This is a genomic window from Polaribacter haliotis, from assembly GCF_014784055.1.
GTDB classification, from domain to species: Bacteria; Bacteroidota; Bacteroidia; order Flavobacteriales; family Flavobacteriaceae; genus Polaribacter; species Polaribacter haliotis.
On the sequence record NZ_CP061813.1, the window covers coordinates 145,172 to 606,544 of the forward strand.

The 461,373-nt window shown below is 29.5% G+C and carries 385 protein-coding genes, 1 other RNA gene and 1 riboswitch (2 of these 387 only partly in view); of the genes, 161 read left to right on the forward strand and 225 right to left on the reverse strand.

What is annotated here, in order from left to right:
* From H9I45_RS00430 to H9I45_RS00440, 3 genes are all read right to left on the reverse strand, one after another.
* Positions 1 to 961, reverse strand: the 5' portion of a protein-coding gene (locus H9I45_RS00430) for an alginate lyase family protein (protein WP_088355263.1). The gene continues 197 nt to the left of window position 1, outside the view; only the first 961 of its 1,158 coding nucleotides appear in the window; its start codon is at positions 959 to 961; the stop codon falls past the left edge of the window.
* Between the two features lie 131 nt (positions 962 to 1,092).
* Entirely contained in the window at positions 1,093 to 3,528 is a 2,436-nt protein-coding gene (locus tag H9I45_RS00435; RefSeq protein WP_228454987.1) for a glycoside hydrolase family 2 protein, read from the reverse strand.
* 4 nt (positions 3,529 to 3,532) lie between these two features.
* Positions 3,533 to 4,702: a glycoside hydrolase family 88 protein gene (locus tag H9I45_RS00440; RefSeq protein WP_088355262.1), complete on the reverse strand. Its 1,170-nt coding sequence runs from the start codon at positions 4,700 to 4,702 to the stop codon at positions 3,533 to 3,535.
* A 212-nt stretch (positions 4,703 to 4,914) separates the two neighbouring features.
* Here H9I45_RS00440 and gnd point away from each other — a divergent pair, with 212 nt between their 5' ends.
* The 6 genes from gnd to H9I45_RS00470 are packed head-to-tail and all read left to right on the forward strand — an operon-like array spanning position 4,915 to position 11,215.
* The gene (gene gnd, locus H9I45_RS00445; RefSeq protein ID WP_228454989.1) at positions 4,915 to 6,816 is read left to right on the forward strand and encodes an NADP-dependent phosphogluconate dehydrogenase; all 1,902 of its coding nucleotides are present in this window, start codon (positions 4,915 to 4,917) and stop codon (positions 6,814 to 6,816) included.
* A gap of 20 nt (positions 6,817 to 6,836) precedes the next feature.
* Positions 6,837 to 8,111 carry an Nramp family divalent metal transporter gene (locus H9I45_RS00450; RefSeq protein WP_088355261.1) on the forward strand — a complete coding sequence of 425 codons (1,275 nt, stop codon included), beginning with the start codon at positions 6,837 to 6,839 and terminating at the stop codon, positions 8,109 to 8,111.
* Positions 8,112 to 8,135: 24 nt separating this feature from the next.
* A complete protein-coding gene (locus H9I45_RS00455; protein ID WP_088355260.1) occupies positions 8,136 to 8,846 on the forward strand; it encodes a FadR/GntR family transcriptional regulator in 711 nt (236 codons plus the stop codon).
* A gap of 7 nt (positions 8,847 to 8,853) precedes the next feature.
* Positions 8,854 to 9,951 (forward strand): polysaccharide lyase family 7 protein, encoded by a 1,098-nt coding sequence (locus tag H9I45_RS00460; RefSeq protein ID WP_088355259.1) that lies wholly within the window; start codon positions 8,854 to 8,856, stop codon positions 9,949 to 9,951.
* A gap of 12 nt (positions 9,952 to 9,963) precedes the next feature.
* Positions 9,964 to 10,731 (forward strand): SDR family NAD(P)-dependent oxidoreductase, encoded by a 768-nt coding sequence (locus H9I45_RS00465; protein WP_088355258.1) that lies wholly within the window; start codon positions 9,964 to 9,966, stop codon positions 10,729 to 10,731.
* Between the two features lie 49 nt (positions 10,732 to 10,780).
* On the forward strand, positions 10,781 to 11,215 hold the full coding sequence (locus H9I45_RS00470; RefSeq protein ID WP_088355257.1) for an RbsD/FucU domain-containing protein: 435 nt from the start codon (positions 10,781 to 10,783) through the stop codon (positions 11,213 to 11,215).
* A gap of 379 nt (positions 11,216 to 11,594) precedes the next feature.
* Here the strand turns inward: H9I45_RS00470 and H9I45_RS00475 are convergent, their stop codons facing one another.
* The 11 genes from H9I45_RS00475 to H9I45_RS00525 all read right to left on the reverse strand — a co-directional run bounded on the left by H9I45_RS00475 (position 11,595) and on the right by H9I45_RS00525 (position 30,980).
* Entirely contained in the window at positions 11,595 to 12,926 is a 1,332-nt protein-coding gene (locus tag H9I45_RS00475; protein ID WP_088355256.1) for a RagB/SusD family nutrient uptake outer membrane protein, read from the reverse strand.
* Between the two features lie 11 nt (positions 12,927 to 12,937).
* Positions 12,938 to 16,183, reverse strand: a complete 3,246-nt coding sequence (locus H9I45_RS00480; protein WP_088355255.1) for a SusC/RagA family TonB-linked outer membrane protein — start codon at positions 16,181 to 16,183, stop codon at positions 12,938 to 12,940.
* A gap of 357 nt (positions 16,184 to 16,540) precedes the next feature.
* Positions 16,541 to 17,758 (reverse strand): D-mannonate dehydratase ManD, encoded by a 1,218-nt coding sequence (gene manD, locus H9I45_RS00485; protein WP_088355254.1) that lies wholly within the window; start codon positions 17,756 to 17,758, stop codon positions 16,541 to 16,543.
* On the reverse strand, positions 17,759 to 19,522 hold the full coding sequence (locus tag H9I45_RS00490) for a sodium:solute symporter family transporter (protein WP_088355253.1): 1,764 nt from the start codon (positions 19,520 to 19,522) through the stop codon (positions 17,759 to 17,761).
* 125 nt (positions 19,523 to 19,647) lie between these two features.
* Complete coding sequence (locus tag H9I45_RS00495; RefSeq protein WP_088355252.1) at positions 19,648 to 20,478, reverse strand: hypothetical protein; 831 nt, start codon at positions 20,476 to 20,478, stop codon at positions 19,648 to 19,650.
* A 31-nt stretch (positions 20,479 to 20,509) separates the two neighbouring features.
* Positions 20,510 to 22,189, reverse strand: a complete 1,680-nt coding sequence (locus H9I45_RS00500) for a sodium:solute symporter family transporter (RefSeq protein ID WP_217896868.1) — start codon at positions 22,187 to 22,189, stop codon at positions 20,510 to 20,512.
* A gap of 72 nt (positions 22,190 to 22,261) precedes the next feature.
* Complete coding sequence (locus tag H9I45_RS00505) at positions 22,262 to 23,401, reverse strand: Gfo/Idh/MocA family protein (RefSeq protein ID WP_088355250.1); 1,140 nt, start codon at positions 23,399 to 23,401, stop codon at positions 22,262 to 22,264.
* Positions 23,402 to 23,565: 164 nt separating this feature from the next.
* Positions 23,566 to 24,258, reverse strand: coding sequence for a FadR/GntR family transcriptional regulator (locus H9I45_RS00510; RefSeq protein WP_088355249.1), 693 nt, complete (start codon positions 24,256 to 24,258; stop codon positions 23,566 to 23,568).
* A 174-nt stretch (positions 24,259 to 24,432) separates the two neighbouring features.
* Positions 24,433 to 25,134: a FadR/GntR family transcriptional regulator gene (locus tag H9I45_RS00515; protein WP_088355248.1), complete on the reverse strand. Its 702-nt coding sequence runs from the start codon at positions 25,132 to 25,134 to the stop codon at positions 24,433 to 24,435.
* A 96-nt stretch (positions 25,135 to 25,230) separates the two neighbouring features.
* Entirely contained in the window at positions 25,231 to 29,280 is a 4,050-nt protein-coding gene (locus tag H9I45_RS00520) for a hybrid sensor histidine kinase/response regulator transcription factor (protein ID WP_088355247.1), read from the reverse strand.
* Positions 29,281 to 29,321: 41 nt separating this feature from the next.
* Positions 29,322 to 30,980, reverse strand: a complete 1,659-nt coding sequence (locus H9I45_RS00525; protein WP_088355246.1) for a hypothetical protein — start codon at positions 30,978 to 30,980, stop codon at positions 29,322 to 29,324.
* A gap of 304 nt (positions 30,981 to 31,284) precedes the next feature.
* Here H9I45_RS00525 and H9I45_RS00530 point away from each other — a divergent pair, with 304 nt between their 5' ends.
* The 6 genes from H9I45_RS00530 (at position 31,285) to H9I45_RS00555 (ending at position 37,388) form a co-directional block, all read left to right on the forward strand.
* Positions 31,285 to 32,112, forward strand: coding sequence for an SDR family oxidoreductase (locus H9I45_RS00530; RefSeq protein WP_088355245.1), 828 nt, complete (start codon positions 31,285 to 31,287; stop codon positions 32,110 to 32,112).
* 133 nt (positions 32,113 to 32,245) lie between these two features.
* The gene (gene uxuA / locus H9I45_RS00535) at positions 32,246 to 33,427 is read left to right on the forward strand and encodes a mannonate dehydratase (protein WP_088355244.1); all 1,182 of its coding nucleotides are present in this window, start codon (positions 32,246 to 32,248) and stop codon (positions 33,425 to 33,427) included.
* A gap of 44 nt (positions 33,428 to 33,471) precedes the next feature.
* Positions 33,472 to 34,458: a TRAP transporter substrate-binding protein gene (locus H9I45_RS00540; protein WP_088355243.1), complete on the forward strand. Its 987-nt coding sequence runs from the start codon at positions 33,472 to 33,474 to the stop codon at positions 34,456 to 34,458.
* Positions 34,458 to 34,928, forward strand: coding sequence for a TRAP transporter small permease (locus tag H9I45_RS00545; RefSeq protein WP_228454993.1), 471 nt, complete (start codon positions 34,458 to 34,460; stop codon positions 34,926 to 34,928). Before H9I45_RS00540 ends, H9I45_RS00545 begins: the two co-directional genes overlap by 1 nt.
* 4 nt (positions 34,929 to 34,932) lie before the next feature.
* Complete coding sequence (locus H9I45_RS00550; RefSeq protein ID WP_088355242.1) at positions 34,933 to 36,231, forward strand: TRAP transporter large permease; 1,299 nt, start codon at positions 34,933 to 34,935, stop codon at positions 36,229 to 36,231.
* A 65-nt stretch (positions 36,232 to 36,296) separates the two neighbouring features.
* Positions 36,297 to 37,388 (forward strand): T9SS type A sorting domain-containing protein, encoded by a 1,092-nt coding sequence (locus tag H9I45_RS00555; RefSeq protein WP_088355241.1) that lies wholly within the window; start codon positions 36,297 to 36,299, stop codon positions 37,386 to 37,388.
* Between the two features lie 7 nt (positions 37,389 to 37,395).
* On the opposite strand, the gene H9I45_RS00560 is transcribed toward H9I45_RS00555, so the two are convergent.
* Genes H9I45_RS00560 through uxaC form a run of 3 tightly spaced genes read right to left on the reverse strand, consistent with a single transcriptional unit; the run spans position 37,396 to position 40,323 of the window.
* Positions 37,396 to 38,361, reverse strand: a complete 966-nt coding sequence (locus H9I45_RS00560; RefSeq protein WP_088355240.1) for a Gfo/Idh/MocA family protein — start codon at positions 38,359 to 38,361, stop codon at positions 37,396 to 37,398.
* 1 nt (position 38,362) lies between these two features.
* Positions 38,363 to 38,893: a toxin-antitoxin system YwqK family antitoxin gene (locus H9I45_RS00565; protein ID WP_088355239.1), complete on the reverse strand. Its 531-nt coding sequence runs from the start codon at positions 38,891 to 38,893 to the stop codon at positions 38,363 to 38,365.
* Positions 38,894 to 38,916: 23 nt separating this feature from the next.
* Complete coding sequence (gene uxaC, locus H9I45_RS00570; RefSeq protein ID WP_088355238.1) at positions 38,917 to 40,323, reverse strand: glucuronate isomerase; 1,407 nt, start codon at positions 40,321 to 40,323, stop codon at positions 38,917 to 38,919.
* Positions 40,324 to 40,596: 273 nt separating this feature from the next.
* Between uxaC and H9I45_RS00575 the strand changes: the two genes are divergently transcribed.
* The 12 genes from H9I45_RS00575 to H9I45_RS00630 all read left to right on the forward strand — a co-directional run bounded on the left by H9I45_RS00575 (position 40,597) and on the right by H9I45_RS00630 (position 59,615).
* Positions 40,597 to 42,903 (forward strand): chondroitinase-B domain-containing protein, encoded by a 2,307-nt coding sequence (locus tag H9I45_RS00575; RefSeq protein WP_088355237.1) that lies wholly within the window; start codon positions 40,597 to 40,599, stop codon positions 42,901 to 42,903.
* Between the two features lie 19 nt (positions 42,904 to 42,922).
* Complete coding sequence (locus H9I45_RS00580) at positions 42,923 to 43,948, forward strand: polysaccharide lyase family 7 protein (protein WP_088355236.1); 1,026 nt, start codon at positions 42,923 to 42,925, stop codon at positions 43,946 to 43,948.
* Between the two features lie 99 nt (positions 43,949 to 44,047).
* Positions 44,048 to 46,627, forward strand: coding sequence for a chondroitinase-B domain-containing protein (locus H9I45_RS00585; protein ID WP_088355235.1), 2,580 nt, complete (start codon positions 44,048 to 44,050; stop codon positions 46,625 to 46,627).
* Between the two features lie 196 nt (positions 46,628 to 46,823).
* The gene (locus H9I45_RS00590; protein WP_088355234.1) at positions 46,824 to 48,059 is read left to right on the forward strand and encodes a T9SS type A sorting domain-containing protein; all 1,236 of its coding nucleotides are present in this window, start codon (positions 46,824 to 46,826) and stop codon (positions 48,057 to 48,059) included.
* A 69-nt stretch (positions 48,060 to 48,128) separates the two neighbouring features.
* On the forward strand, positions 48,129 to 50,375 hold the full coding sequence (locus H9I45_RS00595; protein ID WP_088355233.1) for an alginate lyase family protein: 2,247 nt from the start codon (positions 48,129 to 48,131) through the stop codon (positions 50,373 to 50,375).
* Positions 50,376 to 50,393: 18 nt separating this feature from the next.
* Positions 50,394 to 50,768 carry a cupin domain-containing protein gene (locus H9I45_RS00600; protein WP_088355232.1) on the forward strand — a complete coding sequence of 125 codons (375 nt, stop codon included), beginning with the start codon at positions 50,394 to 50,396 and terminating at the stop codon, positions 50,766 to 50,768.
* Positions 50,769 to 51,019: 251 nt separating this feature from the next.
* Complete coding sequence (locus tag H9I45_RS00605) at positions 51,020 to 54,079, forward strand: SusC/RagA family TonB-linked outer membrane protein (RefSeq protein WP_088355231.1); 3,060 nt, start codon at positions 51,020 to 51,022, stop codon at positions 54,077 to 54,079.
* 15 nt (positions 54,080 to 54,094) lie between these two features.
* Positions 54,095 to 55,543 carry a RagB/SusD family nutrient uptake outer membrane protein gene (locus tag H9I45_RS00610; RefSeq protein ID WP_088355230.1) on the forward strand — a complete coding sequence of 483 codons (1,449 nt, stop codon included), beginning with the start codon at positions 54,095 to 54,097 and terminating at the stop codon, positions 55,541 to 55,543.
* A gap of 28 nt (positions 55,544 to 55,571) precedes the next feature.
* Positions 55,572 to 56,564, forward strand: a complete 993-nt coding sequence (locus H9I45_RS00615) for a PKD domain-containing protein (RefSeq protein WP_088355229.1) — start codon at positions 55,572 to 55,574, stop codon at positions 56,562 to 56,564.
* A 106-nt stretch (positions 56,565 to 56,670) separates the two neighbouring features.
* A complete protein-coding gene (locus tag H9I45_RS00620) occupies positions 56,671 to 57,375 on the forward strand; it encodes a FadR/GntR family transcriptional regulator (protein WP_088355228.1) in 705 nt (234 codons plus the stop codon).
* A 134-nt stretch (positions 57,376 to 57,509) separates the two neighbouring features.
* On the forward strand, positions 57,510 to 58,811 hold the full coding sequence (locus H9I45_RS00625; protein ID WP_088355227.1) for an MFS transporter: 1,302 nt from the start codon (positions 57,510 to 57,512) through the stop codon (positions 58,809 to 58,811).
* Positions 58,812 to 58,850: 39 nt separating this feature from the next.
* Positions 58,851 to 59,615, forward strand: coding sequence for an SDR family NAD(P)-dependent oxidoreductase (locus H9I45_RS00630; protein ID WP_088355226.1), 765 nt, complete (start codon positions 58,851 to 58,853; stop codon positions 59,613 to 59,615).
* Positions 59,616 to 59,667: 52 nt separating this feature from the next.
* Here H9I45_RS00630 and H9I45_RS00635 read toward each other — a convergent pair whose 3' ends face one another.
* Positions 59,668 to 60,693 (reverse strand): LacI family DNA-binding transcriptional regulator, encoded by a 1,026-nt coding sequence (locus H9I45_RS00635; RefSeq protein WP_088355225.1) that lies wholly within the window; start codon positions 60,691 to 60,693, stop codon positions 59,668 to 59,670.
* 152 nt (positions 60,694 to 60,845) lie between these two features.
* Here H9I45_RS00635 and H9I45_RS00640 point away from each other — a divergent pair, with 152 nt between their 5' ends.
* The 3 genes from H9I45_RS00640 to H9I45_RS00650 all read left to right on the forward strand — a co-directional run bounded on the left by H9I45_RS00640 (position 60,846) and on the right by H9I45_RS00650 (position 63,588).
* Entirely contained in the window at positions 60,846 to 61,892 is a 1,047-nt protein-coding gene (locus tag H9I45_RS00640; protein ID WP_088355224.1) for a sugar kinase, read from the forward strand.
* Positions 61,893 to 61,977: 85 nt separating this feature from the next.
* Entirely contained in the window at positions 61,978 to 62,643 is a 666-nt protein-coding gene (locus tag H9I45_RS00645; RefSeq protein ID WP_088355223.1) for a bifunctional 4-hydroxy-2-oxoglutarate aldolase/2-dehydro-3-deoxy-phosphogluconate aldolase, read from the forward strand.
* A gap of 99 nt (positions 62,644 to 62,742) precedes the next feature.
* On the forward strand, positions 62,743 to 63,588 hold the full coding sequence (locus H9I45_RS00650) for a DMT family transporter (protein ID WP_228454996.1): 846 nt from the start codon (positions 62,743 to 62,745) through the stop codon (positions 63,586 to 63,588).
* A 72-nt stretch (positions 63,589 to 63,660) separates the two neighbouring features.
* On the opposite strand, the gene H9I45_RS00655 is transcribed toward H9I45_RS00650, so the two are convergent.
* From H9I45_RS00655 to H9I45_RS00670, 4 genes are all read right to left on the reverse strand, one after another.
* On the reverse strand, positions 63,661 to 63,828 hold the full coding sequence (locus H9I45_RS00655) for a hypothetical protein (RefSeq protein ID WP_176397603.1): 168 nt from the start codon (positions 63,826 to 63,828) through the stop codon (positions 63,661 to 63,663).
* 28 nt (positions 63,829 to 63,856) lie between these two features.
* On the reverse strand, positions 63,857 to 66,367 hold the full coding sequence (locus H9I45_RS00660; RefSeq protein ID WP_140422781.1) for a DUF8693 domain-containing protein: 2,511 nt from the start codon (positions 66,365 to 66,367) through the stop codon (positions 63,857 to 63,859).
* 293 nt (positions 66,368 to 66,660) lie between these two features.
* Complete coding sequence (locus tag H9I45_RS00665; RefSeq protein ID WP_088355221.1) at positions 66,661 to 67,026, reverse strand: YchJ family protein; 366 nt, start codon at positions 67,024 to 67,026, stop codon at positions 66,661 to 66,663.
* 2 nt (positions 67,027 to 67,028) lie between these two features.
* Complete coding sequence (locus tag H9I45_RS00670) at positions 67,029 to 67,388, reverse strand: hypothetical protein (protein WP_088355220.1); 360 nt, start codon at positions 67,386 to 67,388, stop codon at positions 67,029 to 67,031.
* Between the two features lie 125 nt (positions 67,389 to 67,513).
* Here H9I45_RS00670 and H9I45_RS00675 point away from each other — a divergent pair, with 125 nt between their 5' ends.
* Genes H9I45_RS00675 through H9I45_RS00685 form a run of 3 tightly spaced genes read left to right on the forward strand, consistent with a single transcriptional unit; the run spans position 67,514 to position 71,673 of the window.
* Positions 67,514 to 67,993, forward strand: a complete 480-nt coding sequence (locus H9I45_RS00675) for a T9SS type A sorting domain-containing protein (RefSeq protein WP_088355219.1) — start codon at positions 67,514 to 67,516, stop codon at positions 67,991 to 67,993.
* A 4-nt stretch (positions 67,994 to 67,997) separates the two neighbouring features.
* Positions 67,998 to 69,995, forward strand: coding sequence for a tail fiber protein (locus H9I45_RS16460; RefSeq protein ID WP_191141237.1), 1,998 nt, complete (start codon positions 67,998 to 68,000; stop codon positions 69,993 to 69,995).
* Positions 69,988 to 71,673 (forward strand): S8 family serine peptidase, encoded by a 1,686-nt coding sequence (locus H9I45_RS00685; RefSeq protein ID WP_176397598.1) that lies wholly within the window; start codon positions 69,988 to 69,990, stop codon positions 71,671 to 71,673. Before H9I45_RS16460 ends, H9I45_RS00685 begins: the two co-directional genes overlap by 8 nt.
* A gap of 557 nt (positions 71,674 to 72,230) precedes the next feature.
* Here the strand turns inward: H9I45_RS00685 and H9I45_RS00690 are convergent.
* From H9I45_RS00690 to H9I45_RS00755, 14 genes are all read right to left on the reverse strand, one after another.
* Positions 72,231 to 73,814 carry a T9SS type A sorting domain-containing protein gene (locus tag H9I45_RS00690; protein WP_088355093.1) on the reverse strand — a complete coding sequence of 528 codons (1,584 nt, stop codon included), beginning with the start codon at positions 73,812 to 73,814 and terminating at the stop codon, positions 72,231 to 72,233.
* 78 nt (positions 73,815 to 73,892) lie between these two features.
* Complete coding sequence (locus tag H9I45_RS00695) at positions 73,893 to 76,949, reverse strand: discoidin domain-containing protein (protein WP_088355092.1); 3,057 nt, start codon at positions 76,947 to 76,949, stop codon at positions 73,893 to 73,895.
* Positions 76,950 to 76,958: 9 nt separating this feature from the next.
* Complete coding sequence (locus H9I45_RS00700; RefSeq protein ID WP_088355091.1) at positions 76,959 to 80,318, reverse strand: GH36-type glycosyl hydrolase domain-containing protein; 3,360 nt, start codon at positions 80,316 to 80,318, stop codon at positions 76,959 to 76,961.
* Positions 80,319 to 80,361: 43 nt separating this feature from the next.
* Positions 80,362 to 82,395, reverse strand: coding sequence for an MFS transporter (locus H9I45_RS00705; protein ID WP_176397597.1), 2,034 nt, complete (start codon positions 82,393 to 82,395; stop codon positions 80,362 to 80,364).
* 135 nt (positions 82,396 to 82,530) lie between these two features.
* Positions 82,531 to 84,501 carry a carbohydrate binding domain-containing protein gene (locus H9I45_RS00710; protein ID WP_140422775.1) on the reverse strand — a complete coding sequence of 657 codons (1,971 nt, stop codon included), beginning with the start codon at positions 84,499 to 84,501 and terminating at the stop codon, positions 82,531 to 82,533.
* Between the two features lie 6 nt (positions 84,502 to 84,507).
* Complete coding sequence (locus H9I45_RS00715; protein ID WP_140422774.1) at positions 84,508 to 85,305, reverse strand: T9SS type A sorting domain-containing protein; 798 nt, start codon at positions 85,303 to 85,305, stop codon at positions 84,508 to 84,510.
* Positions 85,306 to 85,491: 186 nt separating this feature from the next.
* Complete coding sequence (locus H9I45_RS00720; RefSeq protein ID WP_088355088.1) at positions 85,492 to 88,260, reverse strand: helix-turn-helix and ligand-binding sensor domain-containing protein; 2,769 nt, start codon at positions 88,258 to 88,260, stop codon at positions 85,492 to 85,494.
* Positions 88,261 to 88,365: 105 nt separating this feature from the next.
* Positions 88,366 to 88,545, reverse strand: coding sequence for a hypothetical protein (locus tag H9I45_RS00725; RefSeq protein WP_088355087.1), 180 nt, complete (start codon positions 88,543 to 88,545; stop codon positions 88,366 to 88,368).
* 27 nt (positions 88,546 to 88,572) lie between these two features.
* Positions 88,573 to 91,101, reverse strand: a complete 2,529-nt coding sequence (locus tag H9I45_RS00730) for a T9SS type A sorting domain-containing protein (RefSeq protein ID WP_088355086.1) — start codon at positions 91,099 to 91,101, stop codon at positions 88,573 to 88,575.
* A gap of 35 nt (positions 91,102 to 91,136) precedes the next feature.
* Positions 91,137 to 93,329 (reverse strand): glycoside hydrolase family 3 N-terminal domain-containing protein, encoded by a 2,193-nt coding sequence (locus H9I45_RS00735; protein WP_217896867.1) that lies wholly within the window; start codon positions 93,327 to 93,329, stop codon positions 91,137 to 91,139.
* A gap of 15 nt (positions 93,330 to 93,344) precedes the next feature.
* Entirely contained in the window at positions 93,345 to 94,700 is a 1,356-nt protein-coding gene (locus H9I45_RS00740) for a glucoamylase family protein (RefSeq protein WP_088355085.1), read from the reverse strand.
* Positions 94,701 to 94,734: 34 nt separating this feature from the next.
* Positions 94,735 to 96,099, reverse strand: a complete 1,365-nt coding sequence (locus H9I45_RS00745) for a glucoamylase family protein (RefSeq protein WP_088355084.1) — start codon at positions 96,097 to 96,099, stop codon at positions 94,735 to 94,737.
* 20 nt (positions 96,100 to 96,119) lie between these two features.
* Positions 96,120 to 97,550: a RagB/SusD family nutrient uptake outer membrane protein gene (locus H9I45_RS00750; RefSeq protein ID WP_088355083.1), complete on the reverse strand. Its 1,431-nt coding sequence runs from the start codon at positions 97,548 to 97,550 to the stop codon at positions 96,120 to 96,122.
* Between the two features lie 12 nt (positions 97,551 to 97,562).
* Complete coding sequence (locus tag H9I45_RS00755; RefSeq protein WP_088355082.1) at positions 97,563 to 100,556, reverse strand: SusC/RagA family TonB-linked outer membrane protein; 2,994 nt, start codon at positions 100,554 to 100,556, stop codon at positions 97,563 to 97,565.
* Positions 100,557 to 101,231: 675 nt separating this feature from the next.
* Between H9I45_RS00755 and H9I45_RS00760 the strand changes: the two genes are divergently transcribed.
* Both H9I45_RS00760 and H9I45_RS00765 read left to right on the forward strand, forming a co-directional pair.
* Entirely contained in the window at positions 101,232 to 101,804 is a 573-nt protein-coding gene (locus H9I45_RS00760) for a J domain-containing protein (RefSeq protein WP_088355081.1), read from the forward strand.
* 10 nt (positions 101,805 to 101,814) lie between these two features.
* Positions 101,815 to 102,165 carry a hypothetical protein gene (locus H9I45_RS00765; protein WP_140422773.1) on the forward strand — a complete coding sequence of 117 codons (351 nt, stop codon included), beginning with the start codon at positions 101,815 to 101,817 and terminating at the stop codon, positions 102,163 to 102,165.
* 238 nt (positions 102,166 to 102,403) lie between these two features.
* Here the strand turns inward: H9I45_RS00765 and H9I45_RS00770 are convergent, their stop codons facing one another.
* Positions 102,404 to 103,312 carry a helix-turn-helix transcriptional regulator gene (locus H9I45_RS00770; RefSeq protein WP_088355079.1) on the reverse strand — a complete coding sequence of 303 codons (909 nt, stop codon included), beginning with the start codon at positions 103,310 to 103,312 and terminating at the stop codon, positions 102,404 to 102,406.
* A 97-nt stretch (positions 103,313 to 103,409) separates the two neighbouring features.
* On the opposite strand from H9I45_RS00770, the gene H9I45_RS00775 reads away from it, so the two are divergent.
* From H9I45_RS00775 to H9I45_RS00800, 6 genes are all read left to right on the forward strand, one after another.
* Positions 103,410 to 103,736, forward strand: a complete 327-nt coding sequence (locus H9I45_RS00775; protein ID WP_088355078.1) for an HIRAN domain-containing protein — start codon at positions 103,410 to 103,412, stop codon at positions 103,734 to 103,736.
* A gap of 312 nt (positions 103,737 to 104,048) precedes the next feature.
* A complete protein-coding gene (locus H9I45_RS00780) occupies positions 104,049 to 106,079 on the forward strand; it encodes a ClpB D2-like domain containing protein (RefSeq protein WP_088355076.1) in 2,031 nt (676 codons plus the stop codon).
* Positions 106,080 to 106,104: 25 nt separating this feature from the next.
* Positions 106,105 to 107,490, forward strand: a complete 1,386-nt coding sequence (locus H9I45_RS00785; protein WP_088355075.1) for a PcfJ domain-containing protein — start codon at positions 106,105 to 106,107, stop codon at positions 107,488 to 107,490.
* Positions 107,491 to 107,640: 150 nt separating this feature from the next.
* A complete protein-coding gene (locus tag H9I45_RS00790; protein ID WP_088355074.1) occupies positions 107,641 to 107,826 on the forward strand; it encodes a hypothetical protein in 186 nt (61 codons plus the stop codon).
* 48 nt (positions 107,827 to 107,874) lie between these two features.
* Positions 107,875 to 109,215 carry a DUF2779 domain-containing protein gene (locus H9I45_RS00795; RefSeq protein WP_088355073.1) on the forward strand — a complete coding sequence of 447 codons (1,341 nt, stop codon included), beginning with the start codon at positions 107,875 to 107,877 and terminating at the stop codon, positions 109,213 to 109,215.
* A gap of 22 nt (positions 109,216 to 109,237) precedes the next feature.
* Entirely contained in the window at positions 109,238 to 109,795 is a 558-nt protein-coding gene (locus H9I45_RS00800; RefSeq protein ID WP_088355072.1) for a hypothetical protein, read from the forward strand.
* A 10-nt stretch (positions 109,796 to 109,805) separates the two neighbouring features.
* Here H9I45_RS00800 and H9I45_RS00805 read toward each other — a convergent pair whose 3' ends face one another.
* The 12 genes from H9I45_RS00805 to dinB form a co-directional block, all read right to left on the reverse strand.
* The gene (locus tag H9I45_RS00805; RefSeq protein ID WP_088355071.1) at positions 109,806 to 112,502 is read right to left on the reverse strand and encodes a phospholipase D-like domain-containing protein; all 2,697 of its coding nucleotides are present in this window, start codon (positions 112,500 to 112,502) and stop codon (positions 109,806 to 109,808) included.
* Positions 112,492 to 114,075 (reverse strand): hypothetical protein, encoded by a 1,584-nt coding sequence (locus tag H9I45_RS00810; RefSeq protein ID WP_088355070.1) that lies wholly within the window; start codon positions 114,073 to 114,075, stop codon positions 112,492 to 112,494. Before H9I45_RS00810 ends, H9I45_RS00805 begins: the two co-directional genes overlap by 11 nt.
* A gap of 31 nt (positions 114,076 to 114,106) precedes the next feature.
* Positions 114,107 to 117,160 carry a type I restriction endonuclease subunit R gene (locus tag H9I45_RS00815; RefSeq protein ID WP_088355069.1) on the reverse strand — a complete coding sequence of 1,018 codons (3,054 nt, stop codon included), beginning with the start codon at positions 117,158 to 117,160 and terminating at the stop codon, positions 114,107 to 114,109.
* Between the two features lie 3 nt (positions 117,161 to 117,163).
* The gene (locus H9I45_RS00820; RefSeq protein WP_088355068.1) at positions 117,164 to 121,708 is read right to left on the reverse strand and encodes a sacsin N-terminal ATP-binding-like domain-containing protein; all 4,545 of its coding nucleotides are present in this window, start codon (positions 121,706 to 121,708) and stop codon (positions 117,164 to 117,166) included.
* Positions 121,709 to 121,891: 183 nt separating this feature from the next.
* Complete coding sequence (locus tag H9I45_RS00825; RefSeq protein ID WP_088355067.1) at positions 121,892 to 122,770, reverse strand: DUF6615 family protein; 879 nt, start codon at positions 122,768 to 122,770, stop codon at positions 121,892 to 121,894.
* 1 nt (position 122,771) lies between these two features.
* On the reverse strand, positions 122,772 to 124,040 hold the full coding sequence (locus H9I45_RS00830; protein WP_088355066.1) for a restriction endonuclease subunit S: 1,269 nt from the start codon (positions 124,038 to 124,040) through the stop codon (positions 122,772 to 122,774).
* Positions 124,040 to 126,424, reverse strand: a complete 2,385-nt coding sequence (locus H9I45_RS00835; protein WP_088355065.1) for a type I restriction-modification system subunit M — start codon at positions 126,422 to 126,424, stop codon at positions 124,040 to 124,042. The genes H9I45_RS00830 and H9I45_RS00835 overlap by 1 nt, the downstream gene beginning before the upstream one ends.
* A gap of 58 nt (positions 126,425 to 126,482) precedes the next feature.
* The gene (locus H9I45_RS00840) at positions 126,483 to 126,845 is read right to left on the reverse strand and encodes a hypothetical protein (RefSeq protein ID WP_088355064.1); all 363 of its coding nucleotides are present in this window, start codon (positions 126,843 to 126,845) and stop codon (positions 126,483 to 126,485) included.
* A 201-nt stretch (positions 126,846 to 127,046) separates the two neighbouring features.
* Positions 127,047 to 127,244: a hypothetical protein gene (locus tag H9I45_RS00845; protein ID WP_176397596.1), complete on the reverse strand. Its 198-nt coding sequence runs from the start codon at positions 127,242 to 127,244 to the stop codon at positions 127,047 to 127,049.
* Positions 127,245 to 127,386: 142 nt separating this feature from the next.
* Entirely contained in the window at positions 127,387 to 131,112 is a 3,726-nt protein-coding gene (locus H9I45_RS00850; protein ID WP_088355062.1) for an nSTAND3 domain-containing NTPase, read from the reverse strand.
* Between the two features lie 90 nt (positions 131,113 to 131,202).
* The gene (locus H9I45_RS00855; RefSeq protein ID WP_088355061.1) at positions 131,203 to 134,154 is read right to left on the reverse strand and encodes a DNA polymerase III subunit alpha; all 2,952 of its coding nucleotides are present in this window, start codon (positions 134,152 to 134,154) and stop codon (positions 131,203 to 131,205) included.
* A 6-nt stretch (positions 134,155 to 134,160) separates the two neighbouring features.
* On the reverse strand, positions 134,161 to 135,375 hold the full coding sequence (gene dinB / locus H9I45_RS00860; protein ID WP_088355060.1) for a DNA polymerase IV: 1,215 nt from the start codon (positions 135,373 to 135,375) through the stop codon (positions 134,161 to 134,163).
* Positions 135,376 to 135,428: 53 nt separating this feature from the next.
* On the opposite strand from dinB, the gene H9I45_RS00865 reads away from it, so the two are divergent.
* The 3 genes from H9I45_RS00865 (at position 135,429) to H9I45_RS00875 (ending at position 138,284) form a co-directional block, all read left to right on the forward strand.
* The gene (locus H9I45_RS00865; RefSeq protein WP_088355059.1) at positions 135,429 to 136,202 is read left to right on the forward strand and encodes an XRE family transcriptional regulator; all 774 of its coding nucleotides are present in this window, start codon (positions 135,429 to 135,431) and stop codon (positions 136,200 to 136,202) included.
* Between the two features lie 603 nt (positions 136,203 to 136,805).
* Positions 136,806 to 138,011, forward strand: coding sequence for a WG repeat-containing protein (locus H9I45_RS00870; RefSeq protein ID WP_176397595.1), 1,206 nt, complete (start codon positions 136,806 to 136,808; stop codon positions 138,009 to 138,011).
* Between the two features lie 66 nt (positions 138,012 to 138,077).
* The gene (locus tag H9I45_RS00875; RefSeq protein WP_088355056.1) at positions 138,078 to 138,284 is read left to right on the forward strand and encodes a hypothetical protein; all 207 of its coding nucleotides are present in this window, start codon (positions 138,078 to 138,080) and stop codon (positions 138,282 to 138,284) included.
* 9 nt (positions 138,285 to 138,293) lie between these two features.
* On the opposite strand, the gene H9I45_RS00880 is transcribed toward H9I45_RS00875, so the two are convergent.
* The 14 genes from H9I45_RS00880 to H9I45_RS00945 all read right to left on the reverse strand — a co-directional run bounded on the left by H9I45_RS00880 (position 138,294) and on the right by H9I45_RS00945 (position 149,457).
* Positions 138,294 to 138,521 (reverse strand): hypothetical protein, encoded by a 228-nt coding sequence (locus H9I45_RS00880; protein WP_088355055.1) that lies wholly within the window; start codon positions 138,519 to 138,521, stop codon positions 138,294 to 138,296.
* Between the two features lie 42 nt (positions 138,522 to 138,563).
* On the reverse strand, positions 138,564 to 139,154 hold the full coding sequence (locus tag H9I45_RS00885; protein WP_088355054.1) for an AAA family ATPase: 591 nt from the start codon (positions 139,152 to 139,154) through the stop codon (positions 138,564 to 138,566).
* A gap of 43 nt (positions 139,155 to 139,197) precedes the next feature.
* Positions 139,198 to 140,073, reverse strand: a complete 876-nt coding sequence (locus H9I45_RS00890; RefSeq protein ID WP_088355053.1) for a relaxase/mobilization nuclease domain-containing protein — start codon at positions 140,071 to 140,073, stop codon at positions 139,198 to 139,200.
* 493 nt (positions 140,074 to 140,566) lie between these two features.
* Positions 140,567 to 140,761 carry a hypothetical protein gene (locus H9I45_RS00895; RefSeq protein WP_191141238.1) on the reverse strand — a complete coding sequence of 65 codons (195 nt, stop codon included), beginning with the start codon at positions 140,759 to 140,761 and terminating at the stop codon, positions 140,567 to 140,569.
* The gene (locus H9I45_RS00900) at positions 140,762 to 141,109 is read right to left on the reverse strand and encodes a plasmid mobilization protein (RefSeq protein ID WP_088355051.1); all 348 of its coding nucleotides are present in this window, start codon (positions 141,107 to 141,109) and stop codon (positions 140,762 to 140,764) included.
* A gap of 129 nt (positions 141,110 to 141,238) precedes the next feature.
* Complete coding sequence (locus H9I45_RS00905) at positions 141,239 to 142,096, reverse strand: DUF8464 domain-containing protein (RefSeq protein ID WP_088355050.1); 858 nt, start codon at positions 142,094 to 142,096, stop codon at positions 141,239 to 141,241.
* Positions 142,097 to 142,183: 87 nt separating this feature from the next.
* The gene (locus H9I45_RS00910) at positions 142,184 to 143,341 is read right to left on the reverse strand and encodes a VapE domain-containing protein (RefSeq protein WP_088355049.1); all 1,158 of its coding nucleotides are present in this window, start codon (positions 143,339 to 143,341) and stop codon (positions 142,184 to 142,186) included.
* Between the two features lie 96 nt (positions 143,342 to 143,437).
* Positions 143,438 to 143,728: a helix-turn-helix domain-containing protein gene (locus H9I45_RS00915; protein ID WP_088355048.1), complete on the reverse strand. Its 291-nt coding sequence runs from the start codon at positions 143,726 to 143,728 to the stop codon at positions 143,438 to 143,440.
* On the reverse strand, positions 143,725 to 144,081 hold the full coding sequence (locus tag H9I45_RS00920) for a hypothetical protein (protein ID WP_088355047.1): 357 nt from the start codon (positions 144,079 to 144,081) through the stop codon (positions 143,725 to 143,727). Before H9I45_RS00920 ends, H9I45_RS00915 begins: the two co-directional genes overlap by 4 nt.
* 109 nt (positions 144,082 to 144,190) lie before the next feature.
* Positions 144,191 to 145,168, reverse strand: a complete 978-nt coding sequence (locus H9I45_RS00925) for a hypothetical protein (RefSeq protein WP_088355046.1) — start codon at positions 145,166 to 145,168, stop codon at positions 144,191 to 144,193.
* A 3-nt stretch (positions 145,169 to 145,171) separates the two neighbouring features.
* Positions 145,172 to 146,320: a site-specific integrase gene (locus H9I45_RS00930; RefSeq protein WP_088355045.1), complete on the reverse strand. Its 1,149-nt coding sequence runs from the start codon at positions 146,318 to 146,320 to the stop codon at positions 145,172 to 145,174.
* 171 nt (positions 146,321 to 146,491) lie between these two features.
* Complete coding sequence (gene mnmE, locus H9I45_RS00935; protein ID WP_088355044.1) at positions 146,492 to 147,886, reverse strand: tRNA uridine-5-carboxymethylaminomethyl(34) synthesis GTPase MnmE; 1,395 nt, start codon at positions 147,884 to 147,886, stop codon at positions 146,492 to 146,494.
* A 141-nt stretch (positions 147,887 to 148,027) separates the two neighbouring features.
* On the reverse strand, positions 148,028 to 148,930 hold the full coding sequence (locus H9I45_RS00940; protein WP_088355043.1) for a mechanosensitive ion channel family protein: 903 nt from the start codon (positions 148,928 to 148,930) through the stop codon (positions 148,028 to 148,030).
* A 26-nt stretch (positions 148,931 to 148,956) separates the two neighbouring features.
* A complete protein-coding gene (locus H9I45_RS00945) occupies positions 148,957 to 149,457 on the reverse strand; it encodes a Dps family protein (protein WP_088355042.1) in 501 nt (166 codons plus the stop codon).
* Between the two features lie 191 nt (positions 149,458 to 149,648).
* Here H9I45_RS00945 and H9I45_RS00950 point away from each other — a divergent pair, with 191 nt between their 5' ends.
* A complete protein-coding gene (locus H9I45_RS00950; protein WP_088355041.1) occupies positions 149,649 to 149,987 on the forward strand; it encodes a DUF4870 domain-containing protein in 339 nt (112 codons plus the stop codon).
* A gap of 200 nt (positions 149,988 to 150,187) precedes the next feature.
* Here H9I45_RS00950 and H9I45_RS00955 read toward each other — a convergent pair whose 3' ends face one another.
* From H9I45_RS00955 to H9I45_RS00970, 4 genes are all read right to left on the reverse strand, one after another.
* Positions 150,188 to 150,619: a DUF4268 domain-containing protein gene (locus tag H9I45_RS00955; RefSeq protein WP_088355040.1), complete on the reverse strand. Its 432-nt coding sequence runs from the start codon at positions 150,617 to 150,619 to the stop codon at positions 150,188 to 150,190.
* A 109-nt stretch (positions 150,620 to 150,728) separates the two neighbouring features.
* Positions 150,729 to 151,310, reverse strand: a complete 582-nt coding sequence (locus H9I45_RS00960) for a MiaE family protein (protein WP_088355039.1) — start codon at positions 151,308 to 151,310, stop codon at positions 150,729 to 150,731.
* A 2-nt stretch (positions 151,311 to 151,312) separates the two neighbouring features.
* Complete coding sequence (locus H9I45_RS00965) at positions 151,313 to 153,502, reverse strand: SulP family inorganic anion transporter (protein WP_088355038.1); 2,190 nt, start codon at positions 153,500 to 153,502, stop codon at positions 151,313 to 151,315.
* Between the two features lies 1 nt (position 153,503).
* On the reverse strand, positions 153,504 to 154,337 hold the full coding sequence (locus tag H9I45_RS00970; RefSeq protein WP_228454999.1) for a universal stress protein: 834 nt from the start codon (positions 154,335 to 154,337) through the stop codon (positions 153,504 to 153,506).
* A gap of 123 nt (positions 154,338 to 154,460) precedes the next feature.
* Between H9I45_RS00970 and H9I45_RS00975 the strand changes: the two genes are divergently transcribed.
* Complete coding sequence (locus H9I45_RS00975) at positions 154,461 to 156,314, forward strand: cation:proton antiporter (protein ID WP_088355036.1); 1,854 nt, start codon at positions 154,461 to 154,463, stop codon at positions 156,312 to 156,314.
* A gap of 7 nt (positions 156,315 to 156,321) precedes the next feature.
* On the opposite strand, the gene dnaX is transcribed toward H9I45_RS00975, so the two are convergent.
* Positions 156,322 to 158,016, reverse strand: a complete 1,695-nt coding sequence (dnaX, locus tag H9I45_RS00980; protein WP_088355035.1) for a DNA polymerase III subunit gamma/tau — start codon at positions 158,014 to 158,016, stop codon at positions 156,322 to 156,324.
* 319 nt (positions 158,017 to 158,335) lie between these two features.
* On the opposite strand from dnaX, the gene msrA reads away from it, so the two are divergent.
* On the forward strand, positions 158,336 to 158,989 hold the full coding sequence (gene msrA / locus H9I45_RS00985) for a peptide-methionine (S)-S-oxide reductase MsrA (RefSeq protein WP_088355034.1): 654 nt from the start codon (positions 158,336 to 158,338) through the stop codon (positions 158,987 to 158,989).
* A 143-nt stretch (positions 158,990 to 159,132) separates the two neighbouring features.
* On the opposite strand, the gene H9I45_RS00990 is transcribed toward msrA, so the two are convergent.
* From H9I45_RS00990 to H9I45_RS01015, 6 genes are all read right to left on the reverse strand, one after another.
* The gene (locus tag H9I45_RS00990; protein ID WP_088355033.1) at positions 159,133 to 159,516 is read right to left on the reverse strand and encodes an RNA polymerase sigma factor; all 384 of its coding nucleotides are present in this window, start codon (positions 159,514 to 159,516) and stop codon (positions 159,133 to 159,135) included.
* A gap of 182 nt (positions 159,517 to 159,698) precedes the next feature.
* A complete protein-coding gene (locus H9I45_RS00995) occupies positions 159,699 to 161,474 on the reverse strand; it encodes an AMP-dependent synthetase/ligase (protein ID WP_088355032.1) in 1,776 nt (591 codons plus the stop codon).
* A gap of 73 nt (positions 161,475 to 161,547) precedes the next feature.
* Positions 161,548 to 163,311 (reverse strand): AMP-dependent synthetase/ligase, encoded by a 1,764-nt coding sequence (locus tag H9I45_RS01000; protein ID WP_088355031.1) that lies wholly within the window; start codon positions 163,309 to 163,311, stop codon positions 161,548 to 161,550.
* Positions 163,312 to 163,581: 270 nt separating this feature from the next.
* Positions 163,582 to 164,376 carry a pentapeptide repeat-containing protein gene (locus H9I45_RS01005; protein ID WP_088355030.1) on the reverse strand — a complete coding sequence of 265 codons (795 nt, stop codon included), beginning with the start codon at positions 164,374 to 164,376 and terminating at the stop codon, positions 163,582 to 163,584.
* Between the two features lie 61 nt (positions 164,377 to 164,437).
* Positions 164,438 to 165,760: a sensor histidine kinase gene (locus H9I45_RS01010; protein WP_088355029.1), complete on the reverse strand. Its 1,323-nt coding sequence runs from the start codon at positions 165,758 to 165,760 to the stop codon at positions 164,438 to 164,440.
* Positions 165,761 to 167,131 carry a sigma-54-dependent transcriptional regulator gene (locus tag H9I45_RS01015; protein ID WP_088355028.1) on the reverse strand — a complete coding sequence of 457 codons (1,371 nt, stop codon included), beginning with the start codon at positions 167,129 to 167,131 and terminating at the stop codon, positions 165,761 to 165,763. It lies immediately after the preceding gene.
* A 161-nt stretch (positions 167,132 to 167,292) separates the two neighbouring features.
* On the opposite strand from H9I45_RS01015, the gene H9I45_RS01020 reads away from it, so the two are divergent.
* The 5 genes from H9I45_RS01020 to H9I45_RS01040 all read left to right on the forward strand — a co-directional run bounded on the left by H9I45_RS01020 (position 167,293) and on the right by H9I45_RS01040 (position 175,078).
* Entirely contained in the window at positions 167,293 to 168,537 is a 1,245-nt protein-coding gene (locus H9I45_RS01020; protein WP_140422772.1) for an efflux RND transporter periplasmic adaptor subunit, read from the forward strand.
* Between the two features lie 64 nt (positions 168,538 to 168,601).
* Positions 168,602 to 169,303 carry an ABC transporter ATP-binding protein gene (locus tag H9I45_RS01025; RefSeq protein WP_088355026.1) on the forward strand — a complete coding sequence of 234 codons (702 nt, stop codon included), beginning with the start codon at positions 168,602 to 168,604 and terminating at the stop codon, positions 169,301 to 169,303.
* Between the two features lie 111 nt (positions 169,304 to 169,414).
* Positions 169,415 to 171,832, forward strand: a complete 2,418-nt coding sequence (locus tag H9I45_RS01030; protein WP_140422771.1) for an ABC transporter permease — start codon at positions 169,415 to 169,417, stop codon at positions 171,830 to 171,832.
* Positions 171,833 to 171,834: 2 nt separating this feature from the next.
* Positions 171,835 to 174,249: an ABC transporter permease gene (locus tag H9I45_RS01035; RefSeq protein ID WP_088355024.1), complete on the forward strand. Its 2,415-nt coding sequence runs from the start codon at positions 171,835 to 171,837 to the stop codon at positions 174,247 to 174,249.
* An 82-nt stretch (positions 174,250 to 174,331) separates the two neighbouring features.
* The gene (locus H9I45_RS01040; RefSeq protein WP_088355023.1) at positions 174,332 to 175,078 is read left to right on the forward strand and encodes a head GIN domain-containing protein; all 747 of its coding nucleotides are present in this window, start codon (positions 174,332 to 174,334) and stop codon (positions 175,076 to 175,078) included.
* A gap of 231 nt (positions 175,079 to 175,309) precedes the next feature.
* On the opposite strand, the gene H9I45_RS01045 is transcribed toward H9I45_RS01040, so the two are convergent.
* The 6 genes from H9I45_RS01045 to H9I45_RS01070 all read right to left on the reverse strand — a co-directional run bounded on the left by H9I45_RS01045 (position 175,310) and on the right by H9I45_RS01070 (position 185,904).
* Positions 175,310 to 176,119, reverse strand: coding sequence for a helix-turn-helix domain-containing protein (locus H9I45_RS01045; protein WP_088355022.1), 810 nt, complete (start codon positions 176,117 to 176,119; stop codon positions 175,310 to 175,312).
* Between the two features lie 148 nt (positions 176,120 to 176,267).
* Positions 176,268 to 177,500, reverse strand: coding sequence for a threonine/serine exporter family protein (locus tag H9I45_RS01050; protein ID WP_088355021.1), 1,233 nt, complete (start codon positions 177,498 to 177,500; stop codon positions 176,268 to 176,270).
* 93 nt (positions 177,501 to 177,593) lie between these two features.
* Positions 177,594 to 181,265 carry a phosphoribosylformylglycinamidine synthase gene (gene purL, locus H9I45_RS01055; RefSeq protein ID WP_088355020.1) on the reverse strand — a complete coding sequence of 1,224 codons (3,672 nt, stop codon included), beginning with the start codon at positions 181,263 to 181,265 and terminating at the stop codon, positions 177,594 to 177,596.
* Between the two features lie 113 nt (positions 181,266 to 181,378).
* On the reverse strand, positions 181,379 to 182,479 hold the full coding sequence (locus H9I45_RS01060) for an endonuclease (protein WP_088355019.1): 1,101 nt from the start codon (positions 182,477 to 182,479) through the stop codon (positions 181,379 to 181,381).
* Positions 182,479 to 184,611, reverse strand: coding sequence for an endonuclease (locus tag H9I45_RS01065; RefSeq protein WP_088355018.1), 2,133 nt, complete (start codon positions 184,609 to 184,611; stop codon positions 182,479 to 182,481). The genes H9I45_RS01060 and H9I45_RS01065 overlap by 1 nt, the downstream gene beginning before the upstream one ends.
* 78 nt (positions 184,612 to 184,689) lie before the next feature.
* Positions 184,690 to 185,904, reverse strand: coding sequence for an RsmB/NOP family class I SAM-dependent RNA methyltransferase (locus H9I45_RS01070; protein WP_088355017.1), 1,215 nt, complete (start codon positions 185,902 to 185,904; stop codon positions 184,690 to 184,692).
* Between the two features lie 78 nt (positions 185,905 to 185,982).
* Here H9I45_RS01070 and H9I45_RS01075 point away from each other — a divergent pair, with 78 nt between their 5' ends.
* Positions 185,983 to 188,553, forward strand: a complete 2,571-nt coding sequence (locus H9I45_RS01075) for a DUF559 domain-containing protein (protein ID WP_088355016.1) — start codon at positions 185,983 to 185,985, stop codon at positions 188,551 to 188,553.
* 12 nt (positions 188,554 to 188,565) lie between these two features.
* Here the strand turns inward: H9I45_RS01075 and H9I45_RS01080 are convergent, their stop codons facing one another.
* From H9I45_RS01080 to rlmH, 6 genes are all read right to left on the reverse strand, one after another.
* Positions 188,566 to 188,862: a hypothetical protein gene (locus H9I45_RS01080; protein WP_088355015.1), complete on the reverse strand. Its 297-nt coding sequence runs from the start codon at positions 188,860 to 188,862 to the stop codon at positions 188,566 to 188,568.
* A 202-nt stretch (positions 188,863 to 189,064) separates the two neighbouring features.
* Complete coding sequence (locus tag H9I45_RS01085; RefSeq protein WP_088355014.1) at positions 189,065 to 190,114, reverse strand: M28 family metallopeptidase; 1,050 nt, start codon at positions 190,112 to 190,114, stop codon at positions 189,065 to 189,067.
* A 70-nt stretch (positions 190,115 to 190,184) separates the two neighbouring features.
* Positions 190,185 to 190,982: an ABC transporter ATP-binding protein gene (locus H9I45_RS01090; protein ID WP_088355013.1), complete on the reverse strand. Its 798-nt coding sequence runs from the start codon at positions 190,980 to 190,982 to the stop codon at positions 190,185 to 190,187.
* A gap of 45 nt (positions 190,983 to 191,027) precedes the next feature.
* Complete coding sequence (locus tag H9I45_RS01095) at positions 191,028 to 192,056, reverse strand: FecCD family ABC transporter permease (protein ID WP_088355012.1); 1,029 nt, start codon at positions 192,054 to 192,056, stop codon at positions 191,028 to 191,030.
* 40 nt (positions 192,057 to 192,096) lie between these two features.
* Positions 192,097 to 192,678, reverse strand: a complete 582-nt coding sequence (locus tag H9I45_RS01100; protein ID WP_088355011.1) for a non-canonical purine NTP diphosphatase — start codon at positions 192,676 to 192,678, stop codon at positions 192,097 to 192,099.
* 143 nt (positions 192,679 to 192,821) lie between these two features.
* A complete protein-coding gene (gene rlmH / locus H9I45_RS01105) occupies positions 192,822 to 193,295 on the reverse strand; it encodes a 23S rRNA (pseudouridine(1915)-N(3))-methyltransferase RlmH (protein WP_088355010.1) in 474 nt (157 codons plus the stop codon).
* Positions 193,296 to 193,358: 63 nt separating this feature from the next.
* On the opposite strand from rlmH, the gene nadC reads away from it, so the two are divergent.
* The 6 genes from nadC (at position 193,359) to folE (ending at position 198,500) form a co-directional block, all read left to right on the forward strand.
* Positions 193,359 to 194,219 carry a carboxylating nicotinate-nucleotide diphosphorylase gene (gene nadC / locus H9I45_RS01110; RefSeq protein ID WP_088355009.1) on the forward strand — a complete coding sequence of 287 codons (861 nt, stop codon included), beginning with the start codon at positions 193,359 to 193,361 and terminating at the stop codon, positions 194,217 to 194,219.
* Positions 194,219 to 194,791, forward strand: a complete 573-nt coding sequence (locus H9I45_RS01115) for a pentapeptide repeat-containing protein (RefSeq protein ID WP_088355008.1) — start codon at positions 194,219 to 194,221, stop codon at positions 194,789 to 194,791. The genes nadC and H9I45_RS01115 overlap by 1 nt, the downstream gene beginning before the upstream one ends.
* Positions 194,788 to 195,267 (forward strand): hypothetical protein, encoded by a 480-nt coding sequence (locus H9I45_RS01120; protein ID WP_088355007.1) that lies wholly within the window; start codon positions 194,788 to 194,790, stop codon positions 195,265 to 195,267. The genes H9I45_RS01115 and H9I45_RS01120 overlap by 4 nt, the downstream gene beginning before the upstream one ends.
* A gap of 42 nt (positions 195,268 to 195,309) precedes the next feature.
* Complete coding sequence (locus tag H9I45_RS01125) at positions 195,310 to 196,254, forward strand: YihY/virulence factor BrkB family protein (RefSeq protein ID WP_088355006.1); 945 nt, start codon at positions 195,310 to 195,312, stop codon at positions 196,252 to 196,254.
* A gap of 103 nt (positions 196,255 to 196,357) precedes the next feature.
* The gene (gene hisS / locus H9I45_RS01130) at positions 196,358 to 197,725 is read left to right on the forward strand and encodes a histidine--tRNA ligase (RefSeq protein WP_088355005.1); all 1,368 of its coding nucleotides are present in this window, start codon (positions 196,358 to 196,360) and stop codon (positions 197,723 to 197,725) included.
* Between the two features lie 109 nt (positions 197,726 to 197,834).
* Positions 197,835 to 198,500 carry a GTP cyclohydrolase I FolE gene (folE, locus tag H9I45_RS01135; RefSeq protein WP_394364916.1) on the forward strand — a complete coding sequence of 222 codons (666 nt, stop codon included), beginning with the start codon at positions 197,835 to 197,837 and terminating at the stop codon, positions 198,498 to 198,500.
* Positions 198,501 to 198,849: 349 nt separating this feature from the next.
* Here folE and secA read toward each other — a convergent pair whose 3' ends face one another.
* The 4 genes from secA to H9I45_RS01155 form a co-directional block, all read right to left on the reverse strand.
* The gene (gene secA / locus H9I45_RS01140) at positions 198,850 to 202,191 is read right to left on the reverse strand and encodes a preprotein translocase subunit SecA (protein ID WP_088355003.1); all 3,342 of its coding nucleotides are present in this window, start codon (positions 202,189 to 202,191) and stop codon (positions 198,850 to 198,852) included.
* Between the two features lie 148 nt (positions 202,192 to 202,339).
* A complete protein-coding gene (locus H9I45_RS01145; protein ID WP_028889331.1) occupies positions 202,340 to 202,561 on the reverse strand; it encodes a DUF2795 domain-containing protein in 222 nt (73 codons plus the stop codon).
* A 171-nt stretch (positions 202,562 to 202,732) separates the two neighbouring features.
* On the reverse strand, positions 202,733 to 203,305 hold the full coding sequence (locus tag H9I45_RS01150; RefSeq protein ID WP_088355002.1) for a cob(I)yrinic acid a,c-diamide adenosyltransferase: 573 nt from the start codon (positions 203,303 to 203,305) through the stop codon (positions 202,733 to 202,735).
* A 95-nt stretch (positions 203,306 to 203,400) separates the two neighbouring features.
* Positions 203,401 to 204,174: an O-methyltransferase gene (locus H9I45_RS01155; RefSeq protein ID WP_088355001.1), complete on the reverse strand. Its 774-nt coding sequence runs from the start codon at positions 204,172 to 204,174 to the stop codon at positions 203,401 to 203,403.
* 90 nt (positions 204,175 to 204,264) lie between these two features.
* Here H9I45_RS01155 and H9I45_RS01160 point away from each other — a divergent pair, with 90 nt between their 5' ends.
* The 9 genes from H9I45_RS01160 (at position 204,265) to H9I45_RS01200 (ending at position 213,326) form a co-directional block, all read left to right on the forward strand.
* The gene (locus tag H9I45_RS01160) at positions 204,265 to 205,062 is read left to right on the forward strand and encodes a polysaccharide biosynthesis/export family protein (RefSeq protein WP_088355000.1); all 798 of its coding nucleotides are present in this window, start codon (positions 204,265 to 204,267) and stop codon (positions 205,060 to 205,062) included.
* Positions 205,063 to 205,068: 6 nt separating this feature from the next.
* On the forward strand, positions 205,069 to 206,106 hold the full coding sequence (locus H9I45_RS01165) for a hypothetical protein (protein WP_191141239.1): 1,038 nt from the start codon (positions 205,069 to 205,071) through the stop codon (positions 206,104 to 206,106).
* A gap of 137 nt (positions 206,107 to 206,243) precedes the next feature.
* Entirely contained in the window at positions 206,244 to 207,539 is a 1,296-nt protein-coding gene (locus H9I45_RS01170) for an exopolysaccharide transport family protein (protein ID WP_191141240.1), read from the forward strand.
* 83 nt (positions 207,540 to 207,622) lie between these two features.
* On the forward strand, positions 207,623 to 208,132 hold the full coding sequence (locus H9I45_RS01175) for a DinB family protein (RefSeq protein ID WP_088354998.1): 510 nt from the start codon (positions 207,623 to 207,625) through the stop codon (positions 208,130 to 208,132).
* Positions 208,133 to 208,251: 119 nt separating this feature from the next.
* Positions 208,252 to 208,956, forward strand: coding sequence for an esterase family protein (locus tag H9I45_RS01180; protein WP_088354997.1), 705 nt, complete (start codon positions 208,252 to 208,254; stop codon positions 208,954 to 208,956).
* A gap of 26 nt (positions 208,957 to 208,982) precedes the next feature.
* On the forward strand, positions 208,983 to 210,134 hold the full coding sequence (locus H9I45_RS01185) for an ATP-grasp domain-containing protein (RefSeq protein WP_176397594.1): 1,152 nt from the start codon (positions 208,983 to 208,985) through the stop codon (positions 210,132 to 210,134).
* Positions 210,135 to 210,192: 58 nt separating this feature from the next.
* Positions 210,193 to 211,287: a carboxylate-amine ligase gene (locus H9I45_RS01190; RefSeq protein ID WP_088354995.1), complete on the forward strand. Its 1,095-nt coding sequence runs from the start codon at positions 210,193 to 210,195 to the stop codon at positions 211,285 to 211,287.
* A gap of 14 nt (positions 211,288 to 211,301) precedes the next feature.
* Positions 211,302 to 212,117: a type 1 glutamine amidotransferase gene (locus tag H9I45_RS01195; RefSeq protein ID WP_088354994.1), complete on the forward strand. Its 816-nt coding sequence runs from the start codon at positions 211,302 to 211,304 to the stop codon at positions 212,115 to 212,117.
* A gap of 6 nt (positions 212,118 to 212,123) precedes the next feature.
* Positions 212,124 to 213,326 carry a hypothetical protein gene (locus H9I45_RS01200; RefSeq protein WP_088354993.1) on the forward strand — a complete coding sequence of 401 codons (1,203 nt, stop codon included), beginning with the start codon at positions 212,124 to 212,126 and terminating at the stop codon, positions 213,324 to 213,326.
* Positions 213,327 to 213,431: 105 nt separating this feature from the next.
* On the opposite strand, the gene H9I45_RS01205 is transcribed toward H9I45_RS01200, so the two are convergent.
* The 4 genes from H9I45_RS01205 to H9I45_RS01220 all read right to left on the reverse strand — a co-directional run bounded on the left by H9I45_RS01205 (position 213,432) and on the right by H9I45_RS01220 (position 217,492).
* Positions 213,432 to 214,631, reverse strand: coding sequence for an ATP-grasp domain-containing protein (locus H9I45_RS01205; RefSeq protein ID WP_088354992.1), 1,200 nt, complete (start codon positions 214,629 to 214,631; stop codon positions 213,432 to 213,434).
* A 41-nt stretch (positions 214,632 to 214,672) separates the two neighbouring features.
* On the reverse strand, positions 214,673 to 216,085 hold the full coding sequence (locus tag H9I45_RS01210) for a leucyl aminopeptidase family protein (protein ID WP_176397593.1): 1,413 nt from the start codon (positions 216,083 to 216,085) through the stop codon (positions 214,673 to 214,675).
* Between the two features lie 2 nt (positions 216,086 to 216,087).
* Positions 216,088 to 216,861 carry an alpha/beta hydrolase gene (locus H9I45_RS01215; protein WP_088354990.1) on the reverse strand — a complete coding sequence of 258 codons (774 nt, stop codon included), beginning with the start codon at positions 216,859 to 216,861 and terminating at the stop codon, positions 216,088 to 216,090.
* A 208-nt stretch (positions 216,862 to 217,069) separates the two neighbouring features.
* The gene (locus H9I45_RS01220; RefSeq protein WP_191141241.1) at positions 217,070 to 217,492 is read right to left on the reverse strand and encodes a winged helix-turn-helix transcriptional regulator; all 423 of its coding nucleotides are present in this window, start codon (positions 217,490 to 217,492) and stop codon (positions 217,070 to 217,072) included.
* 95 nt (positions 217,493 to 217,587) lie between these two features.
* Here H9I45_RS01220 and H9I45_RS01225 point away from each other — a divergent pair, with 95 nt between their 5' ends.
* The 12 genes from H9I45_RS01225 (at position 217,588) to H9I45_RS01280 (ending at position 233,308) form a co-directional block, all read left to right on the forward strand.
* Complete coding sequence (locus tag H9I45_RS01225) at positions 217,588 to 218,031, forward strand: SRPBCC family protein (RefSeq protein ID WP_088355503.1); 444 nt, start codon at positions 217,588 to 217,590, stop codon at positions 218,029 to 218,031.
* Positions 218,032 to 218,345: 314 nt separating this feature from the next.
* Positions 218,346 to 219,563, forward strand: coding sequence for a site-specific integrase (locus tag H9I45_RS01230; RefSeq protein ID WP_088355489.1), 1,218 nt, complete (start codon positions 218,346 to 218,348; stop codon positions 219,561 to 219,563).
* A 51-nt stretch (positions 219,564 to 219,614) separates the two neighbouring features.
* The gene (locus tag H9I45_RS01235; protein WP_228455002.1) at positions 219,615 to 221,615 is read left to right on the forward strand and encodes a hypothetical protein; all 2,001 of its coding nucleotides are present in this window, start codon (positions 219,615 to 219,617) and stop codon (positions 221,613 to 221,615) included.
* A 101-nt stretch (positions 221,616 to 221,716) separates the two neighbouring features.
* Positions 221,717 to 222,001 (forward strand): helix-turn-helix domain-containing protein, encoded by a 285-nt coding sequence (locus tag H9I45_RS01240; protein ID WP_088355487.1) that lies wholly within the window; start codon positions 221,717 to 221,719, stop codon positions 221,999 to 222,001.
* Between the two features lie 221 nt (positions 222,002 to 222,222).
* Positions 222,223 to 222,903: a hypothetical protein gene (locus tag H9I45_RS01245; protein ID WP_140422788.1), complete on the forward strand. Its 681-nt coding sequence runs from the start codon at positions 222,223 to 222,225 to the stop codon at positions 222,901 to 222,903.
* A gap of 123 nt (positions 222,904 to 223,026) precedes the next feature.
* Positions 223,027 to 225,729 carry a class I SAM-dependent DNA methyltransferase gene (locus H9I45_RS01250; RefSeq protein ID WP_088355485.1) on the forward strand — a complete coding sequence of 901 codons (2,703 nt, stop codon included), beginning with the start codon at positions 223,027 to 223,029 and terminating at the stop codon, positions 225,727 to 225,729.
* Positions 225,729 to 227,369 (forward strand): RNA/DNA-binding domain-containing protein, encoded by a 1,641-nt coding sequence (locus tag H9I45_RS01255; protein WP_088355484.1) that lies wholly within the window; start codon positions 225,729 to 225,731, stop codon positions 227,367 to 227,369. The genes H9I45_RS01250 and H9I45_RS01255 overlap by 1 nt, the downstream gene beginning before the upstream one ends.
* Positions 227,370 to 227,503: 134 nt before the next feature.
* Positions 227,504 to 229,441, forward strand: coding sequence for a DEAD/DEAH box helicase (locus H9I45_RS01260; protein WP_088355483.1), 1,938 nt, complete (start codon positions 227,504 to 227,506; stop codon positions 229,439 to 229,441).
* Positions 229,434 to 230,624, forward strand: coding sequence for a GIY-YIG nuclease family protein (locus tag H9I45_RS01265; RefSeq protein ID WP_088355482.1), 1,191 nt, complete (start codon positions 229,434 to 229,436; stop codon positions 230,622 to 230,624). Before H9I45_RS01260 ends, H9I45_RS01265 begins: the two co-directional genes overlap by 8 nt.
* A gap of 48 nt (positions 230,625 to 230,672) precedes the next feature.
* Complete coding sequence (locus tag H9I45_RS01270) at positions 230,673 to 231,080, forward strand: hypothetical protein (protein ID WP_140422787.1); 408 nt, start codon at positions 230,673 to 230,675, stop codon at positions 231,078 to 231,080.
* A gap of 1,008 nt (positions 231,081 to 232,088) precedes the next feature.
* Positions 232,089 to 232,529, forward strand: a complete 441-nt coding sequence (locus H9I45_RS01275; protein ID WP_088355490.1) for a DUF6943 family protein — start codon at positions 232,089 to 232,091, stop codon at positions 232,527 to 232,529.
* 137 nt (positions 232,530 to 232,666) lie between these two features.
* Positions 232,667 to 233,308, forward strand: a complete 642-nt coding sequence (locus H9I45_RS01280; RefSeq protein ID WP_088355480.1) for a DUF6266 family protein — start codon at positions 232,667 to 232,669, stop codon at positions 233,306 to 233,308.
* Between the two features lie 203 nt (positions 233,309 to 233,511).
* Here the strand turns inward: H9I45_RS01280 and H9I45_RS01285 are convergent, their stop codons facing one another.
* From H9I45_RS01285 to fumC, 15 genes are all read right to left on the reverse strand, one after another.
* Positions 233,512 to 233,925 carry a hypothetical protein gene (locus H9I45_RS01285; RefSeq protein WP_191141223.1) on the reverse strand — a complete coding sequence of 138 codons (414 nt, stop codon included), beginning with the start codon at positions 233,923 to 233,925 and terminating at the stop codon, positions 233,512 to 233,514.
* A gap of 56 nt (positions 233,926 to 233,981) precedes the next feature.
* On the reverse strand, positions 233,982 to 234,833 hold the full coding sequence (locus H9I45_RS01290; protein ID WP_191141253.1) for an IS3 family transposase: 852 nt from the start codon (positions 234,831 to 234,833) through the stop codon (positions 233,982 to 233,984).
* Positions 234,833 to 235,204: a transposase gene (locus tag H9I45_RS01295; RefSeq protein WP_088355218.1), complete on the reverse strand. Its 372-nt coding sequence runs from the start codon at positions 235,202 to 235,204 to the stop codon at positions 234,833 to 234,835. The genes H9I45_RS01290 and H9I45_RS01295 overlap by 1 nt, the downstream gene beginning before the upstream one ends.
* Positions 235,205 to 235,905: 701 nt before the next feature.
* Positions 235,906 to 236,307 carry a GNAT family N-acetyltransferase gene (locus tag H9I45_RS01300; protein ID WP_191141225.1) on the reverse strand — a complete coding sequence of 134 codons (402 nt, stop codon included), beginning with the start codon at positions 236,305 to 236,307 and terminating at the stop codon, positions 235,906 to 235,908.
* Between the two features lie 158 nt (positions 236,308 to 236,465).
* Positions 236,466 to 237,149: a hypothetical protein gene (locus tag H9I45_RS01305; protein ID WP_088353737.1), complete on the reverse strand. Its 684-nt coding sequence runs from the start codon at positions 237,147 to 237,149 to the stop codon at positions 236,466 to 236,468.
* 185 nt (positions 237,150 to 237,334) lie between these two features.
* Positions 237,335 to 237,928, reverse strand: a complete 594-nt coding sequence (locus H9I45_RS01310; protein WP_088353736.1) for a hypothetical protein — start codon at positions 237,926 to 237,928, stop codon at positions 237,335 to 237,337.
* 154 nt (positions 237,929 to 238,082) lie between these two features.
* On the reverse strand, positions 238,083 to 238,808 hold the full coding sequence (locus H9I45_RS01315; RefSeq protein ID WP_088353735.1) for a DUF6090 family protein: 726 nt from the start codon (positions 238,806 to 238,808) through the stop codon (positions 238,083 to 238,085).
* A 166-nt stretch (positions 238,809 to 238,974) separates the two neighbouring features.
* Positions 238,975 to 239,421 carry a hypothetical protein gene (locus H9I45_RS01320; RefSeq protein ID WP_088353734.1) on the reverse strand — a complete coding sequence of 149 codons (447 nt, stop codon included), beginning with the start codon at positions 239,419 to 239,421 and terminating at the stop codon, positions 238,975 to 238,977.
* A 160-nt stretch (positions 239,422 to 239,581) separates the two neighbouring features.
* Positions 239,582 to 240,076: a hypothetical protein gene (locus H9I45_RS01325; RefSeq protein WP_088353733.1), complete on the reverse strand. Its 495-nt coding sequence runs from the start codon at positions 240,074 to 240,076 to the stop codon at positions 239,582 to 239,584.
* A 197-nt stretch (positions 240,077 to 240,273) separates the two neighbouring features.
* Entirely contained in the window at positions 240,274 to 241,062 is a 789-nt protein-coding gene (locus H9I45_RS01330; RefSeq protein WP_088353732.1) for a hypothetical protein, read from the reverse strand.
* A gap of 160 nt (positions 241,063 to 241,222) precedes the next feature.
* A complete protein-coding gene (locus tag H9I45_RS01335; protein WP_088353731.1) occupies positions 241,223 to 241,936 on the reverse strand; it encodes a hypothetical protein in 714 nt (237 codons plus the stop codon).
* Positions 241,909 to 242,253 (reverse strand): PadR family transcriptional regulator, encoded by a 345-nt coding sequence (locus H9I45_RS01340; protein ID WP_088353730.1) that lies wholly within the window; start codon positions 242,251 to 242,253, stop codon positions 241,909 to 241,911. The genes H9I45_RS01335 and H9I45_RS01340 overlap by 28 nt, the downstream gene beginning before the upstream one ends.
* Positions 242,254 to 242,476: 223 nt before the next feature.
* Complete coding sequence (locus tag H9I45_RS01345) at positions 242,477 to 243,181, reverse strand: DMP19 family protein (protein ID WP_140422746.1); 705 nt, start codon at positions 243,179 to 243,181, stop codon at positions 242,477 to 242,479.
* A 170-nt stretch (positions 243,182 to 243,351) separates the two neighbouring features.
* Positions 243,352 to 243,825 carry a nucleoside deaminase gene (locus H9I45_RS01350; protein WP_088353728.1) on the reverse strand — a complete coding sequence of 158 codons (474 nt, stop codon included), beginning with the start codon at positions 243,823 to 243,825 and terminating at the stop codon, positions 243,352 to 243,354.
* A 249-nt stretch (positions 243,826 to 244,074) separates the two neighbouring features.
* A complete protein-coding gene (gene fumC, locus H9I45_RS01355; protein ID WP_088353727.1) occupies positions 244,075 to 245,475 on the reverse strand; it encodes a class II fumarate hydratase in 1,401 nt (466 codons plus the stop codon).
* A 152-nt stretch (positions 245,476 to 245,627) separates the two neighbouring features.
* Between fumC and H9I45_RS01360 the strand changes: the two genes are divergently transcribed.
* Positions 245,628 to 245,801: a hypothetical protein gene (locus H9I45_RS01360; RefSeq protein ID WP_176397543.1), complete on the forward strand. Its 174-nt coding sequence runs from the start codon at positions 245,628 to 245,630 to the stop codon at positions 245,799 to 245,801.
* A gap of 177 nt (positions 245,802 to 245,978) precedes the next feature.
* Here H9I45_RS01360 and H9I45_RS01365 read toward each other — a convergent pair whose 3' ends face one another.
* From H9I45_RS01365 to prfB, 4 genes are all read right to left on the reverse strand, one after another.
* Positions 245,979 to 248,438 (reverse strand): TonB-dependent receptor, encoded by a 2,460-nt coding sequence (locus H9I45_RS01365; RefSeq protein ID WP_088353726.1) that lies wholly within the window; start codon positions 248,436 to 248,438, stop codon positions 245,979 to 245,981.
* A gap of 144 nt (positions 248,439 to 248,582) precedes the next feature.
* On the reverse strand, positions 248,583 to 248,924 hold the full coding sequence (gene arsC / locus H9I45_RS01370) for an arsenate reductase (glutaredoxin) (protein WP_088353725.1): 342 nt from the start codon (positions 248,922 to 248,924) through the stop codon (positions 248,583 to 248,585).
* Between the two features lie 2 nt (positions 248,925 to 248,926).
* A complete protein-coding gene (locus tag H9I45_RS01375) occupies positions 248,927 to 250,615 on the reverse strand; it encodes a phosphoethanolamine transferase family protein (protein WP_088353724.1) in 1,689 nt (562 codons plus the stop codon).
* On the reverse strand, positions 250,596 to 251,690 hold the full coding sequence (gene prfB, locus H9I45_RS01380; protein ID WP_088353723.1) for a peptide chain release factor 2: 1,095 nt from the start codon (positions 251,688 to 251,690) through the stop codon (positions 250,596 to 250,598). The genes H9I45_RS01375 and prfB overlap by 20 nt, the downstream gene beginning before the upstream one ends.
* 206 nt (positions 251,691 to 251,896) lie before the next feature.
* On the opposite strand from prfB, the gene H9I45_RS01385 reads away from it, so the two are divergent.
* Both H9I45_RS01385 and H9I45_RS01390 read left to right on the forward strand, forming a co-directional pair.
* A complete protein-coding gene (locus tag H9I45_RS01385) occupies positions 251,897 to 254,323 on the forward strand; it encodes a zinc-dependent metalloprotease (protein WP_088353722.1) in 2,427 nt (808 codons plus the stop codon).
* Positions 254,323 to 254,847 carry an AAA family ATPase gene (locus H9I45_RS01390; RefSeq protein WP_088353721.1) on the forward strand — a complete coding sequence of 175 codons (525 nt, stop codon included), beginning with the start codon at positions 254,323 to 254,325 and terminating at the stop codon, positions 254,845 to 254,847. Before H9I45_RS01385 ends, H9I45_RS01390 begins: the two co-directional genes overlap by 1 nt.
* Before the next feature lie 4 nt (positions 254,848 to 254,851).
* On the opposite strand, the gene H9I45_RS01395 is transcribed toward H9I45_RS01390, so the two are convergent.
* Positions 254,852 to 256,363 (reverse strand): hypothetical protein, encoded by a 1,512-nt coding sequence (locus H9I45_RS01395; protein WP_191141242.1) that lies wholly within the window; start codon positions 256,361 to 256,363, stop codon positions 254,852 to 254,854.
* A 179-nt stretch (positions 256,364 to 256,542) separates the two neighbouring features.
* Complete coding sequence (locus tag H9I45_RS01400) at positions 256,543 to 257,313, reverse strand: hypothetical protein (RefSeq protein WP_191141243.1); 771 nt, start codon at positions 257,311 to 257,313, stop codon at positions 256,543 to 256,545.
* Between the two features lie 135 nt (positions 257,314 to 257,448).
* On the opposite strand from H9I45_RS01400, the gene H9I45_RS01405 reads away from it, so the two are divergent.
* Positions 257,449 to 258,474 carry a threonine aldolase family protein gene (locus H9I45_RS01405; protein WP_088353719.1) on the forward strand — a complete coding sequence of 342 codons (1,026 nt, stop codon included), beginning with the start codon at positions 257,449 to 257,451 and terminating at the stop codon, positions 258,472 to 258,474.
* Here the strand turns inward: H9I45_RS01405 and H9I45_RS01410 are convergent.
* The 3 genes from H9I45_RS01410 to H9I45_RS01420 are packed head-to-tail and all read right to left on the reverse strand — an operon-like array spanning position 258,465 to position 260,075.
* Positions 258,465 to 258,953 carry a hypothetical protein gene (locus tag H9I45_RS01410; protein ID WP_088353718.1) on the reverse strand — a complete coding sequence of 163 codons (489 nt, stop codon included), beginning with the start codon at positions 258,951 to 258,953 and terminating at the stop codon, positions 258,465 to 258,467. The genes H9I45_RS01405 and H9I45_RS01410 overlap by 10 nt on opposite strands.
* Before the next feature lie 10 nt (positions 258,954 to 258,963).
* Positions 258,964 to 259,578 (reverse strand): DUF8845 family protein, encoded by a 615-nt coding sequence (locus H9I45_RS01415; RefSeq protein WP_088353717.1) that lies wholly within the window; start codon positions 259,576 to 259,578, stop codon positions 258,964 to 258,966.
* A 2-nt stretch (positions 259,579 to 259,580) separates the two neighbouring features.
* Positions 259,581 to 260,075, reverse strand: coding sequence for an RNA polymerase sigma factor (locus tag H9I45_RS01420; RefSeq protein WP_088353716.1), 495 nt, complete (start codon positions 260,073 to 260,075; stop codon positions 259,581 to 259,583).
* A gap of 121 nt (positions 260,076 to 260,196) precedes the next feature.
* Here H9I45_RS01420 and H9I45_RS01425 point away from each other — a divergent pair, with 121 nt between their 5' ends.
* The 6 genes from H9I45_RS01425 to H9I45_RS01450 all read left to right on the forward strand — a co-directional run bounded on the left by H9I45_RS01425 (position 260,197) and on the right by H9I45_RS01450 (position 265,845).
* Positions 260,197 to 261,090 carry a MerR family transcriptional regulator gene (locus H9I45_RS01425; RefSeq protein WP_088353715.1) on the forward strand — a complete coding sequence of 298 codons (894 nt, stop codon included), beginning with the start codon at positions 260,197 to 260,199 and terminating at the stop codon, positions 261,088 to 261,090.
* Positions 261,091 to 261,152: 62 nt separating this feature from the next.
* Positions 261,153 to 262,619 (forward strand): bifunctional phytoene desaturase/3,4-desaturase, encoded by a 1,467-nt coding sequence (gene crtID / locus H9I45_RS01430; RefSeq protein WP_088353714.1) that lies wholly within the window; start codon positions 261,153 to 261,155, stop codon positions 262,617 to 262,619.
* Between the two features lie 2 nt (positions 262,620 to 262,621).
* Complete coding sequence (locus tag H9I45_RS01435) at positions 262,622 to 263,464, forward strand: phytoene/squalene synthase family protein (protein ID WP_088353713.1); 843 nt, start codon at positions 262,622 to 262,624, stop codon at positions 263,462 to 263,464.
* A gap of 1 nt (position 263,465) precedes the next feature.
* The gene (locus H9I45_RS01440; RefSeq protein ID WP_088353712.1) at positions 263,466 to 263,918 is read left to right on the forward strand and encodes a sterol desaturase family protein; all 453 of its coding nucleotides are present in this window, start codon (positions 263,466 to 263,468) and stop codon (positions 263,916 to 263,918) included.
* A gap of 536 nt (positions 263,919 to 264,454) precedes the next feature.
* Positions 264,455 to 265,243, forward strand: a complete 789-nt coding sequence (locus H9I45_RS01445; protein WP_088353711.1) for a metallophosphoesterase family protein — start codon at positions 264,455 to 264,457, stop codon at positions 265,241 to 265,243.
* A gap of 5 nt (positions 265,244 to 265,248) precedes the next feature.
* Positions 265,249 to 265,845 carry a hypothetical protein gene (locus H9I45_RS01450; RefSeq protein ID WP_088353710.1) on the forward strand — a complete coding sequence of 199 codons (597 nt, stop codon included), beginning with the start codon at positions 265,249 to 265,251 and terminating at the stop codon, positions 265,843 to 265,845.
* Between the two features lie 72 nt (positions 265,846 to 265,917).
* Here H9I45_RS01450 and argH read toward each other — a convergent pair whose 3' ends face one another.
* The 11 genes from argH to H9I45_RS01505 all read right to left on the reverse strand — a co-directional run bounded on the left by argH (position 265,918) and on the right by H9I45_RS01505 (position 277,146).
* Positions 265,918 to 267,192, reverse strand: a complete 1,275-nt coding sequence (gene argH, locus H9I45_RS01455) for an argininosuccinate lyase (protein ID WP_088353709.1) — start codon at positions 267,190 to 267,192, stop codon at positions 265,918 to 265,920.
* Between the two features lie 166 nt (positions 267,193 to 267,358).
* Entirely contained in the window at positions 267,359 to 268,426 is a 1,068-nt protein-coding gene (locus H9I45_RS01460) for a M20 family metallo-hydrolase (RefSeq protein WP_088353708.1), read from the reverse strand.
* A complete protein-coding gene (argB, locus tag H9I45_RS01465) occupies positions 268,427 to 269,209 on the reverse strand; it encodes an acetylglutamate kinase (protein WP_088353707.1) in 783 nt (260 codons plus the stop codon).
* Complete coding sequence (locus H9I45_RS01470; RefSeq protein WP_088353706.1) at positions 269,202 to 270,140, reverse strand: Rossmann-fold NAD(P)-binding domain-containing protein; 939 nt, start codon at positions 270,138 to 270,140, stop codon at positions 269,202 to 269,204. The genes argB and H9I45_RS01470 overlap by 8 nt, the downstream gene beginning before the upstream one ends.
* 45 nt (positions 270,141 to 270,185) lie before the next feature.
* On the reverse strand, positions 270,186 to 270,950 hold the full coding sequence (gene proB, locus H9I45_RS01475; RefSeq protein ID WP_088353705.1) for a glutamate 5-kinase: 765 nt from the start codon (positions 270,948 to 270,950) through the stop codon (positions 270,186 to 270,188).
* Between the two features lie 68 nt (positions 270,951 to 271,018).
* Entirely contained in the window at positions 271,019 to 272,215 is a 1,197-nt protein-coding gene (locus tag H9I45_RS01480) for a glutamate-5-semialdehyde dehydrogenase (RefSeq protein ID WP_088353704.1), read from the reverse strand.
* A gap of 90 nt (positions 272,216 to 272,305) precedes the next feature.
* Positions 272,306 to 273,436 (reverse strand): aspartate aminotransferase family protein, encoded by a 1,131-nt coding sequence (locus H9I45_RS01485; RefSeq protein ID WP_088353703.1) that lies wholly within the window; start codon positions 273,434 to 273,436, stop codon positions 272,306 to 272,308.
* Positions 273,436 to 274,236, reverse strand: a complete 801-nt coding sequence (gene proC / locus H9I45_RS01490; protein WP_088353702.1) for a pyrroline-5-carboxylate reductase — start codon at positions 274,234 to 274,236, stop codon at positions 273,436 to 273,438. Before proC ends, H9I45_RS01485 begins: the two co-directional genes overlap by 1 nt.
* A 131-nt stretch (positions 274,237 to 274,367) precedes the next feature.
* Positions 274,368 to 275,345, reverse strand: a complete 978-nt coding sequence (argC, locus tag H9I45_RS01495) for an N-acetyl-gamma-glutamyl-phosphate reductase (RefSeq protein WP_088353701.1) — start codon at positions 275,343 to 275,345, stop codon at positions 274,368 to 274,370.
* Positions 275,346 to 275,347: 2 nt separating this feature from the next.
* Positions 275,348 to 276,523: an argininosuccinate synthase gene (locus H9I45_RS01500; RefSeq protein WP_088353700.1), complete on the reverse strand. Its 1,176-nt coding sequence runs from the start codon at positions 276,521 to 276,523 to the stop codon at positions 275,348 to 275,350.
* 5 nt (positions 276,524 to 276,528) lie between these two features.
* Positions 276,529 to 277,146: a GNAT family N-acetyltransferase gene (locus H9I45_RS01505; protein WP_088353699.1), complete on the reverse strand. Its 618-nt coding sequence runs from the start codon at positions 277,144 to 277,146 to the stop codon at positions 276,529 to 276,531.
* A gap of 617 nt (positions 277,147 to 277,763) precedes the next feature.
* On the opposite strand from H9I45_RS01505, the gene H9I45_RS01510 reads away from it, so the two are divergent.
* From H9I45_RS01510 to H9I45_RS01570, 13 genes are all read left to right on the forward strand, one after another.
* Positions 277,764 to 278,180, forward strand: a complete 417-nt coding sequence (locus H9I45_RS01510; protein WP_088353698.1) for a DUF2141 domain-containing protein — start codon at positions 277,764 to 277,766, stop codon at positions 278,178 to 278,180.
* Positions 278,181 to 278,214: 34 nt separating this feature from the next.
* Positions 278,215 to 279,576 carry a 2TM domain-containing protein gene (locus tag H9I45_RS01515; protein ID WP_088353697.1) on the forward strand — a complete coding sequence of 454 codons (1,362 nt, stop codon included), beginning with the start codon at positions 278,215 to 278,217 and terminating at the stop codon, positions 279,574 to 279,576.
* Between the two features lies 1 nt (position 279,577).
* Positions 279,578 to 279,868: a 2TM domain-containing protein gene (locus tag H9I45_RS01520; RefSeq protein WP_088353696.1), complete on the forward strand. Its 291-nt coding sequence runs from the start codon at positions 279,578 to 279,580 to the stop codon at positions 279,866 to 279,868.
* A gap of 1 nt (position 279,869) precedes the next feature.
* Positions 279,870 to 280,166, forward strand: coding sequence for a 2TM domain-containing protein (locus H9I45_RS01525; RefSeq protein ID WP_088353695.1), 297 nt, complete (start codon positions 279,870 to 279,872; stop codon positions 280,164 to 280,166).
* Positions 280,150 to 280,494: a 2TM domain-containing protein gene (locus H9I45_RS01530; RefSeq protein ID WP_088353694.1), complete on the forward strand. Its 345-nt coding sequence runs from the start codon at positions 280,150 to 280,152 to the stop codon at positions 280,492 to 280,494. Before H9I45_RS01525 ends, H9I45_RS01530 begins: the two co-directional genes overlap by 17 nt.
* A 44-nt stretch (positions 280,495 to 280,538) precedes the next feature.
* Complete coding sequence (locus H9I45_RS01535) at positions 280,539 to 280,853, forward strand: 2TM domain-containing protein (RefSeq protein WP_088353693.1); 315 nt, start codon at positions 280,539 to 280,541, stop codon at positions 280,851 to 280,853.
* 1 nt (position 280,854) lies between these two features.
* Entirely contained in the window at positions 280,855 to 281,160 is a 306-nt protein-coding gene (locus H9I45_RS01540) for a 2TM domain-containing protein (protein WP_088353692.1), read from the forward strand.
* A 127-nt stretch (positions 281,161 to 281,287) separates the two neighbouring features.
* Complete coding sequence (locus H9I45_RS01545) at positions 281,288 to 282,043, forward strand: LytR/AlgR family response regulator transcription factor (RefSeq protein ID WP_088353691.1); 756 nt, start codon at positions 281,288 to 281,290, stop codon at positions 282,041 to 282,043.
* Between the two features lie 135 nt (positions 282,044 to 282,178).
* Positions 282,179 to 282,541, forward strand: a complete 363-nt coding sequence (locus H9I45_RS01550) for a TraR/DksA family transcriptional regulator (RefSeq protein ID WP_088353690.1) — start codon at positions 282,179 to 282,181, stop codon at positions 282,539 to 282,541.
* A 125-nt stretch (positions 282,542 to 282,666) separates the two neighbouring features.
* A complete protein-coding gene (locus tag H9I45_RS01555; protein WP_088353689.1) occupies positions 282,667 to 284,238 on the forward strand; it encodes a helicase HerA-like domain-containing protein in 1,572 nt (523 codons plus the stop codon).
* Positions 284,239 to 284,283: 45 nt separating this feature from the next.
* Positions 284,284 to 284,850 (forward strand): hypothetical protein, encoded by a 567-nt coding sequence (locus tag H9I45_RS01560; RefSeq protein WP_088353688.1) that lies wholly within the window; start codon positions 284,284 to 284,286, stop codon positions 284,848 to 284,850.
* Positions 284,851 to 284,958: 108 nt separating this feature from the next.
* The gene (locus H9I45_RS01565; RefSeq protein WP_088353687.1) at positions 284,959 to 285,327 is read left to right on the forward strand and encodes a cupin domain-containing protein; all 369 of its coding nucleotides are present in this window, start codon (positions 284,959 to 284,961) and stop codon (positions 285,325 to 285,327) included.
* Between the two features lie 78 nt (positions 285,328 to 285,405).
* Positions 285,406 to 286,437, forward strand: a complete 1,032-nt coding sequence (locus H9I45_RS01570; RefSeq protein ID WP_088353686.1) for an AI-2E family transporter — start codon at positions 285,406 to 285,408, stop codon at positions 286,435 to 286,437.
* Here H9I45_RS01570 and H9I45_RS01575 read toward each other — a convergent pair.
* The 5 genes from H9I45_RS01575 to H9I45_RS01595 all read right to left on the reverse strand — a co-directional run bounded on the left by H9I45_RS01575 (position 286,432) and on the right by H9I45_RS01595 (position 290,734).
* The gene (locus H9I45_RS01575; protein ID WP_088353685.1) at positions 286,432 to 287,364 is read right to left on the reverse strand and encodes a YitT family protein; all 933 of its coding nucleotides are present in this window, start codon (positions 287,362 to 287,364) and stop codon (positions 286,432 to 286,434) included. The two genes, H9I45_RS01570 and H9I45_RS01575, sit on opposite strands and share 6 nt — an antisense overlap.
* 10 nt (positions 287,365 to 287,374) lie before the next feature.
* Entirely contained in the window at positions 287,375 to 288,250 is an 876-nt protein-coding gene (folD, locus tag H9I45_RS01580) for a bifunctional methylenetetrahydrofolate dehydrogenase/methenyltetrahydrofolate cyclohydrolase FolD (protein WP_088353684.1), read from the reverse strand.
* A 97-nt stretch (positions 288,251 to 288,347) separates the two neighbouring features.
* Positions 288,348 to 289,676 (reverse strand): signal recognition particle protein, encoded by a 1,329-nt coding sequence (gene ffh, locus H9I45_RS01585; RefSeq protein WP_088353683.1) that lies wholly within the window; start codon positions 289,674 to 289,676, stop codon positions 288,348 to 288,350.
* A gap of 76 nt (positions 289,677 to 289,752) precedes the next feature.
* Complete coding sequence (locus tag H9I45_RS01590; RefSeq protein WP_088353682.1) at positions 289,753 to 290,193, reverse strand: hypothetical protein; 441 nt, start codon at positions 290,191 to 290,193, stop codon at positions 289,753 to 289,755.
* Between the two features lies 1 nt (position 290,194).
* Positions 290,195 to 290,734: a DinB family protein gene (locus H9I45_RS01595; protein WP_088353681.1), complete on the reverse strand. Its 540-nt coding sequence runs from the start codon at positions 290,732 to 290,734 to the stop codon at positions 290,195 to 290,197.
* A 59-nt stretch (positions 290,735 to 290,793) separates the two neighbouring features.
* On the opposite strand from H9I45_RS01595, the gene H9I45_RS01600 reads away from it, so the two are divergent.
* Positions 290,794 to 293,175, forward strand: coding sequence for an alpha-L-rhamnosidase-related protein (locus H9I45_RS01600; RefSeq protein WP_140422744.1), 2,382 nt, complete (start codon positions 290,794 to 290,796; stop codon positions 293,173 to 293,175).
* Between the two features lie 179 nt (positions 293,176 to 293,354).
* On the opposite strand, the gene msrB is transcribed toward H9I45_RS01600, so the two are convergent.
* Complete coding sequence (gene msrB, locus H9I45_RS01605) at positions 293,355 to 293,834, reverse strand: peptide-methionine (R)-S-oxide reductase MsrB (RefSeq protein WP_088353679.1); 480 nt, start codon at positions 293,832 to 293,834, stop codon at positions 293,355 to 293,357.
* A gap of 220 nt (positions 293,835 to 294,054) precedes the next feature.
* On the opposite strand from msrB, the gene H9I45_RS01610 reads away from it, so the two are divergent.
* Positions 294,055 to 294,876, forward strand: a complete 822-nt coding sequence (locus H9I45_RS01610; protein ID WP_088353678.1) for a M48 family metallopeptidase — start codon at positions 294,055 to 294,057, stop codon at positions 294,874 to 294,876.
* Positions 294,877 to 295,027: 151 nt separating this feature from the next.
* Complete coding sequence (locus tag H9I45_RS01615; RefSeq protein ID WP_088353677.1) at positions 295,028 to 296,320, forward strand: MFS transporter; 1,293 nt, start codon at positions 295,028 to 295,030, stop codon at positions 296,318 to 296,320.
* Here H9I45_RS01615 and H9I45_RS01620 read toward each other — a convergent pair.
* The 7 genes from H9I45_RS01620 to H9I45_RS01650 all read right to left on the reverse strand — a co-directional run bounded on the left by H9I45_RS01620 (position 296,317) and on the right by H9I45_RS01650 (position 303,266).
* The gene (locus tag H9I45_RS01620; protein WP_088353676.1) at positions 296,317 to 297,081 is read right to left on the reverse strand and encodes a CDP-alcohol phosphatidyltransferase family protein; all 765 of its coding nucleotides are present in this window, start codon (positions 297,079 to 297,081) and stop codon (positions 296,317 to 296,319) included. The two genes, H9I45_RS01615 and H9I45_RS01620, sit on opposite strands and share 4 nt — an antisense overlap.
* Before the next feature lie 126 nt (positions 297,082 to 297,207).
* Complete coding sequence (locus H9I45_RS01625; RefSeq protein WP_088353675.1) at positions 297,208 to 299,472, reverse strand: TonB-dependent receptor; 2,265 nt, start codon at positions 299,470 to 299,472, stop codon at positions 297,208 to 297,210.
* A gap of 158 nt (positions 299,473 to 299,630) precedes the next feature.
* Positions 299,631 to 299,903, reverse strand: a complete 273-nt coding sequence (locus H9I45_RS01630; RefSeq protein ID WP_088353674.1) for a hypothetical protein — start codon at positions 299,901 to 299,903, stop codon at positions 299,631 to 299,633.
* 43 nt (positions 299,904 to 299,946) lie between these two features.
* Entirely contained in the window at positions 299,947 to 300,714 is a 768-nt protein-coding gene (locus H9I45_RS01635; protein ID WP_088353673.1) for a TerC family protein, read from the reverse strand.
* Position 300,715: 1 nt separating this feature from the next.
* Positions 300,716 to 301,204 carry a hypothetical protein gene (locus H9I45_RS01640; RefSeq protein WP_228455005.1) on the reverse strand — a complete coding sequence of 163 codons (489 nt, stop codon included), beginning with the start codon at positions 301,202 to 301,204 and terminating at the stop codon, positions 300,716 to 300,718.
* Positions 301,205 to 301,281: 77 nt separating this feature from the next.
* Positions 301,282 to 302,625 carry an adenylosuccinate lyase gene (gene purB, locus H9I45_RS01645; protein WP_088353672.1) on the reverse strand — a complete coding sequence of 448 codons (1,344 nt, stop codon included), beginning with the start codon at positions 302,623 to 302,625 and terminating at the stop codon, positions 301,282 to 301,284.
* A 44-nt stretch (positions 302,626 to 302,669) separates the two neighbouring features.
* Complete coding sequence (locus H9I45_RS01650) at positions 302,670 to 303,266, reverse strand: HEAT-like fold family protein (RefSeq protein ID WP_088353671.1); 597 nt, start codon at positions 303,264 to 303,266, stop codon at positions 302,670 to 302,672.
* A gap of 34 nt (positions 303,267 to 303,300) precedes the next feature.
* Between H9I45_RS01650 and H9I45_RS01655 the strand changes: the two genes are divergently transcribed.
* From H9I45_RS01655 to H9I45_RS01685, 7 genes are all read left to right on the forward strand, one after another.
* On the forward strand, positions 303,301 to 304,017 hold the full coding sequence (locus tag H9I45_RS01655) for a toxin-antitoxin system YwqK family antitoxin (protein WP_088353670.1): 717 nt from the start codon (positions 303,301 to 303,303) through the stop codon (positions 304,015 to 304,017).
* Between the two features lie 116 nt (positions 304,018 to 304,133).
* On the forward strand, positions 304,134 to 305,321 hold the full coding sequence (gene mnmA / locus H9I45_RS01660; protein WP_088353669.1) for a tRNA 2-thiouridine(34) synthase MnmA: 1,188 nt from the start codon (positions 304,134 to 304,136) through the stop codon (positions 305,319 to 305,321).
* A gap of 53 nt (positions 305,322 to 305,374) precedes the next feature.
* Positions 305,375 to 307,021: a S8 family serine peptidase gene (locus H9I45_RS01665; RefSeq protein WP_088353668.1), complete on the forward strand. Its 1,647-nt coding sequence runs from the start codon at positions 305,375 to 305,377 to the stop codon at positions 307,019 to 307,021.
* Positions 307,021 to 307,962, forward strand: a complete 942-nt coding sequence (locus tag H9I45_RS01670) for an NAD(P)H-dependent flavin oxidoreductase (RefSeq protein ID WP_088353667.1) — start codon at positions 307,021 to 307,023, stop codon at positions 307,960 to 307,962. Before H9I45_RS01665 ends, H9I45_RS01670 begins: the two co-directional genes overlap by 1 nt.
* Positions 307,963 to 308,077: 115 nt before the next feature.
* Positions 308,078 to 308,269, forward strand: a complete 192-nt coding sequence (locus H9I45_RS01675) for a cold-shock protein (protein WP_072554651.1) — start codon at positions 308,078 to 308,080, stop codon at positions 308,267 to 308,269.
* 188 nt (positions 308,270 to 308,457) lie between these two features.
* Positions 308,458 to 308,649, forward strand: a complete 192-nt coding sequence (locus tag H9I45_RS01680) for a cold-shock protein (protein WP_046491490.1) — start codon at positions 308,458 to 308,460, stop codon at positions 308,647 to 308,649.
* A gap of 102 nt (positions 308,650 to 308,751) precedes the next feature.
* The gene (locus H9I45_RS01685) at positions 308,752 to 308,961 is read left to right on the forward strand and encodes a YwbE family protein (RefSeq protein WP_176397542.1); all 210 of its coding nucleotides are present in this window, start codon (positions 308,752 to 308,754) and stop codon (positions 308,959 to 308,961) included.
* On the opposite strand, the gene H9I45_RS01690 is transcribed toward H9I45_RS01685, so the two are convergent.
* From H9I45_RS01690 to mtaB, 4 genes are read right to left on the reverse strand one after another with little or no spacing between them, the layout of a single operon-like run.
* Positions 308,942 to 309,862, reverse strand: coding sequence for a lytic transglycosylase domain-containing protein (locus H9I45_RS01690; RefSeq protein WP_088353666.1), 921 nt, complete (start codon positions 309,860 to 309,862; stop codon positions 308,942 to 308,944). The genes H9I45_RS01685 and H9I45_RS01690 overlap by 20 nt on opposite strands.
* Before the next feature lie 45 nt (positions 309,863 to 309,907).
* On the reverse strand, positions 309,908 to 310,567 hold the full coding sequence (locus tag H9I45_RS01695) for an alpha/beta fold hydrolase (protein ID WP_088353665.1): 660 nt from the start codon (positions 310,565 to 310,567) through the stop codon (positions 309,908 to 309,910).
* 2 nt (positions 310,568 to 310,569) lie between these two features.
* Complete coding sequence (locus H9I45_RS01700) at positions 310,570 to 311,316, reverse strand: DUF6438 domain-containing protein (RefSeq protein WP_140422743.1); 747 nt, start codon at positions 311,314 to 311,316, stop codon at positions 310,570 to 310,572.
* An 11-nt stretch (positions 311,317 to 311,327) separates the two neighbouring features.
* Entirely contained in the window at positions 311,328 to 312,662 is a 1,335-nt protein-coding gene (mtaB, locus tag H9I45_RS01705; protein WP_088353663.1) for a tRNA (N(6)-L-threonylcarbamoyladenosine(37)-C(2))-methylthiotransferase MtaB, read from the reverse strand.
* A gap of 126 nt (positions 312,663 to 312,788) precedes the next feature.
* Here mtaB and H9I45_RS01710 point away from each other — a divergent pair, with 126 nt between their 5' ends.
* Positions 312,789 to 313,286 (forward strand): GNAT family N-acetyltransferase, encoded by a 498-nt coding sequence (locus H9I45_RS01710; RefSeq protein ID WP_088353662.1) that lies wholly within the window; start codon positions 312,789 to 312,791, stop codon positions 313,284 to 313,286.
* Complete coding sequence (locus tag H9I45_RS01715) at positions 313,283 to 313,600, forward strand: antibiotic biosynthesis monooxygenase family protein (protein WP_088353661.1); 318 nt, start codon at positions 313,283 to 313,285, stop codon at positions 313,598 to 313,600. The genes H9I45_RS01710 and H9I45_RS01715 overlap by 4 nt, the downstream gene beginning before the upstream one ends.
* Positions 313,601 to 313,774: 174 nt before the next feature.
* Here H9I45_RS01715 and H9I45_RS01720 read toward each other — a convergent pair whose 3' ends face one another.
* The 8 genes from H9I45_RS01720 to H9I45_RS01755 form a co-directional block, all read right to left on the reverse strand.
* On the reverse strand, positions 313,775 to 314,917 hold the full coding sequence (locus tag H9I45_RS01720; RefSeq protein WP_088353660.1) for a geranylgeranyl reductase family protein: 1,143 nt from the start codon (positions 314,915 to 314,917) through the stop codon (positions 313,775 to 313,777).
* Positions 314,918 to 314,952: 35 nt separating this feature from the next.
* Complete coding sequence (locus H9I45_RS01725) at positions 314,953 to 315,960, reverse strand: endonuclease/exonuclease/phosphatase family protein (RefSeq protein ID WP_088353659.1); 1,008 nt, start codon at positions 315,958 to 315,960, stop codon at positions 314,953 to 314,955.
* Between the two features lies 1 nt (position 315,961).
* On the reverse strand, positions 315,962 to 316,816 hold the full coding sequence (locus H9I45_RS01730; protein WP_088353658.1) for a rhomboid family protein: 855 nt from the start codon (positions 316,814 to 316,816) through the stop codon (positions 315,962 to 315,964).
* Positions 316,816 to 317,550, reverse strand: coding sequence for a rhomboid family intramembrane serine protease (locus tag H9I45_RS01735; RefSeq protein WP_088353657.1), 735 nt, complete (start codon positions 317,548 to 317,550; stop codon positions 316,816 to 316,818). Before H9I45_RS01735 ends, H9I45_RS01730 begins: the two co-directional genes overlap by 1 nt.
* Before the next feature lie 2 nt (positions 317,551 to 317,552).
* Complete coding sequence (gene mutL, locus H9I45_RS01740) at positions 317,553 to 319,367, reverse strand: DNA mismatch repair endonuclease MutL (protein ID WP_088353656.1); 1,815 nt, start codon at positions 319,365 to 319,367, stop codon at positions 317,553 to 317,555.
* Positions 319,367 to 319,642 carry a riboflavin synthase subunit beta gene (locus tag H9I45_RS01745; RefSeq protein WP_088353655.1) on the reverse strand — a complete coding sequence of 92 codons (276 nt, stop codon included), beginning with the start codon at positions 319,640 to 319,642 and terminating at the stop codon, positions 319,367 to 319,369. Before H9I45_RS01745 ends, mutL begins: the two co-directional genes overlap by 1 nt.
* 267 nt (positions 319,643 to 319,909) lie before the next feature.
* A complete protein-coding gene (gene ribH / locus H9I45_RS01750) occupies positions 319,910 to 320,416 on the reverse strand; it encodes a 6,7-dimethyl-8-ribityllumazine synthase (protein WP_088353654.1) in 507 nt (168 codons plus the stop codon).
* Between the two features lie 71 nt (positions 320,417 to 320,487).
* Positions 320,488 to 321,255 carry a tetratricopeptide repeat protein gene (locus H9I45_RS01755; protein ID WP_088353653.1) on the reverse strand — a complete coding sequence of 256 codons (768 nt, stop codon included), beginning with the start codon at positions 321,253 to 321,255 and terminating at the stop codon, positions 320,488 to 320,490.
* A gap of 116 nt (positions 321,256 to 321,371) precedes the next feature.
* On the opposite strand from H9I45_RS01755, the gene recF reads away from it, so the two are divergent.
* Both recF and H9I45_RS01765 read left to right on the forward strand, forming a co-directional pair.
* Positions 321,372 to 322,451, forward strand: a complete 1,080-nt coding sequence (gene recF / locus H9I45_RS01760; protein WP_088353652.1) for a DNA replication/repair protein RecF — start codon at positions 321,372 to 321,374, stop codon at positions 322,449 to 322,451.
* A gap of 109 nt (positions 322,452 to 322,560) precedes the next feature.
* Positions 322,561 to 322,857 carry a DciA family protein gene (locus H9I45_RS01765; protein ID WP_088353651.1) on the forward strand — a complete coding sequence of 99 codons (297 nt, stop codon included), beginning with the start codon at positions 322,561 to 322,563 and terminating at the stop codon, positions 322,855 to 322,857.
* 288 nt (positions 322,858 to 323,145) lie between these two features.
* On the opposite strand, the gene H9I45_RS01770 is transcribed toward H9I45_RS01765, so the two are convergent.
* Together H9I45_RS01770 and H9I45_RS01775 are read right to left on the reverse strand one after the other, a co-directional pair.
* Positions 323,146 to 326,340: a GH92 family glycosyl hydrolase gene (locus tag H9I45_RS01770; RefSeq protein WP_088353650.1), complete on the reverse strand. Its 3,195-nt coding sequence runs from the start codon at positions 326,338 to 326,340 to the stop codon at positions 323,146 to 323,148.
* Between the two features lie 291 nt (positions 326,341 to 326,631).
* The gene (locus H9I45_RS01775) at positions 326,632 to 327,051 is read right to left on the reverse strand and encodes a nucleoside-diphosphate kinase (protein WP_088353649.1); all 420 of its coding nucleotides are present in this window, start codon (positions 327,049 to 327,051) and stop codon (positions 326,632 to 326,634) included.
* 167 nt (positions 327,052 to 327,218) lie between these two features.
* On the opposite strand from H9I45_RS01775, the gene H9I45_RS01780 reads away from it, so the two are divergent.
* From H9I45_RS01780 to H9I45_RS01800, 5 genes are read left to right on the forward strand one after another with little or no spacing between them, the layout of a single operon-like run.
* Positions 327,219 to 328,247, forward strand: a complete 1,029-nt coding sequence (locus H9I45_RS01780; RefSeq protein WP_088353648.1) for a DHH family phosphoesterase — start codon at positions 327,219 to 327,221, stop codon at positions 328,245 to 328,247.
* On the forward strand, positions 328,237 to 328,767 hold the full coding sequence (gene gldI / locus H9I45_RS01785; protein WP_088353749.1) for a gliding motility-associated peptidyl-prolyl isomerase GldI: 531 nt from the start codon (positions 328,237 to 328,239) through the stop codon (positions 328,765 to 328,767). Before H9I45_RS01780 ends, gldI begins: the two co-directional genes overlap by 11 nt.
* A 19-nt stretch (positions 328,768 to 328,786) precedes the next feature.
* The gene (locus tag H9I45_RS01790) at positions 328,787 to 329,518 is read left to right on the forward strand and encodes an FKBP-type peptidyl-prolyl cis-trans isomerase (RefSeq protein WP_088353647.1); all 732 of its coding nucleotides are present in this window, start codon (positions 328,787 to 328,789) and stop codon (positions 329,516 to 329,518) included.
* Entirely contained in the window at positions 329,518 to 330,678 is a 1,161-nt protein-coding gene (locus tag H9I45_RS01795; protein ID WP_088353646.1) for a peptidylprolyl isomerase, read from the forward strand. Before H9I45_RS01790 ends, H9I45_RS01795 begins: the two co-directional genes overlap by 1 nt.
* A gap of 1 nt (position 330,679) precedes the next feature.
* Positions 330,680 to 331,243 carry a phosphatase PAP2 family protein gene (locus H9I45_RS01800; RefSeq protein ID WP_088353645.1) on the forward strand — a complete coding sequence of 188 codons (564 nt, stop codon included), beginning with the start codon at positions 330,680 to 330,682 and terminating at the stop codon, positions 331,241 to 331,243.
* A 122-nt stretch (positions 331,244 to 331,365) separates the two neighbouring features.
* On the opposite strand, the gene H9I45_RS01805 is transcribed toward H9I45_RS01800, so the two are convergent.
* Positions 331,366 to 333,360 carry an LTA synthase family protein gene (locus H9I45_RS01805; RefSeq protein ID WP_088353644.1) on the reverse strand — a complete coding sequence of 665 codons (1,995 nt, stop codon included), beginning with the start codon at positions 333,358 to 333,360 and terminating at the stop codon, positions 331,366 to 331,368.
* Between the two features lie 141 nt (positions 333,361 to 333,501).
* Between H9I45_RS01805 and pheT the strand changes: the two genes are divergently transcribed.
* From pheT to H9I45_RS01820, 3 genes are all read left to right on the forward strand, one after another.
* Positions 333,502 to 335,928, forward strand: a complete 2,427-nt coding sequence (gene pheT / locus H9I45_RS01810; protein ID WP_088353643.1) for a phenylalanine--tRNA ligase subunit beta — start codon at positions 333,502 to 333,504, stop codon at positions 335,926 to 335,928.
* Between the two features lie 65 nt (positions 335,929 to 335,993).
* Positions 335,994 to 337,028 carry a quinone-dependent dihydroorotate dehydrogenase gene (locus H9I45_RS01815; protein WP_088353642.1) on the forward strand — a complete coding sequence of 345 codons (1,035 nt, stop codon included), beginning with the start codon at positions 335,994 to 335,996 and terminating at the stop codon, positions 337,026 to 337,028.
* A 140-nt stretch (positions 337,029 to 337,168) separates the two neighbouring features.
* Positions 337,169 to 337,783 carry a LysE family translocator gene (locus tag H9I45_RS01820; protein ID WP_088353641.1) on the forward strand — a complete coding sequence of 205 codons (615 nt, stop codon included), beginning with the start codon at positions 337,169 to 337,171 and terminating at the stop codon, positions 337,781 to 337,783.
* Here the strand turns inward: H9I45_RS01820 and H9I45_RS01825 are convergent.
* Both H9I45_RS01825 and H9I45_RS01830 read right to left on the reverse strand, forming a co-directional pair.
* Positions 337,769 to 339,049, reverse strand: coding sequence for an APC family permease (locus H9I45_RS01825; RefSeq protein WP_088353640.1), 1,281 nt, complete (start codon positions 339,047 to 339,049; stop codon positions 337,769 to 337,771). The two genes, H9I45_RS01820 and H9I45_RS01825, sit on opposite strands and share 15 nt — an antisense overlap.
* The gene (locus tag H9I45_RS01830) at positions 339,042 to 340,211 is read right to left on the reverse strand and encodes an MFS transporter (protein WP_088353639.1); all 1,170 of its coding nucleotides are present in this window, start codon (positions 340,209 to 340,211) and stop codon (positions 339,042 to 339,044) included. Before H9I45_RS01830 ends, H9I45_RS01825 begins: the two co-directional genes overlap by 8 nt.
* 84 nt (positions 340,212 to 340,295) lie before the next feature.
* Here H9I45_RS01830 and H9I45_RS01835 point away from each other — a divergent pair, with 84 nt between their 5' ends.
* Complete coding sequence (locus H9I45_RS01835; protein ID WP_088353638.1) at positions 340,296 to 341,153, forward strand: hydroxymethylglutaryl-CoA lyase; 858 nt, start codon at positions 340,296 to 340,298, stop codon at positions 341,151 to 341,153.
* Between the two features lie 100 nt (positions 341,154 to 341,253).
* Here the strand turns inward: H9I45_RS01835 and H9I45_RS01840 are convergent, their stop codons facing one another.
* Genes H9I45_RS01840 through H9I45_RS01850 form a run of 3 tightly spaced genes read right to left on the reverse strand, consistent with a single transcriptional unit; the run spans position 341,254 to position 344,841 of the window.
* Positions 341,254 to 343,836, reverse strand: coding sequence for a carboxypeptidase-like regulatory domain-containing protein (locus H9I45_RS01840; protein WP_176397541.1), 2,583 nt, complete (start codon positions 343,834 to 343,836; stop codon positions 341,254 to 341,256).
* A 42-nt stretch (positions 343,837 to 343,878) separates the two neighbouring features.
* On the reverse strand, positions 343,879 to 344,574 hold the full coding sequence (locus tag H9I45_RS01845) for a GLPGLI family protein (protein WP_088353636.1): 696 nt from the start codon (positions 344,572 to 344,574) through the stop codon (positions 343,879 to 343,881).
* Between the two features lie 57 nt (positions 344,575 to 344,631).
* Positions 344,632 to 344,841, reverse strand: a complete 210-nt coding sequence (locus tag H9I45_RS01850; protein ID WP_088353635.1) for a hypothetical protein — start codon at positions 344,839 to 344,841, stop codon at positions 344,632 to 344,634.
* A 339-nt stretch (positions 344,842 to 345,180) separates the two neighbouring features.
* On the opposite strand from H9I45_RS01850, the gene H9I45_RS01855 reads away from it, so the two are divergent.
* From H9I45_RS01855 to guaB, 5 genes are all read left to right on the forward strand, one after another.
* Positions 345,181 to 346,728, forward strand: coding sequence for a bifunctional metallophosphatase/5'-nucleotidase (locus H9I45_RS01855; protein WP_088353634.1), 1,548 nt, complete (start codon positions 345,181 to 345,183; stop codon positions 346,726 to 346,728).
* Between the two features lie 140 nt (positions 346,729 to 346,868).
* On the forward strand, positions 346,869 to 348,056 hold the full coding sequence (locus H9I45_RS01860; protein WP_088353633.1) for a porin: 1,188 nt from the start codon (positions 346,869 to 346,871) through the stop codon (positions 348,054 to 348,056).
* 159 nt (positions 348,057 to 348,215) lie between these two features.
* Entirely contained in the window at positions 348,216 to 348,686 is a 471-nt protein-coding gene (locus tag H9I45_RS01865) for an FMN-binding protein (protein WP_228455008.1), read from the forward strand.
* The gene (locus H9I45_RS01870; RefSeq protein ID WP_088353631.1) at positions 348,686 to 349,174 is read left to right on the forward strand and encodes an Aq_1264-related membrane protein; all 489 of its coding nucleotides are present in this window, start codon (positions 348,686 to 348,688) and stop codon (positions 349,172 to 349,174) included. The genes H9I45_RS01865 and H9I45_RS01870 overlap by 1 nt, the downstream gene beginning before the upstream one ends.
* 73 nt (positions 349,175 to 349,247) lie before the next feature.
* Positions 349,248 to 350,723 carry an IMP dehydrogenase gene (gene guaB, locus H9I45_RS01875; protein WP_088353630.1) on the forward strand — a complete coding sequence of 492 codons (1,476 nt, stop codon included), beginning with the start codon at positions 349,248 to 349,250 and terminating at the stop codon, positions 350,721 to 350,723.
* A gap of 306 nt (positions 350,724 to 351,029) precedes the next feature.
* Here guaB and H9I45_RS01880 read toward each other — a convergent pair whose 3' ends face one another.
* Entirely contained in the window at positions 351,030 to 351,743 is a 714-nt protein-coding gene (locus H9I45_RS01880; protein WP_088353629.1) for a sialate O-acetylesterase, read from the reverse strand.
* A gap of 24 nt (positions 351,744 to 351,767) precedes the next feature.
* Entirely contained in the window at positions 351,768 to 353,972 is a 2,205-nt protein-coding gene (locus H9I45_RS01885; protein WP_088353628.1) for an endonuclease MutS2, read from the reverse strand.
* A gap of 91 nt (positions 353,973 to 354,063) precedes the next feature.
* On the opposite strand from H9I45_RS01885, the gene H9I45_RS01890 reads away from it, so the two are divergent.
* Positions 354,064 to 354,729, forward strand: a complete 666-nt coding sequence (locus tag H9I45_RS01890; protein WP_088353627.1) for a uracil-DNA glycosylase — start codon at positions 354,064 to 354,066, stop codon at positions 354,727 to 354,729.
* A 545-nt stretch (positions 354,730 to 355,274) separates the two neighbouring features.
* On the opposite strand, the gene H9I45_RS01895 is transcribed toward H9I45_RS01890, so the two are convergent.
* The 11 genes from H9I45_RS01895 to rlmD form a co-directional block, all read right to left on the reverse strand.
* Positions 355,275 to 355,415 carry a hypothetical protein gene (locus H9I45_RS01895; RefSeq protein WP_176397540.1) on the reverse strand — a complete coding sequence of 47 codons (141 nt, stop codon included), beginning with the start codon at positions 355,413 to 355,415 and terminating at the stop codon, positions 355,275 to 355,277.
* Between the two features lie 19 nt (positions 355,416 to 355,434).
* Positions 355,435 to 356,295, reverse strand: a complete 861-nt coding sequence (locus H9I45_RS01900) for a substrate-binding domain-containing protein (protein ID WP_088353626.1) — start codon at positions 356,293 to 356,295, stop codon at positions 355,435 to 355,437.
* A gap of 1 nt (position 356,296) precedes the next feature.
* The gene (locus tag H9I45_RS01905) at positions 356,297 to 357,166 is read right to left on the reverse strand and encodes a nucleoside phosphorylase (RefSeq protein ID WP_088353625.1); all 870 of its coding nucleotides are present in this window, start codon (positions 357,164 to 357,166) and stop codon (positions 356,297 to 356,299) included.
* A gap of 4 nt (positions 357,167 to 357,170) precedes the next feature.
* The gene (locus H9I45_RS01910; protein WP_088353624.1) at positions 357,171 to 358,115 is read right to left on the reverse strand and encodes a DUF1835 domain-containing protein; all 945 of its coding nucleotides are present in this window, start codon (positions 358,113 to 358,115) and stop codon (positions 357,171 to 357,173) included.
* A 52-nt stretch (positions 358,116 to 358,167) separates the two neighbouring features.
* The gene (locus H9I45_RS01915) at positions 358,168 to 358,491 is read right to left on the reverse strand and encodes a translation initiation factor (RefSeq protein WP_088353623.1); all 324 of its coding nucleotides are present in this window, start codon (positions 358,489 to 358,491) and stop codon (positions 358,168 to 358,170) included.
* 132 nt (positions 358,492 to 358,623) lie between these two features.
* The gene (locus H9I45_RS01920; protein WP_088353622.1) at positions 358,624 to 359,571 is read right to left on the reverse strand and encodes an isopenicillin N synthase family dioxygenase; all 948 of its coding nucleotides are present in this window, start codon (positions 359,569 to 359,571) and stop codon (positions 358,624 to 358,626) included.
* Between the two features lie 105 nt (positions 359,572 to 359,676).
* Positions 359,677 to 360,396, reverse strand: coding sequence for a DUF6048 family protein (locus H9I45_RS01925; RefSeq protein WP_088353621.1), 720 nt, complete (start codon positions 360,394 to 360,396; stop codon positions 359,677 to 359,679).
* Positions 360,377 to 360,865, reverse strand: coding sequence for a DUF6452 family protein (locus H9I45_RS01930; RefSeq protein ID WP_088353620.1), 489 nt, complete (start codon positions 360,863 to 360,865; stop codon positions 360,377 to 360,379). The genes H9I45_RS01925 and H9I45_RS01930 overlap by 20 nt, the downstream gene beginning before the upstream one ends.
* Before the next feature lie 4 nt (positions 360,866 to 360,869).
* Positions 360,870 to 361,166 (reverse strand): 4a-hydroxytetrahydrobiopterin dehydratase, encoded by a 297-nt coding sequence (locus tag H9I45_RS01935; protein WP_088353619.1) that lies wholly within the window; start codon positions 361,164 to 361,166, stop codon positions 360,870 to 360,872.
* Between the two features lie 5 nt (positions 361,167 to 361,171).
* On the reverse strand, positions 361,172 to 361,420 hold the full coding sequence (locus tag H9I45_RS01940) for a hypothetical protein (RefSeq protein ID WP_088353618.1): 249 nt from the start codon (positions 361,418 to 361,420) through the stop codon (positions 361,172 to 361,174).
* A gap of 65 nt (positions 361,421 to 361,485) precedes the next feature.
* Positions 361,486 to 362,940, reverse strand: coding sequence for a 23S rRNA (uracil(1939)-C(5))-methyltransferase RlmD (rlmD, locus tag H9I45_RS01945; RefSeq protein WP_088353617.1), 1,455 nt, complete (start codon positions 362,938 to 362,940; stop codon positions 361,486 to 361,488).
* A 329-nt stretch (positions 362,941 to 363,269) separates the two neighbouring features.
* Between rlmD and rocD the strand changes: the two genes are divergently transcribed.
* Positions 363,270 to 364,544, forward strand: a complete 1,275-nt coding sequence (gene rocD / locus H9I45_RS01950) for an ornithine--oxo-acid transaminase (RefSeq protein WP_088353616.1) — start codon at positions 363,270 to 363,272, stop codon at positions 364,542 to 364,544.
* A 100-nt stretch (positions 364,545 to 364,644) separates the two neighbouring features.
* Entirely contained in the window at positions 364,645 to 365,088 is a 444-nt protein-coding gene (locus tag H9I45_RS01955) for a DUF5362 family protein (RefSeq protein ID WP_088353615.1), read from the forward strand.
* Positions 365,089 to 365,169: 81 nt separating this feature from the next.
* Here the strand turns inward: H9I45_RS01955 and H9I45_RS01960 are convergent, their stop codons facing one another.
* Both H9I45_RS01960 and H9I45_RS01965 read right to left on the reverse strand, forming a co-directional pair.
* The gene (locus H9I45_RS01960; protein WP_088353614.1) at positions 365,170 to 367,806 is read right to left on the reverse strand and encodes an AsmA-like C-terminal region-containing protein; all 2,637 of its coding nucleotides are present in this window, start codon (positions 367,804 to 367,806) and stop codon (positions 365,170 to 365,172) included.
* 176 nt (positions 367,807 to 367,982) lie between these two features.
* Entirely contained in the window at positions 367,983 to 368,306 is a 324-nt protein-coding gene (locus H9I45_RS01965; RefSeq protein WP_088353613.1) for a YbaB/EbfC family nucleoid-associated protein, read from the reverse strand.
* Between the two features lie 145 nt (positions 368,307 to 368,451).
* On the opposite strand from H9I45_RS01965, the gene H9I45_RS01970 reads away from it, so the two are divergent.
* The 3 genes from H9I45_RS01970 (at position 368,452) to capB (ending at position 373,032) form a co-directional block, all read left to right on the forward strand.
* Complete coding sequence (locus H9I45_RS01970) at positions 368,452 to 370,566, forward strand: S9 family peptidase (RefSeq protein WP_088353612.1); 2,115 nt, start codon at positions 368,452 to 368,454, stop codon at positions 370,564 to 370,566.
* 147 nt (positions 370,567 to 370,713) lie between these two features.
* Positions 370,714 to 371,709, forward strand: a complete 996-nt coding sequence (capA, locus tag H9I45_RS01975; protein ID WP_088353748.1) for a cysteate synthase — start codon at positions 370,714 to 370,716, stop codon at positions 371,707 to 371,709.
* Positions 371,710 to 371,784: 75 nt separating this feature from the next.
* Complete coding sequence (gene capB / locus H9I45_RS01980) at positions 371,785 to 373,032, forward strand: cysteate-C-fatty acyltransferase (protein WP_088353611.1); 1,248 nt, start codon at positions 371,785 to 371,787, stop codon at positions 373,030 to 373,032.
* Positions 373,033 to 373,160: 128 nt separating this feature from the next.
* Here capB and H9I45_RS01985 read toward each other — a convergent pair whose 3' ends face one another.
* The 4 genes from H9I45_RS01985 to H9I45_RS02000 form a co-directional block, all read right to left on the reverse strand.
* Positions 373,161 to 373,682 carry an OmpH/Skp family outer membrane protein gene (locus H9I45_RS01985; protein WP_088353610.1) on the reverse strand — a complete coding sequence of 174 codons (522 nt, stop codon included), beginning with the start codon at positions 373,680 to 373,682 and terminating at the stop codon, positions 373,161 to 373,163.
* A gap of 92 nt (positions 373,683 to 373,774) precedes the next feature.
* Positions 373,775 to 375,046: a DUF2254 domain-containing protein gene (locus H9I45_RS01990; protein WP_088353609.1), complete on the reverse strand. Its 1,272-nt coding sequence runs from the start codon at positions 375,044 to 375,046 to the stop codon at positions 373,775 to 373,777.
* Positions 375,036 to 375,965, reverse strand: coding sequence for a tRNA (adenosine(37)-N6)-dimethylallyltransferase MiaA (gene miaA / locus H9I45_RS01995; protein ID WP_088353608.1), 930 nt, complete (start codon positions 375,963 to 375,965; stop codon positions 375,036 to 375,038). Before miaA ends, H9I45_RS01990 begins: the two co-directional genes overlap by 11 nt.
* Positions 375,962 to 376,789, reverse strand: a complete 828-nt coding sequence (locus H9I45_RS02000) for an ion transporter (RefSeq protein ID WP_088353607.1) — start codon at positions 376,787 to 376,789, stop codon at positions 375,962 to 375,964. The genes miaA and H9I45_RS02000 overlap by 4 nt, the downstream gene beginning before the upstream one ends.
* A 192-nt stretch (positions 376,790 to 376,981) precedes the next feature.
* Between H9I45_RS02000 and H9I45_RS16375 the strand changes: the two genes are divergently transcribed.
* The 4 genes from H9I45_RS16375 (at position 376,982) to H9I45_RS02020 (ending at position 381,867) form a co-directional block, all read left to right on the forward strand.
* Positions 376,982 to 377,635 (forward strand): DUF4331 family protein, encoded by a 654-nt coding sequence (locus H9I45_RS16375; protein WP_088353606.1) that lies wholly within the window; start codon positions 376,982 to 376,984, stop codon positions 377,633 to 377,635.
* Between the two features lie 26 nt (positions 377,636 to 377,661).
* Entirely contained in the window at positions 377,662 to 378,222 is a 561-nt protein-coding gene (locus H9I45_RS16380) for a DUF4331 family protein (RefSeq protein ID WP_088353605.1), read from the forward strand.
* Between the two features lie 103 nt (positions 378,223 to 378,325).
* Complete coding sequence (locus tag H9I45_RS02015; protein ID WP_088353604.1) at positions 378,326 to 379,621, forward strand: tetratricopeptide repeat protein; 1,296 nt, start codon at positions 378,326 to 378,328, stop codon at positions 379,619 to 379,621.
* A 20-nt stretch (positions 379,622 to 379,641) separates the two neighbouring features.
* Positions 379,642 to 381,867, forward strand: coding sequence for a TonB-dependent receptor (locus H9I45_RS02020; protein WP_088353603.1), 2,226 nt, complete (start codon positions 379,642 to 379,644; stop codon positions 381,865 to 381,867).
* Between the two features lie 169 nt (positions 381,868 to 382,036).
* On the opposite strand, the gene H9I45_RS02025 is transcribed toward H9I45_RS02020, so the two are convergent.
* The 9 genes from H9I45_RS02025 to H9I45_RS02065 form a co-directional block, all read right to left on the reverse strand.
* The gene (locus H9I45_RS02025; RefSeq protein WP_088353602.1) at positions 382,037 to 382,528 is read right to left on the reverse strand and encodes an SRPBCC family protein; all 492 of its coding nucleotides are present in this window, start codon (positions 382,526 to 382,528) and stop codon (positions 382,037 to 382,039) included.
* Positions 382,518 to 382,844, reverse strand: a complete 327-nt coding sequence (locus H9I45_RS02030) for an ArsR/SmtB family transcription factor (RefSeq protein ID WP_088353601.1) — start codon at positions 382,842 to 382,844, stop codon at positions 382,518 to 382,520. The genes H9I45_RS02025 and H9I45_RS02030 overlap by 11 nt, the downstream gene beginning before the upstream one ends.
* Positions 382,845 to 383,019: 175 nt before the next feature.
* Positions 383,020 to 383,811, reverse strand: coding sequence for an anti-sigma factor (locus H9I45_RS02035; protein ID WP_088353600.1), 792 nt, complete (start codon positions 383,809 to 383,811; stop codon positions 383,020 to 383,022).
* Between the two features lie 4 nt (positions 383,812 to 383,815).
* Positions 383,816 to 384,346, reverse strand: a complete 531-nt coding sequence (locus tag H9I45_RS02040; protein WP_088353599.1) for an RNA polymerase sigma factor — start codon at positions 384,344 to 384,346, stop codon at positions 383,816 to 383,818.
* 355 nt (positions 384,347 to 384,701) lie between these two features.
* On the reverse strand, positions 384,702 to 385,781 hold the full coding sequence (locus H9I45_RS02045; RefSeq protein ID WP_088353598.1) for an exonuclease domain-containing protein: 1,080 nt from the start codon (positions 385,779 to 385,781) through the stop codon (positions 384,702 to 384,704).
* 25 nt (positions 385,782 to 385,806) lie between these two features.
* On the reverse strand, positions 385,807 to 386,475 hold the full coding sequence (locus H9I45_RS02050; RefSeq protein ID WP_088353597.1) for a YggS family pyridoxal phosphate-dependent enzyme: 669 nt from the start codon (positions 386,473 to 386,475) through the stop codon (positions 385,807 to 385,809).
* An 18-nt stretch (positions 386,476 to 386,493) separates the two neighbouring features.
* The gene (locus H9I45_RS02055) at positions 386,494 to 387,447 is read right to left on the reverse strand and encodes a D-2-hydroxyacid dehydrogenase (RefSeq protein WP_088353596.1); all 954 of its coding nucleotides are present in this window, start codon (positions 387,445 to 387,447) and stop codon (positions 386,494 to 386,496) included.
* A gap of 70 nt (positions 387,448 to 387,517) precedes the next feature.
* Positions 387,518 to 388,582 (reverse strand): 3-phosphoserine/phosphohydroxythreonine transaminase, encoded by a 1,065-nt coding sequence (gene serC / locus H9I45_RS02060; protein ID WP_088353595.1) that lies wholly within the window; start codon positions 388,580 to 388,582, stop codon positions 387,518 to 387,520.
* Between the two features lie 5 nt (positions 388,583 to 388,587).
* A complete protein-coding gene (locus H9I45_RS02065; RefSeq protein ID WP_088353594.1) occupies positions 388,588 to 389,649 on the reverse strand; it encodes an acyl-CoA reductase in 1,062 nt (353 codons plus the stop codon).
* Between the two features lie 69 nt (positions 389,650 to 389,718).
* Here H9I45_RS02065 and H9I45_RS02070 point away from each other — a divergent pair, with 69 nt between their 5' ends.
* Positions 389,719 to 390,069, forward strand: coding sequence for a 4Fe-4S dicluster domain-containing protein (locus tag H9I45_RS02070; RefSeq protein ID WP_088353593.1), 351 nt, complete (start codon positions 389,719 to 389,721; stop codon positions 390,067 to 390,069).
* 174 nt (positions 390,070 to 390,243) lie between these two features.
* Here H9I45_RS02070 and H9I45_RS02075 read toward each other — a convergent pair whose 3' ends face one another.
* The 4 genes from H9I45_RS02075 to H9I45_RS02090 form a co-directional block, all read right to left on the reverse strand.
* Entirely contained in the window at positions 390,244 to 393,114 is a 2,871-nt protein-coding gene (locus H9I45_RS02075; RefSeq protein ID WP_088353592.1) for a TonB-dependent receptor, read from the reverse strand.
* 172 nt (positions 393,115 to 393,286) lie between these two features.
* On the reverse strand, positions 393,287 to 396,223 hold the full coding sequence (locus tag H9I45_RS02080; RefSeq protein WP_088353591.1) for a TonB-dependent receptor: 2,937 nt from the start codon (positions 396,221 to 396,223) through the stop codon (positions 393,287 to 393,289).
* A 22-nt stretch (positions 396,224 to 396,245) separates the two neighbouring features.
* Entirely contained in the window at positions 396,246 to 397,238 is a 993-nt protein-coding gene (locus tag H9I45_RS02085) for a FecR family protein (RefSeq protein ID WP_088353590.1), read from the reverse strand.
* A 66-nt stretch (positions 397,239 to 397,304) separates the two neighbouring features.
* On the reverse strand, positions 397,305 to 397,868 hold the full coding sequence (locus tag H9I45_RS02090; protein ID WP_088353589.1) for an RNA polymerase sigma factor: 564 nt from the start codon (positions 397,866 to 397,868) through the stop codon (positions 397,305 to 397,307).
* Between the two features lie 159 nt (positions 397,869 to 398,027).
* On the opposite strand from H9I45_RS02090, the gene ychF reads away from it, so the two are divergent.
* Entirely contained in the window at positions 398,028 to 399,119 is a 1,092-nt protein-coding gene (gene ychF / locus H9I45_RS02095; protein WP_088353588.1) for a redox-regulated ATPase YchF, read from the forward strand.
* 127 nt (positions 399,120 to 399,246) lie between these two features.
* On the opposite strand, the gene H9I45_RS02100 is transcribed toward ychF, so the two are convergent.
* From H9I45_RS02100 to gcvT, 7 genes are all read right to left on the reverse strand, one after another.
* A complete protein-coding gene (locus H9I45_RS02100; protein WP_088353587.1) occupies positions 399,247 to 399,828 on the reverse strand; it encodes an SCO family protein in 582 nt (193 codons plus the stop codon).
* Complete coding sequence (locus H9I45_RS02105; RefSeq protein ID WP_176397539.1) at positions 399,818 to 400,957, reverse strand: acyltransferase family protein; 1,140 nt, start codon at positions 400,955 to 400,957, stop codon at positions 399,818 to 399,820. Before H9I45_RS02105 ends, H9I45_RS02100 begins: the two co-directional genes overlap by 11 nt.
* 8 nt (positions 400,958 to 400,965) lie before the next feature.
* On the reverse strand, positions 400,966 to 402,132 hold the full coding sequence (locus H9I45_RS02110) for a hypothetical protein (RefSeq protein ID WP_191141244.1): 1,167 nt from the start codon (positions 402,130 to 402,132) through the stop codon (positions 400,966 to 400,968).
* A gap of 84 nt (positions 402,133 to 402,216) precedes the next feature.
* Positions 402,217 to 403,038: a phosphatase PAP2 family protein gene (locus H9I45_RS02115; protein WP_228455011.1), complete on the reverse strand. Its 822-nt coding sequence runs from the start codon at positions 403,036 to 403,038 to the stop codon at positions 402,217 to 402,219.
* A gap of 92 nt (positions 403,039 to 403,130) precedes the next feature.
* On the reverse strand, positions 403,131 to 404,129 hold the full coding sequence (locus H9I45_RS02120) for a metal-dependent hydrolase (RefSeq protein WP_088353585.1): 999 nt from the start codon (positions 404,127 to 404,129) through the stop codon (positions 403,131 to 403,133).
* Between the two features lie 29 nt (positions 404,130 to 404,158).
* Complete coding sequence (locus H9I45_RS02125) at positions 404,159 to 405,274, reverse strand: SDR family oxidoreductase (RefSeq protein ID WP_088353584.1); 1,116 nt, start codon at positions 405,272 to 405,274, stop codon at positions 404,159 to 404,161.
* A 54-nt stretch (positions 405,275 to 405,328) separates the two neighbouring features.
* Entirely contained in the window at positions 405,329 to 406,414 is a 1,086-nt protein-coding gene (gene gcvT / locus H9I45_RS02130; protein ID WP_088353583.1) for a glycine cleavage system aminomethyltransferase GcvT, read from the reverse strand.
* Between the two features lie 133 nt (positions 406,415 to 406,547).
* Here gcvT and H9I45_RS02135 point away from each other — a divergent pair, with 133 nt between their 5' ends.
* Complete coding sequence (locus tag H9I45_RS02135) at positions 406,548 to 406,769, forward strand: VF530 family protein (RefSeq protein WP_088353582.1); 222 nt, start codon at positions 406,548 to 406,550, stop codon at positions 406,767 to 406,769.
* 110 nt (positions 406,770 to 406,879) lie between these two features.
* On the opposite strand, the gene H9I45_RS02140 is transcribed toward H9I45_RS02135, so the two are convergent.
* From H9I45_RS02140 to lysA, 7 genes are all read right to left on the reverse strand, one after another.
* Positions 406,880 to 407,692: a hypothetical protein gene (locus H9I45_RS02140; RefSeq protein ID WP_088353581.1), complete on the reverse strand. Its 813-nt coding sequence runs from the start codon at positions 407,690 to 407,692 to the stop codon at positions 406,880 to 406,882.
* A gap of 4 nt (positions 407,693 to 407,696) precedes the next feature.
* Complete coding sequence (locus H9I45_RS02145; RefSeq protein ID WP_088353580.1) at positions 407,697 to 410,039, reverse strand: type IA DNA topoisomerase; 2,343 nt, start codon at positions 410,037 to 410,039, stop codon at positions 407,697 to 407,699.
* Positions 410,040 to 410,213: 174 nt separating this feature from the next.
* Positions 410,214 to 410,357 carry a hypothetical protein gene (locus H9I45_RS02150; RefSeq protein WP_176397537.1) on the reverse strand — a complete coding sequence of 48 codons (144 nt, stop codon included), beginning with the start codon at positions 410,355 to 410,357 and terminating at the stop codon, positions 410,214 to 410,216.
* 20 nt (positions 410,358 to 410,377) lie between these two features.
* A complete protein-coding gene (locus H9I45_RS02155) occupies positions 410,378 to 412,501 on the reverse strand; it encodes a Tex family protein (RefSeq protein WP_088353579.1) in 2,124 nt (707 codons plus the stop codon).
* An 80-nt stretch (positions 412,502 to 412,581) separates the two neighbouring features.
* A complete protein-coding gene (locus H9I45_RS02160) occupies positions 412,582 to 413,097 on the reverse strand; it encodes a GNAT family N-acetyltransferase (RefSeq protein ID WP_088353578.1) in 516 nt (171 codons plus the stop codon).
* A gap of 9 nt (positions 413,098 to 413,106) precedes the next feature.
* Complete coding sequence (locus H9I45_RS02165; protein ID WP_088353577.1) at positions 413,107 to 413,718, reverse strand: fumarylacetoacetate hydrolase family protein; 612 nt, start codon at positions 413,716 to 413,718, stop codon at positions 413,107 to 413,109.
* Positions 413,719 to 413,807: 89 nt separating this feature from the next.
* Positions 413,808 to 415,052, reverse strand: coding sequence for a diaminopimelate decarboxylase (gene lysA, locus H9I45_RS02170; RefSeq protein ID WP_088353576.1), 1,245 nt, complete (start codon positions 415,050 to 415,052; stop codon positions 413,808 to 413,810).
* 246 nt (positions 415,053 to 415,298) lie between these two features.
* On the opposite strand from lysA, the gene H9I45_RS02175 reads away from it, so the two are divergent.
* From H9I45_RS02175 to H9I45_RS02200, 6 genes are read left to right on the forward strand one after another with little or no spacing between them, the layout of a single operon-like run.
* On the forward strand, positions 415,299 to 417,158 hold the full coding sequence (locus H9I45_RS02175) for a DNA topoisomerase IV subunit B (RefSeq protein WP_088353575.1): 1,860 nt from the start codon (positions 415,299 to 415,301) through the stop codon (positions 417,156 to 417,158).
* A gap of 3 nt (positions 417,159 to 417,161) precedes the next feature.
* Positions 417,162 to 419,885 (forward strand): DNA gyrase/topoisomerase IV subunit A, encoded by a 2,724-nt coding sequence (locus H9I45_RS02180; protein WP_088353574.1) that lies wholly within the window; start codon positions 417,162 to 417,164, stop codon positions 419,883 to 419,885.
* Positions 419,886 to 419,904: 19 nt separating this feature from the next.
* A complete protein-coding gene (locus H9I45_RS02185) occupies positions 419,905 to 420,489 on the forward strand; it encodes a hypothetical protein (RefSeq protein WP_088353573.1) in 585 nt (194 codons plus the stop codon).
* Positions 420,490 to 420,504: 15 nt separating this feature from the next.
* Positions 420,505 to 420,837 carry a DUF2834 domain-containing protein gene (locus tag H9I45_RS02190; protein ID WP_088353572.1) on the forward strand — a complete coding sequence of 111 codons (333 nt, stop codon included), beginning with the start codon at positions 420,505 to 420,507 and terminating at the stop codon, positions 420,835 to 420,837.
* Positions 420,834 to 421,517, forward strand: coding sequence for an aspartate/glutamate racemase family protein (locus tag H9I45_RS02195; RefSeq protein ID WP_088353571.1), 684 nt, complete (start codon positions 420,834 to 420,836; stop codon positions 421,515 to 421,517). Before H9I45_RS02190 ends, H9I45_RS02195 begins: the two co-directional genes overlap by 4 nt.
* A gap of 56 nt (positions 421,518 to 421,573) precedes the next feature.
* The gene (locus H9I45_RS02200) at positions 421,574 to 422,908 is read left to right on the forward strand and encodes a 7TM diverse intracellular signaling domain-containing protein (RefSeq protein ID WP_088353570.1); all 1,335 of its coding nucleotides are present in this window, start codon (positions 421,574 to 421,576) and stop codon (positions 422,906 to 422,908) included.
* 151 nt (positions 422,909 to 423,059) lie between these two features.
* Here the strand turns inward: H9I45_RS02200 and H9I45_RS02205 are convergent, their stop codons facing one another.
* Positions 423,060 to 424,196 (reverse strand): ABC transporter substrate-binding protein, encoded by a 1,137-nt coding sequence (locus tag H9I45_RS02205; protein WP_088353569.1) that lies wholly within the window; start codon positions 424,194 to 424,196, stop codon positions 423,060 to 423,062.
* A gap of 56 nt (positions 424,197 to 424,252) precedes the next feature.
* A riboswitch (cobalamin riboswitch) is annotated at positions 424,253 to 424,518 on the forward strand.
* Positions 424,519 to 424,547: 29 nt separating this feature from the next.
* Between H9I45_RS02205 and H9I45_RS02210 the strand changes: the two genes are divergently transcribed.
* Positions 424,548 to 426,383 (forward strand): TonB-dependent receptor plug domain-containing protein, encoded by a 1,836-nt coding sequence (locus H9I45_RS02210; protein WP_088353568.1) that lies wholly within the window; start codon positions 424,548 to 424,550, stop codon positions 426,381 to 426,383.
* Between the two features lie 3 nt (positions 426,384 to 426,386).
* Positions 426,387 to 427,445, forward strand: a complete 1,059-nt coding sequence (locus H9I45_RS02215; protein WP_088353567.1) for a YncE family protein — start codon at positions 426,387 to 426,389, stop codon at positions 427,443 to 427,445.
* A 114-nt stretch (positions 427,446 to 427,559) separates the two neighbouring features.
* Here H9I45_RS02215 and H9I45_RS02220 read toward each other — a convergent pair whose 3' ends face one another.
* From H9I45_RS02220 to H9I45_RS02230, 3 genes are read right to left on the reverse strand one after another with little or no spacing between them, the layout of a single operon-like run.
* A complete protein-coding gene (locus H9I45_RS02220; protein ID WP_088353566.1) occupies positions 427,560 to 428,072 on the reverse strand; it encodes a DUF7935 family protein in 513 nt (170 codons plus the stop codon).
* 3 nt (positions 428,073 to 428,075) lie between these two features.
* Positions 428,076 to 428,795 (reverse strand): DUF3307 domain-containing protein, encoded by a 720-nt coding sequence (locus H9I45_RS02225; protein ID WP_088353565.1) that lies wholly within the window; start codon positions 428,793 to 428,795, stop codon positions 428,076 to 428,078.
* Positions 428,795 to 429,409 carry a SatD family protein gene (locus H9I45_RS02230; protein ID WP_088353564.1) on the reverse strand — a complete coding sequence of 205 codons (615 nt, stop codon included), beginning with the start codon at positions 429,407 to 429,409 and terminating at the stop codon, positions 428,795 to 428,797. Before H9I45_RS02230 ends, H9I45_RS02225 begins: the two co-directional genes overlap by 1 nt.
* A gap of 277 nt (positions 429,410 to 429,686) precedes the next feature.
* Here H9I45_RS02230 and H9I45_RS02235 point away from each other — a divergent pair, with 277 nt between their 5' ends.
* From H9I45_RS02235 to H9I45_RS02280, 10 genes are all read left to right on the forward strand, one after another.
* Positions 429,687 to 432,008, forward strand: a complete 2,322-nt coding sequence (locus H9I45_RS02235) for an ATP-dependent helicase (RefSeq protein ID WP_088353563.1) — start codon at positions 429,687 to 429,689, stop codon at positions 432,006 to 432,008.
* Positions 432,009 to 432,116: 108 nt separating this feature from the next.
* Positions 432,117 to 432,773, forward strand: a complete 657-nt coding sequence (locus H9I45_RS02240; RefSeq protein WP_088353562.1) for a DUF4290 domain-containing protein — start codon at positions 432,117 to 432,119, stop codon at positions 432,771 to 432,773.
* 3 nt (positions 432,774 to 432,776) lie between these two features.
* Positions 432,777 to 434,087, forward strand: a complete 1,311-nt coding sequence (gene murA, locus H9I45_RS02245; RefSeq protein ID WP_088353561.1) for a UDP-N-acetylglucosamine 1-carboxyvinyltransferase — start codon at positions 432,777 to 432,779, stop codon at positions 434,085 to 434,087.
* A gap of 13 nt (positions 434,088 to 434,100) precedes the next feature.
* Complete coding sequence (locus tag H9I45_RS02250; RefSeq protein WP_088353560.1) at positions 434,101 to 435,003, forward strand: alkaline phosphatase family protein; 903 nt, start codon at positions 434,101 to 434,103, stop codon at positions 435,001 to 435,003.
* Between the two features lie 112 nt (positions 435,004 to 435,115).
* Entirely contained in the window at positions 435,116 to 435,664 is a 549-nt protein-coding gene (locus tag H9I45_RS02255) for a nucleotide exchange factor GrpE (protein ID WP_088353746.1), read from the forward strand.
* A 172-nt stretch (positions 435,665 to 435,836) separates the two neighbouring features.
* On the forward strand, positions 435,837 to 436,961 hold the full coding sequence (gene dnaJ / locus H9I45_RS02260; protein WP_088353559.1) for a molecular chaperone DnaJ: 1,125 nt from the start codon (positions 435,837 to 435,839) through the stop codon (positions 436,959 to 436,961).
* 190 nt (positions 436,962 to 437,151) lie between these two features.
* Positions 437,152 to 437,454, forward strand: an RNA gene (gene rnpB, locus H9I45_RS02265) — RNase P RNA component class A.
* Between the two features lie 181 nt (positions 437,455 to 437,635).
* Complete coding sequence (locus H9I45_RS02270) at positions 437,636 to 439,906, forward strand: aconitate hydratase (protein ID WP_088353558.1); 2,271 nt, start codon at positions 437,636 to 437,638, stop codon at positions 439,904 to 439,906.
* 109 nt (positions 439,907 to 440,015) lie between these two features.
* Complete coding sequence (locus H9I45_RS02275) at positions 440,016 to 440,687, forward strand: Crp/Fnr family transcriptional regulator (RefSeq protein WP_088353557.1); 672 nt, start codon at positions 440,016 to 440,018, stop codon at positions 440,685 to 440,687.
* 77 nt (positions 440,688 to 440,764) lie between these two features.
* Complete coding sequence (locus H9I45_RS02280) at positions 440,765 to 441,640, forward strand: anti-sigma factor (protein ID WP_228455014.1); 876 nt, start codon at positions 440,765 to 440,767, stop codon at positions 441,638 to 441,640.
* A gap of 165 nt (positions 441,641 to 441,805) precedes the next feature.
* Here H9I45_RS02280 and H9I45_RS02285 read toward each other — a convergent pair whose 3' ends face one another.
* The 13 genes from H9I45_RS02285 to H9I45_RS02345 form a co-directional block, all read right to left on the reverse strand.
* On the reverse strand, positions 441,806 to 442,156 hold the full coding sequence (locus H9I45_RS02285; RefSeq protein ID WP_088353556.1) for a hypothetical protein: 351 nt from the start codon (positions 442,154 to 442,156) through the stop codon (positions 441,806 to 441,808).
* A gap of 197 nt (positions 442,157 to 442,353) precedes the next feature.
* On the reverse strand, positions 442,354 to 442,704 hold the full coding sequence (locus H9I45_RS02290; RefSeq protein WP_088353555.1) for a hypothetical protein: 351 nt from the start codon (positions 442,702 to 442,704) through the stop codon (positions 442,354 to 442,356).
* A gap of 193 nt (positions 442,705 to 442,897) precedes the next feature.
* A complete protein-coding gene (locus H9I45_RS02295; RefSeq protein WP_088353554.1) occupies positions 442,898 to 444,082 on the reverse strand; it encodes an aspartate aminotransferase family protein in 1,185 nt (394 codons plus the stop codon).
* A gap of 1 nt (position 444,083) precedes the next feature.
* Entirely contained in the window at positions 444,084 to 445,703 is a 1,620-nt protein-coding gene (locus tag H9I45_RS02300; protein WP_228455017.1) for an OstA-like protein, read from the reverse strand.
* 573 nt (positions 445,704 to 446,276) lie between these two features.
* Positions 446,277 to 447,548: an adenylosuccinate synthase gene (locus tag H9I45_RS02305; RefSeq protein WP_088353552.1), complete on the reverse strand. Its 1,272-nt coding sequence runs from the start codon at positions 447,546 to 447,548 to the stop codon at positions 446,277 to 446,279.
* 63 nt (positions 447,549 to 447,611) lie between these two features.
* On the reverse strand, positions 447,612 to 448,061 hold the full coding sequence (locus tag H9I45_RS02310; RefSeq protein WP_088353551.1) for a Fur family transcriptional regulator: 450 nt from the start codon (positions 448,059 to 448,061) through the stop codon (positions 447,612 to 447,614).
* 72 nt (positions 448,062 to 448,133) lie between these two features.
* On the reverse strand, positions 448,134 to 450,353 hold the full coding sequence (locus H9I45_RS02315) for a RelA/SpoT family protein (protein WP_088353550.1): 2,220 nt from the start codon (positions 450,351 to 450,353) through the stop codon (positions 448,134 to 448,136).
* Positions 450,354 to 450,421: 68 nt separating this feature from the next.
* Positions 450,422 to 451,654 carry a M48 family metallopeptidase gene (locus tag H9I45_RS02320; RefSeq protein WP_088353549.1) on the reverse strand — a complete coding sequence of 411 codons (1,233 nt, stop codon included), beginning with the start codon at positions 451,652 to 451,654 and terminating at the stop codon, positions 450,422 to 450,424.
* 83 nt (positions 451,655 to 451,737) lie between these two features.
* On the reverse strand, positions 451,738 to 452,481 hold the full coding sequence (gene ppgK / locus H9I45_RS02325) for a polyphosphate--glucose phosphotransferase (RefSeq protein WP_088353548.1): 744 nt from the start codon (positions 452,479 to 452,481) through the stop codon (positions 451,738 to 451,740).
* 115 nt (positions 452,482 to 452,596) lie between these two features.
* On the reverse strand, positions 452,597 to 453,388 hold the full coding sequence (locus tag H9I45_RS02330; RefSeq protein WP_088353547.1) for a TrmH family RNA methyltransferase: 792 nt from the start codon (positions 453,386 to 453,388) through the stop codon (positions 452,597 to 452,599).
* Between the two features lie 198 nt (positions 453,389 to 453,586).
* Complete coding sequence (locus tag H9I45_RS02335) at positions 453,587 to 454,882, reverse strand: amidohydrolase family protein (RefSeq protein ID WP_088353546.1); 1,296 nt, start codon at positions 454,880 to 454,882, stop codon at positions 453,587 to 453,589.
* Positions 454,883 to 454,890: 8 nt separating this feature from the next.
* The gene (locus H9I45_RS02340) at positions 454,891 to 457,857 is read right to left on the reverse strand and encodes an amidohydrolase family protein (protein WP_176397536.1); all 2,967 of its coding nucleotides are present in this window, start codon (positions 457,855 to 457,857) and stop codon (positions 454,891 to 454,893) included.
* 99 nt (positions 457,858 to 457,956) lie between these two features.
* Positions 457,957 to 459,033, reverse strand: coding sequence for a DUF3810 domain-containing protein (locus H9I45_RS02345; RefSeq protein ID WP_088353545.1), 1,077 nt, complete (start codon positions 459,031 to 459,033; stop codon positions 457,957 to 457,959).
* Between the two features lie 138 nt (positions 459,034 to 459,171).
* Here H9I45_RS02345 and dnaB point away from each other — a divergent pair, with 138 nt between their 5' ends.
* On the forward strand, positions 459,172 to 460,686 hold the full coding sequence (gene dnaB / locus H9I45_RS02350; protein ID WP_088353544.1) for a replicative DNA helicase: 1,515 nt from the start codon (positions 459,172 to 459,174) through the stop codon (positions 460,684 to 460,686).
* 72 nt (positions 460,687 to 460,758) lie between these two features.
* Positions 460,759 to 461,373, forward strand: the 5' portion of a protein-coding gene (locus tag H9I45_RS02355; protein WP_228455020.1) for an asparagine synthetase B. The gene runs 645 nt beyond the window's last position; only the first 615 of its 1,260 coding nucleotides appear in the window; its start codon is at positions 460,759 to 460,761; its stop codon lies off the right edge, out of view.

A 461,373-nucleotide genomic window follows, 5' to 3' on the forward strand; every position in this document is an offset into this window, starting at 1 on the left:
TATTTTTGATAAAAGGATATAAAAACTCCATTCCTAATTGTATGTTTTTTCCTTCTTTGGTTTTATAATTGAAAAGATTTTCATTTTCTGTAGATAAAACCTGACATAAACTAACCATTGCATCTAAATTGAACAAAGAATAACCATAAGGTTTTGTTCTTGCAGTTTCTTTTGGAAAACTACCATCTAAAGCCATTTGATTTGGTAACAATGTGTTTTCATAAAAATTTCTGCAGTTTTCTAATTCAGTTTTATCATTTACTAAATCTGCAAAAGTAGCGACTTGCAAAGCCCAACAAGTACTATGATTATTTCCATTATTTCTCTCTTTTTCTCCGAATTTGTGTGTTGTTAACCAACTTAAATAATCAGAAAACCATTTTTTAACCGCTTTTAAATCATTTGTATTTATGGTTGTTGAATTTTCAATTGCTTTAATTGCCAAAGCAACTTCAATTAAGTGAAGCGTATCAATAATTCCAATTCCACGTCCTGTAACTTTTCCTTTAATTGCTTGTGCAAATAACAAATTCGGATTCATTTTTGTTTCCTCATTTACATACCAAGCTTTTAAATGCGGCATTAAAGCTTCCACATATTTTTCATCTTTAGTGATAATGTATGCAGATCCTAAACTTCCAGCAATTTCACACAAACGAATCATAGCTTTTCTGTGTGCTGTAAAATTATCAGGATTTGTCAAACCATCTTTTCTGATGTAAGAACCCTCTAAATCATTAGGATTTGGCCACCAATAGTCGCCTTCAGAATAAAAATCGTGTTTGTTTCCTGAACTTCTTTCAGCAATATTTGCTGTAACTGTAATTGGTTTTGAAGTTAGATACTGTTCAGCATTTTTTAAAACACGTTCTTTTTCAACTTCAATTAAATTGAATTTATTTTCTTTTTTACAATTGAAGAGTATAGTAATGAAAACTGCAAAAAATAGTGTTTTTTTCATAATATTTTATATCGTGTTAAACCCAGAAAGGGTTTTGAACCCTTTCTGGGTTGATGAAATTATAGTAAATAAAAATCCCAAACTTATTTAAAAGAATGGGATTTCAACTTCTCAATAATCAATCAATCAAATTATTCAATAGTTAAATACGTTCCTTTAAAACTTTGGTTTAAAACCATCATTTTTAAAGGTCGGTCTTTTGAGTTTCTTTTTACTTCAATGGAAGCTTTACCATTTGCCATTTCTATAGATTCACTTCCTGTTGGTGTTCCTAAACTTTTCATCGTTTCTCCACCAGACATACATTGGAAATAGACTCTGTTTTCGTAATCTAAACAACGTAAACCTTTAGAATCGTGTGCAATTGCAGTTACTAAATAGTTTCCGTTTTCTAACTCTTTATAGGATAGTTTTAAACCTTTTGCTTTGTCGTTTTTAGTAAATCTGTAGTTTATTTTTAACTCATCTTTTACTGTTTTTCCATCCGAAGTTTTTCCTGTGGAAACCAATGTGTTTTCTCCTTCTTTAAATTGTAAAGTCCAATTTAAACCAGCAGCAGGAAAATCTTTGGTATTTCTTGTTTTAGTTCCTAAACTTTTTCCATTTAAAGAAAGTTCAACTTCAGGGCAATTACTATACACACTAATATCTCTTGCCAAACCTTTTGGACCTTGTCTCTCTGTCCAAGTATGAGATTCTATATACGTAAAAGGATCTTTGCTCCAATAACTTTTAAATACGTAAAATGCATCTTTCTTATTTCCAGCTCTGTCTACCAAACCTTTTTGATTCATATAAGGAATCGCATTTTCTGGTCTTAAAGGCGTTCCAAAATCTTTAAAAGCCCATTGAATATTTCCAACAAAAGTGTCATCATTTTCTGATATTCTTAAATGCCAATCAAATAAATCTACGATATAATTTTCACTCCAATCTCCAATTTGCGCAATGTTTGCAACGTCTGTTTGTACAATTGCTTCTTCCCAACCATCTGCCTGAATTTTTCCTTCGCCAGTAATTGGCGTTTCTGTATGACGACCTAAATGACTTGAACCACCATATTCTGCATGTAAGAAAGATTTGTATTCCTTTTTATATTGGTCAATGGCTTTTTGGTAACTTTTATAACTTCCAGAATACCAACCAGACCAAATTGATGGCGAAAACACATCTACAATATCTGCACCTTCATAATATTTTCTGATAGCCGTTTTTCTTGTTGGATCTAATTTGTGAGATAAATCATTTAATTCTGATAAAAAAGCACTCAACTTTGTCTTGTTTCCTCCATCTTCAAAATCAGGCAACCAATACATTTCGTTACCTAAAGACCAAATTACAATACTTGGTCTGTTGTAATTTTGGGCGATAATTTCCGTCAACATATTTTTTGTGTTTTCCTTCCAATTATCATTTCCAACACCACCTCTACACCAAGGCAATTCGTCCCAAACCAATAAACCCAACTCGTCACAAGCTTTGTAAATTTCTGGATCTTGTGGATAATGTGCCAAACGTACAAAGTTGGTTCCCATTTCTTTAATCAGTTCCATATCTGCTCTGTGTTGCTCATTTGTCATTGCAGCACCAACTCCAGCATGTTCTTCATGTCTGTGAGTTCCTCTTAACAACAAACGTTTTCCGTTTAAAAAGAAAGCTCCATATTCTTTAAATTCGAACCATCTAAAACCAACTTTATCAGAAATTTTATCAATTGTTTTTTCTTCGGATAACAGCGCAACTTCAATCGTATATAAATTAGGGTTTTCTGTATCCCATAATTTAGGATTCGAAATGTTATCAAAAGTAATTTTTGCTGAATTATTTGCAACCCAAAACTCTTTTTCTACAACCGTTTTTCCATCAGCATTTATTAAAGATGCTTTTACTTTTGTAGAATTATCGCCATTTACAACAGCAACTGTTCCTTCTAAAGTGGCATTTTCATTCGAAACTTTAGGTGTAGTATATTTTAAATTTGCTAAATGCGTTTTAGGTTTTGTTTGCAACCAAACATCTCTCGTAATTCCACCAAAAATGAAGAAATCACTTTTTTGTGAAGGGATAACTTCTGGATCGTAACTATTATCTGCTCGAACTACAATTTCGTTGGTTCCAGCTTTTACTTCATTGGAAATATCAATTGTAAAACCAATATAACCCCCAATATGACTTCCAACTTTGTTTCCATTTATAAATATTTCTGAAGTAATATTTACGCCTTCAAAATACAGTTCGTAAATTTCATTTGAGTTGACTTTAGTTATTTCTAAATCTTTTTTATACCAACTTCCACTTCTTCTGTAACCTGGTACTAAATCTGTAGCATCTAAACTATTCCAAGAATGAGGTAAGTTTATTTCTTGCCAATTTTCCATATTTAGCGCATCAGAAATTTGTTCTGTATCGTTTTCTAAATACAACCAATTATCATTGATGTTGGTTTTTGTTCTTTCTGAAGTTCCATCTACATCACTTTTTGAATCACAAGAAATGGTAAAAACCATCAAAAATAAAAAAAGAAAGATGTTCGATAATTTTGGTTGGGTTGAATAGTTAATTTTCATAGAATTATAATGATTTCATTCTTAACAATGTTTCTAAAAAATAATAATCTCCATAGACGATTGGTTCGTCCATTTCATCTTTTTTAGGCCAGTTTCCTGTGCTGTGTTTTAATATAAAAGGGGCTTTAATTGTAGGTTCTAAAATATATTCCTCACTCTTTAAAGAGTTGATTACTTTTTTACTGTAGTCTAAATATTTCTCATTTTTCGTATATTGATACAACTCAACCATTCCAGAAGAAATTACGGTTGCTGCAGAAACATCTCTTGGTGCATTTGGAATAGAAGGATCTTCAAAATCCCAATAAGGAATGCCGTCTTTTGGTAAATTTTTATGATTCAAATAGAAATTTGCAGTTGCTTCTGCTTGTGCCAAATATTTCTCGTCTTTTGTATATCTGTAAGCCATTGTGTAACCATAAATTGCCCAACCTTGCCCACGAGCCCAAACAGAAGCATCATTATAGCCTTGATGTGTTACTTTCATTCGAATGTCTCCATTTACAGGATTGTAATCCACCACATGAAAACAACTATTGTCTGCTCTAAAATGATTTTTTAAAGTGGTATTTGCATGTTTTACAGCAATTTCATGGAAAGTTGAATCTTTAGAAATTTTAGTTGCTTCAAAAAGCATTTCTAAATTCATCATATTATCTATAATTACAGGGAAATCCCAAGTTTTTTTATTGAAATCCCATGAGCGAATACTTCCAACAGTATCATTATATCTCGAAATTAAAGTTTCCGAACTTTTTACAATTACATCTTTATAATGCTGATTTTCTTCATGTTTTAAACCTTGTCCGAAACTGCAAAAAACTTTAAAACCCATATCATGAGTTTTATCATTATACTTTTCTTTCTCAATAAAAGCAGTCCATTTTTTTGCTAATTCTTTATATTGATTATTATCTGTTAATTCGTAAATCTGCCATAAATTTCCAGCGTAAAAACCACTTGTCCAATCTTTGGAAGGCACTTTTTTGATTTCATTTTTTACAACGGAATAACTTCTTGGAAACGCCAAAGAATCTGGAGCGTAGTTTAGCAGTTTTTCATATCGGTTTTCTAAACTAATTTTCGAATTATTTTGTTTTTTCTTTTCAGTACAAGAAAACAAAATACTAATAGACAAAACCATTATTAAATTGTTGATTTTTTTTTGCTTCATATTTTTTAAAATATCATTGGCATAAAAATACCTAAAAAGCAAGAAGTAGAAATCCTAAAGAAGTATAAAAACATCCAAATTGAAAAAGGTAATTACTTTAAATCGTTAGTATAACAAGTGTTTATTGTTATAAATAGACATTTTTAAACTTTTTAGAATAATTTAATTTAAAATTGTATATTTGGGCACCCAGTTTGGGTGCCCAAAAAATTATGACAAGAATAAAAGCAAATATTATCTTTATTATGGGAGTTTCTGGTGTTGGTAAAAGCACGATAGGAAACTTATTATCAGAAGAATTAAATCTTCCTTTTTTTGATGGAGATGATTTTCATCCAGAAGATAATATCTTAAAAATGTCTAAAGGCGAGGCTTTAAATGATAATGATAGATTGGGTTGGCTACAAACATTAAACAAATTAGCAATAAAACAATTAGCAAATAAAGGTTGCATTATTGTTTGTTCAGCCTTAAAAGAAAGCTATCGTACAATTTTAAGTCTAGATATTCAACAACACGTAAAATGGGTTTTTCTTCATGGTTCTTTTGAGCAAATTAAAGAAAGAATGAATAGTCGTAAAGATCATTTTATGAGTTCTAATTTATTAAAATCTCAATTTGATACGTTAGAAGAACCACAGAATGCCATACATATAGATATAAGTTTAACACCTAACAATATTATAAAAGTGATACATAAAGAGTTAGTAGAAAAGTCTGAATTCGGTTTATTCGGATTGGGAGTTATGGGAAAGAGTTTAAGTAGAAATTTAGCAAATAATGGATTTAAAATTTCTTTATTTAATAGACATGTAGATGGAGTAGAGGTAGATGTTGCAAAAAACTTCAAGAATGAATTTGAAGAATTATCAACAGCACTTCCATTTGATTCTATTAAATCTTTTGTAGGTTCTCTGCAAACGCCAAGAAAGATTATGTTAATGGTAAATGCAGGTAAAATTGTAGATTATGTTATTGAAGATCTTTTGCCATTTTTAGAAGCTGGAGATATTTTAATAGATGGTGGAAATTCCAACTATAATAAGACTAAAGAGAGATTTCATTATTTAAAATCGAAGAATATACATTTTGTTGGAACGGGTGTTTCTGGAGGAGAAGAAGGCGCTTTAAAAGGCCCATCAATTATGCCTGGTTGTGATAAAGATGTTTATAAAGATATCCAGCCTTTTTTAGAAGCAATCGCAGCAAAAGACGATAATAATTTACCTTGTTGTACGCATATTGGAACCGAAGGAAGTGGGCATTTTGTAAAAATGGTTCATAATGGAATTGAATATGTAGAAATGCAATTATTAGCAGAGGTGTTTGTAATGTTGAAAGCATTAGGAAATAATCCTGATGAAATCGCAGATATTTTAGAGTCTTGGAAAGAGACAACGAATAGTTATTTGTTAGAAATTACGATTGATATCTTAAGAAAAAAAGAAGGAAATGATTGGTTGGTAAACCAAATTATGGACAAAGCAGGTAATAAAGGAACAGGAAACTGGACCACGATTGCAACTGCAGAGTTAGGAATACCAAGCACAATGATTGCTACTGCATTATTTGCACGTTACACTTCATTTTATAAAGATGAGCGTGTTCTTGCAAGTCAAAACTTCGAAGAAAACACAAATCCGAATTTAAATATTACAAATGCTGATGTTTTAAAGGCATATCAATTTGCTAGAATTATAAATCATTATCAAGGTTTTAAGCTAATTAATGAGGCTTCTAAAAGTTATAATTGGGATTTGAATTTAAGTGAATTAGCTAGAATTTGGACGAATGGTTGTATTATCAAATCAGATTTAATGGTAGAATTGGTAACCGTTTTTAAAACGACGGATAATATGTTAACAGATAAAACAATTATTGAAAAACTAAAAACAGTAAAACCAAGCATTAAAAAAGTAGTTTCTGAAGGTGTTTTAAATGAATTGCCAATTTCTAATTTTAGTGAATCTATCAATTTTTTAAACAGTTTTTCAGTAGCAAATTCATCAGCAAATTTAATACAAGCACAACGTGATTATTTTGGTGCACACACCTATCAAAGAATAAATGATGCTTCAAATAAATTCTATCATACAGATTGGAAAAATAATTAATATAAATAATAAAAAAAAATATGGCAACAACAGAAAATAAAAAGTCACTACTAAAAAAACTAATAGCAATAGTTTTAGGCTTTGGGCCTGGAATTTTTGCCATTGGTTATACCATTGGTACTGGTAGTGTAACCTCTATGATTGTTGCAGGAAGTAAATTCAACATGCAATTATTGTGGGTGTTGTTATTAAGTTGTGTTTTCTCTGGAGTTTTAATGTTTGCCTATGGAAATTACGCTTTATTAACTGGCGAAACCGCACTTTATGGCTTCAAAAAGCATTTAAAATATGGTAAATTTTTAGCCATTTTAATTATTATTGGCGTCACTTTTGGGCAATGGAATTCACTGATGGGTATTTTAGGAATTTCATCAAATATTATTTTTGAAATATTAGCCGTTAATTTTGATGGATTAAGTTCTTACAAATACGAAACCGTTTTAATAACCGCAATTATAATTATTGTTACGTTTTACTTACTAATGTTAGTTGGTAAATATACTTTTTTCGAAAAAATATTGGTCATTTTTGTAACCTTAATGGGGTTTTCTTTTATAATGTCTCTATGTTTTGTGCAACCATTACCTTTAGATGTTGTTAAAGGATTAATACCAACAATCCCTGATATTCCTGGAGGTAAAATGTTAGTTGCCGCTTTTGTGGGTACAACTATGGCATCAGCTACATTTTTATCAAGACCATTATTTGTAAAAGGAAAAGGGTGGACAATCAAAAATTTAGACCAACAAAAGAAAGATTCAATTACTGCAGCTATTTTAATATTTATAATTAGTGGAGTTATCATGGCAGTTGCTGCTGGTGCTTTATTTTATGAAGGAAAAGAAGTAACACAAGTATTAGATATGGCAAATACTTTAGAGCCTGTTGCAGGTAAATGGGCAGTTTCTATTTTCTTTTTTGGCGCTTTAAGTGCGGGTTTATCATCAATTTTTCCATGTTTATTAATTGCGCCATTATTAATTGCAGATTACCAATCTGGGACTTTAGATACTAGCTCTCGTCAGTTTAGAATTATTACAGCTATTGCTTGTTTGGTTGCTTTAATTGGGCCAGCATTTGGAGCCAATCCTATTGAAATTCAAATTTTATCGCAAGTATTTAATGTCTTTGTCTTACCAATTGTAATCCTTGGAATTATATTAATGTTAAGCAGCAAAAAAGTGATGAAAGATTACAAAACAAGTTTAGCTGTTTATATTGGTTTGTTCGCTGCCTTGTTCTTTTCATTAGTAATTTCGTATAATGGTGTATTAGCACTTTTGGAATATTTTTAAATAAAACACATAATTTTCAAATACATGAAAATAAGTTTAATAGATAAAGACTCAAATAAAATAGTACAGAATGATGTAATCTGTAAGATTCGTGATTTAATAAACGCTAAAAATTTAGAGCGTGGAGATAAATTACCATCTGAAAGAATTATGTCAGAAAAATTTGATGTAAAAAGAAACCATATTAGAGAAGCCATCAGAAAGCTAGAATTTTATGGAGTCTTAAAATCAATGTCTCAAAGTGGCACTTTTTTAGCAATAGGTTTAACAGGTTTTAATGGTATTGTTGAAGAAATTGTTTCACTCGAGACACCTTCTTTTGATGAATTGGTAGAAACAAGAATATCATTAGAATTACAAACAGTTTGTCTTGCTGCTAAAAGAAGAACAGATGCAGATTTAATACGAATGAAAGAAGCTTTAGACGCATTTAAGGTTAAAATTATTAATGGTAAGGATTATTTAGAAGAAGATTTGTTATTTCATTTAGCGATTGCAAAGGCAAGTAAAAACACCACTTTAATAACATTAATGCTTTTAATTACACCACCAATTCTAGTAAATTATAAAAGAGATGAAGTTTGTGAAGGTGATGGTATCAGTTCTGAAATAAAAAAACACGAAGATATATATTTTGCAATAGCTTCTAAAGATCCAGAATTAGGCGTTAAAATGATGAACGATCACTTTTTTAAATTATCAAAACACATAGAAAATAGAAATAAAATTAATTAACAATAAAATGAATAGAAAAAATATAGTATCAGTATCAAAGCTTTTCATCTTCGGAATTTTAATAACACTAATAAGTTGTAAGAATTCTGATAAAAAAACAGATAAAAAAGAAGCTCCAAAAACGGTTTACGCAAGTAAGGTTATTCCATTTTTTGACCATTGGAAATTAATTTTAGGAAACGGAAAAAATGTTGGAATTGCCAATAATTTTGAGGATAAGGATTTCTTTTTCACAGAAAAGGATAAAGATGGTGAATGGGTAGTTTTTAAAGCACCAAATGCAGGAAACACGCATGGAACTTCAAATAATATAAGAACAGAATTAGCTCAAACAAAAAAATGGTATCCAAAAACTGCGAATGATAAATTAACTGCTACACTTAAAGTCATGAATGTTTCTTCTACAGGAGATGCTAGAGTAGCAGCTTCACATGCAGTAGTTATAGGCCAAATTCATAGTGCAGATAAGCATGAAAATGAACCACTTAAAATTTTTTATAAAAAATTTCCAGGTCATACAAAAGGTTCAGTTTTTTGGCATTATGAAATTAATACAGCAGGTGATGATAATTCAGGAAGATGGGATTATTCTTCAGCAGTTTGGGGAAATGACTTTTCTGTAGTTGGTGAAACTGCAAATACATATCCAGAAGAACCAAAAGATGGTATTGCATTAGGTGAAGAGTTTAGTTATGAAGTAGAAGTGAAATACGGTATTATGAACTTAAAATTTACAAGCAAAGGACATGAAACAAAAACGTTTACAAAAAACTTAATAGCATCAGAATACACAACAAAAGCAAATATTCCAGAACAGACGCAAAAATTATTTGTGCCAATGGGTCAAGATGGAGTAGAGCGTAAGGAGGCTTATACTGGTGAAGGCTGCTTTTTTAAATTAGGGGCATACAATCAAACAAATGGTAAATCTCCTGAAATCAATAAAAATTGGTGTTCTGGCGCTGAAACGCATGGTGGAGATTTAAAAAAACAGTATGCAGATGGAAATTATGCAGAAGTTTGGTTTAAAAATGGAAGTATTTCAATTAGTGATAATGCTGTTTCTAATGATGGTTATTTTAATAAAAACGACAAAGTAAAATAAAATTTAAGTACAATGATAAATAATAAATTAAAAGGGAAAAATATCCTTATAACAGCTGGTGCACAAGGAATTGGAGAATCAATAACGAAGCATTTTATTGATAGTGGGGCTAATGTAGCGATTCATTATTTTTCTAGTGCAGATACTGCAAATCAGTTAGTAGCATATGCACAAACTAAAGGCCAAAAAGCATTGGCTATAGCAGGCGATTTAACAAAAGAAGTACAGGCAAAATCTATGGTCGAAAAAACTGTAGCTTCATTTGGAGGTTTAGATATACTAATTAATAATGCAGGTTCATTGGTAGCTCGAAAAATGTTAAGTGAAATGGAATCTGATTTTTGGGATAAAGTAATGGACATAAACCTTACGTCTATGATGTTTGTAACAAAAGCAGCAGCGCCATATTTAGCGAAAAATGAGAATAGTAGTATTGTAAATTTGGCCTCACTTGCAGGACGTAAAGGTGGGCATCCAGGTTCTCTTGTTTATGCTACCAGTAAAGGAGCAATTTTAACGTTTACAAGAGCACTTTCTACAGAATTGGGTCCACAAGGAACAAAAGTGAATGCTGTTGCTCCAGGACTTATTCTGGGTACTTCATTTCATAATACACATACCACAAAAGAATCTGCAAATGAAACGATAGCTGGTATTCCAATTAAAAGAGCTGGTAATGCTGCAGATGTAGCAAGAGCAGTTCTATATTTAGCGTCTGAATATGATGGATTTATTACTGGTGCAACGCTTGATATTAATGGAGGAGTTTACAATATGTAGAATTCCTCATTATTTTTTTGATTAGATATTATTAATTTAAAAATAAAACATGTTAAAGACATCAGTAATACATCCAACGATAATGGAGGCACTTGCACGTTCAGGTCATTTTGCACAAGTTGTTATTGCAGATGGTAATCTTCCAGTTGGAGCGATGACAGGACCAAACTCTACTACTGTACATCTTAATTTTCGTCCAGGTCTTTTAGATGCGCTTACAGTACTAGAAGGTTTAATAGAAGTTTGCCCTTTTCAAGGAGCAATCGTTATGGAAAAACCTGCTGAAGCAAATGCAGAGATACATGATGCTTATAAAAATTTACTTGGAGATGTAACTTGGAATGAGATGGAGCGATGGGCTTTCTACGATAAAATTAGAGACCCTAATACAACTTTAATTATTCAAACTGGTGAACAAAGGCGATTTGCTAATTTGATTTTAACTGTTGGTGTTGTGAAAATGGCAGAAGAAAGTGGTTTTTAATAATTTGAATATAGCTTGCGATAATAAAGTTTTGAAAACTTAAAAATGTGACCTATTTAAATAGCGTTGCAGAAATAATCTAAAGGTAGTGATCTTATATCACTGCCTTTTTTTATGTGAAGTTTTTAGAAGTATGGCTTAAATTCTACTTTAGAATCTGATAAACTATCTGTTAAAGATTTATCTCTAATTCAAAAATGAATAAAGCAGTATAAAAGAGAAGTAGGTTCTATTAATATTTGGAACTTTTTATTATTAATTTCTTTAAAGTTTACATACTATTTATGTAATACATGTATTTTATTCATAAAAAAAGGGTTTACAACTTTTTAAAGTTGTAAACCCAATAAATAATTAACTCAATTCAAATTAATATTGTTTAATATCCTGCATTTTGAGATATTTCATCAAATGAAGTTACTTCTCCATTTGGTATAGGAAATATGTAATAATTAGGACTAATTGTTTCTCCCATTTCTGCATTCATTATACCTGCTTCAGCAGCTTCAGCTCTAACCAAATCAAACCATCTGTGACCTTCTAAAGCAAGCTCTAATCTTCTTTCGTCTAAAATAGCTTGTCTAACATCGTCTTTTGAAGTGGCAGTTGTACCTAATAAACCTGCTCTTGTTCTAATTCTATTCAATTCTGTAATTGCAAGTGCAGTTTTAGAGTTTTCATTTAAAGCCTCTGCATATAGTAAAACAACATCTGCTAATCTTAATTCTATCCAATCTTGTTCTGTTGAACCTAATGTAGAGTATTTTACAGAGATAGGATTCCCACCATTATTGTTAACTGTTAAAGCGCCTCTTACATCCATTGGATTCGCAGCAAAAGCATTAACCAAATCTGGAGATACTGGCCCTCCTTCATCTGCTTTAGTATTTTGCCCAGCATACCAGTTTGTAAAACTTTCTCCACTATAACCAACAGATCCAGACATTTGTGTTGCAAACAAAATAGCACTATTTAAATCACTATTAAAAACATCTGCAAATGACATAGAGCTGATAATGTTTGCGGCACCAGTTCCGTTAACAACTGCTGCTAGTTGTACTTCAGCAGCCGGATAATTACCCATTGTTGCCAAAACTTTACCAAGTAAACCTTGTGCTGCATATTTTGTAGCTCTACCACTCGCTGCTGCTGCTGTTGAAACGGCTAAGCCATCTCTTGCTGCTTCTAAATCTGGTATTATTACATTATTATAAACATCATTTTTAGGCTGTCTTGCAACATCTGCTGCTGCAATTTCTTCCACAGTAGGATTTATTAAATTAACAGAAACATCTCCAAATACCTGTACCAATTTAAAATAAGATAACCCTCTAATAAATCTAGCTTCAGCTACAAGGGTAGCATCTTTAGAATTTATTATAACATTATTAGCACTTAATATAGAGTTATACAAAGCCACATAAAATGGGCTGAAAAAAGTACTTGACGAAGTAGCCGCTAAAGGACTTGGTGCAGTAAATTTATCAAAATCTGTAAATTCTTCATCAAATAAGCCATTGTCAGCTCTAAAGTCTCCAAATATTGCCATTGGTGCAACAGCTTGGTTTTGATAGTTATATGCAGCAAATAATACTGGTGTATAATCTGATATTGCATTTGCATCGCCTAAATTAGGTGGTACCTGATCTAAATCTGTAGAACATGCAGTTATAAACAACATGATGGCCATTAATATAAATGTATTTTTCATTATTTTTTTATTTAAAAGTTAATATTTATACCAAATGTAAAAGTTCTTGCAACTGGAGTTTCACCAGATTGATGTCCGAATGTTATTGGTCCTGCATAATTACTAGAACTAGATGTATCTACACCTTCTGGATTATAAGAGGTATAATTATCTCCAAAAATGTATAATAAATTAGTAGCTGCAGTATATACTCTAACTGAGTTTAAACCAACTTTTTGCGCTATAGAATCATCAAGAGTATAGCCAAAAGTTAAGTTCCTTAAAGCTAAAAAACCAGCGTCTTGTATAACAGCATCTGTCTTGTCTCTAGCTCTTGTATAAAATAATCCAGTAGCATCTTCTTTACCATCGCTATTAGCATCAAAACTACTACGTAATCTTCCTCCCCAATTAGAACCGTTATATAATGGATCTACATTGTAAACGATTCCACCATGACTTCCTTGAAATTGTAAACTTAAATCAAAATTCTTGTAAGAAAAATTATGATTCATACCCCAGTAAAAATCAGGTGTGTTTGTTCCTTGTTTTACTAAATCTCCACCCTCAGCTACAGTTTTTGTAGCATCTATTTTACCATCACCATTTTGATCCACTACATAAACTTCTCCACTAGAATTACCAATTACATCTAATGGATTTATCATGTGTTTTTCTGCAACCCATCCAGTTGTTTCTAATGTCCATAACTCACCAATTTCTCCACCTACATAATTTCTATAAACTGCAGCTCTTCCAGAAGTACCATAATTTGTAACATCTGGTAATTGAGATAAACTACCTAAATCAGTAATTTTAGTATTTACTGTTGATAAATTTGCACCCATATTCCATGAGAAATTGTCGTTATTTATTAACCTTGCACCTAATTCAAATTCTAAACCAGAACTTTCAACATCTCCAGAATTTAGTCTTATTGAATTTCTTCCAAAAATATTAGAAACACTTTGATTGATTAAAATGTCTTCAATATCAGAAGTATAATAGTCTAATCCTAAAGTAAAGCGATTATCTATAAAACCGAAATCCACTCCAAAGTTTGTCTCAGTATTTGTTTGCCAAGTTAAATCTGGGTTTGCTAAATCATTTGGTATATTATATGCGTTACCTAAAACAGAAGTTCCTGCATTTATAAAGCTTAATGCATTGTGGAATCCTAAATCTGAAACCGTTCCTAATGACCCATAACTAATTCTTGGCTTTAGTTTACTTATAATTCCTTCTTGATTGAAAAAAGCTTCATTATGAACATTCCATCCTGCTGAAAAAGCTGGGAATATCTCATATTTATTATTAGCTCCAAAACGAGAATCACCATCTCTTCTTATGGAAGCTGATACTAAATAACGATCGTCATAAGCATAAGCAACTCTTCCAAAAACACTTTTTCTGTGATTAATTTCTTCTCTTTCTGTTACAACTGTATTTGCGTTTCCTAACAATGCATAATTTAAAGGTTCACCAAGAAGTTGGGTTACATTATTTCCTGCAATTGAAACTCCTGAAATATAATTTTTTTGAAATTCCATACCTATCAATGCAGATATATCATGTTTATCATTAATTACTTTTGTGTAGTTTAATGTAGTTTCACTTAATACAGAATATCTTTTTAACTCTTGTTGGTTCAAGTACGTATCTTCTAAATCTCCATTATTATCACCACCAACTAAATAATGCTGATTTGCTTGCGTGTCTCTGAAATCTCCACCTAAAACAGTTTTTATATTTAACCCGTCTAAAATATTATATTCCAAATAAGAACTAACATTCGCAAAATACTCTTTTTGTGTATTTGATTTGTTATCAATTAAAGATGCAGTACCTGGGTTACTAGAACCTCCAATACCATTACCAGCTCTTCCATAATGCCAATCCCAAGCAGGGTCACCAGCTTGTAAATCATAAATACTTCGTGCACCATGAGTACCTGGAATATCAAATCCTGGTCTTCCAGCATCGAATGCTGTAAAGCCATTCACACCACCTTGTCTACTAACTCTAAGTCCTAAGGCTTTATGTCTTGCTTCTAATTCTTTAACAAATGCAATAGATGCATCAGTATGATAAATAGGGTGGATGCTTGCTCCTCTTAATATATCTCTCAAATCATGTTCTAATGCAGAACTATTAGAAGTATATCCATTAAAACTTAACCCTGCCTTAAACTTATCGCCTAATTTAGTATCTGCGCTTAAACGTGCGTTAATTCTTTCGAAATCTTGTGTTACTGTAATGCCATCAACATTTTGATATCCTAAAGACGCAAAAAAGGTTGAAGTATCACTACCTCCACTAGCACTAAAGTTATGACTTTGAGTACTACCTCCATCAAAAACATAATCTTCAATAGCCACAACATCTGGAGCATTGTTATAACCCCATAATTTATAGTCTACATAACCTGGAGCCGAAGCTTCTAACTCAGAAACATCCCAATTACCATTAGCAATTTGTTCTTCAGCATGTTTACCCCATTGATTAGCGGTCATGTTTATATTATCTCTATATTTTTCTGAAAAACTAGTATATGCATCATAGCTAAACTTAACTTTACCTGATTTACCTTTTTTAGAAGTTATCAAAATAACACCATTTGCTCCTCTAGAACCATAAATAGCAGCAGAAGCCGCATCTTTTAAAACTTCTAAACTTTCAATATCATTAGGATTTACAGTAGCTAGAGTTCCAGAAATAGGATATCCATCTACAACAATTAGTGGATTTGAATTTCCAGTAATAGACGAAGCAGCTCTAATTGCAATTTTTGGATCTGCACCAGGGTTTCCACTTTGATTTTGAATAAAAACACCGGGTAATTTACCTGCTAAAGCTTCATCTACACGTGCAGTTTGTACAGCAGCAATATCTTTACCTGTTACCTTTGCTATAGCACCTGTAAGATGTGATTTTTTTCTTGTACCATAACCAACAACTACAATTTCATCTAATTCACTAGCATCTTGTACTAAAGAAACGTTAACTGTTTTTTGGTTTCCTATTGTAATTTTTTGTATAGTAAATCCAAGATAAGAAAATTGCAAAACATCTCCACTCTTAACTGTTAAGGAATAGTTTCCATCAAAATCTGTTTCTGTTCCTTTATTAGTTCCTTCTATAATTATAGAAACACCAGGAAGTAATTCGTTGTCTGCTTTGGAAGTTACAGTACCTTTTACGGTGTAACTACCTTGTGCAAAAAGACAAACGTTCATTAACAATGCTACTAACAATGTTATTCTAAGTTTTAATTTCATTTTTGATTGTTTTTATTTAATATTTGATAAATTATTATTTTCTCTTTTCAATTTTGATTTTTTTTAATTCGATTTAAAAAAATGGGGTGCTAATTTATATTCACACCTAGTATTAGAAGTAATTTTCATTTCATAAACTTATCGTTTTTGGTTATATTTTAATTGGTTAACTAGATTGGTAAACCAATCTGGCGCACCAAATATATGTTAAAAAAATGTTACTACAAAATAAAAAAGGTAAAATAGAATAGTATTAAGTTAATTAAACATAGAATACTTTAAATATTTGATATGAAATTATTTGAATTTTATAAAATTTTATCTAAGTCAACTTTAAATAATAATTTTTTGTAAAATTTACCAATTCCACAGAGTGCCATCTTCTAATCTATTAACGGGTAAATAAGATCTTTTATATGGATATTTTTTTGCAGCTTCTTCATCAAACTCTACACCCAAACCAGGTTTATCTTCCATATAAAGAAGCCCTTCTTTTATCTCAACATCATATTTAAAGACTTCATTTAATTTTTCAGTTCCAAATCCTATAAATTCTTGAATACCAAAATTTGGTACCCAAAGATTAAAGTTCATTTGAGCCATAAAACAAATAGGAGATTGGTCTGGAGCTCCATGAGGTGCCATACGAACATGATGCATGTCAGCAAAATCTGAAATCTTTCTTAACGGAGTAATACCACCTCCATGAGAAACTGCAGTACGTAGATAATCTATCCATTGATTTTCAATTAAAACTTTTGCATCCCAAACTGTGCTAAATATTTCTCCAACTGCCAATGGAACAACAGTATGTTCTCTAACAATTTTATATCCTTGTGGGTTTTCAGATGTTACAGTATCTTCCATAAAAAGAAGATTGTAAGGTTCTAAAAGCTTACCTAATCTAGATGCTTCAATTGGAGTTAATCTACTGTGAACATCATGACATAAACCAATCTCATATCCAAAACGTTCACGAGCTTGTTTAAATAGTTCAGGAATAAAATTCATGTACTTAGAAGTAGACCATTGTTGTTCTGGTGGTAAAGGTCTATCTCCTTGTAATTCGTAGTAATTTTTTTTACCTTCCAAAGTTCCATATGTACCTTTAAGGTTAGGAATAGAACATTGTAATCTAACAACTTTGTAACCTTGATTTATCATTGTTCCTAAATTGTTAAGAACCTCATCAATGGTTTCACCATTAGCATGACCATAAACAGTAACTCCTTTTCTACTTTTACCACCAAGTAATTGGTAAACTGGCATGTTGGCTTTTTTACCTTTTATATCCCAAAGTGCCATATCTATGGCTCCAATAGCGGTCATAGTTACTGGGCCTTTTCGCCAATAAGCTCCTTTGTATAAATATTGCCAAATATCTTCTATTTGACTTGCATCTTTACCTATTAAACATGGCGCAATATGTTCCTCTAGATAAGTTGCTACAGCCATTTCTCTACCATTTAGAGTTGCATCTCCTATTCCATAAATACCTTCTTCTGTAGTGATTTTTATAGTTACAAAATTACGTCCAGGAGAACAAACAAATACTTTTATATCTTTAATTTTCATTTAGATTTTGTCTTTTAATTTTTTATAATTCTTTTTAAATATAAAACCTACTATAAGCATTATTCCACCTATAAAAACAAAACAAAGTCTTCCAGTAAGATCATTAGGAATAAAAACGAGTAAAGAAAGAAATGTACCATAAACCAAACACATATTTCCTAAAATCATATACTGCTGAGCATCATTACCTTTATGTCCATTTTCTTTTTCATAATCAATAGGTGTGTTTATTTTTACAAAAAACTTTTCTACATCTTTATGATATTTTTCTGGTGAGGTGTTTCTAAACTTTCTTGCTCCTAAAAACCAAGCACTACAAAACACAATTACTGCAAATACATTTGAGAAGAACATTACATCAATCAATTCACGTTTAGACCAAGGTTTATCAACTCCGATAAATTCTAATAAAGCTTCTGGGCCAATATGTGTTTGTATGATATAGGAAATTAGCATTCCTAATAAAACTGTAGACCAACCTGCCCATCTTGGTGTATCTTGATAAATAATACCCCAAGTTAAAGGAATCATAAACGGAAGAGATATCATTGCTCCAAGTCGCATATTAATATCGAAAAGATTTATGCCTTCCAATTCACTAAAGAAAATAGCCGATAAAATAACCAATCCTCCCAGAACAACTGTAGTGATCATGGATACTCTAAATAGTTCTTTATCATTTGCTGATTTTCTAAGAATTGGTTTATAAAAATTTCTTACAAAAATACCAGCATTACGATTTAATGTACTGTCCATAGAAGACATGGTTGCTGCGAAAATTGCACATATCATTATTCCAATCATACCAACTGGAAGTAACTCAATTCCCATGGCTAAATAAACACCATCTACAGCTTTTTCTCCTAAAGGTTTTAAAGAATCTACAGCAGACAAATCTGGAAACAAAATAGATGCAGCCATTGGTGGAATAAACCAAACAAATGTAATTGTGAAAAATAATATGGATGCCATTAAAGAAGCTTTTTTTGCTTGATTAGAATCTTTAACTGCTAAAAAACGATACCCATCGTTTGTATTGTTTACAGAAAAAAACTGTTTAGAAAATGAGGCAATTACCCAAAGCCAAACAATCTTACTATCTGCTAATTCGGACCAATTATATTGAGAAGTTGGTAATTTATCTATAAAATCACCTACACCACCAACTTCACGTAAAGATAAAAATGCCATTACAAATGCTACAGGTACCATAATCATTAATTGCATAAAATCACTTGCAACAACAGCCCATGAACCACCTAATAAGGATATTATTAGTACGGTTATTCCAACTGAAATCACAGTCATTTCCATACTAACTCCAAATACTGTAGATATTATAATTCCTAAACTATATAGCCAAACACCTCCATGAATTACTCCAAAAGGTACAACCATCCATGTAAAAAATTGTTCATTTGCTTTTCCAAAACGTTCTCTTACCACTTCAATAGCTGTAACAGCTCTAGTTTGTCTAAATCGTTTGGAAAAATAGAGGTAACTAATAAAGAAACCAACCCCATTTGCCATATAAACTACAAAAACAAAAGTTCCAGTTTCATATGCTTTTCCTGCAGCACCTGTATATGTTACTGCGCTAATAAAAGACATAAAAGTTGTTGCGCCAACAAGCCACCAAAGCATACTACCCCCTCCTCTAAAATAGTCACTAGTGTTTTTATTCATCCTTTTAAAAACAACTCCAACAACTATCATAAGCAAAAAGTAAGCTGCGATAACCATATTATCATAAAATGTAATCATATTTTATTAATTTTAAATTTTAATACTTATGTAATTAATGCACTATTTTTCATCGGTTTAATACTGGTGCGCCAAACTGGTGCACCAAATATATAATTATTATTTTGCTTTCTTGTAATAAATATTTATTTCTTAATAAGATTTTTAATAACATTGTCGATTGTATAATATTTTTTAGATTCTACAAAACCTATAGAAAAAGTTTGAGCTGTAGTTAGGTGTTTGGATGTTTTTTTTCCATTTTGTCGACCAAAACCAAGTACTGTCATATCTGGTCGGCTTATATAGTTATCAGGAAAATTATCATTTTCATGATGTAAAACGTACAACATTCTCGATGAGTTTTTATCACCAAAAGCTATCCATTCTGGAGATGGTAAATCACCAAGAAAAGGTTCAGTAATTGGGTGTTGTTTATTGTCTAAAGATGAATACCAAAAATCTGTGTTATCCATTTTCCCACCTGGAACACCTTCGTATTGTACCCAATATTTATAACCTTTGCTTATTTTTATCATAGAAAAATCGCAACGATCTGGATAGAAATCCCATAGTCCTTCCCATTTTTTATTATCCGAAATAAATTTAATACGAATATGTTTTTCAGATTCTATCTCTACAATAGAATTCGATGGATCAGTTTTGGCATTCATAGCATGAAAATAACTGCCATCTTGCTTATGAATAGCATTTGGAAATCCTCGATATTCGCCTTTATGACCAGAACCTGCTTTATTATGAAATCCAATCCAATCCACATTATCTTTATCAAGCATACTCGATAAACCGCCTCCATTTTTTTCTAAATAATAGGTTGCTATGGGTGTTGATATAATATATGCAGGAACGTTACCAGCAGATTTATCTAAACCATTTGTAAGTTTTACTTTCTTATGATTACAAGAATTTAAGCCTAGTATAAGAAATATAAAAAGAGATAGTTTTTTTATATACATAATGCAATCTTGATTATTAACTTGAAAACATTTAATTTTTGGCGCTACGTTTTAATAAAAAACCAATACAGAAAATAATAATTGAACAAATTGCGAACATCATACGACCCCAAAAAGGATTTGGAATAAGAGCCATTAATAAAATTCCTGCACTCATAACGATTACCATGTTACCTAATTTACGTCGTTGCTGAACATCGAATTCATCTTGTTGATTATCTGCAATAAAAGGAGTCTCTAAATTTTTAAAAAAACGATCTGTGCCAAGTTTATTTTTATCTTTTGCTTCTTTGTAAAATAATGATGTTGCCCAGAAAAATCCAGAAGTAATAAATACATGGCCAGCAATAGTAAGAATAATGTTCATATCAATAATTTCTCTCTGGGTAAGATTTTCAATCCCAAACATTGAAGCGCAAACTTCTGCAGTAAATACATTCATAACAAACCAAGAAACAAAAAAACCTACCACTATTGTAGCCCAAGGTGCCCATTGTGGAGTTTTTTTCACAATAATCCCTACTACTAGCGGAACCATCATTGGCAACTGAACCATGGTAGAAACAGACATCATTAATTCAAACAAACTAAGTTCTTTTAGCGACGCGAAATAAAGGGCAGCTGTTATAACTCCAATTCCACTTATAAAACTTACCAGTTGGCTAATTCGTAACAATTTCTTATCGCTGGTCTCTTTATTCCTTTTAGCTAAAAAAGGTTGATAGATACTTCGAATAAAAATTCCAGCATTTTTATTAAGGGCGGAATCCATTGAAGACATGGAAGCAGCAAAAAGACCAGCCATTAATAATCCAACAGTTCCTATTGGCATTGCGTTACGAGCAAATACTAAATATACAGCATCTGCTGCTTTATTGCCTAATTGGGAATAATCCGCTGCTGCATTTGGGTACAGAGTAGCTGCTGCCCAAGGAGGAATAAACCAAATAATACTACCTACACCCATCAAAATCATAGCTAATAATGCAGCTTTACGAGCATTAATAGAGTCTTTTGCATTCAAAAATCTAAAAGAATCGTGAAGATTCATCATTGTAATAATTTGTTTGGGCAGAAAGAATATAAAAGTTCCTAATAAAATTAAAGGATAGTTCATATTAGGGCCAATGAGAAAACCTCCAGGAAAGTTTTCAACTAAATTTACTGGGCCACCAACTTTTACTAAAGCTACTACTGCACAAGCTATAGAAACAACTGCAACAACCAAAGTTTGAACAAAATCTGAAGCAACAACTCCCCAAGCACCAGAAAGTACTGATACGAAAAGTACAGTTAAACCAATACCTATAATAGTTATTGATATATCCGCATCAAAAACGGCGCTAGTAAAAACGCCTAATGCATTTAACCAAACACCTGCATTTAAAAATGAAAACATAATTAACGCCCATGAAAAGAACTGCTCATTTTGATCTCCAAATCTACCTTTTATGGCTTGTGTAGGAGTGTCTACTCTCATTTGTCTAAATCGATGTGCAAAGTATGCCCATCCACAGAAGAAGGCAAAAGTATTACCAATATATACTGCAACAATAGCAAAACCATCAGTAAAAGCTTTACCAGCTGCACCTGTAAACGTTACTGCTGAAAACTGTGCCATAAATGCAGTCGAGCCAACCATCCACCATAACATTCTTCCACCTCCACGAAAATAATCACTAGTAGATTTACTTGCCATTCGTGAAAACACAATACCAATGGCAAGAATCAATATAAAATATAAGCCTATTACTAAATAGTCATAAAACATAGTTTTTGTTTTTTATTGAAGGTGACGAACATCCGTCCAATTCTCATTCTTTCTGATTATATCTATGAGTTGCTGGTAAAGACTTCCTTCTTTAAAGGATTGATAAGGAGTAAAAGTTTCTCCTTTAATATCTCTTACGAATTCACGAGCTAGGTATTGCCAATTACGTTCAGTATCTCCCTCAATATTTGGTTGGTCTTCAACAATATCTTTAGGTAAAGACATCTCTTGCCATGTTTTATTTTCATTCCAGATATATAAAGGTCCCATTCCATAATGACCTTTAATATAAATGGCCCCTTTTGTGCCGTAAAAAACGATATGATCTTCATTAAATCTAGGATTTAAACCACCATGTTTGAATAATATGGAAACCGGCTTTGATGCTATTGGACTTTCTAACTTTGCCATTACAGTGTAAGTCCATTCAACATTACTTTTACCCCATTTAAGTGAGGGATTGTTAAGGTCTTTGGGGATATGATCTCTTCTGGTTTTAAAATTGTGAACACCTTCAACGATTGGTGCTTTCCCTAAATCGTCTCTTACTTCCCCAATTATTGAAAGTATTTTTTCTCCTATTACAGATGTTGCAATAGACATCATATGAGTAAAGTTATTATTTAAACGACCACCACCATCTTCTTTTCTATGTGACCATCCGAATGGAATATCTCGTTCTAAATTAAAGTGAGATATAAATTCAGCTTCAAGGGGTTCGCCAATCTTACCATTTGCAACAAGTCGTTTTGCATGAATAACACATGGCATGTAACGAAAACTAGAGGCAAAGGCTGTTTTTACTTTTTTCTGTTTTGCTAGTTCATATAATTCCAATGCTGAATCTCCATCGACAGTTAGTGGCTTATCGCTAAACACATGACATCCAAACTCGATTGCTTGTTTTATAGTATCATAATGCGCACCACCAGGTGTAGCTATCGAAACAATATCTGGCTGACAATCTTCTAAAGCTTGCTGCCAATTTGAACTAGAGTAGGGAATAGCCATTTTATTAGCGACCTCACTTATTACACTTGGTGTTCGACCAACAATACCTACTACTTCAGCTCCTACTGCTCGAAATGCAACTGTATGACCCTGTCCAGCAAATCCAGTTCCTGATATTAGTACTTTTAACTTTTTTTCCATTAGTGTATTTTTGGTTTTGTCCCTGATCTAACAAGCGTTTCTTTAATTAAAACAGCAGAGAACTTCTTTATATTATTGGATTGTTTTAAATCTGTTGGTAATAAATATCATTTCTAGTACTTTACATTGTACTTGTTTCGTATCTTATAATATAGATGTGTCAATTAACTATCATAATTGTACAAAACCTTAAAATGTTGTTTCATTAATCTACTTGCTTTTTCTACTTCTTGTTTTTTAATAGCTTCAAAAATATCTGAATGATCTTTAATTCCAGAAAAAGCTTGTTTATTACTACAAACAAGATGTTTTTCAAAGTTTGAAATGATATTTGGAACTATCATCAACATTGCTGTGTTTAAAGTGCCATTGCCACTTGCTTTTGCAATTGCTAAATGAAATAATAAATCTTCTTGAACTGCTTTTCCTTCGAGCATTACTTTATCTTTATATGCCTTTAAGGTTGTTGCTAAATGCTCTAAATCCTCTTCTGTTCTGTGCAGTGCAGCTAAAGTCACTGTTTTTAATTCCAAATGTATCCTTGTTTCAACTATAGATTTAAGATCTGACTTCTTTAAATTTAATATATTATCTATAATACCATTAATAGCTACAATACCTACGTTTACAAATGTGCCGCTTTTAGGAATAGATTTCAATAAGCCATAGAGTTCAAGTTTTTGTATAACTCCACGTATATCGTTTCTAGTAGTGCCAAATTTGTCAGACAAAATTCTTTCAGATGGTAATCTTTCTCCTGGTTCAATATTTTTGTTATTAATTAAATCTCTAATTTGAAAAATGATTTCATTTTCACTTTTAGTGTTGATTTCCGTTGCTGAAATGGCAATTTTCATGAATTTTTATTTTAATTTAAGCAAATTTTTTGGCGCACCAAACTGGTGCACCAAATTGGTGTACCAAATATACTTATATTATATTTAATATAAAAATTCGTTTTTATTGGAGGAAAAATGGATGATTAGGAGAGTTTAAGTAGACTGTTTCTTTATAAATATTTAATAAAAATATTAATAATCTTCACAAAATTTTATAAGAAATTCGAAATGAAACTCCATAGCTTTTGTTGCTTCTTTAGGATTTTTACTCTTAATTGCTTCTAGAATTGCTTCGTGTTTTTTTATTTCAAACAAATACCCTTTTTCATTAGAAACACGTGTTTTTTCAAAAGTTACAATAATATTTGGAACAATTTGAATCATTAAAGCGTTAATTGTTGCGTTTTTACTTGCTTTAGCAATTGCCAAATGAAATAACATATCTTCTTGAAGAGCATCTTCTCCACTTAAAATTTTTGTTTTGTAATTATTGAATGCTTTTTCTATATTCTTTATATCTTCATCAGTTCTTCTTGTAGCAGTTAGATAAACCGATTTAGTTTCTAACATAATTCTTGTTTCCACTAAGGAGAGAAAATCTTCTTTTTTTAAAGTTACAATATCTTCTATAATAGAGTTTAAAGCAATGTTGCCAATTTTTGCAACAAATGTACCAGACTGTGGAACCGATTTAACTAAAGAATAAAATTCAAGCTTTTCAATAGCTTCCCCAACAATTCTTCTACCTACATTAAACTGTTCAGATAAAACTCTTTCTGAAGGTAATTTATCTCCTGGGCCTAAATTTCTAGATTTAATATAATCTTTAATTTTTAAGATGATCATATTATGAACCTCTACATCATCTTTAATCCTTATTGTTTTTGAAGCCATATTAAGATTTAATAAAATTATTTTTGATTTGCAAAACTAATTAAAAAAATAATAAAGATTTCGATTAAAATTAAATTCAAGTTTAATAACTATTATTTAATACTCAAAAAATTTATTAGAATATTGTGTAGGTGTTTCGCCATATTTCTTCAAAAAGCACTTGCTAAAGTATTTCGGATTTTTAAAACCGACCTTATAACTGACTTCAGAAATGTTTATTTTTCCTTGTTCTAATAATTGCGCAGCACGTTTCATTCTAAAATGCTGAATAAAATCGTTTGGTGTAAAATTAGTCCACGCTTTAATTTTAATGAACAACATGGTTCTACTCACACCCAATTCTGAACAGAAAAAAGGAATATCAAAAGATTCATTAGAAATATTATTTTCTACAATTTCCAACGCTTTTTTGTAAAGCTTTTCATCTAATGAAGAAATAATTACTTCACTCGGATTCAAATCATTTTCGCCTGCATATTTTTCTTTTAACCTGTTAGAAGTTTGCAACAAATTTTTAATCCTTATTTGAAACTCATTTACATCAAAAGGTTTGCTTATATAATCGTCTGCGCCACTTTCCAAACCTTCTAATTTGTAAATTAACGAAGACCTGGACGTTAATAAAATTACTGGAATATGACTCGTTTTTATATTATTTTTAATTTCTGTACACAATTCTGTACCTACCATAACTGGCATAATTACATCACTAACAATTAAATTTGGTAAGTATTTTTGCGCCATTTTTAGAGCAATTTTTCCATTTTCTGCTTCTAAAATATTATATGTTTCTTTAAGAATACTCTTCATAAACTTACGCAAAGGTTTGCTGTCTTCCACTAATAAAATGGTTGGTTTGTCCTTATCATTTATAGCGTCAGTTAATTCATCTTCAAAAATAATGGGTTTGTTTGGCTCGATTACATATTGAGAAACATCGTCGCTAAATTTAAAGTCTTTAATAATTTCGTCATCAGAAAGATGAGCTCTTCCCAAAGCCAATGCTACTGAAAACACAGAACCTTTTTCATTTTTATTGCTTTCTACAGCAATTTCTCCTTTGTGAAGTTTTACAATGTTTTTGGCGATAGATAAACCTATTCCTGTTCCTTTATTGTAGTTTTTATGTTCTGCGGATTTATTTTTTATTTCGAAAAAACGCTCGAATATTTTAGATTGATTTTCTTTAGAAATTCCAATTCCATTGTCTTCTACAGAAATAATAACATCGTTTTCTTCTTTTTTTATTCTGATAGAAATCTTACCATTTTTTGGAGTATATCTAAATGCATTCGAAATTAAATTATAAAAAACACGCTCTAATTTATAACGATCGTAATAAACGAGAATCTCATCATCTGTTGTGTGAAAAGTATATTCATAATCGCCATCATTTGCATATTCAGTAAATGATAAAAAGATTTCTTGTAAAAATTTAACGATGTTTCCTTCAGCAGATTCTAATTGATATAGATTTTTTTCCAGTTTTCTAAAATCCATCAATCTGTTGATTAATTGGAGCAAATGTTTTCCGCTATTCTCTACAACCAACAGCTTTTTATACATTTTACTACTGCCTTTATAATCTTGTAAAATCTGATTTAAAGGCCCTAAAATTAGGGTTAAAGGTGTTCTAAATTCATGAGAAATATTGGTGAAAAATTCTAATTTTGCTTTATTTGCTTCTTCAATTTTTTCGTTTTCTAAAAGTTCTAAATCTAATTTATGTTTTAAACGTGTTTTAGATTGCTGGCCAGAAATTAGAAAGTATAAAGCAGTTGCAATAATAATTGCGTACAATAAAAATGCCCACCAACTTCTCCAAGGAGCAGGTTTTACTTTTATGCTGATCGTGGTTGGTTTCTCGTTCCAAATTCCATCATTATTTGCACCTTTTACCTCAAAGGTATAGTTTCCAGAATTCTGAATTGTATAAGAAGCAATGTTGTTAGAAGTGGTTGTCCATTCTTCTTCTAAACCTTTTAATCTGTATTTATAAGTATTATTATTTGAATTGATAAAATTCGGAATCGCAAACTGAATCGTAAAATTTCCTTGTGAATGAGACAACAAAATATCTTCAGTAAAAAGTGTTGTTTCTTCTAAAACAGTTTCCTTTTTATTGGTATTATTTTGTTTTATTTTAAAATCTGTAATTAGTACTTGTGGAGAATAATTATTCACCATAAAAGAATTGGTATTAAAGGAAGTAACACCATTTGGACCACCAAAATAAAATTGAGAAGCACCTATTTTTAAACTTGTGTTATCATTAAATTCATTGCTAATAACACCATCTTTTTGGTTGTAAACAACACTGGTTTGTGCATCGATATTGTATTTTAAAATTCCCTCATTAGAAGAAATCCAAAGATTTTTTTTATCATCTTGTAAAATACTATGTATGGTTGTAACAAAACCATTTTCTACCTTTAAAGGAACATTTACAAACGAATTATTAATGAGTTTAAAAAGTCCTTTGGATTTTGTGCCTACCCAAATTGTGTTCGAAATATCTTCAAAAATGGAAGTAATATCGTCTCCAGATTGTACTTCATTATTATAAAAATAACGTGTAATTTCTTGGGATTTATCAATTTTATTCAAACCTCTTTGTGTCCCAATCCAAGTATTATTTTCAGAATCTACAGTTATGGTTCTTACCAAATTGTTACTTAAAGAAGTATTGTTTTTTACATCATTTTTAAAAGATGCAAACTTTTTAGAATTTAAATTATAATTGAAAACACCTTCACCAAAAGTTCCAATCCAAATAGAATTATCAACACCTTTTTCAATGGCATAAACTCCTAAAGATTTTAATTTTCCTAAAATTCCTGTTGAAATATAATCGTTTTTAAAACGATTATTTTCAATATCATAAACTGCAATTCCGCTGTCTAAAGTCCCAATAAACAAATGTTTATCAACTACTAAAAGCGATTTTATATTGTTGTTAGATAAAGCAGTATATTCTTTTTGATTGATAAATTTAGTTGAATTGTCTTCTTTATTATAAATGGTAATTCCTCCACCTTCAGTTCCAAAAAACAGCAAATTTTTATAATGCTGAATAGAACTAATTACATTATAACTCAACTTTTCGTTTCTATTATTTTGCGAAAAATTTGTAAAATTCACATTAGAATCGTCCCAAAGATTAATGCCTCCATAATATGCTCCAATCCAAATTGATCCTTTTTTATCTTTAAAAATAGACTTTATCGTATTTTTACTTAAACTCTTGGAATCATATTCTTTATTTTTTAAAACTGATAATTTATTGTTTTTGTCTAAAACATTTAAGCCTTGGTAGGTTCCAATCCATAGTGCGCCTTTATTGTCGAAAACTAAATTTCTTACATCTTTAAAAACGAGTTTGCTGTTTTCCTCTGATAAATAATTTTCAATTTTATTTATGGTAGAATTTAAAAATAAAACCCCATTATTTTTAGAGGCGATTAGTATTTCTCCTTTTTCATTTTCAGCTAAATCTTGAATCTGATAATCGCCATAATTTTCAAAAATAAATTCTCCGTTTTTTGATGAAATTAATTTACTTAAACCAGATTTTGTGCCAATCCAAATAGTATTATTTTTAGCTTCAAGAATTGATAAAATATGATTTCCTGCTATGCTTTTTTCATCATTTAAAATAGGATACACATTCGTAAAAGAATCTTTAGCTTTATTGTAAATGGAAAGTCCGTTAGAAGTTCCAAACCAAATTTCTCCATTTTGCATTTCAGTAATTGTCCAAATGGTATTGTTACTTAAAGAATTACCATCATTATTGTGGAAATAACGTTTAAAGCTATCAGTTTTAGGATTGTATTTGTTCAATCCATTATACGTTCCAACCCAGATAAAACCGTCTGAATCTTCTAAAATAGATAAGATATCGTTGTTGCTTATGGAAGTAGCATCGCTTGTATTTCTATAAATTGTAAATGAATTTCCGTCGAATTTATTCAAACCATCTCTCGTTCCAAACCATATTTGTCCGAATGAATCTTGCTCGATTGCAATTACAGAACTTTGCGATAAACCTTCAAGTGTAGAAAGGTGTTTGAACTGATATTCATTCGATTGAGAAAATCCAAAAAAGGAATAAAAAAAGAATAAAAGAAATATGTTTTTAGTCATAAATAAGGAGCAAAACTTTTAAATTTATAAGTGAAAGATAACTATTTTTTTAATCTCTTCGAAATTTGATATTTATAAAGCGAAGGAATTTCTTCAAGAACGGTATTCGTCATTTCTAAATAAGCACTTGGTCCATAATTTATATTGAAATTATGATTTCCATGAACGCCAATTAATCTTGCGAAAGGACCATCTTTCATTCCGTTTAACAAAATAGGAGAGGAGTCGTTTAAAGTTCCCAAAACGTTCACGTTAATATTCCAAAAAGTACTAAAAGCACCATGAGAAGGTTTCCAATAACCAGCTCCACCACCAGCAAAAAGAGGATAACTTCTATCTTCTTTTGGTGTTAAATGGACAGTAATATTATCAAATAAATTTTGATGATTTGCGCCTGAATGTTGGTCTAAAATCGGATTTACAAAAACTTCACAATTCAAATACACATTTTTTGTAGAAAACGTATTAAAACTTAAAGGATGCACAGCATTGTTATACACTTTAATATTTTCCGCCAAAACATTATGTACTCCAGCCATTGCAACTGTATAATGTGCCATATTTGTTCCTTTTGTAATAATATTTTTAATAGTTGTATTTGCAATTTCTTCTGTTAAAATTCCACTATCTGCATTTTCAATCACTACATTTTTAACCCAGCTATTAAAAACACGAGTTAAATAAATTCCGTTAAAACCAGGTTCTACATGATGTGCAACTCTTGGTGCGTTTGGAAACGTTAATTTTATATGCTCAATACCAACTTCGTTTAAATGTTTCCATTCAGAAAGTTGTGCTTTATAATTTGGTTTGATGTCAATGGTTAAAGGCGTTTTTATCGTAACTTTATTTCCTTTAATGGATTCAATAATAACTTGTTGATTTACCAAAGGCAAATCTGGAAACATCCAATGATGAGAACCAATTTTTAATTTTTCATTTTGATATAAATCAGAAATAATATTCCCTTTTTCGCCATCTTTGTTAAATAATTGTAAAACAAATACGTCTCCTTTTTTTAGTTTTGAAGCATTTTCAACTGTAAAAACATGTTCGCCACGTTTTCCTTCTAAAACATTTGCAAAAACGTTGTAAGGTTGCTCATATTTTTGAAGATAAGATTTCACTCTTACTTTTGGAACACGTGTCCAAATAAAGCCACCAGTCCATGCATATTGAGAAAAAGGCAAGTCGATATTATTTTGTTTTTCACGTTGTCTTTTATCAAATTTTAATAAATATTCACGCAATTCTTGTAAATCTTCTGGGTCTTTCACATAAATTAAAGGTCTTGGAAAATAAATTTCTGTTCCCATTTCTCCAGTTCCTGCACCTCTTAAAACAAAATTGCTTCTTTCAAGATAAATTATTTCACTAATAATAATTCTACCAACAGGTAATTGTAAAGTAACTTTTCCTTCCACTTTATTGGCTTCATTTATAGCTTTTATCAGGTTTTTAGAATCGTCTAAACCATCATTTGCAATAACTCCGAAATCAGTTGCTAAAATTATTTTTCCTTTGGAAGTCGGAATTTCTTTTTCTCCATTATGATATCCTGCAAAACTAAAATCAGGTAAATAATTTTCTTTTTGGACTTTTTTATTGTTGATAATTTTAGGAATATTTTGCCCAAAAATTGAAGTTGAAAATCCAATAAGGAAAATTAAAAGAGAAAAAATGGTATATTTAGTTTTCATAAAATAATTGCGGTTTACTAAAGTAAAAATAGTGATTTTAGTATTTGGATAAGTTCACATTAGGTATATTATTGTGTTTTTTTATTATTTAAATTGATTAAAAAACAATTTCAAAAATCACAAAGATTGAATTTTATTATTTATTATAAGTGTCTGGTTTTTAGAATATTGAATTTTATTATTCCTTTTATGTATCATCACATAAATGAAAAGAAGTATCATTACAAGACAGTACAGGATATAAAATTTTCAATAAAAAGTAATTTTATAGATTGATAAAATATAAATAAAAAGAATTTTAAGAATGAGTAAAACAATTGTATTAACTGGTGCTGGAGGAGTTTTGTGTAGCACTTTAGCAAAAGCATTGGCAAGAGAAGGAAACAACATTGCTGTTTTAGATTTAAGAAAAGAAGCTGCAGATAAAGTTGCAGATGAAATAAATGCAAATGGCGGAAAAGCAATTGGAGTTGCAGCCAATGTTTTGGAAAAAGATTCTTTAGTAAATGCCAAAAAGGATGTAAATGATACTTTTGGAAAAGTGGATATTTTGGTTAATGGAGCTGGAGGAAATCATCCTTTAGGAACGACTTCTAATCCGTTTTTTGAAATGGAAGATTTGAATAATAAAACAGAAGGTTTTAAAACATTTTTCGATTTAGACCCAAAAGGAATAGAATTTACGTTCAACTTAAACTTTTTAGGAACGTTGATTCCTACACAAGTTTTTGCAGAAGATATGGTAGGCAGAGAAGGTTGTTCAGTTTTAAATATTTCTTCTATGAACGCATTTACACCTTTAACAAAAATACCAGCTTATAGTGGTGCAAAAGCAGCAGTTTCTAATTTTACACAATGGTTGGCTGTTCATTTTTCTAAAGTTGGAATTCGTGTAAATGCTTTAGCTCCTGGGTTTTTCTTAACCGATCAAAACAGAAGTTTATTAACAAAAGAAGATGGAAGTTTAACACAAAGAGGACAACAAATTATAGATCAAACACCAATGAATCGTTATGGAGAACCAGAAGATTTAGTAGGAACAACTTTATGGTTGTGTGGAGAAGGTTCTAAATTTGTAACAGGAGTTGTTGTGCCAATTGATGGTGGATTTGCAGCTTATAGTGGAGTTTAGAAGCCCATCTTAATCTTCCCAAAGGGAAGAAACACGGTTGTGGTTAAATTGCTTTAAAATTATAAAAAATTTGAATTTAGAACAAAATATGAATAAATTAACGAACAAACCCCTTCCCTTTGGGAAGGCTGGGATGGGTCTTGAACAAACTTGGAGATGGTATGGACCAAATGATCCAGTTTCTTTACAAGATATAAAACAATCTGGAGCAACAGGAATCGTTTCAGCTTTGCATCATATTAAAAACGGAGAAATTTGGACTGTTGAAGAAATCAACAAAAGAAAAGAGATTATAGAAAGTGTTGGATTGACTTGGTCTGTTGTAGAATCTGTTCCAATTCATGAAAATATTAAAACAAAATCTGGCGATTATAAAAAGTATTACGAAAATTATAAGCAGACATTAACCAATCTTGGCGAATGTGGAATTGACATCGTTTGTTATAATTTTATGCCTGTTTTAGATTGGACTCGTACGAATTTAGATTACGAAGTATCTGACCAATCTACAGCTTTACGTTTTGAAGCAGCAGCTTTTGCAGCTTTTGAATTGTATTTATTAAAAAGACCTGGAGCAGAAAATGAATATTCAGAAAGTCAAAAACAAAAAGCCTCTGAATTCTTGAAAAACGCATCTGCAGAAGATCAAAAAAGATTAATTAGAAATATTATTGCTGGTTTGCCAGGAGCAGAAGAGGGGTATTCTTTGGAAGAATTCAATACCATTTTAGCAACTTATAATAATGTTGGCTCAAAAGAATTGAAAGCAAATTTATTTTCATTTTTATCAGAAATTATTCCTGCAGCAGAAAAAGCAGGCGTTTTAATGTGCATTCATCCAGATGATCCACCTTTTCCTATTTTAGGTTTGCCAAGAGTGGTTTCTACAGAACAAGATATTGTAGATTTATATGAAGCTGTTCCTTCTAAAAATAATGGATTGACATTTTGTACAGGTTCTTTTGGAGTAAGAGCAGATAACGATTTAGCAGGAATGGTTGAACGTTTAGGAGATAGAATTCATTTTATACATTTACGCGCAACAAAAAGAGATGCTGAAGGTAATTTCCATGAAGCAGACCATTTAGAAGGCGATGTAGATATGTATGCTGTTATGAAAGCTTTGGTTTTAGAGCAACAAAAAAGAATTGCAGCAGGAAGACAAGATGTAAGAATGCCTTTTAGACCAGATCATGGTCATAAAATGTTAGACGATTTAAAGAAAAAAACGAATCCTGGTTATTCTGGAATAGGACGTTTAAGAGGTTTAGCAGAGTTAAGAGGTTTAGAAATGGGAATTAGACGTTCTCTATAAATTAAAGATATTTTTGTGCTAATTGTAATTAACAACATCAATAAATGAAAAAAAACACGCTTTTTTTATCACTTTTTTTATTCAGTTTTTCAATATTATTTATTGGATGCAAATCTAAAGATGATGTGAAAATTTTACGATTAGGACATAGTTTAGACACACAACATCCTGTTCACAAAGCCATGGTTATTTTAGGTGAAAAACTAAAAGAAAAGTCCAATGGAAAATTTATTGTAAATATTTATCCAAGTAGTCAATTAGGAGGGGAAAGAGAATGTTTAGAGTTGTTGCAAATTGGTAGTTTAGATATTACGAAGGTTTCAGCAGCAGTTTTAGAGAATTTTATTCCAGAATATAAGGTGTTTAGTGTGCCTTATATGTTTAGAGACAAAGCACATACTTTTAGTGTTTTTGATAGTGAAATTGGAGAGAGCTTATTGCTAAAAGGTGAAAAATTTAGATTACGTGGACTGACTTTTTATGATGCTGGAAGTAGAAGTTTTTACATGAAAGAAAATCCAATTAAATCGCCTTCAGATTTAAAAGGAAAAAAGATTAGAGTCCAAAAAAGTAACATGGCAGTTGCTATGGTAAATGATTTAGGAGGTTCTCCAACACCAATTTCTTGGGGAGAATTATACACAGCTTTGCAACAAGGAGTTGTTGATGGTGCAGAAAATAATCCACCAAGTTTTTTTACATCTAAACATTACGAAGTTTGTAAATTCTATTCTTTAGATGAACACACTTCAGTTCCTGATGTTTTATTGATTGGAACAGATACTTGGAGCAGATTAAATGACCAAGAGAAAAAATGGTTAGAAGAAGCTGTTGCAGAAAGTACAATTGCACAAAGAAGATTGTGGGCAGCTTCTGAAAAGGAATCTTTAGAAGCAGTTAAAAAAGCAGGTGTGACTGTAATTTATCCTGATAAAAAACCATTTGAAGCACAAACCAAAGGAATTTTAGAATTGTTTAAAGACGATGCAGAAATGAAAGCCTTAATTTCTTCAATTAAAAACGAACAATAATGAGAGCAAAAATTGATAGTATTTTAGAAAAATTAGTGCTTTTTATTTTAGCCTTAATGTTGTTTAGTGTGATTTGGCAAGTATTTTCAAGATTTATTTTGAAAAACCCAAGTACCATTACAGACGAAATTTCGAGTTTTTCTTTAATTTGGGTTGGTTTATTAGGAGCAGCGTATGCAACAGGAAAGCATTTGCATTTGGCAATTGATTTAATTCCAGAAAAAGTAGTTGCAAAAAAGCAAAATCTTTTTGATGGAATTGTCTATTTATCAACCTTTCTTTTTGCATTTACAGTAATGGTAATTGGTGGCATTCGTTTATGCCAGTTAAGTTTTCAATTCGGACAAACATCTGCAACTTTAGAAATTCCTTTAGGATTTATTTATATGGTGGTTCCTATTTCTGGAATTCTAATTTGCTACTATAGTTTGCACACTTTTATCAATAATAGAAAATTAAATAAAGCATAAAATTATGAATTTAGTTGAAGTCCTTATTTTAGTTTGCAGTTTTTTAGTTTTCTTATCTTTAAGAGTGCCAATTGCTTATGCCATTGGTTTAGCAGCATTATTTACCTTATTAAGTGCAATGCCTTTTTTGCCTTCAGTTACAACTTTGGCACAAAGAATGGCAACTTCGTTAGATAGTTTTACATTGTCTGCCATTCCATTTTTTATACTCGCAGGTCAAATTATGAATCGTGGAGGAATTGCAGTTCGACTCATAAATTTTGCAAAAGCAATTGTAGGTCCATTGCCTGGAGGTTTGGCATTTGTAAATATTATTTCTTGTATGTTATTTGGTGCCATTTCAGGCTCTGCAGTTGCAGCAGCTTCAGCAATTGGTGGTTTTATGAATCCAATGATGGAAAAAGATGGGTATGATAAATCTTTTAGTGCAGCAGTAAATATTACAAGTGCAACAACTGGTTTAATAATTCCACCAAGTAATGTATTAATTGTGTATTCTTTAGCAAGTGGAGGCGTTTCTATTGCAGCCTTATTTATTGCAGGTTACGTTCCAGGTTTGTTAATTGGTTTTGCATTGATGGTGGTTGCTTTAATTTATTCAATTATCAAAAAATATCCGACAGATAAAGTAGTTGGTTTTAAAGAATTTTTTAGAAGATTTATTGCGGCTTTTCCAAGTTTAATGTTGTTGGTTGTTGTAATTGGAGGAATTGTAGCAGGAATTTTTACAGCGACAGAAGCTTCTGCAATTGCAGTAATTTATACTTTGGTTTTAGGATTTGCATATAAAGAAATCTCGATGAAAGATATTTCTCCAATATTGTTAGAAACTGTAAAAACTTCAGCAATTGTTCTACTTTTAATTGCAACATCCATTGCAATGTCTTGGGTAATGAGTTATGAAAATATTCCGCAAGAAATTAGTAATACGTTACTTTCAATTAGTGATAATCCTATTGTAATCTTAATCATTATCAACTTAATACTATTATTTGTTGGTGTTTTTATGGACATGACTCCAGCAGTTTTAATTTTTACACCAATCTTTTTACCAATTGTAACAAGTTTAGGAATGGATCCAATTCATTTCGGAATTATTATGATTATGAACTTATGTATTGGATTGTGTACACCACCTGTTGGTTCTGTTCTCTTTGTTGGTTGTAGTGTGGCTGGTTTAAAAATTCAGCAAGTAGTCAAACCGCTTTTACCCTTGTTTTTAGTGATGATTTTAGTGTTATTAATAATTACGTATTTCCCAGAATTAACACTTTGGTTGCCAAGACAATTCGATTTGATATAATTAACATTTTGTTTTATTTATTTGATGTATATTTGGGAAACCAAATTGGTTAACCAATTTTAATTATGAAAAAAAAATTCTTTTTTACATCAATATGTATGTTACTTTTTCAAGTAATTTCAGCTCAAGTTATTTTGGAAGCAGATGGCACAACAGATACGTACGATTTAATTAATTCTGTTTTTGCCAATGCAAATAGAAATGTTGTGGAAGTGCCAGATTGTAACCATACTTCCTTTGGAAAACATATTACTCAAATTTTTGATACAGAATTAAATAAAAACGTGTTTCAATTCCACATACATGTTTCTCCAGATAACGATCGTTGTAAAGCAGGAGTTGATGACCGACAAAGAAATGAGATAAAAACGTATGGCGATTCTCCAGAAAATATAAAAGCAGATGAAGGTGAAACTGTTCAATACAAATGGAAATTTAAACTTTCTGATACTTTTAAGCCAACTTCGAGTTTTACACATATTCATCAAATAAAATCTGTTGATGGACCTTATGCTTCCATTCCAATGATTTCTTTTACGTTAAGAAAATCGAATCCAGATAGATTAGAATTAAGACACACTTCTACAACCAACCAAACCACTTTAAAATCGGCAAATTTAGATTTATTTAGAGGAAATTGGGTTTCAGTTTTAGAAACGATAAAGTATAGTAATTCAGGAAGTTATTCGCTAGAAATTAAAAATATTGCGACCAATCAAGTTATTTTAAGTTACACAAATAATTCGATTGATAACTGGCAAGATGGAGCATCATTCGCAAGACCAAAATGGGGTATTTATAGAAGTTTAAATAACAAACAAGATTTGCAGGATGAAATTGTAAAATTTGCAGATTTTAGTATTGAGGAAAATCCATCTACGCTTTCTGTTGATATAGATGTAAAAACATTAAAAGAGAAAGCAGAAAATATTTTATTATATCCAAATCCTTCATCTAAAGAAGTGGAGTTTAAAAATGCCAATTCAGACAATTACAATTCTATAGAAATGTATGATTTTTCTGGACGAAAAATCACCATTGAAAAAAGGCTAAATAATGAAAAGTTAGACGTTTCTAATCTTTCTAAAGGTTTGTATTTTATCGTTTTTAAGAAAGATACAATCACTGCTAAAGTATTAAAGTGTTACGTTAAATAAAATTTATTTATTTAGTAAAAGCATCAATTACCTTCATTACAGTAACACCGTTTTCTAAATCACAAGGATTTTTTCCTTTTCCTAAAAAGTAATTTACTGTAGCTACAATCATCGGTTTTTGAATGTTTACAGGATTTTCAAAATCGAAAATTTCTTCTTTTTCATTTGTTGATAAAACTACTTTTTCATCATAAAAAGAAAAGGTAATCGTTCCTTTTTCGCCATAAATTTTACACACGTCTTTTGTGTCTTTTTCTGAAGCGTTAAAATTCCAAATTCCTCTAAATTGAATTCCGTTTTTAAAGTCTATTATTCCATTAACCAATTCATGAACTCCATTATTTTGACTCGATTTAGCAAAACCTTTTGCAGTTTCTATTTCTCCAAAATAATATAATAGTAAATCTATTTGATGAGGAGCAATATCATTAAAATATCCACCACCAGAAATTTTAGGATTTAAACGCCAATTCGCTTCAGTTTTCGTGATTATTTTATTCTCTTTCGATTGTAAAATGGTAATATCAGCAAAAGAAATCTTTCCTATTGCATTACTATCAATTAACTCTTTTACTTTTAAAAAAGCAGGTAATTGTCTTCTATAATGTGCAACTACTACTGTATCATTTTTACTTACAAAAGCTTTTAATTCTTTTGCTTCAGTATAATTTAATGTGATGGGTTTTTCTAAATACACAAACTTTTTAGCTTGCAAACATTTTTTTGCAATTTCTAAATGTGTAGAAGGTGGAGTTGCAATATAAACAGCGTTAATTTCTGGGTTTTCTAATAAATCTTCAATAGAAGTGTACCAAAAAGGAACGTTATGTCTTTCTGCAAAGTCTTTAGCTTTCGTTGCATTTCTTCTCATCACTGCAACTAATTTAGAGTTTTCAACTTTGTTGAAAGCTGGGCCACTTTTTACTTCAGCAACATCTCCAGCACCAATAATTCCCCAATTAATTGTTTTCATTTTATTTTTTATCTTTTTTTTCAGTCGTAGAAATCATTTCCCCCAAATTATATAGTTCAGTTTTTAGAAGAATTCCTGTTTCTGAATAATAAGACCAAGTTCCGTGTTTTTTACCTTTTAAGAAAAAGAAGTCGTGTTGTAAAACATCATTATTATAATAAGCTCTTGAAATTCCATTTGGAATATCCATAATATAAGATTCTTCATACCTTAAATTCCCATTATCGTGAAAATATTTCCATAAACCTTGTGCTTTGCCATCTTTCCAATTTGCATCGTATCTTAAATTTCCATTTTCTAACCATTCTTGCCAAGAACCATTTGCAAGCCCGTTTTTAAAAGTAACCCAAGTTTTTGGTTTACCATTTTTATAGTTTTCAATTAAAAAGCCATTCAATGGTTTATTTTGAAAAGTTCTAATTTTAATTCCATTTTTTTCAATTAATACAGTTTTAGATTTTTCAACAATGGTTTGAGAAATAGAAATAAATGTCACTAAAAAAGTGAATGATAGGGTTGCAATTAATTTCATATTTATTTTAAGGTTTAATATAATTAATTTTTAAAATTGAAGTAATTTTTAGCATTGTTGTAACAAATGTCACTCACAATTTTACCTAAAAAAGCTTCATCATTTGGTAATTCTCTATTTTCAACATCTGTTCCAATAACATTGCATAAAATTCTTCTAAAATATTCGTGTCTTGTAAAAGATAAGAAACTTCTAGAATCTGTAAGCATTCCTACAAAATTACTTAACAAACCTTGGTTAGAAAGTGTGTCTATTTGTTTTTCCATTCCGTCTTTTTGGTCTAAAAACCACCAAGCAGCGCCAAACTGAATTTTCCCTTTAATAGTACCATCATTAAAGTTACCAACCATTGTTGCAAAAACATCATTGTCAGCAGGATTTAAGTTGTAAACAATTGTTTTTGTGAGCTGATTTGTGGCATCTAAAGCATTAAAAAAACCTCTCAAATGTTTAATTTGAGAAGCATCACTCATAGAATCAAAACCAGAATCAACTCCAATTTTATTTAACAAGCGATGATTATTATTACGAATTACACCCAAATGCAATTGTTGTGTCCATCCTTTTTTATGATACATTTTTCCTAAAGAAACGAGAGTTTTCGCTTTGAAGAATAATACCTCGTCTTCTGTTAAATTTGTGTTGGAAGTTACTTTATCAAAAAGTGAAGAAAGATTATATTTTTCCCCTTCGTAAAAAGGCATTTGCTCAAAACCATGATCAGACAATCTACAACCATTTTCATGAAAGAAATCGACTCTTTTCTGTAATGCATTTAGATAATCATCATAAGAGTTAATCGTTATTTTAGAAACGTTTTCTAATGCTGAAAGATAGTTTTTAAAGCTTTTTGAATCAGAAACATCAATTGATTTATCTGGTCTAAAAGTTGGAAATGCTTTCACTTTAGAAGCATCTTTTTGAATATCAATATGATGTTCTAAAGAATCAGTTGGATCATCAGTTGTGCATAAAGATTCTACATTCATCAATTTTAATAAACCATTTGCAGAATGTGTTTTTTGTTGCAAAATTTTATTGGTTTTCTCGTAAATTTCTTCAGCATTTTTGGGTGATAAAAGTGCTGAAATTCCAAAATAAGCTTTCAATTCTAAATGTGTCCAATGAAACAACGGATTTCGAATGGTAAAAGGAACCAATTCTGCCCATTTTAAGAATTTTTCTTTATCAGAAGCATCACCAGTAATGTATTTTTCATCAATACCAAAAGCACGCATTGCACGCCATTTATAGTGATCTCCTGCTAACCAAACTTGCGTAATATTTTCAAATTGAGTGTCTTCTGCAATTTGTTGTGGAGATAAATGATTATGATAATCTATAATTGGTAACTCTTTCGCAAAATCGTGATATAGTTTTTTTGCAAAATCGTTCTGTAGTAAAAAGTCTTCCGTAAGAAAAGTTGCCATAAGTTATAATTTCAATGTATTTTAAATAATCTCTATAGATTATATTGCAATTTTGTAAAGTTAAAAATATTGTGGTATTCTTCTGTCCTGTATTGGATTATTATCGTGTGTATTTCTAAAAATTTTGATAAAAATCCTTAATTTTAGTCAAATTTCAATGAAGCTTTCAATCAAAAATTTTAATAATTCAAATTTAGTACATATATTTGGTAAACCAAATTGGTTAACCAATTCAATTAATCAGTTGTTTTTCAATCAAATTTAAATCACTTTATGAAAAATTCATTTCTTATTATCAGCATCTTCTTATTACTAATTTCATGTAATGAAAAAACTACAAATGCTGTTTTTGTGGAAAATAAATCAGAATTAAAAGAAGCCATAAAAAATGCAAAACCTGGTGACGATATTGTTTTAAAAGATGGTATTTGGAAAGATGTAGAAATTAAGTTTGTTGGAAAAGGAACAAAAGAAAGTCCAATTATTTTAAGAGCAGAAACTGCTGGTAAGGTTTTTATAGAAGGCGTTTCTAACTTAAGCTTTGGTGGCGAATATTTAACTGTAAAAGACTTGCATTTTAGAAATGGGTATTCTCCAACAAAAGAAGTAATTGCTTTTAGAACAGATTCTAAAAACCTTGCCAGTAATTGTAGAGTTACCAATTGTGTAATTGTTGATTTTAATAAATTACAAAGAGATAATGACGATTTTTGGGTTCAGTTTTATGGAAGACACAACCAATTAGACCATTGTTATTTAGCTGGTAAAACAAATGGAGGACCAACAGTTAGAGTCGATTTAAAAGGAATACAGAGTATTAAAAACTATCATAAAATAGTAAATAATCATTTTGGGCCAAGACCAAGAAAAGGTGGAGCAAGAGGAGAAACGATTCAATTAGGAAGCAGTTTTACGTCTATGAGTCCAAGTAATACAACTATTGCAAATAACTTTTTTGAAGAGTGTAATGGTGAAGTTGAAATAATTTCGAGTAAAACGAATTTCAACGAAATTAAAAACAATGTTTTTTATAAAAGTGAAGGCTCTGTGGTTACAAGACATGGAAATTACACTATGATTGATGGAAATTATTTTATTGGTGATGGAGAAAACGAAAATTATGGTGGAATTAGAATTGTAAATACAGGACATTGGATTGTAAATAATTATTTCTACAAAATAATTGGCGAGAATTTTAGAAGTCCTTTAGCAGTTATGAATGGAATTCCGAAAAGTCCATTAAACAGATACAATCAAGTTACAGATGTTGTGGTTGCTTACAATACATATGTCGATTGTAAGTCTCCTTTTCAATTTGGAGTGGGAACAAATATTGCACAAAGTGCGGTGTTACCAAAATCAGAAATTCGTTCTGCAAGACCAATTAGAACAACAGTTGCAAACAATGTAATTTACAATTCTAAAGGAGATGAAACACCAATTGTTGAACATGATAAAGCAGATGGAGTTTTGTTTAAAAGCAATATAATTGGTAATAATGGTTTGTATTTAAAAGATGACATACGTTTAAAACCAGCAAGTTTTACATTAGACACAATTAGCGAAAACATTATGTTACCTAACCTTTCCTCTGTTGATGTAGAACCTTATAATGGTTTCGATTTCGATTTAATTAAAACGGATTTAGTTGGAAATTCAAGAGAAAATAATAATGCTATTGGAGCAACTGTTAAAGCAGATATTACAAATCCTAATATTTTAGATAAAAGTAAATATGGCGCAACTTGGTTTAAGGTTGATGCAATTGTAGAAGGAAAAACAATTAAAGTTTCCCCTTCAGATAATTTATCAGAAAAAATAAAATCTGCTAATAAAGGCGATATTATTTCTTTAAATGAAGGAAAATATGTTGTTTCAAAATCATTAATTATTGATAAAAATCTTACTATTCAATCTTCATCAGAAAACAAAGCAGAAATCGTTTTTGAAGGTGCCGAAAACACACCTGCTTTTGCATTAAATCCTTATGGAGTTTTAACATTGAAAAATGTGAAACTTTCTGGAAATGGAAAAAATCAAGCATTTGCAAGTTTAAAAGAGAACATGTCCAATCATTTTGGCTTGTCAGTTTCAGGTTCTGAAATCAGCAATTTTAATTATGTTTTAAAAGCTTACAAACAAACATTTGCAGAAACTGTAACTTTCAAAAACACATCAATTTCTAATTGTGAAAATGGAATAGAATTATCTGAAGAAACAAACGATAGAGGAGATTACAATACAGAGTTTTTAACGATTGATAATTGTACGTTCAACAACGTAAAACAAAATGTTATTGATTATTATAGAGGTGGTTATGACGAATCTACAATTGGCGGAAATCTTTTAGTTACGAACTCTACATTCACAAATTGTGGTGCAAAAGAGCAAAATAAAATGCTTTTAAATCATAGAGGAATTGTCAATGTAAACATCAACAACAATACATTTAAAAACAATAAAATTCAGTTTGTTTCTATTTTATGGGGAGCAAAAAACAACGTAGAATCTAACAATACTTTAATTAATTCTGGGAAAATTAAAACAGAAGAAAATTTAGTAATGAAGTTGATGTATTAAAATTTAAAGAATTTATAAAATGAAAAAATTATTATTTATTGCAATGCTGTTTTTATCAATAATAAGTTGTAAAAAAAACGCTAAAGTTACTTCAGAAGAAAAAAATAGTACTGAAAAAACGATAAAATATCCAAGTGATGTTATTCCATTTATGGAAGAATGGAAAATACTTTTAGGAGATGGAACAAAGTCAGAAGATTTAGTTGGTTTTCAAAAACAAGATTTTTTTTACGTTAAAAATGACAAAAAAACAGATTGGGTAGTTTATAAAACACCAAATTCTGGAATTACGTCAAGAACATCAAGCAATACAAGAACAGAATTAGGGCAAAAAGAACACTGGATTCCAGAAGTTGGTGGCAAATTAACTGGAACTTTAAAAGTTCAGCATGTTTCTACAACTGGAGATGCAACAGCTGCATCCTCTTTTTCGGTTGTAATTGGACAAATTCATAGTGATGAAGGTCATGAAAATGAACCTTTAAAAATCTACTTTAAAAAATTTCCAGGACATACAAAAGGTTCAGTTTTTTGGAATTATGAAATCAACCCAAAAGGAGATAATATTGGAAGATTTGATTATTCTACTGCAGTTTGGGGACATGATTTTTCTGTAGTTGGAGATTCAGCAAATACATATCCAAAAGAACCAGAAAATGGTGTTGCTTTAGGTGAAGAATTTAGTTACGAAGTAAATGTTTACAAAGGGATTATGTATTTGACGTTTAAAAGCGAAAACCATAAAACGATAAAGTTTACAAAAAGTTTAATAGAATCAGAATTTGCAACAAGAAAAGATATCCCAGAGCAAGTTTTAAAAGTATATGCAAATAGAGAAAAAGGTGGTGGTGTTGAACGCGAAATAGCATATGCTGGCGAAATTAATTATTTTAAACAAGGTGCATATAACCAAGCAAACGCAAAGAGCACAAAATCTGAAGTTTATGGAGGAGATATCGCAAAACAATATGCAAACGGAAGTTATGCAGAAGTTTGGTTCAAAGAAGCTACAGTAAGTGCAGGAACTCCGCCAAATATTGATTAAGTTTTATTGATAAGACTTTTTTTAATAACTCAAAAAAAATAAAAAAACATTTTTTTATCTCTAATACTAAATATTTCCGAGCCTTAAATTTTTAATAAGATGAACAAATATATTTTTTACTTGCTATTCTTTTTTTCAGTTCCTGCTTTTGCACAAACAACCCATAATATTACAAATCCAAACCAACTTGGAGGTTTAACATTAAATGCTGGAGATACAGTTATTTTAGCTGATGGAGTTTATGCATCAGATGAAAGAATAAAATTTTCTCCAACAACAGGTACAGCAGCAATGCCAATAACTTTTAGAGCTGAAACGCCTGGTGGAGTTAAATTTACAGGAGGTTTACAAATGAGTATTGGTGGAGATTATGTTATTGTAGATGGTTTTTATTGGCAAGGTGGTTATGGAGCAAGTAATTTTATTGAATTTAGAGATGGCAGTAATTATGCTAATTATAGTAAAATTCAGAATTGTGTAATTAATGGTTTAGAAATAAGTCCAGATGATAAAGCTGATGATGGAACAACTTCAATAACAAAACATAGATGGATTGTTTTGTACGGAACTTACAATACTGTTATAAATTGTTCTTTTATGAACAAAGAAAGTGCAGGAGCTTTAATTTTAGTTGAACTTGAATATAATGCATCTCCAGATGATGATGCAACAAACACACGTTGTAATATAGTAGGACATACAATTACAAAAAATTATTTTTATAAATATGCAAAAATCGATGCTTCCTTAAGTAATTCTGGTGATAGTGAAACTATTCGTGTTGGAACTAGTGAATATCAAAACGTAAATAGCAATACAACTGTAAGCAATAATTATTTTGTTGAAGCAAATGGTGAAAATGAAATAATCACCAATAAAAGTAAAAACAATAAGTACATTAATAATACATTTAGAAGGAGTCGAGGTTCTTTGGTTTTACGTCATGGATCTAATGCAACTGTAGATGGTAATTATTTTTTAGGTGAAAATGTTGATGGAACTGGAGGAATTAGAATTACAGATAGCGATCATACAATTACTAATAATTACATTCAAGATTGTATTACAGTAAATAGCCAAGCAAAATGGAATAATGGAATTACCTTTATTGGAGGTGGAGATAATGCTGCAGTAGATTGTAATTCTACAAGTGCTTCAAATGGCTATCAAAAATCTAATAACATAACAATTTCTAATAACTCAATTGTAAATACAAATGCGCCTTTATTTTACAATACAGACAAAGGATCTACAGATCCAACAGGTTCTGTTTCAAATAATTTAATATATTTTACTTCTGGAAACTCAAATTTAACAAACGTAATCACTGGAGACACTGCCAGCTCTTATTCTAATTTAGGTAAAACATTAAGTTATTCTGGAAACGTATTTACAGGAACTGTATTAGGAGAAACAAATACAGGTTTTACAGAAGAAACAGGAATAGCAGCTACTTCTAATGGCGAAATCTTTACTTTTTCAGGTGCTGGTTCTTCAGGAAAAGGTGCAGATTTAGGAACTTATAATCCAACAACAGATACTATGGTTGGTTATGGAATTGGAGCTTGCTTTTTAAACAATTTAGGAACTAAAATTACAAATGGAGATTGTACTATTGTTGTACCAGAATCTTTAACAGTTGGAACTTTGCAAACACTTGCACCAACAGCAGGTAGTTACAATGTATCAGTGAATGCAAATGTTGGTTGGACAGCAGTTTCAAACGATACTTGGATTTCTATTGATACAAATGCTGCAAATGGAGATGCAACAGTTTCTGTAACAGTTTTAGAAAATGCGACTACAGATGTTAGAACTGGTACAATAACATTTACACAAAATGCTGGAGGAGATGATATTGTAAGAACACTTACGATTATTCAAGATGGTAAAAGTTTAACAGATTTATATAATCTAATAAATACAGGAATTACAAGTGATCCAGTAACAATACATTCCTTTTCTAAAGAAGAAGTTGGTGGAGGGAAAACAAATGCTGCAACAAACACTTTAGATAAAGATAATGGTACAGTTTGGGCTGCAGATGATGGTGCTGTATTATCAGGAGATTACAAAGGAGATGGAGAATATATTATTTACGATTTAGGGAGTAATTATAACCTTAATTTAGTACAGTTTACAACTACAAACAAATCAGATTCTTTTGGTTTTCAAGTTTGGGTTTCAACAACAGGAACGAATGCTTCAGATTTTTCAAAAATAATTCCTTCTACAGGAGATTTAATTTTATCAGCAACAAATTCTACAGATTTTAATCAATATGAAATAAGTGCAGGAATCAATGCAAGGTATGTAAAGTTAATAGGTTATGGTAGATTTAATACTATAGGAGACACACGAAAAAGTGTCTGGAGTGCTGTTGGAGAAATAGAATTTTATACTGCTTCAAGCTTATCTGTTAACCAAATAAGTCAGAAAAATAAGTTAACTTTATATCCAATTCCAGTGAATAATTTCTTGTATATCGAAAATTCTAGTAAATCTCTAAGAGAAATTAAAATTTATAGTTTGGATGGTAAAAAAATTATGGAAAGAAAAATAATAAACACTAAAGATGCAAGAGGTATAGATGTTTCTGCTTTAGTCAATGGGGTTTATATTGTTCGTTTTTATGATGATTTTAATTTATTCTCAAAAAAAATTATGATTGCACATTAATTCTAATTATTCAATTTCCGTACAATTTTACTCTCAATATAAATTTTTAAGGTTTTAAGAGTTAGGTTTTTAAAGTAAATTTATCAAAAGCTTTGAAAAAACAAAAATAATTGTATATTTGGTAAACCAAATTGGTTTACCAGTTATATTCAAAGTAGAAATCTTAGTATTAATTTAAATTTTAAAATCTATTCGCATGAAAAAAACATTACTTTCAAAAAAAAATCCTAACAAACTATTTACACTTTTGGTGTTTTGTTGCTGTTTTAATTTTGGTTGGAGTCAGCAAGTAATTGGAGAGTTTCCAATAATGGATGGTGGTTTAGAAAATCAAACAGCTGGTAATATGAAGAGTCAAGGTTCTTCAGCAAAAGGAACAGCTTCCACTACATGGTCTATTTCAAGTACTGGAGGAACAACAAACGAGAAAATTTTAGACACTCCTGTAGATGCTAGAACTGGTAATTTTTCTGCACAAGCACAATTGAATAACGATAAAGATAATGCCCGTCTTCAAACGCCTTCAACAGTATCGCCAAATGCACTTTCTGTTTCTACTTCATATACAATTCAGTTTTTTTATAAATCTCCAACTGCTCTTGACGATGGAGATTTAAAGCCAGGTATTTATTTAAATAATACTTCAAGTGGTAAGACAAAAGATAAAACAGATGCAAGTACTTTTGCAGCTAATACATGGACAAAAGCACATGGAAAAGTTACAACTGGTGGCGATTTTGATGCTTCTAACTGGGCAGTTGCAAGAATTGGAGGAGTTAAAGGAGTTGACAAACCATTAATTAGTTTTGATGATTTTGTGGTTTATGCTGGAGATTATGATGATACTGCACCAGATATAGCAACTGGAGGAAGTTATGTAAATAACGGAGGTACAGGAACTATAAGTTGGTTAGCACCAGCTGGAGGAGTTGATGGAGGTGGTTATGTAGTAGTTAAATATACAACAGACCCAAATGCAGACAATGATCCAAACCAAAATGGTATTTATAATGTTGGAAATACAACAACAAATGGTACAGGAAGTTTAACAGGAACTGTTGTTTATATTGGCACTGATACTTCATTTATGGAGACACATGTTGCTGGAACATTTTATAAAATTTATACGGTTGATAAAGCGTTTAATTATTCTGATGAATTAAAGGTTTCTTCTAGTACAACAGCTTCTGTAGATGAGGTTTTTGCTTCTAAAGTTTCAGTATATCCAAATCCTGCAAAAGATTTCGTGACTATTTCTTCACCTTTAGAGATTAATAAACTTGAAGTTTATAATTTATTGGGAAAAAGAGTAATTAGTTCATCAAAATTAATCAACAATAATTTAGATATTTCTACTTTAGCAAAAGGAATTTACATGATGAAACTTACGAGTGGAGAATCTGTAGCTTCTAAAAAATTGATTAAGAGGTAGCAAAACATAGTTTATATAAAATAAGAACTCATTTTTATGGGTTCTTATTTTTTTTAAAAATTTTTAAAAATGAAGAGTTTTCAAACACTTTTATTGGTATTAACAGTCTTTTATTCTTGTAATGAGAAAAAAGAATCAACAGATTCTGTTGATGATAATCAGCATCCAAAACTTATTTTAACCAAAAAAGGTGTTGATAAAATTCGAGCTTCTCTTGGTTCAGTTCCAATTTTTGATAAAACTTTAGAAAAGGTAAAAAAAGAAGTAGATGCCGAAATTGCTGATGGCATTAAAATGCCGATCCCAAAAGATTATTCTGGTGGCTACTCTCACGATCAGCACAAACGAAACATGGTGGTTTTGCAAAAAGCGGGTGTTTTATATCAAATTTTAGATGACGAAAAATATGCTAAATATGTAAAAGACATGCTCATGCAATATGAAGCGATGTACAAAACATTACCAGTGCATCCAAAAACAAGATCGTATGCAAGAGGTAAATTATTTTGGCAATGTTTAAACGATTCTAATTGGTTAGTTTATGTAAGTCAGGCTTACGATTGTGTGTATAATTATCTATCTGAAGAAGAACGCAACAAGTTAGAAACGAATTTATTCAAACCATTTGCAGATTTTATTTCAATTGGTAATCCTCAATTTTACCAAAGAGTTCACAACCATAGTACCTGGGGAAATGCTGCAGTTGGTATGATCGGTTTGGTAATGGACGACCAAGAATTAATTGATCGTGCTTTGTACGGAATTAAAGATTTAAAATTAAATACAACAGAAAAAGATGATGATGGAGGTTTTTTAAATAAAGATGGTAAAGCTGGTTTTTTGGCAAATATAGAAGAGCCATTTTCTCCTGATGGTTATTATAATGAAGGGCCTTATTACCAACGTTATGCAATGTATCCTTTTTTAATTTTTGCTGAAGGGTTACATAATGTAAAACCAGAATTAAAAATATTTGAATACAAAGAAGGAGTTTTACTAAAGTCAATAAATGCATTATTAAATTTATCAGATGCAGATGGCGATTTTTTTCCATTGAACGATGGTCAAAAAGGAATGTCTTATTATACGAGTGCTTTAGTTACAGCAGTAGATATTTCGTATCATTTTGGAACCCAAGATTCAGGTTTATTATCTATAGCATCAGCACAAGATCGTGTATTATTAGACGATTCTGGTTTGTCAGTTGCATTGGGTATTAAAAATGGTAAAGCAACATCTTTCAATAAAAAATCGATTAACCTTTCTGATGGTCCAAAAGGCGAACAAGGTGGAGTTGCTATATTAAGAAATGAAGATATTGAGTTGGTATTTAAATATGCTGCACAAGGATCTAGTCATGGTCATTATGATAAGTTGTCATATTCTTTATATGAAAAAGGAGAAGAAATTCTTCAAGATTATGGTTTGGCAAGATTTGTAAATATCGAGCAAAAAGGTGGTGGAAATTACCTAAAAGAAAATAAAACTTGGGCAAAGCAAACCATTGCACATAATACAGTTACACAAAATGAAACTTCCCATTTTAATGCGAAGTATGAAATAGGAAGTCAGCATCATTCAGTGTTAAATTATTTTTCTTCAGAAAATGAAAACGTGCAAGTAGCAAGTGCAAAAGAAGCAAATGCATATCCTGGAACAGAGATGCTTCGAACGATGGCAATAATAAAAGATGAAGATTTAGAAAAACCATATATGTTAGATATTATGAAGGTTACTTCTAATGAAGCAAATCAATATGATTTTCCATACTACTTTTTAGGGCAAGTATTAAATACAAACTTTAAATATGATACTCCTAAAACTTTAAATACTTTAGGAACCAAAAACGGGTATCAGCATTTGTATGTAGAAGGAACAGCAAAAGCTTCTAGCGAGAATAGTAAACTATCTTGGTTAAATAAAGGGAAGTTTTACACTTTAACAACTTTAACGAATAACAATGATGAATTGCTATTTACTAGAATTGGAGCAAACGATCCAGAATTTAATTTAAGACGTGAAGCCGCTTTTATGTTGAGAAGAAAAAATGCTAAAAATACACTTTTTGTTTCTACAATTGAAGCACATGGAGGTTATAGTCCTGTTACTGAATCCGCAGTAAATTCAAACAGTAGTATTAAGGAATTACAATTGGTTTTAGACACAGAAGATTATACTGCAATACAAATAACGAGCGAAAAAGGAAATATAAAACTTTTTATAACTGCAAATACAAATGCTTCCAAAGAAGCAAAACATACAATAAAAATTAACGATAAGAATTACGAATGGTCAGGTTCTTATTATTTCGAATAAAACAAAACAATTAATATTATGAAACGATTTAGCGAAAAATATATCAGTGCAAAAGACATGGATTGGGAAGAACTTGGTGGAGGGGTCTCAAGAAAGTTTTTGGGTTATGATAATCAAATTATGATGGTAAGTGTAAAGTTTGACAAAGGAGCTTTAGGTTCTCCACATCAACATTTTCATACGCAAGCAACTTATTGTGTATCAGGAAAATTTGAATTTGAAATTGATGGAGTAAAGAAAATTGTAGAAGCAGGAGATGGCGTTTATATAGAACCTAATTTACTGCACAGTGCAATTTGTTTAGAAGAAGGACAATTAATTGACACATTTAGCCCTGTAAGAGAAGATTTCTTAAGTGGAGATGGAGTCTCTTATTTTGGAGATAAAGAGTAATAACAAAATATTTTATGGAATAATTAACATTTTATTTTTTTATTTCAAAATATTGCATATATTTGGATAACCAATTTGGTTTACCAGTTTGGTTTACCAAAAAACAATTCAGAATTAGTAGTATAATAGTACACTTCTTTATATAGGTTAAAGAGTTACTTATAAATATTACTATTCTTGTTGTATCAAATATGTCTGGATGAGGGCATGAATCAAATCAAATATTAACAAATAATTCAAAACAATTAATTATGAATTTAAAATTCAAATCAGTTTTTATTGCGATGATGCTTTTCTGTATTGCAGGATTTGCTCAGGAAGTCACGCTAAAAGGAACTGTAACATCAAGTGCTGATGGAGAACCAATTCTTGGAGCCAACATTGTAGTTGTTGGAACCAACAAAGGAACAAGTACAGATTTTGATGGTAAATTTCAAATCCGAGTAAAACAAGGAGAAATTTTAAAAGTTTCTTATTTGGGCTACACTACGCAATCGATTCCGTACGTAAATCAAAAAAGATTTAATATCGTTTTAAAAGAAGATTCTGCAGTATTAGATGAAATTGTAATTGTAGGTTATGGAACCCAAAAGAAAAGTCATTTAACAGGAGCAATTTCTAAAGTGAAAAACGAATCGTTAGATCAAATTGCAGTTGCTAGGGTAGATGAAGCTTTAGTAGGGCAGGTTTCTGGTGTTAATGTTCAGGCAACTGAAGGTGAAGCTGGTTCTGCACCAACGATTAGAATTAGGGGTACAGGATCTATTTCTGGTAGTTCTTCTCCAGCAATTGTTGTGGATGGATTAGTTGTAGACGAAGATTTTTTAGGAAACTTAGATATGAACGAAGTAGCATCTTTTGAAATTTTAAAAGATGCAGCATCAGCTGCAATATATGGTTCTAGAGGTGCAAATGGTGTAATTTTAATTACAACGAAAAGCGGTAAAGAAGGTGAAACTAAATTTAGTTATAACACATTTACTGGATTTAAAGAAGCAAGACAAAGTGATGCTTATTACTTTTCAATAGCAGAAACTGCTAAAAAAGAAATGGCTGCAACTGGAACAATATCAGACAGAACAAAATACAAACAATTAATTGGTGTAGATAGAGATTGGCAAGATGCTATTTTTAATGGAGGTATTATAGAGAGTCACTCTTTTTCTGCAAGAGGTGGAAGTGCTAGTACAAAATTTAGTATTGCTTTAAACTATTTGCATGACGAAGGTGTTTTGTTAACAGACGATTACAAAAAATATTCTATGAGAATTAAGATGGACACAAAATTGAATGATAAATTCTCTTTTGGTGCAAACCTTTCTCCTTCTTATACAGATAGAAGACGTTTTGATGGATCTACTCACGATATTTTAAGACAAACTCCATGGTTGCCAATTTATCATGATGCAAATACAATTAAATTTGTAAATACCTTTAAATATCCAAATGTAAAAGTTGGAGACTATGCTGTGCAACGTCATTTCGATGATTTCGATTTAAACACAATGCAACCAGTACCTTCTGGAGGAACAGATATTAGTAATACTTCTAATACAAACCCAGCAGCAAAAGTTTTAGAAAGAGATAGAAATGACTATAAATTTAAGTTATTTGGAAGTTTCTATGGAAAATATAAAATTGCAAAAGGTTTCAACTTTAAAGCAAGTGTTTTAGGAGATTTTCAGAACACTGCAAGAGATAGATGGCAAGGAGTTTTAGCAAGTAGAAATGGAGCAGCTGCAGCACAATTAGATATTTCTTCTGAAACAAGAATACATTTAGTAACAGATAACTTATTTTCTTATGATAAAGAGTTTGGAAAGCATGAAATAAGTGCAATTGCAGGTTTTTCTGCAGAAAGATATCATACAACTTTCGAAAGTTCTAGAGGTACAGGTTACGATACCGATTTAATTAGAACAATTTCTGGGGCAACACTTGTTGCAGATGCACAGTCTTACAAATTCGAAAGAAGATTATTATCTTATTTATCAAGAGTAAATTATGCGTATGATGATAAGTATTTGGTTTCATTAAGTTATAGAAGAGATGGTCATTCAGCTTTTGGACCAAACTTTAAATATGGAGATTTCCCAGCGGTTTCATTAGGTTGGACAGCTTCTAAGGAAGATTTTTTAAGCGATAGTGAGGTTTTAAACTTCTTAAAGTTTAGATTTAGTTATGGTGTTACAGGTAACCCAACAATAGATACTGGAGACGATATTATAGACAGTTATCCATATTTATCTCTAATTCAGTCTTCTACTGCAGTTGTAGATAATAATGTAGTAGGTGGTTTTGCTCCAATTAACATAGCAAACGCTAATTTACAATGGGAAAGATCTGTAGAATTTAACCCAGCAATCGATTTTGGATTCTTTAATAATAGAATTTCTGGTTCTATAGATTATTATCAAAGAACAAGTGATAAACTATTATTATTCAATCCTGTGTCTGCAACAACTGGTTTTACAGAGGCAATATCTAACTTAGGTAAAGTTAGAAACAGTGGTATAGAATTAGAAATTAGAACAAAAAACATCTCTAAGCCAAATTTTAGATGGGGTACAACATTTATTGCATCTAGAAACAAAAATGAATTGCTAGATTTTGCAGATTCTAATGGACAAGTTCAAAATGTAGATACAAAAAGAGCTGCTGAATGGATTAATTCAGTAGGAAACCCAATTTCATCTTTCTATGGATGGGTAGTAGATAGAGATATTCCTTTAGAATTTATAAGTAATCCTTATCACCCAGTAGGAGCAGAAGCACAAGATGTGTATGTAAAAGATTTAAATGGAGATGGTGTTATAGACGATGATGATAAAACAATCTTAGGAAATCCTTATCCAGATTTAGTTTGGAGTGTTTCAAATGAATTTAAAATAGGTAATTTCGATACAAGTTTTATGTTTCAAGGAAGTCATGGAGCAGAAGTAAGAAACATGGGAGACCAGTATTTATTTAATCAGTTTGGTTCTGCGCAAGATTTTATATCAACTACTCCAAATCAGCAATTTATAAAAGAGAAGATATTTACGAATGATATCATTCAAAATGCATCTTATGTTGCTTTAAGAACTGTAAATTTAGGATACACTTTACCAACCGATGTTGCATCAAAATTAAAGTTAACCAAATTAAGAGTATTTGCTACAGGACAAAATTTAATGTATTTAACAGCTAGCGATTATACTGGTTTTAATCCAGAATCTATAAATAATACAACAGCAACAACTTATGGATACCAAAGAGCAGGTTCTCCTATTAATAGAACAATTTCTGTAGGTTTAAACATAGAATTTTAAAAAACATTCAAAACAATGAAAAATATTATAAACAAAATTAAGTTTTTAGCAATACTAACATTAGTGTTTAGTATCGTGTCTTGTAGTGAGGATTTTTTAGAGCCTTCGCCAACACCAGATGCTGCAATTAGTGGTGTAGATTTTTATAAAACTGAAGAACAAGTTTTATCTGGAATTATAGGAATCTATGATGCAATTCAGGGAGTAAATGATACACGTTCAGATACTAACCATGGAATTCAAATGGAATTTTATGTTACAGAAATGAGAAGCGATAATACAAGAACAAAAAGTGGAGAAGGAGAAGCGTCTCAATTCGATTTCTTTACAGTACAGCCAACAAATGGTTTGGTAGCAGATCATTACAGAAGTGCTTATAATGCTGTTTTCAGAGCAAATAAAGTGTTAGAAAATTTAGATGTAGTCTCTGCAGCTAATAAAGCTAAGTACGAAGCAGAAGCAAGATTTTTAAGAGCTTACACCTATTTTAATCTAGTAAGATTATATGGAGATTTACCTTTAATAGATAAAGTTATAACTATAGAGGATAAAGACACTCAGTTTACAAGAGTTCCAGCAGCCCAAGTTTATGAATTTATTATTGCTGATTTTAAATTTGCAATTCAAAATTTATCTAACGGATCTAAAAATAGAGCGTCGAAGGCAGCAGCTCAAGGTTTATTGGCGAAAGTATATTTAACACAAAATACAAATTATGTAGAAGCACAAGTTTTATTAGAAGATGTAATGAAGAGTGGTTTTATATTAGAACCTAATTTTGAAGACGTTTTTTACAATGAAGATAACAAAGAAGTTATTTTTTCAATAGGATTTATATCTGGTATAACGCAAGATAGTCAAAATTTTTCTGCCGAATTTTTAAACGGAGTTGGAAGAACTGTGGGAGTAAATTATGTAACTAACGACGCTAAAGAAGCGTTAGATTTATTAGGAGGAAACAGAACAGCTGTTTCTTATAGAAACGACTTTTTACAAACGACACAAAATCAAGTTGCTAAATTTTTACCAAATGGATCAGATGGAGGTGCAGATGGTAAAACTTTTACAGGTTTCGATCCAAGATTAGCTGGTAACGATTGGGTTGTTTTAAGATATGCAGACATTTTATTAATGCATGCAGAGGCTATTATGGCAGGAGGACAAGATACTTCTGTTGGAGCAGCAATTAATTCTTTCCAAGCAGTAAGAGATAGAGCTGGTTTAACGACACCTGTAACTACAATTACTAAACAAGAATTATTAGATGAAAGAAGAGTAGAATTAGCTTTTGAAAATCATAGATTATTCGATTTAATTCGTTTAGGAGAAGCACAAAATGTATTATCTACTTTTTCTGCAGCTACTGGAGGAAGTTTTTCCTCAACAGACCTTTTATTACCAATTCCTCAAGTAGAAATAGGATTGAGTAATGGTAAATTATCTCAGAACCCTGGGTATAACTAGAATTTAAGAAACAAAAAATATAATAATTATGACTTTAAAATATAAATCAGCGTATTTATTCGCAATCATAGCTTTCTTTACCTTTCAATCTTGTGAGATTTTAGAAAAATATGAACTGCCGGAAGAAGGCTCTATAGCAGATGCAACTCCTCCACAAGCAAAATTCACTTTTAAACAAGGTGAAGGTTTAGGAGATATTTGGAAAACTTACAGCTTTTCAAATCAATCTGTAAGCGCTACAAGCTACGTTTGGACATTCGAAGGTGGTAAAACATCTACAGAATTAGAACCTTCCAATACTTTTCCAGGAGAAGGAACATATACAGTTTCTTTAACAGCTAAAGACAATCTTGGTGTAGAAAGTACTTTTACAGAAGAAATTACTGTTGTAGAACCAGCTGCACCTGCAGTTACGGACCCAGTTTTAGTAAATCCAGATTTCGATAAACAAGCAAAATCTTCAGGTTCAGACTGTGCATGTTCAGGTTGGATAAATAAAAGTTTAGGAGACCAAGGAGAATCTAGCTCTGGAAATGGTGGTTCTAACAATGTTCTTAAATTTGATGATGATGAGTCTGATGCAATTTATCAAGAATTCGAAGTACAAGCAAACGCAGACTATACTATAACAATTGTTACACAATTTAAAGACTTAAAATCTGGAGGTTCTTTTCCTAGTATGTTAGACTTAAGAGTCTTAGCAGGTTCTGGTTATGTGAGTGGTTATTCACCAGCTTATTATGCTACTGGTGCAGATTATCCTCAAGATGGTTTTGGTTACACAACAATTCCACAAGTTGAAGATGCTGGAAATAATCTTTTAGCTAAAGTAATTGAAAATCCAAATGATTCTGGATATCTAACGACTCAATATACATTCAATTCAGGTGCAAATACAAGTGTTGCACTATTTATGAGAGGTATTGGTGGAGATGGAACAGATGCAGATAACAAAGGATACCCATATAATAATGGAGATGAAGAGTTAAGAATTGATTCTGTACTTATAGAAGCATTATAATAAAACTAGTAAACACACATTATTATAACTTATAATGTGTGTTTACTTCTATCTTTGTATAATGTACAATTGTGTTATATTAGCAATTAATTATCAATCCTAAATTATGAAATTAGAGATACTCACCAAATCAGAAAATTTTAACGTTCAAAAAGATATTATATCTAAAATAAAAGATTTAATAAATTTTAAAAACTTAGAACCTGGAGATAAATTACCTTCAGAAAGAATGTTATCAGAAAAATTTGAAGTATCAAGAAGTAACGTAAGAGAAGCAATACAAAAATTAGAATTTTACGGTCTTTTAAAATCCATTCCACAAAGTGGTACTTTCGTTGCCAATATTGGTGTAATTGCCATGAATGGAATGATAGACGATATTTTAAGATTAGACGATCCTGATTTTAAATCTTTGGTAGAAACAAGAATCTTATTGGAACTTAAAACAGCAAGATTAGCGGCTTTAAGAAGAACAGAAGAAGATTTAAGTGACATGAAAAATGCCTTAGATGCTTACGAAGAAAAAGTTATTAATGGAGAGGATGCAGTCCAAGAAGATTTACTTTTTCATTTATCAATTGCGAAGGCAAGTGGTAATAGTAGTTTGAATAATTTTATGTTAATTATTATACCCGAAATTATAACCAATTTTGAAAAATACCATGTTTGCGACAAAGGTCTAGCACAAGAAGGTATTAAAGAACACTTAGAAATTTACAAAGCTATTGAAAAAGGAGATCCTAAGTTGGCAAAGCAAAAAATGAAAGATCACTTTAAAGTGTTATATCAATACTGCTACAATTTAAAATAATTTATTAAGCATACTTTTTATATTTTTTAATATTATCCACTTTTTAATTAAAGACGGTTGGATATTCTACTAAAAAAACATATATTTGGTAAACCAAATTGGTTAACCAATATTTTAATTAAAACAAATCAAAAATGAAGATAAAAGGCTTAAGATGGTGGGTTGTAGGTCTTGTGGCTTTAGCTGCAGTTGTAAACTATATAGATAGACAAGCTTTTGGTGCTTTATGGCCAGATATTGCTAAAGATCTATTTCCAGAAATGGATAAGGATGGACATAAAGCAATATATGGTACAATATCAACAGTATTTATACTTTCTTATGCAGGAGGACAAGCGCTGTTTGGAAAAATTTTCGATTGGATAGGAACCAGAATTGGTTTCGCTATCTCAATTGGTGTATGGTCTATTGCAACAATGTTGCATGCATTTGCCCAAGGATTATTAAGTTTTTCAATTTTTAGATCTTTATTAGGAATTGCAGAAGCAGGAAATTGGCCTGGAGCTGCTAAAGCAAATGCTGAATGGTTTCCAACAAAAGAAAGGGCGCTGGCTCAAGGAATTTTTAATTCTGGTGCAGCAGTAGGTGGTATAGTAGCATATCCAATAATTGGATTGTTATCTGTTTATCTAGATTGGAAATCAATATTTATTGTTGTAGGTATTCTTGGACTCTTATGGTTAGTACCTTGGTTATTTATTGTAAAAGGTGATCCAAAGTCTCATCCTTGGTTATCAGACGATGAAAGAAATTATATCTTATCTGGTCAAAAAAATCAAGATATAGATAAAGATGGAAATTATGATGAAGGATATGCACCAAATACAGGTGAATTATTAAAGCATAAAGAGAGTTGGGGAGTAATAATTGCGTCAGCTGCAATTGATCCTATTTGGTGGCTATTTATTGTTTGGATTCCAATCTATTTGTCAGAAGTTTTTGGAATGGATGTTAAAGAAATCGCATTTTCAGCATGGGTACCTTATGTTGGAGCAATGGTTGGAGCTATATTTGGAGGGTTACTTGCCAAAAATAGACTTTCAGCTGGTTGGTCTGTAGATAAGACAAGAAAAATGACGATTACCCTAGGTTGTTTAATTATGATTCCTTGCTTCTTCTTATTAAAAGCACCAGGATCTGCAACGAATGCAGTAATTATTATGGCAGTTTTACTTTTTGGATTTCAAATAGCAATTGGAAATATACAGACATTACCAAGTGATCTTTTTAGTGGAAAGATTGTTGGAACACTATCTGGGTTTGCAGGAATGGCAGCTAAACTTGGTGCAGCAGGGCTTACAATTCTAGTAACATTTATAACAACAGGTGGAAATTATACGCCTGCATTCATAATTGGAGGAGTTTTAGCTTTAATAGCTTTATTTGCTGTTTGGTTTTTATGTCCAAAAATAGCACCATTGAAAGCAAGAAATTAAATTAAAAAAAAATAAATTAAAAGAATTAAATAAATAAATATGAGTAAATCAGAAGGTAGAGTAGCAGTAATAACAGGAGCTACTGGAGGAATAGGTTTTGAAGTAGCTAGAAGATTAGGAAATGACGGTTTTACAGTTATTCTTAATGGTATAGATGATGAAGCTGGAGCAGAAAGAATTAAAGAATTAACTGCGGCAGGTATTTCTGCAGAATACTATGGATTTGATGTTACAGACGAAAATGCAGTAACTTCAAATATCAATACAATTGGAGAAAAATATGGTAAAATAGATGTGCTTGTAAATAATGCAGGTGGTTTAGGAGGAAGATCTCGTTTTGAAGAAATGACAACTGAATTTTATAAGTTTGTAATGGCTTTAAATCTAGATTCTACTTTTTATGCTTCAAGAGCAGCAATTCCTTTCTTAAAGAAAAGTGATTATGCTTCAATAATTAATTATACATCTAATGCAGGATGGAATGCAGGTGGACCAGGAGCAGGAATCTATGGTACATCTAAAGCAGGAGTCCATGCAATTACAAGAGCTTTAGCAAAAGATTTAGCAGAATATGGAATTAGAGTAAACGCAGTTTCTCCAGGAACAATTGACACTCCTTTTCATGCACAAATTAAAGCTACTAAACCAGAAGTTTTTGCTTCTTGGGCAAATAATATTATGTTAGGTAGATTAGGAAACCCAGAAGATGTAGCAGGTGTTGTATCTTTCTTAGCTGGTAAAGATTCTGCTTTCTTAACAGCAGAAACTATCCAAGTTGGTGGTGGACAAGCATTAGGAATCTAACAAGATTTTTTTTTGAATTGATTAAACCTCTCTAAATTTATTTAGGGAGGTTTTATTTTTTATTGGAAGAATCTCTAACAATTAACTCAGCATTAAGAATAATTTTATTCAAGCTTTGTTCGATTGTTTCATTATCAACATATTTTAAAAAGGTTTTTGCTGCTTGTTTTCCAATTTCTTCACTATGTTGGTTTACACTTGTAATTGTTGGAGAAACCATATCTGTAAAAGGTTCGTTACCAAAACCAACTAAAGCAATTTCATTTGGAATAGAAATGTTTTGTTCTTTTAAAACTTGTAATGCACCCAAAGCAGCATAATCTCCTGCTACGTATATTGCATCTGGTTTTTTCTTCAATTTTAATAATTGAAGCATTTTTTCTCTTCCATCTTCAATCGTTAAACCACTTTCTGTAAGAAGTTCAGCATCCAAAGGTAAATTATACTTTTTTAGTGCATCTACATAACCACGAATTCTATTATTATAAATTCTTGTACGTTTATAACCTCCTATATGTGCAATTCTTTTACAACCTTTTTCAAATAAATGCTTAACTATTAGGTGACTACTATTATAATCGTCTATACCAATATAATCTACATTTAAATCGTTTTCACCTCTGTCAAATAAAATCAATGGAATTCCTTTCGATTTTACTTTTTCATAAGAACTTAAATCTACAGTTTCATTTGCCATAGACGCAATAATTCCATCAACCTGTGTAAATAATAAGGCATTTATATTATCACATTCTTTTTTATATGATTCGTTCGATTGCGTAATAATAATATTATAACCTTCTTTATTTAAGACTTCTTCAATATTTTGAATTACCGATGAAAAAAAATTACTATTAGTCCTTGGAACAATAACACCAACCAATTTAGATTTTCCACTTCTTAAAGCACTAGCTAAATAATTTGGTTGATAATTTAAGTTTTTAGCAACTTGTCTAACTGCTTTTTTTGTTTTTTCACTTATCCTAGAATCATTGTGTAACGCTTTAGAAACTGCTGCTGCAGAAATATTTAAAACATTTGCAATATCTTTTATGGTAGTTTTCTTTTTAATAGTCAATTTTTTTATATATTTGCTTAATCGTTTAAGCAAATATAGTGCGCTTAAGTTTATAATCAAAATTAATACTAAAATATGGATTTTGATTTTATTTTGACAATCTGCTTAAACGTTTAACCAAAATAAAATATTATATTAAAATAAGAATTAAAATGGCAAAAGTAGTAACATTTGGAGAGATCATGTTAAGATTGGCTCCTCAAGGATTTTTAAGATTTTCACAAGCAAATAATTTTGATGCTATTTATGGTGGTGGAGAATCTAATGTAGCAGTTTCTTTAGCAAACTATGGAGTAGATGTAGATTTCGTAACACGTTTACCAAAAAATGATATTGGTGCTTGTGCAATGATGGAAATGCGTAAAAGAGGTGTTGGTGTTGATAAAATTGTATATGGAGGAGATCGTTTAGGAATTTATTTTTTAGAAACAGGAGCAGTTTCTAGAGGTTCTAAAGTAGTTTATGATAGAGCGCATTCTGCAATTGCAGAAATAGAATCTGGTATGATAGATTGGGATGTAGTTTTTGATGGTTGTGAATGGTTTCATTGGACTGGAATTACACCTGCAATCTCGCAAGGAGCTGCAGATGTATGTTTAGAAGCTGTTAAAGCTGCTAGTGCAAAAGGAATTACGATTTCTACAGATTTAAACTATAGAGCAAAACTTTGGAATTTCTGTGACGATGCTCATAGAGAATCTATAATGACAGAATTAACTTCTTACTGTGATATCGTTTTAGGAAATGAAGAAGATGCAGAAATGCATTTCGGAATTAAGCCAGATGGAGCAGCAGTACAAACTGCAGGACACGATGTAAAAGCAGAAGCTTTTTTATCTGTTTGTAAGCAAATGACAGAAAAATTTCCGAGAGCTAAAAAAGTAATTACAACTTTAAGAGGTTCTATATCTGCTTCTCATAATACTTGGGCAGGAGTTTTATATGATGGTAAAACAATGTTACAAACACGTCAATACCAAATTACAGATATCGTAGATAGAGTAGGTGGAGGAGATTCTTTCATGGGAGGTTTAATCTACGGATTATTAAAATACCCAGAAGACGACCAAAATGCATTAGACTTTGCAGTTGCAGCATCTTGTTTAAAACACACAATTAAAGGTGATGCAAACTTGGTAACAGTTGCAGAAGTAGAAAAGTTAATGGGAGGAGATGCATCTGGAAGAGTTGCTCGTTAAAAATAGAATAGTATAATTATTTGAATTTAATTGAGCTTTTGGTATTTTATTGAAGGCTCAATTTTATTAATTTAAAACATAAATTATGGCACAATTTTCAAGATTAGAAGTTGCACAAGTTATGAAAGATACAGGAATGGTTCCTTTGTTTTTTCATAACGATATAGAAGTAAGTAAAAAAGTTTTAAAAGCTTGTTACGATGGTGGAGCTCGTTTAATGGAGTTTACTGCAAGAGGAGATTTTGCACACCAAGTTTTTGGAGAATTAACAAAATATGCAATTAAAGAATTACCAGGAATGGTAATGGGAGTAGGTTCTGTAACAGATGCAGCAGCAGCTTCATTATATATGGCTTTAGGAGCAAATTTTATTGTAACTCCAGTTTTAAGAGAAGACATTGCAATTGCATGTAATCGTAAAAAAGTTTTATGGTCTCCTGGTTGTGGAACTTTAACTGAAATTGCTAGAGCAGAAGAATTAGGTTGCGAAATAGTAAAATTATTTCCTGGTGATATTTATGGTCCTCAATTTGTAAAAGGAATTAAAGGCCCACAACCTTGGACGAGTATTATGCCAACTGGTGGTGTTTCTCCAACAAGAGAAAATTTAGAAGGTTGGTTTAACGCTGGTGTAACTTGTGTTGGAATGGGATCTAAATTAATGGCTAAAAATGCTGATGGTAGTTTCGATTACGCTACAATAGAAAGTAGAACAAAAGGAGCTTTAGATATTATTAAGTCTTTAAGATAAGAACTATCTTTATCTTCAAAATATTTAAACCCTTCAATTAATATTGAAGGGTTCTTTACTTTTTTATAAACCAATTTTGTACGTTTAAAATAACATAAGATGAAATACAATAAAGCAATATTTTACATGATTTATAGTGTAATTGCATTTTCTTTAATGAATGCAGTTGTTAAGTATTTAACCTCTTTTAATGTATATCAAATTGTGTTTTTTAGATCTGTTGGAACTTTGGCTTTTACAATTCCGTTGATTTTAAAATATAAAATTCCAATTCTTGGAACACATAAAAAGTTATTATTTATAAGAGGTCTTATTGGAGTTATTTCTTTAACTTGTTTTTTTGAATCGTTAAATTATTTGGCAGTAGGTACAGCTGTTTCTTTAAGATATACATCTCCAATATTTGCAGCTATTTTCTCTTTAATTTTCTTAAAAGAAACCATTAAACCCATACAATGGTTGCTATTTCTTTTAGCGTTTGTAGGAGTTTTAATTATAAAAGGATTTGGAATTGATGTAAATACAATTGGACTTTTATTAGTAATTACCTCCGCAATTTTTTTAGGTTTAATCTTTGTAGTAATTAGAAAAATTGGAGATAAAGAACATCCACTTGTAATTATTAATTATTTTATGGTTATGGCATTTGTTTTTGGAGGAATTATGTCTATTAATTATTGGAAAAACCCCACTATAATTGAATGGTTATTGCTATCTAGTTTAGGTGTTTTCGGTTATATTGGGCAGTTGTATATGACGAAAGCATTTCAGTTACATGAAACAAATGTTATAGCTCCACTAAAATATTTAGAAGTTATTTTTATGATTATAATTGGGGCAACTTGGTTTGGAGAAATCTATAATCTATGGACTTTACTCGGAATATTTCTAATTTTATTAGGCTTGGTATATAATATTTATTTGAAAAGTAAAAAGAACATTTAAATTAGTTTTAAAAAAAATCCCAACTTATATAGAGCTGGGATTTTTTGTTTAAATAAACCTTTTATTTTTATATTAAAAACCAGCTCCAGGAGCTTCAGGACTTGATGCCTGAGCTTTCTGTGGATTTAGAATCATATAAGTTCCCAATGCAGTTAATGCTGCATATTTTCCATAATTACCAATCTTTTTTAGAGCGTCTTTACGAGTAATTTCTTGGGTGTTTTTTATGTTTTTCTTCATAATGTTATTTCTTTAAGATTATCGTAAGTTATTCTAAGATTATTTTTTTGTTTAATCTTCCTTTTTCTGTATTTAATTGAACAATATAAACTCCTTTTGCTAATTTTGGAAGGTTAATGTCCATATTACTATCAGATTTAAAACTAGAGGACATTACTTGTTTTCCTAATATATTAAACATAGAGATTGATACTTCACCTTGTTGTAAACCTGTAATTGTTAAGTTTTCGTTATTTCTCTTGTAAATATTTACACCTTCAAAAGCTATATTTTCTGTTGAAAGAACTGTAGCAGTTGTTGTGTGAATAAAAAATCTACCAACTCCATTTATACTTGAGTCTAAAGTAAAAGTGTAGTCTTCATCGTTTAAATTAGTAAAAATCTTTTTTTCTCTATCCTCTATGAATACGTTAAGATTGTTAGGTAAATTTAATGCAGTTGCAGAAAAAGTAATTTCTTTATTTGCACTAGCTTTAACTCCAACTGGTATTACCATGGTTTCTATTCCAGAAATTGGTAAAGCTTGTTTCATAAAATTAACCCCTTCATTATCACTAACTAATTGAGTAAAAACATTAAGTGCTGATTCTTTACCTGTAAATGTACCAACGTCAAAACTTGGATCTAATCCTTTAGTTTTATCATCTAAATAATTAACATCTGTAGATTCTGTTTTTGTTCCGTCAGTAATATATAATTTAATTGAAGTAGTGCCAGTATTAGAAGATTTATAAAATGTAACAGGAGTTTGATAACTTAATTTACTAGCGTCAATTATAAAATTATCTGCATCAGAATTTGCCGCATTTACAAAGAAACCTTGTCCTGGATGAATATAATCTGTAGTTGCCAACACATCGTATCCAGCTCCACCAGATTTATTATTATCCCAAACATAGACATTTTTATGTGTAGCAGTTAAGCTTGTAGTATTACTTGCAATTAAATCGCTAACAAGAATATAAGAAGAATATGGATTACCTTTTAAATTCCAATTATTTGTACTTTGTGTAATTGAACTCATTAAGTTATCTGTTTTTATTGCTCCTGTAAATTTAATATAAGAGTTAGACATTGCATCTCTTTTAATAGAATATCCTTGTCCAGTTGCAAACGTACCAGAATTTGCAGCATCTGTTGCATAGATCCAATCTCCATCTGCATCTACGCCATTTGTATAAGTAGCAATTGCAACATTTGTACCTGTTCCTGTTGTATCATCAATATCGTTAGTACTAATCCAACTTCCATCATACATAGCCCCAACTACTGGACTAGATAATAGATGCCAATTAGTATCATTAGCTTCAACTCTATAAGTTACTTCACCAGTAAAAGAATTAAAAACTCTTAAAGAACCTCCAGATTCAATATATAATTCAGATGCTGGATCTACAGTTACAGTATACCCAACTGCATCTTTATTTGAATTTATTTTTGGTGTACTTGCTGTACCTGAAGGAATTGAGACGTCTGTAGATATATCTGGAACAATATTAGTACTCCAATTGCCTTTAGTATTCCAACTAGTACTGCTACTACCATTCCATACATTTGTAGGTTCGACTGGGTTTAGCTCTCCAATATAGATGTCTGAAAAGACAAAATCTTTAAAATAATCTGGTGCAACTTTAGAAAGAGTCCCAGAAAACACCCAGTTAGGGGCTACTGAACCACTGGCATTACCTGCAGCTGCCCAACCTCTTAAACCATGATCTGTTCTTGTGCCTTGTCTCATCATATATGATATGTTAGAATTACCCTGATTAACAATTACTGCACTTGTAGTTATTTTAAAATCTGTTGGATTGTCGTCATAAGATCTTGCAAAAACAGTTTGTCCATAACCATATTCACCTGTTTCTGACCCTAAAACAGGATCATCATAATCTAAATAAGAAACGGAATCATATAAAACCCATTTAGTTGTGTGGTCTCCTGTAGCATCAATAATACCATCATTATCAGAATCAATATCTAAATTTTTTGGATTTTCAGTTGCTGAAATTAACATATATGTTGCACTACCATCTGTAAGGTTTCCATCATACCCAATATTTGGAGTTGTAGATGCTACTGCATCACTATCATTACTTGTTACATCAAAACCAGCTTCACCAATTAAATTAATTGTTAAAACTGTTGAATTTGATGCTGCTAATTGTGTTGCATAAGGATTTGTTGTATCTGTATCTGCTACGTCCACATCGTTATAATTTGCAACTAAAGATAGAATACCATTTGAACCAAAAGTTACATTACCCGGATCATAAGCATCAAAAAGAATTGCTTCTTTAACTTTCCCCATGTCTGTTTTCCCACTTTCACCATCTCCCTCTACCATTATAAGGTATAAATTGGCAGGTACAGTTGCATTTGCAGTACCTCTTATTTCGTATAGCTCATTAGTTAAATCGCTTGTGTTTGGACTTGGAATCATTGTGTTTAAATAATACCCTGTGCCTGTAGGAATATTATCGAATTGAGAATATCCTATAATAGAGGATAATAATGTTAATAAAAGTAAAGTTTTTTTCATATTAGAAAGAATTAAATTAATATAATAATTTGGTTTACCAAATTGGTTTGTCAAACTGGTTAACCAAATATATTTTTCAAATATATTTTTTATTTAATTAAAATCAAAGCATTTAACTAATAAATGTATGTTATTTTACCTTTAATATGTTTTAATTTAACAGCAGTAGTTGTTATTTATTAGTTTTAAAGTCGAAATGAAGAGAATAATGTAAAAATTGACTTGGTAGATTTTTTATGTAAATGAATTTATAAGCGTAAAATTCATTTTATTAAATCTGATAAAAAGGTAGTTTATTTGGCATACAAATAAACCCAATGATTGTTTTCTTTACAAAAAAAAGAGTTTTCTTGAATACTTTCTAAGTTACCTTTCTCAATAAAAAAAGCATTAAAACGAACAGTGTTTTCAGTGGAATTTAAGAATTCTAATTTAACCCAATCTACAGATTTTGTCCACTTTTCTAATTCTTTATATTTATGTTTAGAAAGTCTAGTAGAACTATGATGACTTTTAGAGAGGTATTTTATATCAGCTAAAACAAAAGCACTGTACCTAGAACGCATTAATTGTTCTGCAGAAATAACATTTTTTATATTATTGTGGGCTATCTCACAACAATCTTTATATAGATTTTCTGGGTTACAAGGACAATTCATAATTAATTTAAAAGTGTTGTTTCTTCTTTAATTCGAAAACACCTTTCTTCACCTAGAAAAAGCGGGTTTCCATATTTTTCTGACCAAAAACCATCTAAAATATCTCTAGAAATACATCTGTAAACCACTACACCTTTATAGATGGTGTTTTCATCTCCTTGATAATTAAAGTTAATAACTAAAATATTATCCTTAAAAAAGCCAGTTCCAAATTGTTGTTGATTTTTGTTTATCAACCATTTAGCAACAATTCTATTATTGTTATCTAGAGATAAATTAAGAGTTCCTTTATAAGATTTTTCCTCCTCATTTTGATTACTTCCAATAATGGAAAATGTGCCAACTAAATCTTTAATTTTCATTTCGTTTATAAATTTAAGGTGATTTTATTGAAATTTCAGGTATAAATACCTGTTTTTTTATATAAAATAAAACTTAAATTTGTTTTAAATTAATTATTTTATAATTCATTTAAAAACAAAAGTTTATGAATAAAAAAACTACATTAATCTTCTTTTTTTTATTGACAAATACATTACTTGTTTTTTGTCAAAATTCAATAAACACTTCTAGTGGAAATGTAAAAACAAACAATGGCTCTTTCACTTATAGTGTTGGTCAGATATTTAACAATCAGTATTCTTCTACAAAAGGAAGTATTTCTTTTGGCGTACAAAATGCTTACGAAATATACACAACATTAGGTTTACTAAATACAGATATCAATTTAAAAATGGCTGTTTATCCTAATCCCATAGTTAATAATTTAAATCTTTCAATTAAAAATTATATAACTAAAGATTTAACTTTTGTTATATATGATATTCTTGGAAAAAAACAAATCGCAAATAAAATATTAGCCGAACAAACTATTATTAATGTAAAAAAACTACCAAACACAATATACTTCTTAAAAATAATAAAAAATAACAAACCTATAAAGATTTTTAAAATTATTAAAAAATAATATTATGAGAAAAGTATTTACACTACTGCTGTTAACTTTAAGTTTGAATTTAACTGCACAATCACCTCAAAAAATAAATTATCAAGCTGTTGTTAGAAATGCTAATAATGAACTTGTAAAAGAAAAAACCATAGGAATACAAGTAAGTATTTTAGAAGATTCTGCTAACGGAATTATTGCATATCAAGAATTACACACTGTTGCAACAAATATAAATGGTTTAGTTAATTTAGAAATTGGAATGGGATCTATCGTTTCTGGTGATTTTTCTACAATTAATTGGGGAGAAAAAAAAACATTTATAAAAACAGAAATAGATTTAGATGGCGGAACTTCTTACACTATTTCTGGTACAAGTGAGTTAGCAAGTGTGCCTTATGCTTTATATGCAAAAAATTCAGGAAGTTCTACTCCTGGTCCAAAAGGTGATGTTGGAGAAAAAGGCGATAAAGGAGAAACTGGAGCTACAGGATTAAAAGGTGATGTTGGAGAAAAAGGCGATAAAGGAGAAACTGGAGCTACAGGATTAAAAGGTGATGTTGGAGAAAAAGGTGATAAAGGAGAAACTGGAGCTACAGGATTAAAAGGTGATGTTGGAGAAAAAGGCGATAAAGGAGAAACTGGAGCTACAGGATTAAAAGGTGATGTTGGAGAAAAAGGTGATAAAGGAGAAACTGGAGCTGCAGGATTAAAAGGTGATGTTGGAGAAAAAGGTGATAAAGGAGAAACTGGAGCTACAGGATTAAAAGGTGATGTTGGAGAAAAAGGTGATAAAGGAGAAACTGGAGCTACAGGATTAAAAGGTGATGTTGGAGAAAAAGGTGATAAAGGAGAAACTGGAGCTACAGGATTAAAAGGTGATGTTGGAGAAAAAGGCGATAAAGGAGAAACTGGAGCTACAGGATTAAAAGGTGATGTTGGAGAAAAAGGTGATAAAGGAGAAACTGGAGCTACAGGATTAAAAGGTGATGTTGGAGAAAAAGGTGATAAAGGAGAAACTGGAGCTACAGGATTAAAAGGTGATGTTGGAGAAAAAGGCGATAAAGGCGAAACTGGAGCTACAGGATTAAAAGGTGATGTTGGAGAAAAAGGTGATAAGGGGGAAACTGGAGCTACAGGATTAAAAGGTGATGTTGGAGAAAAAGGTGATAAAGGAGAAACTGGAGCTACAGGATTAAAAGGTGATGTTGGAGAAAAAGGTGATAAAGGAGAAACTGGAGCTACAGGATTAAAAGGTGATGTTGGAGAAAAAGGTGATAAAGGAGAAACTGGAGCTACAGGATTAAAAGGTGATGTTGGAGAAAAAGGTGATAAAGGAGAAACTGGAGCTACAGGATTAAAAGGTGATGTTGGAGAAAAAGGCGATAAAGGAGAAACTGGAGCTACAGGATTAAAAGGTGATGTTGGAGAAAAAGGTGATAAAGGAGAAACTGGAGCTACAGGATTAAAAGGTGATGTTGGAGAAAAAGGTGATACTGGAGAAAAAGGAGATACAGGTGCAGATGGAACTGCAAGTTTTCCAACAGCAGTTGCTGGAAATTTAATTACTTATGATGGTACAAATTGGGTAGCCAAAACATTCTCAGCACGAGCTCAAAATACTGGTGGTAACCTTCCAATAAATATAAGAACCCCATATTTAGGTGTCAACTATATTATTGCATTGCAAGGAACTTTTCCCTCTAGAAGTTCTGCTTCACCTTTTATAGCAGAAATTATAATGTTTGCGGGAAACTTCGTACCTAGAGGATGGGCGTTTTGTGAAGGGCAACTTTTACCAATAAGTAGCAACACAGCCTTGTATTCTATAATTGGAACAATTTATGGTGGAGATGGAAGAACAACTATGGCACTGCCAGATTTAAGAGGTAGAACTCCTTTACAGCCTGGAAATGGACCTGGATTAACAAGTTTAAGATTAGGTCAAAAAGGAGGTGTAGAGTCTGTTACGTTAAATTCAACTACTTTACCAAGCCATAGCCATGCAATTGTTTTTGAATAAAAAAATATTAAAATTATATTTTTGTTTTATAACAATAATAGGTTCTAATTTAATATATTCTCAAAATTCCCATAAGTCAGATTTATGGGCTTTTGATATTTTAAATATTCCTGAAAACAAAACAAAAGGAAAAGATCTAACCCAAATTACAATTGCTGTAATAGATGATGGTTTTATGTTATCTCATAAATCTATTGCTTCTTTCTTGTATAAAAATACTTCAGAAGTAGAAAATAATTTTATAGATGATGATGGTAATGGTTATATAGATGATTTTATTGGTTGGGACATTGCAGATGATGACAGTAATGTAAATATTCCTGAAGGTAAAGAGGCTAATTATTATCATGGAACTTATGTAGCTAGTTTAATAACAAGAATAGCATCAATTCATTATGGTGCTTTAGCCAAAGATTATATTAAAATAATGCCCATAAAAGTTTTAGAAGACAATGCAAATAATACATATTTAAAAAAGGGTTATGATGGTGTAAAATATGCAATAGATAATGGTGCAGATATTATTTGTCTATCATGGAGTGGTGGTTTTCCTACAGAAAAACAAAAAACTCTTATGAAACAAGCGAAAGCGAAAGGTATTATTATAGTTTCTTCCGCGGGTAATTTTAATGAGCGCAAAGTTTTATATCCAGCAAACTTTAAAGAAGTAATTGCTGTTGCTGGAGTTGGTGTAGATTTAGAGAAGGGAAAATTTTCTAATTTTGGTGATAAAATATCAATATCTGCACCATCAGAATATGTAAAAGGTGCATACCCTGTTCAGAAAAATGCTTATATACATGATAATGGAACTTCCGCTTCTGCAGGCCTTGTAGCAGGTGTTATTGCTTTGTTGAAAAGTAAGAATCCATCTTTAAATAAAGAAGAAGTAGAAGCAATTATTAACAATTCTTCAAACTCAAATAGTACAGAGAAAAATAAATATTTAGGGCTATTAGGAAGTGGAATTATTGATGTTGAAAAGGCAATTTTATCTTTAAATGAGCCAAACAAATTTTTTAGTAGTAATAAAAACAGAGGAGCTATTTTGTATAATAAAAGAAACTCAGATAGTATTTATACTATAAAACCAGAAGGAGTTTTTAGTGGTTTCAATTTATCTTTAAGTTCAAAAGAAGTAAAAAAGAAGAAAAATAACTACTTTTCGATTTATTTAAAAGATACATTATGGAGAAATTTTAATTTAGAAAACATACCTAAGAAACTTTATATACCAGCTAATAGTTTTACTGTAAAAACAAAGGCAAAATTTAAAAAGAAAGATATATTTAAAATGTCTTTTTACAGTAAGTCTATAGACTCTACAAAGCTATATTGTAAGGAAATAACAAACTTATCAAAAAATGGAGAGGTTGTAAATAATGGAAGTCTAGAAAATAATTATGTAAATAATACTTCTTGTAGATGGGTTATTACTGCTCCAAAAAATAAAAGGATTAAATTTTTATTTAATAAAATGGATACAGAACCAAATGTAGATTTTGTTTACATTGCAGATGGAGAGTCTTTAGTGCAAGAGAATATATTTGCTAAATTTAGTGGCAACAATTTACCACCTGTAGTAAGTTCTAATTCTAATAAAGTGTTAGTTTGGTTTATTACAGACAAAAAAAACACAAAAAAAGGCTGGGAATTTAAGTATGAATTTGTTGATTAAAAACAACAAATTTCTATTAATAAATAAATTATAAAAACTCAGAATTATACAAGTTCTGGGTTTTTATTTAGCTATTTCCCGATACAATATGTAATTTTTATTTTAAACAAAGGGTTTAAGGCAGTTGAGGTGGAGTATAGGTGTAAGATTTTAACTTCTTTTAGTTGATTTTGGCAAATAAAAACAAATCAATTATAATTTTTCAAACTTACTTTCAATATTCTAAAAATATTATCACTTAAAAGCTTTGGATTTAAAACTTCTATAAAAATTCCAACTATTCAAAACTTGAGCTTTAATTTTAAATAGATGTTTTATACTTGATCAATTCTTCAATCTTTATTGGTAGATTATTTAACGAATAAGTTAAGTTTAAATTTCTTTTTTTATCACAAGTTTGTAATCGTTTTAGGGACCATCATTTCCAAAACAAGCTAAAAGCATATTTACGTAGTTTAATTCTACTTGTGTATATTTATCTTGGGAATAAAATATTTTTTTAAATATTCAACAGAATAAAGGATGAACAAAATGTTCACCCTTTTAGATAATTATAATTATTTCTTTACAAACTTTTTGATGTAAATTTTATCATCAACTTTAAGTTTTAAAAGGTAAACTCCTTTTGGTAAGTTTTTTACTTCTATTTTATTAGAGTTATTTAAATCTTTTTCAATAACTAATTTTCCTAAATAATTATAAACTTTCACAGACGTGTTTGATCTATTTTTAGGTAGTACCAAAGTTAAGTTTGCAGATACTGGATTAGGATATAAATTAAAATTACTGATTCCTATTTTAGTTTCAGTATTTAGAACATTTACCTTATTGGCTGTATTAGTAGCTGCTGGAAAATCATAATTGTTATAGGTAGAGAAAAATGTGCTTCCAAATTTGTTGGCAGCCAAACCAAATAACATAGATGAATAATCTACTCCTTGAATTTCGTTAGGTTTCCAAGTTGTTTCGTCCAAACTATATCTCCATAAAAGAGTTTCACCTGTTGGTAAATTGTATAAACCTCTTGTGCCAGATAGCATTTGAATTAAATCATTTTTCACAGTTGCATCTGTTGGTAAAAAGCCTGCAATAATATGAGGAGAAACTACTCTTGCTGGGTGATTATTTATGTCATCTGCATGATAACCAATAGTTGTATAAAATGTATTACCAATTGTTGTAGGAGAACTTCCAGCGCCTAATCCCCATTCATAACTGCTAATGTGACCTGTAGGGTAAGAACTTTGAATGTTTGTATAATATAGTTTATCTGCTGCCAAAGTATTAGACATGTAGGTTTTGTATAAAGTACTGTTATGTGCCCAAGGAACTAAATAAAAAGGAAACTGAATTACGAAATTTGAACGAAAACTATTTGTTGAGTTGTAATCTGATAATATTTGGTATCCCCAATAATTAGCATATGCAAAATTATTTAATTGAGTCCAAACATTCCAAGCAGTTGTTCCATTTCCTGGAGTGTTTCCTTCTGATTTTTTTGCTAAATAGGCTACAATCATATATTCATTAAATGGTTTAGCAGAAGAACCTTGCCCATTTCCTAATGCATTTTGCTCTAACCAAATAGAACCAGTTGTAGGATTGTCTATAGCAGAAACCCAATCTACAGATAAAAAAAGTTCATCAGCATAAGCAGCAATTTGTGTATTATTACTAAAATACTTCTTTGCAAATAAAGTACCTGTTGTTAATAATGCAGTGTCAATTGTGCTATATTCAGAATTCCAAGCTTGTGCACCTGAACTTATATCTAAAAAATGCCTATAATAACCTTTATTGTTTCTATCTGGAGTAAAACCTGTGGTATATCCTAAAATTGTTTTTAATGTTTCTATAACTTTTGTTTCTGCATCTGTAATATAACCTGCTTTGTCTGCAATACACAATGCAATAAGTCCAGTCCCTACATTTGCAGCAGAAATTGGATGGTAATCAGACCAGCCAGTTTTTATGATTTTTGCATCTCTATACATTCCATTTGATAACCTCATAGATTCGTATAGCGTATATGTGTTTTCTAATAATTGGTCAGTTGTAATTTGTGATTGTGAATTTTGATTTGATAATAAAAATTGTAGTATAACGATAATTAAAACTTTACTGTAGAATGATGTTTTCATAATTTTAATATTTAAGTTTAGTTATTTTTTAAAAGTTACGATCTTACTTCAATACATTACTAAAGCAATAATTTTACACTACCAAAAAGCTACAATTTTTTTAGTATTGGCTTTTAATAGAATACTGTCATTAGTGTATTTTTCAACTTTAACACCATCTATAAGTACGTTTTTAGGCATACTGTCAGTTGGCCAAAACAATTTTATTTCTTTTAGATCTTCAAATTTTCCATTAATTAATACTGATAATTTTTTATCTTGATACTTCATCTTAATAGTTGCATCCCCAAAATGTGTAGGAAAATCTGTTAAAGAAATACCACCATTTTTTAACCAATCTAAAGGTGCTCCATTCAATAATTCTATTCTTTTCTCGGCATCGTTTTCTAAAATTATTAAACCTCTAACTGAATTTACATAACCAGAACCAACCCAAGTATGTGGCATATCGCCAATATAACTGCCTAAACGAGGTCTACTGTGTACTACTTCTCCCCAATGATTCCATTTTAAAGGTCTTTTATCATTAAACATCATTTCGTGTAATTCTTGTGCTTCTTTTCTCATTCCTAATTTAGCCAATGCCAAAATATTTCTATTTTCATAAGGAGTGTAACTATAGGTTTTTCCGTTAGAAACTCTGTCTTTTACAGATGTTATATAAGATGTAAATGTGTTTTTTAATAATTTTTCTGGAAGTATAGAAGTAGATTCACAAGGAAATAAAGCAATAGCAATTGATGTTGGGTCTGGGTCTCCTAAATCTGCAGAAGAAGGTAAATAGTCTATCTTAAAATGGTCAACAGTTAATTCTATCGATTTTTTTAAACTCGAAGCAAATATTTTATGATTTTCATTTGCCCAATTTGCAATATCAACTTCATGAAGTTCATTAGAAGCATATTCGCCATCTAACCAGCCTCTTAATGCCCAAAAATCATCCCAATAAGAATGTCTTGGAATATCATAACCTTCATGGCTAATAGATGCTGGAATTATTCCGCGAAAACGCTCGCTGTTATTTTCTTTACTCATATAACCATCTTCTAAAGTAACATTTCTTAATGTTATCATATAATCCATCGCTTTTTTGATGGTTTTAAAATGCTTTTTAAGAAATTTTTTGTCTTTTGTAAATCGATAATACTCCATCATTCCATAGATAAACTCACCTTGCGCATCATATTCTATATCAGCTCCATAACCTGTAAAATTTTCTCCTTTGTTAGATAAAATTGGTGGTACTTGTCCATTTTCTCTTACTCTTTCTGCATACCATTCCATATAATCTTTAGCTTCACTTAACAAGCCCATTCTCATTAAAGCAGAACACGTCATAGCGCCATCTCTAATCCAAGTTCTATTGTAGTTTCTTGAACCAGGTTGAATTACAATTCCATCTTGATTCAATAAAATATAACCAATTTGAGATTTTACGGTGTTTTCTACTTCAACATTTCCAAGTGAAAATCCAACTTTATCAATTTTGTTTTTCCATAATTGAATTTGTTCATCCTTTAATTCTTTAAAACTTTTATTGAAGTTTACATCCGTGATATTTTCGTGTAAAGGCACACCAACTCTAATTTCTTGATTTTTATTTGGGGCAACAGAAAGTTGATATTCAATAGCTCCAGAAGCAAGACCATCTTCACTTTCAGAAGAAGAATTAGAAGGAAATCTATTTTTATATAATTGTTGAATAATTGTACCTTCATTTAATGTTGTAGCTCCTACTTTTACTCCCTTTTTATTAAGAATATACAAAGCTTTATCATTTACATATATTTTAGGTTGATGAGTATTGTCTATTTTTAATTTATGAATTAGAGACAAACCACCATGTTGCCATTTCGGATTAATTTGAACAGGATGTATCACAAAAAATAATGTAGCATCTAATTTTTTTGAAGTTTTATTTTCTAAACTGTAAGAAACTTCGCTTACCGATTTTTGAGTTTTTCCATAAGACAAACCGTTTATCGATACATCAAAATCTTTAAAAATCCATTTTACAGAAGGTAAAGGCAGATAACCTTCAGCCAAATCGTTTTCTATTTTTATAGCATCTAAAGCTGTTAACAATTTGCCATTTATTTTTAAAACAGGCATTAATGTTGGAGCTCCAGCATAAGGTTCTATATTTCCATATTCATCAAAAAGAGATTCTTCTGTGTCATTAGGTACACCTAAAAGCGTCCAGTAAACTTGCCTGTTTTTAAGTTGAGTTGGGTATAAACCCAAAGGCATTTTTTGAGCTAAAATTTCATACTTTACTAAATTAGAAAGTTGCTTATTAGGTCCGTAAAGTGTAATATCTTTAATAGTAAAACCTATGTTTTTTGTGATAGGATTCTTTAAAACTAATTTTACGTATTGTAATTTCTTTTTTTGATGTTTTAATATCTCAAAACTTCCTAATCCTTCTTTTATTTCTGATGTTTTTGCCCAATCTTTACCATCTAAAGAAGTAAAATAGTCTAAATCTTGAGCATAATTAGCAGCCCAATCTAAACGAATTCCACCAATTTCTATTGGTTTTAAAAAGTTTAAAACTAATTCAGATTCATTTTCAGAACTCGAACTCCATTCAGTATTACTATTGCCATCTAACAAATTAATAGCGTCCTTAACAACTACATCATTTTCTATTATTATAGGTACTTCTGATGTTCCTTTCAAACTGATATCAAGAATAGAAAAACCCCAACCAGTTGCTCTTGTATGCAGATTTATTTTAATATACTTTGCTTTTCTGGGAGTTGTAAAAATATCTTGTATGCCACCTTCACCTTGTTCTGTAGCATATCCTTTTTCCCATTTATCTCCATCAACAGAGGTTAAAATTTCAAAAGATTTTGCATACGCAGATTCCCAAATAATTTGTAATCCTGTAAAAATAAAATTCTCGTGTGTATTTATTTCTAACCATTGTTCATCACTCCAATTAGATCCCCAGCGTGAAGATTTGTCTTCATCGATTGCATTAGATGGCTTAAACCTTTCTTCTTGTGAAGAAGACGCTGTAACAGTCCATTGATCTTTTTGAGGTGGATTTTCTTTTGTTTTACAACCCCAAATAATACATAGTAACAATAATAGTCTAAAGTAGAAATTGGTTTTTGTTGATGACATTTTTTAAGGTTAAAGCTGAATGTTTATATCGTTTTTATCTTGTTTTAGTAGTTCTATAAATTTAGAAGTATTAATTAATACACCACCTTTTCTATATTGATTTTCTTGATAAATAATATCAATATTTTTACCATTTACTGTTATTTTCTTTGGATGATATTCCTCTTCTTTTACAGAAAAATGAATAGTTAAAGGATATCCTTTGTACTGAATAGAGGCAGATAATCCGTCAAAGTTTTTAGGAATTACAGGGTCTATAATTGTTTTTCCATATTCAGTTCGAAGACCTAATAAATGCCAAACTAAAAGGCCCATATAAATTCCTGGTCCGCTCGAATAAATTCGCCAACCACCTTTTAAAGTTATTTTACCTTCTTTTAGTTCTTCATAACGCTCATCAGCTTCATACCTGTTTTTAAACGTAACATCCGAACTACTATAATAACAATTAGATTGTCTAAAATCTCCACAAGTAACAATTTCATTATAAGCAATTGGGTTTGCTTGTCTTAAAGCTTTTACAAATGCTGTAGCATTACCAACTCTTGCTTGAGTTTCTGCATAACGTAAATGTGCGTGCATGTACATAATACCTATTTCTCTACCAAAAAAGCTACTACTTTCTGCTCTTTGAAATATGGTTTGAATTCCTCCATTGTATTTCGGAGGACGATTCATTAAACGTGCGCCATCTGGTCCTTTTAAATGTTTTTCAATCAAATTCAAATGAAATTGAGCTTGTTCTTTTGTAAAAATACCACTGATAATTCCTCTAATCATTGGTAACAAACGATATTGAATATTCGTTTTTGTGTCTGAAGGATGTAATAATAAACTAATGCTATTATCATCTTCTATTAAACCATGACCAGCAACAATATTATCTTTAATTAAGTATTTATTAAAATCTGCTTTTATATTAGCGCAAATATTTTTTAAACGTGTTTCCTTTTTGTGGTCTCCAATTAATTGATATACTTCTGTAAAGTTTGAAAATGCTTGATAATTCAATTCAACTGTCCAACTAGAAATTAGTTTTTCTGCCAAATCTTTGCTTGCAGGTTGCATAGAATCATTCCAATCTCCACCACCAAAAGGCACAAAAGAAGTATTAGGAATAAAGGAATCTACCAGCATATCTATAAGCCTTTCTATATGTTCTAAAAGTGATGTTTTTTCAACAGTTTCTGTCCCTTTTTCATTATAATAAGGAAGTATTTCTGATAAAATTTCTGCATCTCCTGTTGCTTTAATATAGTTTCCTAAAGCAATAATACACCAATGATGAATATCTCCATGAGAAGAACCTGCTCTAATTTCAGAAAAACTATCAAACATCCACCATTGTGGCCAACCACCATCTGTATTTTGATTAGAGAATATAATTTTTAATATTTCTTTTGCTTCATCGTATTTTTCTGTACATAAAAGCAATTCAAAAGGCCCTTGTGTTGTGTCTCTTGTTCCCCAAGCAGCACCGTCAAATTGCTCTAAACCATGTGGTGTTAATAAATGTGTAAGTGCATTAACTCCATACCAAGGTAAAATTTCTTGTAGTACAGAAATATCTTTGTCATTTCCTTTTAGAGAAAGGTTAGAAGATAAATGATTCCAATCTTCTTTAGCGTTTTTACAATCTAAAGCAAATTGTATATCTGTGTTTTTTATTGCAACAAAGTTAGAACCTTTAACAACTTCACCTAAAAAACTAATGCAAAAATTCGAAGTTTCTTTTACTGAAATATTAAAGAAAGAACCACCATGTTTTTTTCCATCATCATACAGCGTTTCATTACCAGTAATTTTATAATTTACTTCGTTACTTTGTAGGCGAATTCTAAATTGAGAGCTTGGAAATTTATTAGCTATTTGGCTTTCTTTATTTGGTTTTGCTACAAATTCTTGTGGATTCAGTTCCTGAATTTTCCAATCTATAGCTTCGTCTAAATTGTTGGTAACTAATATATTTACTTTTGAACCATTCAGAACTTTAAAGTCCATATTTACTTGTGGAGCATCTTTAGACGTCCAAGTTCTTATTTGAAAACAATGCTCTTTAAATTTATAAATCCATCTACAATAATTTAAGCCCATTTCAAAGGCAGAAGGAATGCCTAAAAGATATTTTTTATCTTCAATTTCTATAAAAATCCTTTGTCCGGTTTCTACTTCTAAATTAAATTGACTCGAAGAAAGAGATAAAAAACGATTAAAATTTGTGTTTCCTTGCGTTATATGAGAGTTGAAAACACCACATGCATAAGAAGTTGTAGAAACGATACTTTCATCTGGAGTATAACCAGCTTTTGCTTGCATTATATGTCCATGAGGTCGATCTACTAAAATTTCTTTTTCTTTTAATACAACATGATTATTTTCTTCATAGAAAAAAGACAGCAATTGATCACCTTTATATTCTAAATGACGTTTTTCTTTACTAAAATAGTGGTCTAATTCCTCTAAATCTAAATTATGAACAGGTAAAAAAGTAGCCGCATTAAAAATATTTTTGCTGGGTTTAAAAGAACCCTCTTTTTCTTGATGAATGGTATTCTCTTCAAACTCATTTATAACATCAGATAAAAGATCTAAATCTTTTTCGGTTGTAGATTCTGGGTGATTTGAAACATATTTACCAACAAAAACACTATGGTGAGTTTCATCCTTTTTTAACAGAAATGGTTTTTCTTGTAAAGCAACAATAGCTAATTCTCCAGAACATTCTCCGTCTAATTTTTCTTTCAATAAACTTTCAGGAATACCAGTTTCTCTGTAGCTTTTTCCGTAAAACTGAATACCATCTGTACTTGCAGATTCTGCAGTATTTTTACAGGTTAAGAGTAACCAAGGCGTTTCTGTGCTTGCTTTAAAGTTTTGTCGACAACAAACAACAGTGCCATAATTAGTGTCTTCTAAAATACGTCTTTCTAAATATTGACTAACATAATATTCGTTTACCAAAGCATCAGATACTTCTTTTAAACCCACATCTTGAATGTAAATTACATCTAATTCTAAAACTGTGTTAGAAGTGTTTTTAGTTTCTAAAGACCACTGCCAGCTTAAGCTTTTAGAAGATAATTGTAAAGTACATTTATAAGAAATAGTATCCCAAGTACCTTCCGCAATAAAAGTGTTCTCATTTATGGTAAAAGTACTATTGCTTTCTGGTCCTAAAATTGCTTTATATGAATAACCGTTTGTTTTTTTTCTTAAATATAAATTTGCGCCAGCTTTAGAAAATAATGATGTTTCTTTCAAGCTAATTCTTATGGGAGCCGCTTTTACACTTTTAACTAAACCGTTCTCTAAAAACTGAAAAGAAAGACCTTTTGAGTTTTCTATATTTAAATAATTATTTAAAGCCATAACCTGTATTGTTGTGTATTTTTTTTTAAAGTTAGATGTTCATTTATTCTTGTTCGAGCTCTCTTTTCTCTATTGCAGCTTTAATTTCAAAAGACTTTTCTTCTGTTAATGGGTACTTTAAAGTGAATAAGAATGAAATAATACAAAGAATTAAAGGCAACCCAATTTCTACAGCTCTCATCATTAAAAGTGTGTAAGGAGATTGTTGGTTTAGAGGCATTACTTGCAGTTTTATATCTTTAATTGCTGCGTAAAACTCATCTAAATTGGTTGTTTGTAAATTTTTAAGTTGATGATTAATTTCTGATAAATTAGTAACCAGATTTTTATAGTGTTCTGTACTATTTTTATTTGTTGTAGCTTCTTTCTCTAAATGGTCTAATAATAATGCACCATTTAATTTGGCTTTGGTAAGCTCAATTTTTGAAAAAGATGAAATATTTTGATTAGCAACCCTTTTAAATTCTGAATTTACTTCTTTATAATCTAAAATAGAATGCTGGTTTTCTAAAGTAGTTTTTATTTTTACTATATCTTTTGAAGCATTTACATAAAGGTCTTTTTTGAAGTTCTTTTCGCTTTTACTTGCTTCTGGATTTTCTGCTATTTTATTTTCTAAATTATTTAGAGTTATTAGATAATCATCAACATCAGTTAAATTTTCATTGTAAAGTGTATTTAAGTTTTTCTGATATTCTAAAAAAGTTAAATCTTGAGATTCTTTAACGAATGCGATATTTTTTTCAATCTTATTAATGGAACCTTTAAAATCATCTACTTTTATCACTTGTGTTTCATCAAATTGAGTAAAAACAATTAATAAACCTGCCACAAAACTTGCTAATGCAGTTCCCATTTTTATAAACCACCAAAAAATGGAATAATAACTACCTTCAGATTTTCTATTTGTTTTCAAATAATCTTCGTCACAAATATCACCTACCATAGAAGAACCTAAAGTAAAAAAGAACAACATTCCAATAGATAATAAAATGGTTGGAATTACTATTAAATAAGGAAATTCGTGGTTGTAGCACACAATTTTAGACAATTGAGCCAAAAACATTAAACCAATTGCAATCAGTAATGTTTTTCTTTTACCTACTTTAGGACTTAACCAATTTAAAGGAAAAACTGCAAGTAAACCTGTAATTGCCCATACAGTTCCATTGATTCCTAATAGGGTAGCAGCTACTTCTTTGTTTCCATCAAAAATGTAATAAATAGGAATATAATAGCCGAGTAAATTCACAAAATTAAAACCCATTGCCAAGGTAAAAACAATAGCTACTAATCTAATAAATGTTTTATTTTTAAAGGTATGCTTAATATCTCCCCAAAATGGCGTCTTTTTTTGTTTTTCAACTTTTTTAAATCCAGGTTCTTTTACAGTAAAAAACCACCAAAAAGAAAGCGGAATTAAGATAACAGCTACTAACATAGAAACATATTTCATTCCATCTGCTTCATTTCCATCAGCACCTTTAAAATACTCCATATTTGCTAATGCAAAAAGCCAAGGAGTACTCATTGCAAAAAGGTTTCCTAAAAAACTTTTTGCGCTAAATAACCGTGTTCTTTCATGGTAATCATTAGACATTTCCATACCTAAAGCACCATGAGGAATTTCAAAAATTGTACAAGCTGTAAAAAATATTAAAAGCCAAAAAAGGATATAACCTAATTGAAACCATTTAAAACTCTCATCTGTAGGAAACCATTCATGAACCAATTCACCATCAGGAATCCACCACATTAATACAAAACTAATGGCAACTGCAATTCCACCGACTAATAAAAAAGGTCTTCTTCTTCCCCAGCGTGTTCTAATATTATCTGAAAAATGCCCAACAATTGGGTCTGAAATAGCATCCCATAAACGAGGTATAATTAGAATAACTCCAAGCCAAAGAGCACTTAAACCCATGCTAATGTTTCCAATAAGCCCCATTAACTGCCCTGCAATGTTAAATAATGCTATGGGTATAATTCCGCCAAAACCATAAGCTGCTAATTGTAAAAAAGGAATTTTGCTATCTTTTTTTACAGGTTGATGATTTTGTGGAGAACTACTCATTTTTATGTTTTTTGTATCTAAACTTGTTTTCTTTTGGGTATAATAAACCATTACATCGCTTTATCTTATTGTAGATAAGTAAAAACTTGTTTTAATTAAAAGTTATGTAATGGTTGTATTATAAGGGCAATGGTTTTACTCCCATCTGATATCGTCTACATAATAAATATCTGGGTTGGCTCCATTTGCTTCTCCTCCATTGAAAAAGAAAACTATTTTTTGATGATCTTTTGATGCTTGTGAACTAAAATCGAAAGTATATTCTGTCCAAACTCCTGTTGTATTTATTGCACCCCAAATTTCGTTTACATCAGAAGTACCACCTTCTAATTTTGCCAAAAGAGGCACGTTTTTGGTTGATAAGACTTTAATTTTTAAAATGTTCTTTGTAGATAAATCTATAGATTTACCGAAGTTAAATAATAAATGATCCCAAGCATTTGTACCATCATCTCTTACTTCTAAAACGGCTGCGCTGTTATTAATTCCAGATTTGTTTGGGTTATCTACAGCTATAGTTGCAGCGTTACCTTCAATAGAATAATTTTGCTGGCATTCTGCGTCGCTTACAATTGTTTCATCTGCAACAACACCAGTACAAGATATTGTATTTGCTTCTACAAATTTTACATCATCTATAAAATAAATATCTTCTGTTGTTCCATCATTTTGTCCTCCATTAAAAAAGAAAACTACTTTGTTATGTTTCTTGTTTGCTTGGCTACTAAAATCGAAGCTATATTCTTTCCAATCTCCAACAACATCTATTGTTCCCCAAATTTCGCTTGCTGCAGAAGTTCCTCCTTCTAATTTAGCTAATAATGGGACAGCTTTAGATGAATGAACTTTAATTTTCAAGATATTTTTTGATGTTAAGTCTATTGCTTCTGTATTATCAAAAATTAAAAAATCGAAAGGAGCTGTTCCATCATCTATTACTTTAAGAACGTTTAAACTCTTGTTATTGGCGTTGTTATTTGGGTTTTCTACAACTTTTGTTGTTACATTACCTTCAGGGTTTCTATTAATTTGACAATCAAAATCATTTAAAATTGATGCATCTGAAATTGTATTCGCACAAGGATCTTCTGTAAACCTTAAATCGTCTATAAAGTATTCATCTGTACCATTTGTATCTACACCAGCATTAAAAAACAGTACTATTTTAGTATGATTTTCTGTTGCTTGATCTAAAAAGTTAAATGTATATTCTTTCCATTCTCCAGCAACAACTTGTTGGTCTTTTTCAACTGCGCCAGATGTTCCTCCCTCTAATTTTACTTTTAAGGTTCCAGCAAGAGGTGCATATACTTTTATGCTAAAGATGTTGTTTGTAGATAAATCAATCGCTTCTTCGTAATCTATTATTACTGCATCCCAAGCACCAAGTTCATCTACATATTTCCCACTAAAATCACTTTCATTTACTGTAGATTTGTTAGGTGTTAATATCTTTTCTACTTCTGGAATAGCTACATTTTTTTGGCAATCGAAATCGTTAACAATACTTTTATCTTTATCTACACCTTCACAAATATTTTTTGAGGTGTCTAAAAATAAATCATCTAAATAGTAAACTGCAGCATTATTGGTTGCGTTAAAACTTAAAGTTAATTTATTATGTTCTTCTTTAGAAAAAGCACTAAAATCGAATGTATATTCATGCCAGCCGTTATCTGCATTGATATTTTGTTCTAGGCTAGTTGCGCCTGTTTTACCACCTTCTAATCTTACATTAATTTTACTTTCTTCTTTTGTTCTAATTTTAATTTTAAAAATAGCAAAATTTGCAAAATCTATTGCTGTACCTAAATCTATAGAAATATCTTCACCTACAACATCAGAATCTACATACTTACCTACAAAAAGACTTTTGTTTATTTGAATTTCAGCAGGGTTTCTAACAACTTCTACGTTTGCTAACACAATATTAGACTGACACTCGAAGTCATTAATAATATTAGGGTTTACAACAACATTAGTATCTTCACATGGTGTAAAGGTAATTGTTGGAAATTTCTCTAATTCATTTTCACAAGAAGAGTAACTAAATACTATTAACAATAAAACAGTATATTTTTTAAGGTGCAACAGTACGTTTTTCATAAATTGTTATTGTTTAATTATTTTAATGTCTTTAACATTGTTATTAGATTTTACTTTAACAAAGTAGATACCTTTACTTAATTTAGAAACATCTAATAAATATTCTTGTTTGTTAATGTTTTTATTTTGAATTACTTTTTGACCACTGATATTATATACATTAACATTTTGAATGTTATTACCAGTTGTTTTAATGTTCACTAGATCTTTTGTAATTGTTGGAAATGCTACTATTTCTTTTTCTAAAGCAATATCGTTAATGCCAGCTGTTGCAGATGAAGTCCATTGTATATCATCTAAAAAATAAATATCTGAAGTTGTTCCGTCAGATTTTCCAGCATTTATAAATAATACTAATTTTGTGTTAGCATCTCCTCCAGTAGAATTATCTGAAAAACCACTAAAATCGAAAGTAAATTCTATCCAAGAATTTAATGGACCTTCATCTATACTAAATGGAGACCAAACTTCTCTTGCAGATGTGCCACCTTCTAATTTTGCCAAAATTTGAATAGATTTAGGAGTATGAAGTTTTATTTTTAAAAAGTTATTTGTAGATAAATCTATAGCAGTTCCATAATCGAAAACTAAAGCGTCAAAACCTTCTGTTCCATTATCTACATATCTACCAACATTTGCACTAGTATTAATTCCTGTTGCAGATGGGTTTGCTACCTTGGTTAAAGTTGTTGGGTAGGCTCCATGAGATGGGCCAGAACATTCAAAATCTGTAAGAGTAGGGTCTACACATTGTGCAAAAGTATTATAAGAAATGAATAGAACTATAAGTAAAATTTTTTTCATGAGATGAGTTTTTAAATTATCTCGTAAATTTATAGTAAGTGTTTTAAAATTAAACTGTAGTACTTGGTTGTAAATAAAAATAGTATCTAAAACACTGTTTCACAGTGTTTTAAAAATAGTAATTATTTTATTTTTAACATAATGATGTATTGTTGATGTGTTGTAAATACGTTGTTTTTTTAGCTTTTAGATGGTAATTAGAAAATCAAAAATGCTTTTACTTTTTGTAAGGTTAATTTTTTTTCGCAATCGATATCTATGCAATTCTACACCTCTTAAACTAATTCCCATTAAAGGAGCAATTTCTTTAGAAGTATGCCCAGTTTTAATGTATGCACAAAGTTTTAAATCTTTACTTGTTAGTTTAGGGTATTCTGAAACTAATTTTTTAAAGAAATCTTCATGTAATTCATTAAAACTGTCTTCAAACATTTTCCAATCTCTGTTGTTGCTGATAGATTCATTTGCTACTTTTAATAACTTTTTTGATATATATTGATCTGGGAATGTTTTCGATAATCTATTTAGTTCATTTCTTAAAATAATAATAATTTCGTTCTTTTTTATAATTGAAGCTGTTATTGCTGCCAATACTCTTTTTTTACTATTTACTTCTTTTTTAAGATTCTCTTTTTCAATTTTATGAATCTTCTTTTGTGTATCTCTTACAAGTTCTTTTTGAATTTTAATTTGTTTTTTTCTAAATTTTAAATTATTTACTTTTCTAAAAATAAAGTAAGAAGCTATTAATAATGAAAAGTATAAAAGTTTCATCCAAATAGACAAATACCAAGGAGGTAAAACTTCTAAAAATATTTTTCTTGATTTCTGATTGTCATTAGTACTATCACTATTTTCATTTATTATATTGATGGTATAATTACCATATTTTAAATTTTGAAGCTTAATTTGCCCATTATCTACAGTTCCATTAGAATTAATTCTCCCAGTAACAGAAAAAGAGTTCTTATTCTCATAAGAATTAGGTGTAAAAAAATCTAAAGAAATAATTTTTGCTTCTTTGTAAGGAATTTTTAAAATACTATCTTGAGTGGAAAAACTATTTTTTTGAGTATATATTCTCTCTATTTCTGGTATCTCTATTTCCTCTTTTTTGGTACTGTAATTTTTTAAATTGAATTGCGTAAAACCATCATTCAAATTAATTAATCTTAAAGAATCGTTTCTTATAATTATTTTTTCATAATTAATAAGTAGTCTTTCCTTTATTTGAGAAGAATTAATATAAGAAACTCTTTTATTGTCTTTATTTATGTATAAAACATCTTTGTTTTGGTCTATAAACCATAAACCATTTTTGTCATTGCCAATAAAGTTTTTACCATTGAATTGTTGTAGTTCTTTAAACTCTTCTATACTATTATTTTCTTTAGAGTAAGTAAACCACTTCTTATTATTATAGAAGGCAATAGTATTATGAATTGTAAAAATTTTTGTTTTATAATCTTTAAAATTTTCATTTTCCCCAAACGATTCAATATTAGTAACAGCACTATAATCGTTATTTAATTTAATTCTGAAAATTCCTTTATATGGGTGTGTTGCCCAGATTATCGAATCGGATTCAAATTCGATATTTTCAACAGGGAATGATATGTCTTTAACAATTTGAGAACTCCAAATATTATTTTCTTTTTTTAAGAGATTTAGCCCAATATATGTGCCTTGAAGAAATGCATTTTTAATTTTTTTTGCCTTTTTGGAAGTATAAATACCTCCATTGTTAGAATTTCTGAAAACTAATTTTTCATCTTTAAATATAAATGTTCCAAAGTTATGTGAGCAAATTAAGTAATCATCAACAATAAATAAATCCCATATATGCCCCTCTGTTTTTTTTACCAATTCTAACTTATTATCAACAAAAGTATAGAGACCAGTATTACTTGCTATATATAATTTACTTTTAAGGTATGCCATATCATAAACAGTACCTATTGTGCCTGAAAAATCTTTATAGAATTTATTAGAATTTTTCACTTTAATTTTGGCAATACCATTATCTAATGCCAACCAGATATTATTTTTTCTTACTTTTTGATTTAGAATTGTATTGTTTTGTAAGCCAGATTTTACATTTATTACCTCAATATTTTGGTCATTAATAGAGTAGAGTAGTGCTCCATTTTTTATAGTACCCAATAAAAGTTGATTACTATTTATAAAAGAAACTTTATTTAAAACAGATGTTTCTAATAGGTTATTCAACTCTTTAGAGATGTTTGTTTTTTTATTAGAAGCATATATTACAGCTCCTTTATCTTCATCATATAAAAACAACTTATCGTTAATTGTAGCTAACTGATTTATTTTTTTATAATCATCAGATAATTTATGTGGTATTAGCTTATTTCCTTTTAATTCTCTTAATCCTTTTTGCAAGCTCGTAACAATTAGTTTGCCTTTGTATACAACAGAGTTTAAAATGTTTTCACTATCATTAATTGTAATTATTTTTTCTCCATCATAAATGTACAAACCACTAAATGACCAAAAAATAATATTGTTTTTATAATTTATAATTTGCCAAAATTCATCATTTGCAAATTGATGATTTTTATCAAAAAGAGGAATTAAAGAAGTGTACTTGTAATCGCCAAATTCATCTTTTTTCCAAAATCCAAATTCTTCATAAGAACCAGTATATATTCTATCATTAGAACATAGAACAGATCTAATAATAGTTTTATTGGGCAGTTGATAAAGTTTCCAGATTTGCCCATTGTATTTTAAAAGACCTTTGTTATTTGCTGCAAAAATTACACCTTTATCGTTTATGTCTATTCCCCAATTTTGATTCTCTGCATTGTATTGGTTAATAGAATAATTAGTTACATCTGAATGTAACGTTTGTGCTACTGTACAAAAGCTTAAAAAAAGAAGTAAAATAAAAAAAATATTTTTCTGGGAGATTAATAGAAGGTATCTATGCATATAAAAATTAAGAAATTTATTGTTGAAAGTTATAAATATATAGTTTTTTTTAAAATAAAACGCCTCGATAAAATCGAGGCGTTCAAGTAATTAAATATTATTTTATTAAAACCCTGTGCCAGGAGCTTCGGGGCTTGCAGCTTGTGCTTTTTGTGGGTTTAAAATTAGATACGTTCCTAAAGCTGTTAAAGCAGCATATTTACCATAATTTCCTATTTTTTTAATAGCATCTTTACGAGTAATTTCTTGAGCTGTATCTTGTGTAAGTTCTGTTTGTTTTTTCATGATATATTGTCTTTTAATTCTCGTTAATTATTCTAAAATAATTTTTTTGTTTAACTGACCAGCTTCTGTAAATAACTGAACAATATAAATTCCATTTGCTGTTTTTGGTAAAGTAATGTCTTTTACTCCATTAGATTCAAATGAAGAATTCATTATTTGTTTCCCAAGAATATTAAACAGTTTAATACTTGTATTTCCTTTTGGTAAACCAACGATTCTTAAATTACTTGCATCAGATTTATAGATGCTTATACTTTCTAAAGTTACATTAGCAACACTTAACGCACTTTGAGTTGTATGAACATAAAACCTACCAATTCCGTTTAAATTATTAGATAAAGTAACTTTGTAATTGCTATTATCTTCATCTAAACGTGTAAATGTATTAGTAATTCTGTCTTCTAAAAACACTTTAATATTAGAAGGTAAGCTTAATGCTTTAACGGAAAAAGTAATTTCTTTTCCAGCTTCTGCTTTAATTCCTACAGGAATTATATTAGATTCTAAATTAGTATTAGGTAAAGCTTGAATTTGATAATTTTTGCCTAGATTATTTTCTAATAATTGTGTAAATACATCAAATTTATTTTTAGCACCCCCAAAAGTTTCGCCATCAAAACCATTATCAAAACCTTTAGTAGCTAAAGCATTGTAGTATATTTTTGCATACCTGTTAAGAGTTCCATCTGTAATATTCAATTCAACTTTTGGTTTAGGTTCAGATCTTAAAAATATACCTGTACTTTCATGACTTTGTATACTTTTTTCAAAAGTTACATCTCCAGTAGCAGAGCTGCTTACAAAAAATCCTTGCCCTGGAGCTAATTTAAAAGCATCACCAGAAACTTTAGCATCATAATTTTTTGTTGAAGAATTCCAAACCCAAATTGTTTTGCTTGTAAGTTTATCTGAATTTGCAGTTAAATTCAAAAAAGAACCACTATTTATATAAGAAGTAAAAGGGTTGCTCAATAAATTGAAGGGCGTACCAGCGCCAACAGTAATTCCTTTATCGACTCCAACAGTATTAACTGTTCCTGTAAATGATACATCTGAAGACATAGTAGTTTTCATTGTATAACCAGTTGCTGTTGCAAAAGTTCCACTATTACTATCATTATTTTCTAAATAAGACCAATTACCTGATGCTAGAGCATTATTATACGTTGCAATACCTCTTTTTGTTCCAGAAGTTGCAATAATATTTGTATTTGCGTACGAGTTATTATAGGCTTGTCCGTTTACTGGAGAACCTACCAAATGCCAACCTGCTAATTTATCTGCAGCAGCATCACCAGTTAATGCAGGCGTTATAAGATTTCTTTTATAAGTTACTTCTCCTGTAGCAATACCGTTTACAATTAAAGAACTTCCACTAGCAATTGTTAGTACATTGTTAGTTGTTATGTTACCTGTTACTGCTCCAGTAGAAGTAAATTCACCAATAATTGGGTCGTTTGCTACATCGGGAATTACTACTTCAGATGTTGCTGATGGTACACCTCCATTCCAGTTTCCTGGAGAAGACCAATCTGTACTCGCAGTTCCTGTCCAAGTGGTTTTGTTAGTCCAAATAATATCATCTAAATAATAAATGTCTGAAGGTGTTCCGCTAGTTACAGCTGCGTTTACAAATAAAACTATTTTTGTATTTCCATCGCCTCCACTTGCGTTGTTTGCATATGCACTAAAATCAAAAGTAAATTCTATCCAAGAATTAACAGGCCCATTATCTATACTGAAAGGAGAAAATATTTCTCTTGCAGTTGATCCACCTTCTAATTTTGCCAAAATTTGAATAGATGTAGGAGTATATAATTTAATTTTTAAAATATTATTTGTAGCTAAATTTATAGCAGAACCATAGTCGAAAATTAAACCATCAAAACCATTAGTACCATCATCTTTATATTTACCAATAGAAGCAGTAGTATTAATACCAGATGAAACATGGTTAGATACTATGGTTAACTTGTTGTTAGGGAAACCTCCTTGAGAAGGCTTCGTACTTTCAAAATCTGTTACAATTGGGTCTGTACTTGTAGTAGCTGCTTCCCATCTAATATCATCTAAATAATAAATGTCAGTAGCAGTTCCATCAGTTTTATTAAAGTTAAAAAAGAAAACTATTTTTTGATGATCTTCTGCACTTTGACTGCTTAAATCTACGGTATATTCTACCCAAGAACCAGTTACATCAATTGTTATAGGTGTTTCTAAAGGTGTTGAAGTTGCTCCACCTTCTAATTTTACTACTAATGGAACTAATTTTGTAGAATATATTTTAAATTTTAAGATATTATTTGTTGAAAAATCGATGGCAGCTCCTTTATCAAAAGTTAAATTATCAAAAGCTGCTGTACCATCATCTGTGTATTGACCAACATTTGCACTGGTATTAATATCTTCAGAAAATGGGTTTATTACAGAAGTTAATGCTCCAAAAGATGTGTAAGAAGGAGGTGAGCATTCAAAATTTGTAATAACTGGGTCTGCACATTGTGCGTTAAAAGCACTGTAAGAAATAAGTGCTAATAGAAGTACTATTTTTTTCATAAGTATCTAATTTAATGGTTAATATTCGAGTTTAATTATTTAAAAAAAAATGTATTTGTAAATTGATGATCAGAATTTCCTGCAATAAAAAGTTGAAATTCACCCTCTTCACAAACAAAAGCTTGTTCTTGATTGTAAAATTTTAGAAGCTCTGCTGTTATTTCAAATTGAACCGTTTTTGCTTCCCCCTTTTTTAAAGTTATTTTTTTAAAACCCTTCAGTTCTTTTATAGGTCTTGTAATACTACCAATTACATCTTTTATATAAAGTTGCACTATTTCTTCTCCATCATAATCACCAGTGTTAGTAATTGTTACAGATGCTTTTATAGATGAATTAGAAAAAAGAGTATTGGAGTCTAATGTTACTTTGCTATATGTGAATTCTGTGTAACTTAATCCATAGCCAAAAGGGTATAAGGGGCTGTTTGCTACATCTAAATATTTAGAGGTATATCTTGGGTCTGCATTTGGAACATTGGTGGGTCTACCAGTATTTTTTTGATTGTAAAAAAGAGGAACTTGACCAACATTTCTTGGAAAAGTAACGGTTAATTTTCCTGAAGGATTGTAAGCACCATAAAGTACTTCTGTTATTGCAGTAGCGCAGTTTGTACCTAAAAACCAAGTTTCTAAAATGGCGTCTACAGTTTTATCTTCCCAAGAAAGATCTAATGGTCTTCCATTCATTAGAACTAATATTATAGGTTTTCTTGTTTTTTTTATTTCAGCAATTAATTCTTGCTGTAAGCCTGGTAGTTTTATGTTGGTTCTACAAGCAGCTTCTCCGCTCATATTTTCAGTTTCTCCCATAACCATTACTACCACATCAGATTTTTCTGCGATAGTAATTGCATTTTGAAAACCTTCTCTGTTTTCCTCTAAAACCTCACATCCTTTTGCATATTTAAAGTCGATGTTTTTATTTTCGAGCTCTTCTTTTATACTGATGATGTTTTTATTTTCTCGACCAAATGCTGCCCAGGTACCTAAAATATGATGTGTGTCATTTGCAAGAGGGCCAATAAGTGCTATTTTAGAAGTTTTTTTTAATGGTAAAACCCTGTCCTTATTTTTTAATAATACAACAGATTTTTTTGCAGCTTCAGTAGCCGATTTTAGATGTTCTTCACATAAAATGAGTTGTTTTTCTTTGTTTTCGTCACAAAATCTATATGGATCATCAAATAAACCCAATTTAAATTTCATTCTTAAAATACTCTTAACAGCTTCATTTAATCGCTCTTCATCTAACTTTTCTTCGTTTAAATATTCTTTTAGATGATTTTTATAAGCGCCACTTTGCATGTCCATATCTGAACCTGCATTTATTGCTATTTCTCCAGCATGCTTTAAGTTTTCTGCATAACCATGAGCAATCATTTCTGTAATAGAGGTGTAATCTGTTACTACAAAACCTTTAAAGTTCCATTCTTTTCTTAAAATTGTATCTAACAAATATTTATTTCCTGTTGCTGGTACTCCATTTAATTCGTTAAAAGCTGTCATAAAAGTTGCAACACCTTCATCTAATGCAGCTTTAAAAGGGGGTAAATGTGTGTTTCTTAATTCAATATCAGACATATCTACAGTATGATAGTCTCTACCAGCTTGTGCTGCACCATAACCAGCAAAATGTTTTGCGCACGCTAAAATATTATTGGTTGACTCTAAATCTCCTTGAAAACCTCTAACTCTTGCTTTTGCTATAAGGCTTCCTAAATAGACATCTTCTCCAGCTCCTTCTGCAATTCTGCCCCATCTTGCATCTCTAGATATATCAACCATAGGAGCAAAAGTCCAATGTAGACCTGCTGCTGAAGATTCTGTAGCTGCTATTTGTGCAGTTTCTTCCATTAAATCTAAATCCCAACTACAAGATTCTGCTAACGGAATTGGAAAGATAGTTTTGTAACCATGAATTACATCAAAACCAAAAAGTAATGGAATTTGTAATCTAGAGTTTTCTACGGCTAATTTTTGAATCTTTCTAACGTAATAAACTCCTGAAGCATTTAGTACAGCTCCAACTTCTCCTTTTTTAATATATTCTAAATAATTTGCATCTAAAACAGGTCCTGTAACATCCATTTCACTAGCATACATAACTGTTTGCCCTATTTTTTCATCTAAAGTCATTTCAGACATTAGTTGTTTTACTTTTTCTTCTATGTTAGAATTGATAAAAGTAGGAGAGGTGGATTCTGTTTTTTTGCTGATTTTAGTCATTAGAATAAAATGATTTTAAATTTTCGGGCTTGAAAAACCTAACTTTTTTAATCCAGATTTTACATCTGTGTCACTCATAAATAAATTCCAAAGTTGTTGTGTTCTGTAATTTTCTATCATTGCCACAATTGGTCCTTGATCAATGGCCAAATATCCTTTAGAAAACCAATTTTGTTGTTCTGAAAAAGCATCATAAAAACCATATTTACCCCAAATTTTATCATTTAAATTGTAATAAAAATGTTCTAAAGCCTTTCTTGATTCGTTTGGTGTGTATGGAAAAGAAGATAAAGCTGCAGTTGGTGTAATTACGCCTAAATCATTTGTTGGGCTATGTGCAGAATATCCATTGTAATTATCACTGGCTGTTAACCCCCAAGAGTTTTCACTATATCCCTTAAAGTTTTTAGGATTCTCTTTACAATATTCATAATTGATTAATGAATGAGTTTTATTTTGCTCGAAATAATTATCACAGAAATCATCTTTTAAATTTCTCGGGTCTAAACCTAAAAAAGAATATTGAGATAGAAATAGTGGGCCTCCAAAATCTTCTCCTAAAGGCAAATTATAGTCATAAAAAGATTTTCCGTTTTTCATGTTTCCGTTTCTTGCCCAACCATTTGTATAGGTTTCTTTGTCTATGGAATGAGTTGGGGATGCAGCTGCTAACACGTAGACAATTAATGCTTCATTCCATCCACTCACAGGTAGGTTCGCTTTAAAGCCATTTTTTACAGACCAATGCCAAGAAATACTTTTTTTACCTTGTGTATACCAGTTCCATTCTACAGCTTCCCAAATAGCAGTAATTCTATTTCTAATTTGGTTTTCAGTTGTATTTTCTTCTGAAAAATATTGTCTGTTAATAAGAAGCCCTTGCAATAAAAGTGCGGTTTCCACAATGTCTCCACCATCATCTAAATCACTAAAAGGACGTGTTTTATTAGAGTCTGCAAAATACCAGTGAGAAAATGCGCCATGATATTTTTCTGACTTTTCTAAAAATGTTAAGATTTTCTCTAATCTATTTATAGCTTCTTTTCTTGTTATCCAACCTCTTGTAACTGCAGTAGGAAAAGAAGCAATACCTAAACCAGTACCACCAGTTGTAACTATGTTTTTAGACTCTCCATCAAAAGCATCTTCATGAGATCTTTCTCTTGCAAGACCACTTTTTTCTTCTGCAAAATCCCAGAAATAATTAAACGTTTTCTTTTGAACAGTATCTAATAAGTTTTCAAAAGAAATTTTTTGACTAACAGCACTTTTTTTCTCGTTTTGTTTGCAACTACTTACAGATAATATTATTCCGATAAATACGATTATAATATTCAATTTTGAAAAAAAGAAAGTCTTACTTAAAATCATATTTTACGTTTTAAAATTTAAATGATGATTAATATTAATATGTAAAACCTAATTTTGTTAAACCATCTTTAATTTCTTGATTTTGCATAAAAAGATTCCAAAGTAATTGAGTTCTGTAGTTTTCTATCATACAAACAATTGGTCCTTGGTCAATAGCTAAATAACCATCTGAATACCATGAGTTGGTTTCTGAAAAAGCATCATAAAAACCATAATCTCCCCAAAGTTTTGCATTTTGTTTATAATAGAAGTATTCTATCGCTTTTTTAGATTCTACAGGAGTGTATGGAAAAGCAGATAATGCTGCTGTTGGTGTTATAACGCCAATGTCATTTTCTGGTTCATGCACTGCGTAACCATTAAAATCATCACTTGCAGTTAATCCCCAACTATCTCCTCCATAACCTTTGTAGCCATTTGGATTTTCTTTGCAGTGATTGTAATTAATTAATGAATGTGCCCTGTTTTGTTCAAAATAATTAGCAAACTGATCTGTTAAATTTGTTGGATTTAGACCAATAAAAGAATATTGAGAGAAAAATAAAGGCCCTCCTTTTTGTGGTCCTAAAGGAAGTTTTATATCGAAATAAGTATTTCCATTTTTCATAGCTCCATTAGAAGCCCAGCCATTTATATATGTTTCTTTATCAATTGAATGTGTAGGTGAAGAGGCTGCTAAAACATAAACTATTAATCCTTCGTTCCAACCTCTTACTTTTAAATTAATTGCAAATTCGTGAGTTTTAGACCAATGCCATGTTATTATTTTTTCATTTCTTGCATACCAATCCCATTCTACTCCTTCCCAAATAGCGGTAATTCTATCTCTAATATCTTTTTCATCGTCATTATTTCCAGAGAAATATTCTCTATTAATTAATAAACCTTGTATTAAAAATGCAGTTTCTACAAGATCTCCTCCATCATCTTGTGCGCTAAATGGACGAGTAATACCAGTATCACCAAAATACCAGTGAGAAAATGCACCATGGTATTTTTCTGCTCCTTCTAAAAAGGTAAGCACTTTTTGTAAACGTTCGATTACTTTAGTTTTTGTTTGCCAACCTCTTTCTACTGCAATTGGAAATGCAGAAAGACCAAAACCAGAGCCTCCCATTGTAATAACTCTTTTAGATTCCCCATCTAAAGCTTCTTCTTGTGAGCGTTCTCTTGCTAAACCACTAATTGGTTCTGCAAAATCCCAAAAATAATTGAATGTACGTTGTTGTACTTCATCTAATAACTCCTCAAAAGGAATTTCTTTTACAGGACGCTCAAATATGGCTTCTACATCTGGTGGTGGTGGATCAATAGCAGTTTCTGTACAGCCTAAAGCTACTGCTAAAAATAAAAAACAGCTTATTATATATTGTACTTTTATGTTTTCTGTAAATTTCATGATTTTATCAGTTTTAATTTTTAATACATTGGGTTTTGAGTTAGAATTCCTCCACTTTTATCTATTTGTTCTTGTGGTATTGGGAAAACCTCATGTTTCCCATCAATAAAATTCTTTCCGTGAGCTCTTAAAATTACTCCTGCGCGACCTTGTCTAACTAAATCGAAATAACGATCGTGTTCAAAAGCTAATTCATGTCTTCTTTCTTTCCAAACTGTCATTTTATCAACAACAGTAGCGTCATCTAAACCAGCTCTTTTTCTTACTCTGTTTAAAGGTGTTGCAGCATCTCCACCAACTTCTAAAGCGGCTTCAGCATTCATTAATAAAACTTCTGCAAAACGTAAAATTCTTATGTTTTTTCCTGTTTCCCAAGCATCTGAATTTGCGCTTGAATATGCTTTTTGATTATACATTGCATTTGTAACAGTATTAGGTACTAACCTGCCATCAAATAAAGTTTCTCCTCTAAAAATAATAGTGGCATCTCTTCTGGCATCATTTGGTTCATAAGAGTTGGCTAAATCTTCTGTAGGTGTATTAAAGCCCCAGCCCCAGCCACCATCGCCTCTGGCTCCTTGAGTTACACTATATCCTTGAACTCCTGCAGTAGGAGCATCTCCTCCTTTAGCTTGAATTTCGAAAATAGATTCTGTATTATTTTCTCCAATTTCTTTCCAAATATCTTCGTAGTTGGTTGTTAAATCGTATTGTTTTGATGTAATAACTTCATTTGTTAATGTAAGTACCTCTTGCCATTTATTTTGATACATGCTTACTTTAGCTAATAATGCTTTTGCTGCGCCTTTTGTTGCTCTACCGAGATCTGCAGCCGCGTATTCATTTTTTTCTGGTAATGAGTTTATAGCATCTTGTAAGTCATTTTCTATAAAAAGATAAGTATCTTCTTTAGATGCTCTTTTTAAAATATCTGGGCTGGAAAAATCTGATTTATCAGAAATTAAAGGTACTCCGCCAAATGTTTTTACTAATCTAAAATATATTAATGCTCTTAAAAATTTAGCTTCACCAATTAATCTTGTTTTTAGTTTTTCATCGATATCAAATTCTGGGATACGAGTTATAGCTTGTGTAATACGCTGGTTTGCATTGTAATGTTCACTCCAAACTTCTCCAATAGAAATTGTTGTTGGATCGAAAGCAATTGCATCTAAAATGTCTTTATCAGTTCCAGTGTCTCCAGTGCTACTTCCTTTATCTGCATCATCTGTAGTAATGCTTGTTAAACCATTCCAGGAAAAAGAACTCATTTGCCATTGCAGAAATCTATTGTAAACTGCATTAACAAGCTCAACAGATTTTTCTGCTGTTAGTGCCTCTTCAGTTTCTGCTGTTGCTTCAACATCTAAAAAATCTTCACTACAAGAAAATGATAGTAATAAGATTGCAAAAGCAACGTATTTTAAATTTTTATTTATTTTATTGTTCATTTTTTTTAATTTTTAAAATGATGTGTTAATTCCTATAAAAAATGATCTTAATGTAGGGTATGCACCTAATTCTATACCAGCGTTTCCTAATGCTCCTCCAGGTAATTCTGGTGTAAATCCAGAAAATTTCTTAATAATTAAGGGGTTTTTTGCAGTAGCGTAAATTCTTACTCTGTTAAAGAAATTAGTAGTATTTTCTTTTAATGTATATCCTAAAGTTATATTATTGATTCTAAAAAAATCTGCTGATTCTAAATAGTAATTAGAAGATAAAGGCACTTCATTAAAAGCTCTAGATCCAGTATTACTTGGTCTACCAGAAGTCCAGCGATTATTAAATACAGATTGCTCTATGTTTTCGTTTCCAAAACGTTGTGCTTTTTTACCATTATATACTTTAGCTCCTAAACTTGTGTATGTATCCACTGCCAAGTCAAAATTTCTATAGTTTAAACCAAAATTAAAACCGATATTGTATTTAGGAATAAAAGATCCCATAAACTTTCTGTCTCCTTCATCTGTAATTCCGTTATTATTAACATCATCATATACAAATTCTCCCTTATCATCTATTCCTATTACATCGTATAAGAAAAAACTACCTATTGGTTGGTCTACTCTAACTCTTTTTGTGTATTGCCCGTTTCCTAAATCTCCTCCAATAGACTCATTAAAATATGGGTTGGTAACCTTTGTTAATTTGTTTTTATTCAAAGCAAAATTTAAGCCTACATTATATTTTAAGTTTTCATTAATTTCGTCTTGCCAATTAAGAGTAGTTTCTATTCCTTTGTTTTCTATTTCACCTATATGATCTAAATATGGGTCTATTCCAAAAACGTCTGGTAATTTTATTTGAAGTATAGCGTTTGAAGTTTTTTTGATGTAAAAATCTACTTCTCCACTTAACTTGTAGTCAAATAAAGTGAATTCAGCACCAAAATTCAATTCTTTTGTAGTTTCCCAACTTAAATTTTCTGCTAAAGTAGAAGATATAGTTGTACCTTGATTAAGGTTTTGATTAGCCCCAAAAGGATAGAAACCTCCAGCACCTGTAGATAAAGTTACAATTTGTAAAGGCACATTTTGGTTTCCTAATTCTCCATAACCAGCTCTTAATTTTAACTTATTGAAAGAAGAGTTTTTCATAAAAGCTTCATTTGTTAACACCCAACCTGCACTTACAGCATAGAAGTTACCAAACTTAAAACCTTTTTTAAATTGACTTGAACCATCTCTTCTGTAAGAAGCACTTAAGAGATATTTATTATCATAATCGTAATTTACTCTTGCAAAGTAGGAGCTTAATCGTTTATGTGGACTAAAACCACCAGAAGATGATCTTGTTTCATTATCATCACCAGTGCTTAAATTATACCTTAAACTATTGTTTGTTGGCACATTAACAGCGCTACCAGATAAAAATTCAGATCTATCTTCTTCTGAACTCATTCCTAAAGTTGCATTTACATTATGCACTTCATTAAATGTTTTAGTGTAGGTTAAGTAATTGTCTATAAACCAATGATAGAAGTTAGTATGTGTTACAGATAAAAATGTTTTTTCTCTATCTGCATTTCCGTTAAAATAAAGTTGTTCTGAATTTGATGGGTTATTTGCTAAAAAAGAACCCAGTCTATCTTGAAAATTATGAAAACGTGCATATTCTGTTTCTATTGAGAAAGCAGAAGTATAAGATAAGGATTCTAATATTTTATAGTCGACTTTAAAAGAACCTTGTACTTTAAAATAACGTTGCTTTTCATCTTGAAAATCTAAATCTTTTACAGGATTACCAACATTATTAATTCCAATAGAAGAACCATAAGCCCCATTTTCATCTCTAATAGGTACAATTGGAGATTGTTTATAAGCCGTTGTAAAAGCTCCAAAACTTTTAGGAACTGAATTCGCTAACTGTACATTTATACTATTAGAAAACTTTAACTTACTATTAAGATCATAATCTATATTACTACGAAGCGTTAGTCTACTAAAATCATTACCTTTTAAAATACCTTCTTCTTTATTAAAACCGGCACTAAAAAAACCTCTAATTTTTTCAGACCCACCAGAAGCAGATATATTATAATTAGATACTCTACCAACTCTTGTTATTGCATCTAGCCAGTTTGTATTATATGGTTGGCCAGATAAAATAAAATCACTTTTATCGTTATCATTGGTAGGGTCACCATCTCTTTGTAAATCTCTTAAAATAGCTTCGTTACTATAAGTAATAAACTCATTTGAGTTCGCTAACTTCACGTTACTTAATATAGTTCTTGCACCAGTAAAAGTGTCAAACGTTAGTTTAATTTTCCCTTTCTTTCCCTTTTTAGTTGTAATTATTAAAACTCCGTTTGAAGCTCTATTTCCATAAATAGCCAAGGCAGATGCATCTTTTAATACATTCATTGTAGCAATGTCAGATGTATTAATATTGTTAATATTATCTGTTAAAATACCATCGACAACATATAATGGGTTTTCATTTCCTAAAACAGTTCCTAATCCTCTAATGATTACTTTAGAAGCTTGGCCAGGAGCATCAGAAGCAATAATTTGCACACCAGCCGCTTTGCCTTGTAATGCTTGTGTAGCATTTAATACCGGTTCATTTGCTAATTCTTCTCCTTTAATGCTTACAACAGAACTAGTAAGAACTGCTTTTTTACGAGTACCATAACCAACTACAACAATTTCACTTAAACTATTCTGTTCTTCTTGAAGTATAATTTTATACTTTGTTTCTGTAGTAATTAGAACTTCTCTTGTGGCGTAACCTAGATATTGTACAACTATTACTTCTCCATTTTTAGCTTTTAAAGAAAAATTACCATCAAAATCGGTTTGTACTCCTGTTGTTGTACCTTTTACAATAATACTAGCACCAGGTAAAGGGATGCTATTCTTATCGGTAACAACTCCTTCTATTTTTTTTTGAGCTAAAGCAACTTGTCCTATAGTTAAACAAAAAAACAAGCAAAAAATCTTTATTTTCATATTGAAATATAATTTGATATTATTTGTGTTTGTAAATATAGTCTGTTATGTTAAAAATAAGAGTGTAGTAGTTTGTGGAAAGTATTTTTTTAATTTAATAATTTGATTTTTAGATATTTAACTAAATATTTTATATTCGTATTTAACAAATTGATGTATAATTGATGTGTGTATTTTTATTATGTTTTTGATAAATATGAGGCTAAAAAAGGATTACTACTATTATAAATATGTAAAAATTATATTTTGCACTCAAAGTTAATTCATTCAATTAAGCATATTATATTAAAGTCTTATAGATTTATTTACAGTCAATAAATTTAATATTGAATTGGTAGGACTTTTGACTTTTTTAAATATTGAGCAGTAAATATTAAAATTCTTTGTTTTAAAGTTTTATTGATACTTTTTAGCTTTTTTAATTTGTATCCTGATGACAAAAGTGCTGAAGAAAAATCTAAAGAAATTAATGAAGCAATTAGTGTTTTAAGTGTTGCGAAATAAAGAGAAAAGTACGATGCTTTAGGTTCAGATTGGAAAGCATATCAGCATACAGGAGATGATTGGAAGGAATATGCAAAACAGAAAAATCAGTAAAAACGTTACAATCAAAACGAACCCAACTTTTATGGTCAACAAGGTTCTGAAGAAGATTTTTCAAGCTTTTTTGAAAATATGTTTGGTGGTGGGCAATCAGCAAGAGGTCAACAAAGAACTCAATCTGGAGGAGATATTCAGGCAGAAATGCCAATTACACTTTTAGAAGCCTACGAAGGAAGTAAACGCACGTTTAAAATTAATACTGATAATTTAAGAATCACTATAAAACCTGGTTCTTATGATGGACAACAATTAAAAATAAAAGGAAAAGGACAACCAGGTTTTAAAGGCGGAAACAGAGGTGATTTGCATATCATTTTAAAAGTGGAACCAGATAATCGATTTGAAAGAAAAAACGACAATCTATTATACACAACTTCTATAGGTTTATACACAGCTATTCTTGGTGGCAAAATTGAGATTCCAACACTTACAGGAATTGTGAAAATTACAGTCCCTAAAGAAAGTGAAACAGGTAAAACTTTAAAACTGAAAGGTAAAGGAATGCCAATTTATGGAAAGGCTTTACAATATGGAGATTTGTTAGTAAAACTAACCATAAATCTTCCAAAAAATATTACAAAGGAAGAAGAAGATTTATTCAAAAAATTACAATTTTTAAGGGAAAAGCAAACTGTAAATAAATAAAACAATTATTATGGAACTAATTCTATACACCAAAGAATATGATACAGCTAATAGCATACGTAATTTTATGGATTTTTACTACAATTTACAAATGAATCATTTAGCAAGTGATTTTTTACAAAAAGGATTGACACCAACACAAATTTCCGAAGCAGTTACATTAGCAATTAAAATAGCAAAATCATCAGGAATTGAGATTCGAAAGCATTTTAAACTTGTGTACAGTGCCATACAACAAGAAATTATTCAAGATTGTAAATTATCGCATTTAGGCTATGGATTGGTATTGATGAATGCAAGTTCTAATTTAAAAGTAGTTGGAGATTTTCAAGTGAAACTATTGAGTGAGTTTTTCAAATAGACAAATTTATACGACAATACTAAAATAGACTATACTTTTTTTTCCTTAAGTAGTAGTTTATTTTCTAAAAGAAAAGAAAGTACTACTTAAGGAAACTAAAGGAAAACAAATCTATTTGCCAATACAATATGTATTATTCCTTTTAAATAAAGGTATTAGTGACGTTGGGGTGGAGTATAGGTGTAAGATTTTAACTTCTTTTAGTTGATTTTGGCAAAGAAAAGCAAATAAAAACAAACTAATTATAATTTTTCAAACTTGCTTTTAACATACTAATAATTTCATCTCTCAAATGTTTTGGGCTTAAAACTTCTACTTCTGCTCCAATTTTTAAAATTTGAGTCATAAATTCGTAATTCGGATAAATATAAAAATTTACTTGGTGTTTATTATCTTTATTTTTAGGTAAGATTACTTGCGATTGGTGCAAAGGAAGACTTCGCATATATTTTACATGCAGTTCATCTACTAACAAACTTACATTTACAGGATCTCCTTCCCAGTAAGTTAACCCAACAGTGTGTTTAAATTTCTCTAATTTTTCTGTGTAATTTTCTCTTTTTTTGGTTGATAAATTGGTTATTTCTATTTTTGATATTCTATCGATACCAAAAGTTCTAATTTCATTACCTTCATTAATAGCGCCAACAACATACCATCTATTCAAATATTCTTTTAAGATTAATGGGGTAATTGTGTACTTCTTTTTTGAGTTTTTTTCGTAGTTTTCGTGAATAAAATCTATTTCTTTCTCTTGCTTAATTGCTAATAAAATATCTTTTAAATTTTCTATTCCTTTAAAGTTTGTAGAATCATCGAAACTTACGTATTCTAAAATTTTATTACTGTCCTTTAAGCTATTAGAAAAAATATCCGCCACTTGTATAATCTCTAAAAACTTAAAGAAAGACGCTACTTTTACACTTTTTTCTTCATCAATAAAATACCCTTTCTTCAGAGAATTATAAGAAATTTCAATTCCAAAATCTGCCCTAATTCTTGCAAAATATCTGTCTAATGTTCTCGAAGAAACCTCTAAATCTTTATCAGCCAAATAATCTATAATTTGTTCTTTGGGTGGAAAGTTATAATCGTAAACATATTGTATTAGTAATTGAATTTTTAAGGAAATAAAATAGTTAGCCATCTTTTTTTATCAAATATAAAAATTAAAAACCAACTACGTCATGTTTTGACGAACCCACATTAGACCTTTGTAAAAGAATCTTAAAAACAAAAATAAAATGAAAAGAGATTATTTTTTACGATTTGCTATTGCTGGCTTTTCTTATTACGAAGGTGCAATTGCATTCAACAAATTAAAAATTGGTAAAAAGCTAAAACTGAAAAGAGAGCCTAGAAATAAATATGATAAGCACGCTGTTGCATTGTACAGAAAAGGCTTAAAATTAGGTTACATTCCAAGAGATAAAAACAGACATCTTTCTTTACTTCTTAAAAACGGAGGTGTAAAATTTGATGCAAGAGTTCAAAAAGTAAATGAAAACGAACATCCAGAAATTCAAGTTGAAGTAATTTTGTATTTACTTACTCCTAAAAAAGAAAGTTAAAACATGACAGTAATCATATTTCTATTACTACTTTTTCTAATTCCTAAAACTATTGTTTTAGGAATTAGAGTTTTTTTGTATTTGGGAGTATTAGCCATTTTAGGATTATTAGGAATTCTTTTAATAACACTTATTATTTTAGGATTCTATTTTCCTGCAATCTTTTTAATTTTTCTTATTTGTTTTGTTGTCTATTATGAGAAAAGAAAAGTCTAATCTCTAATTTTTAGATAAAATTATAAATTTATTTAATACGTCACTAAATGGCGAACCTGTTTTAGTTCTTTGTATCAACTTAAAAATAGATAAAAGATGGAAACGAATTTAGCACAACTTAAAAATGAATTTAAAACTAAAACAGCAGTTTTAGAAAACGCAAGAATTACTTTAAAACAAGAGTTTATTGGCATAGATGAACCTATAAATGCCATTATAGATAATATGAATTCTTGGTTTACACTTTCTAAAATTCAAGAAAGACCTTTGGTTATTAATTTATGGGGATTAACAGGAGTAGGAAAAACTTCTCTTATTAAAAGGTTGATAAAATTAATTGATTTAGAAAATATTTTTTATCGATTAGATTTAGGACAAACTGAAGGAAAAAACTCAATAACACGTTCTTTAAGTGATCTTTGTGAAAACTCAAGTTCAGCGCCAGTTATTATTGCTTTAGACGAATTCCAGCACACAAGAACTTTAGAAGGGCCTTTTAGAAAAGAGAAAGAGGATAAAAATCGAGTTATTTGGGAATTATTAGATTCTGGAATTATTCAACATGATATGTTTCGATTTGGTGTTTGGAGGTTACAAGAAACTGCACAAAAATTACAGCATCTTTTAGCCGCAGGAATTACAGTGAAAAATGGAAAAGTAACAAATGGCAAGGACTTATTTTTTGACGAAACAGATACTAAAGAAAGTAAATCTAATTTATTTTTAGACGTAAGCAATTACGAGTTTATTATAGAATTAGCAGGAAATGTTATGGGGTTTCATCTAAAATCGGATGTAGAAAAGGTAGTATTAAAGATGAATGGAGAAGAAACAATTCAGTTTTTGAAAAAAGTGGTTTCTAATGCGCAAAAACCTGTGAAAAAAGATTTTTCTAAAGCATTAATATTTGTTTTAGGAAATTTAGATGAAGCATTTACAATGAGTGGAGATTATGCGATGGATATTGATGCAGATGATTTCTATAAAAGCTCTAAAAAGATTACAATATTTAAGATAAAGAAAGCTTTAAAAGCAAGATTTAGGGATGAACAAATTGCACGATTAGGTAATATTCATGTTATTTATCCTTCACTTCATAAAAAGGCATATCAAAAAATCATAGAAAATGAGCTTGTAAAAGTTAGCGATAACATTCTAAAAATGACAGATATCAAATTAGAGTTTGGTACTTCAATTATTCAACTAATATATAATGAAGGTGTGTATCCAACAATGGGAGTTAGACCTGTTTTAACCACAATTAATCATCTAATTAAAAGTAAAATTTCGGTTATTATTTCTGAAATATTTAATCAGAACAAAGATGTAAATAGGATTCAAATAAATTATGAAGAAGCCGATTCTTTAAAATGTGATTACAAGTATGAAAAAACAGTTCTATTTCATCAAGAGTTTCCCATCGAATTAAATATCCAGAAAAATAAGTCGAACAAAAAAGATGATATGCAAAGCATTGTTGCAGTGCACGAAAGCGGACATGCAATTTTAGCTGCTTTGCTTATGAAAACTGTTCCGAAATATGTGTATTCAAATTCTGTAGACGATAATTTTAATGGCTTTGTATTAACCCAATTTAAATGGAAGTATTTTTCTAAAAAAGAATTAATACCACGTGTTGCAATGATTCTTGGAGGAATTGCTGCTGAAGAACTCATTTTTGGAGAGGAAAATAAAACTGCAGGTTCAGAAAATGATATTGAAAAAGCAACAGAGATGATACTAACAATGTTGAAAAAAAGCGGATTTGGAAGCACAAATTTATCTTATGAAATTCCTTCTCCAAATACCAACTTACATATACACAGTAAAAGAATTATAGAAAAGGAAGCAAATACCTTGATGGAGAAAGCCTTTAAACTGGCAAAATCAACATTAGAAAAAGAACAAAAACTATTAATAGAGTTAGCAAATTATTTAAGTGATAATAGAGTTATTTATAAAAACAAATTAGAACTTTTAATTCAAGATTTTGCAACAGAAAAAACTGTTTTTATAGAGAATGGAGATCATCTTTATTACAGAAGTCATTTAAAACAACTACATAAGCAAATTTCAGCAACAAATAGCCAAGAAAACGAGGTACAAATTTGTTTAAATAAAGAGTAATTTATTTTTTAATTTATTAGAACTAATGACTCAAACAAAAAATAATGATGCTATTTTAGAAATATTTATAGTGAATAAATGTGATCCATGTTTAATAGAATGGTGGATAGAAATAAAGGATTTGTTTAATGAAAATTATAAAAAAAGAATCTATGAGTGGATATTATTTTTTGATAATATTGATGATTCAAAAACAGAATATAATGATTATCAAACTCGTAGCCTTTTTAATGATACTGTAAACGCAATTTTTCAACTGTCTTTGGATGAAGAGTGGTTTTCACAGACGAATCACGAATTTAATATTAGCAAAAAATTTTATCATTTAGTTTTTACTTCAGGAAATTTAACTCATTTTCAAGATGAGAATGATGTGTTTTATTTCTTAAAAACAAGCATTGTTTACAGCTATTTCTATGGATTAATTAAAGTTCCTATTATTGAAGCTTCTAAAGTGTTACTTCCTTATCCTAATATTGAGAATCAATCTATATTTTTTAGAACTCTTTTTAGTTCTTATTCAAACTCGTGTGATTTAATATTATATAAGAATTTTCTATATATGAACTTTAACGACATGAAAATATTTATAAAAATTATAAATGGTAAAAGCATTCGAAAAATAAAAGAAATGCCTTTACAATATTCTAAAAAGCAGGCAGATATTATGTTGCATAGAATTCCTCGCTTTTTAAAGATGAAGTGTGGTGTTTTTAAAGAAGGGTGGTACTTGTCTAAATTGCTTTCGATTAATAGTGATGAGCAATTTTTTTTAGATTTTTATCACGGTTTGCGTTTAGATCACAAAATTAATATTTTTTTTATTCGAGATTTTGTCTATTGGAAAGAAGTATATCTATTTTTAACTCAAAATGAACCTCAAATAAATACATATAATAGATATGGATTAGGTCATATTTCAATTCGAGATATTTTAGATTATCTTACTTATAAAAAATACACTGAACTTAAGGTTGTTCACATTAAAAAACGTTCTCTCTTAAAACTTTGTGGAATCGTACAGGACTGGGATTTTTTCTCACATAAGAATATCTCTAAACCTAATAAAACCATTTCTTGGCAAAATGAAAGCATTGAAGTATGGGTTTTTGATTTAGCAAATATAAAGTATCAAATTAATGAAATTTCGGATTCAGATATGCTCTATCACGAAGCTGTTACTTTAAAACATTGTGTTTATTTATATTTAAATGATTGTATTTCTAAAAGAATTAGAATTTTTAGCTTAAAAACATTTTGTAAATCTAACTATAAGCATAGTATTACAATAGAACTAAAAGACAAACAAATTATACAGGCAAGAGGAAAATATAATAGAATTGCGATAAAAGAAGAATTAATAATTCTAAATGAATGGGCTACAAATTTTGGTTATAAAATGTTAGCATAAATAAAAGTAAGTATTTGTACACAAATTAACTTTGGTAGTTAATTTGCAATATTGCTTTAAGTTTTATAAAAAAACTTAATTATCAAAGAGGCGTCACAATTTGGCGTACCCAGATTTTACTTTTGCATGATAATCAATTAAAAATAAAAAATGAGTAAACTAACATGTAAGCATTGTGGAAAAGATTTTAGAGCAGGAAACCACTGCCTGCATAGTCCAACAAAAAAACATCAAGCATTAACAGATGGTGTAAATTGTGTTTGTTGCGGAAAACCATTTCACGTAGGAAGACATTGCACTCATAGTCCTACTAAAAAACACTTATTAGATGTTTAAAATTGGTTAACTTTAGTTACTTAATGTAAATTGTGAAAAAGAAAAAGTATGTTATCAAAATCAAGATATTTAAAAGGATTAAAATGCACAAAAGCATTGTGGTTAAACAAGTTTAAAAAAGAAGAAGTTTTTTATTCTGACAGCACAAAAAGAGTATTTAGTCAAGGAAATACTGCTGGCGATTTAGCACAGCAATATTTCCCAAATGGACAACTGGCTTTGGTTTCTAATTATCCAGATTCCAAAGCTATTGCAAAAACTAAAGAATTAATTGCTTCAGGAGAAACCACAATTTACGAAGCTACATTTGCAGCTAAAAATACTTTAGTTGCTTTAGATATTTTGCATAAAATTGATGGAAAATGGCATGCTTTTGAAGTGAAAAGCACTAATTCAACAAAAAATGAACATATTAGAGATGCAGCTATTCAATATTATGTAATGACGAATTCTGGAATTGAAATTGAAGATATTTCTATAATGCATTTTGATAGAACCTATGTTAGAAATGGGGAATTAAACTCAAAGGAATTATTTACTTATGAAAGTGTAATCAATAGAATTCAACCTTTTTTAGCAGATATTCCTGCAAATATTGATCGTTTTTTAGCCGTTTATAAAAATGCAGAACCTACTGTTTTAATTGGTGCGCATTGTAAAGAACCTTATGAATGTGAGTTTGCTAATTATTGCCATCAATTACAAGAAAATAAAGATTTAATTAATGTTGAGCAAACACCAAAATCAACGGACGTAAATTATAAAGATGATACAGAAATTCAGCATTTTCTAAATCAACATTCATACCCAATTTATTCTTTCGATTTTGAAACCATTATGTATGGTATTCCTGAATTCAATCAATCTCGCCCTTATCAACAAATTCCTTTTCAATACAGTTTACATTTCCAAAAAGATGCTAATACTGAACCAGAACACTTTGAGTTTTTGGGGAACGGAGTTGATGATCCAAGAGAAGAGTTAATTAAGAGTATGATTAAAAATTTCGGCAAGAAAGGTTCTATTTTAGTCTATTCGATAACATTTGAGAGAACTCGAATTTATGAACTCATAAGAGATTTTCCTGAATATGAGAATGAATTAACAGCTATTGCCAATAGATTAGTAGATTTAGCACCTATTTATAGAAAACATATTAAAACAGAACAGACCCAGAAAAAATGGTCTTTAAAAGTAGTTTTGCCTACGTTTTTACCTCAATTTTCTTATGAAAATTTAGATATTCAAGACGGAATGGCAACAATGGATGTTTATAGAAACCTTTCGGATTTATCGAAATTAGATCTAATAGAAGCTCGAAGGAATATGTTAGAGTATTGCAAGTTGGATACTTTGGCAGTTTTAGAACTTTATAGAATCTTAAATTAGACTTAAGAATTTAAAAAAAAATATGAAAAAACTGATAAAATTTGCAGACGATTTTAAAAACCTATGGGAAGAGTTTGATAAAACTATTTTTTCTGACTTCGAAATAGAGAAAATTATAAATGAATTGAAGTTAAAATCAGAAAGAAATGAGGATTATACAACAATTGAAAATGATTTTGGAGTATATGTTTTCTTCATTAAACCTCATGAAAATTTCACAAATGATTCTTTATTAGCAGCTTGGAGAGAACCAAGTTACAGTAACTACCCAAAAGTTGCTAAAACAAGATTTAACAGCTACAAAAACATAAATATTAATGAGGTCTATCCTTTTTATATTGGTAAATCTGAAAAATTAGGTAGTAGAATTACAGAACACTTTACACATAAAGGGACAACTTCGACATATAGTTTAAAGTTAAAAGATAGAACTCTTTTTGATAAGAATGAAATCACTTTTGCTTATTGGAAATTACCTAAAGAATTAGAAAATCATCCAAAAACTCTCAAGCAATTTATTATTACAGAGCTGGAAAAGAAATTAAGAAACAAATTAATGCCTTGGATTGGAAAGCAGTAGTAATAAAAAATTAACCAAATATTTTTACGTTTTCTCCAACATACACTTTAAAACTGCCTAAATAATCTCCATGTTTAATATATTCACCTAAAGGATTTTCAATATCTATATAGAAATTTTTTCTAACCATTTTTAGCCTACAAAAACCATATCGAGTGCTATAAATTATCGAATTGGTTAAGTATGATTCTAATTTTTTCGAAATAATTTGTTTTAATTTTAATTGCTCTTTGAAAGCTTTATAATAAATAAATAATTCACTATTTAAAACTTCTTTCATGTCCTCTGAAGCATTATTCAACTCGAATGTTTCTAAATTAAATAAATCAAACATATTTAGTAGTATAAGTTTCCTAAAATTGACAAAGTGTTTACTTCCTTTAATTTCAGATAAATATTTATTTGTTAAGATTATTAGTTTAACAGTTTCCTCTTTATTAATCTTTAATTCTTCAGTTTTAATCGACCATAAAATAGTGAGTAACCCTTTATTCAGAAAAGAAGCGATTAAAGAAGTGTCTAAATATGAATTTATAAATTTATCATTGATAAAAGAATTAAAATTAGAAATAGGTTCAGTAGGAGTGGAAGTTATATTAACGTGTTTCTGATTTTTAACAAAATCTTCAAACAAGTGTAATTTTAAATATTCTATGTTATACAAAACCTCATTTCTAATCGCAGTAATTTGAGATTCCAATCGCACCAAACTAAATTTCTTTTCTAAAACACTTAATTCTTCAATATTTCTATATTTAATTTTTATCACAGAAATATCTTCAGAATAGCCTTCTTTCCAAAAATGCAATAGAATGTGGAATCCAATAAAAAGTGCTTTTATAGACCTTTCATCTTGCTGAATGTTCTTTTGAAACCTTTCATCAATTAAACAGGTTACAGATTTTACGGTATTTGCTATTTTATTTTGTATTCTTTGACCTTCTTTGGTGTTTATGCTTCTACGCTGGTTATCTAAATTAATTTGACTGTTTAGTCCATCATCTCCAGCTTCTATAGCTAATTCTTCATTATTGTTAGATAATTCATCTATTTGGGTATCTCTAATCTTTAAAACATCTAAAAACTCTTCTATCATAGATGTAATGTTATCTTTAGTAACAAATTCATCTATGCCTAACATAGCATTTGTGTTATATTCAGATTCAGTTATAACTTCTCCATCATCATCTTCATCATTATCACTTAAAGGAAGAATTGACATCGTTTTACTTTGGTTCTGAAACACTTTTTCAGAATCTAAAAAATCTAAAACGAGTTCATAGTTTAGAGTATTAAAAATATCTAAAAATTCAAAACTTTGTAATTTTGCTAACCGCTCATCTGGATTTGATTTTTTGAGAATGGATGTTCTTTGAATTAAGGAAAAATTAGAAACTCTTTTTAGTGAATTTATTTCATAAAAGGCAAATTTGAAAACTGTTTCAACTTTTTTAAGTTTACATTTTAAAACTGACTTATCTATTAGAATATTTATTTGCTCTAGTATGTTTTCATTATTATCGAAGGTTTGTAATAAAAATTTTTCTGATTTTATTTCCTTTAAGTTGATAATTAAGTTATCCTCTTCTAATTCGGAGTGTTTTATTTTTATTGAATTTGACTGCTTTACGTTATCCTCTAAAGTTCTTTTAATAAATTGTGTTGGTTTTAAAAATCCAATTTTCGGAAAATTAATACCCAAATCTTTAAAAAAATCTGTTCTTTTTTTCGATTTTAAAATTATAATAGCTTCTTGATTTACAACAGCTCTTTTACTTATTCCAAACGCTTCTAAAGTAGCGTTTGCGCTTCCTAAAATAAAAATGGTTTCTTCGTCATATTCTATTTGTATAGCTTTTGCGTGTAATCTTTGAATACTATTTTTATTGTTTTTTTCGAGTACATCAGACCAATCAGAAAATTGTACAAAATTATTTTTGAAATTATAGGGAAGTAATCCGTTTTCGGAATCCACAACGCAATGAATATTATTGGTTTTATATTCTTCTATTAACTTATCTATAAAAGCGCCATCTGAATTATAGTAGGGAGCAATGATTTTTATAGATTGTGGGTTTTTGGGGAAATTTACAAACGTTCTATTATATAGAGATTCATCTTTGTTTGTATATGAAAAAAAATAAGAAATATCTTTAATAAAGAAATCTTTTGAAGTGTCTTCTTTTAGGTCTAATATCCAAGGTGCGTGTTGTACTACCCAAGAAATTTTTAATTTATTAATTCCATGAGTGTAGTTTTTTAAATTTTCAATGAAACTCCACGCAGATTTAAAAATTGATTTCGTATCATTTTTATCTTTAGTATAATAGAATGATGACCAAATTTCATCATTGTAAAGCATACCACTTGAAGTAATATTTCCACTTCCAACTGCTAAATAACCTTTTTCTTTTCCCGCTAAAAAAAGTGTTTTTGGGTGGAAAGCTCCAGATGTTTTTATGGGAGTTATACTGTAATTAGCTTTAAATTTTTTGTGAGAAGTGCCCAAATGAGAGGACAAATATTGCTCTAACATAGTTGCGTCTACAAATAGATTAATATTTGTTACACCTGCACTTCTTAATTTAGGTAGTATTAGATGCTCGAAAAAAACTAAATCTATACTATAGCTTGTAATTACACAGCTATGATATTTGTTTTTCCCTGTACCTATTAATTCTAAAATATTAGCTCTTTCAATTCTCATAAGTCAAAGAATTTAATTTTTCTTTCCCCAATACTGTTAACTCAATTTTTTCCTTTTCAATTATATTAAGATCTTGCATAAAACCATACAAAGTATGAATTCTTGGAGATGAATAATCATAAATAAATGAATCTACAAAGCGAATTAAACCTTCATCTCTGTAGAATTTTGCGCTATTTTGGGTGTCATTAAGTTTCTTTAAAGCAACAAAATAGTGTCTGTTGATTATTTTATTGGTAAGGAAATAGGTAATGAATTTTTTAATTGAAATATTTTCTTTGTCTTTAAACTCTGTCATTGTTTGAAGAAAACTGCCAGACGTATGGATATTAAAAGAATTTGAAATTTTTAAAAGTTCATCTTGAATACTATTATTTTCAACAAATAGTTTTTGAATAGCCAATAATGCGTAGATAATTTTTTGATAAGCATCTTTTTCTTTTTTTGACAACTCTACTAAATGCTGAATGGTTAAGTCTGATAATTCAGTTTTAAAGAATAGATCTTTTTCTATATCGATATTTTCTTTTTCAAAATAATTCTCTATTTCTTGAATTAAATTTTCTGTAAATGTTACTTCACTTATCCAACTATTGTTAGATTTATCATTTAAAATCTCCAAAAAAGCATCTAAACAACCAGTATTTGCAACACTCCAGAATTGTTCCATTATAAAGAAATACCATAATTTTTCAGCGAGTATTTTATCCTCATTCCAACCTTTGCTATAAATGGTTAATGGAACATCTAATTGATTAAATTTTTCAGTAGGTTCTTGTAAGTTACTGCTTTCTAATAATAGTTGTATTGTAGCCTTTCTAAAAAAAACATCCTTTTTTTCTTTAGGTCTATCTGTACCAGAAAATAATTTCCATAAAAGTTCTTGCTCATCACTATTAAATGGCACAATAACCATATTAAAGTCGTTTGATAATTTTTCTAAATCATTTTTAGATACACTATTGCTTTCTATCGCTTCTATAAAAATAGGCAACGTATTTTTGGTGTTTTTTTTAAAGGAGTCTGCTAATAATTTACCTGAAATTTTGCTTTCGTGTTTAAAATCTGTTCGGATATATAACCCTTCAATATTTCCTTGATCTCTTAAAATACCCAGTTCTTTAATCGAGCTAATATAATACTGACCAAGCACGCCTCTTGGATTCTTCCAATAAGAACCTTCACTACTTTTTCCCTCTTGTGTGCCTTCAATTAGATTTATCACATCATTATTTAACTCATAAATAGTTAATGCTTTAGATATTCCTGGAACACCACTTTGCTTTTTATGGGCACTAATTAATGCCAATAAAAATTCGGCTCTTCTTAAAAATTTATTTTGATTTTTCTTTGATGTATTTCTTATGGAAGTTGCGTACCAATCAAAAAACCAGCAGTAAAAAGAATAGTATCTTATTCTTTGTGTAACGTTATTTAAACCTGGTAATAGTAAATCAAAAACACGTTCGCTTGTTAAGTTTAAACCTAACTGATCTAACCCAGAAATAGGGTAGTGAGGTTTGCCCAAAAAAGGTGCTTTTACAAGTTCTTTTTCAAATTCTCTTATACTCATTATAAATCGCTGTTTTTTTTTTAGAAAAAACTTATATCTGTGACATTCGTTTCATGGTATCAAAAAAGGCTTTATAAAAAGCATCATCTTTAGCATACAATCTGTACAAATCTAACTCTTGTTTACGTTGTTTAGACATTACTTCGTCTAATATTTTTTTGAATGCTAAATTTTTATTTTGTTCATCTCCATTTTCAAGTACTTTAGATTGAAAATCTTCATGCGCTTGAATCGATTTTGTTAACGTAATAAATTTTACCCTTTGGTCTTCTGGAGTAACTTCCCAATTTTGAAACCAACGTTCATTAAAGCTACTTACAATTAAATCTAATGGATCATGTTCCTCTCCATTTCCATGAGCTCCTCTTGGGTTTGGGTTTTGTGGATCTACTTCGGTTTCATCTGCATCTAATTCTATCGCTTCATTTAAGCGAACTCTTTCTAATCCATAAGTAGATAAATCAACTGAATTTAATAGTTCATCTAAAGCATCTATTTCTGTATCGTTTATTGGAAGTTTCGGAATTAAAAACTTTAAAAACCAAAATAGTTTTTCCCAGTTTAAAACTTCAAAATCAATAATTGAAGCCATTTGTCCGTAAATTTTTACAAACTGTTTTGCTTTAATTTTAAAATCAGCTTTTTCATCATCTTCTAATTCCAATTCGTGTTTAAAGCGTTCGGCTGCTCTTTCAATAATTTTACCAATAACTTCCGCTTTTTCTTTGTTGAAGAATTTTATATTAAAATCTTCTACTTCTATCCATTCATAAACACCTCTATCGTCCAAAACCTCTTTTAACTCATGGAGTACATTTACGTCTGTTGCTTCATTTAAAGAAGTTGCTGTATAAAATGGATCAAAAGAAGCCTTTATTTCTGCAGAAGAATTAAAAAAGTCTAATACAAAAACATCTTCTGTTTTCTTGCCTAATTTAGTTGCAGCTCTGTTTAATCTTGATAGTGTTTGGACAGCTAAAACGCCTTGTAGTTTTTTATCAACATACATTGCTGTTAATTTTGGTTGATCGAAACCTGTTAAGTATTTATTAGCAACAACCAAAATTCTGTAGGCATCTTCATCAAATTTATGGCGGGTATCTTTTTCAGGAAAACCATTCATTTCAGCTTCAGAATATTCAATTCCGTTGATTTCTTTTGTTCCAGAAAAAGCAATAGCAATTTTAAAAGGACTTCCTTTCTCTTTTAATATTTTCTGCAAAGCTTTGTAATACTTAATGGCAGAAGCGATACTTTGGGTAATTACCATCGCTTTTACCTTTCCTTTTAGCTTTTTCTTATTGACAATATTCGGAATAAAATGATCTAAAATTATTTCTGCTTTGGTATGGATGGTTTGCTGATGTTGCTCTACATAAGCTCGTAATTTTTTCTGTGCTTTTGCACCGTCAAAAAACGGATTGTTATCAACTGATTTTTCTATCTCGTAATAACTTTTTAAGGTGGTGTAATTTGCTAATACATCTAAAATAAAACCTTCTTCTATGGCTTGTTTCATAGAATATAAGTGAAAAGGTTTAAAAGTACCATCTTCTTGTTTTGTACCAAACTTCTCTAAAGTAATTGGTTTTGGAGTTGCTGTAAATGCCAAATAACTTGCATTATCTCTTATTTTTCGAGACTGCATCGCATTTATTATTTTGTCCTGGGCATCTAATTCTTCATCTTCATTTACTTTTGTACCCATAGCTCTGTTCATATTATCATGAGCTGTTCCACTTTGGCTACTGTGTGCTTCGTCTATAATTACTGCAAAACGTTTTTCGCTTAAATCGGCAATTCCATCAATGATAAAAGGAAATTTCTGAATCGTAGTAATAATGATTTTTTTCCCTTGCTCTAAACTTTCTCTTAATTCTTTGGATGAATATGCTGGTGAAACAATATTTTTTACTTCAGAAAAATCTGCAATATTATCTCTTATTTGTTTGTCTAATAAACGTCTGTCTGTTACAACAATTACAGAATCGAATAATGGTTGCGTACTTCCTTTATTTCCTGCTGCTTTTTCGTTTGCTGGGTAGGTTTCTATTAATTGATAAGCAGCCCAAGTAATAGAATTCGATTTTCCTGAACCTGCAGAATGTTGAATCAAATAGGTTTCTCCAACTCCTTTTATACTTGCGTCTTTAATAATTTTTCGTACCACATCCATTTGATGATAACGTGGAAAAAACAAGGTTTTACTTTGTAAAGCGTCTTTCTTTTTACCATCTAAACGCACAAAATGCTGAATGATATTCGCAATACTTTCCCTCGTAAAAACTTCATTCCACAAATAATTGGTTCTGTGACCAATTTCGTCTTTTGCAACTTCTGGATTTCCTTTTCCGTGTTTATTTCCTTTGTTAAATGGAAGAAAAAAAGTTTTATTTCCATCTAATTTAGTGGTCATATACGCTTCATCTGTATCAACTGCAAAATGAACAATACAGCGTGCAAATTGTAATAAAGGTTGTTTGTTATCTCTTTGTGTTTTGTATTGTTGTTGCCCATGCACTCTTGCATTTTGCCCTGTCCAATGGTTTTTTAACTCCATAGAAACTATTGGCAAACCATTTAAAAAGAACACCAAATCTATTTCTTCTCTTGGGTTATCTACTGAATAACATAATTGTCTTGTTACGCTAAATTTGTTCTGCTCAAAATTATCTTTTACAGTTTTACTACTACTTGCTAATGGCAATTGGTAAAATAATGTAAAATGAGCATCATCTACTTGCAAACCTTTTTTCAGTAAATAGAGAATGCCATATTTCTTTACCAATCGATCAAACCGATTTAGAATTTTCAACTTCCAATCGCTTTGTTTTTGTAGTTTTTCTAATTCTTCTTTCTGCGTATTTTCTAAAAAAGACCAAAAGAATTGTTCGTCTATCGCAAACTGTGCATTAAAATTAGCAGATTGCCCAATATAATATCCTTTGCCAGTTCTGTAGATTTCTGCATTTTCATTTACTGCATCTATAGAAATATTTTGGGCTTTTAATTCTTCTAAATTAGTACCTGTTAATATTTTTTCTATATATGCTTCTAATGCTTGTTCGTTTGTTTGGCTATGCATAGTTTATTTATTATTAACGATTTCTAAATGAACTAAATATTCATTTACAGTTGTTTTATATTTTGGATTTGAAAAGAAGTCATAAATTGGAATAATGATATTTTTATCTTTTACTAACCATATTTCATAATTTTCTTTTTTGCTTAAGCCAAAATCGTATTCTGATTTTGATAAATGAAAACTACCAAAGTCAAAAGATTTTACTTCAACATACTTTACATCTCCATTTTCATTTGTATACTGAATATCATAATGATAATATGGATCAAATATAGCTACAGGGTCAATATCCTTGTAATTGTTATTTATAAAATAATCTAACACAACTTTTTCTGCCACATCACCTTTCTTTTTTTTCTTTTTATCATCATCAAAAGAAGGTATGTAAACACCTCTACCACCTTTATTCTTTGACTCAGAAACCTCTCTTGATTTTAAGGTATTACTATTTAAAATTGTAGGTTGAATATTTTCTTCTAAAGAATTTGATTCAAGTATTTTATCCTCTTCACTCTTCTGAACCCGTAGATTTTCTTTTAATTCTACTTTGATGTTTTCTATTGCAGATTCAAAAAATATTAAACTCATTAGCTTTAAATTAGTTTCAATTAACCTAACTTCTTCTGAATTAAAATGCTTTAGATTTAAAATTCTTTTTTTGTCTAAATTTAAAATTTCAACTAATTCTAAATTGGTATACTTTTCTTCGATATATTCCTTAACAATTTCATCCAAACTAAAATCAAATTGAAATTTCAACTGATTTGCTTTTTCTGAAGTGAATTTATCTTTGTTTTTATATTTACCTATTAAGCTTAAATACTTCGATTGTTCATTGATACTTAAATTTTCTAAAGATTTCCATAAAGAAGATTTAATTAAACTAGATTTTTTTTCAATTGCTTGCTCAATTTTTTTATAGTTTAAATTATATAAATCAATTTTATCAAAAGCCTTCTTATTGTAGGTTGTTATATCAATATTAATAGTGTCAAATAATTTTTCAATAATCTTATAATTCTCAATAGTATTTATAAAAGAATAACCAATATTCGGCAATAACTCTAGGTTCAAAACTTCTAAAATCCGAGAATAATCGTTCTTATCTATGTCTGAAGAATTCCAGTCTCTTATTTCGTAGATATTTTTCCAAAAACTAGTCTTTTCATTAGCTTGTCCTAATAGAATTTTAGCTTCATCTAGTATACTTAACCCAAACTTTTGCTCAATTAAATGAGTATTGTAATTTTCGGTATTTCTTATTAAATATCTAAAATCATCTTTCTCGTTATTAGTATCAAAGGTGTTGGCTAATATCTCTGCAAAAACATCTGCTAATTTAGGTTCTGAAATTATTTTATCAATATCTGTCCCGTTGACAGCTATTAAATAGTGATTATTACCTTTGTAATAAAACTCAAAATTATCGATTACAAATAAATTGTTCTCAATTGAACACTCTATTTTATCGCATAATTCTATGATGATATTTTTTAGTTTTGAAGCATCAGCTTCTTTGCTTTTCTGTGTATTTAAACTATCTAATCTAAAAGAAAGCACAAAAGGTTTAAGGTTTTTAAAAATCTCATTAAAATCAGCCGATAAGTTTTTATTTATAATAGCCTCTTCCAATTGTGAATCTAAATCTTTAATATCATTTATATTAAATAACTTTATTGCAGTTGCACCACCAGATCTAGGCGGGTAATTTAAAATAGGGTATTTATTCGTAAGGTTTTCTGGTAACTTTATATTATCACTAAAGTAAACTTCTTCTTGCTTATATAAACTATAAACTCCGTTACTTTTTGCAAATAGACTTACTGGTTTAGTTAATTCTTTATTATTTTTTCTGTAATGTTTATATACTTTTTGATAAAAATCCTGACTTCCTTTACCTTCTTTTTCTTTGGCAAATTTGTTTAATTTTTCAAAGAGATTTGTAACGTATTCAATAGACAAATCATTAAAATCTTCTTTTGCATTTAATAAAAGTAAACTACTGTTAATCTTAGTTTTACTTATTTCATTTTCTGTAAATAAAGAATGTGTGTAGTTTACTCTTATATCGTTTAGCCACTCAGTTTTATCCTCAATTAGTTGATTATGAAACTGAAATTTACTATTTGATAATATTTTATATTTAATATAAGAAGGCTTACTTGGTATGCTATAAAAATGTCGATAGTTAACTTCTCTTATTTTATACGTATTCTCGTTTTCTTCATCGTTAAGTTGTTTCTTGAGCTTAGCATCTACATTAATCCACAGTAATAATTTTTCTATAGAAATTTGATTTAATATTTTTTCAAAATCTACTATTTCCTTATAAGAAATAATATAAGCTCTATAATCTATATTTGAGTTATTATAGAATTGGACATACTGCATAAAGCTATCCAAACCACTTGAAATTGAAACTTGTGAGTTATATTTTGCATAAATATTAGTTTGTAACCATACCAAAAACTCTTCAAATTTGTTTATATCAAAATCTTCTGCATTAGTAGCTATACCTAATTTTTCTGGTGAGGCAATATACTCTGGTTGGTCGTATATGCTTTCAAAGATTTCTTCGGTTAATTTCCCTTTTGGGTAATATGCTGACAAATACAAGTCTTTACAAATTGCTATATCTCCAGTTTTATTAATTGTCCGAACAGAAACTTCTTGACTAAATTCACTTACGTCATCGGTTTGTAAAAAATTATGGTACAAACACCTATTCATTTCCTGAATTAATGAAAAACTATTTGCTCCAGTAAGTTTTAACTTTTTATTAGTTTCAGATATAATTTTTAAAGCTAACCTATTAGGTTCATATTCATTTATATTGCAATTATCATTAAGTTGTTGCATTACAAAACGACTTCTACCTAAACTTTTCTTGCCGTCGTAACCAAATAAATTTGAAAGTTTGTGATACAATTTTTCATTCAAAAATTGAATTTTGGTGTCGTCAGGTCTTATTAAATTTTTGTCTGTCGTTTTAGGTGTAAAAATATATTCGTCTGCTTTAATTGGATTTTCAGCTTCATCTACTAAAAAATCAAATTGTAATGAAGGAAAAGCTTTTACTATTTCATAAATAAAAAGCGCTCTATTTTCAATACTTAATCTTGTCTTTGAAATCGTATTAACAATAGTTATAATATTTGTAATAGAACCGTTGAGATTATAACTTAATAAATTCACCCTTTCTTCAACAGAGATAAGATGGTTAGGGAAGAAACGCTCTAAAGACAGTCTTTGAATCATTTTACTAAATGAATCACTAATGTATATAGCATCACTTTTTTTATAGTAGTTATTGTCGACGCAAGGAAATAATTTTTCTGATAAAATTTTACTTTCTAAAATTTCAAAAAAAGCATTTAACGACGTATTGGTTTTATTATGTTTTAAAAACAATAAAGGTTTCCAACTTGCTTTAATTGTTTCTTTAGAAAAATGCTTAGCTGTATTTATTATTAATGTTGCTAATCTTTTTAGAATAAATTCATTTCTACTGATACCATTCTCATTTTTATCGTTTGAGATTCTTTTCCTGTTCTGGTCTAATTCAAAGGTACCGTGTATTAAAAAAGGAAACGCTAATGGCTCTTCTGTTAAAAAATAAGAAAACAATCTATTTACATTATCAGAGAAATCATTTTGGAAAGCTAATTTAAGTTGATAAAAATCTTTGTTAGTGGATTGTTTATTTTGGTATTTATCATCTAACGGATTTGATTCTTCTACAATATTCCAAGTTTTATTATTTATGGTAATTACAGAGGTTGGTGCTACAGTAGCAGGAATAATTTCTAATTCCTGTTTTTGATTAATTAAAATATCTTTTTGATTCTTGAAACCTTCAAACTTTACGTGTTCTATTGTATTTAAAAACAATAAAGTTTCTTCTGTAATACTTTCTACTTGCTCCACAATATTATCATAAAAACCATCTTTATAAGATATTTCTATGGTAGTTGTGTAACCGTTATCCAACTGTTTTTCAGTTATATCAGGATACGACAGTAAGGGTAATGGTACAACATTTTCTACTAAACCTCTTTCTTGCAACAACGCCAAACGATTTTCTTTAGAAGGGTGTAAAGTGTGAAACGCTTTTTCAATAAAATGAGGCGCATATTTTAAACATATACCATTACTATAAATATTAATTTCATTTGCCCAATTTATTATAGAACGAAAACCAAGTCCTTTATTACCAATAAATTTACCTGAAACTTTAGAAGATAAACTGGCGTAAAATAATGAGTTATACCCTTTTTCTGAAAAGGGTGTTCCAATATTAGAAATACTAAAAGTATTACGCTCTTTATTAATTTTAATTAGAACTTCTGGTGAATTTTCATCATCACAGTTTTGAAATAATTCTAATACTTGTCTACCATTATACCCTTTGTTAGTGTCGCTTTCTGTTTTGAAAGCACTAAACATTAATTGAGGATCTTTGTAATTAGAAAGAACTTTAGTTCGGAGCTTAATTAACTTATCCTTTAGAATGCTTGTTTCATAATTTAAAGTTGTAGTATTTTCCATACTTAACAAGACTTTACATTAATAACTAACTTTCCATTTTTCATTCTTTTTTTATATTTTTTTAACATTTCAATTTTCTGCTTTTTCTTTTCTAATAACTTTACTTTTTACTATAGCTGTAGTCAATACCCAATTCTAAACAAATTATTTTATTGCGACTTATGAGTATCAGTTTATAATTTTTTAATCAATATTATCAGATCTATTTATAATAATTTTAAATGTCGGATTCCATCCAGCCTTTTGAGAAGCCAGTGCTATTTTATTGTCATTATTAATTTCTATATCTTTATTTGAATCTTTGTCCTTTTCAATATCTAGAGAATCGTCTTCTAAAGAAACTTCTGAAATAGGTAAGAATTTAGAATTGTAATTATCTATTTCTGCTTTAGCATATAGTGTGCCATCTGCTTTATCCAACATACAACAAACTAAAGTTCTCCATGGTTCACTATTATGTGGATGTATATCTTCATAAGTAGGATTTACAAATCTTGTTCCTCTTGCATTACGTGTTAACCCTAATTTCTCAATAATTGGAACAGAAACCAATGAACAACCTAATTGATCTTCTGTGTAAGGTCTATTACAAGAATCGTTTTTTTTAAAGTTATAATCTTCTGATCTGTATTTACCATTATAAAGAAGGTAGAAGGCTGTGCAACCGCTGGCAGCTTCTAAAAGTTTTAATTTATCCCATTGGTATGTTGGATTAGTTTGACTATAACCGTCTCTTAATGTATTATATCTATTATTTGCTTTTAATATTTTTGCTTGCAATGCAAACCATCGATATTGGTTTTTAGTAGTTTCTACAAATACATCAATATCACTTCCATACTTATTCTCGTCATAACCAGGTTTAGCAGAGACATCAAAATTGCCATTTCGATATTTACTAAATCTTAAAATATCTACTAAAATATCATAAGTAATTCCTTCTTCTCTTAAATTTACATTTACATCATGCGCATCAGTTATTCTTTTCCAAACTTTACTTGCGATTTCTTCGAATAACTCACATCTACCTGAATCTATTAAATTTTTTTCTGCTTCTGTCATATTAACAAACCTTTACCTTACCAGTTACAACCCCATTTATTAAACTACTTTTATATTCTTTTAACTTGGCAATCTCTTCTTGTTTTAAACCAATAGCAGTTTCTATTTTTTGTGATGCGTTTTCTATATATGCCGAAATTTCTTTTTGTTCTGAAATAGTTGGTAGTAAAACAGATAAATTATTTAAAAATTTTCCGTTTACGTGAGGTATTCCCATTCCAATAGTATTACCTCTAATTTCCCTTTCTAAAACCGTTGAATAATACCATGCAAAGTTTTCATTAATTCCTTTGAAAATTATATGTGCAACAGTAGATGATATTACTCCTTTTCTACTTTTTATAAACTCACCAGAATTTGAGCCATCCCACAATAAAAGAGTTTCACCAGAATTTATTACAATAGCATCTTTATCGGAAACCCATTGATTTTCTATTCCGCCACGCAAATATTCCATACTCATATATGGAGGTAAGTTATTATAAGGATTTGATACAATTTTATTAGGTAATTTCCCTTTATTCGCTTTAGCTATAAACTTAAATCGTTTTAATTCCCAATGCGTTGGAATATTACCAATCCAAACTACACCAGAATCTTTAAAAGCAACATTTTTATCTAAACCTTTAGTAACAGCCTTGTGTATTAAAATTTGTTTACGTTCTTTTAATAATTGTATTTGTTGTTCTTTTATGGCAATTGCATCTTCTATTTTAGTTGTTTTATCATCAAGAAAGCTTACAATGATTTTCTGTTCATCAAAACTTGGGTAAGGAATTACAACATCTCCAAATTTATCAAAGTATAATCGAAGCCTCATATCCATAATTCCCCGAGAGTGTTTTTTGAGTTCTGAAATACAAGCTGAATTTCTAAATAAATAATGATAAAAATTACTTTCGATATCAACTTTAGCTCTTAAAATATCATATGCTGGACTTGTGACACCATTATAATTTGATACACCAATTGCTCCCATCCAAGCAAGTAATTTGTTTACAATAATATCTCCTTTTTTAACTAACCAATAACCATCAGTAGTAGATGCTTTATTTCCCTTTTCTTTTAATTCCTTTCGAGGTTTTACACCAATTTCTGTGTAAACTGATAATAGTTCAAAATCATTATTATTTGGTGCAGGTTCAACAACTAATCGAAATATATTCTTTACACGAGTAGCTTCCCAGTGTTCAGGGATTTCTCCCAACCATTCTACACCAGAATCCTTGTAGCCTTTATAACGTTGTGTTTTGTTTTTTACTTTAAACATTATACAATATTTAAAATTTCTGCAATTAAACCATCACTTTTTGTTTCTAAATCTATAATATCTTTAGTTACTTCTTCTATATTTCGCAAAGGTTTGTGTTTGTAGAAGTATTTATTAAAGCTAATTTCGTATCCAATTTTGGTGGCATTTAAATTTATCCAAGCTTCATTTACGTGTGGTTTTACCTCCCTTAAAAAGTAACTATGAATGTTATCTTTTAGTGGCACATTTTCGGTGTCTCTTATATCGCTTTCTGTTTCGTAAACAATGTATTCGTCTTTTTTTAGAGACCTTTCGACTGCGCTCAAGGTGACATTTTGAATTTTACCGAAATAGCCAAAGTCGGCTAAATCTTCTTTTTTGCAATCTAAATGTTTTAAGAGTTTTGATAATTTATCTCCTGAAAGTTTTTCTATTTTTTTAATTACTTTTTCTGCATCTGCACAGTACCAGCTAACTGCATTTAAAATGGCTTTTTTATCGCTTGCAGAAATGTTTAATTTTTGTGCTTTAATTTCATCGTCAACTTCTTTTCTAAATTCATTAAAATTGTCGTACAATTTATCTCCAAATACATTTTGTAATGCCTTTGCACTATTTACCAAACGTAAATGTTTCTGCCAAGTATCTATTTTAATCAGTTTCTTTTTATTGGTAGAAGATAAATTCAATTCGTTTTTTTCACACCATTCTATAATTTCTTTTTGGTGTTTATTGATACCTGTGTAAACGTCTTCTCCAAAAGTTTCAAATGCATATTGCATCGGTTCTTGTAAAACTCTATCAAAACGTAAGGTTTCTATTCGTTCTGCTGTAAATTGTGCTTTTAATCTTTTGGGTCTTTCTATGGTTGCTTTGTAATAGCCAAAATCGGTATTGTCAAAAACTTTAGCTGCGATTTCGTGATTGCCTTCTTTTTCGGCTACACTCATTTTTGTGTAGGTTTCTACAATTTTAGTAATGTGTTTTGGAGTGAATTCGCAGTTTTTATTTCCTAAATTTTTACGTAATCTTCTGTACAATTGTCCTGCATCTATCAATTGTACTTTTCCTTTTCTATGTGTTGGTTTATTATTACTTAATAACCAGATATAGGTTGTAATGCCAGTGTTGTAAAATAAATTATTTGGTAATTGTACAACGGCTTCTAACCAATCGTTTTCTATAATATATCTTCTAATATTACTTTCGCCACTACCAGCATCTCCAGTAAATAAGCTACTTCCATTGTGTACACTTGCAATTCTTGTTCCTGCAGCACTTTGTTGTAAAGATTTCATTTTAGAAACCATTTCCATTAAGAATAACAATTGTCCATCTGAAGAACGTGGAATTGCATCTGCATCTTCTTCTACATTCCAATAATTATTCAGTTTTATTTGAAAACGAGGGTCTATAACATCTTTACCATCTTTAATATATTTTTGTTCGCTACTCCAAGATTTTCCATAAGGCGGATTTGAGAGCATAAAGTCAAACGTTTGTCCTGCAAATTGATCTGTAGATAGGGTAGAACCCACTTTAATGTTTTCGGGATTATTTCCCTTAATCATCATGTCACTTTTACAAATGGCGTACGTTTCGTCGTTTATTTCTTTCCCAAAAAGATAAACATCGCCCATTGCTTTTATCAAGCCTTTTTCATCTTTTATAAAATTCTGACTTTCTGTTAACATTCCACCAGAACCACAAGCAGGATCATAAATAGTCATAACTGGTGGTAAATTATCTTTTATTGGATCGAAAATAATGTGTGTCATTAAATCGATTACTTCACGAGGCGTAAAGTGTTCTCCAGCTTCTTCATTATTTTCTTCGTTGAATTTCCGAATTAATTCTTCAAAAACATACCCCATTCCTAAATTAGAAAGCGCTGGCAATTTTCTTCCTTCTGGATCTAATTTCTCAAAAGGGGTTAAGTTGATATTTGAGGATGTAAACTTTTCTAAAACATCTAACAAAACATCTTTATTCGCCATATGACGAATTTGATTTCTTAATTTAAACTTCTCTATTATTTCTTTAACGTTCGGGCTAAAACCGTTTAAATAATCTTCAAAATTTGCTTGTAATATTTGTTGACTATTGGTTGCAGTATCTTTTAATTTTTGAAGTGTCCAGGTACTTGTGTTATAAAAAACGTAGCCAGATGCTTCTCGCAAACCAGATTCGTCCCATTCTGTAAAACCTGCTTCATCTCTTTGAAAAGCTAATTCTTTTAAAACAGCTTCTTTTGTAGGTTCTAAAAGTGCATCTAATCTACGTAATACAATCATTGGCAAAATAACATCTCTGTATTTACCTCGAACATAAACGTCTCGTAAACAATCGTCTGCAATAGACCAAATAAAGGATACTAATTTATTGTGGGATGATTTATTCATGTATTTTTATCTTAATTGGGTAGTGTGTAATATATAACTCTGTTGTTGAACAGAATATTTAATCTTTTCCAAATACGCTATCGTAATTCATGGAATCTTCATCGAAATCGTCATCATGTCTATTAGGAAACATATAATCTAAAATTTCTTCCTTATCAAAAGGCTGTGTTTTCTTTATAAACCTTTTAATTTCAATTACTAATTTCTCTAAAGCATCAAGTGTTATGGATTCAGGAACTTCTGTAGTTGGAATTAAATTATATTTTGGATGATCAAAAACCCTTTCAGAAACATCACTTATTTCTTGTTCAATTTCTTCAATAAGATAGTGGAATTCTGTATCGTCAAAATTAGTATCATCTTCTTTTACTTTTTCTTTAAGTTCTTTGAAAGATTGTAAGTGGTACTCAATGGTAGTCATATAATTATATATTTATACATTTCTACAAAAATATAAGCATAGGTTCGACAAATAGTGACGTAGAAATATATTTAATGCAATTTTTTTTGAGCTTTAAAAATAAGTAAACCATTTGATATATAATTATGGATTTCCATAATTATATAAATCTATAATTATAGAATTATATAAAGTTTTAAATATAAGTACTTTGTGTAAATTTTAATTTCTTGGATCAACAGCAATCCCCATCTTTTTAGATTGAATTATATTCATGCTACAAAACCCATATCTATTCGTGATTTTACCATAACAACCATAAATTCCCATTCCGTTTATTGGGTATTGATGCACTACATCTGTAAAATGTACAGCATCAAAATAATATCCATCTTCGTCAATAAAAGTAATCAATTTCACTAATTTATTTTTTGAGATGTTGTATTGTAGCCAGTATTTATGAGTTTTCCATAAATAAATAAATAAATAAATAAATAAATTTATATTTTTAAAAGCACTCATTTTTATGGATTTATAACGGGTGATAAAAGGTTGAATAATTTTAATTACGTAAAAATTTTCTTCTTTTTTCATGCTCGGCATACAAGAGTTCACTATCTCTTCTCGATTTAACATAATTTCGAATCGCTCGTGTTTTAGTACCCAATTTCATATCAATAACTAATTTTAATATTTTTTCCCATTTAGTAGCTCGAATAGCTCCAACGATTGCATCTCCTGGAAATGTTATTTGATTATCTGTCCATTTGATACTTTTGAAACAGTTTAATTCTTGATTACTATGAATATAAATCTCAAATGCCTTATTAAATAACTCCTTTTTATTACAGTGAATTATATCAAATGCAATCAGAATCATTTTTGGTTGCTTATTGTATTTTTCAATAAATCTTAATAAATAATTATTTGCTCTTTCTGTGTTGGCATTAGGGCTCTGAAAGAAAGCATTGGCAAAATGCTCTGAAATAAAAAAAATATCTAAATTATCAGCCATATATTCGATTACTTCATCCAAAATATTTTCCACTCTTGGCAATTTCCAAATTACCGATAATTCTTTGTGATCTTTTGCTCTTTCTCTTGTGTTTTTTTCAAAAATAACTTTTGTGTATTGTAACAAAAAGCTATTATCCTTTTCAAGTATGTTTAATAAACCTTTACCTGAATAATCGAAACTATTAGTAAGTTGATCTTGCTGAATATAGGCTTTCTTTATTAGGTTTATATTATCAAATGAATTTACTGCTGAAATTAAAAATTCATTCCACAACCAAATTTTTATATTTTCAGTTTCAAGTCTTTTTACAACGATTTGAAGAGTTTTAAAAAGAATTTCAGGTTCAATAGTTTCATATTTTTCTACTCGTTCGATTCTAATTCCAAAATTCACTTTAATAGTATTTAATACGATAAAAAGTCTGTTAATATGCTTTTTAGTTATGGCTTGGGGAGGAAGGCTAAAAAGTAATTCTAATTTCCATATTTCGTTTAATTTTTTCAACCTAATTGCTTTCCAGAATTTTTCTCTTAATTCTGGATAACTTGTTAAGTTATCTATTGATTTACGTGATATATAAAAATCAGAGTTAGACTTATTTATATCTTGCAATTTTGCGAGTTCTATAAATGTTAACAATCCAATTTCACTATTTGCTTTAAGATTAGCTTCTATTACTTTATCGCAAACGTTATACTGCGAATACATATTAACCTCTTTCCATTCCAATATTTTATAATATTGTTTTATGAATAAATTAAGTTCTTTTTTTGATTTGAAGGTTAATTTTTTAGCAATATCAGAAGTTTTTAACTTTTCAAACTCATCGTAATCTTCAAAATCGTATTCTTCTTTTCCTCTACGTCTGTCCCAATTAACAAGCTCAAATAAATTGTAAGTAGGATGTTTAAAAGTTGTTTTGAGTCTTTTAAAATCAGGGTTACTATATTTTATTTCTCTTGAAGAGCGTATCATTTCTTGAATATAATAACAATGGCGAAAGGATTTAGCTTTCATATTTTTATCTATCCATGGAATTAGATAAACTAAATCAAAAGCAAACGTATATTTGTTATTGTTATCACCTGCCATTGAAAAGTTTAGTACAACAGAAAATGTTTCTTCAGGATAATTCTTATAAAGAGTAAAAAGAGTTTCTAAAATTTTTATACGAGATTTTTTAACAGAAGCTATATTCAAATCATCTTTTTTAGCTTCCTTCTTATTCTCGTAGCTCCAACGCAAAGATTTTAATAATTTTCTTGATATGGCAAAAAAGGCAAGAGCTTCTAATTTTCCATTTTTAGCTTCGTCAATTAAAAAATCTACAAGCTGTGAGTGTCTTTTAAAATGATCTATGTAGTCTTCTTCTGTAAATATTATGTTACTATCTATATTATATATTAATTGTGAAAGGTGCTGATTATTCTGTTTGACAAACAGAAATGATAATTCAAGAGCATCTAAAAAGAATGTTGGTTTTTTTAGAAAATTTGAAAGTAAGTTTAAATGTTTTTCACGACTGGAATTACTGGTAAAATCATTCGTTTCATATGTTGTTGTTAATTCTTTATTTTCTGAAGTATTAATAGAGCTAATTTGCTCTTCTAAATAAATTAAAGTTTCGTCTGGCAAAAACTCCCAAGCAAACTTCAAAAAACGAAAAGCTTTTTCATTGTCAGATTTAATAGTGGACCAATAAGAAATAAGCGCAGGTTTTATTTCTTTAGAGATGAATTCTTTTCCAAAATTTTGATGCATTGGGTAAACAGTATCCTTAAAACGATATTCTTGTTGTTCAAAGTAATTGTGGCAAAGAGCTTCAAACGATAATAGTTTATCTTTAACAAACACTTTATAAAAAAGATAGGTAGAAAGATTCTGTTCTCCAATTCTTACATGCTCATAGTTCAGTTCTATTAAATCTAAATTATGTAACCTATCAAAAGTTTCTCTTAACTTGTCAGCAGGAATTGAAAACGCATTGGCAACTGAATCTAATACTTGGTTATTATAAGGTAGCGTGTAAAAAAAGGATAAAATTCCTAACGCTTTTAGTACTATTTTATCTTTAAATGCGCCTTGGTCACTTACAAAAGTTTCAAAATATTGCTCAAATAAATCGGCTACATTATTTAAAGAATCAAGATTATTTGTTTTTCTTGCTATCATCGCCATCATAACTGCAAGACGAGCATTTCCTTTTGCTAAATCATAAATTTTATATTGATATGTTCCATTTAAAATACCAAAAGGCTCTTTTTCTATAATGGTTTTAATTTCTTCAAAATTAAAACCATTAATTTTTACAATAGAATTTTTATACAAGTATAACCATTCACTAACATTATCTAAAGCATAATCACGTACTGTCAAAATAAGTTTTAAATTGTTATGATTTAAGCTTTTATAGAACCCTAAAATTTGATCAAATTTATCAACACGATTAACATCATCTACCAATAAAATACTATTATCATCTCCATTAAAATAAGCTCCTAAATCTCCTATTAAATCTGCTCCTTTTGGAGAAATAGCGAAAGCATTATAATCTAAATTTGATTGAATAAATTCATGAATAGATTGTAATGCTAATTTTGATTTGCCAACACCTGCAGGACCAGAAATGATTATAATATCATCAGTAAACAACTTGCTTTTCAGGTTTTTAAGTTCTTCATCTCTATGTAAAAACAGACCAGCTAAAGGTGTAGCAAGTTTCTGTTTACCATTGTCGTATTCTTCTACAAACTTTTCTAACGAAACAACTTGTCCTGTATCTAATGGTAGATTTAAGTAATCTGATGCTATGTTTTTATGATGAAAAAATATTTCATTTGCAAGTGCATCAAGACTGTAATGCATAGGGAGTTTTTCCATAACTTCAAATGCTTCCTTGTTAATTTCTTCAATTTCAACAGCTCTTAAATTTGAATTATAGCATAGAATTATTTCTTGAATTTTATTAATTGGAATATCTGTTTTATCAGTATTCAAACATCCAGAAATATCATCTTTCAGCTTATTTAGTAATCTTTTTCCTTTATGTTCAGTTGTTGTAGATTCTACAAATAAATAAAGCCCATTGGGCATTTGAATAAAAGAATCTGGTGTTCCCTTGGTAGTTTTCTGTTTAATCTCATGAGCTCCATTTCGAGAATATGCTTTATAATCTCTATTCCTTAAACTCAAAAAAGAATCACACAATTCTTGGAATTCAGTATCATTTAAATTTTTAAGTCTTTCTTTAATGCTGGAGAGTTGAATCATTAATAGTTAAGTTAAATATATCTTTTAGATAAAAATAGTGAAACCAGTTGAAATATAATTATGGATTTCTATAATTATATGTTTATATAATTAATTTCTCGGATCAACAGCAATACTCATTTTTTTAGATTGAATTATATTCATACTACAAAACCCATATCTATTGGTGATTTTTCCATAACAACCATAAATTCCCATTCCGTTTATTGGATATTGATGCACCACATCTGTAAAATGAACAGCATCAAAATAATGTCCATCTTCATCTATAAATGTGCTTAAACGCATTAGTTTTCCTTGCGAAGTTTTATTGTAGCGAGTATTTACAAGCATTCCATAAATCAATACATTTTTATTGCTAAAAGCATTCATTTCTTTGGCTTTTACGCTTGGTAAAAAAGGTTCTGTAACCAACTTAAAATAATTATGAATTGTAAAACCCAATAATTCCATCTCATCATACACATTTTCCAACCAATGAAATTTTAATTTCGGAATCTCATATTTTGTAGTTTTTATTTTAAATAATTGTGATTGTTTCGTTTTTTGTTTCGTGGCATTTGTCTTAAAAATTGAGTGCCATAATAATTCAGTTTTTGTTTTCTTTGTAAATCGAAAAGCATCAATTTTAACAAGTATCGTTAGCTGTTCAATAGAAATTGCAATTCGATCTATAAAATTATCTATAGAAAGAAAAAGTCCGTTGATTTGACGTTCTGTTAAGAGTTTCTTAACTGTGATATCTTCCAAATTCTTTAAATATCCAAAACCTAAAAAGATTGTTTTTCCAATAACAGAATTAGCGTGATCACTTTTATTAATGCAAGGTAATTCAATGGTTGCGCCACACATTTTAGCTTCGTGAATATAATGTTCAGTTGAGTAGAAGCCACCACCGTTATTTAAAACTGCAACCATAAATTCAATAGGGTAGTAGCATTTTAAAAATAAACTCTGATAACTTTCTACTGCATAAGAAGCTGAATGTCCTTTTGCAAAAGCATAACCTGCAAAAGATTTAATCTGATTCCAAACTTCAAATGTCAATTCATCTTTAAACCCTTTTTTTCTGCAGTTGGAAATAAATTTATCTTCAACTCCTTTAAATTCTGCTAAAGACCTGTATTTTCCACTCATTCCACGTCTTAAAACATCAGCTTCACCCAAAGATAAATCTGCAAATTTATTGGCAACTTTCATCACATCTTCTTGATATACCATAACTCCATAGGTTTCAGGCATAATTTCTAATAAAATTGGGTGCGCTTCTTTTCGCTTTTCAGGAAAACGATGTCTCTTGATAAATTCTTCTTTCATTCCCGAGCCAGAAACACCAGGGCGAATGATAGAACTTGCTGCAACCAAACCTAAATAATCTTGCGTTTGTAGTTTTTGCATCAATCCACGCATTGCTGGAGATTCCACATAATACGCACCAATTGCGCCACCAGTTTTTAAAAGGTTATTTATTTTTTTATCCTTCTTAAAACTTTCAATATCTGTAATATTGATTGGCGGATGATCTGGATTATTTATTTTGATAATTTCTAAAGCATCTTTAATTTTTGCCAAACCTCTTTGCCCTAAAATATCAAACTTAAAAATACCCACATCGTCTGCAATATTCATATCATATTGAACAGTAGGAAATCCTTTTGGAGGCATAGAAGTAGCTGAAAAATAATGAATGGGTTTGTCTAAAATTAAAACGCCTGCAGAATGTACACTCACATAATTTGGAAAACCTTCAATCAATTCTCCATATTTTAAAACCAATTTAGAGATATCATCCAATTGATTAGATTTTACGCCTTTACTTAACTTGTCAATTTCTTCTTTTGGCAAACCAAATACTTTCCCCAGTTCACGAACAACAGCTTTGTATTTAAAGGTATTGTAAGTCGCTAATAATGCAACATTATCAAAACGATTAAATATATATTGAGTGACTGTATTTCTGTCTTTCCAAGAGAAATCAATATCAAAATCGGGAGGAGAAGCTCTAAATGGATTTATAAATCGTTCGAAATACAAATCTAATTCCACTGGATCTACATCTGTAATTCCAAGAATATAAGCGACTATACTATTTGCTCCAGATCCTCTACCAACATGAAAAAAGTTGTTTCTTTTGGCATAACTAATAATATCAAAATTGATTAAAAAGAAAGAAACAAACTTCAAATCCACAATAACATCTAGCTCTTTTTTTAAACGAGCTAACACTTTTTCACTCGGGTTTTTATAGCGATTGTAAATTTTAGCATCACACAATTCTAAAAGCATTTTACAATCTTCTTCAAACGAATTCAAATATAAATTTTGATTCTGATTGACTCTTTCATCATCAAAACCGAAATCAATATTACAAGTATTTAGAATTGCTTTTGTGTTTTCTACGATGTTTGGAAACTCTTCAAAATGCTTTAAAATTTCAGAATTTGAATACATTATATCTGTTTGTTTGCATTCTTCAGAAGTACACAATTTACTTAATAAAGTATTATTGTCTATCGCACGTAATAACCGGTGCGCATTAAAATCTCTTTTATTTCTGATAGTTACTTGTTGTTGAATGACTAATTTATCAGTAAAATTATTCAAATAGGAAAAACGAAGTTTCTTAATTTCTCCCACAGAAACTCCGATAAACTCATTGCTTTTGAAAGTGGAAAGATTCAGCTCTAAAACTTTTTCAAAAGGGAAAATAATGTATACATCTTCCAAATTTTTCGGTTTATCTGGAAAAGGAATTTTATTTTCTAAAAAATGAGATAAATATCGATTGATATTCTCAAAACCTTTGTTATTTTTTGCTAATGCTACAAATTGTTGCTGATTTCCATTTCTAAAATCAACACCAATAATTGGCTTAATATTTGCTTTTTTAGCCTGTTGTACAAAATTGATACAAGCAGAAGTATTATTAATATCAGTTAATGCAATTATCTCAATTGAATTTTCTTGCGCAAGTTTTAACAATGAAACTTCCGAAAAAGTTCCAAAACGTAAAGAATAATAAGAATGACAATTCAAATACATAACGCATTATTGTTTTCTATGTGCTAAAACTAAAGGAGGTTCGCCATTAAAGGGGTTACTGAAACGCCCAATAGATTTCGCACCCATTGAAGCTGCTCTCATAATACTCAACTCACCATATTTATTACGAACATTGTCCATAGCATTGTATAAATGCAACATTTGTTCAGTATCATCAAAAAGGTTTATTTGATAATTTCCACTAACGATATCAGAAATTTTTACGCCAACCAATCGAATTAATAATCTACGTTGATATAATTTTTTAAAGAGTTCTAAAACTGCAGGAATGATAATATGATCGGCACTTGTATAGGGGATTTTGACTTGTTTGCTGTACGTATTAAAGTCCGAATATCGAATTTTCACACTAATTGTAGAAGCTAATTTATCTCCCTTTCTTAACTGATAAGACAAGTTTTCTGCCATTGCAAAAATGGTATTCTTTAGTTTTTCCATATCAATGGTATCTTTATTAAATGTTCTTTCTGTGGATAAAGATTTACGTTCATGAAAAGCAATTATTGGAGGATTGTCAATTCCATTTGCACGTTTCCAAATGGTTTTTCCATTAGCGCCCAAAACACTAATCATCATTTCTAAAGGCATTTCTTGAATTACACGAACTTTGTCAACCCCAAGGTTTCTTAAAGTTTGATATGTTTTTTCTCCAACAGAAGGAATTTTACGGATTGATAAAGGTGCTAAAAAGGCTTTTTCAAATCCATCATTAATCAATAATTGATTGTTTGGTTTTGCTTCGCCAGTCGCTACTTTAGAAACAATTTTGTTTTGAGACATTCCAAAAGAAATGGGTAATCCAATTTCAGAGATAATGCGTTGGCGTAATTCTGATGCATATTTATAACTTCCAAAAAAAGCATCCATTCCAGACAAATCAGCATAGAATTCATCAATACTTGCTTTTTCAAAAATGGGTACTTTTTCTTTGATAATTTCAGTAACAATATCAGAATATTTAGAATAAATACTTGTGTTTCCTCGAATAATAACGGCTTCAGGACACAGCTTTCTAGCAATTTTCATAGACATGCCAGAATGCACACCAAAACGTCTGGTTTCATAACTACAAGCTGCCACAACACCTCTGTCTCCAGTTCCACCCACTAATAAAGGTTTCTTTTTTAGTTTGCTGTCTATCAGTCTTTCACAAGAGACAAAAAAAGTATCTAAATCTAATTGTAAAATATTCTTTTTCATAACACAAAATTAAGCTACAAATACATACATTTGTTGCTTGTAATTGTAGCAATATGAAAATTTTAGCAAAAAATATCAAACATTTAAGAGGTTTAAAGCGATTTAGTCAAGAGGTTTTGGCAGAAGAATTGGCTGTAACAAGATCAAGAATAAGTTCTTATGAAGAGAATAGATCATCGCCAACCATAGAGTTTTTGATAGACTTTTCAGAATATTTTAGACTTCCCATTGATATTTTGGTAAAAAAAGATTTGACCAAAGCTACAGATGTTTCTTTTATAGAAGTTGGCGATAAGAGAGTTTTATTTCCAATTACTGTTGATGTAGATAATGAAAATTTAATAGAAGTAGTTTCTGTAAAAGCATCTGCAGGATATTTATTAGGGTATGATGATCCTGAATTTATAGAACAATTAGAAAAAATAAAACTACCTTTTTTACCAACTGGAAAACATAGAGCTTTTCCAATTAAAGGGGATTCTATGTTACCAATGAAAGATGGTTCTTATGTGGTTGCAGAATTTGTAGAAGATATCATAAATGCAAAAAGTGGCGTCTCTTATATCGTAATTACAAAAAATGATGGATTGACTTATAAGCGATTAGAAAATCAAATTGAAGAGAATCAATCTTTCTTATTAAAACCAGATAATCCATCTTACCAACCTTATGAAATTCCTGTTTCTGAAGTTTTAGAACTTTGGAGTTTTACTTGCAGTATAAATACACAAGAATACGAGGAACACGAACTAAAAATGAGTAGTATTATTCAAATGTTTACTGGGTTAGGAGTGGAGTTGGAAGCTTTGAAGAAGGCAGTACAGTAAGCTATAAAACTAATATTCTATAATTATATATTTAAGGAATTATATAAATGTATACTATTCAATTTTCTTTTGGTTTAATTTAGTAATTAGTTTAATTTCATAAAAAGTTTCCTTAAATTTGATACAAATAAATTTATGATTATATAAAGAATTAAAATATTAACATATAAAGCGTAATAGCTTTTGATTTGGTTTTAAGAAACTCGCCAGTTTTACAACCCTCCAATTTCAAAGTTAAGACGCCCACGTTCTGCGTGGGCTGTTCTTATTTGGAGGGAAGGTTTCTGGCGAGACCACTTAGACCGATAAGATTCAGTTCCACGTTTTTTTATGCCCAAAATTATGAACGATAACTTTTCCAAAAGACAATTAAAAATTTTACACCTCCTTGAAGTCAAATATAATTTTGATACCTCGTTAGTATTCAAGATGTATTTACCGCTTTTTTTTGAAGATGAAAATGCAGATAGTATACTTAAACAAATTGAGACGTTTGAAGATGAAAGTAAAAATCCAAAAGTAGTTAGGCGTAACATTTCTATTCTACTAAATAACAAGTTCATTGAAAAATTACATAGTTTATAAATAAAAAAAATGATTGAAATGAAAAAAATAAAAATTTTAATGTTAGTAGTTTTGTGCTATGTAAATATATACTCTCAAAAAAAAGTAGATGCAGAGAACTTTTACTGCTTTACTAATAATTATGCACTTGTAAAAAAAGGAAATGATTTAAGATTTATTGACAAATTAGGGAATATCATACCTGAAATGAAAGTAAATCAAAGCGTTCAATATATTACTTCTACAGATTATGGAATGCAAGGAAATAATATCTATATCACTAAAGAGCAAAGTGGTTCTGGTATTAAAAATACTAAAGGAGAATTTCTTTTCGAACCTTTCTATAATATAGAAAGCTTTCATGGTTATTTTATTCTCAATCCAAATTTAAACTCCAAAAAAGATGATTTTATTATCATAAATAAAAACGGGAAAATAATTTACAAAGAAAAAAACACTTCTAAAAAGCAAGTTTTTCCAATTAATGATGAAATTTTTGCAATTCGATATCAAAAAAATAATAACTCATATGTAGCAAATAATTATGGATATTCAGAAATAAAAAACATTAAAACAGGTAAAGTTACAGAAAGAGTTTTCAGTAGTGTTCTTCCAGAAGTTAATGGACTTATTAAGGCTTATAGATATAATGAGAAAGAAGGAGCTGGAAAATGGGGTTTTTTAGACGAAAATTTTAAAACTGCTATTGGTTTTATTTACACAAATAAACCAGGAGATTTATATGATAATAGAATTTTAGTAAAGTCAAAGGATAGAAAATACGGATTTATAGATAAAAGAGGTAGATTAATTATTGAAGCAAAATTTTTAGAAGCAAAGCATTTTGTGAATGGTTATGCTATGGTAAAACTCCATAAGAAAAAATATAGTAAAGAGTCAAAAAAGTATAATTACGGTTATAGAGTTATAGACGTTAATGGTAGAATTATTCGTGATTTGGAAGATGCAGTTCCTGCAACATTTCACAGTTTAAAATCTATAAATGCTATTGAAAACGAAGGAGTTGTTAGAATTAAAATAAATCAAAAAAAAGGGTTTCCTATAAATTATATTTTAGATATTAAATCAGGTGAAATTATTGAAACAAAATATAGAAGAATTTATAGATTTAATTCAGGTTTAGCCCTTGTCGAATTTATTAATGAAAATAAAAAAATGACTTACGGTTACATAGATAAAAAAGGAGAACTGAAAATCATGAAAGAAGTGAGGAATAAATTTTAATTTAATAAATTCTTTATTCAATCATAGCAACAGTAAATAATATTCTATTATAAAAAATTAAAAAACATGAGTTACATAAATAAATTAAATTCAGAAGAAATTGATTTTTTAATGAATCATTCTGAGGGTTTGAAAAGCGAGAAGATAGATTCTAAAATTTTAGAAGAATATAACAACGAAAATGCTTTATCCAATTTCAAGGAAGATAAAGCATTTAGGTTAAATTTTAAATCTTCTGATACTATTGAACAGATTCCGTTATTTCCAGTCTAATAACCTTTATTAATTGGCTTTAAAGGAGTTTTCAATTGCATTTATAATTATGCTTTTAATGCTAACATCATTATTTAAAGCTTTTTGCTTTAACTTTTTTAATAAAGACTTTTCAATGTAAAAAGAGAATTGAACATCATCTTTCTTTTCAGCTATTGGCAATACTTTTTGGGTTGTCTTGTTCTGCTCATTAGACTTGACTTTGTTTATTAAATCACTAATATTTTGTTTTTCCATAATAGTATAATTATAGTTTTATATAAATGTAGATTTATATAATTATATAAGTTTTGTTAACACCTCTTTTGTTAAATTATTTAATTGTTTTTGCGCATTTCTATCTTTTTGAACTCCACCTACCAAAACAGACCTTGTAAAAGCGACTAAATCAGAAATATGTGTTTTAGCAATTGGTACATTATACTCTTCTAAACCTATTAAAATGTCTAATGTTAATGTGGTATTCGCCTTTATCATATTAAATATCACTAATGCCTTATGGAGCTTTTTTTCTGCTTCAATTAAGTCAATTGTACTTTTAACAGCAAGTAAGTCTAATATTCCAGCTTTCGTTGGTATCAAAATTAAATCGGCTAAACTTATCAATTTTGGTAACTGATTGGATAAATATGGTGGAGTATCTATCAAAATGAAATCAAAGTCCATTTTTTTGATATTTATAATTTCTTTCTGATATGTAATAATTTCAAAATCAGTAACCATTTTTTTCAAACTGATTAAACTACCTTGTAAATCTAAATCAATGACTAATATTTTTGCGTGTTTAGATAAAGAAATGGCAAGATTAAAGGTTAGTGTTGTTTTTCCAACACCACCTTTTTGGTGGGTTACAAGGATTATTTTAGGCATTTATATTGCTTTTTTAAGTGGTTTAATTTTTTAGCATTCATCATTATCTTTTTCTCTTTTTTCGCTTCTTATTTCTATCTACATCACTTATTAAGCTATCTGAATTATCAATAAAGTTATCTGCGGAGTTTTTTGTCTTATTTGAAATGAATTTTTGGCTATTATTTTTTAAGGATTCTGTTATTATTTGGTTCTTATGCTGTTCTTTCTCCTTACTTTCATAGCTAAACATTCGCTTTATATTATTAAGAGAGAGTTTTCTGTCTATTGCAGAACCTTTTTTTTTAATCCCATTTTCATCTGTAAATGAAATGCCTCTTCCAACTTTTACCTTAATGTTTTGATTTTTAAGTATAAAAATTAAGTCATCTAAGTTATCTGAAAATGTAACTGCTTTGAGTATTTTGTCTTTTAATAATATAGTTCGCTTGTCTTGAGAAATAAAATCTTCTTCTTTTCTTATAGCTTCTAATCTTCTTTTAACTTTACGTAATTTATATTTTTGCTCTACCATTCTTGCAAAATCCATATTTTTATAATGGGTGTAATTATCTCTTACAGCTAAATTGTTTTTTTTAATTCTACTAGCAACAATATGTATATGTTCTTTGTCCGTGTTTTCCATATGTATATATACAGCATATAAATTATTCTCAAATCCAATTTTTTTTGCGTAAGATTTAGAGATGTCAATCCAATTTTGATTATTTAAAATTCCTTTATCCTCTGGGGCTATTCTCATTTTAATATGAAAAGTTTTTTTTAAACACCTTTCATTTATCTGCTCGATTTGTTTCATTTGCTGATAAATTTGATTTGCATTTCCTAAACATTCATTAGCATGCAAAAATTCTCCTCCTTTTTGACAATAATTAAGAGCATTATGGCAAAAATCAATAGTTTCTAGTTGAATTATCATTCAAGTTCTTTTAATTGTTTTTCCAATTCTTTCTTTTTAATACTTTTATTATACATGTTAAATAATTGATTATATTCTTTTGTGATTGCAGAATCATTTTGTTTAATTTTATTTAGAAGTCTAGAGTATTGATTATCTAATTTACCATCATCTTTATAATAGAGAAGATAGAGATAATTGTAAAAGTTTTGATAGTTTTTAATTTCTAACTGATTAGTATTCCTTTCTTTCAAGTAAGGAGGGATGTATTTAAAACCATAAGAAAATATAAGTAAGCATATTATAGATATTAATAATAATTTTGAAGTAAATGGTGAATCTTTACCGAAAATTATAATCTCTTTTTTTATAGAGTTATTAATTGGAGTTTTATGATTTTGAATAGTTTTTTCTAAATTCTTCGATATTTTTTCTAGACTAACCTCTAATTTTTTCTTATTCAGAACTTCGTTATTAGAATTTTTAAAGATTCTTTTAAGTTCTTCTGATATTTCTAATATTTTTTATTTAAAGATTCTAATTTAATGCCATGATTTTTATTATTTACTATGTCTATTTTATTAGATATACTATTTAATTTATCTTCATTATTATCATTATTTAATTGATCAATTTTGTTAGAAATACGATCTAAATTATCAACCACATTTTGCATTAATTTTAAAAGGTAATTTTCGTTTTCTGACATTTATAATTGAGATTTAATTTCTAAAATATGTTCATTTAATAACTCTATACTTTTCAAAACTTCTATTTGATCTCCAACTTGAAACTGTAATCCAGAATTTAATTTTTTAGCAATCTGATTTAAATTCACGCCAATTTTATTAAGTTGAGAATTGTATTGTTTTGTTTCAATTTTCATTTTTTTAGGTTCAAATATTGGTCTTCCTAATTTCTCTAAAACTATATTTCTTATAAAAAAAGATGGTTTTATTTGTAGTAACTCACAGTGATTTTTTATGAGTTCTTTATCTTTTAAATTTATATAGAAAACCATTTTTACTTTAGGGTTTGTCTTATCTTTTTTAATCATAATTAAATTTATTTTTTTACTCTTATGAACATTTTTTATGTGAATAAGCCAGGTGTATTCAGTTTTTATTTAGTGCACGAAGTAGGCACTAAATGGAAACTGAATGCACTCCTGGCAAAGCCACTGTTGCTATTGTTTTATATTTGTTAAGTATTCATTTAGATCATTATAATTTTTATAGTGTATACGATTATCTATAATTGAGTTTTTGAATTTCATTTTTAAATATGCAGTAGCTTTATTTCCTGCGTTATCATTATCGAAAAATAATTTTATAGTATCGTAATCGATTAATAAGTTGGTTACTTTACTTACCATAGAAGTAGAGTTAAGAATGATGAAATTTTCTTTTGGGATTTGTTTTTTAATTGTCAAATACGATAAGAAGTCAGACCAAGATTCGAAGATTGAAACAATTTTAGAATTGTTATTAATTGTTGTAATTTCCTTTTTCCCCAGGCAAATTTTTCTAAAATTTTCACTGATAATGTTTGTGATTTCTAATCCGCCGGAATCATTCATAAATCCAATTCCAAATATTTCGTTACCATTAGAAAAAGAATAGTGTACCTGAAAGCAAAATCGTTTAGCAAATTGTAAATTGATTTTCCGATTAGAAACATAATCTAATAATTTCTGATTGTTAAGTTCTGTTACTTTTTTTATAGAATAAGTTGGAATAGTTTCATTTATAACAGTTTTTTTTTGCTGGTGAACAGGAAAAGTATTTTCTGATAAAATTATTAAAGCTTCTTTAATTGAACAGTTATTGTATTTCATTATAAAATCTATAATAGTTCCTCCGATTCCTTCACCAAAGTCATACCAAACATTTTTATTAATATCAATTTTAAAAGATGGCGTTTTTTCATTATTTCTAAAAGGTGAGTAAAACCAAATATCTTTTGTATAAGTTTTACCAGTTTTAAATCCTTGTTTTTTTAGATATGAAGCTAGGTCTATTTGTTTTGCTTTTTTACAATTCATTTTATTTTTCTTTTGGTGATTTTATCTTACCCATCTTACCTTTTTTATAAAAAAGGTAAGATGGGTAAGATCATTTAAGGAAAACTTTTATTTTTTTCGTAACTTGATTAAGTATCCTTTTACTCCTGTGATTTTGCTGTTGATTCTTTTAAATTTTAACTTTCTTAAAACTTTACCAATCGCTATGTGACTTACAGACGAGTACTCTTTCTTAATTATCATTGTTATTGTTGTGGTTGTCATGAAATGATCTCTATTATCTGATTTTTCAAATAGTTGATTTATTAAATCTTCTTCGATAGTTGACTGTTTATAGTTTGCATTCCTTTTTTCATTTTCTTTTATGTCATTTACAGTTAAATCACAATTAAATGCTTCATCCTTGTAGGCTAGATGAAAAGCTTGCTCCCAAACTTTATTGATATCAATGTCTTTTGAGTAATTAAAATCAATCTGACCTATCAGCTCTATGCAGACCCATCTAACATTGCCTGTTTCGTCTTTTAAAAAATTTATAAGGTTAGTTGAGCCGATAAAGGAGCAATTCCGGGTCTGGTGAGAGTTGTGTTTTGCATATGGTAACCTAATGTTTATATGTGTTTTTGAAAACATAGATTTATAGGCGTTTATGTATTTTGCCGAAAGTTTATCTATTTCATCTAAATTGATTAAAAGATTTTTACATAGTTGGACTAGTCCATCTCTATCATCACTGATGTTTTCTGCTATATGTTTTTTCAATTCAGGAGGGCATAAAAACCTACATAGTGTGCTTTTTCCAGAATTTTGTTCTACTTGCACAAATACAATACATTGTTTGTTGTAGAAATCTTCTTCCAATGCAGTTTTTACAGTTCTTGCAAGCCACTTTTTTAAATGATATTCAAAAAAGATATTATCATCAGTTGGAATATATGAGATTAGTTTTTTAATATGGTCAATCTCATCCCATTTATTAAGGTTCTTGAAGTACTCTTTTAAAGGGTTAAATTGTTTTATATAATTAGAGCCTAAATAGGTATAAAAATCATCTTTTTTAAATTTGATTTTCTTTTTTGTTAGTTCAATTCTTAATGAATTTTCATTTAGAACCTTCCATTTTTTAGAATCTTTAAATTTTATAAGATATTCATGAGATATTATATTAAATACTATATCATATCTTTGTTTTAAATAATTATCAATTAAATCAAATACCGTTTTATTAGATAATTTAATGTTCACATAAAGTTTTTGTTCATCCATTTTATTAGATAAGTTGGAAACTGTATATTTGCATATACAATATTAAGTTAGACTATAATTTTGTTAGACAAAAAGCATAAAAGAATTGCAGTTCTTTTATGCTTTTCTTTTGTTTTGAAGTGTATAGGTTAGAGCTTCAGATTCTATATCCTGCTTACATTTAACTTCATTTTGAAGCATCCAAGACTCTAACTTTTCTTTTTCAAAAAAAATGCTACCTTTATTAGGCTTACTATGAGGAATTTCTTTCAAACTCGTTAATTTATACAAATAGCTTATTTTGTATCCAGTTACTTCAGAGGCTTCTTCAATATTTAAAACTTTCTTTTTAAAGAGTAAAAGTCTTTCAATCCTTTCCAATCTTTCATATAATTTTATTATATTCATAATGTTTTGGAATTTAGATTATTAATGGTTTTAGAAGTTTGAATTTCTTCTATTTCAAATTTTATAATATTTTCTAACGACTCAATAAATGTCCAATTTTCAATGTTTTTGTCATAATTTCTTTCCACGTATATGTGGTGAAACCATTCAAAAAAATCATTAATATCTGGCATTTTTTTACTAAAAATTATTTTAGCATCATCCATTAAAGCCAAAAAAAGGCTTAATTTTTCGATATCATTCTGATTTAATTCTGCCTCTTTTTGTTTTAGGGTAGAATAATCTGTTAAAGTTTGGAAAAAGATGTCTGATAGTTCATCTTTTGATAATTCCTTTTTTATTATTGTATTCATAATTAATTGTATATTAATTTTGAACAAAAACGTTTTTGTCTTCCTTGATTAAGAATTCTGAAACAAAGTAAAGGAAAGTAAATAGTAGAAGTGTTTAGATTGTATATATCTAAACAGATTTTAACAATTTGTACATTAATTGATCTTCATCTTTTTTGTCATTCGTTCTTTCTCTTCTTTGAGATGCTGAAATTGAGCCAGCGGTAAAAAAACCTTTAATACCAGACGTGTTTTTAAAGAGTTTTGATTTTTCAATATCTTTTAATGTTAATGATACTTTATACCTTTTACAGAACCATTTCTGAAATATGTAAGTTTGATAGTGGTCCATAATTAAATATATCAAAGAACCATGTTCGTTCCAAGGCTTTAATAGAACATTAATAAAGTCTTCAACTTTAGTTGTTTCGGTATTTATAAAATCAATTTTTAAAACATTATATAATTTTGTTAGATCTTCTTCTAATATATTTAACTTGAAACTATTATTATCCATATTATTTTCAAGATTTACTATTTGAGAAATTAAAATTTCATTTTCTTTTTTTAAACCTTTCCAATTATTAATTTTATAAATTAAACTATTTTCTAAATAATCTAAAATAGAGGATCTACTAAATATAGAGTTAGTGTTTTCAAATTTTTTCCAAGTATTACTCTCAAAGTTTATTGAAGATTCTTTTTCTAATTTTTCTTGTACTATTGACTTAATTAAATTATTAATAATAATTTCACATATTTCTTTTTGACTTTCATGTAGATCTTGATTGGAACAATTAAATCTAAAATCTTCATAATTTCTATAATCACCAAATGAAAAAAATAAATTACAATTTTCTTGGGAAAGTATTAAGCCTGGATCTTTTCGCAATAAAGATGAAATTATACCCATAAACTGAATTAATGAAGTTTCAGAAATTCTAAATTTTATTTCATCTCTATCAAAATTTCTCAATTTTGTAAATGCATTTAAAATATATCTGGTGTTAAAATCTGATTGAAAGTCTACAAATTGTCCTTTAGAAATAAGTAATTCTAATTCTTTATCATTTAGATTTCTATTTTTGTTGTATTCGAAATTACTCATAATCTATAAAATATTTAATTCAGGTATTAAAGTTGCAGCTTCTTTCATTTTTTTATCAATGATTTTTGCATATATTTCTGTGGTGCGAATTTCTTTATGTCCAAGTCTTTTAGAGACTGTATAAATGTCTGCTCCATTCTCTAAAAGAAGTACAGCATTGGTGTGACGGGCAGAATGAAAAGTTATGTGTTTTGTAATACCTGCAAACATGCACCAGCGTAAAAGAATCAAGTTCATTTGTGCGCTATAATGTAAATTGACAAAAACCCTGTCGTTTTCATCTTTTCTTTCTCCTAATAATTCTCTGGCTTGTTTTGATAGATATAAATATTCAACTCCATTAGTTTTCTTTTGAGAAAAAACTAATCGATGAATGTCTTTTCCGTCTTCATCTTTTCCTTCGTCTCTAATTTCACTCCATATCATTTTATTAATATCTGACCAACGAATACCACTCAAGCAACTGAATATAAATGCAGATTTCAAAACTGGGATTTTGCAATCAGTTTTAGATAGATTTTGAAGCTCGTCAATAGATAAATATTCTCTATGAGTTTCACCCATTGGAATGCTTTTAACCTTACTTACAATATTTTCATTAAGATATCCTTCTTCAAAAGCTGCGCTTAAACAGGCTTTAAATTTATTGTAGTAAGTGTGTTTTGTGTTTTGAGATAAAGGAGCACCAGACTTGGCAGTAGCTTTAGTGTGTAAAAATTTTTGAAAATTTTTAACAAAATCTATATTTACATCTTCAAAGGTTGTGCTAATAGAACAAAATTTTTCAATATGTTTTCCAGCAGCTTCCCAATTATCATAATTCTTTTCAGATTGATAGCGTTCTTCTTTTTTAGATTTATAAAATTGAAGAAAACTATGTTTACTTTTATTTCCGTTTTGAATTTTAAACTTCCCTTGATAATAATCAGCTTGTCTAATTGAAAGTATTTTTTCTGCAAGTTCAAGAGTCTCTTTATTAGTGTCTTTTTCCTTTTTAGATTTAGGGTCAATAATTAAATATTTCTTTAAATATTCAAATTCTCTATTGTGTTTGGATTTTCCTTTTTCATCAGTAAAAGTACCTTTGTAGTATTCTATGAAGAGGCTATATTTACCTGTATTTAGTTTTTTCTTTTTTAGAGTAATTTTCATAAAAGGTGGATTTTTTTACACCTCAATGGAAATTAGTAGTTTTGAGGTGGATTTTAGCGTCCAATATTGTCCTCCAAAAGTAAATTAAAAGAAAATGAAATCAAAGAAAAAACAGATAAAATACTGATTTTAAGTATTTTGTTTTCCTTTAGTTACCTTTGTTTTACTTTTTTACTTCCCGATACAAAAATTACCAAAAATATGCCCTAAAATATCCTTATCCACATCATATTCTCCAGTAATGTTGCCTAAATGACGCAAACATTCTCGAATATCAATAGAAAATAAATCGGTCGAGATTTCTAAATCAATTCCTTCTTGTACAGAAGTAATTGCCATTAAAGCATTATTTAAAGCTTCAAAATGGCGAGAATTGGTAACAATAGTTTCGTTGTTACTTAAAGCACCTATGTTAACTAGAGAAGTTAATTCGGCTTTTAATTCTTCAATTCCAGTTTTGTTTTTTGCAGATAAAAGAATTAAATTTTCAATTTCAGATTGTAAGATGGAAGAATCATGACATGATAAAGTATCAATTTTATTAGCAATAACTAATAAACGTTTATTTGGAAAACGCTCTTTAATCGTTTTAATTTCTTGTAAAAAATCTTCACTAGAATAAGAAAATTTATTAGAATCTATTAAGAATATTATTAACTGTGCATTTTCTGCTTTTTCGTAGGCTTTTTTAATACCAATATTTTCAACAACATCTTTTGTTTCTCTAATTCCTGCAGTATCTATAAAGCGAAATGCAACACCATCAATAATTAATTCGTCTTCAATTGCATCTCTTGTAGTTCCTGCAATATCAGAAACAATAGCTTTTTCTTCGTTTAAAAGAGTGTTTAAAAGTGTAGATTTCCCAACATTTGGCTCACCAATAATAGCAACAGGAATTCCATTTTTCATAGCATTTCCAAATGCAAAAGAATCAATCAAACGTTTTAAAACGAAAGTAATTTTTGCAACCAATTCTTTAAATTTAGTTCTATCTGCAAATTCTACATCTTCACCAGAAAAATCTAATTCTAATTCAATTAAAGCTGCGAAGTCTAATAATTGTGCACGTAATTCTTTTAATTCATTGGTAATGCCACCTCGCATTTGCTGAATTGCCATTTTATGACTCGCTTCAGAATTAGATGCAATAACATCTGCAACAGCTTCTGCTTGGCTTAAATCCATTTTTCCATTCAAAAAAGCACGCATGGTAAATTCCCCATTATCTGCCATTCTACAACCATTTTGTAAAAATAATTGTATAATTTCTTGTTGAATAAAACTGGAACCATGACAAGAGATTTCAACTACATTTTCGCCAGTATAAGAATTTGGGTTTTTAAATACAGACACCAAAACTTCATCAACAATAATATCGTTATTAGTAATATGCCCTAAATGAATGGTATGCGTTTTCTGTGTTTTAAGAGATTTCCCTTTTTTTATCGACTTAAAAAAAGTGTCAACAATTTCGATGGATTTGTCTCCAGAAAGTCTTATTACAGAAATTGCACCAACTCCAGAAGGAGTTGCTAAAGCGATAATTGTATCTTGTTGCATCATACTGCAAAAATACGTAAAGATTTTTCAGAAAAATAAAAAGTCCACCACAATTTGTGATGAACTTTTCAGGCAATTCAAGGGGGATATCGTTGCAAATTTATGTACACTAAAATTTAAGTGTTATCTTGGTTTATTAAAATATTAATAAGCACTTTCTTCTTCTTTCTCTTTTTTCTTATCTTCTTTAGAAACTTGCGATAAGTTCAATTTGTTATTTGGTACAAACTCTAAAGTTCTCATTGGGAATGGAATATTAATATCTGCTTTATCAAAAGCTTTCTTAATTTCTATAATAGCTTTACTTTTTGCTTTTAATTTCTCCAAAGCATTTTCAGAATCTATCCAAAATCTGCATAAGAAATTAATAGAACTATCGCCAAATTCGGTAAAATAGAATTCAACATTTTTACCAATTTCATCTTGGTCAAAATTAGCTGTAATCGTCTTCTTAGTTAACTCTTCCACTTGCTCTAAATCTGCACCATATTCTACACCACATTCAATAGCAATTCTCATTTTTGTAGTTAAAGAGTAGTTTTTAAAGGGGCTTTCTAAAATAGTTTTGTTTGGAATTACAACCATATTATTGTCAGCCTCTTTCAATACAAAATAGTTTAAATTAATATCCATAACTTCTCCAGAATAGCCACTTGTTTCTACCCAATTCCCAATATTTAAGTTTCTTCTAAAAGATAAAACCACACCCGATATTGTGTTCGATAAAGTCCCCTGTAAAGCCAAACCAATTACAATACCAGAAACCCCAGCTGCAGAAACAATAGTCTTTAAAGTATCGTCGAACTTAAGAACGGTCATTGCTAAATACAAACCAACTAAAATAGTAACTGCAGATGCGACTCTAGACACTAAATCTCTAACCGATTTTTGGCTAATTCTCCTTCCAATTGTTTTGTTAACTATTTTATTCATTGCTCTGGATGCGAAATACGCAATAACCAAAACAACCAATGCAATTGCCAAGTTGGGTATATTTTTTAAAAATATATCTTTCCAGGCTTCTAATTTTTCTATAACTTTATCCATGTTTAATTTTTATTTATTTTAATATATTATTTTACAAAACTTGTATTCAAAACGTCGTTTGTATCTTTAGACCAAGCATTTAACATCCAAGTAGATTTTTCTAATTCTCTAATGTAAGAACCTATTAAATCGATAGTTCCCTCGTCTTTTACTTCATTTGCTTTATCAATCACTTTATTTAATTGTTCTAATAAAATACTATGATCGTCAATTATAATCGCTACCATCTCTTTGTCAGTTAACAATGGACTTGATTCTTTCACTCGCGAAATTTCTATGTAATCCGATAATTTACTAATAGGATGGTATTTAAAAGTTACAATTCTCTCTGCAACTTCGTCGATTTTTATTCGAGTATCGTTATACATTTCCTCAAATTTTCTATGTAACTCAAAAAAGTTTTTACCTAAAACGTTCCAATGAAAATTTCTTAATTTCTGATAATAAACATGATAATCTGCCAACAACACGTTTAATTCCGATACGATTGGTAACATTCTCTTATTTTCCATATTTAAGTAATTCATGTAACAGAATTTTAAATTATTAATTATACAAAACTAAGGAGGATATGTATTTTATCTTACCTCAGACAATTTTCATCTTAACGCAAATCAAATTAATAATTGCCAAGTATTTTCAAAATTTTAAAAGAAAAAGTTGTAACAAATCCCTTAATTTTGCGACAAATAGATGTAACCAAACTTTAAAAACAAACATGAAAGAAGACAGACAACTCCTTGTAATAACACATATTAGTCAATTATTAGATTTCGTAACTGGAATTGGAGGCTTTATTGTACCATTGGTTTTATGGCTTACAAAAAAGGATGAAGTATTAGGAATGGATTTTCACGGAAAAGCAATTTTAAACTTTAGAATATCGATGTTTTTGTATATTTTAATTTGTATTCCGTTAATAATATTATTTGGCTTAGGTATAATAGGAATAATAATTATTGCCTTTTTCTATCTGATTTTTCCAATAATTAACGCTGTAAAAGCCAGTAATAACGAACCACCAAATTACCCATTCAGTATAAAATTTATAAAATAATAAATAGCAGAAATCGTCTTTTTAAAAGACGATTTTTTGTTTAAAAATGTTTTTGAAGAAAATTATTATAAGAATTTGGGCGTTCCCTAAAAAGGTCGGGCTTTTCGCTACAATCTTTTGCCTTAAAAAAGGCAAAAGGATTTCCACTGCAATCCCTAACGCGTGCTTGTTAATAAACAAATAGCTTTCACCGAAAAGAACTATATATTTTTTATAACATCTTCATATTCATAATAGAAGAGTTCGAATTTTGGCATTGTTTCCACATAGAATTCGTAGCAATCTCGCCAAGTATTTTTATTATAAACACTAAATTTCCCTTCAAAAGGCACATAAATTCTATGAATTAGTTTTCCGCTTTCTAATTCGTATTCATTATCAAAAATTACTTCAGGAATATCAGTTTCCATCAACGTTTTTAAAGAAAGAAGCTGGTCGTAATAAAGCATATTTACCAATTCATCTGGGTTCTCCAAATCCAAACAAACCATGGCTTTCTTTCTATCTGCCACAAATTTGAAAGAAAAACCTTTCACTTTCGTATTATACAGCAACCATTTTCTCGGAAACGATTTTCCGAAACTTGTCCAAAAGTCTTTTCGTAATTGTGCAGCTTCGTCTTTGCTAAACATTTTTTCAGTTCAAAGTTTAATATTAAAAATTCAATGCTCAGAGTTTAAGATTTTTGGGTAAAACTTTAAATATTAAATATTAAACCTTAAACCTTAAACTTTGAACCCATTACCCATGAATCTTCGCTACATTTCCACGTTCACGCATCATTTCTGCTTCAAAAGCTAAAAGTGCATTCCATTTTTCGTCTACAATTGTTCGATCTTGGTATTGTCTTGCAAACTGTAAAAAAGTAGTATAATGTCCAGCTTCAGAAATCATTAAGTTTTTATAGAAAGTCTGTAATTCTTCATCTTCCATATTTTCGGAAAATACTTTAAAACGTTCACAACTTCTTGCTTCAATTAATGCAGCAATTAATAAACGTTGCACCAAAGCATTTGTTCTGTCTTTTGTTTTGGTAAAGAATTTCTGTAAACGGATTGCATAATCGTTTTTTTGCTCTCTTCCTAAAACCATTCCACGTTTTACCATTAAAAGATGCACCATTTTAAAATGTTGCATTTCTTCAATAGCAATATTGCTCATTTCTTTTACAAGCTCGGTTTCTTCAGAATAATTTATAATGATGGAAACAGCGTTAGAAGCCGCTTTTTGCTCTAAAAAAGCATGATCTGTAAGTATTTGCTCTAAATTTACTTTGGCAATATCTGCCCAAGAAGTTTCTGTTTCAAACTGTAATCCTAACATTATTATAGTATTTTTTGTAAGCCAGAACCAAAATAGGCGAGGGCTTTAATTTCTTTTACACTTGCCAAACGTTCTTTGTCAATTACTAATAGACCAACGTCTGTAGCTTCAATATGATATTGTTTGTTGCTTTCAAAGAACAAAACTAATTCATCTGTAAAATAATCTCTAATTTTTTCTTCGTTTTTTCCAGATAAGTAAAAACGTTTACTAAAATCTGGGTGCTCATCAATATCAATATCTTTATAACCTGCAAAATGATAAATATATTCAAAAACACCTTCCTTATCCAAAGTAAATTTTGGAAGCATTTTTTTAGGATGAATATGTAACATAGTTGCTTTAATTACTTGCTTAGCAATTAATTCTCCTTCCGAAAACTGAACATCGAACATAGTACAATCTTCGTTGGATAATACATTAGAAACCTTTTCTATATTTCGAGTTTTAAAATAACCGAAGTTTGGCAATTCTTCCATTTCAATATCAGAAAAAGCATCGTAATTATAATGCATTTCTTCACTAATTTTCTGAATCGATTTTTGTCTTTTAGTTAAAACACCTTCTTTTGGAACAAACTTTTTTGGTAACAATTTACGCAATGCAAATGGATGTTCACTTCCAGATTTTGCATCGTCTAAACCAATGACTTCAAAATGCCCACCTTTTCTATCGAAAGCAGCACTATAGTTACTCATGTTCTCCATCACAGAATGATCCACAAAATCACACAAAGAAAAATCGATAATGGCTTCTTGTGTTTCAGGAATCTGATCTAGCTTTGTTTTTAGTTTTGTGTAGTTTAAAAACGAAGAAAAATTCTTTACACTCACATAATATTTCTCATCTTCTTTAAACATTAACACATTTGGCTTTAAAGCATTTTTAAAAAATAACATTGCGTTTTTATTGATAAAAACATGAATTACGAATGTGATAATGATTCCACTTAATATCCCAATAATCAGACTTGTAGCGATTGTTATTAAAAGTGTTACTGTAAAAATTATTAATTGTTCTTTACCAACCTTAAATACCTTTTGAATGTTTTTTGGAGAGGCTAACTTGTAACCTGTAAAGACTAAAATAGCCGCCAAAGCTGGTAAAGGAATCTTACGTAATTCAGCAGCAAATAAGACTATAAAGAGTATTAAAAAAGTAGCGTGAAAAAAGTTTGCAGATCTATTACTACCTTTATTATTTACATTTACAGAACTTCGTGCAATTACAGTTACTACATTTAAACCGCCTAAAAAACCACTAATTACTGTTGCAATTCCCAGCGCTCTAATATCTTTATTTATGTTCGATCTCCTTTTTAAAGGATCTAGTTTATCCACAGCTTTTATACTTAATAAACTTTCGATACTAGAAATTAATGTAATTGCAATTACTGCATTTATAAAATCCGAATGATAAACTTTCCCAAAATCTGGAAAAGCAAAATTCGATAAAATATCATTTGGTAAACTAATTAGTAATTCTTTATGGATTGGATAATCGTGAGTAGAAAACAAATCAAAATAATAATACAAACCAACACTTAAAACAACTATCCACATTGGAGCAGGAATTAGCTGAAAATATCTATTTCTAATTTTACTATAAAAAATCATAATTAGCAAACTTATAATTCCTATTGCTCCTGCATAAAACATACTGGAATCGCTGGTTTTTACAAAGTTTACAATTCCTTCTGGAACTTGAATTAAAAGCTCTATAATACTACCTTTTGCATTCAAATTACCTAACATAACATGAATCTGTTTGGCGAAAATTCCAATTCCAATGGCTGCTAACATTCCTTGTATGGCTGAAGCAGGAAAGAAGTCTCCTAAAGATCCCAATCTTAAGAAGCCAAGGATAATCATTATAATTCCAGAAATTACAATTGCAGCAAGTGTGTATAAAAAACCTTGTTGCATGTCTCCATTTCCAAGTGTTGTAATTGCTGCTAAAATAACTACAACAAGACCATTTCCAGGACCAGTAATAGTTACATGAGAGCCCCCAATTAATGCGACTACAGTTCCACCAACAATAGCAGCTATAATTCCTGATATTGGTGGTGCACCAGAAGCTAAAGCCAATCCTAAACCTAAAGGAAGTGCAATTAAAGAAACCACAAAACCAGAAAAAAGGTTCTTAGGAATCTCACTTAAAAATGTTTTAAATGTATTTTTTTTTGTCATTTTATTTTACAATTAAAACATCTGTTGGTAATTCCGATAAAATATATTCGATATCATGTGGAAAAATTCGATCGAAAATTCCCATTTTAGTTGGTGCATTCATTACTAATAAATCAGCTCTTTTTACACGTGCATAATGTCCAATAGAGTACCCTCTTTTTCCAAAAATACTTTGTGTTTTTATATCTATACCCTCACAATTAACTTCTCTTATAATATTTTTTACACGAAAATCTTCCCTAGATTTTATACGTTCTTTTACAATGGTAGACTTTCTTAAGGTTTTATCGTCACTAACTTTTACATGTAATTCTGCCTGACTAATTTCTTCGACAATCGTTAATTTTTTACAACTTAATTTTTTAGAAAAAAAGATGGAAGTTTTAATAGTTTCTTCTGTTTTTTTATCATGTAAACCATTTACAATAATGTGTTTACATGTTACTCTTTCTATGGAAGGTTTAATTAGTAATAAAACAGAACAAGATGCTTTTCTAGTTATTTTTCTTGCAATAGAACCTACATAATATCTTAATAGATTTTCTTGTTGGATGGCTCCTAAAATTAGTAAATCTATGTTTTCCTTTAAGGAAGTTTCAAGAATTACATCAACAGGTTTTCCTTCTTGCCAAATTGTTTTTAAAGATTTTTTTAGAACCTCTGCTTCTTTTAATAAAGCATTAATTTTTTGTTCTTTTTCTGGAGTTTTTTCACCAACATGAACACCAACTAATTCAGCATCAAACATGTTTGCCATTCTAACAGCTTCAAAAAGGTTCGCTTTTAAGTTGGGAGAAAATGCAATTCCGATTAAAATTTTTTCAATTTTTTGCAAAAAGTCTTTTAAAATAGGATGAACGCACAATATAGGAAACTTTATAAGAAAGAAAAAAACTATAAAATTATTTTTATCAAAGGGAAACATCCTTAAATTTACTTTTTTGAAAATTAAAAATATATGTTAGAATTAGCAGGAATAATTATTTTAGGAATATTGGCACAATGGGTTGCATGGAAATTTAAAATTCCGGCTATTTTACCCTTAATTTTAATAGGTTTATTAGTTGGACCAATAGCTGCTGAATTTTTAAGTGAAGATGGTTCTAAATGGATAGAACCTATTTGGAATGGAAAAAAGGGTTTATTTCCAGGAGAAAGCCTTTATTACTTTGTCTCATTAGCCATAAGTATTATTCTTTTTGAAGGTGGATTAACCTTAAAAAGAGCTGAAATTAAAAATGTAGGACCTGTAATTACCAAATTGATAACAGTTGGTTCTGCTATTACTTTTTTCGGAGCAGGAGTTCTGGCACATTATATTTTTGATTTAGGATGGGATCTTTCGTTCCTTTTTTCTGGATTAATTATTGTTACAGGACCTACAGTAATTACGCCAATACTAAGAAATATACCTTTAAAGAAAGATATTTCTACCGTTTTAAAATGGGAAGGAATTTTAATAGATCCAATAGGAGCCTTAGTTGCAGTATTGGTTTTCGAATTTATTAGTGTTGGAGGTGGAGGAGGGTTTACCAAAACAGCTTTAATAGAATTTGGTAAAATCTTGTTATTCGGAACTACTTTTGGGTTTACTTTTGCGCACGCATTAATGTATGCAGTAAATAAAAAATTAATTCCACATTATTTATTAAATGTAGTTTCATTATCGACAGTATTACTTGTTTTTGTAGCTTCAGAAATTTGGGCTCATGAGTCTGGTTTATTGGCAGTTGTTGTAATGGGAATGGTTTTAGGAAATGGAAAATTAAAAAACTTAAAGGAATTACTTTATTTTAAAGAATCTTTAAGTGTTTTATTGATTTCTATCCTTTTTATACTACTAGCAGCAAATATTAATATTGAGGATTTATTGTTGTTATATACATGGAAAACAGCTGTATTATTTGCAATCGTAGTTTTTGTAATTAGACCTCTAGCTGTTTTTGCAAGCACATATAATTCAAAATTAAAATTAAACGAAAAACTATTTATAAGTTGGGTAGGACCAAGAGGTATTGTAGCTGCAGGAATTGCTTCTTTATTTGGAAGTAAATTATTAAAAGAGGGTGTAGAAGGTGCAGAATATATTACGCCTTTAGTTTTTATGATTGTTTTAGGAACCGTACTTTTAAACGCAACAACAGCTAGATTATTTGCGAAATTGGTAGGTGTTTTTCTAAAGAGTTCTAATGCAATTTTAATTGTTGGTGCATCCAGTCCAGCACGATTAATTGCGCATTATTTGAAAGAAAACGATAAAAGAGTGGTTTTAATTGATTCTAACAAAAACTTTATTCAGGAAGCGAATAATATGGAGTTAGAAGCTTATGCAATTAATATCTATGATGAAGATTTAACTGATAATATCGAATTAAACGATGTTGGGTATTTAATTGCAATGACTGGAAGCGAAGCCGTTAACCAATATGCAATTAACAACTTTTCGAAAGCATTTGGTGAACATGGTGCTTTTAGACTAGCAACTTCTAAAGAAATTAGAAATACAGGTGATACTAGTAGAACACAGTATTTAACACCAAAAGACGATTATATTAATTTAAGTGAAGCTTTTAGAGACAATCCTAAAATTTACGAAGTAGAGATTGAAACGAATGATGCTTACGAAGCAATGCTTTCTAAATTGTTTAGAGAATCTAGATCTGTACCTTTATTTGTAAGAAAAGACGAGGAAATATATTTAATACCTGAGTATGAAAAGTTAAACGAACCTAAAGAGAATTGTACTTTGGTGTATTTAGGAAAACCTTTAGAGGAGAATAAAGAAAGTGTTAACAGTCAGGATAATAAATAATTACTATTTATAAATCCAGTTCAAAAGTCTGACGTAATTTATCTAAAAGCGGATTTTTCTCTTTTAACTTATTATACTTTTCTTGTGGAGTATAAGCGAATTTTTTTTCGACAGTTTCGTTTAAAATAGTTTGTATATCAATTCCGTAATTGTTTAATTTTTCACGTAAAAATTTCAGCAATTTAGGGCGTCCTTTTAAAAATTGATCTTGCATTAATTTATTTGGAACCGTAAATGAAATTTTAAAGGCATCATTCAGTTTTGGTACATCTGTACCTACAATAGAAGCCATACTTCTTTCACCTTTTTTAATAAGAAAAGTTGTGTATTCTTTCCAAAATCCTTGTAATTGTTTTTCAGTAAAAATGTCTTTTGGATGGTTGTCGAAATTCTCTTCAACAACTGTTTTTTTCTTTTCTTTTTTATCGTGAATACTATTTAAAGAGAAAGAAGATCTTCTTTTTGCAATATTTAATATTGGTTTTTTTGTAGTATTATTTTCAACAGCAATATTAGTTTGAGTTTTTAAAACTGGAGTTTCTACCTTTTTTTCAATAGGTTTTACAACTTGCTTTTTTACAGGAGAAAGTGCTTGGAAAAAAGTAGCTGGTATTATGTAGTTAGCCGACTTTTTTTTTTCTCCATCGAAAGTGATAGAGGCAATTTGCATGAGCGTTAACTCCACCAGCAAACGTTGGTTTTTACTTGCTCTATAATTTAAATCGCAATTATTGGCTTTCTCAATAGATTGCATTAAAAAAGGAATGCTCGCTTTTTCGGCTTGTTTTAAATATTTCTTTTTAGCAGCATCTCCAACTTCTAACAATTCTAAGGTTGCTTTGTCTTTTGCCACCAATAAATCTCTAAAGTGACTTGCCAATCCGTTTATAAAATGATGTCCTTCAAAACCTTTTCCTAAAACTGAATTAAACGTATTTAAAACATCAGGAATTTTATTTTCAAGCACCAAATCTGTCATATTAAAGTACGTTTCGTAATCTAATACATTTAGGTTTTCAGTAACAGCTTCACGTGTTAAGTTTTTTCCTGAAAAACTAACAACTCTATCAAAAATAGATAAAGCATCTCGCATTGCACCATCCGCTTTTTGAGCGATAATATGTAAGGCATCGTCTTCTGCAGTAATATTCTCTTTCTCACAAATGGTTTTTAAATAATTTTTAGCATCTAAAACACCAATTCTTTTAAAATCGAAAATTTGACAACGAGATAAAATAGTAGGAATAATTTTATGCTTTTCTGTTGTTGCTAAAATAAAAATAGCATGTGCAGGTGGTTCTTCTAGGGTTTTTAGAAACGCGTTAAATGCTGCTTGAGACAACATATGTACTTCATCAATAATATAAACCTTGTATTTTCCTGTTTGTGGTGGAATGCGAACTTGGTCTGTTAAACTTCGAATATCATCCACAGAATTATTAGAAGCAGCATCCAATTCAAAAATATTAAATGCAAAATCTTCGTCTTCCGATAATGCTGCATCTTGCTGATTTATCTTCTTCGCCAAAATTCTTGCGCAAGAAGTTTTACCTACACCTCTTGGACCAGTAAATAATAAAGCTTGTGCTAAATGATTATTTTTTATAGCATTATCTAACGTGTTTGTAATGGCTTGTTGCCCAACAACATCTTCGAAATTTTGAGGACGGTATTTACGTGCTGATACTATAAAGTGCTCCATTTAATTATTTTAATGCTAATAGTGTCAGTTCGAAAGCAGTCAAAAACCTAGAATTATAAATTTTGACTCAGAAAAACAAGACTATTTTAATGATTATTTAACAAAAATAACCATCTAATAGGGTTTATACAAATACGTTTCTTAATAAAATGCTAAAGTTGTAAACAACTGTAAATAGAGCTGTAATTTTACGACTTAATAAATGTTCGAAAGATTTATTTTCGAGTTAAAAGTTCCGAAAATTGCACTGAGATCTTTTTTGCAATGTTCTTAGTGCAATTTTTAATTAATAATAAAGTAAAAAAAAAAAATAATAAATATGAAGTTGATAAAACCATTATTAGTATTGTCTTGTACACTTTTACTAATTTCTTGTTTCGGATTTTCAAATAAGAAAAAAAGCGACCAACAAGCTACATATGTTCCACAAGAAGGGACTAAAGTTGCTTATTTTGCAAGCGGTTGTTTTTGGTGTGTAGAAGCAATTTTCGAAAGCGTAATTGGAGTAGAAGAAGCAGTTTCTGGTTATGCTGGTGGAAATACTTTAAACCCAACTTACGAAAAAATTGGAACAGGAAAAACTGGTCATGCAGAAGCTGTAGCAGTTTATTACGATCCTAAAAAAGTAAGTTTTGAAACCTTGGTAAATGTGTTTTTTGGTTCTCACGATCCTACAACTGTAAATGGGCAACATCCAGATTATGGGACACAATATCGTTCGATTGCTTTCTACAAAACAACAAAAGAAAAACAAACTATCGAGACAATTCTAAATATTCTTAATGATAAAGTCTATAATGGCAAAATTGCAACAGAAGTTACTAAATTAGATCGTTTTTATAAGGCAGAAGACTATCATCAAGACTTTGAAAAAAGAAACCCAAATCAGAGTTATGTTAAGGCAGTTTCTATTCCAAGATTGAATCGTTTTAAAAAGAAATTTCCAGAATTGTTGAAGAAAGAAACTCATTAAATTCAAAAAAAACTTAAAAATTAAAGCAACTCATTGAGTTGCTTTTAATATAGAATTAATATTTTCGTATAAATGGTCTTAAAAATTTATTTTTTTTGTTTTACAACTGAAATTGCCAATTTTACTATGGTTACTATTTAAGTTTAACCTTTAGAATAAATTAGGTTTAAGATTCTATTATTTTTTTTATCAACTGCATTATTGGAATCTAATATGGTTTTTATTGGATATTTATTTGATTTTAATTTAGATTCGATATTACTTTTAAAGTGTAAACTTTCTACTGCTTTGTTCTTTGCAATATTTAAAATCCATGTAAAAAAACGTCCTTTTTTAGCTGAATAGTCTTCAGAATTATTCCAAACATGTAAAAATACTTGTTGCGTAATTTCTTCTGCAATATTTTCATCTGTTAAAATTGTATTAATGACACCATTAATACTTTCGCAATATTTAAAGTGTAATTCTTTAAAAGCTTCTATATCTTTTTGCTTTAACCTAATAATTAAATCGTTTAACTTATCCATCGAAACTTGTTTGTTAAACAAACTTAAATTTATGTTAATAGTTAAATGAACTCTTTTGCAATAAAAGTGAACTCTTTAACATTTTTTATTAATTGAAGTTTTAATATTCTAAAACGATTATTTAGTGCTTATATAATTACTAATAAGTAAAAAAAAAACCGAGTAAAAACTCGGTTTAAATATTAATCTCTATAAATTTTATCGTATAATTTTTGATAGATTTTTAAGATAATAGCACGTTTCATTTTCATTGTTGGTGTTAAATGGCCACCATCAATAGACCAAACATCTGGCGTTAATTCGAAACGCTTAATTTGTTCCCATTTTCCAAAGTTAATATTACATTCATCAACTTCTTCTTGAATGCGTTTAATTATAATGTCAGAATTTATTATCTCTTCATTCGTTTTACCAATAGAAAGTCCTTTTTTATCTATCCAATCTTTTATAAAATCGAAGTTTGGTTGAATAATTGCTGCTGGCATTTTTTCATTTTCTCCAACAACCATCACTTGTTCTATAAACAAAGATTGTTTTAACTCGCCTTCTAATAATGGTGGAATTACATATTTTCCTCCAGAAGTTTTAAACATTTCTTTTGTTCTTCCTGTAATTTTTAAAAAACCATCTGCATCAAATTCTCCTTTATCTCCAGAATAGAAATAACCATTCTTTAAAACTTCTGCAGTTTTTTCAGGATCTTTATAATAACCCATCATTACATTTGGTCCTTTTATTAAAATTTCTCCTGTTTCTGCAATTTTAACTTCTACACCACTTATTACTTTACCAACTGTTCCTGGTTTAAAACCTCCATTTCTAACATCGTTTACTGTAGTTACTGGAGATGTTTCAGTTAAGCCATAACCTTCCATAATTGGCATATTTGCAGCAGCAAATACTCTTGTTAACCTTGTTTGCAAAGCGGCACTTCCAGAAACCATTAATTTTAATTCTCCTCCAAGAGCAGCTTGCCATTTCGAAAAGATAAGCTTTCTAGCAAGACCTAATTGTTTTTCATACCACCAACCATTTTCTCCATAAGGTTTGTATTTTAAACCTAAATTTACTGCCCAAAAGAATAATCCTTTTTTAATTCCTGATAAAGATTCTCCTTTTAAAATAATTTTATCGTAAATTTTTTCGTACAAACGTGGCACAGCTGTCATAACGTTTGGTTTTATTTCTTGTGCATTTTCGGTTAGTTTTTCAATAGATTCTGCAAAATAAACAGAAACACCACAATATTGATATAGATACAATATCATTCTTTCGAATATATGGCAGATTGGTAAAAAACTCAATCCTCTATCTTTTCCATAATCTAAAGGAACTCTTTCAAAAGAGCTTAAAACATTAGTAACCACGTTTTTGTGAGTTAACATAACACCTTTTGGTCTTCCTGTCGTTCCAGAAGTATAAATTAGAGTTGCTAAATCTTCCGGCTTTACGTTATTTTTTCTATCTTCAAGAATCTCTTGATTGCTAGTATCTTCTCCAGATTTTAAAATTTCTTTCCAGCTTTGTTCCCCAGCAATGTCATCAAAAGTAAAAACACCTTTTAAATGTGTATTTCCTTTTATAGCATTTAGTTTTTCTAATACATCTACATCAGAAACAAAACAATATATAGCTTCTGAATGATTTAAAACATACTCGTAATCTTCTTTACAAATTGTTGGGTAAATAGGTACATTTTGTGCGCCAGTTTGTAAAACACCAATATCACAAATATTCCATTCGGTTCTATTGGTTGATGAAATTACTGCAATTTTATCATTTGGTTTTACGCCTAAATTAATTAGTCCTCTACTAATTTTATTGGCTTGATCTATATATTCTTGTGTAGATGTACTTACCCAATTACCACTTGTTTTAGAGGTAAATGCTTTTTTTAAATTGTAGGTTTCTAATTGATAATAAGGAAAATCAAATAATCTCGTAATTTCTATTGCCATAAGTTATATTTTCTGCAATGCAAAATAGGGAAATTCCCTTAATATGACAAATAGAAAATTAAATGCTTTTTTATTAAGAATTATATATTTTTTTATGCAAATTTTTATATTTTTCTTTAATAACTTTTCTTTTCATTTTCATTGTAGGAGTTAAATGACCATCTTCAATTGTCCATTCATCTGGTGTAATTTCGAACTTTTTAATTTGTTCCCATTTGCCAAACTTTTTATTATAAAAATCTATTTCTTTTTGAATCCTCTTTATCAGTTTTTTATTTGAAGTAATATTTTTAATTGTATGATTTTTTCTTTTTGCCCATTCGTAAACGAAATCAAAATGAATTTGAATAATGGCAGCAGGCATTTTTTCTCCTTCACCAATTACCATAATTTGTTCTATAAATCTCGATTTTTTAAATTCACTTTCTAAAGCTGAAGGAGCAATGTATTTTCCACCAGAAGTTTTAAATATTTCTTTTTTTCGATCTGTAATTGTTAAAAAACCATTTTTATCAATAGATCCAATATCACCAGTATGTAAATAACCATTAACAATGGTTTTATTGGTCATTTCTTCGTTTTTGTAATAACCTAACATCACATTTTTTCCTTTCATTAAAATTTCTCCATCAATAGCAGTTTTAATTTCTACCCCTTCTAAAGGTTTACCAACAGAACCTATTTTTAATCCGTTATTTCTAACATCATTTACAGTTCCTGCAGGCGAAGACTCTGTCATTCCATAACCTTCATAAACAGGAATTTCTGCAGCTGTAAAAACTCTAATTAATCTATCTTGTAAAGGCGCGCTTCCAGAAATCATAAATTTTAATTCTCCACCTAAAGCTTGTCTCCATTTAGAGAAAATTAGTTTATTTGCTATTTTTAATTTGAAATGATACCATGCTCCGTTTTTATAATAAGGTTCATATTTTTCTCCTAATTCTAATGCCCAAAAAAATAATTGTTTTTTAATTCCTTTTAATTCACTTCCTTTATCTACAATTTTATCGAAAATTTTTTCTAATAATCTTGGTACAACTGCTAAATACCCTGGTTTTACTTCTCTAATATTATCGCCTATTTTCTCTATGCTTTCTGCAAAATAAACTTCATTTCCAAGATATAAGTTAAGATAAGAAGCTGTTCTTTCATATATATGACAAACTGGTAGGTAGCTTAAAATACGATTATTAACGTTATTTAAATCGAAAGCTTTCACAGTTGCAAAAACTGTAAAAACAATATTTTCATGACTTAACATAACTCCTTTTGGAGTACCTGTTGTACCAGAGGTGTAAATAATTGTTGCTAAATTATTTGGTTTAATGTTTTGTTTTCTTTCTTCTATTTCTTTTTGATAATTTTCTTTTTCGCCTAATTCTAAAAACGAATTCCAACTATAATTTTTGGTTGATTCTTCCAAAGAAAAGATTCCTTTTAATTTTGTTTTTGGGAGTATAGATTTTACCTTCTTGTACAAATAATCATTAGATACAAAACAATAAGTTGCATCTGAATGATCTAAAATATAGGCATAATCTTTTTCTGAAAGTGTTGCATATAAAGGAACATTTTGGGCGCCAGTTTGTAGAATTCCAATATCTAAAATATGCCAATTTGGGTTATTATTCTCTGTAATTACCGCAATTTTATCATTTGGTTGTACACCTAAACTTATTAACGAACTACTTACTTTATTGGCTAAATTGATATATTCTTTTGTTGAAATACTTTTCCAAAGAGCACTTTCTTTATAATTGAAACATTTTTCTAAAGGATTATTTTCTTTTTGATAATAAGGAAAGTCGAAAAGGCGAGAAATTGTAATACCCATAAAAAATTATTTAACGACAAGATAAGAAAAGATTTTTTTAAGATAAAAAGGTTAGCAAATAGCTAACCTTTTAGGAGAATCAATTTTTTAAAAAAAATGATTCGGGGGAATAAAATATGTAAAATGATTGAGATGATTACTTTTTAAACAAAAAACTAGCTTTCTTTAGAAAAGAAAGCTAGTAATATCTGGTGAGTTAGCCCCTAATCCAACTTTCCCATTATTGTGCAATTTAATAATAACTTTTATTTTGTATATAGGTATAAATACCTATTTTTTATCAATTAAATATTTTCCGAAACTTTTTCCATTTATTTTAGTGTACTTAGAATCAATGTCATAAGCTACATCCATTCCAGAGATATTAAAATCTCCAGAAACTTTCATATACTTTATATTTAAATCTTCTTCGAATTTTGTGTTAACAAAAGAAACTCCGTTTTTAAATTGTGTATACTTAAAAGTTGCAGAATCTTTAAAAACTGAATTCGAAAAACTAACCTTTGTGTTAAAATTAGTGTATTTAAAAGTGGCTATTTCATCGAAAACAGTATTTTCGAAACTAATATCTTGGTCGAATTTTGCATATTTAAAAGTGGTGTCGTCATCAAAAGTACTTCCAGAAAAATCTGCATCTCTTTCGAAACGAGAATATTTAAACATTGCTTTTCTTTCGAAATTACAATTCTTAAAAATGGCAATATCTTCGAAACTTGCAGTAAAAGTGTAACCAGAATCTTCATCTGGTATGTATGCTAAAACATCATCTCTAAATGTGCAATTAGTAAATGAAATTTTTACATCAATCAATTTTTTAATTTCGTTGCTAGAGTTTCCAGAACCCCAATTAAACCAACTATTCTTCTTTTTTCTAGGCAATTTTTCCAAAGCTTCATCCATATAAGTGAAATCTAATGTACCAACAATAGTTACATTATTATAGGAAATCGATTTTCCGTTTTTAATATCTTTCATAATATCTGAAGCTTCTACAGTTTTTTGTGCAAAACTTATAGTTGCTGATAAAAAAAGACAAATACCTAAAAGTGTAAATTTATTTTTCATTTTATTTGAGTTTTAAAGTGTTTTCTTAAAAGACCACTCAAAAGTTAAAATGTGACAGTTTTTATAAAATAAATGTAATTATAAACACTGTTTTTCCATTTTTAGAGTTAAAATGAATACTTCCTTTATGTGCTTCAACAATACTTTTCGTAAGTGTCAAACCAATTCCAGAACCATTTTTACGAGTTGTAAAATATGGTACAAAAATATTTTCTTTTATTTCATTAGAAATACCAATTCCATTATCGGAAATTTCTAAATGTAGGCGATTATTTTCTTCTGTAACTTGAATTTCAATTTCTGGATGTTCAGTTTCTGTAAGTGCGTACAAACAATTTGATATTAAATTGATGAGAATTTGTTCAATTTGATTTTTATCTGCATTAATTATAAAATTATCACTTGAATTAAAAATTAAGTTGATTTTCTTTGCTAAAAACTCTTGTTTATAGAGTTCTAATGTATTTTGAATAGTTTCCGTTAAACTAATTTCTTTCTTATTTGGCAAAGGCAATTCTGCTAATTTTCGATACGTATCTACAAAAGAAGTTAAATGTAAAGAGCGTCTTTTAATAATACTTAAACCTTGTGAAAGTTCATCAATAGTATCTTCGTCTGTATTTTCTTCTTGTAATAAAGAATGTAAATTTTCCGCTAAACTACTAATAGGAGTAATGGTGTTTATAATTTCGTGCGACATTACATTCATTAATTTATACCAAGCTTCTTTCTCTTTTTTGTCTATTAATTGCTGAATTGTTTCTAAAGAAACTACCAAATATTCAAACTCATTGGTTTGTGTTACTGCAGTTTTTAGGAAGAAATTTTCTTTATCGTCATTTATTTTTAAAGAAATGGTGTTTCTAATTTCCTTCCAATCTTTAATAAAATTGGTTAATTCGCCTATTTTGGTTTGGAGTAAATTCCAATTATAAAACTTCGGGATTTTTAAAAAGTTAGCAAATGCTTTATTGATTTGAAAAATGGATATTTCTCCATTCACGTCTTTTTTTAGAATTAAAATTCCAATTCCTAAACTTTCAATAATATTCGTAAAAATAAGTTGTTCCGATGTTTTTGATAAACTTTGTTTTCTGTGTTTTTCTAATAATAATGCTGTTTTATTATGCAAAGGATTCTTTCTTTTTTCAGCAGAAATCGTGTTAGAATAATCATCAAACAATAAACAATCTATCGATTTTTCGATATCTGTAAATAGTTTTTTTAGATATTCTGTAAAAAGGAAAAACTGAAATATAAGCAACAAAGAGAAACCAATTGTATTAACAATAAACCCTTTTTTAAAGCTAAAAACGATTATTACTCCATTAATAATCAATAAAATTAATCGAATTACAATCTGAATATATTGTGGTTTTCCCATTTATAATTGATGTTTCTCTAATCTTCTGTACAAAGCAGCTCTTGTTAAGCCCAAATCTTTTGCAGCTTTAGAAATATTGCCTTGGTGTTTTGTAATTGCTTGCTGAATTAATACTTTTTCAGTTTCTTCTAAATTTAAACTTTCGCCTAAATTTACGTCAATTTTCTTTGCTGAAAAATGCAAGTCAGAAACTTCAATCTCATCATTATCTGTTATTATTACAGCACGTTCTACAATATGTTCTATTTCTCTAATATTTCCTGGCCAATGGTATTTTTCCATTGCTTTTAATGCTTCCGAAGTAAAATTGGTTATTTTCTTTCGATATTTCTGTGTTAATTTTTCAAGAAAATGTGTTGCTAACAACTTTATATCATTTGTTCTTTCACGAAGTGGAGGCAAGTTCAATTCAATGGTATTTATTCTGAATAATAAATCTTGACGAAATGTTTCTTCTTCCACCATTTTATGAATTGGCGCATTTGTAGCACAAATAATTCTGGCATCAATTTCCGTTTCTTTTCCTTCTCCTAAACGTGTCACTTTCCGATTCTGAATAACAGTTAATAATTTAGATTGTAAATGGAGTGGTAAATTTCCAATTTCATCCAAGAAAATAGTTCCACCTTTTGCCAATTCGAATCTCCCTAAAGTATCTTTATGCGCATCTGTAAAGGCTCCTTTAACGTAACCAAACAATTCACTTTCGAATAAATTTTCATTTAAAGAACCTAAATCTACGTGAATAAAAGGATAATTTTTTCTGTTCGATTGTAAATGAATTTCTTTAGCAAACACATATTTTCCTGTTCCATTTTCACCTAAAATTAAAACATTGGCATCTGTTGGCGCTACTTTTTTAACCAAATTCATGGCAGATTGCATTGCTGTAGAATTTCCAATAATATGTTCCGTTTTTTGGTGAAACTCTTTGTCTTGGTGTTCTTGAATGGTTTCTAATTGGGTATTTTTTCTTTTAGAACGAGATAATTCTACACCCGCATTTACAGAAGTGTAGAGTTTTTCTGTTGTCCAAGGTTTTAAGATAAAATCGGTTGCCCCTTTTTTAATGGCATCTACTGCTAAATTTACGCTTCCAAAAGCAGTCATTAGAAGAATGGTAGTTTCTGGGCTAATTTCTTTAATGTTTTTTAGCCAATACAAACCTTCTTTTCCATCTTCGAAACCAATTCTATAATTCATATCTAACAATACAACATCTATTGTGTTCTTCGTTAAATGCGAATTTATATTTTGTGGATTATTTTCAGTAATTATTTTTGAAAAGTATTTTTTCAAGCTAATTCTGGCCGAAAACAGAATATCATCATCATCATCTACAATTAAAATGGTTGCTTCTTTTTTTCTCATAGTACATAATTAGTGTTTTGTTTGAATATGAACAAAAATATGTCCGTTTTTGAACACTCTTAATTTTTGGTAAATTCATATACTATTGAAAATCAATGTTTTAAAATTTATTTTTCGTTGGCATATTTGTGGCATATCAATTACCAAACGAAATAGAATTTATGGATACTCAAATAAAACCTAAAAATAAAAAAACTAAAAAAATGCTCTTATGGGGAATTCCTGCTGTTATTTTAATGGCAGTAATTTTAATGAATGCTACCAGAAAAAAGCAAGTCAATCTTAAAAAAGATACCATTAGTATTCGTGAAGTTACCAAAGGAGATTTCGAAGATGTTATTTTATTTAATAGTACAGTAGAACCTAAAACTTCTGTTTTGGTGAATGTAATTCAAGGTGGTTCTGTTTCAGAAATTTTTGTGGAAAGTGGACAAATCATTAAAAAAGGGACGCCACTTTTAAAGGTGTATAACCCAAATGCAGAATTGAATTATCTAACGCAAGAAACTGCAATGGTGGAGCAAATTAACAACTTAAGAAACTTACGTGTGAATATTAAAAATCAGCAATTAAGTTTAGACCAACAATTATTAAGTATCGATAATGATTTTAGAAATGCAGACAGACAATATAAATTAGATTCTACTTTGTATAAAAAAGAGGTGATTGCAAAAAACGATTATCAGAAAACACAACAAGAATATTCTTTTCAAAAAGAGAGAAGTGGTGTGATTAAAAAGAGTGTTTTCAACGAGAAAAAAAGTAGAGATAATCAATTAGCAAGAATAAATACTTCTTTATCAAACATGGAAAAGAGTTTGGAATTATTATACAAAAACAAAGAGAATTTTGTGGTAAAAGCGCCTGTAGATGGTTTGTTGTCTTCATTTAATCCTATTTTAGGAGAAAGCTACAATCAAGGGCAACCAATTGGAAAAATGGATGTTTTAGACGGTTATAAATTAGTGGCAAAGGTTGATGAATATTACAATTCTAAATTACAAGAAGGTATTTCTGGAACTGTTGCCTTAAACTCAAAAAACTACGAAGTAAAATTATCGAAAGTGTTTTCAGAAATTGTTGGAGGACAATTTAAATTAGAATTAAATTTTAAACAAGATTCCCTTTCAAACGACGTAAAAAGAGGAATGTCTTTAAAAACAAAAGTATTTTTATCAAGCAAAACTGAAGCTTTATTATTAAGTAAAGGTTTGTTTTATCAAAGTACAAATGGTGCTTGGGTTTTTGTGTTAAATTCTGATAATAAAGCAGTAAAAAGAAATATTAAAATAGGAAGAGAAAATCCTTTTTATTATGAAGTTTTAGAAGGATTGCAAGTAGGAGATAAGGTAATTACATCGAGTTACGATGATTATAAAGATGTTGAAGAGATTAATATTGAGTAGACAGTCTTCAGTTGGCAGTCGCAGTTTTCAATAATAAATAAAATAAAATTTAAAAATATATATAATGATTAAAATAACAGATTTAGTAAAGGTTTACAGAACAGAAGAAGTAGAAACTACAGCTTTAAATAAGTTGAGTTTAGAAGTTAAAAAAGGTGAATTTGTTTCTATAATGGGAGCTTCAGGTTGTGGGAAATCTACACTTTTAAATATCATTGGTTTGTTAGATGCTCCAAATAATGGAAGCTATCTTTTTGATGGAACAGAAGTGGCAACTTTCAACGAAAAACAAAGAGCAGGTTTACGTAAAGCAAATATTGGTTTTGTGTTTCAGAACTTTAATTTAATTGATGAATTAACGGTTTATGAAAATGTGGAACTACCATTAATTTACAATAAAGTAAAAGCATCCGAAAGAAAAGAACGCGTTACAGAAATTTTAGAAAGAATTGGCATTGCACACAGAGCAAAACATTTTCCACTACAATTATCTGGTGGACAACAACAAAGAGTTGCAGTTGCAAGGGCTTTGGTAACTAACCCAAAATTGATTTTAGCAGATGAGCCAACAGGAAATTTAGACAGTAAAAGTGGAAATGATGTCATGGAATTATTAACAGAATTACACGCAACTGGTGCAACAATTATTATGGTAACGCATTCAGCGTACGATGCACAATTTTCATCAAGAATTGTAACCTTAAAAGACGGAGAAATTATTTCTGAAAAAACAAATGAACATAAAGTAGATGTTTTAGTTGAATAAAGTCACTAAAGACAAAGTCTTAAAATTCAATTATAATTATGATTTCTGTGAAACTTATGCTCAAGTTGATTGGGTAACAGAAATCTAAATTCATCAAAAAAAACAGAATTTATGTTACAAATATGGTTTAAAATATTCTTTAGAAATAGCAAGAAAAACTGGCTAAATACATTGATAAATATCAGTGGATTAACTTTGGGTTTGGCTGGTTTATTAATCATTTTATTATATCTAAATGAAGAAAAAAGTTACAATCAATGGAACCCAAATAAAGAAGATGTCTATAGAGTAAACCTAAAAAAACCAAAATCTGGTGAAGTTTGGATAACTGCAAATGCTGGGATGTATTTAACGTATCCTAAAGAAATACCAGAAGTTACAGAGTCTTTAATGGTAAAGCCATTTTACAGAAGTAGAGTAATTCAATATAAAGATGTTTTTGAATTTACAGACAAAACAATACTTACAGAACCACAGTTTTTTAATTTTTTTCCATTCAAAATTTTAGAAGGTTCCACAGAAAACTTTGCGAAAACCAGAGATAATATTGCAATATCAAAAGAATATTCTGAAAGAATTTTTAAAGGTGAAAAAGCAGTTGGCAATTTAGTTAAAATCGACAATAAAGATTTTTTGGTAACCTGTGTTTATGAAATTCCTAAAAACTCTCACCAAGAACCTCATTTATTAATTCAGTTTTCTGAAGAATTTGAAGTGAATTGGGGAAACCATAATAACGAAGTTTTTTGTAGGGTTGCAAAAGGAACAGATTTAGCTGTTTTAAAGCAAAAAATGGATAAAATTATTAATAACGTTCATAAAATTGCTGCTGAAGAAAACGGAATTACTGTTGAAGAATTTGACGAACGTTATGGAATACCAACTGTTCTTTTAGATAAATTAGATACAATGTATTTGCACAATACAGCAAAAAGAGCTGGGCCAAGTGGAACAGGGAATTACCAATTATTAATGGTTTTGTTAGGTTTGTCCATCCTGTTAATTGTTATTTCTTGTGTCAATTTTATAAACTTATCTGTAGCCTCTGCAAGTCAACGAGCGAAAGAAGTTGGTGTGAAGAAAACATTAGGTTTATCAAAAAAACAACTGCTTTTTCAATATGTATTTGAGATTGTTTTGCAAGGGTTAATCTCGTTTGTTTTAGCATTGGTAATTGTAGAATTGGCTTTGCCATTTTTTAATCAATTTGTTGGTAAAGAAATTTCGATTTTGCATACCAATTCTTTGGTAACATTATTTGTTACTTCAATTTTAATATCATTTTTTGTTGGAAGTATTCCAGCTTTGTATTTATCCAATTTTAAAGCGATTGAAGTTTTAAAAGGAAGTATTTCTAAAAGTAAAAAAGGAAATTTAGCAAGAAATATGATGCTTGGGGTTCAATTTTTAATATCAGGTTTTTTTATTATTAGTATGTTAATTGTTGGGAGTCAAGTAAATTATATGATGGAAAAAGACTTGGGTTTTGACAAAGAACATGTGTTATCTGTTGCATTTTATAATAAAGTAGATAAATATAAAAAATACCAGTTAACAAGAGAGATTTTAAGTCAAAACAAAAACATTAGTGGTGTTACTGCAAGTATGTTTGTGCCTGGTTATGGTTTTACAAATGGTACAGATTTAAGACATAAAATAAATGATGTTAGTTTTAATTCTGCTTCTAATTTGATAGATTTTAATTATATAGATTTTGCAGGAATTACAGTTTTAAAAGGACGAAATTTTTCAAAAAATATTGCTTCAGATACAATTAATAAAGTTTTAATAAACGAAACTGCAGCCAAACAGTTAGGTATTTTTAAGAATCCTATTGGAGAAATTGTTAATGTTGGATGGCAAGAAGATAATGCTTTAGGTTTGGAAGTCATAGGAATGATAAAAGATTATCATTTTGACGGTTTTGATAAAGAAATAACACCAATGTTTTTAGGTATTTGGAATACTTTTGATTTTGCTAAAAATTGGATTTCAATGATTCAGTTTAAAATAAAAGGAAATAATATTGAGAAAACAATTGCAGAAATTGAAAGTTTTTGGAAACAGAATATAGATGCCAAATATCCTTTTAATTACGAGTTTATAGATGCCAAATTTGCAGAATCGTATGAGAAATATCAAAAGCAACAAACCATGTTTCTAATATTATCAGTATTAGTGATTTTAATTTCACTTTTAGGTCTATTTGCTTTGGCAACCTTAACAATTCAGCAACGTTTAAAAGAAGTTGCCATTAGAAAAACATTGGGAGCATCCGTAAAAGAAATTATGTTTCAGTTATTAAAAAACTTCTTGAAAGTAGTGGTTATTTCTTCAATAATATTAATTCCGATTGCATATTATTTTATGGAAAACTGGTTAGAAAACTTTGTGTACAGAGTAGAAATGCCAATATTACCTTATGTATTAACTCCAATTATATTAATTGTTTTAGTCTTTGTAGTTGTTGGTTTAAAAGCTTACAACGCAACAAAAATCGATTTAATTAAATATTTAAAATTCGAATAATTATGTTTAAAACGTGGTTTAAAATATTTTATAGAAATAGCAAAAAGAATTGGTTAAATATTGTTGTAAATATTGCAGGTTTAACTGTTGGTTTTGCAGGTTTGTTAATTGTGCTTTTATATTTTAATGACGAGCAAAGTTATAATGCGAGTAATAAAAATGTAAATGAAATTTATAGAGCAATTCATAAAATGTCTGATGGAGAAATTTGGGCAAGTAGCACAAATGTAGAAGGTGTAAAATATAAAGAAGATATACCAGAAATAACTGATTATTATTTAAGTAATTCCTGGACAAATAGTTCTGTTGTTAAAATTGATGGGAAACAATTATTTATTGAAGATGTATTAAGAGGGGCATCTAATTTCTTTTCTTTTTTTCCTTTTGAAATTGTTGAAGGTAGTTCAGAAACCTTTACTAAAGCTAAAAATCATATAGCAATATCAGAACAAAAAGCAAAAATTTTATTTGGAAAAAACTCGGCCATTGGTAAAACTGTTGAATTAAATAATAGAAACTTTATTATTACAACTGTTTATAAAATAGAAGGTAAACATTATTTCATGCCAAATATGGTGTTACAGTTTAAAAAAGAACCAGAAGGTCATTGGGGTAATTTTTCAAATAATTTGTTTGTAAAAACAACTAAAGGAGCTGTTTTAGAAACCATTAATAAAAAAGGAAATAATGTTTGGTTTAAATACTCAACTGAACCACAAGCTAAAAATGCTGGTCTTTCTACAGAAGAATTTTTTAAAAAACACGGTACAACTGTAATTTTTGAACCTTTAAAAGATATTCGTTTAAAAACAATTGCAGATGAAGCTGGTCCAGAAGGTAAAGGAAATTATCAATTAATTATAATTATGCTTTCGTTATCTATATTATTAATTATAATTTCTTGTGTTAATTTTATAAACCTGTCTATTGCATCTGCAACCCAAAGAGCAAAAGAAGTAGGGGTAAAGAAAACTTTAGGGCTTTCTAAATTACAATTAATAAGGCAATATGCTTTAGAGATTGTGCTTCAGGGAGTTCTCGCTTTTATTTTATCTTTAGTTGTAGTAGAACTTATTCTACCTTCTTTTAACAATTTTATGAATAAAGAAATCTCCATTTTAAATTTCTCTTTAATTATTAAAGTTGCATTAATTGCATTAATAATTTCAGTTTTTATTGGTTTTATTCCTGCAATTTACCTTTCTAAATTTAATGCTGTAGATGTTTTAAAAGGAAATGTTTCTAGAAGCAAACAAGGTGTTTTTGCAAGAAATATAATGTTAGGAATTCAGTTTTTAATTTCTGGGTTTTTTCTTACAGGCTCATTAATCATTTTTAAGCAAGTAAATTATATGATGAATAAGGATCTTGGTTTTAAAGGCGATCAAGTTATTATGGTGTCTATGAATGAATTTGAAAATAGATTTAAAAAGTATGAGTTAGCTAAAAAGGAGTTAATTAAACACCCTAATATAGAGGTTGTAACAAGTAATTCTTTTACCATTGGTGGTGGAAGTTCTATGTCTACAAATGTAGATTATAAAGAACTTTCTATACAAACACATGCAAATGCTGTAGATTTTAATTATTTAGAAACAATGGAAGTAACTTTATTAAAAGGTAGGTTTTTAGATGAAAATATGGCTTCTGATACTATTTCTAATGTTATTATAAACGAAACATTAGCCAAAGAGCTTAATATTTATGATAATCCTATTGGAAAAAAAATAAGACCAGGTTTTAGTGATGAAACTAAAAAAACGAAAACCTTTGAAGTTGTTGGTATGGTTAAAGACTATCATACATTTGGTTTAGATCGTAAAATAGTACCAACATTTATGTTCCACTGGAATACTGTTGGTTGGGTTAAGAATAATTTTTGGAAAATGCAATTTAAAATAAAACCAAACAATGTATCAGAAACTTTAAAGCATTTAGAAAATTATTGGAAACAAAATGTAGAACAAGGTTATCCCTTTAATGCAGAATTTTTAAACAAACGATTTGCAAGAACATATAAGAAATATCAAAATCAAAAAACATTGTTTTTAATTTTAACATCTATCGTTATTATTATTTCTCTATTAGGTTTGTTTGCTTTGGCCACGTTAACAATTCAACAAAGATTAAAAGAAGTTGCAATTCGTAAAACATTAGGTGCTTCTGTAAAAGAAATTATGTTTCAGTTGATAAAAAGTTTCTTGAAAATTACTTTAATTTCATCTATAATTCTAATTCCAATAGCGTTTTATTTTATGGAAAATTGGCTAGAAGATTTTGTGTATAGAATAGATATGCCAATTCTCCCATTTATAATTACACCAATAATTTTAACAATTTTAGTTTTTGTAGTTGTAGGTTTAAAAGCATTTAATGCAACAAAAATAGACTTGATTAAATATTTAAAATTCGAATAAATATTAAAAACAGTCACACTTTAAAAATAATTGAGTCTTTAAATCGTAAACAACAATTTAAAACGAACTTTAAAATAAAAATATGAAATTCAAATTAACTCTTTTCTTAATGACTTTATTATGTATTAATAATAGTTTAACAGCTCAGAAAACAATAGAACTTAAAGAAAAGTTTGATAAAGTAATTGTAAGTCCACATATAGAAGTAGTTTTTAAAAAAGGGGACAAGGCAAGCATTAAAATTGAAGAAATTAGTGTTCCAATAGAAAAGTTTAATTACGAATTAGAAAAAGGTACACTCCAAGTATATTTAGAAGGAGCAAAAACCTATACTAAAAATAAAAAGGTTGTTATTAGAAACCAAGAAAGAAAAGTCCCATTATATAAAAATAGAGTGGTTAGTTTAATAATTACTTACGCTGATGTATCCATATTTTCTTTAAGAGGAGAAGAAAAAATTACTTTTAATAGTCCATTAATTCAAGATAAATGCGAATTACGTATTTATGGTAAATCTGAAGTAACGATTCCTACTATAGATGTAAATAAATTATATGTCTCTATTTACGGAAATAGTTATCTTAATATAGAAAAAGGAAAGATTCAGAAGCAAAAAATTACTGCTTATGGAGAAAGTAAAGTTATGGCTTCAGAAGTTGAATCGAAAGAAACTAAACTAACTGCTTATGGAAGTGGAACCTTTCAATTAAATGCAACAGAAAGTATAAAAGTAACTTCATATGGAGAAGCAACAGTCTTATATAAAGGAGATGCTAAACTAAAAAAAGGAATTATTATAGGAGAATCTACTATAAAAAAAGTTCAATAAATTTAAATATATATTGAAATTCAAAAATTCTTTATAAAACTAAAAAAGGTCGAAACTTAATTCGACCTTTTTTCTTCTTTTACTAACAAAATTCCTTTGAAGGTTTTGTTTTAAAAATAACCTTTATAATAATTACTTCCAAACTTATTACCCCTAATAAATAGAAGGATGCAATTTAAGGTTAAGCTAATTTAAAGCCTATTTCTCGTAGTTTATTGTAAATAATCGTAATTATGGTTTTTTTAAAGCTTTTTTTATTAGTGTAAATTCATCTTTAAAATAATCTTTAAAAGATTTAGATGTAAATGCTTTAAAATCTTTTGCAAAATGAGATTCATCGTAATAATTATACATATAGATTAAATCTTTTAAATCTATTTTATTGCTTTCATATTGTTTCATTAAATTTTTAAAGCGAAAAATTCTAATGTATTTTGCTGGTGTTAAACCTACCATTTTTTTAAATAGAGTTTCTAAAGTCTTTTGCCCAAAAGGAATTTCATTTAATAATTCATTTACAGATATCATTCCTTCTTTTAAATGAATGGTATGTAAAACCTTATCTATTGCAATTGTATTTTTATTCTCTATTATAGGTATTTCTAATAGTAGTTTTTCTAGTTTTGCGAATAATTTTTTGAAATCATTATTATGATTGATAAAAATATTTTCAAACTTATCAGCAAGATTTTTATCTATTTGGTTAAAAACAGAATATTTATGTGAAAATTTAGATATATCTAAACCCGTTAATTTATGAAGGGCTGTAGGTTTAAAACTTAATCCACAAGCAGAACCAATTTCACTTACATTAAACTTGTAAGACTTGTAGAACTGCCCATTTATAATTAAATTTTTAATTACAGTTTCATTATTATTTAATGAAATTTTTTGACCATTAGAGTAAATATAAGCTATACCTGTATTGCCAAGAGGTATTATAGTTGCATTTAATGGAACTATTTTTTTTGAATATACAATATGATAAAAATCTTCAACTAAATGACTTGTTTTATCTACATTAAAATAAGTTAGTTTCATAGAATGCAATTTCCTTATTCTAAAAATAAATAAAAAAAAATATTAATACCTACTATTTTTTGGTTATCCAATTTTTAGTAATCAAAAACTTTAAATTTCTAACAAAAAGCTTTTAGTACTTATGGTAACTTATTTTTTTAGACAAAAGCTAATTATTTTTAATTTCGATTTTATTTTTTTTAGGACTTCTTTCTCTAAATGTACCAGCAAAAAGTAATCCTCCAATAATACCCATAAGAATGAAAGCAACTTGTTCAAATAAGTTGACAGAACCTGTTGTAGTAGATGGATTAAAAAAGGAGTTACTTAAACCCATAAAAGATTTACTTCCTGGTACAAGCATAACAACTCCTTGAATTAAATATACTGTTTTTGGAGTTTTGGAAATCAATCCAAATAAACGACTCATTGCAACCACAACCAAAGTACCAATAAACGTACTTACTAATATGCCATACCCAGAAAATAATACAGTCATTAAAAATGCAACTACACCTGTTAATACACCAAAAAGCATATCTTTTTTACGAACCTGAAATATTGGTAATAACGTAATCGATAATATAGGAATGGCTAAATAAATAGTCCATTTAGGCATCTCAGACACATGATAAGTTAAGTCAATATTTACCAATGATGTCATTAATGCAATACCAAGTAATACACCAAAAAATTGTTTAAATAATAAGATAATTGCATCAAAAAGTTTTGCGCCACCAGAAACCAAACTTTTAGAAGTTATTTCTTCTAAAGCAGTTGTAATTGCTAATCCTGGAATAAAAATAATAATAGAAGATAATATAGTTAAACCTAAATTAAGGTTTGGAAAAATTAATGTTAGTAAGCAACAGATTATAGTTACAACTAAAGCACTTAAAGATTCGAATACATTTTCTAAATATTTAGACTTTTTGGTTAAAAAAACTAATAGATAAATAAACGCACCTAATATTAAGGAAAATACAAAAGAAACAAGATTAGTACCTATTAATAAACTAAAACAACCTGCAGATAAAGCGTATGCTAAAACTAAATATAAATGATTTATTTCCTGTGTTTTTGCATGTATAATATTCAATTCTTTATGTATAGAATCATTGTTAATTTTAGAATCAATAACCTTATTTGTTAATTCTGCAATTCTAGAATAAGCACCTAAGTTTAAAGAACCTGGTAAAACACATTCAACATAATTATAAGAATTTTCATCTTCATAAAAAACATAGTTTATCCATGTAGGAGAATCCATAAAACTACCCGTAATTCCTTGTTTTTTAGCTACTTCAGTTAAGTATGCTTGTATTTTGTAGGAAGGAATACCATATACGTGTAACGCTTTTCCTAGCGCAACTATAAATTGATATTTTTCAGGAATTTTCATTTGTACTTATTTAAAATTGCTATTTTACTATTTATTTAAACAAAAAAAAGGGCTTTTTAAAAAAGCCCTTTTATAGATACTTCTTATATAATATTACTTTGTTAACCAATTTTTAGCATTTACAAAAGCTTCTAACCAAGGAGAAACTTCATCTTTTCTTCCAGCAGGATAATTTGCCCAATTCCATTGGAATGTAGAACGCTCTATATGAGGCATTGTAACTAAATGACGACCAGTTTTATCTGTCATCATTGCAGTGTTAAAATCAGATCCATTAGGGTTGTTTGGATAGCCTTTATAACCATATTTTGCAACAATGTTATAGTTTTCTTCAGCTTCTGGTAAATTAAATTTTCCTTCTCCATGAGAAATCCAAACTCCTAATTCTGTTCCTGCTAAACTCGATAACATTACAGAATTATTTTCTTGAATTTTTACAGAAGTAAAAGAACTTTCGTGCTTTTTAGAATCGTTATGTACTAATTTTCCATGTACTTTATGTTCTGGATTAATTAAATCTAATTCCATCCATAATTGTGCTCCATTACAAATACCTATTGATAAAGTATCTTCTCTTTTAAAGAAATTCTTTAAAGCTGCTTTTGCTTTTGCATTGTATTTAAATGCTCCAGCCCAACCTTTTGCAGAACCTAAAACATCTGAATTAGAAAAACCTCCAACAGCACCAATAAACTGAATATCTTCTAACGTTTCACGACCAGAAATTAAATCTGTCATGTGAACATCTTTCACATCAAAACCAGCTAAATACATAGCATTTGCCATTTCACGTTCAGAGTTTGAACCTTTTTCTCTTATGATTGCAGCTTTTGGTTTCTTTTTCCCAATTTTTGGAAGCTTTCCAGTAAATTTCTTTGGAAAAGTATATTGTAAAGGCTGTTTTTTATAATTATCAAAACGATCTTTTGCCAAGTCGTTTGCTGTTTGTTTTTGGTCTAATAAGAAAGAAGTTTTATACCAAACATCTCTCATTTCAGCAACATCAAAAGCGAATGTTTCATCGTTATTTTTAATGGTTACTTTTCCAGAATTATTAGCAGTTCCAATATTGAAAGCAACAATTCCTTTTTCTTCTAAAGTTGCTTCTACAGAAGCATCTGCTTGAAAAACGATTCCAGCATTTTCAGAAAATAATAATTTTATTGAGTCTTCTTCATTTAATTCAGAAAGATTAAAATCTGCTCCTAAATTTACATCAGCAAAACACATTTCTAATAAAGTAGTGATAAAACCTCCAGAAGCAATATCATGGCCAGCAACAATTTTATTGTCTTTTATTAATTTTTGAATGGTGTTGAAAACCGTTTTTAAATACCTTGGATTCGTAACATCAGGTGCTTCATTTCCAATTGCATTTAAAGTCTGATTAAAAGAACTTCCACCTAATTTATATTCGTCTTGAGAAATGTTTATATAGTAGATATTTCCACCATCGATTTGTAAAACAGGTTCTACAACTTTAGAAATTTCGTTACAGTTTCCTGCAGCCGAAATAATAACGGTTCCCGGAGAAATTACTTCTCCATCAGGATATTTTTGCTTCATAGAAAGCGAATCTTTTCCTGTTGGTACATTAATTCCTAAATCTATAGAAAACTCTGAAATGGCTTTTACAGCTTTGTACAAACGAGCGTCTTCACCTTCATTTTTACAAGGCCACATCCAGTTTGCAGATAATGAAACACTTTTTAAATTATCTTTTAAAGGCGCCCAAATCATATTTGTTAACGCTTCTGTGATTGAATTTCTACTTCCAGCTTCTGGATGAATTAATCCAGAAATAGGGGAGTGCCCAATTGTGGTTGCAATTCCTTCTTTTCCATTATAATCCAAAGCCATAACACCCACATTATTCAACGGAATTTGTAAAGAACCAACACATTGTTGTTTGGCAACTTTTCCACCCACACATCTATCCACTTTATTTGTCAACCAGTCTTTACAAGCGACAGCTTCTAACTGTAAAACTTGCTTTAAATAGATTTCTAAATTTTTCGTTTTGTAACGTGGATTTTTATAATTTCTGATGACAGTTTTGTCATTCATAACTGTTTTTGGGGAAGAACCAAACATGTCTTCTAAAGCTAAATCCATTGGTTTTTCTCCAGTAGTTTTAGACTCGAAAGTAAACCTGTCATTTCCAGTAACCTCACCAACAGTGTACATTGGAGAACGCTCACGCTCTGCTATTTTTTGTAAAGTATCTATATGTTTTTCAGCAATAACCAATCCCATTCTTTCTTGAGATTCGTTACCAATAATTTCTTTTGCAGATAAAGTTGGGTCTCCAACTGGTAATTTATCTAAATCTATTTTTCCTCCTGTATCTTCAACTAATTCACTCAAACAATTTAAGTGTCCTCCAGCTCCATGATCGTGAATAGAAACAATAAAATTATCTTCGCTTTCTACCATTCCACGAACTGCATTTGCAGCACGTTTTTGCATTTCTGGATTTGATCTTTGAACTGCATTTAACTCAATTCCTGATGCAAATTCTCCAGTATCCGCAGAAGAAACTGCAGCTCCACCCATTCCAATTCTGTAGTTTTCTCCACCCAAAATTACAATTTTATCGCCTTCTTTTGGAGTGTCTTTTAAAGCTTGGTCTGCTTTTCCATAACCAATTCCACCTGCTTGCATTATTACTTTATCGAATCCTAATTTTCTTGGATTCGCATCACTTGAAGAAGAGTTTTCTTCGTGCTCAAAAGTTAAAACAGAACCTGTAATTAAAGGTTGCCCGAATTTGTTTCCAAAATCCGATGCTCCATTAGACGCTTTTATTAAAATATCCATTGGAGTTTGGTACAACCAATCTCTTTCTTTGAATTTGTGTTCCCAATATCTGTTTTCCTCTAATCTTGAATAAGAAGTCATATACACAGCAGTTCCTGCTAAAGGTAAAGAACCTTTTCCTCCAGCCAACCTGTCTCTAATTTCTCCTCCAGAACCAGTTGCAGCTCCATTAAAAGGTTCTACAGTTGTTGGGAAATTGTGTGTTTCTGCTTTTAAAGAAATTACAGATTCATAATCTTCTGTAGTATAAAAATCTGGTTTATCTGCAGTTTTTGGAGCAAATTGCTCCACTTTTGGACCTTTTATAAAAGCAACATTGTCTTTGTATGCAGAAACAATATCGTTCGGATTTTCCTTTGAAGTTTCTTTAATCAACTTAAATAATGATGTTGGCATTTCTTCTCCATCAATTACGAAAGTTCCGTTAAATATTTTATGACGACAATGCTCTGAATTTACTTGGCTAAAACCAAATACTTCAGAATCTGTTAATTTTCTTCCAATTTTTGTAGCAACACTTTCTAAATATTCAACTTCTTCATCACTTAAAGACAAACCTTCTTGTTGGTTATAAGCAGCTATATCTTCAATATTTAAAATTGCTTCTGGTTTAATATCGATGGTAAAAGAATCTTGATTTAAACCATTAAATTTCTCTGAAATCATAGGATCGAAATCTTTGAAATCTTCTGAAACTGCCGTAAATTCTTCAATTCTAATAATATCAGAAATTCCCATATTTTGAGTTATTTCCACAGCATTCGTACTCCAAGGCGTAATCATAGCTGCTCTTGGCCCAACGAAAAAAGTATCTAAAGTTGTTTCTTCTATTTTTGGTTGATTGCCAAAAAGCCAAGTCAATTTATCTATTGTTGTTTTAGCTAATTTTTTTGTGGTTTGAACAGCGAATACTTTACTGCTTGTACTTCCAAAGAAATGAATCATTATTTTTGTTTTGATGTAAAATTGTAAGTCACAAATTTAATTCTTTGTATTCAATTTTAAGCATAAAAAAACTCGCAATATTTGCGAGTTTTTTAAGAAGGTTATTAACAAAATTATTGAATAATAATTTTTCTCGATAAACTTTTCGTATCACTAGATATTTTCAAAATATAAAATCCTTTTTTTAAGTCGTTAATTCTTATTTTTTGATTAGATATTGTTGGGTTTTTAGATTGATAAATAGTAGCACCAATTACATTATATAAAACAACAGCATCTACTTTTAAATCGTTAGGAATTGTAATTGTTATTCTATTAATTGTACTCGGATTTGGGTAAATAGAAATATCTTCTAACAACAATTGTTGCTTTACAGAAAGCACAGAGCTCCAAATTTCGCTTACATATTCTGGATGATCTATAAAAGGGTTTCTGTTTTTCTGATGTTTAAAAATTTCTTCATTTCTATCTATCTCTTTTTGACTAACAGGGTCTTCTACATGCCATTTATTTAGCATATCTAAAGCCCATAGTTCAAAAACTTTATCACTAGAACCATCTAACATATTATCTGCGCCATTATTATTGTTTTCCCAAGAATTAATTTCATTTTGGTAGCGAACAGCAACATAAAATAGAGCTCTAGCAATATCTCCTTTAAATTCATCTATGGGTTCGAAAACTTTATCATTTGGGCCTGCAATTTTACTTGTACCTCTTTTAGATCCATTATTAGAAGTGTAATCTGTAGTTAAAACCTCTCCAAATGCGTAATTACTTCTTATTCCGTTCACTTTTTTATCAGTAGGAAAAACATGATGTGCATCTCCTCTTAAAGGGTGAGAGCTACTTCCTCCATACCAACTTTGGGCAAAGGTATGTTCTCTATTAAATTTATCACATTCAGTTGTACCTCCAGAACCTCTATCTTGGTCTGTAGAAAATGTGAAGTTACAATTACTGTAAATATCCCAAACTTTTCCATCATTTCTTACATCAGAAGTTTCGTATAACTCCCATAAATCTCCATAAGTTACACTTGTATCATGAAAAGCCTGTCCATTACCATCATTAATATTGTCAATTATATTTTTTAATTGTGTTTTTAATGTGAAACCACTTCCTGTTGCAGAATTGTAATATCCACTAGGTATTTGTGAAAATACCAAAAAGGAACTTAAAATAAATATTAATAAAAGTAATTTTTGCTTCATTATTCTTTAACAATTTTTATGGAATGTACTTTATTTTCAACTTCTAATTTAAGGATATAAATTCCTTTGGACAAAAAAGCTACGTTAATTTCTTTAGAAGGATTTTTAATATTCATAATATTTTTCCCTAAAAGTGTATAAATAGAGGCTTTATTGATGGTTTTATTCTTACTATTTTGTATTGTTATAATTGTATTTATTGGATTTGGATATATTTTGAATCCATCTAATAAAAAACTATTTACACTTAAAGTACTATTGTGTTTTCCTATATCATCTACAGTATCTTTTGGTAAAACATCCCATTCGTTATCTAAATCAAAAGCTGTATTTGGTTGAGAAACACCACTTTTTCGACGTAAAGTCTTGTCTTTAGCAAAATTGGCTGTTCCGCCATTATAAACACCAATTATATCAATTAGAATATCATTTTTAAACAACCCAACAGGATCATCACCATTAAAATTAATTGGTGCTCCAAAATTTGTTGCGCTAGAATTTGGTTGTACAAAGTCTGCTTCATCAATTAAAGTTTGTAAATTAGAACTTCCATTAATTATTACATAAACATCTCCTTTTATAAGTGTGCCAGAAAGTAGTAAAGGATGTTCCCATTCATCTCCCTCTTCACCACCATCTTTTTGTCTTTTTATACTGTAAGCACTTAAGTCTACATCAGCAGATGTTACATTTACAATTTCAACTGCTTTATTATTAGAAGAGCCTTCTACATATTCTGAAAAGAATAATTCATTGGCTGTTGTTGTAGAGCCATCTGTAGTTGTTGCATTTACACCAGATGATAAATTAGATTTATTATTAACTGCATCTTTAGCTAATACTTGTAAATTATAAGTTGTAGATATTGTTAAATTAGTTACCGTATATGTAATATCTGAAGTTGTTGCTAGAAAACTTCCATCAACAAAAACCTCATAACCAGTTACAGCTGTGTTGTCTGTTGAAGCTGACCAACTTGCTTTAAATGAAGTTCCTGTTTCATTACTAATAACAATATTTGCAGGTATTGTTGGGGCTTCAATATCCTCTATAGTTGTTATGTTTATTGGTGCGCTTTGCGCAGATTCATTATTTGCTACATCTTTTGCCAAAACAGTAATAACAAATGAAGTATTAGAATCTAAACCAATTATTGTTGTTGAAGTATTTGTAACATTTGAATTTAGAACTCCATCTACAAAGACATCGTAACTAGTAACAGCAACATTATCTGATGAAGCATCCCAAGAAACATCCACTGAAAATGTAGTAATATTTGTAGCAGTAACATTTGTTGGAACTGTAGGGTTTTCTGTATCTGTATTTGAGTAAATTCCCCAAATATCTTCGGCTTCAGGACCTCCCCAAATTCTTGTTGCTAATCTTGGGTTGTCTATAAAAGGATTTCTATTTCCTTGTGCTTCTAGATTACTTGTGTTTTCATGATATGTATTTCTTTGTTTTTCAAAATCGGAAACTTTATCTTCAGCATTCCATTTTAGAAATAAATCTATCATATCATCTGGAGTTGCAGAATTATCACCAATTCCAATATTACTAGGTAAACATCTGCTACCATAACGTAAATACATATACATCATCATTCTTGCAACATCTCCTTTCCATTCATCTCCAGGATACCAACCATTATTTGTTCTTAAAGATTGAACTCCAGAACCTTCTGCAAATTTTTCATTATTTCTAGAAGAGTTTCTTTGTGTATCTGAAGGCCTTAAATGGTGTGCGTCTGAACCAGGTCCAGATTCACCTAAATTTGGATTTCCTAAAGAACGAGCATAAACATGTTCTCTATTCCATTGACCAACACTACCACCATTATTATTTATGCCACGTTCTCTGTCATTGGTACCATCACTATCTGAACCATTTTCCCAACCATAAACCAATAGTACTTGACTACTGTTTTCTGGGTTTACATCTGTTGCTTTTGAGGCGTCCCATACTTGGTCGTAAGATAAAAAACGAGCATGTGTGTTTATAATTTTTGTTGCTAATTCATCTTTTAAAGACAGCCCCGTAAGATTTAAATCTACATCACTGTAATAAGATTCTTGAGCATATGAGAATACTGTAAATAAAAGAAATAGATAAAGTATATTTTTTTTCATCATTAAATTGTTTTCTAATTAATTAAAAACAATTTCTTTTTCTGCAATTCTAAATTTTATACAAGCAATTAAGTATAAAATTTATTTTCTTTCTAACAACGCCATATAAAAACCATCGAAACCAGAAATATGTGCCAATACTTTTTTGTCAGAGACAAAGGTAAAGTCTTTTCCTGATTCTGATGTTAAGAATTTATTAACTTGATCTTGGTTTTCCGATGGTAAAATAGAACAAGTTGCATACACCATTTTTCCTCCTGGTTTTACCATTTTAGAATATTGTTGCAAAACATCTTGTTGTACTTTTTTAATATTATCTATAAATTCTGGTTGTAATTTCCATTTAGAATCAGGATTTCTACGAATAACTCCTAAACCAGAACATGGAGCGTCTATTAAAACTCTGTCTGCTTTTCCATGTAATTTTTTAATTGGTTTTGTAGAATCAATTACACGCATGTCTATATTATGCGCTTTGTTTCTTTTGGCTCTAACTTTTAATTTACGAAGTTTACTTTCGTAAATATCCATTGCAATAATTTGCCCTTTATTTTCCATTAATGCAGATAAATGTAATGTTTTACCTCCAGCACCAGCGCAAGTGTCTACAACTTTCATTCCTGGTTTTACATCTAAATATGCTGCAACTAATTGAGAAGAAGCATCTTGTACTTCAAAAAAACCATTATGAAAAGCTTCTGTTTTAAAAACATTTGCTCTTTCTGGTAATACTAACGCATCTGGATGATTAGGAACAAACTCTGTAACTACATTTTCTGCATGTAATTTCTTTTGAAGAATTTCTCTAGAAATATTTAAAGTATTCGTTCTTAAAATTACTTTTGCTTGCTCGTTTAAAGCAGCAATTTCTTTTGTCCAAACTTCTTCACCTAACTCAGCAAGACAAATTTCATCCATCCAATCTGGAATAGATTCTCTAAATTTTCTTGTTTTTGATAATTCTGCAAAACGTCCTTTAATTCTTCTTTCTGGGACATGCTCTCCAATTTGATTCCAATCAGGTAAGGCAATTCCTCTTAAAACACACCAAACAGAGAACAATCTCCAAATATTATCTCTATCGTAAGGTAATTTTACTTCAGCAATTTCTGCATATAAACGATTCCAACGCACAATGTCGTAAATTGTTTCTGCAACAAATTTACGATCTCTTGCTCCCCAACGTTTGTCTCTTTTTAAGGCTTTTTCTACAGCTTTGTCTGCATATACACCTTCGTTAAAAATATCTCTAATACTGTCGATAACAGCAAATGTTAAATTTCTATGTAATCTCATTTTTCAATTATAAATCGAGTGCAAAGATACGTGAAATAAAAGGTATTTCGTATTTTCGTTTTTACAAACTTACCAAAGTTGAATTTAGATTATCCAATTACATATATAAAAGGTATTAGTGTACAAAGAGCGGCTCTTTTGTATGCAGAATTGGGTATAAAAACATGCAACGATTTATTAAATTTATTTCCTTTTAGATATATTGATAAAACCCAGTTTTATGCAATAAAAAATTTACAACCAAATTCTTCGGAAGTACAAATTGTTGGAAAAATTACACGTGTAAAATCCGTTGCTCAAAAAAGGGGAAGTAGGTTAGTAGCATCGTTCCAAGATGCTTCTGGAACCATGGAATTGGTTTGGTTTAAAGGTCAAAAATGGATTAAAGATTCACTTAAAATTAATGAACCTTATGTGGTTTATGGAAAATTGAATCATTATAATGGTAATTTTAGCATTCCACATCCAGAAATGGAATTGGTTACAGAATACAAGAAAAAGTTGCAAACTAAAATGCAACCAGTATATCCTTCCACAGAAAAATTAACGAATTCTGGAGTCTCTAATAAATTGATGCGTAATTATATCCAGAATTTGTTGCAACAGTTTTACGACGGAATTCAAGAAAGTTTATCGCAAGAAGTTTTAGAGGATTTTAAATTGATGAAAAAGCGAGATGCATTATTAAATGTGCATTTTCCTAAAAGTCAAGAAAATTTAGCGAAAGCACAAAATCGCTTAAAGTTTGAAGAATTATTTTTTATTCAATTACAATTATTGAGAAAGAAACTCATTAACAAAACTAAAAACAAAGGATTTATATTTGAAAATGTTGGCGAAGTTTTTAATCAATTTTATAGTGAAAAGTTACCTTTTGATTTAACAAATGCTCAAAAAAGAGTATTGAAAGAAATTCGAAAAGATGTTGCTTCAGGTGCTCATATGAATCGTCTTTTACAAGGAGATGTAGGTTCTGGAAAAACAATTGTTGCTTTATTAACCATGCTTTTAGCAATTGATAATGGTTTTCAAGCCACAATTATGGCACCAACAGAAATTTTGGCGAATCAGCATTTTACTGCAGTTTCAGAGCTTTTAGAAGGAATGGATATTAAAGTTGATATTTTAACTGGTTCTGTAAAAACAAAAAAACGAAGAGAAATTCACGCAAATTTAGAAGATGGAAGTCTACATATTTTGGTTGGAACACATGCTCTGTTAGAAGATAAAGTGCAATTCAAAAATTTAGGAATTGCCATTATTGATGAACAGCACAGATTTGGTGTCGCACAAAGAGCAAAATTATGGATGAAAGGTGGCCCACCTCAATCCTCCCAAAGGGAGGAGGCCCAATCTGTGCGTGAAAAATATATGACTGCTCGTCCATCAGTTTATAAATTGATGAAAGAATTGCAAAAAGATAGAAAAAAACAAACTACAGAAGCTGAACAAATTCTTTGGGAGCAATTAAGAGCTAAAAAACTTGAAAATAAATTTAGGAGACAACATATTATTGATGAATTTATAGTAGACTTTGTTTCAATTTCAAAAAAATTAATTATCGAGGTTGATGGAAAATATCACAACACAAAAGATCAAAAAGAGGCCGATGAATTAAGAACACAAATTCTTAAGGAACTAGGCTTTAAGGTGATAAGATTTAATAATGAAGAAGTTGTTGGGAATATTGAAAATGTTTTAGAAAAGATATCAGAAGAATTAAAAAGTTTACCACAAGAAGAAGAAAATAAGAGTAAGAGTTCCCTCCCTTTGGGAGGGTTAGGGAGGGCTTTTCTACCTCCCCACATTTTAGTAATGACTGCAACACCAATTCCAAGAACTTTGGCAATGTCTGTTTATGGTGATTTAGATATTTCTGTTATAGACGAATTACCTCCAGGAAGAAAAGAAGTAAAAACGGTACATCGTTTTGATAGCAACAGATTATCCGTTTTTAAATTTATGAAAGATGAAATTAATAAAGGAAGACAAGTTTATTTGGTATATCCATTGATTGAAGAATCTGAAGCTATGGATTACAAAGATTTAATGGATGGTTATGAGAGTGTTTCAAGAGAATTTCCTTCGCCAAAATATCAAATAAGTATTGTACATGGAAAAATGAAACCTGTAGATAAAGATTTTGAAATGCAACGTTTTGTTAAAGGTGAAACCCAAATTATGGTGGCAACAACTGTAATAGAAGTTGGTGTAAATGTACCCAATGCAAGTGTTATGATTATTGAAAGCGCAGAACGATTTGGACTTTCTCAATTACACCAATTAAGAGGAAGAGTTGGGAGAGGAGCAGACCAAAGTTACTGTATTTTATTATCGAGTTATAAATTATCTGAAGAAGCAAAAACACGTTTAAAAACGATGGTAGAAACCACAGATGGATTTAAAATTGCAGAAGTAGATTTAAAATTACGTGGTCCAGGAAATCTAATGGGAACTCAACAAAGTGGTGTTTTAAATTTGAAGATTGCAGATGTTGTAAAAGATTCCAAAATATTAGTAGCTGCACGAAATACGGCGATTTCAATTTTACAAGAAGATGGTAACTTATCTCAAGAAAAAAATTTACCAATAAAAACAGCGTATACAAAAATGACCAAATCTTCTAAGATTTGGTCAAATATAAGTTAATGAAACAAGATATTAATTTTGCCAAGGTTTGTAATTCTTCGCTTTTGGTCCTGTTAATTTTCTAATTTTAGTATTTCTAGCTAAAACAATTTTAGTATCAGATTTCTTTCTTTCCCAAATTTTTAAGTTTTTGAATTCCGGACCTTTTGAATCTAAATATTCAAATGTATTTAATGTTATAACCGAAGATTCTTTTTTATGCTCCCAAAATTTATAATTTTTGGCTTCTGGTCCTAAAACTCTTTTTTCGTTCTGCGCAGTTGTTTGAAATCCCATAAAAATTGCTACAATAAATAATAATTTTTTCATTAGGAATATTTTAAAATTAATTAAAACAAAATTAATTAAAATTATTTTTAAAAATGTTAATGTTTTCTGAAATTGATATTTAAAGTTAATATAAATGAGATAATCAGAATATTTTATAGGATTAATTGAAAATACAATATTATAATGCAAAAAAAGACCGAACAAAAAGTTCGGTCTTAAATATTTTAAAAAGTAAATAGAATTATTTCGTAGCTTCTTTTACTTCAGCTTTATCTGCAACAATTCTTTTATCCATATTTGCAACTTCCCAAGCTGTATGGAAAACCAAGCGTGTTCTGTTTTCTAACAGCTCATAATTAATTTTATCAGGAGTGTCAGAAGGTCTATGATAATCTGCATGAGTACCATTAAAATAGAAAATAATTGGCACATTATTTTTAGCAAAATTATAATGGTCAGATCTGTAATAGAATCTATTAGGATCATTTTCATCATTATATTTATAGTCTAAATTAATGTTCATATATTTTGCATTTACTGCTTCAGAAATGTTGTGTAATTCCGTACTCAACTTATCTGAACCAATTAAATATACATAATTAGGATCTGCTTTATGTCTATCGTCAATTCTACCAACCATATCAATATTTAAATCACAAACTGTGTTTGCTAATGGGAAAATTGGGTCTTCGTCTGTATAGTATTTAGAACCTAATAAACCTTTTTCTTCTCCAGTTACGTGTAAAAATAAAATAGAACGTTTTGGTCCTTTTCCAGCTTTTTTAGCCATTTGAAAAGCTTGTGCGATTTCTAACATTGCTACTGTTCCAGAACCATCATCATCTGCACCATTATAAATTTCTCCATTTTTAATTCCTTCGTGATCTAAATGAGCAGAAATTACTACGATTTCATCTGGTTTTTCTGAACCTTTAATAAAAGCAACAACGTTTTCAGAAGCTTTTAAAGGTGTTCTTCTTTTACGTTTGTTTAAGAATTCTGCAGGAACTTCTTGGAAATAATCGTCTCCACCTAAAGGAGAAACGATTCCTTCTGAAACATAAAAGTTTTTTAAGTATTCAACCGCCATTTTTTGCCCAGGTTCACCAGTATTTCTTCCTTCAAATTCGTCGGAAGCGTATGTAAATAAATGTTCGCCTAAGTCTTTTGCTGTAATGCTTTTAGCATATTTTGCAGCTTGATCTACATTTGCATCATCATCAGATGCATTTTTACTAGAACCACAAGCCATAAAAGCGATTGCACTAGCAACATAAAGTATTTTTTTCATCGATTAAAAAAGTATTTTGTTTGTTGTTATAAGTAACCAAATGTAACAAAAAGTTACAAGCACATCAAAATTAAATTTTGTTGATGACAAATTGTTGTAAGGTTTTGTTAAATTTTATGATATTTTTAGGAAACAAATCATCAAAAGCGTTCTTTTCTATTAATTGAGAAGTCGTGCCAAAAATAATAGCGTTTTCTGTTAATAAAATAATTTCATTTGATAATTGAATCGCCAAATTGACTTCATGTGTAGAGATTAAAATTGTTTTAGAAGTTTCTAAGACCAGTTTTTGTAAAAGTGAAAATATTTTTAAAGTATGATGCATATCTAAATGCGCTGTTGGTTCATCTAAAATAATAATTTCGGTGTCTTGCGCCAAAGCTCTAGCAATTAAAACACGTTGCAATTGTCCGTCACTTAATTCGTAAAAACGATTGTTTTTTAAATGTTCTATCTCTGTTTGTTCAATTGCATAATTCACTTTTTCAATATCCTCATTAGAAAGCTTGTCAATCCAATTTGTGTAAGGTTGTCTTCCAAGTGCAATGAGTTCAAAAACAGTTAATTGGCTTTCTGGTAGACGTTCAGTTAATACCAAGCTTAATTTGGTGGAAAGTTCTCTTTCTGTGTAATTATTTAGGTTTTTGTTTTCTAAAATAACATCACCTGAAATAGGTTTTTGAACTTTAGAAATAGTTCTTAATAAAGTTGATTTTCCAATACCATTTTTACCTAAAACACTAATTAGTTTTCCTTTTTCTATAGACAGATTTACATCAGAAAAAACAATTTTGTTTTGCTTTTTCTGTTGATAACCAATCGTTAGATTCTCGGTTTTTAGGATGATATTTTTTTCTTTATGTTCGATTTTTTTCTAAAATTTGGTTTCAAAGTTTTGCTTTGTTACTTTTTTCTACACAAATATCTTTTTCTTTCTTATCAACAACCAAATAACAACAGGCGCACCAAAAAGAGATGTAATTGCGTTAATAGGTAGTGTGAATTCACTTGTTGGTAATTGTGCAATTCCGTCGCAAATTAGCAAAATAATTGCGCCTAAAATAGCCACTGCTGGTAATAATGTTTTATGATTAGAGGTAGAAAATAACATTCTTGCAATATGAGGAACAGCCAAGCCAACAAAAGCAATTGGTCCAGAAAAAGCAGTAATTACGCCTGTTAAAAGACTAGTAACTAACAATATTATATTTCTACTCTTCTTCACATTTATTCCTAAACTTTTCGCATAATTTTCACCTAATAAAAAACTGTTTAAAGGTTTTATAATTGAAATTGTTCCTAAAATTCCAAGAAAGTAAATACTGCTAAAAACAAGAATTTCGTTCCAAGAAAGATTTCCTAAGCTTCCAAAACTCCAAAATAAATATTGTTGGATTTGTTCTGCTTCACTAAAATAAGCTAAAACACTAATAATTGCACCAGTTAAGCTACCAAACATCAATCCAATAATTAAAATTGACATGGTATTTCGAACTCTGTTTGCAGCAATAATTACGGCTGATAAAACCAAAAAAGCTCCCAAACTTGCAGCAATTGGCAAAGACCAATTAGAAACTGAATTTGTAAGGAAAAAGCCACCAAAAAGTGATGATCCTAAAATTAGCAAAGCCACTCCTAAACTTGCGCCAGAAGAAATTCCTAAAACAAAAGGGCCAGCCAATGGATTTCTAAATAAAGTTTGCATTAACAAACCACAAACAGACAAACCAGAACCAACTAAAATTGCAGTAATTGCTTTTGGTAACCTAAAATGCAGAATTATTGTTTGCCAACTTTCCTTGGCAGAAATATCGCCAATTAAAGTATTAATAATATCTTTAAACGGAATAGAAACAGAGCCCAAACTTACATTCACAAAAAATAAAACTACCAATAAAATTGATAGGATTATAAAATGTATTTTGAATGATTTTTGTTCCATGTATTGATGTCTGGTTGAGCGCAATTGAAATCTTTATAAGTTAATCTTTATAATTTGTTAAGAATTCAACCAGTTTATTAATTGCAATTCCTCTATGAGAAATTTTGTTTTTTTCTTCAGAATTCATTGTGGCGAAAGATTCACTATAACCTTTAGGTTTAAATATTGGGTCGTAACCAAAACCTTTTTCACCTTGTTTTTCTTTTAGAATTTCACCTTTGCAAATTCCTTCAAATAGAAATTGTTTTCCATTTAAATTTAAACAAACTGCTGTTCTAAATTGTGCTTTTCTATTTTCTACATTTTTTAATTCTGATAATAATTTTTGCATATTATTTTCAGAATTAGCAGGTTCTCCTGCAAAACGTGCTGAATAAACTCCAGGTTTTCCATCTAAACTTTCAACCTCTAAACCAGTATCATCTGCAAAACAGTTATAGCCAAATTTTTTAGTAATATAATCTGCTTTCAACTTTGCATTTCCTTCTAAAGTAGTTTCAGTTTCATCAACTTCATCGAAACAATTAATGTCTTTTAAACTTAAGATTTCTATAGAGTTGGAAAGCATTTCCTGAACTTCTTTTAGTTTATTTAAGTTGTTGGTTGCAAAAACGAGTTTCATATACTATAGTTCAAGGTTTAAAATTTAAGATTCAAAGTTACAAAAGTTAAGACACGAATTTCACTAATTTTATAAATCATAATAGATTTTTAAGAGAGATAAGAGTTCCTTCCCTTGGGGAAAGTTAGGATGGGCTTTGGGCTTTACTCATGATGATAAGGCTCATTCTTTAAAATTGTAAAACCTCTGTAGAGTTGTTCAACAATAAAAAGACGAATCATTTGGTGGGAAAATGTCATTTTAGATAAAGATATTTTTCCACTTGCTTTTTTATAAACAGCGTCAGAAAAACCATAAGGTCCACCAATTACTAACACTAATTGTTTAATTCCGGCATTCATTTTTTTCTGAAGATATTGCGAAAACTCGATAGAAGTAAAGTGTTTTCCTTTATCGTCCAATAAAACCAAAACGTCTGTGTTTTGTAATTTAGATAATATTAAATCTCCTTCTTTTTCTTTTTGCTGAATTTCACTCAAATTCTTTACATTTTTAATATCCGGAATTATCTCTAATTCGAACTTTATATAATGTTTTAATCGGTTTTGATATTCATCAATTAACTGAATTAAATTTTTGTTATCAGTTTTACCAATGGCGAGTAATTTAATTTTCATGTCGCAAAATTATGAATTATGAATTACGAATTACTATTTTTACATCAGAATTAAAAGATATTTATGATTTCAGAAGCACAATTTCAAAACGAATTAGATCTTATTATAAAAAATGCCATTAGAGAAGATATTGGCGATGGAGACCATACATCACTTTCTTGTATTCCTGCAGATGCTGAAGGAAAAGCAAAGTTACTCGTAAAAGATGAAGGAATTATAGCCGGTGTTGAATTCGCTAAACAGGTTTTTTCTTATGTTGATAAAGATTTAAAAGTAGAAACTTTTATAAATGATGGCGAAAAAGTAAAATATGGAGATATTGTTTTTCATGTTTCAGGGAAATCGCAATCTATTTTAATGGCAGAACGTTTGGTGTTAAATGCAATGCAAAGAATGTCTGCAATTGCAACAAAAACCGCTTTTTTTGCTGATTTATTAAAAGGAACAAAAACGAAAGTTTTAGATACCAGAAAAACCACACCAGGAATTAGAGCTTTAGAGAAATGGGCAGTAAAAATTGGTGGTGGAGAAAACCACAGATTTGCGTTGTATGATATGGTTATGATTAAAGATAATCACATAGATTTTGCTGGCGGAATTACGCAAGCAATTACCAAAACCAAGAAATATTTAGCAGAAAAAGGATTAGATATTAAGATAATTGTGGAAGCAAGAAGTTTAGAAGAAATTAAAGAAATTCTTTCTAGTAAAGGTGTTTACAGAATTCTTATTGATAATTTTAATTACGAAGACACTAAAAAAGCTGTGGCTTTAATTGGCGATATTTGTTTGACAGAATCTTCTGGAGGAATCAACGAAAAAACGATTAGAAAATATGCAGAATGTGGAGTAGATTTTATTTCTTCTGGCGCATTAACACATTCAGTTTATAATTTAGATTTAAGTTTAAAAGCAATAGACTAATGTCTGATGATTATTTCGATAGCGAAGAATATTCAAAAATTGATTTTACAAAAACGAAAATCACAAAAGGTGAATACGATAATTGTGTATTTACAAATTGTAACTTCGGAAACGTTCACGCGTCTAACATTCAGTTTGTAGAATGTGAGTTTATCGATTGTAATTTTAGCAATGCAATTGTAAAACAAACTGCTTTTAAAGATGTAAATTTTACAAATTGTAAGATGATAGGAGTGAAGTTTAATGAATGTAACCCGTTTTTATTGCAGTTTTCGTTTACAGAATGTCAATTAAACTTTTCGTCTTTTTACCAATTAAAAATATCAAATACACGGTTTGAAAAATGTAATTTAGAAGAAGTAGATTTTACAGAAACAATTGCAAATAGTAGCGTTTTTAATAATTGTAATTTAAAAAATTCAATTTTTGATAACACTAATTTAGAAAAATCAGATTTTAGAACTTCATTTAATTTTACAATCAATCCAGAAGAAAATCGTTTAAGAGGAGCAAAGTTTAGTAGAAATACTATTGATGGTTTGTTATCGAAATATAAAATAATAGTAGAATGAAAAAAGTAGTTTTATTTGCTGTGTTAATTAGTTTAATTATTATCTCTTGCAAAAGAGAAGAAATTAATACGCCTATTATAGTATATTCAATAAATAAGGATACTCCTGAAAGTTATATTTTAAATTCAAAACATGAATCAGAATTCATTAATTTTAAATATGCTTCAAGTGAGAATTCAAACTTAAGTTTAGAATTCAATTACGATTTAGATAATGACTTCTTATTAATGGCATCAGATACTTTATATAGGATAAAAAGTGTCTATAAACCTAAAGATGTTGAATTTAAAATGTATCAAATTCGTCAAAAAAGAAGTCATATAAGAACTCTTGTTTTTAATGAGAATTATGGACTTTTAGCGAGTTTAAGTTTTAAATCTCACAAGTTATTTTTAAAAGATTCAATTTCATTTTTAGAAAAAGAAACAATTTTTAAAGAGTTATTTTTACAATTAAATAAAATTAATATTGAGTAGGTTTCCCATTCTGGGGAAATGTCCAAAGGACAAAAGGACTTTATGACAAAAGAAATAGAAGACAAACTTGAAAAAATTCCAATAATCGGAATTCTTGTGAAACTCGGAAAAAAAATAAAAATTCCGGGTTTAGAAGGTATGTCATTATATGATGTCTTAGAAATGTATTTTATTGGTATTGTTGAAGGCGCTTTAACAACTAGAGCTGGTGGAATTGCTTATAGTTTTTTTATGTCAATTTTTCCTTTTTTACTTTTTGTACTTACTTTAATTCCTTTTGTACCCATAGAAGGTGCTCAAGAGGGTTTATTATCTATAATTGCAGATGTTTTACCACCAAAAACTTTTGATGCTGTAGATTCTGTTTTAATAGATATTATTAAAAACCAATATGGAGGTTTGCTTTCTTTTGGTGTAATTGGATCTATTTTTTTAATGACAAATGGTGTAAACGCCATTTTTGGCGGATTTGAATACTCTTATCATGTTAAAGTGGTTAGAAATGTTTTTAGATCTTATTTTATTGCAATGTTTGTCTCTTTAGTAATTACTGTTTTTCTATTATTAACAGTTATTATCGTTGTTTTCTTCGATTTAATTTTAAAAGATATGGTTTCTTTAAGTTGGATTCAGCACAACATTATTTGGGTGCAATTATTAAGAGGTTTCATATTTTTAACAATGATTTTCATTACAGTTTCCATGTTATATCACTTTGGAACAAAAGAAGGAAAGCATTCTCGTTTTTTCTCTCCAGGAGCTGTTTTTACAACAATTTTATCCATTTTAACTTTCTATTTATTTGGTTATTATGTAAATGAATTTGCAAAATATAACGAGCTTTATGGTTCTATAGGTACGCTTTTAATTTTAATGTTATTCATTTGGTTAAATGCTATTATTCTTCTTTTGGGCTTCGAATTAAATGCGTCTATTTATTCTTTAAGAAGACAAAATAAAACCTTTACAACTCCCAAAAAATTATAACTTTTTCACGATATTTGCACGCTCAATTAATAATTTCAAATTATGAATTACCAACGATTATATAAAATCATGGAATTCATAATTCATAATTCATAATTTAAATATGAAACCAAGCATCCCAAAAGGAACCAGAGATTTTTCACCAACAGAAGTTGCTAATCGTACGTATATAATGAATACGATAAAAACTTCTTTTGAAACATTCGGATTTCAACCAATTGAAACTCCGAGTTTTGAAAATTCATCCACTTTAATGGGTAAATATGGTGATGAAGGAGATCGTTTGATTTTTAAAATTTTGAATTCAGGAGACTTTCTAAATAAAGCTGATGATAAACTTTTGTCAGAAAAAGATAGCTTAAAAGTAACTTCTCAAATCTCTGAAAAAGCACTTCGTTACGATTTAACAGTACCTTTTGCAAGATACGTTGTACAACATCAAAATGAAATTACGTTTCCTTTTAAACGTTATCAAGTGCAACCAGTTTGGCGAGCAGACAGACCACAAAAAGGGCGTTTTAGAGAATTTTTTCAATGTGATGCAGATGTTGTAGGAAGCAAATCTTTATGGCAAGAAGTAGAATTTATTCAATTGTATGATACTGTTTTTAGTAAGTTAGGTTTAGAAGGAACGACTATCAAAATCAACAATCGAAAAATATTATCTGGAATTGCAGAAGTTATTGGCGCTCAAGATAAATTAATCGATTTTACAGTTGCTTTAGACAAGTTAGACAAGATTGGGCAAGAGAAAGTCGAACAAGAAATGCTTGATAAAGGAATTACTAAAGAAGCAATTCAAAAAGTGCAACCTTTATTTAGTTTTACAGGTTCTAATATCGATAAATTAGCGTCTTTAGAAAAGATGTTGCAAACTTCTGAAGAAGGTAAAAAAGGAGTAGAGGAGTTAAGATTTGTAATAAATTCAATTGCTGAATTAGGTTTAAAATCTGCAAATTTAGAAGTAGATGTTACCTTGGCAAGAGGTTTAAACTATTATACAGGTGCAATTTTTGAAGTTTCTGCGCCAAAAGGAGTAAAGATGGGTTCTATTGGTGGTGGAGGAAGATATGACGATTTAACAGGTATCTTTGGTTTAAAAGATGTTTCTGGAGTTGGAATTTCATTCGGATTGGACAGAATTTATTTAGTTTTAGAGGAGTTAGGTTTGTTTAAAACTGTCGACTTACCAAAACCAAAAGTATTGTTCGTCAACTTTGGAGAAGATGAAGCGTTGTATTGTATGAAAGCAATTTCTGAATTAAGGAAAAATGATGTGAAATCAGAATTATACCCAGATTCAGCAAAAATGAAAAAACAAATGAATTACGCAAATAAGCGTGAAATTGAATTTGTTGTTCTTGTTGGTTCTCAAGAGATGGAAAAACAAGAGTTTACATTAAAAAATATGGTTTCTGGAGAACAATCTAAATTGTCTTTAAGCGAATTAGTAAATCAATTAAAAGCATAAGAAATTATAGTTTTATAGTTATAATTGATTCAGAATTAGAAATAATACGTTGCAAACACGTAAATTTGCACTTTAATAAACGATTGAAATGTTTGAATTGAACAGCAAAATGAATGACGAAAGAATTGAAGAAATAGGAGAGAACCACTTAGCAACTTCTGCGAAAACTCCATTAAGAGCAGATGCTTTTGCTATTTCTGACGAAGAAAAAATTAATAAAATCCAAGAAAGTGTAAAAGATATCTTGCACACTTTAGGAATGGATTTAGAAGATGATAGTATACAAGGAACACCAAAAAGAGTTGCAAAAGCATTTGTAAACGAAATTTTTATGGGGTTGAATCCTGCAAACATGCCAAAAGCATCCACGTTTGATAATAACTACAATTATGGTGAAATGTTGGTGGAAAAAAACATTGTTGTGTATTCTACATGCGAGCATCATTTATTACCAATTATTGGTAGAGCACATGTTGCTTATATTTCTAATGGAAAAGTAATAGGGCTTTCTAAAATGAACAGAATTGTGGAGTATTTTGCAAAAAGACCACAAGTACAAGAGCGTTTAACAATGCAAGTTGTACAAGCTATGCAAGAAGCTTTAGGTACAGATGATGTTGCTTGTGTTATAGATGCAAAACATTTATGTGTAAATTCAAGAGGAATAAAAGATATTGAAAGCTCTACTGTAACATCAGAATTTGGTGGTAAGTTTAAAGAGAAAGAAACTAAAAAAGAATTTTTACAATATTTACAAATGGAAACTAATTTTTAAAAGTTTCTATTTTTAATCATATTTAAAACCGTTTTGAGAATTATTTCAAAACGGTTTTTTTTTGTGTTGTCATCCCTGCGTATTCTAACGAATGTCATTCCTACGTAGGCAGGAATCTATAATTAGCAACTAAATCTGCTCTAAACAATTCAACTAAAATAATTACTTCTTTTAAGAATGGGTTTTTGTGTGTTTTGGAAAGTTAGTTTGGATTTCTGCCAGAGTTCATCTTGAGCGAATTTGAAAGGCAGGAATGACAAAACAAAAAAGTCCGAAATTCTCAAATTAGAAAATTTCGGACTTATTAATTATTTATGAATTCCTGATTTAATAGGAATTTGTGAAGCTATTATTTATTCACTAAAACATATTCTCCTTTTTCAATTAAAGGAATTGCTTGTTTAAATTTCACTTCTTTTTCTTCGCCACTCATTACATTTTTAATGGTAACTTTTTCGTTTCTTCCAATTTTTGGTTGCTCTCTTACAACAGTTTCAACTGGCTCAGAAGATTGTTGACGAGAATTCTGAATGGCTTGTTCCGTAGAATTTTGCACATCTGCTTTACTCGTATTTAAACTTTGTCTTTTTTGGTTTCTTGCTTCAGAAATTTGAGATCTATCTTGTGCTGGTAATTCTCCTTTGAATAAGAAAGACAACACTTCTTTATTAATTTCGTCTACAGTTTTCTTAAACAACTCAAAAGCTTCAAATTTGTAGATTAATAAAGGATCTTTTTGTTCGTAAGATGCATTTTGTACAGAATGTTTCAATTCATCCATTTTACGTAAATGCTCTTTCCAGTTTTCATCTATAATTGCTAAAGTGATGTTTTTCTCGAAGTCTGTAACCAAACTTTTCCCTTCACTTTCATAAGCCTCTTTTAAGTTGGTAACAACCTGTAAAGATTTCGTTCCGTCTGTAAAAGGAACTACAATTCTTTCATAACGATCACCTTCATTTTCAAAAACATCTTTAATTACTGGAAATGCTAAAACTGCATTTCTTTCGATTTTGTTTTTGTAATGTTCTGTAACAATATCATACAATTTGTCTGTAATTTCTTTTTCAGACATTTTCTCGAATTCATCTTCAGAAAAAGGAGAAGTCATCGAAGAAAACTTAATCAATTCGAATTCGAAATTCTGATAATCTTTAACAGCCTTGTTAGAATTTACAATAGATTCACAAGTATCGTAAATCATGTTTGCAATATCTACTTGTAAACGTTTTCCATCTAAAGCATTACGTCTTCTTTTGTATACAAACTCACGTTGCGAGTTCATAATATCATCATATTCTAATAAACGTTTACGAATCCCGAAGTTATTTTCTTCAACTTTCTTTTGTGCTCTTTCAATAGATTTGGTAATCATAGAATGCTGAATTACTTCACCTTCTTTTAAGCCCATTCTATCCATCATTTTTGCAATTCTGTCCGAACCAAAAAGACGCATTAAATTGTCGTCCAAAGCAACATAGAACTGAGTAGAACCAACATCTCCTTGTCTTCCTGCACGTCCTCTTAACTGTCTATCTACTCTTCGTGAATCGTGTCTTTCTGTACCAATAATTGCCAAACCACCAGCTTCTTTTACTTCTTCTGAAAGTTTAATATCCGTTCCACGACCTGCCATGTTTGTTGCAATTGTAACAATTCCAGGTTTCCCAGCTTCAGCAACAACATCTGCTTCACGTTTGTGTAATTTTGCATTTAAGATATTATGAGGAATTTTACGCATTTGTAACATTCTACCTAATAATTCCGATATTTCTACAGAAGTCGTTCCTACTAAAACAGGTCTGTTCTCTGCAACTAATTTTACGATATCGTCTATTACTGCATTGTATTTTTCACGAGCCGTTTTGTAAACTAAATCTTGTTTATCATCTCTTTGAATTGGCTTGTTTGTAGGAATTTCAACAACATCTAACTTGTAAATCTCCCATAATTCGCCAGCTTCTGTAATCGCTGTTCCTGTCATTCCAGAAAGTTTGCGATACATTCTAAAGTAATTTTGAAGTGTAACCGTTGCAAAAGTTTGTGTAGCATCTTCAATTTTTACGTTTTCTTTTGCTTCAATGGCTTGGTGTAATCCGTCTGAATAACGACGACCGTCCATAATACGTCCAGTCTGCTCATCAACAATCATTACTTTATTGTCCATCACAACATATTCTACATCTTTTTCGAAAACGGTGTAGGCTTTCAAAAGCTGATTCATCGTATGAATACGTTCACTTTTTATGCTGAAATCTTTGTATAATTCATCTTTTTGTTTCGCTTTTTCTTCTTTTGAAGTTTCTGCGTTATCAATTTCGCCAATTTTTACACCAATATCGGGTAAAACAAAGAAACTTTCGTTTTGTGTTTTTTCAGATAAATGTGCGATTCCTTTATCAGTTAAATCAATTTGATTATTTTTTTCTTCAACAACAAAATACAAATCTTGATCCACTTCTGGCATCAACTTGTTGTTGTCTTGCATGTAATAATTCTCTGTCTTTTGAAGGATTTGTTTGATTCCTTCTTGAGATAAAAATTTAATTAATGCTTTATTTTTAGGTAAACCTCTATAAACTCTTAATAATTGAAAACCACCTTCTTTGGTATCTCCAGCTGCAATTAATTTTTTAGCTTCTGCCAATACTCCAACCAAATGTTGTCTTTGTAAAGAAACGATATCTGCAACTAAAGGTTTTAATTCTGTAAATTCATGTCTATCTCCTTGAGGAACTGGACCAGAAATAATTAATGGTGTTCTTGCATCATCAATTAAAACAGAATCTACTTCATCGATAATTGCATAATTTGGTGGTCTTTGTACTAAATCGTCCTTAGAACTCGCCATATTATCACGTAAATAATCGAAACCAAATTCGTTATTTGTTCCGTAAGTGATGTCTGCATTATATGCTTTTCTACGAGCATCTGAGTTTGGTTGATGATAATCGATACAGTCTGTTGTAAAACCATGAAACTCAAAAATTGGTCCCATCCAAGCTTTATCACGTTTTGCCAAATAATCATTTACAGTTACCAAATGCACACCATTTCCTGTTAATGCATTCAAATAAACAGGTAAAGTAGAAACTAAGGTTTTTCCTTCCCCAGTCATCATTTCTGCAATTTTACCTTGATGTAAAACTGAACCACCAATTAATTGCACATCATAATGAACCATATCCCAAGTAACAGGTTTACCAGCGGCATCCCAAGAATTTGCCCAAAAAGCTTTGTCTCCATCTAATTCTATATGATCTCTTTCGCCAGATAATTCTCTATCGTAAGGAGTTGCAGTTACTTCGATTTCTTCGTTTTCTACAAAACGTTTAGCTGTTTCTTTTACTACTGCAAAAGCTTCTGGCATAATTGCAGTTAACGTTTCTTCGGAAACTTTGTAAGCTTCGTCTTTTAAAGCATCTATTTCTGTATAAATATCTTCTTGCCTGTCTATATCCGCAGTTTTTGCTTCTTCTTCTAAAGTAGCAATTTTATCGTTTAACGGTTTTGTAGCTTCTTGAATTCTACCTTTAAATTCAATAGTTTTTGCCCTTAATTCGTCGTTAGATAATTTAGAAAATTCTGCTTCAAATTTTCTAACATTTTCTACAATTGGTTGTAAAATTTTTAAATCTTTTTCCTGTTTGTCTCCAACAAAAAGTTTAATTACGGAGTTTAAAATGCTCATTTTTATATATGATTAAATCAGTTACAAATTAACTGATATTATTTAATTGTAAATCAAGTTTTTAAAAACTTGAAAAAGTACTATTTTCAACGAACTTCAAAACAAAAAAAAAGCCTCTTTAGAGACTTTTTATATAGTTTTTAATTTTTTAATATTCATCTTCATTCCAAAGATAATCTTCTTCGGTGGGATAATCTGGCCAAATTTCTATAATCGAATCGTAAGAGTCGCCTTCGTCTTCTATATCCTGTAGGTTTTCTACTACTTCTAAAGGAGCTCCAGTTCTAATAGCGTAATCTATTAATTCGTCTTTGGTTGCTGGCCAAGGTGCATCTGCTAAATAAGATGCTAATTCTAATGTCCAATACATTTCTTATTGTTTAATTTTGTGCAAAAATAATTTTTTTGCTGAATTATGCAAGTCTTTTTTAAGAAATTTATTGTGAAGTAATTTATTAATTTTGTAAAACATTTAAAATCAATATTTTAAGTTTAAAATAAAATTAAATAATTTCTTCAAACCGATAAAAAAAAGAACTTGTTAATTTTTTGTAGGAATCCATTTGATTTCCTTTACTTGTAAGTCTTTAGACAATTTTCGTGCCAGCACAAAAAGGTAGTCAGAAAGTCGGTTTAGATATTTTAGTATGTCATTATTTATGGCTTCCTCGTCATTTAACTCTACAGAAAGACGTTCTGCACGTCTACAAACACATCTTGCGACGTGACAGAATGACACAGCTTGATGGCCACCAGGTAAAATGAAATGAGTCATCTGAGGAAGTTCTGTTTCCATTTTATCGATTTCATTTTCTAAAAATAAGATAGAGTCTTCATCAATTTTAGGTATATTTAAACGCTCCTTACCACTTTTTAAGGTTTCTTTTTCAGGTGGTGTTGCCAACATTGCTCCTAAAGTGAACAATTCATTCTGGATATTTAAAAGAGATTCTTTAATATAATTACTAATTTCTTGGTCTTTTATTAACCCAATATAAGAGTTTAATTCATCTACAGTTCCATAAGAATCGATACGTAAATTGTATTTTTTTACTCTTGTTCCGCCAAATAGAGCAGTAGTTCCTGCATCACCAGTTTTTGTATATATTTTCATGCTTTTAAGTTCAAGGTTTTGGGTTTAAAATTCAAAGTTAAGAAGTTTAAAATATGTAGTTATTCTAATTAAGAGAGTTTAACAATTACACAATTTTAAGTTCTTATTTTAAAATGTTCTTTTTCCTGTTCTTTTCGGAATAATACAATTCCCCAATGAAAAACATCCACTGTTACAGTTACAGATGGATGGTTTTTAATTTCCATCCAAGCTTCTTGCATTTCTTTGCTCCAGTAGATATCATCAAAAATCCAAACAGAATTATTATGAGTTGTATCTAAACAGGTTCTAAAATAGTTTAAAGTTGATTGTTTCGTGTGATTTCCATCAAAATAAATAAAATCGTATTTTTTATTTTTTACAATTTCAGGAAGAGTTTCTTCAAAATTGCCTGTAATAATATTTATATTTTTGAAGTTGTTTGTTAGTAAATCATTGGCAATTTTACTCGTTTCTGGGCAGCCTTCTAATGTGGTAATTTTTGCATTTTCATTCCCAATTTTTATTGCTGAAGTTGCCAATCCTAAAGAAGTTCCTATTTCTAGGCAATTTTCAGGTTTAAAATAACTTGTAATACGAATTAGTAATTTTGCTTTTTTGTTTGAAATTCCTGCAACTTTCGCAATTTTAGATATTTTACGTTCATTTGTTTTAAAAACTCGAGATCCAGAACCAAAATCGGTGACTTTTATAGACTGTTTGTTGTCTAATAGGTGTTGTTTTATAGTAAGAAAATAGTTCCACCTATTTTTATCCGTTTTTTTGTAGAAACATTTAGTTACCAAATTATAAACAAAAGGTGAATGCACCCCATGTTGATTGGTTGATTTTAATAAAAAAATAAAATATTTTATTGCTATATTAGACATTATATAAAAAATGAAAAACGAAAGTAAAATAAAATTATAGCTTTACATTCATAAAAAGTATATTTGTAGCTTATGTTATTGAAGATAAAAATGAAATACTACATTACAATTCCTTTATTATTACTCTTTTTATGTTCTTGTGTGTCGAATAAAGATTTAAGTTATTTACAAGGACAGCCAAAAACAAATACAGAAATTAAGAGAATTAATAATATTCCCTATAAGTTACAGATAGACGATATGGTAAATATTATTATAAAATCAAACAATCAAGAATTGGTTTCTGTTTTTAAAAAAAATGAAAATAATAATTCTAATACAGCAACTACAAATCAAAGTTTTTCTGGTAATGCTAATTATTATTCGGATTATAGTATAGATAATTATGGAAATATTCGTGTACCAACTTTAGGAGAGTTAAATGTTTTAGGTTACACAGTAGAGGAAGTTCAGAAAAAAATAGAAGATAAATTAAAGGATTTTATTAAAGATGGTGAAAATGTTTTTGTTTCGGTAAAGTTGGCTGGAATAAAATACACAATATTTGGAGAAATAGAATCCCCAGGAACTAGAATAATTTATCAGAATAGAGTCTCTATTCTAGATGCAATTGCTAATTCTGGCGATATTACAGATGTTGGAAACAGAAAAGCAGTTGAAATTGTAAGACAAACTATTGCTGGAACAGAAAAATATACTATAGATTTAACAAATATAGATGCTTTTAACTCTGAAGTTTTTTATATAAAACCTAACGATTATATAAACGTACTTCCTTTAAAACAGAAATCTTGGGGAACAGGAACTACAGGTTTACAAAGTTTAACCACTGTTGTAACTGTACTTTCTTTAATTACATCTACCATTATATTAGCTAGAAATTTATAATTTAATATGAGCAACCAATTAAAAGAAACAAATAACCAATCTAATATAGACGTTAAAGACTATTTATATAAGGTTTTAGCATATTGGAAATTATTTCTAGTAACCATAGTTATTGGTTTAATAATTGCCAAGTTTATGAATGGTTACATGCAGAAAATATATAGTTTAAATACTGTAATTTCTGTAAAAGAAGAAAATAATCCATTATTTTCTACAGGTACAAATATCGCCTTTAATTGGGGAGGAGCAAGTGACGAATTAGAAACAGTTAAAGTAACTTTAACTTCTAGAACACATAACGAAATTGTTGTTAAACGATTACAATTTTACGTAGAGTATTTAAAAGAAGATCGTTTTAGATTAGCAGATGTATATGGTTATACTCCTTTTAAGGTTGCGTTAAATATTAAGAAACCACAATTATATGGAAAACTTATATCACTTGAAATTACTGGAAATGATACCTACAAAATCTCTACTGAATTTAATGAATCTGGAAATAATCAAGTAATTACTTATAGTTCGAATACAATAGAAAATTATAGTACGAACTCCTTGTATTACTCAGAAGAATTTAATGTTAATGATACTATTAAATCTGATTTTTTAAATTTTAAAATTGATAAAATAGATACTTTTACTATTGGAGAAAAATACTTTATAAGATTTGGGAATTTCGATGGTACTGTAAAAGGAAATAAAGGTCTTTCTGTAAATACTGTTACAAAAGCAGCTTCGTTGTTAATTTTACAAAAAGATGGAACAAACAAAAATAGAATCGTAGATTATTTAAACACTACAGTTCAGGTTTTAGATTCTATTAAACAAGTACAAAAAATAGAATATGCTGTTAAGACAGAAGCATATATAGATACTCTTTTTAAAGAAGAAACTAAAAAGTTAAAGGAAATTGAAGAAGGACTTGGAAATTACAGAGAATCTAATAATATTTTTGATTTATCAACAGAAGGATCTACATTTTATGAAGAAACTATTCAGCTAGAAAGAGAAAAAAAGAATTACAAAATTACAACGATTATTTAATTGGTTTAAGAAGTTACTTAAGTAGTAATAATGTTTTTAGTAAAGATAAATTAGTTCCAGCAACAATTGTTTTACAAGATCCAAAAATTGTAGAATTAATTAATAATTATGTTACGAAATCTGCACTTAGAGAACAGATGAGGAAATCTGTTAAAGATATTCATCCAGAAGTAGTAAAAATTACAAGTGAATTAAACATTATCAAAAATAATTTATTAGAAAATATATCTTCACTTTTAAGATTGAATTCTAATAAGCTTCGAAAATTAAATTCAGAATTAGCTTCATATAAATCCAAATTAAAAAAATTACCAAGAAAAGAACAAGGCTTAATTACTTACCAAAGAGACTACGAATTGTCGGAAGCAAATTACAATTACTTAAAACAAAAAAAATATGAGGCTGGAACAGCAATTGCAGCAAATGTTTCAGATGTTAAAATTGTAGATACAGCAAAAGACTTAGGAGAAGGACCTATGTATCCAAAACCAAGTTTTAATTACATGGTTGCTTTAATGTTAGGTATTGTATTTCCATTACTTTATATTATCATTAAAGAATTATTAGACAATAAAATACATACTGCAGAAGAAATTCAGAATAACTATGCCATTCCAGTATTAGGAGTTGTGGGTAGAAATTCTACAAAGAACAACTTGGCGGTTTTCGAAAGACCAAAATCTTCGGTTGCAGAATCTTTTAGAGCATTAAGATCTAACATTCAGTTTTTATTTAAAAATACAGATCAAAACGATTCAAAAACATTAATACTTACTTCTTCTGTAAGTGGAGAAGGTAAAACAATGATTTCCATAAACATGGCTACAGTTTTTGCCTTAAGTGGAAAGAAAACTGTTTTACTTGGTTTAGATTTACGTAAACCAAAAATTTACGACGATTTCGATTTACCTAACGATGTAGGTATTGTAAATTATTTAATTAATCAGAAAACACTAGACGAAGTAAAAATTCCAACGAAAATTCCAAATTTAGATATTATTCTATCTGGGCCAATTCCTCCAAATCCTTCTGAATTATTACTGAATGCCGCTGCAGATAAAATGTTTACTCAGTTAAAGGAAGATTACGATTATGTAATAATAGATACACCTCCTGTAGGTTTGGTTTCAGATGCCTTGGAGCTATTTAAATATTCGGATGCTGTTATCTATGTAATTCGTCAGAATTATACCGAAAAAGGGATGATGAAAATGATTGACGATAAGTATAAAAACAAAGAAGTAACTAACATTAGTTATGTGTTAAACGACTTTTCAATTAAGAGTAAATACGGTTATGGCTATGGATATGGTTATGGCTATGGGTATGGCTATGGTTATGGCTATGGAAAATATGGCTATGGTTATCACGAAAATGAAGTAAAAGAAGGTTTCTTTTCTAAACTATTGAATATTTTTAAATCAAAAAAATAAATTTCAAAAAGCATCGTTAATTCGATGCTTTTTTGTTTTCTCAAACTTTTTTTAATTAAATTACTCCATATAAAACCATAAAAATGATTCCAAAAAACGAATATGCTCCTTATTTCGAACAATACATTCAACTTGTTTCCAATAATGGAAAGTCGATTCTTGAAAATTTAGAAGATTCTCAAAAACAATTCGATACTTTATTTAGAAACCTACCTAAAGAAAAACATAATTTTTCTTATGCTGAAGGAAAATGGACTTTAAAGGAGTTAATACAACATACCATAGATACAGAACGTGTTTTCTGTTACAGAGCACTTTGTTTTGCAAGAAATGATAAAACATCATTACCAGGTTTCGACCAAGATGTTTTTGTAGATTATAGCAATGCAAACGAATTAGATTATTTTGATTTATTAGATGAAATGGCAGTTTTAAGAAAATCGTCTATTCAATTGTATAAAAGTTTCTCGGAAGAGGCATTATTAAGAACAGGAATTGCGTCCGATAAAAAAATGTCTGTTAGAGCTTTAGGTTATTTATTTTCTGGACATCAATTACATCATTTTAATATAATTAAAGAACGATATTTATAAGATTTACATAATAAAAGTTATTAAAAATAATAGGATTACTAAATCGTATTGTTTTTTGACTTAAATGTCTGAAATAGCGTAATTTTGCTAACTAATTTTATAAATAAATATTTAGTATCTTGAAAGAAGATTATCACAAATGGTATTCGCCAACATTAAGCAAAGAAATTGAAATGTTGGTTTTTGGTCACGCAGGTTATCCACTTGTATTGTTTCCAACAACTATGGGGCGTTTTTTTGAATGTAAAAACATGAAACTAATAGAATCTGCAAAATGGTTTTTAGAAGAAGGTTTAGTTCAAATTTACTGTCCAGATAGTATTAACGAATTAAGTTGGTACGATAAAGGAATTCACCCAGCAGATCGTGTTAAAAATCATATTTGGTACGATAAGTTTATAATGGATGAAGTTGTAAATCCTATTTGTCATGAAAGAGGAATCCAAAAAGTAGCTATTGCAGGGGTAAGTTTTGGAGGTTATCATGCAGCAAATTTTGCATTTAAACATCCAGAAAGAGTAAGCCATATGTTTAGTTTAAGCGGCTCTTTTGATATTAAATCTTTTTTAGATGGTTATTATGATGATAATGTTTTTTATAACAACCCAGTAGACTTTCTACCAGGAAGTAATCATCCAGATTTATGGAATATGAAAATTATTTTAGGAACAAGTGATTGGGATATTTGTTTAGAAGCAAATCAAATATTAGCAAAAATATTAACTGAAAAAAACATACCTTTTTGGTTTGACGAACGAAAATGGGCAGAACACGATTGGCCAATTTGGAGAGAAATGTTTCCACATTATTTATCGAAAATTTAAAAAACTAACAAACTAAAAATATACAAATGAAAAAAATTGGAATTTTATTCGGACAAGAAAATACGTTTCCACAAGCCTTTATAGATAGAGTAAACAAAAAAATAGCAGAACAAGGCATTAAAGATATGATGGCTGAAGCAGTTTTAATTGATACTGTAGAACAAGCAAAATCAGATGAATATGCAGTTATAATAGACAGAATTTCGCAAGATGTTCCTTTTTACAGAGCGTTTCTAAAAAATGCAGCAATTACAGGAACAGCTGTAATCAACAATCCATTTTGGTGGAGTGCAGATGAAAAATTCTTTAACAATGCTTTGGCAGAAAAAGTAGGTGTACCAGTTCCGAAAACATTTATTTTACCATCTTCTCATAGACCACCAGACACAGATGAAAACTCTTTCAGAAACATGAAATACCCTTTTAACTGGGAAAGAATGTTCGATACAATTGGTTTTCCTGCTTACATGAAGCCGCATGATGGTGGAGGTTGGAAAAGTGTTTACAGAGTAGAAAATCCAGATGATTTATGGCAGAAACATGGAGAAACTGAAAACCTTGTGATGATGTTACAGGAGGAAATTAACTTTAAAGAGTACTTTAGATGTTATGTTTTAGGGACAGATAATGTTCACATTATGCAATATGAACCAAGAAATCCCCATCATTTACGTTATGTTTTAGATGGAGATCCTGTAGATCAAAAAATATTAGATACAGTTCACGATTACTGTATTCGTTTAAACAAAGCTTTAGGTTACGATTTTAATACTGTTGAATTTGCAGTACAAGATGGTGTTGCTTATGCAATTGACTTTTGTAATCCTGCTCCAGATGCCGATATAAATTCTGTTGGTGCAGACAACTTTGAGTGGATTGTAGAGAATGCTGCAAACATGGCAATTGAAAAAGCAAAACAATACAAGAAAGGTCAAATGAATCTTACTTGGGGAAGTTTTGTTACTGATCAAATTGCACCAGCAAAAACTCCTACTAAAAAAGCGCCAGCTAAAAAAGTAATAACAAAAAAGGCTCCTGCAAAGAAAGTTGCTGTTAAAAAAGCATCAGCGAAAGCAGTTGTAAAGAAAGCTCCAGCTAAAAAGGCAACTACTAAAAAAGTAGCAGTGAAGAAAGCACCTGTAAAAAAGGCAGCAACTAAAAAAACGACAAAGAAATAGCATTCCCAAAACCTGATTGTTTTCCACAATCAGGTTTTATAAACTAACCTTTTTTTCTATGAAATTTACATTAGGTATTGAAGAAGAGTATCAAGTAATTGACCCTGTAACAAGAGAATTAATCTCTCACGATCAAAGAATTGTTACAGAAGCTGCCAAAACTTTAAACGAGCAAGTAAAAGCAGAAATGCATCAAGCTGTAGTAGAAGTTGGAACAAATATTTGTGAAAATATTCAGGATGCAAGAGCACAAGTTACACATCTTCGAAAGTCAATTTCTACAATTGCTAACGATTTGGGTTTTAAAATTGGTGCAGCTGGTACACACCCATTTTCAGAATGGGAAAACCAGTCAATTACTCCAAATCCACGTTATGACGAGATTGTAAATGAATTACAAGATACTGCAAGATCTAATTTAATTTTTGGTTTGCACGTTCATGTTGGTATGGCAGATAAAGATATGGCACTTCATTTGGTAAATGCAATGCGTTATTTTTTACCTCATTTGTATGCTTTATCTACAAACTCTCCTTTTTGGGAAGGCAGAAATACTGGTTTTAAATCTTTTAGATCTAAAGTTTTCGATAAATTTCCAAGAACAGGAATCCCAGGAGTTTTCGATAATTATGCACAATACGAAAATTATGTAAATCTTTTGGTAAAAACCAGATGTATAGATAATCCAAAGAAAATTTGGTGGGATATTCGTATTCACCCAGTTTTTCCAACATTAGAGGTTCGTATTTGTGATGTTCCAATGACTGTAGATGAAACGATTTGTATTGCTGCATTAATACAAGCCTTAGTTGCTAAATTGTATAAGTTAAGAACACAAAATCTTAATTTTATGGTATATCATAGAGCCTTAATTAATGAAAATAAATGGAGAGCAGGTCGTTATGGAATTGATGGAAAAATGATAGATTTTGGAAAAGAGGAAGAAGTGGAAACAAAACTATTAATGCGTGAATTTGTAGACTTTTTAGACGATGTTTTAGATGATTTAGGTTCAAGAGAAGAAGTAGAATACATCTTTAAAATTTTAGAAAACGGAACAGGAGCAGACAGACAATTAAAAGTATACGAAGAAACAAAAGACTTGAAAAAAGTAGTAGATTATATTACAGAACAGACTATTTCAGGATTATAATTATAGAATTTTAAATGACAAAAAATAAATTAAAATTAGCAATATTAGACATGAACAACAACCAACCTAACCAAGGTTTACGTTGTATTAAAGAGATTGCTGAAACTTTTTGTGAAGAGGTAGATTTTGCTGTTTTTGATGTAAGAGCAAAAAATGAAATCCCTGATACTTCTTACGATATTTATATTTCAAGTGGAGGGCCAGGAAGCCCTTTAGAAGAAGAGATTTGGAGGAAACCCTATTTAGATTTAATGCAAGAATTATGGGATATCAATAAAAATTCTTATCAGAAAAAACATGTGTTTTTCATTTGTTATTCTTTTCAAGTAATGTGTAATTATTTTGAATTAGGAGAAATAAAATTAAGAAAAAGTACTTCTTTTGGTATTTTAAAAGTGCATAAAACAAAAGCTGGTAAAAAAGACTTGCTTTTAGAAGGTTTGCACGACCCTTTTTACGCTGTAGATTCCAGAGATTGGCAATTAATTCAACCAAGATTAAAAGTTTTTAAAGAGCATGGGGCTTCAATTTTAAGTTTAGAGAAAATTAGAACCCATGTAGAATTAGAGCGTGCAATTATGGCTGTTCGTTTTTCTGATGAATTTGTGGGAACACAATTTCATCCAGAAGCAGATCCAGTAAGTATGGAAGCATTTTTTGCTTTGCCTGAAAATAAGCAAATTGTAATTAACAGTTTTGGAGAAGAAAAATACGAACAAATGATGGATAGAATGGACGATGCTGATAAGCTAATTATGACGTATAATACCATTTTACCGAAGTTTATTACGAATGCAATTAGTACGATTCAAGAACCAATATTATCTTAATTTCCAATGATACATCAAAATAGAAAGTTATACAATGAGAATTTTTCTGAAGAAAAGTATCAACTTTTTTTAGATGATATTGACAAAAGTTTCAACTATAAACCCATTTTTAAAATTGCTGAAACACCTGTTTTTATTCCAAAAGAATTAAAAACAAAATTGGTAGATGCTTGTAATGATATTATGGAAGTTATCAATAAACCCAACTTTAAAGAGTTAACAAATGGTGCTTTTTTTGATGATGATAGAATTGTGCCTAATGAAGATGAGAATTCTAAATTTTTACAATTAGATTTCGGAATTTGTGAAGATGAAAAAGGAAATTTAGTTCCAAAATTGATTGAATTACAAGGTTTTCCATCATTATATTTCTTTCAACACTTATTGGGAAGCATGTATCGCAAACATTTTGGAAATGTAATTCCAGAAAATTATTCTCAACATATTAATGGAATGACACCTAAAGATTTTGTTGCATTATTGCAACAAGAAATCGTAGGAGATACAAACCCGAAACAAGTAATTTTATTAGAAATAGAACCAGAAAAGCAAGCAACAGCAATTGATTTCTATGCAACAGAAAAAGCCTTAGGAATTAAAATATTATGTATTTCTAATTTGATTAAAAAAGGAAAAGAACTTTTTTATTTAGATAATGAAGGCAAAGAAATAAAGATTTTAAAAATCTATAACAGAATTATTTTTGATGAATTAGATCAACGAAAAGATTTAAAAACCGAGTTTAGTTTTTTAGATGAAGTAGATGTAGAATGGATTGGCCACCCTAATTGGTTTTACAGAATAAGTAAGTACACAATGCCTTTGTTAAAAGGAGATTATGTGCCAAAATCATTTTATTTAGATCAATTAGAAGAAATTCCAGAAGATTTAGAAAATTATGTATTAAAACCATTGTACTCCTTTGCTGGAGTAGGAGTGGAGATTCATGTAACTCGTAAAATGATTGATGAAGTTACCAATAAATCGAACTATTTATTACAAGAAAAAGTAGCATACGCACCAATTATAGAAACTATGGATGTTCCTGCAAAATGTGAAGTTCGTATGATGTTGTTGCACAATTCTAAAACGAACAAAACAGAAATTGTTAGCAATTTAATTAGAATTAGTAAAGGAGAAATGGTTGGCGTAAAATATAATAAAGACAAAACTTGGGTAGGAGGTAGCACCGGTTTTTTTGAAAACTAAAACCTAACTATTTATTTAGATTTAGCGCCGTTTAAATTCAAAAAAAATAGAATACCAAACCTTCAACTTTTAAAAGTTGAAGGTTTTTATTTTAATTATAAATTTCTATAAAGATTTATCTGGAGCAGGAATACTAGCATGAAATTCAGAAGAAATTCTATGTGTGTATCTATCTAACAATTCTAAAACACGTTCGCTGGATTCAGATACTATTATTAAACCAATATGCCACTGTTTATTCATTCTCCAAACTATTTCTTTGTCTGTAAAGCTGGAAGTATCAGGATGTTCGAATCTACTTAAAGAAACTACAATTCCTGCATATTTATTATGAATTTTAGGTAATTTATAAACCTCATTTTTTAGGTTTGCTGTTTCAATTTTGGCCCATTCACCCCAAAGATTTACACCAGAAGCATAGGCAACCATTTCTGCTAAATTTGCACCACCAACTCTCGATGAAGTTTCTAAAAAGAACAATTCTCCAGTGGCTTTCGATTGAATAAATTCTGTATGAGAAGCTCCAGATTTCATTCCAAAGGCTTTCATCACTTGTTTATTCATTTTTTGCAATCCCTTTTCTACTTTAGAACCAATTTCTGAAGTTGCAGATCTAAAAATTCCTCCACTATGAGCTACCTCAAAAGGTGTATCTAAATATTTGCTGACTCTCGCAAAAACTACTTTACCATCAACATTTAAACTATCTACATGAAAAACATCTCCAGGAGCAAATTTTTCAACCAAATAATTATCTCTTTCATCCCCTAAATCATTAACAATTTGCCACAATTCATCTTTAGAATGTATTTTTTTAATTCCTGTTGCAGAAGCTTCCATTCTTGGTTTTAATAGCCAAGGAGCAGGAATTGTATCTGCATAATTGTTAATATCATCATTATTAAAAAGCGAAGTAAATTCAGGTACATTTACACCTTCATTATTTGCTTTTACACGCATTGCCAATTTGTCTCTAAAATAATGTGCAGTAGTTCTACCCATTCCTGGCATTCTAAAATGCTCACGTAAAAGAGCCACTTTTTCTACATCAAAATCATCTAAAGCTACAAACCTGTTAAAGTTTATTTCCCTGAATTTATATGAAATTCCTTTAATTACATCATTCTGGTTCCATTCTTCTATATAAAAAACATCGTCAATTGCTTCCCAAGGCCAATTTTCGTTCTCCAAACTTTTTTTGGTCAATAAATAGACTTTATTTCCTGCTTCTTTACAGCTTTTAATAAAATCTTCACCTTTAAAGTAAGTGGTTATGCAAAGAAAATTTAATGGTTGTTGAGACATAATTTTAGATTTGGTGTTTTATAAATTTACAAAATAGAAAATTACTTTGTTGCTTTTTCTTTAATGAAATTTGTAATTAGTTGAATTCCAAATCCTGTTGCACTTTTCATTTTTGCGTATTGAGATCCTCCAAATGAAACACCAGCAATATCTAAATGCATCCATTTTGGATGTTTTTCTGTAAAGAATTCTAAAAATTTTGCAGCATTAATAGCACCTTCAATTGGTTTTCCGTTGAAATTTTTAATATCTGCAACATCCGATTTTAAATCTGCTTCATAATCTTCGAACATTGGCAATTGCCAAACGCGTTCTTGATACTTGTAACCAATTGCAGACATCGAATTTGCCATTTCTTGGTTCTGTGTAAACATTCCTGCAGCAGAATAGCCTAAAGTTCTTACCACACTTCCTGTGAGTGTTGCTAAATCGATTAAATATTCTGGATTAAACTTTTTAATAGCATAACTAATTCCATCAGCTAAAACCAAACGACCTTCTGCATCTGTATCTATAATTTCGATGGTTTTTCCAGAATAAGAATTAATAACATCTCCTGGTCTATAACTTTCTGCATCAACAGCATTTTCTGCTGCTGCAACAATACCCACAATGTTAATGTCTAATTTTAATTTAGCCACTAATTCTACAACTCCTAAAACTACAGCTGCACCACCCATGTCACTTTTCATGTAGTGTAAGTTGGTAGAACCTTTAATTGAAATTCCCCCAGAATCGAACGTGATTCCTTTACCAACCAATGCAATATCTATGTTTTTAATTTTCTTTGGTGTGTATTCATTTACAATAACTACTGGTTTATTTATACTTCCTTTTCCAACAGCTAAAACAGCATCAAACCCTTTTTTCTCTAATTCTTTATGTTTAAAAATAGTGCATTTGTAATCCGATTCTTTGGAAGATTTTTTTGCCCAATCTCCTAAATATTCAGGAGTTTTAATATTTGGTGGAGCATCTACCAACCCTTTAATTTTATTAATTGCTTCTCCAGTAAATTGCCCTTCTTCTAGCTCTTTTTGAATATCTTTAGCAGAGACAAATTTAATGTTTGCATCTTTAATTTCTTCTTTGGTAGATTTAAAAGCGCCAATTACATATTGTGCCATTTCTAAACCAATTACTCCTTTTTTTAAGCTTTCTGTGGAAAGATTTTCAGCATAAAACTGAATATTTTCTCCCCAATATTTTTTAGTTTCGAAACAGAATTTACGAAAAGTATCTTCTAAATTCGCCTCGTTTTTTGCTTCACCTAAACCTACTAAATATATTTTATTTCCTTTTTTCCCATATACTAAATGATGTGTTAGAAAACTACCATCAAAATTCGGGTTTTCAATAGGAAGTAAGTTTTTTATGGCTCCTAAATCATCTTTTTTACAAGTTAAAATAAAGTCTTTAGTAAGATCTAATTCTTTTATATGTGTATATTTCATAATTATTTTTCGTTGAAAAGCCATTTGATAGCCTTTGGGAATTCTTTGCGCCAATGAACTTCGGAATGATTTCCTTCTTGATTTATTGAAAAATGAAAATCGATATGATATCCTTTAATCATTTTTTCTTTAATAATTCCACCTAATTTTAATGCATTTGGTAGATGTTCTTTGCTTTCTTTTCCACCAGAATATAAATATATTTTAGCTTCTTCTAAAGGCATAAAACTTTTTGTATTGTCGAATATTTTCTTGGAAATCCATAAGCTTGGAGAGAAAATCATTAGTTTACCAAAAATTCTTGGGGCAGATAAACCTGCATATAAACTAATTAAACCACCCATAGAACTTCCACCAATTCCAGTATTTTCGAAATCGGTTAATGTTCTGTATTTTTTATTTACATAAGGCAGTAATTTTTCAATCATAAATTCGATATAAAAATTTCCTTTGCCTTCTCCAAAACGTGGATGATAATAAGGTAGATATTCCGAAATTCTTTCTTCTTCTCCATGGTTAATGGCGATAATAATAATATCTGCCAAACCTTGTTCTGCCAATTTCGTCAAAGATTTGTCTATTGCCCAATCTCCATATTGCGCCATTGGATTAAATAAATTCTGTCCATCTTGTAAATATAATACAGGATAATGTTTATCTGTTTCGTAGTAATTGTGAGGTAATAATGCCGAAATTCTTCTGGTCGCGTTTAAATGCGGAATTTCATAAGCTTCTTCAATCGTCTCTATAATGGGATTAAAATCCGTCAATGTCATGTGCTATGTTTTATAGCGTCAAAAATACGATTTTGCACATTTAAATACCACATATATTAGATATGTTTATAAACAACAAAAACCTCATTTTTTTAGATAATTTATTACACCAAATTAGGGTTTTATAATTTGTAGATATGGGTTATGTTCTTTTATAATTATATTTTAGTACAAGTTAGAATTACTAAAATATTTGAAATTCTATTTGTTATATACGCATGTTGTGGGTAGTTTTTATTCGGTCAACTATTTCCGATGTCACTTTATTAAAATTAGAATTCACTTCATTTTTAAATTCACTATTAGCATTATTTCCGTCAATATTGTTTGCTCCCCATTTATAAATTTCAATAACTATCGGAATTAATTCAATTCCTTTTTCTGTTAACGAATACAGATATGAAGATTTATTATTCCTATCAACTTCTTTTTTTACAATATCATTTTCAAGTAGTCGATTTAATCTGTCAGTAAGAATATTTGTAGATATTTTTTCAACTGTTACTAACTCGTTAAAGTGTCTGTTGTTAAAGAAAATAAAATCTCTTAAAATTAGTAAAGTCCATTTGTCTCCAAAAATGTCAAGCGATAAGCTAATTGGACAGTCCGACCTTCTTTCAATCTGTTTCATATGCAAATATATAAAAATGCACTTGTAAAATAAAAGTACTTTTATATATTTGCACTTGTAATTCGCAAGCACTATTAATATTTTAAAATTAAATTATGTCATACACAACAATGGTTTCGATTAATGGAACTACACAACAAGTATTCAATGCTATTTCACAACACGTCCAAAAATGGTGGGGAAATACAGATAATTCAGTTTCTTCAGTTGGTGATGAATTCACAACAAGTTTTGATAGTACTTATTGGAAGTTTAAAATCTCCGAATTTGAACCAAATACAAAAATTGTATGGAAATGTATTGAGGCTAAACATATTCACAACGGTTATGATGGAATTGAAAAAGAGTGGGAAGGAACTCTTGTTGAATGGGTTTTGGAAGAAAAAGGTCAAAACGAAACAATTCTAAATTTCGCACATAATGGATTAGTTCCTGAGTTAAACTGTTATGAAATTTGTTTTCCGGCTTGGGAAAGATTTGTAACTCAAAGTTTAAAGAGTTTTGTTGAAACTGGAACTGGAATGCCTCATCTTTCTTAAATTACCCACAACGGTTTTGTGTATGATTTGTGGCGTGTTTAAGCAACTAATTTAGCAAATAAAAACCGAATAGAAAATCCGCGAGGATTTTCGTAAGTAGGCGAGAATTAGCCATTAATTATACACGTTGTTGTCTAATTATTATATTCAATTTCTTTAAAATTCACTTAAACCCTTATAAATAAAGGCTTTTGTTGTTTTGTGCAATGCAAAATAATGTAATAAAATACATAAAAAAGCATTGTTTGTTGTACCAAATGTTGTACCTTAGTATTGGTTTGCAGTCTATTGCACTACTTATAAATCAATATGTTATGGCTTCAATTAAATTAATTTTAAAAAAAGATAAGATTGATAAATCTGGTAAAGCACCTCTTTATCTTAGAGTAATAAAAGACCGAAAAACTAAATTTATTTCTTTAAGCTTAAAATTAGAGCCTAACGAATGGGATGAAGAAAAGCAAAAAGTAAAGAAAAATCATAGTAATTCTACACGACTAAATAAATACATCTCTCAAAAGGTTGCAGATGCTCAGGGGCAAATAGCAGATTTAGAAACTAAAAATCAATCAACATCGGCAAGAAAATTAAAAGAAGCTATCAAAGGTAAACCTTTAGTTAATTTCTTTGAGTATGCATACAACCGATGCGAAAAACAAAAAGACACTTTAGCACTATCAACATATAACAACTATAAAAACTACTTGAAAAAGTTTGAAAAGTTTATAGGTCATAAAGAGTTAATGTTCGATGATATTACGGTTACGACATTAAAAGATTATGCAGGTTACTGTAGCACCACTTTAGGTAACAATAACACGACGATAAACTTTTCTTTAAAGATTCTTAACCTAATGTTTAAAGAAGCGCAGAGAGAGGATTTAATACCGTTAAATCATTTTCCTTTTAGTAAGTTTAAAGTCAAGAAAGCAAAAAGCACAAAACGTTTTTTAACTACCGAACAGTTAGAAGCTTTTATTAAATTAGAGGTTTCAGATAAAGCAAAGGCACAAATTATAAAAGATATGTTTCTGTTTTCTGTCTTTTCAGGAGGTTTAAGGTTTGGCGATATAATAGAATTAAAGTGGAATAATTACAATGCTAAAACGCATAAAATAACTAAGACAATACGCAAAACAAACAGACAGCATAGTATTAGAATTGGTCAAGTTGCAATTGATATTTTAGAAAAATATAAAACTGAAAATGTAAATCAAAATGATATAATATTTCCTTTCGCAAATATTGATAGCGATTATTTTACAGACCGAGAACAAAGAGCAAAAGTAGTAAGACAAGCAATAGCATTAAGCAATATGTATTTAACTAAAATGGGTAAAATTTTAGAGCTACCATTTTCTTTAACCTTTCATATTAGTAGACATACATTTGCTACCAGAGCATTAAATAATGGTATGAGAATAGAACACGTATCTAAATTAATGGATCATTCCGATATTGGAATAACACAAGTATATGCAAAAATTATAAGTAGTGAATTAGATAATGCAGTAGATAAATACATCAATTAAAATATGTTTAACAAACCAATTAATAACATAGTTAAAGAGCATTTTAAAATAATGCGTAAAACAGCAAAACAGAAAGCTGAAAAGGATTTTAAAGTAAACATACTTGAAAAGATTGATGGTTTAGACGACTTTCAAAAATTAAAACTATGCGTTGCTGAAGATGATAAGATTAGATTATTAAAAAATGAAGATAAACATCCTTACTATATCAATAATAGCGATGATTGGTTACTAACCCAATTTGCAAATCGATATTTTTTACTAAATGTTGATGAAACAGAAGAGTTTATTCAATCAGTATATTTAGGTGATTATGGTAGTTTAATTTTTAAAGAGATAGATAGATTAATAAAGAAAATTCCAAAATTAACTTATGAAGATTTTATAGCTGGTGTTCAATGTGAATATCTTGAAACTTTCGAATTTTATTACAATATAGAAAAAGAAGACTACTATGAAATTTCGAAATGGCAAATGAATGTTTTGTTAGATATAGTTCAATATGATGTGCTTAATGTTATTAGGGATTACCAGAAGTATTGCAAAACAATTGATAATCCAATTAACTTTATAACAAACGAGCTATCTATTCTTGAAGAAGAAGTTATTGAAACAATAACTGATGCTACTGCTTTAAAACAAATTTTATCAAAATTATATATTTTCAAGAATAATGATATTAGCAAATATGATAATGATTTACTATTAGAAAATTATCCTTTGTTTTTTAATGATGAAAATAATTATAGAAAGCTAAATCCTGAAAATTTAAAAGAGCCTTTAAACAATATTTCTAACGATGTTAAAAATATTATCAGTAATGAGCTTACTTTATTTTATGTTTTAGATACTGTATTAAAATGGATGAAAAGCATAATCAAAGGGAAGTCCTTGCTTGAGCCTTTTGAATATATAGATTTAAAAAAGAAAATTGATGAAGTTAAGGGAGAAACAGAAAATGAATATCAAAAAGAAATTGAGGAATTAAATGATTTTTGTTTCAATAATGAAGCTATTACTTCCGAACAGAAAAAGGAATATTTAAGAGCTAAATTTGAAGATGAAATTGATGCTTATAATAAAATTAAAGATAAAAGAATATTCTTCTTTCTTAGAGATGAAAACGAAAATTTATTGCTTGAGAATTTAAGGTTCAGTTATATTATCAATGATTCACTTGATGAAGTATTAGATGAATTAAAAAAAGCATATAGGATTTTAAATGTAAGTTGGGAAATATCAAGTATATTTTTTGAATTGTTTGATAGTAAAACAATGTACTATAAAAAAGATTCTGGTTCACATCTTATGATTCATTCACTAATGAATGATATGGTGTTAGATAAAGATGATTATAATGAATTACATTCATCAATGGATAATTTTTTTGAGCGATTACAAAATGATTCCGTTCCATTAGATATTCATTTTGTAAATCATCGTAATATATACATACGCTTATTTGAAAAATGTATTTCAAGACTTCAAGAAGTATTAGATAATGCTGAGCCTAGTAATAAAGTACTGTATATTCAAACACGATTAAAAGAGTTAAGACAGAGAGAATTAAGGTTCAGAACTATTTCAGAAAGAAATGAAGAGTTTGAAGATAAAGAAGATAAATACCCAAATCTATTTAAAGAATTTTTATCCATAGAAGCAGAATTTATAAAAGAAACAGTTCAAATAAGTCCTATTACTTTTTTACCCAATCAAACAAAATCTATATCATTAGTAGTAGAAGAAACAGATAGTTTTAAAACATTTGTAAATCAGGAAAAGCAAGATTATATTCTAAAAATACTTGAAGATTTAGCAATTACAAAAGATGGTGTATATAATTTGGGAGACAGAAGTAAAGGAACTATAAGAGGAGTAATTGAAGCTTTAAGAGAAGAACATATCATTCCAAAATTGAGTTTAAAAAAGTTGTGTGATATGGTAGCTAATCAAATTAATTTAGTGTTAAAATCAAAATTGGATTGGTCAACTACATCAGATAATTACAAGAAAAAGGCAAAACAATACATAAAAGACAATCCATTTCATTAAAATACAGTCAATAAAAGGTCTTATAAGGTCAGCCTTATAAGTACTTATCCAGAGCTTAATATTTGTTGCAGAAATAATTAGTAACATTAAAAATTAAGTAAATGGAAGCAGTAATTTTAACAGCAGAACAGTACAACAATTTAGTATCAAGGTTAGACAAATTAAACTCTACAATAGAGTCTAATCAAAAACCATCAAAAGAAACTTTTCTCGACAATCAAGAGTTTATCCAGCTAATGCATATTAGTAAAAGAACAGCTCAAACTTGGAGAGATGAAGGTAAAATATCATTTTCTCAAATTGGTAGTAAAATCTACTACAAGATGAAAGATGTAGAAGTCTTACTAGATAAAAACTACAATAAAGCCTTTAAAAGTAAAAGGTAGTTATTTTGTATGATACTACAAAAATAGTAAAGCTTATAGATAAACTACCAAAAGAAGCTGTTACCAGAGCTAAAGAACCTTTTCATTGGAATAATTGTTTGTGGTTACCACGTTTTAATAAATATGGTGAAGTAACTAACTATGAATCTAATATACTCAATTTAAAGCTCTGGTTAAGGGGTTCGGAACTAACAATTTGTAATAGTTTACAAAAGTTTTATATGAAAAATAATTACCAAGTATTTACATTTAATCAAGTACAGGAAGCTATTTATAATTTAGATGCATATTTTGATTTTGACCTACTTAGCGCAGAAGTAAAAAAAACCGCAATAGCAGTAGTTATAAGTGAAAATGAAGACAATACCTTTAGAAATTGGTTAGAATACAAAGGAAATAAGCCAATATTGATGCGTAATAGCACAAGAATATATGGTGCTCATTTTAAAGGCACAAACTATAATATTAAAGGTTATGATAAAACGTATCAAACAAAGGCAGAAAGTAACACAAAGTTATCTGAAAGCTTAATCCGTTTTGAGTTAGAAGCAAATAGTAGGTATTTTAATAATCGTAAACATCCAATTGGTATTTATACAGTAGCAGATTTAGTAAATAAAAGTAAGTTTGATGCTTTGGCAGATGAATTATTAAATATCTACGATACTATAAAGAAGCAACCAATAATTAATTATCAAAAATTAAAACCTAAAGAAATATTATTGTTAGGTGCTATGAAAGATAAAGACAGTTTTAATGGGTTAAAAAAATATCATAAACACTCTTTTAAGTTGTTAAGAAAAGACTATTCTAAATTATTAGATAGTATCGCTGATGTTGAGTTAGAAAATAGCATTAGAAGAAAAATTTTAGAACAGATTAATTACTGTAAAAACAACTAATCTTTTTCAACTTGTAATATACCCTAAAACAGGGGTAAAAAGTAAATGAGGAAATCCTTATTATTTAATCAATAAATAATTATATTTTTATGAGCTGATTAAAAGAGCAATAGAAAAGATTAAATGAACGCATCTCAAATAGAAAAAAACGTAATAGCATTAGTTGAAAATTTCAATAAAGAAGAATTTGTATTCGATTTATTGAAAGCATACGGTATTTCTAAAACATCAATAACACGTTTAAAAAAAGGAGACTTTAATTTATCTAAAATTGATGGAGAAGTACTTTATAAAAGTAAAATGCTATTTAAAGAGGTTGAATCTGGTGCTTTATTAAATACTATTGATGAATTAACTAAAGATACAGATTCATTAAAACACAATCCAAGATTTGTAATTGTAACAGATTACAAAACATTATTAGCAAAAGATATAAGAACAGGATTAGCGTTAGATACACCTATTCTCGAAATTCATAAACATTTTGGTTTCTTTCTACCTTGGGCAGGTCAAGAAAAATATGCTCAAAAAAATGAGAATTATGCAGATAGAAAAGCGTCTTACAAAATGGCGAAGCTCTATGATATATTAGTTACAGAAAACCCAAACATCTATGACGATGGTGGTCATAACCTAAATATCTTTCTATCTCGTTTACTCTTTTGCTTTTTTGCAGAAGACACAGATATATTTCCAATTGAGGGAATGTTTACAGATACATTAGAGCAACATACTCAAAAAGATGGAAGTGATACACATACATTTTTAGATAGGCTTTTTAAAGTTCTTAATACAAAAGATAACAGTAAAGAAGCAGCTCATTTTAAAGAGTTTCCATATGTAAATGGTGGTTTATTTAGAGATACAATTGTATCACCGAAGTTTACTAAAGAAGCACGAAAAATAATTGTTGAGTGTGGCGATTTAGATTGGAGCGAAATCAACCCTGACATTTTTGGTTCTATGATACAGGCAGTAGTAAATCCTGCATATCGTAGTGGTTTAGGAATGCATTATACTTCTGTACCTAATATTATGAAGGTAATAGAACCTTTGTTTTTAAATGAATTAAACGAAGAATTTGAAAAGCATTTTAATGATGTAAAAAAACTAAATAAACTCATTAATAGAATTGCAAAAATTAAAGTGTTTGATCCTGCTTGTGGTAGTGGTAATTTTTTAATTATTGCTTATAAACAATTAAGACGATTAGAAATAAAGATTTTAGCAAGAATCTATGAAGTTAATCATCAGCTAAATTTAGGTTTTCCAGATGTGTACACTAAAATTAAACTCTCTCAATTTTATGGTTTAGAATTAGACGATTTTGCACACGAAATGGCAATTTTATCTTTATGGTTAGCAGAACACCAAATGAATAAAGAGTTTGTTAATGAGCTACACGATTATGGTAAAGCAGAAGATATTTTACCGCTAAAAGAAGCAGGTAATATAACACAAGGTAATGCCACACGTTTAAACTGGGAAGATACCTGTCCTAAAAATGAAGATGATGAAATTTATATTTTAGGTAATCCACCTTATTTGGGTTCTCGCAATCAAGACAAAGAGCAAAAAGAGGATATGAAATTTGTCTTTTTGAAAGACTACAAAAGCTTAGATTATGTGAGTGCTTGGTTTTATAAAGGAGCAAAATATATTCAAGGCTTCAATGCACAATTGGCTTTTGTATCTACCAATTCTATTTGTCAAGGAGAACAAGTGTCTTTAACTTGGCCACGTATTCTTAACGAGAAGGTTGAGATAGGCTTTGCACATCAAACATTTAAATGGACGAATAATGCAAAAGGTAATGCAGGTGTTTCTGTTGTTATTGTTGGTTTAAGAAATATATCAAATAAGCAAAGACTAATCTACATAGACTCACATAAATTAAAAGTGTTGAATATTAATGCTTATTTAACTGGTGGTCCAAATATTTTTATTTTTAAGAGGTCAAGACCATTAAGTAATATTCCCAAAATGTCTTATGGTAATATGCCTTTAGAAGGCGGGTTTTTAAGATTTCGAGATGATGAAAAAGATAAAATAGTAAAAGATGTAAGAACTTTAAAATATATAAGAAATGTTATAGGTGGTGAAGAGTTTTTAAAAAATATTAATAGATATTGCTTTTGGATAGATGATGAGGATTTAGAAGATGCTATTAAAATTCCAGAAATAAATGTTAGAATAAAAAATGTAAGAGAGTTTAGAGAAAATGGCGGTGAAGTAGCTCGAACTTTGGCTAACAGGTCACATCAATTTAGGTATAGAAATGAGCCTTCAAATAATCAAATTGTAATTCCTTGTACATCTTCAGAAGGAAGAGAGTATTTACCTTGTGGCTATTATGATAGTAGTTACATTTCTCTAAATTCAGTTCAGACAGTTTATGATGCAGAACCTTGGGTTTTTGGATTATTATATTCAAAAATGCATAATAATTGGCTTTCTGCTGTTGGAGGAAAGCTGGAGTCTCGAATTAGGTATTCCTCTGCTTTGTGCTATAATACTTTTCCTTTTCCTGATATTAATGAAAAACAAAAAGAACAAATCAACCTACACGTTTTTGAAATATTAGAAGAAAGAGAAAAGCATCCTGAAAAAACTATAGGTGATTTATATAATCCTGATAAAATGCCTAAAGGTTTAAAAGAAGCACATCATCAATTAGATTTAGCTATTGAGCGTTGTTATCGTTTAAAACCATTTGAGAGTGATACAGAGCGTTTAGAATATCTTTTTAAAGAATATGAGAAGATGATAAATAAAAACACCTTGTTAGAAAAACCAAAAAGAACTCGTAAAAAGAAAGCTAAATAATGGAAACAACTTTAGATACATTGTTAAGTTTATCTACCGAAAATGAAGTAGTAGAATTTAAAGAAGCTAAAAACCAAATTGATAAAGATAAATTAGGTAAATATTTTTCTGCTCTAGGAAATGAAGCAAATTTATCTAATAATTCTTGTGCTTGGTTATTGTTGGGTGTAAATAATAATAAAAAAATTATAGGTACAAATATTTCAGACACTCAATTAAATGAGTACAAGCAAGAAATTGCAAAACATACGTCACCCACAACCAATTTTATAAACACACATAGGGTAACTAAAAATGGTTTAGAGGTAATAATGTTACAAATACCTATCGCACCCAAAGGAATTCCTTTATCTTGGAAAGGGCATTGTTATGGTAGAGACGGTGAAAGTTTAGGAGCATTATCATCTGACGAATATGATAGAATTAAAAATCAAAATAAAACAGAAGATTGGAGTGCTCAAATAATTAAAGAAGCTTCAATTTTAGATTTGTCTCAAGAAGCTATTACCCAAGCTCGTTTAAGATATACTCAAAAGAACCCTAATTTAGAAGAAGATATTAAACATTGGTCAGATACTGTTTTCTTAAATAAAGCAAAACTTACTATAAAAGGTGCAATTACAAATGCTACAATAATTTTACTGGGTAAACCTGAATCAGAACATTTTATAAATCCTGCAACTTCTAAAATTACTTGGATACTTAAAGGCAGTGATAATATTGAAAAAGATTACGAACATTTTACTTGTCCTTTACTTTTAAATATTCAACAAGTTTATGGTAAAATACGAAACTTAAAGTATCGTTATCTTACAGATGGCACTTTGTTTCCAGAAGAAGTAGACCAATACGATTCTTACATCATTCGCGAAGGTTTAAACAATTCTATTGTGCATCAAGATTATACATTGGGTGGTAAAATATTGGTGGTAGAAAACGAAAATGCAACCTTAACTTTTGCTAATGCTGGTAGTTTTATTCCGCAAAGTATTGAAACCGTAATTAAAGCAGATGCACCAGAATCTAAATACCGTAATAAATTTTTAGCAGATGCTATGGTCAACTTAAATATGATTGATACCATAGGGAGTGGTATAAAAAAGATGTATCTAATTCAGCGTAAAAAATATTTCCCTTTACCAGATTACGATTTAACTAATAACAAAGTAAAAGTTACCATTACAGGTAAAATTGTTGATGTAAATTATGCTCGTAAAATAGCCCAAATGCCAAATTTATCTTTAGAAGAAATTATGCTTTTAGATAAGGTCGCTAAAAATAAAATATTAAGTGCAGAGGAAATAAAAACCCTTAAAACAAAGAAACTTATTGAAGGCAGAAAACCTAATTTTTATATATCATCTAAAGTGGCATCAGCAACTAATCAAAAAGGAGATTATATAAAAATGAGAGGCTTTAAAGATGAACATTATAAAAAAATGATTTTAGAATATTTAGATAAATATAAAAGTGCATCAAAAGAAGATATTGATAAACTCATTTTAGATATACTACCTAATGTTTTAGATATTAATAAAAAGAAGAATAAATTAAGAAATATTATCTATTCGATGTCTAAAAAAGATAATAGCATCAATAATATAGGAACAAATAGAAAACCTATTTGGATAAAAGTTTAACTAAATCAAATAAAATTTAGATAAACTTTAGACATTTTTTAGATAAACTTTAGTTGTTTAAGCATGTTTAACCGCTATAAAACAATAGGTTACAGTAATATAAATTAGACATTTTAGATAAACTTTAGATATTTATGCCAGATATAGTACACGTAAAATACCAACAAACAGGAAAAAGTAAAAGTACCAATGAGTATGGTATGAGAGAAATGCAACAAAAAGCATTTGAGGCTCGTACTGCTCAATATTTATTAATTAAAGCACCGCCAGCTTCTGGTAAATCTCGTGCATTAATGTTTATTGGTTTAGATAAATTAATAAATCAAGATATAAAGAAAGTAATTGTAGCAGTTCCAGAACGGTCTATTGGTAGTTCATTTGCTAAAACAGAATTAAAGAAGTTTGGTTTTTTTGCAGATTGGGAACCTAATCCAAGATATAATTTATGTACGCCTGGTATAGAAAAAAGCAAAGTAACTGCATTTCTGAATTTTTTAGAAAGTGACGAAAAAATACTAATTTGTACACACGCTACATTGCGTTTTGCTTTTGATGCAATAGATGAAAAACAACTCAATGATTGTTTATTGGCAATAGATGAATTTCATCACGTATCCGTAGATGGTGATAATAAATTAGGATTGGTTTTAAGTAGTGTAATGGAAAAATCTACTGCACACGTAGTTGCAATGACTGGTTCTTTCTTTAGAGGAGATTCTGTACCAATTTTATTACCAGAAGATGAAGCAAAGTTTACTAAAGTAAAGTACGATTATTACCAACAACTAAATGGCTATAATTATTTAAAATCATTAGGTATTGGGTATCACTTCTATCAAGGGAAATATACTTCTGCTATTCACGAGATATTAGATGAAAACAAAAAAACAATAATTCATATACCAAGTGTAAATTCTGGAGAGTCTGAAAAAGATAAATATGAAGAAGTGAATAGAATTGTAGATGGTTTAGGTGAATTAGACTATCAAGACCCAGATACAGGTGTTTTATATGTAATAAGTAATGCTACAGGTAAAACGTTAAAGATTGCAGATTTAGTTCACGATAATCAAAAGGATAGAGATAAAATACAAGAATATTTACGTAATGTAACAAGTGTAGATGATATAGATATTATCATAGCATTAGGTATGGCAAAAGAAGGGTTTGATTGGCCATATTGCGAACACGCTTTAACGGTTGGTTATAGAGGTTCATTAACAGAAATTATTCAAATTATAGGTAGAGCAACAAGAGATAGTGAAAATAAATCACATTCTCAGTTTACCAATTTAATAGCACAACCAGATGCAGAAGATGACTTAGTAAAATTATCAGTAAATAATATGCTAAAAGCTATTACAGCATCATTGTTAATGGAGCAAGTGTTAGCACCTAATTTTAAATTTAAACCAAAATTTCCAGACGAAGATGATGATAATTCAGAAGATGACGATGATACTATAAAAATAAATGGCTTTAAGTTACCAAGTTCACAAAGAGCAAAAGATATTATTGAAAGTGATATTAATGACTTGAAAGCAAAAATAATGCAAGATGATACAATGCTAAAGGCAATGCCTGGTAATGTAGACCCAGAAGTTATTAATAAAGTATTGATACCTAAAATTATTAAAGAAACCTATCCAGACTTATCTGATGAAGAAGTAGAATCAGTACGTCAACACGTAGTAGTGGATTCTGTTGTTAAAAATGGTACTATTGAAGAAGTAGGCGATAAACGCTTTATTCGTATGGCAGATAGTTTTGTAAATATTGATGATATTAATATTGATTTAATAGATACAATCAATCCATTTCAGAAGGCATTTGAAATATTATCTAAATCAGTAACAGCATCAGTATTTAAAGCAATCCAAGAAACTATTGATGCTACAAGAATAACAATGACTGATGAGGAAGCAATTATATTGTGGCCTAAAATAAAAAACTGGATAGCAAAAACAGGAGAACAACCAAGTATTCAATCTTTCGACCCACAAGAAAGACGTTTAGCGGAAGCAATTATATTTTTAAAAGAGCAAAAGCGTAAAGCCCAAGCAAATGAGTAAAAAGAAAACATTAGAAGATATATTTAATGATGATGAGTTTGGAATTTTAGATTCTAAACCCAAAAACTCTAATGTAAAAACTGAAGACGAACGCTTAATTGAATCGTTCCAAGATATTAATGTCTTTTTTGAAAAGAATAATCGTGAACCAGAAGCAACTAATGTAACTGAATTTAAACTGCTATCAAGATTAAAAGCATTAAGAAAAGATGCTAAAAAAGTAGAAATATTAAAACCTTATGATTCGCATAACCTTTTAAACACTAAAGAAGAAGTAAAATCAGTAGAAGATATATTAAATGATGATGATTTAGGGATATTAGATACAGATGAAACCTTGTCTATATTTAAGTTGAAGAATGTAAAGAGCGCATCAGAAAGAGCAGAAACAGATTTTACAGCAAGAAGAAAAGCAATGAGTAATAAGGATTTTGCGCCTTATGAAACACAATTTAAAAAAGTACATAAAGAATTAAGAGAAGGTAAACGTAAATTAAAAGAATTTAAAGACGTAGAAAAAAACCTTGAAGAAGGTAAATATTATGTTTTAGATGGTGTATTGTTATTTTTAGAAAAAGATGGTTCAGAGAATAGGCAAATAGGTGATAGAACAAGAAAAGATGGTAGGACTATAACTATTTTTGAAAATGGTACAGTTAGTAATATGTTTTATCGTTCATTAGCAAAAGCATTATATAATAACGGAAGTATTGTTTCAGATACAGATAAAGATGCAGAGGATGAACTTTTTAAAAATGCAAATATCATCACAGATGAAGATGATGTAACAGGTTGGATTTATGTATTACAATCTAAATCAAAAAATAAAGAAATAGCATCTATTAAAGATTTGTATAAAATAGGGTATTCAACAGTTCCTGTTACTGAACGTATAAAAAATGCATCAAAAGAGGCTACATATTTAATGGCTGATGTTCGTATAGTAAATGCGTATAGAATTTATAATGTAATTACTCAAGATTTTGAAAGTTTAATACATCGCTTCTTTGCAGAAGTATGTTTAAATGTAGATATAAAAGATGAAAAAGGTAGAAGAATAACACCAAGAGAGTGGTTTGTTGTTCCTTTTCAAATTATTGAAAAAGTTATTTCTTTAATAGAAACAGGTGATATAGTTAACTATAAATATGATAGTGTTAATCAAGCCTTATTAGAAAATTAATAATCTGTTGTGTAGTTTTAGTGTTTAATGAATTGGGTAATTAATAATATGAAAGATAGTTTAGTTAATTTATTGTTTGAAGAATTTAAGCAAGAGTGTTTATTTGAAGAGTTAGAACAGAAAGGTATTGACTTAACTAAGGTGTCTGTTCAGATTTATGATATTGTATTAGATTTAATTGGCTTTCCCAAAGATAATACAAAAAACTATGACTTTAATGCTCTTAATGGATTAGAACATAATCCTAAGCTTGGGAAATTACCAGATGATGATTTATGTTGTAGAGATTGGTTATACGATAAATATTATGATACAATTCAAACAATCGAGAAGAAACAAAAAATTGAGGTTACTGATAAAGGTTTGAAAATGATTGAGTATAATGATGAAGAATTGATAAAGTCTAAACTAAATGATTTTGTTGATTGGTTATATTTAGAATATTCCAATATTTAATAATTAGTACTTTAAAATTCCCCATAAAATAAAACCCAGTTTTTTCGTACCTCAAAATCCTCTGTCTTTTATTTTATTCCGCTCACCATTCTAGTTTAGCGTTTTTTTATCTTTAAGGTAATAGCATATTGCAATTTGGTTTTCATAAAATCAAACCAAATCGCAACAAGCTATTTCATATTATTTTTTCATAAAACCCTAAACTTCCCAAAGCTATGTTACATAATAGAAGTTATAGTAGCAAAAACCTTTTCAATGGTACGCTACGCTAAGTTTTTATGTTTTGGTAGCTATAACTGCTATTATGTAAAATATCCGCTCATCCAACGCGCACTTCCGAACATCAAACCACATTTTGTACTAATAATGAACATTCCAGCATTCTTGCATTGTTTTTATAAGTGCTTTTTTAGTTTCATTTCAACAAGGCTTTTAATTTTGAAGTTGAGGTTTATATAAGATAATTTGTAAAGCACCTATAAAATCAAAAAATCCAAATAAGAGTATTACCATTTATTTGTCAATAACATTAGTAAAGCCATAAGAAAATAGAGTACAAAACAAATAAAGGTCAATACACTTATTTCCGCTACTGCCAGCGCACTAGGTACTTTAATATTGTTTTTATTTCTTATCTCATTCCATTGCACAAAACCATCGTTAAGTCCAAGTATTCCTTATCTCAAGTCTTTGTTTATTCCATTTCACTAAAAAATAAAAATGTCCTAACATCATATTTAGTACTAAAAAAAAATAAAAAAGATAGCAAATATAAGTGCCTTGCTACAGCCAACGCTAAAAGCCTGTAAAGGTCAAGCCCTACGGGTTTTGAATAAAACTTTTTTCACAATATTTATTCTTTTTCATTAAACATTTTAACTCAAAAAACTTTTACCCAAAAACCTTGACAGCCTTATCCAAGGCACTTTTAGATAGCACATCTTTTTTCTTTCTTTTCAAAAAATAATGGCGCGAAGCGTAGCGAAGCAAATTTTAAATTGGATAGCTATGTCAACTTTTGAACTGAAAACACACCGAAGCGGAAGAACTTACTCGAAACCTCATTTTTTTATACTAAACAAAGGTCTAAACAGCGGAAAACCGCTTTCAAATCCTTGTCCTAACTGTTTTGTAGTGAAAACTGCAACCGAAAAAGAAAAAAACACGCTGTTTCATTTATCTATGATGCTACAAATAGGTGGTTTTTACGCTTATTATCTAAAAGGAAGTGTTATTCCATTTATATCAATAGATGATTGCAGAAACACGCTTAAAAATAGTTTAAAGCACAATAAAAATTCGGGTTTTGAACTTCAAAAACAAATTAATTTAGTTTCTGTTATCAGTAAAAAAGAAAAAAAGTTACAAAATGTCATTGATAAAATGTCAGTTTTAAAGGTTGCATATATACGTAATTGCTTCAAGCTAATGCAAACTAAAGAAGCTTAACGCAAAGGCATCATAATACGCTGAAACTGTAACAAAATGGCATAATTTTCGTTATATTAGAAGAGTAAACAAAGTTTAAAAGCAATATCAAGTCCGTACCAAATCCGAACAAGTATTAATTTTAAATTGTTATAGTAATGGGGAAAATTTCTCAAGGTATTTTAGGAGGGTTATCAGGAAAAGTAGGTAACGTTATTGGTGGTAGTTGGAAAGGTATTGACTACATCAGAATTAAGCCATCAAGTGTGGCGAATCCTCGAACAGAGGGGCAAGTCAATCAGCGTAATAAATTTACTGTTACATTGGAGTATTTACAACCGAACAAAGAGTTCTTGAAAGTCGGTTATAAATCATTTGCGACAAAGAAAACAGAATTTAATGCTGCAATGTCTTATGTGTTGAATAATGCAGTAGGAGGTACTGCGCCAAACTTTACGGTAGATTATTCGAATGCTCTATTAAGTAGAGGTTCATTATCTGGAGCTTTAAATGCAACAACAGATTTAGCAACAGCAGGACAAGTTTCTTTTGCTTGGGATGATAACTCAACTGAAGGAAATGCAAACACAACAGATAAAGCTATGGTTTTGGTTTACAATCCAAGTAAAAAAGAATCAATGTATATTCTAGATGGTGCGATTAGAACCGCAGGTTCTCAAATAGTAAACATACCAGGAACTTATGCAGGAGATACAGTAGAGCTGTTTATAGCGTTTGTTTCCGCTGATGGTACACAAGTATCAAACAGTTTGTATTTAGGCTCTGGTACGGCAGCTTAATAACTTTAAGCGTAAATACATACAAAAAGAAACCGTTACAGTATATTTGTAACGGTTTCTTTATGCTTTTAGATTACTATTTTTACCTCTTAATTTTATAGCTTAAAAAGTTGTACCTATGTTGTACCTTTTTCATTTAATTCTTTATTAAATCAATAAAATCAATACTTTCAAGGTATTATTTACACAACACGTTGTTGTGTTTAGTTTTTTTCAAAATATAGAGTTTTTTTAATTCCGTTTTTGTCAATAATATATTTTTCAACATATTCTTGGTCAAAAAGAATTTCATAGTTCTCAGGTTTATTCATTAAAACTCTCACTTTAAATACTTTTCCAATATTATTTTCTCCTTCAAGAGTTTTTGTTGTTTCTCCAAAATGTTTTTTCCCATTATACATAAACCAAAACTTGTACTTAAATAGAGGTCCAACTCTGATTCCACTTACAATTCGTTTTTTTTCATATATTTTACCATAAGTTTCAACGGAATTTTGTTTCAATTCAATTTTCTGAATAACAAAGTAAAAAAGAACTATTGATAAAATTAAGACTCCTAATTTCCAACTATTTTTTTTGTAATAATTCCAAGTTTTAGAAATCTTACTTTGTTTCATTAATTTTCTTTTTCAAATGTCTTGTCCTGAAATATGGCTACAGGTTAAAATTGAATTTACGCTGATAATTTATATACCATATTAGGTGTTTTATAATCTAAAGATAAGTGTAATCTTATTTCGTTGTATAAATTAATTGCATTTTTTGCGGCTCTCTTAGCGTGAGCCACATTATCAAAGGTTTGGTCTAAGTAAAATTCATCTTTCAAAATTCCATTTACACGTTCTGCCATAGCGTTTTCGTAACAATGATTTTCTTCGGTCATACTAATATCTATCTTTTTTCTTTTAAGTATTTGTGTGTATACATTGCTACAATATTGTATTCCTCTGTCTGAATGATGAATAAGGTGTTTAATGTTTTTAGCTTGATAAATCGCCTTATTAAGCGCTCTCACACAACCTTTTAATTCCAAGCTATCACTAAGGTCATAACCCACTATTTTTCTAGAATGCATATCAGTTATTAAAGCCAAGTAACAAAACCCTTTTACGGTTCTAATATAAGTTATATCACTAACCCAAACCTGGTTAGCTCTAGTAACTTCTAAGTCTTTTATAATGTTCTTATATTTATAAAAACGATGATAAGAGTTAGTTGTTATAGCACTGGTTTTTCTTCTAAGTGTTAGCATTTGGTGTTTTCTAAGAACATTAAATAGTGTGTCTCTACCAACTTTAATATTGGCTTTAATAAAATCTGTATTTAACGATTTTACAAGTTTTCTTACGCCTTCTCTAGGAAGGGATTTGCGTCTTTTTCGAACTATATTTATAATTTGTTGTTCTAGTTTTAAACGGTTATCAGCTCTAGATTTGTATTTATAATACGCATCACGTTTAAGTCCAAAACAGTGTGTTATAGTGGTTAAAGAAACAAATCCCTTAGATTTTTCTTTAGCTTTAATTAAGGCTTTATACTTAACTTTTTTTTTAGTTCAGCAATAGATTTGTAACCGAGATCTTCTGCAGCTACTTCTAGATAGGATTCTTCTACCATAGCATCGAGATCCTTTTTAAGTAACAGTTTTTTAAGTTGCTCTATTTCTTTTTGAAGTGCTTTAATTCTAGATATTTCGTCTTTAGTTTCCACTTTTACTCTGGTGTTCATTAAGTCTTTGCGATTGTACTTTCTAATCCACTCATTAACGGTTGTAGGAGCAATAGAGTAGAGTTTACAAAGTTCGCTCTTTGTGTGTTTTCCGATTGTAAGTTCGGCTAAAATTTTTAATTTAAAAGGTTCACTGTAACGTCTAATTACTTTGTCATTTCTATACATAATGTTTAAAATTATGTAGCCTTTATTCAGGACGGGTCATAATTATTGCCAACGTGGTTGTATAAGATTAGTTGCGGGTTTGTGTGCGAGGATTTTCCGCAGGAAAATCAGACGTAACAAACAAGCAACGACCTTTGGTTAAGCACTAATTTGAGCAATTAATTTTATACGTTGTTGGCTTTTAGTGCTTTTTATCCGCTAAATTATTTGTTCCGATTCTAATTGTCAGTTGCGTTTTTATTCCGCAATTTATTTTTTTCGAGTTTGAGTGAAGTCAGACGTTTTTCAATTCCGCAAACTTGCTCAAATTCCGCAATATTTGTCAATTCAGATTTCGAGTGAGTAATTCCGCAATTTGCTAAATTCCGATTTTGTTCATAAAGTTCAGATTCTGCAAACGAGCTAAAAAGTCCGCTGTATTTTTATTCAGAGTTTGAGTGATTATTCAGTTCAATATTCCGCAATAATTTTCAGCTTTTAAAGGAAATAACTTTAATAAATAAACCTGAAATTGGCGGTTTTGTAATGTCCTTCAGCATTAAAGCCAACGTGTTTGTATAAGAATAGTTGCGGGTTTGTATGCGAGGATTTTCCGAAGGAAAATCAGACGTTACAAACTCGCAACGACCTTTGGTTAAGCACTAAACCGCAATTATTTTTATACAGTGTTGTGCATCAGGCTTTTTTATATCTAAATTAAATTATTCAGTTCGACGTATTATAAATCCATTTTCAACTTTATCAAATCCAATTTTAGGATAGTATTCCATTGCTAATGGTGCGGAAAGCAAAATTAATGCAGTTTGTTTACCTATTTCTTTTTCTGTCAGTTTTATTAGTTGCCTTCCGATTCCTTCTTTTTGGTATTCGCTTTTCACAGCTAAATCCGACAAATAGCAAGCATAACAAAAATCAGTTATTGAGCGTGATATTCCAATCAGTTCATTATTCAACCACGCGGTTATAATCAAATTAGAATTTTTATACATTTTAGTAATTCGGTCGCTATCTTTTGTCGGTCTTTTGATTCCCGAACTATCATAAACCTCAATTATTTCAGATGTTTTTGGAACTATTCCGATTTTAAATTCTATATTTTTCATTTCGATTAGTCGTTTTTTTAGCTTGTGCACAACGGTTATGTATAAGAATAGTGCGGTTTTGTGTGCGAGGATTTCCCGCAGGAAAATCAGAAGTAACAAAAGAGCACTGTTCATTGTTTAAGCACTAATCTACGCATTATTTTTATGCGATGTTGTGGTTAGTTTTTTCTTTCCACTTTCAAATATTTTATTTCTTTTTCACAGTTAGTTTGAAAATCAGATTCAAGTTTTAAATAATATCTATTCTTTGAAACTTTAGATTCTATTGTTCTCCAACCTTCAATTCCAATAACGTACTGTTCTTTAGTCTTTAAATCCGTTAATGCGATTTCCTCTTCTCCATAATAGTTTGAGTAAGAAATTGCCGTTTCTCCATCTGAAGTCATAGGTTTTCCCATTGTGCGACAAGTGAGTCCGTTTTTTAAGTCAACTGATAAAAATCCCCAACCTTCAAATTCCATAATCTCGATTAAAGCATTACCACAATAAACTCCTTTAAATTCATAATTGGAATAGCCTTTTTCTTTTAATAAATATTTACACGCTTTTAATTCAGGTGTTTTTATTCCAATTCCGATATTTTGTTTTACTGAAAATGTATAACACGAATCTTTAAATTTGAAAACTTCAGGATATTCTTCGTTCAGCTCAAGTTCAGACTTTGGCTTAAATTCAATTAACTTTTCCGAAATTATGACAATTTTTTCGTATTCCGACTTGTTAATAAGTTCCGATTTTCCATTTAGAATATCCGATAAATTCCGTATTTCAAAATCACAATCTTGAGCCCACGAAATTTGGACAATTGTAAGTAGAAATATCAAAATTAGTTTTCTGTTCATTGGTTTGGGTAAATTAACCACAACGGTCTTGTGTATGATTTCGTTGCGTGTTTGAGCAACTAAATTAGTAAATACAAACCGAATAGAAAATACGTGAGGATTTTCGTAAGTAGGCGAGTACTAGCAATGAATTATACACGTTGTTAGCATTTGTTTTTCTTTCAGTTTTTTTTAAAAATCTCGATTTATTCTGGTTTTGAATATTCGATTAATTCCTCTACGTATAAAAAGTCTCCTTGATTCTGAGTGAGTTTAATAAAGTTTTTTACTGCTGGCGCATACAACCAAACTTCCTTTTCATCTGCACTATAACCTCTAGAATTAGTGGTTTTACCTTTATATTCAATCGTATAAGCCATAAATGTTCCGGCTTCAACAGTTTCTTCTTGGTATGATAGTACTTCAGCATTTTGACTTTGACTTCCGGTTGTCCCATCTTGACTTGTCCAATTGTTTTCGTATTTCCACTTTTTCCCCACTTTTAGAGGCCAAGCGTATTTGGGTGTTTTGCTGTCATCCTTTTTTACAATTTCGGTAACTAGAATGGTGTCCTTATCTATTGTCATACCTAAAACTCCTTCAGTACTGACTATTTCTCTTGTATCTTTTCCATCCGAGCGAACTTCTCCTTCAGTAGTTACACCTTTATATTTCCAGACCCATTTCTCACCAACGTTATAATCAGCTAAAGTTGGTTGGTTGGTGGTGCTGGATTTAGTTGTGTCGTTACAGGCGCTAAGTAATACTACTGCAAGTAATATTAGAATTTGATTTTTCATTTTTTTTATTTAAAACAATATGACGTGTTATATTGAAACTTGTTACAATTACTAGAGGCTTAATTATAAAACCAGAGAAAATTCCGAAGGAATTTCCAAGTAGGCTAGTACCAAGCAAAGAATTATATACGTCTTAAGATAGTCTTTCGTTATTCTATTCTATTGAATGGTATTCATTATCTATTTGCTCAATTAACTCTGTTATATCCTTTTTTAATAAAACTGATTGCCTTGTATAATAATTAAGTAGCCTAGATGAAATATAAAAATCGGCTAATATTCGTTTATCAGTAATTTTAATAGGTGAGCCAAAATCACCATATTTTATTTCATACGCATATTTATTTCTTAATTGAATAGAACGATTCAATACATCCTCTCCAATAGTTATGATATTTTGGACCCTCAATTCATAGATATTTTGAATATTACTAAATAACTCACGATTGCTTATAATGTTTGATTTCCCTTCAGATATCATTGAATTATAAGTCCCAATTTTTGGTCGAAATTTTCTGTCTGTAAAGAAAATATATTCTAATTGAGATACTCCTTCCACTTTAGGAAGCTTACCTATAATTTCCTCGAATATAAAGTCAATAGTTGTATCTTGAGACATTAATTGAGCAATTCGCCATTTATGATCTTTAATTACTTGAGACAACAATAATGTATCTTGAATTAAATCACTCTTTATTTCTTTTAGATAGACTTTCTCAGCAATTCGGGTTTTTTTTAATTCATTCGAATTATTTATACTTAACGCAATTAAAATTCCAATAACCACAAGTATAATTTCTCCAATAGCATAAAGAAAATACTTAATGACCTTATTATCCTTAATCATATTTTGTCTAATTTTTCTAAAGAATTTTATCATTTAGTTAGTGGTTGGTTTTAATGAATGCTAACGTTTATGTATAAGAATAGTTGCGGTTTTGTGTGCGAGGATTTTCCGCAGGAAAATCAGATGTAACAAAATTGCAACGACCTTTGTTTAAGCCTAAAATAGCAATTATTTTTATACTTTGTTGTAACCAGTTTTTTTAATTCGGTTCTTTATTATTCAATAACGAAGAGTAAATTTTCATTATTCGTTTGTCATAAATTCCGAAAGATGATTTTGTAATTAAAGCTCCAATAATTGGGAAAGTCAACATTAAAATCAGTTCAAAACTTAAAATACTTTCTCCGTTGATTAATTTATAGATTGAAACTCCCCAAAGTCCAACGAACATTGCAATCAGAAACAGGTTTGTAAATAAGTCAAATTCGTTTTTAATTTCAACAGTTGTTTTGTCAGACGAAATAGATTTTAAATTAATATCAGATATTATATCATATCCAGTTCCGTATTTGTTTTTCATTAATCCGTGTAATTTGGTTTCATTCAATTCCGTAACATTTATTTTGTCAGTTGATGATTTAAATTCATCCCTCACAATATTGATAGGTTTTTCGGTAATTAAAGTATGTTTTTTTATAAATAACATTCTCGGTAGTTCGGATTTCTCAAATTGGTTACAACGTTGTTGTATAAGGAAAGTTGCGGTTTTGTCAGCGAGGAATTTCCGAAGGAAATTCAGAAGTTGGCAAAAATGCAACTGCCTTTGGTTAAGCACTAATGTAGCAATTTTTTTTATACGTTGTTACCTATAGTGCTTGCGCACAAAGTTTTTTTAACATCATTCTTTCTTCATCAGTTATTAATTCCGCACGACGTTTTGTTTTTTCAGTAGAAATAGTTTTTCCGCTAAAAGGTTTTATTAATTCGTGTTTTTCGGCATTTAATTTTTTCTGCACAATTCGATTTAGCTCTCTTTCAAGTTCGTCAGTTTTTTTCCGACTATTAATTCTCAAGTGCTTGTTTTCGTCATTTTCATATTCTCCAAAATGACAATAAAAATATTCATAATCGTAATTTTCCGTTTCTTTTATTTCGTTTCTTATTTGCGAATGAATTTTGTTAAACGAGAAGTGATTTCCAACTCTTGATATTACAGGATTGCATCCATCGCGATTATCTCCAACTTTCCCAACATAAAGTATAGTTTTTTCAGTTTGTTCTTTTGGTGTTGCAACGAATAAATATACTGCCCAATTTCGTTTTGTCGAATGTCCAGATATTTTAAAGCTTCCTATTTCCATTTTTTTATTCTAAAATTCCGTTTTAAAAACCAAGTTAGCTAAATAGCAATGTCCTTTTTTTGCATTATAGGTAACGTGTTTGTGTATGGTTAGTTGCGTGGTTTAGCAACTAAGTTAGCAAACTTTTACGAACCCGAGAAAATTCCGCAGGAATTTTCGCAAGTAAGCACTTAAAAAGCAATTAATTATACACGGTGTTAGGCAACGTAATTTTTTTTCCAACCATTGGTTTTAGCAATCAATTCCGGATATATACAAGATGAGTTTCCATCTTGTGAAACCAAAATTTTAATTGAATCTCCAATTGATTTATTATTTGTCAAAGCAAAATTATTAGTTCTTGATTTCGCAACGTTATTTCCATATTCATAATGTACATCCATTGACGAACCAAATTTTGAAAATGCGAAACCTTTATTATGGCTTATTGAAACTATTTTTCCCTCTATAATTCTGCCTGTTTTATATAATAAGATTTCCTTATTTATTCGTGAGTATAGAAGATAGCAAAGAATTAGTCCAATTAACAGAACAACTCCAGCTATGTAATACATAAAATCCATATTAAACGTGTACTGCTCAAATTCTGTCGGGATTGATTGTCCGTTCAAATGTTTAATTGGAATAATATCTCCAGTTTTTAAAATATCAGTTTTGTCAGGTTCAAATACACTAAACTTTGATTCCGTTTTTTGTCCATTAAAATCAAATTCATAGGTCAAGATTTGAGGATTATTTCCATTAATCGTAATGTTGTTAATTCCTTTGATGTTTGTCAGGACAGCATTTTCTTTTTCTCCATCAGATTGGATTTTTTCCACGTTATCAACAAATGGGAAGCTATCTCCTAAAGAATTCATCATTAATCCCATTGGAAGAAACAATAATAGTGCAAATGCAATTCCTTGAAATGCAAAAAGCAGTAATATTGGTCTAATTTTAGCTCTTTGCCAAATGGTTTTGAAGTTGGTTTTTCTATCTGTCAATGTCGTTCCTCTTTATGTTGCCTAACGTGTTTGTATATGGTTTGTTGCGTGTTTCAAGCAACTAATTTAGTAAATAATTACCGACCAAGAAAGTCCGCGAGGACTTTCGTAAGTAGGTAAGAAGCCAGCAATAAATTATATACGGTGTTGTAACCAGTACTTATTTCGTGTATTTTAATTTATTAAACTTTTTATTTTTCCAAAAGAAAATTAGTGAGGTTGTCAACAATATTAATCCACTCAACATTTTATAAATTCCAAAATTTAATTCCAATGTATAAAAATCAGCAATTGTATTTCCCAATTTAGAAACATCTATTCCAGGAAGTGGAACTTGAGCATATAATCTATATGTAATTAAAGATGATATAATAATTAATGTTACTAATATATTAGTATTACTTAATTTACTTAAAAGTTGTTTTCCTCTTTTTAAATTAAAATATACTATACCAAAGAAAGAAATTGAAGCAAAAGCCAACAGTGTTATAGAAATAATGTCGAATGTATTTTTATCAATATTTAATTTTTGAGATAAAAGTAGAGTACTAACTAAAAATAGTTTACTTAAAATTATGAATGCAATATAAATTAATGCACCTTTTAAATAAGGAATTGACTGATTGATAAATGAAAAATCATTATTCACTTTATCAAATTCTAAACAAATGTCATCAATTTTTCCAATTCTTTTCCTAGCAATAATAAAGGATTCTTCTTTGTTTAGACCTTTGGATTCCAAATCATCAATTAAGTCAATTAGGTGATTTTCAAGTTCTATAACATTAGATTTGGTTAAATTGTTTTTTGTAGTTAGAATTGATTTCCACTTTGTTATATTCTTATCTAAATTAAATTCGGTTCTATTTTCCATATTTTTGTTATTATTTGATTGATAGTATTCCAATTTTCTTTTTCTGTTTTAAGCTCTTTTTTTCCTTCATTACTGATTTTGTAATATTTTCTTTTTCTTCCAGTTTCAGCTATTTTCCACGATGATTGTATTAAACCCTTTTTTTCTAGTTTATGCAAAACAGGATATAAAGTTCCTTCTCCAAACTCTATTTTTCCGCCTGATATTTCCTTAATGTCTTGGATTATTTCATAACCATATGACTCGTTCTTTGTCAAAATTGATAGTATAATTGGTGTTGAAGATGCTCCAATTAATTCTTTTGATAGTTTTTCCATATTTTATTTCCTTTGAGAATACAAATATACATAGAAGTTCGATGTATAAAAATAAAAACGTAATTTTTTTCGGTAGGGTATTGGTTACAACGTTTTTGTATATGGTTTGTTGCGTGGTTTAGCACGTAATTTAGCAAATAAAAACCGAATAGAAAATCCGCGAGGATTTTCGTAAGTAGGCTAGAACTAGCAATAAATTATATACGGTGTTGGCAAATCGTTTTTATTCTGTTTTCATTAATCCATTTCTATGTTCTTTTACAAATTCCACCATTTTTGAGTGAAATTCTTTAACATAATCTTTATCATAAAAATAGTTTTCAATCTCAAATGTTGATTCTAATTCTTTATAGCCTTCAGCAAATGAATTCCATCGTTTATCCCACTTTTTACTGTCATCTTGAAATTTATTATTCAACTCTTGAATTGTCTCAAATTTCCCGAAATATTCGTGTAGTACATTTTCATAATCAGAAGCCAATTTTTCCATTTTAGCAACTTTCATTGCCTGAAGTGTAATTAATGATAATTCTGGATAATTAAATAAAAATTGATAAACTCCACCATTGTTAGTCTGAGACTCAAAATTTATCAAAGCAAAATACATTCTTTGTTCTTTAGTCAATTTATTTAAAAACTCCGTATGAGTGATTTCACCTTTCCAAGGTCTGTAAACATCATTACATAGTTTTTCTCCTTGGTCAGTACATTCATTTGGATAGGATTCCCATTCTTTTCCAGCATATTTTAATTCAGTTTCTTTCAGCCAATTTTCATCAACGATAGGAAGATAATCAGTTGATTCAGTTTCCGATTCCAACATAACAAAATCATTTGGTGCTTTTTCATACACTTTTGATTTATTACGAAACCAAAAAATTCCGATTAGTATTAGAACGATTATTATTAATATTATTCCTGTTTTCATTGGTTTGGTAAATGTTTGCCAACTCGTTATATAGTAACTTTTATTAACGATATCCCGCAAATAAAGCAGGATATGTGAATTTCTTTATTGTTATATTCCTGTAAATATAATTTATTTTTAATGTATCTAAAAATTTATAAAAAAAACCTCACATTTCTGTGAGGTTTACTTTAATAATTAATTTTATCTTCTTTTTTCGACCATTTAATAAAAGGTTCTAAAGCAATTTCTCGTCCTATTTGTTCGAATGGAATACTTCTTTTTTTATACGGAAGTGGAATTTCTTTGTAGATAAACTCATCATCGAAACCTATATTAGCTGCGTCCTGTTGGTTACTTCCATAATATACTTTGTCTGGTCTTGCCCAATAAATGGCGCCTAAACACATTGGGCAAGGTTCGCAGGAAGTATAAATTACGCAACCATCTAATTGGAACGAATCTAAGTTTTTACAAGCATTTCTTATGGCAGTTACTTCTGCATGCGCTGTTGGGTCGTTTGTAGAAGTAACTTTGTTATTTCCACGACCTACAATTTCTCCGTTTTTTACTACGATACAACCAAAAGGCCCTCCTTCATTATTACTCATTCCTTTTAAAGCAACTTTTACTGCTTCACTCATGTATTCTTCGTGTGTATTCATACTTCGAATTTAAAGTTTAAAATTTAAAATTCAATGTTAGGGTTATATTAAACTTTTAAATTGAAAATTTGCTTTTATCTATGTTTTATTTTCTCGCAAAGTAGCAAAGTTGGTTCCTGTTTATTGTTACTTCAAATTGTGACTAAATTCTCGTAATGCAGTAAAGTTGATAACTGAAAACTGGAGACTGCCTACTGTCAACTGAGACTGCCAACTTAAACTGCCAAGTGAAAACTGAAGACTAAAAACCTACTTTAACCCTCCTGTCATTTCTTCTGGCTTTACCCAAGCATCGTATTCTTCTGGTGTTACATAACCTAAACGTACAGCTTCATGTTTTAATGTAGTTCCGTTTTCGTGAGCTGTATTTGCAATTTCTGCAGCTTTGTAATAACCAATTTTAGTATTTAAAGCAGTTACCAACATTAGAGAATTGCTTACTAATTCTGCAATTCTTGTATGATTTGGTTCAATACCAGCTGCACAATTTTCTTCGAAAGAAGTACAAGCGTCTCCAATTAATTGAGCAGATTGTAGAACGTTTGCAGCCATCATTGGTTTAAAAACGTTTAATTCGTAATGTCCTTGTGTACCACCAACTGTTACAGCAACATCATTTCCCATAACTTGTGCACAAACCATTGTAATTGCTTCTGCTTGTGTAGGGTTTACTTTTCCTGGCATAATAGAAGAACCAGGTTCGTTTGCTGGAATAATAATTTCTCCAATTCCAGATCTTGGTCCTGAAGCCATTAATCTTATATCGTTTGCAATTTTATTTAAAGAAACTGCTATTTGCTTTAAAGCACCATGTGTTTCTACTAACGCATCGTGTGCAGCTAAAGCTTCAAATTTATTTTCTGCAGTTATAAAAGGCAATTCTGTAAATTCTGCAATGTATTTAGCGACTAAAACATCATATCCTTTTGGAGTGTTTAATCCTGTACCCACTGCAGTTCCTCCTAATGCTAACTGACTTAAATGTGCCAATGTGTTTTCTAACGCTTTTAAACCGAAATCTAATTGTGCTACATAACCAGAAAATTCCTGGCCTAATGTAAGTGGAGTAGCATCCATTAAATGCGTTCTACCAATTTTTACAACATCTTTAAAAGCAACAGCTTTATCGTGCAAAGTGTTTCTTAATTTAATAATTCCTGGCATTGTTGTTTCTACAATTTTCTTGTAGATGGCAATGTGCATTCCTGTTGGAAATGTATCGTTAGAAGATTGCGATTTATTTACATCGTCGTTTGGTTGAATGGTTTTTTCGCCTTGGCCAATAACTTTTCCTGCAATTTCATGCGCTCTATTAGCAATAACTTCGTTTACATTCATGTTCGATTGTGTTCCAGAACCTGTTTGCCAAATTACTAACGGAAATTGATTGTCGTGTTTTCCTTCTAAAATTTCGTCGCAAACTTGTGCGATTAAATCTCTTTTTTCTTCTGCTAAAACGCCTAATTCTGTATTTGTGTAAGCTGCTGCTTTCTTTAAATATGCAAAACCATAAACTATTTCTAAGGGCATAGATGCTGGTGCACCAATTTTAAAATTGTTACGAGAACGCTCTGTTTGTGCTCCCCAATATTTATCTGCAGGTACTTCTACATTACCCATTGTATCTTTTTCAATTCTGAATTTCGTCATTTTATGTGGAATTTAGTCTTACAAATTTACAAAAAGCAGTGAAAACTTTATGAACAATTCTCTTGAAATACTGTTGAAAAAAATTAAATTTTGATGGTGAATTCTGAAAATATGTGTTATTTTTGCAACGTTAATTATTCAAATAGAAACAAATGTTAGATTTTTCTCAATTTTCAGGTTTAGTTTTATTCATGTTTATTTTTACAGCTGGTTTTTGGTTGTTAATATTCTTGTTAACATTTGTAGTTCCTTACTGGATTGGTGGAACTATTTGGGAAAACATGAAATTAAAGAAAGAAGCAAGGAAAGCTGCTGAAGGTAAGTAGTATTCTAAAAATATATTTTATTAAAAAACTCGTTCAATTTAATTGAACGAGTTTTTTTATGGGTTTGAGTAAGTGCGTTAGGGATTGAAGCATTTGTTTGAGCTCTTTTTTCTTTTTTGAAAAAAGCGAGTGCGAAAAGCCCGACCTTTAGGGAACGCCCAAATAAATTAGATGCTTTTAAAATTCTCCTCCACCATCGTCTTCTCTTTCTTGTGAGTTTTTATTCTTTTGATTTTTATTTTGATTGAATCTGTAGGTAAAGTTTAACGAGATTTGACGCATTCTCCATTGGAAACTTTGGTTGGTAATATTCGTAGGATTGTCTCTACTTGGTGCAAATGCATTGGTTACATATTTTCTAGAATTAAATACATCGCTTACGTTTAAAACCAAGGTTCCTTTGTCTTTTAGAATATCTTTACTAAAGGCTAGGTTTGCAGATAAAATTCCTTCTGTATCGCTTTGTGCATCGCTTCTTGGGCCTCTGTAAAATAATCTTGTTTGCCATTCGATATCTGCTGGCAAGGTAACTCTGGCATCGAATCTTGTAAACCAAGAGGTGTTTGTGGCATCGAAATTTTGGTTGATTGTTGATGTTGTTCCTGTAGTTGGATTTGTTACTTCGTAAGAATAGTCTCCATCTGTTTTAAATTGAAAGAAGTTAAAACTTCCAGAAAAACGTAGCTTTCTTGATGGATTGTAATTCGCGTTAAATTCGAACCCCATTCTATCTTCTGATGCTAAGTTAATTGGTTGTCTTACCAAAACATTGGTTTCTTTACCATCTATTAACCGAACTTCTTGTCTGTTAACTCTAACAATATCGTTTGTAGAATGTTGGTAATAAATAGAGGAGTTTAAAGTTAATTTTCCCCATCTGTTTAGGTAACCTAAATCGAAAGAATTGGTATATGTTGGATCTAAATCTACATTTCCTTTAGAAATTACAGTTCTACTAGCTCTGTTTTCGAACGGATTTAAGGAACGAGAACGTGGTCTTCTTAAACGTCTGCTGTACCCTAAAGTAAAACTTTGGTCTTCTGTCATTTCATATCCTAAATTTACTGTAGGAAAGAAATCTGTATAGTTTTTTGTGAATTTTTCTTGTGATGTTAAAAGATTTACGTCAATTTTAGTAAGTTCCGCACGAACGCCAAATAAATAAGAGAATTTATTTACTTTACTACCAAATTGAGTGTAAAATGCATTTACATTTTGTGTGAATTCTAAATTATTAGATGGGTTAAACTCGTCTGAGTTAGATAATGTTACTAAATAATCTGAAGTTAAATTTTCGAAATTACCTCTATAACCAGCTTCAAATTGAGAGTTTTTACCAATTGGCAATACATAATCTGCTTGAAAAAGTTTATCAATAGATAATTCGTCTGTTGTATTTGTTTCTGGTCTATCGTCTGTAATTATTGCAGATTCGTTTTCTTTATCTACTCCATATTGATAATCTAAAGTTAATTTATGACCGTTTTCGTTAAAATTATTTACATAATTTAAAGAAAATTGTAAACTTTGGTCTGTTTCGCCTTCATCTTGTATACGCAAAGAATTGAACAAACTATTTCCTGAAGGGTCGAAAGAACTAATTTCTGTAGTCGATAAATTTTGTCCATCTGAATCTCTCACGAAAATGGTTCCTGTTAATGAACTTTTTTTGTTGATAAAATATTCCAAACCAACATTTCCATTAAAACCTTTACTTGCTCTATCGAAATTTCTGTCTTCTATTCTTGTACTATCTACAATTCCATTTGATAAATAAGAAATATCTGAATTATATCTTCCTGGTCCACGTCTATCTCTATACCCAAAATTAGTAAATAAGTTTATTTTTTCTGAACGAAGATTTAAGTTTACAGAACTCTGGTAAGATCTTGGATCACCAACATTTACATTTACAGAACCATTAAAACCATTGGCTCTTCCTTTTCTAAGAATAATGTTTAAGATTCCTGCTGTTCCTTCGGAATCGTATCTTGCAGATGGCGAAGTAATAACTTCTACACGCTCAATTGCGTCTGAAGGTAATTGTCTTAAAGCATCTGCACCATTTAAACCAACCATTGCAGAAGGTTTACCATCAATTAAAATTCGTACGTTTTCGCTTCCTCTTAAGCTTACAGTTCCTTCTGGATCTACATCTACAGATGGTACATTGTCTAAAACGTCGGATGCAGTTCCACCTTTAACAGTCATATCTTTACCAACATTGTATATTTTTTTATCTAAACGAATGTCTACTGTCGATTTTTCTGCGATTACAACAATCTCATCTAAACTAGCAGCATCTTCTTTTAATTTTATAATTCCTAAATCTTTATTTGCAGTAATTTCTTGTGCTGGGAATTTTATTGTTTTAAAAGAAATAAATTCTACGCTAATTTCATACCTAGATTTTGGTACTTGTATATTAAAAAATCCATTTAGATCTGTAATACCACCTGAAACTTTTTGGGTTTTGATATCTTTTAAAATTACTGTTGCATATTCCAATGCTTGGTTGGTTGCTGCATCTACAATTTTACCTGAGATTTTAATGGTGTTTAAAGTTGGTTCTTGCTGTGCAAATAAAAATGTGGCCGAGAAAAGGCAACATATTAAAATAGTGATTTTTTTAGTCAAAACTTGTCGATTTTTTTATTTAAGACAGCAAAATTCCGATTAAGTTTAATCTCTTTTAGTTAAAGAAAAGTTAAAGAACTTTAATTAAAAGAATTCTAAATTAAACTTTTCTGCTTTCTAACAAGTTACAGGTAAAATGACTTTTTAAATAATTGATAAAATACTTTCTGGAGGTCTACCAACAACTGCTTTTTTATTGTTAATTACAATTGGTCTTTCGATTAATTTTGGATTTTCGACCATGGCTTTTATAATTTCTGAATTCGATAATTCTTTGCCTTTGTAATTTTCTTTCCAAATTTTCTCGGTTTTACGAACCAATTCAATAGGAGAGATGCCCAACATTTTTATAATTTCCGATAACTCCTCTTCAGAAGGAACAACATCTAAATATTTTATAATTTCGAATAAATTTCCTGATTTTTCTAGAATTTCTAAACCTTGTCTCGATTTAGAACAACGTGGATTGTGGTATATTTTTATCATTTTTAATCTAATTTTAAAACTGTTTTATTTACGGTGTAAAAGGTTCTTTTTTGTAAAGTATCGAATTTTTTATTGGCAAAACTTTTTTGTTTTTTGAAATTTGGATATGAAATATTAGACATATCTAAAATTGTTTGAAATGTATTTATAGAAGATATTTTATGGTTGATATTTTTGTTTAAATTCTCTGTTTTCTCCGAGTATAAATTATTGTATTTTTTTGATGTCCAGATAAATAATGGAATTTCAATTTCGAATTTACTTGGAGTTTCGAAACCATGAAGAATTTTATTATCTTCAGTATCAAATAAATTTTCTCCATGATCGGAAATGTAATACATGTAAGAGACTGCGTTTTTTTTCTTCAACTTTTGAATAATTTCACCTAAAAGAAAATCTGTATATAAAATTGAATTGTCGTAACTATTTATAATTTCTTTTTTCTTTTTAGAGTCAGTTGTATTTTCAATAGATAGGCCTTTTTTTAATGTTGGTGTAAATTTTTTGTATTTTTCTGGATACCTATAGTTGTATCTAAAGTGGCTTCCAATGGTATGAATAATTATAAACTTTTTTTGTTTAAAATTATTTATAACATTATTAAAAATTGGTAATATATTCTCGTCGAAACCTGATGCGTCTAAAGATTTAGATGTATTTATGTAGGTATCTGCATTTTTAGAATATAAATTAAAAACACTACCGATTCCAATTTGTTGATTGCTAATCCAATATGTCGAAAACCCAGCTTCTCTAAAAGCTTTTAGAACAGATAATTCATTGTATTTTCTATTTGGTTCTTCTGGTGTTGCTCGAGTTAGCATAAATGGAACACTTAAGGAAGTAACATTCGAATTACTTTTTACGTTCTTATAAATTAGTAAATTCTTAATTGAATCTAAATTTGGTGAAGTGTTTTTTGAATATCCATAAATATGAAAATTGTGTTTTCTTGCGGTCTCACCAATAACCAACACGTAAATTTCACTTTCATTTAAAGTGTCTTTCTTTACGGCATTAAATTTAAAATTTTTTGTTTCTAAATCATATTTATTTAAGAGTTCAAAACCTTTTAAAACATTAATACATTTAATAAAAAAACCAACAGGAAAGTTTTTTGTCATTTGTACTTTAAAAGAATAGTTAATTGTCGTAATAATATCAGATTTCGATTCGTGATTATTATAAGCTAATCGAAAATTCCTTATTCCAAGTATGGTAAAAGTGAATAAAAATAATAGTAAGATTGTTTTTTTAAATTTTTTTGATACATAAAATGAGTTTTTTACTCTTGTAGAAATCCACAAAATTAAAAAGAGAATAATTAAAGACAAAACAAAATAATTAACGTTAGAAATAATTAACTCTTTTGTTTCGTTAAAATTCGTTTGAAATATATTTGCTATTATTTCTTGTGAAGAAATTGTTTTGAAATGTAAAATATGATAGGATTCAAAAACTACTACAGGAAATAATAATAAAATTATATATGTATAAAATTTAGGTTTTAAAAATGATAAAGGAAGCAAAACAATTGAAAACGATATTAAAAAAAAGACTATTTTCTTAAACAAACTACCTACAGCAGAATCTTCTCCAATTATAATTAATAAAAGGTTAGGAATCATTAAAAAAATAATTAATGATGCAATATAAAAGTATTGTCTTTTATTACGAATCTTTCTGTCCATTCAACATTAAATAAGATTTTAAAAACGGATTGATATCTCCATTCATTACATTGTCTACATTTCCAGTTTCATGTCCAGTTCTTACATCTTTTACCAGTTTATAAGGATGCATTACATAGTTTCGAATTTGACTTCCCCATTCGTTTTTTAACTTTCCTGACTCAATTTCGTCTCTTGCGGCTTGTTGTTTTTGCAATTCAATTTCGTATAATTGAGACTTTAACATTTTTAAAGCAGTGGCTCTATTGTCATGCTGAGAACGAGAATTAGAACAAGAAATCTGAATACCTGTGGGTTTATGTGTCAACTGAACTTTCGTTTCTACTTTGTTTACATTTTGTCCTCCAGCACCACTTGATCTTGCTGTAACAATTTCGATGTCAGCAGGATTTATTTCAATTTCTATAGAATCATCTGCTACAGGAAAAACATAAACCGAACCAAAAGTAGTGTGTCTTTTTGCATTTGAATCGAAAGGCGAAATTCGCACCAATCTGTGCACGCCATTTTCTCCTTTTAGCCAACCAAAAGCATAATCGCCATCAATTTCTATAGTAATTGTTTTAATACCAACAACATCACCAGCTTGATAATTAAGTGTTTTTAATTTAAAACCTTGTTTTTCTGCCCACATTGTATACATTCTCGAGAGCATTTCTACCCAATCGCAACTTTCTGTTCCTCCAGCACCAGCTGTAATTTGTATAGTTGCAGAGAGCGAATCTCCTTCCTCTGAAAGCATGTTTCTAAATTCTATATCTTCTAAAAAAGTACTTACATTTTCGAATTGTTCTTCAATTTCACTTTCTTCAACTTCACCTTCTTTATAAAATTCATACAAAACTGTAATATCTTCATTTAAAGTGATGGCTTTGTTATAATCTTCGACCCATTTTTTCTTAAAACGAAGCTCTTTCATAACAATTTCTGCGTTTTTTGGATCATTCCAAAAATCGGGATTTGCCGTTTTTTCTTCTTCATTGGCAATTTCAATAAGTTTTTTATCAATCTCTAAGTAAGATTTTAGCTTGTCGATTCTTTCAGAAATATTTTTGAGTTGGTCTTGTGTTATCATAGAATTTAAAATAAATCTGTCGCGAAGTCACGAATTTTATTTGTGAAAATTAATTTAAAAACACATAAGAATCATTCGATTTTTTAATTCGTGAATTCGTGGTATTTTTAAAGTGAAAGATTATATTACAAAAATAAATCAAATTTTATGATTTCTTCTTTTAAAAACTAATAGTTATTTATAGATTTATAAAAAATATAACAATCATGAAAAAATTACTCTTACTACTATGTTTAGTTTCATTTTCTTTGAATGGTTTTTCTCAGTTTTTTACTGAGAAATCTGGAGATAAACTTCAAAAAGGAATAACAAAATTCGATGGATATTTTACTTTTTATTACGATACTAATCAAGATAAAATATTCTTACAAATAGATAAAATTAATAGCGATTTCTTATATGTACGTTCACTTTCGGAAGGAATTGGCTCGAACGATATTGGTTTAGATCGTGGGCAATTAGGAGGTGGAGTAGTGGTTCATTTTAAAAAAGTAGGTAATAAGTTAATGTTGATTCAGCCAAATCAAGATTTTAGAGCAATTACCAATAATAAAGAAGAAAAACAGTCTGTAAAAGAAGCATTTGCAAAATCGGTTTTACATGGTTTTGTAATCAAAGAACAAAAAAAAGGAACCTATTTAGTAGATGCAACTTCTTTTTTTATGAGAGATGCTCATGGTGTTTCTAGAACTTTGGCAAGAAATAACCAAGGAAATTATAGTTTAGATAAAAGCAAATCTGCTTTTAATATGGCAAGAACAAAAGCATTTCCTAAAAATGTAGAATTTGATATAATGTTAACTTTTAAAGGTTCTCCTAAAGGATATAATATTAGAAGTGTAACTCCAGATGCCAGTTTAGTTACTGTTCATCAGCATCATTCTTTTGTAGAGTTACCAGATAATAATTACAAACCAAGAAAATTCGACGCGCGCTCAGGAGGTTACCCAATGTCTTATTTAGATTATGCAACCCCAGTAAATGAATCAATTACAAAACGTTTTATTTACAGACACAGATTAGAAAAAAAAGACCCAAATGCTACAATTTCTGAAGCCAAAAAACCAATTATTTATTATTTAGACAGAGGAACTCCAGAACCAGTTCGTTCTGCATTATTAGATGGAGGTAATTGGTGGAATCAGGCCTTTGATGCTGCAGGTTATAAAAATGCTTTTCAAATGAAAATGTTACCTGAAGGTGCAGATCCTTTAGATGTTCGTTACAATATGGTGCAATGGGTTCATAGATCAACTAGAGGCTGGAGTTATGGCGCAAGCATATCTGACCCAAGAACTGGAGAAATAATTAAAGGTCATGTAAGTTTAGGTAGTTTACGAATTCGTCAAGATTTCTTAATTGCACAAGCGTTGCAAGCTCCTTACAAAAATAATATAGTGCAAGATGATTTTGCGCTACAAATGGCAATTGCTAGAATTAGACAATTATCTGCACACGAAATAGGGCATACTTTAGGTTTTGCGCACAATTTTTCTGCAAGTACAAATGGTAGAGCTTCAGTAATGGATTATCCACATCCAAAATTTAGTTTGAAGGGAGATGGAAGTATCGATTTTTCTGATGCTTATGATACAAAAATTGGAGATTGGGATAAAGTAACAGTTGCCTATTTTTATCAAGATTTTCCTTCGGATAAAAATGAAGAAGTTGAGTTAAATAAAATTTTAGAAAAAGCCACAGAAAATGGATTAAAATATTTGTCAGACCAAGATGCAAGAAGCCAAGGAAGTGCAAGTGCATCTGCACATTTGTGGGATAATGGAGGTAATATTCATGATGAATTATATAATATTTTAAAGATAAGAAAAACAGCCATTGAAAAATTTTCTACTGATAATATAAAAACAAATGAACCATATTCTGTGCTGGAAGATGTTTTTGTACCATTATATTTCTTTCATAGATTTCAAACAGAAGCAACTGTAAAACTTATTGGAGGTTTAGATTATTCTTACGCTGTAAAAGGCGATAACCAAACAATTGTAAAAAGAGTTTCTGGAACTACAGAAAGAATCGCTTTACAAGCAATATTACAGACTATTAATATTGATGAAATTGCAATTCCGAAAGAAAAATTAGCATTATTTCCACCAAGAGCAATGGGTTATGGTAGAAGTAGAGAATCTTTTAATAGTAAGTTAGGTGTTGCTTTTGATGCTTTTTCTGCAGTAGAAACCGCATCTGAAATGACATTGAATTTATTACTAAATCCACAAAGAGCATCAAGATTAATTGCACATAAAAGTCTACAAAAAAACCAGCTTGGTTTAGATGAATTGATTGATGAATTGGTGAATAAAACCATTAAAAAAACACATAAAGATACTTACTACCAAGAATTGCAAAATGTTGTAAATATTAAAGTTTTAGAGCAACTTTTTGCTTTGGGTGCAAATAAAAATCAATATGCTCAAGTAAATGCAATTGTAAATTTTAAGATCGATGAAATTAAATCAATTTTAAATAGTAGTAATTCTCCAGGAATCCAAAATATGTACAACAAAGCCATGATTAAAATGATTGAAGATTTTAAGAAAAATCCAAATTCATTCAAGAAAAATAAAGCGCCTAAAATTCCAGATGGTTCTCCAATTGGGAGTGATAAATATTAATGAAAAGAAAAATAATAATCACAGGAACAACTTGTACTGGAAAAACAACTTTAGGTAGAAAATTAGCAAAAGAATTATCTATTATACAAATAGATTTAGACGATTTACACTTTCTGCCAAACTGGGTAGAAAAAGAGAAAGAGATTTTTGTAAAAGATGTAAATAAGGAAATACAAAAATATGATGAATGGATTGTTTCAGGAAGTTATCAATCACTTTTAAAAGATACAGTTTGGCAAGAAGCAAACACAATTATTTGGTTAGATTATCCTTTAAATCTAATTATTAGAAGATATTTTATAAGAACTTATAGAAGAGTATTTCTAAAAGAAAAATGTTGTGGTGAAAATTATGAAACTTTAGCTAAAACCTTCTCTAAAGAAAGTTTATTTCTATGGATTTTTAAAACCTATTGGCACAGAAAAAGAAGAATGAAAGATTGGAAATCTACATTATTTTCTCATAAAAAATGGATTGTTTTAGAATCTCCCAAAGAAGAAAAAACACTTAAAAATATTTTATAAATATTTAGTCTACAGTAATTTCTGTGGTTTGGTAAAGTGGAATTCCAGAAGTTGTAATTCCTTGGACTTCTATAACGTATTTACTGTCTGCATCCGACGTGAAAAACGATATTTCTACAGCTTTTTTTCCATCTATAACAATATTTGGTGCCCAATGTAAAGTTGTTCTAATATCTGCTTTAGTTTGTTCTTCAAAACCATTTATATGATCTGGAGCATAAAATTCTTTTGCAGTATAAAAGCCTGATGCAATATAATCTATAATGCCTGGCTTTCTTTTTACTTTTCTTTTCGAGTTAAACCCACCACCTTGTTTGGAGTACATAGAAATTACTGCACCATTACTACTAAGCATTAAAGCATCTCCACCTGTTAAAACGTCGATAAATGAAATTTCTGAAGCAGAAATTAAAGATAAATCTGAAACATCGATTGGATTTTCATCTAACATTAAAAGCGGTCTTTCATTTGGTTGTCTTGTTATTATAAGTGAATCATTAATTACTCTTACTCCTAAAATACTATTAAATAATTGTAAAGCAGAGTTGCTACCATAATTATGTTTTGTAACATCAAACCTGTTTGTAGCAAATCCATACGAAGCTCTTGCATTCATGTTTTCTTCTCTTATATCTTCTAAATTTTTCAATTTAGAATTTACAACAACTTCATCTAAAATATAGTCAGATTGTTTAAATTGATTTTTAATATCTTCTAAATATTTCTGAAATTTTAAATAGGAATCAACATCATTTTTAGGTCTTTTTTCGCCTTCGTTATTCGATTTTAATGGCAATTTTGCTACTTCTTCAAAGGTATTTGGGATTATTAATATTTTTCTGTCTTTAATTTCATTAGATTGAAAATTATTAATTCTGGCTTCTACAAGTACAGGAATGCTATCAAAAAATAAAAAAGGACCATAAGAATATTCTCCATTATTATTAGATTTTTGAATAGGTTCTTGTTCATAAACCTTTCCAATAAATGTTAATCTTGTTGGCACAGATTTAATTCCATAAGGAGCTTCCATATTTAAAGTTTTACCAGAAATAATAATTCCTTTTTCAGCTTCAAATTTTTGCTTATTTTGTTGATTTGTGTTTATTTCTTGCCAAGTAAATCTCCTCCAACCATGTGTTAACATAACTAAATCTAACAAATATCTACGTTTTCTAATGTTTTCGTTTTCAAAAAAATAATTAGGGTTTTTAATCTTTCCTCTTAAATCGGAATTTAATAATAACCAAGTTTTTATGTTTTCTTCTTTGGTATTTTCTGGGGAAATATTCAAATCTTTTACAGTCATAGAAAGTTTACTAGGAATGTTGTTTTTTAGTGCATCTTCCACATTTATTTTTAGAGTAATTTTTTTTCTATTTCCAAAATATTCTTTTGGTTTTTCTATTGAAATGGCTGTTTTTTTATTGTCGTTTTCAATAAAAATAAGACGCTCACAAACAGGTTGGGTATTCGAATTGAAAAGTGTTATATGTAAAACACCACTATTTAGCATTTTTATTGGAATCTTTAGAGTTTTAGAATTTACAACATTGCTAAAAGAGTTGTTATATATTAATTTTCCTCGTTGATGAATAACTAAAGAAGTACCTAGCAAACCATTAATAGTTGTCGACTTTAAGTCAATAAATAATTCTTTTTGATTATTTGTGGCATTAACAACAAATCCTTTTTCTAATGAAATGGGTAGTTTGTAAGTATATGTTTTCTCGTTTTTTTTATAACTGCGAAATATGTTTTACCTTTTTCTGGAGTAATAAAAAATTCTCCTAAACCAAATTCTACAGATTTAAAACTGGTAATTTCATTATTATTTTCATCCCTAATTATTCCATTAATTTTAACTTCATTAAAAATAGCATCTTTTAATTTTATAGCTACTTTATTTAAAAGTCCATCTACTAAATAGCCTCCTTGAGGGTAAAAACTTATGTCTGGTTTAATCTCAATATTATTATAAGTATTATTTTTTTGAGTGCTTTCTTTATTATTTTCTAATTTATTAGAAGACCAAATTTTTATTTCCTTTTGGAAAAAAAAATCAGGATCCTTATTTCTCATATAATTTGTGTAGGCTCTTATTTTATAGTTTCCAGATTTTATATTCTTAGATAATTTAAAATCTCCAGCAGTATTTAAATTGTTTATAAAAAGTTTTTTACGATCAATAACGCTATCTTTTTCGTTAATTAACTCAGCATAGATTAAAGCACTTTTTTGTGATTTTTGATGTGTTACTCCATTCACTAAATACGCAGAAAACCAAACAGTATCTTCATTAGAATAAAAGGTTTTATCTGAATGAATAAATATTTTTTCTGGATAATTTTTTAAATTATATGTAAGAAGATTCTCTGAAATTGATTCTGTAAAATAATTTTGAGAATTTGTAGATATTGCAAGGAAAGAAAATGCAACCATCAAAAATAATTTAATATGTTTCATAAGAAAAAATAGAATATTATTAATACCAAAAATACTATTAACAAAAAGATATTATAATTTTTAATTCTTAAAAATAACGTTATTTTGTTTGTGTTTTTTTTAAAATAGCATAATTTTAGCAGATATATAAGAAATATGATAATAGACTTAATTTCAGATACTGTAACTAGACCAACAAAAGAAATGTTGGAAGTAATGATTACTGCAAAAGTTGGTGATGATGTTTTTAAAATGGATCCAACAGTAAATGAGTTGCAAGAAAAAGTTGCCAAAATGTTTGGAATGGAAGATGCTTTATTTTTTCCCTCTGGAACAATGGCGAATCAAGCAGCTATAAAATTACATACACAACCTGGAGATAAATTAATTTGCGATAAATACGCACATGTTTATAATTACGAAGGTGGAGGAGCAGCATTTAATTCTGGAGTAACCTGTAAATTAATTGATGGAAACAGAGGAATGTTTACTGCTGCACAATTACAAGAAGCAGTTGCAGGAAGATCGGATATTCATGTTCCGTTTTCGAGCTTAGTTTGTATCGAAAACACCACAAATAAAGGTGGTGGAGCTTGTTGGGATTTTTCTGAATTGGAAAAATTGCAGAAAATTTCCAAAGAAAATAACTTGGCTTTTCATTTAGATGGAGCACGTTTATTTAATGCTTTGGTTGCAAAAAATGAAACTCCAAAACAATATGGGGCAATATTCGATACCATTTCTATTTGTTTATCTAAAGGTTTAGGAGCACCAATTGGTTCTATTTTAGTAGGAAGTAAAGAGCATATTGCTAAAGCACTAAGAATTCGGAAATTATTTGGAGGAGCTATGAGGCAAGCTGGTTTTTTGGCAGCTGCAGCAATCTATGCATTAGACAATCATATAGAAAGATTGGCAGAAGATCATAAAAAAGCACAAGAAATAGGAGTTGTTTTAAAGTCAGTTTCTTATGTTACAAAAGTGGAAACTATTGAAACAAATATTATAATATTTTATGTTGATGAAAAAATAGGAGCAGACAATTTTATCAATAGTATGAAAGGAAAAAATATTCTTTTAACGCCAATGGGAGAAGGAAGAATTAGAATTGTTACGCATTTAGATTATACAGAGGAAATGCACAAAATTTTATTGAAAGAATTGATAAATTATCAGAAATAAAAACGGACAACTGGTGAAATTGGCGAAGCAAATACGCTCTTATTCTCATCATATAAAACATCATATCTTATACCAACAGCAAATCTTCCTTGGTTATAAGCAACACCTAAATGTAGAGCTGGGAAATTTGTTTTTACAGAATTATTACTGCTAAAATCGGTTTGTTTTGCAAAATAATAATCTAAATCTCCAGAAAATTGTATACCAAAATCTGTTTGATATAAAGAAATTATACTTGCACCATAAACATTTGTAGTAAAGTCGTTAATTCTAGAGTACAAATAATTTACACCAGTTCCTAAAGAAAAACCATTGTTAAAATTATAAATAGCACTTGGCGAAATACCTACTGTAGTTTGGTTGTTTCCAAAACCCAAGGTAAATCCACCTCCATATTGTACATTGTCCCAGAAATCTGCTTTTTGTGAAAAACAAGTTAATGATAAACAGATACATAAAACAGATAAAAACTTTTTCATAACAACTCTTTTAGTTTGCGCTGTCTAATTTAGCCAATTCCTTGTAATTTCTTTTCAATTTTTTTAATAAAATTCCATAAAGTAGTCTGTAAAATAAATACAAGACTGCTAACATTACTGTTGTTAATAAAAGAGTTAATAAGCAAAACAATATAATTTGTTTTGCATTAAAGTCTTGAAAATTTAAATTTATTTCAGCAACCATTACAATAACTGAGATTAAAGCAATATAAATTAAGTTGAAAATCACATAATTTCGAACAGTTTTTCTAGTTTTTAGAATTTTTTTCATTAAAACTCTAGTAGAATCTGAAGTAGAAATTTTTCGATAATTCAAATAAAACTTCATCAAAAAATAGAAGATTATTATATAAAATACTATCTGTGAGAAATATATAAAATTTTCTAATCCTATTTTTTTATACTCTGCGTAAGCATCATCCATATCAACAAAAAAGTACAGTGAGTTTAAAAATATAAACTCTAAAATACCAATAATAAAAATCCATTTTACAATAGATGATGATTTTGAGTGCGCTAACTTGTAAATTTCAATAGCAGAAAATTTACTAATTTCTTCTGGCTGGTTTACCCAAGCCTTTTTATAATTTTCTAATAAATCCATAATTATGGGTTTAATATGTTTTTTAATTTTTCCTTTGCTCTGTTCATTTTTACTCTTGCATTTACACTAGAAATACCTAATGTTTCCGAAATTTCCTTGTAAGGTTTATCCTCTAAGTATAAAAAAATAAGTGCCTTATCAATATCATTTAATTGATGAACTGCTTTGTAAAGAGCCTTTAATTGTACTTCTTCAGTATCATCGTAATCTGTTGCTTTTACTTTAAAAGCAACATCACTAAAATCTTGTGTTTTCACTTTTCGAGTAGATTTTCTATATAACGAAATCGCTGTATTTAATGCTACTCTATACATCCATGTACTAAATTTAGAATCTCCCCGAAATTTTGGGTAGTTTTTCCAAACCTGTATGGTTATTTCTTGAAATAAATCGTTGTGAGCACTTTGGTTTGTAGTATAAAGTCTACAAATTTTATGCGCAATATTCTGATTTTTTTCAAAGTCCGCTAAAAAATTCTTCTCTAAATCTTTATGCACTTGCTTTGTTGGTTGATTGTTATTTATAAGTAGCTCAAAAGTATAAAATGTTACAATTCTTTAAAAAAATATTTTTTTGATGTAAATTTTTTTACATTTGTTCAAACATAATTTAATTATATTGAACAATATTAAGCAAGATTTTACGATTAAAGACCTTGAAAATATTTCAGGAATTAAGGCTCATACTATACGTATATGGGAAAAACGATATAATTTATTAGAGCCAAAAAGAACAGATACAAACATTCGTTATTACTCTCATAGCAATTTACAAAAACTTTTAAATGTTGTTTTATTAAACAAAAACAACTACAAAGTTTCTAAAATTGCCAAAATGAATGACGAGGAAATAAAACTCCAAGCAAGAGAATTGGCATTTTCTTTAGCAATAGAAGACGAAGCTATTAATTCTTTAAAATTATCGATGTTACAATTCGATAAAGCGTTGTTTAATAATACTTATGACCAGTTATTGCATAAAAAAACATTCAGAGAAATTTTTAAAGATGTTTTTATGCCTTTTTTAAATCATATTGGTTTATTGTGGCAAACAGATACAGTTTTACCTGCCCACGAACATTTTATATCTAATTTAATTGCTCAAAAAATACATACGAATACAGAGAAATTACAATATAGTATCCCAAAATCGAAAAATACATATGTTTTGTTTTTACCAGAAAACGAAATTCACGAACTAGGTTTATTATATTTAAATTATGAGTTGGTTCTAAGAGGAAATCATACAATATATTTAGGGCAAAGTTTGCCTTTAGATAATTTGCATCATTTTTTCGATAATGATAGAGAAATCTGTTTTATTACTTCGTTAACAGTGCAACCTTATGATGATAAATTGAATGCTTATTTTATTGAAATTGAAAAGGCTTTAAAAGATAAAAATCATCAATTTATTGCAATTGGTCATAAAACTACTTTACTCAAAAAAAGTGATTATAATTTTAACTTGTCACTTTATAATTCTGTAAAAGAAGTGTTAAAAGTCTTATAAATTTCAGTTACTAAACTTAAAACTGTTTAATAAATTAATATATTTGTTAAACATTATATTTTATGGATAAAGAAATTCACATTATTGGATCAGGATTTTCTGCACTTGCAGCTTCTTGTTATTTAGCAAAAGAAGGTTACAAAGTTACTGTTTTAGAGAAAAATAGTACGTTAGGAGGAAGAGCAAGGCAATTTAAAAAAGATGGATTTACATTCGATCTTGGTCCATCTTGGTACTGGATGCCAGATGTTTTTGAACGTTTTTTTGCCGATTTTGGTAAAAAACCTTCAGATTATTATACGTTGGATAAACTAAATCCTGGTTATGAGGTTTATTTTGGTGAAAATTCATCTTTAAAAATATCAGAAAATTTAGAAGACATTTATAAAATGTTCGAAGAAGAAGAAAAAGGAAGCGCAAAGCATTTAAAAACTTTTTTAGACTCTGCAAAATCGAATTACGAAACTGCTATCTTAGATTTGGTTTACAGACCAGGAATTTCACCTTTAGAATTGGTAACAACAAAAACTGTAGCTAGAGTTACACAGTTTTTTTCAACAATTAGAAAACAAGTAAGAAAAAATATAAAGAGTTCTAAATTAATTCAAATTTTAGAATTTCCAGTTTTATTTTTAGGAGCAAAACCTAGCAATACTCCTGCGTTTTATAACTTTATGAATTATGCAGATTTTGGCCTAGGAACTTGGCATCCAAGAGGAGGAATGTATAAAGTTGTAGAAGGTATGGTTTCTTTAGCAGAATCTTTAGGTGTAAATTTTCAGATAAATTCAAATGTCGAAAAAATTCTAACAGATATAAACAAAAACGTTAAAGGTTTGTTGGTAAATGGTAAGGAAGTTAAAACAAATTTAATTTTAAGTGGCGCAGATTATCATCACACAGAAACCTTATTAGACGAAAGTTTAAGACAGTACTCAGAAAAATATTGGGATAAGAAAATATTTGCACCATCATCTTTATTATTCTATGTTGGTTTTAATAAGAAAATAACAAATGCTAGTCATCATACGTTATTTTTCGATTCAGATTTCGATGCACATGCAAAAGAAATTTACGATAATCCAAAATGGCCCACAGATCCATTATTTTATGCTAACTTTACTTCTATGACAGATAAGACTTCTGCACCAGAAGGTAAAGAAGCAGGTTTTTTCTTAATTCCTTTAGCACCAGGAATTGAAGATACAGCAACATTAAGAGAAACGTATTTTAATAAAATAATAGAAAGATTTGAAAAATTAACAAACCAAGAAGTTAAAAAATACGTATTATTTAATAGATCGTTTTGTGTAAACGATTTTAAAGAAGAATACAACTCTTATAAAGGCAATGCTTATGGTATGGCAAATACTTTATTGCAAACAGCTTTTTTAAGGCCAAAAATTAAAAGCAGTAAAGTAAAAAATTTATATTTTACAGGTCAGTTAACGGTTCCAGGCCCAGGAGTTCCACCAGCATTAATTTCTGGAAAAATAGCGTCGGAATTAATTATAAAAAAACAACATTAACTATGAAAGAATTATTTGATACGGTTTCAAATGATTGTAGCAAACTTGTTACAAAAAAATACAGCACTTCTTTTTCTTTGGCTGTAAATATGTTGTCCCCAAAAATTAGAACAGATATCTATAATATTTATGGTTTCGTTCGTTTTGCTGATGAGATTGTAGACACTTTTCATGATTATGATAAAGAGGAGTTAATGGCGCATTTCGAGAAAGATTATTACTTAGCACAAGAAAAAGGGATTAGCTTAAACCCTATTTTAAACTCTTTCCAGCAAACTGTAAATAGATATAATATTCCAGATCACATGGTACAGGCTTTTTTATCGAGCATGAAAGCCGATTTATACAAAACAGAATATCAAACAAAAGAAGAATATGATGCGTATATTTATGGTTCTGCAGACGTTGTAGGTTTAATGTGTTTAAAAGTGTTTGTAAATGGAGATAATGATCAATTTAACGAATTAAAAGATGCAGCAATGCGTTTGGGGTCCGCTTTTCAGAAAGTAAATTTTCTAAGAGATTTAAAAGACGATTTAGAGTTGTTAAATCGTTCTTATTTTCCAAATATCGATTTAGGTAAATTAGACCAATCTTCAAAACAAATAATTATAGACGAAATTGAAGCCGATTTCGATTATGCATTTAAAAATGGAATTTTAAAATTACCAGTAGAAGCAAAATTCGGAGTATATATGGCATATAGATATTACAGAAGGTTATTAAAGAAATTAAGTAATGTACCTTCAGAACAAATTATGGACACCAGAATTAGAATATCTGATCCAATGAAAATAAATTTGCTTGCAAGAAGTTATGTAAAATATAAATTAAACATGATTTAAAATGTTATACGCATTAATTACGCTAGCTGTTTTTTTATTGATGGAATGTGTAACTTGGCTTACACATAAGTATGTAATGCATGGTTTTGGCTGGTTTTTACACGAGGACCATCATGAGCCAGGTTATCCTCATGTTTTCGAAAAAAATGATGCTTTTTTTATCGTTTTTGCGATACCTAGTATGGCATTATTTTTTTTAGGAACCTACACACCACACACATATTTACTTTTTATTGGTTTAGGAATCTTATGTTACGGAATTGCCTATTTTTTAGTACACGATGTTTTAATTCACCAACGTTTTAAATGGTTTAAAAACACAGATAATAGATACTTAAAAGCTTTAAGAAAAGCACACAAAGTGCACCATAAAAATATGGGTAAAGAAGACAGCCAATGTTTTGGAATGTTGTTTGTACCTCTTAAATATTTTAAAGAACAGAATTTGTTTTAATTTTGTTTTGGGCGTTTTAACGGGCTTTCGCTACTCGTTTTTTTATGAAAATTAAAAAAGAGCTCAAACAATTAGCCTGTCTTGAGCGAAGTCGAAAGGCTCAATCCTTAACACACTTACTTCGAGTTTTTTTGCTTTCACAAAGGTTTTTCTCTTTTCAAAAATTATTCAGTTTCAATCTAATATATAATTAAACCAATATCTCGAAATGTAATATTTATTTACTCGATTTAATTCTTCCTAATTTTTTTAAAAAAAATTAAAGAATATTTAAAACGAAATAGTTTTAACACAGTTCTAATTTCTAAAGTTTTAATAGTTATACCTACATAACGCTTGTAATCAAAAACTTATTTTTACAGGAACTTCTACTAAAATTAATTAGTTAAAATTTGTAAATTTTTATTTCTAAAATTTTTAATTATTTCTGTAAGATTATAAGTTTAACACGTCTATGTATGTATATTTAAACTTTTTAAAAACCTATAAATTTGTATGGATTTGATAATGAGTACCTTTAAAATGATAATAAAAAAATGAAATATTTTAGAATAATAATACTATTGATATTTGCAGGTTTTTTTTCTTCCTGTGAACACTTTTTTGAATTTAGTGTATATGAAGCAAATGTAAAAGCTTCAAATAAAAATACAACCTCTAAAAATCTACAATTATTAGAAAATATTACAGTCCAATCTCAAGAGTTTAAGTTCGCATTTCTTTCGGATGTTCACTATTATTATGATGATCTTAAAGCAGTAATAGATGACATAAACAAAAGAGAAGATGTTTTGTTTGTAATTTTTGGAGGTGATATTGCAGATCAAGCATTATTAAAAGAGTATGAGTTTTTTTATGATATAATGAAAACTTTAAAAAAACCATACTTTACAGTTATTGGAAATCACGATTATAATTCAAATGGAGGTTTTATATACAAAACAATGTTTGGAGATTATAATTACTCTTTCGAATTTAATAATAACAAATTTGTGCTTTTTGATGATGTTGTTTTAGAGAGTAATAAAGACCCAGATTTTAATTGGTTGTCTAGTGAGTTAATTGGAAATGAGAATTATAATCAAGTATTTGTAATTGCACATATTCCACCAAATGGCGATCAATTTAATGATGAAATGGAACAAAAATATAGAACAATATTGAAAGAGAATAACGTGCCTTTATCTTTACATGGTCATACTCACACTTATTCTTATGAACAAGGAGATGTAAGTTATTTTACGGTACCATCACTAAAAGATTTAGGTTATGGAATTGTAACTGTACAAGAAAAAAGTTTTAATGTTGAATTGATAGAGCTATAAACAAAATGAAGACTAAAAAAAATATTATAGTATCTATAGCATTAATATACGTTACTTTTTTTAATGCACAAGAGCCAAGTTCTAATGATAAAAAACCATGGTACAAGCCAGATTATGTAAAAATGCAATTTGGAGGTAACATTGGTTTTATTTCTCTTGGTATTGGGTATGAAGTTTTCGAGAATGTATTGTTTTCAGAACTATTATATGGTTACGTACCAAAATCTATTTCCCAAGCAGATAGAATACATTTAATAACAATAAAAAACACTTTTCCAATAATTAAAAAAGAGATTGGTAAAAACTTAACTATTTCTCCAATTGCTGGTTTTGCGACTACTTTAGATATTGGTACAACCACATTTACCACACTTCCAAGTAAATATCCAGATGGTTATTATGTTCCTACAGCTATTCATTTTACGTTGTATGCAGGTGCTTCTGTACATCAAAATTTTAAAAACACTAAAATCTTTAAAGGTGCCGATTTTTATTTTGAAGTAGGAACTGTAGAATCTTATTTATGGTACGCTATTACAACAAAAGAAGTAAAAATGAAAGATATTTTTAGTTTTGATGTGGGTGTAAACTTTTACTTATAAATTAAAAGCTCTATTTAAAATATATAAATAGAGCTTTTTCTTATTTTGAATTTTAAACTTTTACGAGTTTAATTATTTCGGATATTTTTCAGCAATCTTATCCAAACTCAAATTATGTATACTTCCCACATGAGAATGTTGTTTTCCTAAATCTGGTTTGTAAGTTCCTGCTTGTACTTGACCTCCAATTTGTTGGTAGGCTTCTCTAAAAGACATTCCTTCAACCACTAAATTATTGATAGAATCTACCGTAAATAAATATTGATATTTCTCATCATTCAAATCGATATCTTTTACAATAACCTGCTGAATCGAGTAATTAAAAATGTCTAAAATATCTTTTACATCTTCAAATGCATTGATGATATTTTCTTTCAATAATTGAAAATCTCTGTGATAACCTGTTGGTAAATTGTTAGTAATCATTACCATTTCTGTGTGCAAAGCCTGAATTTTATTACATTTTCCACGAATTAATTCAAAAACATCCGGATTTTTCTTGTGTGGCATAATACTACTTCCTGTTGTTAATTCATCTGGAAAAGTTATAAAACCAAAATTCTGACTCATATATAAACAAACATCCATGGCAAAACGTGACATTGTATTACACAAGCCACCCAAAGCAGATGCAATTGAACGCTCACTTTTTCCACGACTTAATTGTGCTGCAACCACGTTGTATTTTAGTGTTGAAAATTCTAATTCTTTGGTGGTTAATTCTCTGTCAATAGGGAAGGAGCTTCCATAACCAGCAGCAGAACCTAAAGGATTTTGGTCTACAACTTTTGCGACAGCATTAAGCATATAAACATCGTCAATTAGTAATTCTGCATAAGCAGAAAACCACAATCCGAAAGAAGATGGCATTGCTACTTGCAAATGTGTATAACCGGGTAAAAGGCTTTCTTTATGTGTTTCAGCAAGATTTAAAAGTGTATCAAAAAGTGTTTTAGTCTTCTCATTTATTATTGATAAATTTTCTTTGTAATATAATTGTAGTGCCACTAAAACTTGGTCGTTTCTAGAACGTGCTGTGTGAATTTTCTTACCAACTTCACCTAATTTGTTTGTTAACTCCCATTCAATTTTAGAATGTACATCTTCAAAAGATTCTTCAATAACAAAGTCTCCATTTTCGATATCTGTTGCTAATTCTTGCAAGCCTCTTTTTAAGTCTTTTAGCTCATCTGCAGTTATAATTCCAATAGATTCTAACATAATTGCATGTGCTAACGAAGCCTGAACATCATATTTTGCAATATGTATATCAATTTCTCGATCGTTACCAACTGTAAAAAGTTCTATTTGTTTGTCTATTGAAAATCCTTTATCCCAAAGTTTCATATTTTTCTTATTATATTAAAATGTCATTTTGAGCATTACTGAAATCAAAATATATTTTGATTGAAAGTAGCTTGCGTAGCAAAAATGAAGTTGAAAAATCTCATTATTAAGATTTCTCCACAAGGTCGAAATAACATTTTCGATTATTTTTTAATTATTACAAAATTTAACCAATTACACGATTCAACAATTCCACGTATATTTCTATTCCTTCCTCAATTTCTGCGACATAAATAAATTCATTTGCAGAATGAGAACGTGTGCTGTCTCCAGGTCCTAATTTTAAAGATTGACAAGTTAAGCAAGCTTGGTCAGATAATGTTGGAGAACCATAAGTTTCTCTTCCCATGGCAATTCCTGCTTTTACTAAATCGTGTTCCACAGAAATTGCTGAAGAATTTAATTTTAAACTTCTTGGAGTTATTTTTGTACAAGGTGAATTTTCTTGTAAAATATCCGCAATTTCTTGATTAGAATAAGCGTCATTTACACGAACATCAACCACTAAATCTACATGTGCAGGAACAACATTATGTTGAGAACCTGCTTTAATTTGTGTAACTGTCATTTTTACATCACCCAAAGCTTTTGAAGTTTTATCAAACTTAAAATCTTTAAACCACTGTAAAACTTCAATCGAATTATAAATTGAATTATTATTGTTTGGATGTGCTGCATGACTTGGAGTTCCTTCTACAACTGCATCAAAAACCACCAAACCTTTTTCTGCAACTGCTAAATTCATTAAGGTTGGTTCTCCAACAATGGCAACATCAATATGTGGAATTATTGCCAACATAGAATTTAAACCATTTGGTCCGCTACTTTCTTCTTCAGCAGAAGCTACAATTACCAAATTGTATTTTAAGTCTTTTTGCTGATAAAAATGTGTAAAAGTTGCCATTAATGAAACCAAACATCCACCTGCATCATTAGAACCTAAACCGAATAATTTGCCATCTTCCACAAAAGCTTCAAAAGGATCGTTTGTGTAAGCTGAATTTGGTTTTACAGTATCGTGATGAGAGTTTAAAAGCATTGTAGGCTTGCTTTCATCAAAATATTTATTGGTTGCCCAAACGTTGTTTTTTGTTCTTGTAAAAGGAATATTATGGCTCGTAAACCAGTTTTCTATTAAAAGAGCCGTTTTATCTTCTTCTGATGAAAAAGATTGCGTTTCAATTAATCTTTTTAAAAGTGAAATCGCATTTTCTGTTAATTGTTGAATTTCCATTTATAAAGTAATTGTTGTAAAGTTATTATTTTCTTTTGTGAACATAGAAGTGTTTCCAATATGTACTTTTTCAACTCCGTTTTGTAAAGCATCAAAGCAATTGTCAATTTTAGGAATCATTCCATCTACAATAATGTTATCTTCTAAAAGTTGTTTGTATTTATCAGTATTTATATTTTTAATTACAGATTCCTTATCGTTAAAATCTTGTAAAACACCATTTAATTCAAAACAATAATAAATAGATGTTTCGTATAAATTACTCATTCCAACTGCAACCTGAGAAGTTATTGTATCTGCATTTGTATTTAATAATTGTCCATTTCCATCGTGTGTAATCGCACAAAAAACGGGTGTAAAATCAGCCTGAATTAATTTATCAATATTTGTATGATTTACTTTTTTTACATCACCAACAAAACCAAAATCTATTTCTTTTACAGGTCTTTTTTCTGATTGAATACTGTTTATATCTGCACCAGTCAAACCAATTGCATCAATATTTAAAGCTTGTAGTTTTGCTACTACATTTTTATTGACTAAACCACCATAAACCATTGTAATTACTTCTAAAGTTTCTTTATCTGTAATTCTTCTACCATTCACCATTTTAGATTCAATACCTAATTTTGATGCAATACTTGTAGCGCGTTTTCCACCTCCATGAACCAATATTTTCTTTCCTTCTAAATTAGAGAATAATTCAAGAAAAGCATCTAAAGAAGTTGCATCTTCAATAATATTTCCTCCAATTTTTATGATTGATAGTTTCTCTTTATCCATTTTCTAAAATCTTTTTCAAAACTAATTGCGCTGCAAAAGTTCTATTATTTGCTTGTTCAATCACTAAAGAATTTTCTCCATCTAAAACAGCATCTTCGACCACAAGATTTCTTCTAACTGGCAAACAATGCATAAATTTTGCATTACCTATTTTTTCATTAGTAATCATCCAATCTGAATCTGTTTTCAGGATTTTTCCATAATCGTCGTAAGAACTCCAGTTTTTTGTATAAACAAAATCGGCATCTTTTAAAGCCTCTTTTTGATTGTGATAAATAGGTGTGTCTTTTGTAATTTCTGGGTTTAAATTATAACCTTCAGGATTTGTAATTACAAATTCAACATCCATTTTTTGCATCGTTTGTACAAAACTATTTCCAACTGCATGAGGTAATGCTTTAATATGCGGCGCCCAACTTAAAACTACTTTTGGTTTTTTCTTCGTGGCGTTTTCTGAAATAGTAATTGCATCTGTAAAACCTTGTAAAGGATGTCCAGTTGCACTTTCCATATTTATAATAGGTACAGAAGCATATTTTACAAAAGAAGATAAAACCAATTCACTTTCGTCTTTATCTTTCTCAATTAAAGTAGGAAAAGCTCTAACTGCAATTACATCACAATACTGCGAAACGACTTGCGCAGCTTCTTTAATGTGCTCTGCAGTATTTCCATTCATAACTGTTCCATCCAAAAATTCAATTCCCCAAGCATCACCAGAAACATTCATTACAATAGGATTCATTCCTAAATTTAATGCTGCTTTTTGAGTACTTAAACGTGTTCTTAAACTTGAATTAAAAAATAACAATCCCAATGTTTTGTTTTTTCCTAATTCAATATCTTTTAATGGATTTTTCTTAAGCGCTTTTGCTTCTTTAATCCAAGAATTAATATCGTCGATATCGTTTATGTGTGTGTAATTTTTCATGTTCTTATTTTTTCGACAAGGGGTTTTAATCCCTTGTAATAAATATTACTTTATTTTAGTAAACGGAATTTTATTTTCAAACGCATTTGTAATAAAATTGTCCTTTAAACCATTTACAATCCAAGTTTCTATATTTGCTTTTTTTGCAACTGCAACAGCTTCAATTTTAGATTCCATTCCCCCAGTTCCCAAAGAAGATTTAGAATTGACAACCTCTTTTCTTAAGTCTTCAAAATTTGATACTATTTCTATCGTTTTTGGTGCATTATTTTTGATGGATTCTTTTGTGTAAATTCCATCTGTATTTGTAGCAATTACTAATAAATCTACCTCTAATAAAGACGCTGTTAATGCGGCTAATTTATCGTTATCACCAAATTTTATTTCATCTGTAGCAACTGTATCATTTTCGTTGATAATAGGTATATAGTTATTGCTCACTAAAACATTAATTGTATTTACAATATTTGTTTTACTTTCTTGTTTTTCAAAATCTGAATAGGAGAGAAGGCATTGAGAAGTTAACAAACCATATTCTCTAAAAATTTCTTGATAAATTCTAATTAAATGTGGCTGACCAATAGATGCCAAAGCTTGTTTTACAAAAACTTCTTCGTGTTTACTTTCTAATTTTACAAACTGTTTCGCAACTGCAATTGCACCAGAACTTACAATAACAAACTCACAAGAATCTTTTAATTTTGCAATCTGATTTGCAATATCTTCAATTTTCCCTCTTGAAATATTATTGGTTTCTTTTGTTAAAGTATTAGAACCAACTTTTAGTAAAATTCTTTTCTTTTTTTGCATTGTATTTATTTTTTTCTCACAAAGTCACATAGCTTTTGACTGCCAACTGCCGACTGAAAAACTGCTAACTATTTTCTTATTTGTCCATTTCCAAAAATGTACCATTTATTAGTTACCAAATGTTGCAAACCAATTGGGCCACGTTGGTGTAATTTATCTGTACTTATTGCTAATTCGCCACCCAAACCTAATTGACCACCATCTGTAAATCTTGTGGAAGCATTATGATAAACTGCAGCAGTATCTACATTTTCCATAAATAATTTTGCTTCAATTTCATTTTTTGTAATAATCGCAGAAGAATGTCCACCAGAATAATTGTTAATCATTTCTATAGCTTTTTCTGTGGAAGAAATTTCTCCAACTACAATTTTATAATCTAAAAATTCTTCAGACCAAACTGCATCAGAATCTATGACATTTAAATTGTGATTTCCTGCAACAATTTCATCCCCTAAAACTTCAATTTTAACTTCTTTTAATTTTGAAATTAAGGTTTTTATAAAATTGTCTTTATTTGGAAGATTTTTATCAATTAAAACCTTATCTACAGCATTACAAGCAGATATTTTACTTTTTCCATTGATAATAACATCAATAGCAATTTGTAAATCTGCTTCCTTTTGAACATAGACAAAGTTATTTCCACGTCCGCTAATAATTACAGGACAAGTTGCATGTTGTTTAACAAAAGCAATTAATTTTTCGCCACCTCTTGGCACAATTAAATCTAATTTTTGCGAAGGGTTTTCTAAAAAAGCTTGTGTTTCTATTCTGTTAAACTGTAAATATTCTACCCAGTCTTTTGAAGCATTGTGTGTTTCTAATGCCTTGTGCCAAAGCTCAACTATTTTTAAATTGGAATTTAAAGACTCTTTTCCGCCTTTTAAAAGAATTTTATTTCCAGATTTAAATGCAATTCCTGCAGCTTCTACAGTTACATCTGGTCTCGATTCATAAATGATTAAAACAGTTCCAAAAGAAGCAGTTTTATTATAAACCTGCATGCCATTATCATGTTTAAAACTAAAACGTTCTACACCAACAGGATCTTCTTGAGAAGCCAAATGTTTAGCAGCAGTAATCATTTCGTTTACTTTTGCATCATCTGCTTTTAAACGATCAAACATAGAAATATCATTACCATTATAAGCGTCTAAATCTTTTTTATTGATGCTGATAATTGCTTCTCTTTCTTCGTCTAAAAGTGTTGCCATTGTTAGCAATACTTTATTTCTTGTTTCTATGGAAAGTAATGTGTTCATATTTTCAGTATTCAGTTTACAGTAACAGTTTTCAGTTTCATTCTTGAAAAAAAAACTTTGCGAAAATTCTTTGCGTCTCTGCGTTTAATTTTAAGAATTCAATTCACTTTTTAAAGCTTCAAAAAACACATCAATATGTTTTTTCTGAACTGTTAAAGAAGGTAAAATTCTAATTAAATTAGGGTTTTTTGCGCTTCCAGTAAATATTTTATGATTATAAATCAGGTTTTTACGCAATTCTGCAATCGGAAAATCAAATTCCAAACCTAACATTAATCCTCTTCCTTTTAAATTTTTTAATTGTGGAATTTCCTTTGACTTTTCAATAAAATATGTTGAAATATCTTTCACATTTTCCATCAATTTCTCTTCTTTAATTACATCTAAAACCGTTAAAGTAGCAGCACAAGCCAAGTGATTTCCTCCAAAAGTGGTTCCTAACAAACCAAAAGAAGCTTTAATAGAAGGATGAATTAAAATTCCACCCACAGGAAAACCATTTCCCATTCCTTTAGCAATCGAAATAATATCTGGAGTTACATTAAATTTTTGAAAAGCGAAAAAATCACCAGTTCTACCAAAACCAGACTGAACTTCATCCGCAATAAAACAAGTATTATATTTCTTACATAATTTATCTGCAGTTTCATAAAATGCAGTAGTGCTTTCGTCTAAACCTCCAACACCTTGTATAAATTCTATAATAACAGCACATACATCGTTTTTTGCCAATGCTTTTTCCAAACCAACTAAATCGCCTAATTCTAAAATTTCGACTTCTTGTTGTGCGTTTATTGGCGCAATAATTTTTGGATTGTCAGTTGCAGCAACAGCCGCAGAAGTTCTTCCGTGAAAACCATTTTTAAACGCAATAACTTTCTTTTTATCAGTATGAAAAGAAGCTAATTTTAAAGCGTTTTCATTAGCTTCAGCACCAGAATTGCATAAAAATAACTCGTAGTCTTTGCAACCAGAAATTTCTTCTAATTTGTTCGCCAATTCAACTTGCATCGGATTCTGAATAGAATTACTATAAAATCCCATCTTTGCAACTTGGTCACTAATATTTTTTACATATTTTGGGTGAGAATGTCCAATAGAAATTACAGCATGTCCACCATATAAATCTAAATATTCGGTATTATTTTCATCGTAAACATACACATCTTTTGCCTTTACAGGAGTGATGTCGAACAACGGATATACATTAAATAAGCTCATTATATTTGTTCTTTTTTAATATTACTAATTTTATTAAAAGAAGCCACCATTCCTTGAATTAATGAAGAACTCAAACCTTTATGTTCCATTTCATTTAAACCTGTAATTGTACAACCTTTTGGAGTTGTAACTCGGTCTATTTCTTCTTCTGGATGATTTCCATTTGTAATTAATAAATTCGCAGCACCTTCACTGGTAAACATTGCCAATTCTTGTGCTTCTTTTGCATCGAAACCTAACTGAATTGCAGCTTGAGTTGTCGCACGAATTAAACGCATCCAAAAAGCAATTCCACTTGCGCAAACCACAGTTGCAGCTTGCATTTGAGCTTCAGGAATTACTAAAGAATGTCCTAATCTGTTAAAAATTGCTTCTGCTAATTGAACTCTCTTTTTCCCTTGCGTATTAGAACAAATACACGTCATCGATTTCCCAACAGCAATTGCTGTATTTGGCATTGCTCTAATAATAAATTTATCTGCACCAATTTCTTCCTCAATTTTAGGAATTACAAAACCAGTAATTGTAGAAACAATCGTGTGTTTTTCTGTCAATAATGGTTTAATATCATTTAAAATCTTCTCAAAATGAGCAGGTTGAACCGCGAAAATTAAAATGTCAGAATTTTTTACAGCTTCCTGATTGTCAGTTGTTAAGAATATATTTTTGTAACCATCTAAATCTTCAAGTTCCTCTAAATTCCTTTTGGTCAAGTACAAAGATGTAATTGCGTTGTTGGTAATTAAACCTTTCGCAATAGATTTTCCTAAATTCCCTGTTCCTATGATTGCTATTTTCATAATATTATATTTTTAGCCTACCCTAACCCTTCCAAAGGAAGGGAACACTTACTCTTGCGATTAAACTCTTAAAAATATTTTCACAAGAGTAAGAGTTCCTCCCTTTTGGGGAGGTTAGGAGGGGCTTTTGTTTAAAAATAATTCGCTTTTAAATTAATTCCTGTTGTTTCCTCGAAACCAAACATTAAGTTCATATTCTGAATTGCCTGACCAGAAGCTCCTTTTAGTAAATTATCAATCGTACTTGTAATCAATAATTTGTTGTGGTATTTCATTAAGTGAATCAGACATTTGTTGGTGTTTACTACTTGTTTCATATGAATTTCATCATCAGAAACAAATGTAAAAGCAGCATCTTTATAAAATTCTTTATAGATTTTTTTTGCGTCATCTACACTTCCATCATATTTTGTGTAAACCGTGGCAAATATTCCTCTTGAGAAATTTCCTCTATTTGGAATAAAAATAACATCATCATTATAATCGCTTTGTAATTGATTGATTGTTTGGTTTATTTCTCCCAAATGTTGATGTGTAAATGCTTTATAATGCGAAAAATTATTATCTCTATACGTAAAATGCGTAGTTGCAGATAATGAAGTTCCTGCACCAGTTGCACCAGTTACAGCATTAATATGAATGTCTTTTTTCAACAATCCGTTTTCTGCTAAAGGTAAAACAGCTAATTGCAAAGCCGTTGCAAAACAACCAGGATTTGCAATATATTTAGCCGATTTTATCGCTTCTTTTTGCAATTCTGGTAAACCATAAATAAATTCTTTTCCTTCGAAATTCATATCAGCAATCAATCTAAAATCGTTACTTAAATCGATGATTTTTGTACTTTCAGAAAAAGAATTTTTCTCTAAAAACGCTTTTGAATTTCCATGACCTAAACACAAGAATAAAACATCAACATTTTTATTAATTTCCGAAGAAAAAACAATTTCTGTGCTTCCAATTAAATCTTGATGCACTTTATATAATTTATTGCCAGCATTTGAGGTGCTAAAAACAAAATTGATATTTGTTTCAGGATGATTCAATAATAACCTTATTAATTCACCAGCTGTATAACCTGCACCACCAATAATTCCTACTTCTAACATCCTTATTTATTTACTTGTTGATAAATCTTATTCTGATTTCCTAAAATTTTGATAAATCCTTTTGCGTCATCTGCAGTCCAAGCTTTGTTTTCTTCACCATACGTACTAAATGCGCTCGACATTAAATCGTGATTAGAAACAATTCCATCTAAAGAAAAATGATATGGTTTTAAAGTAACTACCACATTTCCAGAAACCATTTTTTGAGAACTTTGTAAAAAAGCTTCAGTATCTCTCATCACAGGATCTAAATATTGACCTTCATGCAAATGCATTCCGTAAAAACTCGATAAATATTCTTTGTGCTGTAATTGCCACTTTGTAAGCGTATGTTTTTCTAATAAATGATGCGCTTTAACTGTAATTATAGCAGCAGCAGCTTCAAAACCAACTCTTCCTTTTGTACCAACAATAGTATCTCCAACATGAATATCTCTACCAATTGCATATTTTGATGCAATTTCATTTAGATTTTCAATATTTATTTCTGGTTTATTTTCTTCACCATTTAAAGCTACAAATTCTCCGTTTTTAAAAGTAATTGTAACTTTTTCTTCTCCGTTTTTTTCTAATTGAGAAGGGTATGCTTCACTTGGCAAAGGTTTTTCTGATTTTAAAGTTTCAACTCCACCAACACTTGTTCCCCAAAGTCCTTTATTTACAGAATACTTCGATTTTTCCCAAGGCATATCAATACCTTCAGATTTTAAATAATCTATTTCTTCTTGTCTTGTTAATTTTCCATCTCTAATTGGCGTAATAATTTTAATTCCAGGAGCCAATGTTTGAAAAATCATATCGAAACGAACTTGGTCGTTTCCTGCACCAGTACTTCCATGAGCGATATATTCTGCATTTATACTTTTTGCGTATTCTATAATTTCTATGGCTTGTATAATTCTTTCAGCACTTACTGATAAAGGATATGTTGCATTTTTTAATACATTTCCAAAAATTAAATATTTTACTACTTTGTTGTAGAAAGTTGCAACAGCATCAATATTTTTATAAGTAGAAACGCCCATTTTATAAGCATTACTTTCTATATTTTTTATTTCTTCATCAGAAAAACCACCTGTATTTACGCTAACTGCATGTACATCGTATTCTTTTGATAAACTTACTGCACAATATGAAGTATCTAAACCACCACTATAAGCAATTACTAATTTTTTCATCTTAATTATTTTTTATCTTTTTTTAAAAACAAGTTTTGTCTAAAATTCTTTATTCTTTCAAATCGGTTTTTTTTAACCTCTTTAGATTCTTCTTTTATTTCTTTCTTTGGATCGTACAACATTCCTGTACACAAACACATTTTTTGTTCTGTTCTTGTTAAAACATCGTAATTTTTACAAGTTTGGCAACCTTTCCAGAAAGATTGGTCGTCTGTAAGTTCCGAGAAAGTAACAGGTTTGTAGCCTAAATCGCTATTTAGTTTCATAACCGCTAAACCAGTTGTAATACTAAAGATTTTTGAGTCTGGAAATTTTGTTCTTGAATGTTCAAAAACGACTTGTTTTATCTTTTTTGCTAAACCCAAATTTCTGAAATCTGGATGTACAATTAAACCAGAATTGGCAACGAATTTTCCATGTCCCCAAGCTTCTATATAACAGAAACCTGCAAATTTATCGCCATCTAAAGCAATAACTGCGTTTCCATTTTCCATTTTGGTTGTAATGTATTCTGGCTTACGTTTGGCAATTCCTGTTCCTCTAACTTTAGAAGCTTCTTCTATAGTTTTACAGATAGTTTCTGCGTAAATACTATGAGATTTGTTTGCAATTACAATTTGCATTGTATTGATGTTTTAATGTTAAATGTATTTGTTTTGTTGTTTTGAAATGCAGAATTGGACTCACCTAATTCCATAATTTTTTAAACACCCAAAGGGCGTGTAGAGAAAAAGCGGCGTACAAAAGTATTGTTATTAGAAGTAATAACTTGGTTTTGTTTGCTTTTGATGTTTGTTGTGTGATTGTAATACATGATAAAAAATAAAAATTATAGTTTCCTTTTTGCTAAATTTAAGAATTAGCGAATTTGACTGCGAAAGCGCAATCTGGGAACTATAGTATTTGTTTTATTTTTTGTTGTAAACATGGTGTAAATGTAAATTAATTTTTGATTCAATGGTTATAAATGAAGAGTTTTTATTAATTTTTATCAATCTGATAAAAAAAGAAGTTTATAATTATTGAATTTTTAGAAAAAGCTACTTTTTAGTAATTCATATTATTGATGTTCTTATCTAATTACTGAATATTTTAAACGAAAACATCTTCATTTTAATAGAAAACTACAATTCAGCATAAAAAAATTACAGTTGGGTATTCTTTAATTTAAAAAACTGTGGTTGTGTTGCATCTTTGTACCATCAATAACAATTAATAGGAACACTTAAACACAAATATTATGAAATTTTTACTATCAATTTTAGTCGTAGCAATGTTATCAATTACAAATTCGATTACTGCTCAAAACACACAAACAATTACTGTAACTGTTGTAAATGCAACTTCAGATGCTGGGAAAATAGGATATGCATTATATACTAAAGACAATTTTATGGGGAAACCAATTCAAGGTAAAAACGGTAAAATTGTAAATGGAAAGTCAACTATTGTTTTCGAAAATGTTCCTTCAGGAGAATATGCAGTTACTTGTTATCATGACAAAAATAACAACGATAAAATGGATTTTTCTGCAAACAGAATGCCTTTAGAAGATTATGGTTCTTCTAATAACGTAATGGCTTTTGCGCCACCAAGTTTCGAAAATGCAAAGTTTATGTTGAAAGATGAAGATTTAAAATTAGAAATTAAATTTTAATATTTAACTTTATCAAACTTAATAAAAGATAAAAATGAATACCAATCAAGAGGTTTACACGATAAGAAGTATTAAAAAAGGAGCAATTCTTTGTTTGAAACTAACCATAATTTTTGGAATCTTGTTTAGTATTATTTTCGGTCAAACAACTGTAGAGGGTATTATGTGGTCTTTTATAATCTCTGGAATGTATTCTTTTGGAATTGGTTTTGGTAATGGTTTTATAAACAATTACTTATCTTCTAAATGGAGTTGGATTACACAAACAAATCAAAGAGTTTGGGCAGGAATCATAGCCACAGTTTTATATACAATTCCTGTTGTTTTATTGATTGATTATGTGGTGTTTGTGATAATAAATGGTAACCAAGCTGATAATTTTTTTAAAGGTAATTTTCTTTGGATTCACTTGTTTTATATCATTCTTTCTTTAGGAATTTCAACATTCTTACATGCAAGAGGTTTTATGAAGAATTGGAAGTTAGCAATGACAAAAGAAACTACCAAACAAGAAATTGTTGCAAAAACAGAAACTGCAAAATTTGAGTCTTTAAAAAACCAATTAGATCCGCATTTTTTATTCAATAGTTTAAATGTTTTAACTAGTTTAATTGGCGAAAACCCACATCAAGCTGAAAGATTTACTACAAAATTATCTAAAGTTTATAGATATGTTTTGGAGCAAAGAAATAAAGATTTAGTACCTATTGAAGAAGAATTAAAATTTGCAAAAACGTATATGGAATTGTTAGGAATGCGTTTTGAAGATGCTGTAAAATTCAATATTCCTGATTCTATTGATAATAATGAGTTGAAAATTGTGCCTTTATCATTACAACTTTTATTAGAAAATGCAGTGAAACACAATGTGGTTTCCACCTCTAAACCCTTAACAATTAATATTTATCAAGAAGATAATTATTTAATTATAGAAAACAACATCAATCCTAAAGAAGCAATAGGAAAAAGTACCAAAGTTGGTTTGCAGAATATTGCTGATAGATATGGATTAATCACTGATAAAGGAGTGAAAATAGAAAATAACAACAAAACATTTAAGGTGAGTTTACCTCTCTTAATTAAAATGAACAATATTATGTACCAAGATAATTTAGAAAATAGTAAATATGTTAGAGCAGTAGAAAGAGTAGAAAAATTGAAAGAATTTTATCAGAATTTAGCGTCTTACTGTTTGGTAATTCCGTTTTTAATCTTCATCAATTTAAGATTCTCTCCTGGGTTTCACTGGTTTTGGTTTCCAATTTTTGGATGGGGAATAGGCTTGACTTTTCATTTTTTAGAAGTGAATAATTACAATATTTTCTTGGGAAAAAACTGGGAAGATAGAAAGATTAAGGAAATGATGGAGCAGAACAATAATAATAAATACAATTAAAATGAAGCAAGATTTCGTTGAAGCTCAACAATATGCAAAAGCAAAAAAAAGAGTTAGAGATATAAAAGCTTTTTACACACATCTTTCAGTTTATTGTGTAATTATACCAGTCATTATTTTTACAAATTTAAAATTTGAACCTCATTTTCATTGGTTTTGGTTCTCTTTAATAGGTTGGGGTTTAGGGCTTTTTTGCCACTGGTTAAGTGTTTTCGGGATTCGGTTATTAGGTTTAGAAAAAAACTGGGAAGACCGAAAAATTAAAGAATTTATGAACGAAGAGAAAAAATAAAATGGAACATAATTACATAGAAGAACAAGAATACATCAAAGCAAAAAAGAAAGTAAAAGAAATAAAAGATTTCTACATGCATTTAGCAGTTATGATTTTTGCATTTCCCATAGTTGTAACTGTAAACTTGATGTTTGTGCCACATTTCCACTTTTTCTGGTTGGCAGGATTTGGAATGTTATTTTCTGTAGCCATACATTGGGTGCAAGTATTTGGGTTTTCTAAATTAGGATTAGGAAATGATTGGGAAGAGAAAAAAATTAAACAAATAATGAAAGAAAATGGAAAGAATAGATAATACCAAAAGTAGTTTTACAGAAGAACATAAATATCTTTTAGCGAAGAAAAGAGTAGAAAAGATAAAAGGTTTTTACATTCATTTAGCGGTTTATATTGTTGTAAATATTTTTATTAGCGCAATTATTATTTACGGATTAACCAACGATAGTGATGGCGAATATGGTTTTACAGGAGCAATTACTCATTTTGGAACGTATTCTACTTGGTTATTTTGGGGAATAGGATTGTTTTTCCATTGGTTGGGCGTTTTTGGAACCAACCTATTTTTCGGAAAAGATTGGGAGAAAAGGAAAATTGAAAAATATATGGACGATCATAAATTTTAATTTTGAAAACCAAACAATAACTTAAAAGTTAAAATAGATTTAGAATGGAAAATACTACTTATAAAGACGCAGAGAATACAGTAAAAAGAATCAAAAATTTTTACAATCATTTACAGATATTTGTAATAATGATGCTTGTTTTATTACTTTTTTCTGATATGATTATCAGTTTTTTTGAAGCTCGAATTTCGAATCCAAATTCATTAAGTTGGATAAAAGCAAACATATGGGTAAATGCTGTATTATGGTTTTTTGGTTTGCTTATTCATGGAATTTATGTCTTTAAATTTAAAGCTAATTTTATTGATAAATGGGAACAAAAGAAGATGAAAGAAATAATGAAAGAAAACAAACAATAAGATGGAAAGAGATTTTGATTCAGAAAAATATAAGAAAGTAAAAAAGAGAATTCATGAAATTAAACAATTCTACAAACACTTTTCTGCCTATTTAATTATTAATTTGTTCTTTATTGGAAGAAGAATTTACAAAGATATCAATCGTGGAGATTCAGTTATAGATGCATTTACAGACATCAATAATTATAATTTTTTCTTTTGGTGGGGAATTGGCTTAATAATTCACGGAATGTTAGTTTTTGGAGCTCCCAAAATTTTTAGTAAAGATTGGGAACAACGAAAGATTGACGAAATGATGAAGAAGTAAACAAAAATTCAATGTTTAAGATTAAAAGTTTAAAGTTCAGGATTCGATACTTGAAGTTTTAGAATCAATTTAAAATAATTAAGAAGAACAAACTAACCACTAACGACTAAAACCTATTTACTACAATATGAACGTACTAATAATCGAAGACGAAAAACCAGCTGCAAGAAGGTTAAACAGAATGTTGGGCGCTTTAGAGATTGAAGTCCAGCAAATGTTGCATTCTGTGGAAGAATCTTTAAAATGGTTGCAGAATAACGAGCATCCAGATTTAATTTTTTTAGACATTCAATTATCAGACGGATTATCATTTGAAATCTTCGAAGAAATTGACGTAAAATCGGCAATTATTTTTACAACTGCTTATGATGAATATGCTTTAAAAGCCTTCAAATTAAATAGTATTGATTATTTGTTAAAACCTTTAGATGAAGACGAATTAAAGGTTGCTGTTGATAAATTTAAAGAATATCAACCACAACAATCTAATGTTCAAGTAAATTTAGATGACATTCGAAAATTACTGATAAATCCTGTTGATAGAAAGTTTAAAAAAAGAATTTCGATTAAGGTTGGTCAGCATATAAAAATTATAAATATCGATGAAATTGAGTGTTTCTATAGCGAAAATAAATCCACTTATATTCATACTTCAGAAAACAGAAATTTCTTATTAGACCATTCTTTAGAAAATTGGCAAGAACAATTAGATCCAGAACAATTTTTTAGAGTCAACCGAACTTTTATAGTTCACATCAATGCTATAAAAGACATTATTGCATATTCTAATTCACGTTTAAAATTAATTTTAAATTCTTACAATGAAACTGAAATTATTGTAAGTAGAGAACGAGTGAAAGATTTTAAGAATTGGATAGACTGACTTTAAATAAATTAAAGCAATTTGTATTTGAGTTAATAATTAGTTTTATTGGAAGCAAGTACTCTTATAATAACCTTTATATTTGAGATATTAGCTGAAATTTAATTTCATCAATATTAATTCAAATAAAAAAATATGTCAGATACAATACAATATAGTACAGAAAAATTAAAAGAATTTAAAATAATTATAGAAGAGGATTTAAAAACTACTGTAGAGGAACTTTCTAAATTCGAAACAAATTTAAAAGAACAAAAACAACGTTTATCAAATGCAAATGTAGATTTTAACCAAACTAGTAAACACTCGCAACAACAAGCAAAGAACGAGCAATTGAAAAAACGTTTAGAAGAAAAAGAAAGAGAATTACAATCTGCATTACAACGAATAAAGAACAAGGTTTATGGGGTTTGTGAAAGAACAGGTAAATTAATAAGAGAAGAAAGATTATTGGCAAAACCTACTGCAAGATTCGATATTTTACCAAAAGAAGATTAAATATTGGCAATCTATATAAAACATATCTAAACAAACCTAACTTTTTATTTCCTAACAATTAAACTTTGATTATTTTTATGCTTTGCAATCTGAACTCGTTTCAGATTCCATATAAAAACAATTAAATGAGTAAACAGGAAGAATTTTTCGATTTCATTAACGAAGGTTACAAAACAAAAGGCGATTTTATAGAATTAGGTGCAGCAATGTTGGGCGAAGAAACCATAACAGATGCTATCGTAAAAATTCCTTTAAAAACCTTAAATAGACATGGTTTAATAGCAGGTGCAACAGGAACAGGAAAAACAAAAACACTACAAGTTTTAGCGGAAAATTTATCCGAAAAAGGAATTCCTGTATTATTAATGGACATTAAAGGAGATTTATCTGGTTTGGCACAACCAAGTCCTGGACACGCAAAAATAGATGAAAGACATGCAAAAATTGGTTTTCCTTTCGAAGCTAAAAAGTTTCCAATAGAAATTCTAACAATTTCCGAACAAGAAGGAACAAAAATGCGTGCCACAGTTTCGGAATTTGGACCCGTTTTATTATCGAGAATTTTAGATTTATCCGAAACGCAAAGTGGAATAGTTGCTATTATTTTTAAATATTGCGACGATAATAAGTTTCCATTGTTAGACATTAAAGACTTTAAAAAAGTTTTACATTATGTTACTAACGAAGGTAAAGAAGAAATTCAGAATGAATATGGTCGAATTTCATCTTCTTCAACTGGCGCAATTTTGCGTAAAATTATAGAAATAGAACAACAAGGAGGAGATTTATTCTTTGGCGAAAAATCTTTCGAAGTAGAAGATTTAACAAGAGTAGACGAAAATGGAAGAGGAATTATTTCTGTGTTGCGTTTAACAGATATTCAAGACAAACCAAAATTGTTTTCTACATTTATGTTGCAATTATTGGCAGAAGTATATGAAACCTTTCCAGAACAAGGAGATTCAGGAAGACCAGAATTAATCATTTTTATAGACGAAGCACATTTGGTTTTCGAAGAAGCTTCCAAAGCTTTATTAAATCAAATCGAAAGTATTGTAAAATTAATCCGTTCAAAAGGAATTGGGTTGTATTTTGTAACTCAAAACCCAAAAGATGTTCCAGAAGATATTTTGGCGCAATTAGGTTTAAAAGTGCAACATGCATTAAGAGCATTTACTGCAAAAGACAGAAAAGCTATTAAGTTGGCTGCAGAAAATTACCCAAGTTCAGATTATTACGACACTAAAGAAGTTTTAACGAAATTAGGAATTGGAGAAGCATTTGTATCCGTTTTAAACGAAAAAGGAATTCCAACACCTTTGGCAAGAACCATGTTACGTGCTCCAATGAGTAGAATGGATATTTTAACGAACAAAGAGTTAAAACATGTTATAGATAATTCGAGGTTAATACATAAATACAATCAAGATTTAGATAGAGAAAGTGCTTACGAAATGCTAAATAGTAAAATAGAAGGCATTAATTTAGCAGAAGAAAAAGCAATTAAAAAAGCTGCAGAAGAAAAGGAGAAAGAACAAAAAGAAAAAGAAAGAGAAGCAGAAAGAAGAAGAGAAGAAAAAGCTTCTAGAAAAACGTATTCTCGAAGAAGTACAAGGCAAAACCCTATTGTAAAAGTATTAACAAGTGCTACTTTTATTAGAGCCGCATTTGGGATATTAAAAAAAGTATTAAAGTAACAAAATAAAAAAAAGAACGTTATATAAACGAAAAATATATTCAGCATGATCAAAAACAAACTTTCAACCATCGTACTTATCTTAGTTTCAATATTTATTATTAGTTGTAGTGGAGGAGATAAATTTAAAATCGAAAAAGGTAAAGTAGGCTACATTACATCAAAAACTACCATCCAAGATCTAGACAATCTTTATAAAAACGATTCTATTGTAAAAAATTTAAGCGAAGGCGCTTTAGGAGACGATTATTTTCAAGACGATGATGAGTATTTAATCTTCGAAAAAGGAGGGAAGCATATTTTAACTGTCGTTCCAAAAGAGCAATTAGATTCAGTATCCACCATAAAAAGTGTAGAAATTCACGATTCTCGTTTTAAAACAGAAACTGGCATTAATCTAAACTCAAGTTTTTCAGAAATTAATAACAATAACAACATCAATAGAATAGAATCTACCATTTCTTCTGCGACATTATTTATAAACGATTTTAATATTACAATTGCTATAGACAAAGAAGAATTAGGCTTAAAAAACTTTAGTACACAGAAAGTTAGCTTACAGCAAATTCCAGATTTAGCGAAAATGAAATCGTTAATTGTTTGGTTTAATTAGGGCGAATTACGCAAAAAAGCGTAACCGCGCTTTACACTATATCTTTTTAATTTGAAAATAAATTAAAAAGGATGTCGTTTCAATCGCTTTCGCAACATGTTATTCATTATGGGAAAAAACTTTAAGATTCAAAAATCTCCTTTCGTAGTTCCAACAACTGATGGAAAACTTATAGAAGAACATTTTGGCAATGCAACTGATAAAAATTCTCAAGTAAGCATTGCACATATGGTTGCACCTTCTGGTTGGAGCGAACCTTTTCAAACACCAAAATTCGACGAATATACCTATATCATCAAAGGCAAAAAACAATTTATTATAGACGATGAAACTGTTGTTTTAGAAGCAGGGCAATCTATAAAAATTAATAAAAATACAAGAGTTCAATATTCAAATCCTTTTGAGCAAAACTGTGAGTATTTAGCCATTTGTTTGCCTGCGTTTTCTATGGACTTAGTTAATAGAGAAGAAAATTAATTATTATATAAGTCCATATAAAAACGTATTGCATTCAGTTTAAAAGATTACTTTTAATAAATTGCAACAAAAAAATTAATGTCAGATACTATCGCTCCCAAAATAATAAGACAAGTTTTTGTCTTATTACTAATTCTATTTATTGGAATTCTTATCTTTAGAGAAATGATGCCTTATTTTTCAGGTGTTTTAGGTGCAATTACCATTTATGTTTTATTAAGAAAATGGATGGTGTATTTGGTACGTAAAAAATGGCATCCAGATTTGGCAGCCGCTCTTTTAATGGTTGTTTCTTTTGTTTGTATTCTATTACCAGTAACTGGTATTGTTTTAATGTTGGGAAATAAAATTGGAGACGCAGTAAGTAATTCCGAGCAAGTAATGCAGGTTATTAAAGACCAATTTGGTAAAATTGAAGACAGATTTGGTTACGATTTAGGTTCTAAAATAAATGTTTCTGAGGTTTCTAATTTCATAACAAGCAATTTAGAAGGAGTTGCAGGAAGTACCTTTAACATTTTTATATCTGTAGGAATTATGTATTTCTTACTATATTATATGTTTACAAATAGATCTCAATTAAGAGATTCTTTGTACCAATATATACCAATTAGCGAGAGAAATTTAAAAATAATTGGTAAAGAATCTCAAGCAATGGTTCGTTCTAACGCAATCGGAATTCCTTTAGTAGCAATCGCACAAGGAATAATTGCATTAATTGGTTTTTTAATTTTTGGAATTAACGATCCTTTTTTCTGGTTTATAATCGTAACAGTGGGTTCTATGATTCCTTTTGTGGGAACTTTAATAGGAATACTACCTGTTTTTATTTTAACAATGGCTTCTGGAAACGAAACTTCTGCCTGGGGAATTTTAATTTACGGTTTGGTAGTTGTTGGTTCTACAGATAATATTATAAGACTGTTTTTATTAAGAAAATTAGATAATGTACACCCATTAATTACATTAATTGGTGTAATTGTAGGTGTTCCTTTATTTGGTTTTATTGGACTTATATTTGGACCTTTACTAATTAGTTTATTTCTAGTAATAGTAAGAATTTACAGAAAAGAATTTGGTAAACATAATACTGAAGAAGCCGTTTTATAAACTATCTTCTTTATTATTTTTAGCTAAAACAGATGCTTTAAAAGTTTCTAACTTCTTATTCTTTTTCTTATCAATATAATGTCTTAGAACACCACCTTTAACACTATTTACATCAAACTCTACAATAAAAGCTTGTGTATCTATATCGTTAATTAATCGATACATTTTTTTAATATCTATCCTATTTACTATAGAATGTATAATCTCAAAATCCTCTGCTTCACCTTTACTTCCAAAACCAGATGCGCCTTTATATACAGTTAATCCAGTTCCTAATTCTTCTAAAATAGCAATTTTAATTAAATCGTTTTTTTTGGAAACAATGGTAACCCCAATAAAATCTTCGAAACCTTCTATTACTGTGTCTGTAACTTTAGATGCAATTATATAAGTTAAAATAGAGTAGAGAGCAACTTCAGTAGAAATAACAAAGGCAGTTATACTAAATAAAACGATGTTAAAAACGAGAATTATTTTTCCAATACTAATTCCAAATCTATCGTTTAAATATACTCCAAGAATCTCTGAACCATCTAAAACAGATCCATTTCTAATAGCAATACCAATTCCAGAACCAACTAATAACCCCCCAAAAATGGAAATTAATAATTTATCGTCTGTAACTGTTTGGAAGTTTTCAAAATGAATAAAAAGAGCTAAACCTAAAATACTAATAATAGATTTTACTACAATTCTTTTAGAAACCGTAAAATAACCAAGAATTAGAAAAGGAATACTAAAAAGAACTAATAAAATAGACATGCTAATATCTACTTGTGTTTTTACAAGTATTGCAATTCCTGTAACACCACCATCTAAAAATCCGTTAGGTAACAGAAATGTTTTTAAACCAATACTTGCGAGAATAATTCCAAAAAATATTTGAATGAATTCATAAAAATTGCTAACAATTCTATTTTTTGTCATATTTAATTAATTAAGACCTTCTCTCACAAGCCAATAAAGTATTTTTTAACAACATTGCAATAGTCATTGGACCAACTCCTCCAGGAACAGGAGTAATAAAACTCGCTTTTTCAGAAACTTCTTTAAAAGCAACATCTCCAACTAATCTGAACCCATTTTTCTTAGAAGAATCTGCCATTCTCGTAATACCTACATCAATAATAGTTACATCTTCTTTTACCATATCTGCTTTTACAAACTCTGGGATACCTATTGCAGCAACAATAATATCTGCTTGTAAAGTAATATCTTTTAGATTTTTAGTTCTACTATGGCACATAGTAACAGTTGCATTTCCAACTTTTCTTTTTTGTGAAAGTAAAATACTCATTGGACTACCCACAATATGGCTTCTTCCTAAAACAACAACGTGTTTACCGGAAGTTTCTACATTATATCTATCTAACAATTCTAAAATTCCAAAAGGCGTTGCAGAAATAAAAGTTGGTAAGTTTAAAGCCATTTTACCAACATTTGTTGGATGAAAACCATCCACATCCTTATCAGGATCTACAGCCATTAATATTTTTTGTTCGTCTATATGCTTAGGTAATGGAAGTTGTACAATAAAACCATCGATATCAGTATCAACATTTAAAATATTTATTTCGTTTAATAAATCTTCTTCTGTTGTATTTTCTGGCAATCTTATTAAAGTAGATTCGAAACCAACACGTTCGCAAGCTTTAACTTTTGCATTAACATAAGTTAAACTAGCGCCATCACTACCAACAATTACTGCTGCTAGATGAGGAACTTTTTTATCTTTGTTTCTAAGTTCAGCGACTTCTAAAGCCAATTCTTCTTTAATATCTGCTGCTGTTTTCTTTCCGTCTAAAATTGTCATGTTTGTTAATATTGGCTATTATTTTTTAATTTCAAAGTTTCTATTGTGACTGCAATTGCCGACTGAATACTGCCAACTGAATACTGCCAACTGAACCTTATTTCATACCTTTCATCATTTGCATCATCTTTTTGCCTCCACCACCTTGCATCATCTTCATCATTTTACTCATTTGGTTGAATTGCTTCATTAATTGGTTTACTTCTTGGATAGAAGTTCCAGAACCTTTGGCAATTCTCTTTTTTCTGCTTGAATTTATAGTTGAAGGCGTACTTCTTTCAGAAGGAGTCATGGAATGAATAATGGCTTCAATTCCTTGAAAAGCATCATCATCAATATCTACATCTTTTAACGCTTTTCCAGCACCAGGAATCATACCCATAAGGTCTTTCATGCTTCCCATTTTCTTTATTTGCTGAATCTGATTTAAGAAATCATCAAAACCAAACTGATTTTTAGCAATTTTCTTTTGTAATTTTCTTGCTTCTTCCTCATCATATTGATCCTGAGCTCTTTCCACTAAAGAAATAACATCTCCCATTCCAAGGATTCTGTCTGCCATTCTATCTGGGTGAAAGATATCAATCGCATCCATTTTCTCTCCAGTACCAATAAATTTAATTGGTTTATCTACAACAGATTTTATAGATAATGCAGCTCCACCACGTGTGTCTCCATCTAATTTTGTAAGAATAACACCATCAAAATTTAAAATATCGTTAAAAGCTTTGGCTGTATTTACAGCATCTTGCCCAGTCATAGAATCTACAACAAATAACGTTTCTTGTGGCTCAATTGCTTTGTGGATGTTAGAAATTTCTGTCATCATTTCTTCATCAACTGCTAAACGTCCAGCAGTATCAATAATCACCACATTTTTTCCATTTGCTTTTGCATGTGCAATTGCATTTTTAGAGATTTCTACAGGATTGTTGTTGCCAACTTCTGCATACACTTCTACACCAATTTGTTCTCCAACAACTTGTAATTGGTTTATTGCGGCTGGTCTGTAAACATCACAACCTACTAAAAGAACTTGTTTTGTTTTTTTAGTTTTTAAATAATTTGCTAATTTTCCAGAAAAAGTAGTTTTACCAGAACCTTGTAAACCAGACATTAAAATTACAGTTGGCGAACCACCTAAATTAATACCAACAGTTTCGCCACCCATTAATTCTGTAAGTTCGTCTTTCACCAACTTAACCATTAATTGTCCAGGATTTAATGTTGTTAATACATCTTGTCCTAAGGCTTTGGTTTGTACTCTTTTGGTAAAATCTTTGGCAATTTTAAAGTTAACATCGGCATCTAATAACGCTCTTCGAACTTCTTTTAGCGTTTCTGCAACATTAACTTCTGTAATTTTACCATGGCCTTTTAGGGTGTGTAAGGCTTTATCTAATTTATCGCTTAAATTATTAAACATAATTTGTGTCTTTTTTTTGGAAGCACAAATATAGGAATTTAGAGGAATTTTTATGTTTAAAAATGGAGTTTTTTAATCATATTTTCTTTAAAAATAGGCTTGTAAAGAAGTTTATTAAATGAATAAATATAGAAAAAATAAAGATGCTTATAGAAATTGCTATTATTAATTGATCATTATCACTAAAAATAGAGAGTTTTTGTGAATTTTCTTTTCCAATCCAATTCCAATTTTCTTTAGTTAGCAATAATAAAAGTGAAAGTATTTGAAGAGAAATATGTGTTATTGTTAACCATTTTTTAGGAGGTTTTTCTGCCCAAGCCAAAGAGAAATAATTAAAGCCGATTAATGCGAAAAAAACAGCAGAAATATAAAACCAAAAATTAAGTGTTGAAACATAATAGGTCGCGTGAATATTAATATCGAAAGGAATTTCTCTATTTAAAAAACCTAAAATAAAAAAAGACATTGTTAGTCCAAAAAAGAAAAGGTGTGGCTTTGCAATAATAGTTTTCATTCTATAGCAGTGTTTCTTTGTATTTTTCTTTTAAAATGTTTGTGTGGTGTTCTGTGTGATGTGCAGTCCACATAATAATTTCACGAATAGTCATTTTTCCCATTAATGGATGTGGTATTACCAAAGTATCTAAATTCAAATCACTAATTTTTCGTGTTTTGTATTGTAATTTTTTATGTTGAATTTGAAGTCTATTCAATAATCTCTTTCTATTTTTCAACAAAGGTTTTTTCAATTTTTGATTAAAAACAGCTGCTCTTTCTTTGTTTTCTATCAATTTTTGTTGGTAATTTTTTACAATCGTATCATAATCTCTAGTTTCTCTATTGCAAGTACCAAATTTATGTTTTAAAAAAAAACGAGGATAGCTTAAAGCGTTATTCAATAATTGTAAACTATCTACCAAATGTTGCACTTGTTGTGCTGTAGTCCATTTTCCTTCAGGCCCTTTTTCCCAAAGTTCTTCTGGGTGTTTGTTTAGCCAAGCTAACAAGTTACTGTTTTTTTCTTCCAATAAATCTACAATTGCATCTCTCTCCATATTCTTTTTATATTATGATTTTAAAAGTAACTAAAATTGCTTCAAAAAGTACTTAAAAAATGAAAATCATTTATATTTACTTAAAAAATAATAAACCAATGCGTAAAATTTTCTATCTATTTTCATTGATTATTTTTTCCTGTTCTACTCCAAAAACAGATTTGTTAAAAATCGTAGATTCGATGGAACACATTAATGGTAAGGAAGCTTTTAAAAAAGAACCCTATTTAACTTCTGGAAATCGAGTATATTCAGTTGGTGCTCAAAATGGACAATTCCCAGAAATTGGCTGGCATATTGGAGCTGAAATGGGGGGAATTTGGAATCACCCTATAAAGTTAATGGACGGTTTTTCTGCTTCTCTTCAAATTGAAAAGGATACATTTAAACTCAATAATGCAATTCGATTTGCACAATATCCGTTTGCAAATTTATTAGAATATGATTGGAAAGCAAAAAATTTAAACGTAACTCAAGTTCAGTTTGTGCCAGATGATAAAGAAGGGATGATTATTCAATATAAAATTAAAAATACCAATTCTAAAAACATTAAAACAACATTTAATTTTAATGGAAGTGTAGATTTAAGAGCAACTTGGTTGGGCGAACGAACAAATATGATTGATAGTTTAGATACGATGAATTATATAGAAAGCGATGGTTCTTTGGAAGCAAAAGATATAAAAAACGAATGGTATGTAAAATTTGGAAGTGACGAAAAACCGTCTAAATTTAAACAAGATAGTACAGCTTATAGAGGAAAAGGAATTCGTGGGGAATTATCTTATGCGCTTTCAATTCCTAAAAATGAAGAATATTTATTGAACTTTTACATTGCTGGAAGTTATACATCAAAAAATGAAGTAAATGCAACCTACAATTCTTTGAAAAAAAATGCATCAAAATTTTTAAAGGAAAAAAACAAAAGATATGCAGAGCTTCAAAATCTTACAGTTTTACAAACGCCAGATACTACTTTAAATAAAACCTTTAAATGGTTAAAATATACTGCAGATTGGTTTGTTAGAGAAGTGCCAGAAATTGGAAGTGGAATGGCTGCTGGTTACCCGAATTTTCCTTGGTGGTTTGGTTGTGATAGCGAATATGCATTGCAAGGTTATTTAACAATTGGAAGAAATGATGTTACTTTAAACACCATTGAATTGTTAGAAAAAATATCTTCTAAACATAATTCAAGTGGAAGAATTGTTCACGAAATATCTACAAATGGAGGAATTTACAATACAGGAAATACCACAGAGACACCACAATTTATTAGTCTTTTATGGAAAGTTTATTTATGGAATGGAGACAAAGAATTCTTGAAAAAATATTTTCCAAGTGTAAAAAACGGAATGAATTGGTTATTAAATGAAAAAGACACCAATAAAAATTTAGTTCCAGAAGGGTATGGAATGATGGAAATTCATGGGCTAAATAGCGAAATGATAGATGTTGCAGTGTACACACAACATGCTTTAGTGAACGCATCTAAAATTGCTGGAGTTCTTGGAGAAGAAGAATTATCTAAAGAGTATAAATTAAAATCAGAGCAATTAAAAAAGATAATAAATAACGAGTTTTGGTCGGAAGAATTTAAATCTTTTGCAGATTTTATAGGAACAGATTCAGAAGCTTTAAAATTAATTGAAACTGCAATTGGAAGAGCTAAGAAGTTAGAAAAATCTTGGGCAGTAAAAGAACTTTTAGAAACAAAAACGTTTATTTTAAAAAATCCTTCGAAAACACCAAGACCTTTTGTTTTACACCATAATCATGTTGTAAATACGCCAATGGAAGTTGGTGTTGCAGATGTAAAAAAAGCAAAAATAGCTTTAAAAACTGCAAAACAATTTACGAATTTGTACGGAACTTATGTAACTGGAATCGATAGAAACGATCCAAAAGAATACCAATCTGGAGAAGTAAAAAGATATGCAAATCCTTATGTTTCTGCTGTTATGACATTACCAACTGGAGTTTCTGCAATTGCAGAAAATAAATATGGAAATCCAGATGAGGCTTTAGAATATCTTAAGAAAATGTGTAATAGTTTTAGTTATGCTTCTCCTGGAGCGATGTACGAAGTTTCTCCAGATCATGGCGAATTTGTACAAGCTTGGAATATCTATGGTTTTGGAGTGGCTATAATTGAACAGTTTTTTGGTGTGCAACCAAATGCAGCTGAGAAAAAAATAGATATAAAACCACAAATGCCAACAAAATGGAAAAACGCTTCTGTAAAAAAACTTTTTGTAGCTGGAAACAGTGTTTCTATAATATATACCAAGAAAGATAATGAGATTACTATAGAAATCAACCAAAAAGAAAGTTGGAATATTAATGTGGAAGCTCCAAAAGGATATATTTTAAAAAGTAATAAAGATGCTAATAGTAAAGATAATATTTGGGTTTTTAGCTTACAAGAATTATTAAATTAAGTTCATTTTTAATTTTAAGAATTTTGAAAAAAAAATGATCCAAGTCCATCTAAATTTGTAAAATTTTTGTCAAAAAAAAAGAGCTGATGTTTTCAGCTCTTTTTTTTTCAAAATTTATCTAATTTAATAATTTCACACAGAAAAACACATGAATCTATGATATTTGTTACCAAAAAAATCTATTTCTCTTTCGGAATAAATTTTAAAGCAACACCATTTATACAATGACGTTTTCCTGTAGTTTTCGGACCATCGTCAAAAGAATGTCCTAAATGACCACCACAAGTATTACATTTTAATTCTGTTCTAGCGTAACCAATTTTATAATCTACATCTAATTCCACATTTCCTTTTACAGCCCTGTCAAAAGAAGGCCATCCAGTACCAGAATCGAATTTATGTTCAGATTTGTACAAAGCAGTATTACATGCTACACAAACAAAAGTTCCTTTTCGATGTTCTTTATTTAATGGACTTGTAAAAGCTCTTTCGGTTCCTGCTTCTCTTAAAACATAAAATTCTTGTTCCGAAAGTTGTTTTTTCCATTCAGCTTCAGTTTTGGAAATTTTATATTCTTTATTCTCTTTTTTTGTGGATTGTGCATTGCTTGAACAACCAATAAATAATGTTAATAAAAGTAAACTAAGTATTTTTTTCATAATATATTTTAAGTTTTAGAAATTTTATAAAATTCAGATTTGATAGAAATTATCTTACTGAACCTTATATATTAGACGATTTTTTTCTGAAAAACTAACAAATTTAGTCATAAATAATAATTATTTTTTTTTAAATAAGATATTTTAATTTCGAATAGAGTTCAATTTTTTGGTATAAAATGAATAAATTGCCACTGTTAAAAACTAAAACTATACAAAAATGAAAAAAATAGCAATTCTATTATTAACCGTTTTTTTATTTACAGAATGCTCTAAAGTACCTATTACTGGAAGAAATAGAATTAATTTTGTAAGTGATTCGCAAGTTTTACCTGCGAGTTTTGCCCAATACAAAGGTTTTCTAGCTGAAAATAAAGTTTCTAATAATCGAGAAATGACCAATCAAGTAAAAAACGTTGGTAAAAATATTTCTGCGGCAGTAGATCGTTTTATGAGAGCAAATAATATGGTTTCTGAAGCAAATGCTTACAGATGGGAATTCAATTTAATCGAAGATAAAACAGTAAACGCTTGGTGTATGCCTGGAGGAAAAGTTGTCTTTTATACAGGAATAATGCCAATTTGTGCAAACGAAGATGGTGTAGCTGCAGTTATGGGGCATGAGGTTGCTCACGCATTTGCTAAACATGGTCAAGAAAGAATGTCTCAAGGACAATTACAACAAATTGGTGGTTTGGCTGTTGCTCTTGGAACTTCTGGTAAAGATCCAAAAACACAACAAATTTGGAACACTGCCTTTGGTATTGGTTCTGGTTTGGGTATGTTAAAATTTAGTAGAACTCATGAACAAGAAGCAGATAGATTAGGTTTAGTTTTTATGCTTATGGCTGGTTATAATGGAACTGAAGCTGCAGAAGTTTGGGTAAGAATGAGTCAAAGATCTGGAGGAAGTTCTCAGCCAGAAATTTTAAGTACACACCCTTCAAATGCGTCTAGAATTAATGATTTAAGAACCTATTTACCAACTGCAAAAAAATATGCAGAAAAATTTAATAGAACAGGAAGTTCTTCATCAAGATAATAGAAGAAAACTTTTACTATATTGTATGCCGTTCAAAAATTATTTGAACGGCATTTTTATGTAAACACTTTTGTACTATTCCAATAATATATATGTGTTTAAGTAATATTTAATTTGTTTCAGAATCTAAAAGAATTAAAGAAAAACATTTATGTTAAAAATAGGAGATAAAAAATTAATAAATGCTTGGGCATTTTACGATTGGGCGAATTCAGTATATTCTTTAGTAATTAGTACAGCTGTATTTCCATTGTTTTATAGTGCAATTACAGACGGAAAAACAGTTTCTTTTTTAGGAATGAAATGGGATTATCCAGATACTTTATACAGTTATGCATTGTCTTTTTCTTTTTTAATAGTTGCATTTATGTCGCCAATTCTATCTGCAATTGCAGATTATACAGGAAATAAGTTAAAATTTATGAAGTTTTTCTGTTGGTTAGGAGGTATTTCTGTAATGAGTATGTTTTTCTTTAAGGATTTAAATACTGCTTGGATAGGAATTATCTGTACAGTTTTAGCGAGTATTGGTTTTTGGTCGAGTATTGTTTTCTATAATTCTTATTTGCCAGAAGTTGCACACCCACATCAACAAGACAAAGCAAGTGCAAAAGGATTTATTTATGGATATGTAGGTTCTGTAATTTTATTAGTCGCAAGTTTAGCGATGATTATGTCGCAATCGGATGATGCAGTAAAACTAACAATGATGCGTTACTCTTTTGTAATGGTTGGTCTTTGGTGGATTGGTTTTGCGCAAATTACTTTTAAAAAATTGCCCAATAATATTCATAACAGAAAACCTGAGAAAGATTATATATGGAAAGGTTTTAAGGAATTAAAAAAAGTGTGGATTGAATTAAAAAACTACCCAACTTTAAGAAATTTCTTAGTCGCTTTTTTCTTATTAAGTGTAGGAGTACAAACTATAATTTTATTGGCTACAATTTTTGGGAAATCGGAATTAGGTTTAGATACCATGAATTTAATTATAACTGTTTTATTAATTCAGATTGTTGCCATTTTTGGTGCTAAAATTTTTACAAATATTTCAGAGAAATATGGAAATTTTAAAGCGTTAAAAATCACAGTACTTATTTGGATTTTAGTCTGTTTTAGTGCTTTTATGTTAGAAAAAAACCTACCCAATGTAGATATTTATTTTTATTGTTTAGGAGGTTTGTTAGGTTTGGTTTTAGGAGCAATACAGTCGCTTACAAGATCTACGTATTCGAAATTATTACCAAAAACGCATGATAATGCCACCTTTTTTAGTTTTTATGATGTAACTGAAAAAATAGCGATTGTTTTAGGAACTTTTGTATTCGGATTCTTAATTTATTTAACAGAATCTATGCAATGGAGTGTGCTTTCTTTGGCATTGTTTTTTGTGGCTTCTTTTATTGTTTTAAGTAGATTGAAGAAAACCGAACATGTGTATTAATAAAAAACCTTTCTTATTAATATAAAAACGAATATCATTCCAGAATACGCAATAAAAAACGGAATAATCATTTCTTTTAATCCTAAAACCAAAAAGAGACTAATAATTAATAATTGAAACCCTAAACCAAAAGTAGATACCAAAGACATTAACCAATTAGGAAAAGGTTTTCCTTTAGGCGCATTTCTATCTAAAGCATAAATTATTTCATCGAAAATACCATATAAAGCTTTGTAAATAAAATAGAGCGTATTTACATGTTTTTGTTTTTCACCTTCTAAAGCAGTAGGAGTGGAGTCTTCGAAAATTCTACTTGTGGTATCGCCTTCGAAACGATTTCTTAGAATTACGTAATAGTAATTATATAATGTTCCTTGTAATTGAATTCCGAAAAAAGCGAGTACAGTCCACCAAATGCTAACTTCTGTTACGTACCAAAGTGTCATAAAAATGATAAAATTCAGAATAATATCGGAAACTGAATCTAAAAAACGACCTGTATAAGAAGGGGTTTTTTTAATTCTGGCAAGTTCGCCATCTGCAGCATCTAAAATAGATTTGAAAATTAAGAAAAATGCGGCTGCCCAATAATAACCTTCAATCATACAATAAATTCCAACTAAACCAGAAATAACAAACGCAATTGTTACGTCTATTGGCGTAAAAGAAGTTGATTTTAAGGAGTTTGCAATAATTCTTGCAACAGGTCTCCCATAATCTGATAAATCTATAAATTGATGTTTTTTTGGTAATTTAGACATAAAAATGCGTTATAATTCGAGCATTTTTATCACTTGTAGAAGAGTTAAAACAGCACAGTTTAATTTTAGCAAAAATAAAAAAGTGTTACCATTAAGTAACACTTTTTTATCATTTTATTTAAGAATTTAAATAGTAAAATTAATTCCTAAAACAATATTTCTACCTTGATTAAAAATACCGTCGTTTTTTAATCTAGATAAATGATTGATGTATTTTTTATTAAATAAATTATTTACAGAAACTGAAGTCGAAAACTTGGTTTTACCTAAAGTTACATCTCCACCAAAACCTAAGTTTAGTAAATTGTAACCATCTGTTGTAGTTTCAAAATTACTAATGTTATTTTGTGCAAATGTACTTTGTAAACTTAATGAACTATAGCCTTGTTGCAACCAATTACCAATTGTAAATTCTGTTCGAAATGTATTTCTCCATGTATTTGCAGGGATTAATGGTAAATAATCTCCATTATCTTGTTTCCCAATTACGGTTTCAAAAGTACTTTCTAAGTGCAACCAATCTAAAGGATGTGGATGTAAATGGAAACCAAATTCTCCACCATATAATTTTGCATTTTCTTGAATGTATGTAAAAACTTGTTCGCCATCTTCAATTTCGTTTGTTGGAGAAATATAAATATAATCGTTTAAATGATTGTAAAACCCGTTAGTAAACAACTCAAAATGTTCTGTTTTATATTCTAAAGAAAGATCTATCTGAGTGTTTTTCTCATTCGTTAAATTACTATTTCCTTTTTCGAATCTATTGGTTCCATGATGTACTCCATTAGAACTCAATTCAGCCAAATTCGGAGCTCTAAATCCAGTAGCGAGATTTATTCTAGCAGTTATTGCATCAGAAATTGAAGTTTTAAAACCTAAAGAAGTTGTAAAACTATTGAAAGACTTATCAATCGCTTCAAAAACATGTGAATCTCCTTCATGAACAATTTCCATTCTTTCTGTCGAAATTTGTCTGTTGTCAAATCGAATTCCAGCTTGTAGCGTATTTCTGTTCCATGCATAATTTGCAGTTGTAAAAAGACCAAAATCATTTACATCTGCATTAGGAATTAGAATTTCTTCACCAAAATTTCTGTTTGTTTGTCGCAAACCTTGCACTCCAGATAATATTTCAACTTCTCCAATTTTTGGGAAATGGTATTTAGCATTGTAACTAAAAGTTTTTAATTTCATTCTTAATGCGGCTTCCTCATGTTCTTCATGCTCATCATGTTCCTCTTCACTTTCGTCATCATCATGGTCTTCATGTTCTTCAAATTCTTGCCTATCATTATAGGTGTAACCTAAATCTACATCTAATTTAGAGTCTCCAAAAAAGAAATGATTGTGAGAACTTAAGATATGATTGTCTATTTTTTGAAAAGGCTCCAAAAGATCTGAGCTTGTAGATTGATCTGTAATTCCTTCAGTTAAACCTAAATTAGATCTGTTAAAATTATAACGAACTTCGGAAGTGAAAATATTTTTAGAATATGCAATTCCTGTTTTAAAATCTTTCTCATTAAAACGAGTATTTGTTACTCTTTGGTCTGTAGGAATTTTATAATCTGAATGATTTGCATACGTTCCTCTTGCTAAAAATTTCCAGTTTTCTTTAGATATTTTCCCTCCAACAGAAGTATTACTTCCTAAAGTATTTCTAAAATAACGCTGACTAAAATTAAATTCAGAATCGTTTTCTGACGCGAATTTCTCTGGGTTTAAATATAAAACACCACCCAAAGCATCAGAGCCATAAAGCAGAGAAGCTGGGCCTTTTATAACTTCTACACTGCTAATGCCTGCATCGTTAATTCCTAAACCATGTTCGCCACCAAATTGTTGGTTTTCCAAACGGATACCTTGTGTATAAACCAAAACTCTATTTCCACTTAAACCTCTAATTACAGGTTTTCCGATAGAAGTACCTGTAGAGATTTGAGAAACTCCAGCAATATTTGTTATTCCTTCAGACAAAGTAGTATTTCCTAATTTTCTTATAGATTTAGCATCCAAACGTTCTACTTTCATTACATTTTCGGATTGTAATTTATTAAAAGGTGTAGAAACTATAATCTCGTCAATTTGAAAAAAACTCTCTTCTAATTGAATATTTAACTCCTTATTTTCAGAATTAATTGTTACTACTTTAGAAACTGTTCTAAAGCCTAAATAAGTATATGTAATTTTAATTTTTCCATTAGGAATGTTGTTAATTTTGTAAGTTCCATCTTCTTTTGATGTAGTTCCTTTATGAATTTCTGAAGCATAAATTTCTACTCCAAAAAGTGGCTTGTTGTTAGAATCTGTAATTTTTCCTGAAATACTATTTTGAGCATTCACAGAGTATATAGCTATAAAAAATAGCAGTTTTATTAATGTTTTCATTGATTTTATTTTACTAATTTATTGAAAGTTATTAATTCCTAAATACAATAAACTTTCTGCTTGATCTCTTTAAGATAAAAAAAAAGGTTAGTTGTATTTAGATATTAAATAGTTCTCTACTGAAATCTAATAGACACAGTTTATTTTGAGATTTTTAATTAAATAGTAAAATTTGGTGGCCCTCTAGACCATTTTTTAGAATGATAAACTTCTGAAGTAATTTGAGGTTTATCAATAAAGGTAGTTTTATAAAAATGTGGCGGAATTACATCGTAATTAGAAGCAATTTCCGACGAAAAAACAGTTAATTGTTTATGAAATTGGTCGCAATCTAAATCTTGTTTGTGTAGATGTTGCTCGCCAATAGAAGTACAAACTGTATGTTCGTGTTCTTCTAAGTCGTGCAAAACCTCTATTGTTACTGGAAGCATCAATAGAATAAGAAAAAATATGCTGACTAGCTTTTTAAACAATTTACTTCTTTTTTCTGATTCTTAAATTCAGCATTTCCACACCTAACGAAAATGCGATCGCAAAGTACAAATATCCTTTAGGAATTGCTCCTACAGTTTTGTTAAAAATTTCTGTATGCGATAAATGTGCGCCTTCTGTAATTAACATAAAACCAATTAAAATTAAGAAAGACAAAGCCAACATTTGTATAGTTGGGTTTCTATTTACAAAACTGCTGATTGGGTTTGCGAAAATCATCATAATTAAAATAGAAACAATTACTGCAATAACCATAATAATTAAAGCACCATCCACACCATTTGTCATTCCAACAGCAGTTAAAATACTATCGAAAGAGAAAACAATATCTATTAATATAATTTGAATAATTACATTGGTAAAAGATATTTTTTTCGGAGATTTTAAGACTTCATCTTCATTTGTATTCTCCATTTTTTCTCTAATTTCTTTGGTGCTTTTGTACAATAGAAAAAGACCTCCAAGAAATAAAATAATACTTTGCCCTGTTAATCCTGTCTTAAACCAACCTGTGTCGATTTCTAAAAAAGGATCTTTTAATGCTATTAAATAAGAAACTCCAAAAAGTAATATAATTCTGGTAATCATAGCTAAAGCCAAACCTAATAAAGTCGCTTTTTTAACTTGATTTTCTGGTAATTTATTGGCAGAAATAGATATAAAAATAATATTATCGATTCCTAATATTATTTCTAGAAAAGTTAAGGTTAACAGGGCAACCCAGGTATCAGCATGTGCAAATATTTCCATATTAATCTACTTTATAAACAGTACCATCTTGTTTGAATTTACTGAACCCTATTTTGGCAGTAAAATCGTAAGAATTATCTGTAACCTTTGTAATTTGAACAAAAATAGGATCTTTATCCATCTCTTTTTTCGGAGATTTCATTCTTAATGTGTAAAAGAAATTATTTTTCCATTTGATATATAATGTATCAATATGTTTTGTTTTTTTTACACCAGAAGTACTGTCATTAGAAATAGAAACTATTTTTTCATATTCTTCAATTTGCAAACTATCTATTCTTGTAATAATTGTTTTTCCATAACCATCTCCAGCAGGAATTTCAAAAACTCCTGTTTTAAATTTATCGGAATTATCTTCAATTTCTGATTTACAGGAAGAAATAATAAAAATTGAAGCAAGAAGAATGAAGATTGAAGTATGTAAATTAGAAAAGTACTTCCCACTTTTCACTTCCGACATCAAATTTTTAATTTTTTTTTTATAATTCATTCCTTTTAATTTTTAAAATTACTTCCAACTTCCAACTTCCAACTTCCAACTTCCAACTTCCCACTTCTCACTTCCAACTATATCCCAGTATAATTAGCAGGAGTAATAGCCTTTAATTCCTCTTTAATTTCATCTGAAACCTCTAAAGTATCAATAAAATTAGCAATTGAATTTTGGTTTATTTTCTCGTTCGTTCTAGTTAATCCTTTTAAAGCTTCATAAGGATTTGGGTATGCTTCACGTCTTAAAATTGTCTGAATTGCTTCTGCAACAACAGCCCAATTATTTTCTAAATCATCCTCAAATTTTTGCTTGTTTAACAATAATTTATTCAAACCTTTTAAAGTTGATGTAAAAGCAATAATTGTATGTCCAAAAGGTACACCAACATTACGTAAAACAGTACTATCTGTTAAATCTCTTTGTAAACGAGAAATTGGTAATTTTGCTGAAAGATGCTCGAAAATAGCATTTGCGATTCCTAAATTTCCTTCAGAATTTTCAAAATCAATAGGGTTTACTTTGTGTGGCATTGCAGAAGAACCAACTTCGCCAGCCTTAATTTTTTGTTTAAAATAATCCATAGAAACATAGGTCCAGAAATCTCTATCTAAATCGATAATAATGGTGTTAATACGTTTTAAAGTATCGAACAACGCAGCCATATGATCGTAATGTTCTATTTGTGTTGTTGGAAAAGAGTGTTGTAAACCCAACTTTTCTTGCACAAAATTACTTCCAAATTCTTTCCAATCGATATTTGGATATGCAACTTTGTGAGCATTATAATTACCAGTTGCTCCACCAAATTTCGCAGCACTTGGTATGTCGTTTAACAAATTGAATTGTTCTTTTAAACGAACCACAAAAACATCTATTTCTTTACCTAATCTTGTTGGAGAAGCAGGCTGTCCATGTGTTCTCGCTAACATAGAAATATCTTTCCACTCAATAACCAATTCTTGTAATTTCTCTAAAACTTCGAAATAATGAGGCACATAAACGTCGTTCATTGCTTCTTTAATAGAAAGTGGAATTGCAGTATTATTTATATCTTGAGAAGTCAATCCAAAGTGAATAAATTCTTTATACTTCTGTAAATTTAAAGCATCGAATTTTTCTTTGATAAAATACTCAACCGCTTTTACATCGTGGTTGGTTACTTTTTCGATATCTTTTATTTTTTGAGCGTCTTCTGCTGTAAAATTCTTGTAAATGTTTCTTAAATCTTCAAAAAGTGAAGTATTAAAATCTGCTAATTGCGGAAGTGGAACTTCGCAAAGTGCTATAAAATATTCTACTTCTACTAAAACTCTGTATTTTATTAAAGCTTCTTCAGAAAAATAGTTTGCTAATTTTTCAATTTTACCTCTGTATCTTCCATCAATAGGAGAGATTGCATTTAGTTTTGTTAAGTTCATTTTTTGTTGTGTTGTAAGCAACAAAAATAGGGATTAAAACACATTTATTTTAGTGATTTTTCATGTTTTTCAATCAAGCTTATAATAAATTTTCCACGGGCTTTTGTGCCTTTACTTTCATGGATAATTTTAGTTTCAATGAGGTATTTTAATTCAGGATGAATCCAATCTTTTTCCAAGCCAAAAAAATACAAAGTATTCATTGTATAAGCTCTAACTGCAATTTTTTGTGGTGTAATTAACCAGTCGAAACCAGTTTCTACAATAGCATCTATATGTTTTATTGTGAGGTTTTTTTTAACCTCATTATCATTTTTTGAATAATAAGCAGTGGCTAAATGTTCACAAATTTTTGCACAAGGTCTAATGGCACTATCAAATTTTAGAGTATTTATTTTTGTTGAAAAATCATCTAAATGAGGAAGTATCCAACTTAATTTATGGTGTGTACAAATCCATTCTAAAATCCAAGCCGCTTTTATGGACACCTTATTATCAACATCAAAAGTTATAGAAACCAATTCTTTAAATAAATTTCTATTTTCTAATACAATATTTGCAACCCTTTGTCGGTTTTCTCTTTTAGCGTTTTCTATATTATTAAGCTGTTCTGTTATATAAAGAAGATTTGATTTTGGCACTATTAATGTATATTTGTATTAAAATTCTATTGAAATGATAAATATAAAAAGACTGTTTTTTGTTTTGGCATTTTTTGCTTGTTTTTTTATAAGTGAAAATGTTAAGGCGCAAAAAATAAATCAATTTAACGAAAATAAACAACGAACAGGTGTTTGGAAAAAGTACTACCCAAATAAAAGAATTCGTTATACAGGGCAGTTTGAAGAAGGAAAAGAAGTAGGTGTTTTTAAATTTTATGACATTACAAATTCCGATCATCCAACAATTATAAAAACTTTTTTCTACGATTCAGATTCTTTATTTGTTCAGTTTTATACACTAAAAGGAAGTATTAAAACAGAGGGGATTTTAAATAAAAGAGCAAGAGTTGGAAACTGGAAATACTTTTATCCAGATGGAACGATTATGGCCGAAGAAAATTACAATAAAAATGGAGAATTTCATGGGGAACAATTGGTGTATTATCCAGATGGACAAGTAACAGAGTTTTCAGTTTACGAAAACGGAAAATTGCATGGAACTACTAGTAAATATGCCAGTAATGGAAATCTTATCGAAGAAGTGGAGTACAAAAATGGAAAGGAAAATGGTCTTGCACAGTATTTCGAATTAAATGGAAAATTAAAAGAAAAAGGTGTCTATAAAGATGGAAAAAGAGTAGGAAAATGGGAGTATTATTTAGATGGAGAAATAGCGCCTGAAGAAGATAAAAAGAAGAAGAAAAAGTTTGTTTTAAAAAAAGATAATTGATTTTAGTTTCAAAGTTTTATCAAACGTCTTATATAAACCAAAACAATATCTTCATCAATTCTTTCAATCTTTAAAACCATTTCTAATTTGTATATTTGCACCCTCAAAAAATAAGAATGAAACGAGTAGTTGTAGGTCTTTCTGGTGGTGTAGATTCTAGTGTTACAGCACATTTATTAAAAGAACAGGGCTTTGAAGTTATTGGGCTTTTTATGAAGAATTGGCACGACGATTCTGTAACTATTTCTAACGAATGTCCTTGGTTAGAAGATAGTAATGATGCTATGATTGTTGCCGAAAAACTAGGAATTCCTTTTCAAGTGGTAGATTTAAGTGAGCAATATAAAGAACGTATTGTAGATTATATGTTTGCAGAATATGAGAAAGGAAGAACACCAAATCCTGATGTACTTTGTAACCGAGAAATTAAGTTCGATGTTTTTATGGATATTGCCTTAAAATTAGGTGCAGATTATGTTGCAACTGGACATTATTGTAGAAAAGGTGAAGAAATTATCGATGGAAAACCAGTCTACAAATTACTGGCAGGAAAAGATAATAACAAAGATCAATCTTATTTTTTGTGTCAGCTTTCGCAAGAACAATTAACAAAAGCGTTGTTTCCTATTGGCGAATTAACAAAACCAGAAGTAAGAGAAATTGCAAAAGAAGCTGATTTAATTACGGCAGAAAAGAAAGATTCGCAAGGATTATGTTTTATAGGTAAAGTTAGATTACCAGAGTTTTTACAGCAAAAATTGCAACCCAAAGAAGGAAATATTGTTCAAATTCCTTCGGATTTTTCTCAGTATATAAAAGAGACTCCAAAATTTGTAAATAAAGAAGCAGAACTTGACTATTTCGCAACGAAATTCAGTTATTCAGAAGAAGATGGAAAAGTTGTTGGGAAACATCAAGGTGCGCATTATTTTACAAAAGGACAACGTAAAGGTTTAAATGTTGGTGGAACAAAAGAAGCTTTATATGTGATTGAAACGGATGTAAATACAAACACCATTTACACAGGAGAAGGCAAGAATCACCAAGGTTTGTACAGAAATACTTTGTTTGTTTCTAATGAAGAAATCCATTGGATTCGTGAGGATTTAGTATTAAATATTGGAGAGATTATGGAAGTCGAAGCCAGAATTCGTTACAGACAAGCCCTAGAAAAAGCGACCTTACACAAAGTTGATACTGGTTTGTATGTTCAGTTTGTAAATAAGCAATCTGCCATACAAGAAGGGCAATTTGTTGCTTGGTATAAAAACGAAGAATTGTTAGGCTCTGGAGTTATTTCTTAAAAACTTTTTTTAGCATTTTTAAAGTAGTATTTTTATAACTTATTAGATGGGTTATGAAAAACATATTATTTCTATTAATTGTCTTTGTTACTGCGAATTTTTACTGTCAGGAACAAGATGCTTGGGTGTTTTTTAAAGACAAACCTAGTAAAGCCACTTTTTTAGCAAATCCATTAACCATGCTTTCTCAAACAGCTTTGGATAGAAGAAACACGCAAAATGTTTCTTTAGACGAAACAGATGTTCCTATAGAAACAAGTTATTATAATACTTTAAAAAATATTGTAAACATTACTGTTCTAGGAAAATCGAGATGGTTGAATGCAGTTCATATTCAAGGAACAAAAACGAATGTCGATAATTTAAAATCGGCTTTTAGTTTTATTGATAAAATTGAATTTGCAGACAAGTCTTTAAATGGAAGCAATAAAATAACTTCTGTAAAAAGTAAACGAAATCATTATAATAAGTTCGAAAATTCTAAAACTGATTTTACGTATGGAAATACAGAAAATCAGATTAAAATGTTGAAGGCAGATTTTCTTCACAAAGAAGGTTTCACTGGAAAAAATCAAATTATAGCAGTTATTGATGCTGGTTTTCCAAATGTAAATACATTATCTGCATTTAAAAGATTACGAGATAATAATCAAATTTTGGGAGGTTACGATTTTGTTGAAAGAAACGACAATTTTTATACGGGTCATAATCATGGAACCAATGTATTATCAACCATTGGAGGTTATATAGAAAACCAATTTGTAGGATCTGCACCAGATGCATTGTTCTATTTATTTAGAACAGAAAATGCGCCAGTAGAAGTTCCTTTAGAGGAAACTTTGTGGGTAGAAGCCGCAGAAAGAGCCGATAGTTTAGGAGTCGATGTTATTAATACCTCTTTAGGTTATACCACTTTCGATAATCCAAAATATGATTATTCTTATAATGATATGGATGGCAAAACAACATTTATTACAAGAGGAGCAGAAATGGCTGCAAAAAAAGGAATTTTGGTGGTTAATTCCGCTGGAAATGAAGGGAATAAAAATTGGAAATATATTTCTGCGCCAGCAGATGCAAAATCTGTAATTACAGTTGGAGCAGTAGATAAAGATGGAAATATTGCTTCTTTTAGTTCTTTTGGACCAAGTTTCGATGGTCGTATAAAACCAGAAATTGTAGCAAAAGGAGCAGGAGCAGCCGTAATTAATCATACGAATGGTTCGATTACAACCTCAAATGGAACATCTTTTTCGTCGCCAATTATGGCTGGTGTAATTGCTTGTTTGAATCAATATGAAAATTTGGAAACTAAAAAGAGAAATAATAACTTTTTAAAAGAAGCAATTTATACATCTGCCAATAAATATTCGAATCCAACTGCGCAAATGGGGTATGGAATTCCTAATTTTCAAGAAGCATTTGCATTGTATAAATCATCACTTTCTGTTGAAGATATTTTTTTTAAAGATTTAAAAATAGTTCCGAATCCTATTTCAATCAATTTTAACATAGAAGGAATACAGGATAATTTAAAAGATTTAAAAATCCATATTTTTGATATTCTTGGGAAGCAAGTTTATCAACAAAATAAAGACCTTTCGAAGGAAATAAACATTTCAACCTTAGCAAAAGGAATTTATTTTTTAAGAATTGAAAAAGGAATCAATTTAAAAACAATTAAAATTATAAAACAATAATGACGAATACCATTACTAAATTATTCAACATAAAATACCCTGTAATACAAGGAGGAATGATTTGGGTTTCTGGCTGGAGATTGGCTTCTGCTGTTTCCAATGCTGGTGGTTTGGGGTTGATAGGAGCAGGTTCTATGTATCCAGAAGTTTTACGAGAGCATATTCAAAAATGCAAAAAAGCAACAGACAAACCTTTTGGTGTAAATGTGCCAATGCTATACCCAGATATTGAAAAAATTATGGATATTATCGTAGAAGAAGGTGTAAAAATTGTTTTTACTTCTGCAGGAAATCCAAAAACGTGGACTTCCTTTTTGCAAGAAAAAGGAATAACAGTGGTGCATGTAGTAAGTTCTGTAAAGTTTGCCCTAAAAGCAGAACTAGCAGGAGTAAATGCTGTAGTTTGCGAAGGTTTTGAGGCTGGTGGACATAATGGAAGGGAAGAAACGACCACTTTTACCTTAATTCCTATGGTAAAAGAGCAAGTAAAAATACCAGTAATTGCTGCAGGAGGCATTGGAACTGGTCGTGGAATGTTGGCAGCAATGGTTTTAGGTGCAGATGGAGTGCAAATAGGAAGTAGATTTGCAGCAACTGTAGAATCTTCGGCTCACGAAAATTTTAAAAAAACGATTATAGATGTAAAAGACGGAGATACCCACTTAACTTTAAAAGAATTGGCTCCTGTGCGTTTGGTGAAAAATAAATTCTATAATGATGTGCAAGAATTATACTTAAAAAAGCCATCTTTAGAACAAATAAAAGAACTTTTAGGTAGAGCACGCTCCAAAAAAGGAATGTTTGAGGGAGATTTAGAAGAAGGAGAATTAGAAATAGGGCAAATTGCTGGATTAATTAACGATATTAAGCCCGCAAAAGAAGTTTTGGAGAATATTATTAAAGAATTTAACGAAGTAAAAGCTTTGGTAGATAGGTTTTAGCGTTGTTTTAGATTAATTATTAATAATTTTTGTGAAATTAATTTATTGGCATTATCTTTGCAATTCAATAAACGTTGTTAGTAATTAAACAAACAACACATTTAATATTATTATTATGAATAAAGGTACCGTAAAATTTTTCAATGAGTCTAAAGGATTTGGATTTATCACTGAAGAAGGAAACAACAAAGAACATTTTGTACATGTTTCAGGTTTAATTGATGAAATTCGTGAAAACGATGAAGTTGAATTTGACTTACAAGATGGAAGAAAAGGATTAAACGCAGTAAACGTAAGAGTTATATAATTATATATTATTACTATTTAAAGTTTTATCTAAAAGCCTATCAATATTGATAGGCTTTTTTTATGCAGAATATTTATATTTTTATTATAATTGATATAATAAGGCGTACTTCCAATTAATGGCACTATCTTTGCAACTCAATAAATGTTGTTAGTAATTAAACAAGCAACATATTTAACATTATTATTATGAATAAAGGTACCGTAAAATTTTTCAATGAGTCTAAAGGATTCGGATTTATCACTGAAGAAGGAAACAACAAAGAACATTTTGTACATGTGTCAGGATTAGTAGATGAAATTCGTGAAAACGACGAAGTTGAATTTGACTTACAAGATGGTAAAAAAGGATTAAACGCAGTAAACGTAAGAGTATTATAATATATATTTATTACTAGTTAATTTTTTAACTAAAAGCCTATCAAATTTTTGATAGGCTTTTTTTATGTTTGTTTTTTTAAATAAAACAAGAAATAAATTATAATGATCGACGGAAGACAACGAAAAAACATACAAATTGGTCTGTTTGTAGAAATCGTTCAAAAGCCACACCAAAGAAGTGGAGAATTAACAAGTGGTAAAGTGGCTAAGATTCTAACAAAATCGCCAAACCATCCTTATGGAATAAAAGTACGGTTAGAGTCTGGTCTTGTAGGTAGAGTAAAAAATATAATTACTTTGCAGAAATCTTAATTTCGTACATTTTTCTACTTTTGTTATTTAGTTTATTTTCTCTCAACCAAGGATTAAGAATTTTAAACTCTTTATAATTCATACCATATTTCTTAGCAAAATGCGTTATGTTAGAAATTGCAGTATCAACTTTAATAGTTCTTGTTTTCTCTAAAGTGTATAAATCTTCTTTTTCAAATACAAAACCATATTTTTTTGGATTTGAAATAATTTCTTTTAAAGCTAAAATTCTAAATACATACCTTTCTGTTTCATCAGGTAATTTTGCATCGTAATAATTGTTTACTTCTTGTGCTTTTATTCTTTTAGAAACTCCATAATTACCAGCATTATAAGCAGCAGCAGCTAATGTCCAAGAATTAAAACGTTCGTATGAATTTTTCAAGTATTCTGCAGCAACTTTTGTAGATTTTTCGATATGATAACGTTCGTCTACATTACTATTTATTTCCAAACCATATTCTTTTCCAGTAGTTCGCATAAAATGCCACATTCCTGCTGCACCAGCAGAGGAAGTTTCGTCTATAAAACCACTTTCTGCTAAAGCTAAAAATTTAAAATCGTCTGGTAAACCATATTTTTTTAATAACGGCTCTAAAACTGGAAAGTATTTATTTGCACGTTTTATAAGTAACAATCCATTAGATTGCCAATAGGTATTTACTAATAATTCTCTTTCCATTCGCTCTCTAACATCTTCAATTTCTACAGGAACTATTTCTCCTGCCAAATTTAAATTTTCTGGAAGCTGTAAAGATTTTATTTTATAAGTTTGGTGTGTTTGCGTTTCAGGATCTGTATTCGAAGGAACATTCGTATCCGATTTTTGTATCGCGCTAAAAAATACAGCAGTTACAATAATTACACTTAGTAGTGATAAATAACGTTGAGAAGCTTTCATATATTTTACAATTTTATAGTATAAAAATATGAAAATGACTTTGGTTTAACAAGTTAAAACTTCATCAATAATTTTAGTTATTTTTTTAGCTTTTGTAAGTATCATAATATGAGTACCACCTTTTATTTCAATCGCATTTTTTACGTTTTTAAAAGGAAATACGTTGTCTTTTGTTCCATGAATGTGTACAATATTATCTAATGGATTTAATTGTTTCCATTTTATTATATTATAAATAGACCATTTTAAATATTTTTTGCTTCTAACAGAAAGATATTTTTTATAGAGTGCCGCTTTTTTCTTTAGAGATTTTCCCAAAAAATAACGTGCATATTCTTCAAAATTTTCTACAACTACAGTTGGAAAAAATTTATAAACTTTCGTAAATTTTGCAAATTTAAATCTTTTTGGAAGTTCATTTTCGTTTTTAACGCTAGAAATAATAATTACTTTTCTAGGATTTACAAATTTCGCCATTTCCTGTACCATAATTCCACCAAAAGAAACACCTACTAAAACAGGGTTTTTCTCTTTAATTTCATCACTCATTCTACAGGCATAATTATCAATATCTTCCTCTAAAGCCAAAGGTTTTATCCATTTTAAATAATGGAGACTATATTTTTCTAAATCTAGTTCTAAGTTTTCGAAAATTTCTGGGCCAGCAGCCAATCCTGGGACAAAATATATAGGGGTTTTTTCCATGTTTACTCGATTAGTTTTTCATCAATTAAAATTCCTTCAATGTAATCGTAAGCAAAAGCAATTTCATCTGGAATGTTAATCCAAACTTTTACCTTTATTTTTTCATCATTATACGTAATAAAAGTATTAGAAAAATCTTGTAATTCTTCTGTATCTTTTGCATTTTCAAAATCTTTAAATGCTGTTTTTTCGAATAGATTGCTTAATTCTTTATATTGATTTTCTTTCAACTTAAATTTATAAAACCCTTCTACCAAAGTATATTCCTTGCCAAAAAAAGTAACATTTCCATCATTAAAAAAAGTGACTTCAAAAACTGGATAGTCGCCAAAACAAGGTGTTTTTAAAACGCTTACCAATCTTTTTTTAGAAAAATAATTCACTTTTTCTAAAGCATCTTCAGTATTTACTTCAACAGTAGAAAAATTATCAGTTTTACTTAAACTATCTACCCAAAAAGATGTTTTATCTGCAGGAACCTTTATGGTAACAGCTTTATAGGTTTTAGAATTGGCAATTATTTTTTCAATTGATAAATCATTGCTTATTAACTCGTTATTTATTTTAGTAAAATCTTCTGGATTTTTTAAAACAACTAACAATTCATTATATAAAATCTTGTTTTCCACTTTAACATCTTCAACCTCTTTAGTAATAGAAGGTTTTTCTTCCGTTTTTTTTACTTCAACTTTTTTAGATTGATTACAACCTAACATGATTAAGAATATTAAAATCGGATATATTTTCATGAAATTTGTTTTTATACAATTGCTTTTTCTTTTACAAAATCGAATCTTACCAAACCATCTTCGTCAATTTCTGTAAGAGTAATTGTGTGTAAAGTATTTATTAATTCTGGGTTCCAAGGAGTTTTTACTTTTACGTAATTTTCTGTAAAACCATATATATATCCCTCTTTATTCTCACTTTCGAATAATGCTGTTAGTGTATTTCCTAATTGCGATTCGTAAAAAGCACGTCTCTTTTTTGCTGATAAACCTCGTAGCATTTTACTACGTTTTGCACGTACTTTTTTTGCAACAACACCTTCCATGTTTACAGCTTCTGTATTTGGTCTTTCAGAATAGGTGAAAACGTGTAAATAAGAAATATCTAAATAGTTTAAATAATTATAGGTTTCTAAAAAAAGTTCTTCAGTTTCTCCAGGAAAACCAACAATAACATCTACACCAATACACGCATTTGGCATAACCTCTTTAATCTTAGAAACTCTATTTGTATAAGTGTTTTTAAGATATCTACGCTTCATTTTCTTAAGCAAGTCATCACTTCCAGATTGTAATGGAATATGAAAATGTGGTACAAAAGAGTTTGATTTAGAAACAAAATCTATGGTTTCATCTTTTAGTAAATTGGGTTCAATTGAAGAAATTCGCAAACGATGAATTCCATCTACTTTATCCAATTCTTTTACCAATTCTAAAAAGGTATGTTCGTGTTTTTTATTTCCAAACTCACCTTTTCCATAATCACCAATATTAACACCAGTTAAAACGATTTCTTTGATTCCTTTCGATGAAATTTCTTTGGCATTTTCAATCACGTTTTCTAAAGTATCGCTTCTAGAAATACCTCTCGCCAAAGGAATTGTACAATAAGTACATTTATAATCGCAACCATCTTGTACTTTTAAAAAGGCACGAGTTCTGTCGCCAATAGAGTAGGAGCCTACGTAAAAATCGGCATCCGAAATTTCGCAAGAATGTACTTCACCAATATTATTTTTGGTTAAATCGTTTATATAACTTGTAACATTAAACTTTTCTGTAGCTCCTAAAACCAAATCTACTCCATCTACATTTGCTAATTCTTCTGGTTTTAATTGAGCATAACAACCTACAGCAATTAAAAAAGCTTCCTCATTTTTCTTTAAAGCATTTTTTACAATGGTTTTAAAACGCTTATCTGCATTATCTGTAACAGAACAGGTATTTATTACGTAAACATCTGCTTTAGCATCAAAATCTACACGTTCGAAACCCTCGTTTACAAAATTACGAGCAATAGTTGAAGTCTCCGAAAAGTTTAATTTGCATCCTAAAGTGTAAAAAGCAACTTTTTTATCTGTGTTCATTCTTTCTGAATAAAATAACTAAAAAATAGAAACTTAAAATAAGTTCCACATTTTTTAAAGTCAAAATAGTATATTTACAATGGCTGTTTATAACAGTTTGTAAAATACAAAAATACGATTTTATTCATGATTTTTGAAACAGAAAGGCTACTTATTAGAAAATTGAATGTTAAAGATTTAGAAAAATTTCATTCTCTTGAAAGCAACCCGAATGTTTTAAAATATGCCACTGGAAATGTCAAAAATTACGAGGAGAACAAAAAAGAACTAAATGATTTAATCCGAAGATATAACTTACCTTATAACGATTTTTGGATTTATGCAGTAATTTTAAAGGATAATAATAATTTTATTGGGACTGTTGCTTTGGTAAAAGATGGTGCAGATGATGAAATTGGATACCGTTTTTTAGAAAATTATTGGGGAAATGGATTTGCAACTGAACTTTGTAAAGGGCTTATTTCTTATTGTAAACAATTAGGAATGCTTAAAATTTTTGGCTATGTTGTTGATGAAAATAGTGCATCAGCCAAAATCTTAAAACGATTGAATTTTAAAATCGTTAAACATTTTGTAAGTGAAGACATCCAATTACCAGAAACAAAATACGAACTTATTTTATGATAGAAGATCAATTAACTCCACCTTATTATGCCGTAATTTTTTCCACAATTTTAGCAGATGATATTTCAGGATATATAGAAGCAGCAAATAGAATGGAAGAATTAGCAAAACAACAAAAAGGCTATTTAGGTATAGAATCTGCTAGAAACGAAATAGGAATAACCGTTTCTTATTGGCAATCTTTAGATGATATTGTTACTTGGAAAAATAACGTAGAACATACAGAAGTAAGAAATTTAGGAAGAGAAAAATGGTACAAGAAGTATCAATTACGAATCTGTAAAGTACAAAGGGAATATGGTTTTGAAAAGTGATTCTTTTTAGTTGGAAGTCTTCAGTTGGCAGTAGCAGTAGCAGTAGCAGTAGCAGTTACAGTTTTCAGTTGACAGTTCTCTATTACAGTTTAGAGCATTCAACATTGCGTCTTTGCGATTTTGCGAGAGAAAACTTGTCGCAGTTTAAAGAATAAATCTTTGCGAGATAAAAACCTAAAACAACTTCTGCTTAATCTTAGCTTTCAATTTTTTAGAAACATTTGTAGGAAATGGCTTATCTCCATGTAAAATATCGACCATTAAATCGTTAAAATGCTGACCATGATTTTTAAGAATGTAATTTCTTACAGGGTTATTATTGTAAAAGAATTTAGACAAAATAACACCCGATTTTAATTCTGGTAACAATTTAATATTTAGTTTTTCTATGTATAGTTTTTCTGCAATATTTCTATTTAATTCACTTTCAATGAGTGCTTGAGCAACATATTTTCCACTTAATATTGCATTGGAAATTCCTTCTGCAGTAATAGGTTCTGCAAAACCAGCGGCATCACCAATTAAAAAAACATTATTTTTTACAAAACCATCTGTTCTTGGTGCTATCGGAATTTGAAAACCATGTGCATCTTCTTTTATTACTTCTTTAATACCAAGTGTTTGTAAATATTTTCTATAATATTCTTTTAAATTTATTTTTCCTTTTTTAGTCGTTAAAACACCTAACGAAAGATGGTTTTTCTTAGGAAAACTCCAAGCATATCCAAATGGAACAGCATCAATGTCAAAACGAACCTGATTGGAAAGTCGTTTAAAATCTTCTTCAGAAACTTCAACTTCATATTCTAATGCAGGTATCAGTTTTCGAGTATCTTCTTTCCAGCCCGCCATTTTTGCAGTGGGACTTAAAACACCATCAGCAGCAATTACAAAATCTGCAGAAATTTCTCCTTGTGAAGTGTTTAAGATTGATTTATTATCAATAAAATCAATGTTTTTTAATGTATGATTTTCCAATAAAGTAACACCAAATTCTTTGGCTTTCTCTACAATTAAATTATCGAAAGCATCACGCATTATCATTGTTACAATTGGAGTGTCTTTTCCTGATTTATAGTGGATTTTACCATCATTAAAATAACTATCCACCGTAAAAAACTCACGTTCTATAACTTCAGAAATATCAAAAGGCATGTCTTTTTTTCCACGATTTACAAAACCACCACCACAAGTTTTATAACGTGGTAACGTTTCTTTCTCTATAATTACAGTAGAAATTCCTTTTTTGCCTAAATAAAAAGCGGTGGAAGCTCCTGAAGGACCACTACCAATTATTGCTACTTGAAAATGTTTCATAGAAAAATTTATTTTAACTGCGAATATAAAGAATATTACCAGTTAATTTTTGCTTGTATAGGAAAGTGATCTGAATATTGTTCGGAAAAAGATTTAAACTGATTTATAATAGCATTTTCATCTGTTAAGATAAAATCGATTCTCATTGGAAACCAATAATTAAAAGTTTTACCAAAACCCTTACCAGCTTCTATAAAAGCATCTTTTTTATTTTTAGTGATTTGATCGTAAACCCAAGAATACCCAGTATTATTAAAATCTCCACAAATAATTTTCTTGCCTTTCCATTGCTGTTCGTGTGCTAAAAATTGATTCGTTTGTTCTGCTTGTTTTTCAAAAGAATTTGTAACTCTTATTAATAATTTTTCAGAATTTTCTTGTCCAAAATTTTCCTCATTTGGTTTAATTCTTAAAGATTCTAAATGTAAATTATACACACGAATCGTGTCTTTTTTCTTAACAATATCAATATAAATTATGTTATTAGAAGTATCTTTAAAATCTAAAGAGCCAGAATTTATAATTTTATATTTCGAATATATTGCCATTCCGAATTTCCCCTTCTTATTTTTTGTCTTTACAAATTTATAAGGATAAGAAAGATGAATTTTTGTAGATTGATAGTATTCTTGAATTACCAAAACATCTGGATTTTTACTAGCAATAAAATCGAAACCAGTATTTAATGTAGAGTCTTTTTTATTTGTGAATAAATCAAAAGCTTTTACATTGTAACTCATCACTTTTAAATCGGTATTTAAAGAAGAGCTTTTACTAGAAATTTTGTAGAATGGCGAAGAAAAACACCAGCCAATTATTAAAACAAAGGCAGATAAAAAAGCTTGTTTTTTTAGCTTTATTAACCAATAGATAAAGAAACCAAGATTTATTATAATTAAAACAGGTACAAAAAGACTTAAAACTGCAAAAAACGGAATGGTACTTGGAGAGATAAAAGGCAGTAAATAAGATAATAGCAATAAGGTTGCTAATAACGAATTTAATAAATAGAAAATCTTGTCTAAAAAGGATAAGTTTTTCATATTATCTTTTACCTTGTTTAAATAAAAATTCTTTTTCGGACTTGGTTAATGTATCGTAACCAGATTTGCTAATTTTGTCTAAAATTACATCTATTTGTTGCTGATTAGGCGTGTTATTTTTAACTGTAGTCTGTTTTTTATTTCCAGATTTATGCACCGTTTTTAATGGTTTCTCTTTTTTTTCGAACCAAGAAGAAATACTTCCCCAAAGATTTAATTCTTTATTACTTGCTCTGTAGACATATAGAAAACCAAATAAACTTCCACCTAAATGTGCAAAATTTCCACCAGCATTGTCTCCAATTAATCCTAAAACATCGAAACCAACCCAAATTGCGGCTAAATGCCAAACTTTTATAAAACCAATTAAAGGAATTTTTAACTGATAATTAGGCATATATGTAGCAATTCCAATAAAAATGGCAGAAATTCCTGCTGAAGCTCCTACTAAATAAGAAGACTGTCCTTGGAATAATGGAAAATAATTCTGACTAAAAACATACAATATTCCTCCAGAAAGTGTTCCTAATAAATAAAAGGTTAACAATTGTTTTTGCGTAAAATATTGGATAAATAAATTCCCAATAAAATATAGTGCTATTAAATTAAATAGAATATGAATAAAACCAGCGTGTAAAAAACCGTAAGAAATAATTGTCCAAGGCTTTGTAAATAAAGAGTTGTAATTGTCATCTAACGAAAACCATTCTACTATAAAGTTTCCTTCATTATTATAAAGCCCTTGTAATACGCTTATTAATATTGTTGAAATAAAAACAGCCAAATTAATGTAGATTAATTTTTCTACAATATTTCCGCCTTTATATCGTAATTTTATGTCGTTTATAAAACTCATTAATTTGTTTTAAATTGATTTTTTTTCCAATACCAAGCGATTAAAAAACCTATTAAAGCACCACCAATATGTGCAAAATGCGCAACATTACCAACAGAATATTTTGTCATTCCAAAGAATAAATCTCCTAAAATCATTATTGGAATAAAGTACTTTGCAGCAATTGGAACTGGGAAAAAGATTAAAGCTAATTTTGCATCTTTAAAATACAATCCAAAAGCAACTAAAACTCCATAAACTGCTCCAGAAGCTCCAACTGCTGGTGTACTATATAGCATAGAAATTTTATTAAATTGTTCTTGTGTTATTGCATTTACAACTCTTGCATCGTTTGTGCTTCCTTTTTTTAATATTGATAAAATATCATCAGGATTTAAACCGGCATTAATAAAAAGTTCATAGATTCCATTAAACTGATAATAATTCACTAAAGTATAAATAAGTCCTGCACCAAGCCCTGCTGAAAAATAGAAAAACAAGAATTTTTTCTTTCCCCACATTTGTTCTAAAGGAGTTCCAAATGCCCACAAACCATACATATTAAATAAAATATGGGCAAAACTCCCATGCATAAACATATGCGTTACATATTGCCAAATTCCAAAATGTTCGTTTTTTGGAAAATGCAATGCCAAAATATTGGTAAAATCTAATTTTAATAATTGTGGCGCAATAAAAACAATTACGTTAATTATAATTAGATGCTTAATAGCGTCTGTAAATTTAATATTCATTTTTAACTATTGAATAAATTATCAATTTCGTGCAATGTTAATGTTTTAAATGTTGCTTTTCCAAAAGGAGAAATTGTTGGTTCTTTGCACGAAAATAAATCATTTACCAAACCTTCTTGTTCTTTTTCGGATAATAATGTGCCTGTTTTTATCGATAATGTTTTGGCAAAAGATTTTGCCATTACATCAAAATGACTAAAACTAGCATTTGGCACTTCCAAATCGATATCATTAAGCAATTCTTCTAAAATGATGGTAATTTTACTTTCTGTTACTGAAATAGGAATTCCTTTTATTGTTACACTGTCTTTTGTAAATTCATCAAACGAAAAACCTGCATTTTCTAGCTCGGTTTTTATGGTGTAAATCATTTCTATTTCTGCAGATGAAAATGCGATTTTCACTGGAAATAATAATTGTTGACTATTCGCTTCTTTAACGGTTATACTTTCTAAAAATTGCTCGTATAAAACACGCTGATGTGCCAAAGATTGGTTGATTAAAACCACACCAGATTTTATGGAACTCAGCACATATTTACGCTGAATTTGAAATGTTTTTTGCGCTTTTGCTTCCTCTTGATGTTCAAATAAATTTTCTTGAGGTGTTTTATCGACAGTTTCTACAGAAGTATATAAAGATTCCCAACTTTGGGTGTTTTTTTCTCTTTTGTATGGAAAATTAATTTCTCCCTGTTTTTCTTCTTTAAACGGATTAAAATCAGGATCTACAGAAATTTTAGGAACACTCGCTGCTTTTCCATTCGATTTAAAACTATAAGGAGTATCTAAATTAGAATCTCTATTAAAATCTAAAACAGGTGCTACATTATATTGCCCCAAACTATGTTTTACAGTAGCTCTTAACATGGCATACAATGCTTTTTCGTTATCGAACTTTATTTCTGTTTTTGTAGGGTGAATATTAATATCAATAGAACTTGTAGGAACCGTTAAATATAAAAAATAGGAGGGATGTGCTCCATGTTCTAACAAACCATCAAATGCATTTACAACAGCATGATTCAAATAAGAACTCTTTATAAAACGATCGTTCACAAAAAAGAATTGTTCTCCACGTTTTCGTTTAGAAAATTCTGGTTTTGCAACAAAACCTTCAATTTTAAGAATGTCAGTGGTTTCGTCAATTGGAACTAATTTTTCATTCATTTTAGAACCAAAAACGGCTACAATTCTTTTTCTAAGATTACTGCCTTTTAAATGATAAACCTCGTTGTTATTATGATGTAATAAAAATGTAATATTTGCATGAGCCAAAGCCACTCTTTGAAACTCGTCTATAATATGTCTTGTTTCTACAGTATCCGATTTTAAGAAATTTCGTCTTGCAGGAATGTTGTAAAATAAGTTTTTAACGGCCAAACTAGTTCCTTCACTTGTAGAAATAAATTCTTGTGCAACAACTTTACTACCTTCAATTTTAATGCAAGTTCCTAATTCTTCGTCTTTCTGCTTCGTTTTTAATTCTACATGAGCAATGGCTGCAATAGATGCTAAAGCTTCTCCACGAAAACCTTTGGTACATAAATTAAATAAATCTTCCGCTTTTTGTATTTTAGATGTTGCATGTCTTTCAAAAGACATTCTTGCATCTGTGGCACTCATTCCTTTACCATTATCAATTACTTGAATTAGCGTTTTACCAGCATCTTTCAATAATAATTTAATATTTGTTGCACCAGCATCAATTGCATTTTCTAGCAATTCTTTTACAACAGAAGCTGGGCGTTGAACGACTTCTCCTGCTGCGATTTGATTTGCAACATGATCTGGTAAAAGTTGAATGATGTCCGACATTAATTTCTTGTGAATATGGATAAATCGAAATCGATTATGTATAAAAAAATCAATATTAAAACTGCAATAATTATTAAAAGAGTTTTGTTTACACTTTTATCAGGATTTTTTAGGTCTTCGAAAGCGTCGCTAAACTTGCCTTTCATACCTTTGTTTTTTCCTGCAGTTTTTCTAAACTGATCTAATTTATGCTCAATCTTATAAGGGCTTCCTTCTCCTTTATAATAACGAGGCTGATAATCAAATTTTTTGTTTGTACGTTTTAAAAATCCCATAGTTTTAGAAATAATTGGTGAATATTGATTTTTGATAAATCAATTTCTGTACCAATTTTAAAGCAATTCAAATTTAAAGAAATTAAAGGAATTTCTCAAAGATTGACGTTAAAAGTATTCTTAAATTATTTGTATGGGTTTAAACGAAAAAGTGCAAAATATTTTAGTAGAACTCGCAAAAGAATATTTTCTTGGTAGAAAACATTCAAAAATTCATGGCTCTTAGAGCTTGGCGTTTTTTCTTAGCGCCTTTGTGGTTAATAGAATTTAGAAACCAATATTTTCTTTACTTCTTCCTATATTTCTAAGAGCAGCCATTTTTACTGCAGCAACAGCACACTCAATACCTTTATTACCTAATTTCCCTCCAGATCTATCCAAAGATTGTTGTTTGGTATTGTCTGTTAAAACACAGAAAATAACTGGAACATCGTATTTAATATTTAAATCTACAATTCCTTGTGTAACGCCTTCACAAACAAAATCGAAATGTTTTGTTTCACCTTGAATTACGTTTCCAATAGCAATTATTGCATCGACTTGTTGTGATTGAATCATTTTTTTACAACCAAAAACCAATTCGAAACTTCCAGGAACATCCCAAGAAATTACATTCTCTTTAGAAGCTCCACAATCTATTAAAGTTTCAATTGCACCTTTTTGAAGGTTTTTTGTGATTTCTGGATTCCACTCAGAAACAACAATCCCAAATCGAAAAGATTTCGCATTTGGGATTGTAGCTTTATCGTAATAAGATAAATTGGTTGTAGCCATTTTTTTAAGTTTTCAGTTTTCAGTTGCAGTTTACAGTAAGTTTACTGCTTACAGAAACTGCTGACTTTAAACTATTTTTTAGAGTATTTTGCTGCGTAGATAAATTTCTCTACATCTCTACCTTGATCTGAATTTGGGTAGTTTTCTTTAATTTTTGTAAATAAAGACTCAGCTTTATCAAAATCCTTTATTTGCATTGCTGTTTGACCAGCTTTGTATAAATATAAAGGAGTAGTAAAGTCATTTTCTTTTTTGTTTGCCGCTTTTTCATAATAATCTAAAGCTTCTTCTGGCTGATCGATATCTGCAAAAGCATCTCCAATAGCACCTAAAGAAACTGGGCCTAATAAAGCATCATCAGAATTAAATTTATTTAAAAACTCGATTGCTTTGTCATATTCTTTTAATTGTAAATAAGAAACACCAGCATAATAATTGGCTAAGTTTCCTGCATCAGTTCCACTGTAAGAATTTGCAATGTCTAAGAAACCATATTTTCCATCTACACCTTCTAGACCTAGATTTAATAAAGAATCGATTCCAGAACCTGCAGTTGCAGCTTCATCGAAATATTTTCTTGGAAAAGCCAATTCGTTAGAAGCTTCCAATTCGTTTGGTTCTACAATGTATTTGTTATATCCTAAATAAGCTAAGAAAATAACAACTACAGCAACTAAAGAGTAAAACAACGGTTTGCTGTTTTTTTCTATCCATTGCTCAGATTTCGACGCAGTTTCATCTAAAGTATTAAATACTTCTGCAGTTGTACTCTCCATATTGTCAACATCTTGTTGCTCTTTTTTACCTTCTGGTTTATATTTCTTCTTGTATGTTGCCATGTTTTACTTAAAAAATTAGTGGCGACAAAAATAGTTTTTTTAATTGGATTTTAAAAGGCAATAATTCGCAAAATTTTCAATAATTTGCAATTCGTTTTTAAGAACATTCTTTATTTATGTATTTACAGAAACTTTCTTTAGTTAATTTTAAAAATATTGAGTCGCAATCTTTTGATTTTCAGCAGAAAATAAATTGTTTTGTCGGCGATAATGGTGTTGGAAAAACCAATGTTTTAGATGCGATTTATTATCTTTCTTTTGCAAAAAGTTACTTTAATTCGGTCGCAGTTCAGAATATTAGACATGGAGAAGGTTTTTTTATGGTGGAAGGAGACTATCTTTTAAAAGACAGAAACGAGAAAATTGTTTGTAGTTTAAAAAAAGGACAAAAGAAGGTTTTAAAACGAAATGGAAAAAGTTATGATAAGTTTTCGGAACATATTGGGCAATTACCATTGGTTATTATTTCTCCTGCTGATAGAGATTTAGTTACTGAAGGAAGTGATACCAGAAGAAAATTTATAGATGGTGTAATCTCTCAACAAAACAAAAAATATTTACAAGATTTAATTGCTTATAATAAGGTATTGAGTCAGCGAAATGCATTGTTAAAATATTTTGCAGCTAATAGAACGTTCGATGCTTTAAATTTAAGTGTTTATGATGAACAACTGGCTGAATATGGTTCTAGAATTTATGAAGTTAGAAAATCTTTTTTAGAGGAATTTATACCTATCTTTAATGAGAAATATCAAATTATATCAGGAGATAAAGAACGTGTGAATTTAATTTATAAAAGTCAGTTGCATGATTTTTCGATGCAAGATTTAATGCGAAAATCTTTAGAGAAAGATAAAATTTTACAATACACAACTTCAGGAATTCATAAAGACGATTTAAGTTTCGAAATAGGAGAGTACCCAATTAAAAAATTTGGTTCGCAAGGACAACAAAAATCATATTTAATAGCTTTAAAGTTGGCACAGTTTGAGTTTATTAAACAACAATCAGACGTGATTCCTATTTTATTATTGGATGATATTTTTGATAAATTAGATGAAAACAGAGTTTTACAAATTATAGAGTTGGTAAATAACGACGAATTTGGTCAAATTTTTATTACAGATACTCATTCCGAAAGAACAGAGAATATTGTAAAGCAGAGTAATAAGCCTTATCAGATTTTTAAGCTTTAGTTGGAAGCTGGAAGTTTGAATTTCAATTGGGGTTTTTTCTCTCTCAAAGTCGCAGAGACGCATTTTTTTTTCAGTTTTACCTAATACCTAATACCTAATACCTAAATTCATGTCAAAAAGAGAAAACGATTCTTTTTCGGTTAAAGATTTAATGCAGAGTTTTATCAAAGAAAATAATTTGAGTAAAGGAATGCAAAAAATTAAAATAGAGGAAACTTGGACAAAAATGATGGGGCCAGGAGTTGCAACACATACTACTTCTGTAAAACTACAGAATAAAACCTTAATAATAAATTTGACTTCTTCAGTTTTACGTGAAGAATTGAGTTATGGTAAAGAAAAAATCATAAAAATGATTAATGAAGAGTTGGGTGATGAAGTTGTTGATAAATTGATGTTGGTATAGAGTGGTTTTATAAAAATTATTTGGAATTATAATTATTGTTTTAAGTTTATTTTAGATCTACAGTAGCAGTCAATTATTCTACAGATTTAATTATACAAGTTTATCAATTGCTTTTATGTTACATGATTGGGGTTTATTTTCTCAAATTATTTAAGTTTTTTAAATTCTATAATTTGCCAAGATTTCTTAAAAGAAAAGTTTTATTGCTTAATTTAAAATTTTTAAAATAGAAGAAATTATAAACTTAGTGAAGAATGTTAACTAAACTAATTTATAATTAGTGAAATTTTATTTTAAATTATTAGGAACATTCTTCATTTCAATACTAAGTTTTCCGCCTTTAATTAATTCTTTATGAGGAAATTTCCAAGAGTTCAGTTTTTTTCCATTTAACATTATAGAATGGATATATTTATTTTCTCTTGATGCATTTTTTGCTTCTATTACAAAAGTTTTTCCTCCATAATACTTATCACTTAAATGAATTGTTACCTTTTCAAATCTAGGACTACCTAATTCATATTGTGGATTTGTTGAAGCACCTCCATCCATTTGAAATAAACCAAGTGTGCTCATTACAAACCATGCACTCATTTGACCTTGATCTTCATCTCCTGGGTAAGCATCTCGTGTTCCAGTTCCGTAATATTTTTCTTGTATTTCTCTTGCCCATTTTTGTGTTAGCCATGGTGCATTTGCATAATTAAAAAGATAACACGATTGCATATTTGGTTGATTTCCATGATTTATTGGGTATTTAGAGAAATCATCACCCAAAGCGTTGAAATTAACTTTTTTAGATTGGTACATAGCACTATCTAAACGAGAGATAAAGCGTTCTTTTCCTATTGCTTCTACCAACCCATTTACATCATGTGGCACAAACCAACTAAACTGCCAAGCATTTCCTTCAACAAAACCGGGTGTATGATAAGGACTAAAAGGTTCAAGCCATGTTCCGTCTGCATTTTTTGGTCGCATAAATCCAGTTTTTGAATCAAAAATATTACGCCAGTTTTGTGAACGTTGCATAAATAACTTATAATCATTTGTCTTGTCTAATTCTTTTGCAGCTTGTGCTAGACACCAATCATCAAAAGCATATTCAAGTGTATTTGATACATAACTTTGATAAATGTCTGTTTGCAAGGGTACATAACCATATTTCATATAAGCTTCAAGGCTTTCATTTCCAACTCTACCACCCCCACTATGTGCTTTTTGAGGCAAAGAAGTTTGAATATGTCTCATTGCTTCATATGCTTTGTTAAAATCAAAATCTTGAATACCTGCATTCCAAGCTCCAACGATCCAAGGTATACCATGCTCTGCAACCATAACACTAGTATATTCCCCACCAAATATACCTTTTGGTAACCATCCTCCTTTATCATAAAAAGCCAATAAACTTTTTGCTTGCATCGATGAAAATTCAGGGGCTATCAATTGGTTGAGTTGTTGAACATTCCAAAAAGTATTCCAAAACTCTCCTGAACAAATACGTTGGTTTGGATCTTTAAATGTTTGAACTTTTTCATTCATATCCATCCACTGACCATTTACATCTCCCCATGCCACTCTTCCCGACAATGATCTATAAAAATTTGTGTAAAACTTTACTTTCTGTAAATAATCATCTGTTTCTATTTCAATTCTACCTAAATACTTATTCCATATATCTTTTTGATTTTGAACTACCTTTTCAAAACTCCAACCAAATGGTTTTGTAATTTCATTTTCTAAGTTCAACCAAGCATTTTTTGTACTTATCAAAGAAATAGAACTTCTAACTAAAATAGTATCATTTTCTGTAGTTTTAAAATTAATAAAAGCACCAGTATTTCCAGATCCATTAATTTCGTTTACATTATTAAGAATAGATTCATAAGTAAGTCCGTGATTAAGCTTTCCAAGCGATTTTGCTTTGTCTGTCCAGCCACCCAAACTTTCAAAAGGTTTGTTAAATTCTAAAACAAAGTGTAATTTATAATCTTGCGTAAGTACGTAACCAGTTTTATCAGTAATGTGATGCACAAAGCCTTCTATTTTTGTATTACTTATACGTGTAATCTTTGTTTCTTTATTTTGATAACTATATTCTGCATTAGGAAAAGCGTCAATTAATATACGTGAGGCATTAGATTTAGGAAAAACATAACGTTGAAATCCCGCTCTTGTGGTTGCAGAAAGGTCCACATGAATATTGTAATCCGTTAAATCTACACTATACTTACCAATTTCAGAAGTTTCAGTCTTTTTGTTTATTCGCGACCGGTAACCAAGATCTGGATTATGTTCTGGTCCTGGTTGAGTTTGTAAGTTGCCTACAGTGGGCATCATTAAAAATCCAGACATCGTCCATTCTTGTGTATGGTTAAATCCTGAAATATTTTCAATTTGATATTCGTAACCTGCTTTCCATACTGTGCTTTCGTTATTTGGACTAAGCTGAACCATTGGCATTGGGTTTCTTGGTCCAGGAGTAATCATCCAACGAGATCCACTTGTACCCATAAACTGATTTACATAATCTGAATAAGTTATTTCTTTTTGAGGAGAACGTTGAAGTTTTTCATTGAATTTAAGTTTACCATCTATATAAATTTTAACCTGAGATTTCTTTTTTTTTGTAACTGCTGGAAGATAAAATTCCAATATACTATGACCAGGTTCTATGTTTTTGTGCAATTCTTTTTTATCGACAATCACTTTAACAGAGGCATGCTCTTCTTGTTGTCTAATATCAACAAGTAAAGGTTGGAGATTCTTTTTTACTTTACGCATTTCGAACTTGGCGAAAGTAACAGATTTTAAAATAGTATTTCCTGGTTTATCTAATCTTAGACCCTTTGGCCCCTCCATTTTAATGGCATCAAATACACACCAATTTCCTGTCATATTCTGAAAAATAATTTCATTAACACCTTTAATAAGTTCTTTTGCAGGAAATGAAAAGGAGATAGTTTGAGGATGAGAACCTGAGATTTGAGGAAGATTTCCTGATTTCCCAGCTTCTAGCTGAAAATTGAAAGCCTTTCCATTAATAAAAGCACGAAATAAGGGAGGATTTTCAGCACTTACTTCTAAAATATTAACCACAAGCGTACAAGTACCTTCTGAGATTGTTTTCTCTAATTCAAAATAAATAGGCAATTGATGCAATGCCAATCCTGACCAATATCCATACCCAGCAAAACCATCTTTAGGTCCAGGCAACAAATATGGCCAGTCTTTTGATGGGATTGATTTGCCAACAACATAATAGCTATCTTTTCCTCCGAAACCATTGCTTACAAAATCTTTATAAGAATTTGGTGATGATAATGCAAATTCAGATGCAGAATTATCAAGTTCTCCTATTTGCCATATAGTTTTAATATCATTGGCTTGTGCTTTAAACTCGCAAAAGCATAAGCTACCTAAAAAAGTTAGAAATAAAGCAGTTATTTTTTTTAAGATACTGTTATTAATTTTGATAATCATTAATTTGTGTTTATTAACTATTAACGCTTCAGTTTAGGTAGTTTATAATTAGTAATTTTTTCTTTATTATAATTTAGGTTACCTTTTAATTCCGCTATTTCTATTTGGTTTATTGTTATTAAACAATGTAAATTGTTTAATTATTCTTATGCTAATTTAGGTTTTCTATATTTAAGGAGCAAACTAAACTTCTTTAATAAAAAAAATCCTTACAACGTAAGTTGTAAGGATTAATTAAATATATTTTAGACTAAGAATTGCTAAAATTATTAAATTTATTTTGGATCAGTATTAAAACTGCTCTCTTCCAGAAAAATGAAAGTTTCCTTCGATGATCGCATTTTCATCAGAATCTGAACCATGTACAGCATTTTCTCCCATGGAAGTTGCATACATTTTTCTAATAGTACCTTCAGCAGCATCAGCAGGATTAGTAGCACCAATTAAAGTTCTAAAATCTTCTACTGCATTTTCTTTTTCTAAGATTGCAGCGACGATTGGTCCACGAGTCATAAACTCTACTAATTCTCCAAAAAATGGACGCTCATTATGCACTGCGTAAAAAGTCTCTGCATCTGCTTTTGTCATTTGTGTCTTTTTTAAAGCTACAATTCTAAAGCCGGCTGCATTAATTTTGTCTAAGATTGCTCCAGTATGTCCGTTTTCAACACCATCTGGTTTAATCATTGTAAATGTTCTATTTGTTGCCATTCTGTTTTTTTTAATTTTCGGCAAAAGTACAGCTTTTATTATAAAAAACAAGTGTAGATAAACTTGTATTTATAGGTTCCATTATCAATTATTACCATAAAAAATGATTTATAAATGAGAATAAAAATAATTTTACGAAATACTATTAAATTGTATCTTCGCAAACTATGATTTTAAAAGGATTTAACGAATTAAAAACGTTTCTCGATAAACCAAGAAACATTGTAATTATAGGACATAGAAATCCAGATGGAGATGCTATGGGTTCTACATTGGCATTGTGTCAATATTTCACAAAAAAAGGACACAACCCAACTGTTGTGGTTCCTAATGAATATCCAGATTTTTTACATTGGTTGCCAGGCTCTAAAGATGTATATCGTTTCGATTGGCAAAACTCACAATCGCAAAGAGCTATAAATAATTCGGATATTATTTTTCTTTTAGACTTTAATGCATTGCACAGAGTAGGTTACGATATGCAAAACACGTTGGAGAAATACCCAAATGATTTTGCGATGATAGATCATCATCAACAACCAGATGATGTAAAATATATGTATTCAGACGTTTCAATTTGTTCTACATGTCAAATGGTGTATCAATTTATTGAAATGAACAATGATTTAGAACTAATTGATAAAGATATTGCAACTTGTTTGTACACAGGAATAATGACAGATACTGGTTCTTTCAGGTTTCGATCTACAACTAGTAAAACACACAGAGTTATAGCCGATTTAATTGATAAAGGCGCAGAAAACGATAGAATTCATAATAATGTATATGATGCTAATTCCTATAATAGATTATTATTGTTAGGAAAAGCACTGAGTAATTTACAAATTTTACCATCTTACAAAACTGCATATATTACTTTAACTAATGAAGAGAAGAAACGCTTCGATTTTCAAAAAGGAGATACAGAAGGTATTGTAAACTATGCACTTTCTTTAAAAGGAATAATTTTTGCTGCTATTTTTATTGAAGATGGAGAACAAAATATTATTAAAATTTCTTTTAGATCTAAAGGAAATTTCTCTGTAAATAAATTTTCTCGAAACCATTTTGAAGGTGGAGGACATGACAATGCAGCTGGAGGAAAATCCGACTTAAATATGGCAGAAACTGTAACCAAATTTACATCTCTATTACCAGAGTATAAAGAAGAATTAAATGCGTCTTATGAAGATTAAAATGCTTTTATTTTGCGGAATTATTTTGATAGGTTGTTCCAAGTCAACTCCAAGGAAACCAATAAACCCAAAACCTTCCACAACTATTTTTCAAAAAACAATTGAAGAATCTAAACAATTAAATAAAGTAGAAGAGGAGAAAATAGAGCAATTAATAGAAAAAGATTCAACAAATAGTTATACAAATTCTTTAAATGGGTTTTGGTATACATATGTAACAAAAATTGAAGCAGACAAACCAACCCCAAAAACAGGAGATATTGCAATTATTGAATTTGATGTTCGTGATTTAAATGATACAATAATCTATAGTAAAGAAGAATTAGGGATAAAAAAATACAATGTAGATAAAGAAGATTTTATTTCTGGAATTCAAAAGGGAATAAAGTTGATGAAAATCGGAGAAACCATTACATTTGTCATCCCATCTTATAATGCTTTTGGTATTTCAGGAGATGGAAATAAAATAGGTGTTAATAAAAGTATAAAAAGTACAGTAACATTATTAAATATTAAGTAAATAATAAATTAAATTAAAAATGAAAGTAATAAAAAATTTAGCAGTAGTAGCAATTACAGTAACAATGTTCTCTTGTGGAAAACAAATTAAAGAAGTTAAAACTTTAGAAAAGGAAATCGATTCAGTAAGTTATGCTATTGGTTTAAACATGTCTTCTCAATTTAAAATGAATTTAAAAGAAGTAAACAACGATGCTTTTATTCAAGGATATTTAAATGGACAAGATTCTACAAATTTATTAATTGAAACTAAAGATATTCAAAAGATTCTAAGCACTTATTTTCAAAAGAAACAAATGGCTCAAATGGAAGAGCAACAAGCTAAAGCTGCAAAAGAAGCAGAAGAAAAATTTGGAGAAAACAAAAAAGCTGGAGAAGATTTTTTAGTTGAAAACAAATCTAAAGATGGTGTAGTAACAACAGATAGTGGTTTACAGTATATTGTTATGAAAGAAGGAACAGGAGATAAACCAGCATCATCTACTACAAGAGTAAAAGTACACTACCATGGAACAAATTTAGAAGGTAAAGTTTTCGATAGTTCTGTAGATAGAGGAACTCCATCTGAATTTGGTTTAAATGAAGTAATTAAAGGTTGGACAGAAGGTGTTCAGTTAATGAAAGTGGGCTCTAAATACAAATTTTTTGTTCCCCAGGAATTAGCATATGGTGTTCAATCTAGAGGAGAAAATATTAAGCCATTTTCAACTTTAGTTTTTGAAGTAGAATTATTAGATATTGTTAAGCAATAATGAAAAAGTATCTATCTATTTTTTCTCTTTTTGTATTAGTAGTTTCTTGTTCAACTGAAGAGAAGTATAAAAATCTAAAAGAAGGTGTTTATGCAGAACTTCAAACAAATAAAGGCGATATTTTATTGGATTTATATACTAAAGATGTTCCAATGACGGTTGCCAATTTTGTTGCGTTAGCAGAAGGTTCTAATACAAAAGTTACAGATTCTTTCGCTGGAAAGCCATACTTTAATGGAATTCGTTTTCATAGGGTAGTTCCTAATTTTATCATTCAAGTTGGAGATCATACAGAAACAAGTACTGGAAACCCAGGGTATGTTTTTGGAGATGAATTTCCAAAAGATTCTTTAGGAAATTTACGTTACAAACACGATGATGGAGGAATTTTATCTATGGCAAATGGTGGGCCAGATGGAAATGGAAGTCAAGTTTTTATTACACACAGACCCATTCCTCATTTAGATGGGAAACATAGTGTTTTTGGAAAATCGATTGTAAATTCAGCACAATTAAAAAAGTTAAAGAAACAATTTTCAGATTCTTTAGCTCTTTCTAAAGCAGTTGATTCTTTACGAATGGTTGTTATTAATAAAATTGTTCAGTTCGATACGATTCATAAAATTAAAATAATTAAGATTGGTGCAGAAGCAGAAGATTTTAATGCCTCTGAAGTTTTTAATGAAGAATTTGTAAAATTCGAAGAAGCAAAAAAAGAAAAATTGGCAGAACAATCTAAATTAGATGAAGAGCGTTACGCAACTTATTTAGAAAAGAAAAAAGAGTTTTTAGCCAAAATGGACGAGGACAAAGCAACCAAAACAAATTCTGGTTTGCGAATTCTAAAGTTGAAGAATACAAAAGGAACCAAAGTTGTCGCAAACAAAGAAGTTACTGTAGATTATACAATTTACGTTGCAGATGGAAAGAAAATACAATCTACTTTCGATAAAGGTGGTCAAAATCTTGTTTTTCAGTTAGATGATAAAACAAAACCAATGATTACAGGTTTTAAAGAAGGTGTTTTAACATTAAGAGAAGGAGAGAAAGCTCGTTTTTTTATTCCTTATTATCTTGCTTTTGGCGAACAAAAATATGGGCCATTTCCAGCAAAAGCAGATGTTGTTTTTGAAGTGGAAGTTTTAAAAGTAGGCAAATAATTTGTTAGACAGAATATTAAAAATAGATAAAGAAATTTTAGTTTTCCTAAATAATTTAGGGAACGAACACTGGGATCCTTTTTGGTTGTTTGTAACCAATCAATTCAATTGGGCTCCAGTGTTTATTCTTATCTTTTTTCTAATTATAAAATCTTTTGGTTGGAAACGTGGAGGATTTATGATTTTATCTATGATTATTTTGGTCGCTTTTTCAGATCAATTTACAAATTTTATTAAAAATTATACACAAAGATTAAGACCCAACAACGATCCAGAAATAGATCATTTGCTAAGAACTCTAATAAATCCACAAAGTTTTAGTTTTATGTCTGGGCATGCAACAACTTCTACATTTTTTATAATATACACAACCCTATTACTAAAAGGTAAATACAAATACAGTGCATTATTGTTATTCTTTCCAGTGTTGTTTTCTTACAGTCGTTTATACTTAGGTGTACATTTTCCTATTGATATTATAGTAGGAATAACAGTGGGAACCATTTTAGGAAACCTATATTTTACCCTTTATAAGAAAATAGACAAGGTCTCTTTTGCTAAATAAGTTTTCTTATATCTTTTAAAAGAAGAAAGCATCAAATTATAATTTAAAATAGATTTTATTTTATAACCACTTTGCAAATTTCTGTGTTTTTCTGTGTAAATCTTTGTGAAACAATTGCAACATTAACGTTTTTTATTATTGAAGTACAAATACTTTGTTGAATGGAAATAAGCAGAAAGAAGACTATCCATTTGCTGTGCTCTTACCAAATTATCTTCTTTAATATCTTTTAATCCTTTTGTTTTTAAATTGAATAAACTAGTTGTATTCGTAATATTGGTTTTCGAATAATACAAACTATCTTGTAAAAGACCCACTGCAGGTTCTCCATTTATTCCTAAGTAAACAAAAGAAGTAGTATTGGTTTGTGTGCTGTCTAACAAGTCGTTTCCTAAAGTATAATTCGTGTAATTTATCTTCGCTAAACTTGCTACTGTTGGAAACAAATCGATTAATTTTCCATTTTTAGAAATTGTTTCTGGCGCTACAAATTTGGGAGCATGAATTAAAAAAGGAACATGTTGTAATTGAATATTTAAATCGAATTCTTTTGGATATAAATCCGTTCTTTTCATGGCTGTATTGTGGTCTCCAAAAAACACGAAAATGGTATTATTATAATAACCAGATTGTTTAGCACGTTCTAAAAAACGACCAATATTAAAGTCTAAATATCGCAAAGCATTTAATTGGGCTACAGATTTAAAACCACTTTTTTCTAACAAATCTTCAGAAATTTCATTGTCTTTTAAAGGTTTATAAGATTCTTTTTCATTTGGAACAGTAAAAGGCATGTGGTTAGAAGCAGTTTGAATGTAAGCAACAAAAGGTTTTTCTTCTTTTTTTAATTTCTGAAGTTCTTGGTCAGATTCTTTAAACAATTCATAATCATCAATTCCCCAAACATCTGCTCTTTCTTCAGTTTTGTAACTTCCTTCTTCAAAGATTTTTAAATTGTTGATATTTGCCTGAAAAACACCTCTAATATTTGCCCAATTTGCACTTCCTCCTAAAAAATATAGTTTTTCATAGCCAGTAAATTGATCGAAAATAATACGTTGGTCTTGCAATAACGGATTTCTAGAAGCAGTTCTAACATCCTCAATATCTGGTAAACCTGTAACACTTGCAAAAACGCTGGCTGCAGTTCCAGATTTATGCACATAAAAATTAGGAAAACTCACACTTACTTGCGCTAACGAATCTAAAATTGGTGTCGATTTTATTGGATTTCCATAAAAACTCATGGGTTTTACACCAACAGATTCCATCATTACAATAACCACATTTGGTTTTTTTGTATATGTAGAATCAAAAACTACTTTTCTTTCAAAAGAAATTCTATCTTTTGGTAAGTCTAAATGTTTGGCAATAACAGGATAATATTTTTTAAATTCCTCCATATTTACGCCTTCACTTCTGTAAGCAAAACTATCAAAGAAATACAAAACAGGATTTAAAGTAAACTGATTAACAGCATTGTTTTTAGAGAAAAAAGCTTGGCTCCATCTTAAAGGATAATGCGAAAAACTACTATAAATTCCAAATGAAAGCAATAAAATAGTAGTGATAAAATAAAGCGCTTTTACTTTTTTAGAACGTTTTTCTTCAGCTTTAGTAAAACGATTATACATATATTTCGAAAACTTATAAATGATAAAAACCAATACTAATAATGCAAAAATTCCTTTATAAATAGGATAGCTTTCTACCAAAACCTGACCAGATATTTTCAAATTGGTTAAAAATCGAAGAGAAGAAGCATCTAAGCGAATGTTTAAATAATCGTAATAACCAAAATCAAACAGAAAAAATAAAGTGAGTATTAAGTAAGCAATTGATAAGTAAATGGTAGCAATTCTTTTGTAAATCTTATTTTTTAAAAAGCGATAATTTGTTATTAAAACAAGGATTGCCAATGGAAAAAAAGTAATAATGGCTAATTTTAAATCGAAACGAAGTCCTAAAAAGAAAGCTTTTCTAACTTCGGCTGTTGTAGCATTTTCTAAATCAGTAAAAAAACTGTAAAAAATAATTCTAAAAATACTTATAATAGCAAATAGAAAGAACACATTTGTAAAAATGTATTTTATATAATAGGGTATTTTTTTAAACATGAAACTGCATTAATTTACTGCAAAGATATTTATTTTATACTACTTCTTTAGATTGAGAATAGAACTTTAATTTTAGCTTAAAAATGCTTAAAAAAAGGAGAATTTCAGTAAATTTGCGCCTGAAAACTTCAAAAAGAAAATATGAAAATTTCGTACAATTGGTTAAAGCAGTTTCTACAAACAGATTGGGAGCCAGTAAAAACAGGAGAGTTATTAACTGATTTAGGATTGGAAGTAGAAGGTATAGAAACCAAAGAATCTATAAAGGGAAGCTTAAAAGGCATTGTTGTTGGCGAAGTTTTAACTTGTGTACAGCACCCAAATGCAGACAGGTTAAAAGTTACGACAGTAAATTTAGGATCTGGTGAACCTGTACAAATTGTGTGTGGAGCACCAAACGTTGCTGCTGGCCAAAAAGTACCAGTTGCTACTATTGGAACTGTTTTATATGACGATAAAGGAGAAGGTTTCAAAATTAAGAAAGGGAAAATAAGGGGAGAAGAAAGTCATGGAATGATTTGTGCCGAAGACGAATTAGGTTTAGGTTCTGGCCATGATGGAATTATGGTGTTAGATGCAGAAATAGCAGTTGGAACTCTAGCCTCAGCAGTTTTTAATATAGAAACAGATTACGTTTTCGAAATTGGTTTAACACCAAATCGTTCAGATGCTATGAGTCATTTTGGTGTGGCAAGAGATTTAAAAGCAGGTTTAATACAGCAAGATGTAAATTTAGAGTTAATATCTCCTTCTGTAAGCGATTTTCATGTAGATGAAAGAACGTTAAGAATCGATGTAGAAGTAGAAGATAAAGACCAAGCACCAAGATATTGTGGAATTACAATTACAGATGTAGAAGTTAAAGAATCTCCAGAATGGATTCAAAATAGATTAAAAGCGATTGGAATTACACCTAAAAATAACATTGTAGATATTACAAATTATGTGTTACATGAACTGGGACAGCCTTTACATGCTTTTGATGCTCAAAAAGTAAAAGGCAATAAAATTTTAGTAAAAACTTTAGAAGAAGGAACAAAATTTACCACTTTAGATGAAGTGGAAAGAGAATTGTCTTCAGATGATATTATGATTTGCGATGGAGATTCAAATCCTCTTTGTATTGCAGGTGTTTTTGGAGGTTTGCAATCTGGAGTTACAGAAAATACGACTTCTATTTTTTTAGAAAGTGCTTACTTTAATCCTGTTTCAGTTAGAAAAACTGCGAAAAGACACGCTTTAAATACAGATGCTTCTTTTCGTTTCGAAAGAGGAATTGATATTAATATGACAGAGTATGCATTAAAACGTGCAGCTTTACTAATTGAAGAATATGCAGGTGGTAAAATGGCTTCAGATGTTTCTGATTTTTATCCTGTAAAAATTGAAGATTTTCAAGTATTCTTATCTTATGAAAACGCTTACAGATTAATTGGACAAGAAATTCCAAGAGAAACGATTAAAAACATATTAGCGTCTTTAGAAATTAAAATTAATAGCGAGACAGAAGGAGGTTTAGGATTAACAATTCCTTCCTACAGAACTGATGTTCAGAGAGAAGCAGATATTATCGAAGAAATTTTAAGAGTATATGGTTATAATAATATTGAGTTTTCTCATAAATTAAACACGTCTATTTCTTTTGATTCTAATAAAGAAACAAAGATTGAAAATGTTGTTGCTAACCAATTAACTGCACAAGGTTTTAATGAAACCATGGCAAACTCATTAACAAAGCCAGAATACGCAACTTTATCGGAAAATATTAATGAGCAAGCAAATGTAGAAATGCTAAATCCATTAAGTAACGATTTGAAAGTAATGCGTCAATCTTTATTGTTTAGTGGTTTAGAATCAGTTGCTTATAATATTAATAGAAAGAATAATTCTTTAAAGTTTTACGAGTTTGGTAAAACTTATCATAAATATTCAGAAAAATACCAAGAAGACAAGCATTTAACACTTTTTGTAACTGGTAATAGAACAAATGATAGTTGGAAAGTATCAGCTCAAAAATCGGATTTCTTTTATGTAAAAGGAGTAATTAAAGGTGTTTTAAGCAGATTAGGAATCGATAATTTAAAATCGACACCAAGTAAATTAGATGTTTTTTCTGAAGGAATTTCCTTTGGATTAGGAAAAATGAAATTGGTAGATTTCGGAGTTGTAAAAAACAGTTTGTTAAAAGAATTCGGAATTAAACAAGAAGTTTTATATGCTGATTTTAATTGGGATACCATTTTAAAATTAACAGGAAATAAAAATATTAAAGTAACTGAATTAACAAAATTCCCAGCTGTAAAAAGAGACTTGGCATTGTTGCTAGATTCTAAAACAGCTTTTAAAGAAGTGTATAATTTGGCTTTTCAGTCAGAAAAGAATTTACTAAAAGAGGTAGATTTGTTTGATGTTTATGAAGGAGACAAATTACCAGAAGGTAAAAAATCGTATGCAGTTAGTTTTTTATTACAAGACGAAACAAAAACGTTGGCAGACAAACAAATAGATAAAATAATGCAAAAATTACAGCAAACATTCGAAAAGAATTTAGATGCTGTTTTGCGATAGGATGTATGAAGTCGAGTGTTGGAATTTAAGAAAGTCTAAAAATAAAACAGTAAATTATAATAGAAATGTATAAATTAATAATAAGACCAATTTTATTTCTATTCGACCCAGAAAAGGTACATTATTTTACATTTTCTTTAATTAGAATTTTATGTAAAATTCCTTTTGGAGCTTCTGTTTTTAGAAGTATGTATCAGGTGAATGATAAACGCTTAGAGAAAAATTTATTTGGTTTAACATTTAAGAATCCTGTTGGATTGGCAGCTGGATTCGATAAAAATGCGGTTTTATATAACGAATTGGCAAATTTCGGTTTTGGTTTTATTGAAATTGGAACAGTAACTCCAAAAGGGCAAATTGGAAATCCTAAGAAAAGATTGTTTCGTTTAAAAGACGATCAAGGTATAATCAATAGAATGGGTTTTAATAATGATGGTGTAGAAGAAGCCATTAAAAATCTAAAGAAAAACAAACATAAAGTTCTTATTGGTGGAAATATTGGTAAAAATACAGATACCAAACCAGAAAATTATACGCAAGATTATATTGCTGTTTTTAAAGAATTACATCCTTTTGTAGATTATTTTGTATTAAATGTAAGTTGCCCAAATGTGGGAAGTCATGCAAAATTAAATGATAAAGATTATTTGGTTGAATTGATTACTGCTTGCCAAAAAGAAAATAATATTTTTAAAATTAAAAAACCAATTTTATTAAAAATCGCTCCAGATTTAAATGATATTCAATTAGATGAAATTATAGAGTTGGTTGCAGAAACAAAAATTGATGGAGTGATAGCATCAAATACTTCTACTTCTAGAGATAATTTAAAAGCTTCTAAAGAACGTTTAGCAGAAATAGGAAATGGTGGAGTAAGTGGAAAACCTATTAAAAATCAAAGCACGAAAGTAATAAAATATTTAGCGGATAAGTCTAACAAATCGTTTCCAATTATTGGAGTAGGAGGAATCCACTCAGCAGAAGACGCCTTAGAAAAATTAGATGCTGGTGCAGATTTGGTTCAGGTATATACAGGTTTTATTTACGAAGGTCCAAGTTTAATTAAAGAGATTAATAAGGTTGTTTTGGATAGATTATAATTTAGGTTCTGTCATTCCTGCGAAGGCAGGAATCCAAACATAGTTTATAAGTAATCAATTACAATTCATAACAAATAAATTCCGTGAATTCGTGGCAATTTTATAACATATAATTCTGTGTCACTATTTTAAAATAATTCATGACAGAAACATTAATCTCTTTTATAATTGCAACTTCTGTCCTTGCAGTTTCTCCAGGACCAGACAATATTTTTGTATTGACACAAAGTATTGTAAATGGTAAAAAGTATGGTTTAGCAACCGTTTTTGGATTGATGACAGGTTGTATCATTCATACAACTTTAGTAGCATTTGGAGTTTCAACAATTATAAAAGAAAATGAAAATTTATTCCTAATTATTAAAATTTTAGGCGCGAGTTATTTATTATTTCTGGCATATCAGGTTTATAAAAGCGGTGCAGAAATTTTAATTTCTACAGAAAATGTACCACAAAAAAGTACCTTTCAATTGTTTAAAACGGGTTTTTTAATGAATGTTTTAAATCCGAAAGTAACTATTTTCTTTTTAGCTTTTTTTCCTCAGTTTTTGTTTTCATCAAAAATGTCTACAATCTTCCAATTCTATATTTTAGGCTTTCTTTTTATCTTGGTTTCTTTTGTTGTTTTTGGAAGTATAGCTGTTTTGGCAGGGAAAGTATCAACATATTTAAAGCAACATAAAAAAACAGGTTTGTACTTAAAATGGGCACAAATTATTGTTTTTGTTGCGATTGCAGTTTTAATTTTGATTTAGTTTTCTCTTGTAAACAAATTCTAACAAGAAACAACCAAAAATTATAGAAAAAGAAACAATTATACCTAATTTATTGTTTTTAAATTGCTGAATTATAAGCACCACCAAAGCAATTAAACAAACAATAAAACCAGTTAGATGAATAAGTTTTTTACTATTCATTTTACTTGAAAGTCGATATCCAGCAAAATTAACGATTGCAAAAATCGATAAAAACCCAATACTTCCAGCTGTTGAAATACTTTCTAAATTTAGTGTATTTGTTACAATTAAAGTAAGAATCGCAGTAATTAATAAACCAATAGGTTGGTTCCAAAAAACACTTGTAAATGCGTGTGGTAATTCATCATCTTCAGCAATTTCGAAGCTAACTCTGCTTCCTCCATAAAGTGATGCGTTTATGGCTGAAAAAGTAGAAATTAAAGCTGCAATTGTTATAATTGTAAAGCCAATTTTGCCTAACATTGGTTTTGCAGCTTCCGCTAAAACGTAATCTTCTGCAGTCGCAATTTTATTAAAAGGTAAAGAACCAATTGTAACAATTGCAATAATAACGTAAAGAATAATTACAAAAATTACAGAGTAATAATAGGCTTTAGATATATTTTTATCTGGATTTTTAATATCTGGAGCTGCGTTTGCAATGAGTTCAAAACCTTCGTAAGCTACAAAAATAACCATTCCTGCCGCAATTATATTTATGGAATTTTCCCAATTATCTATCGAAAACTGACTCAAATTTTCGTTACCAACTAATCCATAAGAACCAATAATTATAAAGCTTAATAAAATTAGTAGCTTAATAATTACTGAAATAGATTCAATTTTACTTACTACAGCAATACTATAATAATTAATGGCAGTTGCTAAAATGATAATAAAACTTGCATAAAAATGAAAATTTAAAGTAGAAGATTCAAAAATTTTGAAAAGATTTGGAGCATAAGAACCAAATGCAGAAGCATAAAGTGATAACATAATAATATAACTGATCCACAATAAATTATTAACGGTTCCACTAAAAATGGTTTTCCCAAAAGCAACATTTATAAACTTTACAGTTCCACCTCTATCAGGAAAGGTATTAGATAATTTTGCATAACTGTAAGAAGTAAGCAACGCAATAATTCCTGCAATTAAAAAAGAAATTGGAGTTGCGCCTTTTGCTAAAGAAACTGCCAATCCTAAAACTGCAAAAATTCCTCCACCAACCATGCCTCCAATTCCAATAGACATTGCTTCTTTTAAACTGATTTTTTTACTCATATTTCTTTTGAAGAACAAAAATTCCTACTATTGGTCCAATTGCTAAGATTAAAAATATATTATTGTTGCTATAAGTTTGAAATAAAACGCTAATAAGCTGAATGCTAATAATCGTAATAAAAAAACCAATAGAATTTACAATGGTTAATGCTGTTCCTTTGTTTTCTGAAATTACGTTTTGTGCGACTAAGGTAGAAAATAATGGAGAATCTGCGATTACAACCATTCCCCAAAATAGCAAATAAGCGATAAAAACTATTTCATTATCTATCATAAATGCAAAAGGAAGTAATAAACAACAAAACCCAGATAATAATAAAGATGCAAAAGCAGTACGTTTAATACCCAGTTTTTCTGAAATAAAACCTCCTAAGACGCACGCTAAACTCCCAATTCCAATTACAAAAAAGGAAATTAGAGATATATTAAAATCAGCATTTTTATGAAGATTTAAGTAGATTTTTAAGAAAACAGGAACGAACGTCCAAAAGGCATATAATTCCCACATATGTCCGAAATAACCGAAAGCCGCTTGTCGAAATTTATTGTTTTTAAATATTTTGAAGCAAATAGAAATATCTAATTTCGATGCTTTTTTACGAAAAGGGCCATCAGGAATCAATATGAATATTAAGAAACCACCTATAAAAGCCAAAATAGAAGTTGTGTATAACACACTTTTCCAATGAAAAACACTAGAAGTCGCTTTTAAAATATGTGGAAGTGCAGTACCTAAAACCAAAGCGCCTACCAAAAAAGAGAGCGATTTCCCCAATCCTTTTTTGTAATAATCGGTTGCTATTTTCATTCCTACAGGATAAATTCCTGCTAAAAAGAAACCTGTTAAGAATCTAAAAGCTAATAATGTATTTAAATTATTGTCTTCCCAAGTTAAACCTAAATTGAAAATCCCACCTAAAAGAGCACAAATAAAAAACACTTTAGAAGGAGAAAAACGATCTGTAATTGTAAATAAGGCAAAGAGTAAGGTTCCAATAATAAAACCAAACTGTACTGCTGCAGTTAAATTACCAAGTGCAGATGCCTCTAATTGATACACATTCACTAGATCTGTAATTACTCCATTTCCTGCAAACCAAAGAGACGTACAGAAAAACTGCGCAATAACAATAATTGGTAAAATGTGTTTTTTAATATTCATTTTAGAATAACGAAAGTACCAAAAAGCAATTAATAATTTCAGTAAAAATTTTAGAACTACAGTAGTTTCTGTATATTTGAATCAATGAAAAAAGTCAAAATCATAGAATGTCCTAGAGACGCAATGCAAGGAATAAAATCTCATTTTATTTCTACTGAGAAAAAAGCATTGTATATCAATTCACTTTTAAAAGTTGGTTTTGACACGATTGATTTTGGCAGTTTCGTTTCTCCGAAAGCAATCCCGCAAATGCGAGATACAGCAGCTGTTTTAGCGAAATTAGATTTGTCTAAAACCAATAGTAAATTATTGGCAATTATCGCAAATGTAAGAGGAGCAGAGGACGCATCTAAATTCGAAGAAATCGATTATTTAGGCTATCCTTTTTCTATTTCCGAGAATTTTCAAATGCGAAATACGCATAAAACCATTGAAGAATCGATAGAAACTTTAGATAAAATTCTAACCATTGCAGATAAAACGAGTAAAGAGGTAGTTGCTTATTTATCTATGGGATTTGGAAATCCTTATGGAGATCCTTGGAATGTAGAAATTGTTGGAGATTGGACAGAAAAATTAGCCAAAATGGGTGTGAAAATTTTATCACTTTCAGACACTGTTGGTAGTTCTACTCCAGAAGTTATTGACTATTTATTTTCCAACTTAATTCCACAATATTCACAAATAGAATTTGGTGCACATTTACATACAACTCCAGATAAATGGCACGAAAAGGTAGATGCCGCTTTTAAAGCTGGTTGTAATAGATTCGATGGAGCAATTAAAGGTTATGGAGGTTGTCCAATGGCAAAGGACGAATTAACTGGAAATATGCCAACTGAAAAATTAGTTAGTTATTTTACTGCTCAAAAAGCAGATACAAATATAAAACCAATGAGTTTCGAGAGCTCTTACAATAAGGCTTTGGAGGTTTTTATTTAGTGTTTTTGCAATTTAACAAACATATTTACAAGGGGTTAAAACTCATTGCTGTTGAGTTGTTTTTTATTTTCTTTCTAAGAAATAAGAGTTGCAAATAATTTTAAAGTTTATAAATAACTTTTAAAAAAAACGTTCTTGGAAACACATATCTTCTTGTTTCAGAAAATAAAAAAGAAGACAAACTAGAACTTACTTTAGAGGTATTGTTGCCAATATTGTTTCCCATAATTTCAAATGCCCAAGGACTATTTTCTTTCTGATAAAAAATGGAAGCATTTAATTCATTAAAAGAATTGGTGTTATTTGTTGCATTATTTTTATAATAGTTATACAAATATTCAGTTTTAAAAATCCAATCTCCTTTTTCATAATCTGCTGCAAGATCTAACTTAGAAAGGTTAGAAATACTGCTAAAAAAAGGATTTGTATTATCGTTATAAGTCTGCGAATAAGAAAAATCTATATTTGGCTTGTCTTCGTAAACGGTTCTAAAAGTTGCTCTTGTTAAAAAAGAATTGTCTATCGATTTAATTTCATTTTTGTTAACGATAGTCGCATAATTGGCATTTCTATACTCGCCCAATAAGGTTGCTCTCCAATATTTGTAACTGTAAACAACTTTAAAATTTGTGGTTAAAGATTTGTTTGGTGTATCTATATTTATAGCATTAAAAATATTGTTTGTATTATAAGTATTCTGAATTTGATTGTACTTTAATCGATAAGAAATACCAGGATAATAACTCCATCCATAGGTTCTGTATTTTCTATATTTAAGACTTATAAAATGATAAAAAGTCTCTCTTAAATCGGTATTTCCAACATAAATATTATTGTAACTGTTTAGAATATTATTTGTAATTAATTGCCTTGTATTTGGAAACGTATTGGTAAGATTGTATTTAAATGTAAGTTCTTTTCTGGTAGAAAAATCCCAATCAAGCTCAATTTTTGGTAGAATTAAGTCCGATTTATAAGAGTTGTTTACTCCATCGTTAGAAGTTGTTCTGTAGTAATTTTGATATTTAATTTCCGCAGTTACAATCGCATCTCCAATTAGTTTTTTGTATAAAACACTGGTAAAAATGGTAAACTGATTGTGTTTTAAATTATTATTAAAGTCATTAAACTGGTTATTACCTTGTAGCAAATTATTTGTAAAAGTGTTTTGTTCGTAATTATTACCCACATTAAAATAAAGATGATTCACATTATCTAGAATCCAAAAATGTTTTAAAGCAGTATTGTATTCGAACTTTTCAGAAGAAGAATTCTGATAAATATTAATCTTCTTATTTTCGTCAATTGGAATGCTATTTGGGAAAATATTGGTATTTGTAAGCCAATTATTATCGTCGTTCATTTTATTGAAATCAAAATCTACAATAGCCTGAGAAGTGTGATTGGTAGAAAACTTTTTCTCTGCTTTTACATAAGATTTTATTTTTTTAGAAGTAATAAAATTGTTTTCATTAAAGTTGATAACTGTATTTTCTAAATCTCTATTATTCTGTATAGACTGCTTAATATTCGTGGTTTCGAACTTCGTAAAATATTTAATTCTGGTATCTTCATCTGGTTTGTAAAGCAGTTGTATTTTTCCTAAAAATAAATTTTTATCATTATTTTCGTCTTCTCTTATCTTCTCTATAAGATTATCTACCAAATAATTTCTAAAGTTTTCCATTCGGCTATCAGAATTATCTGAAAGTGCAATTAGAAAAGAACTAAAACTAACCTTTTCATTTATTTGCCATTGCATATTAAAACCGCCAAATTTATGCTTGCTATTGGTAATATTTTGGTTTCTAAGAAGTTTTACAACAGGAGATTGAATGATACTTCTTAAATTATTGAGATCAAAACCACCTTCAAAATTTATATAATCTCTAAGTGTAAAAGACTTTTTATTGGTATTGTTATAATCGCCAATAAAACTATAATTAATATTTGGGCTGTATTTAAATAGGGCAGGATGCACTAAATAACGATCTTTTACACCCAAACCTGTTTCAATGTCACCAAAAACGAACTTTTTCTTGTCTTCCTTTAAGTTGATGTTCATGGCAATTTCTTCAGATTTATCTAAACCTTTCATAAAAGGGTTTTCGTGATAATCTTCAATAACATCTATTTTAGCAATTACATCTGCAGGAATATTATTTACAGCTAATTTCGTATCACCTGTAAAAAACTTTTTATTATCCACTAAAAGAGTGGTTACTTTTTTTCCTTTTACAGTTACATTTCCTTTTTTATCGACTTCTACACCAGGCAATTTTTTTAAAACCTGCCTTAGTTTTCGTTCTTTCCCATTTGTAAAAGCATCTACATTGTAAGTGGTGGTATCTTTTCTAACTTTTACAGGAATTTCGTATTTAATTACAATTTCCTCTAATTTATTAGGGTCTTCTTGAAGGATAAAATTTACAATACTATCTTTTTTAGGAGCAATTAGTACTTCTTTTCTGGTAATGTATCCCATAAAACTAATCGATAAATTATAGGTAGTATTTTTTGCCAATGATAAAGAATAATTACCATCAATATCACTAACAAAATAGACCAATTTCCCTTTGTTTGTTGGAAAAGCTAAGATATTAGCACCTGTTAAAGGTTGTTGATTGCTGTCTATTATTTTTCCTTTTAAGATAGATTGAGAAATCGTGAAGTTCGACATCATTAAAAACATTAGAAAAATGAAAAAATTTATTTTCATAAGTTTTTAATCTTTTGTAACTTTTCTAGCTTCTCTACTTAGTCTTATCATTTCTTTAACGCTAATTTTAGTTCCTTTTTTTAGTTCAGGAATTTTTAATTTTTTCTTAGGGTTTAAAGTAATTTTATCAACCATATAATAAAAGCGGTTGCCTATCTCTAATTTCAAAATTAAACCAGGTAAGCCACCATAACCTCCAGGACCATAAGGGACAGGTATTTTTGGAGCATACCAAGCTGTATATTCTATAATTGATCCAAATCTTAATACTTCTTTTTTTGTTGCTTTGTAACAAGTAAAACCATCAATAATTTTAAATTCATTACTTAATTCCCAATCTCTCATTTTGTAACTAAAATCAACATTATAGTCTTTATTTAAAATGCTCGTGTAATAAGTAGATAGTCTCTCTAAATTATTAAATTGATGCCATTTATTGTAAGATTTGGCAATAATAGCAGCACTCTTAGCTTCAAGAGGATACAATGGAATATTTTTTTCTTTTTTAAAAAAAGACTTTTCAGAATTGTAAATTAGTTTTAGAGATAATCGATTTATTTCTTCATTAATTTTTCTCGCCATTTCTGGATTTGAGGCTTTATTTTTTATAGTATTAGTAACTTTATATATAATAATTCCCGTTTGAGAAAAAATGTTTATATTATATATTAATATTGCTATTAGTAAGATGCTTTTTTTCATAATTTATTTTTATAGGAAGAGATTTATATAAATCTCTTCCTAATTTTTTAAATTTTTTTATTCATTACCCATACATTCATTATAACCAACTTGATAATGAGCTTCTGCTTCAGCTTCACTCATCTCTCCTATATATTCTTCTACAAAACCTAAATACTCACATGCTTCAGCATGGCAATCGGTAGGGTTAATAATTTCATTGTTCGTATTCGCATTTAAAGATGTAATACCTGCTACAAAGGCAAGTGTTAAAATTACTTTTTTCATAATAAAAGTTTTAAAAATTTAATTAATTTAATTTTGTTCTAAGCTATGAGGTGTATTACATTTGTAATACTTTCCTCGGTTTGTCTTTTGTTTATGTTACATAGGCATTTGTATTTAGTTAAACATTATTGGTATACTGTTTTATTTAAATTTTACGAACCGAGGTTTTATTCTTAAATAGTAACTATTTAAAAATATAATAACTTCGTACGAGATTAAATACCAACACATGTTGGCATTAAAATTTAATCCTAAATTGTAATGAAAAGAAAGCAATTTTTTCTTTTCATCCCCCAAACAATTTCAGTGGATGATAACCAAATGTAAAAAAAAAAAAAAATGAGTTCTACAAATATTTTTGCCAAAATTTTTGAAAACAAGTATTTATACTTGTTTTTCTTATTAATTATAACAGCCTGTTCTTCAATAAAAAACACATCAAAAGACAATAAAAAAATAAATTTCACTTTTTTACAATTAAATGACGTTTACGAAATCGCTCCAATTCAAGGAGGCGAATTTGGAGGAATGGCAAGAGTAGAAACTGTGCATAAAAACTTACTAAAGGAAAACGAAAACACACTACTTTTTATGTCAGGAGATTTTCTGAATCCGTCTTTAATAGGAACCTTAAAAGTCGATGGAGAAAGAGTTCGTGGAAAACAAATGGTAGAAGTTATGAATGCCATGAATTTCGATTTGGTCGCTTTCGGAAATCATGAATTCGATTTATCGCAACAAGATCTTCAAAAAAGATTAAATGAAAGTAATTTTCCTTGGATTTCTGCCAATGTAAACCTAAAAACAAAAGAAGCTACAATTCCTTTTTACAAAGAACAAAATGGAATTGTTAAATCTGTTAACAAAACGTTTATTAAAGAATTGGTAGATGCAGATGGCACAAAAATAAAAATAGGTTTTATAAGTGTTTGTATTCCTTCAAACCCAAGAGATTATGTGGAATATGGAAACATGATCATCAAAGCAAAAGAATCTTATAATTCCATAAAAGATAGTGTAGATGTAGTTTTCGGTTTAACACATGTAAAATTAATGCACGATAAAAGAATTGCCAAATTACTACCTAATGTTCCTTTAATAATGGGAGGTCATGAACATGCAAATAGCAATAATTTTGTTGGGAATGTTCAAATATCGAAAGCAGATGCGAATGCAAAAACAGTGTATATCCATCGTATTTCTTACGATAAAAAAACAAAGAAAGCCATTGTAAAATCTGAATTGAAAGAAATCAATTCAACCATTAAAACAGATGAAAACGTGGGTAAAATTGTAGATAAATGGGAAAACATTTTAAATACAAGAATTAAAGATGTTATTAAAAACCCTGAAGAAATTATATACAAAACAGCCATTCCTTTAGATGGTAGAGATTATAAAATTAGAAGCGAATCAACCAATTTAGGACAAATTATTACAAAAGCAATGTCTTTTGCTTATGGTAATAAAGTAGATGCAGCAATCGTAAATGGAGGTTCTATTCGTATTGACGATCAATTAGTTGGTAATATTACACCTGTAGATATTTTTAGAGTTTTGCCTTATGGAGGAGATATTGTAAAAGTAGAATTGAAAGGAAATTTACTAAAAAGAGTTTTAGATTATGGCAAAAAAGCGAGGGGAACAGGCGCATATTTGCACAGACATAATATCGAATTTAAAAACAATACTTGGTGGATAAATAACCGACATATAAATTCTTCTCTTACTTACACAGTCGCTTTTTCAGATTATTTATTAAAAGGATTCGATATTCCTTTTTTATCAGATAAAAGTGAAGAAGTTCTTGCTATTTATCACCCTAAAAAAGAAGAACTCGCACATGATATTCGAAAAGCTGTAGTAGAATATCTAAAAAAACAATAATTTTTTATTTATGATTATCAATTAGTTATCTCTGTTCTCATTCTCTTATTTTAATTTATTCTAAATAAACTTTGAAGAACTAATTTTGAGGCTTATATTTGCCAAAAATTAGAAAATTATTTATAATCAATCTTAATAAAATGAACAAGTTTTTAACATTGGCAATTGCTGCTGTATCAACCATTACAATTTCAGCACAAAATTCACGACAAGATTCAATTAATAATCCAAATTATCAGGTAAATACAGCACAACGTATTTTAAATGGAAACATTAATACAAAAGGTGTTACAGTTGGTGGTTATGGTGAAATAACATACAATAGAAAAGAAAATAACAATGCAGAATTAGATGTACAACGTTTGGTTTTGTTATTTGGTTATAAATTTGATGATAGAACACAATTTATTACAGAAGTAGAATTCGAACATGTAAAAGAAGTATTTGTAGAGCAAGCTTTTTTACAATATTCTGTGAGTGATAATGTAAATTTAAGAGCTGGTTTAATGTTAGTTCCAATGGGAATTATTAACGAGTATCACGAACCTACCACTTTTAATGGAGTAGAAAGACCAAGTATGGATGGTTCTATAATTCCAACAACTTGGCGTGAAATTGGAGTAGGAGTTTCAGGAAGATATAATGAAGCTTCTTTACGTTATCAAGCTTATTTATTTAATGGATTTGTTTCTACAACTTCAGATGGAAATGGAAATATTACAGGAGGAAATATAGGAGGAAGTTCTGGGTTAAGAGGAGGAAGACAAAAAGGGGCAAAATCTACGATGAATAATATAAATTTTTCTGGAAAATTAGATTATTATGGATTGCCAGGATTGCGTTTAGGATTGTCTGGTTATTTTGGTAGAACCCAATCTCCTGCAGATGTAGAAAATATTGATGGAGCAGATGTTGGGCTTTCTATGATTGGTTTAGATGCAAGATATGCATACCAACGTTTTACAGCAAGAGGTCAGTTTATTAAAGGAAATTTATCTGATACAGAAGATTACAATACTGCAACTGGTTCTAATTTAGGAAGCGCTTTGCAAGGATATTATTTAGAGGCAGCCTACAACTTATTACCACAGAGAAAAAAACAACAGTTATTTGGTTTTGTAAGATATGAAGACTTTAATACACATGCTTCTGTGGAAGGTAATTTAACGAAAGATTTAAGTTACGACAGACAAGAGTGGACTTTAGGTTTAAGTTATAAAATAGCACCTGGAGCAGTTGTAAAAGGAGATTATCAAATTAAAAACAATCAAGTTGTTGGTGGTTCTTCTGTAAACCAATTGAATTTAGGATTGGGAGTTTGGTTCTAACAAACAAAATATTTAAATGTAAAGTTGAGATAAAACATTGTTTTGTCTCAACTTTTTCTTTTTATTTAGACTAAATCTAATTATTTTTGCATCATGAATAAAAACAAATTTTATTTCTTTATAATTCTACTAGTTTCATTGGTATGTTTTTCATTTACAATGCCAGATAAAATTAAGAAAAAAGTTAAAAAAGAAATTTCTAAGGTTTTTGAGGTAAAAGATTTTCAATTAAAATTGATAAAAATTGAAGATTCCATCAATAATAAGTTGATTAAAAAGATAGGAGCAGACCATCTTTTTAAAATTGAAAAAAATAATGAAATAATTGGTTACGCCTACGTAGATAAAGCACCAAGCAAAACAGATGAGTTTGATTATCTTGTTTTGTTAGACAAAGATTTAATCGTAGCAAAAACAAAGGTTTTAGTGTACAGAGAAGATTATGGAGGCGAAATAGGAAGCACTCGTTGGTTAAAACAATTCATTGGAAAAAAAGCGACAGACAATTTAAAATATAGAGAAGATATAATTGCCATTTCTGGAGCAACAATTTCTGCAAGTTCTATGACAATTGCCATGAACCAATTTCTTCAAAATTTAGAAATTCTTCATAATAACAACGTTTTATAATGAAGTTTCACGGCTTAATCCATCAATTTCCTAGAGAAATAAAGCTTTTAATTATTGCTTTTATTTGTACATTAAGTATCGGTTTTTATAGCGGAATCTCATTTGTAAGATCTACAACAAACGCAAATCCTAATGGTATAGAACAGCGTTATTTAGGAAACGAAGATGATGAAAATGCCACAGAAATGATGTTTAAAAAATCTGAAGGAGAAATTATGACTACAGTTCACAGTCATATTTTATCCTTATCAGCAATTTTCTTTTTAGTCGCTTTCATTTTATCTACAACATCTATCAATATAAAATTGAAATTATTTTTAATGATAGAGCCTTTTTTCTCTCTAGTTTTTACTTTCGGAGGAATTTATTTATTGTGGAAAGACATTCACTTTATGAAATACGTAATAATGGCTTCCGGTTTTCTAATGACAGCAACGTATTCTGTATCCATTTTCATTATTTTGAAGCAAGCAATTTCTAAAAAATAAACTCCTTATTTTTTAAACCTTAAAATTCAATAATATGTTGTAAATTTGCCTGCAATTATACCATAATTGCAACATGACAGCACACAACAACAAAATTTTAGGAGAAGGTTTAACGTATGACGACGTTTTATTAGTTCCCGCTTTTTCAGAAGTACTTCCAAGAGAAGTAAGCATTCAAACAAAATTTACGAAAAATATTACGATTAACGTACCAATTGCATCAGCTGCAATGGATACTGTTACAGAATCTGCATTGGCAATCGCTATTGCAAGAGAAGGTGGTATTGGCGTTTTACATAAAAATATGACGATTGCCCAACAAGCATTAGAAGTTAGAAAAGTAAAACGTGCAGAAAGTGGAATGATCTTAGATCCTGTTACTTTGCCTTTAACTGCAACTGTAGGAAATGCAAAAGCATTTATGAAAGAACACAGTATTGGCGGAATTCCTATTGTAGACGATCTTGGAATCTTAAAAGGAATTGTTACCAATAGAGATTTGCGTTTCGAACATGATGCAACAAGACCAATTGTAGAGGTTATGACGAGTGAAAACTTGGTAACAGCAGCAGTTGGAACTTCTTTAAGTGATGCAGAAAAAATTCTACAGAATTATAAAATAGAAAAACTTTTAATTGTAGATGATGCCTATAAGTTAAAAGGATTAATAACGTTTAGAGATATTACAAAAGTGACTCAGAAACCAATCGCAAACAAAGATTCTTTTGGGCGATTAAGAGTTGCTGCTGCTTTAGGTGTTACTGGAGATGCTGTGGATAGAGCAGAAGCTTTGGTAAATGCTGGAGTAGATGCTGTAATTATAGATACAGCTCATGGACACACAAAAGGAGTGGTAATGGTGTTGAAACAAGTAAAAGAAAAATTTCCAGAATTAGATGTTGTTGTTGGGAATATAGCAACTGCTGCTGCTGCTAAATACTTAGTAGAAGCTGGTGCAGATGCTGTAAAAGTAGGTATTGGACCAGGTTCTATTTGTACAACAAGAGTTGTGGCTGGAGTTGGTTTTCCTCAATTTTCGGCAGTATTAGAAGTTGCTGCTGCGATTAAAGGAAGTGGAGTTCCAGTAATTGCAGATGGTGGAATTCGTTATACAGGAGATATCCCAAAAGCGATTGCTGCTGGTGCAGATTGTGTAATGTTAGGTTCTTTATTAGCAGGAACCAAAGAATCTCCAGGAGAAACGATTATTTACGAAGGAAGAAAATTCAAATCTTATAGAGGAATGGGATCTGTAGAAGCTATGAAACAAGGTTCTAAAGATCGTTATTTCCAAGATGTGGAAGCAGATATTAAGAAATTAGTGCCAGAAGGAATTGTAGGTCGTGTGCCTTATAAAGGAGATTTAGATGAAAGCATCCATCAATTTATTGGTGGTTTGCGTGCAGGAATGGGTTATTGTGGCGCAAAAGACATCGAAACTTTAAAAGAAACAGGACAATTTGTAAGAATAACCGCAAGCGGAATTAATGAAAGTCATCCTCATGATGTAGCAATTACCAAAGAAGCACCAAATTATAGTAGAAGATAAAATTTATTTTTTATATAGATGTAAAAACCGAGCGATTGTTCGGTTTTTTTTATATTCAAGGTTTGTGTAACTAACACCAGCCAGTTTTAGCTCCAATTTGTTGAAATATGCCAACTATAAAGAAGTAAGAAATTATGAATAAATATTCTTCCTATGGTGTTTCGTTTAAGGGTTTTGCTATTCATTTTTTGGTTAGAAATTTTTTTGATTTTCGCTAACAATAATTATATGAAACGTTTCAATGATTTATATCAGAAGTTAACGAAATTAAAAGTTCTCAATTAGAAAATCAACAGGTGAAAACCCCTAATTTTCTTTTTTAATCAACAAAACAGATTTCTCAGCAAAACGTTCTCCCATGATTTTATAACCATTTTCAGACATGTGTAAATCGTTTTTTATTTCTTTATTATTTCTAATAATTCCGTCATTTAAGTCGTCTGTATTTATCCAAGCGAAGTTTGGTTGCGATTCTGCAACTTTTACTTGTGCTTCTCTAACGAGTGTCCAATCTGGATATCTTTCATTTTTCATATCGAAATCGCACAATCTTCCAATCACAAAATTTACGACTGTTCTTCCCAAATCTTTAGAAAGTTGATTGTATAAACCCAATAAACTTTCCTCATACACATTTCCTTGGTTGGTTCTTGCATCGCGTTCGCCTTGCATCCAAATGAAAGTAACTGTGTCAAAATTTTTAGTTTTGAGTGCTTTATTTACTTTTACCATTAAAGTATCGTATAAATTACCATTTTGTGAATCAATTTCTCCATCTAAAGGTTTCCAGTTTTTATACCAACGTTTTATAGGTTGTGTTCCTAAGGCATATTTTACGACAGTTACATTATTTTCTCCAAACGCCTTTTTTACAGCTGGTGTAAAAGAAATATCAGGATTTAGACGTGCCATATTAGACTGTCCAGAAAGAATAAATAAATGTTGCTGATTTTCCTTTTTATCACAAGAATTCAATAGTAAAGTAATCAAAACAATACATAAAATGCTCTTTAATTTCATAATAATAAAATAGGTTTAAATTATTTATTTCTTCGCTTTTTCTACCAATTCTAATTTGTCAACTGAAGTTTTTGTCGTAAAAAAACCGTAATTAATCGTTACTTTTTTCTTGTCTATTTTATCGATAGTTCCTACAGAATTAGAGTCTATAATTCGCACTCTGTCGTTTATTTTGTAGATATATTCCGATTTTGCTTTAGCAATTTTAGCTTCTTCGATTTTCTTTTCTTTACGAACTTCAACTACTTTTTCTAAAACCTCTTTTTCCACTTTTTTAATGACTTGTTGCATTTGTTTCTCAACAACTTTGGCTTTCTTTTGTTGCGCTTTCGTAGTTTTTAAAGGTTTCTTCTTGGCATATTTTACTTTCTCGTCTGCAACCCATTTGTTGAAATTGGTATTCAGTTCTTTTTTGTTATTTGTTTGAAAGTATTTATTTAGTAGTTCGTTTGTTTTTCTACCTAAAGACAACATTTTCTGATTCTGGTCATACAATTCTTGAAAACCAGATAATTTATCTTGAATTTTCTGTTCTTTTTCCTGTAAACTCTCTAAATGTTCCTGTCCTTTTGTTTTCTGCTTCTCTAAACTATCCGAATTTTTCTGAAGTTTATTTCGTTCTTTTTGAAGTTTAGAAATGGTTTTATCCAAACGAATTTTCTCGTTTTCAACACGCTTTTTCGCTTGGTTGATTAAACTATAAGGAATTCCGTTTTTCTGAGCCACTTCAAAAGTAAAAGAACTACCAGCTTGACCAACAAAAAGTTTAAATAATGGTTCCAAAGAACGTTCGTCAAACTGCATATTTGCGTTGGTAACATTCTCCAATTCGTTCGCCAAAACTTTTAAGTTGGAGTAGTGGGTTGTAATAATTCCGAAGGCTTTTTTGTTGTAAAATTCTTCCAAGAAAATTTCAGCCAAAGCTCCACCCAATTCAGGGTCTGAACCTGTACCAAATTCATCAATTAAAAACAAGGTATTTTCATTACATTTTCTTAAAAAGTAACGCATGTTTTTTAATCGATAACTATAAGTACTTAATTGATTTTCAATAGATTGGTTGTCTCCAATATCCGTTAAAATCGTATCGAAAATATACGTCTGACTTCTTTCTTCCACAGGAATTAAAAGTCCACTTTGTATCATTAATTGTAATAAACCAATGGTTTTTAAAGTTATGCTTTTTCCACCAGCATTTGGGCCAGAAATAACAATTATTTGCTGTTTTTCGTTCAGTTCTATACTTTGTGGAACAATTTTTAAGTTCTTTTCCTTATTTTTTTTCCATAAAATAGGATGATACGCATCTCTAAATAAAATCTTCTTTTCTTGAGAAATTTTTGGCAATAATCCATTAATTTCTTGCGCATATTTTGCTTTTGCGCCCACAGCATCTATATGTGTTACATATTCTAAATATTCGTGAATTAAGGAAATTACAGGACGAATTGTTTCTGCAAGATCTCGTAATATTTTTACAATTTCTTGTTTTTCTTCGTACAATAAATTTTGATATTCTCGTGAATAAGACAAGGTTGCTTGTGGCGCAATATAAACGATGTTTCCAGATTTGGATGAACCTAAAAAACTACCAGCCACTTTTTTACGATGCATTGCTAAAACTGCCAAAACACGCTGATTGTCAATAACACTTTCCTTAATATCATCTAAATATCCAGAAGCTATGGATTTGCTCAAAGCACTCGAAAAACTTTGTCCGATTTTACCACGAACGTTGTTGATGTCTTTTCGAATTTGTTTTAAAGCAGAAGAAGCATTATTTTTTACAATACCACTTAATTCTATAATTTTCTTGATTTCATCATCTACAAAAGTGCTGAATTCTATTTCTTGGGTCAGTTTAAAAAACGTAGGAAACTGAACTTCAAACTTCTTAAAAAATTTGATATGTTCGTTTACGGTTAAAGAAATACTTGCAATTTTTAAATACGCTTCTGGTTCTAAAAAACTGTTTTCTATCGCGAGTCTGTGAATGTCTTGCGTTACATTATCAAAACCATGATTCGGAACTCTGTTTTCACTCTGAAAAGATTTTAGGTACTCGTCTACTAAATTCAGTTCAGTAAAGAGTGTTTTTTTATTAGAAATAGGCAGAATTTCACGCACTCTTTCTTTCCCCAACCCAGAAATGCAAAATTCTGATACATGTTGCAAAACTGTTGAAAATTCTAAATCTTGTAATGTTTTTTCTGAAATGTTACGATTCAAAGTTTAATATTTAAGGTTTTTTGGGAACTAATAAGTAACTTTGAATTCAAAATTTTGAATCTTGAATCCAAAAGCACAAAAATAACAAACAATGCAAGTAAAAATCGCCGATTCTTGGAAAAATATTTTACAAAACGAATTTGAAAAACCATATTTTAAGGAATTAATCAATTTTGTGAAAAACGAGTATCAAAACCATACTTGTTACCCAAAAGGACAAGATATTTTTGCTTCGTTTGATTTTTGTTCTTTTGACGATTTAAAAGTGGTTATTATTGGTCAAGATCCGTATCATGGACCAAACCAAGCAAATGGATTGTGTTTTTCTGTTAAGGATGGAATAAAGCATCCACCTTCATTAATTAACATTTTTAAAGAAATTTCTACGGATTTAGAAACTGAATATCCAACAAGTGGAAATTTGGAAAAATGGGCAAAACAAGGTGTTTTGTTATTAAATGCAACATTAACTGTAAGAGCTCACGAAGCTGGAAGTCACCAAAAAGAAGGCTGGGAAACGTTTACAGACGAAGTAATAAAACAAATTTCCAAAGAAAACGAAAACATTGTTTTTCTACTTTGGGGCGGATTTGCAAAAAAGAAAGCAAAATTAATTGATAAAAAGAAACACTTCATTTTAGAATCTGGGCATCCATCTCCATTAAGCGCAAATAGGGGATATTGGTTTGGAAATAAACATTTCTCGAAAACCAATGAGATTTTAAAAGATTTAAGGAAAAAAGAAATTGAGTGGTAGTTATTCAGTTTAGCAATGGAGAATGCTCCCTTTTAATACAAGAAGGTCACGAATTAATTTAATTTCTGTATGTGTTCTCGATACAAAATTCTTGAAAAAAGAATTTTACTCGAACTGACAGCATTTTCTTACTCATTCGTTAAATAATAAATTCGCATATTGTCAATTCGAGTGATTTTCGACTTTAGGAGAAAATTGTATCGAGAACTTTTGAGTTTGTCATTCCTGTGAAGACAGGAATCCATACAAAATTTTTAGAAAATCTATTACTTTATAAGAATAGCAAAATAGTTTTTAAACAAGCTTAGCTCTGATTGAATCTTTCGACTGCGCTCAAGACAGGCTAATTGTTTGAGCTCTTTTTATCTCTTTTTTAAGAGATTAAAAAGCGAGTAGTGAAAGCAGTAAATAGCTCCAAAAAATAATTACGAAAAAATAATTTGTGAATTCGTGTCACTTTAAAAGATGCTGAAATAAGTTCAGTATAAAAAAAATCCGCTAAAAAAGCGGATTCATTGAATTTGAAATTAAGAAACAAACGGATTTTATAACAAATCTGCTTGTTTTAATGTTGTTTGAATAGTTATGTCTGCATCTGCCAAACCACAAGATTTGGAGGTACTTCTACATGAAGAAAAACAAATAATCCCTAAAACACAAATTGCAACAAATACTACTCTTTTCATTTTTTTACTATTTTACGGTTTAAATGTACATATTTTTTATGAACTCGCCTGAATTTTTCTTCTCTTCGATAACGTTAAAAGAAACCATTTTATTTTGAATGCGCGTAATTAAATTTTTAGTGATAGGTTTCCCATCATTCCATTCCGTTATTTTTAGCCATTTCTGAATGTCTTCTAGCTTCTGTTGGTAACGTTTTGCTAAGATTTTATCGATATTATCAATGTCTTTAAAATCGGCTGTTTCTCCATTAATAATGTCTAAAACTTTTTGTACTTCTTCGAAATTATTTTCTAAAACTTCGTTTCTAACTGCAATTACAAAACATGGCCAAGGAGTAGGGCAGTCGTCAATTCTTCTGAATGTTCCATCATCGACCAAAGGTTTTGTGGTAAAATGTTCCCACATAAAATAATCGGCTTCGCAATTGGTTAAAGAATCGATGCCTCCTTGTAAATTTCCAACGACTTTAAACTTTAATTTGTCTATTTCCCAACCTTGATTATAAGCATTTACAATCGCCATTAAATGCGAACCAGAACCAAATCTACTAATTGCAATCGTAGCATTTTCTAAATCTTCAATTTTTTTGAAAGATGATTTTTCGCCTACGTGAATTCCCCAAATTAAAGGAGTTTTAACGAACGTTTGCACAATTTTAGACGGATTTCCATCTGCAATATCTTTGATTATTCCTTCCGTTAAAACAATGGCAATATCTACAGTTCCGTTTCTTAATGCTTTGCACATTTGCCCAGTTCCACCATGATAATCTTGCCAACGTAAATTGATGTTTTCTTTGGTGTATTCTTTATTTTTTAATGTGAGATACCAAGGATAATTAAAGTGTTCTGGTACACCACCGATTTTTAAATCTGTCATTTTAAATTGTGAGCTTTTTAAGCGTATATTTTATTAAATCTTCCACCACTTTTTTAGGGTTTTCGCTAAAAGTTCCATTTGCTCTGTTTGCAATAATGGCATTTAGTGAAACTGCTTTATGCCCTAATAATTTAGATAAGCCATAAATTGCGGAAGTTTCCATTTCTAAATTGGTAATTCTATGTTTTTTATGTTGAAAACTATCAATTTTATTATTTAAGTTTTCGTCTTCTAATTGTAATCTTAACACACGACCTTGTGGTCCGTAAAAACCACCAGCAGTTGCTGTTATTCCTGAATATATGTTTTCTGAAGTAAATTTTCGAGCAAGTTCTTGGCTGTTTTCAACCAAAATAGGATGCGATTTTTTAGCACTCCAATTGGTGTGTTTTACAAAAGCATTTTCAATTTCTGAATTTGAAATTACATCAATTTGATAGGAGTGAAGCATTCCATTTAAATCTAAACCATGAGAACTCAATAAAAATGAATCTACAGGAATGTCTTTTTGCAAAGACCCTGAAGTTCCAATTCGAATGATATTTAAAGAAGTTAAATCGGTTTTTGGCGCTCTTGTTTCTAGATTGATGTTTACCAAAGCATCTAATTCATTTAAAACAATATCTATATTATCTGGGCCAATTCCTGTTGAAATTACTGAAATTCTTTTCCCTTTATAAATACCTGTGGTCGTTTTAAATTCTCTTTTTTGAGTTGTAAAATCAACAGATTCAAATAGTTTGGTGATTTTATCTACTCTGTCTTGGTCTCCAACAAAAATAATATCTGTAGCAATATTTTCTGGTTTTAAATTTAAGTGATAAACACTGCCATCTGGATTTAGAATAAGTTCAGATTTTTTTATACTCATACTTTTAAGAGGTAATTTGCAACAGTTTTTCAGTAGCATTGCTATATAAAAAACTGTATTTTTTAGAACCTCCAAGATACGAATTTTCTGAACGTATTTCTCTGTAAAAATTTGCCTGATTCTCTAAAATATCTTTCCCTTTTCTTGTGAGTTTTACAGGATCGAAAGAAGTGAATAATTTTTGAAGTTTATCGATATTGTTTTCATATTGTAAATCTCCAAAACCAAAAACTTCTTGTTCTGTAAGCAATTTGCCAACTAATTGGTTTTTAGAAGATAAATTGTTGTTGTTTGCTGTTTTTAAAACAAAATTTTCTACATTATTTAATCCATTTTCAATAGAAGGAAACCTTCTTAAATGTGCTTCCAAAGCAGTTGTTAAATATTTAAATGGCGACATTGGATTGAATTGATGTATTTTTTCTAGTCTTAAAGGACTGTCTGAACAATACAATTGCCAAATATAATCTGCATATTCAATATCATCTTGCGAAAGTTCTATTCTGTCTTTAAAATGTTGTTGAATTTGTTCTTCTGAAAGTTCAGGAATTGCTAACATTTTAGCAGATTCTTTTACTTTTCCACTACAAACTAAAGAAACTTCATACCCTTTTCTGTAACGTTTTAGCCAACTAATTACAGCAATCATATTAATTTGACAAAATAAATCGTACTCAAACCATAAAACGATTTGCTTATTTTCTTTTTTATTACAGAGTTTTCGATATTCTTTAACTGTGTAATCTATAAATTTTTGTTTACTAATTTTATAGGAAGATTTAAAGAAATCGTATCTGGTTTTCCAAAAAACATCGCTCCCAACATTGGTTGTTGTTTTTCCTTCACAGAGCATTTCTCTCCATGTAATAAAATCTCCAGAAAATTGTAGTTTTTTTAGATAGTTGGTAGTACTATCTCCATTTGTAATATGTAAAATAGAAGAGTTCATAGTGAAATGACAACGTTAATAATCGATTTTTATTGTGTTAGGGTAAATTTAACTATCCACCAACACGTTTTACTTTAAAACCTTTATCTTTTAACATAGACATAATTTTGTCTCTAAAATCACCTTGAATTATGATTTTATCATCTTTAAAACTTCCACCAACAGACAATTTTGTTTTAATTTCTTTGGCTAAAAGTTTAAAGTCGGAAGTTGCACCATTATAACCTTCTAAAATAGTAATTGGCTTTCCTTTTCGTTTCTCATATTTGCAAAGAATGGGTTCGTCTTGCAACCAAATATTCGATTTTTCTTTTTTTGGTTCCTCAGTTTCTTGGTGTTCTGGAAACAAATTTTTTAGTTGATCTTTTAAATCCATAAAAAGCCCCTTTTAATTTCCCCAAAGGGGAAAAACTCATGCTGGTAACTTTGAGTATATTTTTATTGTTTTTATTCGGCATATTTCCCATAATACATTCCTTCCCTTTGGGAAGGTTAGGATGGGCTTTTCTTATTTTTTAAGCCCTAATTCTCTTAATCTTTCATCTAAAAACTCTCCAGCAGTAATATCTTCGAACTGTTTTGGATTGTTTTCGTCGATACAATTTTCTAAAACATCTAGTTTCATATCAGATATTGGGTGCATGAAAAATGGAATGGAATAACGAGAGGTTCCCCACATTTCTTTTGGAGGATTTACAACTCTGTGAATTGTAGATTTTAGCTTGTTATTACTGTGTCTAGACAACATGTCTCCAACATTAATCATTAATTCGTCAGGTGCAGCCATGGCATCTATCCAATCTCCTTTATGATTTTGAACCTGCAATCCTTTTCCTTGAGCTCCCATTAATAAAGTAATTAAATTAATGTCTCCATGAGCTGCAGCTCTTTCTGCACCTTTTGGTTCAGTTTTTATTGGTGGATAATGGATTGGTCTTAATATACTATTTCCGTTCTTAATGTAATTGTCGAAATAAGTTTCTTCCAAACCTAAATGTAAAGCCAAAGAACGCAACACAAATTTCGCTGTTTTTTCTAACATTTGGTAGGTCTGCTTTCCAACTTCGTTGAATTTTGGCAATTCTTCTACAATTACATTTTCTGGATATTCATCTTTATATTTTGAATTATCCTCTACATATTGCCCAAAATGCCAGAACTCTTTTAAATCGCCTTCTTTTTTACCTTTTGCAGATTCTTTTCCGAAAGAAACATATCCACGTTGTCCTCCAATTCCTGGAATTTCGTACTTTTCTTTAGTTTCAACTGGTAAATCAAAGAAATTTTTGATTTCTGTATATAAATCTGAAACTAATTTATCATCTAAAAAATGACCTTTCAAAGCAACAAAACCAATGTTTTCGTATGCGTGACCAATTTCATCTATAAATTTTTGTTTTCTATTTTTATCTTCTGATAAAAAATCTGCTAAGTTTACGCTTGGAATTTTATTCATTATTGGAAGTTTAATAAACGAGTGTTAAAGTTACTAAAAAATCAGGAATATTAATTTATAGCTTTCGAAATTTTAATTTTAAAGTATTTTCAAGAAATAAAAAAGTTACTTTTTTGTAAAAGGAATTAAGTAAGAAAGTGTGTAGTTAAAGCCAAAACCAGTATTACTTTCAAAAATTCTATTAAAACCTGGTGCATATAAAGATTTAAAATTTTCTGGATCTTTTACACTCATCATTACTTTATAGGAGACACTAAAACTAACAAAAAAGTTTTTGAAAGTTTCTGCTTTAATACCAACCATTAATTCCGACCAATGTGCATTTAAACCTGTTGTAGTTTGCGGAACTGTAATTGGAACTGTAGGAAAATAATTTCCAAAATCTTTGCTTGAAGTATTTGGTGTGTAATTATTTAATGTTTGTTCAAACAAACTGAATCCATATCTATAACCTACAAAAATCTCGTTGTTCATGTCCAACCAATTTTGATATGCATTGTAATTAACTCCTAAACGAATGTAATTTCCTTTGGCTGTTGAATTTGTATAATCTTCGTTATTGGTTTCTTCTTCATAGCCAATTTCTGCGGCTAAATATAAGTTTTTCTTAATTCTATAATCTCCAACAATTTCGAATCCGCTGTAAGAACCATCGAATTGTGCTTTTATAGGTTTACTAATATCAATTCCAACACGAAAGCCATAGCCTGTTTTGTAAACGATACTATCTTTTGTTTTACTTGCTAAAGAATCTTTTTTCTGTTCTTGTGAAAAACCATCAACAAAAACAAAAAGGAAAAAAATGCTAATGAAATATTTGTACATGAGCGGAATTTTGATTGTCTATTGTTGTTAATGTTGTAGGCGTAAATTCGGTAATCCAAGTATTTGCATCTGCAGAAAATGCGACATTTTTAAAAATAACTTTATAACCACAAGAACGAGAAACATATTCTTGTTCAGTATCGTAGGTAATTGTAAATGTTGCTATTTCGTTATCGACTGTAGCACCATTTACTGTATTTTTTTTAAGCGTATATTTTGTTTCTAAAGCATTTGGATTCAAAGGTATTGCAACACTATCAAGAGTAGAAATATTTGTAAACAAACTATCAACCACACCTTCTGCAATTAAAGAAAAACGTTGTACTTTTTTTGGGGTTTCTCTATTTGTATCATCAAAAAAAGTAATGACTAAACGTGGAGTAACTGGATTTTGCAAACAGAAATCGTCTTTTTCGCAAGCGGAAATAAATGCAAGTATTAATAAAAGAAAAAGAAATGTTTTTTTCATGAATTTATTCTTCAACTTCTACAATTTTATTAATTGCTTCTGCCAATTTAAAATCTAATTCTGTAACGCCATCTGCATCGTGAGTTGTTAATGTAATATCTAAAGTATTATACACATTTGTCCATTCTGGATGATGATTTAATGCCTCACATTCAAAAGCAATTCTATTCATAGCAGACATACAATCTTTAAAATTATCGAATTCGAAATCTGTATGAAGGGCATCATCATAAAAATCCCAATCTTGTAAGTTTTCTAATTTTTTTTCAATTGCGGAATCTGATAGTTTTATATGTTTCATGATATTTACTGTTTTTTGCTAATTTGGTTAATAATTTCGATTTCTTCTTTTCCTGTTTTCATCCATTTTAAACCTAATTTAAATAATAATATTGAGGCTATAAAAATTATTATTGAAACCGTAATATATCCAATCGTATAACTATTTAAACCTGAAAAAATCATACCTATTGTTCTAGGTAATTTAATTAAAAATAAAATACCAATAATTATTGAAATAATAAAAATAATAAATCCAATTTTTTTCTTAATCATCTAACAAATATATTAAAAGGTATATTTAATTATAGTTAAAAAAAGAATAAACAAATAAACCTTTTTTAACTCTTTTCAAAAAGTACCACAGTCTCAATATGACTTGTATGTGGAAACTGATCTACCAAACTAATCTTTTTAATTAAATAACCAGCTTCTCTCAATAATTCTGTATCTCTTGCCTGTGTTGCAGGATTACAAGAAACATACACCATTCTATCTGCATTTAAGTTGATTATTTTCTGCAATGTTTTTGGTGCAATTCCTGCTCTTGCAGGATCCAAAATAATGGTTTTTATTTTATTTTGATATTCAGGATGCGCAATTAAAAATTTACCAACATCTGCTGCAAAGAATTTTAAACCTTCAATATTATTTCTTTTGGCATTTTTCTTTGCGTCTGCAATTGCGGAAGCTACAATATCTACACCAACTATTTTTGCATTATCACTTTTAGAAGCTACAATTTGGCCTATTGTTCCTGTACCACAGAATAAATCCATAACCACAGTATTGTCTACTTTAGACTTGTCTTCTAAAACATATTCTACAACTTTATTGTAGAGTTTTTCTGCACATTTTGGGTTCGTTTGAAAAAAGCTTTTCATGCTGATTTCAAAGTTTAAACCTAATAATTCTTCTACAATTTTATCTTTTCCATAGACTAATTCTAAACTTCCAGAAGTTGCGATTGTTCTGTCGCCAGTTTCGTCGTTAATTGTGTGTAAAAGTCCAGCTAAACGTTCTCCAAAAATATCTTTTAGGAAATTTGCGAATTTTTGTAAATCGAACTTATCCAAATCAGGAGAAGTTGTTACTAAATTACATAATAACTCGTCTGTTTTAAAAGATTTACGAACTACAAAATATCTGAAGAAACCTTCTTTTTTTGGTCCATGCCAAGGATCTAAACCAGTTTCTATACAATAGTTTCTGATGTTTTTTAGATTGTCTTCCATTTGTTTGTCGAACAAACCAGAATCTTTCTCTAAATTATCTCCCATCCACCAAACACCACGTCTTTTAAAACCTAAAGTAAACTCGTCTTTATCGGTTTTGTTGATTCTGTCGTAACCAATTGCAGAAAAACCATATTCCATTTTATTTCTGTAATGAAATACGTTTGGCGAGGTTACAAATTCGTCGAATAAATCTTCTATATTTTCTACTTTTCCTATTCTTTTGAATAAAGATAAGGTACTTTCTTTTTTATATTTATGTTGAAGCTCGATTGGTAATTGAATGTAAGGCGCTCCAGGAATGTCTTGAAATTCCACTTCTACTTCGTCTTCAGATGGTTCTAAAACATCAATTAATTTAGCTTCTGCGTAGTTTTTACTGGATTTGCTAATTTGTGCTTTTACCAATTGTCCAGGTAATGTGTTAGGAACAAATACTACAAAACTTCCTTCTTCGGAATGAATTCTGGCAATTCCTTTTCCTCCGAAAGCGTAATCTTCAATTTTTAATTCTAAAACTTGATTCTTTTTTACAAATTTGTTGCGTTCTCTACGTGGCATTTTCAATTATTTTGGATTGCAAAATTAAGGAAAAGATATTGATAGATTAGCATTATGTTTTGAAGTTATTACTTTTATAATTTAACAGGTTGCGTTAGGGATTGAACGGTTTGTTTGAGCTCTTTTTTCTTTTTCAGAAAAAAAGCGAGTAGTGAAAGCCCGACCTTTTTAGGGAACGCCCAAATAATTTTTATTTCGAAGTTTTATTTTACTACTTTTGTAAAACTTCGGGGATGATTTCTTTCCCACGCTGAATTTCTGAAACTCTTCAGAAGGATAAAGGTAGAACAGGAATGGTTATTTAATTATAAACATTTAAAACAATAAAAATGGCTGTTTTAGACAAATTAACTTCGCAAGAAGCAATCGAATTAGAGAACAAATATGGTGCGCACAACTATCATCCACTTCCTGTGGTTTTGAGTAGAGGAGAAGGCGTGTATGTTTGGGATGTGGAAGGAAAAAAGTATTACGATTTTTTATCGGCTTATTCTGCTGTAAATCAAGGGCATTGTCATCCGAAAATTGTAGATGCAATGACGAATCAAGCAAAAACGTTGAGTTTAACTTCGCGTGCATTTTATAATGATATGCTTGGTAGATACGAAAAATTTGCAACTGAATATTTTGGTTTCGACAAATTATTACCAATGAATACTGGTGCAGAAGCTGTGGAAACTGCTTTAAAAATTGCCAGAAAATGGGCGTATGAAGTAAAAGGAATTGATGAAAATAAAGCACAAATTATTGTTTGTGAGAATAATTTTCATGGTAGAACAACTACAATAATATCATTTTCTAACGACCCTGTGGCTCGTAAAAACTTTGGTCCTTATACTAAAGGTTTTATAAAAATTGAATATGATAATTTACAAGAATTACAAGAAACGTTAGAAAGTAGTAACAATATTGCTGCATTTTTGGTGGAACCAATTCAAGGTGAAGCTGGTGTTTATGTTCCTTCTGATGGTTATTTAGCGGCCGCAAAGAAAATGTGTGAAGACCACAACGTTTTATTTATTGCAGATGAAGTACAAACTGGAATTGCAAGAACAGGTCGTTTATTAGCGACTTGTGGAAATTGTTCTTGTCCAGAGAAAAATTGTTCTGGAACTCCAGAAATAAAACCAGATGTTTTAATTCTTGGAAAAGCACTTTCTGGTGGAGCATATCCTGTTTCTGCGGTTTTAGCAAATGACAGTGTTATGAATGTGATTCGTCCTGGAAATCATGGTTCTACTTTTGGAGGAAACCCAATTGCTGCTGCTGTTGCAATGGCTGCTTTAGAAGTTGTTGCTGATGAAAAATTAGCAATTAATGCTGATAAATTAGGTAAAATTTTTAGAGCTGAATTAACGGAATTCTGTAAAAACAATCATTTAGTAGAATCTGTAAGAGGTAGAGGATTGTTAAATGCAATTTTAATTAACGATTCTGAAGACAGTTCTACTGCTTGGGATATTTGTATTAAATTACGTGATAACGGATTATTAGCAAAACCAACCCATGGAAATATTATTCGTTTTGCGCCACCTTTAGTAATGACTGAAGAACAATTAATGGATTGTATTTCTATAATTAAGAAAACAATTTCTGAATTTTAGAATTCACTTTCTATAAAATTTAATATTAGCCACAAATTTTAAAATTTGTGGTTATTTTTTTTGCTATTTTTGAGAATTACTAACTAAAAGAAAAATTATTATGCAAAATGCGATTACAGAATTAGAAGAATTAACATTAAATGGAGCGTCTAAAAGTTTTTTAAGAGAAACTGCAAAATGGACATATTTCCTTTCTATTTTAGGGTTTATTGGTTTAGGTTTAACAGTTATATTTAGTTTTTTTGCTGGAACAGTTTTTAGTAACCTCCCAAATATGAATGAAATTCCTTTTGATTTTGGACCTGTAATGACGGTTACTTATTTAATTATTGTGGCTATTTACTTTTTTCCAATTCTCTATTTATATAAGTTCTCTGTGAACATGAAGAAAGCATTACAATCTAAATCTGATGATGATTTAGCTGTAGCTTTCGAAAAATTAAAGTCACATTATAAGTTTGTTGGAGTATTTGCGATTATAATTTTATCTCTATATTTATTAATGTTTATTATAGCAATGTTAGGTGTTGCATTTGGAGGATAAACTTGTAAAATTTAATACCAAAAAAAGACCTATAGTTTCCTTTATTTAGAAACTATAGGTCTTTTTTTATGTAACAAGTATTTAATTTTTCTTTTGAACTGTATCTTTTTTCTTCTTTCCAAAAAGACCCCCTAAAACATCTTTAACTTTGTCTTTTACAGCCTCTTTTGGTGTTTCTTTGGTTTTTGTTGAGTCTTTTGAGGCGTCTTTGGGTTTATCTTTATTTCCTCCTAATAAACCTAAAAGTTTGTCTTTTCCTTTATCTACTAAATTTTGTTTTTGCTTCTCTACAATTGTTTTCATTAAATTGGAAGTTGCATCTTTAATGTTTGTTGAGAAATTAGGACTCGAAAAACTACCAGTTAAATTGGCATTTACTGGAATTGTTTTAATTTCATCTGCATCTTTCGCCGTTAATTTTGCAATGGCATTTGTAACTGTGGTTCCTAAATATTTTACTGGTAAATTAAAAACAATATCGTAATTCATAGAATTATCGAAACCATGTTTTCCTCCAATTTGAATGCCAATATCTTTATAATTAAGGTTGAAAGGTTTTACAGAAACTTCACCATTATCAAAGGTAAAAAGTGCACTTGCTTCATTTAAATTCAGTTTACTAACATCTAAAAAATCTACTTTAGAGCCAATGGCACCTAGCACTTTAGAATTTGCAACTTTTAATTTTGTGTTTAATAATTGCCCTAATAAATCTCCAGTTATCGATTTTAGAACTGGTGTCATATCTTCCGATAAATCTCCAGAAACTTTAATCGTAGAATTTATTTTACCTTCTAAACTTTCTGCAATAGGAGCAATGGCTTTTAACATTTCTAATTGAGAGAAAGATTCTGCAATATTTAATTCTTGCAGTTTTAAATCCATCGTAAAATTCGATTTGTTTCCTTTGGTAGAAACTTTTCCATTGAAACCGATTTTACCATCAAAAATATTAGAACTTACATTTTGTAGACTTACAGCTTCATCTTTTATCAATAAATTACCAACCACATTTTTTAGAGTGATGTTATCATACAAAACAGTTGTAGCTTTTGCATTTAATTTCACATCTAAAAAAGCAGGGATTTTTAAAGCTCTCGTTTCTGTAGAAGCTGTTTTTTCTTCTGTTTTAGCTAAAAAATCGTCTACTTTTAAATTATTAGAATTTAAAGTGAAGTTTCCTTTTAGTTGTTGATCTTTAAACAAATAACCATAGAAATTTTCTAAATTTCCAGAAATATCTATATCAGATGAACCTGTTTTTGCCTTAAATTCTTCTAATTTAATAGTATTTGTATTAAAAGTTACAGAGGTTTTATCGATTATAAACTCATTCGCAACATCTTCACCTTTATATTTAAAATTAGAAACAGCAATATTTCCTTTGTTTTTTATATTCTGATAATTTCCTTTGTCAACAGAATTCATATCGAAATTTGTAGTCACATCTGCCTTTAAAATTCCTTCCAACTCGTTTTCAAGTTTTACAGGATATACCTTGCTAATATTTGCCAAATTAATCGTTCCATTTGCCTTTAAGTTGATATTTGCATTTTCTGTAATGTTCGAAATATTTCCACTTGCATTAAATACATCTTTATCAATTTTAAAGGACGTATTATTTATAGCAACATACGTGTCTTTTACAAGTCCAGTTTTATTGATAATATTCGCATCCAAATTAATATTCTGAACCGCTTTTGGTAAATCTGCATATTTAAACATTGCATTTTTAGAGATAAAAGAAATATCTAATTTAGGGATTGTAGTTTTTGAATACGTACCTTTTACAGTTCCATTTAAGTCGAAATTACCTTCTGTGGTTACAGATGCTAAATTCCCTGAATATTGTTTAGGAACTAAAGCCAACAAGTTTTTAAAAGATGATGTTGGTGTTTTAAAAGTAATATCATACAATTGATTATCATCCACCAATTGAATAAAACCATCAAATTCTAAAGGCAATTGATTGATATATCCTGTGTTTTCTTTGAATGTATATTTTAAGTTTTTTATATCGATTCCTAAAACTGCATCTAATTTTACAGCTACATTTTTAAAGTAATTTACATTTTCCATGTCAAAAGACAATTTTGCAGTGGTTTCTGTATCTAAATCTAAAATATCTTTTGCGAAATTTCCTTTTCCTGTATGGTAAAAGCTATCTAAACTCATTTTCATTTGCGAATTCTCATCCATATAATTAAAACTCATATTCTCCAACTCATATTCCTGAATATTTAGAGAAAGTGAATTTTCAGTTGAGGCATTTGGTGTTGCTTCATTTTTTAAAGCAATATCGTAATTCCCAATATTATCTTTGTTGAAAATAATATTTACAGCACCATTTTCTGCAGAAATACTTTTAATTTCTAAAGTTTCATCAGCACTTTTAAAAAGTTCTGTGATGTTTAAATTAAGGTTTAATTTCTTGGAATTGAATAAAGTATCTCCAAGAAATGGTTCTTTATTAATAACAGCAATATCGTTAATGGTTAAACTTGCTGATGGGAAGTTTCGAAACAAACTTAAATCGGTTTCTTTAAAAGTAACTTCGGCATTTATATTATTGTTCACAGTATTTGCTACCATTTGAACAATTTTATCTTTAAACAAAAACGGAATTGAAACCAACCCAATTAGTAAAACTAACAGCGTTATTGCAACCCATTTTATTATTTTTTTAGCTGTAGATTTCTTTGCTTTTTCTGTTTTCATTTTTATCTATATTATTACAAAACAAAAATACCTCTTTTACAGAGGTATTTTTGTTTAAATGATGTTAAATGTAACTCGTATGAAAATCAGCAAAAAAAATATACAGTTTTCAACATTTAACAACTTTGTCTTTATACTTAATTCTAAAAGCGAAGCGATCTTAATTCTACTTCAGTTTACTTAAACATATCCATTCCTGGAATATTTGGCATTCCAGCTTTTGCTGCAACCGCCATTTCATTTTCGTTAATTTGTGTTGCTTTTTCGATGGCTTTATTTAATGTAAGAATTAAGTAATCTTCTAATTCTTCAGCATCATTAAGCAAAGAATCGTCAATAGAAATTGCTTTTATTTGTCTGTTTGCAGTTAAAGTTACTTTTACTTTTCCATCAGAAGAACTTTCATCAACCAAAACCGAATTTAATCTTACTTTAGTCTCCTCAACTTTTTGTTGCGCTTCCTTTAATTTACCCATCATTCCTGAAATATCTCCGAACATAATTTTATGAATTTAATTTAACAATTTATTTTGATGCAAATTTACTAAATTTAGAAAGAATTTAAACCAAATAAAAATGAGGAAAATATTTATATTATCTACGTTATTAAGTCTTATTTTTGCTGTCGCTTGTAAAAATGAAACCATGAAGAATACAGATGCAAAAGCACCTATAGCATACAAACAACCAACTACTTTAGAAAAACACGGAGATGTAAGAATCGATAATTATTTTTGGATGCGTTTGTCCGATAAACAAAAATTAACGGAAGTTAACGATAAACAAACTCAGAAAGTAATCGATTATTTAGAAGAAGAAAATGCTTATTACGATAAAATTACAGCATATACCAAAAAATTCGAAGCGGAATTATTCGAAGAAATGAAAGGTAGAATTAAAGAAGACGATTCTTCTGTACCTTATAAAGACAATGGTTATTTTTACATTACACGCTATGAAAAAGGAATGCAATATCCTATTTATAGTAGAAAAAAAGGCAATTTAGAAGCAGAAGAACAAGTAATGTTCAACGTAAACGAAATGGCAAAAGAATATGATTATTATCAATTAGGAGGTTTAAATATTTCGAATGATAATAAATTGGCCGTTTTTGCAACTGATACAGTTAGTAGAAGACAGTATTTTTTACGCGTAAAAAACTTAGAAACTGGCGAAATTTATAAAGATATTATAGATAATACAACTGGAGGTTCTGTTTGGGCGAACGATAATAAAACGTTTTTTTATACCAAAAAAGATCCAGTAACTTTAAGAAGTTCTAAGGTTTACAGACATGTTTTAGGAACATCAGCTTTGGAAGATGTAGAAGTGTATCATGAAGAAGATGAAACTTTTGGAACCTATGTAACAAAATCAAAATCAAATAAATACATAATTGTAGGTTCTTACAGCACAGTTTCTACAGAGGCTCAGTTTTTAGATGCAGATAAACCAACAAGTAGCTTGCAAATGTTGCAACCTCGTGAACGTGATTTGGAATATAGTGTGGCACATTTTGGAGACGATTTTTATTTATTAACGAATAAAGATGGCGCAACCAATTTTAAATTGATGAAAACACCCGTTTCTAAAACTGAGAAAGAGAATTGGGTTGATGTAATTCCACATAGAGAAGATACTTTATTGGAAGATTTTTCCATATTTAAAAACTTTTTAGTTTTGGAAGAGCGTAATAACGGTTTGAATAAAGTCCGTATAAAACGTTGGGACGCAAAAGAAGATTATTATTTACCTTTTGATGAAGAAACGTATTCCACAAGTGTATATGCGAACCCAGATTTCGATACAAATATTATTCGTTATTCTTACAATTCTTTTACAACACCAGCTTCTGTAATCGATTTTAATATGGATGATAAATCTAAAGAAATAAAAAAAGAACAAGAAGTTTTAGGAGGAAAGTTCAACAAAGAAAACTATAAAAGTAAACGAGTTTGGGCAACTGCAAGAGATGGAAAGAAAGTTGCCATTTCTTTGGTGTATCATAAAGATACCGAATTAAATGCAGAAACACCATTATTACAATATGCCTACGGTTCTTACGGATATACAATTCCTGATGGATTTTCCACAACACGTTTAAGTCTTTTAGACAGAGGTTTTGTATATGCTTTGGCTCATATTCGTGGAAGTCAGTATTTAGGAAGAGAATGGTATGAAGATGGAAAAATGCTAAATAAAAAGAACACTTTTAACGATTTTGTAGATTGTTCTAAATATTTAATTAAAAATAATTATACGTCACCAAAACATTTATATGCAATGGGTGGTTCTGCTGGTGGTTTATTAATGGGCGCTGTTGTAAACATGAATCCTGAATTGTATAATGGAATTATTGCTGCTGTACCTTTTGTGGATGTAATTTCTACAATGATAGACGATTCGATTCCTTTAACGACAGGAGAATATGACGAATGGGGAAACCCGAATGATAAAGAATATTACGATTATATAAAATCGTATTCTCCTTACGATCAAGTGGAAGCTAAAACATATCCAAATATTTTGGTAACTACTGGTTTTCACGATTCTCAAGTGCAATATTGGGAGCCTGCAAAATGGGTTGCAAAACTTCGTGAATTAAAAACGGATAATAATTTATTAATGCTAAGAACAAATATGGAAGCTGGTCATGGAGGTGCTTCAGGACGTTTTGATGCTTTAAAAGAAACGGCTAAAGATTATACGTTTTTCTTGGCATTAGAAAACAAATTAGACGTAGAACTAATTAAGCCTTAAAATCAATTTTATATTTCATTTCGAAACTGTACTTTTGCAAGCGTTAAAAAGATAAGTTAAAGCGTCATTGCAAGCAACGAACCAATCTGTTTTTTTAAACAGAATTTGTTTAATTTTATTGAGATGACGTTTTATTACAGAGATAGAATGATTAAAAATAAAGGAATTAATAATAGCATTTTAGAATTAGTTGGAGAAACGCCATTAATTAAACTTCAAAAAATTACAAAGAATTTAAAAGGTTCTTATTTTGCGAAAGTAGAAGCTTTTAATCCTGGTCATTCATCAAAAGACAGAATTGCTTTGCATATTATTAATGATGCAGAAAAAAAAGGAATTCTTAAAAAAGGAGCAACTATTGTAGAAACTACTTCAGGAAATACTGGTTTTAGTTTAGCAATGATAAGTATTGTAAAAGGGTACAAATGTATTTTAGCTGTAAGTGATAAATCTTCACAAGATAAAATAGATTTATTAAAAACAATGGGAGCAGAAGTGCATGTTTGTCCTGCAAATGTTCCTGCAGACGACCCAAGATCTTATTACGAAGTGGCTAAAACGATTCATAAGAAAACTAAGAACTCTGTGTATATCAATCAGTATTTTAATGAATTAAATATTGAAGCACATTACAGAACTACAGGGCCAGAAATTTGGGAACAAACAGCTGGTAAAATTACACATTTAGTAGCCGCAAGTGGAACAGGAGGCACAATTTCTGGAGTAGGAAAATACCTAAAAGAGCAAAACTCAACTATTAAAATTTTAGGCGTAGATGCGATTGGTTCTGTATTAAAGAAGTTCCACGAAACAGGAGAATTCGATACTAATGAAATAAAACCTTATAAAATTGAAGGTTTAGGAAAAACATTAATTCCTACAGCAACAGATTTTGACGTGATTGATGTTTACGAAAAAGTATCTGATAAAGATGCTGCTTTTGCAGCAAGAGAATTGGTGAAAACAGAAGGCCTTTTTTGTGGATATACTTCTGGTGCTGTTATTCAAGCCACCAAACAATATAATACCTTAGAAATTTTCGACGAAAATAGTTTTGTGGTTTTAATCTTTCCTGATCATGGTTCTCGTTATCAAAATAAAATTTACAACGATTCTTGGATGGAAGAACAAGGTTTTTTATAAAAACTTTCTTCATTTCGCTAAATTTGAATAACTGTTTTTATTTGTTACCTTTGCACGCTCAAAAACAGTTGAAAAATGGCGGTAGATTTATTCGATAGAATCATAAAAGACAAAGGTCCCTTAGGAAAATGGGCAGAACAAGCAGAAGGATATTATGTTTTTCCTAAGTTAGAAGGTCCAATTTCTAATAGAATGTCTTTCAATGGGAAAAAAGTAGTTACTTGGAGTATTAACGATTACTTAGGGTTGGCAAATCATCCAGAAGTTTTAAAGGTTGATGGAGCAGCTGCAGCAGCACATGGTATGGCTTATCCAATGGGAGCTAGAATGATGTCTGGACACACAAAGTTTCATGAACAATTAGAAGTTGAATGTGCAGAATTTGTAGAAAAAGAAGCTTCCTATTTGGTGAATTTTGGTTACCAAGGTATGGTTTCTGCAATAGACGCATTAGTATCTAAAGACGATATTATAGTGTATGATATGGATACACATGCTTGTATAATAGATGGTGTTCGTTTACATGCAGGAAAGCGTTTTGTTTATCGTCATAACGATATGGAAAGTTTCGAAAAAAACATAAAACGTGCTGCAAGAATGGCAGAAAAAACTGGAGGTGGAATTTTAGTTATTTCTGAAGGAGTTTTTGGAATGCGTGGAGAACAAGGTCGTTTAAAAGAGATTGTTGCTTTTAAAAAAGAATATAACTTTAGACTTTTAGTAGATGATGCTCATGGTTTTGGAACATTAGGTAAAGATGGTAAAGGAACAGGAGTAGAACAAGGTGTTCAAGAAGAAATAGATGTGTATTTTGCAACGTTTGCAAAATCTATGGCAGGTATTGGAGCTTTCTTTGCTGGTGATAAAGATGTAATTCAGTTTTTACAATACAACATGCGTTCTCAAATGTTTGCTAAGTCATTACCAATGGCAATGGTAAAAGGAGCGTTAAAACGTTTAGATATGTTGCGAACAATGCCCGAATTAAAAGCAAAGTTGTGGGAAAATACAAATGCTTTACAATCTGGTCTACGTAATGCTGGTTTCGATTTAGGTACAACACAAACTTGTATTACTCCAGTATTTTTAAAAGGAGAAATTCCTGAAGCAATGGCAATGGTAAACGATTTACGTGAAAACCACGGAATTTTCTGTTCTATTGTTGTGTACCCAGTAATACCAAAAGGTTTAATTATTTTAAGATTAATACCAACAGCCACTCATACACAAGAAGATATAGACGAAACTATTACTGCTTTTTCTGCAATTAGAGAAAAATTAGAAGATGGAACGTATAAAAAGATTGCAGCTTCATTGGTGTAGTTTATAAGATTTATAAAACTTAAAAACCGAGCTATTGCTCGGTTTTTTTTATAATATAACTACAAATATAAACCTCATAATCTTATTAAAGAGTATGAGGTGTTACTAATTTTATTAAAAAAATTAAATTATTCTTGTGTTTGTTTTGGAACTGTAATTCCTAATTTTTTAACTACTAGTTCTGTGATGTCGAATTTTTCATCAACAAAGGCAAATTCATTTCCAGAGGTTGTTAAAACCTGTGTATATCCATTTGCTTTAGAAACTTCTGCAATTACATCACTTAATTTTTTATAAAGAGGGCGCATTAATTCATCTCTTTTTAATTGCATTAAGGTGGTTCCGTTTTTTTTATATTTTTGAATATCTTGCTCCAAAGCGATTAATTCTTTTTGAGTCGTTTTTTTCATTAATTCGCCCATTTCTTTTTCTTTCGCTTTATAATCTTCGATTTTTGCTTTATAATCTTCGATTTTAGCAGTAAAAGAAGTATCTAATTTTGCCCCATAATCTTGCGATAGTTTCATTGCAATTTTGGTTTCTGGCATAATAGTTATAATATATTCACTATTTATAGTACCAACTTTAGTCTGTGCAACTGAAACAATGCTTGAAAAAGCAATTAAAAAAAGTATAAATTTAAATTTCATTATTATTTTATTTTTTGTGCTACAAAGATATAAAAGCGAGTGACTTACCCAAATATCAACACCATAAAAAAAGTTAAATTTTAATTATGGTCTTAATTAGAAACATATTCTTTAAGTTTCTTAAAGTCATTTTCGTTCGCAATCTCTCTTTTTGCGTCTGCTAACAGGAGGTCTATTTCATTATCAATCGCTTCTATATAAGAATTTAAAGAAGCTTTCTTTTTTAGGTTTTCTAACAAGGCTAATAATTTTCTAACAATAATAACATCGTGAGCACAATAGGTTCTTAATGGTGCCATTACATTATAAATTAAATCTTTAAAGTCTACTGAATTTAATATAATTACAATAGCATCTTTGTCTTGTACTAAGTCTATATCTTGTTTTTGCACGCGTAAAATAAATAATTGAGAAAGGTAATCTATAGCATTAATAGCAGTTCCAGGATCGTTAATTCCAGGAGACATCGATTTTACAGCAACTTCTGTTATTTGTTTAAAAGCAAGTAAATAATTATCGTCAATCAATTCACTTTTAGAGAAATTAAAGTTTGTATAAATTCTATCAATTATGTTTTTATCTATATTTTTATTTACTTTAAAGAGTACTGCATCTTCATTACAATAAGAACCTTTATTAGTAACAATTTCAATTTTAATATTATTTTCTTTTGCTAAGTTTAGTAATGTGTCTGAAGAAATAGTATTAAAGTATCCTGAACATTTTGCATTATATGTTGTCCAATTTTCTGAGTTTGGTTTAGATGCACTTATCGTTTTTTCTTTTTCAATAATTTTTTTCAATTTATTTTCTGAAGAGGAGAAAATATTTAAAAGAATATTATTAATCTGAATTTCTTGTGAAATTGAATGGATAAAGTAGATGAATGCAGCTAAAGAATTTACCATAAAGAAAATGGAAAGCAAAACAGAAAAACCGGGTAACTGATATTTTTTTCCAGTAGGTTCAATAAAAACTAATATAAAAATACAATAGATAATCGTAAATAAATATACACCTAAAATAATTTGATGCCTTCTATTGGATATTAACCCAGGTAATAATCGTGGAGAAAAATTACTAGAAGCTTGGTTTAATAATATCATAACCATGGAAAAACTAAAGACCATTATAGATATTAATCCTCCAATAAAAGTTGTTAGAATTGTTCTTGCTGTTTCTGTATCATTAATTACCAACTCAGGAAGAAATTCAAGGATATGTTTAGAGATTCCTTTGTTTTCTAAATACATCATTATATAAGCAAAGATTGCTCCAGCAAAAGCTATAATTGAAGGAAAAAAAGCGATTTTATTTTTTAAATCGTATATTTTATGAAGTAAACTTAGCAATTTATCTCTCATTATTTTTTAACTTTTTCTGAATATTTTCAATAATTATATTTACATCCGTTTTAAAATCATACCATGTGGTTTTTTGGTCTCTTTTAAACCATGTTAATTGTCTTTTCGCAAAGCGTCTAGTGTTTTTTTTGATTTCTGAAATGGCAAATTCTTTTGTAAAAGTTCCATTAAAATAGGAAAATAATTCTCTATAACCAACTGTTTGTAAAGCGTTCAAATCTTTATGTGTATATAGTTTTGTAGCTTCTTCTAATAAACCTGCTTCCATCATTATATCTACACGTTGGTTAATTCTATTATAAATAATTTCTCTATCGGCATTTAAACCAATTATAATTGAATGGAAATTTCTTGGTGTTTTTGGTTTATTTTTAAAGGTAGAGTAGGGTATTCCAGTTCCAATACAAACCTCCAAAGCTCGCATTAAACGATGTGGATTTTCGATTGCAATCGTGTTGTAAGTTTCTATATCTAACTCTTTTAATTGTTTTTGTAAAGGCTCTATTCCTTGTTTTTCTATTTGTTTGGTAAGTTTTTCTCTAATTTTAGAATCTACTTCAGGAAAATAATCTAGCCCTTTTAAAACAGCATCTACATACAAACCACTTCCACCAACCATTATTTGTACTGGGTTTTGCTGAAATAATTCTTCTAATTTAGTCAAAACATCTCTTTCAAACTCTCCCACATTATAATCTTCGAAGATGCTTCTATTTTGAATGAAATGATGTTTTGCGGCGATTAACTCATCTACATTTGGTACAGCAGTACCAATCGTCATTTCTTTGTAAAATTGTCTAGAATCGCATGAAATTATATCTGTATTAAAAGCTTTTGCTAACTTTATACTTAATGCAGTTTTTCCAATTGCTGTTGGGCCAACAATGGTTATTAAGGTGTTTCTATCTTTTTGAATCATGGATTTAAAATACTTCCACAATTATAACAGAATTCTGCTTTTGCTTTATGTTTTTCTTTCAAACAATTTGGGCAAGATTGTGTATTTAAATCTGGTTTTGCATTTGCACTTGCAATTTCGGAACTTACAATACCTGTAGGAATGGCTATTATTGAATATCCTAAAATCATAATAATGCTTGCTATAAATTGACCTAAAGGTGTTTGTGGTGCTATATCTCCAAAACCTACTGTTGTTAAAGTTACAATTGCCCAGTAAATACTAACAGGAATATTTGTAAAACCATTTTCTTCACCTTCAATCATATACATTACTGTACCTAGAATGATACATACAATAACAACGAAGAATAAGAAAACTGCAATTTTCGCTCTACTTGCTTTCAAGGCAAGCATTAAGTTATTTGAAGCACCAATATATCTCCCTAATTTTAAAATTCTAAAAACACGCAGTAACCTTAATGCTCTTAAAGCTACTAAGCTGTGAGTTCCAATTAATATAAAAGACAGATATTTAGGAACCGTAGATAAAAAATCTATAATTCCATAAAAACTAAAAATATATTTAAAAGGTTTTTTAATAGAGACAATTCTTAAAATATATTCTAAAGAAAAGAGAATTGTTATAATCCATTCACTTATGTTTAAAAAGTTATGATATTTAGCATCAAAACTTTTTACACTTTCTAAGATAACTAATAAGATACTTGCAATAATAGCAATAAGTAATATAACATCAAAAAGTTTACCTTCTTTGGTGTCTGCCTCATAAATAATTTCATGAAGTTTCTCTTTCCAAGTTATATCTTTCTTTAATTTATTCAATTTTATATTTATTTTCTTCTACAATACTACAATTATTTACTGAATTTAAAAATAATTTCTATTATTTTTCTTAGTATTTACAGGGGGTTACAAATTAAAATAAAAAAAAAACACTTTTTATAAAACCGTACATACGATATCCTCGTAAGTATATGTGAGATTCAATTAAATATTAACTTAAAAACTCACACAATGAAAAAAAGTAAAATTTTATTAGGAACCGTTATTATTGCAATAGTCGGTTTAATTACAGTAGTTGCAGCCGATCATATAGAAGCGCCAGCAGCAAAAGGAACAACAGCAGATATTACAGATTTCTATGCTTTTCAAGGAGAAGACACTAGTAATATTGTATTTGTTGCAAATGTACAAGGTCTATTAGCACCTAGTGCAACTGCAGCAGCATCTTTTGATGAAAATGTATTAGTAGAGTTTAATATTGATACTAATAATGATAATGTTGAAGATTTAGTGATTCAAGCGATACCAAGAGATGGTAAAATGTATTTCTTCGGACCATTTTCTCCAAGTGCTACAGGTTTAACAAGTAATATTGGTTTTGCTTCAACACAATCTAGTGTAGCAATTACAAATTATGGAGCTAGTGCAACTGTTGGAAATGAAAATGGATTAAAAATGTTTGCAGGACCTAGAGATGATCCTTTCTTTATGGACTTTGCTAGATATGGAGAAATAATTGCAGGAAATGCAACAGGATTTAACGATCCAGGTTCAGATACCTTTAAAGGTACTAATGTTTTATCTATTGTTGTAGAAGTTCCAAAATCTAGAATTGGTGGAAGTGGTACAATAAATACTTGGGTAGAAACTAAAGTAAAACAATAATCTAACTAATTTAAAAACAAAATATCATGAAATTTAATTTTATAAAATATACAGCAGCAATAGTTATGACCTCTTTAATTTTAGTAGGTTGTAGTAAAAACGATAACGATTCTGAACCATTAGGACCAGATTTCTCTGGAACTTACATGCAAAAAGATCAAATGGGTAGACCAGCAGTTAACACTGTTTTCGTTTCTGCAGATAGTAAAGACGAATTTAACTTAACAGTGCCATCACAACAAAGCGCAAAATTCCAATCGATGTTCGAAGCGAATTTATTAGGATTGAGTCCTGCTTATGCAAATGATGGTAAAAATGCTTTAGGACAAGATGCAGCAGCTTTTACAGGTTTGTTAGCAACAGATGTTTTAAATGTTTCTTTAGATGGAAAAACAACTTTTTATGATGGTGTAGCAGCAAACACATTATCGGGAAGAGCTTTAGCAGACGATGTTATTACTGTTGAATTATTATTAATATTTGGAGGAGAGGATTTTACAGAAAACCCTACTTTATCTGATGATAATGTAAGTGCAAACGATAAAGAATTTTCTCCAAAGTTTCCTTATTTAGCTTCTCCTTGGTAGAAGTGTGAATTTATAAAAGTTGAGACTTTTTATTCTCAACGTTCAAACTAGCACATGTTTGGGGGAACATGTGCTAGTTCTTTAACTATTAAAAATACAAAAAATGAAATATATCCAACTAATTTTATTATTTGTAACTTTTTCAATCGCAATTAGTTGCAATACAAAAACAAACCAAAAAATAACAAACTCTAAAGATTACAGTGCTTTTCTTAATCTTAAAAAAAACACTTCTTTAGAAGCTTCTATTTCCGAATATAACTTTTGGAAAAACAAACTAAAAGAAACACCTAATCAATATCCTTATAATGCAAAATTAGCCGCAGTTAATTCTTCAATTTTTCAATTAACTGGAAATATTAAGGCTTTAAAAGAAGCAGAACAAAACTTAATATTAGCAAATGAAAAAACGAATTATAACAATGCAGGTTATTTAAGAAGTTTAGCAAGAAATTATATTTCTCAGCATAGATTTAAAGAAGCTTTAGAATTACTTGAAAAAGCAGAAATCAATGGAGAAAAACTACAATCAACTAACTATATGTTAATTGATGTAAATCTAGAATTAGGAAATTTAGAAACAGTAGAAAAGTACTTAACGAAAGTTAGAAATTTTAAAGATTTCGATTATTTAATTAGACTTTCTAAATACAACGATCATATTGGAAATTTAGATAAAGCTATTGAATATTTAGAAGCATCTTTAAAGATTGCTAAATCTTCTAAAAATAAAGGCTTAATTCAATGGAATTATACAAATTTAGCAGATTATTATGGACATGCAGGTAGAATTAAAGATTCTTATAATGCTTATTTGAATGCGTTAAAATTAAATTCGAACGATAGTTATGCAAAAAAAGGAATTGCTTGGATTGTTTATTCTTATGAAAGAAACCCAGAAGAAGCATTGCGAATTTTAGAGTCTGTAACAAAAGAGAATGCAGCACCAGATTATCATTTATTAAAAGCAGAAATAGCAGAATTTTCGGGGAAAATTGAAGAAAAAGAAAACCAAATAGCGCTATATCTTTCTAAAGTAAAAGATACAAATTACGGTGTTATGTATCATAAATACGATGTTTTATTATATGCAGAAGATGCAAAAAGTAAAACAAAAGCATTAACCATTGCACAACAAGAAATTTCAGAAAGACCAACAGCACAGTCTTACGATTTATTAGCATGGTCTTTATATAAAAATGGTGATAAAGAAAAAGCTTTAGAAATTTCTGAAAACCATGTAATTAATAAAACATTCGAACCAGAAGCAATGTTACATACTGCTTATATTTTAAAAGCGAATGGTAGAGTAGAAGAAGCATCGAAAATAAAACAAGAGTTACTTGGAGCTGTTTATGAATTAGGTCCTTTAGTTGAAAAAGAACTAAAAAGTATATAAAATCGAAAAAAAAATAAAAAATGAAGAATCAATTAATCATATTCTTTTCGATTGTTTTTTGTGTAAACACTTTTAGTCAACAATTAAAAGGTCGAGTTTTAGATGTATTTAATGGACCTATTGAAAACGCTTATGTATATAATTCGAATTCGAATTCGCATACACATACAGACTTAAATGGACGTTTTACTTTAGACAATACATCTATTGGAAATACAATACAAATTGGAATTTTAGGATATCAGAAACAAGAAATTAAATTATCAAAAGAGAATTTTACAAACTTTAGTATTCAGTTACAAACGAAAGTTTTTCAATTAGAAGAAATGGTTTTAAGAAAAGAAATAAACGCACTGCAAACTATTGCTAAGGTAGATTTAAGTGTTAATCCTGTAAATTCTTCGCAAGAAATACTTAGAAAAGTACCAGGCTTAATTATTGGACAACATGCAGGTGGAGGAAAAGCAGAGCAAATATTTTTACGTGGTTTCGATGTAGACCATGGAACAGATATTACACTTTCTGTAGATGGTATGCCAATTAACATGGTTTCTCATGCACATGGACAAGGTTATAGCGATTTACATTTTGTAATTCCAGAAACTATTAAAAATATCAATTTTGGAAAAGGACCTTACTTTGCGAATCAAGGTGATTTTAATACAGCTGGTTATGTAGATTTTTCTACTAAAAACAGTATCAATAAAAATATTGTTTCTTTTGAAGCAGGGCAATTTAATTCGCAAAGAATCTTAGGAATGTTTAACCTGTTAGAGTCTAAAAAAGACGAAAACGCTTATGTTGCTATTGAATATATCGCAACAGACGGACCTTTTAAATCGCCTCAAAACTTTAACAGATTAAATGTTTTTGGAAAATATAGTACGTTTCTAAAAGGAAAAGATAAAGTAACATTAACAGCTTCTCATTTTACAAGTAGTTGGGATGCCTCAGGACAAATACCAGAAAGAGAAGTTGCAAATGGAAATATAGGTAGGTTTGGAGCAATTGACGATACAGAAGGAGGTAATACAACTAGAACTAATTTTAATGTTGAGTTTAATAAAACTTTATCTGATGAATCTATTCTAAAAAGTAATGTTTTTTACTCGAATTATACTTTCGAGTTATTTTCTAACTTCACTTTTTTCTTAGAAGATCCAGTAAATGGAGATCAAATAAAACAGTTCGAAAACAGAGATGTTTTTGGAGCAAATGCTCAAATAATTTCGAATAAAGAATTTGGAGATGTGGAAGCAAAATTCACAAAAGGAGCAGGTTTACGTTACGATTTAATAAATGATGTAGAGTTATCTAGAACTAAAAATAGAAAAGAAATTTTAGAAAGAATTCAACTAGGAGATGTTAAACAAACAAATGTGTATGCATTTTTTAATTCAGAATTTGAAATCGGTAAATTTAAAATTTCGCCAGCAGTTCGTTTAGATTATTTCAAATTTGTTTATAATGATGCTTTAAATCCAACATACGAAACTTTAACCAAAACAAAAGCTATTATAAATCCGAAATTAAACTTTTTGTATACTCAAAACGATAATTTACAATGGTTTTTAAAATCTGGGATTGGATTTCATTCTAATGATACAAGAGTTGTTTTACAACAAAATGCAGACAAAGTATTGCCAAGAGCTTATGGTTTAGATTTTGGAAATATTTGGAAACCAACAAAGAATTTAGTTTTAAACACTGCAGCTTGGTATTTACTTTCAGAAGAAGAGTTTGTATATGTTGGAGATGCTGGAATTGTAGAACCATCAGGAAAGTCTGAACGTTTTGGACTGGATTTAGGACTTCGTTATCAATTTACAGATTGGTTGTATTTAGATACAGACGCTACTTTTACAAAAGCAAGAAGTTTAGAGAATATTAGTGGAGAAGATTATATTCCTTTGGCACCAGATTTTACAATGGCAGGTGGTTTGTCTTTTAATAATATAGGAAAATTTTCTGGTGGTTTGCGTTACAGATATATTGATGATAGACCAGCAAATGAAGACAATACTATTGTTGCAGATGGATATTTTGTTGCAGATTTTAACATTAATTATAAAATGAAAGATATTACACTAGGTTTGGCTATTGAAAACATTTTCGATGTAGATTGGAATGAAACTCAGTTTGCAACAGAATCTAGATTACAAAATGAAACAACTCCTGTAGAAGAAATTCATTTTACACCAGGAACACCATTTTTTGCGAAAGCTTCTATTGTGTACCAATTTTAAAAATATTTAAAATTTTAACCATGTTTGTTTGGTTAATTTTAGTTGGATGAAGTGTCCGTTACTTAATTGTTGCGGACATTTTTATTGAAATAAAAACAATAAATTTTCAAAATTAATTCAATAAAAAAAAATAATTCGAAATTTTAAGAACTATGCTTTTCTAAGTAAATTATAAAGTTGTTAATAATTCGTCTAATCTTTTTAATGCAGAAGCCAGTCCTTCTCTCATTCCCATATTAATTACAGTTTCTAAATCTTTAAGTGTATTATATGTAATAATGGTTTCAACATTAGAAGCTTCGTTTAAATCGATAAATTTTACGTACCATTTTGCTCTTGGCATTTCAGGATTTATTTTTCCATTTTCGTCACAAAAACCATCTAAAGACTTATAAAATTCAATTGGCTTTATTTCTATAAAATCGGTTCTTCCCCAATGTTCTGTTCCATTTGGTTCCATCATTGCATAAAGCCAATATCCACCTTCAGAAAAATCTATTGTTTTTGTTTTTGCAGTTAATGGTTTTGGAGCAAACCACTGTTCTAAAAATGTAGGTTTTGTATAACAATCCCATACTAATTGTCTACTTGCGGAAAATTTTCTTTGTATAGTTATAGTGTTGTTTTCTTTATTTACTTTAAAGTCTGTTTTATTTTCCATTTTTTTCAGTTTTAATTATTATTAATAAATCTTCTAATTGATTGTAACGATCTTCCCATATTTTTTTAAACTGGCTTATCCATATATCAATTTCCTTCATTTTATTAATTTTAAGTTGATAATAAATTTCTCTACCAACTTTTTTTTTATCTAACAAATTACAATCGTTAAGAATTTTAATATGTTTTGATACTGCCTGTCTAGTAACATGGAACTCTTCAGCTAAAGCATTTGGCGTTAAAGCTTGTGTTGCAATTAATAAAAGAATTGCACGTCTTGTTGGATCTGCGATTGCTTGAAAAATGTCTCTTTTCATTAAATATATATTTAATTACGCAACTATATGGTTGCGAATATAAGTGTAGCTATTTGGTTTCACAAATTATTTGATATTTTTTATCTTTTAATAAGAATAGATACTACCTTAAATAAAAAAACCGATTCTTTCGAATCGGTTTACATATATAAATTTATTGTTATTGTTGTAAGTCTTAAGGAGCCGCAGTAACTGCACCCAAAGTATATAATTGATCTAGGGTAGGAGATTCGCTACCTCCTGCAGGTTCTAATGTAATACCAAATGCTTCAGATTCGTTCGCATTCTCTATAGTAAATATTTTATTAGTATCTGCTGTAAATGTTTCTATAGTTCCTAAACTTGTAGGTGTTAATGGACTTAATTTTAAAGACCAAACTTGGTACACTTTTCCTTTTGGTGGATCTGGTAAACCTTTTGCATCTAAATAAATACTGTTTGTTTTCTTATCCCAATACACTTTTGCATAAGAGTTAGGAGAAACTTTTTGTCCAGCAAGAGGTACAGATATTATATCTTTATCTCTAAATACTGTAATTAACTTTTCTGCTTCAGCTAAATTATTAGAAGCTTTATCTATTTGTTCTTCTAATTGTTGCTTTTCTGTAGCAACTTGTTCTTTTAATTGGTTGTTTTGTGATATAGACCAAATTAATGCACTACCAATAAGAATGGAAGCTGCCCATCCAGTGTATTGTAACCAATTATTTTTAGGTTTAGACATCGAAATTATTTTTGTTTCTTTGTCTTCTATTTCTTTTTTTATACTTGTAAATAAATAAGAAGCATCTTTTTTAGAAGTTGCAGCTGTAAGTTTTACAATCGCTTTTTCTATTGATAACACTTCTGTTAACAAGTCTGAATTTTCTTGAATTGCTACATGCACTTCTTCATTCTCTTTTTCTGAGAGTGAACCTGCAACGTACAGTTCTAAAATTCCTGATGCTATGTATTCTTTTATATTCATTTATCTAAACTCCTAGCATAGTACGTAATTCGCCTATACAGTTTCTATTTCTTGTTTTTATTGTACCAATTGGCATATCTAACTCTTCTGATGCTTCTTTTTGAGTGAATCCTTTAAAATAAAGTAATTCTATTACTCTTTTACATTTATCACCTAACTTAGTAACAAACTCTTTTAAACCAATTGCATCTGTAGAATTATCTAAACTTTGACTGGTCTCTAATATATCTACGAAAAAATCGGAGTTAAGGTTTTGTTTAGACTGTTTAAATTTTTTAGAACGTGTATAATCTATGGCTGCATTTCTAGCAATATTCAATATCCATGTAAAAAAACGGCCTTTTTTAGAAGAGTAAGAAGCAGAGTTATTCCAAGCTTTTATAAAAACATCTTGTGTAATTTCTTGTGCAACATTATCATTTTTAACAATGTTGTTCACTACTCCAGAAATACTATTACAATACATATTGTAAAGTTTTTCATACGCCTTGACGTCTTTTTTCTGGAATTCTAATATAAGTTGATCTAAGTTCATAATTTAACGATTGCTAAATTATCAAATTTAATTCACAAATAATTTTTTTTAACATAAAATTCTTAAGATTTATTATAGAGCTTTTAGAATGTTCTTTCTCTTTTTATTGGGGTTCTAATTTTTTTTAAAATATAAATAACATTAACATTTTTGTTTATACTTGTTCTTATATCTAAATTTCCTAGAGGGTTATCTTATTCCTATTTTAAATTTCGAGAAATAAATGTCGAATAAATAATATATTAAAAACCAAGTAGTATTAATTTTTTAATTATATGTGTTTTTAAGAATATTCATTATAATTTATAAAACCATTAAGCAAAAAAAATATGTTATATAACGTATTTTATGAATTTTATAATCGAATAATTTTTTGTACTTTATTTTTATTTAAATAATTTTTAATAATTGCTTTGGATAATTCTTTGTTTTCTAGAGGAGTAAGTACTGTTTTTAAAATATCTAATTTATTTTCTTGATATGCTAAATTCGTATACCCATAACCAAAAACTTCGTTATTTTCTATTAAAATTACGGCATGTTCTTCAATCTCTCTACCTTTGTCAATAATAATAAAATTATCGTTATTAAAATTTTGATGAAAAGGTTTTCTCTTTTTCTTAAAATTATATTTAGGAGAAAGTGTTTCTAATTCTATGTAGTATTTTAGACGTGTAAAAAGCTCATTACCAGATTTTTCGAATGAAATGGAATTTGCTCTATCTTGAATTTTAATAGACCTTTTTGTATCTTTTAAAAACAACTTGTTAACTTCTGCTTTTATATTTTTTCCTCGCCCAATAAAAATTACTTTTCCTTCTGAATCGTGCACGTAGAATACGCCCATTACTTTAGAGGTAGAATCTATTAATTTTTGATGTTTATCTTTTTCTATTCTACGATCGTAATACTTTACAGAACTTTGTATAATGGTTTTATTAATGTCTTTTTCTAACAATAATTTAAATAATTGTACAGTTGCCAAAGCATCTCCAGAAGCTCTGTGCCTATCTGTCATAGGAATTCCAAGAGATTTGGTTAGTTTTCCTAAACTATAAGAAGGTTGGTCTAAAATTAAAGCCTGACTTAGTTCTACAGTACATAAAGTATTTCTGTTGAAATCGTATCCTAAACGTTCGAATTCTGTGCTTAAAATTCTATAATCGAAAGATGTGTTATGTGCAACTAAAGTACAATCTTTGGTAATTTCTACAATCCTTTTTGCAACTTCATAGAATTTAGGTGCATTGCGTAACATGTTATTGTTTATGCCTGTTAACTTAACAACAAATTTCTGAATTTCCTTTTCAGGATTTACCAAGCTAATAAATTGGTCTACAACACTATGTCCGTCAAATTTATAGATGGCAATTTCTGTTATACCTTCTTCATTAAACTTACCTCCAGTTGTTTCAATGTCTAATATTGCGTACAAATCGTTTTTTTATCGGGGAATTTTATTAATTATAATTTCTAGTGCCAAATATAGAACTTCCTACGCGAATCATTGTACTTCCATTTTCAATTGCTAGTTTGTAATCTCCACTCATTCCCATGGAAAGCGTTTTAAGTTGAGAATTTTCTTTATCAGTTTTTAATTTTTGTGCTTCAAAAAAGTTATTTAATGAAGAAAATTCTTCTTGTAGCTGCTCTAGATTATCTGTAAATGTTGCCATTCCCATAAAACCAACAATTTTTATATTTTTTAAATCTTTTAATTCCAATGAATTTAGGATTTCTTCAATATCATTAAAAGACAAACCAAATTTAGTTTCTTCTTTTGCAATTTTTGCTTGTAACAAACAATTAATAACTCTGTTATGTTTTTTTGCTTGTTTGTTAATTTCTTTTAAAGTTGAAAATTTATCTACTCCATGAATTAAATCTACAAAATGCGCCATATATTTTACCTTATTACTTTGTAAATGACCAATCATGTGCCATTGAATGTCTTTTGGTAAAGCGTCATATTTATCAACCATTTCCTGAATTTTATTCTCGCCAAAAATACGTTGACCAGCATTATAAGCTTCTTGCAAATCTGCCACAGGTTTGGTTTTAGAAACTGCAACTAAAGTTACATTTTCTGGAATAGATTGTGTTATTTTTGATAGATTTTCTTTAATCATTTTTAATTTTCAAAAATTTTAATTCTTTAGTAAAGCAATAATCTGACTCGCTAATTCTGTACCAATTCTGTCTTGAGCTTCTTTAGTTGCTGCACCAATGTGTGGTGTTAAAGACATTTCTGGATTCATTAGTAATTGAACAGCAGGTGATGGTTCTGTTTCAAAAACATCTAAACCAGCAAATTGAACTTTACCACTTTCTATAGCTTTTACTAAATCTACTTCGTTTATAATTCCTCCTCTGGCTGTATTTATAATTCCTACACCATCTTTCATTTTTTCAATTTCATTACTTGTAATAATATAATCTTCTTGTGCAGGCACATGTAGCGAAATAAAATCTGCTTCTTTTAATAAATCTTCTTTATCAACAGTATCTATATTAAAAGTAATTTTTTGTCCGTTGAAAAACTCTAAAGATATTGGTGCACTTGTAATTATTTCATCAGTTGCAATTACTTGCATTCCTAAACCTAAACCAATTTTAGCAACTTCTTGTCCTATTTTTCCAAAACCAATAATTCCAATTGTTTTTCCACGTAATTCTGTTCCTTGAGAATATGCTTTTTTTAACTCTTTAAAACGAGAATCTCCTTCTAAAGGCATTTCTCTATTGGAAGAATGTAGGAATCTTGCCATTCCAAATAAATGCGCAAAAACTAATTCAGCTACAGAACTTGATGAAGCTGCAGGTGTATTTATAACATGTAAACCTTGGTCTTGTGCATATTCAACATCTATATTATCCATTCCAACTCCACCACGTCCAATTAACTTTAAACTCGGACAAGAATCAATTAATTCTTGACGAACTTGAGTTGCGCTTCTTACTAAAATTGCATCAATATTATGTTCGTTTATATAATTTTCTAATTGATTTTGTGCCACTTTAGTGGTAATTACTTCAAAACCTCCTTTTTCTAAAGCGTCTATTCCGCTTTGAGAAATTCCATCGTTTGCTAATATTTTCATCATCTATTCCGTCATTCAAAAATTGAAATATTCAAAAACTATTACATTTTAAAAATTTCAAATTATTATACTAATTATTTCTTTCTAATTCTTGCATTACATCAACCAAAGCTTGTACGCTATATAATGGCAATGCATTGTACATACTGGCTCTATAACCACCAACACTTCTATGTCCATTTAATCCGTTAATTCCTGCTTCTTTCCACATATTGTCGAAAGTTTCTGTTAAACTTTCATCTGTTAAAGTAAAAGTTGCATTCATTGTACTTCTATCTTCTTTGGCTACAATTCCTTTAAAAAGCGGATTTCTATCAATTTCATTATATAAAAGTGCTGCTTTTTTATTATTTACTTCTTCAATAAAAGGAATTCCACCTAAATCTTTTAACCATTGTAATGTTAACATAGAAACATACACTGCAAAAACAGAAGGGGTATTAAACATACTGTCTTTATCAAGATGAATTTGATAATTTAACATAGAAGGAATATGTCTTTCTACTTTACCAAGAATTTCTTCCTTAATAATTACCAAAGTTGCACCTGCTGGTCCCATATTTTTCTGTGCACCAGCATAAATTAAATCGAACTTTTCGAAATCTAATTGTCGAGAAAAAATATCTGAACTCATATCACAAATTAAAGGAACTTTTGTTTCTGGAAACTCTTTCATTTGCGTTCCTGCAACTGTATTATTACTTGTACAATGAAAATAATCTGCATCTGTAGGAATTGAATAACCTTTTGGAATATAGTTATAACCTTTGTCTTTAGAAGAACCAACTTCTACAACTTCTCCAAAAGCTTTAGCTTCTTTAATAGCTTTGTCAGACCAAGTTCCTGTGTTTAAATATGCTGCTTTTTTATTCAATAAATTGTAAGCAACCATTAGAAACTCCATACTTGCACCACTTTGTAAAAACAAAGCTTTGTAGCCTTTATTTTCTAAACCTAATAATTCTAAAGCCAAACTTCTAGCTTTTTCCATTACAGCAACAAAAGGTTTACTTCTATGAGAAATTTCTATTAATGATAAATTATCGTCATTAAAATTTAATATTGCTTCAGATGCTTTTTGTAAAACTTCTTGTGGCAGAATACATGGTCCTGCACTAAAATTATGTTTTTTCATTTTATTTAAATTTTTGATAAAAATTCTAATGTATTAATTCCATCTGCATAATCCCATAACTGAGGATTTTGAGTTTCGCCAAAAGCAACTTCATTTTCTATAAAGTCTTTAGCAACAATACATTGTATTTTTTCTTTATCTTGATGTAATTTTATTTTTAAGTCTATTTCATTGTCATAATATTCATAAAAAACAGTAGCAATAGGAGAGGAGTAACTCTCATCTTCCTTTATCATTAAAAAACCATTTTCTAACAAATCGAATTCGCTCATTAAATATACAGCCTTATTATAATCGTAATTATTGGCGTATTTAGCGTTGTTAATCATGTCTTTTTTAACAAACATTCCGTTAAAGAAATTATTAAAATCGTACTCTTTAGGAACATACAATTTAGAAACAGATCTACAACCTAACCCGAAATATGTAAAAACATCTTCAGACAATTTTTTTAAATCTTCTTCAGTTTCATTTCCAGTAATTACAGCAACAGAATTTCTACTTTTTCTAATGATATTTGGTTTATTTTTGAAATAATATTCGAAATAACGAGCTGTATTATCGCTTCCTGTTGCAATTACAGCATCAAAGTTTTCTAATTTTTGTTCTGTAAAGGTTATATTTTCTTTAAACTCTTCTTCAACATATTCTAAATATTTTGATAAAAAAGGTAATAAATGTTTATCTCCAGAAGATTGTTTTACTAAAACGGAATGACCGGAAATTAAAACCGATAAAAAGTCGTGAAAACCAACCAAAGGAATGTTTCCAGCCATTACAATAGCAACTGTTTTTGGAGTTTCAACTTTTATATTATTGTTAGAAATCCATTTGTCTAAATTGCTTTTAGTTAAAGCTTTAGACCAACTTTCTAAAGAAAACAATAAGTTCTCTTTTGTAAACCAAGAATTATTTTCTTGCGCAATTTTTAATTGATGTTTAAAGCCATCAAAAAATAAATCGTTATGTTCTATGTTTTCTTTTTTATCAATCTTTACTTGAGAAAACTGACTTAAAAAATCACCTAATTTTGCAAAAGCTGTAATTCTGTTCTGAATATTACTCATTTATTTTGGCTGTCTATTAATTTGGCTTTATTTTTGCAACTGCAAAGGTACAAATTAGAAAAGAAAATTATGGCAATTATAATAACAGATGAATGTATAAATTGTGGGGCATGTGAACCAGAATGTCCTAACACAGCAATTTACGAAGGTGCAGACGATTGGAAATATTCAGATGGTACAGATTTAAGTGGAAGTGCAGTATTACCAAATGGTAAGACTGTAAATGCAGATGAAGATCAAGAACCAGTTTCAGATGAAATTTATTACATTGTTGCAGATAAGTGTACAGAATGTAAAGGTTTTCATGAAGAGCCACAATGTGCTGCAGTATGTCCTGTAGATTGTTGTGTGCCAGATGATGATAATGTAGAAACTGAAGAAGAGCTATTAGAAAAGCAACGATTTATGCATAACGAATAAGTTATATTTAATATAAAGTTTAAAAATCCTGAAGAAATTCAGGATTTTTTTGTTATTTATTGAGACTATTTTATTTTTTCTACAATAATCAATAATAAAAAAAGCACTTAAACTTTATGTTTAAGTGCTTTTATATTCAAATAAAGCTTAAATTTTAATGAAGAAAATTTAAGTTTAGAATTGGTAGTTTAAAGATAAATTAAACATAGTACCTAATTGACTAAAATGATAACCATCGTAAGTCATTTGAGAATAACGTTGGTTAAAAGTAATTAAGTTAGATTGATTTTTAACTTGTGCAGGATCTCCTAATAAAGCTGTACCAGCAGCATTTTCTGCTTTAAAGCTCCATTCTGGAAGAACATTTAACAAGTTATTTACATTTAAAGCAATTGTAAGTTTCTCAGTTGCATTAAAGTTTATTCCTAAATCTGTAACAACTTTTGGAGTAAACTCTGTTCTTAAATCTGTACTCATACCTTGTTGTTTAAATGTAGTTTTTCCAAAGTAAGTGTTGTTTAAAGATAAACCGAATTTACCAATATCATAAGTTGTACCTAAAATCCATTTAGTTTTTGGTCTAGAAGTAAAAAATAAAGCTTCTTGAGTAGCATTTACAACAGATTGACCTGCATCAGCAACTATTTTAGGATTTTTTACATCTCCATCTCTTTCATTTTGAATCGTATAGTTTCCTGATAAGTTAAAGCCTAATGTTCCATCTCCTACTTCTAATTTATTGTATGTTAAAACAACATCTAAACCAGACGTCTTAGTATCAATTGCATTAGAGAAGAAACTTAAGTCAGACAAGTTGTTATCTCTTAAAATATCGTCAAGTGGCGTAGTTCCAATATTATTACCATCAGCATCAAAAGCAGTACCAGTTATTTCTGAACCTAAAACAACTCTATCTTTAACTGCAATGTTATAATAATCGAAAGTAAAACTTAAATTTCTATTTACTTTACCACCAAAACCAAGAGTAAAGTTAGTAGATGTTTCTGCATCTAATTTATTAATTCCTAATAAACCTGCTTGAGAAGAAACATTGTTTACCAAACCACCAACTTGAATACCTTGTCCTGGAACAAAACTATATTGAGCTTTTTGAGTATAAATTTGGTGTAATGTTGGTGCTCTAAATCCTGTTGATACAGAACTTCTTAAAGTGTATTTATCTGAAATTGTATAAGCACCACTTGCTTTCCATACAAATGCGTTTCCAAAATCAGAATAATTTTCACTTCTAATTGTTCCGTCTAAAGTTAAATTTTCTGTAGGATTCCAGTTTAAAGAAGCATAACCTCCAAAATTATAACGTGTAAATTTTCCTGAATTTTCAGGACTATTTCCTGCAAAAGAATCTGCACCACCACCATCATAAGAACCTAGTTCACCTTCTATAACTTCGAAAGTTTCGTATCTAAACTCTGTACCAAATGCAACACTTAAGTTATCTGAAAGAATTTTAGAGATATCAATATTTCCAACGTTATGAGAAAAAGAAGTTCCTCCTGGATCAAAAGATTTTTTTGAATTTTCTCTGTATAATTGAGAACCTTGATTTAATTCTACACCTTCGTTTGGATCTACAGTACCATCCATGTTAAAATCATATTCAGCAGTATCTACAACATTGTTTCCATTTAAATCTCTCCAAGTAGAAGGAGAAAAAACTTCATTTCTATTGTGAGATTGGTTTACTTTATATGTTTGTGAGTTTCCACCAGTTGTAAAACTTGCATCTACATTCCAATCATTTATAACAGATTTAAAACCAACTGTAGCATTGTAATCGTTTAAATCTCCTTCAAATGTAGGTACATAACCATCATAACCTCCAGCATTTGTTGGATGATTTCCAGGGAAAAAATCTGCTAAATAAGGCATACTTGTTACTGTTCTCCAATATGGAGTTCTATAATTTGCAAAACTATTTACTTTTTTATTGATAAATGCAGCGTTAAAGTACAAATTAGACTGTTCGCTTAATTTATAAGAACCATTTACTAAAAATTTAGCGGCAGCCGTTTCTGGAGAACCATTTATATTTCCAGCATCTGGACGTCTTGATAAAAATTCTTGTACATCAGCAATATTTGCTTCAAAATCTGCAGCCTCTCCAGCAGCATCTACTGTTCCTGGTCTATTAGATAAACTAGTTTTAGAAAAATCTACTGTATAATTAATAAAACCTTTATCGTCTCCAATAGAAGTTCCGTTATTAACACTTACACCAAACATTTCTCCATCACCTTCAGATGTAATTCCTGTTCTTAAAGTTGCTGAACCTCCATTTGGATTGTCTTTTAAAATAATATTTATTACACCAGCAATTGCATCTGAACCATACTGTGCAGAAGCTCCATCTCTTAATACTTCTACAGATTTAATCGCGTCTACAGGTATTCCTGAAATATCAGAACCAGTTTCTCCACGACCTGGAGATGTTTGTGTATATAATAATGCAGATAAATTTTTACGTTTTCCGTTTATTAATATTAATGTTCTACTTGGTCCCATATTTCTAATTTCATAAGGATCTAAAAGAGAGGTAGCATCATTTACTGGAGTTTGAACCGTATTAAATGAAGGTATTTTAAATTGTAGAGCTTTATCGAAAGTAGTTTGTCCTGTAGATACTAAATCTTTAGAAGATACAATATCTATAGGTAAAGGACTTTTTGTATTACTTCTTACAGGTGTTCTTGTACCAGTAATTACAACTTCATCTAAAGAAACATCACTTTCTTCAATTTTAATGTTTAAGAAAGAACTATTTGTAACCTTTACATTTTTTGTTGTGTAACCTAAAGAAGAAACAACCAAAGTGGTAGGCATTTTCTTTACATTTATAGAAAAATTTCCATTATCATCGGAAGTTGTTCCGTTAGTTGTTCCTTTTTCAACAATATTCATATATGGCAAACCTGAGCCAGATGAATCTGTAATTTTTCCTTTTACTGTTTGTGCCATTAATCCTAAAGGCAACATAAATAAAAAGGCAATTGTACATAGTTTTAATACATTTTTTTGCTTCATAAAATAAATTATTAGTTAATATAAAAGAGTTTTTGATTTGGTATAATTACCATCTTACTAATAGAAATATAATTAGACCGTTTCTTATATAAGACAAGCAAATATTTTTTATACTCCTTAAAAATGAATTTTTTTTAAGAAAATTTTAAGAAAATTAATAAAACTCTAAATTTTAAAGGTTTACTTTAATTTTTGTGTAGTAAAATGCACCATTCGTTCCCATTTGTATAGCGTCCCATAAGCCACCACTATCTGTAAAAGTAAATTGTTTGGTTGGATAGATGTTAAATAAATTATCTACGCCAAATTGTAGAGTAGTTAATGAGTTTAATTGATAGCTAATATGTAAATCTGTGGTAATTTTAGAGTTATAAAAATCTTGAGCAGCTTTTAATCTTTCAGTTTCGGAGTTACTATAACCAGCAATATCTTCATAAATTTGCCAGTCTATTAATTTTACTTTACTAAAACGTGTAAAATTTATGGAGGTTTTTAAATTTTTATGGGTATAATTTATGCCAAAATTAAATTTACTTTTTGGAGCGGAAACTAATAAATATTGTTGATCTCTAATTCCAAAAAAAGTTTCTTGATCTAATTCTTTATTCTTAATATCTGATATAGACATGTGATTTATATTTCCAGAAAAGTCAATTCCTAACTTATGATCGCTAAAACTTTTTTGCCAATTTAAAATTAAATCGACACCTGTTGTTTGGGTATTAACACCATTTGCAAAAAATTGAACATTATCTACTCCAAAACCTAAGTTTTGCGCTTCAAAATTACCACTTAAAATAATTCTATCTATTATAGAAACATAATAAGCATCTATACTCGCATTAAAATTATTATTCAATTTTGTTGTAAATCCTAGGCTAAAATTCCTTGCTTTTTCTTCATTTAGTTTATTAATGTTAAAACGTCTTGCAATGGGACTATTATTTGCTACTAATAAAGATTCTGTTGCTTTACTGCCAATAAAATTTGTAAATTTTAAATTAAAGTAAATTTGAGCTAAAGAAGGTGCTCTAAACCCTGTACTAAAAGAACTTCTTATATTAAAATTAGGTGTTATTTTATATCTAGAAGCTAATTTAAAATTTAAAGTATTCCCAAAATCGCTATAGTATTCATAACGTAATGCACCACCAATCATAAAATTTTTTGAAAAATCGAATTCTGTATCCACATAAATTCCAATATTAGAACGATCTCTATCAACTTCATTTTCTGGGGCATATCCAGGAAAACCTTGTGAGCCTCCAGGTCTTACTATTCCATTATGCATTGTATAGTTAGAAGTGGGTGTTTGAGAGTCTATAACATTTTTATTTATATCATATGCAACATAAGAGCCTTCTTCTCCCGAAAATATCTTGTATTTGTCTAAACGATGTTCAGCTCCTAAAGCCAAATTAAATCCATAATTATTCGATTTAAAGTATTTAGAAAAATCGATGCTTGTAGTGTTTTGTATGAGTTGGTGTCCTCCAGCATCAAATTCTGTAGGAGAATCTTCTTCTAAGGTAGCATTTAAGGTGTTTTTAATAAAATAACGAAAGTTATTTCTACCAAATGTATTATTTATATCAATATTCCAATTTCTGAAATTTGTTATTAGTCCAAAAGAGAAAGAATTATCTAAAATAGTAGAAGTAATTAAAGGGTTGAATCCATTCTCGTAAATCTCTAAAACGTTTCTTTCGTTATTTTTATCTCTAGTAAATGCAAAAGCTTCGGAATTTTTATAATTAAAGCCTCCATTTGCGTATAGTTTTGTATCCTTATAAATGGGAATCTCAGAATTAAAAAATAAACTTACATTTTTTATTCCTGCTTGTCCAAATTTTTCTCTAATACTTGTTCCTTCTCTAAATGTATTATTTTTTGATAAAATTTCTGTAGATAAATTAATAAAACCATCTTTGGTTATTTTGGTACCATAATTTAATGCTAATTTATAGGTAAACCCATCTACTTTATCTGGAATAAAACGACTTGTATTGGCATTATTAAAACCTATTGTAGAACTAATATTTAACTCGTTATCTATATCATTTAAGACTATGTTTATAACACCAGCAATAGCATCTGAACCATATTGGGCAGAAGCACCATCTCTTAAAATTTCTATTCTTTTTATAGCAGATATTGGAATCGTGTTTAAATCTGTACCAGAATTCCCTCTTCCTCTTGTACCATATAAATTAATTAACGAAGCTTGGTGTCTTCTTTTTCCATTAATTAAAACGAGTGTTTGATCTGGACCTAAACCTCTAATAGTTGCTGGGTCTATATGATCTGCTCCATCTGCTCCAGATTGTTTTGTCGCATTAAAGGAGGGAATAGAATATTCTAAAAATTGATTTACTTCTACTTGACTACTTTTAGAGGATTCTTTTTCAATATTAATAACATCGATTGCAACAGGTGTGTCTTTTGCGACTCGATTTTTATTTCTAGAACCAACAATTTTAATTTCTGCTAATTCTTGTCCTGAAGATAAAATAATTACGTTAAATTTATTTGGAGAAAGTGTTAGGGTTTTGGAATTGTGCCCAATAAAACTAACATTTATAGTGTTTTCTTTTTGAACCTCCATATTAAAAGTTCCATCGCTATTTGTAGTTGTACCAACAAAAGATTTAGAATTTTGTAATGTTGCTCCATTTAAAGGTTCGTTGTCTGAACTTAAAACAATTCCTTTCGCAATAATTTTTGATTTAACAAAAATACTGTCATTTATTGTATTAGAATTAAAAATTGTATTCTTTTCTGAGTTATTTATTCTTTTATTTTGCTCTATTTGTTTATAAATTACATAATAATTGTTGCCTAAATCATCAAAATAAAAGGGGGTAAGTTTTTTTAATAAAGAGATAGATTCTTTTAAATTTAGGTTTTTAAAACCTTCTTCTTGAATCGTTTTATTTGTAAGTAAATTTGCTTTATAAGTAAAGAATATTTGATGTTTATTGCTTATACTATCGAGTAATACTGTTAATGGAATTGAAGTTTTTTTATTTTTTTGTGAAAATAAAGACGTAGAAAAAAAAGCAATCAAAAAAAGTAAAGCGTATTTTTTAATTACAAATTTAAGGGTCATTATAAAATTTAAAGTGAACTTCTTATTTTTTACTAATAATTAGTTTTTTTTCTTCCTTGATAATTTTTACATCTACGGATTTTTCAATAGCTTTTAAACAAATATCTAAATTAGTAATAGGAACAGCACCTGTAATTAAGGTTTTTTTACTTTCTTCATCTTTAAAAACAATAGAAAATCCATAAGATTCTTCTATTTTTTCCATAGCTTTCTCCAAAGATAGGTTTTCAAAAAACAAAGAACCATCTTTCCAAGATGTTTTAATAATTGAATTTTCTAAATTCCTGTCTTCTAGTATTTTACCTTCTTTTGAAGAATAGGAAATATAATTACCAGGAATCATTTTTTTATCTCCACCATTTTTAAGTTTCAACCAAATATTACCTTCTTCTAAAAATACAGATGTTTTTTTCTTTTTAGTATTTACATTAAAAGAAGTTCCATAAACTTCCACAGAAAGGTCGTTGGTTACAACCCAAAATTTTGCGTTAGTTACTTTCTTTTTATCTACTTGAAAAAAAGCTTCTCCATTTAAATGTACTTTTCTGCTTTCGTTCTCGTAATAAAATAGTTCCGAATTAGCATTTAAAGTAACATCGCTTCCGTCTTGTAATTTTATATTTAATATTTCTCCGTAATTAGTTTTATAAGAAATCGTTTTGTTTTTATTAGAAAAATAAAAACCGATAGTTGCAATAATAGCAATAGAGGCAGCAACCATATACTTTTTTAAAGATATTATCTTTCCTTTTTTTGTAGGTAGACTTTTTTCCTTAATTTTTGATTCTAATTTTGCCCATTCTAAAGCAACTTTTTCTTTTTTAACAAATTGTTTATCAAAAGAAACCCCTAAAATAAGGTCTTTAGCTTTTGTAACAAGTTCTTTTTTATCTGGATTATTGGCAATCCAAAATTCCCAAAAATTAATGTCTGTAGCATTATTTTGGTCTACCCAGTTTTTAAAAGAAATATCTTCTAAAAAATCTTGAATGTTATTATATTCTTTCTTAATCATTTTAATTTGAGCCTCTGTACTTTACTAAGTATCATTTTATTTTTTTATACTCTTTATTTGTTGAGTTTATTTAAATAATTTTAAAATAGATATTTCTTCCTTTAAATTATTAAGTGCTTTATGAAGTGTGTTTACTACACTTTGGTAATTTATATTCATAATTTCTGATATTTCACCAGCTTTTAAACCACTATAATATTTTAAATAAATTGCTTCTTTTTGTCTTTTTGGAAGTTTGTTTAATAACGTAGAAATATTTTTATTCCTAAATTGTGTTGTTTCTTCGTTTGTTATAACTTCCTCAGGCGTAAATTTAATATCGATAACATCTTCTTCTGAAAAATCTGTTTGAGTTGTCTTTTGATTCTTTTTGAGAATTCTTAATAAAAAACGTTTATATGATGTAAATAGGTAAGGAGCAATAGTTTGTAAATCACTTAAGTTTTCTCTGTGTTCGTAAATATATAAAAAGAAGTCTTGTAAACTATCTTCAGTAATAGCTTCACTTTTAGATATTTTTAAACCATAACTATGTAATTTTGGATAATAATTTTCAAAAAGTACAGAGAATGCTTTTAAGTCTCCTTCTTTTAATGATTTCCAAATAAATTCCTCTGATAGTTTTGTCATTTATTAATTTAAATAAAACAATTTTTGCTAAAAATATAAAAAAAATAATGGTTCGAGTTTATTTATTAATTTTTATAAGTCCTTAGAAAGCATTTAAATGAAAAAAAATGGATTTCCTTTTTACAAAATACTATATTTGCACTCGCAAAATTATAAGAAATGAAAGCCGGAATTGTAGGATTACCAAACGTAGGAAAATCAACTTTATTTAATTGTTTATCAAATGCAAAAGCGCAAAGTGCAAACTTTCCTTTTTGTACGATAGAACCAAATTTAGGAGTTGTAAATGTACCAGATAAAAGAATTGAAAAGTTAGAAGAATTGGTAAATCCAGAGCGTGTTTTACCTGCGACTGTAGAGATTGTAGATATTGCTGGTTTGGTAAAAGGAGCAAGTAAAGGAGAAGGATTGGGGAATCAATTTTTGGCAAATATTCGTGAAACAGATGCACTTTTACATGTGGTAAGATGTTTTGATAATGATAATATTATACATGTAGATAGTTCTATAGATCCTGTTAGAGATAAAGAAACAATTGATATTGAATTACAGTTAAAAGACTTAGAAACGGTTCAAAAAAGATTAGAAAGAGTAAAGAGAACTGCAAAAACAGGGAATAAAGAAGCGCAAGCAGAATTGGTAGTTTTATTAAGAATTGAAGAAACTTTATTAAAAGGAGTTTCTGTAAGAACTTTAGAATTTTCTGAAAAAGAATTAGAGTTTGTACAACCATTACAATTTATTACTTTAAAACCGGTTTTATATGTTTGCAATGTTGATGAAAATTCAGCAGTTTCTGGTAACGATTATGTAGAAAAAGTTAGAGAAGCTGTAAAAGACGAAAATGCGGAAGTTATTGTCTTGGCAGTTGGTACAGAAGCAGATATTACAGAGTTAGATGATTATGAAGAGCGTCAAATGTTTTTAGCGGATATTGGTTTAGAGGAAGCTGGAGTTTCACGTTTGGTTCGTTCTGCATACAAATTATTAAATTTACAGACTTATTTTACAGCTGGTGTAAAAGAAGTAAGAGCTTGGACAATTCCAATCGGTTCTACTGCGCCTCAAGCTGCTGGAGTAATTCATACAGATTTCGAAAAAGGTTTTATTAGAGCAGAAACTATTGCTTACGAAGATTATGTTGCTTATGGTTCGGAAGCAAAAGTAAAAGAAGCTGGTAAAATGAGAGTAGAAGGGAAGGAATACATCGTAAAAGATGGAGATGTAATGCATTTCCGTTTTAACGTATAACACTTGTCATTTCGACCTTGTAGAGGAATCTCAAAAAAAAATAATACAAATCCCAATGAATAGCTTCATTGGGATTTTTTTATTCTGAACTTGTTTAAGAATCTGTTAATTTTTATAATGATGATATTTACTCTTTTAAAAGAATAGGAATATCTTTCTTTAAAAACGCCAAATCGTCTTTATCTAAAGAGTTATACAAACCTCTAATTCTCATTTTATTGTCTAATAAAACCACATAACTTGTGTGGTATATAACTTCATCATCTTCATCACTTATAGAACTCAAATAGTATTTTGCAATTTCTGAAAGTGCTGTTTGTGTGCCTCTTAAAAATGCTCTATTTGTGTTTTTTTTTCGATCATAATATTCTCTTAAAACAGAAATACTATCGTTTTCTGGGTCTATTGTGAAGGAGATAAATTTTACATCAGGATTATTTTCTGCCAAATCATTTATGGGAATTTCCATCATTGGGCAAATCGTTTTACAAGTCGTAAAGAAAAAATTTACAAGATGTACATTTCCCTTTAAAGAACTAAAATCAAAATCTTTGTTAAACTGATTTCTAAAATGAAAAGCATCGATTTCATTTTTATGAATATTTAATGCGTTGCTAATTACCGGAACTTTTTTGGAAGAATTTTCGCAAGAAAAAGAAATAAAAATTAAAAAAACTAAAATTAATTTTATGTTGATATTAATTCTCATTAAAATGTTTTTTAGAATTATTTTCTCTTAAATCGGTCATTGGTTTTTCGAAAAAACTATATAATATATAAGATAAAATTAGTGTAATTAAAAGATAAACGAAACAATACAAAACAATACTATTTGCGGATAAATTTTCAACAGGATAATAATGTTTCATCAAATGTAAAACAACGGAATTATGCAATAAATAAATAGCATAAGACGTAATACTTATAAAAGTAATAGGTTTTAAAATCGATTTTTTAGCCGTTTTTATTTTTGTGAAAAATGGAATTGTAAATGCAATTGCTATTGAAATGAAAGGTAAGTAAAGTACATTCCAAAAAAATAAATTATCGGTAAAATTTAAAATTCCAACAGCAATTAAAGCATGAATAATTCCAAGAACTAAAAATCCGATGATTAAAAAAATATTAGAAAATTGCTTCCATTTCTCTTTTTGAGTTACATAAAAGTAGGAAGCCAAAACTCCGTAAAAAATCCCATCAATTCTATAAATTACAGTGGTTCGAAGGTTGATGTTCCAAAAAACAATGCTCTTGTTTTCCAACGAAAAATGATAAAATACTTTAGATAGAAAAAACAGCAATATCACCAATAAAATACAATTTCTAAATTGTGTAATTTTCTGTGTTTTTAATTTTAAAAATGATAAAAGAAGTAACGAAAAAGGCAATAATACATACGCAAATTCTTCAATAGACAAACTCCAAGATTCCATAAAAAATGGAGGCAATTCAGAAGAAAAATTATGTAAAAAGAAGAAATATTTCCAAAGAGAATCTGGTAATTCTTGCTGTATTAATTTAAAAATAAAAATATTGATGATTAAAATTAAAAAGTAATTTGGTAAAGTTCTAAACCATCTTCTTTTCCAAAAATGTTTTACAGAGTTTAAATTATAATCCTCTTTTAAAAATTGATTCAATAGTATTCTACCAATTAAAAAACCGCTTAAAACAAAGAAAATTTCGACTCCCAAAACTCCAAAAATGCTTAAAACTTGCTCTACTATTTTTGGAAGATCTGGCATTATCCATCTCATGTGAGAAAATACGACCAACAAAATTGCAGTGGCTCTTACAATGTCTAACCCGAAAATTCGGTTTGTATAATTTATTTTCAAATTAGAAATTATTGGATTTCTGACTTTAATTTCTCATCAAATTCTTTGTCGTAAAAATACACGAAGAAACTTCCCATCATATCTACTTCTTCTTTGGTTGTATTATTTACGGTCAGTTTCATTTTATATTTATGATCAGGATATAAAACAACGCCTTCCTCAGAAGAAAAAGAGGTAATATTTTTAATGCCTTTTTTATGTTCTGCATTTATTATTATCGATTCAAAAATAATGGTATTTGTTGTGGTATCAACCAATGCTAAATTTGTTGCATAAGGATGAGCATGTACATTTATATAATGCACAGTTTCTTCTTTATTAAGTGCCAATAAGTTGGTTACATCGCTTGAATAAATGTGTTTTCCTACAGGAACTTTCCAAAAAGCAGTAATACTTTCGCCTTTTTCATTTACACTTTCGTGTCTGGAATTGCTACTAGCACCAGCACAAACTACGTATTCTGGTAAATCGTCAATCGGACTTTTAAATTGTGGTTTTGCTTCATTTTTATAAGGCAATGTTAAAACCAAATACTTCATATATAATGGTTTTATAGCCTTGGTTTTTTCTTTAGAATAATGTATTTTGAAGTTGTAATCTACATTAAACCACTCCCTTTTTTCGTTTAAATTTAAGGCTTGAGAACCTAATAATATTTTTTCATTGGAATAAACAGGATAACCAAAACCTTTTGGAAATTCAACATTTAAACCACCAGTTGTTAATGTTATTAATTGCGATTCTTTTTGAGCGCCAATTCTGTCTTGAAAGCCCATTCTCGAAAAATGTTCAACTGTGCTGTGATATAAATTTACATGACAAATAAAATCGTTAGAATTGCCTTTTTTATTGTTAGTGCTATTTGCTTTTGCTTCAAATTGATGAATCCAATAAAGTGTATCTTCATTTTCATTCAGCATTGTTTTTTTATAAGTGTAAGGCCCTTCCATGGAAGAATATACATCATCAATTAATAAAGTTGGCGAATCGAAATTTGCTATAAAGCCACTTGAGTCTTCATTTGTATTGATATTCCAATCAGATTTTAAAATCCCTAAATTGTGATAAACAAAATGTTTTATCTTATTTTTCTGAAGCTTTGTTGCTGAAAAATAAAAAATAGATCCACCTAAAATTAGAAAAAGAATACTAAAAATGGAGATTTTTTTTATCATTGAACTATTATTAAATAATTTATATCAAAAGTATTGATTTTCAATTTAATAAAAAAGAAAGCTAGTGTTTATCGATGTTTATTCCTAAAATGTATATCGTAAACTAAGTCCTTGGTAATTTTCGCCATAAAAATTTTGATCCATAATTGGCTGAAAAGATAAAGCTTCATTCTTTTTTTTATGCAATTCAGGAATATAATATCCTGCCAAAGCTCCTAAAGTGTATCCTAACATAACATCTGTTAAAAAATGCTGACCAGCTTGCATTCTGTAATAACCAACTGCTGCTGGTAAAATAGCGGCTCCTGCATAAATATAAGGTATTGCACGTGAATCTGGATTAAAATCTTGATACACTTTTGCTGCAAAAAACGTGGCTGTTGCAGTTGCTGCAACATGTCCAGAATAAAAAGATCTTGTGGCTGTAATGCTTTTTCGTTGTTCCAAAGGCGCATCAGTTCCATAAGTATAAGGTCGACTTCTATTAGATAAACCAGCAGTTATTGTAAATAATGCTGATGTTGTTGCCAAACTTTCTATATAAATTCCGAATAATTGACCAGAATGATTTCGTGTTTTTTTGTCTAATAATAATGCAAAAGGTGCCGCAAAAGAAAGTGCAAAAGGAATATCGCTAATTTTATTTGCATTTTCGGAATAGTTTCCTGCAACCCATCTATCAATAAAATTAATGTTGTCTTTCTGACTTCTAATCTGCGCTAAATCTGCATCTGAATAAGAATCTTTATTAGAAATAATTAGCAAACCACCTGCACTTGCAGCAAAAGCAGCGCCTGTCCAAATTCCATCACGTTTCCATTTCCATTCATATGGAGATGTGTTTTGTTGGGCAAATAAAATTTGTGATAATAATAGGAAAGTTAACAACGTTGTAATAATTTTCATAATTTTCTTTTTTACAAAGAAACCATGAATCTTAATTTTTCATTATCTCAAATAATTAAAATATTGACTCTATAAAGTAAATTGAAAGAGTTTTAATTCCCTTTTATTCTTTCCCACAAATCGAATACTAACTTTTTACCATCGCTTTTTTCTTTGGGTTCTTCTATAAAAAACGGAGTTCCATTTTCATCAACATTAATTTTATATTTGAAAACAAAATTGGTTGCATTTGGTTTTATACTTAATGCACCAAAGCGTAAATCGTTAAAATAAAGTGTATTATCTACTTTGTTAATTGTGTACCAACCTTTAGAAATCGCAATCATTCTTTTCATTTTAGGATGATTTTTCAATTCTCCCAACAACTCATGATTCTTTGGATACTTAGAAAACTGAATTGGATTCTCATCAAAAAACGAAGAATAACCTATTAAAAAAGCGTCTTCGGTTTCGATATTTGCAGTCCATAAAATAGTATTTAAAGGAGCAGGTTTTGTTTCAATATTTAGATAGGAAATATTTTGAGAAGCAAGTTCTTTGGTGAATTTTTGATACGAAATTCCTTTCAAAATTAAAGTAAGTATTAAATAAGAACTACTAATTATCAACCCTAAATTATTGTACGAACGTCTTTTTTTAGATTCCTTTTTTTGAAGCATTGCTAAAATCAATAAAACTAAAAAAGGAATTGTATATAGAGGATCAATAACAAACACGTTTTTAAAAGCCAAACGAATATCTAAAGGCCAAAATAGTTGGGTTCCCCAAGTTGTTTGCGCGTCTAAAATGGGATGTGTAACAAAAGCCAAAAAGAATAATAGCACCCAGTTTTTGAAATTTTTATACTTTTCGTATTTCGTAACAATAAAAGCAAAAATAGGAGCAAAGACTACAGAAAATAAGATGGAATGTGTAAATCCTCGATGAATTTCTAAAGCTGTTACTGTGTCCGTAAAATAAGAAGCAACAACATCAAAATCTGGTATTGTGCCAGCAATTGCCCCATATAACATGGCTTTATTACCAATTTTTCTTCCTAAAACAGCTTCCCCAACTGCAGCTCCTAAAACTATTTGAGTTAACGAATCCAATTTTATTTATTTTTCCGATTTTTAAATTACTAGTAACTCTTCACAAACCTTTTTTCTACTGAAAAGTGAATCAAATTCATAAAATTATCATGAACACCTAAAGTAGCATCTAATTTTAATTGATGTATCAACTTTAAAATTAAATCGGGTTTGTATTGTAAATCTGGTACAGAAATGTATTTCTCAAATATATCACCCAAAGTTTTATAATAGAGATTTTCAAAAGCATTTAAGTTTGCTGGTTTTTCGTAAACATATTCATAAGAATTGATATTAAAAGCTTCTAAAACCTCACCAACATAATTTTTATGTAGTATTTGTGTTGGGTTGATAATGTTTAATTCTTTGATATCAGGATTCAGAAAAGCATACAAAACAGCTTTGGAAACGAAATCTACAGGAACGATATTTAGGCCACTTTTCTTATCAATCCAAATTCTAAAATTTTCGATAGATTTATTAGCATATTTAGCTAAAAACATTGGCCATGCATAAAAAACATCAAACTTTGGGGTTTCAAAAAAAGGTTTGTCAATTAAACGACCACAAATAATACTAGGTCTTAATATTTGAGATTCTATATTATTAGTTACACAGAATTCTTTTACAAATTTTTCGCATTCATATTTAGATTGTTCATAAGGATTTCTAAATTTAGAAACCTTATAATTCCCAATTTCATCATTTACCTTTTCATGCTGAATTCCAAAAGAATATGCTGTACTTATGTATAGAAAACGGTTTACTTTTTCTGGTAAATTATCTAAAAGACGTTTCGTAACCAGATAATTCTGGGTATGTACTACTTCTTTAGAAACATTCGTATTTAACAAACTTGTAGAGCCAGCACAATGTATAACAGTATCGAAATTATATTTTTCTAAAGTGTTTTTTGTGATGTTGGCTAAATCGTCAGAAATAACCGTTATTTTTTCTAAACAAGCTTCAAGAGTAAAATCATTTAAAAAATGTGGACGAGAAGCATCTTTTAAAATTTTAATTAATCGCTGTTCTGCAGATTCTTTATTATTTCTAATAATTAAAAAAAGATGATTTACAGTTTTCTCTACAATCGATTTATGTAGCCATTCAAATAGAATATGACTTCCAAGAATTCCTGTACCCCCTGTTAATAAACAATTCATATTTGCTTTTAAAATAAAAACCTCACAAAATGTGAGGTTTTAAATGTATCTAATTTATCCTTTATAAAAAGGTAACTTTACGATTGTTGCAGGAATCGCTTTTTTACGAACCTGAATATGAATTTGTGTTCCAGATTTTGCAAAAAGAGTAGGAACATAACCCATTCCAATTCCTTTCTGTAAACAAGGACTCATCGTTCCTGAAGTTACATTTCCAATTACATTTCCATTTCCATCTACAATATCGTAACCTTGTCTTGGAATTCCTCTTTCGTCCAATTCAAAAGCCACTAAACGTCTTTCTGGTTTGTGTTCTTTTTCTTTGGCTAAAGCTTCGTGATTTACAAAATCTTTCGTAAATTTAGTAATCCAGCTTAAACCAGCCTCAATTGGCGAAGTTGTATCGTCAATATCATTTCCATATAAACAATAACCCATTTCTAAACGCAAAGTGTCTCTTGCTGCCAAACCAATTGGTTTTATTCCGAATTCTGCTCCAGCTTCAAAAACTTTTTCCCAGATTTGTTCTACTTCAGAATTTTTACAATAAATCTCAAATCCTCCTGAACCAGTATAACCTGTTGCAGAAATAATTACATGTTCAATTCCTGCAAAATCTCCCACTTTAAATTTATAAAAAGGAATATCTGCCAAATCTAAAGAAGACAAAGATTGCATGGCATCAATTGCTTTTGGGCCTTGAATTGCTAACAAAGAATAATCTTCTGATAAATCTTTTAAATCGGCCTTAAATTCTTCATTATAAGAAGAAATCCAGTTCCAATCTTTTTCGATATTAGAAGCATTTACAACTAATAAATACTGATTCTCCTTAATTCTATAACAAATTAAATCATCTACAATTCCGTTTTCGGTATTCGGAAAACAGCTATATTGAGCATCGCCAATTTCTAATTTAGAAGCGTCGTTAGATGTTACTTTCTGAATTAAAGCCAACGCATTTTCACCAGAAACTAAAAACTCTCCCATGTGACTTACATCAAAAACCCCAACAGATTCCCTTACTGTTAAATGTTCTGCTGTAACGCCTTCATATTGAACTGGCATATTATAACCAGCAAAAGGAACCATTTTTGCTCCTAAACTTTCGTGAATTGAGTGTAATGCTATATTTTTCATTGATAGAATTGTTAAATTTTCAGCTAAATTATTGAAAAATTCGCAATTATCCACCACTAATTTTTTGTTAATATTCTAAACTCGAAAAATAAATAATAGTACTTTTGATAAAACATTTTCTAATTGATAAATAATGAGCAAAGAGCAACCCAACAATCCAATGCATGGCATAAAATTGGCAACAATTGTAGAGCAACTTTTTAAAGAATATGGTTGGGAAGAATTAGGAGATATTTTAAATATAAACGCTTTCAAAAATAACCCAACTTATAAATCGAGTTTAAAATTTTTAAGAACCACACCTTGGGCAAGAGAAAAAGTAGAGAAATTTTACGAAAAAAATATGCTTGATTAATTTTTTATGGAGCTATTTCCTGCTTTCACTACTCGCTTTTTTTGCATAAAAAATGCAAAAAAGAGCTCAAACAAACCGTTCAATCAGGGCTAGAACTTTTGCCAGCTATATTACTGTTTGAAATAAGTAAATTTAAATAGGGCAATAGTTTTGCCTTTTTTTGAGAGATATTCTATTCTTTCAACTAATCCATTTTCTAGTTTAGTTTCTATTCTTTTACCGTTTTTTTCTGAAAATATAGTGATACCATATAAGTATGAAGTCCTAGTTTCATAAATTTTATCAATTTCTTTATTATCTTTTTTACAAGTATATGAAATAATCTTTCCTTGTTCATTTTTTGATGTTAAACAATTTCCAATTTTAAAATGTTTAAAAGATTCTGTAATTAATAAATTACCATCTTGATCATATTTTTTCCTATAATTTAAATTTCCATCTCCATTATAAAACCATTTTATAGCTTTAAACTTTTCACCATCTTTTACTCTATATAAAATACTATCATTTAATTTTATATCTCTTATCCAAATAGATTCATGCAAAGTATCTCCTAGTTTATTTATTTGCATTCTTCTAATATATCTAGCTTCAGGGTCTTTAATTGTAACAAAGGTATATTTTAAATTTCCTGATTTATCAGTTTTTCTTTCAGTTTTAGTAAGTCCATCTTCTGAAAATCTATTTTTAGACTCTGATTTTAATGAACCATCAGTATTAAAGGTTTTAAAGAGAATATTATTACCATGTTCGTCATATTTTATTGTATGATAAGACTGTTTTACCAAAGAACCATTTTTATACTGAAAGCCTTCAATTATCTTTTTTGTAATTTTATTTTTAATCAATAAATCTTGCTCATTATTTTGAGAAAAAATATTTATAAATGAAAGTAAAAATAAAAAAGTGATTAAATGTTTCATATTATCAATTATTTAATATTTTAATAACCAATTCTTTCGTCAAAGGTTTACCATTGGCAATTTTCTTAATATTATCAAACGTAAAAACAAAATCACAACCCATTTTATAATCTGAACAACCATAAGCAGTTTTTCCTTTTAAAATAGTTCCTTTTTTACATTTTGGACATGCAATTTTATCACTTTCATTTCGACCTTGTGGAGAAATCTCACTCTTTTTCGCAATAACTTCTTTTTTTGGCTCTAATTTTAAAGCAAAATTATCATCAAAACGAATCAATCCATCTACTTTACCAGCATCGGTTTTAAAACCTTTTAGATTTGTTGTACAACCTTTATCAATCAAACGAATTAACTGATTTTCAGAAATTTTTTTTCCGTAAACTTCAAACGGAATTTTTAAATCGCAATTATTTTTATATTCAGAACAACCAAAAGCAGAAGATCCTTTTAATAATTGTCCTTTTTTACATTTTGGACACGTTTTTCCTGCTACTTGTTTTGATTTTGCAGGTTTTTTTGTTTTTGAATTGGTAGTTTGTTTTTCTTCCTTTGCAGTTGCGTTAGAAGAAATTCGCTTTTTAGAAGTATTAGAACGCACTTCATACACCAATTCATCCACCATTTTTTTCATATTATTTATGAAAGTTCCAGCATTGAATTCTCCACGTTCAATTTCTTTTAAACGTTTTTCCCAACGACCCGTTAATTCAGCAGATTTTAATAATTCATTGTCAATAATATTAATTAAATCGATTCCAGTTTGCGTTGGTAAAACGAGCTTTTTCTTACGTTCTATATATTTTCTTCTAAATAAAGTTTCAATAATACTTGCTCGAGTAGAAGGTCTTCCAATTCCGTTTTCTTTCATTAATTCGCGCATTTCATCATCATCTACTTGCTTTCCTGCAGTTTCCATGGCGCGTAATAAACTGGCTTCTGTAAAATTTCTTGGTGGTTTTGTTTCTTTTTCTAAAAACGAAGGTTCATGTGGCCCTTTTTCACCTTTTACAAAAGATGGTAAAATAGCTTGAGCGTTTAATTCTTTTTTTGCCTTACTTTCTTCCGTTTCAAAAGCAACTCGCCAACCTTTGGTTAGAATTTCTTTTCCGGTTGTTTTAAATGGAACATCAGAAGCTTTTCCAATAACAGAAGTGTTAGAAACATCAGAATCTGGATAGAAAACTCCAATAAATCTTCTGGTAATGATGTCATAAACTTGTTGCTGATTGTATTGCAAATTGCCCTGAATTCCAGTAGGAATAATTGCATGGTGATCTGTAACTTTTTTATCATCAAAAACACGTTTCGATTTCTTTATTTTCTTTCCTAAAAGTGGTTGCGTTAATTCGCTATAATTTGTCAGTTTCGACAAAATTCCGCCAATTTTTGGATATACATCATTTGGTAAAAAAGTAGTATCAACTCTTGGGTAAGTTACTACTTTCATCTCATATAACTTCTGAACCATTTTTAGTGTTTCATCCGCAGAAAATCCGAATTTATTATTACAATATACCTGTAAACCTGTTAAATCGAACAATTTAGGAGCGTATTCTTTACCTTTCTTTTTGGTAACAGAAACAATTTCAAAGTCAGATTGTGCTACTTTATCCGCTAAAACTTGTCCATCTTCTTGTTTAAGAAAACGACCATCTTCATAATTAAAAAGTGTATTTCTGTAGGTAGTTTGCAATTCCCAATAAGGTTGTGGTTTAAAATCTCGAATTTCCTCAAAACGAGTCACCAACATTGCAAGGGTAGGAGTTTGCACTCTTCCAACGGATAAAACTTGCTTGTAACCACCAAATTTTACGGTGTATAAACGCGTTGCATTCAAACCTAAAAGCCAATCTCCAATGGCTCTTGAAAATCCTGCATAATAGAGATTATCATATTGTTCAGCAGGTTTTAAATTGTTGAAACCTTCTTTTATGGCTTCTTCAGTTAAAGACGAAATCCATAATCTTTCTACTTTTCCTTTGTAATTACACTGGTTAATTACCCAACGCTGAATTAATTCTCCTTCTGTTCCTGCATCTCCACAATTAATTACAACATCTGCTTTTTCAAATAAACTTTTTACAATATTGAATTGTTTTCTAATACCTGCATCTCCAGTAACTTTTGTATCAAAACGTTCTGGTAACATTGGTAAGTTGTTCAAATCCCAACTTTTCCAATGTGGTTTGTAATCTTTAGGTTCTAAAAGTGTGCATAAATGACCAAAAGTGTAGGTTACTGCATAGCCATTTCCTTCGTAGAAACCATCACGTTTTGTGTTGGCTCCCAGAATATTAGCAATTTCTCTTGCTACAGATGGTTTTTCGGCAATACAGACTTTCAATGTTGAATAATTTTGTGAGTTCGAAATTAGTGAATTATTATATAATTAAAGATGTTCTTTTTGCGATTGTTAATAAAATAGAAGTCCTTCAGTTTCTTAAAACATGAAGGACTGAAATAGGAATTTGTATATTATTAATTAAGAGAATTTTTTGAATTGTAAATAGAATTTATATCACTTTAATTTTGAAAGTTCTTTTTTCACATCTTCCCAAGAGAGTTTTTTCTTTTTAATTGATTCACTAACTTCTTGTTGTATTTCATTCTTTTGAGAATCAGTTAAGTCATCCCATAAATCTGTTTTTTCTTTTTTACTCATGTTTAAAGATAATAAAAATTTTATTTCACCAAAGCCAATTGAATTCTTTTTCTAACAACATCAACTTCTAATACTTTTACCAAAATTTGCTGATTTAAAGCTACAATGGCATTTACATCTTTTACAAAAGTATCTGATAAGTTAGAAACGTGAATTAAGCCACTTTCTTTAATTCCGATATCTACAAAACACCCAAAGTTGGTAATGTTATTTACAATTCCTGGTAAGATTTGCCCTGTTTTTAAATCGGAAATTGATTTGATATTTTGGTCAAAAGAAAATGCTTTTGCCTTTTCTCTTGGATCAACTCCTGGTTTTTCTAATTCTTTAATTATATCTTCTAAAGTTGGCAAACCAATAGTTTCAGAAATATAATTTTTTAAATTTATTTTTTGAAGAACTTCTTTATTCCTAATAAAATCTACAACTTTTACTTTGTTGTCTTTCGCCATTTTATCAACTAAAGCATAACTTTCTGGATGCACGCCAGAATCATCTAAAGGATTTTTACCATTTTTAATTCGTAAAAAACCTGCAGATTGCTCAAATGCTTTTCCTCCTAAACGTGGCACTTTTTTAATGGCAGTTCTCGAGGTAAAAGAACCATTTTCATTTCTATAATTCACAATGTTTTCTGCAATTTTTGGTCCAATTCCAGAAACATAACTCAATAAAGATTCACTTGCAGTATTTATGTTTACACCCACTGTATTTACGCAACTTTCTACTGTGGTGTCTAAAGCTTTCTTTAATTTTGACTGATCTACATCATGCTGATATTGGCCAACTCCAATTGATTTTGCATCAATCTTTACCAATTCAGCCAAAGGATCTTGCAAACGTCTACCTATAGAAACCGAACCACGAACTGTAACATCGTAATTTGGGAATTCGTCTCTGGCAATTTTTGAGGCAGAATAAATAGAAGCACCCGCTTCACTTACTACAAAAACTTCAACCTTATTTTTAAACTGAATTTTTTGTACCAATTGTTCTGTTTCTCTGGATGCAGTTCCATTTCCAATTGCAATGGCTTCAATATTATAAGATTCTGCTAAAGAGCTAATTTTTTTAATAGCTTCTATGGTTTGTTTTTGAGGCTCATGAGGATAAATATTCTCATTATGCAACAAATCTCCTTGCTCATTTAAACAGACTACTTTACAACCAGATCTAAAACCAGGATCGATTGCTAAAATTCTTTTTTCGCCTAATGGAGCACCTAATAATAATTGTTTCAGGTTTTTAGCAAAAACTAAAATGGCATTTTCATCTGCTTTTTCTTTGGCAATTGATAATGCTTCGTTAGACAAAGAGGGAAATAACAAACGTTTATAAGCGTCTTCGATAGCCAATTGTATTTGCTCAGAACATTCGTTTTGAGAACGAATAATTCTGTCTTCCATTTTTTGAAGCACTCGTTCTTTGTCAATTTCTATTTTAACACGAATAAAGCCTTCGTTTTCTGCTCTTAAAATAGCCAATAATCTGTGTGATGGGATTCGCATTAAAGATTCGCTCCAATCAAAATAATCTTTAAATTTTTGTGCTTTTTCGTTATCAATTTCTTTTTTTACAACTTTAGATGAAATCGTAGAATAACGTTCTAATTCGCGTCTAATATTATTTCTGATATCAGTTCTTTCGTTAATCCATTCTGCAATGATAAAACGAGCACCTTCCAAAGCATCCTCAATAGTTTCAACTTCGTTGGAAGTGTATTTAGAAGCAGTATGTTCCAAGTCATTAACTCGCTGACTCATAATCATCTTCGCCAACGGTTCTAAACCTTGTAAACGTGCAGTTTCCGCTTTTGTTTTTCGCTTTTTCTTAAAAGGTAAATACAAATCTTCTAAAGCAATCATATCTTTAGAATTGTTTACTTTTTGTGCTAATTCAGCAGTTAAAACATTTTGTTCTTCTAATGCTTTTAAAATCGCTTTTTTTCGTTTTTCTAACGCTTCAAAAATTTCTTTAAAATTGACTATTTTTCCGATTTCAACTTCATCTAAATTACCAGTCATTTCCTTTCTATATCTACTTATAAAAGGAATTGTAGCGTCTTCATTTAACAATGAGATAGTGTTTTCTACAGATTTAGATGATAGTTGTGTTTGCTGAATTATATATTGAAGTAATTGCATTTTATATTTGAATTTTATCAGAAAAAAGAAACCCCATAAAGTTAAATTTATGAGGTTGTAAATATACTTTTAATATTGATTTATTCAGAAATTACTTTCTCAAAAGCCAATCTTTTTGCGTTGTAACTTGTGTAAATAACACCACAATATTTGTAGCCTAATTTTTTGATTAAAGATTGCATTCCAATGTTTTCTTCATGTGTATCAATCTTTAAACTTTTTACTTTATTTTCTAATAATTGCATGTGAAATTCATGGAACATAAAAGTTGCCAAACCGAATTTTCTAAACTCTTTTTTGATAGCCATTCTATGGATTACACCATATTTTTCATCTTCATTTATAATCCAATTTCCATCAATAACTTTGTAAGTTGGTTCTTTGTTGGTGGTAAACATGGAAGTTGCCATTATTTGATTTTCATCATTTACAACTACAAAGCTTTCTCCGTTTTTAATATCGTTTTCAACTTGTGTAGCATTTGGATATCCATTTTGCCATTGATCGATATTTTGAGATAATAAATAAGCTTTAGCATCATTAATAATTTCCATAATTGCAGGAACATTGTCTAAAGTAGAAAGTTGAATTTTCATCAGTAAAAATTATATCATTTTAAAATCTAACAACAATTCATCTTCAATAGAACATTGCAAACGATCTCCTTTTTGAATTTCTCCAATTCCTGCAGCAGGAGTTCCTGTAAAGATTAAATCTCCAGGTTCTAACGTCATATATTCAGAAATAAATGAAATGATATCTGCAAAATTATTAATCATAAACGCTGTACTACTTTTTTGTTTTTGTTCTCCGTTTATTTTTAAATCAAAATTGATATTATTCAAATCTGGAAAATTAGAAACAGGTTTAAAATTGGAGATAGGAGCAGCGCCATCAAACCCTTTTGCAAATTCCCAAGGATGTTTTCTTTCTCTATAATCATTTAAAACATCTTTGGCTGTATAATCGATTCCTACAGCAATTTCAGAGATATAATCGTTTGCATTTTCAACAGATATGTCTTTCCCTTTTTTACCGATTTTAATCACTAATTCAACTTCATAAACCAATTGATTTGTGAAACTTGGGTATTTAACATCGCAATTAACTGCTAAAGCTGTTTCTGGTTTAGAGAAGATAAACTTTTTTCCTTTTCTTCTTTCTTCGATTTCTTTTTGGTCAATTACATAATTACTACCAATTCCTAATATTTTCATTTTCTTTTATTTTTGATGTAAAAAAAAGCCACAAAAGCACAATTTGTATTTTGTGTTTCTGTGGCTAAAATAAATTATTTTTAAAGATTTTAAGCGGTAACTTTCTCTTTTTTAGATTTACTTTTTGGTGCAAAATCTACCACAACTTGATTTTGTAAAATATCTTGCATTGTTTGTCTTTTTCTAATTAAGTAATCTTTTCCATCTACAATCATAACTTCTGCAGGAATATAACGAGAATTGTAATTAGAGGCCATAGAAAAACAGTAAGCTCCAGCATTGTGGAAACATAAAACATCTTCTTCAGAAATTTCTGAAATTCTTCTGTTTGATGCAAATGTATCTGTTTCGCAAATATAACCTACAACCGAGTAATAACGGTCTTTTCCTGACGGATTAGAAATATTTGTAATATGATGATAAGAATCGTACATCATTGGTCTTACCAAATGATTAAAACCAGAATCTACATGCGCAAAAACTGTTGAAGTTGTTTGTTTTACAACATTTACTTTTGCTAAAAAAGAACCAGCTTCAGAAACCAAAAACTTTCCTGGTTCGAACATTAAGGTTATTTCTTTTCCATATTCTGTACAAAAATCATTAAATCTTTCTGATAATTGCAAACCTAATTGCTCTATATCTGTAGAAATATCTCCTTCTTTATAAGGCACTTTAAATCCACTTCCAAAATCGATAAAATCGATATTTTTGAATTGTTTTGCCACATCAAATAAAATTTCTGATGCACGTAAAAAAGTGTCGATATCTAAAATATCTGATCCTGTGTGCATATGAATTCCATTAATATTCATTCCAGTGTTTTCTACAACTCGTTTAATGTGAGGAACTTGGTGAATCGAAATTCCGAATTTAGAATCGATATGACCTACAGAAATTTTAGAATTTCCACCAGCCATAATATGTGGATTGATACGAACACAAACAGGAATTTCTGGATGTTTTTGACCAAATGATTCTAAAATAGAAAGATTATCAATATTAATTTGAACACCTAATTTTGCAACTTCTTCAATTTCTTGAAGCGAAACACCATTTGGCGTGTAAATAATATTCTTTGGGTCAATTCCAGTTGTTAAACTCAATTGTACTTCTTGAATAGAAACTGTATCTAAACCAGCACCTAAATTGGTTAAAAACTTTAAAATATTTACGTTCGATAATGCTTTAACAGCATAATTCAATTTTAAATTATCAACAGAATTAAATGCACTTGTTAGGCGTTTGTATTGCGTTTCAATTTTATCTGTATCGTAAACGTATAAAGGACTTCCGTATTTATTTGCTAATTCTAAAAGTTGTGTTCTTTCCACAATAATATATTTTTATTTCGGGTCAAAAGTAACCAAATTGTTTAATAAACTTGTATTTGTTTAAAAATATAACAAATTGTTTTTTATTGTGATTTTTACATCACATTTACTTGATGATTTTAGTAAAAAAATGTTCTAATTTTCGTTGAAATCATGTTAATAACTAATTGTTAAAGGCATTTCATTTTTCTTTGTTAAACCCTATTTTTACGAGTACTTCAAACCTAACAGTAGTAAGCGATTTTTATGAGTCAAGAAACAAAATATACAGAAGATAATATTCGGTCTTTAGATTGGAAAGAGCATATTAGAATGCGTCCAGGAATGTACATTGGAAAATTAGGAGATGGCTCTTCTGCAGACGATGGAATTTATATTTTGGTGAAGGAAGTTTTAGACAATTCCATTGACGAATATGTAATGGGAGCTGGAAAAACTATTGAAATTTCTATTCATGGAAGTAAAGTTACGGTTCGAGATTATGGTCGTGGAATTCCTTTAGGGAAAGTGGTTGACGTAGTTTCCAAGATGAATACTGGAGGTAAATACGATTCTAAAGCCTTTAAAAAATCTGTAGGTTTAAACGGAGTTGGTACAAAAGCGGTTAACGCATTATCTTCTTATTTTAGAGTAGAATCTTCTCGTGAAGGAAAATCTGCTTCAGCTGAATTTAGTCAAGGAAATTTAGAAAATCAAGAATTTTTAGAAGAAACTTCTCGAAGAAAAGGAACGAAAGTTTCTTTTGTACCAGATGAAGAAATATTTAAGAAATACAAGTTCAGAAATGAATATGTAGCAAAAATGCTGAAGAATTATGTGTATTTAAACCCAGGTTTAACCATAATTTTTAACGGAGAAAAGTACTTCTCTGAAAACGGATTAAAAGATCTATTGGAAGATAATAACAATCAAGATGATATGTTATATCCAATTATTCACTTGAAAGGACATGATATTGAAGTTGCAATTACGCACAGTAAAACTCAATATTCAGAGGAATATCATTCGTTTGTAAATGGGCAACACACCACACAAGGTGGAACGCACCAATCTGCATTTAGAGAAGCGATTGTAAAAACAATTCGAGAATTTTATGGAAAGAATTTTGAAGCTTCAGACATTAGAAAATCGATAATTTCTGCAATCGCCATAAAAGTGATGGAACCTGTTTTTGAAAGTCAAACGAAAACAAAGTTGGGTTCTACAGATATGGGTGGAGATTTGCCAACTGTAAGAACGTATATAAACGATTTCTTAAAAACAAAGTTAGATAATTATCTGCATAAAAATCCTGACACTGCAGATAAGCTACATAGAAAAATTGTACAAGCAGAGAAAGAAAGAAAAGAGCTTTCAGGAATTAGAAAGTTAGCAAAAGATCGTGCTAAAAAAGCGAGTTTACACAATAAGAAATTACGTGATTGTAGAATTCATTTAGGCGATATTAAAAAGGAAAATTATTTAGAAACTACTTTGTTTATTACAGAGGGAGATTCTGCTTCTGGTTCTATTACAAAATCACGAAACGTAAACACTCAAGCCGTTTTTAGTTTAAAGGGAAAACCTTTAAATTCTTACGGATTAAGTAAGAAAATTGTATATGAAAACGAAGAATTCAACCTTTTACAGGCCGCTTTAAATATCGAAGATGGTTTAGAAGATTTGCGTTATAATAACATTGTAATTGCTACAGATGCCGATGTTGATGGAATGCACATTCGTTTGTTATTAATCACATTTTTCTTGCAGTTTTTCCCTGAATTAATCAAAGAAGGACATTTATATATTTTAGAAACTCCGTTGTTTAGAGTTCGAAATAAGAAAGAAACTTTTTATTGTTATTCAGAAGAAGAAAAACGAGAGGCAATTGAGAAATTAAGAGGAAAACCAGAAATAACTCGATTTAAAGGTTTGGGTGAGATTTCGCCAAATGAATTTGTTCATTTTATTGGTGATGACATTCGTTTAGATCCAGTAATGTTAGATAAAGAAATGTCTATTGAACAAATGTTGGAATTCTATATGGGTAAGAATACACCAGATAGACAAAAATTTATTATTGATAATTTGAAAGTTGAGTTGGACACAATAGAAGATGAAGTTTAGAATATGAGTGAAGAAATAAACGAACACGAACACGAAGAAGAATTAACGAACCAAAATGAGGAGTTAGAATCGCCTCAAGAAGAAACCATTACCAAAGTTACAGGAATGTACAAGGAGTGGTTTTTGGATTATGCTTCGTATGTAATTTTAGAAAGAGCAGTGCCTTCTTTGGAAGATGGTTTGAAGCCTGTACAACGTAGAATTATGCATTCTATGAAGGATTTAGACGATGGTCGTTACAATAAAGTAGCGAATATTGTTGGACATACCATGCAATATCATCCTCATGGAGATGCTTCGATTGCAGATGCAATGGTGCAAATTGGTCAGAAAGAATTACTGATTGATATGCAAGGAAACTGGGGAAATATCTTAACTGGAGACAGAGCTGCAGCATCTAGATATATTGAGGCACGTTTGTCGAAATTTGCGTTAGATGTTGTTTTTAATCCGAAAACGACGGATTGGAAAATGTCTTACGATGGAAGACGAAAAGAGCCAATTGATTTGCCTGTAAAATTTCCACTTTTGTTGGCACAAGGAGCAGAGGGAATTGCAGTTGGATTGTCGACCAAAATATTACCTCACAATTTTATTGAACTGATTGATGCTTCCATTAAATATTTAAAAGGAAGAAGTTTTAAAATTGTTCCCGATTTTTTAACGGGCGGAATTGCAGATTTCACCAATTATAAAGACGGAAAACGTGGAGGAAAGGTAAGAGTTCGTGCAAAAATTGCGCAATTAGATAAGAAAACGTTGGTAATTACTGAAATCCCTTTTGGTACAACTACCACTTCTTTAATTGAAAGCATTATTAAAGCGAATGAGAAAGGGAAAATAAAAATTAAAAAGATTGAAGACAATACTGCTGCAGAAGTAGAGATTTTAGTGCATTTACCACCAAATGTTTCGCCAGATAAAAGTATTGATGCTTTGTATGCTTTTACGAATTGCGAAAGTTCTATTTCGCCTTTGGCATGTACGATTGAGAATAACAAACCTGTTTTTGTTGGGGTTTCAGAAATGTTGAAACACTCCACAGATTTAACAGTAGAACTACTGAAAAAAGAGTTAGAAATTCAGTTAAATGAATTGGAAGAACAATGGCATTTTTCTTCATTAGAGAGAATATTCATTGAAAATAGAATTTATCGAGATATTGAAGAAGAAGAAACTTGGGAAGGCGTAATTGAAGCAATTGATAAAGGTTTAAAACCACATATAAAACATTTAAAACGTGCCATAACTGTTGAAGATATTACTCGTTTAACAGAAATAAGAATTAAGAAAATATCGAAATTCGATATTGACAAAGCCAAGCAATTTATTGAAGGTTTAGAAGATAAAATAGCCGTTGTAAAAGGTCATTTAGCAAACCTAATTGAGTATGCAGTCGACTATTTTAAACGTCTAAAAGAAACATACGGAAAAGGAAAAGAGCGTAAAACTGAAATTAGAATTTTTGATGACATTGTAGCGTCTAAAGTGGCAATGAATAACGCAAAATTGTATGTAAATAGAACAGAAGGTTTTATTGGAACTTCCCTAAAAAGAGACGAATTTGTTACAGATTGTTCAGATATAGATGATATTATTATCTTTAGAAAAGATGGTGTAATGTCCGTTACAAAAGTAGATGCAAAGACTTTTGTAGGAAAAGATATTTTACACGTTGCTGTCTTTAAAAAGAAAGATAAAAGAACGGTTTATAACTTTATGTATAGAGATGGAGCTCGTGGACCAAGTTACATGAAACGTTTTAACGTAACTTCTGTAACGCGTGATAAAGAATACGATTTAACAAACGGAAGTAAAGGTTCTATTGTTCATTATTTTTCTGCGAACCCAAATGGAGAAGCAGAAGTAGTTACAATTAATTTACGTTCTGTTGGTAGTGTTAAAAAGTTGAAATGGGACATCGATTTTGCAGATTTAGCTGTAAAAGGAAGAGCAGTTCGTGGAAATAGAATTACAAAATATTCAATAAAAAGTGTCGATTTTAAATCGGAAGGAGTTTCTACATTAAAACCTCGTAAAATTTGGTTTGATGATGCTGTACAACGTTTAAATGTTGATGATAGAGGTGAATTGTTAGGCGAATTTAAAGCAGAAGATAAATTATTAATCATCAATCAAAGTGGAAAAGCAAAAGCGGTAAAACCAGATTTGGCAATGCATTTTGATGATGATATGATTGTCTTGGAAAAATGGAAACCAAAAAAACCAATTTCTGCTATTTATTATGATGGAGAAAAAGAACGTTATTATGTAAAACGTTTTCTAATTGAAACTACAGATAAGGAAGAGGAATTTATTTCTGACCATCCAAAAAGTCAGTTAGAAATTGTTGCCACAGATTACAGACCAGTTGCTGAAGTAATTTACTCGAAACGAAGTTTAGAAAACGAGGAAGTTAATTTTGAAGAATTTATTGCTGTAAAAGGAATAAAAGCACAAGGAAATCAATTAACGACAGAGAAAGTGAAGCAAGTAAATCTATTGGAATCTTTACCTTTTGAAGAAGAAGTGGAAGAAACTACTGAAGAAATAGAAGTGGTGGATGAAGAAGTAATTGAAGATAAGCTACCAATTGATGTGCCTGTTGTAGAAAAACCTGTTTTAGAGGATGCTGATAAAGAGGATAAAAAACAAGCACTTTTAAAGAAAGCAATTCAGAAGAAAAAAGAAAATACGGATGATGATACACAACAGAAGTTGTTTTAAAATTGAAAAAAAATAATTTATGATATTGTTTTTTGAAATAGTTAATGAGAGTAATCTGACTTTAGAATTATCAAAATTAATTTTACCTTTTATAATTGGGTTATTTTCATCTGTAATTATTGATAAAATAAGAGAATCAATTGGTAATCGTAAAGTTAAAAGTTTTATTCTAATGTATTTGGAGAAAACAATACTTCCAGAGCTTCCTGAAATCGAAAAAATTACTTTAAATGTTAAAAATAAAATACAAAACTATTCATCTGAAAAAATTATGCTTCCTGCTTTTGAAAGTTTCAATTCTAATGTTTTAAGAGGAATTGACAATGTCCAGTACTATAAAGTTTTCAAAAAAGAATATGTACTCTTAAATGAAATTATTTCAATGATAGATTTTTTATGTAAGAATATGCCTACTAAAATTAATGATAATTATTATGATTATATAAATCAGCATTTAAGAGAAAAAAATAAAATTGGAGATTTATTACATGTCAAAAATTGTTATGTATGTGTTGATAAAAAAGAAGATACTATAAGAATTCTTGATTCACGGATAAAAGAAATTAAAATCTTAAAAGAAAAGATTGAATTATTAATTAAATAAAAATAATAATTTCTCATGAAACTCAAACACCTTTATTTAGCATTATCTGTTTTAGGAATTTGTTATACTTGGTATTATAATATTCAATGGTTTCAGACTGTGGAAAATCCTACTTTTTTAGGTTTTATGCAAGATGCACAAGTCAATTTTGCGGGTAAATCTTTTGGTGCAGATTTAACTGTGGTTGTGCTAACTTTTTTTGTGTTTATGATTCCAGAATCTATCAAACTAAAAATTAGGTTTTGGTGGATTTTAATTCCGCTTACTTTTTTAATCGCCATTGCATTTACGTTTCCTTTGTTTTTATATATGAGAGCAAATGCTTTAGAAAAACTTGAAAAAACATGAATAAAATAGGACTTATTGGTGGAATTACGCCAGAATCAACAATATTATATTATCGAATTTTGAATCAGTTAAATGCTGAAAAATTAGGTGTAAAACATTCAGCAAAAGTAATTATGAATTCTTTCGATTTTGGAGAGATTTCTAAACTTCAAACAGAAGGAAATTGGGAAAAGTTGAACGAATTAATGGCAGAAGCTGGTAAAAGTTTAGAAAATGGAGGTGCAACTTGTATTTTAATTTGTGCAAATACCATGCATTTGTGTATAGACGCTGTTAGAAACGTGGTAAAAATTCCTGTAATTCATATTGCAGAAGCTACTGCAAAACAAATTATTGAAAAGAAATTAAAAAAGGTTTCTTTATTAGGTACAAAATACACCATGGAAAAAGACTTCTTTAAAGATATTCTAACTTCATTTGGCATAGAAACTATTATTCCTAAAGAAGCAGATAGAAACGAAATCCATCGAGTTATTTATGATGAATTATCGAAAGGAGAAATTAATCCTGTTTCTAAAGAAAATTACATCAATATTATCAAGGAGCAAATAGAAAGTGGGGCAGAAGGCATTATTTTAGGATGTACAGAAATTCCGTTATTAATCAATCAAAAAAATGTTTCTGTACCCGTTTTTGATACGACAATGATTCACGCAACTGCTGGTTTTTATCAAATTTAAAAAACTTACTATCAATTTTATTAGTATATTTAAATATTATCCCCCAAATATTTTAAATGCAAAAACAACTACTTTATATTTTCTTATTCCTTTGGTTTGGAATAAGCTTTTCGCAGACAGATATTTATTTTGTTAAAGATTCTGAAAATATTTTTAATAAAGAATCTATAAAAAATGCAGATTTCAATTTATTAAAAAATGAAATAAGTGAGGGTTATAATAACGCTACTTATTGGTTTAAAATACCAGCATATAAAACAGATAAAAACTATATTTTTAGGGTTACATATGATAGATATACAGGTGCAAAGGTTTATCAAAATTCTAATATAATAGAGAAACTTAACAGCCAAAGGTATCTAACATATCGTTTTTCTAGAGAAAATGATGTTTATATAAAAATTAAGTCCAAACTTCATTCTTACATACCCATTGAGTTTGATACTGAAGAAGCTTCGTTTTTAAATCAAAAACATCAGCTAATTTTTAACTGTTTTTATTACGGTGTTGCTTTTTTTATTATTCTTTATAATTTCTTTTACTTTTTTCTATTTAAAGAAGATACTTTTCTATACTATTCGCTCTTTTTAGGTTTTACTTGTTTGGGAATTTTTTCCATGGATGGCATGTTAAATTTTTATAATATTAGTGAAGCCCTTAATAGATTTATTGTGACTTTAAGTTTAGTTTTATTAACTTATTTTTCAGCTAAATTTGCGAGTAGTTATTTGTTTTTAGACAGGTACTATCCTAAAATTAAGAGAATTAGCTATTCTGTTGGTGGTGTAATTATAGTTGTTGCAATACTTTTTTTAATTTTTAATAATTATTATTTCTTACTTACACTTAACGTGTTAGTTTTTTTATTACTTTTTATATACTGGGTCGTTTCAATCTTACTATTTAATAAAAGTTTTTACAATAAAATATTAACGTTAGCATACGTGTTGCTTTTATTCTCCTCTATAGATTTCTTTATTCTAAAATTTATTGGTTTATCAATTATTGATATCGATTCAATTACCATTAAAATTGGAGCTTTTTTTGAAATGATAATTCTTTCTATTGCAGTATTATATAGAATGAAAGTTTTAAGAGATGATAATTATTTTATGAAACAAGAAATTATTAATTATTCTAAAGAAATTAAAAATTTATCTGAAGAAATATCTGAAGAAAAAGAAATTTTGAATCAAAAATTAGCATCGGTTTTAAGTATTAGAGAAGATGAGATTTTTAAATTAATTGTAGATGGAAAATCAAATAAAGAAATAGGAACACTTTTAAATATTTCTGTAAATACAGTAAAGTTTCATATTAAAAATATTTATGAAAAATTAAATATAAAAAGTAGAAAAGAAGTGTTAGTAATTGCTAAAAGTCAGCATTAACAGTCTTTTTAGTGTTTTACTACCCAAAAACTACCCAACTAAAAAAATAGAATTTATGAGATATTTACTAATTTTACATTGTCAGAGCGATATATAGTAATCCCCCAATTAGTGCAAAAAAGTCTTCAATAGAAATATTGGAGACTTTTTTTTATTGCATCTTTTCAAAGAAAGTTAATTGGTAATTTGGCAATAATTCTGGATTTGTAATTTTAATAATATCCTTTAAAACCAAATCTGGTCTTGTTGGCGCTAATTCGTAATAAATAACACCACCAGTTTTTCCTTTTTTGGTAGAAGGTGTATAAATTTCATCATTTTTAAAAGACGAAAATTTAGCATATAATTCATTACTTTTTAAGAGTTGCTCTTTCGATGAAAAATAACCTGGAGCAATCCAAAAATCTGCATTTTGTCCTTTATCAAAAACGCTTTCGAAACTTAAAGATAAACTTCCTTTTCCTTCGGAATTTCCCCATAAATAATCAACATTTGCGTCTTTTATAAAAGTAGCTACAAAACTATCTCCAGCAGGTAAATTCCAAATGTCTTTACTCATAATTGCACCAGATAAAATTGTAGGCTTTTTTGTTGATTTTAAAGCGATTTGTTTCGCCTCTAAATAATTATTTTCAATTACTTTAAAAATACTATCTGCTTGTTGTTCTTTATCAAATAAAACACCGAAAAATTTAATCCATTCTGCTCTTCCTAAAGGCGTTTCTTCTAACCAATCTCCATTATAAATTACATTTATTCCTGCTTTTTGTAATGTAGATAAAGATTTATCAGCAGAAGAAACACTATAACCAACTACGAGTTCTGGTTGTAAATCCAATAAAATTTCTGTGTTTAAAGAATTCTCTTTCCCAATTTCAGTAATTTTCCCTTCATCAATTAAAACCCTCGTTTTTTCTGACGAAACATATTTAGAATATGGAAAACCAACAATAGAAGTTTCTTCATTTAACAACTCTACCATTGGAATATGGGTAGTAGAAGTAACTACAATTTTATCAATTGGAACTTGAAAAACATTCTTTTTAGAATCATTATTTACAGCTGATTTTTCTTCAATAATATATTCAAAAACATCTTTAGAACCTTTGTAAGCAGATTTAATAATCAATTTTTTTATTCCATTTTCTTCAACAATATCAAAGCCTTTTGCATATTTAATTATGCTTTCTGATTGTGTTTTATTGTCAACTTTTACAACTTCTTTTTTACAAGAAAAAGAGATGAATATAAGAAGTAATAAAAATGAGTATTGGATCAATTTTTTCATCAAAAGTAATTTTCAACAAGATTACAAAACTATTTTCTAATAACAATAATTAAACTACTTTTGCACCGAATTTTGGTTTTGATGTATTTTTTTTACATCAAATTAAAAGGGAATCTGGTTAAAATCCAGAACTGTACCCGCAACTGTAAGTTTATACGAATGTCATTTCGAGAGAAATCGAGAAATCTCTGTTTCAGAAAAATGACTTTTGTACCTCTTTAGAGGATGTTATTAATTCTTATACCACTGACATTTTTTTTTGTTGGGAAGGTCTAATAACATAAAGACAAGTCAGGAGACCTGCCATTTTCATAATTTTAAAATAATCTTCGGGATAAAGATTTATAAATAATGAACTTAAAACAAGTATTCTTTGTTGTTTTTATAATTTGTGCTGTAAGTAATTTACATGCGCAGAAAGATTCTGTATCCATAAAACTGAATGGTTTTTCGTTATCAATTTCTAAAGTAAAAGACTTTTCTAAAGGATATTTTAAAACTGTTTTGTCTGATAGTTTAAAACAAAGAAATATAAAATCGTTAACAGAAATGTTGCGTTTTAATTCTTTTATCTACTTTAAAGAAACTGGTTTAGGAATGGTTTCTTCACCTTCTTTTAGAGGAACAAATGCCTCACAAACTGCTGTTATTTGGAATGGAATTAACATCAATTCTCAATTAAATGGACAAACAGATTTTAACGGAATTTCTGCAAATTCTTATGATAATATTTCTGTAAGAAGTGGAGGAGGAAGTGTTTTATTTGGAAGTGGGGCAATTGGAGGAACTGTTCATTTGAATAATGAAATTTCATTTGAAAAAGCTTTAAAGAACAAGATATTATTAAAATACGGAAGTTTTGATACTAAACATATTAGTTACGATTTTGTAAAATCTTCATTAAAAAGTTATCTGAATTTTAAATTAGGTTACAATAGTTCTAATAATAATTTCGAATATTTAAACTCCAAATTAACAAACGAAAATGGTAGTTTTTTCAATTATAATTTTGATGTTAATTTTGGTTATAAAATAAATAATAAAAATCAATTAAAATTTTATTCCAATTCGTTTTTTGCTGATAGAAATTTATCGAGAACAATTAATGCGCCTTCAAACGATGCGTATAAAAATACAAGTATTAAAAACTTATTGGAATGGGATTATTCTTTGTCTAATAAAGAAATAATTACAACAAGAATTTCTTATATTTTTGATGAATTTAGGTATTTTGATAATAATAAAAACCGCGATAATTTTTCTACAGGAAATACAAAAAGAAATATAGCACAAGTAGATTATAACAATGCTATTTCCAGAAAATTAAAGTTGAATGCTATTGTTGGTTTTGAATCTGTATCTGCTTTTGGAACCAGCTTTGCTTCAAATACAAGAAACATTTTTTTTGGGGTTTTATCTTTGAATCATCAATTGACAAAAAAATTGAGTTACGGAATTCAGTTTAGAAAAGATATTCAGAATAACTTTGATGCTCCTTTTTTATATTCTTTAGGAATTGAGCATAAATTCAATAAAAATTATACACTTTCATTTAATACTTCAAAAAACTTTAGAATACCAACTTTTAATGATTTGTATTGGAATCCTGGAGGAAATATCAATTTAAAACCAGAGAATTCCTATCAATTTGAAATTGGAAATGCAATTCGTTTTAAGAATGTTTCTTTTAATATAAATGGATTTTATATAAAATCGTCCGATTTAATTCAGTGGAATCCTAATAATTTGGGTGTTTGGAGTCCAAGTAATATAAGTGATACCAGAAATATTGGTTTAGAGTTTTCTGGAAATTACAACGCTTCTTTTAAGAACCATTTGGTAACATTAAATGCTACATATTCTTATACAGATGCAAGAGATTTAGAAAGAAATGAGCAATTAATTTCTGTTCCAAAAAACCGAGCAACATTTTTATTGAATTATAATTACAAAAATTTTAGTGCTTTTTATCAATTTTTAGCAAACGATAAAGTTTCTTTTTTAGTGGATATTATTCCTGCTTTTTCAGTTTCTAATCTAGGTTTTAATTATCAATTATCAAGGTTTAAGAATAAACCTACAGTTGGTTTTAAAATCAATAACATTTACAATACTTATTATCAAAATACCTTAAACAGGCCAATGCCTGGGACTAATTTTCAAATAACAACAAACATAAATTTTTAAAAAATGAATTTCAAAAAAGTAGTATTTTTCGTAGCAATATCAGGATTTTTATTCGCTTCTTGTAGTAAAGACAATGAGCCAGATTTACCAAAAGGAGATTATGACAATGGTATTTTAGTAGCAAATGAAGGCGCATTTTCTGGAGGAACAGGAACTGTAAATTTCATTTCAAATGATTATTCAATTACAGGAGAAAACATTTTTCAAAAAACCAATAACGAGAATATTGGAACCATTTTACAATCCATTGGTTTTAATAATGATGATGCTTATTTAATAGCAAATGTTGGTAATAAAATATCTGTTGCAAATAGATATACCATGAAAAAGGTAACAGAAATTACTGGAGATTTAAGCAATCCAAGGTATATTGCTTTTGCAAACGGAAAAGGATTTGTAACAAATTGGGGAGATGGTTCTGATAATACAGACGATTTTGTAGCAGTAATTGATGTAGCAACAAATACAATTTCTTCTAAAATATCTGTTGCTGAAGGGCCAGAGCAAATTATAGCTAATGGAAACACGTTGTATGTTTCTCATAAAGGTGGTTTTGGTTCAGGAAGTACAGTTACAGTAATCGATGCTTCAACAAACACGATTATTAAAACAATTGCTGTAGGAAGTGTTCCTGATGAAATGGCGCTTGATAACAATGGAAATTTATTGGTTTCTTGTGAAGGAAAAGCAAAAACATCTTGGAATCCAACAGAAATTTTAGGGAGTTTAGTAACGATTAATACTGCATCAAATACAAAAACTGCAACTATCGATTTTGCTTCAGAATTTCACCCAAATTCTATGGTTTTTAATAATGGAAATATTTATTTATCTACTTCAAGTAAAGTATTTAAAATGCCAGCATCTTCTAAAACAGTTCCAACTTCAGAAATCATTTCTACGCCAGTTTATGGAATTTCCGTAAACGAAAATAAAATTTACGTTACTGATGCTAAAGATTATAAAGTAAATGGATCTTTAAAGATTTTTGATGCAACTACAAATACAGAATTAAAAGAATTTACAGTAGGTTTAATTCCTGGTAAAGTTTACTTCAATTAAAATATTAACAATTTAGAATTGAATAAAAATTTAATTCTACGCATGGGAAAATAGAGTGAAAAGAAAAAGACGAAAGCTCCGTTTGTAGAAATATTCTATAAACGGAGTTTTTTTTTATAATAATTTTCTTACTTCACTTTTAATAAAGTCAATCGCAGTTTCTGTTGGTGGTAGAGATTTGGAATAATCTATTAACACGTTCTCTCTTAAATCATTTGCAGAAGAAGAATTTTCTGCAACTTGTTTTAGTTTATTCATTACTGCATTTTTTGAAGCGTAAATGGCTGTCCAAGTATCTTCAGAAACGTAAATTTGTTGCACTAAATTGTGTTCAAATTCTTGTTCTATGTTTGCTATTAATAATTGTAAATAATCGTTTGTATTTGTAGAAATTGGTGGAATTCGCATCAATATTTTTACAGGGTTTATTCTGTCGCAAAAGAGCATTAAACGTTCGTAAGCTTGCAATTTAATAGGTAAAGCTTCTTTTTTTCTTTGTGCCAAAAGTTCTAATTGTTTTTCAGAATTTTTATTTTTGATGAATCCGTTAAACATGTAATAAGCAACAAAACCAGTTACTGCAGCTGGTAAAATATATGCGATGCTTTCTAAAATTTTATCTTCCATAAATTACATAAGAGTTACAAAATACGAATATAAGATTCCGATTATAATTGCCAACCCGAAACTTAATAAAGTACCAATTAAAATATATTCTGTTAGTTTTCTGTCTTTGGACGATGTTAAATCTCCAAACCTAAAAACCGACTTTGCTGCCAATAAAAAACCAATTGCTTCCCAATGATTTGTAATTACAAAAATAAAGACAAATAAACGTTCTAAAATACCAATATAACGTCCTGCTTTTGCAAGAGAATCGTCGTTTTCTTTTTTATTTTCAGGATTCCACTGTGTAATAAAAACTTTAATTATTACTGATGAAACGTTTGTTATCAAAAGGATTCCAATTAACAATAATAATATTTTACGAGTAAAAAACTCATCAAAATTAAAATTGAACTTGGAGTATAAAGTAGCGACAAAAAACAAGGCCAAAAGATGTAAAACCTGGTCTATAAAAAACCAAGTTCGTTTACTTTTTTTGTTTTGAAAAGTGAGTTTTAAAACATCAAAAATATAATGAGAAACTATAATTATTATAAAACTAAGCCAATATTCCTTCAAATTAAATTGAAGAAAAAATAGCAACAAAACAGCATGAACAGCAATATGAAAGTACAGTTTTACTGACTTAATTTTCTTTTGTTCTTTGTCTGTTACCCATTTTTGGGGTTGAAAAACAAAATCTCCTAAAATATGTGCCAATAAAAGTTTTAAAAATAAAAGCATTATTCGGTTATTTTTTGGTTGATTAATTTTCTAAAACGACTTTCCAGATTCATTATAGGATCGAAACCAGCTCGTTTTTGTCTTTCACTAACTCTACCTTGAGTTATTCCTAAAGTTTTTGCAATTTCTTTTTGGGTTGCTTCTCTATTTTCTATCGACAAATTAAAAACTTCTGCAGAATTTTGTGTCCAAGAATCTATGGTTAATGAGGCCAAATCTAACGCAATATTTATTTCTTCATCAATATCTTGCCAAGGCGTTTTTATGGCTAAATTTTGTTTTTTTAGATAATTATCAAATGCAAAACCAGAGTTTACAAAAGCTTCTCCATTAGATGCTGTTATATTTGCATCTTCATACTTTTTTTCGCCTATTCCTATCCCAATTCTAACATCAATTCCTTCAATTCTTTTCAAATAAGATTTTAATTTTAAGGCTCCAAAAAATGCTTCTTCAGGGTTTTCTATTTCTAATTGAAAACTATCTCCTCTATATATCTGCCAATACTTTGGTGATTTTCCAAAACTAGAAAGTGCATTTTTTAAAGTTGATAACCATAAATCATCATCTTTCTTTCTAGAATTTATAATATCTCCAGTTAAAATACTTGTCATTATTTTATAATTTATATTCAAATGTATGTTTTATTTATTAAAATAGCAAAATTATCTGTCTATAAGCAGATATTTTAATTTATCTGTCTATAGGCAGATATTTTTGTTTATCTGTTTATGAGCAGATAAATTTGGAGTAAACTATGATAAAAATGAAACATTCTTTTTAAAATGAATATTGTCACTAATAACTTGTGAATAAAAAAGAACAATCATCCTTTAAAAAAACGAATACTTTGGCTAATTTCACGTTTTAAATTCTTCAAAATAAAATCTATTGAATAGTTACTTAAATTCTTTAAACGAAGCTCAAAAACAAGCAGTTTTACAAAAAGATGGCCCAATGATTATTATTGCTGGTGCAGGTTCTGGTAAAACACGTGTATTAACTTACAGAATTGCTCATTTAATGAAACAGGGCGTAGATTCGTTTAATATTTTATCATTAACATTTACCAACAAAGCTGCCAAAGAAATGAAAGCAAGAATTGCTGGAGTAGTTGGTAATAGTGAAGCAAAAAACCTTTGGATGGGAACATTTCACTCGGTTTTTGCAAGAATTTTACGTTCGGAAGCAGATAAGTTGGGCTTTCCTTCAAATTTTACAATTTACGATTCACAAGATTCTGTTCGTTTGATAACTGCAATTATTAAAGAAAAAAACTTAAATAAGGAACAATACAAGCCAAAACAGATTTTAAATAGAATATCTTCTTTTAAAAATAGTTTAATAACGGTTAGAGCATATTTTAATAATTCCGATTTACAAGAAGCAGATTTGCATGCTAGCAGACCAGAAGTTGGTAATATTTACAAGGAATATGTAGATAGATGCTTTAAAGCTGGTGCAATGGATTTTGATGATTTATTGTTAAGAACCAACGAGTTATTAGCGCGTTTTCCAGAAACTTTAGCAAAATACCAAGATCGTTTTAGATATATTATGGTAGATGAGTATCAAGATACAAATCACTCGCAATATTTAATCGTAAAAGCGTTGGCAGATAAATTTGGTAATATTTGTGTGGTTGGAGACGATTCTCAAAGTATTTATAGTTTTAGGGGTGCAAATATTCAGAATATTTTAAATTTTCAGAAAGATTATCCTGATGTTAAAACCTTTAAATTAGAGCAAAATTATAGATCTACAAGTAATATTGTAAATGCAGCAAACTCTGTAATAGCAAGAAATAAGACCAAATTAGATAAAGAAGTTTGGACTTCTAACGACGCTGGAGATTCCATAAACGTAATGCGAACAATTTCTGATGGGGAAGAAGGGCGTTTTGTGGCACAATCTATTTGGGAAAATCAGATGAATCATCAATTAAGTTCCGATAATTTTTGTGTTTTGTATAGAACAAATTCACAATCACGAGCTATTGAAGATGCTTTAAGAAAGAAAAATATAGATTATAAAATTTACGGAGGAATTTCCTTTTATCAACGTAAAGAAATTAAAGACATCCTGTCTTACTTACGTATATTAATCAACCCAAATGACGAGGAAGCTTTAAAGAGAATTATAAATTATCCTGCAAGAGGAATTGGTGCAACAACCATAGACAAACTAACAATAGCAGCAAATCATTATAAAAAATCTATTTTCGATATTATAAAATATATCGATAAAATTGATTTAAAAATAAATTCTGGAACAAAAAATAAGTTGCAGAATTTTATGAATATGATGTTGCGTTTACAAATAGAAGCAAAAACAAAAAATGCCTTCGAAATTGCAGAAACTGTTGTAAAACAAACACTTTTAATTAAAGATTTAGAAAAAGACGGAACACCAGAAGCTGTAAGTAAAGTAGAAAATGTTCAAGAATTATTAAACGGAATTAAAGATTTTATTACAGATAAGATTGAAGAAGGAGAAGATGCATCTTTAACTACATTTTTAGAAGATGTTGCTTTGGCTACAGATTTCGATTCAGAAAAAAATGATGATAAACCAAGTGTTTCTTTAATGACCATTCACCAATCTAAAGGTTTGGAATATATGTATGTATATGTAGTAGGTTTAGAGGAAAATTTATTTCCATCTGCAATGAGCATGAATACCAGGAGTGAGTTGGAAGAAGAACGCAGGTTATTTTACGTGGCGTTAACCAGAGCAGAAAAAGTTGCTTATTTAACCTACGCACAAACACGTTATAGATGGGGAAAGTTGGTAGATGCAGAACCAAGTAGGTTTTTAGAAGAAATAGACGATCAATATTTACATTATATAACACCAAAAGTACCAGAACCTTCTATAAATAGGTTTGTAGATAAAAGTATTTTCGATGATGCTCCAAAAGGAATTCGCTTTCAAAAACCAATTCAGCGTAAAAAAATGGAACGTGATTTGGCAAAAAAGAAAGAAATTATTGTTCCTAAAAACTTAAAAAAAGTTTCTCAAGTAGCAGCTAAAGCGAATCTATTTGATGGCAATATTTCTGTAGGTAATATCGTTGAACATAATAGATTTGGTAGTGGAGAAGTAATAGCTTTGGAAGGAAATGGACCTAATAAAAAAGCAGAAATTAAATTTGGTACAGTTGGTAAAAAGAAATTGTTATTACAATTTGCCAAATTAAGAGTGATTGGTTAAAAATCTTCAGTAAAACTAAAAATAAAATGTTATTTTGCAACATTAAATAACTTCAATATAATAAGTGGCATTCTTGAAACTAAATCAAGACACTTCAAAAATAAATAAATGACATTCGAATTAGAATACAACTCAGGAAGACCGTTAATGATAATACCAGAATATGGTAGACATATACAAAAATTAGTAGACCATTGTGTAGCTTTAGAATCTAAAGAAGAACGCGATAAAATGGCAAAAGCTATTGTAGATGTTATGGGAAATTTACAACCACATTTACGTGATGTTCCAGATTTTAAGCACAAATTATGGGATCAGTTGTACATTATGTCAGATTTTAAATTAGATGCAGAATCTCCTTATCCAATTCCATCTAAAGAAGAACTACAGGAAAAACCAGAAAGTTTAGCGTATCCAAAATCTGCATCGAGATATCGTTATTATGGTAACAATATTCAAACAATGATAGATGTTGCTTTAAGTTGGGAAGAAGGAGAAAAGAAAGAAGCATTGGTTTTTACCATTGCAAATCATATGAAAAAATGTTATTTAAACTGGAATAAAGATACAGTAGATGATGCTGTAATTTTTAAACATTTATACGATTTATCTGACGGAAAATTAGATTTAAGAGAAACAGAAGAAGAATTATCTGAAAGTAAAAATTTGTTAAGAAAAAGGAATTCTCAAGGGCAGAATAACTCTAAAACAAATCATAAAAAACCACACCACAATAATCAAAATAAAAATAGAAAAAGATATTAGTATATGGCATCATTTAAAATTGAAGGAGGACATAAATTAAATGGAACAATAACTCCACAAGGAGCAAAAAATGAGGTTTTACAAATACTTTGTGCAGTTTTATTAACGCCAGAAAAAGTAGTTGTAAACAATGTTCCTGATATTATAGATGTAAATAAATTAATTTTTATTCTTGGTGAATTAGGAGTAAAAGTTAAAAAATTAAGTAGAAGTTCATATTCATTTCAAGCAGATGAAATTGATTTAGATTATTTAGAATCTGCAGATTTTAAAAGAGATGGAAGTTCTTTACGTGGTTCAATTATGATTGTTGGTCCACTTTTAGCAAGATTTGGTAGAGGATATATTCCAAGACCTGGAGGAGATAAAATTGGTAGAAGACGTTTAGATACACATTTTGAAGGCTTTATTAGATTAGGTGCAAAATTTAGATACAATAAAGAAGAATCATTTTACGGAGTTGAAGCAGAAGAGCTAAATGGAGTAGAAATGTTATTAGATGAAGCTTCTGTAACTGGTACTGCAAATATTTTAATGGCGGCTGTTTTAGCAACAGGAACTACAAAAATTTATAATGCAGCTTGCGAACCTTATATTCAACAATTGTCTAAAATGTTGAATTCTATGGGCGCAAAAATCTCTGGAGTTGGCTCAAATTTATTAATTATAGAAGGTGTAAATTCTCTTGGTGGTTGTGAGCACACAGTTTTACCAGATATGATTGAAATTGGTTCTTGGATTGGGGTTGCAGTAATGACACAATCTGAACTAACCATAAAAAATGTTAGTTGGGAAAATCTTGGACAAATACCTAATGTATTTAGAAAATTAGGAATTACTTTAGAAAAAAGAGGAGATGATATTTACATTCCAGAACAAGAATCTTACGAAATTCAGAATTATATAGATGGTTCTGTTTTAACAGTTGCAGATGCACCTTGGCCAGGTTTTACGCCAGATTTATTAAGTATTGTTTTGGTAATTGCAACACAGGCAAAAGGAACCGTTTTAATCCATCAAAAAATGTTCGAAAGCCGTCTATTTTTTGTTGATAAACTGATTGATATGGGAGCAAAAGTAATTTTGTGCGATCCTCATAGAGCAACAGTAATTGGTATGAATTTTAAATCGAGTTTGAAGGCAACAAAAATGACTTCACCAGATATTAGAGCAGGAATTTCTTTATTAATAGCAGCTTTATCCGCAAAAGGAACTTCTATAATTAATAATATAGAACAAATAGACAGAGGTTACGAAAACATAGAGGCTCGTTTAAAATCTATAGGTGCAAAAATTGAAAGAATAGAAGATTAAATTATATTAATTTATGCTAAAATACATCCCTTTAATACTTATTTTACTAATAACAAAAATAACTCTTTCTCAAAAAAAGAACGTTTTATTAGTAGGAATCGATGGGTTACAATTAGAAGAATTAGCAAAAGTAAAAACACCTAATTTCGATAAATTCAACATAAAAAAGGGTTTTAATGGAGGATTATTGGGTACAGATTCTCAACAAGTAACTTCCAGTGGTCCTAGTTGGGTAACCGTTTTAACTGGAGTTTGGACCGATAATCATAAAATTACTAGTAATTCTTCAAATCAAGTTAGTGCTTCTAAAAGTGTGTTTAATTTTATAAAAACTTCAAATTCTAAATTAAAAACAGCGAGTATTTCAACATGGAAGAACATTAATTTATTATTATATAAAGATATGTATTTGGTAGATTTTTCTACACAAGGAGGTTTAGATGATAATTCAACAAAAATAGCTGTAGATTTAATAGAGGGTAAAGGTTTAGACTTTGTATTTGTTCATTTAGATGATGTAGATCATGCAGGACATGCACATGGTTTTGGTGAAAAGTATTCGAAATCTATATTAAAAATGGATGAAAATATTGGTTATCTTTTAAAAGCAACTGAACATAGAAATAAAAATTTTAACGAAGATTGGTTGGTTATTTTAGTCACAGATCATGGTAGAGATTCCAAAGGTTTTGGGCATGGAAACCAAACAATTTCAGAAAAATCAATTTTTGTTGGTCTGAATAAAAAAGGAAATTCGTTTTTTGAAAGTGTGAATAATGATAAAAAAATCAATGCTATTCAAGAATTAGAAAAGCAAACCATTCCACAGACTGCTGTAGTGCCCACAATATTAAAATATTTAAACATTCCTATAAAAAAAGAATGGAAATTAGATGCCAAGCCTTTGATAGATTAAATAAGGACTATTATTTTAAATAAAGAATACAAAATAGTGTCAGTTTGACACTATTTTTTTGTTGGCAACATTTTTGCCAATAAATTGTAGACAATTTAACGATTACAAAGATATGAGTAAGAAAGATAATATAAAAGACGAAGAGATAATCAACGAACAAGAAACTGTTCAAGTTGAAGAAAATCAAGAGGTTGAAGCAGAAGTTGTAATAGAAGAGCCAACTCCAGAAGAGTTAGTTCAAGCTGAAAAAGATAAATTTTTACGGTTATTTGCAGAGTTCGAAAACTATAAAAAAAGAACCACAAGAGAAAGAGTCGAATTATTTAAGACAGCAGGTCAGGAAGTAATGACAGCTTTACTGCCAGTTGTAGATGATTTCGAACGCGCTTTGTCACATATCGAAGAAGATAAAGAAGCAGAAGAATTAAGAAAAGGTGTTTTATTGATTTATAATAAATTTTACAACACTTTAGAGCAAAAAGGATTATCAAAAATAGAAACCAATGCTGGAGATGTTTTTGATGCCGAAATTCATGAAGCAATTACACAAATTCCTGCTCCATCAGATGATATGAAAGGAAAAGTAATTGATTGTGTTGAAAAAGGATACAAGTTAGGAGATAAAATTATTCGTTATCCAAAAGTGGTAATAGGACAGTAAAAAAGTAGACAGTCTTTTAGTCTTCAGTAGGCAGTATAACTAACTGCTTACTGAAGACTGCAAACTGAAGACTGAAATACTGCAAATTGATAAAGTTTTTATTATACAGTTAACAATAATTCAGTAACAAGCTGATTGCTAACTGCCAACTGAAGACTGAAAACTAATTAAAATGGCAAAACAAGATTATTACGAAGTATTAGGAATTTCTAAATCGGCTTCACAAGCAGAAATTAAGAAAGGATATAGAAAAATGGCAATTAAATATCATCCAGATAAAAATCCGGATGACACAACTGCAGAAGAGAACTTTAAAAAAGCTGCAGAGGCTTACGAAATCTTAAGTGACGAAAACAAAAAAGCGAGATATGATCAATATGGTCATCAAGCTTTTGACGGTCCTCAAGGTGGAGGTGGTTTTGGTGGTGGAGGCATGAATATGGATGACATATTCAGTCAGTTTGGAGACATCTTTGGAGGTGGAGGTGGTTTTGGTGGATTTGGAGGTGGAGGCCAACGTCAAGCCAGAGTAAAAGGAAGTAATATGCGTATTCGTGTAAAACTTACCTTAGAAGAAATTGCCAAAGGAGTAGAGAAAAAGGTAAAAGTTCGCAGAAAAGTTCAAGCGGATGGAGTTACATATAAAACTTGTACAACTTGTAATGGATCTGGACAGCAAATGCGTGTTACCAATACCATTTTGGGTAGAATGCAAACTGCAACTACTTGTGGAACGTGTTCTGGTGCAGGAGAAATTATAAATAGTAAGCCAAATGGTGCAGATGCACAAGGCTTAATTACAAAAGAAGAAACAGTTTCAATTAATATTCCTGCAGGTGTTACAGAAGGTGTTCAGCTAAAAGTAGGAGGGAAAGGAAACGATGCTCCAGGAAAAAATTCAATTTCTGGAGATTTATTAGTTCTTATAGAAGAAATTCCACATGAAAAACTAAAAAGAGAAGGTACAAATATTCATTACGATTTATATGTTAACTTTTCTGAGGCAGTTTTAGGTGTTAGTAAAGAAGTAGAAACTGTAACTGGAAAAGTGAAAATTAAAATTGAACCAGGTACACAATCTGGTAAAATATTAAGACTAAAAGGAAAAGGTTTACCAAGTATTGAGCGTTATGGAACAGGAGATTTCTTGATTCATATTAATGTTTGGACGCCTCAGCATTTAGACAAAGAACAAAAGCAATTCTTTGAAAAAATGTCTGATAATGAGAATTTTACACCAAATCCGAATACTTCAGATAAATCATTTTTTGAAAAAGTAAAAGATATGTTTTCATAAAATTAAATTTATATTTAAAATTTGTAAATAATTTTAACAAATATTTTTTTATAAATTTATTTTAATTTATATTTGTTAAGTTATCAAGAAATTGATAACACTTTTTCTTTTTCATAGCAATTTTTCCCACTCATTTATGAGTGGGTTTTTTTATGAAAATTAGTTGTAATTTTACAAAAAATATTAAAATTTAGCAGGCTTATCTTATCGACTTATTTATAAGTAGGAAAGTCCGAACACTAGAGAGTAATCATAGCGGATAACAACCGTCCAACGTAAGTTGAGGACCAGTGCAACAGAAAGAATGTACAGTTAGGCTGTAGTGAAACCAGGTAAACTCTATGAGGTGCAATGTCATGTATATTAGAGCTTGAGAGCTACTCGCTCGATTCTAAAGGGTAGACAGATAGATTCTAAGAGTAATTTTAGAACTAGATAAATGATAAGAACCTTTTTAAGGAAACAGAATTCGGCTTATTAGCCTGCTTTTTTAATATTATTTTTACGATATTTTCATTTTTTATCAAAATAACAGCTTTTTTTTTATTGAATTGTCAGTTTTTTAAAAAATAGCTTTTTTTTATTCATAAATTACAGCAATCTATTATTTATCTTTTAAAATCCCCATAAAAACTGTAAATTTGTTTCACATAATCATAAAAAAATAATAACATATGGCTTTTGATATAGATATGATCAAAAAAGTGTATGCTAACGTTGTGGAACGAGTAGATGCAGCACGTGAAATTACAGGGAAACCTTTAACTTTAGCAGAGAAAATTTTATACTCTCATCTTTGGGATGGAAATCCTACCAAAGCTTTTACGCGTGGTAAAGACTATGTAGATTTCGCACCAGATAGAATTGCTTTACAAGATGCAACTGCACAAATGGCTTTATTACAGTTTATGCAAGCTGGTAAAACAAAAGTTGCTGTTCCTACAACAACACATTGTGATCACTTAATTCAGGCCAAAAATGGGGCAAGTTTAGATTTACAATCTGCCTTAAATACAAGTAACGAAGTTTTTAATTTCTTAGAATCGGTATCTAATAAATACGGTTTAGGTTTCTGGAAACCAGGAGCAGGAATTATACACCAAGTAGTATTAGAAAATTATGCATTTCCAGGAGGAATGATGATTGGTACAGATTCTCATACTGTAAACGCAGGAGGATTAGGAATGGTAGCTATTGGAGTTGGTGGAGCAGATGCTGTAGATGTAATGGCAGGAATGGCTTGGGAATTAAAGTTTCCAAAATTAATAGGTGTTAAATTAACAGGAAAACTTTCTGGTTGGACTGCACCAAAAGATGTTATTTTAAAAGTTGCTGGAATTGTTTCTGCTAAAGGAGGAACAGGAGCAATCGTAGAATATTTTGGAGAAGGAGCAAAAGCAATGTCTTGTACTGGAAAAGGTACAATTTGTAATATGGGAGCAGAAATTGGAGCAACAACTTCAACTTTTGGTTACGACGAATCTATGGAACGTTATTTACGTGCTACAGATAGAAGTGATGTTGCAGATGCAGCAAATAAGGTAAAAGATTATTTAACTGGAGATGATGAAGTTTATGCAAATCCAGATGCTTATTTCGACCAAGTTATAGAAATTAACTTATCAGAATTAAGCCCATTATTAAATGGACCTTTTACACCAGATTTATCTACGAAAGCAGGTTCTGATATGACTAAAAAAGCTAATGAAAATGATTGGCCTTTAGCTGTTGAATGGGGTTTAATTGGGTCTTGTACAAACTCTTCTTATGAAGATTTATCTCGAGCATCTTCGATTGCACAACAAGCGATAGATAAAGGATTAAAAATGAAATCTGAATTAGGAATTAACCCAGGTTCTGAAAAAGTAAGATATACTGCAGATAGAGATGGGATTATTGGAATTTTCGAAAAATTAGATGCTAAGATTTTTACAAATGCTTGTGGACCATGTATTGGTCAATGGGCAAGATACTCAGATCCTAAAAATGCACCTAAGAACTCGATAATTCATTCTTTTAATAGAAACTTTGCAAAACGTGCAGATGGGAACCCAAATACACATGCTTTTGTAGCTTCACCAGAAATGGTTGCAGCAGTTGCAATTGCTGGTCGTTTAGATTTTAATCCAATGACGGATAAATTAATAAATAAAAACGGAGAAGAAGTAATGTTAGATGAACCTACAGGATGGGAATTACCTCCAAAAGGTTTTGAAGTAAAAGATGATGGGTATTTAGCACCAGAGGAAGATGGAAGTCATGTTAAAATTGCTGTTAATGACGATTCTGAAAGATTACAATTATTAGAGCCTTTTACACCAATTGGAAATGATATTTCTGGAGCAAAATTGTTAATTAAAGCTTTCGGAAAATGTACTACAGATCATATATCTATGGCTGGACCATGGTTACGTTTTAGAGGTCATTTAGATAATATTTCTAACAACTGTTTAATTGGAGCTGTAAACGATTTTGGTAGAAAAACTAATTTAGTAAAGAACCAATTAACAGGAGAATTTGGTGGAGTACCAGATACAGCAAGAGCTTATAAAGCTGCAGGCGTAAAATCTATTGTTGTTGGAGACCATAATTATGGAGAAGGTTCTTCTAGGGAACATGCAGCTATGGAACCAAGACATTTAGGTGTTGTTGCTGTTTTAGTAAAATCTTTTGCTAGAATTCATGAAACAAACTTAAAGAAACAAGGTATGCTAGGTTTAACATTTGCAAATGAAGCAGATTACGACTTAATTCAAGAAGATGATACTTTCAACTTTATAGATATGAATGAATTTGCACCAAACAAACCTTTAACAATTGAAGTTGTTCATGCAGATGGAAGTAAAGACATTGTAATGGCAAACCATACATATAACCAAGGTCAAATCGATTGGTATAACGAAGGATCTGCTTTAAATTTAATAAAAAAGGAAAACGCTAAGTAATTATAGTTTTCTTGTTATTATATAAAACTCCTGAAGAAATTCAGGAGTTTTTTTGTAAGTATATACCAAAATTTTAGACTTTTAATGTATCCAACAAAATTATTAACTTATGAGAAATCTATGGTTTTTCGACAACGTAAATTTATTCAATCTTTTATGTCCTCATAAATTTAAAGAATATAAAGAATGTCACACTTTCGACACTTATAAAAAAAGTGACTACATCTATTTTGCTGATGATGCTGCAAGTAAAGTTTTCTTGATTCAGAATGGAAAGGTAAAAATTGGTTATTATACAGAAGAAGGAGATGAAGTTGTAAATGCCATTTTAACAAAAGGACAATTATTTGGGGAAAAAGCAATTTTAGGAGAAGAAAAAAGAAACGAATTTGCACAGTCTTTAGATAATAAAACATCTATTTGCCCAATAGGAGTAGAGACATTACACGATTTAATGAGAGATAATAAAACGTTTAGTTTAAAAATTTATAAATTTTTAGGATTGCGTTTTAAAAAGTTGGAAAGAAGGCTGCAATTAATTCTTTTTAAAGATACCAAAACTCGTTTTTTAGAATTTATGAAAGAATTATGCGAAGAATTTGGACACGATTGTGAAAAAACAGGAGATAAAGTAATCGAACATCCATATACACAAAAAGACATTGCTTCTTTAATTGGTACTTCTAGATCTAATTTAAATGTATTAATGAACGAGTTAAAAGAAGAAAAAATAATCAATTTTAACAGGCACGAAATAAGATTATTACAAAAAATCGCTTAAATGTTCGTTAGCTAACATTTCAATATTTATTAAGCACATAACTTTGTCATCAACATTAACAATAAAACATTAATAAGATGAAAAAAGTTTTAAATTTAGCAATGGTTTTTGCATTAACTGCATTCTTTGTAGCATGTAGTAACAACGACAACGAACCAACAACAGGTAATTTAACTATTAATTTAGATGGTTTAGAAGAATTAGGTACAGACTTCGTTTACGAAGGTTGGCTTATTGTAAATGGAGCTCCAGTAAGTACAGGAACATTTACAAGTGTAACATTTCCACAAACATTTTCAGTTGGATTTAACGATTTAGAAGCGGCTACAAAATTTGTATTGTCTATTGAGCCAAAAAACGATACAGATCCAGCTCCATCCAAAACTAAAATTTTGGCGGGAGATTTTTCAGGAAACACAGCAACAGTAAACTCTAATATTGTAGGAGATTTTAGTAATTCTTGGGGGAAATTTATTTTAGCAACTCCTACAGATGGAATGAATAATAACGAAAGAAGTGGTGTTTGGTTTTTAACACCAGGAACTCCACCAACAGCAGGTTTAGGTTTACCAGAATTAGAAGATGGATGGAAATATGAAGGTTGGGCAGTAATTAATGGAAAACCAGTAACAACAGGAAAATTTACAAAATTAAGTGCTACTGACGAATTTGGAGGATTTAGTGGAGTAAATGCTTTACCAGCACCAAATGGACCCGATGGATTTTTTCCTGGAGAAGATTTCTTAACTAACGCTCCAGATGGACAAACTTTTCCAACAGATTTAAGAGGTGCAACAATTGTAATATCAGTTGAACCAAGTCCAGATGATAGCCCAGCACCATTTGCTTTAAAGCCTTTAGCTAAAAAGGTAGCAACAGATGCAGTAGATCATTCTCCGATTGATTTGGGAGCTGGACCAAAAGCATCTATTACTGGTTCTGTAAAAAGATAAAAACAGAAAAAGATACAATCTACTATCAACATATTGTTAATGGTTGATTCAATTGAAGGATAATCGTTTTAATACGTTTATCCTTCTCTGTTTTTGCAACAAAAAAAATGCCTAAAAAAAGTAAAAATTACTCTTAATAGGCATCCAACTAACCAACCAGTTGTACTATTTTACATTTACTTTAAAAGGTATTTTATAAACGTCTCCTTTTGTAATTCCTTTTGTAACTATTTTTTTATAATTCAATTTTTTCTTAAAAAATAAATTTAATTCTCTGTTTTTAGAATCTGTAGTTAAAACTACTATTTCATTTAAATTGTTAATCATAAAAGAAACTTCTACAGTAGTAGTTTTCTTTATTTCTACAGGAACATTTTTTCCTATAAATGCAGACATTTCTGTTCTTAACTTATTTGTTTTTTTTTCTACTTTAAGATCTTTATCATTTGCAACTATAGAAAAAACAGTAGTTAAACTTAGAGCGATAATAGCGATAATGGTTTTAAAATTTTTCATAATTTATAAGTGATTTGGGTTATTGTTATATCTAAAAGACGCTTCAATTTAGAAAACGTTTCATAAAAATTCTCATTTTAATAATTAATTAACAGCTTTAACATAAAAGAATATATTTTTAACTTTTGTATAAAAAAGAACAAAAAAAAACTGTAGAAAGAAATCTTACTACAGTTTAAAACTTTTAAAGAACGTGCTTATTTTACATTTACTTTTAAAGGCATTATATAAATTTCTCCTTTTTTAATTCCTTTAGCAACTACTTTTTTGTAATTTAATTTCTTTTTAAGAAAACTATTTAATTCAGAATTTTTCGAACTTACAGATAAAACTACCACTTCGTTTTTATTGTTTATTACAAATGAAACTTCTGCAGTTGTTATTTTTTCAACTTCAATAGAAATTTTATTACCTATAAAGGCAACTATTTCTGTTCTAAGAGCTTTTGTTTCTTTGTTCGTTTTTGGATCTATATCATTTGCAGATGCAGAAAATACAGTTGATAAACTAATTGCGATAATAGCGATAATTGTTTTAAAATTTTTCATAATTATAAGTGTTTTGGGTTAATGTTATATTGAAGAGACGCTGTGATTCTAAAAACGTTTCAATATAAAATTGACTTTAATATATAATTAACAAACAAATGATTGAAGTGTGAAAATTTAACAGTTTTATGTTAAAATATAAAAATGAACAAATATTACGTATGTAATTTATTGATTTTAAGAAACTTGTTATTTATTTTTCAATAATTGAATTTAAAGACTCTACAATTATTTTACAACCTTCTATTATTTCATCATCTGAAATTGTTAGTGGTGGCGTTATTCTTATAGCTCTAGTTTCAAAAAGTAAGAAAAATAAAATAAGTCCGTTTTCTAAACATTTGTGAACAGTTTGAACTGCTAATTCAGGAGTATCTAAAATAGCTGAAAGCATTAAACCTTTTCCTCGAATTTCTTTTATTGCAGGATGTTTTAAATGTTTTCTGATGATTTCTTCTTTTCGAAGGCTCTCAGAAGTTAAATTCTTGTTTAATATTTCTTTAACTGTAGCTTCACCACCTGCAGCAATTACTGGATTTCCAGCAAAAGTAGAAATATGGCCTAATTTAGGATTGTCCTTTAATAAAGACATATATTCGAAAGAAGAAATAAAAGCACCAATAGGCATTCCACCACCTAAACCTTTTCCTGTAATAATTATATCTGGAATTACATTATAGTTTTCGAAACCCCAGAAAGTTCCAGTTCTACCAATTCCTGTTTGAATTTCATCTAAAATTAAAAGAGCTCCAACTTCTTTGCATTTTTGTTTTACCTTAGATAAAAAATTATTTTCTGGTTCTATAAATCCAGCACCACCTTGTATGGTTTCTAAAATTACAGCAGCAGTGTTTTTCGTTATTTTATTTATTTCTGCTTCATTATTAAACTCAATAAATTTTGTACCAGGTATTAATGGTCTAAAAGCTTGGTTTTGTTTTTCTACTCCAGAAACACTCATAGAACCCATTGTATTTCCATGATAGGAGTTTTTTGCAGCAATTATCTCAGGTCTATTTGTAATTCTTTTTGCTAATTTCAAAGCGCCTTCAGTAGCTTCTGTTCCAGAATTTGTTAAGTAAACAGCGTTTAAATTTTTAGGTGAATTATTTGCTAATAATTTGCATAAATTTACCTGTGGTTTTTGAATAAATTCACCATAAACCATTACATGAGCATAAGTATCTAGCTGGTTTTTAATAGCTTTTGTAACTTTTGGATGACAATGTCCTAAACTATTTGCGGAAACTCCAGCAACAAAATCTAAATATCTTTTTCCAACAACATCGTAAATATAACTTCCTTTCGCATTTGAAATTTCTATAGCTAATGGGTATGGAGAAGTTTGCGCTTGATATTTTAAAAAATCAGATTTCATATTATTGATCTTTTCTTGTAGGAAGATTTGTTTTTTTTGATTTTTTCTTAGATTTTGGCTCTAAAACAACCTTAGGCTTAATAATTTCTTTGTTATTTTCTTTCGGTGTTTTATTATCTTTTTTAAAAATATCTTCTTTCTTTTTGGGTTGTTCGCTTTCTCGCCAAATAAAACCACTTAATTTTTTTACGTCTTCAGGTAATTTTGATGGTGGATAGGTAATGCCTTCAGAACGTTTTAAATACTTAATAGTTTCAATTTGTCCTTTTTCTAAAATAAATTCAATATTACTAGAAATTTCTTTAGTTATGGTTTCTAAAACATTTGTTTGTTCGTTTCTATTAAAATAAACTGACTCTGCATTACCTTTTACCAAGAGTAACCGTAATTTATTATCTTTAAATTTACCAAACATGTTTCTTCCTTTAATTTGATTAAAATCACTATCAGATAAAGAATCTTTAGAAACTATAAAAGAGTTATTTAAAACCTTTAAAGAGTCTAGTTTTTCAGTTTCTACATTAGTTAATAAATGAATTGTATCTCCAGTGATTTGATTAGCATCAGACCATATTACTGGATCTCTAAACATTCTTGTTAATCCAGTTGTTTGATCTGTATGTATCGAATCGCATTTTCCTTGTAAATCCGATTTAAAAATCTTTACATTATTATAGGTTCTAATCACACGATTTTCCGGTTTTCCGGTAACTAATAATGTATCTCCATGCACAAACATAGAATCTTTGTCTATAATTGAAATTGCCACAGCTCGATCTACAATAAAAAGCGAATCTTTTAATTCAAAAATTTCTGCATAATTTCCTTTTGTTACAAAATTCTGAACTGTATCTATAACCTGAATATTATTTGTAGCCGAAGCAAAACCTTTCTTTTTGTCGTAATACAAACTATCTCCTTCTACAGTTCTTTCTTTTAAATAGAGTTTTGCATTTTTTACAAAATAAGAAATATCTGTTTTTGTGTTGTAAAAACCTCTTTCACAATAAATTTTATTCTCGTTTTGTGTATTTGTGATAGTAGAGGGTCCATACAAGTATGCCAAACCAGAATTCGTATAATAATCTAGATGATTCGATTCTAAATTATGTTCTGGATTTACAACGGTTACTCTTGTAGTTGCTGTAAATTTTTTAGTTTCTAAATAGTAGTTTCCGTTTTTACTTTTTAAAGTATTTGTTGGGTCTTTAATGGTTGCAAAACTTCTATAATACAATTTCTGATTTAAACGATCGAACTGTAAAGTATCTGTGGTAAGCGTCATTGTAGGGTCTTTTAAAACTACATTTCCCCAAGATAATGCTTGTTTAGAATTGGCATCGTAATCTGTATAATCGCTATTTTGTGTGATGGTATCTCCTTGTTTTATAACAACATTGTCTATTGCTTTAAAGAAGTTTTTATCTTTATAATACAATGCTTGTTTACAAGTTAATACAGCACCTTCATGTGTCATTTTTACATTTCCAATTAACACAATCGCTCCTGGATATTTTTCTTCATCTACACTTTGGTATTCAGCACCATAAACCATTTTTTTCCCTTGGCTAAAAGAGCTAAATGAAATAGTTAAAAGAAGTAAAAGGAGTAATCTTTTCAAAATATATGATTTTTCACAAAAATAATGAAAAGAATATGGGTATCTATTAAAGAAAAGTGAAATTTATTTTATAAAAATAGGATAAAATTTGGAGTTGTTTTTTATTGTTCTTATAAATTATAATAAATAAAGAAAAAGTGAAATATCCTTCGAAATATTTAAAGAAGAAATGCAATCTTAAGGCTATAAAATTTAGATATTATTATTGATGATTATTTAAAATAATAGTAAAGAAAACTTCCAGAATTGAAATGCATATTCTTTTTTTAAAATGAAGTTATCGAAAACTAAAGAGAAAAAGATTGTTTACACTAAATAAATATATCTTGTTTCTTATGATTTAAAAGTAAAAGAAGATAGTTTTATGATTAACAAAAAATGACAAAACAAGTAGGATAAAAAAATAATTGAATACTATTTTTTTTAAATAAGTAATACAAAATACTATCATTTAATAAAATAGAGTAGTGGTTATAGATAATATTATAATTGTATTTAGTTAGTTTTTAAAATAGAAAAAGCATCTTTTATAATTTAAAAGATGCTTTTTTTTAATCTTTATTTTATATAAAACTATCTATTAATTGTCTGTTTTCTATCTGGCCCAACAGAAACAATTTTTACAGGAACTCCAGTTTCTTTTTCAATAAAAGCAACGTAGTCTAATAAGTTTTTAGGTAATTGATCTGCAGAAGTCATTTTTGTTAAATCTTCTTCCCATCCTTTAAATTCAGAGTAATTTACAGAAACATTTTCCGGTTCGATATTATAAGGGAAATGAGAAATTTCTTCTCCTTTATAATTGTAAGAAGTACAAACTTTTAAGGTTTCGAAACCAGAAAGTACATCTCCTTTCATCATCATTAATTGTGTAACCCCATTTACATCTACAGCATATTTTAATGCCACTAAATCTAACCAACCACATCTTCTTGGTCTTCCTGTTGTTGCACCAAATTCATGACCAACTTTTGCCATTGTTGCTCCATCTTCGTCAAATAATTCTGTAGGAAAAGGTCCAGAACCTACTCTTGTTGTGTACGCTTTAAAAATCCCAAAAACTTCTCCTATTTTGTTTGGAGCAACACCTAAACCTGTACAAGCACCTGCTGCTGTTGTATTAGAAGATGTAACAAAAGGATACGTTCCAAAGTCAATATCTAGTAAAGATCCTTGTGCCCCCTCAGCTAAAATCGTTTTCTTATCTTTAATAGCTTGGTTTAAATACTCTTCACTATCTATAAATTGTAATGTTTTTAATTTATCGATTCCTTTTCTAAATTCAGCCTCTAATTCTTTTAAATCATATTCAATTTTAACATCAAAGAATTCTAACATTTTTAAATGCTTTTCAGTTAAAGCATCGTATTTTTCTTTCCAGTTTTCTAGCTCTAAATCTCCTACACGCATTCCATTTCTACCAGTCTTGTCCATATAAGTTGGGCCAATTCCTTTTAATGTAGAACCAATTTTTGCTTTACCTTTAGAAGTTTCTGAAGCCGCATCTAATAACCTGTGTGTAGGTAAAATTAAATGTGCTTTTCTAGATATTAATAATGTTTTAGTATAATTAATTTTATGCTTATCTAAGTTCTCTAACTCCTTTTTAAAGATTACAGGATCTATTACTACACCATTTCCTACAACATTTAATGCTGTTTTATGAAAAATCCCAGAAGGAATAGTGTGTAAAACGTGTTTATGTCCGTCGAAAATTAAAGTATGCCCTGCATTTGGACCACCTTGAAAACGAGCAATAATATCATAATTTGTTGTTAGTACGTCTACAATTTTTCCTTTTCCTTCATCTCCCCATTGTAATCCGAGTAATAAATCTACAGCCATCGGTTGTTTTAATTAGTTGTTTGTTGTTTTTATTTAAGTAAGTGACTTAAGTCTCTTGTTATGTTATTCTTTATTCTTTTTTGTTCCGTAAAAATAAAGAGAGTGATTTTTAATATCAATATCAAAAATATCTTCTATAGTTTTTTTAATAATTTGAATTCTTGGATCGCAAAACTCTTTAACTTCGCCAGAATCTGTAAAAATTACATGATCGTGGTTTTTATCGAAATAACTTTTTTCGTAACGTGCCATGGATTGCCCATCAAATTGATGTTTTCTTACCAAACCACAATCTAAAAGCAAATCAATAGTATTATACAAAGTAGCTCTACTAACTCTGTAATTTTTATTTTTCATTTTAATATAAAGCGATTCTATATCGAAATGTTCTTCTGCCGCATAAATTTCCTGAAGAATAGCATAACGTTCAGGTGTTTTCCTGTGTTTGTTTTCTTCTAAATATGTGGTAAAAACGTTTTTAACTACTTCTTGATTTTCAAGAGAATTACTCATTAACTTAAAATTTTACGAAACAACAAATTTACAGTTATTTCTGAATAAATTTATCTTTTTTAAAAATGATATTTACAAAGTATTAACACGTTCTACTTTTTTAACACCATCTACTTTCTGAATGCTTTTAATTAATTTGTTTAATTGTGAGCTATTCTGTACACTAAGGCTAATTTTACCATCGAAAACACCTTCGTCTCCAGCAATATTTATACTGTGAATAAAAACATTATTACTACTCGAAATAATTGAAGTAACCTTTGTTACAATTCCTTTATTATCTACACCACTAATGTTTAAAATTGCCTTAAAATCTTGCTTTGTAGAGTCAATCCACTTGGCTTTCATAATTCTGTAAGCATAGTTAGATTGTAGAGAAATTGCATTGGGACAATTCTTTTTATGAACTTTTATACCTTCATTAATTGTTAAAAAACCAAAAACTTGGTCACCAGGAATTGGGTTACAACATTTAGACAGTTTATAGTCTAATTTTTCTTCTTCTTTACCAAAAACTAAAGCATCGTATTTGTTAGTAACTTCTTCTGAATCTATATTTTCTTTCGAAGAAGGACTTCTTCTTAATTTCGTTTTAAAGAAATTTAAGAACGTACTATTTCTTTGAGATACAAATGCTTTTAATTGTGTATTATCAATCGCACCATTCCCAAACCTGAAAAATAAATCGAAACTGGTTCTTAATTTAAAATAAACGACTAGTTCATTAACAATTTTATCGTTAAAAGTAATTTTTAAATGACGTAATTTTCGCATTAAAATTGCTTTGCCTTCTTCTGCAATTTTCTTTTCTTCGTCTTTTAGAGCAGCTCTAATTTTTGTTTTAGCCCTTGCTGTAATTACAAAATCTAACCATCTTGCATTTGGTTTGTTGGTAGAGCTTGTAATAACTTCTATTTGATCTCCACTTTTTAAAGTATAACTTAAAGGAACCAATTTTCCGTTTACTTTTGCGCCTCTACACTTTAAACCAACATCTGTATGAATCGAAAATGCAAAATCTAATGCAGATGCATCTTTGGGTAACGATTTTAAATCTCCTTTTGGTGTAAAAACATAAATTTCTTTGGAATATAAATTTAGTTTGAATTCCTCCACAAAATCAACAGCATTTAAACTTTGGTTTTCTAGAGATTCTTTTAGTCGATTTAACCAAGATTCTAAACCACTTTCGTTGGTATTTCCTTGTTTGTATTTAAAATGTGCTGCATATCCTTTCTCCGCAATTTCATTCATTCTATCAGAACGAATTTGCACTTCTACCCATTGTGCATCTGGGCCTACAACAGTAATATGTAATGCTTCGTAACCAGTAGATTTTGGTTGCGAAATCCAATCTCTTAATCGTGAAGGATTTGGTTTAAAATAATCTGTTACAATGGAATAAATTTTCCAAGCTTCAAATTTTTCATCGGTAGAAAGTGGAGTAAAAATAATTCGAATTGCATATTTATCATACACTTCCTCGAAAGTTACATTTTGATTCCTCATTTTCTTACGAATGGAATAAATGGATTTAAAACGACCTTTTATTTCATATGCAAAATTCTCTTTATCTAAACCACTTTTTAATGTTTCTGCAAACGTCTCTAAATATTTTTGTTGTTCTTCTTTACTTTCTTTAATCTTGGTTACAATATCATTAAAAACTTCTGGTTCTGTGTATTTTAAACCTAAATCTTCTAATTCCGTTTTAATATTATACAAACCTAACCTGTGTGCTAAAGGTGCATAAATATATAATGTTTCTGATGCAATTTTTACTTGTTTATGGGCAGGCATTGCGTCCATTGTTTGCATATTGTGCAACCTGTCTGCAATTTTTATTAGTATTACTCTAACATCATCATTTAAAGTTAAAAGCATTTTTCTAAAATTTTCTGCTTGGATAGAAGCATCTTGTGTCTTATTCAAACGAGAAATTTTAGTTAAACCATTTACAATTCTGGCAATTGTTTCTCCAAACAATTGTTCCATATCGTCAATTGTAAAGTCGGTATCTTCTACAACATCATGTAACAGTGCTGCCGCAATAGAAGTGGCACCCAAACCAATTTCCATGGCTACAATTTTAGCAACAGCAATTGGGTGATAGATATAAGGTTCGCCTGTTTTTCTACGTTGTTTAGAATGTGCATCCAAAGCAATGTCAAAGGCTTTTCTTATTAGTTCTTTGTCTTCTTTAGATAAAACTTCATAAGTTCCTTTTAGCAAATCTTTGTAGCGATTTGCAATTTCTTTGTTTTCTTCTTCTATGGTAACATTATACTCCATAAATTGCTTGTAGATAATGGTTTTTAATCTAAAGTGAATTTAGGAATAACAAACGTAAGAAACAAATGTTAAGATTCTAAATTTTGAATTCTTTTTAATAAAGTAGGGTGTGAATAATGTACAAATTCATACGCTTTATGAGGCGTTAAATTACTTAAACTATTCTTAGAAAGCTTCTTTAATGAAGTTATTAATGGCTTTGACGCAAATGTTTCTTTGGCGAAATCATCTGCTTGATATTCGAATTTTCTGGAAATATAATTCATAATTATTCCAGTAATTTCTGAAATTGGCGAATATAAAATCCCAAAAGCAATTAAACCAATATGAAAACTTGGAATCTCTACTCCCAAAGCTTCCGATAATATTGGAGAATTTATAAATAATGATAAAATAAACAACGTAAATCCTGTTAATAGAATAGAAGTAATCAAATTAAAAATGATGTGTTTTTTCTGATAATGACCAACTTCATGCGCTAAAACTGCAACAATTTCTTCGGTTTCTAAATCGTTAATTAAAGTATCGAACAACGTAATTCTTTTTTGAGAACCAAAACCAGAAAAATATGCATTTGCTTTTGTAGAACGTTTAGAACCATCAATCACAAAAATATTATTCAATTTAAAACCGACTTTTGCAGCATATTTTTCAATGGCAGTTTTTAATTCTCCATTTTCTAAAGGCGTTTGTTTATTGAATAATGGTACAATTAATTTTGCATAAAACATATTCATAAATAATGAAAAAACTGCAACTAAAATCCACGAATAAATCCAAAAGTTTTTTCCGGTAAGTTGATAAAACCAAATAATAAGTGCTAAAACACCACCACCAATTAGAATTGTCATTAACCAACCTTTTAATTTATCTAACCAAAAAGTAGTTTTTGTAGATTTATTAAATCCAAATTTTTCTTCAATCACAAAAGTTTTGTAATAGGAGAGAGGTGTAGTTAAAATATCTGAACCTAACATTATAACTCCAAAGAAAATAAGTGCCACCAAAATAGTATTGTCTGTAAAACTTCGTGCAAAGTTGTCTACATATTTAAATCCATCTGCAAAAAAGAAAATTAGCATTAATATAAATGAAAAGGTAGAAGTTATGTTCGAGAATTTTGCATTTGTCTTTTTGTAGGCTTGAGATTTCTTGTATTCTTCTTGGTCGTAAACATCTGCTAATTTCTCAGGAATTTTATCGTCGAAATGTTTTTCATTTAAAGAATCTAAGATTTTATCAATAATAAAATCGACTACTAATATTGCAATTAATACGTAAAATAGAGTAGTGGGTTGCATTTTATTTATTTTTCTTGCAAAATTGCAATTATTTATAATTTTAATTCAATACCAAATTAAACAATATTTAAATTTGTATTAAACTATTTACTCATTTTCTTAGCATACATTGCAGCTCCAATAATACCAGCATTGTTTCTAAATTCGGCAACCTTTACAGGAACATCTGTGGTTAAGTGTTTTTTAAAATCGTCGTATTTCTTACTAATTCCACCACCTAAAACAATTAAACTTGGTGTAAAAACAACTCTAATATATTCTAGCAAAACGTCAAATCTTTTTGCCCATTCTTCTAATTTTAAACCCTCTTTTTTTCTGACAGAATCTGCTGTGTAGAATTCGATAATTTCGCCATTGGTATGTAGCATTTTCCCAACCTCTAAATTTGGAATTAATTTTCCTTTATAAAACATTCCAGAGCCAATTCCTGTTCCAATGGTAACCACAATTACAACTCCTTTTTCTTTTTTTGCTACTCCTAAACTTACTTCTGCTAAACCAGCTAAATCTGCATCGTTACTTATATAAAAAGGAAGTTTACATTCTTTTTTAAAAAGCTTATCAACCTTTACATTTAACCATTTAGGACTCAAATTCCCAGAATGAATGCATTTCCCATCTACTATTGTCGTAGGAAAACTACAACCCACTTCTTTTTTCCATTTAAAATGCTGTATCATTTCTTTTACAACTTTCGCAACAGCTTCTGGAGTTGCAGGTTTTGGAGTTGCAATTCTGTGTCTTTCTGAAAGTAATTCACCAGTTTTTGTATTTACAATTGCTCCCTTAATTCCAGAACCACCAATATCAATTCCTAAAACACTCATTTTACTATATTTTATAATTAATTTTCTAAATTACTAAATTATTTTAGATTTAAATAGTTGAAATTTCAATCCATAAACAGTATTTTTCTTATAATATTAATAAGAACTTCAATATTTAAAAATTTCGTTGTCTTTTTGCTTCAAACAAAATAATAGCGGCAGAAACAGATACATTCATAGAGTCTATTTGACCTTGCATTGGAATATTTATATTTTGTGTTGCTGCATCTCTCCATTGTTCTGTTAAACCTGTAGCTTCTGTTCCAACAACGATTGCTGTAGCTTCTGTATAGTTTTCCTTATGATATTCATTTGAATTTTGCAAAGTTGCAGCAAATATATTAATGTTGTTTTTTTGGAGAAAATTAATAATTTCTGCGGAAGTTCCTAGTGCAATTTCATTTGTAAAAACACAACCAACACTAGATCTTATAATATTAGAATTGTACAAATCGCTCTTAGGGTCTGCAATAAAAACAGCATCTAAATTCGCAGCATCTGCAGTTCTTAGAAGAGCACCTATATTTCCTGGTTTTTCAACACTTTCTGCTATTAAAATTAAAGGATTTTTATTTTTGAATTTGATGTTTTCCAATGAGAAATCTTTTGCTTTTGTAACAGCTAATATTCCTTCAGTAGAATCTCTATAAGCTAATTTCTGATATACTTCTTTTGAAATAACAATTCTATTCACGTTTTCATTAAAAAGTGCTAAAATTTCTTTTTCTGAAATGATTTCTTCCACGAAAAGAATCGTGTCAAACTCATAATTACCTTTAATAGCTAAAGAAATTTCTCTTTTTCCTTCAATAATAAAACGCCCGATTTTTTTACGTTCTCGCGATTTATCTTGTAACTTTTGAAGTTCTTTAATGTATGAGTTATGAATGCTCGTAATTTCTTTCATAAACACAAATATACCTAATTGTAGGTATAGGAGGTAAAGAAATTATTCCAATATTTGTAATGTAATAATTAGTTAGTCTTTTATAAATTATTTGAAAAAGAAAAAGTTGCTATGAAGAAGAACTCGTTAACTATTATTACATGTTAACTGTTTTTGATTGAAAAGGCTCGCGAATAGCGAGCCTTTTTTAATTGTATATTATTTAGATTTGTATTTATTGGAATAACGTTTCCAAAGTTTGGTTTGATGTGATTCTAAACTTACATCTCTACCTTGTATAAAAGCTTTTGAAATGATATTGGTTCTCATATCCAATGCATCTCCTTCCGAAATAAATAGGGTAGCGTCTTTACCAACTTCTAAAGTTCCTACAAAACTATCGATTCCTAAAATTTTAGCATTATTGTAAGTGATTAATTTTACAGCTTCTTCTTTATCTAAACCATGTGCTGCAAACGTTCCTGCATAAAAAGGTAAGTTTCTAGAATTCATTCGTTCCATTTGACCTTCCATGCCCAATCCAACTAAAATTCCTTTGTCGGTTAATATTTTAGCTATTGTATAGGTATAATCGTAAGCATCATCATCACTATCTGGATTTCTGTGAGGTCTATCCAATATTACTGGAACATTATTACTAACTAATATTTCAGAAATATTTTCTGCTCCTACTCCGTGAACAACTACTAAATTATTAATGCCTAATTTCTTCATTTCTGTAATGGCATCCGTAATTTCCTTTTCTCCACTTGCATGAAGGTACAATTTAGTGTTTCCATTAAACAAACCTTTTGTAGCTTCAAATGGAAGGTTTTTTGGAGATTTATCTCCTGCTAAATAATTTTTAGCATCAGAAAAATAAGAAATTATTTTATTAATATTTTTCGAATAATTTTTATCTGGTTTTAATGCTGGATCTTCTCCTAACCACCATCTTCCAGATGTAAAACTAGTAGGCCAATTCATATGTATAGCATCGTCTGTTTTAATGCTTGCATCTTCCCAATTCCAAGCATCTAATTGTACAATTGAAGATGTTCCAGAAAGTGTACCTCCTCTTGGAGTAACTTGTGCCATTAAAACCCCATTAGGTCTCATAGATTCTACAACTTTACTTTCTGCATTGTAAGCTATTAAACTTCTAATATGTGGATTCATAATACCAATTTCTCTTTGGTCGTCACTTGCTTTTACAGCATCGATTTCTACCAAACCTAGAGTTGCATTAGCTGCAATAAATCCTGGATAAATATGTTTTCCTTTAGCATTAATAATATTTCCTTGTCTTGCAATTTTCATCATTGCGCTTCCAACAAAAGTAATTTTACCTTCGTTAAAAATAATTAACGAATTCTCAATTACTTTTCCATTTCCTAAATGTGCAGTTGCGCCTTCAATAGAAAAAGCAGTTGTTTGCTTATTTGCTGGTGTTTGTTGTGCGTTTATGTTTCCTAATAAACAGAAAAACAATAAACTATAAATTATTTTTTTCATCATTTTTTCTAGTTTTTAAGTTCTTCTAAAGTATCACAGTGAAAGTTTCGGTCTTTTCTCTTCATTGGTGCTTGTGTTTTACCACCACCCAATTTGTCTTTCAACATCATATTAATTAACTTACTTTTTTCTGCTTTAATTTTTTCTCTTTTTTGTTGATCTATTTCTCTATCGAAAAATACTTTTCCTTCAACAATTGTTTTCTCTGCTTTTGCATAAATAGACATTGGGTGATCGCTCCAAAGTACAACATCTGCATCTTTACCAACTTTAATACTTCCAACTCTATCATCTATATGCAAAAGTTTTGCAGGATTAATTGTTACCATTTTCCAAGCTTCTAATTCGGTCATTCCACCATATTTTACTGTTTTTGCTGCTTCTTGGTTCAAACGTCTAGACATTTCTCTATCATCTGAATTTATAGCCACTAAAACTCCAGCATTGTGCATTATTGCAGCATTGTATGGAATGGCGTCATTAACTTCGTACTTGTAAGCCCACCAATCTGAAAAAGTAGATCCTCCAACACCATGTTCTGCCATTTTATCTGCAACTTTATATCCTTCCAAAATATGTGTAAATGTGTTAATGTTAAAATTGAATTTCTCTGCAACCTTCATTAACATATTAATTTCTGATTGTACATAAGAGTGACAAGAAATAAAACGTTCTTTATTTAAGATTTCTGAAATCGTTTCCATTTCTTCGTCTTTTCTATATGGTTTACCACTTTTCTTTAAAGCATCATATTCTTGAGCTCTTGTAAAATAGTCTGTAAACATCTGTTCTACACCCATTCTAGATTGTGGAAAACGAGTTCCATTTGGACTTCTAGATTGTTTTACATTTTCACCTAAAGCGAATTTTATAAATTTAGGCGAATTATTATAAATCATTTCATCTGCATTTTCTCCCCATTTAAGTTTAATAATTGCAGAACGACCACCAATAGGATTTGCAGATCCATGTAAAATTTGTGCAGAAGTTGTTCCTCCAGAAAGATTTCTATAAATATTAATATCAGTTGGATCTACAACATCTTCAATAGTTACTTCTGCAGATGAGTTTTGTGCCCATTCATTTATTGCAGAAGCAGCAATGTGCGAATGTTCATCTACAATACCAGCTGTTAAATGCTTTCCTGTTCCATCAATTTCAGTGGCACCTCTTGCTCTTAAATTCTGCCCGATTTTAGAAATCTTACCATCTTTTAATAAAACATCTGTATTTTGTAAAATTCCTTCGTTTTCACTTGTCCAAACAGTTACATTTTTAATTAAAATTGTTTCTGTTTTTGGTTGTTCATAATTTCCAAAACCAATATTTGGATAGGTTACTGGAACTACTGTAAAGACCTCGTCTTTCGATTTCTTATCTTTCTTTTCCTTTTTAACGTTTGATTTCTTCATTAATTTTGAAGCTGAAAAATAAGATTCGTTTCCATTATTGTCATAGGCAGTTCCTTGGATAAGGTTGGAAGCATTCATTATTTTCCCAACCAATCTTGTATAATTTCCATCTTCATTTAAATTGATAGATACCCAATCATCGCTAAAAGAAAATTTAGATTTTATTTTTTTATCACCTAATGTTACTTCACCTTTTTGTTTAGATCCTTCACCAGTAATAGTTAAAGTATAATCTTTATTATTTACAGATAATTTATATTCACCAGTAATATCGCGAATATTCATATCGCTTACAACATTTTTCTCTCCTTGTACCCAATTTTCGTAAATCGTAGTTTTCGAATCAAAAACATCTCCAGAAGTAATAATAAAGTTAGCATAACTTCCATCATTTAAATTACCAATTTTATTGTTTCCAATAATATTTGCAGGAATTGTTGTTAAAGAAGCTAATGCTTTTTCTTTATCGAAACCATACTTAATTGCTTTTTGCAAATTTTTGTGAAAAGAGGAAACAGATTTTAAACTATGAGTTGTTAAAGCAAAGTTTACTCCATTTTCCGACAAAACCTTTAAGTTAGTAGGTTCTTGATTCCATCTTCTCATGTCTCCCAAAGAAACTTGATTTGCTAATAAAGGATTTGAAACATCATATGCATTTCTAAATTTAATTGGAATAATAAAATTAGCATTTGTTGCTTTAATATCATTAATTCTTTCAAATTCATCTCCACTACCAACAATGGTATATTGTACTCCAAACTCGTCTCCAACTTTATCTGCTCTTAATGCATCTAAGTGGTTTTCAGTTTCAAAAATTTGAACTAAATTTTTATTTTTATTAAATGCTTCTAAAGCCAAATCTTTGTTTTTCATATTGCCTTTTGCATACCATGAGGCATCATTGTAGACTTGACGTAATAAAGCCATTGCACCCATTCTAGAACCTGGATATAATTGTTTTGATTTACTACTTTTAGAAAAAGAAAAGTACTGAGCAGATTTTGTATCTAAAATTCTATAAGAATTAGAAGAATTAGGGTTTAAAGCAATTAATAAACCGTTTCCACGAATAATTCCATCATATAAATGGGTGTTAACAACTCCAAAGCCTGCCTTAAGAAGTTCATTAGCCTTCTTATTATCAAAATTAAATTCTCCTATTGGATTTGTTTCTGGTCTTATGTGATCGTTCCAATAATAACCTTGACGTTCAGATGCATACTGGCTTCCTCCAAATCTTCCAGTACTTCTTTTTGGTTTAGTAATACCAAAATTTGAATAAATATCAATAAAAGAAGGATAAATTGTTTTACCAGAAAGGTCTATAATTTTAGTTCCATCAGGAATTTTTACAGATCTGCCAGCTTCTACAATTTTGCCATCTTTTACCAATAAAGTACCTTTTTTAATGACTTTTTCTGGTGTAATATAAATAGTTGCATTTTTAAAAGCAACCATTGTGTTTGCTGTCGTTTTTACTCCTGCATCTGTTGGGAAATAATCTTGCGACTGCAAAGAAAATGCCAACATTAACGAGAAGAATAAGAGTAGTTTTCTCATATAGTTCGAATTAGTTAAAGTTAAATTAGTTGCTAAATTTAAATATTAGTGATTTGTAAACTGTTAAAATGCTATTTTTTTAACATTTTTTTAAGGAAATTAGATTTCTTCGGAAGTTTCAAAATAAGAAATTAATAAATCCACCACATAATTATAAGACTCAACTCCCTTAGCTTGTTTATTGGCTTTTAAATAAGCGCTATATCCTTTTTTAATAACCGGCTCAAAAGGATTTTTATAATTTTGCCAAAACAAATAACTCGCATTAAAATCTTTGGTAATTCCTTTGTTTACTCTTTTCCAAAGTTCTTTTGATAAATTTCGATCTCGTTTTCTAATTTCTGAAATACAATATCCAAAAGCCATTCTATAACTCGCATATTTAAAATAAATATCATCATTATAATTGGCAGCTAAAAAACCGACAAAATTAGCCTCATTTTCTGCGGCATAACCAATTTGATGCGCCATTTCATGACAGACAGTTGTTGGGTAACTTGTTTTAGGAATTCTACTATTTACTTGGGCTTCTCCAGTTAAAGGATTTAAGTAACCAGAAGTTCCATTATAGGTTTGTAACAAACTCATTAAAGAACTTTTTACAGATGTATATTTGTATTTTAATTGTGGGAAATCTGCTTCCAAGTTTTTATAACCAGCAACTGCCATTTTATACATTTCTTTTTGATGATAGCTATTTTCGACTTTTATTGTATCGTTTTTTGTGATTTCATATTGATAAAAATTCAACTTTTCAATAATGTTTTCTGTTACTTTTTGAAGCTGTTCTGTTGTATATTTTGTTTGTTGGTATTTTAAGTTTTTGGCTAAAGGTTCTCTGTAATAATTCAAACCCCAAAAAAGGTAAAAACAAAAATAAATTATTGATAAAATTGAAGTAAAATGAATAATTTTGTAAATGAAATTTTTAAATCGAGATTTTATCAATCTGTATAAAAAACGAAGAAAAATAAATAGGCCAAAAGCCAGTAAAATATCACCAAAAGAAAAAGGAATCCAACCCAAAATAATTCTTAAAAAAGAGGAAATAAAGGGATAAATTCCATTCGAATAATACGTTTCTATAAATGCAGGATTTTTAGCAGCCAATTGCACCAACAAAACCTGAATTGGAAGAAAAATTGTTAGAAAAAGATGTTTTTTATTTACTTTCATTTGGGTAAAAATAACATTTCATTTTGGAAGTTCACTGGTTATTAACAAGATAATAACAATTTAGTTTACAATATTTGTGTACAAATAAATGTTATCAATTAGTAAGCGCTAAAGAAGTAAAAAAGTACATTTGTAATCATGGAAAAAACGAATGCAGTCGCAGGCAAAAAAATAGATAAGGCAAGAATTATTAGTCTGGAAAAAGGTAAGATTCCTCCACAGGCAGTGGAATTGGAAGAAGCTGTTTTGGGTGCAATGATGATTGACAAAAAAGGAATGGATGATGTAATTGACGTTTTAAGTCCAGAAGCATTTTACGATCAAAAACATCAAGAAATTTACGATACTATTAATCAATTATTCCAAAATTCGGAACCAATTGACTTGTTAACAGTTTCTAACTTGTTGAAAAAGAATGGAAAGTTAGAATTTGTTGGTGGTGATTTCTATTTAATTCGTTTAACACAAAAAGTTGCTTCTTCTGCACACATCGAATTCCATGCAAGAATTATTCTTCAGAAATACATTCAACGTAAATTAATTTCGATTTCCAGCGAAATTATAGAAAATGCTTATGATGATGGAACTGATGTTTTCGAATTATTAGACGATGCAGAAGCAAAGTTATTCGAAGTTACACAAGGAAACTTAAAAAAAAGTTCGGAAGATGCAGGTTCTTTAGTAAAACAAGCATTAAAGAAAATCCAAGAAATTGGAAACCAAGAAGGAATGTCTGGTTTGGCAACAGGTTTTACAAAATTAGATGCGTTAACTTCAGGTTGGCAACCATCCGATTTAGTAATTATTGCTGCAAGACCTGGTATGGGAAAAACGGCTTTTGTAATTTCCATGGCAAAAAATATGGCGATTGATTTTAATCATGGAGTTGCAGTATTTTCTTTAGAGATGTCTTCTGTTCAGTTGATTACACGTATGATTTCTTCGGAAACAGGTTTAACTTCAGAAAAATTAAGAAAAGGAAATTTAGAGCCACATGAATGGGAACAATTAAACGTAAAAGTTAAGAAATTATCTGATGCTCCTATTTTTATAGATGATACTCCATCACTTTCAGTGTTCGATTTACGTGCAAAAGCACGAAGATTAGTTTCGCAACATAATGTTAGAATTATTGTAATTGATTATTTACAATTAATGACTGCTGGTGGAAAAGCAGGTGGAAATCGTGAACAAGAAATCTCTATGATTTCGAGAAATTTAAAAGCGTTGGCGAAAGAATTAGAAGTGCCTGTAATTGCACTTTCTCAATTATCGCGTGCTGTAGAAACGCGTGGAGGATCTAAAAGACCTTTATTATCCGATTTACGTGAATCTGGAGCAATTGAGCAAGATGCAGATATTGTATCGTTTATTTTTCGTCCAGAATATTATGGAATGACAGAATGGGATGATGATGAACACACGCCTTGTGAAGGGCAAGGAGAGTTTATTGTCGCAAAACACAGAAATGGTGGTTTAGATAATATTCGACTAAAATTTACAGGACATTTGGCAAAATTCTCCGATTTAGAAGAAGGTTTTAGTAGTGAATTCCAATCTTCTATGAATGCAGATTTTCCTGAAGATCCATTTGCTGGAGCTGGAGGAGTAGATCCAAAAGATGCTTTTGGTGATGATGATGTGCCTTTCTAGAATACTAAATAATTTATAAAATTTAATAAATACACAATTGCTTTCAAGTAATTGTGTATTTTAGTTTTTAATATGAAAAAACTCATAACAATATTAACATTCTTATTAATCTCAAACTCAATTTGGGCATCATTTATATATGTGCCTATGAGCAACGATAATCAGAAAAATCATTTAAAAGCTTACGGAATTGTTTATTTCGGTTTAGAAGCTGGTTTAAAATCGAAATGGTTATTAAATTACGATGGAGGTGCATTTTTAATAGAGAACAACAAAATTATAGAAAATGAATGTAAAATTCGTGGCGTTTCTTATCAAGTAATTTCCGATGCAAAAGCACAAATTATTTTGCAAGAAATTTCTGCACCAAGTTCGAATCAAGATGCTGTAACTTTAGAAAAAGCACCAAAAATTGCAGTGTATTCTCCAAAAGACAAAATGCCTTGGGACGATGCTGTAACTATGGTTTTAACCTATGCAGAAATTCCTTTCGATGTAATTTACGACAAAGACGTTTTAGAAGATAAATTATTAATTTACGAATGGTTACACTTACATCACGAAGATTTTACTGGTCAATATGGTCGATTTTATGGTTCTTTTAGAACTGCACCTTGGTATATAGAAGGCAAACAAAGAGCAGAGAAATTAGCAACCGAATTGGGGTATTCTAAAGTTTCTCAAGAA

Bases quoted from the DNA above. Each gene is read 5' to 3' on its own strand.
- H9I45_RS01990 (WP_088353609.1), bottom strand. From the start codon at position 375,046: ATGAGAGATAAATTGCTAAGTTTACTTCATAAAATATACGATTTAAAA.
- H9I45_RS02030 (WP_088353601.1), bottom strand. From the start codon at position 382,844: ATGAAAAGAGACATTTTTCAAGCAATCGCAGATCCAACAAGACGTGCA.
- H9I45_RS00555 (WP_088355241.1), top strand. From the start codon at position 36,297: ATGAAAAAAAAATTCTTTTTTACATCAATATGTATGTTACTTTTTCAA.
- H9I45_RS16375 (WP_088353606.1), top strand. From the start codon at position 376,982: ATGAAAAAAAGTAAAATTTTATTAGGAACCGTTATTATTGCAATAGTC.
- H9I45_RS01240 (WP_088355487.1), top strand. From the start codon at position 221,717: ATGGAAGCAGTAATTTTAACAGCAGAACAGTACAACAATTTAGTATCA.
- H9I45_RS01100 (WP_088355011.1), bottom strand. From the start codon at position 192,678: ATGAAACTCGTTTTTGCAACCAACAACTTAAATAAACTAAAAGAAGTT.
- H9I45_RS02220 (WP_088353566.1), bottom strand. From the start codon at position 428,072: ATGGAAGATAAAATTTTAGAAAGCATCGCATATATTTTACCAGCTGCA.
- H9I45_RS01730 (WP_088353658.1), bottom strand. From the start codon at position 316,816: ATGAGTTTTATAAACGACATAAAATTACGATATAAAGGCGGAAATATT.
- H9I45_RS01870 (WP_088353631.1), top strand. From the start codon at position 348,686: ATGAAGTTTCACGGCTTAATCCATCAATTTCCTAGAGAAATAAAGCTT.
- H9I45_RS00610 (WP_088355230.1), top strand. From the start codon at position 54,095: ATGAAAAATATTATAAACAAAATTAAGTTTTTAGCAATACTAACATTA.
- H9I45_RS01280 (WP_088355480.1), top strand. From the start codon at position 232,667: ATGGGGAAAATTTCTCAAGGTATTTTAGGAGGGTTATCAGGAAAAGTA.
- H9I45_RS00940 (WP_088355043.1), bottom strand. From the start codon at position 148,930: ATGGATAAAGTTATAGAAAAATTAGAAGCCTGGAAAGATATATTTTTA.
- H9I45_RS01545 (WP_088353691.1), top strand. From the start codon at position 281,288: ATGAACGTACTAATAATCGAAGACGAAAAACCAGCTGCAAGAAGGTTA.
- H9I45_RS00880 (WP_088355055.1), bottom strand. From the start codon at position 138,521: ATGGAAAAACAAAATATTAGTGATTTAATAAACAAAGTCAAGTCTAAT.
- H9I45_RS00965 (WP_088355038.1), bottom strand. From the start codon at position 153,502: ATGACAAAAAAAAATACATTTAAAACATTTTTAAGTGAGATTCCTAAG.
- H9I45_RS00550 (WP_088355242.1), top strand. From the start codon at position 34,933: ATGAATTTAGTTGAAGTCCTTATTTTAGTTTGCAGTTTTTTAGTTTTC.
- H9I45_RS00790 (WP_088355074.1), top strand. From the start codon at position 107,641: ATGAGTAAACTAACATGTAAGCATTGTGGAAAAGATTTTAGAGCAGGA.
- dnaB (WP_088353544.1), top strand. From the start codon at position 459,172: ATGGAAAAAACGAATGCAGTCGCAGGCAAAAAAATAGATAAGGCAAGA.
- H9I45_RS01845 (WP_088353636.1), bottom strand. From the start codon at position 344,574: ATGAAAAAAAGCATCTTACTAATAGCAATATTAATATATAATATAAAC.
- H9I45_RS01770 (WP_088353650.1), bottom strand. From the start codon at position 326,340: ATGATTATCAAAATTAATAACAGTATCTTAAAAAAAATAACTGCTTTA.
- H9I45_RS01825 (WP_088353640.1), bottom strand. From the start codon at position 339,049: ATGAGTAAAAAAATCAGTTTAAAAGAAGCAATGTCTATTGGAATTGGA.
- H9I45_RS00490 (WP_088355253.1), bottom strand. From the start codon at position 19,522: ATGATTACATTTTATGATAATATGGTTATCGCAGCTTACTTTTTGCTT.
- H9I45_RS01190 (WP_088354995.1), top strand. From the start codon at position 210,193: ATGAAATTTACATTAGGTATTGAAGAAGAGTATCAAGTAATTGACCCT.
- H9I45_RS00630 (WP_088355226.1), top strand. From the start codon at position 58,851: ATGAGTAAATCAGAAGGTAGAGTAGCAGTAATAACAGGAGCTACTGGA.
- secA (WP_088355003.1), bottom strand. From the start codon at position 202,191: ATGAGCATTTTAAACTCCGTAATTAAACTTTTTGTTGGAGACAAACAG.
- H9I45_RS02055 (WP_088353596.1), bottom strand. From the start codon at position 387,447: ATGAAAATATTAGCAAACGATGGAATTTCTCAAAGCGGAATAGACGCT.
- H9I45_RS02255 (WP_088353746.1), top strand. From the start codon at position 435,116: ATGAGTAAGAAAGATAATATAAAAGACGAAGAGATAATCAACGAACAA.
- H9I45_RS00975 (WP_088355036.1), top strand. From the start codon at position 154,461: ATGTTAGAATTAGCAGGAATAATTATTTTAGGAATATTGGCACAATGG.
- H9I45_RS00580 (WP_088355236.1), top strand. From the start codon at position 42,923: ATGAAAAAATTATTATTTATTGCAATGCTGTTTTTATCAATAATAAGT.
- H9I45_RS02140 (WP_088353581.1), bottom strand. From the start codon at position 407,692: ATGAAACATTTAATCACTTTTTTATTTTTACTTTCATTTATAAATATT.
- H9I45_RS02330 (WP_088353547.1), bottom strand. From the start codon at position 453,388: ATGAAAGAAATTACGAGCATTCATAACTCATACATTAAAGAACTTCAA.
- mnmA (WP_088353669.1), top strand. From the start codon at position 304,134: ATGAAACGAGTAGTTGTAGGTCTTTCTGGTGGTGTAGATTCTAGTGTT.
- H9I45_RS00460 (WP_088355259.1), top strand. From the start codon at position 8,854: ATGAATAGAAAAAATATAGTATCAGTATCAAAGCTTTTCATCTTCGGA.
- H9I45_RS01520 (WP_088353696.1), top strand. From the start codon at position 279,578: ATGAAGCAAGATTTCGTTGAAGCTCAACAATATGCAAAAGCAAAAAAA.
- H9I45_RS01445 (WP_088353711.1), top strand. From the start codon at position 264,455: ATGAAATATTTTAGAATAATAATACTATTGATATTTGCAGGTTTTTTT.
- H9I45_RS01625 (WP_088353675.1), bottom strand. From the start codon at position 299,472: ATGAAAACATTAATAAAACTGCTATTTTTTATAGCTATATACTCTGTG.
- H9I45_RS01390 (WP_088353721.1), top strand. From the start codon at position 254,323: ATGAAAAGAAAAATAATAATCACAGGAACAACTTGTACTGGAAAAACA.
- proC (WP_088353702.1), bottom strand. From the start codon at position 274,236: ATGAAAATAGCAATCATAGGAACAGGGAATTTAGGAAAATCTATTGCG.
- H9I45_RS01765 (WP_088353651.1), top strand. From the start codon at position 322,561: ATGTCAAAAAGAGAAAACGATTCTTTTTCGGTTAAAGATTTAATGCAG.
- H9I45_RS00990 (WP_088355033.1), bottom strand. From the start codon at position 159,516: ATGGATAAGTTAAACGATTTAATTATTAGGTTAAAGCAAAAAGATATA.
- H9I45_RS02175 (WP_088353575.1), top strand. From the start codon at position 415,299: ATGAGTCAAGAAACAAAATATACAGAAGATAATATTCGGTCTTTAGAT.
- H9I45_RS01690 (WP_088353666.1), bottom strand. From the start codon at position 309,862: ATGAAAGCTTCTCAACGTTATTTATCACTACTAAGTGTAATTATTGTA.
- H9I45_RS00575 (WP_088355237.1), top strand. From the start codon at position 40,597: ATGAAAAATTCATTTCTTATTATCAGCATCTTCTTATTACTAATTTCA.
- miaA (WP_088353608.1), bottom strand. From the start codon at position 375,965: ATGATTCAAAAAGATAGAAACACCTTAATAACCATTGTTGGCCCAACA.
- H9I45_RS01795 (WP_088353646.1), top strand. From the start codon at position 329,518: ATGAAAAAGTATCTATCTATTTTTTCTCTTTTTGTATTAGTAGTTTCT.
- H9I45_RS01020 (WP_140422772.1), top strand. From the start codon at position 167,293: ATGGATACTCAAATAAAACCTAAAAATAAAAAAACTAAAAAAATGCTC.
- H9I45_RS00530 (WP_088355245.1), top strand. From the start codon at position 31,285: ATGAGTAAAACAATTGTATTAACTGGTGCTGGAGGAGTTTTGTGTAGC.
- H9I45_RS01035 (WP_088355024.1), top strand. From the start codon at position 171,835: ATGTTTAAAACGTGGTTTAAAATATTTTATAGAAATAGCAAAAAGAAT.
- H9I45_RS01085 (WP_088355014.1), bottom strand. From the start codon at position 190,114: ATGAAAAAAATACTTTATGTTGCTAGTGCAATCGCTTTTATGGCTTGT.
- H9I45_RS01720 (WP_088353660.1), bottom strand. From the start codon at position 314,917: ATGAAACATTTTCAAGTAGCAATAATTGGTAGTGGTCCTTCAGGAGCT.
- H9I45_RS02185 (WP_088353573.1), top strand. From the start codon at position 419,905: ATGATATTGTTTTTTGAAATAGTTAATGAGAGTAATCTGACTTTAGAA.
- H9I45_RS01685 (WP_176397542.1), top strand. From the start codon at position 308,752: ATGATCGACGGAAGACAACGAAAAAACATACAAATTGGTCTGTTTGTA.
- H9I45_RS01695 (WP_088353665.1), bottom strand. From the start codon at position 310,567: ATGGAAAAAACCCCTATATATTTTGTCCCAGGATTGGCTGCTGGCCCA.
- H9I45_RS01790 (WP_088353647.1), top strand. From the start codon at position 328,787: ATGAAAGTAATAAAAAATTTAGCAGTAGTAGCAATTACAGTAACAATG.
- H9I45_RS01865 (WP_228455008.1), top strand. From the start codon at position 348,216: ATGCCAGATAAAATTAAGAAAAAAGTTAAAAAAGAAATTTCTAAGGTT.
- H9I45_RS02080 (WP_088353591.1), bottom strand. From the start codon at position 396,223: ATGACCCTTAAATTTGTAATTAAAAAATACGCTTTACTTTTTTTGATT.
- H9I45_RS02285 (WP_088353556.1), bottom strand. From the start codon at position 442,156: ATGAAAAATTTTAAAACCATTATCGCTATTATCGCTCTAAGTTTAACT.
- H9I45_RS01670 (WP_088353667.1), top strand. From the start codon at position 307,021: ATGACGAATACCATTACTAAATTATTCAACATAAAATACCCTGTAATA.
- H9I45_RS02335 (WP_088353546.1), bottom strand. From the start codon at position 454,882: ATGAAAAAAATAATTTATAGTTTATTGTTTTTCTGTTTATTAGGAAAC.
- H9I45_RS00545 (WP_228454993.1), top strand. From the start codon at position 34,458: ATGAGAGCAAAAATTGATAGTATTTTAGAAAAATTAGTGCTTTTTATT.
- H9I45_RS01525 (WP_088353695.1), top strand. From the start codon at position 279,870: ATGGAACATAATTACATAGAAGAACAAGAATACATCAAAGCAAAAAAG.
- recF (WP_088353652.1), top strand. From the start codon at position 321,372: ATGTATTTACAGAAACTTTCTTTAGTTAATTTTAAAAATATTGAGTCG.
- H9I45_RS01320 (WP_088353734.1), bottom strand. From the start codon at position 239,421: ATGTTATTTATAAAAAAACATACTTTAATTACCGAAAAACCTATCAAT.
- H9I45_RS00625 (WP_088355227.1), top strand. From the start codon at position 57,510: ATGAAGATAAAAGGCTTAAGATGGTGGGTTGTAGGTCTTGTGGCTTTA.
- H9I45_RS02205 (WP_088353569.1), bottom strand. From the start codon at position 424,196: ATGAAAAAATTGATCCAATACTCATTTTTATTACTTCTTATATTCATC.
- H9I45_RS00440 (WP_088355262.1), bottom strand. From the start codon at position 4,702: ATGAAGCAAAAAAAAATCAACAATTTAATAATGGTTTTGTCTATTAGT.
- H9I45_RS00495 (WP_088355252.1), bottom strand. From the start codon at position 20,478: ATGTATATAAAAAAACTATCTCTTTTTATATTTCTTATACTAGGCTTA.
- H9I45_RS01340 (WP_088353730.1), bottom strand. From the start codon at position 242,253: ATGGAAAAACTATCAAAAGAATTAATTGGAGCATCTTCAACACCAATT.
- H9I45_RS01900 (WP_088353626.1), bottom strand. From the start codon at position 356,295: ATGACAGATTTAAAAATCGGTGGTGTACCAGAACACTTTAATTATCCT.
- H9I45_RS01315 (WP_088353735.1), bottom strand. From the start codon at position 238,808: ATGATAAAATTCTTTAGAAAAATTAGACAAAATATGATTAAGGATAAT.
- H9I45_RS01450 (WP_088353710.1), top strand. From the start codon at position 265,249: ATGAAGACTAAAAAAAATATTATAGTATCTATAGCATTAATATACGTT.
- H9I45_RS02250 (WP_088353560.1), top strand. From the start codon at position 434,101: ATGCTAAAATACATCCCTTTAATACTTATTTTACTAATAACAAAAATA.
- H9I45_RS02310 (WP_088353551.1), bottom strand. From the start codon at position 448,061: ATGAGTAATTCTCTTGAAAATCAAGAAGTAGTTAAAAACGTTTTTACC.
- H9I45_RS00480 (WP_088355255.1), bottom strand. From the start codon at position 16,183: ATGAAATTAAAACTTAGAATAACATTGTTAGTAGCATTGTTAATGAAC.
- H9I45_RS02015 (WP_088353604.1), top strand. From the start codon at position 378,326: ATGAAATATATCCAACTAATTTTATTATTTGTAACTTTTTCAATCGCA.
- H9I45_RS02150 (WP_176397537.1), bottom strand. From the start codon at position 410,357: ATGAGTAAAAAAGAAAAAACAGATTTATGGGATGACTTAACTGATTCT.
- H9I45_RS02065 (WP_088353594.1), bottom strand. From the start codon at position 389,649: ATGAGTAATATTCAGAACAGAATTACAGCTTTTGCAAAATTAGGTGAT.
- H9I45_RS01335 (WP_088353731.1), bottom strand. From the start codon at position 241,936: ATGGAAAATAGAACCGAATTTAATTTAGATAAGAATATAACAAAGTGG.
- prfB (WP_088353723.1), bottom strand. From the start codon at position 251,690: ATGATAACACAAGACCAACTCAAAAATATTTCTGAAAGAATCGACAAG.
- H9I45_RS01710 (WP_088353662.1), top strand. From the start codon at position 312,789: ATGATTTTTGAAACAGAAAGGCTACTTATTAGAAAATTGAATGTTAAA.
- H9I45_RS00700 (WP_088355091.1), bottom strand. From the start codon at position 80,318: ATGGCTTTAAATAATTATTTAAATATAGAAAACTCAAAAGGTCTTTCT.
- H9I45_RS01930 (WP_088353620.1), bottom strand. From the start codon at position 360,865: ATGAAAAAAACATTTCTTTTTCTTTTATTAATACTTGCATTTATTTCC.
- H9I45_RS00915 (WP_088355048.1), bottom strand. From the start codon at position 143,728: ATGAATATAATAAAATTATATGAAAGATTGGAAAGGATTGAAAGACTT.
- H9I45_RS01640 (WP_228455005.1), bottom strand. From the start codon at position 301,204: ATGAATTATAAAAAAAAAATTAAAAATTTGATGTCGGAAGTGAAAAGT.
- H9I45_RS01405 (WP_088353719.1), top strand. From the start codon at position 257,449: ATGATAATAGACTTAATTTCAGATACTGTAACTAGACCAACAAAAGAA.
- H9I45_RS02340 (WP_176397536.1), bottom strand. From the start codon at position 457,857: ATGAGAAAACTACTCTTATTCTTCTCGTTAATGTTGGCATTTTCTTTG.
- mtaB (WP_088353663.1), bottom strand. From the start codon at position 312,662: ATGAACACAGATAAAAAAGTTGCTTTTTACACTTTAGGATGCAAATTA.
- serC (WP_088353595.1), bottom strand. From the start codon at position 388,582: ATGAAAAAACATAATTTTAGTGCAGGACCATGTATTCTGCCACAAGAA.
- H9I45_RS01285 (WP_191141223.1), bottom strand. From the start codon at position 233,925: ATGAAACAAAGTAAGATTTCTAAAACTTGGAATTATTACAAAAAAAAT.
- H9I45_RS00755 (WP_088355082.1), bottom strand. From the start codon at position 100,556: ATGAAAATAAAGATTTTTTGCTTGTTTTTTTGTTTAACTATAGGACAA.
- H9I45_RS00705 (WP_176397597.1), bottom strand. From the start codon at position 82,395: ATGAGTAGTTCTCCACAAAATCATCAACCTGTAAAAAAAGATAGCAAA.
- H9I45_RS01395 (WP_191141242.1), bottom strand. From the start codon at position 256,363: ATGCTAAATAGTGGTGTTTTACATATAACACTTTTCAATTCGAATACC.
- mutL (WP_088353656.1), bottom strand. From the start codon at position 319,367: ATGTCGGACATCATTCAACTTTTACCAGATCATGTTGCAAATCAAATC.
- H9I45_RS01460 (WP_088353708.1), bottom strand. From the start codon at position 268,426: ATGGAAATTCAACAATTAACAGAAAATGCGATTTCACTTTTAAAAAGA.
- H9I45_RS02025 (WP_088353602.1), bottom strand. From the start codon at position 382,528: ATGGAAAATAAAACAGACTTTAAAGTAAATAAAGAAAACAACACTATA.
- H9I45_RS00840 (WP_088355064.1), bottom strand. From the start codon at position 126,845: ATGACTACCATTGAGTACCACTTACAATCTTTCAAAGAACTTAAAGAA.
- H9I45_RS02155 (WP_088353579.1), bottom strand. From the start codon at position 412,501: ATGCAATTACTTCAATATATAATTCAGCAAACACAACTATCATCTAAA.
- H9I45_RS00785 (WP_088355075.1), top strand. From the start codon at position 106,105: ATGACTCAAACAAAAAATAATGATGCTATTTTAGAAATATTTATAGTG.
- H9I45_RS01165 (WP_191141239.1), top strand. From the start codon at position 205,069: ATGAGCAACCAATTAAAAGAAACAAATAACCAATCTAATATAGACGTT.
- H9I45_RS01410 (WP_088353718.1), bottom strand. From the start codon at position 258,953: ATGAAAAAGTTTTTATCTGTTTTATGTATCTGTTTATCATTAACTTGT.
- H9I45_RS01235 (WP_228455002.1), top strand. From the start codon at position 219,615: ATGCGTAAAACAGCAAAACAGAAAGCTGAAAAGGATTTTAAAGTAAAC.
- H9I45_RS00675 (WP_088355219.1), top strand. From the start codon at position 67,514: ATGAATAAAAAAACTACATTAATCTTCTTTTTTTTATTGACAAATACA.
- crtID (WP_088353714.1), top strand. From the start codon at position 261,153: ATGGATAAAGAAATTCACATTATTGGATCAGGATTTTCTGCACTTGCA.
- H9I45_RS01555 (WP_088353689.1), top strand. From the start codon at position 282,667: ATGAGTAAACAGGAAGAATTTTTCGATTTCATTAACGAAGGTTACAAA.
- H9I45_RS01150 (WP_088355002.1), bottom strand. From the start codon at position 203,305: ATGAAAATATATACAAAAACTGGTGATGCAGGAACTACTGCTCTATTT.
- H9I45_RS01230 (WP_088355489.1), top strand. From the start codon at position 218,346: ATGGCTTCAATTAAATTAATTTTAAAAAAAGATAAGATTGATAAATCT.
- H9I45_RS00865 (WP_088355059.1), top strand. From the start codon at position 135,429: ATGAAAATTTTAGCAAAAAATATCAAACATTTAAGAGGTTTAAAGCGA.
- H9I45_RS00820 (WP_088355068.1), bottom strand. From the start codon at position 121,708: ATGGAAAATACTACAACTTTAAATTATGAAACAAGCATTCTAAAGGAT.
- H9I45_RS01775 (WP_088353649.1), bottom strand. From the start codon at position 327,051: ATGGCAACAAATAGAACATTTACAATGATTAAACCAGATGGTGTTGAA.
- uxaC (WP_088355238.1), bottom strand. From the start codon at position 40,323: ATGGCAACTTTTCTTACGGAAGACTTTTTACTACAGAACGATTTTGCA.
- H9I45_RS01070 (WP_088355017.1), bottom strand. From the start codon at position 185,904: ATGAGATTACATAGAAATTTAACATTTGCTGTTATCGACAGTATTAGA.
- H9I45_RS01655 (WP_088353670.1), top strand. From the start codon at position 303,301: ATGATAAATATAAAAAGACTGTTTTTTGTTTTGGCATTTTTTGCTTGT.
- ychF (WP_088353588.1), top strand. From the start codon at position 398,028: ATGAAAGCCGGAATTGTAGGATTACCAAACGTAGGAAAATCAACTTTA.
- H9I45_RS01400 (WP_191141243.1), bottom strand. From the start codon at position 257,313: ATGAAACATATTAAATTATTTTTGATGGTTGCATTTTCTTTCCTTGCA.
- H9I45_RS00870 (WP_176397595.1), top strand. From the start codon at position 136,806: ATGAAAAAAATAAAAATTTTAATGTTAGTAGTTTTGTGCTATGTAAAT.
- H9I45_RS00650 (WP_228454996.1), top strand. From the start codon at position 62,743: ATGAAATACAATAAAGCAATATTTTACATGATTTATAGTGTAATTGCA.
- H9I45_RS01860 (WP_088353633.1), top strand. From the start codon at position 346,869: ATGAACAAGTTTTTAACATTGGCAATTGCTGCTGTATCAACCATTACA.
- H9I45_RS01590 (WP_088353682.1), bottom strand. From the start codon at position 290,193: ATGAAAACTATTATTGCAAAGCCACACCTTTTCTTTTTTGGACTAACA.
- H9I45_RS01170 (WP_191141240.1), top strand. From the start codon at position 206,244: ATGAGGAAATCTGTTAAAGATATTCATCCAGAAGTAGTAAAAATTACA.
- H9I45_RS00735 (WP_217896867.1), bottom strand. From the start codon at position 93,329: ATGACTAAAATCAGCAAAAAAACAGAATCCACCTCTCCTACTTTTATC.
- rlmH (WP_088355010.1), bottom strand. From the start codon at position 193,295: ATGAAAATTAAATTACTCGCCATTGGTAAAACTGATAACAAAAATTTA.
- H9I45_RS01030 (WP_140422771.1), top strand. From the start codon at position 169,415: ATGTTACAAATATGGTTTAAAATATTCTTTAGAAATAGCAAGAAAAAC.
- H9I45_RS01185 (WP_176397594.1), top strand. From the start codon at position 208,983: ATGAAAAAAATTGGAATTTTATTCGGACAAGAAAATACGTTTCCACAA.
- H9I45_RS02075 (WP_088353592.1), bottom strand. From the start codon at position 393,114: ATGAAGCAAAAAAATGTATTAAAACTATGTACAATTGCCTTTTTATTT.
- H9I45_RS01700 (WP_140422743.1), bottom strand. From the start codon at position 311,316: ATGAAAATATATCCGATTTTAATATTCTTAATCATGTTAGGTTGTAAT.
- H9I45_RS00665 (WP_088355221.1), bottom strand. From the start codon at position 67,026: ATGAATTGTCCTTGTAACCCAGAAAATCTATATAAAGATTGTTGTGAG.
- H9I45_RS01260 (WP_088355483.1), top strand. From the start codon at position 227,504: ATGCCAGATATAGTACACGTAAAATACCAACAAACAGGAAAAAGTAAA.
- H9I45_RS01215 (WP_088354990.1), bottom strand. From the start codon at position 216,861: ATGACATTGACGGATTTTAATCCCATTATAGAGACGATTGAAGAAGCT.
- H9I45_RS02295 (WP_088353554.1), bottom strand. From the start codon at position 444,082: ATGAAATCTGATTTTTTAAAATATCAAGCGCAAACTTCTCCATACCCA.
- H9I45_RS01375 (WP_088353724.1), bottom strand. From the start codon at position 250,615: ATGGACAGAAAGATTCGTAATAAAAGACAATACTTTTATATTGCATCA.
- H9I45_RS00900 (WP_088355051.1), bottom strand. From the start codon at position 141,109: ATGATTAAAAAAGATAAGACAAACCCTAAAGTAAAAATGGTTTTCTAT.
- H9I45_RS00670 (WP_088355220.1), bottom strand. From the start codon at position 67,388: ATGAAAATTAAAGATTTAGTTGGCACATTTTCCATTATTGGAAGTAAT.
- H9I45_RS00595 (WP_088355233.1), top strand. From the start codon at position 48,129: ATGAAGAGTTTTCAAACACTTTTATTGGTATTAACAGTCTTTTATTCT.
- H9I45_RS00855 (WP_088355061.1), bottom strand. From the start codon at position 134,154: ATGTATTTGAATTGTCATTCTTATTATTCTTTACGTTTTGGAACTTTT.
- H9I45_RS02040 (WP_088353599.1), bottom strand. From the start codon at position 384,346: ATGAACTTAGATCAACTTATATTAGAATTCCAGAAAAAAGACGTCAAG.
- H9I45_RS00435 (WP_228454987.1), bottom strand. From the start codon at position 3,528: ATGAAAATTAACTATTCAACCCAACCAAAATTATCGAACATCTTTCTT.
- capB (WP_088353611.1), top strand. From the start codon at position 371,785: ATGGCGGTAGATTTATTCGATAGAATCATAAAAGACAAAGGTCCCTTA.
- H9I45_RS01665 (WP_088353668.1), top strand. From the start codon at position 305,375: ATGAAAAACATATTATTTCTATTAATTGTCTTTGTTACTGCGAATTTT.
- proB (WP_088353705.1), bottom strand. From the start codon at position 270,950: ATGCAAAAAAAGAAAAGAATTTTACTAAAAGTTGGTTCTAATACTTTA.
- H9I45_RS01600 (WP_140422744.1), top strand. From the start codon at position 290,794: ATGAAAATCATTTATATTTACTTAAAAAATAATAAACCAATGCGTAAA.
- H9I45_RS01095 (WP_088355012.1), bottom strand. From the start codon at position 192,056: ATGGAACAAAAATCATTCAAAATACATTTTATAATCCTATCAATTTTA.
- H9I45_RS02225 (WP_088353565.1), bottom strand. From the start codon at position 428,795: ATGCTTTTATTTTTAAAACTTTTATTGGCACATATTTTAGGAGATTTT.
- H9I45_RS01155 (WP_088355001.1), bottom strand. From the start codon at position 204,174: ATGTCTAATATAGCAATAAAATATTTTATTTTTTTATTAAAATCAACC.
- H9I45_RS01505 (WP_088353699.1), bottom strand. From the start codon at position 277,146: ATGCAAATTGTAATTGCAAACAAATCTCATAGTATTTACGCAGAAACT.
- H9I45_RS01755 (WP_088353653.1), bottom strand. From the start codon at position 321,255: ATGGCAACATACAAGAAGAAATATAAACCAGAAGGTAAAAAAGAGCAA.
- rlmD (WP_088353617.1), bottom strand. From the start codon at position 362,940: ATGCCACGTAGAGAACGCAACAAATTTGTAAAAAAGAATCAAGTTTTA.
- H9I45_RS00715 (WP_140422774.1), bottom strand. From the start codon at position 85,305: ATGAAAAAAATTTTACTTATAGTTCTATTCATTTCTTATAATACTTTT.
- H9I45_RS00690 (WP_088355093.1), bottom strand. From the start codon at position 73,814: ATGAAAACATCATTCTACAGTAAAGTTTTAATTATCGTTATACTACAA.
- H9I45_RS01535 (WP_088353693.1), top strand. From the start codon at position 280,539: ATGGAAAATACTACTTATAAAGACGCAGAGAATACAGTAAAAAGAATC.
- folD (WP_088353684.1), bottom strand. From the start codon at position 288,250: ATGACAATTTTAGACGGAAAGAAAACAGCAGCAGATATTAAAGAAGAA.
- fumC (WP_088353727.1), bottom strand. From the start codon at position 245,475: ATGACGAAATTCAGAATTGAAAAAGATACAATGGGTAATGTAGAAGTA.
- H9I45_RS01360 (WP_176397543.1), top strand. From the start codon at position 245,628: ATGTTAGATTTTTCTCAATTTTCAGGTTTAGTTTTATTCATGTTTATT.
- H9I45_RS00890 (WP_088355053.1), bottom strand. From the start codon at position 140,073: ATGATAATTCAACTAGAAACTATTGATTTTTGCCATAATGCTCTTAAT.
- H9I45_RS01745 (WP_088353655.1), bottom strand. From the start codon at position 319,642: ATGGGATTTTTAAAACGTACAAACAAAAAATTTGATTATCAGCCTCGT.
- H9I45_RS00795 (WP_088355073.1), top strand. From the start codon at position 107,875: ATGTTATCAAAATCAAGATATTTAAAAGGATTAAAATGCACAAAAGCA.
- H9I45_RS02345 (WP_088353545.1), bottom strand. From the start codon at position 459,033: ATGAAAGTAAATAAAAAACATCTTTTTCTAACAATTTTTCTTCCAATT.
- H9I45_RS01255 (WP_088355484.1), top strand. From the start codon at position 225,729: ATGGAAACAACTTTAGATACATTGTTAAGTTTATCTACCGAAAATGAA.
- H9I45_RS00600 (WP_088355232.1), top strand. From the start codon at position 50,394: ATGAAACGATTTAGCGAAAAATATATCAGTGCAAAAGACATGGATTGG.
- argB (WP_088353707.1), bottom strand. From the start codon at position 269,209: ATGGATAAAGAGAAACTATCAATCATAAAAATTGGAGGAAATATTATT.
- H9I45_RS00505 (WP_088355250.1), bottom strand. From the start codon at position 23,401: ATGGAAAAAAAGTTAAAAGTACTAATATCAGGAACTGGATTTGCTGGA.
- H9I45_RS02195 (WP_088353571.1), top strand. From the start codon at position 420,834: ATGAATAAAATAGGACTTATTGGTGGAATTACGCCAGAATCAACAATA.
- H9I45_RS02270 (WP_088353558.1), top strand. From the start codon at position 437,636: ATGGCTTTTGATATAGATATGATCAAAAAAGTGTATGCTAACGTTGTG.
- H9I45_RS00585 (WP_088355235.1), top strand. From the start codon at position 44,048: ATGAACAAATATATTTTTTACTTGCTATTCTTTTTTTCAGTTCCTGCT.
- H9I45_RS00450 (WP_088355261.1), top strand. From the start codon at position 6,837: ATGGCAACAACAGAAAATAAAAAGTCACTACTAAAAAAACTAATAGCA.
- H9I45_RS01530 (WP_088353694.1), top strand. From the start codon at position 280,150: ATGGAAAGAATAGATAATACCAAAAGTAGTTTTACAGAAGAACATAAA.
- H9I45_RS01310 (WP_088353736.1), bottom strand. From the start codon at position 237,928: ATGAAAAATCAAATTCTAATATTACTTGCAGTAGTATTACTTAGCGCC.
- H9I45_RS01635 (WP_088353673.1), bottom strand. From the start codon at position 300,714: ATGGAAATATTTGCACATGCTGATACCTGGGTTGCCCTGTTAACCTTA.
- H9I45_RS02115 (WP_228455011.1), bottom strand. From the start codon at position 403,038: ATGAAAATTATTACAACGTTGTTAACTTTCCTATTATTATCACAAATT.
- H9I45_RS00770 (WP_088355079.1), bottom strand. From the start codon at position 103,312: ATGGCTAACTATTTTATTTCCTTAAAAATTCAATTACTAATACAATAT.
- H9I45_RS01205 (WP_088354992.1), bottom strand. From the start codon at position 214,631: ATGTCTCAACAACCATTAAATTTTCTTTGCATAACCACTTACTTTAAA.
- H9I45_RS00945 (WP_088355042.1), bottom strand. From the start codon at position 149,457: ATGAATTACTTAAATATGGAAAATAAGAGAATGTTACCAATCGTATCG.
- H9I45_RS00695 (WP_088355092.1), bottom strand. From the start codon at position 76,949: ATGTCATCAACAAAAACCAATTTCTACTTTAGACTATTATTGTTACTA.
- H9I45_RS01175 (WP_088354998.1), top strand. From the start codon at position 207,623: ATGATTCCAAAAAACGAATATGCTCCTTATTTCGAACAATACATTCAA.
- H9I45_RS01220 (WP_191141241.1), bottom strand. From the start codon at position 217,492: ATGAAACAGATTGAAAGAAGGTCGGACTGTCCAATTAGCTTATCGCTT.
- H9I45_RS01210 (WP_176397593.1), bottom strand. From the start codon at position 216,085: ATGAAATATACACATATAAAAGAATTAGATCTTACTAAAGACTTTATT.
- H9I45_RS00835 (WP_088355065.1), bottom strand. From the start codon at position 126,424: ATGAATAAATCATCCCACAATAAATTAGTATCCTTTATTTGGTCTATT.
- gcvT (WP_088353583.1), bottom strand. From the start codon at position 406,414: ATGAAAAATATAGCATTACACTCAATTCACGAAAGTTTAGGAGCAAAA.
- H9I45_RS00800 (WP_088355072.1), top strand. From the start codon at position 109,238: ATGAAAAAACTGATAAAATTTGCAGACGATTTTAAAAACCTATGGGAA.
- H9I45_RS01200 (WP_088354993.1), top strand. From the start codon at position 212,124: ATGATACATCAAAATAGAAAGTTATACAATGAGAATTTTTCTGAAGAA.
- gldI (WP_088353749.1), top strand. From the start codon at position 328,237: ATGAAGATTAAAATGCTTTTATTTTGCGGAATTATTTTGATAGGTTGT.
- H9I45_RS01985 (WP_088353610.1), bottom strand. From the start codon at position 373,682: ATGAAATTTAAATTTATACTTTTTTTAATTGCTTTTTCAAGCATTGTT.
- H9I45_RS00725 (WP_088355087.1), bottom strand. From the start codon at position 88,545: ATGAAAAAACAAACAGAACTTACACAAGATACAGCTCAAGAAATTACT.
- H9I45_RS00510 (WP_088355249.1), bottom strand. From the start codon at position 24,258: ATGAAAATTGCCATTTCAGCAACGGAAATCAACACTAAAAGTGAAAAT.
- H9I45_RS01935 (WP_088353619.1), bottom strand. From the start codon at position 361,166: ATGAAACATATAAAACTATCAGATTCCGCAATTGAAAAAAAATTAGAA.
- H9I45_RS16380 (WP_088353605.1), top strand. From the start codon at position 377,662: ATGAAATTTAATTTTATAAAATATACAGCAGCAATAGTTATGACCTCT.
- argC (WP_088353701.1), bottom strand. From the start codon at position 275,345: ATGTTAGAAGTAGGAATTATTGGTGGTGCAGGTTATACAGCTGGTGAA.
- H9I45_RS01485 (WP_088353703.1), bottom strand. From the start codon at position 273,436: ATGAGCTTATTTAATGTATATCCGTTGTTCGACATCACTCCTGTAAAG.
- H9I45_RS01500 (WP_088353700.1), bottom strand. From the start codon at position 276,523: ATGAAAAAATTAGTAATTGCTTATAGTGGTGGTTTAGATACTTCATAT.
- H9I45_RS00710 (WP_140422775.1), bottom strand. From the start codon at position 84,501: ATGAAAAACGTACTGTTGCACCTTAAAAAATATACTGTTTTATTGTTA.
- H9I45_RS00655 (WP_176397603.1), bottom strand. From the start codon at position 63,828: ATGAAGAAAAACATAAAAAACACCCAAGAAATTACTCGTAAAGACGCT.
- H9I45_RS00605 (WP_088355231.1), top strand. From the start codon at position 51,020: ATGAATTTAAAATTCAAATCAGTTTTTATTGCGATGATGCTTTTCTGT.
- H9I45_RS01805 (WP_088353644.1), bottom strand. From the start codon at position 333,360: ATGTTTAAAAAAATACCCTATTATATAAAATACATTTTTACAAATGTG.
- H9I45_RS01715 (WP_088353661.1), top strand. From the start codon at position 313,283: ATGATAGAAGATCAATTAACTCCACCTTATTATGCCGTAATTTTTTCC.
- arsC (WP_088353725.1), bottom strand. From the start codon at position 248,924: ATGATAAAAATATACCACAATCCACGTTGTTCTAAATCGAGACAAGGT.
- H9I45_RS01470 (WP_088353706.1), bottom strand. From the start codon at position 270,140: ATGAAAAATTACACACACATAAACGATATCGACGATATTAATTCTTGG.
- guaB (WP_088353630.1), top strand. From the start codon at position 349,248: ATGACAGCACACAACAACAAAATTTTAGGAGAAGGTTTAACGTATGAC.
- H9I45_RS01040 (WP_088355023.1), top strand. From the start codon at position 174,332: ATGAAATTCAAATTAACTCTTTTCTTAATGACTTTATTATGTATTAAT.
- H9I45_RS01515 (WP_088353697.1), top strand. From the start codon at position 278,215: ATGAATACCAATCAAGAGGTTTACACGATAAGAAGTATTAAAAAAGGA.
- H9I45_RS02090 (WP_088353589.1), bottom strand. From the start codon at position 397,868: ATGACAAAACTATCAGAGGAATTTATTTGGAAATCATTAAAAGAAGGA.
- H9I45_RS01270 (WP_140422787.1), top strand. From the start codon at position 230,673: ATGAAAGATAGTTTAGTTAATTTATTGTTTGAAGAATTTAAGCAAGAG.
- H9I45_RS00895 (WP_191141238.1), bottom strand. From the start codon at position 140,761: ATGTCAGAAAACGAAAATTACCTTTTAAAATTAATGCAAAATGTGGTT.
- H9I45_RS01160 (WP_088355000.1), top strand. From the start codon at position 204,265: ATGAAATACTACATTACAATTCCTTTATTATTACTCTTTTTATGTTCT.
- H9I45_RS00760 (WP_088355081.1), top strand. From the start codon at position 101,232: ATGTTTGGTGGTGGGCAATCAGCAAGAGGTCAACAAAGAACTCAATCT.
- msrA (WP_088355034.1), top strand. From the start codon at position 158,336: ATGAAGTTGATAAAACCATTATTAGTATTGTCTTGTACACTTTTACTA.
- H9I45_RS01295 (WP_088355218.1), bottom strand. From the start codon at position 235,204: ATGTATAGAAATGACAAAGTAATTAGACGTTACAGTGAACCTTTTAAA.
- H9I45_RS00615 (WP_088355229.1), top strand. From the start codon at position 55,572: ATGACTTTAAAATATAAATCAGCGTATTTATTCGCAATCATAGCTTTC.
- H9I45_RS01415 (WP_088353717.1), bottom strand. From the start codon at position 259,578: ATGGATTTATTAGAAAATTATAAAAAGGCTTGGGTAAACCAGCCAGAA.
- H9I45_RS02085 (WP_088353590.1), bottom strand. From the start codon at position 397,238: ATGATTAAGAAAGAATATAATAACATTCAAGATTTTTTAGAAGATATT.
- H9I45_RS01965 (WP_088353613.1), bottom strand. From the start codon at position 368,306: ATGTTCGGAGATATTTCAGGAATGATGGGTAAATTAAAGGAAGCGCAA.
- H9I45_RS02280 (WP_228455014.1), top strand. From the start codon at position 440,765: ATGAAAAAAGTTTTAAATTTAGCAATGGTTTTTGCATTAACTGCATTC.
- H9I45_RS01325 (WP_088353733.1), bottom strand. From the start codon at position 240,076: ATGGAAATAGGAAGCTTTAAAATATCTGGACATTCGACAAAACGAAAT.
- H9I45_RS01350 (WP_088353728.1), bottom strand. From the start codon at position 243,825: ATGAATACACACGAAGAATACATGAGTGAAGCAGTAAAAGTTGCTTTA.
- manD (WP_088355254.1), bottom strand. From the start codon at position 17,758: ATGAAAATTAAAGATATAAAAGTATTTGTTTGTTCTCCTGGACGTAAT.
- murA (WP_088353561.1), top strand. From the start codon at position 432,777: ATGGCATCATTTAAAATTGAAGGAGGACATAAATTAAATGGAACAATA.
- H9I45_RS01120 (WP_088355007.1), top strand. From the start codon at position 194,788: ATGAAAAAAGTAGTTTTATTTGCTGTGTTAATTAGTTTAATTATTATC.
- H9I45_RS01245 (WP_140422788.1), top strand. From the start codon at position 222,223: ATGAAAAATAATTACCAAGTATTTACATTTAATCAAGTACAGGAAGCT.
- H9I45_RS02230 (WP_088353564.1), bottom strand. From the start codon at position 429,409: ATGACAAGTATTTTAACTGGAGATATTATAAATTCTAGAAAGAAAGAT.
- H9I45_RS02190 (WP_088353572.1), top strand. From the start codon at position 420,505: ATGAAACTCAAACACCTTTATTTAGCATTATCTGTTTTAGGAATTTGT.
- H9I45_RS01300 (WP_191141225.1), bottom strand. From the start codon at position 236,307: ATGAAAAATATAGAATTTAAAATCGGAATAGTTCCAAAAACATCTGAA.
- H9I45_RS01815 (WP_088353642.1), top strand. From the start codon at position 335,994: ATGTATAAATTAATAATAAGACCAATTTTATTTCTATTCGACCCAGAA.
- H9I45_RS00620 (WP_088355228.1), top strand. From the start codon at position 56,671: ATGAAATTAGAGATACTCACCAAATCAGAAAATTTTAACGTTCAAAAA.
- H9I45_RS00950 (WP_088355041.1), top strand. From the start codon at position 149,649: ATGAAAGAAGACAGACAACTCCTTGTAATAACACATATTAGTCAATTA.
- H9I45_RS01835 (WP_088353638.1), top strand. From the start codon at position 340,296: ATGAAAAAAGTCAAAATCATAGAATGTCCTAGAGACGCAATGCAAGGA.
- H9I45_RS00775 (WP_088355078.1), top strand. From the start codon at position 103,410: ATGAAAAGAGATTATTTTTTACGATTTGCTATTGCTGGCTTTTCTTAT.
- H9I45_RS01905 (WP_088353625.1), bottom strand. From the start codon at position 357,166: ATGAGTATAAAAAAATCTGAACTTATTCTAAATCCAGATGGCAGTGTT.
- H9I45_RS01050 (WP_088355021.1), bottom strand. From the start codon at position 177,500: ATGAAAATTCCTGAAAAATATCAATTTATAGTTGCGCTAGGAAAAGCG.
- H9I45_RS01125 (WP_088355006.1), top strand. From the start codon at position 195,310: ATGACAAAAGAAATAGAAGACAAACTTGAAAAAATTCCAATAATCGGA.
- H9I45_RS00565 (WP_088355239.1), bottom strand. From the start codon at position 38,893: ATGAAATTAATTGCAACCCTATCATTCACTTTTTTAGTGACATTTATT.
- H9I45_RS01630 (WP_088353674.1), bottom strand. From the start codon at position 299,903: ATGCTTCCAGTAACAATAGAGGTTTTGCACGACTTAGAAGAACACGAA.
- H9I45_RS00925 (WP_088355046.1), bottom strand. From the start codon at position 145,168: ATGAGTAATTTCGAATACAACAAAAATAGAAATCTAAATGATAAAGAA.
- H9I45_RS00750 (WP_088355083.1), bottom strand. From the start codon at position 97,550: ATGAACAATAAAATAAATAAAAATTTAAAATACGTTGCTTTTGCAATC.
- H9I45_RS00905 (WP_088355050.1), bottom strand. From the start codon at position 142,096: ATGAATTGTAAAAAAGCAAAACAAATAGACCTAGCTTCATATCTAAAA.
- H9I45_RS01920 (WP_088353622.1), bottom strand. From the start codon at position 359,571: ATGAATAAAATTCCAAGCGTAAACTTAGCAGATTTTTTATCAGAAGAT.
- H9I45_RS01005 (WP_088355030.1), bottom strand. From the start codon at position 164,376: ATGAAAAATAAATTTACACTTTTAGGTATTTGTCTTTTTTTATCAGCA.
- H9I45_RS01960 (WP_088353614.1), bottom strand. From the start codon at position 367,806: ATGAAAACAGAAAAAGCAAAGAAATCTACAGCTAAAAAAATAATAAAA.
- H9I45_RS00475 (WP_088355256.1), bottom strand. From the start codon at position 12,926: ATGAAAAATACATTTATATTAATGGCCATCATGTTGTTTATAACTGCA.
- H9I45_RS01735 (WP_088353657.1), bottom strand. From the start codon at position 317,550: ATGAATATTAAATTTACAGACGCTATTAAGCATCTAATTATAATTAAC.
- mnmE (WP_088355044.1), bottom strand. From the start codon at position 147,886: ATGATGCAACAAGATACAATTATCGCTTTAGCAACTCCTTCTGGAGTT.
- dinB (WP_088355060.1), bottom strand. From the start codon at position 135,375: ATGAAAAAGAATATTTTACAATTAGATTTAGATACTTTTTTTGTCTCT.
- nadC (WP_088355009.1), top strand. From the start codon at position 193,359: ATGATTTCAGAAGCACAATTTCAAAACGAATTAGATCTTATTATAAAA.
- H9I45_RS00645 (WP_088355223.1), top strand. From the start codon at position 61,978: ATGGCACAATTTTCAAGATTAGAAGTTGCACAAGTTATGAAAGATACA.
- H9I45_RS02110 (WP_191141244.1), bottom strand. From the start codon at position 402,132: ATGATAAAAAAAATCTCCATTTTTAGTATTCTTTTTCTAATTTTAGGT.
- H9I45_RS00765 (WP_140422773.1), top strand. From the start codon at position 101,815: ATGGAACTAATTCTATACACCAAAGAATATGATACAGCTAATAGCATA.
- H9I45_RS00525 (WP_088355246.1), bottom strand. From the start codon at position 30,980: ATGAAAACTAAATATACCATTTTTTCTCTTTTAATTTTCCTTATTGGA.
- H9I45_RS00920 (WP_088355047.1), bottom strand. From the start codon at position 144,081: ATGAATACAATAATAAAAAAGGAATTATCAAAAGATGAACTATCAGAC.
- H9I45_RS01275 (WP_088355490.1), top strand. From the start codon at position 232,089: ATGTCAACTTTTGAACTGAAAACACACCGAAGCGGAAGAACTTACTCG.
- H9I45_RS02315 (WP_088353550.1), bottom strand. From the start codon at position 450,353: ATGGAGTATAATGTTACCATAGAAGAAGAAAACAAAGAAATTGCAAAT.
- H9I45_RS00995 (WP_088355032.1), bottom strand. From the start codon at position 161,474: ATGGCAATAGAAATTACGAGATTATTTGATTTTCCTTATTATCAATTA.
- H9I45_RS00955 (WP_088355040.1), bottom strand. From the start codon at position 150,619: ATGTTTAGCAAAGACGAAGCTGCACAATTACGAAAAGACTTTTGGACA.
- H9I45_RS01925 (WP_088353621.1), bottom strand. From the start codon at position 360,396: ATGTACAAATATTTCATTAGCATTTTTTTCCTTTTTGTTTTTGTTGAT.
- H9I45_RS01565 (WP_088353687.1), top strand. From the start codon at position 284,959: ATGGGAAAAAACTTTAAGATTCAAAAATCTCCTTTCGTAGTTCCAACA.
- H9I45_RS02135 (WP_088353582.1), top strand. From the start codon at position 406,548: ATGAGCAAAGAGCAACCCAACAATCCAATGCATGGCATAAAATTGGCA.
- dnaJ (WP_088353559.1), top strand. From the start codon at position 435,837: ATGGCAAAACAAGATTATTACGAAGTATTAGGAATTTCTAAATCGGCT.
- H9I45_RS02275 (WP_088353557.1), top strand. From the start codon at position 440,016: ATGAGAAATCTATGGTTTTTCGACAACGTAAATTTATTCAATCTTTTA.
- H9I45_RS01890 (WP_088353627.1), top strand. From the start codon at position 354,064: ATGCAAGTAAAAATCGCCGATTCTTGGAAAAATATTTTACAAAACGAA.
- H9I45_RS02210 (WP_088353568.1), top strand. From the start codon at position 424,548: ATGAACTTAAAACAAGTATTCTTTGTTGTTTTTATAATTTGTGCTGTA.
- H9I45_RS00520 (WP_088355247.1), bottom strand. From the start codon at position 29,280: ATGACTAAAAACATATTTCTTTTATTCTTTTTTTATTCCTTTTTTGGA.
- H9I45_RS00465 (WP_088355258.1), top strand. From the start codon at position 9,964: ATGATAAATAATAAATTAAAAGGGAAAAATATCCTTATAACAGCTGGT.
- H9I45_RS01830 (WP_088353639.1), bottom strand. From the start codon at position 340,211: ATGAATATTAAAAAACACATTTTACCAATTATTGTTATTGCGCAGTTT.
- H9I45_RS00830 (WP_088355066.1), bottom strand. From the start codon at position 124,040: ATGTTTAAAGTAAAAAACAAAACACAACGTTATAAAGGCTACAAGGAT.
- H9I45_RS01250 (WP_088355485.1), top strand. From the start codon at position 223,027: ATGAACGCATCTCAAATAGAAAAAAACGTAATAGCATTAGTTGAAAAT.
- H9I45_RS00815 (WP_088355069.1), bottom strand. From the start codon at position 117,160: ATGCATAGCCAAACAAACGAACAAGCATTAGAAGCATATATAGAAAAA.
- H9I45_RS00875 (WP_088355056.1), top strand. From the start codon at position 138,078: ATGAGTTACATAAATAAATTAAATTCAGAAGAAATTGATTTTTTAATG.
- H9I45_RS02305 (WP_088353552.1), bottom strand. From the start codon at position 447,548: ATGGCTGTAGATTTATTACTCGGATTACAATGGGGAGATGAAGGAAAA.
- H9I45_RS01820 (WP_088353641.1), top strand. From the start codon at position 337,169: ATGACAGAAACATTAATCTCTTTTATAATTGCAACTTCTGTCCTTGCA.
- H9I45_RS00825 (WP_088355067.1), bottom strand. From the start codon at position 122,770: ATGACAGAAGCAGAAAAAAATTTAATAGATTCAGGTAGATGTGAGTTA.
- pheT (WP_088353643.1), top strand. From the start codon at position 333,502: ATGAAAATTTCGTACAATTGGTTAAAGCAGTTTCTACAAACAGATTGG.
- H9I45_RS01725 (WP_088353659.1), bottom strand. From the start codon at position 315,960: ATGAAAAACTTATCCTTTTTAGACAAGATTTTCTATTTATTAAATTCG.
- H9I45_RS01265 (WP_088355482.1), top strand. From the start codon at position 229,434: ATGAGTAAAAAGAAAACATTAGAAGATATATTTAATGATGATGAGTTT.
- H9I45_RS02320 (WP_088353549.1), bottom strand. From the start codon at position 451,654: ATGCAACCCACTACTCTATTTTACGTATTAATTGCAATATTAGTAGTC.
- H9I45_RS00455 (WP_088355260.1), top strand. From the start codon at position 8,136: ATGAAAATAAGTTTAATAGATAAAGACTCAAATAAAATAGTACAGAAT.
- H9I45_RS00930 (WP_088355045.1), bottom strand. From the start codon at position 146,320: ATGAAAATTACTCTAAAAAAGAAAAAACTAAATACAGGTAAATATAGC.
- H9I45_RS00910 (WP_088355049.1), bottom strand. From the start codon at position 143,341: ATGGATGAACAAAAACTTTATGTGAACATTAAATTATCTAATAAAACG.
- folE (WP_394364916.1), top strand. From the start codon at position 197,835: ATGAATGACGAAAGAATTGAAGAAATAGGAGAGAACCACTTAGCAACT.
- H9I45_RS02180 (WP_088353574.1), top strand. From the start codon at position 417,162: ATGAGTGAAGAAATAAACGAACACGAACACGAAGAAGAATTAACGAAC.
- H9I45_RS02125 (WP_088353584.1), bottom strand. From the start codon at position 405,274: ATGAATTGTTTATTAACAGGGGGTACAGGAATTCTTGGAAGTCATATT.
- H9I45_RS00640 (WP_088355224.1), top strand. From the start codon at position 60,846: ATGGCAAAAGTAGTAACATTTGGAGAGATCATGTTAAGATTGGCTCCT.
- H9I45_RS01570 (WP_088353686.1), top strand. From the start codon at position 285,406: ATGTCAGATACTATCGCTCCCAAAATAATAAGACAAGTTTTTGTCTTA.
- H9I45_RS01145 (WP_028889331.1), bottom strand. From the start codon at position 202,561: ATGTATTGGACATTAGAATTAGCATCTTATTTAGCAGATGCACCTTGG.
- H9I45_RS01610 (WP_088353678.1), top strand. From the start codon at position 294,055: ATGAAAAAAATAGCAATTCTATTATTAACCGTTTTTTTATTTACAGAA.
- H9I45_RS01855 (WP_088353634.1), top strand. From the start codon at position 345,181: ATGAGTTCTACAAATATTTTTGCCAAAATTTTTGAAAACAAGTATTTA.
- H9I45_RS02200 (WP_088353570.1), top strand. From the start codon at position 421,574: ATGCAAAAACAACTACTTTATATTTTCTTATTCCTTTGGTTTGGAATA.
- H9I45_RS02050 (WP_088353597.1), bottom strand. From the start codon at position 386,475: ATGATTAAAGAAAATCTATCAAAAATAACACAATCTATTCCAGAAAAT.
- H9I45_RS01540 (WP_088353692.1), top strand. From the start codon at position 280,855: ATGGAAAGAGATTTTGATTCAGAAAAATATAAGAAAGTAAAAAAGAGA.
- H9I45_RS01065 (WP_088355018.1), bottom strand. From the start codon at position 184,611: ATGATGAAAAAAAATATACTTTATCTATTTCTTTTATTTACAGTATTC.
- H9I45_RS01010 (WP_088355029.1), bottom strand. From the start codon at position 165,760: ATGGGAAAACCACAATATATTCAGATTGTAATTCGATTAATTTTATTG.
- H9I45_RS01575 (WP_088353685.1), bottom strand. From the start codon at position 287,364: ATGACAAAAAATAGAATTGTTAGCAATTTTTATGAATTCATTCAAATA.
- H9I45_RS01025 (WP_088355026.1), top strand. From the start codon at position 168,602: ATGATTAAAATAACAGATTTAGTAAAGGTTTACAGAACAGAAGAAGTA.
- ppgK (WP_088353548.1), bottom strand. From the start codon at position 452,481: ATGAGTGTTTTAGGAATTGATATTGGTGGTTCTGGAATTAAGGGAGCA.
- msrB (WP_088353679.1), bottom strand. From the start codon at position 293,834: ATGAAAAAAATACTTAGTTTACTTTTATTAACATTATTTATTGGTTGT.
- H9I45_RS01225 (WP_088355503.1), top strand. From the start codon at position 217,588: ATGTCATACACAACAATGGTTTCGATTAATGGAACTACACAACAAGTA.
- H9I45_RS01955 (WP_088353615.1), top strand. From the start codon at position 364,645: ATGCAAAATGCGATTACAGAATTAGAAGAATTAACATTAAATGGAGCG.
- H9I45_RS02070 (WP_088353593.1), top strand. From the start codon at position 389,719: ATGGCAATTATAATAACAGATGAATGTATAAATTGTGGGGCATGTGAA.
- H9I45_RS01080 (WP_088355015.1), bottom strand. From the start codon at position 188,862: ATGAAAAAATTATTATTTATTGTAGCAATTTTTATGGGATTTCAAACA.
- H9I45_RS02020 (WP_088353603.1), top strand. From the start codon at position 379,642: ATGAAGAATCAATTAATCATATTCTTTTCGATTGTTTTTTGTGTAAAC.
- H9I45_RS00780 (WP_088355076.1), top strand. From the start codon at position 104,049: ATGGAAACGAATTTAGCACAACTTAAAAATGAATTTAAAACTAAAACA.
- H9I45_RS00660 (WP_140422781.1), bottom strand. From the start codon at position 66,367: ATGAAAAAAACTTTACTTTTATTAACATTATTATCCTCTATTATAGGA.
- H9I45_RS01880 (WP_088353629.1), bottom strand. From the start codon at position 351,743: ATGAAATTAAAGAGCATTTTATGTATTGTTTTGATTACTTTACTATTG.
- H9I45_RS01780 (WP_088353648.1), top strand. From the start codon at position 327,219: ATGATTTTAAAAGGATTTAACGAATTAAAAACGTTTCTCGATAAACCA.
- H9I45_RS00740 (WP_088355085.1), bottom strand. From the start codon at position 94,700: ATGATTTTAAGTAAGACTTTCTTTTTTTCAAAATTGAATATTATAATC.
- H9I45_RS01970 (WP_088353612.1), top strand. From the start codon at position 368,452: ATGAAGAATACAGATGCAAAAGCACCTATAGCATACAAACAACCAACT.
- H9I45_RS01915 (WP_088353623.1), bottom strand. From the start codon at position 358,491: ATGGATTTAAAAGATCAACTAAAAAATTTGTTTCCAGAACACCAAGAA.
- H9I45_RS00885 (WP_088355054.1), bottom strand. From the start codon at position 139,154: ATGCCTAAAATAATCCTTGTAACCCACCAAAAAGGTGGTGTTGGAAAA.
- capA (WP_088353748.1), top strand. From the start codon at position 370,714: ATGATTAAAAATAAAGGAATTAATAATAGCATTTTAGAATTAGTTGGA.
- H9I45_RS01840 (WP_176397541.1), bottom strand. From the start codon at position 343,836: ATGATGTCGAACTTCACGATTTCTCAATCTATCTTAAAAGGAAAAATA.
- H9I45_RS00960 (WP_088355039.1), bottom strand. From the start codon at position 151,310: ATGTTAGGATTACAGTTTGAAACAGAAACTTCTTGGGCAGATATTGCC.
- H9I45_RS01440 (WP_088353712.1), top strand. From the start codon at position 263,466: ATGTTATACGCATTAATTACGCTAGCTGTTTTTTTATTGATGGAATGT.
- H9I45_RS02035 (WP_088353600.1), bottom strand. From the start codon at position 383,811: ATGAATATAAAAGAATACATAGCATCAGGAATTTTAGAACTGTACGTT.
- H9I45_RS01195 (WP_088354994.1), top strand. From the start codon at position 211,302: ATGACAAAAAATAAATTAAAATTAGCAATATTAGACATGAACAACAAC.
- H9I45_RS01675 (WP_072554651.1), top strand. From the start codon at position 308,078: ATGAATAAAGGTACCGTAAAATTTTTCAATGAGTCTAAAGGATTTGGA.
- H9I45_RS02160 (WP_088353578.1), bottom strand. From the start codon at position 413,097: ATGAAAATTCAACTTTCTACTTTAGACAATGTTCCTGCAATTATGGAA.
- H9I45_RS02240 (WP_088353562.1), top strand. From the start codon at position 432,117: ATGACATTCGAATTAGAATACAACTCAGGAAGACCGTTAATGATAATA.
- H9I45_RS00560 (WP_088355240.1), bottom strand. From the start codon at position 38,361: ATGAAAACAATTAATTGGGGAATTATTGGTGCTGGAGATGTTGCTGAA.
- H9I45_RS01620 (WP_088353676.1), bottom strand. From the start codon at position 297,081: ATGTCTAAATTACCAAAAAAACATCAATTTATAGATTTATCAGATTAT.
- H9I45_RS01680 (WP_046491490.1), top strand. From the start codon at position 308,458: ATGAATAAAGGTACCGTAAAATTTTTCAATGAGTCTAAAGGATTCGGA.
- H9I45_RS01910 (WP_088353624.1), bottom strand. From the start codon at position 358,115: ATGAACTCTTCTATTTTACATATTACAAATGGAGATAGTACTACCAAC.
- H9I45_RS00515 (WP_088355248.1), bottom strand. From the start codon at position 25,134: ATGGCTTCAAAAACAATAAGGATTAAAGATGATGTAGAGGTTCATAAT.
- ffh (WP_088353683.1), bottom strand. From the start codon at position 289,676: ATGTTTAATAATTTAAGCGATAAATTAGATAAAGCCTTACACACCCTA.
- H9I45_RS02290 (WP_088353555.1), bottom strand. From the start codon at position 442,704: ATGAAAAATTTTAAAACAATTATCGCTATTATCGCAATTAGTTTATCA.
- H9I45_RS01000 (WP_088355031.1), bottom strand. From the start codon at position 163,311: ATGGGTATTACAATTTCTCGCCTTTTCGACTTTCCTTATTATCAAAAA.
- H9I45_RS01560 (WP_088353688.1), top strand. From the start codon at position 284,284: ATGATCAAAAACAAACTTTCAACCATCGTACTTATCTTAGTTTCAATA.
- H9I45_RS16460 (WP_191141237.1), top strand. From the start codon at position 67,998: ATGAGAAAAGTATTTACACTACTGCTGTTAACTTTAAGTTTGAATTTA.
- H9I45_RS02100 (WP_088353587.1), bottom strand. From the start codon at position 399,828: ATGAGAATTAATATCAACATAAAATTAATTTTAGTTTTTTTAATTTTT.
- H9I45_RS02215 (WP_088353567.1), top strand. From the start codon at position 426,387: ATGAATTTCAAAAAAGTAGTATTTTTCGTAGCAATATCAGGATTTTTA.
- H9I45_RS00590 (WP_088355234.1), top strand. From the start codon at position 46,824: ATGAAAAAAACATTACTTTCAAAAAAAAATCCTAACAAACTATTTACA.
- H9I45_RS00540 (WP_088355243.1), top strand. From the start codon at position 33,472: ATGAAAAAAAACACGCTTTTTTTATCACTTTTTTTATTCAGTTTTTCA.
- H9I45_RS01345 (WP_140422746.1), bottom strand. From the start codon at position 243,181: ATGAAAACAGGAATAATATTAATAATAATCGTTCTAATACTAATCGGA.
- H9I45_RS00745 (WP_088355084.1), bottom strand. From the start codon at position 96,099: ATGAAATTTACAGAAAACATAAAAGTACAATATATAATAAGCTGTTTT.
- H9I45_RS01015 (WP_088355028.1), bottom strand. From the start codon at position 167,131: ATGAGAAAAAAAGAAGCAACCATTTTAATTGTAGATGATGATGATGAT.
- ribH (WP_088353654.1), bottom strand. From the start codon at position 320,416: ATGGCTACAACCAATTTATCTTATTACGATAAAGCTACAATCCCAAAT.
- purL (WP_088355020.1), bottom strand. From the start codon at position 181,265: ATGATTCATTTCTTTGGAAGTACAAGCAGTAAAGTATTCGCTGTTCAA.
- rocD (WP_088353616.1), top strand. From the start codon at position 363,270: ATGGCTGTTTTAGACAAATTAACTTCGCAAGAAGCAATCGAATTAGAG.
- H9I45_RS01305 (WP_088353737.1), bottom strand. From the start codon at position 237,149: ATGAACAGAAAACTAATTTTGATATTTCTACTTACAATTGTCCAAATT.
- H9I45_RS02165 (WP_088353577.1), bottom strand. From the start codon at position 413,718: ATGAAAATATTAGGAATTGGTAGTAATTATGTAATTGACCAAAAAGAA.
- H9I45_RS00730 (WP_088355086.1), bottom strand. From the start codon at position 91,101: ATGAAAAAAATAGTACTTCTATTAGCACTTATTTCTTACAGTGCTTTT.
- H9I45_RS01895 (WP_176397540.1), bottom strand. From the start codon at position 355,415: ATGAAAAGAGTAGTATTTGTTGCAATTTGTGTTTTAGGGATTATTTGT.
- H9I45_RS01850 (WP_088353635.1), bottom strand. From the start codon at position 344,841: ATGAAAAAAGTAATTTTAACACTTGCCTTTGTAGCAGGTATTACATCT.
- hisS (WP_088355005.1), top strand. From the start codon at position 196,358: ATGAAACCAAGCATCCCAAAAGGAACCAGAGATTTTTCACCAACAGAA.
- H9I45_RS01510 (WP_088353698.1), top strand. From the start codon at position 277,764: ATGAAATTTTTACTATCAATTTTAGTCGTAGCAATGTTATCAATTACA.
- H9I45_RS01940 (WP_088353618.1), bottom strand. From the start codon at position 361,420: ATGATTAAGAAAAAAATTGGATTTATTATTTTTATTATTTCAATAATT.
- H9I45_RS01480 (WP_088353704.1), bottom strand. From the start codon at position 272,215: ATGAACACATTACTTTCCATAGAAACAAGAAATAAAGTATTGCTAACA.
- H9I45_RS00810 (WP_088355070.1), bottom strand. From the start codon at position 114,075: ATGAGTATAAGAGAATTTGAAAAAGAACTTGTAAAAGCACCTTTTTTG.
- H9I45_RS00805 (WP_088355071.1), bottom strand. From the start codon at position 112,502: ATGAGAATTGAAAGAGCTAATATTTTAGAATTAATAGGTACAGGGAAA.
- H9I45_RS01550 (WP_088353690.1), top strand. From the start codon at position 282,179: ATGTCAGATACAATACAATATAGTACAGAAAAATTAAAAGAATTTAAA.
- H9I45_RS01615 (WP_088353677.1), top strand. From the start codon at position 295,028: ATGTTAAAAATAGGAGATAAAAAATTAATAAATGCTTGGGCATTTTAC.
- gnd (WP_228454989.1), top strand. From the start codon at position 4,915: ATGACAAGAATAAAAGCAAATATTATCTTTATTATGGGAGTTTCTGGT.
- purB (WP_088353672.1), bottom strand. From the start codon at position 302,625: ATGAACTTAACAAAACTAAATGCAATCTCTCCTATTGATGGAAGATAC.
- argH (WP_088353709.1), bottom strand. From the start codon at position 267,192: ATGAAACTTTGGGATAAAGGATTTTCAATAGACAAACAAATAGAACTT.
- dnaX (WP_088355035.1), bottom strand. From the start codon at position 158,016: ATGGAGCACTTTATAGTATCAGCACGTAAATACCGTCCTCAAAATTTC.
- H9I45_RS00850 (WP_088355062.1), bottom strand. From the start codon at position 131,112: ATGATTCAACTCTCCAGCATTAAAGAAAGACTTAAAAATTTAAATGAT.
- H9I45_RS01060 (WP_088355019.1), bottom strand. From the start codon at position 182,479: ATGAAGCAAAAATTACTTTTATTAATATTTATTTTAAGTTCCTTTTTG.
- H9I45_RS01595 (WP_088353681.1), bottom strand. From the start codon at position 290,734: ATGGAGAGAGATGCAATTGTAGATTTATTGGAAGAAAAAAACAGTAAC.
- uxuA (WP_088355244.1), top strand. From the start codon at position 32,246: ATGGGTCTTGAACAAACTTGGAGATGGTATGGACCAAATGATCCAGTT.
- H9I45_RS01115 (WP_088355008.1), top strand. From the start codon at position 194,219: ATGTCTGATGATTATTTCGATAGCGAAGAATATTCAAAAATTGATTTT.
- H9I45_RS01435 (WP_088353713.1), top strand. From the start codon at position 262,622: ATGAAAGAATTATTTGATACGGTTTCAAATGATTGTAGCAAACTTGTT.
- H9I45_RS00470 (WP_088355257.1), top strand. From the start codon at position 10,781: ATGTTAAAGACATCAGTAATACATCCAACGATAATGGAGGCACTTGCA.
- H9I45_RS01385 (WP_088353722.1), top strand. From the start codon at position 251,897: ATGAAAAAATTACTCTTACTACTATGTTTAGTTTCATTTTCTTTGAAT.
- H9I45_RS01045 (WP_088355022.1), bottom strand. From the start codon at position 176,119: ATGAAACTAACTTATTTTAATGTAGATAAAACAAGTCATTTAGTTGAA.
- H9I45_RS00720 (WP_088355088.1), bottom strand. From the start codon at position 88,260: ATGCATAGATACCTTCTATTAATCTCCCAGAAAAATATTTTTTTTATT.